At 70.7% G+C, this 453,876-nt stretch carries 433 protein-coding genes, 1 tRNA gene, 3 rRNA genes, 3 pseudogenes and 1 riboswitch (1 of these 441 only partly in view); of the genes and pseudogenes, 175 read left to right on the top strand and 265 right to left on the bottom strand.

Annotated elements, in window-relative coordinates; all coding sequences use genetic code 11:
• Nucleotides 1-38: 38 nt before the first annotated feature.
• Nucleotides 39-863 (bottom strand): alpha/beta fold hydrolase, encoded by an 825-nt coding sequence (locus tag JYK18_RS00005; RefSeq protein WP_206798879.1) that lies wholly within the window; start codon nt 861-863, stop codon nt 39-41.
• Nucleotides 864-973: 110 nt separating this feature from the next.
• Here JYK18_RS00005 and JYK18_RS00010 point away from each other — a divergent pair, with 110 nt between their 5' ends.
• From JYK18_RS00010 to JYK18_RS00025, 4 genes are all read left to right on the top strand, one after another.
• On the top strand, nt 974-1,591 hold the full coding sequence (locus JYK18_RS00010) for a TetR family transcriptional regulator (protein ID WP_206798880.1): 618 nt from the start codon (nt 974-976) through the stop codon (nt 1,589-1,591).
• Between the two features lie 83 nt (nt 1,592-1,674).
• Entirely contained in the window at nt 1,675-3,210 is a 1,536-nt protein-coding gene (locus JYK18_RS00015; RefSeq protein ID WP_206798881.1) for an MDR family MFS transporter, read from the top strand.
• 9 nt (nt 3,211-3,219) lie between these two features.
• On the top strand, nt 3,220-4,053 hold the full coding sequence (locus tag JYK18_RS00020) for an alpha/beta fold hydrolase (RefSeq protein ID WP_206798882.1): 834 nt from the start codon (nt 3,220-3,222) through the stop codon (nt 4,051-4,053).
• Between the two features lie 10 nt (nt 4,054-4,063).
• Nucleotides 4,064-4,546, top strand: a complete 483-nt coding sequence (locus JYK18_RS00025) for a histidine phosphatase family protein (protein WP_206798884.1) — start codon at nt 4,064-4,066, stop codon at nt 4,544-4,546.
• Here the strand turns inward: JYK18_RS00025 and JYK18_RS00030 are convergent.
• Together JYK18_RS00030 and JYK18_RS00035 are read right to left on the bottom strand one after the other, a co-directional pair.
• Complete coding sequence (locus tag JYK18_RS00030) at nt 4,533-5,357, bottom strand: EamA family transporter (protein ID WP_206798886.1); 825 nt, start codon at nt 5,355-5,357, stop codon at nt 4,533-4,535. The genes JYK18_RS00025 and JYK18_RS00030 overlap by 14 nt on opposite strands.
• A complete protein-coding gene (locus JYK18_RS00035) occupies nt 5,350-5,856 on the bottom strand; it encodes a MarR family transcriptional regulator (protein WP_206798888.1) in 507 nt (168 codons plus the stop codon). Before JYK18_RS00035 ends, JYK18_RS00030 begins: the two co-directional genes overlap by 8 nt.
• A 108-nt stretch (nt 5,857-5,964) precedes the next feature.
• On the opposite strand from JYK18_RS00035, the gene JYK18_RS00040 reads away from it, so the two are divergent.
• A complete protein-coding gene (locus JYK18_RS00040; protein ID WP_206798890.1) occupies nt 5,965-6,765 on the top strand; it encodes an NAD(P)H-binding protein in 801 nt (266 codons plus the stop codon).
• 40 nt (nt 6,766-6,805) lie between these two features.
• Here the strand turns inward: JYK18_RS00040 and JYK18_RS00045 are convergent.
• The 3 genes from JYK18_RS00045 to JYK18_RS00055 all read right to left on the bottom strand — a co-directional run bounded on the left by JYK18_RS00045 (nt 6,806) and on the right by JYK18_RS00055 (nt 7,898).
• A tRNA-Val gene (locus JYK18_RS00045) sits at nt 6,806-6,877 on the bottom strand.
• A 49-nt stretch (nt 6,878-6,926) separates the two neighbouring features.
• Entirely contained in the window at nt 6,927-7,388 is a 462-nt protein-coding gene (locus tag JYK18_RS00050; protein WP_206798892.1) for a peroxiredoxin, read from the bottom strand.
• A gap of 93 nt (nt 7,389-7,481) precedes the next feature.
• A complete protein-coding gene (locus tag JYK18_RS00055; protein ID WP_206798894.1) occupies nt 7,482-7,898 on the bottom strand; it encodes a DUF3052 domain-containing protein in 417 nt (138 codons plus the stop codon).
• Nucleotides 7,899-8,292: 394 nt separating this feature from the next.
• On the opposite strand from JYK18_RS00055, the gene aceE reads away from it, so the two are divergent.
• The 3 genes from aceE to JYK18_RS00070 all read left to right on the top strand — a co-directional run bounded on the left by aceE (nt 8,293) and on the right by JYK18_RS00070 (nt 14,239).
• The gene (gene aceE / locus JYK18_RS00060) at nt 8,293-11,103 is read left to right on the top strand and encodes a pyruvate dehydrogenase (acetyl-transferring), homodimeric type (protein ID WP_206798896.1); all 2,811 of its coding nucleotides are present in this window, start codon (nt 8,293-8,295) and stop codon (nt 11,101-11,103) included.
• Nucleotides 11,104-11,180: 77 nt separating this feature from the next.
• Nucleotides 11,181-12,392, top strand: a complete 1,212-nt coding sequence (locus tag JYK18_RS00065) for an alpha-hydroxy acid oxidase (RefSeq protein WP_307795724.1) — start codon at nt 11,181-11,183, stop codon at nt 12,390-12,392.
• 236 nt (nt 12,393-12,628) lie between these two features.
• The gene (locus JYK18_RS00070) at nt 12,629-14,239 is read left to right on the top strand and encodes an L-lactate permease (protein WP_206798900.1); all 1,611 of its coding nucleotides are present in this window, start codon (nt 12,629-12,631) and stop codon (nt 14,237-14,239) included.
• Here the strand turns inward: JYK18_RS00070 and JYK18_RS00075 are convergent.
• From JYK18_RS00075 to JYK18_RS00085, 3 genes are all read right to left on the bottom strand, one after another.
• The gene (locus JYK18_RS00075; protein WP_206798901.1) at nt 14,220-14,855 is read right to left on the bottom strand and encodes a nicotinamide mononucleotide transporter family protein; all 636 of its coding nucleotides are present in this window, start codon (nt 14,853-14,855) and stop codon (nt 14,220-14,222) included. The genes JYK18_RS00070 and JYK18_RS00075 overlap by 20 nt on opposite strands.
• 183 nt (nt 14,856-15,038) lie before the next feature.
• Entirely contained in the window at nt 15,039-15,836 is a 798-nt protein-coding gene (locus JYK18_RS00080; protein WP_206798903.1) for a hypothetical protein, read from the bottom strand.
• 263 nt (nt 15,837-16,099) lie between these two features.
• Nucleotides 16,100-16,258, bottom strand: coding sequence for a hypothetical protein (locus JYK18_RS00085; protein ID WP_206798906.1), 159 nt, complete (start codon nt 16,256-16,258; stop codon nt 16,100-16,102).
• A 93-nt stretch (nt 16,259-16,351) separates the two neighbouring features.
• On the opposite strand from JYK18_RS00085, the gene JYK18_RS00090 reads away from it, so the two are divergent.
• From JYK18_RS00090 to JYK18_RS00120, 7 genes are all read left to right on the top strand, one after another.
• A complete protein-coding gene (locus tag JYK18_RS00090) occupies nt 16,352-17,284 on the top strand; it encodes an SPFH domain-containing protein (protein ID WP_206798908.1) in 933 nt (310 codons plus the stop codon).
• A gap of 6 nt (nt 17,285-17,290) precedes the next feature.
• Nucleotides 17,291-17,509: a hypothetical protein gene (locus JYK18_RS00095; protein WP_206798911.1), complete on the top strand. Its 219-nt coding sequence runs from the start codon at nt 17,291-17,293 to the stop codon at nt 17,507-17,509.
• Between the two features lie 17 nt (nt 17,510-17,526).
• Nucleotides 17,527-18,750: a CdaR family transcriptional regulator gene (locus JYK18_RS00100; RefSeq protein ID WP_206798913.1), complete on the top strand. Its 1,224-nt coding sequence runs from the start codon at nt 17,527-17,529 to the stop codon at nt 18,748-18,750.
• 178 nt (nt 18,751-18,928) lie between these two features.
• Nucleotides 18,929-19,852, top strand: coding sequence for an ACP S-malonyltransferase (locus JYK18_RS00105; protein WP_206798915.1), 924 nt, complete (start codon nt 18,929-18,931; stop codon nt 19,850-19,852).
• Nucleotides 19,849-20,832, top strand: a complete 984-nt coding sequence (locus JYK18_RS00110; protein ID WP_206798917.1) for a beta-ketoacyl-ACP synthase III — start codon at nt 19,849-19,851, stop codon at nt 20,830-20,832. Before JYK18_RS00105 ends, JYK18_RS00110 begins: the two co-directional genes overlap by 4 nt.
• 65 nt (nt 20,833-20,897) lie before the next feature.
• On the top strand, nt 20,898-21,143 hold the full coding sequence (locus tag JYK18_RS00115) for an acyl carrier protein (protein WP_113693432.1): 246 nt from the start codon (nt 20,898-20,900) through the stop codon (nt 21,141-21,143).
• A gap of 32 nt (nt 21,144-21,175) precedes the next feature.
• Nucleotides 21,176-22,408 carry a beta-ketoacyl synthase gene (locus JYK18_RS00120; protein WP_206798918.1) on the top strand — a complete coding sequence of 411 codons (1,233 nt, stop codon included), beginning with the start codon at nt 21,176-21,178 and terminating at the stop codon, nt 22,406-22,408.
• A gap of 113 nt (nt 22,409-22,521) precedes the next feature.
• On the opposite strand, the gene JYK18_RS00125 is transcribed toward JYK18_RS00120, so the two are convergent.
• A complete protein-coding gene (locus JYK18_RS00125) occupies nt 22,522-23,124 on the bottom strand; it encodes a hypothetical protein (protein ID WP_307795725.1) in 603 nt (200 codons plus the stop codon).
• Nucleotides 23,125-23,146: 22 nt separating this feature from the next.
• Nucleotides 23,147-23,650: a DUF3145 domain-containing protein gene (locus tag JYK18_RS00130; protein WP_206798919.1), complete on the bottom strand. Its 504-nt coding sequence runs from the start codon at nt 23,648-23,650 to the stop codon at nt 23,147-23,149.
• Between the two features lie 226 nt (nt 23,651-23,876).
• On the opposite strand from JYK18_RS00130, the gene JYK18_RS00135 reads away from it, so the two are divergent.
• On the top strand, nt 23,877-25,664 hold the full coding sequence (locus JYK18_RS00135) for a hypothetical protein (RefSeq protein ID WP_206798920.1): 1,788 nt from the start codon (nt 23,877-23,879) through the stop codon (nt 25,662-25,664).
• A 6-nt stretch (nt 25,665-25,670) separates the two neighbouring features.
• Here JYK18_RS00135 and JYK18_RS00140 read toward each other — a convergent pair whose 3' ends face one another.
• Nucleotides 25,671-27,062: an NAD(P)/FAD-dependent oxidoreductase gene (locus JYK18_RS00140; protein WP_206798921.1), complete on the bottom strand. Its 1,392-nt coding sequence runs from the start codon at nt 27,060-27,062 to the stop codon at nt 25,671-25,673.
• 102 nt (nt 27,063-27,164) lie between these two features.
• Here JYK18_RS00140 and JYK18_RS00145 point away from each other — a divergent pair, with 102 nt between their 5' ends.
• Complete coding sequence (locus JYK18_RS00145) at nt 27,165-27,824, top strand: Lsr2 family protein (RefSeq protein WP_206798922.1); 660 nt, start codon at nt 27,165-27,167, stop codon at nt 27,822-27,824.
• 48 nt (nt 27,825-27,872) lie between these two features.
• On the opposite strand, the gene JYK18_RS00150 is transcribed toward JYK18_RS00145, so the two are convergent.
• The 4 genes from JYK18_RS00150 to JYK18_RS00165 form a co-directional block, all read right to left on the bottom strand.
• The gene (locus tag JYK18_RS00150; RefSeq protein WP_206798923.1) at nt 27,873-29,255 is read right to left on the bottom strand and encodes an NAD(P)(+) transhydrogenase (Re/Si-specific) subunit beta; all 1,383 of its coding nucleotides are present in this window, start codon (nt 29,253-29,255) and stop codon (nt 27,873-27,875) included.
• Nucleotides 29,252-29,557, bottom strand: coding sequence for an NAD(P) transhydrogenase subunit alpha (locus JYK18_RS00155; protein WP_242578888.1), 306 nt, complete (start codon nt 29,555-29,557; stop codon nt 29,252-29,254). The genes JYK18_RS00150 and JYK18_RS00155 overlap by 4 nt, the downstream gene beginning before the upstream one ends.
• Entirely contained in the window at nt 29,557-30,657 is a 1,101-nt protein-coding gene (locus JYK18_RS00160; RefSeq protein WP_206798926.1) for a Re/Si-specific NAD(P)(+) transhydrogenase subunit alpha, read from the bottom strand. The genes JYK18_RS00155 and JYK18_RS00160 overlap by 1 nt, the downstream gene beginning before the upstream one ends.
• Nucleotides 30,658-30,756: 99 nt before the next feature.
• Nucleotides 30,757-31,383, bottom strand: coding sequence for a TetR family transcriptional regulator (locus tag JYK18_RS00165; RefSeq protein ID WP_153030406.1), 627 nt, complete (start codon nt 31,381-31,383; stop codon nt 30,757-30,759).
• A 126-nt stretch (nt 31,384-31,509) separates the two neighbouring features.
• On the opposite strand from JYK18_RS00165, the gene JYK18_RS00170 reads away from it, so the two are divergent.
• Genes JYK18_RS00170 through JYK18_RS00195 form a run of 6 tightly spaced genes read left to right on the top strand, consistent with a single transcriptional unit; the run spans nt 31,510 to nt 36,362 of the window.
• Nucleotides 31,510-32,583 carry a ferredoxin reductase gene (locus JYK18_RS00170; RefSeq protein WP_206798927.1) on the top strand — a complete coding sequence of 358 codons (1,074 nt, stop codon included), beginning with the start codon at nt 31,510-31,512 and terminating at the stop codon, nt 32,581-32,583.
• 17 nt (nt 32,584-32,600) lie between these two features.
• Nucleotides 32,601-33,719 (top strand): acyl-CoA desaturase, encoded by a 1,119-nt coding sequence (locus tag JYK18_RS00175; RefSeq protein WP_206798929.1) that lies wholly within the window; start codon nt 32,601-32,603, stop codon nt 33,717-33,719.
• 14 nt (nt 33,720-33,733) lie between these two features.
• Nucleotides 33,734-33,985, top strand: a complete 252-nt coding sequence (locus JYK18_RS00180) for a hypothetical protein (RefSeq protein WP_206798930.1) — start codon at nt 33,734-33,736, stop codon at nt 33,983-33,985.
• Nucleotides 33,986-34,032: 47 nt separating this feature from the next.
• On the top strand, nt 34,033-35,280 hold the full coding sequence (locus tag JYK18_RS00185; protein ID WP_307795726.1) for a sensor domain-containing protein: 1,248 nt from the start codon (nt 34,033-34,035) through the stop codon (nt 35,278-35,280).
• Nucleotides 35,281-35,290: 10 nt separating this feature from the next.
• Entirely contained in the window at nt 35,291-35,935 is a 645-nt protein-coding gene (locus tag JYK18_RS00190; RefSeq protein WP_206798931.1) for a response regulator transcription factor, read from the top strand.
• A 16-nt stretch (nt 35,936-35,951) separates the two neighbouring features.
• A complete protein-coding gene (locus JYK18_RS00195) occupies nt 35,952-36,362 on the top strand; it encodes a secondary thiamine-phosphate synthase enzyme YjbQ (protein ID WP_206798932.1) in 411 nt (136 codons plus the stop codon).
• On the opposite strand, the gene JYK18_RS00200 is transcribed toward JYK18_RS00195, so the two are convergent.
• Nucleotides 36,300-37,289 carry an ABC transporter permease gene (locus JYK18_RS00200; RefSeq protein ID WP_242578889.1) on the bottom strand — a complete coding sequence of 330 codons (990 nt, stop codon included), beginning with the start codon at nt 37,287-37,289 and terminating at the stop codon, nt 36,300-36,302. The two genes, JYK18_RS00195 and JYK18_RS00200, sit on opposite strands and share 63 nt — an antisense overlap.
• Before the next feature lie 106 nt (nt 37,290-37,395).
• On the opposite strand from JYK18_RS00200, the gene JYK18_RS00205 reads away from it, so the two are divergent.
• The gene (locus JYK18_RS00205; protein ID WP_307795727.1) at nt 37,396-38,097 is read left to right on the top strand and encodes a haloacid dehalogenase-like hydrolase; all 702 of its coding nucleotides are present in this window, start codon (nt 37,396-37,398) and stop codon (nt 38,095-38,097) included.
• Between the two features lie 60 nt (nt 38,098-38,157).
• Here the strand turns inward: JYK18_RS00205 and JYK18_RS00210 are convergent, their stop codons facing one another.
• Nucleotides 38,158-38,916: a hypothetical protein gene (locus JYK18_RS00210; protein ID WP_206798936.1), complete on the bottom strand. Its 759-nt coding sequence runs from the start codon at nt 38,914-38,916 to the stop codon at nt 38,158-38,160.
• Nucleotides 38,913-40,661: a proline--tRNA ligase gene (locus tag JYK18_RS00215; protein ID WP_206798938.1), complete on the bottom strand. Its 1,749-nt coding sequence runs from the start codon at nt 40,659-40,661 to the stop codon at nt 38,913-38,915. Before JYK18_RS00215 ends, JYK18_RS00210 begins: the two co-directional genes overlap by 4 nt.
• A gap of 268 nt (nt 40,662-40,929) precedes the next feature.
• Here JYK18_RS00215 and JYK18_RS00220 point away from each other — a divergent pair, with 268 nt between their 5' ends.
• Together JYK18_RS00220 and JYK18_RS00225 are read left to right on the top strand one after the other, a co-directional pair.
• Nucleotides 40,930-41,286 (top strand): VOC family protein, encoded by a 357-nt coding sequence (locus tag JYK18_RS00220; RefSeq protein WP_206798940.1) that lies wholly within the window; start codon nt 40,930-40,932, stop codon nt 41,284-41,286.
• 15 nt (nt 41,287-41,301) lie between these two features.
• On the top strand, nt 41,302-42,198 hold the full coding sequence (locus tag JYK18_RS00225; RefSeq protein WP_206798942.1) for a 2-hydroxyacid dehydrogenase: 897 nt from the start codon (nt 41,302-41,304) through the stop codon (nt 42,196-42,198).
• 237 nt (nt 42,199-42,435) lie between these two features.
• On the opposite strand, the gene JYK18_RS00230 is transcribed toward JYK18_RS00225, so the two are convergent.
• Nucleotides 42,436-43,401 (bottom strand): GNAT family N-acetyltransferase, encoded by a 966-nt coding sequence (locus tag JYK18_RS00230; RefSeq protein ID WP_206798946.1) that lies wholly within the window; start codon nt 43,399-43,401, stop codon nt 42,436-42,438.
• Between the two features lie 67 nt (nt 43,402-43,468).
• Here JYK18_RS00230 and yaaA point away from each other — a divergent pair, with 67 nt between their 5' ends.
• Complete coding sequence (gene yaaA / locus JYK18_RS00235; protein ID WP_206798947.1) at nt 43,469-44,212, top strand: peroxide stress protein YaaA; 744 nt, start codon at nt 43,469-43,471, stop codon at nt 44,210-44,212.
• On the opposite strand, the gene JYK18_RS00240 is transcribed toward yaaA, so the two are convergent.
• Genes JYK18_RS00240 through JYK18_RS00250 form a run of 3 tightly spaced genes read right to left on the bottom strand, consistent with a single transcriptional unit; the run spans nt 44,199 to nt 47,273 of the window.
• Nucleotides 44,199-45,308 carry an FAD-binding oxidoreductase gene (locus JYK18_RS00240; protein ID WP_206798948.1) on the bottom strand — a complete coding sequence of 370 codons (1,110 nt, stop codon included), beginning with the start codon at nt 45,306-45,308 and terminating at the stop codon, nt 44,199-44,201. The genes yaaA and JYK18_RS00240 overlap by 14 nt on opposite strands.
• Nucleotides 45,309-45,348: 40 nt before the next feature.
• Complete coding sequence (locus JYK18_RS00245; protein ID WP_206798949.1) at nt 45,349-46,872, bottom strand: NAD(P)/FAD-dependent oxidoreductase; 1,524 nt, start codon at nt 46,870-46,872, stop codon at nt 45,349-45,351.
• On the bottom strand, nt 46,869-47,273 hold the full coding sequence (locus tag JYK18_RS00250) for a cupin domain-containing protein (protein WP_206798951.1): 405 nt from the start codon (nt 47,271-47,273) through the stop codon (nt 46,869-46,871). The genes JYK18_RS00245 and JYK18_RS00250 overlap by 4 nt, the downstream gene beginning before the upstream one ends.
• A 219-nt stretch (nt 47,274-47,492) precedes the next feature.
• On the opposite strand from JYK18_RS00250, the pseudogene JYK18_RS00255 reads away from it, so the two are divergent.
• Both JYK18_RS00255 and JYK18_RS00260 read left to right on the top strand, forming a co-directional pair.
• A pseudogene (locus tag JYK18_RS00255) lies at nt 47,493-48,445 on the top strand (serine protein kinase RIO).
• A gap of 328 nt (nt 48,446-48,773) precedes the next feature.
• A complete protein-coding gene (locus JYK18_RS00260) occupies nt 48,774-50,237 on the top strand; it encodes a DEAD/DEAH box helicase (RefSeq protein ID WP_206798953.1) in 1,464 nt (487 codons plus the stop codon).
• A gap of 60 nt (nt 50,238-50,297) precedes the next feature.
• Here JYK18_RS00260 and JYK18_RS00265 read toward each other — a convergent pair whose 3' ends face one another.
• Nucleotides 50,298-50,993: a PIG-L deacetylase family protein gene (locus JYK18_RS00265; RefSeq protein ID WP_242579359.1), complete on the bottom strand. Its 696-nt coding sequence runs from the start codon at nt 50,991-50,993 to the stop codon at nt 50,298-50,300.
• A 66-nt stretch (nt 50,994-51,059) separates the two neighbouring features.
• Between JYK18_RS00265 and JYK18_RS00270 the strand changes: the two genes are divergently transcribed.
• Entirely contained in the window at nt 51,060-52,226 is a 1,167-nt protein-coding gene (locus JYK18_RS00270; protein ID WP_206798958.1) for an 8-amino-7-oxononanoate synthase, read from the top strand.
• Here JYK18_RS00270 and JYK18_RS00275 read toward each other — a convergent pair.
• Both JYK18_RS00275 and JYK18_RS00280 read right to left on the bottom strand, forming a co-directional pair.
• Nucleotides 52,223-52,648 carry a GNAT family N-acetyltransferase gene (locus JYK18_RS00275; RefSeq protein WP_206798960.1) on the bottom strand — a complete coding sequence of 142 codons (426 nt, stop codon included), beginning with the start codon at nt 52,646-52,648 and terminating at the stop codon, nt 52,223-52,225. The two genes, JYK18_RS00270 and JYK18_RS00275, sit on opposite strands and share 4 nt — an antisense overlap.
• 59 nt (nt 52,649-52,707) lie before the next feature.
• Nucleotides 52,708-53,487 carry a serine protease gene (locus JYK18_RS00280; protein WP_206798962.1) on the bottom strand — a complete coding sequence of 260 codons (780 nt, stop codon included), beginning with the start codon at nt 53,485-53,487 and terminating at the stop codon, nt 52,708-52,710.
• Between the two features lie 298 nt (nt 53,488-53,785).
• Between JYK18_RS00280 and JYK18_RS00285 the strand changes: the two genes are divergently transcribed.
• Nucleotides 53,786-54,469 (top strand): M15 family metallopeptidase, encoded by a 684-nt coding sequence (locus JYK18_RS00285; protein WP_307795729.1) that lies wholly within the window; start codon nt 53,786-53,788, stop codon nt 54,467-54,469.
• Nucleotides 54,470-54,540: 71 nt separating this feature from the next.
• On the top strand, nt 54,541-55,935 hold the full coding sequence (locus JYK18_RS00290) for a mycothione reductase (RefSeq protein WP_206798965.1): 1,395 nt from the start codon (nt 54,541-54,543) through the stop codon (nt 55,933-55,935).
• Nucleotides 55,936-55,945: 10 nt separating this feature from the next.
• Here JYK18_RS00290 and JYK18_RS00295 read toward each other — a convergent pair whose 3' ends face one another.
• A complete protein-coding gene (locus JYK18_RS00295; protein WP_206798966.1) occupies nt 55,946-57,190 on the bottom strand; it encodes an MFS transporter in 1,245 nt (414 codons plus the stop codon).
• Between the two features lie 74 nt (nt 57,191-57,264).
• Between JYK18_RS00295 and JYK18_RS00300 the strand changes: the two genes are divergently transcribed.
• Nucleotides 57,265-57,921 (top strand): FadR/GntR family transcriptional regulator, encoded by a 657-nt coding sequence (locus tag JYK18_RS00300; RefSeq protein WP_206798967.1) that lies wholly within the window; start codon nt 57,265-57,267, stop codon nt 57,919-57,921.
• On the opposite strand, the gene JYK18_RS00305 is transcribed toward JYK18_RS00300, so the two are convergent.
• The 12 genes from JYK18_RS00305 to dxr all read right to left on the bottom strand — a co-directional run bounded on the left by JYK18_RS00305 (nt 57,905) and on the right by dxr (nt 71,125).
• Entirely contained in the window at nt 57,905-59,671 is a 1,767-nt protein-coding gene (locus tag JYK18_RS00305; RefSeq protein ID WP_206798968.1) for a GAF domain-containing protein, read from the bottom strand. The two genes, JYK18_RS00300 and JYK18_RS00305, sit on opposite strands and share 17 nt — an antisense overlap.
• A 4-nt stretch (nt 59,672-59,675) precedes the next feature.
• Nucleotides 59,676-61,016, bottom strand: a complete 1,341-nt coding sequence (locus tag JYK18_RS00310) for an MFS transporter (protein WP_206798969.1) — start codon at nt 61,014-61,016, stop codon at nt 59,676-59,678.
• Nucleotides 61,017-61,046: 30 nt separating this feature from the next.
• The gene (locus JYK18_RS00315) at nt 61,047-61,799 is read right to left on the bottom strand and encodes a 3-hydroxybutyrate dehydrogenase (RefSeq protein WP_206798970.1); all 753 of its coding nucleotides are present in this window, start codon (nt 61,797-61,799) and stop codon (nt 61,047-61,049) included.
• 85 nt (nt 61,800-61,884) lie between these two features.
• Nucleotides 61,885-62,742, bottom strand: coding sequence for a type I methionyl aminopeptidase (gene map, locus JYK18_RS00320; protein ID WP_206798978.1), 858 nt, complete (start codon nt 62,740-62,742; stop codon nt 61,885-61,887).
• A 17-nt stretch (nt 62,743-62,759) separates the two neighbouring features.
• Nucleotides 62,760-64,532, bottom strand: a complete 1,773-nt coding sequence (locus JYK18_RS00325; RefSeq protein WP_307795730.1) for a penicillin-binding transpeptidase domain-containing protein — start codon at nt 64,530-64,532, stop codon at nt 62,760-62,762.
• A gap of 29 nt (nt 64,533-64,561) precedes the next feature.
• Complete coding sequence (locus tag JYK18_RS00330; protein ID WP_206798980.1) at nt 64,562-65,026, bottom strand: hypothetical protein; 465 nt, start codon at nt 65,024-65,026, stop codon at nt 64,562-64,564.
• The gene (locus tag JYK18_RS00335) at nt 65,026-65,880 is read right to left on the bottom strand and encodes a GNAT family N-acetyltransferase (RefSeq protein WP_206798982.1); all 855 of its coding nucleotides are present in this window, start codon (nt 65,878-65,880) and stop codon (nt 65,026-65,028) included. Before JYK18_RS00335 ends, JYK18_RS00330 begins: the two co-directional genes overlap by 1 nt.
• A 248-nt stretch (nt 65,881-66,128) precedes the next feature.
• Complete coding sequence (locus JYK18_RS00340; RefSeq protein ID WP_206798984.1) at nt 66,129-66,527, bottom strand: VOC family protein; 399 nt, start codon at nt 66,525-66,527, stop codon at nt 66,129-66,131.
• A gap of 5 nt (nt 66,528-66,532) precedes the next feature.
• The gene (locus JYK18_RS00345) at nt 66,533-67,363 is read right to left on the bottom strand and encodes an AraC family transcriptional regulator (protein ID WP_206798986.1); all 831 of its coding nucleotides are present in this window, start codon (nt 67,361-67,363) and stop codon (nt 66,533-66,535) included.
• 54 nt (nt 67,364-67,417) lie between these two features.
• Nucleotides 67,418-68,569, bottom strand: a complete 1,152-nt coding sequence (gene ispG, locus JYK18_RS00350) for a flavodoxin-dependent (E)-4-hydroxy-3-methylbut-2-enyl-diphosphate synthase (protein WP_206798991.1) — start codon at nt 68,567-68,569, stop codon at nt 67,418-67,420.
• 120 nt (nt 68,570-68,689) lie between these two features.
• Nucleotides 68,690-69,913: an RIP metalloprotease gene (locus tag JYK18_RS00355; protein ID WP_206798992.1), complete on the bottom strand. Its 1,224-nt coding sequence runs from the start codon at nt 69,911-69,913 to the stop codon at nt 68,690-68,692.
• A 3-nt stretch (nt 69,914-69,916) separates the two neighbouring features.
• Nucleotides 69,917-71,125 carry a 1-deoxy-D-xylulose-5-phosphate reductoisomerase gene (dxr, locus tag JYK18_RS00360; RefSeq protein ID WP_206798995.1) on the bottom strand — a complete coding sequence of 403 codons (1,209 nt, stop codon included), beginning with the start codon at nt 71,123-71,125 and terminating at the stop codon, nt 69,917-69,919.
• 93 nt (nt 71,126-71,218) lie between these two features.
• Between dxr and JYK18_RS00365 the strand changes: the two genes are divergently transcribed.
• The gene (locus JYK18_RS00365) at nt 71,219-71,476 is read left to right on the top strand and encodes a DUF2631 domain-containing protein (RefSeq protein ID WP_153030371.1); all 258 of its coding nucleotides are present in this window, start codon (nt 71,219-71,221) and stop codon (nt 71,474-71,476) included.
• Here the strand turns inward: JYK18_RS00365 and JYK18_RS00370 are convergent.
• Nucleotides 71,473-72,021, bottom strand: coding sequence for an EF-hand domain-containing protein (locus JYK18_RS00370; protein WP_307795731.1), 549 nt, complete (start codon nt 72,019-72,021; stop codon nt 71,473-71,475). The genes JYK18_RS00365 and JYK18_RS00370 overlap by 4 nt on opposite strands.
• A 571-nt stretch (nt 72,022-72,592) precedes the next feature.
• On the opposite strand from JYK18_RS00370, the gene JYK18_RS00375 reads away from it, so the two are divergent.
• On the top strand, nt 72,593-72,862 hold the full coding sequence (locus tag JYK18_RS00375; RefSeq protein WP_206799002.1) for a hypothetical protein: 270 nt from the start codon (nt 72,593-72,595) through the stop codon (nt 72,860-72,862).
• A gap of 1 nt (nt 72,863) precedes the next feature.
• On the opposite strand, the gene JYK18_RS00380 is transcribed toward JYK18_RS00375, so the two are convergent.
• Genes JYK18_RS00380 through JYK18_RS00395 form a run of 4 tightly spaced genes read right to left on the bottom strand, consistent with a single transcriptional unit; the run spans nt 72,864 to nt 78,777 of the window.
• A complete protein-coding gene (locus tag JYK18_RS00380; protein WP_206799006.1) occupies nt 72,864-75,935 on the bottom strand; it encodes a helicase HerA domain-containing protein in 3,072 nt (1,023 codons plus the stop codon).
• Nucleotides 75,935-76,564, bottom strand: a complete 630-nt coding sequence (locus tag JYK18_RS00385) for a hypothetical protein (RefSeq protein ID WP_206799010.1) — start codon at nt 76,562-76,564, stop codon at nt 75,935-75,937. Before JYK18_RS00385 ends, JYK18_RS00380 begins: the two co-directional genes overlap by 1 nt.
• Nucleotides 76,565-76,597: 33 nt before the next feature.
• A complete protein-coding gene (locus JYK18_RS00390; RefSeq protein ID WP_206799011.1) occupies nt 76,598-78,205 on the bottom strand; it encodes a KGGVGR-motif variant AAA ATPase in 1,608 nt (535 codons plus the stop codon).
• A 2-nt stretch (nt 78,206-78,207) separates the two neighbouring features.
• Nucleotides 78,208-78,777, bottom strand: coding sequence for a toll/interleukin-1 receptor domain-containing protein (locus JYK18_RS00395; protein WP_206799012.1), 570 nt, complete (start codon nt 78,775-78,777; stop codon nt 78,208-78,210).
• 179 nt (nt 78,778-78,956) lie between these two features.
• Here JYK18_RS00395 and JYK18_RS00400 point away from each other — a divergent pair, with 179 nt between their 5' ends.
• Nucleotides 78,957-79,919 (top strand): SEFIR domain-containing protein, encoded by a 963-nt coding sequence (locus JYK18_RS00400; protein ID WP_206799014.1) that lies wholly within the window; start codon nt 78,957-78,959, stop codon nt 79,917-79,919.
• On the opposite strand, the gene JYK18_RS00405 is transcribed toward JYK18_RS00400, so the two are convergent.
• Together JYK18_RS00405 and JYK18_RS00410 are read right to left on the bottom strand one after the other, a co-directional pair.
• Entirely contained in the window at nt 79,916-80,899 is a 984-nt protein-coding gene (locus tag JYK18_RS00405) for a hypothetical protein (RefSeq protein ID WP_307795733.1), read from the bottom strand. The genes JYK18_RS00400 and JYK18_RS00405 overlap by 4 nt on opposite strands.
• A gap of 194 nt (nt 80,900-81,093) precedes the next feature.
• On the bottom strand, nt 81,094-81,969 hold the full coding sequence (locus tag JYK18_RS00410; RefSeq protein WP_206799015.1) for a LysR family transcriptional regulator: 876 nt from the start codon (nt 81,967-81,969) through the stop codon (nt 81,094-81,096).
• 82 nt (nt 81,970-82,051) lie between these two features.
• Between JYK18_RS00410 and JYK18_RS00415 the strand changes: the two genes are divergently transcribed.
• A complete protein-coding gene (locus JYK18_RS00415; protein ID WP_206799018.1) occupies nt 82,052-82,474 on the top strand; it encodes a cupin domain-containing protein in 423 nt (140 codons plus the stop codon).
• Here the strand turns inward: JYK18_RS00415 and JYK18_RS00420 are convergent.
• The 7 genes from JYK18_RS00420 to rlmN all read right to left on the bottom strand — a co-directional run bounded on the left by JYK18_RS00420 (nt 82,464) and on the right by rlmN (nt 95,520).
• Nucleotides 82,464-82,736, bottom strand: a complete 273-nt coding sequence (locus JYK18_RS00420; protein ID WP_206799020.1) for a hypothetical protein — start codon at nt 82,734-82,736, stop codon at nt 82,464-82,466. The genes JYK18_RS00415 and JYK18_RS00420 overlap by 11 nt on opposite strands.
• 155 nt (nt 82,737-82,891) lie before the next feature.
• Nucleotides 82,892-83,161 carry a hypothetical protein gene (locus tag JYK18_RS00425; RefSeq protein WP_206799021.1) on the bottom strand — a complete coding sequence of 90 codons (270 nt, stop codon included), beginning with the start codon at nt 83,159-83,161 and terminating at the stop codon, nt 82,892-82,894.
• 2 nt (nt 83,162-83,163) lie between these two features.
• The gene (locus tag JYK18_RS00430; RefSeq protein ID WP_307795734.1) at nt 83,164-89,922 is read right to left on the bottom strand and encodes an RHS repeat-associated core domain-containing protein; all 6,759 of its coding nucleotides are present in this window, start codon (nt 89,920-89,922) and stop codon (nt 83,164-83,166) included.
• Nucleotides 89,923-89,962: 40 nt separating this feature from the next.
• Nucleotides 89,963-93,241, bottom strand: a complete 3,279-nt coding sequence (locus JYK18_RS00435) for a LamG-like jellyroll fold domain-containing protein (RefSeq protein WP_307795735.1) — start codon at nt 93,239-93,241, stop codon at nt 89,963-89,965.
• Nucleotides 93,242-93,648: 407 nt separating this feature from the next.
• Entirely contained in the window at nt 93,649-93,891 is a 243-nt protein-coding gene (locus JYK18_RS00440) for a hypothetical protein (RefSeq protein ID WP_206799022.1), read from the bottom strand.
• A 210-nt stretch (nt 93,892-94,101) separates the two neighbouring features.
• The gene (locus JYK18_RS00445; RefSeq protein WP_206799023.1) at nt 94,102-94,371 is read right to left on the bottom strand and encodes a hypothetical protein; all 270 of its coding nucleotides are present in this window, start codon (nt 94,369-94,371) and stop codon (nt 94,102-94,104) included.
• A 42-nt stretch (nt 94,372-94,413) separates the two neighbouring features.
• Nucleotides 94,414-95,520 (bottom strand): 23S rRNA (adenine(2503)-C(2))-methyltransferase RlmN, encoded by a 1,107-nt coding sequence (gene rlmN, locus JYK18_RS00450; protein ID WP_206799026.1) that lies wholly within the window; start codon nt 95,518-95,520, stop codon nt 94,414-94,416.
• Nucleotides 95,521-95,639: 119 nt separating this feature from the next.
• On the opposite strand from rlmN, the gene JYK18_RS00455 reads away from it, so the two are divergent.
• On the top strand, nt 95,640-96,251 hold the full coding sequence (locus JYK18_RS00455; RefSeq protein WP_206799027.1) for a PadR family transcriptional regulator: 612 nt from the start codon (nt 95,640-95,642) through the stop codon (nt 96,249-96,251).
• Here the strand turns inward: JYK18_RS00455 and JYK18_RS00460 are convergent.
• Nucleotides 96,197-97,009: a class I SAM-dependent methyltransferase gene (locus JYK18_RS00460; RefSeq protein ID WP_307795736.1), complete on the bottom strand. Its 813-nt coding sequence runs from the start codon at nt 97,007-97,009 to the stop codon at nt 96,197-96,199. The two genes, JYK18_RS00455 and JYK18_RS00460, sit on opposite strands and share 55 nt — an antisense overlap.
• Before the next feature lie 151 nt (nt 97,010-97,160).
• On the opposite strand from JYK18_RS00460, the gene JYK18_RS00465 reads away from it, so the two are divergent.
• The gene (locus JYK18_RS00465) at nt 97,161-98,006 is read left to right on the top strand and encodes a VOC family protein (RefSeq protein ID WP_206799028.1); all 846 of its coding nucleotides are present in this window, start codon (nt 97,161-97,163) and stop codon (nt 98,004-98,006) included.
• Nucleotides 98,006-98,362, top strand: a complete 357-nt coding sequence (locus JYK18_RS00470) for a VOC family protein (RefSeq protein ID WP_206799030.1) — start codon at nt 98,006-98,008, stop codon at nt 98,360-98,362. The genes JYK18_RS00465 and JYK18_RS00470 overlap by 1 nt, the downstream gene beginning before the upstream one ends.
• On the opposite strand, the gene JYK18_RS00475 is transcribed toward JYK18_RS00470, so the two are convergent.
• From JYK18_RS00475 to rpsB, 5 genes are all read right to left on the bottom strand, one after another.
• Nucleotides 98,359-99,231, bottom strand: a complete 873-nt coding sequence (locus JYK18_RS00475) for a phosphatidate cytidylyltransferase (RefSeq protein WP_206799032.1) — start codon at nt 99,229-99,231, stop codon at nt 98,359-98,361. The genes JYK18_RS00470 and JYK18_RS00475 overlap by 4 nt on opposite strands.
• 19 nt (nt 99,232-99,250) lie before the next feature.
• The gene (gene frr, locus JYK18_RS00480; protein WP_206799035.1) at nt 99,251-99,808 is read right to left on the bottom strand and encodes a ribosome recycling factor; all 558 of its coding nucleotides are present in this window, start codon (nt 99,806-99,808) and stop codon (nt 99,251-99,253) included.
• A gap of 60 nt (nt 99,809-99,868) precedes the next feature.
• Nucleotides 99,869-100,615: a UMP kinase gene (gene pyrH, locus JYK18_RS00485; RefSeq protein ID WP_153030325.1), complete on the bottom strand. Its 747-nt coding sequence runs from the start codon at nt 100,613-100,615 to the stop codon at nt 99,869-99,871.
• Nucleotides 100,616-100,713: 98 nt separating this feature from the next.
• Complete coding sequence (tsf, locus tag JYK18_RS00490) at nt 100,714-101,529, bottom strand: translation elongation factor Ts (RefSeq protein ID WP_206799037.1); 816 nt, start codon at nt 101,527-101,529, stop codon at nt 100,714-100,716.
• Between the two features lie 92 nt (nt 101,530-101,621).
• Nucleotides 101,622-102,464 (bottom strand): 30S ribosomal protein S2, encoded by an 843-nt coding sequence (gene rpsB / locus JYK18_RS00495; RefSeq protein WP_153030323.1) that lies wholly within the window; start codon nt 102,462-102,464, stop codon nt 101,622-101,624.
• Between the two features lie 713 nt (nt 102,465-103,177).
• Between rpsB and JYK18_RS46390 the strand changes: the two genes are divergently transcribed.
• Nucleotides 103,178-103,657, top strand: a complete 480-nt coding sequence (locus tag JYK18_RS46390; protein WP_307795737.1) for a M23 family metallopeptidase — start codon at nt 103,178-103,180, stop codon at nt 103,655-103,657.
• Nucleotides 103,658-103,665: 8 nt separating this feature from the next.
• Here JYK18_RS46390 and JYK18_RS00505 read toward each other — a convergent pair whose 3' ends face one another.
• The 25 genes and pseudogenes from JYK18_RS00505 to JYK18_RS00615 all read right to left on the bottom strand — a co-directional run bounded on the left by JYK18_RS00505 (nt 103,666) and on the right by JYK18_RS00615 (nt 125,732).
• Complete coding sequence (locus JYK18_RS00505) at nt 103,666-104,670, bottom strand: FliA/WhiG family RNA polymerase sigma factor (RefSeq protein ID WP_242578891.1); 1,005 nt, start codon at nt 104,668-104,670, stop codon at nt 103,666-103,668.
• Entirely contained in the window at nt 104,642-105,520 is an 879-nt protein-coding gene (locus tag JYK18_RS00510; RefSeq protein ID WP_374195041.1) for a tyrosine recombinase XerC, read from the bottom strand. Before JYK18_RS00510 ends, JYK18_RS00505 begins: the two co-directional genes overlap by 29 nt.
• A gap of 258 nt (nt 105,521-105,778) precedes the next feature.
• Nucleotides 105,779-105,976: pseudogene (locus JYK18_RS48250) on the bottom strand (site-specific integrase); the annotation flags it as partial.
• 377 nt (nt 105,977-106,353) lie between these two features.
• Complete coding sequence (dprA, locus tag JYK18_RS00515; protein WP_206799047.1) at nt 106,354-107,529, bottom strand: DNA-processing protein DprA; 1,176 nt, start codon at nt 107,527-107,529, stop codon at nt 106,354-106,356.
• Nucleotides 107,526-109,046 (bottom strand): YifB family Mg chelatase-like AAA ATPase, encoded by a 1,521-nt coding sequence (locus tag JYK18_RS00520; protein ID WP_206799057.1) that lies wholly within the window; start codon nt 109,044-109,046, stop codon nt 107,526-107,528. Before JYK18_RS00520 ends, dprA begins: the two co-directional genes overlap by 4 nt.
• A gap of 1 nt (nt 109,047) precedes the next feature.
• Nucleotides 109,048-109,173, bottom strand: coding sequence for a hypothetical protein (locus JYK18_RS47410; protein WP_277992139.1), 126 nt, complete (start codon nt 109,171-109,173; stop codon nt 109,048-109,050).
• A gap of 430 nt (nt 109,174-109,603) precedes the next feature.
• The gene (locus JYK18_RS00525) at nt 109,604-109,984 is read right to left on the bottom strand and encodes a YraN family protein (protein ID WP_206803958.1); all 381 of its coding nucleotides are present in this window, start codon (nt 109,982-109,984) and stop codon (nt 109,604-109,606) included.
• Between the two features lie 117 nt (nt 109,985-110,101).
• On the bottom strand, nt 110,102-110,425 hold the full coding sequence (locus JYK18_RS00530; RefSeq protein ID WP_113693489.1) for a DUF2469 domain-containing protein: 324 nt from the start codon (nt 110,423-110,425) through the stop codon (nt 110,102-110,104).
• Complete coding sequence (locus tag JYK18_RS00535; protein WP_206799060.1) at nt 110,422-111,228, bottom strand: ribonuclease HII; 807 nt, start codon at nt 111,226-111,228, stop codon at nt 110,422-110,424. The genes JYK18_RS00530 and JYK18_RS00535 overlap by 4 nt, the downstream gene beginning before the upstream one ends.
• A 5-nt stretch (nt 111,229-111,233) precedes the next feature.
• Complete coding sequence (gene lepB, locus JYK18_RS00540; RefSeq protein ID WP_206799062.1) at nt 111,234-112,175, bottom strand: signal peptidase I; 942 nt, start codon at nt 112,173-112,175, stop codon at nt 111,234-111,236.
• A gap of 30 nt (nt 112,176-112,205) precedes the next feature.
• Entirely contained in the window at nt 112,206-112,559 is a 354-nt protein-coding gene (gene rplS, locus JYK18_RS00545) for a 50S ribosomal protein L19 (protein ID WP_206799064.1), read from the bottom strand.
• A 160-nt stretch (nt 112,560-112,719) separates the two neighbouring features.
• The gene (trmD, locus tag JYK18_RS00550) at nt 112,720-113,475 is read right to left on the bottom strand and encodes a tRNA (guanosine(37)-N1)-methyltransferase TrmD (protein ID WP_206799066.1); all 756 of its coding nucleotides are present in this window, start codon (nt 113,473-113,475) and stop codon (nt 112,720-112,722) included.
• Complete coding sequence (gene rimM / locus JYK18_RS00555; protein WP_206799075.1) at nt 113,475-113,990, bottom strand: ribosome maturation factor RimM; 516 nt, start codon at nt 113,988-113,990, stop codon at nt 113,475-113,477. The genes trmD and rimM overlap by 1 nt, the downstream gene beginning before the upstream one ends.
• A gap of 10 nt (nt 113,991-114,000) precedes the next feature.
• Nucleotides 114,001-114,240, bottom strand: coding sequence for an RNA-binding protein (locus JYK18_RS00560; protein WP_113693495.1), 240 nt, complete (start codon nt 114,238-114,240; stop codon nt 114,001-114,003).
• A complete protein-coding gene (gene rpsP, locus JYK18_RS00565; protein WP_153030312.1) occupies nt 114,237-114,680 on the bottom strand; it encodes a 30S ribosomal protein S16 in 444 nt (147 codons plus the stop codon). Before rpsP ends, JYK18_RS00560 begins: the two co-directional genes overlap by 4 nt.
• A gap of 167 nt (nt 114,681-114,847) precedes the next feature.
• Nucleotides 114,848-115,615 carry a CPBP family intramembrane glutamic endopeptidase gene (locus tag JYK18_RS00570; protein WP_206803959.1) on the bottom strand — a complete coding sequence of 256 codons (768 nt, stop codon included), beginning with the start codon at nt 115,613-115,615 and terminating at the stop codon, nt 114,848-114,850.
• A 71-nt stretch (nt 115,616-115,686) separates the two neighbouring features.
• Nucleotides 115,687-116,427, bottom strand: a complete 741-nt coding sequence (locus tag JYK18_RS00575; RefSeq protein ID WP_307795738.1) for a CPBP family intramembrane glutamic endopeptidase — start codon at nt 116,425-116,427, stop codon at nt 115,687-115,689.
• Between the two features lie 76 nt (nt 116,428-116,503).
• Nucleotides 116,504-117,568 (bottom strand): amidohydrolase family protein, encoded by a 1,065-nt coding sequence (locus JYK18_RS00580; RefSeq protein WP_206799085.1) that lies wholly within the window; start codon nt 117,566-117,568, stop codon nt 116,504-116,506.
• Nucleotides 117,569-119,128 (bottom strand): signal recognition particle protein, encoded by a 1,560-nt coding sequence (gene ffh, locus JYK18_RS00585; protein WP_206799087.1) that lies wholly within the window; start codon nt 119,126-119,128, stop codon nt 117,569-117,571.
• 268 nt (nt 119,129-119,396) lie between these two features.
• Nucleotides 119,397-120,266: a Ku protein gene (locus tag JYK18_RS00590; protein ID WP_206799096.1), complete on the bottom strand. Its 870-nt coding sequence runs from the start codon at nt 120,264-120,266 to the stop codon at nt 119,397-119,399.
• A 38-nt stretch (nt 120,267-120,304) separates the two neighbouring features.
• Nucleotides 120,305-120,628 carry a hypothetical protein gene (locus JYK18_RS00595; protein WP_206799098.1) on the bottom strand — a complete coding sequence of 108 codons (324 nt, stop codon included), beginning with the start codon at nt 120,626-120,628 and terminating at the stop codon, nt 120,305-120,307.
• 116 nt (nt 120,629-120,744) lie between these two features.
• Complete coding sequence (locus JYK18_RS00600; RefSeq protein ID WP_206799108.1) at nt 120,745-123,057, bottom strand: [protein-PII] uridylyltransferase; 2,313 nt, start codon at nt 123,055-123,057, stop codon at nt 120,745-120,747.
• 3 nt (nt 123,058-123,060) lie between these two features.
• The gene (locus JYK18_RS00605; protein ID WP_153030306.1) at nt 123,061-123,399 is read right to left on the bottom strand and encodes a P-II family nitrogen regulator; all 339 of its coding nucleotides are present in this window, start codon (nt 123,397-123,399) and stop codon (nt 123,061-123,063) included.
• A complete protein-coding gene (locus JYK18_RS00610) occupies nt 123,396-124,727 on the bottom strand; it encodes an ammonium transporter (protein ID WP_206799111.1) in 1,332 nt (443 codons plus the stop codon). Before JYK18_RS00610 ends, JYK18_RS00605 begins: the two co-directional genes overlap by 4 nt.
• 225 nt (nt 124,728-124,952) lie before the next feature.
• Nucleotides 124,953-125,732, bottom strand: coding sequence for an alpha/beta fold hydrolase (locus tag JYK18_RS00615; protein ID WP_206799113.1), 780 nt, complete (start codon nt 125,730-125,732; stop codon nt 124,953-124,955).
• A 64-nt stretch (nt 125,733-125,796) separates the two neighbouring features.
• Between JYK18_RS00615 and JYK18_RS00620 the strand changes: the two genes are divergently transcribed.
• Both JYK18_RS00620 and JYK18_RS00625 read left to right on the top strand, forming a co-directional pair.
• Nucleotides 125,797-126,612 carry a putative RNA methyltransferase gene (locus JYK18_RS00620; protein ID WP_206799115.1) on the top strand — a complete coding sequence of 272 codons (816 nt, stop codon included), beginning with the start codon at nt 125,797-125,799 and terminating at the stop codon, nt 126,610-126,612.
• Nucleotides 126,609-127,220, top strand: coding sequence for a (2Fe-2S)-binding protein (locus JYK18_RS00625; protein WP_206799118.1), 612 nt, complete (start codon nt 126,609-126,611; stop codon nt 127,218-127,220). The genes JYK18_RS00620 and JYK18_RS00625 overlap by 4 nt, the downstream gene beginning before the upstream one ends.
• A 2-nt stretch (nt 127,221-127,222) precedes the next feature.
• Here the strand turns inward: JYK18_RS00625 and JYK18_RS00630 are convergent, their stop codons facing one another.
• Nucleotides 127,223-128,092 (bottom strand): aldo/keto reductase, encoded by an 870-nt coding sequence (locus JYK18_RS00630; RefSeq protein WP_307795739.1) that lies wholly within the window; start codon nt 128,090-128,092, stop codon nt 127,223-127,225.
• A gap of 84 nt (nt 128,093-128,176) precedes the next feature.
• Between JYK18_RS00630 and JYK18_RS00635 the strand changes: the two genes are divergently transcribed.
• A complete protein-coding gene (locus JYK18_RS00635; protein ID WP_206799122.1) occupies nt 128,177-129,466 on the top strand; it encodes an O-acetylhomoserine aminocarboxypropyltransferase/cysteine synthase family protein in 1,290 nt (429 codons plus the stop codon).
• Nucleotides 129,463-129,939 carry a CoA-binding protein gene (locus JYK18_RS00640; RefSeq protein WP_206799124.1) on the top strand — a complete coding sequence of 159 codons (477 nt, stop codon included), beginning with the start codon at nt 129,463-129,465 and terminating at the stop codon, nt 129,937-129,939. The genes JYK18_RS00635 and JYK18_RS00640 overlap by 4 nt, the downstream gene beginning before the upstream one ends.
• Here JYK18_RS00640 and allB read toward each other — a convergent pair.
• Entirely contained in the window at nt 129,932-131,257 is a 1,326-nt protein-coding gene (gene allB / locus JYK18_RS00645) for an allantoinase AllB (protein WP_206799126.1), read from the bottom strand. The two genes, JYK18_RS00640 and allB, sit on opposite strands and share 8 nt — an antisense overlap.
• Nucleotides 131,258-131,371: 114 nt before the next feature.
• Between allB and JYK18_RS00650 the strand changes: the two genes are divergently transcribed.
• The 7 genes from JYK18_RS00650 (at nt 131,372) to JYK18_RS00680 (ending at nt 135,644) form a co-directional block, all read left to right on the top strand.
• The gene (locus JYK18_RS00650; protein WP_153030299.1) at nt 131,372-131,617 is read left to right on the top strand and encodes a hypothetical protein; all 246 of its coding nucleotides are present in this window, start codon (nt 131,372-131,374) and stop codon (nt 131,615-131,617) included.
• Nucleotides 131,618-132,013 carry a helix-turn-helix domain-containing protein gene (locus JYK18_RS00655; protein WP_206799128.1) on the top strand — a complete coding sequence of 132 codons (396 nt, stop codon included), beginning with the start codon at nt 131,618-131,620 and terminating at the stop codon, nt 132,011-132,013.
• 61 nt (nt 132,014-132,074) lie between these two features.
• Nucleotides 132,075-132,566 carry a 2-oxo-4-hydroxy-4-carboxy-5-ureidoimidazoline decarboxylase gene (gene uraD / locus JYK18_RS00660; RefSeq protein WP_206799139.1) on the top strand — a complete coding sequence of 164 codons (492 nt, stop codon included), beginning with the start codon at nt 132,075-132,077 and terminating at the stop codon, nt 132,564-132,566.
• On the top strand, nt 132,563-132,877 hold the full coding sequence (gene uraH / locus JYK18_RS00665) for a hydroxyisourate hydrolase (protein WP_206799149.1): 315 nt from the start codon (nt 132,563-132,565) through the stop codon (nt 132,875-132,877). Before uraD ends, uraH begins: the two co-directional genes overlap by 4 nt.
• 2 nt (nt 132,878-132,879) lie before the next feature.
• Nucleotides 132,880-133,752, top strand: a complete 873-nt coding sequence (gene pucL / locus JYK18_RS00670; RefSeq protein WP_206799151.1) for a factor-independent urate hydroxylase — start codon at nt 132,880-132,882, stop codon at nt 133,750-133,752.
• Entirely contained in the window at nt 133,749-135,059 is a 1,311-nt protein-coding gene (locus JYK18_RS00675) for a nucleobase:cation symporter-2 family protein (RefSeq protein ID WP_206799152.1), read from the top strand. Before pucL ends, JYK18_RS00675 begins: the two co-directional genes overlap by 4 nt.
• A 39-nt stretch (nt 135,060-135,098) precedes the next feature.
• The gene (locus JYK18_RS00680; protein ID WP_206803961.1) at nt 135,099-135,644 is read left to right on the top strand and encodes a TetR/AcrR family transcriptional regulator; all 546 of its coding nucleotides are present in this window, start codon (nt 135,099-135,101) and stop codon (nt 135,642-135,644) included.
• A gap of 39 nt (nt 135,645-135,683) precedes the next feature.
• Here the strand turns inward: JYK18_RS00680 and JYK18_RS00685 are convergent, their stop codons facing one another.
• From JYK18_RS00685 to JYK18_RS00700, 4 genes are read right to left on the bottom strand one after another with little or no spacing between them, the layout of a single operon-like run.
• Nucleotides 135,684-137,915, bottom strand: coding sequence for a molybdopterin cofactor-binding domain-containing protein (locus JYK18_RS00685; RefSeq protein ID WP_206799162.1), 2,232 nt, complete (start codon nt 137,913-137,915; stop codon nt 135,684-135,686).
• Entirely contained in the window at nt 137,912-139,267 is a 1,356-nt protein-coding gene (locus JYK18_RS00690; RefSeq protein ID WP_206799170.1) for an 8-oxoguanine deaminase, read from the bottom strand. The genes JYK18_RS00685 and JYK18_RS00690 overlap by 4 nt, the downstream gene beginning before the upstream one ends.
• Nucleotides 139,264-139,734, bottom strand: coding sequence for a (2Fe-2S)-binding protein (locus JYK18_RS00695; RefSeq protein ID WP_206799172.1), 471 nt, complete (start codon nt 139,732-139,734; stop codon nt 139,264-139,266). Before JYK18_RS00695 ends, JYK18_RS00690 begins: the two co-directional genes overlap by 4 nt.
• The gene (locus tag JYK18_RS00700) at nt 139,725-140,606 is read right to left on the bottom strand and encodes a xanthine dehydrogenase family protein subunit M (protein WP_206799174.1); all 882 of its coding nucleotides are present in this window, start codon (nt 140,604-140,606) and stop codon (nt 139,725-139,727) included. The genes JYK18_RS00695 and JYK18_RS00700 overlap by 10 nt, the downstream gene beginning before the upstream one ends.
• Before the next feature lie 125 nt (nt 140,607-140,731).
• Between JYK18_RS00700 and JYK18_RS00705 the strand changes: the two genes are divergently transcribed.
• Nucleotides 140,732-142,180, top strand: a complete 1,449-nt coding sequence (locus tag JYK18_RS00705; protein ID WP_206799185.1) for a PucR family transcriptional regulator ligand-binding domain-containing protein — start codon at nt 140,732-140,734, stop codon at nt 142,178-142,180.
• Here JYK18_RS00705 and dctA read toward each other — a convergent pair.
• The 3 genes from dctA to aceB are packed head-to-tail and all read right to left on the bottom strand — an operon-like array spanning nt 142,153 to nt 146,284.
• Nucleotides 142,153-143,448, bottom strand: a complete 1,296-nt coding sequence (dctA, locus tag JYK18_RS00710; RefSeq protein WP_206799196.1) for a C4-dicarboxylate transporter DctA — start codon at nt 143,446-143,448, stop codon at nt 142,153-142,155. The genes JYK18_RS00705 and dctA overlap by 28 nt on opposite strands.
• A 34-nt stretch (nt 143,449-143,482) precedes the next feature.
• The gene (locus tag JYK18_RS00715) at nt 143,483-144,703 is read right to left on the bottom strand and encodes an aldolase/citrate lyase family protein (protein WP_206799198.1); all 1,221 of its coding nucleotides are present in this window, start codon (nt 144,701-144,703) and stop codon (nt 143,483-143,485) included.
• A gap of 3 nt (nt 144,704-144,706) precedes the next feature.
• Nucleotides 144,707-146,284, bottom strand: coding sequence for a malate synthase A (gene aceB / locus JYK18_RS00720; RefSeq protein ID WP_206799207.1), 1,578 nt, complete (start codon nt 146,282-146,284; stop codon nt 144,707-144,709).
• A 54-nt stretch (nt 146,285-146,338) separates the two neighbouring features.
• Between aceB and JYK18_RS00725 the strand changes: the two genes are divergently transcribed.
• Complete coding sequence (locus JYK18_RS00725) at nt 146,339-147,100, top strand: IclR family transcriptional regulator (protein ID WP_206799209.1); 762 nt, start codon at nt 146,339-146,341, stop codon at nt 147,098-147,100.
• On the opposite strand, the gene JYK18_RS00730 is transcribed toward JYK18_RS00725, so the two are convergent.
• Both JYK18_RS00730 and ftsY read right to left on the bottom strand, forming a co-directional pair.
• Nucleotides 147,087-147,581, bottom strand: coding sequence for a GNAT family N-acetyltransferase (locus tag JYK18_RS00730; RefSeq protein ID WP_206799211.1), 495 nt, complete (start codon nt 147,579-147,581; stop codon nt 147,087-147,089). The genes JYK18_RS00725 and JYK18_RS00730 overlap by 14 nt on opposite strands.
• Before the next feature lie 124 nt (nt 147,582-147,705).
• Nucleotides 147,706-149,184, bottom strand: a complete 1,479-nt coding sequence (gene ftsY, locus JYK18_RS00735; RefSeq protein WP_307795740.1) for a signal recognition particle-docking protein FtsY — start codon at nt 149,182-149,184, stop codon at nt 147,706-147,708.
• A 142-nt stretch (nt 149,185-149,326) separates the two neighbouring features.
• Between ftsY and JYK18_RS00740 the strand changes: the two genes are divergently transcribed.
• Together JYK18_RS00740 and JYK18_RS00745 are read left to right on the top strand one after the other, a co-directional pair.
• Nucleotides 149,327-150,529 carry an anhydro-N-acetylmuramic acid kinase gene (locus tag JYK18_RS00740; RefSeq protein ID WP_206799213.1) on the top strand — a complete coding sequence of 401 codons (1,203 nt, stop codon included), beginning with the start codon at nt 149,327-149,329 and terminating at the stop codon, nt 150,527-150,529.
• Between the two features lie 9 nt (nt 150,530-150,538).
• Nucleotides 150,539-152,113, top strand: a complete 1,575-nt coding sequence (locus JYK18_RS00745) for a sodium:solute symporter (RefSeq protein ID WP_206799215.1) — start codon at nt 150,539-150,541, stop codon at nt 152,111-152,113.
• Nucleotides 152,114-152,175: 62 nt separating this feature from the next.
• Here JYK18_RS00745 and JYK18_RS00750 read toward each other — a convergent pair whose 3' ends face one another.
• The gene (locus JYK18_RS00750) at nt 152,176-152,967 is read right to left on the bottom strand and encodes a DUF3239 domain-containing protein (RefSeq protein ID WP_206799217.1); all 792 of its coding nucleotides are present in this window, start codon (nt 152,965-152,967) and stop codon (nt 152,176-152,178) included.
• 67 nt (nt 152,968-153,034) lie between these two features.
• Between JYK18_RS00750 and JYK18_RS00755 the strand changes: the two genes are divergently transcribed.
• Nucleotides 153,035-153,574 carry an LppA family lipoprotein gene (locus JYK18_RS00755; protein ID WP_206799219.1) on the top strand — a complete coding sequence of 180 codons (540 nt, stop codon included), beginning with the start codon at nt 153,035-153,037 and terminating at the stop codon, nt 153,572-153,574.
• Here JYK18_RS00755 and JYK18_RS00760 read toward each other — a convergent pair.
• From JYK18_RS00760 to JYK18_RS00770, 3 genes and pseudogenes are all read right to left on the bottom strand, one after another.
• On the bottom strand, nt 153,571-153,948 hold the full coding sequence (locus tag JYK18_RS00760) for a VOC family protein (protein ID WP_206799221.1): 378 nt from the start codon (nt 153,946-153,948) through the stop codon (nt 153,571-153,573). The genes JYK18_RS00755 and JYK18_RS00760 overlap by 4 nt on opposite strands.
• Before the next feature lie 474 nt (nt 153,949-154,422).
• Nucleotides 154,423-158,010: pseudogene (smc, locus tag JYK18_RS00765) on the bottom strand (chromosome segregation protein SMC); the annotation flags it as partial.
• Between the two features lie 97 nt (nt 158,011-158,107).
• Complete coding sequence (locus tag JYK18_RS00770) at nt 158,108-158,428, bottom strand: acylphosphatase (RefSeq protein ID WP_206799231.1); 321 nt, start codon at nt 158,426-158,428, stop codon at nt 158,108-158,110.
• A 131-nt stretch (nt 158,429-158,559) separates the two neighbouring features.
• On the opposite strand from JYK18_RS00770, the gene JYK18_RS00775 reads away from it, so the two are divergent.
• A complete protein-coding gene (locus JYK18_RS00775; RefSeq protein WP_206799233.1) occupies nt 158,560-159,123 on the top strand; it encodes a hypothetical protein in 564 nt (187 codons plus the stop codon).
• Between the two features lie 108 nt (nt 159,124-159,231).
• On the opposite strand, the gene JYK18_RS00780 is transcribed toward JYK18_RS00775, so the two are convergent.
• The 6 genes from JYK18_RS00780 to kdpF are packed head-to-tail and all read right to left on the bottom strand — an operon-like array spanning nt 159,232 to nt 166,807.
• Nucleotides 159,232-159,915 (bottom strand): response regulator, encoded by a 684-nt coding sequence (locus tag JYK18_RS00780; RefSeq protein WP_206799235.1) that lies wholly within the window; start codon nt 159,913-159,915, stop codon nt 159,232-159,234.
• Nucleotides 159,912-162,425, bottom strand: a complete 2,514-nt coding sequence (locus JYK18_RS00785; protein WP_206799237.1) for a DUF4118 domain-containing protein — start codon at nt 162,423-162,425, stop codon at nt 159,912-159,914. Before JYK18_RS00785 ends, JYK18_RS00780 begins: the two co-directional genes overlap by 4 nt.
• 26 nt (nt 162,426-162,451) lie before the next feature.
• A complete protein-coding gene (locus JYK18_RS00790) occupies nt 162,452-163,027 on the bottom strand; it encodes a potassium-transporting ATPase subunit C (RefSeq protein ID WP_206799238.1) in 576 nt (191 codons plus the stop codon).
• Nucleotides 163,028-163,032: 5 nt separating this feature from the next.
• The gene (gene kdpB / locus JYK18_RS00795) at nt 163,033-165,048 is read right to left on the bottom strand and encodes a potassium-transporting ATPase subunit KdpB (protein ID WP_206799240.1); all 2,016 of its coding nucleotides are present in this window, start codon (nt 165,046-165,048) and stop codon (nt 163,033-163,035) included.
• Nucleotides 165,045-166,706 carry a potassium-transporting ATPase subunit KdpA gene (gene kdpA, locus JYK18_RS00800; protein ID WP_206799242.1) on the bottom strand — a complete coding sequence of 554 codons (1,662 nt, stop codon included), beginning with the start codon at nt 166,704-166,706 and terminating at the stop codon, nt 165,045-165,047. The genes kdpB and kdpA overlap by 4 nt, the downstream gene beginning before the upstream one ends.
• Nucleotides 166,706-166,807 (bottom strand): K(+)-transporting ATPase subunit F, encoded by a 102-nt coding sequence (gene kdpF / locus JYK18_RS00805; protein WP_206799245.1) that lies wholly within the window; start codon nt 166,805-166,807, stop codon nt 166,706-166,708. The genes kdpA and kdpF overlap by 1 nt, the downstream gene beginning before the upstream one ends.
• 345 nt (nt 166,808-167,152) lie before the next feature.
• On the opposite strand from kdpF, the gene asnB reads away from it, so the two are divergent.
• The 3 genes from asnB to JYK18_RS00820 all read left to right on the top strand — a co-directional run bounded on the left by asnB (nt 167,153) and on the right by JYK18_RS00820 (nt 171,012).
• Nucleotides 167,153-168,991, top strand: a complete 1,839-nt coding sequence (gene asnB / locus JYK18_RS00810; protein WP_206799248.1) for an asparagine synthase (glutamine-hydrolyzing) — start codon at nt 167,153-167,155, stop codon at nt 168,989-168,991.
• A 96-nt stretch (nt 168,992-169,087) separates the two neighbouring features.
• Nucleotides 169,088-170,386, top strand: coding sequence for an ROK family protein (locus tag JYK18_RS00815; protein WP_206799250.1), 1,299 nt, complete (start codon nt 169,088-169,090; stop codon nt 170,384-170,386).
• A gap of 107 nt (nt 170,387-170,493) precedes the next feature.
• Entirely contained in the window at nt 170,494-171,012 is a 519-nt protein-coding gene (locus JYK18_RS00820) for a general stress protein (protein ID WP_206799252.1), read from the top strand.
• Between the two features lie 77 nt (nt 171,013-171,089).
• Here JYK18_RS00820 and JYK18_RS00825 read toward each other — a convergent pair whose 3' ends face one another.
• The 10 genes from JYK18_RS00825 to rsmD form a co-directional block, all read right to left on the bottom strand.
• Entirely contained in the window at nt 171,090-172,337 is a 1,248-nt protein-coding gene (locus JYK18_RS00825; protein WP_206799254.1) for a DUF1700 domain-containing protein, read from the bottom strand.
• The gene (locus tag JYK18_RS00830) at nt 172,334-172,657 is read right to left on the bottom strand and encodes a PadR family transcriptional regulator (RefSeq protein WP_153036910.1); all 324 of its coding nucleotides are present in this window, start codon (nt 172,655-172,657) and stop codon (nt 172,334-172,336) included. Before JYK18_RS00830 ends, JYK18_RS00825 begins: the two co-directional genes overlap by 4 nt.
• A gap of 88 nt (nt 172,658-172,745) precedes the next feature.
• Nucleotides 172,746-173,612, bottom strand: a complete 867-nt coding sequence (mutM, locus tag JYK18_RS00835) for a bifunctional DNA-formamidopyrimidine glycosylase/DNA-(apurinic or apyrimidinic site) lyase (protein WP_206799264.1) — start codon at nt 173,610-173,612, stop codon at nt 172,746-172,748.
• A complete protein-coding gene (gene rnc, locus JYK18_RS00840; RefSeq protein ID WP_206799267.1) occupies nt 173,596-174,342 on the bottom strand; it encodes a ribonuclease III in 747 nt (248 codons plus the stop codon). The genes mutM and rnc overlap by 17 nt, the downstream gene beginning before the upstream one ends.
• A 12-nt stretch (nt 174,343-174,354) precedes the next feature.
• A complete protein-coding gene (gene rpmF / locus JYK18_RS00845) occupies nt 174,355-174,537 on the bottom strand; it encodes a 50S ribosomal protein L32 (RefSeq protein ID WP_113693552.1) in 183 nt (60 codons plus the stop codon).
• A gap of 69 nt (nt 174,538-174,606) precedes the next feature.
• Nucleotides 174,607-175,200: a DUF177 domain-containing protein gene (locus tag JYK18_RS00850; protein ID WP_206799269.1), complete on the bottom strand. Its 594-nt coding sequence runs from the start codon at nt 175,198-175,200 to the stop codon at nt 174,607-174,609.
• Nucleotides 175,201-175,285: 85 nt separating this feature from the next.
• Nucleotides 175,286-176,002: a DivIVA domain-containing protein gene (locus JYK18_RS00855; RefSeq protein WP_206799277.1), complete on the bottom strand. Its 717-nt coding sequence runs from the start codon at nt 176,000-176,002 to the stop codon at nt 175,286-175,288.
• A 123-nt stretch (nt 176,003-176,125) separates the two neighbouring features.
• On the bottom strand, nt 176,126-176,536 hold the full coding sequence (locus JYK18_RS00860) for a ribonuclease domain-containing protein (protein WP_206799278.1): 411 nt from the start codon (nt 176,534-176,536) through the stop codon (nt 176,126-176,128).
• Between the two features lie 209 nt (nt 176,537-176,745).
• Complete coding sequence (gene coaD, locus JYK18_RS00865) at nt 176,746-177,228, bottom strand: pantetheine-phosphate adenylyltransferase (protein WP_206799282.1); 483 nt, start codon at nt 177,226-177,228, stop codon at nt 176,746-176,748.
• Between the two features lie 13 nt (nt 177,229-177,241).
• Nucleotides 177,242-177,799, bottom strand: coding sequence for a 16S rRNA (guanine(966)-N(2))-methyltransferase RsmD (gene rsmD / locus JYK18_RS00870; RefSeq protein WP_206799291.1), 558 nt, complete (start codon nt 177,797-177,799; stop codon nt 177,242-177,244).
• Between the two features lie 108 nt (nt 177,800-177,907).
• Between rsmD and JYK18_RS00875 the strand changes: the two genes are divergently transcribed.
• Nucleotides 177,908-180,037: an AAA family ATPase gene (locus JYK18_RS00875; RefSeq protein WP_206799293.1), complete on the top strand. Its 2,130-nt coding sequence runs from the start codon at nt 177,908-177,910 to the stop codon at nt 180,035-180,037.
• Between the two features lie 36 nt (nt 180,038-180,073).
• Nucleotides 180,074-181,069 carry an LLM class flavin-dependent oxidoreductase gene (locus JYK18_RS00880; protein ID WP_206799295.1) on the top strand — a complete coding sequence of 332 codons (996 nt, stop codon included), beginning with the start codon at nt 180,074-180,076 and terminating at the stop codon, nt 181,067-181,069.
• Here JYK18_RS00880 and JYK18_RS00885 read toward each other — a convergent pair.
• Nucleotides 181,050-182,033, bottom strand: a complete 984-nt coding sequence (locus tag JYK18_RS00885) for a hypothetical protein (protein WP_206799296.1) — start codon at nt 182,031-182,033, stop codon at nt 181,050-181,052. The genes JYK18_RS00880 and JYK18_RS00885 overlap by 20 nt on opposite strands.
• Nucleotides 182,034-182,445: 412 nt before the next feature.
• Here JYK18_RS00885 and JYK18_RS00890 point away from each other — a divergent pair, with 412 nt between their 5' ends.
• On the top strand, nt 182,446-183,078 hold the full coding sequence (locus JYK18_RS00890; RefSeq protein ID WP_206799305.1) for a DUF6801 domain-containing protein: 633 nt from the start codon (nt 182,446-182,448) through the stop codon (nt 183,076-183,078).
• Between the two features lie 90 nt (nt 183,079-183,168).
• The gene (locus tag JYK18_RS00895; RefSeq protein WP_206799308.1) at nt 183,169-184,515 is read left to right on the top strand and encodes a DUF6801 domain-containing protein; all 1,347 of its coding nucleotides are present in this window, start codon (nt 183,169-183,171) and stop codon (nt 184,513-184,515) included.
• Nucleotides 184,516-184,574: 59 nt separating this feature from the next.
• Here the strand turns inward: JYK18_RS00895 and JYK18_RS00900 are convergent, their stop codons facing one another.
• Nucleotides 184,575-185,207 carry a hypothetical protein gene (locus JYK18_RS00900; RefSeq protein ID WP_242578892.1) on the bottom strand — a complete coding sequence of 211 codons (633 nt, stop codon included), beginning with the start codon at nt 185,205-185,207 and terminating at the stop codon, nt 184,575-184,577.
• Nucleotides 185,208-185,450: 243 nt separating this feature from the next.
• Here JYK18_RS00900 and JYK18_RS00905 point away from each other — a divergent pair, with 243 nt between their 5' ends.
• Nucleotides 185,451-186,272: a helix-turn-helix domain-containing protein gene (locus JYK18_RS00905; RefSeq protein ID WP_206803964.1), complete on the top strand. Its 822-nt coding sequence runs from the start codon at nt 185,451-185,453 to the stop codon at nt 186,270-186,272.
• 67 nt (nt 186,273-186,339) lie between these two features.
• Entirely contained in the window at nt 186,340-186,921 is a 582-nt protein-coding gene (locus tag JYK18_RS00910; protein WP_206799310.1) for a dihydrofolate reductase family protein, read from the top strand.
• 70 nt (nt 186,922-186,991) lie between these two features.
• On the opposite strand, the gene rrf is transcribed toward JYK18_RS00910, so the two are convergent.
• The 3 genes from rrf to JYK18_RS00925 form a co-directional block, all read right to left on the bottom strand.
• Nucleotides 186,992-187,108, bottom strand: a 5S ribosomal RNA gene (gene rrf, locus JYK18_RS00915).
• Nucleotides 187,109-187,191: 83 nt separating this feature from the next.
• A 23S ribosomal RNA gene (locus JYK18_RS00920) occupies nt 187,192-190,312 on the bottom strand.
• A 282-nt stretch (nt 190,313-190,594) separates the two neighbouring features.
• Nucleotides 190,595-192,111, bottom strand: a 16S ribosomal RNA gene (locus tag JYK18_RS00925).
• The 16S, 23S and 5S rRNA genes sit together here, the layout of an rRNA operon.
• Nucleotides 192,112-192,674: 563 nt before the next feature.
• Here JYK18_RS00925 and JYK18_RS00930 point away from each other — a divergent pair.
• The 12 genes from JYK18_RS00930 to idi all read left to right on the top strand — a co-directional run bounded on the left by JYK18_RS00930 (nt 192,675) and on the right by idi (nt 203,548).
• Nucleotides 192,675-193,463, top strand: coding sequence for an ABC transporter permease (locus JYK18_RS00930; RefSeq protein ID WP_206799312.1), 789 nt, complete (start codon nt 192,675-192,677; stop codon nt 193,461-193,463).
• Nucleotides 193,464-193,467: 4 nt separating this feature from the next.
• Nucleotides 193,468-194,328: an ABC transporter permease gene (locus tag JYK18_RS00935; RefSeq protein ID WP_206799314.1), complete on the top strand. Its 861-nt coding sequence runs from the start codon at nt 193,468-193,470 to the stop codon at nt 194,326-194,328.
• Nucleotides 194,325-195,596 (top strand): MCE family protein, encoded by a 1,272-nt coding sequence (locus JYK18_RS00940; protein WP_206799316.1) that lies wholly within the window; start codon nt 194,325-194,327, stop codon nt 195,594-195,596. Before JYK18_RS00935 ends, JYK18_RS00940 begins: the two co-directional genes overlap by 4 nt.
• The gene (locus JYK18_RS00945) at nt 195,593-196,594 is read left to right on the top strand and encodes an MCE family protein (protein WP_206799319.1); all 1,002 of its coding nucleotides are present in this window, start codon (nt 195,593-195,595) and stop codon (nt 196,592-196,594) included. Before JYK18_RS00940 ends, JYK18_RS00945 begins: the two co-directional genes overlap by 4 nt.
• On the top strand, nt 196,594-197,589 hold the full coding sequence (locus JYK18_RS00950) for an MCE family protein (protein ID WP_206799321.1): 996 nt from the start codon (nt 196,594-196,596) through the stop codon (nt 197,587-197,589). The genes JYK18_RS00945 and JYK18_RS00950 overlap by 1 nt, the downstream gene beginning before the upstream one ends.
• Nucleotides 197,586-198,686: an MCE family protein gene (locus JYK18_RS00955; protein ID WP_206799323.1), complete on the top strand. Its 1,101-nt coding sequence runs from the start codon at nt 197,586-197,588 to the stop codon at nt 198,684-198,686. Before JYK18_RS00950 ends, JYK18_RS00955 begins: the two co-directional genes overlap by 4 nt.
• A complete protein-coding gene (locus JYK18_RS00960) occupies nt 198,683-199,729 on the top strand; it encodes an MCE family protein (protein WP_206799325.1) in 1,047 nt (348 codons plus the stop codon). The genes JYK18_RS00955 and JYK18_RS00960 overlap by 4 nt, the downstream gene beginning before the upstream one ends.
• On the top strand, nt 199,729-200,934 hold the full coding sequence (locus JYK18_RS00965) for an MCE family protein (RefSeq protein ID WP_206799327.1): 1,206 nt from the start codon (nt 199,729-199,731) through the stop codon (nt 200,932-200,934). Before JYK18_RS00960 ends, JYK18_RS00965 begins: the two co-directional genes overlap by 1 nt.
• Nucleotides 200,919-201,422 carry a hypothetical protein gene (locus tag JYK18_RS00970; RefSeq protein WP_206799329.1) on the top strand — a complete coding sequence of 168 codons (504 nt, stop codon included), beginning with the start codon at nt 200,919-200,921 and terminating at the stop codon, nt 201,420-201,422. The genes JYK18_RS00965 and JYK18_RS00970 overlap by 16 nt, the downstream gene beginning before the upstream one ends.
• Before the next feature lie 130 nt (nt 201,423-201,552).
• A complete protein-coding gene (locus JYK18_RS00975) occupies nt 201,553-202,050 on the top strand; it encodes a hypothetical protein (RefSeq protein WP_242578894.1) in 498 nt (165 codons plus the stop codon).
• A gap of 42 nt (nt 202,051-202,092) precedes the next feature.
• Nucleotides 202,093-202,845 carry an IclR family transcriptional regulator gene (locus JYK18_RS00980; RefSeq protein ID WP_206799334.1) on the top strand — a complete coding sequence of 251 codons (753 nt, stop codon included), beginning with the start codon at nt 202,093-202,095 and terminating at the stop codon, nt 202,843-202,845.
• 112 nt (nt 202,846-202,957) lie between these two features.
• Nucleotides 202,958-203,548 carry an isopentenyl-diphosphate Delta-isomerase gene (idi, locus tag JYK18_RS00985; protein ID WP_206799336.1) on the top strand — a complete coding sequence of 197 codons (591 nt, stop codon included), beginning with the start codon at nt 202,958-202,960 and terminating at the stop codon, nt 203,546-203,548.
• A gap of 35 nt (nt 203,549-203,583) precedes the next feature.
• Here idi and JYK18_RS00990 read toward each other — a convergent pair whose 3' ends face one another.
• The 6 genes from JYK18_RS00990 to JYK18_RS01015 all read right to left on the bottom strand — a co-directional run bounded on the left by JYK18_RS00990 (nt 203,584) and on the right by JYK18_RS01015 (nt 209,814).
• The gene (locus JYK18_RS00990) at nt 203,584-205,191 is read right to left on the bottom strand and encodes a cation acetate symporter (protein ID WP_206799346.1); all 1,608 of its coding nucleotides are present in this window, start codon (nt 205,189-205,191) and stop codon (nt 203,584-203,586) included.
• A complete protein-coding gene (locus JYK18_RS00995; protein ID WP_206799348.1) occupies nt 205,188-205,535 on the bottom strand; it encodes a DUF485 domain-containing protein in 348 nt (115 codons plus the stop codon). Before JYK18_RS00995 ends, JYK18_RS00990 begins: the two co-directional genes overlap by 4 nt.
• A gap of 70 nt (nt 205,536-205,605) precedes the next feature.
• A complete protein-coding gene (locus JYK18_RS01000) occupies nt 205,606-207,378 on the bottom strand; it encodes a cation acetate symporter (protein WP_206799351.1) in 1,773 nt (590 codons plus the stop codon).
• 265 nt (nt 207,379-207,643) lie between these two features.
• Nucleotides 207,644-207,991, bottom strand: coding sequence for a hypothetical protein (locus tag JYK18_RS01005; protein ID WP_206799353.1), 348 nt, complete (start codon nt 207,989-207,991; stop codon nt 207,644-207,646).
• A gap of 3 nt (nt 207,992-207,994) precedes the next feature.
• Nucleotides 207,995-208,777: a LytTR family DNA-binding domain-containing protein gene (locus tag JYK18_RS01010; RefSeq protein WP_206799355.1), complete on the bottom strand. Its 783-nt coding sequence runs from the start codon at nt 208,775-208,777 to the stop codon at nt 207,995-207,997.
• Entirely contained in the window at nt 208,774-209,814 is a 1,041-nt protein-coding gene (locus tag JYK18_RS01015; RefSeq protein ID WP_206799357.1) for a sensor histidine kinase, read from the bottom strand. The genes JYK18_RS01010 and JYK18_RS01015 overlap by 4 nt, the downstream gene beginning before the upstream one ends.
• Nucleotides 209,815-209,951: 137 nt before the next feature.
• Here JYK18_RS01015 and JYK18_RS01020 point away from each other — a divergent pair, with 137 nt between their 5' ends.
• Complete coding sequence (locus JYK18_RS01020) at nt 209,952-210,947, top strand: MarR family transcriptional regulator (RefSeq protein WP_206799359.1); 996 nt, start codon at nt 209,952-209,954, stop codon at nt 210,945-210,947.
• Here the strand turns inward: JYK18_RS01020 and JYK18_RS01025 are convergent.
• Both JYK18_RS01025 and JYK18_RS01030 read right to left on the bottom strand, forming a co-directional pair.
• Nucleotides 210,944-211,753, bottom strand: coding sequence for a nuclease (locus JYK18_RS01025; RefSeq protein ID WP_307795742.1), 810 nt, complete (start codon nt 211,751-211,753; stop codon nt 210,944-210,946). The two genes, JYK18_RS01020 and JYK18_RS01025, sit on opposite strands and share 4 nt — an antisense overlap.
• Before the next feature lie 133 nt (nt 211,754-211,886).
• Nucleotides 211,887-213,296: an amidohydrolase gene (locus JYK18_RS01030; protein ID WP_206799364.1), complete on the bottom strand. Its 1,410-nt coding sequence runs from the start codon at nt 213,294-213,296 to the stop codon at nt 211,887-211,889.
• 57 nt (nt 213,297-213,353) lie between these two features.
• Here JYK18_RS01030 and JYK18_RS01035 point away from each other — a divergent pair, with 57 nt between their 5' ends.
• Nucleotides 213,354-214,124: a GNAT family N-acetyltransferase gene (locus JYK18_RS01035; protein WP_307795743.1), complete on the top strand. Its 771-nt coding sequence runs from the start codon at nt 213,354-213,356 to the stop codon at nt 214,122-214,124.
• Here the strand turns inward: JYK18_RS01035 and menC are convergent.
• The 5 genes from menC to JYK18_RS01060 form a co-directional block, all read right to left on the bottom strand.
• A complete protein-coding gene (gene menC / locus JYK18_RS01040) occupies nt 214,111-215,208 on the bottom strand; it encodes an o-succinylbenzoate synthase (protein ID WP_206799375.1) in 1,098 nt (365 codons plus the stop codon). The two genes, JYK18_RS01035 and menC, sit on opposite strands and share 14 nt — an antisense overlap.
• Before the next feature lie 410 nt (nt 215,209-215,618).
• Nucleotides 215,619-217,016 (bottom strand): dihydrolipoyl dehydrogenase, encoded by a 1,398-nt coding sequence (gene lpdA, locus JYK18_RS01045; protein ID WP_206799378.1) that lies wholly within the window; start codon nt 217,014-217,016, stop codon nt 215,619-215,621.
• 178 nt (nt 217,017-217,194) lie between these two features.
• Nucleotides 217,195-217,971, bottom strand: a complete 777-nt coding sequence (locus JYK18_RS01050) for a lysophospholipid acyltransferase family protein (protein WP_307795744.1) — start codon at nt 217,969-217,971, stop codon at nt 217,195-217,197.
• Between the two features lie 7 nt (nt 217,972-217,978).
• A complete protein-coding gene (locus tag JYK18_RS01055) occupies nt 217,979-218,152 on the bottom strand; it encodes a hypothetical protein (RefSeq protein WP_206799380.1) in 174 nt (57 codons plus the stop codon).
• A 27-nt stretch (nt 218,153-218,179) separates the two neighbouring features.
• A complete protein-coding gene (locus JYK18_RS01060; protein WP_206799382.1) occupies nt 218,180-218,587 on the bottom strand; it encodes a nitroreductase family deazaflavin-dependent oxidoreductase in 408 nt (135 codons plus the stop codon).
• A 145-nt stretch (nt 218,588-218,732) separates the two neighbouring features.
• Here JYK18_RS01060 and JYK18_RS01065 point away from each other — a divergent pair, with 145 nt between their 5' ends.
• Nucleotides 218,733-219,974 (top strand): MFS transporter, encoded by a 1,242-nt coding sequence (locus JYK18_RS01065; protein ID WP_206799384.1) that lies wholly within the window; start codon nt 218,733-218,735, stop codon nt 219,972-219,974.
• Here JYK18_RS01065 and JYK18_RS01070 read toward each other — a convergent pair.
• The 7 genes from JYK18_RS01070 to JYK18_RS01100 all read right to left on the bottom strand — a co-directional run bounded on the left by JYK18_RS01070 (nt 219,930) and on the right by JYK18_RS01100 (nt 229,453).
• Nucleotides 219,930-220,769 carry a sugar phosphate isomerase/epimerase gene (locus tag JYK18_RS01070; RefSeq protein WP_307795745.1) on the bottom strand — a complete coding sequence of 280 codons (840 nt, stop codon included), beginning with the start codon at nt 220,767-220,769 and terminating at the stop codon, nt 219,930-219,932. The genes JYK18_RS01065 and JYK18_RS01070 overlap by 45 nt on opposite strands.
• A 26-nt stretch (nt 220,770-220,795) precedes the next feature.
• Nucleotides 220,796-224,251 carry a ThuA domain-containing protein gene (locus tag JYK18_RS01075; RefSeq protein WP_206799386.1) on the bottom strand — a complete coding sequence of 1,152 codons (3,456 nt, stop codon included), beginning with the start codon at nt 224,249-224,251 and terminating at the stop codon, nt 220,796-220,798.
• 116 nt (nt 224,252-224,367) lie between these two features.
• The gene (locus JYK18_RS01080; RefSeq protein ID WP_206799388.1) at nt 224,368-225,366 is read right to left on the bottom strand and encodes a hypothetical protein; all 999 of its coding nucleotides are present in this window, start codon (nt 225,364-225,366) and stop codon (nt 224,368-224,370) included.
• A 151-nt stretch (nt 225,367-225,517) separates the two neighbouring features.
• On the bottom strand, nt 225,518-226,678 hold the full coding sequence (locus JYK18_RS01085) for a Gfo/Idh/MocA family protein (RefSeq protein ID WP_242578898.1): 1,161 nt from the start codon (nt 226,676-226,678) through the stop codon (nt 225,518-225,520).
• A gap of 39 nt (nt 226,679-226,717) precedes the next feature.
• Nucleotides 226,718-227,530, bottom strand: a complete 813-nt coding sequence (locus JYK18_RS01090) for an ABC transporter ATP-binding protein (RefSeq protein ID WP_242578899.1) — start codon at nt 227,528-227,530, stop codon at nt 226,718-226,720.
• Between the two features lie 8 nt (nt 227,531-227,538).
• Nucleotides 227,539-228,558, bottom strand: a complete 1,020-nt coding sequence (locus JYK18_RS01095) for an ABC transporter substrate-binding protein (protein WP_206799399.1) — start codon at nt 228,556-228,558, stop codon at nt 227,539-227,541.
• Between the two features lie 16 nt (nt 228,559-228,574).
• Entirely contained in the window at nt 228,575-229,453 is an 879-nt protein-coding gene (locus JYK18_RS01100; RefSeq protein WP_206799408.1) for an ABC transporter permease, read from the bottom strand.
• 127 nt (nt 229,454-229,580) lie between these two features.
• On the opposite strand from JYK18_RS01100, the gene JYK18_RS01105 reads away from it, so the two are divergent.
• The 4 genes from JYK18_RS01105 (at nt 229,581) to JYK18_RS01120 (ending at nt 233,828) form a co-directional block, all read left to right on the top strand.
• Nucleotides 229,581-230,612 (top strand): LacI family DNA-binding transcriptional regulator, encoded by a 1,032-nt coding sequence (locus JYK18_RS01105; protein WP_206799410.1) that lies wholly within the window; start codon nt 229,581-229,583, stop codon nt 230,610-230,612.
• Nucleotides 230,609-231,760 carry a mandelate racemase/muconate lactonizing enzyme family protein gene (locus tag JYK18_RS01110; RefSeq protein WP_206799412.1) on the top strand — a complete coding sequence of 384 codons (1,152 nt, stop codon included), beginning with the start codon at nt 230,609-230,611 and terminating at the stop codon, nt 231,758-231,760. Before JYK18_RS01105 ends, JYK18_RS01110 begins: the two co-directional genes overlap by 4 nt.
• Nucleotides 231,761-231,861: 101 nt before the next feature.
• On the top strand, nt 231,862-233,019 hold the full coding sequence (locus tag JYK18_RS01115) for a dihydrodipicolinate synthase family protein (RefSeq protein WP_206799414.1): 1,158 nt from the start codon (nt 231,862-231,864) through the stop codon (nt 233,017-233,019).
• Complete coding sequence (locus JYK18_RS01120; protein ID WP_206799416.1) at nt 233,019-233,828, top strand: sugar phosphate isomerase/epimerase; 810 nt, start codon at nt 233,019-233,021, stop codon at nt 233,826-233,828. Before JYK18_RS01115 ends, JYK18_RS01120 begins: the two co-directional genes overlap by 1 nt.
• Here the strand turns inward: JYK18_RS01120 and JYK18_RS01125 are convergent.
• Nucleotides 233,825-234,655: a helix-turn-helix transcriptional regulator gene (locus JYK18_RS01125; protein WP_206799418.1), complete on the bottom strand. Its 831-nt coding sequence runs from the start codon at nt 234,653-234,655 to the stop codon at nt 233,825-233,827. The genes JYK18_RS01120 and JYK18_RS01125 overlap by 4 nt on opposite strands.
• Nucleotides 234,656-234,757: 102 nt before the next feature.
• On the opposite strand from JYK18_RS01125, the gene JYK18_RS01130 reads away from it, so the two are divergent.
• The gene (locus JYK18_RS01130) at nt 234,758-235,735 is read left to right on the top strand and encodes an NAD(P)-dependent oxidoreductase (RefSeq protein WP_206799420.1); all 978 of its coding nucleotides are present in this window, start codon (nt 234,758-234,760) and stop codon (nt 235,733-235,735) included.
• 7 nt (nt 235,736-235,742) lie between these two features.
• On the opposite strand, the gene JYK18_RS01135 is transcribed toward JYK18_RS01130, so the two are convergent.
• The 4 genes from JYK18_RS01135 to JYK18_RS01150 all read right to left on the bottom strand — a co-directional run bounded on the left by JYK18_RS01135 (nt 235,743) and on the right by JYK18_RS01150 (nt 239,369).
• Nucleotides 235,743-236,657: an SMP-30/gluconolactonase/LRE family protein gene (locus tag JYK18_RS01135; protein WP_206799430.1), complete on the bottom strand. Its 915-nt coding sequence runs from the start codon at nt 236,655-236,657 to the stop codon at nt 235,743-235,745.
• Between the two features lie 9 nt (nt 236,658-236,666).
• Nucleotides 236,667-237,329 carry a histidine phosphatase family protein gene (locus JYK18_RS01140; RefSeq protein WP_206799432.1) on the bottom strand — a complete coding sequence of 221 codons (663 nt, stop codon included), beginning with the start codon at nt 237,327-237,329 and terminating at the stop codon, nt 236,667-236,669.
• Nucleotides 237,329-238,081 carry an SDR family oxidoreductase gene (locus tag JYK18_RS01145; protein ID WP_206799435.1) on the bottom strand — a complete coding sequence of 251 codons (753 nt, stop codon included), beginning with the start codon at nt 238,079-238,081 and terminating at the stop codon, nt 237,329-237,331. The genes JYK18_RS01140 and JYK18_RS01145 overlap by 1 nt, the downstream gene beginning before the upstream one ends.
• A gap of 76 nt (nt 238,082-238,157) precedes the next feature.
• The gene (locus JYK18_RS01150; protein WP_206799437.1) at nt 238,158-239,369 is read right to left on the bottom strand and encodes a S8 family peptidase; all 1,212 of its coding nucleotides are present in this window, start codon (nt 239,367-239,369) and stop codon (nt 238,158-238,160) included.
• 230 nt (nt 239,370-239,599) lie between these two features.
• Between JYK18_RS01150 and JYK18_RS01155 the strand changes: the two genes are divergently transcribed.
• Nucleotides 239,600-240,490: a hypothetical protein gene (locus JYK18_RS01155; protein WP_206799438.1), complete on the top strand. Its 891-nt coding sequence runs from the start codon at nt 239,600-239,602 to the stop codon at nt 240,488-240,490.
• Nucleotides 240,491-240,515: 25 nt separating this feature from the next.
• On the opposite strand, the gene JYK18_RS01160 is transcribed toward JYK18_RS01155, so the two are convergent.
• On the bottom strand, nt 240,516-242,138 hold the full coding sequence (locus JYK18_RS01160) for an acyl-CoA synthetase (RefSeq protein WP_206799449.1): 1,623 nt from the start codon (nt 242,136-242,138) through the stop codon (nt 240,516-240,518).
• A gap of 131 nt (nt 242,139-242,269) precedes the next feature.
• Between JYK18_RS01160 and JYK18_RS01165 the strand changes: the two genes are divergently transcribed.
• Nucleotides 242,270-243,970 carry a bifunctional 3'-5' exonuclease/DNA polymerase gene (locus JYK18_RS01165; protein WP_374194977.1) on the top strand — a complete coding sequence of 567 codons (1,701 nt, stop codon included), beginning with the start codon at nt 242,270-242,272 and terminating at the stop codon, nt 243,968-243,970.
• Nucleotides 243,971-243,974: 4 nt separating this feature from the next.
• Here the strand turns inward: JYK18_RS01165 and JYK18_RS01170 are convergent, their stop codons facing one another.
• Genes JYK18_RS01170 through hrpA form a run of 4 tightly spaced genes read right to left on the bottom strand, consistent with a single transcriptional unit; the run spans nt 243,975 to nt 250,194 of the window.
• A complete protein-coding gene (locus tag JYK18_RS01170; protein ID WP_206799454.1) occupies nt 243,975-244,940 on the bottom strand; it encodes a helix-turn-helix transcriptional regulator in 966 nt (321 codons plus the stop codon).
• A gap of 12 nt (nt 244,941-244,952) precedes the next feature.
• Nucleotides 244,953-245,795: an alpha/beta fold hydrolase gene (locus JYK18_RS01175; RefSeq protein ID WP_206799456.1), complete on the bottom strand. Its 843-nt coding sequence runs from the start codon at nt 245,793-245,795 to the stop codon at nt 244,953-244,955.
• 57 nt (nt 245,796-245,852) lie between these two features.
• A complete protein-coding gene (locus JYK18_RS01180; protein WP_206799458.1) occupies nt 245,853-246,281 on the bottom strand; it encodes a DUF3574 domain-containing protein in 429 nt (142 codons plus the stop codon).
• Between the two features lie 13 nt (nt 246,282-246,294).
• A complete protein-coding gene (gene hrpA / locus JYK18_RS01185; RefSeq protein ID WP_206799459.1) occupies nt 246,295-250,194 on the bottom strand; it encodes an ATP-dependent RNA helicase HrpA in 3,900 nt (1,299 codons plus the stop codon).
• A 94-nt stretch (nt 250,195-250,288) separates the two neighbouring features.
• On the opposite strand from hrpA, the gene JYK18_RS01190 reads away from it, so the two are divergent.
• Nucleotides 250,289-250,948 (top strand): hypothetical protein, encoded by a 660-nt coding sequence (locus tag JYK18_RS01190; RefSeq protein WP_206799461.1) that lies wholly within the window; start codon nt 250,289-250,291, stop codon nt 250,946-250,948.
• Here JYK18_RS01190 and JYK18_RS01195 read toward each other — a convergent pair.
• The 3 genes from JYK18_RS01195 to JYK18_RS01205 all read right to left on the bottom strand — a co-directional run bounded on the left by JYK18_RS01195 (nt 250,895) and on the right by JYK18_RS01205 (nt 253,755).
• Nucleotides 250,895-252,055: a lactate 2-monooxygenase gene (locus JYK18_RS01195; protein ID WP_206799463.1), complete on the bottom strand. Its 1,161-nt coding sequence runs from the start codon at nt 252,053-252,055 to the stop codon at nt 250,895-250,897. The genes JYK18_RS01190 and JYK18_RS01195 overlap by 54 nt on opposite strands.
• Nucleotides 252,052-253,233 (bottom strand): cation:proton antiporter, encoded by a 1,182-nt coding sequence (locus tag JYK18_RS01200; protein ID WP_206799466.1) that lies wholly within the window; start codon nt 253,231-253,233, stop codon nt 252,052-252,054. The genes JYK18_RS01195 and JYK18_RS01200 overlap by 4 nt, the downstream gene beginning before the upstream one ends.
• A 189-nt stretch (nt 253,234-253,422) precedes the next feature.
• Nucleotides 253,423-253,755, bottom strand: a complete 333-nt coding sequence (locus tag JYK18_RS01205; RefSeq protein ID WP_206799468.1) for a hypothetical protein — start codon at nt 253,753-253,755, stop codon at nt 253,423-253,425.
• Between the two features lie 129 nt (nt 253,756-253,884).
• Here JYK18_RS01205 and JYK18_RS01210 point away from each other — a divergent pair, with 129 nt between their 5' ends.
• Nucleotides 253,885-255,108, top strand: coding sequence for a multidrug effflux MFS transporter (locus tag JYK18_RS01210; RefSeq protein ID WP_206799470.1), 1,224 nt, complete (start codon nt 253,885-253,887; stop codon nt 255,106-255,108).
• 136 nt (nt 255,109-255,244) lie between these two features.
• Here JYK18_RS01210 and JYK18_RS01215 read toward each other — a convergent pair whose 3' ends face one another.
• Nucleotides 255,245-256,468, bottom strand: coding sequence for an NAD(P)/FAD-dependent oxidoreductase (locus JYK18_RS01215; RefSeq protein ID WP_206799472.1), 1,224 nt, complete (start codon nt 256,466-256,468; stop codon nt 255,245-255,247).
• Between the two features lie 141 nt (nt 256,469-256,609).
• Here JYK18_RS01215 and JYK18_RS01220 point away from each other — a divergent pair, with 141 nt between their 5' ends.
• The 4 genes from JYK18_RS01220 to JYK18_RS01235 are packed head-to-tail and all read left to right on the top strand — an operon-like array spanning nt 256,610 to nt 260,352.
• Nucleotides 256,610-256,819: a hypothetical protein gene (locus JYK18_RS01220; RefSeq protein WP_206799474.1), complete on the top strand. Its 210-nt coding sequence runs from the start codon at nt 256,610-256,612 to the stop codon at nt 256,817-256,819.
• A gap of 49 nt (nt 256,820-256,868) precedes the next feature.
• Nucleotides 256,869-258,827: an SDR family oxidoreductase gene (locus JYK18_RS01225; protein WP_206799475.1), complete on the top strand. Its 1,959-nt coding sequence runs from the start codon at nt 256,869-256,871 to the stop codon at nt 258,825-258,827.
• Between the two features lie 45 nt (nt 258,828-258,872).
• Nucleotides 258,873-259,682 (top strand): ABC transporter ATP-binding protein, encoded by an 810-nt coding sequence (locus JYK18_RS01230; protein ID WP_206799478.1) that lies wholly within the window; start codon nt 258,873-258,875, stop codon nt 259,680-259,682.
• A 13-nt stretch (nt 259,683-259,695) separates the two neighbouring features.
• A complete protein-coding gene (locus tag JYK18_RS01235) occupies nt 259,696-260,352 on the top strand; it encodes an O-methyltransferase (protein ID WP_206799481.1) in 657 nt (218 codons plus the stop codon).
• Here the strand turns inward: JYK18_RS01235 and JYK18_RS01240 are convergent.
• The 12 genes from JYK18_RS01240 to JYK18_RS01295 all read right to left on the bottom strand — a co-directional run bounded on the left by JYK18_RS01240 (nt 260,342) and on the right by JYK18_RS01295 (nt 275,785).
• Nucleotides 260,342-262,144 (bottom strand): transglycosylase domain-containing protein, encoded by a 1,803-nt coding sequence (locus JYK18_RS01240; protein WP_206799483.1) that lies wholly within the window; start codon nt 262,142-262,144, stop codon nt 260,342-260,344. The genes JYK18_RS01235 and JYK18_RS01240 overlap by 11 nt on opposite strands.
• A 39-nt stretch (nt 262,145-262,183) precedes the next feature.
• On the bottom strand, nt 262,184-262,915 hold the full coding sequence (locus JYK18_RS01245) for a FadR/GntR family transcriptional regulator (RefSeq protein WP_374194978.1): 732 nt from the start codon (nt 262,913-262,915) through the stop codon (nt 262,184-262,186).
• 240 nt (nt 262,916-263,155) lie between these two features.
• Complete coding sequence (locus tag JYK18_RS01250) at nt 263,156-264,529, bottom strand: L-serine ammonia-lyase (RefSeq protein WP_206799494.1); 1,374 nt, start codon at nt 264,527-264,529, stop codon at nt 263,156-263,158.
• 12 nt (nt 264,530-264,541) lie between these two features.
• Nucleotides 264,542-265,543: a lipoyl synthase gene (gene lipA, locus JYK18_RS01255; RefSeq protein WP_206799505.1), complete on the bottom strand. Its 1,002-nt coding sequence runs from the start codon at nt 265,541-265,543 to the stop codon at nt 264,542-264,544.
• Nucleotides 265,540-266,811: a serine hydroxymethyltransferase gene (gene glyA / locus JYK18_RS01260; protein WP_206799507.1), complete on the bottom strand. Its 1,272-nt coding sequence runs from the start codon at nt 266,809-266,811 to the stop codon at nt 265,540-265,542. The genes lipA and glyA overlap by 4 nt, the downstream gene beginning before the upstream one ends.
• A 2-nt stretch (nt 266,812-266,813) precedes the next feature.
• Nucleotides 266,814-267,191 (bottom strand): glycine cleavage system protein GcvH, encoded by a 378-nt coding sequence (gene gcvH / locus JYK18_RS01265; protein ID WP_206799510.1) that lies wholly within the window; start codon nt 267,189-267,191, stop codon nt 266,814-266,816.
• Nucleotides 267,192-267,206: 15 nt separating this feature from the next.
• Nucleotides 267,207-268,295 (bottom strand): glycine cleavage system aminomethyltransferase GcvT, encoded by a 1,089-nt coding sequence (gcvT, locus tag JYK18_RS01270; RefSeq protein ID WP_206799512.1) that lies wholly within the window; start codon nt 268,293-268,295, stop codon nt 267,207-267,209.
• A gap of 4 nt (nt 268,296-268,299) precedes the next feature.
• Complete coding sequence (gene gcvP, locus JYK18_RS01275; RefSeq protein WP_242579485.1) at nt 268,300-271,077, bottom strand: aminomethyl-transferring glycine dehydrogenase; 2,778 nt, start codon at nt 271,075-271,077, stop codon at nt 268,300-268,302.
• Nucleotides 271,078-271,182: 105 nt separating this feature from the next.
• A riboswitch (glycine riboswitch) is annotated at nt 271,183-271,284 on the bottom strand.
• A 307-nt stretch (nt 271,285-271,591) separates the two neighbouring features.
• On the bottom strand, nt 271,592-272,359 hold the full coding sequence (locus JYK18_RS01280) for a 3-oxoacyl-ACP reductase (RefSeq protein ID WP_206799516.1): 768 nt from the start codon (nt 272,357-272,359) through the stop codon (nt 271,592-271,594).
• A complete protein-coding gene (locus tag JYK18_RS01285; RefSeq protein ID WP_206799518.1) occupies nt 272,360-273,730 on the bottom strand; it encodes an aldehyde dehydrogenase in 1,371 nt (456 codons plus the stop codon).
• A complete protein-coding gene (locus tag JYK18_RS01290) occupies nt 273,727-274,440 on the bottom strand; it encodes a gamma-glutamyl-gamma-aminobutyrate hydrolase family protein (RefSeq protein WP_206799520.1) in 714 nt (237 codons plus the stop codon). Before JYK18_RS01290 ends, JYK18_RS01285 begins: the two co-directional genes overlap by 4 nt.
• On the bottom strand, nt 274,421-275,785 hold the full coding sequence (locus JYK18_RS01295; RefSeq protein WP_206799522.1) for a glutamine synthetase family protein: 1,365 nt from the start codon (nt 275,783-275,785) through the stop codon (nt 274,421-274,423). The genes JYK18_RS01290 and JYK18_RS01295 overlap by 20 nt, the downstream gene beginning before the upstream one ends.
• Before the next feature lie 200 nt (nt 275,786-275,985).
• Between JYK18_RS01295 and eat the strand changes: the two genes are divergently transcribed.
• Nucleotides 275,986-277,431 carry an ethanolamine permease gene (eat, locus tag JYK18_RS01300; protein ID WP_206799524.1) on the top strand — a complete coding sequence of 482 codons (1,446 nt, stop codon included), beginning with the start codon at nt 275,986-275,988 and terminating at the stop codon, nt 277,429-277,431.
• A gap of 18 nt (nt 277,432-277,449) precedes the next feature.
• The gene (locus JYK18_RS01305) at nt 277,450-278,286 is read left to right on the top strand and encodes an amidohydrolase family protein (RefSeq protein WP_242578900.1); all 837 of its coding nucleotides are present in this window, start codon (nt 277,450-277,452) and stop codon (nt 278,284-278,286) included.
• On the opposite strand, the gene JYK18_RS01310 is transcribed toward JYK18_RS01305, so the two are convergent.
• From JYK18_RS01310 to JYK18_RS01320, 3 genes are all read right to left on the bottom strand, one after another.
• Entirely contained in the window at nt 278,270-278,632 is a 363-nt protein-coding gene (locus JYK18_RS01310; RefSeq protein WP_206799526.1) for a hypothetical protein, read from the bottom strand. The two genes, JYK18_RS01305 and JYK18_RS01310, sit on opposite strands and share 17 nt — an antisense overlap.
• Nucleotides 278,633-278,721: 89 nt before the next feature.
• The gene (locus JYK18_RS01315) at nt 278,722-279,714 is read right to left on the bottom strand and encodes a Gfo/Idh/MocA family oxidoreductase (RefSeq protein ID WP_206799528.1); all 993 of its coding nucleotides are present in this window, start codon (nt 279,712-279,714) and stop codon (nt 278,722-278,724) included.
• A 44-nt stretch (nt 279,715-279,758) separates the two neighbouring features.
• The gene (locus tag JYK18_RS01320; RefSeq protein ID WP_206799530.1) at nt 279,759-280,763 is read right to left on the bottom strand and encodes a LacI family DNA-binding transcriptional regulator; all 1,005 of its coding nucleotides are present in this window, start codon (nt 280,761-280,763) and stop codon (nt 279,759-279,761) included.
• Nucleotides 280,764-280,871: 108 nt separating this feature from the next.
• Here JYK18_RS01320 and JYK18_RS01325 point away from each other — a divergent pair, with 108 nt between their 5' ends.
• The 8 genes from JYK18_RS01325 to iolD are packed head-to-tail and all read left to right on the top strand — an operon-like array spanning nt 280,872 to nt 289,113.
• Nucleotides 280,872-281,765, top strand: a complete 894-nt coding sequence (locus JYK18_RS01325; protein WP_206799532.1) for a sugar phosphate isomerase/epimerase — start codon at nt 280,872-280,874, stop codon at nt 281,763-281,765.
• Between the two features lie 22 nt (nt 281,766-281,787).
• Nucleotides 281,788-282,774, top strand: coding sequence for a sugar ABC transporter substrate-binding protein (locus tag JYK18_RS01330; protein ID WP_206799534.1), 987 nt, complete (start codon nt 281,788-281,790; stop codon nt 282,772-282,774).
• Complete coding sequence (locus JYK18_RS01335) at nt 282,771-283,805, top strand: ABC transporter permease (protein ID WP_206799543.1); 1,035 nt, start codon at nt 282,771-282,773, stop codon at nt 283,803-283,805. Before JYK18_RS01330 ends, JYK18_RS01335 begins: the two co-directional genes overlap by 4 nt.
• The gene (locus JYK18_RS01340) at nt 283,802-284,587 is read left to right on the top strand and encodes an ATP-binding cassette domain-containing protein (protein ID WP_206799552.1); all 786 of its coding nucleotides are present in this window, start codon (nt 283,802-283,804) and stop codon (nt 284,585-284,587) included. The genes JYK18_RS01335 and JYK18_RS01340 overlap by 4 nt, the downstream gene beginning before the upstream one ends.
• A complete protein-coding gene (gene iolC, locus JYK18_RS01345) occupies nt 284,584-285,513 on the top strand; it encodes a 5-dehydro-2-deoxygluconokinase (RefSeq protein ID WP_206799554.1) in 930 nt (309 codons plus the stop codon). The genes JYK18_RS01340 and iolC overlap by 4 nt, the downstream gene beginning before the upstream one ends.
• Entirely contained in the window at nt 285,510-286,403 is an 894-nt protein-coding gene (locus tag JYK18_RS01350) for an aldolase (RefSeq protein ID WP_206799556.1), read from the top strand. The genes iolC and JYK18_RS01350 overlap by 4 nt, the downstream gene beginning before the upstream one ends.
• Nucleotides 286,400-287,278 (top strand): 5-deoxy-glucuronate isomerase, encoded by an 879-nt coding sequence (iolB, locus tag JYK18_RS01355; protein WP_206799566.1) that lies wholly within the window; start codon nt 286,400-286,402, stop codon nt 287,276-287,278. The genes JYK18_RS01350 and iolB overlap by 4 nt, the downstream gene beginning before the upstream one ends.
• Nucleotides 287,275-289,113, top strand: a complete 1,839-nt coding sequence (gene iolD / locus JYK18_RS01360; protein ID WP_206799575.1) for a 3D-(3,5/4)-trihydroxycyclohexane-1,2-dione acylhydrolase (decyclizing) — start codon at nt 287,275-287,277, stop codon at nt 289,111-289,113. Before iolB ends, iolD begins: the two co-directional genes overlap by 4 nt.
• Here the strand turns inward: iolD and JYK18_RS01365 are convergent.
• From JYK18_RS01365 to JYK18_RS01405, 9 genes are all read right to left on the bottom strand, one after another.
• Nucleotides 289,065-290,249 carry a glycosyltransferase 87 family protein gene (locus JYK18_RS01365; RefSeq protein ID WP_206799586.1) on the bottom strand — a complete coding sequence of 395 codons (1,185 nt, stop codon included), beginning with the start codon at nt 290,247-290,249 and terminating at the stop codon, nt 289,065-289,067. The two genes, iolD and JYK18_RS01365, sit on opposite strands and share 49 nt — an antisense overlap.
• Nucleotides 290,250-290,438: 189 nt before the next feature.
• Nucleotides 290,439-290,768: a YciI family protein gene (locus tag JYK18_RS01370; RefSeq protein ID WP_206799588.1), complete on the bottom strand. Its 330-nt coding sequence runs from the start codon at nt 290,766-290,768 to the stop codon at nt 290,439-290,441.
• A gap of 9 nt (nt 290,769-290,777) precedes the next feature.
• Nucleotides 290,778-291,839: an NAD(P)-binding domain-containing protein gene (locus tag JYK18_RS01375; RefSeq protein ID WP_206799590.1), complete on the bottom strand. Its 1,062-nt coding sequence runs from the start codon at nt 291,837-291,839 to the stop codon at nt 290,778-290,780.
• Between the two features lie 52 nt (nt 291,840-291,891).
• On the bottom strand, nt 291,892-292,728 hold the full coding sequence (locus JYK18_RS01380; RefSeq protein ID WP_206799599.1) for an SRPBCC family protein: 837 nt from the start codon (nt 292,726-292,728) through the stop codon (nt 291,892-291,894).
• A 34-nt stretch (nt 292,729-292,762) separates the two neighbouring features.
• Nucleotides 292,763-293,617: a xanthine dehydrogenase family protein subunit M gene (locus tag JYK18_RS01385; protein WP_206799600.1), complete on the bottom strand. Its 855-nt coding sequence runs from the start codon at nt 293,615-293,617 to the stop codon at nt 292,763-292,765.
• Entirely contained in the window at nt 293,614-296,091 is a 2,478-nt protein-coding gene (locus JYK18_RS01390; RefSeq protein ID WP_206799602.1) for a xanthine dehydrogenase family protein molybdopterin-binding subunit, read from the bottom strand. Before JYK18_RS01390 ends, JYK18_RS01385 begins: the two co-directional genes overlap by 4 nt.
• Nucleotides 296,091-296,630 (bottom strand): (2Fe-2S)-binding protein, encoded by a 540-nt coding sequence (locus JYK18_RS01395; protein ID WP_206799604.1) that lies wholly within the window; start codon nt 296,628-296,630, stop codon nt 296,091-296,093. Before JYK18_RS01395 ends, JYK18_RS01390 begins: the two co-directional genes overlap by 1 nt.
• A 236-nt stretch (nt 296,631-296,866) precedes the next feature.
• Entirely contained in the window at nt 296,867-297,979 is a 1,113-nt protein-coding gene (locus tag JYK18_RS01400; protein ID WP_206799606.1) for an XdhC/CoxI family protein, read from the bottom strand.
• Nucleotides 297,972-299,078, bottom strand: a complete 1,107-nt coding sequence (locus tag JYK18_RS01405) for a VWA domain-containing protein (protein WP_206799608.1) — start codon at nt 299,076-299,078, stop codon at nt 297,972-297,974. The genes JYK18_RS01400 and JYK18_RS01405 overlap by 8 nt, the downstream gene beginning before the upstream one ends.
• A gap of 212 nt (nt 299,079-299,290) precedes the next feature.
• Between JYK18_RS01405 and zwf the strand changes: the two genes are divergently transcribed.
• Nucleotides 299,291-300,751: a glucose-6-phosphate dehydrogenase gene (zwf, locus tag JYK18_RS01410; RefSeq protein ID WP_206799610.1), complete on the top strand. Its 1,461-nt coding sequence runs from the start codon at nt 299,291-299,293 to the stop codon at nt 300,749-300,751.
• 65 nt (nt 300,752-300,816) lie between these two features.
• Here zwf and JYK18_RS01415 read toward each other — a convergent pair whose 3' ends face one another.
• The 7 genes from JYK18_RS01415 to pfkB all read right to left on the bottom strand — a co-directional run bounded on the left by JYK18_RS01415 (nt 300,817) and on the right by pfkB (nt 307,438).
• Nucleotides 300,817-301,677 (bottom strand): MoxR family ATPase, encoded by an 861-nt coding sequence (locus JYK18_RS01415; protein WP_206799612.1) that lies wholly within the window; start codon nt 301,675-301,677, stop codon nt 300,817-300,819.
• Between the two features lie 186 nt (nt 301,678-301,863).
• Nucleotides 301,864-303,507 carry a phosphoenolpyruvate--protein phosphotransferase gene (gene ptsP, locus JYK18_RS01420; RefSeq protein WP_206799615.1) on the bottom strand — a complete coding sequence of 548 codons (1,644 nt, stop codon included), beginning with the start codon at nt 303,505-303,507 and terminating at the stop codon, nt 301,864-301,866.
• Nucleotides 303,508-303,529: 22 nt separating this feature from the next.
• Entirely contained in the window at nt 303,530-304,579 is a 1,050-nt protein-coding gene (locus JYK18_RS01425) for a zinc-dependent dehydrogenase (protein WP_206799616.1), read from the bottom strand.
• On the bottom strand, nt 304,576-305,022 hold the full coding sequence (locus tag JYK18_RS01430; protein WP_206799618.1) for a PTS sugar transporter subunit IIA: 447 nt from the start codon (nt 305,020-305,022) through the stop codon (nt 304,576-304,578). The genes JYK18_RS01425 and JYK18_RS01430 overlap by 4 nt, the downstream gene beginning before the upstream one ends.
• The gene (locus tag JYK18_RS01435; protein ID WP_153030157.1) at nt 305,015-305,320 is read right to left on the bottom strand and encodes a PTS lactose transporter subunit IIB; all 306 of its coding nucleotides are present in this window, start codon (nt 305,318-305,320) and stop codon (nt 305,015-305,017) included. The genes JYK18_RS01430 and JYK18_RS01435 overlap by 8 nt, the downstream gene beginning before the upstream one ends.
• Nucleotides 305,321-305,343: 23 nt before the next feature.
• A complete protein-coding gene (mtlA, locus tag JYK18_RS01440) occupies nt 305,344-306,438 on the bottom strand; it encodes a PTS mannitol transporter subunit IICB (protein ID WP_206799620.1) in 1,095 nt (364 codons plus the stop codon).
• Between the two features lie 61 nt (nt 306,439-306,499).
• Nucleotides 306,500-307,438, bottom strand: a complete 939-nt coding sequence (gene pfkB / locus JYK18_RS01445; RefSeq protein ID WP_206799622.1) for a 1-phosphofructokinase — start codon at nt 307,436-307,438, stop codon at nt 306,500-306,502.
• A 174-nt stretch (nt 307,439-307,612) separates the two neighbouring features.
• Between pfkB and JYK18_RS01450 the strand changes: the two genes are divergently transcribed.
• Entirely contained in the window at nt 307,613-308,374 is a 762-nt protein-coding gene (locus JYK18_RS01450; RefSeq protein ID WP_206799624.1) for a DeoR/GlpR family DNA-binding transcription regulator, read from the top strand.
• A 187-nt stretch (nt 308,375-308,561) separates the two neighbouring features.
• Here the strand turns inward: JYK18_RS01450 and JYK18_RS01455 are convergent, their stop codons facing one another.
• The 10 genes from JYK18_RS01455 to JYK18_RS01500 all read right to left on the bottom strand — a co-directional run bounded on the left by JYK18_RS01455 (nt 308,562) and on the right by JYK18_RS01500 (nt 315,701).
• Entirely contained in the window at nt 308,562-309,134 is a 573-nt protein-coding gene (locus tag JYK18_RS01455; RefSeq protein ID WP_206799625.1) for an NTP transferase domain-containing protein, read from the bottom strand.
• Nucleotides 309,127-309,921 (bottom strand): IclR family transcriptional regulator, encoded by a 795-nt coding sequence (locus tag JYK18_RS01460; RefSeq protein ID WP_206799627.1) that lies wholly within the window; start codon nt 309,919-309,921, stop codon nt 309,127-309,129. Before JYK18_RS01460 ends, JYK18_RS01455 begins: the two co-directional genes overlap by 8 nt.
• Nucleotides 309,922-309,985: 64 nt before the next feature.
• On the bottom strand, nt 309,986-310,381 hold the full coding sequence (gene pcaC, locus JYK18_RS01465) for a 4-carboxymuconolactone decarboxylase (protein WP_206799628.1): 396 nt from the start codon (nt 310,379-310,381) through the stop codon (nt 309,986-309,988).
• Nucleotides 310,378-311,133: a 3-oxoadipate enol-lactonase gene (gene pcaD / locus JYK18_RS01470; protein ID WP_206803971.1), complete on the bottom strand. Its 756-nt coding sequence runs from the start codon at nt 311,131-311,133 to the stop codon at nt 310,378-310,380. Before pcaD ends, pcaC begins: the two co-directional genes overlap by 4 nt.
• A 15-nt stretch (nt 311,134-311,148) precedes the next feature.
• A complete protein-coding gene (pcaG, locus tag JYK18_RS01475; RefSeq protein WP_206799631.1) occupies nt 311,149-311,694 on the bottom strand; it encodes a protocatechuate 3,4-dioxygenase subunit alpha in 546 nt (181 codons plus the stop codon).
• Entirely contained in the window at nt 311,691-312,407 is a 717-nt protein-coding gene (pcaH, locus tag JYK18_RS01480) for a protocatechuate 3,4-dioxygenase subunit beta (RefSeq protein ID WP_206799641.1), read from the bottom strand. The genes pcaG and pcaH overlap by 4 nt, the downstream gene beginning before the upstream one ends.
• Before the next feature lie 14 nt (nt 312,408-312,421).
• The gene (locus JYK18_RS01485) at nt 312,422-313,597 is read right to left on the bottom strand and encodes a thiolase family protein (protein ID WP_206799650.1); all 1,176 of its coding nucleotides are present in this window, start codon (nt 313,595-313,597) and stop codon (nt 312,422-312,424) included.
• Entirely contained in the window at nt 313,594-314,349 is a 756-nt protein-coding gene (locus tag JYK18_RS01490) for a CoA-transferase subunit beta (protein WP_206799652.1), read from the bottom strand. Before JYK18_RS01490 ends, JYK18_RS01485 begins: the two co-directional genes overlap by 4 nt.
• Nucleotides 314,346-315,146, bottom strand: coding sequence for a CoA transferase subunit A (locus tag JYK18_RS01495; protein ID WP_206799654.1), 801 nt, complete (start codon nt 315,144-315,146; stop codon nt 314,346-314,348). The genes JYK18_RS01490 and JYK18_RS01495 overlap by 4 nt, the downstream gene beginning before the upstream one ends.
• A gap of 81 nt (nt 315,147-315,227) precedes the next feature.
• Nucleotides 315,228-315,701, bottom strand: a complete 474-nt coding sequence (locus JYK18_RS01500) for a MarR family winged helix-turn-helix transcriptional regulator (RefSeq protein WP_206799656.1) — start codon at nt 315,699-315,701, stop codon at nt 315,228-315,230.
• 132 nt (nt 315,702-315,833) lie between these two features.
• On the opposite strand from JYK18_RS01500, the gene JYK18_RS01505 reads away from it, so the two are divergent.
• From JYK18_RS01505 to JYK18_RS01515, 3 genes are all read left to right on the top strand, one after another.
• Complete coding sequence (locus JYK18_RS01505) at nt 315,834-316,790, top strand: D-glycerate dehydrogenase (protein ID WP_206799658.1); 957 nt, start codon at nt 315,834-315,836, stop codon at nt 316,788-316,790.
• Nucleotides 316,787-317,893 (top strand): glycerate kinase, encoded by a 1,107-nt coding sequence (locus JYK18_RS01510; RefSeq protein ID WP_206799660.1) that lies wholly within the window; start codon nt 316,787-316,789, stop codon nt 317,891-317,893. Before JYK18_RS01505 ends, JYK18_RS01510 begins: the two co-directional genes overlap by 4 nt.
• Nucleotides 317,894-318,149: 256 nt before the next feature.
• Entirely contained in the window at nt 318,150-318,605 is a 456-nt protein-coding gene (locus JYK18_RS01515) for a hypothetical protein (protein ID WP_206799662.1), read from the top strand.
• Between the two features lie 145 nt (nt 318,606-318,750).
• Here JYK18_RS01515 and JYK18_RS01520 read toward each other — a convergent pair whose 3' ends face one another.
• Both JYK18_RS01520 and JYK18_RS01525 read right to left on the bottom strand, forming a co-directional pair.
• Entirely contained in the window at nt 318,751-319,059 is a 309-nt protein-coding gene (locus tag JYK18_RS01520; protein ID WP_153030140.1) for an iron-sulfur cluster assembly accessory protein, read from the bottom strand.
• Between the two features lie 84 nt (nt 319,060-319,143).
• Nucleotides 319,144-319,560: a hypothetical protein gene (locus JYK18_RS01525; protein ID WP_206799664.1), complete on the bottom strand. Its 417-nt coding sequence runs from the start codon at nt 319,558-319,560 to the stop codon at nt 319,144-319,146.
• An 86-nt stretch (nt 319,561-319,646) separates the two neighbouring features.
• Between JYK18_RS01525 and JYK18_RS01530 the strand changes: the two genes are divergently transcribed.
• The 4 genes from JYK18_RS01530 (at nt 319,647) to shbA (ending at nt 321,788) form a co-directional block, all read left to right on the top strand.
• Nucleotides 319,647-320,099, top strand: a complete 453-nt coding sequence (locus JYK18_RS01530; protein ID WP_206799674.1) for a GtrA family protein — start codon at nt 319,647-319,649, stop codon at nt 320,097-320,099.
• 23 nt (nt 320,100-320,122) lie between these two features.
• A complete protein-coding gene (locus JYK18_RS01535) occupies nt 320,123-320,476 on the top strand; it encodes a YidH family protein (protein WP_206799683.1) in 354 nt (117 codons plus the stop codon).
• The gene (locus tag JYK18_RS01540) at nt 320,473-320,781 is read left to right on the top strand and encodes a DUF202 domain-containing protein (RefSeq protein WP_206799685.1); all 309 of its coding nucleotides are present in this window, start codon (nt 320,473-320,475) and stop codon (nt 320,779-320,781) included. Before JYK18_RS01535 ends, JYK18_RS01540 begins: the two co-directional genes overlap by 4 nt.
• A 350-nt stretch (nt 320,782-321,131) precedes the next feature.
• Entirely contained in the window at nt 321,132-321,788 is a 657-nt protein-coding gene (gene shbA / locus JYK18_RS01545) for an RNA polymerase sigma factor ShbA (RefSeq protein ID WP_206799695.1), read from the top strand.
• Here the strand turns inward: shbA and JYK18_RS01550 are convergent.
• Genes JYK18_RS01550 through JYK18_RS01565 form a run of 4 tightly spaced genes read right to left on the bottom strand, consistent with a single transcriptional unit; the run spans nt 321,766 to nt 325,296 of the window.
• Nucleotides 321,766-322,635: a biotin-dependent carboxyltransferase family protein gene (locus JYK18_RS01550; RefSeq protein ID WP_206799696.1), complete on the bottom strand. Its 870-nt coding sequence runs from the start codon at nt 322,633-322,635 to the stop codon at nt 321,766-321,768. The genes shbA and JYK18_RS01550 overlap by 23 nt on opposite strands.
• Nucleotides 322,632-323,240 (bottom strand): allophanate hydrolase subunit 1, encoded by a 609-nt coding sequence (locus JYK18_RS01555; protein WP_206803972.1) that lies wholly within the window; start codon nt 323,238-323,240, stop codon nt 322,632-322,634. Before JYK18_RS01555 ends, JYK18_RS01550 begins: the two co-directional genes overlap by 4 nt.
• Complete coding sequence (locus JYK18_RS01560) at nt 323,240-324,052, bottom strand: putative hydro-lyase (RefSeq protein ID WP_374194979.1); 813 nt, start codon at nt 324,050-324,052, stop codon at nt 323,240-323,242. The genes JYK18_RS01555 and JYK18_RS01560 overlap by 1 nt, the downstream gene beginning before the upstream one ends.
• A complete protein-coding gene (locus tag JYK18_RS01565; RefSeq protein WP_206799698.1) occupies nt 324,049-325,296 on the bottom strand; it encodes an MFS transporter in 1,248 nt (415 codons plus the stop codon). The genes JYK18_RS01560 and JYK18_RS01565 overlap by 4 nt, the downstream gene beginning before the upstream one ends.
• A 151-nt stretch (nt 325,297-325,447) precedes the next feature.
• On the opposite strand from JYK18_RS01565, the gene JYK18_RS01570 reads away from it, so the two are divergent.
• Entirely contained in the window at nt 325,448-326,152 is a 705-nt protein-coding gene (locus tag JYK18_RS01570; RefSeq protein ID WP_307795746.1) for a GntR family transcriptional regulator, read from the top strand.
• On the opposite strand, the gene JYK18_RS01575 is transcribed toward JYK18_RS01570, so the two are convergent.
• The 4 genes from JYK18_RS01575 to JYK18_RS01590 form a co-directional block, all read right to left on the bottom strand.
• A complete protein-coding gene (locus JYK18_RS01575) occupies nt 326,149-326,361 on the bottom strand; it encodes a hypothetical protein (RefSeq protein WP_206799700.1) in 213 nt (70 codons plus the stop codon). The two genes, JYK18_RS01570 and JYK18_RS01575, sit on opposite strands and share 4 nt — an antisense overlap.
• A complete protein-coding gene (locus tag JYK18_RS01580; RefSeq protein ID WP_206799702.1) occupies nt 326,306-326,986 on the bottom strand; it encodes a response regulator transcription factor in 681 nt (226 codons plus the stop codon). The genes JYK18_RS01575 and JYK18_RS01580 overlap by 56 nt, the downstream gene beginning before the upstream one ends.
• Nucleotides 326,983-327,609: a sensor histidine kinase KdpD gene (locus JYK18_RS01585; RefSeq protein WP_206799704.1), complete on the bottom strand. Its 627-nt coding sequence runs from the start codon at nt 327,607-327,609 to the stop codon at nt 326,983-326,985. Before JYK18_RS01585 ends, JYK18_RS01580 begins: the two co-directional genes overlap by 4 nt.
• A 196-nt stretch (nt 327,610-327,805) precedes the next feature.
• Complete coding sequence (locus JYK18_RS01590; RefSeq protein ID WP_307795747.1) at nt 327,806-328,996, bottom strand: erythromycin esterase family protein; 1,191 nt, start codon at nt 328,994-328,996, stop codon at nt 327,806-327,808.
• Between the two features lie 31 nt (nt 328,997-329,027).
• On the opposite strand from JYK18_RS01590, the gene JYK18_RS01595 reads away from it, so the two are divergent.
• A complete protein-coding gene (locus tag JYK18_RS01595; RefSeq protein ID WP_206799706.1) occupies nt 329,028-329,630 on the top strand; it encodes a TetR/AcrR family transcriptional regulator in 603 nt (200 codons plus the stop codon).
• Here the strand turns inward: JYK18_RS01595 and recG are convergent.
• Together recG and JYK18_RS01605 are read right to left on the bottom strand one after the other, a co-directional pair.
• Nucleotides 329,627-331,786 (bottom strand): ATP-dependent DNA helicase RecG, encoded by a 2,160-nt coding sequence (gene recG / locus JYK18_RS01600; RefSeq protein ID WP_206799708.1) that lies wholly within the window; start codon nt 331,784-331,786, stop codon nt 329,627-329,629. The two genes, JYK18_RS01595 and recG, sit on opposite strands and share 4 nt — an antisense overlap.
• A gap of 5 nt (nt 331,787-331,791) precedes the next feature.
• Complete coding sequence (locus tag JYK18_RS01605) at nt 331,792-333,375, bottom strand: DAK2 domain-containing protein (protein WP_206799709.1); 1,584 nt, start codon at nt 333,373-333,375, stop codon at nt 331,792-331,794.
• Nucleotides 333,376-333,516: 141 nt separating this feature from the next.
• Here JYK18_RS01605 and rpmB point away from each other — a divergent pair, with 141 nt between their 5' ends.
• Entirely contained in the window at nt 333,517-333,708 is a 192-nt protein-coding gene (rpmB, locus tag JYK18_RS01610) for a 50S ribosomal protein L28 (protein WP_153030126.1), read from the top strand.
• A gap of 63 nt (nt 333,709-333,771) precedes the next feature.
• Here the strand turns inward: rpmB and JYK18_RS01615 are convergent, their stop codons facing one another.
• The 4 genes from JYK18_RS01615 to JYK18_RS01630 are packed head-to-tail and all read right to left on the bottom strand — an operon-like array spanning nt 333,772 to nt 336,489.
• A complete protein-coding gene (locus tag JYK18_RS01615) occupies nt 333,772-334,449 on the bottom strand; it encodes a uracil-DNA glycosylase (RefSeq protein ID WP_206799712.1) in 678 nt (225 codons plus the stop codon).
• A gap of 45 nt (nt 334,450-334,494) precedes the next feature.
• Nucleotides 334,495-335,016, bottom strand: a complete 522-nt coding sequence (locus tag JYK18_RS01620) for a gamma carbonic anhydrase family protein (protein WP_206799713.1) — start codon at nt 335,014-335,016, stop codon at nt 334,495-334,497.
• A gap of 11 nt (nt 335,017-335,027) precedes the next feature.
• Nucleotides 335,028-335,504: a GNAT family N-acetyltransferase gene (locus tag JYK18_RS01625; protein ID WP_206799715.1), complete on the bottom strand. Its 477-nt coding sequence runs from the start codon at nt 335,502-335,504 to the stop codon at nt 335,028-335,030.
• 10 nt (nt 335,505-335,514) lie between these two features.
• Nucleotides 335,515-336,489 carry a thiamine-phosphate kinase gene (locus JYK18_RS01630; protein ID WP_206799716.1) on the bottom strand — a complete coding sequence of 325 codons (975 nt, stop codon included), beginning with the start codon at nt 336,487-336,489 and terminating at the stop codon, nt 335,515-335,517.
• Nucleotides 336,490-336,599: 110 nt separating this feature from the next.
• On the opposite strand from JYK18_RS01630, the gene JYK18_RS01635 reads away from it, so the two are divergent.
• The 3 genes from JYK18_RS01635 (at nt 336,600) to JYK18_RS01645 (ending at nt 338,446) form a co-directional block, all read left to right on the top strand.
• The gene (locus JYK18_RS01635) at nt 336,600-336,833 is read left to right on the top strand and encodes an Lrp/AsnC family transcriptional regulator (protein WP_153036892.1); all 234 of its coding nucleotides are present in this window, start codon (nt 336,600-336,602) and stop codon (nt 336,831-336,833) included.
• Between the two features lie 19 nt (nt 336,834-336,852).
• The gene (locus tag JYK18_RS01640; RefSeq protein ID WP_307795748.1) at nt 336,853-337,413 is read left to right on the top strand and encodes a DUF3515 domain-containing protein; all 561 of its coding nucleotides are present in this window, start codon (nt 336,853-336,855) and stop codon (nt 337,411-337,413) included.
• A 64-nt stretch (nt 337,414-337,477) separates the two neighbouring features.
• On the top strand, nt 337,478-338,446 hold the full coding sequence (locus JYK18_RS01645; RefSeq protein ID WP_206799717.1) for a right-handed parallel beta-helix repeat-containing protein: 969 nt from the start codon (nt 337,478-337,480) through the stop codon (nt 338,444-338,446).
• 102 nt (nt 338,447-338,548) lie between these two features.
• Here the strand turns inward: JYK18_RS01645 and JYK18_RS01650 are convergent, their stop codons facing one another.
• Nucleotides 338,549-339,640, bottom strand: a complete 1,092-nt coding sequence (locus tag JYK18_RS01650; RefSeq protein WP_206799719.1) for a D-alanine--D-alanine ligase family protein — start codon at nt 339,638-339,640, stop codon at nt 338,549-338,551.
• Between the two features lie 6 nt (nt 339,641-339,646).
• Nucleotides 339,647-341,047, bottom strand: coding sequence for a PLP-dependent aminotransferase family protein (locus tag JYK18_RS01655; protein WP_206799721.1), 1,401 nt, complete (start codon nt 341,045-341,047; stop codon nt 339,647-339,649).
• 69 nt (nt 341,048-341,116) lie between these two features.
• On the opposite strand from JYK18_RS01655, the gene JYK18_RS01660 reads away from it, so the two are divergent.
• Complete coding sequence (locus JYK18_RS01660; RefSeq protein WP_206799723.1) at nt 341,117-341,782, top strand: pyridoxamine 5'-phosphate oxidase family protein; 666 nt, start codon at nt 341,117-341,119, stop codon at nt 341,780-341,782.
• Here the strand turns inward: JYK18_RS01660 and JYK18_RS01665 are convergent.
• The 3 genes from JYK18_RS01665 to JYK18_RS01675 all read right to left on the bottom strand — a co-directional run bounded on the left by JYK18_RS01665 (nt 341,737) and on the right by JYK18_RS01675 (nt 344,131).
• Entirely contained in the window at nt 341,737-342,225 is a 489-nt protein-coding gene (locus JYK18_RS01665) for a cysteine dioxygenase family protein (RefSeq protein ID WP_206799725.1), read from the bottom strand. The two genes, JYK18_RS01660 and JYK18_RS01665, sit on opposite strands and share 46 nt — an antisense overlap.
• Nucleotides 342,226-342,414: 189 nt before the next feature.
• The gene (locus tag JYK18_RS01670) at nt 342,415-343,425 is read right to left on the bottom strand and encodes an NAD(P)H-dependent glycerol-3-phosphate dehydrogenase (protein ID WP_206799726.1); all 1,011 of its coding nucleotides are present in this window, start codon (nt 343,423-343,425) and stop codon (nt 342,415-342,417) included.
• A gap of 7 nt (nt 343,426-343,432) precedes the next feature.
• The gene (locus JYK18_RS01675) at nt 343,433-344,131 is read right to left on the bottom strand and encodes a 1-acyl-sn-glycerol-3-phosphate acyltransferase (RefSeq protein ID WP_206799727.1); all 699 of its coding nucleotides are present in this window, start codon (nt 344,129-344,131) and stop codon (nt 343,433-343,435) included.
• 124 nt (nt 344,132-344,255) lie between these two features.
• Here JYK18_RS01675 and cofC point away from each other — a divergent pair, with 124 nt between their 5' ends.
• The 3 genes from cofC (at nt 344,256) to JYK18_RS01690 (ending at nt 348,159) form a co-directional block, all read left to right on the top strand.
• Nucleotides 344,256-344,873: a 2-phospho-L-lactate guanylyltransferase gene (gene cofC / locus JYK18_RS01680; RefSeq protein ID WP_206803977.1), complete on the top strand. Its 618-nt coding sequence runs from the start codon at nt 344,256-344,258 to the stop codon at nt 344,871-344,873.
• 71 nt (nt 344,874-344,944) lie between these two features.
• Nucleotides 344,945-347,152, top strand: a complete 2,208-nt coding sequence (locus JYK18_RS01685; protein WP_206799728.1) for an RNA degradosome polyphosphate kinase — start codon at nt 344,945-344,947, stop codon at nt 347,150-347,152.
• Nucleotides 347,149-348,159: an NUDIX hydrolase gene (locus tag JYK18_RS01690; RefSeq protein WP_242578903.1), complete on the top strand. Its 1,011-nt coding sequence runs from the start codon at nt 347,149-347,151 to the stop codon at nt 348,157-348,159. The genes JYK18_RS01685 and JYK18_RS01690 overlap by 4 nt, the downstream gene beginning before the upstream one ends.
• Before the next feature lie 112 nt (nt 348,160-348,271).
• Here the strand turns inward: JYK18_RS01690 and JYK18_RS01695 are convergent, their stop codons facing one another.
• The 4 genes from JYK18_RS01695 to leuC form a co-directional block, all read right to left on the bottom strand.
• Entirely contained in the window at nt 348,272-350,947 is a 2,676-nt protein-coding gene (locus JYK18_RS01695; protein WP_242578904.1) for a BTAD domain-containing putative transcriptional regulator, read from the bottom strand.
• 347 nt (nt 350,948-351,294) lie between these two features.
• Nucleotides 351,295-351,945 (bottom strand): HU family DNA-binding protein, encoded by a 651-nt coding sequence (locus JYK18_RS01700; RefSeq protein ID WP_206799730.1) that lies wholly within the window; start codon nt 351,943-351,945, stop codon nt 351,295-351,297.
• A 231-nt stretch (nt 351,946-352,176) separates the two neighbouring features.
• Nucleotides 352,177-352,776 (bottom strand): 3-isopropylmalate dehydratase small subunit, encoded by a 600-nt coding sequence (leuD, locus tag JYK18_RS01705; RefSeq protein ID WP_206799731.1) that lies wholly within the window; start codon nt 352,774-352,776, stop codon nt 352,177-352,179.
• A gap of 26 nt (nt 352,777-352,802) precedes the next feature.
• A complete protein-coding gene (gene leuC, locus JYK18_RS01710) occupies nt 352,803-354,242 on the bottom strand; it encodes a 3-isopropylmalate dehydratase large subunit (RefSeq protein WP_206799738.1) in 1,440 nt (479 codons plus the stop codon).
• 79 nt (nt 354,243-354,321) lie between these two features.
• On the opposite strand from leuC, the gene JYK18_RS01715 reads away from it, so the two are divergent.
• Nucleotides 354,322-355,023: an IclR family transcriptional regulator gene (locus JYK18_RS01715; protein ID WP_206799740.1), complete on the top strand. Its 702-nt coding sequence runs from the start codon at nt 354,322-354,324 to the stop codon at nt 355,021-355,023.
• Between the two features lie 237 nt (nt 355,024-355,260).
• Here the strand turns inward: JYK18_RS01715 and JYK18_RS01720 are convergent, their stop codons facing one another.
• From JYK18_RS01720 to JYK18_RS01740, 5 genes are all read right to left on the bottom strand, one after another.
• Nucleotides 355,261-356,145, bottom strand: coding sequence for an SDR family oxidoreductase (locus JYK18_RS01720; RefSeq protein ID WP_206799750.1), 885 nt, complete (start codon nt 356,143-356,145; stop codon nt 355,261-355,263).
• 14 nt (nt 356,146-356,159) lie between these two features.
• Nucleotides 356,160-357,008: a MaoC/PaaZ C-terminal domain-containing protein gene (locus JYK18_RS01725; protein WP_206799752.1), complete on the bottom strand. Its 849-nt coding sequence runs from the start codon at nt 357,006-357,008 to the stop codon at nt 356,160-356,162.
• Nucleotides 357,008-357,439 carry an SRPBCC family protein gene (locus JYK18_RS01730; RefSeq protein WP_206799754.1) on the bottom strand — a complete coding sequence of 144 codons (432 nt, stop codon included), beginning with the start codon at nt 357,437-357,439 and terminating at the stop codon, nt 357,008-357,010. The genes JYK18_RS01725 and JYK18_RS01730 overlap by 1 nt, the downstream gene beginning before the upstream one ends.
• A 17-nt stretch (nt 357,440-357,456) precedes the next feature.
• Complete coding sequence (locus JYK18_RS01735; protein ID WP_206799763.1) at nt 357,457-358,647, bottom strand: lipid-transfer protein; 1,191 nt, start codon at nt 358,645-358,647, stop codon at nt 357,457-357,459.
• A gap of 152 nt (nt 358,648-358,799) precedes the next feature.
• Nucleotides 358,800-359,852 (bottom strand): chitinase, encoded by a 1,053-nt coding sequence (locus tag JYK18_RS01740; protein WP_206799765.1) that lies wholly within the window; start codon nt 359,850-359,852, stop codon nt 358,800-358,802.
• 423 nt (nt 359,853-360,275) lie between these two features.
• Between JYK18_RS01740 and JYK18_RS01745 the strand changes: the two genes are divergently transcribed.
• Both JYK18_RS01745 and JYK18_RS01750 read left to right on the top strand, forming a co-directional pair.
• Complete coding sequence (locus JYK18_RS01745) at nt 360,276-363,182, top strand: MASE1 domain-containing protein (protein WP_206799776.1); 2,907 nt, start codon at nt 360,276-360,278, stop codon at nt 363,180-363,182.
• Between the two features lie 197 nt (nt 363,183-363,379).
• A complete protein-coding gene (locus JYK18_RS01750; RefSeq protein WP_206799778.1) occupies nt 363,380-363,820 on the top strand; it encodes an STAS domain-containing protein in 441 nt (146 codons plus the stop codon).
• 105 nt (nt 363,821-363,925) lie between these two features.
• On the opposite strand, the gene JYK18_RS01755 is transcribed toward JYK18_RS01750, so the two are convergent.
• Complete coding sequence (locus tag JYK18_RS01755; protein WP_206799780.1) at nt 363,926-364,798, bottom strand: alpha/beta fold hydrolase; 873 nt, start codon at nt 364,796-364,798, stop codon at nt 363,926-363,928.
• Nucleotides 364,799-364,953: 155 nt separating this feature from the next.
• On the opposite strand from JYK18_RS01755, the gene JYK18_RS01760 reads away from it, so the two are divergent.
• Nucleotides 364,954-365,604 carry a VCBS repeat-containing protein gene (locus tag JYK18_RS01760; RefSeq protein WP_206799782.1) on the top strand — a complete coding sequence of 217 codons (651 nt, stop codon included), beginning with the start codon at nt 364,954-364,956 and terminating at the stop codon, nt 365,602-365,604.
• Nucleotide 365,605: 1 nt separating this feature from the next.
• Here the strand turns inward: JYK18_RS01760 and JYK18_RS01765 are convergent, their stop codons facing one another.
• Both JYK18_RS01765 and JYK18_RS01770 read right to left on the bottom strand, forming a co-directional pair.
• The gene (locus JYK18_RS01765) at nt 365,606-367,225 is read right to left on the bottom strand and encodes a family 43 glycosylhydrolase (protein WP_206799791.1); all 1,620 of its coding nucleotides are present in this window, start codon (nt 367,223-367,225) and stop codon (nt 365,606-365,608) included.
• A gap of 49 nt (nt 367,226-367,274) precedes the next feature.
• A complete protein-coding gene (locus JYK18_RS01770; RefSeq protein WP_242578905.1) occupies nt 367,275-367,946 on the bottom strand; it encodes a YitT family protein in 672 nt (223 codons plus the stop codon).
• Between the two features lie 62 nt (nt 367,947-368,008).
• Between JYK18_RS01770 and JYK18_RS01775 the strand changes: the two genes are divergently transcribed.
• Both JYK18_RS01775 and JYK18_RS01780 read left to right on the top strand, forming a co-directional pair.
• Entirely contained in the window at nt 368,009-369,385 is a 1,377-nt protein-coding gene (locus JYK18_RS01775) for a PLP-dependent aminotransferase family protein (protein ID WP_307795750.1), read from the top strand.
• Between the two features lie 66 nt (nt 369,386-369,451).
• Nucleotides 369,452-370,480, top strand: a complete 1,029-nt coding sequence (locus JYK18_RS01780; protein WP_277992142.1) for an IS30 family transposase — start codon at nt 369,452-369,454, stop codon at nt 370,478-370,480.
• A gap of 58 nt (nt 370,481-370,538) precedes the next feature.
• Here JYK18_RS01780 and JYK18_RS01785 read toward each other — a convergent pair whose 3' ends face one another.
• Both JYK18_RS01785 and JYK18_RS01790 read right to left on the bottom strand, forming a co-directional pair.
• Nucleotides 370,539-372,695 (bottom strand): MMPL family transporter, encoded by a 2,157-nt coding sequence (locus tag JYK18_RS01785; RefSeq protein WP_206799801.1) that lies wholly within the window; start codon nt 372,693-372,695, stop codon nt 370,539-370,541.
• A 6-nt stretch (nt 372,696-372,701) separates the two neighbouring features.
• A complete protein-coding gene (locus JYK18_RS01790) occupies nt 372,702-373,307 on the bottom strand; it encodes a TetR/AcrR family transcriptional regulator (RefSeq protein WP_206799804.1) in 606 nt (201 codons plus the stop codon).
• Between the two features lie 117 nt (nt 373,308-373,424).
• On the opposite strand from JYK18_RS01790, the gene JYK18_RS01795 reads away from it, so the two are divergent.
• A complete protein-coding gene (locus JYK18_RS01795; protein WP_206799806.1) occupies nt 373,425-374,630 on the top strand; it encodes a cytochrome P450 in 1,206 nt (401 codons plus the stop codon).
• Here the strand turns inward: JYK18_RS01795 and JYK18_RS01800 are convergent.
• Nucleotides 374,587-375,036, bottom strand: a complete 450-nt coding sequence (locus tag JYK18_RS01800; protein ID WP_206799808.1) for a hypothetical protein — start codon at nt 375,034-375,036, stop codon at nt 374,587-374,589. The genes JYK18_RS01795 and JYK18_RS01800 overlap by 44 nt on opposite strands.
• 185 nt (nt 375,037-375,221) lie before the next feature.
• Between JYK18_RS01800 and JYK18_RS01805 the strand changes: the two genes are divergently transcribed.
• Nucleotides 375,222-375,641: a hypothetical protein gene (locus JYK18_RS01805; RefSeq protein ID WP_206799810.1), complete on the top strand. Its 420-nt coding sequence runs from the start codon at nt 375,222-375,224 to the stop codon at nt 375,639-375,641.
• A 64-nt stretch (nt 375,642-375,705) separates the two neighbouring features.
• Here JYK18_RS01805 and JYK18_RS01810 read toward each other — a convergent pair whose 3' ends face one another.
• Nucleotides 375,706-376,209 (bottom strand): TetR/AcrR family transcriptional regulator, encoded by a 504-nt coding sequence (locus JYK18_RS01810; protein ID WP_242578907.1) that lies wholly within the window; start codon nt 376,207-376,209, stop codon nt 375,706-375,708.
• Between the two features lie 142 nt (nt 376,210-376,351).
• Between JYK18_RS01810 and JYK18_RS01815 the strand changes: the two genes are divergently transcribed.
• Nucleotides 376,352-376,753, top strand: coding sequence for a hypothetical protein (locus JYK18_RS01815; protein ID WP_206799814.1), 402 nt, complete (start codon nt 376,352-376,354; stop codon nt 376,751-376,753).
• A gap of 127 nt (nt 376,754-376,880) precedes the next feature.
• On the opposite strand, the gene JYK18_RS01820 is transcribed toward JYK18_RS01815, so the two are convergent.
• From JYK18_RS01820 to JYK18_RS01865, 10 genes are all read right to left on the bottom strand, one after another.
• Nucleotides 376,881-377,702, bottom strand: coding sequence for a phosphotransferase family protein (locus JYK18_RS01820; RefSeq protein WP_206799816.1), 822 nt, complete (start codon nt 377,700-377,702; stop codon nt 376,881-376,883).
• Between the two features lie 27 nt (nt 377,703-377,729).
• Nucleotides 377,730-378,311, bottom strand: coding sequence for a TIGR03086 family metal-binding protein (locus JYK18_RS01825; RefSeq protein WP_206799817.1), 582 nt, complete (start codon nt 378,309-378,311; stop codon nt 377,730-377,732).
• A gap of 49 nt (nt 378,312-378,360) precedes the next feature.
• A complete protein-coding gene (locus JYK18_RS01830; RefSeq protein WP_206799819.1) occupies nt 378,361-379,191 on the bottom strand; it encodes an isopenicillin N synthase family oxygenase in 831 nt (276 codons plus the stop codon).
• Nucleotides 379,188-380,582, bottom strand: a complete 1,395-nt coding sequence (locus JYK18_RS01835; protein WP_206799822.1) for an MFS transporter — start codon at nt 380,580-380,582, stop codon at nt 379,188-379,190. The genes JYK18_RS01830 and JYK18_RS01835 overlap by 4 nt, the downstream gene beginning before the upstream one ends.
• 72 nt (nt 380,583-380,654) lie before the next feature.
• Complete coding sequence (locus JYK18_RS01840; protein WP_206799837.1) at nt 380,655-381,065, bottom strand: hypothetical protein; 411 nt, start codon at nt 381,063-381,065, stop codon at nt 380,655-380,657.
• Nucleotides 381,062-381,766 carry a WXG100 family type VII secretion target gene (locus JYK18_RS01845; protein ID WP_206799839.1) on the bottom strand — a complete coding sequence of 235 codons (705 nt, stop codon included), beginning with the start codon at nt 381,764-381,766 and terminating at the stop codon, nt 381,062-381,064. The genes JYK18_RS01840 and JYK18_RS01845 overlap by 4 nt, the downstream gene beginning before the upstream one ends.
• A complete protein-coding gene (locus JYK18_RS01850) occupies nt 381,763-382,110 on the bottom strand; it encodes a type VII secretion target (protein WP_206799841.1) in 348 nt (115 codons plus the stop codon). Before JYK18_RS01850 ends, JYK18_RS01845 begins: the two co-directional genes overlap by 4 nt.
• 111 nt (nt 382,111-382,221) lie before the next feature.
• The gene (gene katG / locus JYK18_RS01855; protein ID WP_307795751.1) at nt 382,222-384,447 is read right to left on the bottom strand and encodes a catalase/peroxidase HPI; all 2,226 of its coding nucleotides are present in this window, start codon (nt 384,445-384,447) and stop codon (nt 382,222-382,224) included.
• A gap of 29 nt (nt 384,448-384,476) precedes the next feature.
• Nucleotides 384,477-384,908, bottom strand: coding sequence for a Fur family transcriptional regulator (locus JYK18_RS01860; RefSeq protein WP_206799843.1), 432 nt, complete (start codon nt 384,906-384,908; stop codon nt 384,477-384,479).
• 31 nt (nt 384,909-384,939) lie between these two features.
• Complete coding sequence (locus JYK18_RS01865) at nt 384,940-385,416, bottom strand: DUF4231 domain-containing protein (RefSeq protein ID WP_206799845.1); 477 nt, start codon at nt 385,414-385,416, stop codon at nt 384,940-384,942.
• 32 nt (nt 385,417-385,448) lie between these two features.
• On the opposite strand from JYK18_RS01865, the gene JYK18_RS01870 reads away from it, so the two are divergent.
• Entirely contained in the window at nt 385,449-386,219 is a 771-nt protein-coding gene (locus tag JYK18_RS01870; RefSeq protein WP_307795752.1) for a class I SAM-dependent methyltransferase, read from the top strand.
• Here JYK18_RS01870 and JYK18_RS01875 read toward each other — a convergent pair.
• Genes JYK18_RS01875 through JYK18_RS01890 form a run of 4 tightly spaced genes read right to left on the bottom strand, consistent with a single transcriptional unit; the run spans nt 386,182 to nt 391,209 of the window.
• Nucleotides 386,182-387,366 (bottom strand): CHAT domain-containing protein, encoded by a 1,185-nt coding sequence (locus tag JYK18_RS01875; protein ID WP_206799856.1) that lies wholly within the window; start codon nt 387,364-387,366, stop codon nt 386,182-386,184. The genes JYK18_RS01870 and JYK18_RS01875 overlap by 38 nt on opposite strands.
• Entirely contained in the window at nt 387,363-388,982 is a 1,620-nt protein-coding gene (locus JYK18_RS01880; protein ID WP_206799858.1) for a hypothetical protein, read from the bottom strand. The genes JYK18_RS01875 and JYK18_RS01880 overlap by 4 nt, the downstream gene beginning before the upstream one ends.
• Nucleotides 388,979-389,968, bottom strand: coding sequence for a hypothetical protein (locus JYK18_RS01885; protein WP_206799860.1), 990 nt, complete (start codon nt 389,966-389,968; stop codon nt 388,979-388,981). Before JYK18_RS01885 ends, JYK18_RS01880 begins: the two co-directional genes overlap by 4 nt.
• Nucleotides 389,965-391,209 carry a hypothetical protein gene (locus JYK18_RS01890; protein ID WP_206799869.1) on the bottom strand — a complete coding sequence of 415 codons (1,245 nt, stop codon included), beginning with the start codon at nt 391,207-391,209 and terminating at the stop codon, nt 389,965-389,967. The genes JYK18_RS01885 and JYK18_RS01890 overlap by 4 nt, the downstream gene beginning before the upstream one ends.
• 88 nt (nt 391,210-391,297) lie before the next feature.
• On the opposite strand from JYK18_RS01890, the gene JYK18_RS01895 reads away from it, so the two are divergent.
• Nucleotides 391,298-392,386: a PA2928 family protein gene (locus JYK18_RS01895; protein ID WP_206799871.1), complete on the top strand. Its 1,089-nt coding sequence runs from the start codon at nt 391,298-391,300 to the stop codon at nt 392,384-392,386.
• A gap of 30 nt (nt 392,387-392,416) precedes the next feature.
• Nucleotides 392,417-393,178 (top strand): hypothetical protein, encoded by a 762-nt coding sequence (locus JYK18_RS01900; protein ID WP_206799874.1) that lies wholly within the window; start codon nt 392,417-392,419, stop codon nt 393,176-393,178.
• A 272-nt stretch (nt 393,179-393,450) separates the two neighbouring features.
• Here JYK18_RS01900 and JYK18_RS47920 read toward each other — a convergent pair whose 3' ends face one another.
• The 4 genes from JYK18_RS47920 to JYK18_RS01920 all read right to left on the bottom strand — a co-directional run bounded on the left by JYK18_RS47920 (nt 393,451) and on the right by JYK18_RS01920 (nt 396,373).
• Nucleotides 393,451-394,671, bottom strand: coding sequence for a sigma-70 family RNA polymerase sigma factor (locus JYK18_RS47920; RefSeq protein WP_206799876.1), 1,221 nt, complete (start codon nt 394,669-394,671; stop codon nt 393,451-393,453).
• Nucleotides 394,672-394,794: 123 nt separating this feature from the next.
• Nucleotides 394,795-395,160 carry a hypothetical protein gene (locus JYK18_RS01910; protein ID WP_206799891.1) on the bottom strand — a complete coding sequence of 122 codons (366 nt, stop codon included), beginning with the start codon at nt 395,158-395,160 and terminating at the stop codon, nt 394,795-394,797.
• A 59-nt stretch (nt 395,161-395,219) separates the two neighbouring features.
• Nucleotides 395,220-395,549, bottom strand: coding sequence for a hypothetical protein (locus tag JYK18_RS01915; protein WP_206799893.1), 330 nt, complete (start codon nt 395,547-395,549; stop codon nt 395,220-395,222).
• A gap of 59 nt (nt 395,550-395,608) precedes the next feature.
• A complete protein-coding gene (locus tag JYK18_RS01920; protein WP_206799895.1) occupies nt 395,609-396,373 on the bottom strand; it encodes an NAD(P)H-dependent oxidoreductase in 765 nt (254 codons plus the stop codon).
• Nucleotides 396,374-396,465: 92 nt separating this feature from the next.
• Between JYK18_RS01920 and JYK18_RS01925 the strand changes: the two genes are divergently transcribed.
• Entirely contained in the window at nt 396,466-396,792 is a 327-nt protein-coding gene (locus tag JYK18_RS01925) for a helix-turn-helix domain-containing protein (RefSeq protein WP_206799897.1), read from the top strand.
• Nucleotides 396,793-396,824: 32 nt separating this feature from the next.
• Here JYK18_RS01925 and JYK18_RS01930 read toward each other — a convergent pair whose 3' ends face one another.
• Nucleotides 396,825-398,381: a multicopper oxidase family protein gene (locus tag JYK18_RS01930; protein ID WP_206799899.1), complete on the bottom strand. Its 1,557-nt coding sequence runs from the start codon at nt 398,379-398,381 to the stop codon at nt 396,825-396,827.
• Nucleotides 398,378-398,743, bottom strand: coding sequence for a hypothetical protein (locus JYK18_RS01935; protein WP_206799901.1), 366 nt, complete (start codon nt 398,741-398,743; stop codon nt 398,378-398,380). The genes JYK18_RS01930 and JYK18_RS01935 overlap by 4 nt, the downstream gene beginning before the upstream one ends.
• A gap of 109 nt (nt 398,744-398,852) precedes the next feature.
• Between JYK18_RS01935 and JYK18_RS01940 the strand changes: the two genes are divergently transcribed.
• Nucleotides 398,853-399,740 carry a LysR family transcriptional regulator gene (locus tag JYK18_RS01940; RefSeq protein WP_206799903.1) on the top strand — a complete coding sequence of 296 codons (888 nt, stop codon included), beginning with the start codon at nt 398,853-398,855 and terminating at the stop codon, nt 399,738-399,740.
• On the opposite strand, the gene JYK18_RS01945 is transcribed toward JYK18_RS01940, so the two are convergent.
• Nucleotides 399,737-400,495, bottom strand: coding sequence for an SDR family oxidoreductase (locus JYK18_RS01945; RefSeq protein WP_206799905.1), 759 nt, complete (start codon nt 400,493-400,495; stop codon nt 399,737-399,739). The genes JYK18_RS01940 and JYK18_RS01945 overlap by 4 nt on opposite strands.
• Before the next feature lie 153 nt (nt 400,496-400,648).
• Here JYK18_RS01945 and JYK18_RS01950 point away from each other — a divergent pair, with 153 nt between their 5' ends.
• The 4 genes from JYK18_RS01950 (at nt 400,649) to JYK18_RS01965 (ending at nt 403,320) form a co-directional block, all read left to right on the top strand.
• Nucleotides 400,649-401,494, top strand: coding sequence for a helix-turn-helix transcriptional regulator (locus JYK18_RS01950; RefSeq protein WP_206799907.1), 846 nt, complete (start codon nt 400,649-400,651; stop codon nt 401,492-401,494).
• Nucleotides 401,495-401,547: 53 nt separating this feature from the next.
• Nucleotides 401,548-402,399, top strand: a complete 852-nt coding sequence (locus tag JYK18_RS01955) for a sigma-70 family RNA polymerase sigma factor (RefSeq protein WP_206799909.1) — start codon at nt 401,548-401,550, stop codon at nt 402,397-402,399.
• Nucleotides 402,400-402,465: 66 nt separating this feature from the next.
• The gene (locus JYK18_RS01960) at nt 402,466-402,936 is read left to right on the top strand and encodes a carboxymuconolactone decarboxylase family protein (RefSeq protein WP_206799911.1); all 471 of its coding nucleotides are present in this window, start codon (nt 402,466-402,468) and stop codon (nt 402,934-402,936) included.
• Between the two features lie 9 nt (nt 402,937-402,945).
• On the top strand, nt 402,946-403,320 hold the full coding sequence (locus JYK18_RS01965; RefSeq protein WP_206799912.1) for a DoxX family protein: 375 nt from the start codon (nt 402,946-402,948) through the stop codon (nt 403,318-403,320).
• Between the two features lie 3 nt (nt 403,321-403,323).
• On the opposite strand, the gene JYK18_RS01970 is transcribed toward JYK18_RS01965, so the two are convergent.
• Nucleotides 403,324-405,216, bottom strand: a complete 1,893-nt coding sequence (locus JYK18_RS01970) for a S9 family peptidase (RefSeq protein WP_206799914.1) — start codon at nt 405,214-405,216, stop codon at nt 403,324-403,326.
• Between the two features lie 167 nt (nt 405,217-405,383).
• On the opposite strand from JYK18_RS01970, the gene JYK18_RS01975 reads away from it, so the two are divergent.
• Together JYK18_RS01975 and JYK18_RS01980 are read left to right on the top strand one after the other, a co-directional pair.
• Nucleotides 405,384-406,010, top strand: coding sequence for a DUF3159 domain-containing protein (locus JYK18_RS01975; RefSeq protein WP_206799916.1), 627 nt, complete (start codon nt 405,384-405,386; stop codon nt 406,008-406,010).
• Between the two features lie 29 nt (nt 406,011-406,039).
• Nucleotides 406,040-406,756: a MerR family transcriptional regulator gene (locus JYK18_RS01980; RefSeq protein ID WP_206799918.1), complete on the top strand. Its 717-nt coding sequence runs from the start codon at nt 406,040-406,042 to the stop codon at nt 406,754-406,756.
• A 375-nt stretch (nt 406,757-407,131) separates the two neighbouring features.
• Here JYK18_RS01980 and JYK18_RS01985 read toward each other — a convergent pair whose 3' ends face one another.
• Both JYK18_RS01985 and JYK18_RS01990 read right to left on the bottom strand, forming a co-directional pair.
• Nucleotides 407,132-408,808, bottom strand: coding sequence for a CocE/NonD family hydrolase (locus tag JYK18_RS01985; protein ID WP_307795753.1), 1,677 nt, complete (start codon nt 408,806-408,808; stop codon nt 407,132-407,134).
• A gap of 96 nt (nt 408,809-408,904) precedes the next feature.
• Nucleotides 408,905-413,518 carry an RHS repeat-associated core domain-containing protein gene (locus JYK18_RS01990; protein WP_206799921.1) on the bottom strand — a complete coding sequence of 1,538 codons (4,614 nt, stop codon included), beginning with the start codon at nt 413,516-413,518 and terminating at the stop codon, nt 408,905-408,907.
• 223 nt (nt 413,519-413,741) lie between these two features.
• On the opposite strand from JYK18_RS01990, the gene JYK18_RS01995 reads away from it, so the two are divergent.
• Nucleotides 413,742-414,623, top strand: a complete 882-nt coding sequence (locus JYK18_RS01995; protein ID WP_206799923.1) for an ABC transporter ATP-binding protein — start codon at nt 413,742-413,744, stop codon at nt 414,621-414,623.
• Between the two features lie 28 nt (nt 414,624-414,651).
• The gene (locus JYK18_RS02000; protein WP_206799925.1) at nt 414,652-415,371 is read left to right on the top strand and encodes an ABC transporter permease; all 720 of its coding nucleotides are present in this window, start codon (nt 414,652-414,654) and stop codon (nt 415,369-415,371) included.
• Between the two features lie 22 nt (nt 415,372-415,393).
• Here the strand turns inward: JYK18_RS02000 and JYK18_RS02005 are convergent, their stop codons facing one another.
• Entirely contained in the window at nt 415,394-418,123 is a 2,730-nt protein-coding gene (locus JYK18_RS02005; protein ID WP_206799933.1) for a BTAD domain-containing putative transcriptional regulator, read from the bottom strand.
• Nucleotides 418,124-418,388: 265 nt separating this feature from the next.
• On the opposite strand from JYK18_RS02005, the gene JYK18_RS02010 reads away from it, so the two are divergent.
• From JYK18_RS02010 to JYK18_RS02085, 16 genes are all read left to right on the top strand, one after another.
• Nucleotides 418,389-418,607: a mersacidin/lichenicidin family type 2 lantibiotic gene (locus tag JYK18_RS02010; protein ID WP_206799944.1), complete on the top strand. Its 219-nt coding sequence runs from the start codon at nt 418,389-418,391 to the stop codon at nt 418,605-418,607.
• A 6-nt stretch (nt 418,608-418,613) separates the two neighbouring features.
• Nucleotides 418,614-418,832: a mersacidin/lichenicidin family type 2 lantibiotic gene (locus JYK18_RS02015; protein WP_206799946.1), complete on the top strand. Its 219-nt coding sequence runs from the start codon at nt 418,614-418,616 to the stop codon at nt 418,830-418,832.
• 19 nt (nt 418,833-418,851) lie between these two features.
• Nucleotides 418,852-419,076: a mersacidin/lichenicidin family type 2 lantibiotic gene (locus JYK18_RS02020; protein ID WP_206799957.1), complete on the top strand. Its 225-nt coding sequence runs from the start codon at nt 418,852-418,854 to the stop codon at nt 419,074-419,076.
• Nucleotides 419,077-419,119: 43 nt separating this feature from the next.
• Nucleotides 419,120-419,347: a mersacidin/lichenicidin family type 2 lantibiotic gene (locus JYK18_RS02025; protein ID WP_206799967.1), complete on the top strand. Its 228-nt coding sequence runs from the start codon at nt 419,120-419,122 to the stop codon at nt 419,345-419,347.
• An 81-nt stretch (nt 419,348-419,428) separates the two neighbouring features.
• Nucleotides 419,429-422,734: a type 2 lanthipeptide synthetase LanM family protein gene (locus JYK18_RS02030; protein ID WP_206799969.1), complete on the top strand. Its 3,306-nt coding sequence runs from the start codon at nt 419,429-419,431 to the stop codon at nt 422,732-422,734.
• Nucleotides 422,724-422,954, top strand: coding sequence for a hypothetical protein (locus tag JYK18_RS02035; protein ID WP_206799971.1), 231 nt, complete (start codon nt 422,724-422,726; stop codon nt 422,952-422,954). The genes JYK18_RS02030 and JYK18_RS02035 overlap by 11 nt, the downstream gene beginning before the upstream one ends.
• Nucleotides 422,951-425,134: a peptidase domain-containing ABC transporter gene (locus tag JYK18_RS02040; RefSeq protein WP_206799973.1), complete on the top strand. Its 2,184-nt coding sequence runs from the start codon at nt 422,951-422,953 to the stop codon at nt 425,132-425,134. Before JYK18_RS02035 ends, JYK18_RS02040 begins: the two co-directional genes overlap by 4 nt.
• A gap of 71 nt (nt 425,135-425,205) precedes the next feature.
• Nucleotides 425,206-426,600, top strand: coding sequence for a S9 family peptidase (locus tag JYK18_RS02045; RefSeq protein ID WP_206799974.1), 1,395 nt, complete (start codon nt 425,206-425,208; stop codon nt 426,598-426,600).
• The gene (locus tag JYK18_RS02050; RefSeq protein WP_307795754.1) at nt 426,597-427,241 is read left to right on the top strand and encodes a sensor domain-containing protein; all 645 of its coding nucleotides are present in this window, start codon (nt 426,597-426,599) and stop codon (nt 427,239-427,241) included. Before JYK18_RS02045 ends, JYK18_RS02050 begins: the two co-directional genes overlap by 4 nt.
• A 43-nt stretch (nt 427,242-427,284) precedes the next feature.
• The gene (locus JYK18_RS02055) at nt 427,285-428,259 is read left to right on the top strand and encodes an asparaginase domain-containing protein (RefSeq protein WP_206799977.1); all 975 of its coding nucleotides are present in this window, start codon (nt 427,285-427,287) and stop codon (nt 428,257-428,259) included.
• 93 nt (nt 428,260-428,352) lie between these two features.
• Nucleotides 428,353-429,465, top strand: a complete 1,113-nt coding sequence (locus tag JYK18_RS02060) for a serine hydrolase (RefSeq protein ID WP_206799979.1) — start codon at nt 428,353-428,355, stop codon at nt 429,463-429,465.
• A gap of 48 nt (nt 429,466-429,513) precedes the next feature.
• Nucleotides 429,514-430,275 carry a metalloregulator ArsR/SmtB family transcription factor gene (locus JYK18_RS47925; protein ID WP_206799989.1) on the top strand — a complete coding sequence of 254 codons (762 nt, stop codon included), beginning with the start codon at nt 429,514-429,516 and terminating at the stop codon, nt 430,273-430,275.
• Nucleotides 430,272-430,562 carry a DUF1905 domain-containing protein gene (locus JYK18_RS02070; RefSeq protein WP_206799990.1) on the top strand — a complete coding sequence of 97 codons (291 nt, stop codon included), beginning with the start codon at nt 430,272-430,274 and terminating at the stop codon, nt 430,560-430,562. The genes JYK18_RS47925 and JYK18_RS02070 overlap by 4 nt, the downstream gene beginning before the upstream one ends.
• A gap of 94 nt (nt 430,563-430,656) precedes the next feature.
• Complete coding sequence (locus JYK18_RS02075) at nt 430,657-431,016, top strand: PH domain-containing protein (RefSeq protein ID WP_206799992.1); 360 nt, start codon at nt 430,657-430,659, stop codon at nt 431,014-431,016.
• 97 nt (nt 431,017-431,113) lie between these two features.
• Nucleotides 431,114-433,210, top strand: a complete 2,097-nt coding sequence (locus JYK18_RS02080; protein ID WP_206799994.1) for a N,N-dimethylformamidase beta subunit family domain-containing protein — start codon at nt 431,114-431,116, stop codon at nt 433,208-433,210.
• Nucleotides 433,211-433,382: 172 nt separating this feature from the next.
• Nucleotides 433,383-433,703, top strand: coding sequence for an STAS domain-containing protein (locus JYK18_RS02085; RefSeq protein WP_206799996.1), 321 nt, complete (start codon nt 433,383-433,385; stop codon nt 433,701-433,703).
• A gap of 439 nt (nt 433,704-434,142) precedes the next feature.
• Here JYK18_RS02085 and JYK18_RS02090 read toward each other — a convergent pair whose 3' ends face one another.
• Complete coding sequence (locus tag JYK18_RS02090; protein WP_242578911.1) at nt 434,143-434,859, bottom strand: ANTAR domain-containing protein; 717 nt, start codon at nt 434,857-434,859, stop codon at nt 434,143-434,145.
• Between the two features lie 185 nt (nt 434,860-435,044).
• On the opposite strand from JYK18_RS02090, the gene JYK18_RS02095 reads away from it, so the two are divergent.
• Complete coding sequence (locus JYK18_RS02095; protein ID WP_206800004.1) at nt 435,045-436,004, top strand: glycoside hydrolase family 43 protein; 960 nt, start codon at nt 435,045-435,047, stop codon at nt 436,002-436,004.
• A 17-nt stretch (nt 436,005-436,021) separates the two neighbouring features.
• Here the strand turns inward: JYK18_RS02095 and JYK18_RS02100 are convergent, their stop codons facing one another.
• The 4 genes from JYK18_RS02100 to JYK18_RS02115 all read right to left on the bottom strand — a co-directional run bounded on the left by JYK18_RS02100 (nt 436,022) and on the right by JYK18_RS02115 (nt 441,268).
• The gene (locus JYK18_RS02100) at nt 436,022-436,798 is read right to left on the bottom strand and encodes a maleylpyruvate isomerase family mycothiol-dependent enzyme (RefSeq protein WP_206800005.1); all 777 of its coding nucleotides are present in this window, start codon (nt 436,796-436,798) and stop codon (nt 436,022-436,024) included.
• Nucleotides 436,799-436,836: 38 nt separating this feature from the next.
• Nucleotides 436,837-437,232 carry a peptidase inhibitor family I36 protein gene (locus tag JYK18_RS02105; RefSeq protein ID WP_206800006.1) on the bottom strand — a complete coding sequence of 132 codons (396 nt, stop codon included), beginning with the start codon at nt 437,230-437,232 and terminating at the stop codon, nt 436,837-436,839.
• A gap of 89 nt (nt 437,233-437,321) precedes the next feature.
• Nucleotides 437,322-440,057: a BTAD domain-containing putative transcriptional regulator gene (locus JYK18_RS02110; RefSeq protein WP_206800008.1), complete on the bottom strand. Its 2,736-nt coding sequence runs from the start codon at nt 440,055-440,057 to the stop codon at nt 437,322-437,324.
• 14 nt (nt 440,058-440,071) lie between these two features.
• Nucleotides 440,072-441,268 (bottom strand): PP2C family protein-serine/threonine phosphatase, encoded by a 1,197-nt coding sequence (locus tag JYK18_RS02115; RefSeq protein WP_206800011.1) that lies wholly within the window; start codon nt 441,266-441,268, stop codon nt 440,072-440,074.
• A gap of 110 nt (nt 441,269-441,378) precedes the next feature.
• Here JYK18_RS02115 and JYK18_RS02120 point away from each other — a divergent pair, with 110 nt between their 5' ends.
• The 7 genes from JYK18_RS02120 (at nt 441,379) to JYK18_RS02150 (ending at nt 446,850) form a co-directional block, all read left to right on the top strand.
• Nucleotides 441,379-441,849, top strand: a complete 471-nt coding sequence (locus JYK18_RS02120) for a MarR family transcriptional regulator (protein WP_307795755.1) — start codon at nt 441,379-441,381, stop codon at nt 441,847-441,849.
• 97 nt (nt 441,850-441,946) lie between these two features.
• Nucleotides 441,947-442,804: an STAS domain-containing protein gene (locus JYK18_RS02125; RefSeq protein ID WP_206800023.1), complete on the top strand. Its 858-nt coding sequence runs from the start codon at nt 441,947-441,949 to the stop codon at nt 442,802-442,804.
• Between the two features lie 2 nt (nt 442,805-442,806).
• Entirely contained in the window at nt 442,807-443,205 is a 399-nt protein-coding gene (locus JYK18_RS02130) for an STAS domain-containing protein (protein WP_206800025.1), read from the top strand.
• Nucleotides 443,195-443,611, top strand: a complete 417-nt coding sequence (locus JYK18_RS02135; RefSeq protein ID WP_206800027.1) for an anti-sigma regulatory factor — start codon at nt 443,195-443,197, stop codon at nt 443,609-443,611. Before JYK18_RS02130 ends, JYK18_RS02135 begins: the two co-directional genes overlap by 11 nt.
• Nucleotides 443,608-444,621, top strand: coding sequence for an ATP-binding protein (locus JYK18_RS02140; RefSeq protein WP_206800030.1), 1,014 nt, complete (start codon nt 443,608-443,610; stop codon nt 444,619-444,621). Before JYK18_RS02135 ends, JYK18_RS02140 begins: the two co-directional genes overlap by 4 nt.
• The gene (locus JYK18_RS02145) at nt 444,618-445,805 is read left to right on the top strand and encodes a PP2C family protein-serine/threonine phosphatase (RefSeq protein ID WP_206800032.1); all 1,188 of its coding nucleotides are present in this window, start codon (nt 444,618-444,620) and stop codon (nt 445,803-445,805) included. The genes JYK18_RS02140 and JYK18_RS02145 overlap by 4 nt, the downstream gene beginning before the upstream one ends.
• An 82-nt stretch (nt 445,806-445,887) precedes the next feature.
• Nucleotides 445,888-446,850 carry an RNA polymerase subunit sigma-70 gene (locus JYK18_RS02150; RefSeq protein ID WP_206800034.1) on the top strand — a complete coding sequence of 321 codons (963 nt, stop codon included), beginning with the start codon at nt 445,888-445,890 and terminating at the stop codon, nt 446,848-446,850.
• Between the two features lie 12 nt (nt 446,851-446,862).
• Here JYK18_RS02150 and JYK18_RS02155 read toward each other — a convergent pair whose 3' ends face one another.
• On the bottom strand, nt 446,863-447,450 hold the full coding sequence (locus tag JYK18_RS02155) for a dihydrofolate reductase family protein (RefSeq protein WP_206800037.1): 588 nt from the start codon (nt 447,448-447,450) through the stop codon (nt 446,863-446,865).
• A 139-nt stretch (nt 447,451-447,589) separates the two neighbouring features.
• Here JYK18_RS02155 and JYK18_RS02160 point away from each other — a divergent pair, with 139 nt between their 5' ends.
• Both JYK18_RS02160 and JYK18_RS02165 read left to right on the top strand, forming a co-directional pair.
• A complete protein-coding gene (locus tag JYK18_RS02160) occupies nt 447,590-448,240 on the top strand; it encodes an SRPBCC domain-containing protein (RefSeq protein ID WP_242578914.1) in 651 nt (216 codons plus the stop codon).
• An 88-nt stretch (nt 448,241-448,328) separates the two neighbouring features.
• Nucleotides 448,329-449,414, top strand: a complete 1,086-nt coding sequence (locus JYK18_RS02165; RefSeq protein ID WP_206800039.1) for a serine hydrolase — start codon at nt 448,329-448,331, stop codon at nt 449,412-449,414.
• On the opposite strand, the gene JYK18_RS02170 is transcribed toward JYK18_RS02165, so the two are convergent.
• A complete protein-coding gene (locus JYK18_RS02170; RefSeq protein ID WP_206800048.1) occupies nt 449,411-450,634 on the bottom strand; it encodes a PP2C family protein-serine/threonine phosphatase in 1,224 nt (407 codons plus the stop codon). The genes JYK18_RS02165 and JYK18_RS02170 overlap by 4 nt on opposite strands.
• Nucleotides 450,635-451,041: 407 nt before the next feature.
• Here JYK18_RS02170 and JYK18_RS02175 point away from each other — a divergent pair, with 407 nt between their 5' ends.
• The 3 genes from JYK18_RS02175 to JYK18_RS47420 all read left to right on the top strand — a co-directional run bounded on the left by JYK18_RS02175 (nt 451,042) and on the right by JYK18_RS47420 (nt 452,776).
• Entirely contained in the window at nt 451,042-452,247 is a 1,206-nt protein-coding gene (locus JYK18_RS02175) for an IS110 family transposase (protein ID WP_206800050.1), read from the top strand.
• 75 nt (nt 452,248-452,322) lie between these two features.
• The gene (locus JYK18_RS02180; RefSeq protein ID WP_277992199.1) at nt 452,323-452,571 is read left to right on the top strand and encodes a DUF6086 family protein; all 249 of its coding nucleotides are present in this window, start codon (nt 452,323-452,325) and stop codon (nt 452,569-452,571) included.
• 73 nt (nt 452,572-452,644) lie between these two features.
• Nucleotides 452,645-452,776, top strand: a complete 132-nt coding sequence (locus JYK18_RS47420) for a hypothetical protein (protein WP_277992143.1) — start codon at nt 452,645-452,647, stop codon at nt 452,774-452,776.
• Nucleotides 452,777-452,786: 10 nt separating this feature from the next.
• On the opposite strand, the gene JYK18_RS02185 is transcribed toward JYK18_RS47420, so the two are convergent.
• Nucleotides 452,787-453,876, bottom strand: the 3' portion of a protein-coding gene (locus JYK18_RS02185; protein ID WP_206800061.1) for an FtsX-like permease family protein. 689 nt of this gene lie beyond the right edge of the window; 1,090 of the gene's 1,779 nt are visible here — the last part of the coding sequence; its start codon lies off the right edge, out of view; it ends in the stop codon at nt 452,787-452,789.

A 453,876-nucleotide genomic window follows, 5' to 3' on the forward strand; every position in this document is an offset into this window, starting at 1 on the left:
GCCGAACAGGCCCTGAAAAGGGGGGTCCCTTAACTGGATCATGCCTGGTAGAAGGCGGTGAGCGCGCGGTTGAGGGGCTCGGCGGGCCAGAGCGGCAGCGAGTGGTGCGTCGCCTCGGGAAGGGTCAGCACCTCCAGCGAACCGACCGCGGCGCGCGCGTTCGCCTCCACCCGCCGCACGTCGTGCGCCCGGCTCTTCCCGGCGAGCACCAGCAACACCGGCATCGACAACGCGACCGACGACGGCCGCCTGCCCGCGACCACCTTCGTCGACGGGAACTCCGCGCCCAGCGACACCAGGTCGAGCCACTCCGGGTCGACCGGCGCCCCGCCCAGCTCCCACTCGAGGAAGGCGCGCTCGCGCTTGGCCGACGGCCGCAGCAGTGACGGCAGCGCGCGCAGCAGGTAGCCCGGCCGGAACCCGGCGAAGCACTGCGTCGGGTCGAGCAGCGCCAGCTTCCCCACGCGCGCGGGTGCCCGCAGCGCGTACGAGAGCGCGAGCCAGCCGCCGTAGGAGTGCCCGCACACCCCCGCGCCGGTGAGCCGGAAGTGGCGGAACAGCGAGTCCAGCCAGTCGAGCAGGTCACCGGGACGGCGGAACGGTCGTCCATTGTGGATGCTCCGACCAGGGCCGCCGAGCTGGTCGAACGCGTAGACCCGGTGCTCCCGGCTCAGCTCGGCGACGTTCCCCAGCCACGCCGCCGAGGTCGCACCCCCGCCGTGCAGCAACACCAGCGGGGCGCCGTCCGCCGGACCGCACACCTGCACGCGGGTGACCCCGAACTCCGACTCCACGTCCACCCGGCGGACCGCGACCGGCCAACGCCCCAGAACCGCGTCGTACGCGGCGAGGAATTCCTCCACCCGACCATCATGCCCGCGAACTCGAGCCCTGGTCAGGGCCCACTCGGCGGAGACCTGTTTCACATCCTGCAACTTTGCAGGCTCTGCAAAATTCTTGCTACCTTGGTCGCATGAACCAGCCCACCGGCCTGCGTGAGCGCAAGAAGCACGCCACGCACCGCACCCTGGCCGCCGCCGCGGTCCGGCTCGCCGCCGCGCACGGGCTCGACCACGTCACCGTCGAGGACATCGCGGGGGAAGCCGGGGTCTCGCCGCGGACCTTCTTCAACTACTTCGCGTCCAAGGAGGACGCGGTGCTGATGCCCTACCCGGACACCGAGGAGCGCACCCGCCGCTCGGTGGAGCGGTTCCTGGCCATGCCCGCCCACCTGTCCGCGCTGGCGGCGCTGGTCACGGCGATCCGCCCGGACATCGAGCTGGTCGAGGCCGACCGCGAGGAGTGGCTGGCGCGGATGTCGGTGATCGAGGCCAACCCGGCGCTGGTCTCGCGGGTGATGGCGTCGCAGGCCGACTCCAACCGGGCGCTGGTCGCCGCGATCGCCGAGCGCACCGGGCAGGACGCCGAGAAGGACCTGTTCCCCAGCCTGCTCTTCGGCGCGGTGGCCAACGCCATGCAGGTCTCGGTGCGCCGCTGGCACGCCGTCGGCGGCGAGGAGCCGCTCACCGAGTTCATCGACCAGGCCTGCGCGGTGCTCACCGCCGGGCTGCCGGATCCCGGCAAGCACTGATTTCCCGTCCGCGAGGACGGCCGTAAGCACCGAACCAAGGGGGTTTTGTGTCTGTAACCGCTGAGCCGGTGGAGTCGGACTCCATGGGCAGAAAGCAGGTCCTGGAGGCGTTCTCCGGGCTGCTGATGGGCATGTTCGTCGCCATCCTGGCGTCGACGGTGGTGGCCAACGCGCTGCCGAAGATCGTTTCCGAACTCGGCGGCTCCCAGTCGTCGTACACCTGGGTGGTCACCACCGAGCTGCTCGCGATGACCGCGACCGTTCCGCTGTGGGGCAAGCTCGCCGACCTGTACAACAAGAAGCTGCTCGTCCAGCTCTCCCTCGCGCTGTTCGTGCTGGGTTCGCTGGTCGCCGGGTTCTCGCAGAGCATCGAGGTGCTGATCGCGAGCCGGATCGCGCAGGGCATCGGGGCCGGTGGCCTGACCGCGCTGGCGCCGATCATCCTCGCGCTCATCGTCTCGCCGCGTGAGCTGGGCAAGTACTCGGGCATCTTCGGCGCGGTGTTCGCCGTGGGCACGGTGGCCGGGCCGCTGATCGGCGGCGTGCTGGTGGACACCTCGTGGCTGGGCTGGCGCTGGTGCTTCTTCCTCGGGGTGCCGCTGGCGATCGCGGCGATCCTGCTGCTGCAGCGCACGCTGAACCTGCCGACCGTGCGCAAGGAAGTCAAGATCGACTACCTGGGCGCGGCGCTGATCATGTCCGGGGTGTCCGTGCTGCTGGTGTGGACTTCGCTGGCGGGCAACCAGTTCGACTGGTGGTCGGGCTGGACGGTGGCGATGGTCGGCGGTGGCCTGGCGATCCTGGCGGCGGCGGTCTTCGTCGAGTCGAAGGTGCCCGAGCCGATCGTGCCGCTGAGCCTGTTCCGCAACCGGACGGTGGCGCTCACCACCACGGCCAGCTTCCTGGTCGGCATGGCGATGTTCGCCGGCACGGTGTTCCTGTCGCAGTACTTCCAGCTGTCGCTGGGCAAAACGCCGACCGAGGCCGGGCTGATGAGCCTGCCGCTGATCTTCGGCCTGCTCATCTCGTCGACCGTGTCCGGTCAGCTGATCAGCCGGACCGGGGTGTGGAAGCGGTACGTGCTCACCGGTGGTGTGCTGATGGTGGCCGGGCTGCTGCTGCTCGGCACGATCGGCGCGGGCACCTCGGTGCTCCTGCTCAGCGTGTACATGCTGGTGCTCGGCGCCGGGCTCGGCATGTTGATGCAGAACCTGGTGCTGGTGGCGCAGAACGACGTGCCCGCGCACGAACTCGGCACGGCCACCTCCACGCTGTCGTTCTTCCGCAGCCTTGGCGGCTCGATCGGGGTCAGCGCGCTGGGCGCGGTGCTGGCGAACCGGGTGACCACGCTCACCGCGGAGGGCCTCGGCCCGATGGCGGCGGGCGCGGGCTCCGGTGAGGGCGGCGGGCACGGTTCGGTGCCGGACCTGTCCACCCTGCCCGAGCCGATCGCCGCGGTGATCCGGGACGCGTACGGCGCGGCCACCAGCGAGATCTTCCTGATCGGCGCGCCGATCGCGGTGCTCGCGGTGCTGGTCACCGTGTTCATCAAGCAGATCCCGCTGAAGACCGAAAGCGGCGCGCAGCGCCTCGCGGCCGAGGACGCGGTCGCCCATTAAGGTGCGGCTGTGACCGAACAGTTCAGCATCGAGACCCCGGCCGGATCCTTCGACGCGATCGCGGCCGGGCCGCCCGATGGCCGTCCGGTCCTGCTGCTGCACGGGTTCCCCGAGGCGTCGCTCACCTGGGAGCACCAGGTGGGCGCGCTCGGGGCGGCCGGTTTCCGCGCGGTGGCGCCGGACCAGCGCGGCTACTCCCCCGGCGTCCGGCCGGAGCAGGCCAGCGAGTACTCGATCGACGACCTGGTCGGCGACGTGCTGGCGATGGCGGAAGCGCTGGGCTGGCGCCGGTTCGACCTGGTCGGGCACGACTGGGGTGCGGCCGTCGCGTGGTGGACCGCCGACGCCCATCCGGACCGCCTCCGCACGCTGAGCGCGGTCTCCACCCCGCATCCCGCCGCGCTGGCGGCCGCCATGAAGACCGATGAGGACCAGCACCTGCGCTCGGCGTACATGACCGAATGGCGGCAGACCCGCGTCACCGAGCGCCGGATGCTGGACAACAACGCCGAGGCGTTGCGCCGGATGTTCGAGTGGAAGGTGCCGCCGAGCCGGGTCGAGGAGTACGTCCAGCGGCTGTCCGAACCGGGCGCGCTGACCGCCGCGCTGAACTGGTACCGCGCCGGCCGTCCCGGCGGGAAGATCGGCAAGATCAGCGTTCCGACGCTCTACGTGTGGAGCACCGAGGACGTGGCGTTCGGCTCGACGGCCGCGCTGGACACGGAGAACTGGGTCAGCGCGGCCTACCGCTTCGAAATGTTCGAGGACGTTTCGCACTGGGTGCCCGAAGAGGCGCCGGAGGCGCTCGCCACCGTCCTGCTTGAACACCTTTCCGCGCATTAGGCTCGCGCCCATGCGACTCATCGTGATGCGGCACGCGAAATCCGCTTGGCCCGACGGGATCGCGGACTTCGACCGCCCGCTGGCCGAACGCGGGCTGCGCGACGCGCCCGCCGCCGGCCGCTGGATCCGGGAGAACGGCCCGGCGCCCGAGGTGGTGGTGTGCTCCCCGGCCGTCCGGGCCCGCACCACCGCGGACCTGGTCACCACCGAACTCGCCGCGCAGCCGGAGACGCGGCACGACGAACGCCTCTACGGCGAACCGGTCGAGACCGTGGTCGAGGTGATCCGCGACCTCCCCGCCGTCGAGACGGTGCTGCTCGTCGGCCACAACCCGATCCTCGAGGACCTGGTGGCGTTGCTCACCGGCGTCACCGTCGAGATGAAGACCTCGACCGTCGCGGTGCTGACCGGCGACCGCCCGTGGGCCGAGGCCGGTTCCGGCTGGGCGAAGCTGGACACGGTCACCACCCCGCGCGGGGTCAGCCCAGCGTGATCAGCGCGATCGCGGCGACGGCACCGAGCAGTCCCGCGGTCTGCGTCCGGTTGACGCGCTCGCCGAGGAAAACCATCGCCAGCACCACCGGAATGGCCGGGTAGAGCGCGGACAGCACGGTCGCCATCGCGACGAGTTGCTGTTGCGTGGCGTACCAGTAGAGCAGGAGTGCGACGCTGCCGAGCACGCCCGCGGCACCGGCGAGCAGCGCCGGCCGGGGCAGCATCCGCAGGGTGTGGCCCGTGCCGAGCAGCAGGACCGCGATCACCACGACCGAGCTGATCCGGCTGACCGCGATCGGCCACAGCCCGGCGTCCGCCGGTACCCGCGCCATCGCCAGGAACTGCACGGCGAAGCCGATTCCCGCGATGACCGCGTCGAGGAACCCCGGCGGAATCCCCCGTTCCGCCGGTCCGGTGCGGGAAACCAGCCACACCGCGACGAGCGCGCAGACGACGCCCGCCCCGGCCGTCAGCGAGAACCGTTCGCCGAGCAGGACCACGCCCGCGAGCACCGGGATGGCGACCGCGCCGAGGTCGCTGATCGGTACCACCACGCTCATCGCGCCGCGTCCGATCGCGCGGTACAGGAAAGCGACGCCGACGCCGGTACCGATCCCGGAGAGCGCGCCCCAGCCGAGCCCGTCGCCGCTCCCGCCCGCGAAGAAGGCGACCGGGACGGCCACCGCGGTGCCGCCGAGCTGGGCGTGGAGCGAGACGGTCATGCCCGGTTTCGTTCGCGAGAGCAGGCCGTTCGCGAAATGCGTGATGCCGAAGCAGAGCGCGGAGGTCAGCGCGAGCAGTTCACCCACGGCGGCGGCACTCCTCCCCCACCGGACACCGCGCGCACACCTGCCGATCGCACAGGCGGCACAGCACGTACTCGGAGCTGCGGTGTTCGACGAGCCCGGCGAGCAGTACCTCCAGCGCGGGCGCGAACGCTTGCACCTGCTCGTCGGTCAGCGGTTCGAGCAAGTCCAGCAGGACGCGGCTGCGGGCTTCGAGCAGTTCTTCCGCCCGGGCGCGGCCGGTCGCGGTCAGCGTCAGGCGGACGCCCCTGCCACCGGGGTGGTGCCGCTCGACCAGCCCGGCGGCGAGCAGCGTGTCGAGCATGCGGGCGGCGGCGGGCTGGCTGAGGCCGATGCGCGCGCCGAGTTCGGTGACGCCGATGCCGGGTTCGACCAGCAGCGTGGACAACGCGGCCGCGCCGCTCGCGCTCACCCCGGCCGCGCGGGCCGCTTCGCCGCTGACGCGTTCGGCCACGGCCAGTGCGCCGGCGCCGAGCAGATTGGCCACGCGGGATCTATTCATAACTCATGCATAGGTCATGGTGAGCCGGCTCGCAACCCGGCGGCGTTGACTTAAACCTTCGTTCAACTTTTAGCGTTGGCGGTAGTTGGCCCGACGAAAGGAAATCCCATGTCGAAGACCGTGCTGGTGACCGGTGCCACCGGAAACGTCGGCGGTGCACTGCTGCCGCTGCTGCTCGCCGAGGGCGTGCGTGTCCGTGCGCTGGTGCGCAAGCCCGCTTCGCTGCCGGACGGGGTCGAGCAGGTCATCGGCGACCTGACCGACCCGGCGAGCATCGACACGACCGGCGTCGACGCCGTGTTCCTGGTGTGGCCGAGTTTCGACACCACGCTCGCGCCGGACGTGGTGTCACGGCTGGCCAAGCGGGTGGTCTACCTGTCGGCGGACGGCGTGCCGTTCCACGCCGAGGTGGAGCGGGCGATCGAGGCGGCGGTGCCGGAGTGGACCTTCCTGCGGCCGTCGGGGTTCGCGGCGAACGCCCGGATCTGGACGGACCAGATCCTCGCCGGTGATGTGGTGCGCTGGCCGTTCGCCGAGGCCAGGCGGTCGCTGATCCACGAGCACGACATCGCCGCGGTGGCCGCCCGCGCCCTGCTCGACGACGGGCACGCGGGGCAGGTGTACTCCTTCACCGGGCCGGAATCGATCACGCAGGCGGAACAGGTCCGGTTGATCGGGGAGGCGCTGGGCCGCCCGTTGCGCTTCGAAGAACTGCCGGTCGATGCCGCGCGGGAGAAACTGCTGGCTTCCGGCTGGGACCCGGCCTTCGCCGACGGTGCTTTGGAGGCCTGGGCTGAGATGGTCACCAATCCGGAACCGGTGAACCAGGAAGTCGAACGGATCACCGGGAAGGCGCCCTTGTCATTCCGCCAATGGGCCATCGACCGCGCGGACGCCTTCCGCGGATAAACGAGGGCACCGGGAGCGTGCCGAAGGCAACCGAACAGAGTGGGCGCAGCAGGATTCGAACCTGCGACCGCTCGGGTGTAAACCGAGTGCTCTCCCGCTGAGCTATGCGCCCGGTCGGCGGCACCCCGCCGCGAAGCACGGGGTGCCGCCGGAAGCCTGTGTCAGGCCAGTTCCGCCACGGCCTTCTTCCACGCGCCCTGGTCGCGCGCCTCGCCGGGCTGGTTGATCTCGGCGAACCGCACCACGCCGGTGCTGTCGATCAGGAAGGTACCGCGGTTGGCCAGGCCGGCCGCCTCGTTGAACACGCCATAGGTCTTGGCGACCTCACCGTGCGGCCAGAAGTCCGACAGCAGCGGGAACTGGTAACCCTGCTGCTCGGCCCAGGCCTTGAGGGAGAACGGGGTGTCCACGGACACGCCGATCACCTGCACGCCCTTGCCGTCGTACTCGGCGAACTCGTCCCGGATCTGGCACAGCTCACCCTGGCAGATCCCGCTGAACGCGAACGGGTAGAAGACCAGCAGCACCGGCTTCTCCCCCTGGAACGACGACAGCGTGACCGCCTGCTTGTTGTAGTCGTTGAGCGTGAAGTCCGGGGCCTTCGAACCGACCTCGACCGCCATACCAGCTTCCTCTCCCACTGCTCGACAAATACCGGCACCTGCCGCCGCAACCCTATCGTGCGAACGGCCGGGCCGGCGGGGGCACCGGCGGGGCTACTTGGACCGCGGTACCAGGCGGGTACCCGACCAGCCGGGGCCGACGCTGATGTTGGAGGTCTGCGACAGCCCCACCGCGGGCACCACCTCGGCGACCTCGCTGGGTTCGACGTGGCCGGGCTGACCGGTCTTCGGCGTCAGCACCCAGATCACCCCGTCATCGCTCAGCGGCTGCCTGACCTCGATCAACGTGTCGCCGAGGTCACCGTCGTCCTCGCGCCACCACAGCAGCACCACATCGATGACCTCCTGGGCGTCCTCGTCGAGGATCTCCCCGCCGATCTGCTCCTCGATCGCCGCACGAAGGTCGTCGTCGACGTCCTCGTCCCAGCCGATCTCCTGGACCACCATGTCCGGCTTGACCCCAAGCCTCTCGGCGACGCTGTTCTGCCCAGCGTCTCCCGCGGCGACCACGACTCAACTCCTCCAGCTAGCTTCTCGTCCGGCCGGTTCCGGCCGCACGTCCGACATGAATGGGGTTAGCGAACACTGGCGAGGCTGTCCGCGCAACCGTCCACACCGGATCTTCGCTCAACTCGTGCCCCAGCGTACGGCCGTCAAGCCCCCGCGCGGGGCCACCGTAGGGCGCCGCGCCCGCACGCGCTCGACCGGGCTGCCCTAGGGTGGGTAACAGTCGCGCGCGCGATACACCCGCAGGCCGGAGGCGCCGGGAACGGGTCCGCGGACGTTACCGCTCAGTAGCAGTGACGCGAGCAGCGCGAGCGACGACGATGGCACCAGCGGCGGAACCAAGACGCGCCGGCCATGGACTAGGCAACAGCGGAAACAAGTACGGCGAGGAGAACCCTTGGCCCCCCCAAGCAACGAGGCCGGGCGCGGCAACGCTTCCGGTCAGGAGGCCCCGGCGCGGGTCCGCGTCATTCGTGACGGTCTGGCCGCGCACCTGCCCGACATCGACCCGGAGGAGACCGCCGAATGGCTGGACTCCTTCGACGCGGCACTGGCCAGGGGCGGCCAGCAGCGCGCCCGGTACCTGATGCTCCGGGTGCTGGAGCGCGCTCGTGAGCGCAACATCGGCGTACCCCCGCTGACGGCCACGGACTACGTCAACACCATCCCCACCGAGAACGAGCCGTGGTTCCCCGGCGACGAGGAGCTCGAGCGGCGCTACCGGGCCTACATCCGGTGGAACGCGGCGATCATGGTGCACCGCGCGCAGCGGCCGGGGGTGGGTGTCGGCGGGCACATCTCCACCTACGCCTCCTCCGCCGCGCTCTACGAGGTGGGCTTCAACCACTTCTTCCGCGGCAAGGACCACTCCGGTGGCGGCGACCAGATCTTCATCCAGGGCCACGCCTCCCCCGGCATCTACGCGCGCGCGTTCCTCGAGGGCAGGCTGACCGAGCAGCAGCTCGACGGCTTCCGCCAGGAGTTCTCGCACGCCGGCGAGGGCGGCGGCCTGCCGTCGTACCCGCACCCGCGGCTGATGCCGGACTTCTGGGAGAACCCGACGGTGTCCATGGGCCTCGGCCCGATGAACGCGATCTACCAGGCCCGGTTCAACCGGTACCTGCGCGACCGCGGTATCAAGGACACCAGCGACCAGCACGTCTGGGCCTTCCTCGGCGACGGCGAGATGGACGAGCCGGAGTCGCGCGGGCTGATCCACGTGGCCGCGGGCGAGGGCCTGGACAACCTGACCTTCGTGATCAACTGCAACCTGCAGCGCCTGGACGGGCCGGTGCGCGGGAACGGCAAGATCATCCAGGAGCTGGAGTCGTACTTCCGCGGTGCCGGCTGGAACGTGATCAAGGTCATCTGGGGCCGCGAGTGGGACGGCCTGCTGCACGGCGACCGCGACGGCGCGCTGATCAACCTGATGAACACCACGCCCGACGGTGACTTCCAGACCTACAAGGCCAACGACGGCGCGTTCGTCCGCGAGCACTTCTTCGGCCGCGACCCGCGGACGAAGGAGCTGGTCAAGGACCTCTCCGACGCCGACATCTGGAACCTCAAGCGCGGTGGGCACGACTACCGCAAGGTCTACGCGGCGTACAAGGCCTCGCTGGAGCACCACGGCCAGCCGACGGTGATCCTGGCGCACACCATCAAGGGCTACGGCCTCGGCCCGGCGTTCGAGGGCCGCAACGCCACGCACCAGATGAAGAAGCTCACCCTGGACGACCTCAAGCTCTTCCGCGACTCGCAGCGCATCCCGATCAGCGACGAGGAGCTCGAGCGCGACCCGAAGCTGCCGCCGTACTACCACCCCGGCGAGGACTCGCCGGAGATCGAGTACCTGCTCAGCAGGCGGCGCACGCTCGGCGGCTTCCTTCCGGAGCGCCGCGGCGCCAAGGCGAAGGCGCTGGTGCTGCCCGGCGACAAGGTCTACGAGGGCATCCGCAAGGGCTCGGGCAAGCAGGAGGTGGCCACCACGATGGCCATCGTCCGGCTGATCCGCGAGCTGGCCAAGGACGGCGAGATCGGCAAGCGGATCGTGCCGATCATCCCGGACGAGGCCCGCACCTTCGGCCTCGACTCGATGTTCCCGACGGCCAAGATCTACAACCCGCACGGGCAGACCTACACCTCGGTCGACGCCAAGCTGATGCTGGCGTACAAGGAGTCCGAGCAGGGCCAGCTGCTGCACGAGGGCATCAACGAGGCGGGCTCGACGGCCTCGTTCACCGCGGTGGGCACCTCGTACGCCACGCACGGCGAGCCGATGATCCCGATCTACATCTTCTACTCGATGTTCGGGTTCCAGCGGACCGGCGACGGGCTGTACGCGGCGGCCGACCAGATGACCCGCGGGTTCGTGCTCGGCGCCACCGCCGGTCGCACCACGCTGACCGGTGAGGGCCTGCAGCACGCCGACGGGCACTCGCTGCTGCTCGCCTCGACGAACCCCGCCGTGGTCGCCTACGACCCGGCTTACTCGTTCGAGATCGCCCACATCGTCAAGGACGGGCTCCGCCGGATGTACGGCGAGGCCGGTCCGGACGGCAACGGCGAGAACATCTTCTACTACATCACCATCTACAACGAGCCGTACCAGCAGCCCGCCGAGCCGGAGAACCTCGATGTGGACGGGCTGCTCAAGGGCCTGTACAAGTACGCCGACGCGCCGTCGGGCGACGGTCCGGAGGCGCAGATCCTGGTCTCCGGCGTGACCATGCCGGACGCGCTCAAGGCGCAGGCCATGCTCGCCGAGGAGTGGGGCGTGCGGGCCGCGGTGTGGTCGGCCACCTCGTGGACCGAGCTGCGCCGCGAGGCGGTGGAGGCCGACCGGGACAACCTGCTCCACCCGGCCGACTCGCCGCGCGTGCCGTACGTCACGCGGGCGCTGCAGGACGCGACGGGCCCGGTGGTCGCGGTGTCCGACTGGATGCGGTCGGTGCCGGACCTGATCCGCCCGTGGGTCCCCGGCGACATGCTGACCCTGGGCACCGACGGGTTCGGTTTCTCCGACACCCGGCCCGCCGCCCGGCGCCACTTCCTGGTGGACGCCGAGTCGATCGTGGTCGGTGTGCTGACCGCGCTGGCCAAGCAGGGCAAGGTGGACAAGGCCAAGGCTGGCGAGGCGGCGCGCAAGTACCGCATCGACGACGTCACCGCGGCCGGTCCGCAGACCTCGGACTCTGGGAACGCCTGAGCGAAGGTGCTACAAAGGGCCCCGGCAGACATCTGATGTCTGCCGGGGCCCGTTTGCTCGAAAAGGGAGATGATCGCGTGACCAAGCGCCGCCTGCCCCGGCCCGCGGAACTCGCCGAGATCCTGCGCCCCAAGCCGTTCGTGCTGAACCCGACCGAGCGCAGGCTGGCGAACGCGCACACCATCGCCGACCTGCGGACCATCGCGCGCCGGCGGAGCCCGCGGGCGGTGTTCGACTACACCGACGGCGCGGCCGAGCTGGAGGACAGCCTGCTCCGCGCACGGCAGGCGTTCCGGCGGGTGGAGTTCCAGCCGCACGTGCTGCGTGACGTGTCCGAAGTGGACACTTCGAAGGAGATCCTCGGCCGGCGGTCGGCGATGCCGTTCGCCTTCGCGCCCACCGGGTTCACGCGGATGATGAACCACGAGGGCGAGCCAGCGGTGGCGCGCGTCGCCGAGCGGGCGGGCATCCCGTACGCGCTCTCGACCATGGGCACCACGTCGATCGAGGCGGTCGCCGAAGCGGCGCCGGACGCTCGGAAGTGGTTCCAGCTCTACGTCTGGCGCGACCGCGAGGCGGGCAAGGACCTGGTGCAGCGCGCCGGGGAGTGCGGGTACGACACGCTGCTGCTGACCGTGGACGTGCCGGTCGGCGGGGCGCGCATGCGCGACGTGCGCAACGGGCTGACCATCCCGCCCGCGCTCACCCTGAAGACCTTCGCCGACGGCGCCATGCACCCGGCGTGGTGGTTCAACCTGCTCACCACCGAGCCGCTCACCTTCGCCTCGCTGACCTCGTGGAACGGCACCGTCGCGGAACTGCTGAACACGCTGTTCGACCCGGCGCTGAACTTCGACGACCTGAGCTGGCTGCGCGAGCTGTGGCCGGGGAAGCTGGTGATCAAGGGCATCCAGAACCCGGCGGACGCGCGCGAGGTGATCAAGCTGGGCGCGGACGCGGTGATCGTGTCGAACCACGGCGGCCGCCAGCTCGACCGCGCGCCGACGCCGCTCGAGCTGCTGCCGCAGGTGCTGCAGGCGGTCGAGGGCAACGGCGAGGTGTGGCTGGACGGCGGTATCCTCTCCGGCGCGGACATCATCGCCGCCATCGCGAACGGCGCCGACGCCTGCCTGGTCGGGCGCGCGTACCTGTACGGGCTGATGGCCGGCGGGGAACGCGGGGTGCAGCGGGCCTACGAGATCCTGCGGACGGAGATCGTGCGCACCATGCGCCTGCTCGGTGTGCGCTCCCTGGACGAGCTGACCAGCAGCCACGCCCGAATCCGCTGACGCGCACCCCGCCGCCGCGGCCCGAGTGCGGTGAATGTGGCTTTCACAGCCGATTCCGCTGTGAAAGCCACATTCACCGCATCCGTCGGCGTGCCCGGGGGGGCTGATCGCCGGTCCGTCCGGTGGAACGCGGGGCTTGACGCGGACGGGAAAAGGTGACCAGGATCTCGGCCAGTTGGCGAAAGTCTGCTTTCACGATGCGGAATCCGTGCTGAACTCGTGGAAAGAGGTCCGAGGTGTTCGTCCAGGAACTCGCCCCGCTCGGCTCACTCGGCCTGTCCGCCCTCGTCGCCGCGCTCCCGCTGGCGACCGTGCTGGTGCTGCTCGGCGCGGTCCGGCTGAAGGCGCACCTGGCCGGCCTGATCGGGCTCGCGGTCGCCGCGCTGGTCGCGATCATCGTCTTCGGCATGCCGGTCGGCCAGACCGTCTCCGGCGCCGTGCAGGGCGCCGCGTTCGGCCTCTTCCCGATCCTCTGGATCGTGGTCAACGCGCTGTGGATCTACCGGCTGACCGTGCGCACCGGCCACTTCGACGTGCTGCGCCGCTCGTTCGGCCGGATCTCCGACGACCCCCGCATCCAGGCGCTGATCATCGCCTTCTGCTTCGGCGGGCTGATGGAGGCGCTCGCCGGGTTCGGCGCGCCGGTGGCCATCTCCACGGTGATGCTGGTGGCGCTCGGCTTCGCGCCGGTGAAGGCGGCGATCGTGGCGCTGGTGGCCAACACCGCCCCGGTCGCGTTCGGCGCGATGGGCACCCCGGTGGTCACCCTCGCCCAGGTCACCGGCCTGCCGCTGGAAAGCGTCTCGTCCATCGTCGGGCGCCAGACCCCGCTGCTCGCCGTCGTGGTGCCGCTGCTGCTGGTGCTGATCGTGGACGGCAAGCGCGGCCTGCGTGAGACCTGGGCCCCGGCGCTGACCTGCGGGCTCGCCTTCGGGTTCGTGCAGTTCCTCGCCTCGAACTACGTCTCGGCGCAGCTGGCCGACATCGGCGCCGCGCTCGCCGGGGTGGCCGCGGTGATGCTGGTGCCGTCGGCGCGCAAGCCCGCGCGGGCCGAGGTGAAGGCGTCCGTGCTCACCGGTTCGGCCACGGAATCCTTCGACGGCCGCGACGAACGCGCCGACGTGGTCAAGGCCTACGCGCCCTACCTGCTGATCATCGCGATCTTCTCGATCGGCCAGCTGCCGCCGGTGAAGAAGCTGCTCGACTCGGCCACCTGGAAGTTCGACTGGCCCTTCCTGGACGTGGCCGCGGCGAACGGCAAACCGGTCTCCGGCAACACCTTCAGCCTGCCGCTGCTGAACACCGGCGGCACGCTGGTGCTGCTCGCCGGGCTGATCACCGCGGTGGTGCTCAAGGTGAAGTGGCGCGACACCGCCCGCGAATGGGGCGCGACCGTGCACGAACTGCGGTTCGCCATCCTGACCGTGACCAGCGTGCTCGCACTGGCCTACGTGATGAACCTGTCCGGGCAGACCACCACCATCGGCAACCTGATCGCCGGGGCGGGCGGCGCGCTGGCCTTCCTCTCCCCCATCCTCGGCTGGTTCGGCGTGGCCGTGTCCGGCTCGGACACCTCGGCGAACGCCCTGTTCGGCGCCCTGCAGGTGACCGCGGCGAACCAGGCGGGCTTCTCCCCCGACCTGCTGGCCTCGGCGAACAGCTCCGGCGGCGTGCTGGGCAAGATGATCTCGCCGCAGAACCTGACCATCGCCTGCGCCGCGGCCCAGCTCAACGGTCAGGAGGGCAACCTGCTGCGCAAGGTGCTGCCGTGGAGCATCGGGCTGCTGCTGGTGATGTGCCTGATCGTGGCCGGGCAGGCCAGCTTCCTCAGCTGGATGCTGCCGTGACCCGGTCCGCGAGCACCTGCTTGGCGGTCCGGTTCCAGCTCCACCAGCCGTGCACCACCAGCACCGCGAAGACCAGGTAGACCGCGGCGGAGAACCACAGCCCGGAGGCGATCTGCAGCGGCACGCCGATCGCGTCGACCAGCAGCCAGACCAGCCAGAACTCGACCAGGCCGAGGCCCTGCGCGGCGAAGGCGACCAGGGTGCCGATGAAGATGGCGGCGTCCGGCCACGGCGCCCACGAGGCGTCGAGCAGGTCGAGCGTCAGCGCCATCGCGGCGGTCCCGGCGGCGAACGCGCCGAGCAGCACCAGCCGTTCGACCGGGCTGCCCTTGCGCACCACCACGCCGTAGACCGGATCGCGGCGCCGGGTCCAGGCCCACCAGCCGTAGACGGAGATCGCCAGGATCGCCACCTGCCTGCTGGCCAGCCCGCCGAGGTGGGCGGACAGGTAGACGGTGAACAGCAGCACGGTGGCCCCGACCTGCACCGGCCAGGTCCAGAGCGTGCGGCGCTGGGCGAGGAACACCACCGCGAGCGCGCACAGCTGACCGACCAGTTCGGCGATGGAGACCCACTGGCCGAAAACGGTCAGCCCGTGGTTCAGCAAGAAGTCCACCCCGTGCTCCTTCCCGTCACCGCACCCAACATGCTCCCTCCGCCCGGCATTCCCCAGTGAACTGTGAGCGGACAGACACCTTCCCGCACGCTGGGAGAACCCCTGAACGCAGTGAATGTGGCTTTCACAGCGTCAGACGCTGTGAAAGCCACATTCACTGCAGCCGGGACGGAGCCGGGCGGGTCAGCGCTCCGGGCGGGCGATGCCGGCCGGCGGTGTCGGAGCGTCGGTCGCGGTGGTCCGCGAACCGACGCGGCCGGTCCGCGAGTGCAGGCCGTTGGTGCCTTCGGCGGTCGCGGTGCCGCCGCCACTCCCGCTGCCGAGCTGGCCCTGCAGGCTGGTCAGCCAGCCCTCCCAGCGCTGCTGCGACGGCTTGATCAGGCCGCCGCCGATGCCCACCACGATCACGCCGCCGATGGTGGCCAGCACGGTCACCAGCACCGGCGTGGTCACCGTGGTGGCGATGTTGATCTGGTTCAGCGCCGCGATCACGCCGAAGGCCAGGATCAGGTAGTAGGCGATGTTGCCGATCAGCCCGCCGGCCGGGCGGCCGGACAGCGCGCCGGTGATCAGGTCGCGCACCACCTTGCCGATCGCCGCGGCCACGATCAGCAGCACGATCGCCACCGCGATCCGCGGCAGGAACGCGATCACGTCGTTGAGCAGCTGGCTCACCGGGTTGGACTCACCGAATACGCCGAACGCCAGCTGCAGCGCGATGAGCAGAATGAAGTAGTACACCAGCTTCGCGATGATGCCGATGGCGTCGACATTGGATTGTTTGAGCATCCCGGAAAGTCCGGTTTTCTCGACGAGTTTGGCGAAACCGAGCTTGCTCAGCACCAGGCTGAGCCCTTTCGACACGGCTTTGGCGATCAGCCAGCCGATCAGCAGGATGATCAGGAAACCGACCAATTTCGGGACGAACGTGGCCACCAGGTTCCACGCCTGCCCCAGCCCGTCTTTGAGCTGATCGCCCATAGTGTCCTCCTCGCTCGTACGCGAAACTTCGCTTTCGGCAAGCCTTGAACACCGGCCAGGCCGCGGCAACTCGGCAGGCGCACGATCGGGTGAGACAGGTGGCGCGAGCAGAAATCTCAGGCCATAGTTGAACTACCGGTGGGGACCGGGGAGACGAGGCCGCTCGGCGCAGCGAAAAACGCAAGCGCCGGGCGGCCTCGAGTATTTTTCACCTTTTTCTTTCGCAGGTCGCCAACCGGCCACCCAGCGTCATTCGCCGTCGCTCAGCGCGGTGCCGCGGTCAGTGCCAGTTCGGTCACCACGCGCAACACCAGCCCCGGCCCACCCGGCTCGGCCAGCGCCAGTTTCACCACCGTCACCGCGCAGAGGGCCAGCACGACCAGCACCGCGTTGCCCACCACGGCCCACCGCGTCGTCGCCATGCCCTCACCCCTGCCGGTCAGCTATTAAAGTGATATCACTATGCTAGGCTACGGCCGAGGGCACAAGCCCCCGAGGGTGGTGGGAGGACGACGATGACCAGCGAAGTACTGGAGCAGGTGGAGATGCCGGTCCCGCAGACGCGGGAGCGCGTGGTGCGCGCGGTGAACGGTTACACGATGTTCGCGGTGTCCGCGGCGGGCGTGCTGGGCGGACTCGCGCTGATCAGCTTCGGCCTGCCGCAGGCGATCGAGGGCAGCACCGGCGCCGGGGTGGCCATGCTGGTGCTGGGCGGGGTGCTGGTGCTGACCTGCGGGGTGCTCGGCCTCGGCCTGACCCCGGTCGCGCCCGGTGAGGCGCGGGTGATCCAGTTCCTCGGCCGCTACACCGGCACCCTGCGCACCGACGGCCTGCAGTGGGTCAACCCGTTCACCGAACGGCACCGCGTGTCCACCCGGATCCGCAACCACGAGACCGCGGTGGCCAAGGTCAACGACGCCGACGGCAACCCGATCGAGATCGCCGCGGTGGTGGTGTGGCAGGTGGCCGACACCGCGCAGGCGATGTTCGAGGTGGACGACTTCGTCGAGTTCGTCGCGATCCAGACCGAGACCGCGATCCGGCACATCGCCAACAACTACCCGTACGACACGCACGGCGAGGACACCCTGTCGCTGCGGGACAACGCCGACGAGATCACCGAGAAGCTCTCGGCCGAGATCGGCGCCAGGGTGGCCTCGGCCGGGGTGACCGTGATCGAATCGCGGATCACGCACCTGGCCTACGCCCCGGAGATCGCGCAGGCCATGCTGCGGCGGCAGCAGGCGGGCGCGGTGGTGGCGGCCAGGCAGCGCATCGTGGAGGGCGCGGTCGGCATGGTCGAGATGGCGCTCGACCGGCTCGCCGCGCACGACGTGGTGGAACTGGACGAGGAGCGCAAGGCGGCGATGGTGAGCAATCTGCTGGTGGTGCTGGTCGGCGACCGCGACACCCAGCCGGTGGTCAACGCCGGGACCCTCTACCAGTAGGCCACCGTGACCGAGCGCAAGAAGGTCCTGCTCCGGCTCGACCCCGCCGTGCACGACGCCATCGCCCGCTGGGCGGGGGACGAGCTGCGCAGCACCAACGCGCAGATCGAGTTCCTGCTCCGGCAGGCCCTGGCCGACGCCGGTCGCCTGCCGGGCAACGCGGGCCGGATGCGCAAGCGGGGCCGTCCGCCGAAGTCCACTTCGGACGATGGAGACGACTCCTGAACTACGATCTGGGCACCATGACCGCGCCAAGTCCACCGCCGCCCCGCCGCCAGGTCGAGAAGCGGCACGGCCTGTCCGCCAAGACGCTGCGCCGGCTCGAGCGCGCGTCGGGCAGGCTGGCCGCGGCCAGCGTCGCCGCGATGGAGGAGCGCCTGCCGTGGTTCGGCCGGATGTCGGCCGACCAGCGGGCCAGTGTGCTGCTGATCACCCAGTCCGGGGTGGCCGGGTTCGTCGGCTGGCTGCGGGATTCGCAGGAGGCGCTGAAGTTCACCACCGACGCCTTCCGCGGTGCCCCGGCCGAGCTGTCGCGCTGGCTGAGCCTGCGGCAGGCGGTCGGGCTGGTGCGGCTGGCGATCGAGGTGTTCGAGGAGCAGCTGCCCGAGTTCGCCGCCGACGACCGCGAGCGCGCGGCGCTGACCGAGGCGATCCTCCGCTACGGCAGGGAGATCGCCTTCGCCGCGGCCAACTCCTACGCCGCCGCGGCCGAGGCTCGCGGCGCGTGGGACGCCCGGCTGGAAGCGCTGGTGGTCGACGGCATCGTCCGTGGGGACGCCGAGGAATCGGTGCTCTCGCGGGCCTCGGCGCTGGGCTGGGAGCAGACCGCCGAGGCGACCGTGCTGGTCGGCACCCCGGCCTCGGACGACCCGCCCGCGGTGGTGTTCGACGTGCGCAGCCGCGCCGCCCGGATCGGCCGCCCGGTGCTGCTGAGCGTGCAGGGGTCCCGGCTGGTCGTGGTGGTGGCCGGGGCGACCGAGGGCGGCACCAAGGAACGCGAGGTGCTGACCAAGCTGGCCACCGCCTTCGCCGAGGGCCCGGTGGTCGCCGGGCCGACCGTGCCGAGCCTGGCCGAGGCGCACACCAGCGCCGCCGAAGCGCTGTCCGGCCTGCGCGCGGTGGTCGGCTGGCCGGGCGCGCCACGTCCGGTCCGGGCCTGGGAGCTGCTGCCCGAACGCGCGCTGGCCGGGGATCCTGAGGCCGAGCGGCAGCTGATCGAGGAAATCGCGCGACCGCTGGAGGAAGCGGGCACCTCCCTGCTCCAGACGGTGGAGACCTACCTGGAAAGCGGCGGCGTGCTGGAGATCTGCGCGCGGACGCTGTTCGTGCACCCCAACACCGTCCGGTACCGCCTGCGCCGGGCCGCCGAGCTGACCGGCCGCCACGCCGCCGACCCGAGGGACGCGCTGGTGCTGCGGATCGCGCTGACCGTCGGCAGGCTGGCGAGGGCCCGCGGGCTGTGGTGAGAAAGCTCGTCCGCCCGTGACCCAGCTCACCAAAATTCTGCCCAAACCCGACAAGACATTTGGGTACGAAGGGTTCATGGCCCCGTCACATTTGTAGGGTCCCTACAAATCCGGCGAGACGACTTGGTGAGCGGCGGCATGATAGGGAACCGGGCCTAGCGTGTTCCCTAGAGAGGTGATGACCGCCCTCCTCGCCCCCGGACAGGGCTCCCAGGCCCCCGGCATGTTCACGCCATGGCTCGAGTTCGACGGTGCGCGCGAGCGCCTCGTGTCCTGGTCCGACCGCACCGGGCTGGACCTGGTCCGGCTCGGCACCGAGGCGGACGCGGACGAGATCCAGGACACCGCCATCGCGCAGCCGCTGATCGTCGCGCTGGCGCTGCTGGCGCACGAGCAGCTCGAAGCACGCGGCCTGGTACCCGCGGACGCGCCGGTCGCCGGGCACTCGGTCGGGGAACTGGCCGCCGCCGCCATCGCCGGGGTGTTCCCGGCCGAGGAAGCGGTCGCACTGGCCGCCGTGCGCGGCGCCGAGATGGCGAAGGCCTGCGAGGCCGAGCCCACCAGCATGGCCGCGGTCATGCTGGGCGAGCCCGAGGCCGTGGTGGCCTGGCTCACCGAGCACGGACTGACTCCAGCCAACCGGAACGGGGCCGGCCAGATCGTGGCCTCCGGCGCCGCGGACGCGATCCAGAAGATCGTCGCCGAACCACTGGCTGGCACGAAGGTGCGCGCGCTCAAGGTCGCGGGCGCCTTCCACACCAAGTACATGGCCACGGCCGAGGCCGCGGTGCGCGAGCACGCCGGCGAGATCACCACCGCCGACCCGGTCCGCCCGCTGCTGTCCAACGCGGACGGCACCGTGGTGACCAGCGGTGCGGAGTACCTGGAGCGGCTGGTCACCCAGGTCACCAGCCCGGTGCGCTGGGACCTGACCATGGACGGCCTGGTCGCCCTCGGGGTGACCCGCACCGTGGAGCTCCCGCCGGCCGGCACGCTGACCGGTCTGGTCAAGCGCCAGCTCAAGGGCATCGTGACCAGCCCCATCGCGCTCAAGACGCCTGCTGACGTGGCGAAGTTGAGCGAGCAGGAGGACACCGAATGAGCCAGCGCCCCGCGCTGCGTCAATCGCAAGGCCCCAGCGCCACCCGCATCCTCGGGGTGGGCAGCTTCCAGCCGGAGAAGATCGTCACCAACGACGACCTCTCCCAGCTGATGGACACCAGCGACCAGTGGATCCGCGACCGCGTCGGCATCATCGAGCGCCGGTTCGCCGAGAAGGACGAACTGCTGGTGGACATGGCGGTGACCGCGGGCTCCCGCGCCGTCGCCGACGCCGGCCTCGAACCGTCCCAAGTGGACACACTGATCCTGCCGAACTGCACCATGCCGACGCTGATCCCGAACGCGGCCGCCCAGGTGGCCGAGCGGATCGGCGCCTCGCAGGCCGGTGCCTTCGACCTGAACGCGGCCTGCGCCGGGTTCTGCTACGGCCTCGGCGTCGCCTCCGACCTGGTCCGCTCCGGCTCGTCGAAGTACGCGCTGGTGATCGGTGCGGAGAAGCTGACCGACTCGGTCGACCCGACCGACCGCGCCAACGCGATCATCTTCGCCGACGGGGCCGGTGCCGCCGTGGTCGGCGCGGCCGACGAGCCGGGCATCGGGCCGGTGGCCTGGGGCAGCGCCGGCGACCTGGTCGACACGATCTACATGCGCGAGGGCAAGTACATCTACCAGGAGGGCCAGTCGGTCTTCCGCTGGGCGACCACCCAGATCGCGCCGATCGCACTGCGCGCGCTGGAGCTGGCCGGGGTCGAACCGTCCGATGTGGACGTGCTCATCCCGCACCAGGCCAACCTGCGCATCGTCGAGGCGATCGCGAAGAAGCTCCGGGCCAAGGGCGCCCGCGAGGACATGGTGGTCGCCGACGACATCCGCTACAGCGGCAACACCTCGTCCGCCTCCATCCCGCTCGCGCTGGACCACATGCGCACCGCGGGCACGGTGAAGAGCGGTGACGTGGTACTCATGGTCGGGTTCGGGGCCGGGCTCTCGTACGCCGGCCAGGTTGTCATCTGCCCGTAACCCCCAGCATTCCGGTCGTCATCCGGCCGGAAAGAAACCTCAGGTAAACAGGAAAGGGACAAGCAGTGGCTGACAAAGAAGAGATCCTGTCCGGGCTCGCCGAGATCGTCGAAGAGGTGGCCGGTGTGGCCCAGGACGACGTGAGCGCCGAGAAGTCCTTTGTGGACGACCTGGACATCGACTCGCTGTCCATGGTGGAGATCGCCGTGCAGGCCGAGGACAAGTTCGGCGTCAAGATCCCGGACGACGAGCTGGCGAACCTCAAGACCGTCGGCGACGCCGTGAACTACGTCGCCTCGAACTCGAAGTAACACCTGCCGGTGCCGACCTCGGGGAGTAACCGATGAGCAACAACGACGTCGTGATCACCGGGCTGGGCGCGACCACGCCCCTCGGCGGGGACGTCGCGTCCACCTGGGACGGTCTGCTGACCGGCCGCAGTGGGGTGTCCACCCTGCACGCCGAATGGGTCGAGAAGTTCGGCCTGCCGGTGAAGATCGCCGCCCGGCTCGCGGTCGATCCCACCGAGGTGCTGCCCAGGGTGCAGGCCCGCCGGCTGGACCGCAGCGAGCAGGTCGCGGTGATCGCGGCCCGCCAGGCGTGGGCGGATGCCGGGCACAACGAGGACACCGTCGAACCCGAACGGCTCGCCGTCGTGGTCGGCACCGGTATCGGTGGCGCGAACACCCTGCTCGACCAGGACGACCTGCTGGAGACCACCGGTCTGCGCAAGGTGTCCCCGCTGACCGTGCCGATGCTGATGCCGAACGGGCCCGCCGCCCACGTCGGGCTCGAGCTGAAGGCGCGGGCCGGGGTGCACGCGCCGGTGTCGGCCTGCGCTTCCGGGGCCGAGGGGCTCGCCTGGGGCTGGCGCATGCTGAAGACCGGTGAGGCCGACGTGGTGGTGGCCGGTGGCGCCGAGGCGTGCATCGCGGCGATCACCATGGCCGGGTTCGCCCAGGCCCGCACGATGAGCACGCGGAACGACGACCCGGAACGCGCTTCGCGGCCGTGGGACGTCAACCGCGACGGGTTCGTGCTCGGCGAGGGCGCGGGCATCATGGTGCTGGAGCGCGAGGAGTTCGCGAAGGCGCGCGGGGCGAAGATCTACGGCAGGCTGTCGGGGATCGGCACCAGCGCCGACTCGTACCACATCACCGGGCCGGATCCGGAGGGCACGGGCCAGGCGCGGGCGATCACCGCCGCGCTGCGCTCGGCGGGGCTGGACCCGAAGGACGTCGACCACGTCAACGCGCACGCCACCTCCACCCCGGCGGGTGACGTCGGGGAGACCGTGGCGGTGCGCAAGGCGATCGGTGAGCACCCGGTGCTGACCGCGCCGAAGGGCGCGCTGGGGCACCTGCTGGGTGCGGCGGGCGCGGTCGAGGCGATCGCCACCGTGCTGTCCATCCGGGACGGTGTCATCCCGGCCACGCTGAACCTGGAGAACCAGGACCCGGGCGTGGTGCAGGAGATCGTCGCGGGTGAGCCGCGCAAGATGGACATCCGGGCCGCGATCAGCGACTCGTTCGGCTTCGGCGGGCACAACGTCGCGCTGGCCTTCACCCCGGCCTGACCAGCTTTTCCCGGAAACGGGGCCGCCACCGGACTGCTCCGGCGGCGGCCCGTTTTCGTCTCCAGGGGCCGGGTGCGGTGAATGTGGCTTTCACCGCATCGGGCCACGCCGGTTCAGTTGCAGCGCTCGTGCATGGGGGTGGTGCCGGTGGGCACGGTGTCCAGCTTCCACACGCCGCTCTCCAGCACCATGGGCAGGGCCAGGTGCCAGCGGATGCACCCCTCCTGCAGGTCCACCGGGCCGTCCTTGGGGTCCTGCGTGCTGGTGAAGCCGAGCAGCGACTGCAGCAGCCCGTCCCCGGTCGCCTCGATGCGGTAGACCAGGATGCTGCCGTCCCGGGTGGAGCTGTAGTCGGCCTCCCACTCCACCTTGGACTTCGACTGGGCGCGATCCTTGGTCACCGTGGTCTTCCACAGCTCGTAGTTGCGCGCGTTGATCGCGTCGAAGTAGTTCTGCAGCAGGGCGCGCACCCCTTCGGCGTGCGGGTGCGCCGCCGCGTCGGGGGTCATCTCGACGGCGGGTGAGCCCGGCTGCTGCTCGGGCGCCAGCGAGGTCGAGGTGGGCGTGGCGATCACGCCGGTGTCCCCCGCGGTGGCGTCCGGTTTGCGGTAGACCTCCCTGGCCAGCAGCCCGCCGCCGACGGTCAGCGACACGACCACGATCAGCGCGGGCAGCAGCCAGCGGCCGCGGGCGGGAGCGAAGGGCGAAGCTGGCACACCCGGAAGAGTAGTAAACCCGCTACCCCACCTGGTGCAGCCAGGTCACCGGAGCGCCGTCACCGGCGTGCCTGAAGGGTTCGAGCGCCTCGTCCCAGGCCGCGCCGAGCAGCTCGTCGAGCTTGTGCGCCAGCTGCTCACCGGCCCGGCTGCGGGCCACCAGCGAGCGCAGCTGGTCCTCGCCGACGACGATGTCGCCGTTGGCGCTGGTGCGGCCGTGCCACAGGCCGATCACCGGCGCGTAGCAGAACCGCTCGCCGTCGACGCCCGGGCTGGGCTCCTCGACGACCTCGAAGCGCAGCATCGGCCACGCCTTCAGCGCGGACGCCAGCCTCGCGGCCGTGCCCGCCGGTGCGCGCCAGGAGACCTCGGTGCGCAACTGTCCCGCGGCGGCCGGCTGGGCCGTCCACCGCAGGTCTGCTCGGCCACCCAGGGTGCCCGAAATGGCCCACTCGACGTGCGGGCACACCGCAGACGGCGACGAGTGGACGTACACCACGCCACGGGTGTTTCCACGGGTGCTCACTGGTGACCTCCGCTGCTCGACGAGATGCGTCTTCCCCTACGACCTCTCGAACCACGGCGGCCCACTCGTGACGCGCTGCGCACATTGTGCACCTCATCCATGCCTTTTGGCCACATGAACCACAGAAGTCGCAGCGAGATCACCGCACAGGGGTGCCCCGGCCGCCGCCGGAGACCCGCTACCGTGTGCGGCACAGCAGCACCGCGGACACTGGGGAGGGACCGGTATGCGGCTCGTCCGCCTGGCACAGCAGCCCTCCCGGGTGGCCGACGACATCCGGGCCGCGCTGGCCTCGCTCGGCCGCGGCAACACCGTGGTCGGCGGGGTGGCGCTGATCGGGGTGTCCCCGCCCGGGTTCACCCAGCCGGTGGACGCGGTCGTCGTGCTCCCGCGTGGTGTGCTCATCGTAGTGGGTGTCGACCTGCCCGACCCGGCGATACGGCTGGACGCGCCGCTCACCGGCCAGTGGAAGGCCGACGGCTGGCCGCTGGTGGGTACCGACGACGCGGTCAACCCGGCCACCGACGCGCTCGCCACGTCCGAGAAGATCGCGCGGCACCTGCGCGAGACCGAGCCGTCGACCACCGCGATCGGCACGATCGTGGCCGTCGGGCCGTACGTCGAGCAGGTGGACCAGCCGCCGGCGGACCTGGCCGGTTCGGTCCGGGTGCTGCACCCGACGCCGACCTCGATGCTGGCCGCGTCCGTCTCGCTGGCGTCGGCCTCGCAGCCGAGCACGGTGGTGCAGGCGCGGGCGATGCTGGCTGCCCTGGCCGAGAACGCGCCAACGCTGAGCGACGAGGTGCTGGCCGCCGAAGGCTTCGCGGCGGCGGTCCTGGCCGAGCCGGAGCGAACCGAGCCGGTGGAGAACCCGCTCGCCGCCATTCCGCCGACGGTGCCCGCCGACCACCCGCCGGCGAAGGCGAAGGTGGTGCGCTCGGCGCCGCGGACTCCGCCGGTGGTGGTGGCGAACGTGCGGCAGGCGCCGGCGCAGCAGCGGCCGCAGGCACCTTCCGCACAGCCGCCCGCCGGTCAGTCACCCGCTCAGCAGTCGCCCGCCGGGCAGTCACCCGCGCAATCGCCCGCTGGTCGGTCGCCCGCGCAGCAGCCACCCGCTGGGCAGTCACCGGCCGGGCAGTCACCTGCGCAACAGGCCGCCGCCCAGCGGGCTGGTGCGCAGCCACCCGCGCAGCAGGTTGGTACGCAGCAGAGGCCGCAGGCGGGCACCCCGCCGCGGCAGGCGCCACCGCAGCAGGCGGGCAGGCAGCAGGCAGGCCCACCACCCCAGCAACTCCCGCAGGCCGCGCCTCAGCAACTGCAGCCATCCCCACCGGCGGGCGGTCACCAGCGGGCGGGCGCCTCCCAGCAACCACCGAAAGCCCGCCCCCAGTTCAAGCTGCCGAAGCTGGTCAAGGACGGCAAACCCGTCCGCTGGCTGCCCTACGCCGCCGCGGGGTTGTTGCTGGTGTTGCTCGTCTCCGCCATCACGGTGGCGACCAGCCAGGACGGCGGCGAGGCCGCCGCGCCCGAGCAGGGGCCGACGCAGACCACCGCCGCCGCGCCGAGTGGGCAGAACGTCGACGGCATGGCCTTCAACGAACTGGCCGCCGAAGCGGGCACCCAGTGCACCCCGCACGCCTTCGGCGACACGAAGACCGTGCTGGAGACCACGCCGTGCTCGCGCCTGCGCCGCGCCAGTTTCGAGGTGGCGGTGGACGGGCGCCGCGCGGCGGTGACGCTGGCGGCGCTCGACTTCCCGAGCCAGCAACAGGCCGAAACCTTCAAGCAGTTCGTCGACTTCCCCGGCAACGGCGGCATCACCGACCTCGCCGTGGAAACCGCCAAGTGGACCGGGCCACCACCCACCTTCAGCGGCGCGGCCTACGCCAGCACCGGCGCGCAGACCTCGGTGCTCATCGCACAGGCCTGCTGGCTGGAGGGTACGTCCACTTCGGACGACCCCGGCCTCGGCCGGGCGGCCAAGGCCGGGCTCACCATGCCGCTCCCCGGCTGAGCCGCCCTACAGCCCGTACTCCTCCAGCAACCGCAGCCAGACCTCGCTGATCGTCGGATACGCCGGCACGGCGTGCCACAGCCGCCGCAACGGCACCTCCCCCACCACCGCCACGGTCCCCGCGTGCAGCAGTTCGGCGACGTCCGGCCCGGCGAAGGTCACCCCGACGATCACCTCGCGCTCGGTGTCGACGACCATCCGCACCTTGCCCTCGTACCCGTCCGCGTGCAGCGACGAACCGGCCACCGCGATGTCGATGTCGATCTCGCGGTGCGGCTTGCCGTCCTCGGCGGCGGTGAGGCCGACCGAGGCGACCTCGGGATCGGTGAAGACCACCTGCGGGACCGCGGTGTGGTCGGCGGTGCTGGCGTAGGCGCTCCACGGCCCGGGGTCGATCCGCTCCCCCTTCGCCCGCGCGGCGATCACGTCGCCGACCGCCCTGGCCTGGTACTTGCCCTGGTGGGTCAGCGGCGCGCGGCCGGTCACGTCGCCCGCGGCGTACAGCCAGCCACCGTCCACACCGGACACCAGCCCGGAGTCGTCCACGGCCAGCGTGTCCCCGTCGGTGAGCCCGGCCACGGCCAGGCCGAGCCCGTCGGTGGCCGGCCGCCTGCCGGTCGCGACCAGGAACTCGTCCGCGAGCACCTCCCCGCCGCCGGTCAGCTCGATCCGGATCACACCATCCTTTTCGGACACCTGCGTGGCGCCGGAGTTCGCGTGCACCCGGACGCCGTCCTCGCGCAGCCCGGCGGCCACCAGGTCACCGGCGAACTCCGGGTACCGCGGCAGCGGGCGCTCGCCGGTGATGATCAGGTCCACCTGCGAGCCGAGCTTCGCGAAGGCCTGGGCCATCTCCACCCCGACCACGCCCCCGCCGAGCACGGCCAGCCTGCCCGGCACCTCGCTCGCCGAGGTCGCCTCGCGCGAACCCCAGGTCCGGACGCCGTCCAGGCCGGGGATGCGCGGGGTGCGCGGCACGCTGCCGGTGCACACGACCACCGCGTGCCGCGCGCGCAGCACCTGGTCGCCGACGGTGACCTCGCGCTCGCCGGTGATCCGCCCGGCGCCGCGCACCGGCACGATGCCCGCGCCCTCGGCCCAGCTCACCTGGCCCGCATCGTCCCAATGGGACGTGAAGGAGTCGCGGCGGGCGAAGACGGCGGCCGGGTCGACCCGGTCGCCGACCGGCACGCCCGGCAGCCGCGCCGCCGCGGCGAGCGCGATTCCCGGCCGCAGCAACGCCTTGCTGGGCATGCAGGCCCAGTACGAGCACTCCCCGCCGTACCGCTCCGATTCCACCAGCGCGGCGGTCAGCCCGCCCCGGACCGCACGGGCCGCGACGTTCTCCCCGACCGGGCCGGCGCCGATCACCACGACGTCATAACCGTTGTCTGCCATGGTGTGCAGCGCACACCAGGCGGGGCCGTGGCGCAAGTAGGACACTCCATCGTTCCGGGTATCCTCGCTGGCGAGTTCGACAACGAGCACTGGGAGCACTTCGTGGCCAGGAACACCGCGGTCCAACTGCTGGACGACATCACGGGCGAGCCCGCCGAGGAAACGGTGCGGTTCGAGCTGGACGGGGTGACCTACGACATCGACCTGTCCGGGGAGAACGCCGACCGGCTCAGGGAAATCCTCGACCCGTTCGTGAGCAACGGGCGGCGCACCGGCGGCCGGAAGAAGGTCGTCCGGCGGCGGGCGGTCAAGAAGGCTCCTTCGAAGAAGACGGCGACGGCGAAGGCCGAGCCGAAGAAGGCGGCGGCAGCGAAGGCTGCCGCTCCGAAGGCGGCGGCCTCGAAGGCCACGGCTTCGAAAGCAACGGCTTCGAAAGCCAAGGCTCCCGCCGCAAAGGCCACCGCGGAAAAGGTCGCCGCCGACACGGCCGCTCCGGCGAAGAAGGCTCCTGCCAAGCGAGCTCCCGCCAAGAAGAAGACCACCCCCGCCGCGAAGACGGCCGCGGCCAAGGCCACCCCGGCGGCCAAGGCACCGGCCGCGAAGACAGCACGGGCCACCAAGGCCGCGTCGACCGCCAAGACCGCCGAGGCAAAGGCGCCAGCCACCAAGGCCGCCGAGGCGAAGGCGCCCGCCGCCAAGGCCGCGCCGGTGAAGAAGGTGGCTCGCAAGGCTCCGGCCGTCACCTTCTCCTCGGCCGAATAGCCGCCTGAAGGGTGGCTTTCCTCGCGCCCAGCACCAGGAAAGCCACCTTCACAGCGCCTTGAGCTCCTCCACGATCGAACCGACCGAACTCTTCGCGTCACCGAAGAGCATGCTCGTCCGGGTGTCGTAGAACAGGTCGTTGTCCACCCCGGCGAAGCCCGAGCTCATCGACCGCTTGAGCACGATCACCGACCGGCTGGTGTTCACCTTCAGGATCGGCATCCCGTAGATCGGCGACGCCGGATCGGTTTCCGCCGCCGGGTTGACCACGTCGTTCGCGCCGATCACCAGCGCCACGTCGGTCTGCGGGAAGTCCGAGTTGATCTCGTCCATCTCCTTGAGCCGCTCGTACGGCACGTCCGCCTCGGCGAGCAGCACGTTCATGTGCCCGGGCATCCGGCCGGCCACCGGGTGGATCGCGTAGGAGACCTCGATCCCCTTGCCCTCCAACAGGTCCGCCATCTCCCGCACGGCGTGCTGCGCCTGCGCCACGGCCATGCCGTACCCCGGCACGACCACCACCCGCCCGGCGTAGGCCATCTGGATCGCGGTGTCCGCCGCGCTGGTCGCGCGCACCGGCCGCTCCGGCCCCGACCGGCCCGCGGCCACCGGCGCCCCGCCGAACCCACCGGCCACGATCGCCGGGATGGACCGGTTCATCGCCTTGGCCATCAGGTTCGTCAGGATCGACCCCGACGCCCCGACGATCATGCCCGCCACGATCAGCGCGGTGTTGTCCAGCGCCAGCCCCATCGCCGCGGCCGACAACCCGGTGAGCGCGTTCAGCAGCGAGATCACCACCGGCATGTCCGCGCCACCGATCGGCAGCACCACCATCACCCCGAGCAGCGCGGACGCCACCAGCAGCCCGGCGATCAGCCAGCCCGACCCGGCCCCCGCCGCGATCGCCACCCCGCACCCCAGCGCGACCAGCAGCAGCGCCAGGTTCAGCGGCTGCTGCAGCTTGCCCACCGAGACCGGCCGCCCGGTGATCAGTTCCTGGAGCTTGCCGAAGGCGATGTTCGAGCCCCAGAACGAGATCGAGCCGACCAGCGCGGAGAAGAGCGAGGCGATCGCCACGTACGCGGGTTCGTGCGCGTAACCGTCGGTCGCGTTGAACTCGACCCACGCGATCAGCGCCACCGCCCCGCCGCCGACGCCGTTGAACAGCGCCACCATCTGCGGCATCGCGGTCATCTTCACCTTGCGCGCGGCGGGCACGCCGACCAGCACGCCCAGCACCACGCCGAGCACGATCAGGCCCCAGTTCCCCATGCCCGGGGTGAGCAGCGTGGCGACCACCGCGAGCACCATGCCCGCGGCGGCGATCCAGTTGCCGCGCACCGCCGTGCGCGGGCCGGTCAGCCCCATCAGGCCGTAGACAAAAAGGGCGAACGCGACGATGTAGAAAACCGCGATGAGCTCGGTCACGCGTCCTCCTTCTCGGTAGCACCGGGTTCCCGCTTGCCCTTGAACATCGAGAGCATGCGGTCGGTCACCAGGAAACCGCCGACCACGTTGATCGTGCCGAAGGCGATCGCGACCACCAGCAGGATCTTGTTCAGCACCCCGTCCACGCCGAGGCCGAGCACGATCAGCCCGCCCAGCAGCACGATGCCGTGGATGGCGTTCGTCCCCGACATCAGCGGTGTGTGCAGCGTGTTCGGCACCTTGGAGATCACCGCGAAGCCGAGGAAGCCCGCGAGCACCAGGATCGCCAGGTTCTGCAGCATCAGTCCCGTCCCTCCCCCGTGACGCACGCTCCGGCGACCACCTCGTCGGAGAAGTCCAGCGCCAGCGCGCCTTCGTCGTTCACCAGCAGGCCGAGCAGTTCGGTGAGGTTGCGCGAGTACAGCTCGCTCGCGTGCGCGGGCATGCCCGCCGGCAGGTTCAGCGGTGAGCTGATCGTCACGCCGTGGCGGACCACGTCCTGCCCGGCTTCGGTCAGCTCGCAGTTGCCGCCGGACTCACCGGCCAGGTCGACGACCACCCCGCCGGACGGCATGCCTTCGACGGCCTCCGCGGTGACCAGCACCGGCGCCCGCCGCCCCGGCACCAGCGCGGTGGTGATCACCACGTCGAACCGGGTGATCGCCTCGGTCAGCCTCCGTTGCTGCTCGGCGCGTTCCTCCGCGGTCAGCTCGCGGGCGTACCCGCCGTCGCCGACCGCCTCGATGCCGAGGTCGAGCCACTGCGCGCCGACCGAGCGCACCTGGTCGGCCACCTCGGGCCGCACGTCGTAGCCGGTGGTCTGCGCGCCGAGCCGCCGCGCGGTGGCCAGCGCCTGCAACCCGGCCACCCCGGCGCCGAGCACCAGCACCTTGGCCGGGGCCACGGTGCCGGCGGCGGTGGTGAGCATCGGGAAGAACCGCGTCAGCCGTTCGGCGGCGAGCAGCACCGCGCGGTACCCGGCCACGCTGCTCTGCGACGAGAGCGCGTCCATCGCCTGCGCGCGGGTGATCCGCGGGATGGACTCCACCGCGAAGGCGGTCACCCCGCCCTCGGCCAGCTCCTTGATTCTTTCCACATTGGACAGTGGGGCGAGGAAGCCGATCAGCACGGTGCCCGGCGCCAGCCGGGTGGCCTCCACCGCGGTCGGTGGCGCGACCTTGAGCACCACCCCGGCCGCCCACGCGTCGCCGATACCGGCGCCGTTCGCTTCGTAGTCACTGTCGGTGAACAGGGCCGCGTCGCCTGCCCCGCTCTCCACGACCACCTTCAGCCCGCGGGCGACCAGCCGCCCGACCGCCTTCGGCACCAGCGCGACCCGGCGTTCACCAGGTAGCGACTCCTTCACCACGCCGACCGTCACCGGCCCGGAATCGGTCACCACGCGACCTCCTCGACCTTGAGGACGAGCACACACGAACACGCACTGTGTTCTGGATCACCACAAGGTGTATCACGATCCGTGGCCTTCGCGCTCCCGCCGTCAGGAGGTCCTTTGCCAATTCGGTACCCCGAGCACGATCAGCCGGAGCCGCTTCTCCGCCGTTCGCACCACCCGGGCCCGCGCCTCGGGCCCGTTCGCCTCGATCAGCTCCAGCACGGTCGCCTGCATCGCGGTGACGATCAGCTCCGCCATCATGTGCAGGTCCTCGGTGTCCCATTCGCGCAGGTACTCGAAGCGCGCCAGGTCGACGGCCAGTTCGCTGGAGAACAACCGCAGCTCCAGGCCGATCGCCGCGGGCACCGCGCCGGTGCCGGCGTAGCGCTCGCGCAGCAGGAACCGGAAGTGGTCCGGCTGTTCGCGGACGTGCTCGTCGAGCAGCTGGACCGAGGCGCGGATGACGTCCTGGAAGGCCCGCTTGTCCCGGCGCGCCGAGCGCAGCATGCCGCGCAGCGTCTGCATCGATTCCTCGACCAGCACCACGCCGAGCTCCTCCATCGAGGCGAAGTGCCGGTAGAAGGCCGTCGGCACGATGCCCGCCGACTTCGTGACCTCGCGCAGGCTGAGCGTGGCGAACACGCGGTCCGCCAGCAGGGCCAGCGCGCCGTCGAGCAGCGCGCGGCGCGTGCGCTGCTTGCGCTCGGATCGGCTGACGGGTTCCGCGGTCACGAGCCTGAGCCTATCCGCCGGCTCCGGACTATCGCCCACGTCACATCGGGGCGCGCTCACGTTGACATCCCTGCTGACTGCTCCACACTGTTGAGTGTACAGATGTTCACTGAATGGGGAGGTCCCATGGGAAAGCTCGCTTCGGTCGCCGAGGCCCTGCTCACCCCCCACGGCGTGGACCGCTACCTCGAACTCATCGACCCGATGCTGGTGCGGCGGGAGATCCGGGGCCGGATCACCGCGGTGCGGCGGCAGACGCCGACGACGCTGACCATGACCATCCAGCCGAGCCGGGCCTGGCGCGGTTTCCGCGCCGGTCAGTACGTGCGCGTGACGGTCACCATCGACGGGGTCCGACGCACCCGCTGCTACTCCCCCGCGTGCTCCCAGTACCGCGCGGACGGGCAGCTCGAACTGACCGTCAAGGCCCTCGAAGACGGCCTGGTCTCGGGTTACCTGCACCGCACCGCCGAGCCGGGCATGGTGCTCGGACTGTCCGAGCCGGACGGCACCTTCGGCCTGCCGGACCCGCGCCCGGAGCACGTGCTGCTGATCAGCGGCGGCAGCGGGATCACCCCGGTGCTGGCCATGCTGCGCACGCTGGCCGACGAGAACCACCCCGGCGAGGTCGCGCTGCTGCACTACGAGAACGAGCCCGCGGACCTGCCCTACCGCGCCGAACTGGCCGAACTGGTGCGGGACAGGCCCAACTTCCGGGTCCGCTTCGCCTGCACCATGACCGAGCACGGCGGCGACCTCCACGGTTTCTTCTCGCGCTCGCACCTGGACCAGGTGGCGCCGTGGTTCGGCGCCGCGGAGACCTTTCTCTGCGGTCCGGTGCCGCTGATGGACTCCGTGCGCAAGGAGTACGCGAACGAAGGATTGGGTGAACGCCTGCACACCGAGGAGTTCACCCCGCCCGCGTTCGCCGCCGAGGCCGGTGAGGTGACCGGGCAGGTGCGGTTCACCCGCAGCGGCAAGGAGTTCGCCAACTCCGGCAAACCGCTGCTGGAGCAGGCCGAGGACGCCGGGCTGCGGCCGGAGCACGGCTGCCGGATGGGCATCTGCTTCTCCTGCACGCAGCTCAAGACCAGCGGCCCGGTGCGGAACCTGCGCACCGGCGAGGTCTCGGCCGAGGACAACGAGGAAATCCAGCTGTGCATCTCCGCCCCCTGCGGGGACGTCGAGATCAACGCCTGAACGAAGGGATCCCAACGATGACTGGGCTGCAGGACCGGCTCACCCCCGAACAGGTCGAGGAGTTCGGCCGCGAACTGGACGCGCTGCGCCAGCGGATCGTGGCCGACCTCGGCCAGGAGGACGTGGACTACATCCACAAGCTGATCAAGACCCAGCGCGGCCTGGAGGTGGCCGGGCGCGGACTGCTGTTCGCCGGCTTCTTCCCGCCCGCGTGGCTGGCCGGGGTCGGCGCGCTGTCGCTGGCGAAGATCCTGGACAACATGGAGATCGGGCACAACGTCATGCACGGCCAGTACGACTGGACCCGCGACCCGGCGCTGAGCTCGCAGAACTTCGAGTGGGACACGGTGGCGCCCTCGGACAACTGGCGCCACTCGCACAACTACATCCACCACACCTACACCAACATCCTGGACAAGGACCGCGACATCGGTTACGGGATCCTGCGGATGGACCCCGCGCAGAAGTGGCACCCGTACTACCTGGGCAACCCGGTCTACGCCACGCTGCTCGCGCTGCTGTTCCAGTGGGGCGTGATGCTGCACGACCTCGAGGTGGACCGGCAGCTCAAGGGCGAGACCAAGTGGTCGGACTACAAGGAGGTCCGGGCCAAGATCGCGCGCAAGGCGGCGCGGCAGTTCGGCAAGGACTACGTGCTCTTCCCGCTGCTGACCGGGCCGATGGCGCCGCTGACCCTGCTCGGCAACGCCAGCGCGAACCTGGTGCGCAACCTGTGGGCGTTCTCGATCATCTTCTGCGGGCACTTCCCGGCCGACGTGGAGAGCTTCACCGAGGCCGAGACCGAGGAGGAGAACCGCGGCCAGTGGTACCTGCGGCAGATCCTGGGTTCGGCGAACATCAGCGGCGGCAAGCTGTTCCACATCCTCTCGGGCAACCTGTCGCACCAGATCGAGCACCACCTGTTCCCGGACATCCCGGCCCGCCGCTACCCGCAGATCGCGCCGGAGGTCCGCGCCATCTGCGAGAAGTACGGCCTGCCGTACCACACCGGCCCGCTGCGCAAGCAGTTGTTCTCGGTGGCGCGCAAGATCGTCAAACTGGCACTGCCCGGCAAGGAGCAGCCGGGGCCCGCGCCCCGTACCGTGGTCGGTGACCGGCAACCGGCTGCGGCTTGAGGCAGGACGACAACATGGTGGGTCAGTTCGAAAGCGGCAAGGACACCGTGCAGGAGCTCACGGAGTCGGCCGCCACCCATATCGGCAACATCGCGACCATCATCACCGGCGCGGTACGAGACATCGCCAGGGAGACCGGCGACTGGCTCACGGACGTGATCGAGATGCGCGAGGCGTCGCTGCGCGCGCGCGAGGACGAAGAGCAGCAGCACGGCGTCGTCCCTCGCGTCAACAGCACCGACAGCACGGACGCCGCGGAGAAGTAGGGATAACCCGGTAGGCGGCCCGGCGCCGGAAGAGGCAGGCTGTTCCCGTGCAGAACGCGGGTGTGGCCCTCTTCCGGCGCTGGGCCGTCGAGCCGGTGCGGGGTCCGTTCTGGGCCGAGCTCGGCTGGATCCTGCTCGGCCTGCCGCTGGCCCTGCTCAGCCTCATCGGCATCGTGCTGGTGCTGGTGCCGGGCATCGCGCTGAGCCCGTTGCTGATCGGGCTGCCGATGGTGGCCGGGGCGCTGCTCGGCGCGCGGGCCGTGGGCTCGCTGCACCGGAAGCTGGCCGGTTCGCTGCTGGGCACCTCGGTACCGGGGCCGACCGGCAAGCCCGCCTCGTTCCGGGCCTACCTCACCGACGGACCCGGCTGGCGCGCGGTCGCCTACCTGGTGCTGCGGGTGCCGCTGGCCGCGGCCAACCTGCTGGTGGCCGCGTTCCTGCTGGTGTACGGGCTGGGCACGCTGACCTACCCGTTCTGGTGGCTGGTGCTCGACGGGCAGGTGCTGCCGGTGTTCGACATCGGCTCGTCGGGGCCGGTGGTGGCGATCCCGCTCGCGTTGATCGCGGCCGCGCTGCTGGTGGCCACCCCGGCGCTGGTCCACCTCCTGCTGGGGCTCGACCGGGTGCTGGTGCGCGCGTTGCTGGGGCCGACCACGCTCGCCGAACGCGTGCGGGACCTGGAGGAGAGCCGGGCCGTCGCGGTCGAAACGGCCGACGTGAAGCTGCGGCGCATCGAGCGGGACCTGCACGACGGCGCGCAGGCGCAGCTGGTCGCGCTGGCGATGAAGCTCGGCGTGGCCAAGGACGAGCTGGACGCCGCCGAGATCGACCTGGACCGGTTGCGCGCGTTGATCGCCGCCGCGCACACCGGCGCGAAGGACGCGCTCACCGAACTGCGTGACCTGGCCCGCGGCATCCACCCCGCCGCGCTGGACGCCGGCCTGGAGGTGGCACTGTCCACTTTGGCCGCCCGCAGCGAGGCCGAGGTGAAGGTGCTGGTGTCCCTGCCGGAACGCCCGCCCGCCGCGATCGAGACCATCCTGTACTTCAGCGCGGCGGAACTGCTGACCAACGCGATCAAGCACGGCGGGGTGAGCCGCGCCGAACTCCAGCTGTTCGAACTGGACTCGATGGTGCGGCTCTACGTCTCCGACCGGGGCCGCGGCGGGGCGCGGATGCACCCGGCGGGCGGGCTGGCCGGCCTGGCCGACCGGCTGCGCGCGGTGGACGGGTACCTGTCCATCGACAGCCCACCGGGCGGGCCTACCGTGGTCGCGGTGGAGATTCCGGTTTAGGGGGACGGCTGTGCGGGTGGTGATCGCGGAGGATTCGACCATTCTGCGCGCGGGGCTGGTCGAACTGCTCACCCTGCGCGGGCACGAGGTCGCCGCCGCGGTGAAGGACGGCGAGGCGTTGCGGGCGGCGGTGGCCGAGCACCGGCCGGACGTGTCCATTGTGGACATCAGGATGCCGCCCTCCTGCACCGACGAGGGCCTGCGCGCGGCGATCGCGTTGCGCGCGGCGAACCCCGGCGAGCCGGTCCTGCTGTTCTCCCAGTACATCGAGACCCGGTACGCGGCCGAGTTGCTGGCCGATCGCGCGGGCGGGGTCGGTTACCTGCTCAAGGACCGGGTCGCCGAGGTGTCCGACTTCCTGGCCGCGTTGAGCCGGGTGGCCGCCGGGGAGACCGTGCTCGATCCCGAGGTGGTCACCCAGTTGCTGGGCGCCACCAGGAAAACCGGCGCGCTGGCCGCACTGACCCCGCGGGAGCGCGAGGTGCTGGAGCTGATGGCGCAGGGCCGGTCGAACGCGGCCATCGCGAGCACGCTGTTCCTCTCCCCGGGTTCGGTGGAGAAGTACGTGACGAGCCTGTTCGGCAAGCTGGGGCTGGCGCCGTCGGACGGGGACAACCGCCGTGTGCTCGCCGTGCTGCGCTACCTGCAGGCGTGAGGTTACCGTGGAATCCATGCATTCCACCGAGATCGAGGTCCGCACCGGCAACACCGCGGTGGTGCACGACCTGACCAAGGAGGCCGAGTCGTTCCTCGGCGCGCACGGCGCGGAGGACGGCCTGCTGCACGTGTGGGTGCCGCACGCCACCTCCGGGCTGGCGATACTGGAGACCGGCGCCGGCAGCGACGACGACCTGCTCGCCGCACTCGACGACCTGCTCCCCCGCGACAACCGCTGGCGGCACCAGCACGGCACCCGTGGTCACGGCCGCGACCACGTGCTGCCCGCACTGCTGCCGCCCTACGCGACGGTGCCGGTGCTCGGCGGGGTGATGGCGCTGGGCACCTGGCAGTCGGTCTGCCTAGTGGACACCAACGTGGACAACCCGGTCCGGCGCGTCCGCTTCAGCTTCCTGGCCGGCTGACCGGCCCGGCCACAGCAGCACCACCAGCCCGGCCGCCAGCAGCCCGCCGAGCACCCACACCCCGGTCGCCACGTCCGGCGCGCCCGGGGTGCCCTGCAGCAGGCTGCGCAGGCCCTCGGTGGAGAACCGGAACGGCGTCCACGACCAGAGCAGCCAGCGGTAACCGTCGTGCAGCAGCTCCGGGACCTGCCCGGCGACCGCGGGCGCGAGCAGGTACAGCGGGCCGAGGATGGCCATCGCCCGCACGCCGAGCAGCCGCAGCAACCCCGTCTGCAGCGCGGCGAAGCCCGCCGTGGTGAGCAGCAGGAAACCGAGCACGTCCCAGCCCATCGGCAGCGACGAGTCCCAGAGCTTCGTGAACCCGGCCAGCACCGCGGTGACCAGCACGCTGGTGACCCCGACCTGCGCCAGCCGCGCGCCCGTGCCCGGCTGGTGGTTCCGCCGCGCCGAGGCCAGCACCAGCACCGCACCACCGGCGAGGCAGCCGATCCAGGCGAGCGCGCTGAGCGCCAGTGGCGCGGTCCGCCCGGCCACGCCTGCCGGGTGCACGGTCTGGACTTGGGCGGGCCCCATCGCTTGAGCGATCGTGGTGAGCACCTGCTGCACCACCTGCGTCCCGCTCGGGTTGACCGCGCCCGAGACCACCACGATCGGCGGCTGCCCCAGTTCGAGCACGCCGTAGACCGCCTTGTCGTCGAGCAGGCGCCGCGCCTCCTCCGGCGTGGTGACCCGCCAGTCCAGTTGCCCGCCGCCCTGCGCGGCGATCCGCTCGGCGGCCGCGCGCGGCGGCCCGTCCGGCGCGGCCACCGCCACCGGCAGCCGGTCCGGCGCGAGGCTCGCCTGCACGCCGAAGGTCAGGAACCCGAGCACCACGGCAACCACCGCGCCGGCCAGCGCCGCGGCCACCGGCCACATCCGGTTGGCCATCTCTCCTCCAGTTTTTCATCGCGTGTTGAATTCAACGAGCACGGTAGTACCGGGCGGTCGTGGAAGTCAACGCGCGTTGAAAAGTCACCCCGGTACCGTCGGCCGGGTGAACCCCACTCCTCCCCGGCTGGTGCTCTGGGACATCGATCTGACCCTGGTCGACCTGCGCGGGCTCGGCGGCCGCTGGTACACCGACGCGCTGCTCGCGGTGACCGGGACCCGGTTGCGCGAGCTGCCCTCGTTCCCCGGCCGCACCGAGCGTGCGATCACCGCGGACATCCTGACCAGGCACGACGTCGAACCGACCGACGAGCTGATCCAGCGCATGTGGCGGGAGCTGGTGCGGTTGTCCGAACGCGGCCGGGCCACGCTCACCGAGTTCGGCCACGCACTGCCGGGCGCCGCCCTCGCACTGTCCACTTTGGCCGGTCAGGGGGTGGTGCAGTCACTGGTCACCGGGAACCTGCCGGAGATCGCACTGCACAAGCTGGCCGCGTTCGACCTGCACGGGCACCTCGACCTGGAGATCGGTGGTTACGGCACGCTGTCCGCGCACCGGCCGGACCTGGTCGCGCACGCCATCGCCCAGGCGTCGGAGAAGCACGGGCTGGCGTTCGCGCCGGAGGCGGTGGCCGTCATCGGCGACACCCCGGACGACGTCACCGCGGCGCTGGAGCACGGCACGGTCGCGGTCGGTGTCGCCACCGGGAAGCACTCGGCCGACGAACTGGCGGAGGCGGGCGCGCACCACGTGCTCACGGACCTCTCCGACACCGACGCGGTGGTCCTCGCCCTCACCGGCCGCTAACGATTGCTATGAGTGGGGCATTACTTGCGTTGAATGCAAGTAATGCCCCACTCATAGCATTCAGGGGGTCGAGGGGATGGTGGTGCGCTGGGCTGCCGGGACGCCTCGGTAGCTGCGCAGGATCTTCTCGATCTCGTCTCTCGTGGTGAAGTCAGGGGCGGTCTGGTCGGCGTAGACGGCCAGCATCACGCTGCCCGGCTTCGCCTCGTCCAGCGACCGGGTGGCGATCACCCCGACCACCGCCTTCTTCGCCAGGCAGCCGTGCCCGCCGGTGGTGGTCACCTCGACCAGCCGCAGCGTGGCCGGGCGCGTTTCGCCGTCCCCGAAGGACATTTCCGCGTCCTGCGGCGCGCCGACGCTCAGCTGCGGCGGCGGGCCGTCCCAGGTGAACGCGCGGTTCGCCACCTGGGTCGCGAACTGCTCACCGGCCACCGCCGGATCGGCCTGCTGGTCCGATCGGACCCCGGCGCCGGCCAGCCGCGCGTTGTCGTCGGCCGGGCAGAAGCCGTCCCCGTAGAAGGCACTTGTCGACATGACGACCTTGGGCTGGCCTTCGCCCTCCCAGCCGTGCACCGTGCCCGGCTTCGGCGTCCAGCGCGCGGGCACGTCGTAGGCGTAGGTGCCCTCACCACCGGCGACCGACTGCCAGCCGTCGACCACCGCGGGCACGACCACCTTCGGCGGTGGCGGCGCGGGGGTCCAGGTGCTCGGCGGTGGCGTGTACTCCGCTTCCTCCGAGCCCTGGCTCAGGTACACCCCCGCGCCGACCAGGATCACCGCGAAGAAGCCGTACATCGCCCCGCGCGAGCCACCGCTCACTTGGTGACGAGCTGCTTCAGGTGCTCGACCACGGCGTCCACGGCCACCTCGGCGCGCTCGCCGGAGAGCCGGTCCTTCACCTCGACGACCCCGTTGGCCAGCCCGCGCCCGACCACCAGGATGGTCGGCACGCCGACCAGCTCGGCGTCGGCGAACTTCACGCCGGGCGTGGCCTTGCGGTCGTCGAGCAGCACCCGCAGCCCGGCCGCGTCCAGTTCGGCCGACAGCTTCTCGGCCCCGGCGGCGACCGCCTCGTCCTTGCCCGCGATGACCACGTGCACGTCCGCGGGCGCGACCGCGCGCGGCCACACCAGGCCCAGCTCGTCGTGGTGCTGCTCGGCGATCACCGCGACCAGCCGCGAGACACCGACGCCGTAGGAACCCATGGTGATCCGCACCGGCTTCGAGTCGGCGCCCAGCGCGTCCAGCTCGAAGGTGTCCGCGTACTTGCGGCCGAGCTGGAAGATGTGGCCGATCTCGATGCCGCGGGCGGCGACCAGCGTGCCGTGGCCGTCGGGCGACGCGTCGCCCTCGCGGACCTCGGCTGCCTCGATCGTGCCGTCGGGCGTGAAGTCGCGGCCGGCGACCAGGTCCACCACGTGGTGGTCGGCTTGGTCCGCGCCGGTCACCCAGGCGGTGCCGGTGACCACGCGGGGGTCGACCAGGTAGCGGACCCCGTTGTCCTGCAGCGCCTTCGGGCCGATGTAGCCCTTGACCAGGAAGGCGTTCTTGGCGAAGTCGGCCTCTTCGAGCAGGGCGACCTCGGCGGGTTCGACGGAGGCCTCCAGGCGCTTCATGTCGACCTCGCGGTCACCCGGGATGCCGACGCCCAGCAGCTGCCACTCCTTTGCGCCGGGCTCGCGGGTCTTGACCAGCACGTTCTTCAGCGTGTCGGCGGCGGTGAACTGCCTGCCGAGCTCCGCCTGGTTGAGGAAGTCGACCAGGGTCTCGATGGTCGGCGTGTTCGGCGTGTGGTGCACCTGCGCGGCGGGCTTGTCCTCGATCGGCTGCGCGGGGGGCGCGGGCGTGGTGACCGCCTCGACGTTGGCCGCGTAACCGGACTCGGTGCTGCGGACGTAGGTGTCCTCACCGGTCGACGCGACGGCGAGGAACTCCTCGGACGCCGAGCCGCCCATCGCCCCGGACGTGGCGGCGACGATGACGTACTCGAGGCCGAGCCGGTCGAAGATCTTCTGGTACGCCGCGCGGTGCGCCTGGTACGAGCGCTCCAGGCCCTCGTCGTCCAGGTCGAAGGAGTAGGAGTCCTTCATCACGAACTCGCGGCCGCGCAGGATGCCCGCACGGGGACGCGCTTCGTCGCGGTACTTGGTCTGGATCTGGTAGAGCGTGACCGGGTAGTCCTTGTACGAGCTGTACTCGCCCTTCACGGTGAGCGTGAACAGCTCCTCGTGGGTGGGGCCGAGCAGGTAGTCGGCACCGCGGCGGTCCTTGAGGCGGAAGAGGCTGTCGCCGTACTCGGTCCAGCGGTTGGTCGCCTCGTAGGGCTCCTTGGGCAGCAGCGCGGGGAACTGGATCTCCTGGCCGCCGATGGCGGCCATCTCCTCGCGGACGATGTCCTCGATGCGCCGCAGCACCTTGATGCCGAGCGGGAGCCAGGAGTAACCACCCGGGGCGACCCGGCGGACGTAGCCGGCGCGCAGCAGCAAGCGGTGGCTGGGCACTTCGGCGTCCGCCGGATCCTCGCGCAGGGTGCGGAGGAACAACGACGACATCCTGGTGATCACTTCGGCTCCTTGGAGGGCTCGGGCGTGTCAGCGAAGGATAGTCAACGGGCTCCGAACAGCTCCAACGGGTTAAGAGGGCGCCCAAGCGGGGGAGGTGGATGCCCGTCGTGATCGAGGTGGTTCCTGGCGGTGCCGCGCCGGCATCGCCGTACTGGACCGTACTTCGATGTCGGCGCGGTGCCGCCAGGGACCGCCTCGGCGCGGCGGGCGCCGCCATGCCCTGCTTGCGCGCCCTCAAATTGTCGGTGGTGCGGCCTAGCTTGGGGCCATGACAGTTCAGCTGGGCGCGGTGACCATCGACTGCGCGGATCCGCGGAAGCTCGCCGAGTTCTGGACCGAGGCGCTGGGCGTCGAGGTCGTGGTCGACCACGGCGGGGAGTTCCTGATGCTCGCCCCGGTTTCGCCGGACGGGGTGATGATCGGGTTGCAGCGCGCCGAGGAGCGCCAGCCCGGCAAGAACCGCCTGCACCTGGACCTGCGCACCGAACACCGTGCGGAGGAGGTGAAGCGGCTGGTCGGGTTGGGCGCGGAGGAGATCGAGGAGCACAAGGTGCCCGGCATCGCGTGGACGGTGCTCGCCGATCCGGAGGGGAACCGGTTCTGCGTGGGCACCGCGGAGCAGTAGGTCAGAATCGGGGGCATGACCTCACGTGTGCTGGTGCCCTGGGCTGATCTGGGCGAACTGCCCGCCGGACTGCGCGTGGAGGTCTACGACGGGGTGTCGGCGCCGCCCGCCGACCTGTCCGACGTGGACTTCTACGTGCTGCCGTACGACCAGGGCGTGGAGCCGGTCCGGTTGATGGCGCGCATGCCCGCACTGCGGGCGGTGCAGACGCTGTCGGCCGGGGTGGACACGATCCTGCCGTTCCTGCCGGAGGGGGTGCTGCTGGCCAACGGTGCCGGGCTGCACGACCTGAGCGTGGCCGAGCACGCGCTGGCACTGGTGCTCGCCGCGCAGCGGGACCTGCCGCGCTGGTTCCGCCAGCAGGGCGAGGGTTCCTGGGCGCGCGAGCACACGCGGTCGCTGGCGGACAGCCGGGTGCTGCTGCTGGGGTACGGCTCGATCGGCAAGGCGATCGAGCGGTTCCTGCACGCCGCGGAGGCGACCGTGGTGCCGGTGGCCAGCCGCGCGCGGGCGGGGGTGCACGGGGTGGACGAGCTGGCTTCGCTGTTGCCGGGTACGGACATCCTGATCTCCGTGCTGCCCGGTTCGCCCAGCACGCAGGGCCTGATCGGCGCGCGGGAACTGGCCCTGCTCCCGGACGACGCCCTGGTGGTCAACGTCGGCCGGGGCTCCACCATGGACACCGCGGCACTGACCACGGAAACCACCACGGGCCGCCTCCGGGCGGCGCTGGATGTGCTGGACCCGGAACCGCTGCCCAGTGACCATCCACTGTGGACCACTCCCGGCGTGATCATCACCCCGCACGTGGCGGGCGGCTCGGCTTCGTTCTACCCACGGGCGAAGGCCCTGATCTCCGCGCAACTGCACCGCTACGCCGCCGGGGAACCGCTGGCGCACCAAGTGACCTGAGCCCCGCCGCCTTCCCAACCCCTGCACAAGCCGAGCCCAGGACCGCCCCGGGGCCTGCCGAGCACAGGCAAAGCCGAACCCGGGAAACACACCGAACACCCCACCCACACTCCCCCTTCCCACCCCGTCCCCAGCCAAAAACACGGCGGGGATGTTGTTGTCAAGGCATCTTTCCCGCCTTGACAACAACATCCCCGCCGTCGTCACACTAAAAAACGGGGTGGGACCCCCCGAGAATCACGCCGCTAGCACATACCCGTACCAGCTTTCCGTAGTCCGGAACCCGCACCGCTCATAGATCCCCACCGCCGAGTTCACGTTCTCCACGTCGACCCCCAGCGCCGCCCGTTCGTACCCCGCCGCCCGGGCTTCCACCAGCGTGTGCCCCAGCAGAGCCGTGGCCACGCCCTTGCCCCGCACCTCCGGCAAAGTGGCGACGTGCGAAACGTACAGCTCCCGCACCCCCGTCGCCTTGGCGTCGCTTTCGAAGAAATCGCTGAGCACCATCGAGACCACGTCATCCCCGCGCAGCAACAGGAACGACAGCTCCGGCCGGAACGCCGCGCTCCCCGTGCACAGGTGCCGCCACGCTTCCGGGCTCTGCACCGAGCTGCCCCAGTGCTCGGCGAACGTGATGTTCCGCGTCTTCAGCACCGCGTCGAAGTACTCCTCCGCGTACGTGACCAGGCGGAACTCCGCAGGCAAAGCGAGCACCGGCGGCAGGGCGCCGAGATCCACCTTCATCTCGAGGAACGTGCGCGCGCGGTGGTAACCCGCCTTCTCCAGCTGGGCCGTGTACCAGAGCTGGTTCTGGTGCGCGTGCCCGTGGAACTCCAGCGGCGCCTCCGGGAACACCTTCAGGTGACGTTCCCGGCTCACCCGGTCGACCCACGCCAGGACGTACGACCCGATGGCATCCGTGCGGAACTCCGGGTGCACGGTCGCCTCGAAGCGCATCTGGTGCACCGGATCGGCCCCGTCACGCACCCGGACCACGGCGTAGGCGACCAGCCGCTCGCCCACCCAGCCCGCCAGCGAACCGTGCTCCAGATCGACGTTCGGGCTGGTCAGGCTCTCGGTCACGTCCTGGGTGCTCTCGAACTCGCCGGTCGGCTCGAGCTCGTTCGCCGCGCCGAGCAGGTCGGCGACCGCGGCCATGTCGGACAGGGTCAGCGGCCGCCAGGCCGGCTCGGTGCGCTCCATGTGACGCAGCCTAAGTCCGCCCAGGTCACCCGGCCCACCGATTTTCCGCGGCGGCTACCCTGCTGACGTGCTGGTACTGCTCCCTCCCTCCGAGACCAAGGCGACCGGCGGGGACGGACCGCCGCTGGACCTGGACTCGCTGTCCTCCCCCGAGCTGAACCCGGTGCGCGCCAAGATCGCCGACGCGCTGGCCGAACTCGCCAAGGACGTTCCCGCCAGCCTCGCCGCGCTCGGCATCTCCGAGCGCCAGGCCGAGGAGGTCGAGCGCAACGCGGAGCTGTGGACCTCCCCCACCCTGCCCGCGCTCCGGCGCTACACCGGCGTGCTCTACGACGCCCTCGACATCACCAGCTTCAAGAAGGCCGAGCTGGCCAGGGCGAACGAGCGGCTGGCGGTGGCGTCGGCGCTGTTCGGCATCGCCCGCGCCACCGACCGCATCCCCGCCTACCGCCTCTCCGCCGGGAGCACGCTGCCCGCGCTGGGCGGCCTCCGGCCGTTGTGGCGCCCGGCGCTGGAGCCGGTGTTCGCCGGGATCGACGGCCTGGTCGTCGACCTGCGTTCCGGCGGTTACGCCGCACTCGCGCGGATCCCCGGTTCGGTGACCGTGCGCGTGGTGACCGAGGACGCCCGAGGGCAGCGCAAGACGGTCAGCCACTTCAACAAGGCCTACAAGGGAAAGCTCGCCGCGGTACTGGCCGCCACCGGCCGCGCTCCCTCCACAGTGGACGGATTGGTCAAGGTGGCCGCCAAGGCCGGGCTCACCGTGGAACGCACCGGCGAGCACGAGCTGGAGATGCTCACCGGCGAATGAGCCGGTCCGGGTGGTAGGCCGCCAGGTCGTCGACCGGTGAACCGAGCAGCCGCGCGGCGATCACGTGCCCCGAGTACGGCGCCAGGGTCAGCCCCGCCGGACCGTAACCGGTGACGATCATCAGCTCGGGGTGGCCCTCCGGGCTGCCGAGCACGGGCAGGCCGTCCGGTGCCGCCGGGCGGAAGCCGATCCGGGTCTCCAGCAGCGTCGCGTCGGCGAGCCCCGGCGCGACGGCCAGCGCGTTGTCCAGCACCTCCCGCTGTCCCGCCGCGGTGACCCGGTAGTCGAACCCGGAACCGGTCTCCCTGGTCGCACCGACCACCACACGGGAACCGGGGAACGCCAGCAGGTAGTGGCTCGAGATCGGCAGCACCACCGGCCACGCGTCGGTCGGCGTGCCCGGCAGTTCGAGGTGGCTGATCTGGCCGCGCTGCGGTTCGATGCCGAGCCGGAGGTTCACCGGCGCCAGCAGTTCGTCGGTCCACGCGCCGGCGGCGACCACCACGGCGTCGGCGGAAACCACCTCGTCGCCGATGCGCGCGCCGGTCACCTTGCCCCCGTCGACGAGCAGCTCCGCGTTCCCGGAAATTGACCGCACGCCTCGCGTCCCCGCCGCGCCGAGCAGTGCCGCACGCAGGTGCCGTCCGTCGACGCGACCGCCGCCGGAGATGTGCACCGCGCCGAGTTCCGGTGCCAGCGCGGGGAAGTACGCCCTGGCGTCGACGGGATCGAGGCGCTGCACCTCACCGACACCCGGTGCCGTGGCCGCGCGCTCGGTGAGGCGCTTCTCCGCGGCGTCCAGCTCACCGGTGTCCTCGGAGACCACCATCGAACCGACGATCTCGAACGACGAATCCTCGCGGCCGTCCTCGGCGAGCTGCTCGACGAGGGTCGGGTAGAACGCCGCCGCCCGCGCGGCCAGGTGGTACTCCGCGTCGCTGCGGCGGGAAGTCCACGGCGAAACGATGCCCGCGCCCGCCGAGGTGGCGACCCCTTCGTGGTCGTGGCCCGCGAGCACCACTTCGGCACCGCGGCGGGCGAGCTGATAGGCCGTCGAAGCCCCGGCGATGCCGGAGCCGATCACGAGGACACGCATGATCCCCACCCTGGGGCACGGCCTCGGCGCGAAACAACCCTTACCGGCCGAGCACCGCCATAGCCGCGTTGTGGCCGGGAATTCCGCTCACCCCGCCACCGCGCACGGCACCGGCCCCGCACACCAGGATCCGCTCGTGGTGCGTCTCCACGCCCCAGCGCCCGGTGCCCTCGGTCGCGTACGGCCACGACAGGTCGCGGTGGAAGATGTGCCCGCCGGGCAGGCCCAGCTCGGCCTCCAGGTCGAGCGGCGTCTTCGCCTCGACGCACGGGTTGCCGTGCGAGTCCCGCCAGAGGCAGTCCTCGATCGGTTCGGCGAGCACGCTGTTCAGCGACGCGAGCGTCGCCGTCAACGCCGCTTCCCGCGCCTTGTCGTTGTCCTCGCGGAACAATCGCGCGGGCATGTGCAGGCCGAACAGCGTGAGCGTCTGCGCACCGGCCGCGCGTTCGGCCGGGCCGAGGATCGACGGATCGGTCAGCGAATGGCAGTAGATCTCGCACGGCGGCAGCGACGGGATGCGGCCCGCGTCGGCCTCGGCGTGCGCGGTCGCGAGCTGCCGGTAGTCCTCGTTGACGTGGAACGTGCCGCCGAACGCCTCGTGCGCGGCGACCCCGTCGTCCCGCAGGCGCGGCAGCCTGGTCAGCACCATGTTGACCTTGAGCTGCGCGCCTTCCGGTGCCTCGGGCGGCTCCTCGCCGAGCAGCCGTGCCAGCGTGGGCGCGGCGAGGTTCGCCAGCACGTGACCGCCGTGCACGACGTGCTCGGCATCGCCGTGGCAGTAGCGGACCTCCCCGTCGGGCTGGATGGCGAGCACCTCGGCGTCGGCCAGCAGCTCGGCCCCGGCCGCGCGGGCGGTGTCCGCGAGCGCGCCGGTCACCGCGCCCATGCCGCCGACCGGCACGTCCCAGTCGCCCGTGCCGTTGCCGATCACGTGGTAGAGCAGGCAGCGGTTCTGCCGCAGCAACGGGTCCTCGGCGGCGGCGAACGTGCCGATCAGCGCGTCGGTCAGCACCACCCCGCGCACGGTGTCGTCGGTGAACGCGGTTTCCAGCGTTTCCGCCAGCGGCCGCTCGAACAACGCGCGCCACGCCTCGTCGTCGGCCACCCGCGCGCGTAGTTCGTCCTTTGTGGGCAGTGGCTCGGTGAGCGTGTCGAAGGTGCGCTCGGCGACGCGCCCGGTCATCGCGTAGAACCGCTGCCACGCCTCGAAATCCGCCGAACCACCGGTGATCGCGGCGAAGGAGGCGGCGGTGCGCGCGGTGTCCCCGGTGTCCACCAGCAGGCCGCCGGAACCGGCCGGGGTGTAGGAGGACATCCGGCGGCGGCGCAGGTCCACCGGCAGTCCGAGATCGGCGATGACGCGCCGCGGCAACAGGCTGACCAGGTACGAATACCGCGACAACCGCACGTCCACCCCGTCGAACGCGCGGAACGAGACCGCCGCCCCGCCCAGTTCGGCCCGGCGCTCCAGCAGCAGCACCGACCGGCCCGCCCCGGCCAGGTAGGCGGCCGCGACCAGCCCGTTGTGCCCGCCGCCGGCGATCACCACGTCGTAGGTCGTCACGCGCGTTCCTCCACTTCCCACGGGCCTTCGGCGACCCGTGCCTCGTCCTCGCTCGCCAGCGGCCACGGCGGCGCGGTCACCGCCACCGCCCGCAACCCGGCCCCGGTGGCCCGGAACTGGAACACCGTGCCGAGCGGGATGCTCAGGCAGGTGCCCTCGCGCAGGTGCACGATCTCCTCGCGCTCGCCCTGCCGCCGCCACATCCGCCCCTCCCCCGCGACGACGTACCAGATCTCCTGCACCGTCGCGTGCGAGACGGCGTGCGAAACCTGGTTCGGCGCGAGTTCGAAGTGCGCGAAGCTGCCGACGCCGGGCAATCGGAGCAACGGGCGCACGGCGGAACCGTCCGGCGCGACGACTTCCTCCGCGTCGGCCAGGTCGAACGTGGCGAAATCGGCCATGCGACCACTCTGGCAGTTAATTCGGTTGCGCGGATCCGGCGAAAGCCGCGAAGATCGTGCCCGTCGACTGACGAGCCGGTTTCCGGCGGACCGCGAGGAGGTGCCCTGTGGCGAGGACTGTCCTGGGCTTGCCCTGCGCCCATTCCGCCGCCCTGACCGGCTGACGCACGCGCGTCCACCAGCGCCGGCGGGGCACCTTCCCTCTTCAGGAGCCCACGAGTGCGCGAGCACGACATCGATTTCGACCAGCTCGAGAACACCCCGGCACGCCGCAAGAGCCGCCGTGCCCGCTTCGACGACGAACCCGAACCGAGCCGCCGCGGGCGGCTCACCGAGGAAGAGCGCGTCCGGCTCGCCCACCAGCGTGCCGACGCGTACACCGAAACCGCGATCCCCGGCGGCGGCGACCGCTGGTCCACCTGGGGTGACGGTGAGCAGGGCCCGCACCCGCGGCCAGCTGGGTGATCACCCAGCTGGCCGCGGTGGACACCGAACTGGGCGTGCTCAAGACCGGCAAGGAGGCCGATGTCCACCTAGTACGGCGAGGCCTGCCCGACGGACCGCAGTCCCTGCTGGCCGCCAAGCGCTACCGCAGCAACGAACACCGGATGTTCCACCGCGACGCCGGGTACCTCGAAGGCCGCCGGATGCGGCGTTCGCGGGAGATGCGGGCGATCGAGACCCGCACCGCCTTCGGCCGCAACCTGATCGCCGAGCAGTGGGCGGTGGCCGAGTTCGCCGCGCTGTCCCGGCTCTGGGGCGCCGGCGTGCCGGTGCCGTACCCGGTTCAGCGCAGCGGGACCGAGTTGCTGCTGGAGTTCATCGGCGACGAGGACGGCACGGCCGCACCCCGGCTGGCGCAGGTGCGCACGGACGAGGACGGCCTGCGCGACCTCTGGTACCAGCTGGTGTCCGCACTGGAGACGATGGCGACGCACGGCCTCGCGCACGGCGACCTCTCCGCGTACAACCTGATGGTCGACGACGGCCGGCTGGTGCTGATCGACCTGCCGCAGGTGGTGGACATCGTGGCCAATCCGCGCGGCCTGGAGTTCCTGGCCAGGGACGTGCGCAACGTGGCGAACTGGTTCGCCGGGCAAGGCCTGCCGCCGGACGTGCTCGACCCGGAGTCGCTGGTGGACGAACTGCGCCAGGCGGCCGGGCTGCCCTGATCGGGGGGAGGCGGGAAGGTGAGTCCGCTCACCTTCCCGCGTTACCCCGATGGGGCGTTGCCCACAGTTCCCGCCTCGGCTTCGCAGGCGGAAAGGCTCTCCGGTATTCTGTAACGAGACCGCAACCGGCGGCGTGGATGAGTGGTGTCCGTCGCCTCCAAGGGCCAAAAACCGTACGGCCCCGCGGTATCCATCAAGCGGCGCGCGGTGTTGCAGAACACGGCGTGCCGGGTATGTCCCTGAGAAAGCCCACCGCAACACCACCTTGTCCTGCCTGCGTGCGGACAACCGGGCCTCCCTTGCGACGTGCCACGTCCGAGAGGCATTTGTGACAGTCACGCTCGATTCCGGCAACACCTCCGCGCGCCACGGCAACCGCAAGCCGCGGAATCGGAACCACGACGGTGCCCCCGCCGTCACCGCCACCCAGGCGCCCCTGAAGTCCTTCGCCGAGCTGAACCTGCCCGAGCCGCTGCAGCGCGCGCTCCGGGACGCCGGCATCAACTCCCCGTTCCCCATCCAGCAGGCCACCCTGCCCGACGCGCTCGCCGGGCGCGACGTGCTGGGCCGCGCGCAGACCGGTTCCGGCAAGACCCTGGCCTTCGGCCTGGCCCTGCTGACCCGGCTCGACGGCGGCAAGGCCCGCGCCAAGCGCCCCCGCGCGCTGGTACTGGTGCCGACCCGCGAGCTGGCCATGCAGGTGGCCGACTCGCTGACCCCGCTGGCCAAGGCGCTCGGCCTGTGGTGCCGCACCGCCGTCGGCGGCATGGCCTTCAACCGGCAGGCGGACGCGCTGCAGCGCGGCGTCGACCTGCTGATCGCCACCCCCGGCCGGCTGTCGGACCACGTCCGGCAGGGCACCTGCGTGCTCGGCGACGTGAACTTCGTCGCGCTGGACGAGGCCGACCAGATGGCCGACATGGGCTTCCTGCCGCAGGTGCGGGAGATCCTCGACCTCACCCCGGCCCGCGGGCAGCGGCTGCTGTTCTCGGCCACCCTCGACGGTGACGTCAAGAAGCTGGTCGACCGCTACCTGACCGACCCGGTCGAGCACTCGGTCGCGCCGGTCACCGCCAGCGTCACCACCATGGACCACCACGTGCTCCAGGTGTCCTACCCGGACAAGCAGGCCATCGTCACCGAGATCGGGGCGCGGGAGGGCCGCACGATCATGTTCGTGCGGACCAAGCACCACGTGGACCGGCTGGCCGAGCGCCTGCGCGCGTCCGGGGTGCACGCCGCGGCGCTGCACGGCGGCAAGACCCAGGGGCAGCGCAACCGCGTGCTGTCCGACTTCAAGGCCGGGCACACCCCGGTGCTGGTCGCCACCGACGTGGCCGCCCGCGGCATCCACGTCGACGGCATCAGCCTGGTGCTGCACGTGGACCCGCCCGCCGACCACAAGGACTACCTGCACCGCGCCGGGCGCACCGCGCGGGCCGGGGCGTCGGGCACCGTGGTCACGCTGATCACGCACGACCAGCGCCGCACCATGAAGCGGCTGACCGATCGCGCCGGGGTGCGCGCCGAGACCGCCAGCGTGCGGCCCGGCGACGCCGAACTGGCCCGGATCACCGGGGCGCGCCAGCCCAGCGGTGAGCCGGTGCCCGAGCGCGAGCACCGCCGGGACACCCCGCGCCGGGGTGGCCCGCGTGCCCACGGCGAAGGCCGTGAGGGCCGCGGTGGCCGTCCGGGCTTCGGTGGCCGTGGCCGCCAGCCGCGCGGCAACGGTTCGGGTCGTCCGCAGCGCTCGGGCCGTGGCCCGTCGCGTCGCGGCTGGTCCAACGACTGACGCGTTCCGGTAAAAGGGGCTCCATCACCGTCCGCGGTGGTGGAGCCCCTTTTTTTACGGCTACATCGGGAAGAGTTCGAAGTCGGTGGCCAGGCAGTCGCCGAAGCGTTTGCCGGTTTCCTCGGCGGCGGTCCGCAGGAAGGTGTCCGGTTCCCCCATCCCGCCGTCGAGCGCGGCCAGGTACGCCTTGTGCTCCTTCAGCGACGCGACCGCGCGGTCCATCGTCGCGGTGATGTCGACGGCGTGCGTCGAGCGCGGCGACGACGCGCCCGCCACCCAGCGCACGCCCTGCCACGGTTCCAGGCCGAGATCGCGGAAGACCCAGCGGTTCGCGGCGTCGCGCACGGCGTCCAGGGTGGCCTCGCCGACCACCCGGTGGTCGGCCATGTTCAGGTACCCGCCCGGCCAGGTCTCCCGGTGGTTGCTCATGATCACCAGCTCCGGCCGGTACCGCCGGATCGCCGCCGCGATGTCCCGCCGCAGCGGCAGGCCGTACTCGATCATCCCGTCGGCGTGGTCGAGGAACTCCACGTCGTGCACACCGACCACGGCCGCACTGGCGATCTGCTCGGCGGTCCGCAGCGGACCCGCCTCCTCCGGCGGCAGCGTGTCGATCCCCGCCTCCCCGCGGGTCACCAGCAGGTAGGCCACCGACTTCCCGGCGTCCGTCCACTTCGCCACCGCACCGCAGCCGCCGTACTCCAGGTCGTCCGGGTGCGCGACCACGGCGAGCGCGCGCTCCCAGTCCTCCGGCATCGGCTGCAACTGGTCCCCGGTCACCGTGCGTCCTCCTCGAATCGACCGCATGCGAGACTGCCAGGCGTGAACGCACCCGGTCCAGTCCCCGAGCCCGACCACGTTTTCGACTGGCTCGACGCCGAAGCGGACAAGCGCGCCGCCGCCGGGCTGGTCCGCCGGTTGCGGCCACGGCCGTCGAACTCCGGCGAGGTCGACCTGGCCGGCAACGACTACCTCGGCCTGGCCCGCGACAAGCGCGTCGCCGGGGCCACCGCCGCCGCCGCGCTGCGCTGGGGGGCGGGCTCGACCGGTTCGCGGCTGGTCACCGGGTCGACCGAACTGCACGCCGAACTGGAACACGAACTCGCCCGGTTCTGCGGCACGCAGGCGGCGCTGGTGTTCTCCTCCGGTTTCGCCGCGAACCTCGGCGCGGTCACCGCGTTGTCCGGCGCGGAATCCGCCATCGTCACCGACAAGTACATCCACGCCTCGCTGATCGAGGGCTGCCGCCTCTCGCGCGCGGACGTGGCCGCGATCGCGCACAGCGACGTCGCCGCGATCAAGCACGCGCTGTCCACCCGCCGCAAACCACGCGCGCTGGTGGTCACCGACTCGGTGTTCTCCGTCGACGGCGACCTGGCCAAGCTCGGTGAACTCACCGAAGCCTGCCGCGCGCACGGCGCGGCCCTGCTGGTCGACGACGCGCACGGCTTCGGTGTGCTCGGCGAAGGCGGACGCGGCGCGGTGCACCAGGCGGGCCTGGCCGGCGCGCCCGACGTGGTCACCACGATCACCCTGTCGAAGTCGCTCGGCGCCCAGGGCGGCGCGGTGCTCGGCCCGCGACGCGTGATCAAGCACCTGGTCGACACCGCGCGCAGCTTCATCTTCGACACCGCGCTCGCGCCGGGCAGCGCCGCCGCCGCGTTGGCCGCGCTGAACGTGCTGCGGTCCGAACCCGAGCTGCCCGGCAAGGTGCTCGCCGTGGCGAGCCGCCTGTCCGAGCAGCTCGCCGACGCCGGGTTCACCGTGAGCACCCCGGACGCGGCGGTGGTCTCGGTGCGGGCGCCGAGCCCGGAAAAGGCCGTCGCCTGGGCGGAAAGCTGCGCGGAACAGGGTGTTCGCGTCGGCTGCTTCCGCCCGCCGTCGGTCCCGGACGGCATCTCCCGGCTGCGGCTCACCGCCCGCGCCGACCTCACCGAGTCCGATGTGGACGCCGCGGTGAAGGTGATCGTGGACTGCGCGCCCCGTTAGTTCCGGCGCATGGTGACGTGCGGGATGCCGTCCTCGAGGAACTCGTCACCGGTGGGCTCGAAGCCGAACTTGGCGTAGAAGCCCTTGGCGTAGGTCTGCGCGTCCAGCACCGCCGGTTCGTCCGGAATGGACTCCAGTGCGGCGGTCATCAGCTGGGCCGCCAGGCCGCGCCCGCGTGCCGAACCCGCGGTGACCACGCGCCCGATGCGGTACCCGCCACCCGGCTCCTCCAGCACGCGCAGGTACGAGTCCACGCCGGACTCGCCGGTCAGCCAGAGGTGCCTGGTGCCCGGCAGCAGGTCTCTGCCATCCAGTTCGGGGTAGGGACATTCCTGCTCGACGACAAAAACATCCACGCGCAGTTTGAGAATCGAATAGAGATCGCCGGCGGACACCTGGTCCCCGGTCGCCGCCCGAACCATGCTTTCAACCACGGCGTATACCTAGCACACGCCGTGGTCGGGAAGCGGAGCAGAGTCGTTCAGGCCTGCGCGCGGACCTCCGTGGTAAACGCGGCCACGCGCGCGTACACCCCGGGCCGGTCCGGCCGGGCACAGCCCTCGCCCCAGGAGACGATGCCGATCACCGTGTCGCCGACCAGCAGCGGGCCGCCGGAGTCGCCCTGGCAGGCGTCCACCCCGCCGTCGGGATAACCGGCGCAGAGCATGGTCGTCTTGTCGTAGCTGCTGAAGCTGGTCTTGCAGCTCTCGTCGGAAACCACCGGCACGAGCGCGCCGCGCAGGTAGTCCGAGCGCGGTCCGCCATCGGCGGTGCGGCCCCAGCCGAGCACCCTGGCCTTGGTGCCCTCGCGGTAGAGGTCGGCGTCACCGGCGCCCGGCAGCTTCGCCGCGCGGTAGGGCATCTCCTCGTCGAGGGTGAGCACGGCGACGTCGTTGCCGGTGGTCGGGTCCTTGAACTGCGGGTTGATCCAGACCTTGTCCACCTCGGTCACCACGCCCGCGCTGGTGCGCTGGTCCTGCCGCCCGGCGACCACGCGCAACTCCGTGCGCTTCATCGCCTTCGCGCAGTGCGCCGCGGTCAGCACGCTCCGGCCCGAGATCAGCACCCCGCCGCAGAACTGGTTGCCGTCGCCGTCGGTCAGGTAGACCGCGTACGGGTGGTCCGCGATGGAGGCCTCGGTCCCGCCGACGATGTACGGCTGGGTGTTGGTTGCCTCCGCGGCGGGCACCAGGGCGATGGCCCCGGCCGCGACCGCGGTGGCCGCCGTCAGCACCCCGCGGCGGCGGGACTTGTTCGGCATGGGGACGTTCCTCTCGAAGGTCGGGGAGGCGGTCCGATTACCCTAAATGGCCCAGCCGCGCAGCGGTGTCCCTGAACCGGGTGGACTGCCGGTCACGCTGCGGCTCTGTCACAGTGGACTCGTGCGACCAACGGCCCCGGCAGCGGTTCTCCCCGTGCTGCTGCTCCTGCTCACCGCCTGCGGTGCGACGCCCCTACCTGCGCCTTCGCCCGCGACGACCGCGGCAACGGCACCCCAGGCACCGGTTACCCGATCGAGTGAGCCACCGGCGCCCCAGCCGGCAGCGCCAGTCTGGCAGGTGGGTGCCCGCCCGCTGCCCCTGCGCGCCGACGGCTTCGGCGAGGTCCTCCCGACCCCGCCCGAACTGGCCGACCGCCACCTCCCGACCGCGGACCTCCTGCCCCCGCCCGCCACCGGCGACTACGCCTCGACGATCGAGGCGGTCCCCGGCGAGGTGCTGGCGCGGAGCACCTGGCAGCCCGGCTGCCCGGTCGGCGCCGCGCAGCTGCGGTACCTGACCATGTCCTTCTGGGGCTTCGACGGCCGGGTGCACACCGGCGAGATGCTGGTGAACGCCTCCGCCGCGCAACCGGTCACCGAGGCGTTCGGCGCGTTGTTCACGGCGAAGTTCCCGATCGAGGAGATGCGGGTGACCAGGGCCGACGAACTGGACGCACCGCCGACCGGCGACGGCAACAACACCACCGCCTTCGTCTGCCGCCCGGTGCGGGGGCAGAGCAGCTGGTCCGCGCACGCGTCGGGGCTGGCGGTGGACGTGAACCCGTTCTGCAACCCCTACCTCAAGGGCGATCTGGTGCTGCCCGAACTGGCTTCGGCCTACACCGACCGCGGCCGCGAACGACCGGGCATGATCGTGCCCGGCGGGGTGGCCGAGCGTGCCTTCCGGGCCGTCGGCTGGACCTGGGGCGGCACCTGGACCTCGCCGAAGGACCTGATGCACTTCTCCGCCACCGGCGGCTGACGGGAACAAACCAGCCCCTCGCCGGGGTTTGACCGACCGGAAGACGACCCTTCGACCGACAGGATGGCAGCGTGCCCCACTACGACCTGGTGATCATCGGCACCGGTTCCGGCAACTCCGTGCTCGACCCGCGGTTCGCCGGCTGGAAGACCGCGATCGTGGAGAAGGGCACCTTCGGCGGCACCTGCCTGAACGTGGGTTGCATCCCGACCAAGATGTTCGTCTACCCGGCCGATCTGGCCGCGGCGGTGCCCGCCGGCGCGAAGCTGGGCGTGGACCTGGAGCTGGCCGGGGTGCGCTGGCGGGAGATCCGCGACCGGATCTTCGGCCGGATCGACCCGATCGCCGAGGGCGGCAAGCAGTACCGCGTGGAGCACGAGGACAACGCCAACGTCGACGTCTACCTCGGCGAGGGCCGGTTCACCGGGATGAAGCAGCTCCAGGTGAGCCTGCCCGACGGCGGCACGGAGACGCTGACCGCGGACCGGTTCGTGCTGGCCGCCGGTGGCCGCCCCGTCATCCCGGACATCCCCGGCCTGGCCGACAGCGGCTACTACACCTCCGACACGGTGATGCGGATCGACGAGCTACCCGAGCGGCTGGTCATCCTCGGCAGCGGGTTCATCGCCGCCGAGTTCGCGCACGTCTTCTCCTCCTTCGGCGTCGACGTGACGGTGATCGCCCGCTCCGGTGCGCTGCTGCGCGCGGAGGACGAGGCGGTCAGCGAGCGGTTCACCGAACTGGCGGCGGAGAAGTACGACGTCCGGCTGAACCGGCGGACCACCAAGGTGCGCCGCACCGACACCGGCGTTTCGCTGGACCTCGAAGGCCCCGACGGCACCGAGACGGTCGACGCCGGCCTGCTGCTGGTGGCCACCGGGCGCAGGCCGAACTCGGACCTGCTCGACGTGGCCGCCACCGGGGTGTCCACAATGGACAGCGGGCACGTGGTGGTGGACGAGTACCAGCGCACCGGGGTCGACGGCATCTACGCGCTCGGGGACATTTCGTCGCCCTACGAGCTGAAGCACGTGGCGAACCACGAACAGCGCGTGGTGCAGCACAACCTGCTCAACCCCGACTCCCCGGTCGCGGCGGACCACCGGTTCGTGCCGCACGCGGTGTTCAGTGCCCCGCAGATCGCCGGGGTCGGGCTGACCGAGGCGCAGGCCAAGGCGCGGGGCGTGAACTACGTGACCTACACCCAGGACTACGCCGGGATCGCCTACGGCTGGGCGATGGAGGACACCACCGGCTTCGCGAAGCTGCTCGCCGACCCGGCCACCGGGCAGTTGCTCGGCGCGCACATCATCGGCCCGCAGGCGGGCAGCCTGATCCAGCCGGTGATCCAGGCGATGAGCTTCGGGCTGGACGCGCGGCAGATGGCGCGCGGGCAGTACTGGATCCACCCGGCGATGCCGGAGCTGATCGAGAACGCGCTGCTGAACCTGCCGCTGGACGACTGAGGAAGGTGGCTCAGACGAGCTTGTCGCGGCCGGCCAGGCCGCCGAAGATCGTCTGGGCCACCACCACGCCGAACACCATGGCCAGCGGGACCGTCCAGCCCGCGGTGGCGTCGTGCAGGAAGCCGAAGAGGAACGGGCCGACCGCGGCGAGCAGGTAACCGAGGCCCTGCACCATGCCGGACAGCCGCGCGGTCTCGTCCCCGGCCCGCGCCCGCAGCGCGATCACCATCACCGCCATGGAGAACACGCTCATGCCGATGCCGGTGAGGATGGCCCACAGCAGCGGTGCCGCGGTGGGCGCGAGGATCAGCCCGCCGAGACCGGCCATGGAGAACACGCCGAGCCCGACGATCCACCAGGTCTGGTTGCGCTGCCGCGCGGCGAGCGCGGGCACGGTCAGGCTGATCGGCACCGCCAGCAGCGACATCAGCCCGACCACCAGTCCGGCGTCGCCGCGGGTCAGCCCGGCGTCCATCAGCACCTGCGGGAACCAGCCCATCACCACGTAGGCCAGGAACGACTGCAGGCCGAAGAACAGCGTCACGATCCAGGCGAGCGGGCTGCGCAGCAGCGACCGCCGCGGTTCACCGCAGGTTTCCGACTGCTCACCGGAGGCGCGGGCACCGCCGCGGATGGCGATCCGCCACACCACGAGCGCCAGGAAGGCCAGCAGCGCCCAGGCGGCCAGCGCCGGGCGCCAGCCGTTGAGCAACTCGTCGAGCTTCGGCGAAAGCGCGGATCCCGAGGCCCCGCCCAGGTTCAGCGCGGCGGTGTAGATCCCGGTCATCAGGCCGACCCTGGCCGGGAACGAATCCTTGACCACCACCGGCACGAGCACGTTGGCCAGCGCGATCCCGGCGCTGGAGACGAGCGTGCCGCCGAGCACCACCAGCGGGCCGTCGAGCACGCGCACGATCAGCCCGACGCCGAGAATGCCCAGTGCCAGTGCCACCGCGCTGCCCATGCCGACCTTGCGCGCCAGGCGCGGTGCGGCGAGTCCGGCGACAGCGAAGCACAAGCCTGGCAAAGTGGTGAGCAATCCGGCCCAGGTGCCGGAGGCGCCGAGGGAAGTCCTCGCCTCGTCGAGCAGGGGACCCACGCTGGTGATGGCGGGTCGCAGGTTCAGCGCGGCGAGCACCACGGCCAGTGCGATCAGCGTGCCACCGGCGACGGCGAGATTCCGTGACCGGCGGACGGGTTCGATCGCGCCGGCCAGGGCACGTTGCTTGATCGAGACCTCGGATTCGACGGACACGGGGCTAGTATGACAGACGTAGGATGATTGGTTGAACCCCGAAACTGGCCCGAACACGCGAAAGGAATGTCACAGTGCCGTTGGCCACCACCCGCCGGACCGGGCTAGTCGACCAGGTGATCGGGCAGTTGCGCGAGGCCGTGACCGCGGGCGAATGGCCGGTCGGCGAACGGATTCCGCCGGAGAGCGAACTGGTGACCGCACTGGGTGTCGGTCGGAACACGGTGCGTGAGGCCGTGCGGGCGTTGTCCCACAGCGGTTTGCTCGAAGTGCGCCAGGGTGACGGCACCTACGTCCGCGCCACCAGCGAGGTTTCCGGCGCGGTGCGCCGCCTGTGCGGTTCCGAACTCCGCGAAGTGCTGCAGGTGCGGCGAACGCTCGAAGTCGAGGGCGCGCGGATGGCCGCCACCGAACGCAGCGAGGCCGAACTGGCCAACCTCACCGAACTGCTCCGCATCCGCGACGCGGCACTGGCGGAGAAGCACTTCGACGAGTTCGTCCAGGCGGACGCCAGCTTCCACCTCGCCGTTGTCCAATGTGGACACAACAACCTGCTGACCGAGCTGTACCGGGGGCTGAGCGAGGTGGTCACCGCGTCGGTCGAGGCGACCAAGCACGCGGACAACGTCTCGCACACCGGGCTGCTCGAAGCGATCGCCGCCGGTGACCCGGACCGCGCGGTCGCCGAAGCGAGCGGGTTCCTCGACGAACTGCTCAAGGGGATCGAGTAAGCCGGTGCAGCCGTAGCGCCAGCTGGAGTTCCAGCGCGCCCGCCGGGGAGGACCAGTCCGGCCCGAGCAGCGCGGCGATCCGTTCCAGCCGCTGCGCCACCGTGTTCACGTGCACGTGCAGCGAATCCTTTGCCCGCGCGAGGTTTCCGCCCGCGGCGAAGTAGCAGTTGAGCGTTTTCACCAGTTCCGTGCCGCGGCGCTCGTCGTAGTCCAGCACCGGCCCGAGCACCGACCGCACGAATCCGGCGGTGTCCGCCCGATCGCCCAGCAGCACCCCGACGAACCCGAGTTCGGCGGCGGTGGCGCCGTCGCCCTCGCGGCCGAGCGCGAGCATCGCCCGCAGGCAGCGCGCGGCTTCGGCGTGCGCGTCGGCCAGTCCGGCGGGACCGGCCGCGGGTCCGGCGGCGGCGACCGTCACCGGGCCACCGGCGGGACCGGCCAGCATCGACGCCAGCTTGCCGGGGTCGGCCGCGGCTTCCCCCGGTGGCACCAGCGCGACCACCTGTTCGGCGTGCAGTCCGGCCAGCGCCGCGTGCCCGGCGACCGCGGCCGCGAGCCGACCGCGTGAGCACGCTTCGGAGTGCAGCACCAGCACCACGTGCCCGGCCCCGAGATCGACGCCGACGCGGCGCGCCCGGTCGATCAGCGCCTCCGGGTCGCGCTGCGGTGCGGTGAGCAGATCGGCGACCAGCTCACCCCGCACGCGGTCCTCGGCTTCGGCGGTGGATCGGCGCAGCAGCAGCAAAAGCGCGGTCACCACGCCGGCGCGCTCGAACAGCCGCCGGTCGGCGTCGAGGAGGTCCGCGCGGCCGGTGAGGGTGATGCTGCCGAGCAGTTCGGGTCCGGCGAGCACGGCGCAGGTCCAGTCACCGCCGTCGGCCACCGCGCGCCCGCTCGACTGCGACGCGGCCACGGTTTCCGGCGACGGCTGCGGTGCCGCGACGCCGGACCGGCCGAGTTCGGTGCCGGTCGCGTCGTGCACGGTGATCGCACCGCCGAGCACCCCGGCCACGGCCTCGGCGACCTCGCGCACCCCGCTGCCGCCGAGCACCAGCGCGGTCAGCCGGTCGTGTGCCTCCTGCGCCCGCGCGATCGTCGCGTGGTGCTCCTGGATGGTCTCGATCAGCCGCGCGTTGTCGATCGCGATGGCGGCGTGGTCGGCCAGCGAGGACAACAGCGCGACCTCGGCCGGGGAGAACCGCCGCGGACGGCGGTCGGAGGCGTAGAGCACCCCGATCACCTCGTCCCCGAGCGCCAGCGGGACGCCGATGATCGCGATGAGCCCCTCGTCGCGCACGGCCTCGTCGATCGGGCCGGTGTGCCGGAACCGCGGGTCGGTCGGGTAGTCGGCGGTGGCGTAGGGGCGGGCCGTCTGCGCGACCAGCCCGCCGAGGCCCTCCCCCATGCCCAGCCGCAGCGCCTTGAACAACGCCGAGGTGCAGCCGTCGGTGACCCGCATGTACGTGCCGTCGGTACCGGGGCGGTTCATGCTCAGGTACGACACGTCCACCCGCAGCAGCATCCGCGCCCGGTGCACGATCGACTGGAGCACCGCGTCGGTGTCGCGCAGGCGGGCGAGGTCGCTGGCGGTGTCGAACAACGCCGCCAGCTCGGCCTCGCGGCGGGTGTGCCCGGCGAGCGTGGCGTGGATCCGCAGGGCCGCCTCGGTGGCCCGCGGATCCGCGCCCGCCGCCGCCAGTTCCTGCGCGCTCGCCCCGGCGGCGATCAGGTCCAGCAGCTCCGCGCTCATCCGGTCATCGTGTCACCGGCGCGCGCTCTTCGCGCACTTCCGCCGGTTCGTCCTCCAGCGAGGTCCCCTTGGTCTCCTTGGCCAGGTAGACCGCGACGATGGTGAGCACGCAGGTGGCCGCGACGTAGATCGACACCGGCAGGCTGCTGCCGAAGTCGCGCAGCATCGCGGTGGCGATCAGCGGGGCCAGCCCGCCGGCCAGGATCGAGGCCAGCTGGTAACCGATCGACGCGCCCGAGTACCGCACCCTGGTGCCGAACAGCTCGGAGAAGAACGCCGCCTGCGGCCCGTACATCGCGCCGTGGAGGACCAGGCCGATCGTGGTGGCCAGCACCATCACGCCGAACGACTTGGTGTCCAGCATGGCGAAGAAGACGAACGACCAGATCAGCATGGCGCCGGCGCCGAACAGGTACACCGCGCGACGGCCGAAGCGGTCGGACAGCGCGCCCCACACCGGGATGGTGACGAAGTGCACGGCCGAGCCGATCAGCACCGCGTTCAGCCCGACGCCCTTCGGCATCTCCAGCCCGACGGTGATGTAGACCAGGATGAACGCGGTCAGGATGTAGTAGGACACGTTCTCCGCGAAGCGCGCGCCCATCGCGATCAGCACCTCGCGCCAGCTGTGCTTGAGCACGGTGACGATCGGCGCCTTCTCCACCTTGCCGCCCGCCTTCTTGGCGGCCTCGACGAACACCGGCGACTCCTCGACCGAGAGCCGGATCCACAGGCCGATCGCCACCAGCAGGCCGGAGAGCAGGAACGGGATGCGCCAGCCCCACGACTCGAACGCGGCGTCGGACTGCACGCCGGCGAGAATGGCCAGCACCGCGGTGGCGAGCAGGTTGCCGCCGGGTGCGCCGGCCTGCGGCCACGACGCCCAGAAGCCGCGTTTGGCCGGGTCACCGTGCTCGGAGACGATCAGCACCGCGCCACCCCATTCGCCGCCGAGGGCGAAGCCCTGCACCAGCCGCAGCACGGTGAGCAGGATCGGCGCGGCCACGCCGATCGCGGCGTAGGTGGGCAACAGGCCCATCGCGAAGGTCGCGCCACCCATCAGCAGCAGGCTCAGCACCAGCAGCTTCTTGCGGCCGATCTTGTCGCCGTAGTGGCCGAAGACCAGTCCGCCCAGCGGCCGCGCGACAAAACCGATGGCGTAGCTGCCCAGTGCCAGCAGGGTGCCGGTGAGCGCGTCGGTGCCGGGGAAGAACAGCTTGTTGAACACCAGGGTCGCGGCCGAGGCGAAGAGGAAGAAGTCGTACCACTCGATGGTCGTCCCGACCAGGCTGGCGCCGACGATCTTGACGATCTTCCGGCGCGGCGGGGACGCGGTTTCAGCCATGTACATCACCACTTCGTTGTGTGATTGGGGTTAGCCGGCGGTCCAGCCGCCGTCGAGCGGGACGGAGGCACCGGTGAGGTACCCGGCCGCGTCACCGCAGAGCCAGGTGACCACCGCGGCGACCTCCTCGGGTTCGATCAGCCGCTTGATCGCGGTCCGGCGGAGGAAGACCTCGTCGAGGACCTCGTCCTCCCCGATGCCGTGCCGCTCGGCCTGCGCGCGCACCTGGCCCTCGACCAGTGCGGTGCGCACATAACCCGGGTTGACGCAGTTGCTGGTCACGCCGTGTTCCGCGCCTTCGAGCGCGGCGGCCTTGCTGAGCCCTTCGAGCGCGTGCTTGGCCGCCACGTAGGCGGATTTGCCGGGACTCGCGCGGAGGCCGTGCACGCTGGACACGGCGACCAGGCGCCCCCAGCCGCGGCGGTACATCGCGGGCAGGGTGTGGCGCATCAGCCGGAAGGGCACCTGCACCATCAACTCGTGCATCGCGGCGAACCGCTCCGGCGGGAACTCGTGGATCGGCGCCACGTGCTGCACCCCGGCGTTGTTGACCAGGATGTCGACGTCGTCGGGCAGCGCCTCGACCGCCCCGGGGGCGGTGAGGTCACCGACGTGCGGGATGGCCCCGGTCTCGGCGGCCACCTCGGCGGCCTGACCGCGGTTCAGGTCGGCGAAGTGCACCTTGGCCCCGGCCGCGGTCAGCGCGGTCACGCAGGCTCTGCCGATCCCCGCCGCACCCCCGGTGACCAGCGCGGTGCGGCCGCGCAACGCAGGCTCGTTCATGGGCGTGAACGCTACGAGCCGGGCTCCCCGGTGACCATGTGCTCACCGGCCACAGCGGGCCGGGGTTTCATGTCGGCCGCCCACACTACGGCAGGGTGAGGATCTCCGAGCCGGTTTCGGTGACCACGATGGTGTGCTCGAACTGGGCGGTCCACTTCTTGTCCTTCGTGGTGACCGTCCAGTCGTCGGACCAGATGTCGTAGTCGATGGTGCCCAGCGTGATCATCGGCTCGATGGTGAAGGTCATGCCCTGCAGGATCTCGGTGGTGACCGAGGGCTCCTCGTAGTGCAGCACGGTCGGCGCGGTGTGGAAGGCCGGGCCGACGCCGTGGCCGGTGAAGTCCCGCACCACGCCGTAGCCGAACCGCTTCGCGTAGGCCTCGATCACCCGGCCGATCACGTTGAGCTGCCGCCCCGGCCGGACCGCCTTGATCGCCCGCATGGTCGCCTCGTGCGTGCGCTCGACCAGCAGCCGCGCCTCCTCCGAGACGTCACCGGCGAGGAAGGTCGCGTTGGTGTCGCCGTGCACGTCGCCGATGTAGGCGGTGACGTCGATGTTGCAGATGTCCCCGTCCTCGATCACCGTCGAGTCGGGGATGCCGTGGCAGATGACCTCATTCAGCGAGGTGCAGCACGACTTCGGGAAGTTCCGGTAGCCCAGCGTCGACGGGTAGGCGTGGTGGTCGAGCAGGAACTCGTGCACCACCTTGTCCACGTCGTCGGTGGTGGCGCCCGGCTTCACCGCCTTGCCGCCCTCCTGCAGGGCCTGCGCGGCGATCCGGCTGGCCACGCGCATGGCCTCGATCTGCTCGGGGGTGCGCACCCCGTTCCCGGTGTCGCGCTTCGGCGCCGGCCGGTCCACGTACTCGGGACGCTTGATGGACGCGGGAACGGCTCGGCGCGGCGACTGCACACCGGGCTTCAGAGGGGCACGCTGGGACATGCCCCCAGCCTACGACTTCAGCCGAGACCGGTGAGGAACCGGTGCGCCGCCTCGACCGCGAGCCCCGACGAACCGGCCCCGGTGAGCAGCACGGCGAAGGCGAGATCACCGGAATAGCCGACGAACCAGCCGTGCGCGGTGCTGCCGTCGCCGTACTGCGCGGTGCCGGTCTTGCCGCGGACCTCGGGAAGGTCGCGCAACGCGGTTCCGGTGACCACCTCGCGCATCATGCCGCGCAGCGCGTCGAGCACGTCGGGGCGCACCGGCGCGCCCAGGTTCTTCGCCTCGGTCGCCGCGCCCCGCAGCAGCGAGGGCACCGGGATCCGGCCACTCGCGACGGTCCCGGCCACCACCGCCATGCCGAACGGGCTGGCCAGCACGGTGCCCTGGCCGAAGCCGTTCTCGGCCTGCTGCACGATGCTGCCCGCCGGGGGCACCGACCCGGTGATCGTGGTCAGCCCCTGGATCACGAAGTCGGCGCCGAGGCCGAGGTCGCGGGCGGAGTCGGTGAGCGCCATCGCGGGCAGGTCGGTGGACAGCCTGGCGAAGGTGGTGTTGCAGGACTGCGCGAACGCCTGGCTCAGCGGCACCGTGCCGAGCGCGAAGCGGTCGTTGTTCGGGATGAGCCTGCCGTCGACCACGGTGGTGGCCGGGCAGTCGACCGGGGTGTCCGCCTTCACCTTGCCCGCGCCCAGCCCGGCGGCCGCGGTGACGATCTTGAACGTGGAGCCCGGCGGGTAGCGGCCGGTCAGCGCGATCGCGCCCTGCTGGTCGGCCGGTGCGTTCTGGGCCACCGCGAGCAGTTCACCGGTCGACGGCTGCAGCGCCACGATCATCGCCGCGCCCGGGACCGGTTCGAGCGCCTTCTCCCCCGCCGCCTGCACGCGGCGGCTGAGCGTGCTGGTGACCGCGTCGGCCGGTTTGGCCTCCTGCGCGTGCAGTTCGGCGACCTCACCGCCACCGGAGTCCGTGGTGACCACGCGCCAGCCCGCGTTCCCGGCCACCTGCTCCTCCACAGTGGACCGGATGGCCGGGAGAACCTGCTCGCCCAGCGAGGCGTCCACCGGCAGCAGGCGGCGCTGCTCGCTGAACCGCAGCCCGGGCAGTTCGTAGATGGCCGGTTTCACCTTCAGGTAGTCGGACTGGCGCAGGGTGACCACCGAATACGCCTTCGGCTGCACCGACTTCGCGCCCTCCACAATGGACTGCTCGGTGATGCTCGCGTCGATCGGGGTCAGCGCGGCGGCCAGCGGACCGGCCGTGGTGGCCGCCTGCGCCGGGTCGAGCAGGACCGCCACCACCGTCTCCGGTTCCAGCAGCGCCTTCCCGTCCCGGTCGAGCACCGGCGCCTGGCGCGGCGTCTCCACGCGCAGCGCGAGCTGCTGCCGCACGGCGAGTCCGGGGTGGACCACCGACGGCAGCCAGCGCACCTTCCACGCGTCGTCCACGGTGTACAGCTCGGCCTCGGCGGTGTAGGACCAGACGCGCCCGCGCGGCAGCCGCCAGTCGAGCCGGTAGCGCGCGGCGGCCGGACTCGCCTGGCCCACGTGCTCGACGGCTTGGTCGATCCGCTCCGGCTCCAGCGCCGCGCGGGCCTGGTCGAGAGTGGCTTTCGCGGACTCCGGGGCGTCGGTCAGCGCCGCCGCGGCCGCCGTGTCACCGGAGGCGAGGGCGGTGAGGAACTGCTCGGTGATCTCACGCGGGCCGTCCGCGAACAACGCGCACCCGGCCAGCCCGGACGCGGACAGCACGGCCACCACACCCACCACCAGCCCCCGCAGTACCCGCACGAGCAGCAGTATTACCGGTGGTCAGCCGCTCAGGCGGGCGCGACACCCGTGGTTTCGGTCGTGTCGGAGAACCGGACCCCTTCCGGCGCGTGCGCGGCGACCATCTCGGCGAGGCGGTCACCCCGGTAGCGCTGGGCGTCGACCAGCACCGAGAACTCGCCGACCACGGCCTCCACCGCACCGGGCGGCCCCGGCCGCACGGTCACCGCGTCCAGGCCCTCCCAGGCGGCGAAGTCCTTGCCCACCCGGATCCCGGCCGCGTTCACCAGCAGCGCGACCCGTGACCCGCGGTACCAGCCGACCACCACCGGCAGCACCAGCACCGGCGGCACGGTCGCCCAGAACCCCAGCGTCAGCGCGCACAGCACGGCGATCGCCGCGAACACCACCAGCAGGGTGGCGGCCAGCAGCCGGGCACGCGGCTCGGGTGGTTTGAGCGCGGAGTAGCGCTTGCGGTCGTCGGCCAGCATCCGGATGGTCGCCATCGTCGACATCAGAACAGCACCGTCGCATAGCACCCGACCTGCTGGAACCCGATCTTGCGATAGGCGGCCAGCGCCGGGTCGTTGTAGGCGTTGACGTACAGGCTGGCCGTGCGGCCCATGCCGCGCACCAGCCGGGAGACCACCGCCGCGGTGCCCTGCGTGCCCAGGCCGTGGCCGCGGCGGTCCGGGCGCACCCAGACGCCCTGGATCTGGCCGACGGTCGCGGACAGCGCGCCGACCTCGGCCTTGAACACCACCTCGCCGTTCTCGAACCGGGCGAAGGCGCGGCCGCCGGCGATCAGCTCGGCCACCCTGGCGCGGTAGCTGGCGCCGCCGTCGCCGGTGCGGGGGTCGATGCCGACCTCCTCGATGAACATCGCGATGGCGGCGGGCAGGTAGCGCTCCAGTTCGTCGGGGCGGACCGGGCGGACCAGGTGGTCCGGGGTGACCGAGGGCGCGGAGTCCAGCGCGAGCAGCGGCTGGTCGTGCCGCACCTCCCTGGCCGGCCCCCATTCGGTGGCCAGCTCGTCCCACAGGCCGAGCACCTGGTCGGCCGGGCCGACCAGGGAGGAGCAGGTGCGCTGGCGGCGCAGCGCGCGGTCGGCGAAGGAGCGCAGGGCCGAGGCGTTGCCGCGGAGCGGGATCAGGTTGGGGCCGGAGAAGCACAGCCCCTGGATGCGGCCGGAGCGCAGGGGTCGGGAGTCGGCGGCCCAGAGCTCGCCACCGAGGCGCCACGGGTCGAGACCTGCCACCTCGATCCGGGCGCTGACCATGCAGCTGCCCACGGGATCGGCGGCCAGCGCGGCGCGGACCGCCGGAAAGTCCCGATCATCGAGGAGCCGCGCACCTGCTAGCCGCAACACCCCCACAGCCTGCCAGAAAACAGCCGATGACGGAAAGTGAACCGGCCGCGCGCGGCGGCCGGTTTCACCCTCTCGGCCCTGGTCTGTGGTCGCCACCGGAAATCCTCCGTGGGTATCGGTGGATTCAGGTTTCCGCTGGGCGTGCCGCGCCGAGGCCCTCGTACCGAGGCGTACTCGGGCCTTGGCGCGGTGCGTCCAGCGGGAAGCTGGGCCGCCGAGAGCCGCGAAGGACTTCCGGTGGTGACCACTTAGGCTCCGGCGTAGGTGCCGAAGGTCCAGACGTTGCCCTCCGGATCGGCGATCGTCACGTTGCGCGAGCCGTAGTCGGTCTCGGTCGGCTCGGTCAGGACCTTGGCGCCCTGCTCGGCCGCGCGCCGGTGCACGGCGTCGGGGTCGGCGGTCACCACGTACAGCCACTGGCTCCCGGCCGACGGCCTGGGCAGGCCGGTCTCGTCGAGCATCGAGCCGTACATGACCCCGCCGCCCTCGGGCCACCTCAGCTCCCCGTGCGCGATCGACACCCCGTCCTCCCCGCGCACGGTCATCGTCTCGGTGAACCCGAACACCTCGGTCAGGAACACCCTGGCGGCTTCGGCGTCGTCGTACTTCAAACCGGGCCACACGCCCGGACCGTTCTGTTCGCTCATGGCACTCAGTCTGCGAACGAGCCCGCCCCGCCGTCTTGGAGAAACGGGAGCTCCTCGGCGATCCACGTGCTCGGCGGGCACCCGGCCATCGTGCGCCATTCGTTCGTCATGTGCGCCTGGTCGTAGTACCCCGCCAGGGCCGCGACGTCGGCGAGGCTGCGCCAACCGCCGCTCCGCAGCAGGTCACCGCTGCGTTCGAACCGCATCAGCCGCGCGGCCTGCTTCGGCGAGACGCCGACCTCGCGCGCGAACCGTTCGCTGAAGTGCCGCCGGCTCCAGCCGATCTCCCCGGCCAGCGCGGTCACGCCCACCCCGCCGTGCCCGGCGAGCATCGAGCGCCACGCCCACTGGATCTCCGAGACCAGCGTGACCGGGGCGAGCGCCGCGGCCAGCTCGCGGTCCATCAGCTCGAACCGCGCCTCCCAGTCCGGCAGTTCCCGCAGCCGCGCGGGCAGGTCGCGCGCCCACGGCACGGGCAGCTCACCGGCGTCGATCGTGGTCGAGGCCAGTTCGGTGGCCGAAACGCCGAGCAGGGCCCGCACGCCGAGCGGGTTCAGCTCGAGGTGCAGGCCCTGCTGGTACGAATCCTGTTCGATGAGCACCGGTCCCAGGTGCAGGCCGCCGACCACGCAGTGCCGGTGCAGCGGCCCGTGCTCGGTGCCCGGCCCGGCGACCAGCCGGATCGGCTCGGCCAGGCTGATGATCAGCGTGACCGACCGCGACGGCAGCCCGCGGTGCACGGACAGCGTGACACCGTCCTGGCGGTACCCGATGTACCGCCGCACCACCTGCCGCAAGGCGGGGTGCGGCGGCCGGGAGGCCCACTGGTCAGTCACCTGACCAGCGTAAACCCTGGGCGCCACCCGATGGGTCTTGCCGATGGGCGGTGCCTAGCCGACGGTGACGGTCGGCTCGCCCGCGCCCGCGGTCTCGCCCGATTCCTCGGCGATGCGCATGGCCTCTTCGATCAGCGTCTCCACGATCGCGTGCTCGGGCACGGTCTTGATGACCTCGCCCTTGACGAAGATCTGGCCCTTGCCGTTGCCGGACGCCACGCCGAGGTCGGCCTCGCGCGCCTCACCCGGCCCGTTGACCACGCAACCCATCACCGCGACCCGCAGCGGCACCTCCATGCCCTCGAGACCGGCGGTGACCTGCTCGGCGAGCGTGTAGACGTCCACCTGCGCCCGCCCGCAGGACGGGCAGGAGACGATCTCCAGCTTCCGCTCCTTGAGGTTCAGCGACTGCAGGATCTGGATACCGACCTTGACCTCTTCGACCGGCGGCGCGGACAGCGACACGCGGATGGTGTCGCCGATGCCCTGCCGCAGCAGCGCGCCGAAGGCCACCGCCGACTTGATCGTGCCCTGGAACGCCGGACCGGCCTCGGTCACGCCGAGGTGCAGCGGGTAGTCGCACTGCTCGGCCAGCAGCTCGTAGGCCCGCACCATGACCACCGGGTCGTTGTGCTTGACCGAGATCTTGATGTCGTGGAAGTCGTGCTCGGCGAACAGCGACGCCTCCCACAGCGCCGACTCGGCCAGTGCCTCGGGCGTGGCCTTGCCGTGCTTGTCCATGATCCGCTTGTCCAGCGAACCCGCGTTCACGCCGATCCGGATCGGCGTGTTGTGGTCCTTCGCCGCCTGCGCGATCTCCTTGACCTGGTCGTCGAACTTGCGGATGTTGCCCGGGTTGACCCGGACCGCGGCACACCCGGCCTCGATCGCGGCGAAGACGTACTTCGGCTGGAAGTGGATGTCGGCGATCACCGGGATCTGCGACTTCTTGGCGATCGCGGGCAGCGCCTCGGCGTCGTCGGCGCTCGGGCAGGCAACGCGGACGATGTCGCACCCGGCGGCGGTCAGCTCGGCGATCTGCTGCAGGGTCGCGTTCACGTCGGCGGTCAGCGTGGTGGTCATCGACTGCACCGAGATCGGGTGCGCGCTGCCGACGCCCACCGGACCCACCTGCAGTTGTCGGGTCCTGCGGCGCTCGGCGAGCACGGGCGGGGGCAGGGCGGGCATTCCAAGCGCGACTGTCATCGATTCCTCTGCGAATCCTCAGCGGCTATGACACCCCACACGATACCGGCGCGCCCGCACCCGGCAGCAGCCGAGTGCGGGCGTCGGATGGCGTATCGCAAGCCCCTGAACTGGGGTTTTCTAGTTGGACATGATGCGGATGGGGTTCACGATGTCGGCTGTCACGGTGAGCAGGACCACCGCGCCGCCGAGGAAAACCAACACCATCGTGACGGCGGACAACTTTGTGTAGTCCACCGGGCCGCCGGCGGCCTTGCCGCGCAGCTTGCGGAAGAAGTCCCGGACCCGCTCGTACCAGACGATGGCGATGTGCCCGCCGTCCATCGGCAGCAGCGGGAGCAGGTTGAACACGCCGACGAAGAAGTTCAGGCTGGCCAGCAGCAGCAGGAAGATCTCCCACAGCCCGTGCTCGACCGCCTCCCCGCCGATCCGGCTCGCGCCGACCACGCTCATCGGCGTCTCCGGATCGCGCTCGGCGCCGAAGATCGACTCGACCACCGCCGGGATGCGCTGCGGGAACTCGACGATCCGCTGCCAGGTCTGGACGAACATGTCCCCGGTGAAGGTGGCCGCGCCGCCGATCGCCGCGATCGGGCCGTAGTGCAGCACCGAGTCGTCCTGCTTCGCCGCGCCGATCGCCCCGCGCATCTCGGTGCCGGTGCCGTCGGCCTTGGGCCGGACCAGCTTCGGCACGTCGACGTTGAGCACCAGGGTCTGGTCGCCGCGCTTGACCTCGATCGGGGTCGGGCCGCCCGCCGCGCCGATCGCCTTGAGCATGTCGTCCCAGGTCGGGGTGGCGGTGCCGTTGATGGAGAGGATCTGGTCGCCGGCCAGCATGCCCGCTTCGAGCGCGGGCGCGCGGTCGCCGGGCTGGCAGACCGGGTTGTTGTTCTCCTGCAGGGTGGCCGCGTCGCGCACGCACTGCGAGACCGCGCCGACCACCGGCGCCGGGTTCCGCTCCAGGTTGGGCAGGCCCATGGTGATCGCCATCAGGTAGAGCACCACGAAGCCGAGGATGAAGTGCGTCACCGAGCCCGCGGCCATCACCACGGTGCGCTTCCAGGTCTTCTGCCGCCACATCGCGCGCGGCGCCTCGTCCGGGGTGACCTCGTCGAGCGCGGTCATGCCGGCGATGTCGCAGAAACCACCGAGCGGGATCGCCTTCAGGCCGTACTCGGTCTCCCCGCGGCGGAAGGAGAAGACCGTCGGCCCGAAGCCGACGAAGTACCGCCGCACCTTCATGCCGAAGGCCTTGGCGGTGAGCATGTGGCCCGCCTCGTGCAGGGCCACCGAAACGCAGATGCCCAGCGCGAACAGCGCCACTCCGAAAATGTAGGCGAGCACGCCCTACTTCCCTCCGGCCCGGTTGATCTCCGCGGCGCGGGCGCGGGCCCACTGTTCCGCGGCTAGCACGTCTTCGACGTCGCGGGGTTCGCGCCGCCAGTCGTCGGCGGCGTCCACCACCTGGGCAACAGTGTCCACGATGGAGGTGAAGCGGGCGTTCTGCGCGCGGAAAGCCGCCACCATCTCCTCGTTCGCCGCGTTGAAGACGGCCGGGACGCAGCCGCCGGCCAGCCCCGCGCTCCTGGCCAGTTCGACCGCCGGGAAGGCGGTGTTGTCCAGCGGTTCGAAGGTCCACGCGGCGGCCTGGGTGAAGTCGCAGGCCGAGGCCGCGCCGGGCACCCGGTCCGGCCAGTTCAGCGCCAGCGCGATCGGCAGCCGCATGTCCGGCGGGCTCGCCTGGGCCAGGGTGGAGCCGTCGGTGAAGGTGACCATCGAGTGCACGATGGACTGCGGGTGCACCACCACGTCGATGTCGGCGTAGGGCACGCCGAACAGCAGCTGCGCCTCGATCAGCTCCAGCCCCTTGTTCACCAGGGTCGCCGAGTTGATGGTGATCACCGGGCCCATCGCCCAGTTCGGGTGCGCCAGGGCCTGCTCCACGGTGACGTTCTCGAGCTCGTGGCGCGGACGGCCGCGGAACGGGCCGCCGGAGGCGGTCAGCACCAGCTTCGAGACCTCCTCGGCCCGGCCGCCGCGCAGGGCCTGCGCCAGTGCCGAGTGCTCGGAGTCGACCGGGACCAGCTGACCCGGCTTGGCCGCGGCGAGGACCAGCGGGCCGCCCGCGATCAGCGACTCCTTGTTGGCCAGCGCGAGCGTGGCGCCGGTCTCCAGCGCACGCAGCGTCGGGGCGAGGCCCTGGGAGCCGGGCATGCCGTTGAGCACCACGTCGACCGGGACGCTCGCGATGAGTTCGGTCACAGAATCGACGCCCGCGTAGATGCGCGGCAGGCGGTACTCACCGCGCGAGTAGCCCCGGCGCTGGGCCTCGGCGTACAGCGCGAGCTGCAGATCCTCCACCGCGGTCGGCTTGATCACCGCGATGGCCTCGACCTGGTGGGCGATCGCCTGCGCGGCGAGCAGCGCCGGGTCGGAGCCGCCCGCGGCGAGCCCGGCCACCCGGAACAGGCCGGGGTTGCGCTCGGCGACGTCGAGGGCCTGGGTGCCGATCGATCCGGTGGAACCGAGCACGAGGAGGCTGCGCGAAGTAGTCATCGCGGACGATTATCGCGGACTCCGGGCGCGGGGTGCCCGGCGCGGTGTGGGATCATCGCGGGTGCCGGAATCAGCGTGGGTGGAGGAGTGATCGTGGCGAGCAAGGCGGTCGAGAAGCGGGCGAACCAGGTCGACCCGCGCGACGAGCCGTCGGCCGAGTGGGGCTGGCACGGCACGTTCCCGAAGGCCACCCGGCTCGCCGGCTGGCTCAGCGCGGCCGCGCTGCTGGTGATGCTGATCGGCAACCACCGCAACGCGATGGAGGACATCTGGCTGGTCGCCATCGCGATCGGCATCGTCTTCGCGCTGCTGCTGGACCTGCGCAAGCGCCGTACCGCCTGGCGCCGCTAGTTCTGCCCGACCGGCAGGTCGAACCGGCCGAACACCCAGGTCCCGGGGGCCTCCGGGTCGTCACCGGCCCAGAACTCGGTCCACAGCTCGGCGAACTCCGCCTTGGAGATCCGCCCGTCGCCGTCGGCGTCGAGCAGGGGGAAGACCTCGTCGGTGTCGACTTGCTCGCCGCTCCAGGCTTCGATGAGCCTGCGGTACTCGTCGGCGGCGATTTCACCGTCGCCGTTCTCGTCGATGGCCTCGAACATGGCGCGCGCGGTGCCCGCCACCACGTCGGCCATCGAGCCGAGCCGGTCCACCACGAGCAGCACCTCGTCGAGGGTGACCTTGTTGTCGCGGTTGCGGTCCGAGGTGTTCAGCAGGGTGGACCACCAGCCCATCATGATGGTGCGGAGGAGCGCGTCGCGCTCGGGATCGCGGTCGCGCACGGCCAGCCAGCGCGCGGTGAGCGCCTCGAAGTCGGCCTCCTCGAGCAGGCCGTCGGAGTTGGCGTCCATCGCGTGGAACACCCCGGCGATCTTGCGTCTCTGGAACTCGGACGACACAGCAACGTTCCTCTCACACGGCGGCGGGACGCCTCAGGGTGACGAACGAGGACACCAGCGACAACGGGCACCCGGGTCAACCATTTTCCCGACCCGGTGAACCCACCCATCACCGAGCGCGACCACGATGGCGAGTTCGATCTTCGGGCCAGCGGTGGACTTCGATGCTCTGATCGCGTTGCACGCCAAACGCGGTGGAGCCCGCGCGGTCGAAGCCCTGCACCAGAGCGAGCAACTGCGCGGCGTCCAATCGCTAGTCCGATTCGACGGCACGGCGGGATCAACCGGCTCGGCCGGATTGTCATGATCGACGCGGCGGACGTGCCCGCCTCACCTTCCGGCCGCGGCCCGATCGGGACGCTGCACGCCCTGGCCGACCGGTTGTCCGATCCGGAGGACTTGCTCGACACGAACTACCCGGTGCGGTTCATCCCGGTGGCGCACGGCAACATGCCCGATGATCTACCTCGCGCGATCGGCCGCCTCGGTGACGAACTGACCGCGGGTGGCGCCCTGCGCGTCAAGTCGAGCCGCATCGATTGGGCACGGCTTTCGCAGCAAGCACGTCAACGTGAAGTACACCTGTCGCCGCCGGTGGTTGTACCTGCGCGAGCCCATCAGCGAGGACGAGCAGACCGAGTCCTCGGTAGCCCACGCGTTCCGGGAGGTGTGCCGCCACCTGGTCGACAGCGACAGCTACTCCGGTTCCGACTTCTCCTGGGGCGACCGAGAGTTCTCCGCCGCGGCGACGGGCCGGGACGGCAAATTCGGCGACAAGAGCAGGCACGTCGCGCTGAGCACCTCACACCACTTGGCGTACCTCGCCCAGCGCGCTGCCTGAGTCAGTCGTCGTCTTCTTCGGTTGGACGTGCTCGGCCGAGTACGTCTTCGATGCGCAGCGGGTTCGACGGGTGGTGGGTCAGACACAGCGGCGTAGCGACCTGACGAAACCCGAAGGCCTCCCCCGAAACGTAGAACTGGGCGCGTTCCAGGCGCGAGATGTCCGCCACCGGACTGCCCTTCGCGCGCGCGAGTTCGTTGGCCGCGGCGATCTGCGCCGGGCTGTTCAGCCTGCCGAAGAACTGGGTCATCGCGTTGCCCGTCACCTGGTTGTGCAGGCCCTTCGGCGCCTGCGTGGCGAACAACAACCCCAGCCCGTACTTCCTGGCCTGCGAAGCCAGCACGATCGTGCTCCGCGTGCTCGCGGTCAGGCTGCCGGACGCGGCGAGCGTCTGCGCCTCGTCCATCACGAACAGCGCACCGAGCGGCCGGTCCCCCGCCGGGTTCCGCTTGATCCACGCGAACAACTCCATCTGCAGCTGGTTCACGAAGTTCTGCCGCTGCTCTTCCGCCGGCAGGCCGATGAAGCTGATCACCGACACCCTGGCGCGCTTGCCCGCCGCCGGCGTGAGCAGGCTGCCCGGGTCGACCGCCGTGCCGGTGCCCGCCAGCAGCGGGTCGTTGACCATGGCCGCCTTGAGCACCTCGGCCAGGTCCGCGGCGATGCGCGGCGCGCCGTTGAGGTTGCTGACCCCCTCCGGCAGGTCGCCGAGCAACTCGATCAACGTGGGCAGGCTGCGCGAACCGGTGCGGGCGTGGTGCACCACCGCCTGCCGCAGCACCGCGAGGCCGATCTTCACCTTCGCCGTGTTTCCGGTGAGCCGCGCCTGGGGAGCCAGCGTCGCCACCGCCACCTCGACCGCCGCGTCGAATTCGTCCTGGTCGGTCAGCACGCCTTCGAAGTCCGGCAACGGCTGGAAGGCCAACGGCCTGCCGGTCGCCCGGCCGGGTGTCCACACCACCACGTCCGTGTCCGCCAGGTACCGCTCGGCCAGCGCGGCGTCGCCCGGCCCCCACCCCGCGGGTGGGCTCGGCCACGCGTCACCGAGGCGCGCGAGGTCGTTGTTCGGGTCCAGCACGATCGCGGACACCCCGCGCAACGCGCATTCCTCCACGATCCGCCGCAGCAGCACGGTTTTCCCCGACCCCGAACCGGCGAACACCGCGGCGTGCTTGCGCAGCGCGGCGAGGTCCAGCCGCACCGGCTCCCCGGTGCCGACCACCGTGCCCAGGGTGATCTCGTCCCCGGCGGGCGGCGGCTGCGCCCCGTTCCTCCGGTCCTCTGTGGACACGTCGGGCAACACCGCCGACAACAGCCCCGACTTCCCCGCCGGCCGCCGATCGACCAGCCACTCGTGCAGCTCCGCCCCGCTCTCGGCGAACATCTTGTCGAGCGCCCAGAACGTGCGCATGTCCTCGTCGGAGAGCTTGAGGGGCTTGCCACCCGCATCCTCGAACGCCTTCAGCTCCGCCTGCGTCTTCACGCCCTTCGACCACTTCGCGTTGCGGATCAGGATCAGGTGGCGATTTTCCGCCCCCTGGCGCAGTCCCACCGCCGAACGCGCTTTCCGCAACCGGTGCAGCACGGAGATGGGATGCGGCGCGGAGATCGACCGGAAAGCCCAGTGCTCCTCCAGATCCGATGCCTCGTCGAGCGTCCTGGTGAGCCACGCGTGCAGATGCCCCTCCCCATCCTGCGGCGGACGATTCCACTCCACGTCGTCGTTGCCGACCTCGGTGATCCACCCCCGCAACGCCGCCGAGAGCAGGACCGGCATGACTTCGTCCTCGGTGTGCTGGTTGAGCAACGTCGACGGATCGGCTTCCGCACGCAACTTCTCGAACTTCTTGTCCAGTTCGTCGAAGTGGTCCGGTACCGCCACGGGGCGCGGTGAAACCGGCGGCTGGCCGTCGAACGAGGCCAGCTCGGTGACCACCCCGGCACGCAGGCAGCCGTCGATGTGCGCGCCGATCCGTTTCAGCAGCTCGCGCGGCGTCCACTGCTCCCAGACCCCCTCGAACGCCGACGCCGCGATCGGCCACGTCGGGTGCGGTGGCGTGAACCCGACCGCCTGGAACGCCACGCCGAGCCGCTTCTCCACCAGCGCGCGGCCCAGTTCGGCGGTCGGCACCCGGCCGAGCGTCAACGATTCGCGGAACCGGTCCGGCACCGTGTCCGCCGCCTGGGCCTTGAGGTGCATCCAGGTGGTGGGCAGGCACATCAGCACCGTCATGGTCCGGTGGGTCACCTCGCGCAACCGCATCAGGCCGTCGGCGATCTGCGCCACCAGCACCTGCTCACCACCGGCGTCCTGCGCGCGCTGGGCGGAGTACGCGATCAGCGTGTCGAGCTGGTCGACGCCGATCACGATCGGGCCGGTCAGCGCCAGCAACCGGGTGATGTCCTGCACCTGGCCCATGGCCGGCTTGGGTGAGCGGCGGATACCCCATTTCCGCCGCTCACCCGCCTTGTACTCGTCGGAGCCGTCGAGGTAGTAGTCCGCGACGTCGCTGGTGGCCGTGTCGTCGCTCGCGTAGAGCACCAGCGCTCGCGCCACGTCAGCGCATTCGACGGCCACCGCCCGGTCGAGCCGGCGCAGCCCGACGAGGAACTCGTCGACGTCGTCCCTGGTGAGCCCGCGCCCGTTCACGATGCGCCCCATCACCTCACCGCTGACGCTCGCGCTCAGGCACACCCGCCGGAGGAAGCTCACCAGCTGCGAGACGCCCGAATCGTCCCGTTGCAGCAGACCGCGCCGCAGCGCCTGCGCGGTGTCGTCCCAGAAGGCGTCCCCGGTGGTGAGGTCGTTGAGGAAGAAGTAGCCGCGGACGCGGTGCGCGTGGCGGCGGACCAACCCCAGCAGGTGCGTCTTGCCGACCCCCTTCTGCCCCTGGAGCACGAGCCCGATCGGGCTGGGTCCGTCGCTGGCCAAGGCGCTGCGAATGCCCACGTCGACCGCCGCCAGCACGTCGGTGTGCAGGCCGTCGACGTGGTACGGCGAATCGCGCCACACGTGGTCGGGGGTGTCGGCCCAGTCGAGGTGCAGCGCCGACAGCACGGCCAGCTGGTCCATCACGGCACCTCGATCTTGAGCAGATGGTTGTCATCACCGCCGACGCGGATCGCCGCCTCGTGGTCGGCGGCGGTGAGGGCCTTGCGGTTGGACTCCGGCGCCAGGTGCAACCGGCCCCGGCCGCTCAGGTCCTTCAGCACCGCGTCGACCTTCTCCCGTGTTGCCCCACCGAGCTTCTTCCGCAGGTCGGCCAGCCCCACCCACTCCCGCGTGGAACCGGCCAGCTGCCGGTAGGCCTCCTGGATCCGGCGTTCGGTGTCGTCCTCGGCCGGCACCGCTTCGGGGGTGAACAAGTGGTTCAGCCGCAACCCCTGCCGCCGCAGGTACTCGTCGATACCGCCGAGCAGCACGTACAGGCCGTTGATCAGGTTGCTGCGCGAATTCGGCGGCGGCGTCTTCACCCCCATCTCCCGCTCGCACCAGTTCCACCCGCTGTCGGTCAGCTCGTGGCTGTAGGACCGTCCGGCCTTCCTGCTGGTGACGTAACCGAGATCGTTGAGCTGCCGTCGGACCTCGCCCGTGAGCGTGAAGCCCACGACGGTGTCCAACTCCGGGTTGGACACCTCGCGCGCGAGCACCATCAGCGTGAACATCGCCGCGGTTTGCTTGTGTCCCAATCGGTCGGCCATCCTGCTCCCTTTCACGGTGATTGGTGGAACTGACTAGTCACGCCGCCCCGCGCGGGCTTCGAGCACCCGCAGGGCGAAGGCGATTTCCCTGGTCGTGGCCGCGGACGCGGCGCGGTAGCCGCCGTCGCGAGTGAAAGCCCGTGGCCGGATGACCATGGTCAGGTCGGCGGCGAGTTCCTTCGCCCGCACCGCGTCGCCGTCTCCGATCGCGACCACCAGGTCCTGGACGACTTCGTCGACCAGTTCCCACAGCGCCGGGCGGAGTTGGGCCCGCGCGACCTCGCGGAGCACGCTCACGAGGTCGACCTCCCCCGTGTCGATGAGCGAGGTGTGGCCGTTGAGCTGACCGGCCAGGTCACGCGCCACTTCGACAGGGCCGCGGGAACGCCCGAGCCGCAGGTAACGCAGGTTCCCGAGGTAACCCGGGAGCGCGTTGGGGTCCGCGTCCTCGGTGAGCACGGGGATGAGCCGCCGGTTCTGCCCCAGCGTCCGGTGCAGGAACAGTTCGACCTCGGCCTCCTGCCACCGGCTCACCTTCCGGTCGACGATCAGGCAGAGGTGCCGGGCGTCGTCGTCCCGTTTGGTGAGCAGGGACCGGTCACCCGACATGGACTTCCCGACCGTCAGCCCCCGCAGTTCCAGTGCGCCGATCAGGTCGTTCACGAAGTCCAAAGTGGACCGCTGGGTGCTGATCCGCAGTTCGTAGCGGAAGTCGCGCGGCGCCGTGTGCGCCGAGGCGACGAAGGCATCGCGGTTCTCCGCCAGCAGGTCGGTGCGGTCGAGCTGGTGCGCGACGACCGCCGCCAGCGTTTCCAGCGCGAAGCCGATCTGGTCGGCGCCGGGGCTCGACTCGACCAGGACCGGCAGTTGCTCGCCGAAGGTCCAGTAGGAGACGTAGGGCAGGGTGAGGTGCCGGGCCATCACCTCGGGCGGAACGGCCCGGTTGAGCCAATCGTGGAACAGGCCCTCGGTCATCTTCACGCTCGTCTCGCGCCACTTCTCCGAGCGGTCGTATTCCTCGCGGGTGTCGAAGCGGGACAGCACGGGCAGCACCGGCAACCGCGGCCGGTCGAACGGCAGGCGGTCGCGCGCCGCGTTGGCCCGCTGCGCTATGTCGAGCGCACCGCGCAGGCTCTGCATGTTCGCGGTGAACAACACCACCAGCTGGTCCGGGAGGTGCGCGGTGCAGATGCCGCCGATGTCGGAGATCCCGGTGCGGCTGTCCAGCAGGATGTAGTCGTACTCGGCGGTCCACCGCTCCCGGCACTGCTCGAGGTAGTCGCCGAAGCCTTGGTCGTACAGGCTTTCCCAGTCGATGGCCTGGACCCGTGGCGCGTAGTCGGCGTCCGCGCGGCCGGCGGCGATGAAGTCCAGCGTGCCTTCCGTTTTCAGCGACGTGACGCGCCTTTCCGGGCGGAAGACGTCCGCGAGGAAGTCGTCGACCAGGTCGATCACCCCGCTGCCGGGTTCCTCCCGCAGCAGCGGCTGGAAGTAGTCCGGCAGGCCGGGCGCTTCGAGATCCCAGTCCACGCACAGCACCCGGTGGCCCCAGCGGGCGAGCAGGACCGCGATGTTGGCCAGCGTGAAACTGCGGCCGACACCGCCCTTGAACGAGTAGAAGGTGACCACCGCGCCCGGCATCGTCAGAACCTCGGCAGCCGGGACGCGGGCGGCGGGGCTGGTGTCGGGGTGAGGAGCGGCCAGTCGGGTTGCCATTCCGGCGCCAGTTCGATGAGTTCCTCCAGTTCTTCGGCGATGCGGGTGACTTCGTCGTGGAAGTCGAGATAGGCCGGGGCGAACTGGAAGTGCTCGTAGGACTTGGCCCACGGCCGGAAATCCTGCATCCGCCGCTCGTGTGCCCAGTCGGGGAAGTTCTTGGAGTCGCAGAAGATCACCGGGTAGATCAGGTTGCGCACCGTTCCGGCCAGTTCCTCGCGCTTCGCCATGGTGTACCACTCCGCCAGGCACCACTCGTCGTAGAAGTACTTGGGTGAGCACACCGGAACCAGGATCCTGGTGTGGGACAGGGCTTTTCGCACCTGGTCCGGCCACCGGGCGCCACCGCCGACGTGCTCGTCGCAGAACACCCGCACCTCGCGGCTGAGGTGCAGATCCAGCATCTCGGTCAAGCGCGGGTGGAAGTGCGTGTGCACCCACGCGGGCACGACGTGGTCCGCACGCCGATAGCTGATGAAAACGTCGTATTCGTACACCGGCGCGGCCACTCCTCGGGGTACCGATCATCGGATCGGCCGATCGTAAGTCGTCGTCGCCAGCGAGAAACAGACGAGAAACTTGACAGAATCTGGACAGATCACGCCACCGGTGGGCCGCCGCTTCCCCGGTGGCAAAGAATGTTCCCCACGCAGGCGCCGATCACCTGGGAGTTCCGATGCCCGGCCAGAAAGTACCGCGATTGTTCGTCACCTACGCGCACGATTCACCGGAACACAAGAAACGCGTGGAACTGTTCGCGCGGTTCCTGCGGAGGCAGGTCGGCCTGGACGTGCACCTGGACCAGTGGTACGACAACCTGCGCCGCGACTGGTCGGCCTGGGCCGTCGAGCAGCTGACCGAAGCGGACTTCGTGGTGGTGATCGCTTCCCCGGACTACAAGCGCCGGGCCGACGGCGCGGCGCCGCCGCACGAGGGCCGCGGTTCGCAGTTCGAAACGGCGATGATCCGCAACGAGCTGACCAAGGACCTGCGAGCCGCGACGGAGCGCATCCTGCCCGTGGTGCTGCGCGGCCAGACGGCCGACGACATCCCCACGTTCCTCAACGCCTACTCCACCACGAGGTTCCACGTCGAGAGCTTCACCGACGACGGAGTGGCCGAGTTGCTGGCGGCGATCACCGGGCAGGGCCCGCATCCGATGCCCGAACGCGGCGAGTGGCGGGGCGGTGCGCCGTCGCGGAAGATCGACCGGGTGTTGCTGGCGAACGGCGTGCCCTGGCTGGCGAGCAGTGCGCACGTTCGCTCGGCCACGGCGTACATCAACGGCGTGGCGTACGCGGACAGCGTCGTGCTGCGACCGTTTTCCGGTGAGGTGGAGTCGCTGGGCTTCGTCGAAATCGAACTGGGCGCCGAGTACCGGCGGCTGACCGCGGTCGCCGGCGTGCTCGACGACGCCGAGGAACCGTTCCAGGTCGGACACTTCCGCATCTATCTCGACGGCAGTCCGCGGCAGGAATACCGGGCCGCCCACGGCCAACCGGTGGCGGTCGACGTCGATGTCACCGGGGCGTTGAAGCTGCGCCTGGAAATGTCACGCCCCGGCGTTTCACCGGGTGGCTCGCTCCGACCGGGCAGGCCTCCGGAACTGGCGTGGGGGAATCCGAGCCTGTCGCCCTAGCCGGCGCGCGCGATCGTCCAGTCCGGCAGGGGTTCCTGCCAGCGCACACCGTAGGCGAATCCCGGTGCCAGGTCACGGAATTCGACGTGGACCTCGCCGGAACCGTCGGGCTCCAGCACCGCGCCGTGGACCCCGTGGTTCCTGGCGTCTTCCTGGAAGACCCGGTCCAGGCGCTGAATCTCCGCGGGCATCGGCCTGGCGAATCGCACGTGCAGTTCGAAGGCTTCGACCGGACGCCTCGGCACGCAGACGTAGTGCGGGTACCGCAGCGCGGCCCGGAACCGCAGGGAGATGTCGTGCCGTTCGCCGCGGCGCAGTGGTGCGGGCAACCGCAGCGCCAGCCCGGCCCGGTCGCTGGTTTCCTGGACCCGGCTCGCCATCACCCCGCCGTGGAACACGTCGATCTGCAGGTCCTCCTCCCGCGGTGAATGGCTGCGGTGGGCAGGCGGGGTCAGAGTCAGCGCGAGGTCCAGCTCGGTGATGTCGTCGGCGTCGGCGACGATGCGGCGGAACTCGAACGCTTCCGGCACCGGTTGGTCCAGGGACAGCGTCACCCGCAGGCTTTCGGTGTGCCAACTGCGACTCGGCTGCCCCGGGCGTGCGGTGGCGGTCGGCGCGAAGGCGAGTTCCGCGATCTGCTCGATGCCCTCGTCGATGCGGCGGCGGATCGTCCGGTCGTCGCGGTCCAGTTTGCGTGCGGCCCAGTGCACGCGCTCCTGGTAGAACGGGTTCCTCGCCTGCTCGTGGAGGCCCATCGCGGCCAGCACCACCGTGTTCAGGTCGGCGGGCAGCGGGGCGATCAGCGCGCGCAGCCGATCGGTGAGCTTGCGCCGCATCTCCGCGACGTCCTCGTGCTCGGAGATCTGGCAGACCTCCCGCAACGCCGGCCCCACGCGCTGCCCGAGCTGGGTGGCGGAAATCCCGCGCCCCTTCCGCAGCAGCTTCAGTTCCTGCACCAGCAGCGGCGCGCTCACGTTCACCCGAACCTCCCACCCGGCTCAACCGAAGCACTCATACTCGCCACCGCCACGCAGCGTGTCCAGGCGCGCGCTCAAGATTGTTATCCGGTGCTTTACTGCCCGGGAAAAGGCGCGGACAGGAAACAATTATCCTGCACTAATACGTTTGCCGGGCCCGGGTTTCGCGCAGCGGGCCTGAAAAGCGCTTCCCTGGTTTACCCCGCCACCGTCCCAGAAGTCTGGGCGAGGGCGGTCAGCAGGTGCCGGACCGCCGGGCCGGGTGGGCCCGGGCGGACGGCGAGCGAGGTGGTCAGCACCGGCCCCGACAATGGGCGTACGGCAACCCCCGGCACCGACGGCGGCGCGGCCACTTCGTAGAACACGGTCCACGACGGCGCCCCCACGGCGATCTCGGCCATGGTCTCCAGCAGGCCGGTGAACGGCGGCCCGTCCGGTGGCTCGATGCCCGCGGCCGCGCAGGCGTCGCGGATCAGGTCGTGGAACGGCGGGTTGTCCGCCCTCGGTGCCAGCCGGATCGGCAGGTCGGCGAGATCTTCCAGGCGCAGCAACGGTTTCCCGGCCAGCGGGTGGGCCTCGGGCAACGCGACGAGCAGCGGATCGTGCCACACCGGGAGGACTTCCAGGTGCCGTGCGGCGGGGAGCGCGCGGACCAACGCGGCGTCCAGTTCGCCCGATCGCACCGCGGCAAGCCGTTCGGCCGGGGCGAGCCGTTTGAGCCGGACCCGCAAGTCCGGGGCCACGGCGGCGAGCGCACCGAGCGTGCGCGAGATCCGGTCCCCCGGCCCGTGCACGGTGCCCAACCGCACCAAGCCGCCGTCGGCCACCTCGGCCGCCACCGAACGGACCCGGTCCGCCGCCGCCAGCGCGGCCCGCGCCTCGGGCAGCAGGCGTTCCCCGCCCTCGGCGAGGCGCCGCGTCGACCGGTCGAACAGCCGCACCCCCAGCTCGCGCTCCAGCCGCCCGATCTGCTGGCTCACCGCCGACTGGACGATGTGCAGCCGTTCAGCCGCCCGGCCGAACCCGCCCGCCTCCGCGACGGTCACGAAGTACCGCAGCTGCCGCAGCTCCATCGCGCGTCCCATCTCGATCGGTGATCCCCACGATCTCCAACCGCCGCTGGCCCGCGCTTTCTTCCCGGTGTCGACTGGGGCCATGACGAAGATCAGCCGCGCCGACGCCGCCGAAGTCCTCACCCTGCCCGGCGGCGGCGCGTTCCACCTGCTCGCCGACGCCAGCCACACCGACGGCGCGCTCGGCGCCAACCGCCTCGTGCTCGGCGTGGGCGCGGCCGGCGCGAAAACGCACTACCACGCGAAATCCACGGAGGTGTTCTACGTACTCGACGGCGTAGCGGAGTTCGTACTCGGCGATGAGCACACCCAGGTCTCACGCGGCGATCTGGTGGTCGTACCGCCCGGCCTGCCGCACGCGTTCGGCGCGGCGCCCGGCCATCCCACCGACTTGCTCGTGCTGCTCACGCCCGGCGTCGAACGGTTCGACTACTTCCGGCAACTGGCCCGGGGCGAAGCCGTACTAGACGCCGACGCCTACGACGTGCACTTCGTCAGTTCCTAGCGAGCCAGGGACGCAGCAACGTCTCCAGATCCGCGTCCGACAGCGAACGCGGCCCGTTGTCGAACTCGTGCCAGCGGGCCGCCTCGCACGCCGCGTGGAATTCGACGTCGAAAGCACGCATCAGCACATACGTGAAAGTGCACGAATCAAAACGCGAATCCAGCAACTCACGCGCCGTCCGCGCCACATCCGTCGCGCTGCGGTCACCCGAATAATTCAGCAGTTCCTGAGCCGCCGGTTCCAGCAACCTCGGGGCGAGCATCAAAACACCTTCTCCATCATCAAACTTCAGCCTTCAGCAGCCAGCCACATCGCGCTTGAAGACGCCTCGCCCATATCAAACCCGACGAACCGGCATCAACCCCACCATCAAAATAGAGCAGCAAACTCGCTGCGGCAGAACAGTTCATGCCCGCCTCAGAAGTAGGGAAGCTTGAGCCCATTGGACGACATCATATCTTCGTAATTTTTCATCATGCTTCCGATTTTTTCCATCAACTCGCGAGTCACGTAGGAAACATCCTCAAGGTTTCCCAACTGTGCAGCATCAACCGCCTCAGCGATCGTATCGGCCAGAATTTTCAGAGAGTCACCTTGCACTAACAGGCCTGGATACTGCCTATCAGAAAGCTTAACTAACGCCTCATTTCCCTGCCTGGAAATTAAATTTACATCAACCTTTGACATCGTCAGTTCACCCTTGGATGGAAAGTTATATAAGGCTCACTGGTAACCAGACTACCGGAAAATATATCGATCCGCTCCCTATTTCGACCAAGCCATTCATTTCCACGCGGAAGAGAGGTTTGCACCCTGCTCCTATTTCTACTATTGATACCAGGAATTACATAGTCCCAGTCGGACATTCCATGAGCCGTTCCTTTCGCTCGGCTTCCCACCAATGACACTGGCGTATTGAGGCGGTCCGCGACGTTCTGGATTCGACGTTGCTCACCTCCTGAGATGTTGTCAAGCGAGGCGCCGGGGCCGACCTCTGGGCCACCCGAGCAGTTGTGGTTGAGGATACCGATTGCCCCCGCGAGGGCATAGTAGGTGTGGTCTGCTTCAACCGTCAGGTTGTGCACACGACTGGAACCAGTCCAAGCCCGCACAGTCGCGACCTGAACATACGATCCATCACTCGACTTGAGCCACATCCCCGCACGGAGATACTTGGCGGGCACAAACTTACCCAGTTCCGGCACCCAGAACGGGTGACCTTCGGTAGCGGTCACCATGCCTAGAAGCTGGACATTCGAGTGGTCACCAGTCACGGTGATGTCGACCAGATTCTTCATACCACCGCCGCTCTCGATGGTGGCAACCACCTCACGGGGGCCGGATTCCCCGGTCGTCGGGTCGGTGGCGTACACGCGATCACCCAGGGTGACTTGATCGATCGACTTGTGAGTCCCGTCAGCCATCAGCACCAGGGTGCCGGGCACGAAGCTGTGAGATTTTGTGCAACTGCTCAGCAAACGTTCCTTGGCTTGCTCGACGCTGCGGAGACTTGCTTCTGCTTTCTCACGACCGCGGATCCAGTTGACCGTCTTCTCGAAGGCTTCGACGATCTTGCCGATGATCTTGCCGATTTTGATCAGCTTCGCCCATGGCAGGGCGGAGACGATTTCCAGGCCGCACTGCACCAGGTTGAAGTTGTCGAAGCAGTTGTCCACGACACCCTTGACACCGACGATCTCCTGGACGATCTCGCCACCGTGTTCGATGGCGACCTGGATCCAGGTGCGTTTGTCCGCGGCGGCTCGTTTGGCTTCTTCGTACTCGGCGAGGCTGAGGCCTGCTTCACGCGCGGCTTGTTCGTCGCTGACCTGCTGGGAGGCCTGGCCCTTCCAGGGCGGTTCGATCCACACGCGGTAGACGAAGACCTGGATCACCCAGTACGAGATGAGGACGAACTTGAAGAACGGCATCGCAGCCAGCCACCACATCGCCTTGAAGGCGAAGGTCTTCATGACCAGTTTGGTGGTCTTGACGGTCTTCCAGTACAGGCCGCTGGGGTCGGAGTTGGTGACCGGCGAGTTGTTGGCGTAGGCGTAGCCGTTCATCTGCTGCGGGTCGTCCTGGTCGAGGACGGGATCCGCGGAGGTGAACCGGCCGTTCTTCGGGTCGTATTCGCGGGCGCCGAGGTGGGTCAGGCCGCTTTCGTCCTTGGTGCCGCCGACGAAGCCCTTCTCGTCCGGCCAGGTCTGCGGCTGCTCACCACGCTCGTTGCCGAACGGGTCCTGGCGGCGGGTGGTGACGTCGAGGGTTTCGGCGTCCACGCTCATGCCCGCGGTGCCCTGGTGGTCACCGAGCAGGTAGGACAGTTTCCCTTGCGGGCCGGAAGTCCGAACAGCAACCGCGGAGCCGCCGTGGTTGTAGTAGCGGCTGCCCGAGACGGTCTTGGTGGTGTTGTCCAGGCGCAGCTCCATGCCACCGAGGTAGAGCGTGGTGGTCTGGGCGGTGCGCTTGATCAGCCGGTTGCCATCGGCGTCATAGAGGTAGTCGTAGGTACGGCCATCGTGCTCGGTCACCTTGGTATTGCGGCCGCTGGTGTCGAACTCCATCGTCTGCGGCGAGCCAGCGACGTTGCGCAGAGTCTGGTTCCCGGCGGCGTCGTAGCCGAACTCGTCCTTGGCGGTGCCATTGGGCCCGACCTGGGTGACCGAGCGCAGGGTGTGCGGCTGGCTGCCGTCCGCGGCGCCGTAGTCGTAGGTGCGGGTGACGTCACCGTCGGCACGGTGCTGGACGTCTTCGGTCCGGTTGCCGCTGGTGTCGTACTTGTATTCGTTCCAGTACGGTGCCGCTCCCCCAAGCCCCGCGACGGTGGGCTGCTGCTCACAGTTGCCGCTGGCCGGGGTGAACGCCTGGGTCATGCGCTGCAGGTAGTCGTAGGAGAAGCACTGCACATCACGCGCCGAACCGGGTGGGGCGTCGTCGATCTTGGTGATGTTCCCGGCGGGGTCGTAGGCGTAGGTGCGGTTGGCCAGGTAGGAGTTCGCGGTGTTGCGCTGCACCTCGACCCCTTGCAGGCGGCGGGTGCCTTCCTCGTAGAACATCGACGAGGTGACGGTCTTGGACCCGGACCCCATGGTCAGCCGCAGCGTTTCGCCGTGCTGGGTGTAGAGGTGGTCCGAGACGTAGGTGCCGGCCCCGAAGGTCATGGTGGGCAGGCCGACGCTGTTGTAGCGGTGCTGGATGGCCTCCCGGTCCAAGCCGCCCGCCGCGGGATGGATCTCGTTCAGCAGCGCACCGGTGTTGAGGTCGAACGCGGACGTGAACTTGTAGTCGCCCTTGAGCTCCTGCTCGGTGTCGGGAATGACGACGCTGGTCGAGGTGGGACGCAGCGCGTCGTCGTATGCGTTGACCTTCTTGGTGTAAGCCTGCCCGTTCACCCAGCGCGTGGACGAGTCGAGCAGTCCCTTCTTGAGATAGTCGTAGGCCCAGCTGGCGGACTTGACCTCCGGCTGGTCGGCACCGGGACGCTGGTACTCGGCGATCTTGCGGCCGAGGGCGTCGTACTCGGTGCGCTGGACGTGGCCACGGGCATCGGTGCTGGTCACCAGGCGGTCGAGGTTGTCGTAGGTGTAGGTGCTGGTGCCGCTGTCGGGATCGTGATCGGCCTTCTTGCGACCGAGTTCGTCGTAGTCGTAGCGCCAGACCGCCCCGTCCGGGCCGGTCATGGACTCCTGCTGACCGCGGCTGTTGAAGGTGTAGCGGGTGGTGTCGAACGGACTGGCCGGGTCTGCGGTGTGGTGCTGGCGACGTTCGACGATCCGGCCCTGGACGTCCTTGATCACCGTCGTCGTCGTACCGCCGCGCGGCGGGACCACGGTGGTGCGGTCACCGCCGTAGGACGAACTGGTGCGCCACTTCTCCTCGCCCTTGTGGCGGTAGATGACCGCGGTCTCGCGCTGCAGGGCGTCGAACTCGTTGATCGTCTGGTTGGGCACCGCGTTGTCGAGGACCTCGTGCAGGGTCTTGCCTGGCGCGAGGTCGTTGAAGTAGGCGCCGTTGACCTTGTGCTGCAGACCGCGGGAGTCGAAGAAGAAGTCGCTGATGATACGGCCGCTCTTCACCGCAGGCAGCTGCTGCTGACGTTCCCGCAGCAGCCCGTCGAACAGGGTGTAGCTGGTGTTGTAACTGCCGTTGTCGCGCAAGGCACGGGTGGTGACCGTGGTGGGCCCGTCGGTGCGGTACTCGTACTCGAACTCGCCGTTGGGGCTCTGCAGATCCTTCTTGCGGCCGGGTTTCCACATCTTGGTGACCCGGCCGAGCGGGTCGTAGGCCACGTCGGCGCGTTCACCGCTCATCCCGATCTCGCCGGTGGCCTGCCCCCACGCGGGCTCCAAGATGGTCACCGCAGTGTGCTTGAGCGGGTCGGTCTTGGTGACCGTGTCGACCAGGAACTCCGGCCCGGGTGCGTAGCTGGTGGTGACTTCGTGGTTCTCGGAGTTGACGACCTTGGTGGTACGGCCGAGGTCGTCGTAGCTGGTGCGCTGGTTGACCTGGTAGGAGTTGCCGGTCCAGCGTTCGGTCAGCGACACGTTGCCCTTGGTGGGCGGGGTGCCGTGCGGCAGATCGTCATACGAGGTGCGCACGTCGGAGATCAGGTGCTGGGCCTCACCCGGATAGGCCGAGCACGGCTGGCCAATGGTGCGCACCGCGGCCTGCCGGTTGATGATCCCAACGGTGGTGTTGTAGGCGTAGGTGGTCCTGGCGCAGGATTCGTCGCCGGTCTTGCCGGTGTCGCCGAGGTCCTCGACCTGGTCGATGTTGCCGTACTCGTCGAACCGGTTGTTGACCGTGGTGCGTCGCCAGGTCCCGTCACCGAGCAGGGTGCGGCCACGGACCGAGGCGGTGTTGGTCATGAACGCCTGGTTGTCGCCGTCGGTCGCGGTCGGGCCCTTCACCCACGGGTCCTTCACCGACGCCGAGACCAGCTTGGTGCCGTCGTACTGCAGGCTTTCCCAGGAGTACCCGGCCAACTGCTCGGAGTCGGTGACCTTGCCGCCTTCGGAATCGGTGACCTGCACCGAGCGCTTGCCGTTGTTGGGCAGACGATCGCCGTCCATGCCGCGCAGGAACCGTTCCTCGGTGATCGACCGGGTGGTGCCCGGCTCGCCGACGATGGTGCGGACCAGATCGTAGCCACGCCACTGCGACCACGTGCGGTACTTCATCTCGGTGAACTTGGCATCGTCGAAATGCCAAGCAGCCTTGTCCGAGTACTCGTAGTAGGTCTTCTGGATCGAGGGCCCGGTGGTCCGGGAATCCTGGGAGACCGCGTCGACACGGTATTTGTGGAACCACCCGAGTTCGCGCTCGTAACCGAACTCGGGCACCCACCAGGTCGGGAAACAGCGCATGGTGTTGTGCTCGGCGTTGGCGGGCATGTTCGTACCCGCGACGCACTGCGGGCCGGAGTAGGTGACCTCGACCACGCCACCGGCTTCGCCGACCACGCGCTGCACGCGGTGCCGGGTGATCGGCGGGCGATTGTCGGAGTTGGTGTCGACCCGGTTGGGCAACGCCTGGCCGTGGAACACCATCTCCGGCGTGCTGGCCGTACCGCCCACGTGCCCGATGTGCTGAACGCTGGTCAACCACAGCGCGGGTGAGAGGCCGTCCCCGGTAGCCGGGAACTGGTGCCGCAGCGCCCAGGAGTCGACATCACGCCACTGCGCCGCACCCTCCACCTTGGCCCGGATCTGAGTCAGCACCTTCACCAGCCGCTTGCGGGTGAAGAACGCCGGGGAGTTCTTGTTGTCGCACAGGTCCCCCGGCTTGCAGATCGCGTCGAAAGGCACGTCGGGCCACGACTTCGCGGTGTCCTTGTTCAGCTGATCCGGGTTGCAGGCGAAAGTCGCCGTCGGCAGGCAGCGCTCGACGGTGTCGAACCACACGCGTGCCGGCGCCGGGGCGAACAACGCGTTCGACCGCAGCCCGTACTCGATCCGGCGAACCTGCCCGCCCGCGATGTACGGGGTCTGCTTGTCCCCGGCTTCGTCGCGGCCGTAGTGGTTGGTTTCGACGTCGTAGTAGTAGGTGGTGGCGTTGCCGTTGGTATCGACGACGTAGTCGAGATTCCAGCGATAGCCCTGCTGGCACCACGAATCCCCGAACGCGGTCGCGTTGCAGGGCTCATCCTTGTTGTTGCCGAACACCGGCACCGTGTAGGCCGAGTTGGTGACCGGGTCGTTGTCCTTCCAGCCCGGTAGCCGGTTCAGGCCGAGGAAGTACTGGGTGCCGTCAGCGGCGGTGACCTTCCAGTGCTCCCCGTCCTTGTCACCGTTGACCGCGCCGGTGAGACGCTCGATGCGGGAGCCGTCGTCGTGCTTGGGCTTCCAGTAATTGCTGTTCGGGACCTTGACCAGTTCCGCGGACACGCCGTTGAGGCTGAGCACGGCGTTGTCGGTGGCCCAGCACAGGTCACCGGTCTTGCGCTGCTGGTTGTTGCCGCCCAGGTCTTCCGAACACGGCTTGTACTGGCGCTCGATGAACCCACCGGTGCTCAGTTCCCAGCCGTCACCCACGATCGAGGCCTGGTTGTTGGTAGCGCTCGTGCGCCCGTCGACCGCGCCCGACGAGTAGCCGAGGCCCAGTTTCGGTGCCACACCGGCCGAAGCCGGCGGAACGCGCAGCGGGACCGAGTATGTGAAGTCGCCGCTCGAACCGCCCGCGGACCAGCTGCCCGCCGGGCTGAGGTCGGATGCTCCGAACGAGCCACCAGCGCCACTGGGTGCCGCCTGCACCGCGAACACGACCGGTTCTGGCCCAGCCGGGATGGTGGCCTCACCGGTGACGTCCTGCTTCGAGGCGCGGTTGTCGGTCCGCACCAGTTCACCGTCGCGGCATTCCGGCTTCTCCGGCGTGGTCAGCACGCAGGAAGGCATGCGCAGCAGGCGAAGACGCGACCCGTAGTCGCCGCCGTAAGCGTGGGCGAACTTGCTGTAGTCCACCCGCACCGACAGCTCGGTACCCGCGGCTCCACCCTGGTCGGCGACGCTGACCAGGACTCCGTCCACGCCTGCCCGCGTGGCCGCGTCCTGGTCGAACGTGCGCACCTCGACCTGCCCGGGTTCCGCAGAGCGAGCAGCCATTCCCGCGCCCGTCGCTGCCACGGAAACCGGCAGATCGCCTGCCGGGCGGTAGTCCTCCACCGACTCAGCACTGCGCTGGGCTGCCGGTGCCGCCAGCGACACCTGTGCCGTCGCGGCAGCCGGCCACTGCGCCCCTGGTAGTTCGGTGACCGCGACCGAGTCGACCGGGTTCGCGGGCAACGGCGCCACCGGCACGTCGTGCCCGGGCACCGAAGCCTCCTGCTGCAACGCAGGCAGGTTGGCGTAGACGGGGTCAGCCGGCTGAGCGGTGGCAACCACGGTCGTGCTGCCCACGGCCAAGCCGACGAACAGCGCGAGCGTGCGCAGGACAGGTCTGGCGGTCACGGTAGTTCCTTCCGAACCCGGTGAAGAGAAGTGAGAAGCGTCAGAGGTCCGCGCCGGGCAACTGCCCGATCTGCTGGTCGGAGAGCGCACCGGAGTACAGCCGGACGCCGCGCACCGAGCCCTGCCAGGGATCGGCGTCCTTGCCGTTCCAGCGGCCGGCGCCGATGAGCAGGTCCCCGGTTCCGTTCCAGCCGGTGACCCCGGTGACCCGGCCTGAGTAAACGCCGTCGACGTACACCCGTGCCTCGGCAGCGGCGAGGTCGTAAACCCCGGTCAAGTGCACCCAGCGGCCCGTGGCGACCTCGCCGGCGGCGGGAATCCACCAACCGCCTTCCGCCGTCGGGCTCAGTGCCACCAGGAAGTTCCAGCGCTTCAGTTCCGGCCGGTACTGAAGCATGAACGGCGAATACTGCGCACCGCCGAAGGACACCGCGGTACGGGCACCCAAATTGGCCTCGTCCAGGTACACCCAGGCGGACACGGTGTACGAACGATCCGTGCGCACGGTCGGCCGCGGCGCGGTGACCACACCGAATCCCGCGCCGCCCTGGCCGGCGAACTTGGCGCCGGTGTACTCGCCCTGTGACCATGCGGCCGTACCGCCGAACTGCGCCTGCGCACCGGAAACCGAATCCGTGGCCGTCGACCCGCTGCCTTCGCCCAGCGGGTAGTGGGCCCGCAGTACCGCCTGATTGGCCAGCAACGCGGCCTCGGACGGCACGATCACCCGCTGATAGGCGCGGATTTCGTCCAGCGCGCCGGGGAAGAAGTCGACCCGGCCGCCGTTCCACTGCGAGGCACCCACCTGGAAGTCACCACCAGCCGACCAGGTGCTGGTGTGGGCGACTTCGGCGGCGAGCGCACCGTTGACGTAGAGGCGCAACCTGCCCGAACCGTGGTCATAGGCCGCGACCAGGTGCGTCCACACACCCACCTGCACCTGGGTGGTCGCGACCGCGCGGGCGTGCGTCCCGCCACCGTTGACGTCCTGGCTGAACATCGCCGCGCCCCAGCGCCCGTCGTGGGTGGCCTGGAGCTGGAACCCGCTGGTCGTCACGCCGTCCTGGGACAGCAGCGTCGGCCAGCCGCCGACCTTGTCCAGTTTCGCCCACGCCGCAACCGAAAAGCTCTTCGACGTGTCCACCACCGGACCAGGCCGGGACAGCCGCTGGGTCAGGCCGTCCAGTGTCGCCGCCTGCCCGTCGTAGCCCGCGGTGGTTCCGCTCGGTCCCGCCAGGTGCCGGTTGTTGCCGCTGCTGTCATCGGCATTGCCGTTGAGCTTCCAGTGCCCGGTCAGGTTCCCGAGCAGCGGATCACCGTAGCGCACGTTCAGCCGGTACTTCACGATCTCGGACAGGTTCCCGGCGCGGTCGACCGACCGCACGAACATCGTCTGCAGGCCCTCGCTGACCGGTGTCCACCGGACTACCGCCGGGCCGCCGAGTCCGTCGGCATCGGCCCGCGTCTTGGGATCGTCGTGCTCCTGCTCGCTGACCGACCACAGGTAGTGCCGCACGTCGGTGGTTCCGTTGGCGGTGAAGGCGAAGGTCCCCGTCTGCCCCAGGCCACCCGCCGGGCTTCCCCCAGCCGGATAGTCGGTGGAGCTGACCCCTGGTTGGCCGGGAACCGTTTTGTCGACCGCGAACTCGCAACTGCCCACCCACGACGACGGGCTGCCACCGTCGCTGGCCGACATCGACCAGTTGTAGATGCCCTCCTCGGTCACCAGGCCCGAGGGGACCGTGACCTCGGCGAAGGATCCCGAAGGAATGTTGCCGGTCGAGCCCGTCCAGATCTGGGTGCTCGCCCCGACCGCGCCCTTGTGCAGGCTGAAATGCGCCTGGAGCGTGCCGGCGTCGGGATCGGTCAGCTTGCCCCGCAGGCGAGGTGTCGGCGTGAACACGTACGGCCGGTTCTCCCCACTGGCACAAGGGATCTGACCGTTCTCCATGCCCAACTGGCCGGGCTTGTCCGGCACGCTGTTGTACACGACCTCCAGCACCGGGTTCAGATCGAACCGCCGCCAGTCCGACGTCGAGCCCTCGCTGCGCGCCTTGAGCCGGAAGACCATGTTCGTCCACTGTTCGTTCGCCGCGGCCTTCATCAGATCGGTGATGGGCGCGTCGGACCAACCGTCGCTCGGGCAGTACGCGGCGTGGTTGGACCGGCTGATGTCGCCGTAGTGACCTGCCACCCACGGTTGGTTGTTCCACGTCGTGTCCGGCCCGATCCCGCCGGCCAGGTTCAACTCCGTCGGCCCACCGTTGCACGACCAGGAGTGAATGACCCGCGTCCGCACCGCCGCGCGGTGGATCACCTTGCCACGCATGGCCGACACGTCGAAGTTGAAGTACGACCGCGACAGGTACCCGTTCTGGTAACCCGCCTTCAGGTCGGCGAGGTCGCCGTCGGTCCGGTTGAAGTTGCGCGCGTTGGCGAAGTCTCCGCTCTGCACCACGACGTGGTTCTGCTTGGCGCCCGCCCACCAGTACTCCGGGTCGATGAACACCGGATACACCCGCGCGGGATCCTTGAGGAACGCCTCGTCCGGGCGCACGACCACAGCCGAGTCGGTCACGTCGACGTCCATGGTCGCCGTCGCGGGGGTCTCCGCGGCCGCTGCGGCTCGCTGCTGGCCGGAGCCGCGCGAATCCCACATCTTCGAGGCATCACCGAGGAAGTGCGCCACACCCGCGTTGTCGACGGCCTCGATGCCACCGGCCGCGGTCAACCGCGGCGTCACCCCCACCGCGTGATTGGGAAAGGCGATCTCCTTCAACCGCGGATCCTGTGCGGCCTCGGCGTTCTTCACCACCAGCACCTGGCTGTACCCGGTCGCCTTGGCCGTCAGCACCAGATCGATGCCGGGCAACGTCTCCGGATACGTCGCCACCGCGCCATCGAGCACCGGCGCAGGCAACGCTCCGGGCCACCCGATCCCTACCTCACGACCATCGCGCACCACCGACGCCAGTGGCTGCTCGCTCGTGCCACCGCCGGAGAAACGCACATCCACGAACCCGGCCTTCGGCCCGATCGTGCCATCCGGTCGCGTCTCCAACGTCAGATCTACGGGCACCCACGCGTCACCTCGGCGCACCCGCTGTGGCTCCAGGCTCTGCCGCGACACCAGCGCCCCGTCCGGACCGGCGACCACCTCGGCATACTCCGTGGTCTCCGACGCGACCGGCACTTCCTGCCCGCTCGATTCCGCCTTGGCCAGCGCCGACGCAATTTCCGGTGACACCGCTCCAATTTCGTCAGCAATTGCTGTTCCGTTGGAAAATAACGAAGCGATCATCGATACGGTCAGCGCCACGGCCACACCGGCCCAGCGCAGCCTCGAGCGAGGCAACACCATGACATTCCCCTCTTGAGCGCACCACAAGGGCACGCCATCACCCAGACATGACGCTATATCAGCAGATCAAGCCACGTATGACCTAGCGCGAACACAACCAGCGGACGGCGAAATTACTCTGATCAGCCGATTTACCAGCAGTAGAAAGTGCCCGCGTCAACCCCCTCGTAAATTGCGTCGTGGCACTGGCGAACCCCGGTCAAAAATTACTGGTAAGTCCGTTTCGCCGGTAAGGCTCCATTAGAGTGAACGAGCGGTGGCGCAGGGTCAGGGGCGTGGGTAGTGCAGGAAGACCGGCCCGACGGTGTCGGCACGGAAGAACGTCTCCGACGCTGTGCGCTTCCTGCCGCCGATCGTCTCGGTGGTCACCTCAAGCTGATAGGACTCAACCAGACCGCCACCTCGATGCGCGGCATCCGCCACGCGCACTCGCAGAGCGGCTCCAAGTACCTGACGACGCCCTCGCCGGACTTGAGCTTGCCCGTCGCCATGATCGCGCCCGCGCCATCGCGGATGGTCCACTCGGCCTGCCGCCAGAGGCACTTCGCATCGTCGAAGTTGACGCCGAGCGAGATGTCGTGCGTCGACAACTCCACCACGATCACCACGGGCTCAGGTTCAGGCGGAGCAGAAGTCGTCGGTATGCCAAGGGCGGCCGTCGCCAACACGTTCTCCTGCGCGAGCGCGTTCCTCGTCCAGCACGTGGGCGCGGTGTCGTTGGGCTACAAGGACGCGTAGTTACCAGCAGGGCAATGCCGCATTGGTGCAGACCTCGCGTGTGACAGCGACCAGACGGCGTCGTTCTCGCTCCGCCCAGTTCAGGCGTTCGTCAACCAGGGGCTCAGCAAGGCTTCCAGTTCGTCGTTCGAGAGACTGCGCGGGCCGCTGTCGAACTCGTGCCAGCGAGCAGCCTCCGCGGCGGCGTAGAACTCGACGTCGAAGGCGCGCATCAGCACGTAGGTGAAGCTGCACGAACTGAACCGGTCACCGAGCAGCTCACGAGCCGTGCGCGCGATCTCCGTCGCGCTGCTCGCCTCGGAGCACATGAGTTTCTCGGCAGCCGGATCGAGCAGGCTGGGCGCAAGCATCAGAACAACTTCCTCATCCAATGAAACACGAACTACGAACTTTCAGCCTTCAGCAGCCAGCTGACCACAAGCCGCCGCGATTTCCTGGCCGCGCGTGTCCCGGACCGTGCACGCCACGCCACCCTCGTTCACCCGCCGCACGAACTCACGCTCCACCGGCTTCGGCGACGCATCCCACTTCGAACCCGGCGTCGGATTCAACGGAATCACGTTCACATGCACCAACTGACCGAGATGCTGCCTCAACCGCTTAGCCAGCAAATCCGCCCGCCACGGCTGATCATTGATATCCCGGATCAACGCATACTCGATCGACACCCGGCGCCCCGACGTATCCGCGTAATACCGCGCCGCCTCCAGCACCTCATCCACCGACCACCGGTTGTTCACCGGCACCAGCGTGTCCCGCAACTCATCGTCCGGCGTGTGCAGTGACACCGCCAGACGCACCTGCATCTTCTCGTCCGCCAACTTCCGGATCGCCGGCGCCAACCCCACCGTCGACACCGTCACCGAACGCTGACCGATCCCCAACCCGGCCGGCGACGGATCCGTGATCCGACGCACCGCCGCCACCACCCGCTTGTAGTTCGCCAGCGGCTCGCCCATGCCCATGAACACGATGTTCGACAGGCGCCCCGGCCCGCCGGCCATCTCGCCGTCGCGCATGACGGCGGCGGCCGAGCGCACCTGGTCCACGATCTCCGCGGTCGACAGGTTGCGGTCGAGCCCGCCCTGCCCGGTCGCGCAGAACGGGCACGCCATGCCGCAGCCGGCCTGGCTCGAGATGCACAGCGTCGCCCGATCGGGGTAGCGCATCAGCACGCTCTCCACCAGCGTGCCGTCGTGCGCGCGCCACAGCGTCTTGCGCGTGCTGCCGTCGTCGCAGGCCAGCGCCCGGATCTCGGTCAGCAGCGGCGGCATCAGGTCGTCGACCAGCCGCTGCCGCGACGCGGCCGGGATGTCGGTCATCTGCTCGGGGTCGACCGTGAGCCGCGAGAAGTAGTGGTTCGACAGCTGCTTCGCGCGGAAGGGCTTCTCGCCCAGCTCGGCGACGGCGGCAGCGCGCTCCTCGGCGGACAGGTCCGCGAGGTGCCGCGGCGGCAGCCCGCGCTTGGGCGCGTCGAAAACAAGGGGGAGGGCAGTCATAACGCACCCATTGTCCCACGTCCCCCCGATGTGACCGGGCTCGCGCCCAGCCAGTTGCCAAACGAACGGTTCCGATATATCGTGAGTGCATCGCAAGCTAACGAGAAAGGACCAAGCTCATGCGACCACCTTTTGCACACGAGTTCGGCAGGCGTGGCGGCTTCGGCCCGCGCGGACCCTTCGAGGACTTCGCCGGCGGCTGGGGCTTCGGCGGACCGCGAGGCCGCGGCCGGGGCCCCGGTGGCCCCCACCGGCACGGCGGGCGACGGGGACGGCGCGGTGACGTCCGCGCGGCCATCCTGTTGCTGCTGGCCGAGCAGCCGCGCCACGGCTACGAGATCATCACCGAGATCGGCGAGCGCAGCGACGGGCTATGGAAGCCGAGCCCCGGCTCCATCTACCCGACCCTGCAACTGCTCGCCGACGAGGGCCTGGTCTCGGCCAGCGAAGAGGGCGGCAAGCGCCTCTTCCAGCTGACCGACGAGGGCCGCGCCGCCGCCGAGCGGCTGGACACGCCGCCGTGGGAGACCATCGCCCGCGACGTCGACCCGAACGAGGCCAACCTCCGTTCGGCGAGCATGACCCTGATGGCCGCGGTGTTCCAGGTCGCCCAGGCGGGCACCGCCGAACAGCAGGCCAAGGCCGTCCAGGCGCTCAACGAGGCCCGGCGGACGATCTACGGGGTGCTCGGCGAGGTCGAATCCGACACCGCCGACGAAGAAACCGAATGACCGGGGACGACCAACCCGGTCGGCTTGCGGCGCCAGTGCACGCGATAGCCGACCGGGAAGGTCACCGCACCGCCCAAAGCGTTGCGGCGTAACACTTCTTCCGTCGCCTTCGCGGCGACCGCGGGGCTGAACTCGATCTTCAGCACCTTCTCGGCACCGGCCGCGTCGTCGAACGCCCAGCGCGTTTCGACCCGCCGGCAGTCGAACCCCTCCTTGACGAAGAACCGTTCCACGCCAGGCGGGTCGTAGTCGGGCAGGTCCGCCCGCATCCACCGGCCGTACGGCTCGTGCGTGACGTCCAGATCGACGATCACCAGCACGCCACCGGGTCTCAGCACCCGGTCCGCCTCCCGCAACCCGGGCTCACAACCGGGCCCGAAGAAGTAGGCGGTGCGCGCGTGCACCAGGTCCACACTCGCGTCCGCGAGCGGAATCCGTTGTGCCGCACCATGAAGCACCCGGACGCCGGACATCCCGGCGACCCGTTCGCGGGCGCGGTGGACCAGTGGCGGATGGGGTTCGACGCCGATCACCGACCGCGCGGTCTCGGCGAACCGCGGGAGGTGGAAGCCGTCGCCGCACCCGACGTCGAGCACGTCCTTCCCGGCCCAGCCGCATTCCTCGCCGAGCACGCGCCAGATCTCGCCGTCGGCGTCCTGCGCGGAGTTCTCCACTTCGTAGGCACCCGGGTAGTACCAGATGTTGGGGCTGGGCAGGATGTCCACCGCGGTCCGGTGGCGGAGGAATGGGCGCCGCACGGGTACAGCCTAGGCGCCACAAGCAAATTGTGTCCGTTTTAGCCGAAACATCCCAAGCTACCGGGGTTTGATTCCCGCTCGATGACTTTGGGTTAAGCACAACCCCCGGTCGAGTCGTAGGATCGGGTCACCGAAGCCGAGGAGATCACTCATGTCGCTCAGTTCGGCCGCCGCGCAACCCGTTCTCTCACCCGGCATCCCCTGCTGGGTGGAACTCGCGAGTCCGGACATAGCCGAAGCGGAGGCGTTCTACAACGGCCTCTTCGGCTGGAGCTTCGAGCTCAAGCGAGATCCGGCGACCTCCGACGGTCGCTATTCACTGGCCTCGCTCGGCGGTTTCAGCGTCGGCGGGCTCTACCGCGCCGCCGCCTCGCAGCCGCCGGGCTGGACGGTGCACCTCTCGGTGCACAACACCGCCGGTGCCGCGGAGTGGGTCGAGCACCTCGGCGGGGTGGTCACCCTCGGCCCGGTCGAAATCCCCAACCGCGGCACCATCGTGCACGCGCTCGACCCGACCGGCACGCCGATCGTCTTCTGGCAACCCCTGGCGAACTGGGAGTTCGCCGCCGGTGCGCCGAACACCTTCTCCGGTGCGGACCTCAACACCACCGACGGCGCGGTGGCCGACCAGTTCTACTCCCGGCTGTTCAACTACAACGTGCACCACATCGGCGGCGAGAACATCGACTACGCGGAATGGCGGCTGGACCACCAGCCGGTGCTCTACCGCTACGTGATGGGCCCGGAGTACCGGCCGGGTACGCCGGCGCACTGGATGGTCTACTTCGAGGTCGATCCGGCCCGTGGCGCGGATGCCGCCGCCGGCCACGCGCTGATGCTCGGCGGCAGTGTGATCGTCCAGCCGTACGACACGCCGTTCGGCCGGGTGGCCGTGCTCGCCGATCCGCACGGTTCGGTGTTCTCGGTGATCGACCACTCCCGCGTGATCGAGGCCCAGTACAGCGGCGCCGAAGTAGACGACCCCTACGACGACTGATGCCGGTACGAGTCGGCTCGGTGGTGCTGGGCGTTTCCGACGTCCGGCGCGCGGCGGAGTTCTGGGCCCGCGCGCTGGACTACCGGCCGCGCGACGAGGGCGACGAAGCCTGGCTGGTGCTCGTCCCGGTCGACGGCGGCGGGCCGAACATCTCGTTGGGGCTTTCGGAAACCCCGGTCCAGGAGAAACCACGGGTGCACCTCGACCTGTACACCTCGGACCAGGTCGCTGAGGTCGACCGCCTGCTCGCGCTCGGCGCGTCCCGCGTGGATTGGGCGGATTACCCGCCGGACGCCGACTTCGTCGTGCTGGCCGATCCCGACGGCAACCGCTTCTGCGTGATCGACAAGCCCTAGGCGGGCACGAAGGCGGACAGCAGCAGCCACGAGACCACGGCCGACGGCAGCAGCGAATCCAGCCGGTCCATGATGCCGCCGTGCCCGGGCAGCAGGTTGCCCATGTCCTTGATGCCGAGGTCGCGCTTGATCAGCGACTCCATCAGGTCGCCCAGCGTGGCCACGCAGACGATGGCGGCGCCGAACAGCACGCCCTGCCACGCCTGGCCGTCCAGCATCAGGCTCAGCGTCAGCGCCCCGGCGACCACCCCGGCCAGCATCGAACCAGCGAAGCCCTCCCAGGTCTTCTTGGGGCTGATCGTCGGTGCCATCGGGTGCTTGCCCTTGAGCACACCGGCGATGTACCCGCCGGTGTCGGAGGCGACCACGCCGATCATGAAGGCCAGTACGCGGCCCACGCCGTCCTCCGGCGGCACCAGCATCGCCGCGAAGGCACCGAACAGCGGCAGGTACGCCGCCGCGAACACGGAAGCGCCGACGTCGCGCAGGTAACCGTCGGCGCCCCCGGGCAACCGCCAGAGCAGGCAGAGGAGCACGGTCAGCACGAACGCGGTGAGCGCCCCTTCCCGGCCGAACGGCCAGGCCAGCCAGATCATCGCCTGCCCGCCGGCGAGCACCGGGACCAGCGCGATCCGGATGTTCGCCGCGCGCCGCAGCGCACCGGCCAGTTCGAAGGTGCCCACCGCGATCGCCGCCGCGATGACCCCGATGAAGAGGAAACGCACGGTGAACAGCGAAACCAGGATCACCGCGCCGAGGGCCACCCCGACCCCGATCGCGGCAGGCAGGTTCCGGCCGGCCCGCGAGGCCTTCGCGGGCTTTCCGGCGGTTTCCGCCGGATCGCCCGCCTCCTCGCGTTCCTCGCTCACGCTCGTCTCCCCCACCGGATCAGACCTCGAGCAGCTCTGCTTCTTTGTGCTTGACGAGCTCCTCGACCTGGCCGACGTAGTTGTCGGTCAGGTTCTGCAGCTCCTTCTCCGCACGGGTGACGTCGTCCTCGCCCGCTTCGCCGTCCTTCTGGATGCGGTCGAGCTCTTCCTTGGCCTTGCGGCGCACGCTGCGGATGGACACCTTGGCGTCCTCGCCCTTGCCCTTGGCCACCTTCACCATCTCCTTGCGCCGCTCCTCGGTGAGCTGCGGGATGACGATGCGGATGATCTGGCCGTCGTTGCTCGGGTTGACGCCGAGGTCGGACTCGCGGATCGCCTTCTCGATGGCGCCCAGCTGCGTCTGGTCGTACGGCTTCACGATGGCCATCCTGGCCTCGGGAATGTTGACGCTGGCCAGCTGGTTCAGCGGGGTCGGCGCGCCGTAGTACTCGACGACGATCCGGGAGAACATCGCGGGTGTGGCCCGGCCGGTGCGTACCGAGGTCAGGTCCTCCTTCGCGACGGAAACGGCTTTTTCCATCTTCTCCTCGGCGTCGAGGAGGGTCTCGTCGATCACGGCTACTCCTTGCTCGTATCGCGCCGCTGGTTGTGTTCTCCGGGGATGATCCCAGCAGGTCTAGGCGGGGACCCCGACGGCGGGGGTGCTGACCAGGGTGCCGATCCGCTCGCCGCCGACGGCACGGGCGATGTTCCCCTCGGTGAGCAGGTTGAACACGATGATCGGCATGTTGTTGTCCATGCACAGGCTGAACGCGGTCGCGTCGGCCACCTTCAGGCCCTGTTCGAGCACTTCGCGGTGGGTGATCTCGCGGAACATCCGCGCGGCCGGGTCGGTCTTGGGGTCGGCGGTGTAGACGCCGTCCACCGCCTTGGCCATCAGCACCACGTCGCAGGCGATCTCCAGCGCGCGCTGGGCGGCCGCGGTGTCGGTGGAGAAGTACGGCATGCCGACACCGGCGGCGAAGATGACCACGCGGCCCTTCTCCAGGTGCCGCTCGGCGCGGCGCGGGATGTAGGCCTCGGCGACCTGGCCCATGGTGATCGCGCTCTGCACGCGGGTGGGCACGCCTTCCTTCTCCAGGAAGTCCTGCAGGGCCAGGCAGTTCATCACGGTGCCGAGCATGGCCATGTAGTCGGCGCGGTCGCGGTCCATCCCGCGCTGCGACAGCTCGGCGCCGCGGAAGTAGTTGCCGCCGCCGATCACGATCGCCATCTGCACGCCGGTCCGGACGACCTCGGCGATCTGCACGGCCACCGAATGCACCACGTCGGGATCGACGCCGACGGCACCGCCGCCGAACATCTCGCCACCGAGCTTCAGCAGCACCCGCCGATAGGCACCGTCGGACCGCTCCGCTGTCATGTCGTCCTCCGCGTGTTCAGGTGTGTCTCGCGTGCCTCTTCGCAACCGTGCCCCGTCCCCGATGTGGCGGAGACGGGGCACGGTTGCCGGTACTCTGCTCAGGCCTGGCCGACCTCGAAGCGGGCGAACCGGGTGACGGTCACGCCGGCCTCGTCCAGCAGGGCCTTCACGGTCTTCTTGTTGTCGGTCACCGACGGCTGGTCCAGCAGCACGGTGTCCTTGTAGTACGCGTTGACCTTGCCTTCGATGATCTTCGGCAGGGCCTGCTCGGGCTTGCCCTCTTCGCGCGCGGTCTGCTCGGCGACGCGGCGCTCGGCCTCGACGGTCTCGGCGGGGACCTCGTCGCGGGTCAGGTACTTGGCCTTGAGCGCGGCGATCTGCAGCGCGGCGCCGCGGGCGGCCTCGGCGTTGTCACCGGTGTACTCGACCAGCACGCCGACGGCCGGCGGCAGGTCGGCGCCACGGCGGTGCAGGTAGGTGGCGACGGTGCCGTCGAAGGAGGCGACCCGGCGCAGCTCCAGCTTCTCGCCGATGCGGGCAGACAGCTCGTTGATCGCGTCGCCGACGGTCTTGCCGTCCAGCTCGGCGGAGCGCAGCTTCTCCACGTCGTCGGTGCGCACGGTCTTCGCGACCTCGACGATCTTGGCGGCGAGCTCCTGGAAGTCGGCGTTCTTCGCGACGAAGTCGGTCTCGGAGTTCAGCTCGACGAGGACGCCGCCCTCACCCGCGATCAGGCCTTCGGCGGTGGCGCGCTCGGCGCGCTTGCCCACGTCCTTGGCGCCCTTGATGCGCAGGAACTCGACGGCCTTGTCGAAGTCGCCGTCGTTCTCCTCCAGCGCCTTCTTGCAGTTCATCATGCCGGCGCCGGTCAGCTCGCGCAGGCGCTTCACATCTGCGGCGGTGTAGTTCGCCATCGTGCGTTTTCCGTCCTTCTTCGGTACGCGCAGGGATTCGAGTCATAGGCCCGCGTGGCCGGACGCATCCGGCCACGCGGGCAAAGGGTGGATCAGGCGGAGGTGGTCTGCTCCGCGGGCGCCTCCGTGGCGGCGGGCGCGTTCTCGGAGCCGGCCAGCAGCTCCTTCTCCCACTCGGCCAGCGGCTCGTCCGAGGCGACGCCCGGCTCCGGCTTGTCCTGGCCCTCCGCGGCCGAGCCGTTGCGGCCCGAGCGGGCCAGCAGGCCGGCGGCGGCGGCCTCGGCGACGACCTTGGTCAGCAGCGCGGCGGACCGGATCGCGTCGTCGTTGCCCGGGATCGGGTAGTCGACCTCGTCCGGGTCGCAGTTGGTGTCGAGGATCGCGACGACCGGGATGTTCAGCTTGCGCGCCTCGCCGACGGCGATGTGCTCCTTCTTGGTGTCCACGATCCACACGGCGCTGGGCACCTTGGCCATGTCGCGGATACCGCCGAGGGTCTTCTCCAGCTTGTCCTTCTCGCGGGTGAGCGTGAGGATCTCGCGCTTGGTCAGGCCCTGGAAGCCGCCGGTCTGCTCCTGCGACTCGAGCTCCTTGAGGCGCTGGAGCCGCTTGTGCACGGTCTGGAAGTTGGTGAGCATGCCACCGAGCCAGCGCTGGTTGACGAACGGCATGCCGACGCGCTGGGCCTCGTTGGCGATGGCCTCCTGCGCCTGCTTCTTGGTGCCGACGAACAGGATGCTGCCACCGTGCGCCACGGTCTCCTTGATGAACTCGAAGGCGCGGTCGATGTAGGTCAGCGTCTGCTGCAGGTCGATGATGTAGATGCCGTTGCGCTCGGTGAAGATGTAGCGCTTCATCTTCGGGTTCCAGCGCCGGGTCTGGTGCCCGAAGTGCACGCCGCTGTCGAGCAGCTGCTTCATGGTGACGACGGCCATGGCCGGATTCGCACCTCTTCTGTGTCGTGCGCCCCGGGACTCGCCCGGTGGCGCTTGCTCGGTTGCCGCGGTCGCCCGGGTGGACGGCCGCCCTGGTGCGGTGCCGATGCCCGAACCCGTTCGGCGCTCGGCGCCGGATGGGACCGCCGGGCATCGTTCGTTCCGAGGCGGAAACCGGTGAGGGCCCGCCCGGAGCATGCACACGCACGCGAAGTCGATCTGCACTCTCACAGACCGCGCGAACAGTCTACGCCTTCCCTGGAAAGGGCTGCTCACCGGCGGTGCTCAAACCGGCGACCTGTCCACAACGCCCCCGGTTGTCCACAGATTCCGGCTCCAGCCCCCGCGCCGCCGCCCAGCCCGTCAAAGTCGAAGTCATGGACCTCAGACCCATTCTCCCACGTCAGCGCATCCGCCAACTGGCAGTGGCGTTCCTGGCATTCGGCTGCACCGCCCTGCTCGCACCCACGATCTCCCGCGCCTTCGCGGCACCCCTCACGCCCGCGGCCGCCCCTGCCTTCGGAGCACCCCTTACGCCGGCCCTCACGGCACCCTTGACGCCCGCGGTCTCGCCAACCCTCGCGGCACCTCTCGCGTCCGCCTCCGCGTCGCCGTCCACCTCGCCCGTCGCGGCCCCCTCCGCGGCAGCCCCCGCGCCGCCCCTCGCGGCCACCTTTGCGACGCCCTCCACGTCAGCCTCCGCGTCGACCGTCGTGGCGCCCAACGCATCGACCCCAGCAGCGCCCCTCGCACCAACCGCCCCGGCGGACGACCCGCGGTTCACCTGGCCACTGCACCCGCGGCCACAGCTGATCCGCGGTTTCGACGCCCCCGAAACCGACTTCGGCCCCGGTCACCGCGGGGTCGACCTGGCTGCCGCGGCGGACCAGCAGGTGGTGTCGGCGGGCACGGGATACGTGGTGTTCGCCGGCACGATCGCCGGTCGCGGCGTGGTGTCCATCGACCACGACGGCGGCCTGCGCACCACGTACGAGCCGCTGGTCCCGCAGGTCGCCGCCGGCGATCAGGTGTACGCGGGCCAGGTGATCGGCACGGTCATCGCCGGGCACCCCGAGTGCACCGTGGCGGTCTGCCTGCACTGGGGCGTGCGCCGAGGGCTGGAGTACCTCGACCCGCTGCCCCTGGTGCAGGAGACCACCCGGCTGCGGTTGAAGCCGTGGAACTCAGGTTGACGTGTCAGTCAGACACCGGCCTGTTCGACCAGCTTGGCGCGCAGGCGGAGCACGGCCCGGGTGTGCAGCTGGCTCACCCGCGATTCGGTCACGCCGAGCACCTTGCCGATCTCGGCGAGGGTGAGGCTCTCGAAGTAGTAGAGGCTCACCACGATGCGGTCGCGCTCGGAGAGCTGGGCGATCGCATCGGCGAGCTGACGGCGGTTGTCCTGGTCGACGAGCACGGCGACCGGGTCGACGGCGTCGTCGTCGGGCAGCGTGTCGACCAGTGAGCCGCTGTCCTTGCCCACCGCGACCAGGTCCTCGAGCGCGACCACGCTGGTGAGCTGGAGCTGGCCATAGAGGTCGCGCAGCTCGTCGACGGTGATCTCCAACTCGGTGGCGAGCTCGGCGTCGGTCGGCGTGCGGTTGAGCCGGGCACCCAGTCGTTCCATCGCGCGCTCGGCCTCGCGGGCCCGGCTGCGCACCACCCGGGGCACCCAGTCCTGAGAACGGAGGTCGTCGAGGATCGCACCACGGATGCGCTGCATCGCGTAGGTCTCGAAGCGCAGGCCGCGCTCGGGCTCGAACTTCTCGATCGCGTCGACCAGGCCGAAGATGCCGGACTGGACGAGGTCGCCGACGTCGACGTGGGTGGGCAGGCCGGTGCCGACCCGGCCGGCGACGTACTTGACCAGCGGTGCGTAGTGCAGCACGAGGCGATCGCGGAGGCGCTGCTCGGGCGCTTCGGCGAACTGCCGCCACAGCGCCTTGATGCCCGCCTCCACGTCGCCGGTCTCGCTCAGGCCGGACGAGGTCTCGGTGGCGGTCACGGGACTGCCCTCCGCTGCGGGTGTCTCAGAGCTTCGCTGAGAACGCGCTGCGTCACCAGGCAAGTTGCCGTTTTCAACTGCACTCTCAGGTCTGTCTCCGGGCTCGTGCGTGGTGGTTCGGTCGGGCGGTTCGCCGGGTGGCGGGAAGGCTTGCCCTCCGCCGCCCCCGCGGTCAGCGGGCACGGGGGTGGGTCCGGTCATGGATCGCCTTCAGCCGCTCGACGGTGACGTGAGTGTAAAGCTGAGTGGTGGCAAGCGTAGCGTGACCGAGTAGTTCCTGAACGCTGCGAAGGTCAGCACCACCCTCAAGCAGGTGCGTGGCAGCCGAATGGCGGAGGCCGTGCGGGCCCATGTCCACCGCACCGTGTACCGAGCCGACCCCGTCGTGGACCACCCGCCGGACCGAACGAGGATCAAGCCGCCGGCCGCGAACGCCCAGGAAGAGCGCCTTCGCCGCGTCCGCCGCCGCCCGCTCCGCGAGCACCGGCCGCCCGTCCTCCAACCAGGACCGGAGCGCCTTCTCGGCGGGCACCCCGAACGGCACGGTCCGCTCCTTGGCGCCCTTGCCCAGCACCCGGATCACCCGGCGGTCGAACTCCACGTCGCCCAGGTCAAGACCGCACAGCTCAGCCACCCGAACGCCGGTCGCGTACAGCAGTTCGAGCACCGCATGATCACGGAGCGCAACCGGATCACGCTCCGCCGCCCCGGCCCCCGACGCGCTCATCACCTGCTCCGCCTGCTCCGGCCGCAACACCCCAGGCAACGTCCGATGCGGCCGCGGCGCCACCAGCCGACTCCCCGGATCGACCTCCAACTTGCCGACCCGGTGAGCCCACGCCGTGAACGTCCGCGCCCCAGCCGCCCTCCGCGCCAACGTCGTCCGGCTCACGCCCGCCTTGTGCTGCTCCGCCAGCCAGGCCCGCAGCTCCCCCACGTCCAACCCGGCCAACGCCACCACACCTTCACCCGCCACATCCGTACCCGCCACATCCGCGGCTGCCACGTCCTCACCGCTCCCGCCACCAGCACCCGCGTCGCCAGCGCCCATCTCGTCGGTGCGCACACCACCAACGCTCGCGTCGTCAGCGCCCACCTCACCGGCGCCCACGCCACCAACGCTCGCGTCACCGGCGCCCATCTCATCGGTGCGCACACCGCCAGCGTTCGCGCCACTAGCGCGCACGCCACCAGTCACGGCGCCATTAAGGCTCGCGCCGCCAGCAGCTTCGGTGCCTTCACCTGCGGCGGCAGTGGGGGTTGCGTCGTCACCCGCTGTGGTGTTGGGGGCTTCGACGCCGTGGAGGAAGCCGAGCAGCGAGACCACGTCGCCTACGTACGCGCGGACGGTGTGCGCCGAGAGTCCGCGCTCCAACTGCAGGTGGCGCTCGTATTCGGCCACTACCTCACGCACGTTTTCCGGCAGCGCCGCCCGCAGGCGAACCAGTGCACCGCGCCCGTTCACCTTCACCCCCCGCTCAACTTCGGGGACGCTTCGTGACGACATGCCCAAAACGCTGGGGGATCACCGGCGCATGGTCAAGCATCGCCACACCCTGCCGTGGGAACGACCCGATATCGCGACTCACCGCAACCGGCCCAACACGCCTCCCACCCCGCCCCGTGCCCCCGGTTCAGCCCCGACGACGCCACAGCTGCGCCCGTCCGTCTGCCTTTGAGTCCGCGCTGCTCGTTCGAGGTGCCTGGCTGTTCGGCATCGTGAGCACGCTCAGCCCACAACGCCAGCGCCAGCATCACGGCCAGCACCCAGGGCCGAGACCAACTGCAGGAACCGACCCGCGACTCGGGCTCGGGCTCGGGCTCGGGCTCGGGCTCGGGCTCGGGCTCGGGAGGCTGGCGTGGGTGGCGGATCGCCGGCAGGTGTCATGAGCCTCCTGCGGGGGTTACCGGGCGCGAGCGGGCTGTCAGGCGCCAGCCGTCGTCGGTGCGGGTGGCTAGGCCGTCCAGTTCCAGTTCCGGCAGGAGGGCGCGGACCCGGTTGAGCGGGACGCCGGATTCGGTGGCGATCTGTTCCGGGTGCCTGCCCTCCTTCAGCTCCAGCGCGCCGTGGACGCGCATAGCGTCCTCGCCCAGCCCGTCGGTGCTCCGGGGCGGGGACGGCGTTCGACTGGCCAGTGAAGTGTCGAGCTTGCCGACGGTGGCCAGCACGTCGCGTAGCGAGCCGACCAGCGTCGCGGCTGATTCGCGGATGAGTTCGTGGCAACCCGCCGACATCGCCGAACCGATCGGGCCGGGCATCGCCATGACTACCTTGCCGAGCGTGGCGGCGGTGGTCGCCGTGTTGCGGGCCCCGCTGCGAACGCCCGCTTCCACCACGACGGTGCCCTCGGTGAGTCCGGCAATCAGGCGGTTCCGCACGAGGAAACGGTGCCTCGCCGGGGGCGTGCCGAAGGGGTACTCGCTGATCACAAGCCCGCGCTCGGAGATCCTGCGCAGCAGGGCGACGTGTCCGGCGGGGTAACCGCCGTCCAGCCCGCAGCCGAGCACGGCCGCCGTCACGCCTTCGCCGGCGAGCGCGCCTCGGTGAGCTGCGCCGTCAATACCGTAGGCGGCGCCGGAGAACACCGGCATGCGCTTGCTTACCAGGCCGTACGCGAATTCGGTGGCGTGTTGCTCGCCGTATCCCGTAGCTGCTCGGGCGCCGACGATGGCCACCGCGGACGTGGCCACCTCGTCGAGCCTGCCTCCGCCCCGGACCCACAACGCGATGGGCGGCGCCAACCCCGGCTTGCCACGCGCCGTCGCCTGATCGAACGGGAGCAGCGGCCACGCCGGCCACTCGGCGTCCTCCGGCACGATCAGGCGGGCGCCCTGCCGCTCGGCCTCGGCGAGATCCGATTCGGCGCGAACCAGCGTTCGGCGGGCGGACGTCTCGGACAACACGGGCTCCGGGCAGGATCCCTCGCGCACCAACTTCGCCGCGTCGACCGGGCCGTGGTTGCGGATGAAGGCGACGAGGGCCGTGGCCGGTGGCTCTGCCACTCGCAACAGATACGCCCGGGCCAGGCGGGTCTCGGGATCTGCCTGTCGATCGCTCATGCGGCTGCCTGCCGGTCGCGAAATTCAAAGGCGGCGGCCACGTGATCGGAGTCGGGGCGATCGGCTTCGGTCAGGTCGCTCAACGTCCAGGCGACGCGCAGGCAGCGGTCGACACCACGAGCAGTGACCACGCCCTGGTCCAGTCCGCGGTCGAGCAGGGTGGTCGTTTCGCGGGGCAACGCGTACTCACGCCGGAGCATGGGGCCGGGTACTTCGGCGTTGGTGCGCCAGCCGTGCTCGGCCCAGCGTTTGGCCGCTCTTTCCCGTGCACGGAGAACCCTGGCCCGGACCTGCGCGGTCGGCTCCGGATCGTCGAATTCGTGCGCGTGGGTGTGCATGGCGGTGAGTGGGCGCATCCGGACTCGGAGATCGATGCGGTCGAGCAGCGGGCCGGAGAGTTTGCCGAAATAGCGTCGCCTGGCGAATGGTGAGCAAGTGCAATCCGCTTCCCGCGGCGGCGCGCAGGGGCATGGGTTCGTGGCGAGGACGAGTTGGAAGCGCGCGGGATAGCAGACGACGCCTTTTCGCCTGGCGATGCGGATTTCGCCGTCCTCCAGCACTGTGCGCAGTGATTCGAGGCATTCGCTGCGGAATTCGCACACCTCGTCCAGGAAGAGGACTCCTCGATGGGCTCGGCTGATCATGCCCGGTTTGGCGATGTCGGTGCCGCCGCCGACCAGTGCGGCGACCGAAATGGTGTGGTGCGGATCGGCGAACGGCGGAATCCGGATGAGCGGTGATGACGAGGACAGCTTGCCCTCGATGGAATGCACGGCGGTGACTTCGAGTGATTCCTCGCTGCACAACGCCGGGAGCAGGCCCGGCAGGCGGCGAGCCAGCATCGTCTTTCCGACGCCGGGTGGGCCGGTCAGCAGCAGGTGGTGGCCCCCCGCGGCGGCGACCTCCAGCGCCCAGCGTGCGTCCGGCTGTCCGATGACGTCCGCCAGATCGGCAACGGGCGGCGGCTTTTCTTCGATGGCGGGCTCGGGGGTGGCGAGGTTTTCGACGTCGTCCATCCAGGCGAGCAGGTCGCGCAGGCGGGCGGCGCCGAGCACCTCCATGTCGTGCACGAGGGCCGCCTCGAACAGCGAATCGACGGGGACGACCGCGCGCCGGACGCCGTCCTTGCGAGCGGCGAGCAGCGCGGGCAGCACGCCGGGCACCGGGCGGATCCGGCCGTCGAGGGCGAGTTCGCCGATCAAGACCGTGCCGAGCAGCTTGCTCCCGGAGACGGCTCCGCTGGCGGCGAGCACCGCGGCGGCGATGCTGAGGTCGTAGCCGGAGCCGAGCTTGGGGAGGTTGGCCGGGGACAGACCGAGGGTGACGTGCTGCTCGGGCCACTTCTGGCCGGAGTTGCGCACGGCGGCGCGGACCCGGTCCTTGGCTTCTTTCAGGCCGGGGTCGGGCAGGCCGACCAGTTTCATACCGGGCATTCCGGCGCCGATGTCGGCCTCGACCTCGACCACGCGGCCGTCGATGCCGAGCAGCGCGACCGACCAGCTTCGGGCGAGCACCATTTCAGCTCGCTCCTTCGGCGTGGGGGAAGCGCGGTTGCCAGCGCACGGTGATCACGTCGATGCGCCAGGCGCGGAGGCGGAGGCGCTTGAGCCAGGTAGTGACTTGTGGCGGGGTGCGGCGGCTCACGCGGACGACGATTGCTGTTGATCGAGGTAGGGGCTTCGCGGGAATGAAAATTTTGGTGAGGGCTGTGGTCGCGGTGGAGGCGTGGGCGACGGGGCCGGACGGTTCGTAGACGGCGGTGGTGGGACCGGAGAGGTACGTAGGTCCGGTGGCTGGACCGGCGAGATGGGTTGGCTTCGCAATGGGGCGGGCCGGGCCGGTGACGAGATCGGCAAGGTGGGCCGTGTCCGCGGCGGGATTGGCCAGGTGGGTGGGGCCGGTGGCGGGGTCCGCCGGGTGGGCGGGGCTGGTGACGGGGTCGGACGGATGGAGGAGGGCCGGGGTGGGCGGCTGGATGGGAGCGGCGGCAGGCGGCTGGATGCGGGCGGCGGCGAGGGTGGGTGGGTGGATGCGGGCGGGGTGGGCACGGTGGGTGCGGGGTGGGGCGGCCATGTCAGAAGGCCCCCGGGATGTGGGTCAACTGCGGGGCGCCTGTCGGGGGCCAGTGGATGGCTATGACATCGAAGCGCAGCGGGCACCACCGGACTCGGTAGTGCTCCAGCCATCGGCTGGTCAGGCGGCGGATGCGCGCCGACTTTTCGGCGTCGACGGAGTCGGCTGGGTGGCCGTAGGCGGCGCCTGAGCGGGTTTTCACTTCGCAGACGATGAGGGTTCGGCCGTCTGTGGCGACCAGGTCGAGTTCGCCCTCGCGGCAGCGCCAGTTCCTGGACAGCACCGTCATGCCCAGTTTGTCCAGGTGCGCTGCCGCGAGTTCCTCGCCTCTGCGGCCCAGTCGTTGTCGTTGCTCGTAGGACGGCCGAGCCTGGGTGCCCATCACGGCTGCTCCCCCTGGGGTCGATGATCGTTGTCGATCTCGACCGTGCCAGGGGGGATCAGCGCAGGCCAGGGCGTTCGGCTCGGCCTGTGGACAACCGGGGTGCTGTGGACAACCTCAGCCGGAGAACGGGCCGCCCTCGGGGAGGCGCAGGTCTGGTTTGTCCAGTTCCTCCACGTTCACGTCCTTGAAGGTGATCACCCGGACGTGCTTGACGAACCGAGCGGGCCGGTACATGTCCCACACCCAGGCGTCGGACATCCGCACCTCGAAGTAGACCTCGCCCCCACCGTCTCGGACCTGCACGTCCACCGCGTTGGCCAGGTAGAACCGCCGTTCGGTCTCCACCACATACGCGAACTGGCTGACGATGTCGCGGTACTCGCGGTACAGCGACAGCTCCATCTCGGTCTCGTATTTCTCGAGATCCTCGGCACTCATGAAATCCGGGCCCCTCCTTGCGAGTTCACGTGCCAGTCGGCGGCGAAGAGTCCATTCTGACCCAGACCGTCATCCAGAGCACGCACCGGCGCGGCCGTGGCGTGCAGCGCCGCCGCGGTGAGCAGCACCCGATGGGGTGGCTCGCGCCGGTGGGCGGCGGCCGCGACGGCCACGTTCGTGTAGGACCACCGGTGCGCCGCGCTGGGACCGTGCTCGGTCAGCGCCGCGCCGTGCTCGGTGGTGGTGTACCCCTTGTGCACGTCGAAGCCGTACACCGGGTACTCGTCGTGCAGATCCGCCATGATCCGGTCCCTGGTCACCTTGGCCAGCACCGACGCCGCCGCCACGCAGGCCACCACCCGGTCCCCCTTGATCACCGGCAGGCTGGGCGCCGGCATGCCCGGCACGCCGAACCCGTCGGTCAGCACGTACCCGGGCGCGGTCCGCAGGTGGGACACCGCGCGCCGCATGCCCTCGACGTTGGTCACGTGAATGCCGCGCGCGTCGACCTCCTCGGTGGGGATGACCACCACCGCGTAGTCGACCGCCCGGACCAGCACCCGCTCGTAGACGCGTTCACGGGCGGCCGCGGTGAGCAGCTTCGAATCGGTCAGCTCGGTCAGCCGGGCGCCGTCCCCCGGCTTGAGCACGCAGGCGGCCACCACCAGCGGTCCGGCACAGGCACCCCGCCCGGCCTCGTCCACCCCGGCCACCGGGCCGAGGCCACGCCGTTCCAGTGCGGCCTGCAGCCCCCACGAGCTCTCCCCGCGAATGACCGCGCGCGGCGGCTTCAGCGCTGACACCGCGGCTAGCGCTTCCGCTGCGCCGCCCCGCGCAAGCCCGCTCCGAGCTTGCGACCGGCCCAAACCGTCGGCCAGGCGGCCACCACGCCGATGCCCAGCGGGATGCCCTGCTGCCAGACGGGCGCGCTCATGCCGAGCGCGGCGGGCTGGGCGGCTTCCTGCGGGTTGTGGTCGGTCACCCCACCCCAGCGGTTCGGCGGGAGCACGATGATCCTGGCCTTGCCGATGATGTTCTCCAGCGGCACCGCACCGCGCTCGCCCCCGCCGCCCTGCATGCGGGAGTCCGAGGAGTTGTTGCGGTTGTCGCCCATCACCCAGACCGAGCCGAGCGGCACCTTCACCGGGTCGAACGGGGCCTGGACCCCGGTACCGTCCTCGAAGTGCAGGTACGGCTCGTCGAGCGCCTTGCCGTCGACCACCACGTGGTTCTGCGCGTCGCAGCACTCCACCGTCTGCCCCGGCATCGCGATGATGCGCTTGACGAAGTCGCGCTCGTCGGGCGGGGCGAGGCCGAACACCGAACCGATGCTCTGGAAGAACCGGCCGACCGGGTTCGAGGACTCCTGCGGGAGCGCCTCGTTCTCCACCCACGGCTCCGGACCCTTGAACACCACCACGTCACCGGGGGTGGGGTCGACGAAGTCGTAGGTGATCTTGTCGACCAGGATGCGGTCGCCGGTGCAGCCCTCGCACCCGTGCAGGGTGGTCTCCATCGACCCCGACGGGATCATGTAGACGCGGAAGAAGAACTGCTGGATCACGAACGTCAGCGCGAGCGCCACGACGATCAGGATCGGCAGCTCCACCCAGAACGGGCGCTTCTTCTTCGCTTTGCCCTTGCCACGCTTGCGGTGGGCACCGCCCTTGGTCTCCTCCGCGGCTCCGTCGTGGTGCTCGGAGCGTTCGGGATCGTCCTCGGCAGCGTTTGAAGACACAGGTTCGGCCACGACGCCAGGCTACGGGAATCCGCTACCGGATCAGGAAGCCGGCTCGCGGCGCTCCTTGATCTTCGCCGCCTTGCCGCGCAGCTCACGCAGGTAGTACAGCTTCGCGCGGCGCACGTCGCCGCGCTTGTGCACCTCGATCTGCGCGATGTTCGGGCTGTGCACCGGGAAGGTGCGCTCCACGCCGACACCGAAGGAGACCTTGCGGACGGTGAACGTCTCGCGGATGCCACCGTTCTGGCGGCGGATGACCACGCCCTGGAAGACCTGAAGGCGCTCGCGGTTGCCCTCGATCACTCGGACGTGCACCTTCAGCGTGTCGCCCGGTCGGAATTCCGGGATGTCGGAACGCAGCGACTGAGCGTCCAGGGCGTCCAGGGTGTTCATCGGTGGTCCGTCCTCGTCTGTGATGTAACGTCTTCGTCTTGCCATACGTCCGGGCGCACGCCTGTCACAGCGGCCGGCCCAGGGGGTTGGCGGGCGCGCGAACCCAATGGGGTCCTCTCGCGCCAACCGGTCAAGTATTACAGACCCGCCGGGCGCCGGATCACTCGCCCCGTTCGGACTCCTCGGCGAGGCTCGCGAGCAGGGCCCGGTCGTGCTTGTCGAGACTGCCTTCCGGCAACCGCGGGATCAGCTCGGGACGGCGCTCGGCCGTCCGTTCGAGCGCCCGGTCGCGGCGCCAGCGGTCGATCAGCGCGTGGTTGCCCGAGCGCAGCACCTCCGGCACGGCCAGCTCCCGCCAGACCTCGGGCCGGGTGTAGCTGGGTCCTTCGAGCAGGCCGTCGGAGAACGAATCCTCCTCGGCCGAGCGCGCGTTGCCCAGCACGCCGGGCAGCAGCCGGACCACCGCCTCGACCATGACCAGCACCGCGGCCTCGCCGCCGACCAGCACGTAGTCGCCGATGGAGACCTCGTCCACCGGCATCCGGCGGGCGGCGTCGTCGATCACGCGCTGGTCGATGCCCTCGTAGCGGCCGCAGGCGAACACCAGGTGCTTTTCGGCGGCGTACTCGTGGGCCAGTTCCTGGGTGAACGGGCGGCCGGCCGGGGTCGGCACCACCAGCCGCGTGTGCTCCCCGCAGACCTGGTCGAGCGCGTCGCCCCAGATCTGCGGCTTCATCACCATGCCGGGACCGCCGCCGTACGGCGCGTCGTCGACCGCGCGGTGCACGTCGTGGGTCCAGTCGCGCAGGTCGTGCACGCCGATCTCGATCAGCCCGCGGTCGATGGCGCGCCCGAGCAGCGCGGCCCGCAGCGGGTCGAGGTACTCGGGGAAGATGGTGACGACGTCGAGGCGCATCACTCGGCGTCCAGCAGGCCTTCCGGCGGATCGAGCACGACCCGCCCGCCCGCCACGTCGACCACCGGCACGATCGCCTTGACGAACGGCACCAGCACGGTCGCGCCACCGCGGTCGAGCGAAAGCAGCTCGCCGCCGGGCGAGTGCACCACCTCGAGCACGGTGCCGACCTCGGTGCCGTCGGTCAGCTCGGCCCGCAGGCCTTCGAGCTGGTGGTCGTAGAACTCGTCGGGATCGGCCGTCGGCGGCAGGTCCGCGGTGTCCCCGAGCAGCAGCGCACCCCGCAGTTCCTCGGCCGCGGTGCGGTCGGGGACCTGGTCGAAACGCACCAGCAGCCGCCCGCTGTGCGAGCGGGCGGCTGACACGGTGAGTTCGCGGGTGCGGCCGCCGCGCGGCCGGGCGAGCACCACGGCACCGACGGCGAACCGCTGCTCCGGGGAGTCGGTCCGCACGTCGACGGCGAGTTCGCCGGTGATGCCGTGTGCCTTGGCCACCCGGCCGACGACAACCTCCATCAGCGCGGCGTCAGTGGTCGGTGTCGACCACGTCGACCCGCACACCCCGGCCGCCGATTCCGCCCATCACGGTGCGGAGCGCGGTGGCGGTGCGCCCGCCCCGGCCGATCACCTTGCCCAGATCGTCGGGGTGGACGTGCACCTCGAGGGTGCGGCCGCGACGCGTGGTGATCAGTTCGACGCGGACCTCGTCCGGGTTGTCGACGATCCCGCGCACGAGGTGCTCAAGGGAGTCCGCGAGAAAGCTCACGCCTCGGTCTTCTCCTCGGCCTTGGCCTCGGCCTTCTCGGCGTCGGCCTTCTTGCCGCCCTTCTTCTTGGGCGTGGTGGCCTCGGCCGAGGGCTCCTCGCCCGCGGCCGCGAGCGCGGCGTTGAACAGGTCCTGCTTCGACGGCTTCGGCTCGGCCACCTTCAGGGTGCCCTCGGCGCCCGGCAGGCCCTTGAACTTCTGCCAGTCACCGGTGATCTCGAGCAGGCGCTGGACCGGCTCGGTCGGCTGGGCGCCGACGGCGAGCCAGTGCTGGGCGCGCTCGGAGTTCACCTCGATGAAGCTGGGCTCTTCCTTCGGGTGGTACTTGCCGATCGTCTCGATGGCCTTGCCGTCCCGGCGGGTGCGCGCGTCGGCGACGATGATGCGGTAGTACGGCGCACGGATCTTGCCGAGGCGCTGGAGCTTGATCTTGACGGCCACGGGTGTGGGTACTCCTCAGTTCTCTCTGGTAGCAAGGTCGGCCGCGCGATCCGAGTGGGGAACGAATGCGACGCCCGGAGGTCAGGTGTGTTCGACCCCGGCGCGGTGAGAGGGTCCGGCCGGGGCAAGCAATCGAACATTCTGCCAGACGGCCCGCGCGGACCCGCCTACAGGGTGGCGATGCCCAGCGTGGTGAGCAGGATGGCGACCGCGGGCAGGAAGTTGTTCATCTGGTGCGCCACGATGCTGCCGAGCAGCCTGCCGGTGTAGAGCCTGGCCAGCCCGATCGGCACCGAGATGACCAGCAGCAGCGTGGTCCGCAGCGGTTCGAGGTGGCTGACCGCGAACACCGCGGTGGACAGCAGGAAGGCGGCCACCCGGCCCCACTTCTCGTTGCCCCAGCTCAGCCGCTCCACCGCGCCCCAGAGCAGGCCGCGGTAGATGATCTCCTCGCAGATCGGCCCGAGCAGCCACAGGTAGAGGAACATGATCACGGCGGCGGTCACCGACATCGGCTGGTCCTCGATCAGCGCGCTGATCGCCGATGAGGCGTTCTGCTCGCCGACGATCTGCGTCCAGACGAACGCGCCGACGGTGGTGCACACCAGCCCGACCATGCCGAACTTCAGCCCGGTCTTGACGTCCGACCAGCGCCAGGACAGCCGCAGGTCGGCCAGCGGGCCGTTGCCGCGGATCCGGGTGATCAGCACGGCGGCGGTGGCGGCCACCACGGTCGGGGTGATGGTGCCGACCAGCACGTGCCCGACCGGCATCGGCTGCCCGGCGGGCACCGGGCCCAGCGCGGCGAGCACCAGCGCGGCCGAGGCCAGCAAGATCGCTTCGACCAGGAGGAAGGCGCCGAAACCCCAGCGGTGGTCCGGTGGCTTGGCCACCTCCGGTAGCGGCTCGGGGCCCTGGACCTGCTCCCCCTCCATCGCGCTCAAGCCGTCCTCCGGTCGGTTCTTCGCAATTCGGGCAGGGTCCAAGGTTACTGGGCGCCACCGGGTCATGACGCACCCAGGAGCAGGAGCGCGGGCGGCAGGTTGTTCGCGGCGTGCGCCACCACGCTCGAACCGGTCCGGCCGCTGAGCAACCGGGCCGCCCCGATCGCCAGCCCCTGCACGAACAACGCCAGGGTGCGGCTCGGTTCTCCGTGCAATTGGGCGAACACCGCGGCGGTCAGCGCGAGCACCGCCCACTGCGGGATGCGGTGGGCGGTCAACCCGGCCCACAGCGCGCCCCGGATCAGCACCTCTTCGGTCACCGGCGCGACGAGCACCACGATCAGCGCGGCGAGCGCGAGCCACAGCGGGTTGTCCCCGACGCCCTGGGCCAGCCCGGACAGCGGGTTGCCGGATTCGAGGTCGGTGCCGAAGACCGGCAGCAGCAGGAGGTTCGCCAGGTAACCGGCGAGCAGGGCGAACCCACCGCACGCCAGGCCGATCTTGATGTCCCGCAGCCGCGGCAGCACGCCCAGCTCGCGGAAGGACCCCCAGCGCTTCGCGGCCAGCACCGGCGCGAGGCCCAGCATCAGGTTCGGCACGAAGGCGAGCAGCAGCAGCGGACCGAGGTCCGGCATCTCCTCGGCGTCGTCGAACCCGGTGAACCGGCCGGTCAGCGCGGCGGTGAGGACCAGGTTCATCAGGTGGTACGCGCCGAACCCGGCGATGAACGCGAGCAGGCCCCAGTGGGCCCCGCGGACCAGGCCGTCACCGACCGCCGGAGGGTTTTCGTCCGCCTGAGCCACCGCACCTCCGCCGCCGGAATGACCTTCGCGCCCCCACGCTAAGGGGCGGATGGCTACCGGGTGAACCCGGCCCGTCTCAGGAAGTGACGGTACCGCGCAGGATGATGTGCGACGGGTGGCGCAGCGCGCCGAGGTCCTCGCGCGGATCGGCGGTCAGCACCAGCAGATCGGCCGGGGCGCCGTCGGCGATGGCCGGGTGGCCGAGCCAGTCGCGCGCTGCCCACGCCCCGGCGCCGAGCGCCTCGGTGCGCGACATGCCCGCCCGGTGCAGCAGCTCGATCTCGTCGACGATCCGGCCGTGGTCGATCATGCCGCCCGCGTCGGTGCCCGCGTAGACGGCCACCCCGGCGTCCAGCGCGGCCTGCACTAGCCCGTCGACGCGGCGGTGCAGCTCACGCATGTGCGCGGCGTAGACCGGGTACTTGCCCGCGGCGTCGGCGATGCCGGGGAAGTTCTCGGTGATGTTGGCCAGGGTCGGCACGAGCGCGATACCGCGGCGCGCCATGTCGGCGAGCTGCTCGCCGGACAGCTCCGTGCCGTGTTCGAGGCAGTCGACCCCGGCGGCCAGCAGGCCCGGCAGCGCGGCGGCGCCGAACACGTGCGCGGTGACCTTGGCGCCCGCGTCGTGCGCGACCTTGACCGCCTCCGCGAGCACGTCGTCCGGCCACAGCGGCGCGAGGTCGCCGGCGGACCGGTCGATCCAGTCGCCGACGAGCTTGACCCAGCCGTCGCCGTCGGCGGCCTGCTCGGCCACCGCCTCGGGCAGCTGGTCCGGGCTGTCCAGGTCGAGGCCCAGGCCCGGCACGTACCGCTTGGGCAGCGAGAGGTGGCGGCCGCAGCGGATGAGCCGCGGCAGGTCGTCGCGCTCCTGCAACGCCTTGGTGGGCAGCGGATCGCCGCAGTCGCGGATCAGCAGCGTGCCCGCCCGGCGGTCGGCCAGCGCGTGGGCGGCGGCCCCGTCGAGGTTCTCCGCACCGATGCCGGGGTGGCAGTGCGCGTCGACCAGGCCCGGCACGAGGAACACGTCCTCGGCCAGGGTCCGCGCGCCCTCGACCGGCTCGTAGCTGATCCGGTCGCCGTCGATCCACAGCTCGCGGTGCTCACCCGACGGCAGCACCACGCCGCTGAGGCGGTAGGCCATCTACTTGCCCTTGGGCAGCTTGAACTTCGACGGGTCGAAGCCGGGCGGCAGGTCGTTCAGGCTGCCACCGAGCTGCGAGAGGTCGGGCATGCCACCGGCGGGACCGGCACCCGGGAACCCACCCGGCGGCAGCGCGGGCATGCCACCGGGGAAACCGCCCTTGATCTTGGGCTGCGTGGGGCCGCGCCCCTTGCCCTTCTTCCCCTTCTTGCCCTTGCGGTTGTTCTTCCGGTTGTTCGCGCCACCGCCGCCGAAGCCGAACCGCCCGGCCATCTGCTGCATCATCTTCTTGGCGTCGTAGAACCGGTTGACCAGGTCGTTGACCTCGCGCACGGCCACGCCGGAGCCCTTGGCGATGCGCTGGCGCCGGGAGGCGTTGATGATCTTCGGATCGGCCCGCTCGGCCGGGGTCATGCCGCGGATGATCGCCTGCAGCCGGTCCAGCGACTTGTCGTCGACCTGGGCCAGCTGGTCCTTCATCTGCCCGGCGCCGGGCAGCATGCCCAGCAGGTTGCCGATCGGGCCCATCTTGCGCACCGCGAGCATCTGCTCGAGGAAGTCCTCCAGGGTCAGCTCGCCGCTGCCCAGCTTCTGCGCGGCCTGCTCCGCCTTCTCCTGGTCGAAGGCCTGCTCGGCCTGCTCGATCAGGGTGAGCATGTCGCCCATGCCGAGGATCCGGCTGGCCATCCGGTCCGGGTGGAAGAGGTCGAAGTCCTCGAGCTTCTCGCCGTTCGACGCGAACAGGATCGGCTGGCCGGTGACCTCGCGCACGCTCAGCGCGGCACCACCGCGCGCGTCGCCGTCGAGCTTGGTGAGCACCACGCCGGTGAAGCCGACGCCGTCGCGGAAGGCCTCGGCGGTGGTCACCGCGTCCTGACCGATCATCGCGTCGACCACGAACAGCGTCTCGTCCGGCTGGACCGCGTCGCGGATGTCGGCGGCCTGCCGCATCAGCTCCTCGTCCACACCGAGGCGGCCCGCGGTGTCGACGATCACGATGTCGTGCTGGTTGTGCCTGGCCTCGTCGATCCCGCGGCGGGCGACGTCGACCGGGTCGCCGACGCCGTTGCCCGGCTCCGGCGCGAAGGTCGGCACGCCGGCGCGCTCACCGACCACCTGCAGCTGGGTGACCGCGTTGGGGCGCTGGAGGTCGCAGGCGACCAGCATCGGCGCGTGGCCCTGCTTCTTCAGCCACAGCGCCAGCTTGCCCGCCAGCGTGGTCTTACCGGCACCCTGCAGACCGGCGAGCATCAGCACGGTCGGCGGGTTCTTCGCCAGGTTCAGCCGCCGGGTCTCGCCACCGAGGATGGCGACCAGTTCCTCGTTGACGATCTTGATGACCTGCTGGGCCGGGTTCAGCGCCTCGGACACCTCGGCGCCCTTGGCCCGTTCCTTGACCTTGGCGATGAACGCGCGCACCACCGGGAGCGCGACGTCGGCCTCCAGCAGCGCGATGCGGATCTCGCGCGCGGTGGCGTCGATGTCGGCGTCGGAGAGCTTCCCCTTGCCACGCAGGTTCTGCAGGACCGAAGTGAGGCGATCGGAGAGGGTGTCGAACACGGGTGTGCGCTCCAGCAGTCGTCGTCAGGGTGCAGGCCTGCGGGCGGACACCGCACCTGCATCCTCTTCAGGGTAGTCGACGATGACGCCCGGCCGGTCCGCTCCTCCTCCAGGCCGGCCGGGCCCCGTGCCGCGCGAGCGGGCGGCGGCCTTCGTCCGACCCCCAGTACCGGGCGATTTCCACCGTGCTCGCGCTGCGCAGAAGCCTGCCGGTCCGGCGCGGCACCCGGCAGCGGGAAGACCCCCATATCCGGGCGGGTAGTTCTACTCAGTCGACGGTTTCCGTCTTCCGCTGCGCGGCTCGCTTCGCCGAGGCCGCGGCTTCGGCGGCCTTCTCCGCGGCGCCGCGAGCCCGCTCGACCGGGCTCCCGCCCTCGTGGATCTCGGCGCCGGACTGCAGCGCCGCCAGCAGCGCGGTGACCCCGGCGTTCTGCACGGCCGCCGCCGGGCGCGCCAGCTCGCCGCCCTCGGCCTTCGCGGTGATCAGCTCGTTCAGGGCGGACTGGTAGTGGTCGACGTAGTTCTCCGGTTCGAAGTCACCGGCCAGCCGGTCGATCAGGCGCGCGGCCAGCCGGACCTCGCCCACGTGCACGTCCACGTCCTCGTGCTGGAACGGGAAGTCGGGGGCGCGCACCTCGTCCGGCCAGAGCATGGTCTCCAGCAGCAGGAGCTGGTCGCGCACGCGGATCACCGCGAGCGTCTCGCGCTGGCGCAGCGCCACCTTGACCACCATCACCCGGCCCGCCTGCTGCATCGCCTCGCTGAGCAGCACGTACGCCTTGGTCCCCGCCACCTCCGGCTCCAGGTAGTAGGTCCGGGCGAAGTAGACCGGGTCGACCTGCTCCATCGGCACGAACGACAGCACGTCGATGGAGTGCGCGGTGGCCAGCGGCAGCGAGGCGAGGTCGTCGTCGGTGAGCACCACCACGTCGCCGCCGGGCAGCGGGAACCCCTTCCCGACCTCACCCGGCGGGACCTCGGTGCCGTCGGCCTCGCAGTAGCGCCGGTGCTGGATGCGGCCGCCGTCGGTCAGGTGGACCTGGGTCAGGCCGGAGGCGCGGTCGGTGGTCGCGCTGTACGCCTTCACCGGAATGGCGTACGCGCCGAATCCGATCGTGCCTTTCCAGACAGCGCGCATGTGTTCGACTGTAAACCGGCGAAAGCGGCCCTCACCAGCTACAAACGGGTGTCCTCGTCGGCTGTTTGCAGCAGTGCGCCGAGCACCGGCTCACTCTCCGCGATGGCGTCGGCGGAGTACCCGGCCGCGGTGGCGGCGGCTTCGAGCACCTCGGTCAGCGCGCCGTCGACCTGGCTGCCGCGGACCACCCCGGCCAGCCTGGTCAGCGCGAGCGAGAGCTGACGCTGCCCGCAGGCGAGGTGTTCGAGCACGTCGGCGAGCTCACCGGCGGTGCCGACCTCGGCCGATCCGGCCAGTTCGGCGGCGCAGGCCTCCAGGTGCGCGGCCACGATCGAGCCGGGAAGAACCGGTTCGCCCACCATGCCACCCGCCTTCTCGCGTTCCGCCAGGCCACACCGACGGCGACATCCTGCCACCGCCGGTCCGGGCGGTTCGCACGACACCCCGAACGGGCAGGTCACGGTCCGGATGGCCGCCGTCAGCTCGCCGCGGCGAGCACCGCCTGCTCGATCCGGTCCCGCCACTCGCGGTCGAGCCTGCCGTGCCGCGGCGCGATGGCGAACGAGTCGACCACCGCCGCGCCCAGCGTGGCGACCTTGGCCCAGCGCACCTCCGCCTCGCACCGCCGCAACGCGCCCGCGACGTGGTAGAGCAGGCCGATCCGGTCGGTGGCGCGCAGTTCGAGCACCACCGTGGTGGACCCGCTGGTCTCGTCGTCGAACCAGAGCACCTTGGGGCCGCTGGCTTCCACCGGCGCCCCCGCGTAGTCCCGTTCCTTCGCGGCGAGCTTCTGCGTCAACGGCAACGCCCCGCCCAGCGCCCTGGCGAACTGCTCCCGCAACAACGTGACGTCGGGCAGCGAGCCGAACTTGGGCGACGCGGTGAACACGCCGACGCGGCCGCCGTTGTGCCCGTGCAGCATCGCCGTGTGCACCTCCAGCGAGTGCAGCGCGAGCACGCCCGCGGCCGGGGCGAGCAGTTCCGACTGGGTCGGCGCGGCGAGCACCACGGTGGCCACCTTGCCCTCGGACGAGATGTGCACCTGCGGCTGGCCGGTGACCGTCGCGGTCCGCACCAGTTCGCGCTGCGCGGCGTCCAGCGGCTCGGGGGAGCCGAGCACCTTGCCCTGCAAGGCTTCCCGGCACCGGCCGGCGAGCTGGGCGATCAGCGCCGCCTTCCACTCCGACCACACCCCGGGACCGGTGGCCAGCGAGTCGGCCTTCGCCAGCGCCTGCAGCAGGTCCACCAGCAGCGGGTCGCTGTCCAGGGTTTTCACCACGCGCTGCACGGTGGCCGGCTCGCTGATGTCGCGGCGGGTGGCGGTGTCCGGCAGCAGCAGGTGGTGGTGCACCATCGCCGCGACCACGCGCGCGTCCACTTCGGACAGTCCGATCCTGGCGGCCACCTGAGCGGCGATCTTGGCGCCCAGTTCGGAGTGGTCGGTCGCGCGCCCCTTGCCGATGTCGTGCAGCAAGGCGCCCAGCAGGAGCAGGTCCGGCCGGGACACCGTGGTGGTCAGCTTCGACGCCTCGATGCAGGCCTGCACCAGGTGCCGATCGACGGTCCACGAGTGCACGGGTTCGCGCGGCGGCAGGTCCCGCACCGCACCCCACTCCGGGAACAACCGCGCCCACAACCCCGTGCGGTCCAACGCTTCGACGGCGTCCAGCAGGCCTTCGCCCGCGCCGAGCAGTTCGGTGAGCGCGTCACGGGCACCGGCGGGCCACGGCGCGCGGAGTTCCGGCGCGGAGTCCGCGAGCGTGCGCAACGTGCCCTGCGCGATCGGCTGCCCGGTTCGCGCGGAAGCCGCCGCCACGCGCAGCAGCAGTGCCGGGTCGCGGGCCGGAACCGCGTCCCTGGCCAGGGAAACCTCGTTGCCGTGCAACACCACGCCGTCGTCCAGCGGGGTCCGCGACGGCCGTCGGCCGAACCGCGTGCGCGGGGTGACCTCGACCGCGCGCAACACCGTGTCCACCGCGTAGCTGACCGCCCGCCCGGCGCCGGAAAGCTTGCGCGCCAAGGTGAACCGGTCGCCGAAGCCGAGTTCCGCGGCCACCGCCTCGGCGTCCGGCGGGCTCAGCACGTCCCGATCGCGGCGGAGTTCGCGCCGCAACTCGGTGCGGACGTCGAGCAGGAGTTCCTTGGCCGCGACCAGTTCCTCACCGGGCCGGTCCGCCAACTGCGCGGCGGCGAAGGCGTCGAGCAGGCCGAGGTCCCGCAGCCCGCCGCGCCCGTGCTTGAGATCGGGTGCCGCAGACTGGGCGATCTCGCCGCTGCGCTTCCAGCGCTGCCGCGCCGAGGAAGCCAGCTCCGCCAAGCGCTTGCGCGCCGTCCGCCGCCAGTTCTCCCTGGCCGCCGACGCCAGTCGCGCGGCCAGTTCCTGATCACCGGCGAGGTGCCGGGCGTCGAGCAGGCCGACCGCGGTGCGCAGGTCCTCCGCGGCCACCTTCAACGCTTCACCGGGGGTGCGCACGGAGTGGTCGAGACCGACCCGCGCGTCCCACAGCGGGTACCAGAGCGCGTCGGCGATCTCGCCGACACCGGCGTTGCCGTTGTGCACCAGCACCAGGTCCAGATCCGAGAACGGCACCAGCTCCCGGCGGCCGAGCCCGCCGACGGCGACCAGCGCGACACCCGGAACCGCGGTGTCCACGCCGGCCGCCGTGGCGGCTTTGCTCAGCCAGAACTCGTAGAGATCCACCAACGCCGCTCGGAGGGCCGCCGCGCCCAACCGCCCGTGGCGGCCCTCCAGCAGCTTCGTCGCCGCTTCAACCAACTCCCCGGCTTCCACGGTCTATAGCGCGTCCGTCCCGCGTTCCCCGGTCCGTACCCGGATCACCGTGTCGACCGCGGTCACCCAGACCTTGCCGTCACCGATCTTGCCGGTGTGCGCGGCGCTGACGATCGCCTCGATCACCTTCTCCACGTTGGCGTCGTCGGTGACCACCTCGACCCGGATCTTCGCCACGAAGTCGACCGCGTACTCGGCGCCCCGGTAGACCTCGGTGTGGCCCTTCTGCCTGCCGTAGCCCTGCACCTCGCTCACCGTCATGCCGAGCACGCCGAGCTGTTCCAGTGCCGAGCGGATGTCGTCGAGCGTGAACGGCTTGACGATCGCGGTGATCAGCTTCATGACTTGCTCCCCTCGAGCTTCTTGGCCGTGCCTGCCACGCCGGAGCTGTTGCTCGCGGCGCGCCCGCCGCGGCTGCCGCCGAACTCGTACGCCGTCTCCGCGTGCTCCGCCTCGTCGATGCCGACGACCTCCTCGTCCTTCGGGAGCCGGAAGCCGAGCGTCACCTTGATGAGCAGCGCGATGATCGCGGTGACCACGAACGAGTAGCCGAGCACCGAGAACGCGCCGATCGCCTGCGTGCCGAGCAGTTCGAGCCCGCCGCCGTAGAACAGGCCGTCCTTGCTGCCCTCGTTCACCCCGACCGTGCCGAAGAAGCCGATCAGCAGGGTGCCGACGAGCCCGCCGACCAGGTGCACGCCGACCACGTCGAGCGAGTCGTCGAAGCCGAAGCGGTACTTGAGGCTGACCGCCAGCGCGCAGAGGATGCCGGCGATGGCGCCGATGGCGAGCGCGCCCCAGGTGTCGACGAAGGCACACGCCGGGGTGATCGCGACCAGCCCGGCCACCACACCGGAGGCGGCGCCGAGGCTGGTGGCGTGCCCGTCGCGGATGCGCTCGATGAGCAGCCAGCCGAGCAGCGCGGCCGAGGTGGCGGTGAGCGTGTTGATGAACGCGACGCCGGCGATGTTGTTGGCGGCCAACGCGGAACCGGCGTTGAAGCCGAACCAGCCGAACCACAGCAGGCCGGCGCCGAGCATGACGAACGGCAGGTTGTGCGGCTTCATCGGCTCCTTGGGCCAGCCGACCCGCTTGCCGATCACCAGCACCAGCGCGAGCGCCGCGGCACCGGCGTTGATGTGCACCGCGGTACCGCCGGCGAAGTCGAGCGCGCCGAGGTCGTTGGCGATCCAGCCGCCGGACTTGGTGACCTCGCCGGTCACGTCGTCCTTCGCGTCGAACGCGAACACCCAGTGCGCCACCGGGAAGTAGACGATGGTGGCCCACAGACCGGCGAACAGCAGCCAGGTGCCGAAGCGCACGCGGTCGGCCACCGCACCGGAGATCAGCGCCACGGTGAGAATGGCGAACATCGCCTGGAACGCGGCGAAACCGGTGTTGGACAAGGTTTCCGCGCCCATCAGGCCGGACAGGCCGAGCGCCTCGAACGGGTCACCGAGCAGCCCGGCCCCGACGTCGTTCCCGAAGGTGGTCGAGTAACCGAAGATCACCCACAGCACGCCGACCACGCCCAGTGAGCCGAAGCTCATCATGAGCATGTTCAGCACGCTCTTGGAACGGACCATCCCCCCGTAGAAGAACGCCAGCCCTGGGACCATGAGCAGCACCAGGGCGGCGCTGGTGAGCAGCCAGGCCGTATTCCCTTCCACGCTTCCTCCTCGAGAAGATTGCCGATTCGCAATTGCGGCAAATCATGGGAAAGCCGTGTTGCACGGGATGACCAGGGACGTTTCGGGTCTGTGAACCCGGGTGCGCCCTTTGTTACGGGTACGTTTCCCCCCACCCGGCGGATGATGTCCGTTTCCGAAACGGAACCGTTATGACCCGAGGTCAGCCAGGGCGGGGGCGCGGTACTCCGAAGGAAGTAACGCCATTCAACCGCGTTCGATGACCGCGTCGAGGATTTGGGGGGTGTGGGTCCACAGGATCGAGCCGCCGCCGTCCGGAACGAGGTGGCGGGTAGCGCCTGGGATTCGCCGGGCCAGGCTCTCCCCCAGATCAGGTGAGTGCACCGGGCTCGTGTCGTGCGCGCCGTAGAAGAGGGTGACCGGGACGCGGATGTCTTCCACGGCGAACGGCCACGGCCGAAGCGCCAGCACCAGGTCCCGCGCGTACCCGGCCCCGCCCCGCCGGAAGCCGTCCGCCAGGGCCGAGCGGTAGGCCCGCGCGAAAGCCGGTTCCGTGTAGACCGCCAGATCGACCGGCGAGCTCATGCCCGCGATCAGCTCCCACATCGTCGCCGCGTCGGCGGTGGCGGCGAAGGAGGCCTCGAACCCCGCCGGGTCCGCGTCCACGGCACGGATCAACCGAGCGACGTCCGGGTCCAGCGCGTCCCCGAACGACCTCAGCTCGTCCTGACCCGACACGACCACCAGCGACGTGCACAACCCCGCCGCCGCGCACGCGAGGCCGAAGGGCGCGCCCTGCGAGAACGCCACGATCGGACACGACGGCAACCCCAGCGCACGCACGTCCTCGACCCACGTGTCCAGCGTGCGGTCCGGCGCCCCCGGCCACGGCCGTTCGACCGAGATCAGCCGGATCCCCCGCGACGCCACCAGATCCGTGCCGAACCCGAAACCGCACCCCATCGCCGCGCCGGAGAAGAACAGCACGGGCCGCCCCTCCCCCCATTCCGCCGTGTCGAGTCCCATGCGGTGATCGTCGGGCCGGGGGTGGCGCGGGGCAACCGGATTACGCCCGTGGTCGAATGGGGCCATGCACCTGCCCGAACCGGTCGTCCGCGCCCTGCGCTGCTCGGTGTGCGGCGCGCCGCTCACCGGGCGGGACCGCGCGGTGCGCTGCCACCACGGGCATTCCTTCGACCTGGCCAAGCAGGGTTACGTGAACCTCCTGCACGCCAAGATCCCGGCGGGCACCGCCGACACCGCCGAGATGGTCGCCGCCCGCGTCGAGTTCCTCGGCAAGGGCCACTACCAGCCGCTCGCGGAGGCCGTCGCCAAGCAGGCCGCCCGCTTCGACCCCGAGCTGATCATCGACGCCGGCGCGGGCACGGGCTACTACCTCGCGAAGGCACTCCCGGAGAACGCGCACGGCCTCGCGCTGGACGTCTCGGCCGTCGCCCTGCGCCGTGCCGCCAAGGCGCATCCGGCGATCGGCGCCGCGGTGTGGAACCTGTGGGAGCCGTGGCCGGTCGCCGACCAGGCCGCCGACGTGGTGCTCAACGTCTTCGCCCCGCGCAACGCCGCCGAATTCCGCCGCGTGCTGCGGCCCGGCGGCGCGCTCGTGGTGGTATCACCGAATCCGGGGCACCTCGGGGAACTGGGATCGGCGGTGCTCGGCATCGGGGAGGACAAGGAGCAACGCTTGGACAGCTCGCTCGCGCGGTTCACCCTCGACCACCGCGAGGAGATCAGCTACCGCCTGCGCCTCGATCCGGACGAGGTGCGGCACGTGGTCGGCATGGGACCGGCGGCGCACCACCTCCACCGCGACGGCCGCGCCGAGCGGCTGGCCGGGTTCACCGAGCCGGTCGACGTCACCGCGTCCTTCACCCTGTCGGTGTTCACATGAGGGCCACCGTGCTCGCCGACCCCGACTGGCTGCGCGAGGACCTGAAGACCGCCGAGCGGATGTACGGGCGCACGGCCGGGCCGCGCGTGCTCGGCACGGTCCGCTGGTACTCGGCGTCCTCGGTGATCGTCGCGCCGTCGACCGAGTCCCTGTTCACCGGCAAGATCGCCGACCCCTCGCTCGACGCCATCACGCTGAACATGCAGCCCGACGGCCGGTACCTCGACGCCCGCTCCGACCGCGTGCTCGACGGCGGCATCCTCGAACTGGGCCGGGCGATGCGCACCATGCTGGCCACCGTCATCCCGCCGATGGCCGAGGTGTGCGGCGCCGCCGAGAACGCGCTGTGGGCCATCGCCACCGACTCGATCGCGAACCGGCTGCTCTGGTCGGGCGACGCTGCCAGAGCCGTCGACCTGGCCGGTCAGCTCGCCGAGGCGATCGGGACGAACCTGCCGCAACCGAGGTTCACCCAGGTCGGCCGGACCACCATCGTGAAGCGCGCGTCCTGCTGCCTGATCTACGAGATCCCGCGGGCCGACAAGTGCGCGAGCTGCCCGCGCCAGACCCCGGAGGAACGCGCGGAGCGCCTCCGGGGTTTCGGATGAACCTACGAAGCCAGCGCGGAGAACGCGTCGAACTCGGCGTCGGTCAGTGCGATGTCCGCCGCCGCGACGTTCTCCTCCAGGTGCGCCACCGAACGCGTGCCCGGGATCGGCAGCACCACCGGCGACCGCCGCAGCAGCCAGGCCAGCGCCAGCTGGGCCGGCGTCGAGCCGTGGTCCTTCGCGGCCTGCTCCAGCACGCTGCCCGGCTTGGCCAGCTCACCGGTGGCGATCGGGAACCACGGGATGAAGCCGATGCCGTGCTCGGTGGCGTAGTCGAGCACGTCCTCGTGGTGCCGGTCGGCCAGGTTGTACAGGTTCTGCACGCTGGCGATCTCGGCGATCTGCGAAGCCTCGGCCAGCTGGGCCACGCCGACCTCGGACAGCCCGATGTGCCGGATCTTGCCCTCCTGCTGGAGCTGCTTCAGCTCACCGACCTGGTCGGCCAGCGGCACCTCGGGATCGACCCGGTGCAGCTGGAACAGGTCGATCCGCTCCACGCCCAGCTTGCGCAGGCTCAGTTCGAGCTGCTGGCGCAGGTAGGCGGGCCGCCCGACCGGGATCCACTGGTTCGGCCCGGTCCGGGTGAGCCCGGCCTTCGTCGCGATGACCAGGTCCTCCGGGTACGGGTGCAGTGCCTCGCGGATCAGCTCCTCGCTGACGTTGGGCCCGTACGAGTCGGCCGTGTCGATGAAGTTCACGCCCAGCTCGACGGTGCGCCGCAGCACCGCCAGCGCGCCGTCGCGATCGGCGGGCTCGCCCCAGACGCCCGCACCGGTGATCTGCATCGCGCCGTAGCCCAGCCGGTGCACGGGCAGGTCGCCACCGAGCTGGAAGGTTCCCCCTGGCGCCGCGTTGACCTGGGTGTTCGTCACGTGTATCGCTCCCTGGATCGGCATGTGGGACACCTGGGGCAACCACTGGCCGCCCGCCGATGTTCCCGGGTAGCGTCGCGCGGGATGACTGAGCGCTCCTGGGGCTTCCGCACCCGCGCACTGCACGCCGGTGGCACGCCCGACCGGACCACCGGCGCCCGCGCGGTGCCGATCTACCAGACCACCAGCTTCGTCTTCGAGGACGCGGCGGACGCGGCCTCGCTGTTCGCGCTGCAGAAGTACGGCAACATCTACAGCCGGATCGGCAATCCGACGGTGGCCGCGTTCGAGGAGCGCCTGGCCAGCCTGGAGGGCGCGATCGGCGGGGTGGCCACCAGCAGCGGGCAGGCCGCCGAGTTCCTCACCTTCGCCGCGCTGGCCGAGTCCGGGGACCACATCGTCGCGTCGAGCGACCTCTACGGCGGTACGGTCACCCAGCTCGACGGCACCCTGCGCCGGTTCGGCGTGGACACCAGCTTCATCCGCGGGACCGCGCTGGACGACTACGCCGCCGCCATCACCGACCGGACCCGCCTGCTCTACGCCGAGGTGATCGGCAACCCGAGTGGCGCGATCGCCGATCTGGAGGGGCTCGCCGAACTGGCCCACGCGCACGACATCCCGCTGGTGGTGGACGCCACGCTGGCCACGCCGTACCTCTGCCGCCCGATGGAGCACGGCGCCGACATCGTGCTGCACTCGGCGACGAAGTTCCTCGGCGGCCACGGCACCACGCTCGGCGGTGTGGTGGTCGAATCGGGGAAGTTCAACTGGGGCAACGGCAAGTTCCCCCGGATGACCGAGGTGGTGGACAGCTACGGCGGCCTGAAGTACTGGGAGAACTTCGGCGAGTACGCCTTCTGCACCCGGCTGCGCGTCGAGCAGTTGCGCGACATCGGTGCCGTGCTCTCCCCGCATTCGGCGTTCCTCCTGCTCCAGGGCGTCGAGACGCTGCCGCAGCGGATGGGCGAACACGTGGCGAACGCGCGGAAGGTCGCCGAGTACCTCGAAGCCGACGACCGCGTCGCGTGGGTCAGCTACGCGGGCCTGCCCTCGCACCCGCACCACGAGCGCGCGCGGAAGTACCTGCCGGAGGGCCCGGGCGCGGTGTTCTCGTTCGGGGTGCGTGGTGGCCGTGCCGCCGGCGAGAAGTTCGTCGAGTCGGTGGAACTGCTCTCGCACCTGGCGAACGTCGGCGACGCTCGGACGCTGGTGATCCACCCCGCGTCGACCACGCACCAGCAGCTCTCGGACGACCAGCTGCGCGCGGGCGGCGTCGGCCCGGACCTGGTCCGGTTGTCGGTCGGCCTGGAGGACGTCGACGACATCCTGTACGACCTCGACCGCGCGCTGGACCAGGCGGTGCGCGCATGAGCTGGACCGAGCCGACCGCCCGCGACCGCCGTCGCCTGCTCACCCGCACCGAATCGGTGACGATCATCGGCGCCTCGGCGAACCCGTCGCGGCCGAGCTTCTTCGTGGCTTCCTACCTGCTCTCGTCCAGCCGCTACCGCGTGCATTTCGTGAACCCGCGCCTCGACTCGCTGCTCGGGCAACCGGTGTACGCGTCGCTGGCCGACGTGCCGGACGTCGACCTGGTGAGCGTGTTCCGGAAGCACGATGACCTCCCCGGCGTGGCCGAGGAGGTCATCGAGGCGGGTGCGCGCACGCTGTGGATGCAACTCGGCCTGTGGCACGAACCGGTCGCCGAGAAGGCCACCGAAGCGGGCCTGGACGTGGTGATGAACCGGTGCGTGAAGATCGAGCACGCCCGCTTCGCCGGTGGTCTGCACCTGGCCGGGTTCGACACCGGCGTGATCAGCTCGAAGCGCGCGGACTTCAGCTAGGCCGGGTGAGCAGCTCGCCGAACGGCTGCTCCCCGGTGATCTCGCGACCCCGGAGCCAGGTACCGCGCACCACGCCGGCCAGCGGCCGCCCGTGGTAGGCGCTCACCGGGTTGCGGTGCCGCAGCTTCGCCACGTCGACGACAAAGGCCTCGTCCGGGGCGAACACGCAGAAGTCGGCGTCCGCGCCGACCTCGATCCGGCCCTTCTGCCGCAGTCCGGTCAGCTCGGCGGGCCGCAGCGCCATCCAGCGGACGACGTCGGCCAGTGAGTGGCCGCGGGTCCGCGCCTGGGTCCACACCGCGGGCAGGCCGAGTTGCAGGCTGGAGATCCCGCCCCACGCCTCACCGAAGTCGCCGCTGTCGAACCGTTTCAGCTCCGCCGTGCACGGCGAGTGGTCGCTGACCACGCAGTCGATCACCCCGTCGGCCAGGCCCTTCCAGAGCAGTTCCCGGTTGGCCGCCTCGCGGATCGGCGGGCAGCACTTGAACTGCGTCGCCCCGTCCACGATCTCCTCGGCGATGAAGCTCAGGTAGTGCGGGCAGGTCTCCACGGTCACCCGGACGCCGTCGCGACGGGCTTCGGCGAGCATCGGCAGAGCGTCCGAAGAGGACAGATGGAGGATGTGCACCCGCGCGCCGGTGCGGCGTGCCTGGTCGAGCACGTGCGCGATGGCCAGGTCCTCCGCGCCACGCGGGCGGGACCGCAGGAAGTCCGCGTAGAGCCCGCCGGTCACCTCCGGCGCGCGGTCGATCTCGTCGGAGTCCTCGGCGTGCACGATCATCATCGCGTCGATCTCGTTCACCGTGCGCAGGCCTTCGGCCAGCCCTGCGGGATCCAGCGGCGGGAACTCGTCGACCCCGGAATGCAGCAGGAAGCACTTGAAGCCGAAGACCCCGGCCTCGTGCAACGCGGGCAGCTGGTCCAGTTTGCCGGGGATCGCACCGCCCCAGAACCCGACGTCCACGTGCACCCGGCCCTCGGCCGACTTCCGCTTGATCGCCAGCGCGTCCGGGTCGACCGTCGGCGGCAGGCTGTTCAGCGGCATGTCCACGATGGTGGTGACGCCACCGGCGGCCGCCGCGGCGGTGGCCGTCTCGAAGCCCTCCCACTCGCTGCGGCCGGGATCGTTGACGTGCACGTGGCTGTCCACCAACCCGGGCAGCAGCACCTCGTCCCCGGACAGTTCGACCACCCGATCGGCGGACAGTTCCGCGTCCAGCGGTTCGATCGCGGTGATGCGCCCGCCGGTCACGCCGACCGCCCGCGCGACCTCCCCGTCCGCCGTGATCACCCTCGGCGCTCGCAAGACCAGATCCACTGCTCGACTCCCTTCCGCCCCGGTACTTTCCGCACGAACCACGCGGCCGGTCAAGGTAGGAACCTACAAAATCCGAGGTTACGCCCGCGCGCCGAACGGGTTACCGTTCGCGACGTGGAACTGGAAGCCGAGTTCACCACCGAACCCTTCCTCGGCGAGGGTCCGGCACCGGAGCACGCCGAGCTGGCCCGGCAGGCGGCGCTGGCCGCGGGCCTGGACACCGACTTCGGCCCGCTCGGCACCTCGGTCCGCGGGGACGCCGAAGCGGTGCTGGCCGCGCTGCCCAAGATCGCCCGCGCGGCGCTGACCGGCGGCGCCACCAAACTCACCCTCCAACTGCGGAACACCAGGGACGGCTAGGTGCCGAAACGAGCCGAACACCCGCTGGTGACCGCGATCGCGCCGTTGCTGGACCGCATCGACGCCACCGTGGTGCCCCCGGCCGAGCGGCGGCCGGAGGACGTGCCGTTGCGCTGGGAGGGTGAACTCGTCGGCGCGGTCCGGCTGCCCGGCGCCGAGCTGACCGGTGCGCTGGAGCGGCTGGTGCACGAGGTGGAGACCGAACTCGGCGGCGAACTGCACCGGCTGGACCGCGCCGGGAAGCAGCGGGCCGTGCGGCTGCTGGAAGAACGCGGTGCTTTCACCATGCGGAAAGCGGTGGCCACCATCGCCGAATCGCTCGGCGTCACCCGGTTCACCGTGTACAACTACCTGAACCGAGATCAGCCGGACCGCGGGAATTCAACAAGTTGTTGACGGCCGAGTGAAGCTCGACGTACCGTCTCCCAACCACATCGCCCCGACCCGGGAGCCGCCCGTGACTGTCGATCTGGCCGGGTTCAACGAAGCCACCACCACCGAAGCACGCGCCGTGCTGCTGGCCTGCCTGGCGGTACCGCGCTGGGCCGACGCCGTACTGGCCGCGCGCCCGTTCGCCGACCGCGAGTCCCTGCTGGACACCGCGGCGAAGGCGGCCGACCCGCTCACCACCGAGGAGGTGCACCTCGCCATCGCGGACCACCCGAGAATCGGCGAAAAGCCTGCCGGACAGGGGAATTCGGCGGACTGGTCGAGATCGGAACAGTCCGGAGTGGACGATCAGGCGGCCGCCGAGTTCCGGGCCGCCAACGCCGCCTACGAGGACCGCTTCGGCTGGGTCTACCTGGTCTGCGCGAGCGGGCGAAGCGGGGTCGAGCTGCTCGCCGACCTGAAGTCCAGAATGGACAACGACCCGGCCGACGAGATCCGCGTCGCCGGGCGCGAACTGAGCAAGATCGCCGTACTGCGCTTGGGAAAGGCCGTCGCATGAGCCTGGTGACCACCCACGTACTCGACACCGCCACCGGCCGCCCGGCGCCCGGCATCGAGGTGGTGCTGGAGTCCGACGGCAAGATCGTCGCGAAAGGACGGACCGACGACGACGGCCGGATCCGCGACCTCGGCCCGGAAACCCTGCCCGCCGGGGTCTACCGGCTCACCTTCGACACCGGCGCCTACCTCGGGCCGGACGCGTTCTTCCCCGAGGTGTCGCTGACCTTCCGGATCACCGATCCCGGCGCGCACCACCACGTACCGCTGCTGCTGAGCCCGTTCGCCTACTCCACGTACCGAGGGAGCTGACCGTGGCCGTCCACCTGGGCCCCAACCAGTACGGGAAAGCCGAAGTCCGGATGGTCACCGTGCAGCGCTCGGGCCCGGTGCACGAACTCCGCGACCTCACCGTGTCCACCGCGTTGCGCGGACACCTCGAACGCACCCACCTCACCGGCGACAACGCCGACGTGGTGGCCACCGACACGCAGAAGAACACCGTCTACGCCTTCGCCAAGCAGGAACCGGTCGGCGAGATCGAGGATTTCGCGCTGCGCCTCGGCCGGCACTTCACCGGCGAATTCAGCCACATCACCGGTGCGCGCGTCCGGATCGAGGAACACGGCTGGCAGCGCATCACCGTCGGCGGTGAACCACACGACCACTCCTTCAACCGGTCCGGGGACGAGCGCCGGACCACCGAGGTCACCTTCAAGGACGGTGCCCCCACGGTGATTTCCGGGCTCACCGGGCTGACCGTGCTCAAGTCGACCGGCTCGGAGTTCCACGGTTTCCCCCGCGACCAGTACACGACGCTGGCCGAAACCGACGACCGCATCCTGGCCACCGCGCTCACCGCCCGCTGGCGCCATCGCGCCGCGTCCGGTGACTGGGCCACCTCCTTCGGCGAGATCCGCCGCATCCTGCTGGAAACCTTCGCCACCAAGCACAGCCTCTCCCTGCAGCAGACGCTCTACGCGATGGGCGAGGCGGTGTTGCTGGCCCGCGACGAGATCGCCGAGATCCGGCTCTCGCTGCCGAACAAGCACCACTTCCTGGTCGACCTGAGCCCGTTCGGGCTGACCAACGAGAACGAGGTCTTCTTCGCCGCGGACCGCCCGTACGGGCTGATCGAGGGCACGGTGCTGCGTGACGGAGAAGACGCCGAGGTGGACGTCCAGTGACCCATCCCGTAGACACCATCCCGTCCAAAGGACAACTGATCGCGGGCGGCATCCAGCACGTCGCCGCGATGTACGCCGGGGTCGTCGCGCCCCCGCTGATCATCGGCGCCGCCGTCGGGCTGAGCCCCGGTGAGCTGAGCCTGCTGATCAGCGCCAGCCTGTTCACCGCCGGGCTGGCGACCCTGTTGCAGACACTGGGTTTCTGGCGGTTCGGCGCGCGGCTGCCGCTGGTGAACGGCGTGACCTTCGCGACCGTCGCGCCGGTGCTGGCGATCGTGAAGCAGCACGGCGGCGAGAACGCGCTCGGCGTGGTCTACGGCGCCACGCTCATCGGCGGCGTGCTGATGGTGCTCGCGGCCCCGTTCTTCTCGCGGCTCACCCGGTTCTTCCCGCCGCTGGTCACCGGCACGGTGATCACCCTGATCGGCGTCTCGCTGCTGCCGGTCGCGGTGCGGTGGATCGCGAACCAGCAGGACTCGGCGTCGCCGTCGGGGCTGCTGCTGGCCGGGGTCACGCTGATCGCGGTGCTGGCGTTCACCCGGTTCCTCCCGGGTTTCTTCAGCCGGATCGCGTTGCTGCTCGGCCTGGTCGCCGGCACCCTGCTGGCCTGGCCGCTCGGCGAGGTGGACACCGCCACGCTGACCGAGGCGCCGGCGTTCGGCATCGCCAGCCCGTTCCACTTCGGCACGCCCGCCTTCGACATCGCCGCGGTGGTGTCCATGGCCATCGTGATGATCGTGATCATGGTGGAGAGCACGGCGGACATGCTGGCGCTCGGCGAGATCGTGGACCGGCCGTCCACCCCGCGCACCATCGCCGACGGCCTGCGCGCGGACGGCATCGCCACCGCGGCGAGCACCGTCTTCGGCGGGTTCGCCGCGACGGCCTTCGCGCAGAACGTCGGCCTGGTGGCGCTGACCAGGATGGTGAGCCGGTACGTGGTCGCGGCCGGCGGGGTGGTGCTGGTGCTGCTCGGGGTGTTCCCGATCGCCGGCGGGATCGTCGCGCTGGTGCCGCAGCCGGTGCTCGGCGGGGCCGGGCTGGTGTTGTTCGGCAGCGTCGCGGTCAGCGGCATCCGGACGCTGGCGAAGGCGTCGTTCGAGCGGCCGGTGAACATCGCGGTGGTGGCCGCGGCGCTGGGCATCGGGCTGATCCCGATCGCCGCGCCGGGGTTCTACGAGCACTTCCCCTCGGCGGTGCGGACCGTGCTGGACTCGGGCATCAGCGCCGGGTGCGTGGCCGCGGTGCTGCTGAACCTGGTGTTCGGCGACCGCGCGCGCAAGCCGGCTCTGGATAGAACGCTCTAGCGGTATCCTGGGCTGGTGGGAAACACCAAGGAACGGATCATGACCGCCGGCGCCGAGCTGTTCCGCCGCAACGGCTACACCGGCACCGGGCTGAAGCAGATCGTGGCCGAGGCGAACGCGCCGTTCGGCTCGCTCTACCACTTCTTCCCCGGTGGCAAGGAACAGCTCGGCGAGGAGGTCATCCGTACCTCGGGCATGGCCTACATCGCCCTGCTCGACGAACTGATCGCGCCGGCGCCCGACCTGGTCACCGGCCTGGAGACGTTCTTCTCGGCGGCGGCCGAGATGCTGGTGGAGACCGGGTACGCGGACGCGTGCCCGATCGCCACCGTCGCGCTGGAGGTGGCCAGCACGAACGAGCAACTGCGGATCGCCACCGCCGACGTGTTCACCGCGTGGATCGAAGCGGGGACGCGGGGCATCGCCGCTTTCGGCCTCACCGAGGCGGACGCCAGGAAGCTCACGTTCGCCGTGATCAACGCGCTGGAAGGCGCCTTCGTCCTGTGCCGCGCCATGCGGGCCACGGAACCGATGGACGCCGCCTCCGCCTCGTGCGTCGCCTACGCGAAGACGCTCATGCCGTGAATGTGGCTTTCACTGCCGATTCGGCAGTGAAAGCCACATTCACTGCACCTCGGCCGTAGCCACGGTCAGGTGTTCCGGGCGGACCGGGACCCGCTCAAGGGCCAGGCCGGTAGCCGCCCGGATGGCGGCCACGATGGCGGGCGTCGACGAGATGGTCGGCGGCTCCCCCACGCCGCGCAGCCCGTACGGCGCGTGCGGGTCGGCCCGTTCCAGCACGTCGATCGACATCGGCGGCATGTCCAGCACGGTCGGGATCAGGTAGTCGGTGAACGACGGGTTCCGGATCTTCCCGCCCTCGGTCTGGATCTCCTCCATCACCGCCAGCCCGAGCCCCTGCGCCGAACCGCCCTGGATCTGGCCCAGCACGGCCTGCGGGTTCAGCGCCCGCCCCACGTCCTGGGCGCAGTCCAGCGCCACCACCTTCACCAGCCCCAGCTCGACGTCCACGTCGACCACCGCCCGGTGCGCGGCGAACCCGTACTGCACGTGCGCGGTGCCCGCACCCGTCGACGGGTCCAGCGCGGTGGTCGGCCGGTGCCGCCATTCGACGGTCTCCTCCAGCACCGTGTCCCCGAGCGCCTGCGCCAGGCTGACGTCCGCGACCAGCGGCGTCGCCACCCGCTGCAGTGACGCCCGCACCGCCAGGCAGGCCGCCCGCACCGCGCCACCGGTCACGTAGGTCTGCCGCGAAGCCGAGGTCGACCCGGCGTTGCCGATGGTGGTGTCCATCGGCAGCACGGTCACCCGGTCCACGCCCAGCTCGGTCCGCACGATCTGCTGCAGCACGGTGACCAGGCCCTGCCCCACCTCACAGGCCGCGGTCTGCACGGTCGCCGCCGGTTCCCCGCCGACCACCTCCAGCCGCACCCGCGCGGTCGAGTAGTCGTCGAAGCCCTCGGAGAAGCAGATGTTCTTGATCCCGACGCCGTAGCCGACCCCGCGCACCACGCCCTCGCCGTGCGTCGTGTTCGACACCCCGCCCGGCATCCGCCGCAGGTCGAACTCGGCCGACGGCGGCAACGGCATGTCGCGCACCCGTTCCAGCAGTTCCGCCACCGGCGCCGCCGAGTCGACCACCTGCCCGGTCGGCATCACCGAGCCCTCGCTCATCGCGTTGCGCAGGCGCACCTCGACCGGGTCCAGCCCGCACGCCTCGGCCAGTTTGTCCATTTGGGACTCGTACGCGAAACCCGCCTGCACCGCCCCGAACCCGCGCATGGCCCCGCACGGCGGGTTGTTCGTGTACGCGCCCCAGCAGTCCACCGTCACGTTGGGCACGTCGTACGGCCCGACGCCGAGCGTGGCCGCGTTCGCCACCACCGCACCGGTCGATGAGGCGTACGCGCCACCGTCGAGGTACAGCTTCGCCCGGACGTAGACCAGCTTGCCGTCCGCATCGGCGCCGTGCTCGTAGTACATCCGCGCGGGATGCCGGTGCACGTGACCGTAGAAGGACTCTTCGCGGTTGTAGACCATCTTCACCGGCTTGCCGGTGTGCAGCGCGAGCAGGCACGCGTGCACCTGGATCGACAGGTCCTCCCGGCCGCCGAACGCCCCGCCGACCCCACCGAGGGTCAGCCGCACCTTCTCCGGCGGCAGCTCGAGCGCCGCGACGATCTGCTGCTGGTCCACGTGCAACCACTGCGTGGCCACGAAAAGATCGACACCGCCGTCCTCGGCGGGTACCGCGAGCCCACTTTCCGGCCCGAGGAAGGCCTGGTCCTGCATGCCGACCTCGTAGGTCCCGCGGACCACCACGGCGGCCTCGGCGGACTGGTCACCGCGGCGGATCGGCACGTGGCGCACCACGTTCCCGCCGGGGTGCAGCCGCGGGCCCACGCCCTCGACCGCGGTTTCCGCGTCGGTGACCGGCTCCAGCACCTCGTAGTCGACCTTGATCCGGTCCATCGCGCGCCGGGCCGTCTCGGGGTGGTCCGCGGCCACCACGGCCACCGGTTCCCCCTGGTACCGCACCACGTCCACGGCGAGCACCGGCTGGTCGGCGTGCTCCAGGCCGTAGGCGTTGCTGCCCGGCACGTCCTCGTGAGTGAGCACCGCGTACACCCCGGGCACGGCCAGCGCCTCGCCGATCTCGATGCCGAGGATGCGCGCGTAGGGGTGCGGGCTGCGCAGCGTGGCGCCCCACAGCATGTCCTCGTGCCACAGGTCCGAGGAGTAGGCGAACTCGCCGCGCACCTTGACCGTGCCGTCCGGGCGCTGCGCGTTGCTGCCGACCCCGCCCTCGACGACCACCTCGGTGGTGGTGCTCATCTCGCCTCCCGCAGCCGCGTGCTCACCTTGCGCAGGTCACCGGCGATCGCCGTGGTGTCGGCGGTTTCCAGCGCGCCCTCGGAAACCACGGTCCGGCCGCCGACGAACACGCGGTACGGCCGTGGCGCGCTGCCCAGCACCAGCGACGCCACCGGGTCGGTGATCCCGGCGTAGTCGAGCCCGCCGAGATCCCAGACCACCAGGTCGGCGAGCTTGCCCGGTTCGATCGAGCCGAGTTCGGACTCCCGGCCGAGGCAGCGCGCGCCGCCCATCGTGCCGAGCCACAGCGCCTCGCGCACGGTCAGCGCCTTGGGCCCACCGCGCTGGCGTGCCTGCAGCAACGCCGCGTGCAGCTCCACCCCGAGCCCACCGTCCTCATTGGACGCCGCACCGTCGACGCCGAGGCCGACCGGGGCACCCGCGTCGAGCAGGTCCCGCACCGGCGCGATGCCGGTGCCGAGGCGGCCGTTGGAGGTCGGGCAGTGCGCCGAGCCGGTCCGGGTCTTGCCCATTCGCGCGATGGCCTCCGGCGCCAGGTGCACGGTGTGCGCGAGCCAGACGTCGTCGCCGAGCCAGCCCATGTCGTCCGCGTACTCGGCCGGGGTGCAGCCCTCCTCGGCGAGGCACTGCTCCTCCTCGTCGAGCGTTTCGGCGAGGTGGGTGTGCAGCCGGACGCCCTTGCGGCGCGCCAGTTCGGCCGCACCGGTCATCAGCGCGCGGCTGACCGTGAACGGTGAGCACGGGCCGGCCGCGATCCGGACGTGCGCGTTCTTCGAAGTGTCGTGGTACCGGTCGATCGCCTCCTCGGTGCCGGTCAGCGCGGCGTCGGTGTCCTCGACCAGGTTGTCCGGCGGGAGGCCGCCGTCGGACTCCCCCCGGTCCATCGAGCCGCGCACGATGTGGCTGCGCACGCCGATCCGGCCGGTGGCCGCGACCAGCGCTTCGACCTGGTCACCGGCGTCGGACGGGAAGACGTAGTGGTGGTCGGCGACGGTGGTGCAGCCAGACAGCGCGAGCTTGGCCAGCCCGGCGGTGGCGGCGGCGTGCGTGACGTCGGCGTCGAGTCGGCCCCAGATCGGGTAGAGCTCGACCAGCCACTCGAACAGCGTCGAATCGGCGGCGAGCCCGCGCGTGGCCCACTGGTACAGGTGGTGGTGCGTGTTCACCAGGCCGGGTGTGACCAGGCCGAGGCCGCCGAAGTCGAGGCGCTCGTCGTAGTCGCCGCCCGGTGCCGGACCCGGCCCCACCTCGGTGATCAGCTCGTTCTCCACCACCACGTGGCCGTCGGCGTGCTCGGTGCCGTCGGCATCCACAGTGGACACCGTGACACCCTGGATGGCGATCCGGCTCATGCGCTCGCCCCCCGCGTCGCGGCCAGCTTCACCGCGTCGAGGATCTTCTCGTACCCGGTGCAGCGGCAGAGGTTCCCGGCCAGCGCCTCGCGGATCTCCTCATCGGCCGGCTCCGGCACCCTGGCCAGCAGGTCGTGCGCGGCCACCACCAGCCCCGGCGTGCAGAACCCGCACTGCACCGCGCCCGCGTCCACAAAGGACTGCTGGACCGGGTCGAGGCGGTCCCCGTCGGCCAGCCCCTCCACCGTGCGGACCTCGCGGCCCTCGGCCTGTCCGGCGGCGACCAGGCAGGCGCACACCGGAACGGCGTCCAGGTACACCGTGCACGACCCGCATTCGCCCTGCTCGCAAGCGTTCTTGGAGCCGGGGAGGCCGAGGCGCTCGCGCAGCACGTACAGCAGGCTCTCCCCTTCCCAGACGTCGTCGGCCTGGCGCTGCTCGCCGTTGACGGTCATGTTCACGCGCATGAACGCTCCCCTGTCCGGTACTCCTGCCACGCCCAGGTCAGCGTGCGCCGCGCGAGCACGGACAACGCGTGCCTGCGGTACGCGGCGCTGCCGCGGACGTCGTCGATCGGTTCGGTGCCCTCGGCCACCAGCTCACCGAAGCGGCGGCACACCGAATCCCGCAGCGGTGCGGGAGATTCCCACAGTCCGGCGTCGGTCAGCTCACCGGAGAGGAAGTCCTCGGCGGCCCGGCTGCGGCGCGGGGTGGGTGCGGCCGACCCGATCGCCGCGCCGACGCGCCCCTGCTCCGGGTGCAACGCGAGGCCGAACGAGCACACCGCGATCACCATCGCGTTGCGCGTGCCGATCTTCGAGAACTGCTGCGGTGCCTTGGCGTCGGGCAGGTTCACCGCGGTGATCAGTTCGTCGTCGGCCAGCGCGTTGCGCTTCACCCCGAGGTAGAAGTCGTCGGCGGCGATCAGCCGGATCCCGCGCACCGAGGCCACCTCGACGGTGCCGCCGGTGGCCAGCAGCACCGGGTGCGTGTCCCCGGCGGGCGAGGCCGCGCCGAGGTTGCCGCCGACCGTGCCGCGGTTGCGGATCTGCGGGGAGCCGACCGTGCGGGCGGCCATCGCCAGCCCCGGCAACCGCGCGCCCAGCTGCTCGATCAGCCGGGTGTAGGGCACCCCGGCACCCAACCGGACATTCCCGTCGGCGGTGCTCCACTCACCCAGTTCGGCGATCCCGGTCAGGTCCAGCAGCGCCTCGGGCCTGCGGTGGTCGAAGTTCAGCTCGACCATCACGTCGGTGCCCCCGGCGATCGGCACCGCACCGGGCCGCTCGGCCTTCACCGCGAGCGCCTCCGCCAGCGTGGCCGGACGCAGGAATTCCACTGGTCACCCCGTCCCCTTCTTGGTGGATACACCAGTAGACAGCGGCCGAATCGCCGCGGCAACGGTGGCCGGACACGAATCTCCGTGAGCGAAACACCGGCATGTTGTGGTTTTCTACAAAGCCTATGACCGTGGTGAAAACTCTGCTGGAGCTGCCGGAGCTGCGCCTGCGCCTGCGTGGCGGCGGCGACCTGCTCGACCGGCGGGTCACCCGGGTCTACGGCACCGAACTGCCGGACCCCAGCCGTTACCTCTCGGCGGGTGAACTGGTGCTCACCGGGCTGCTGTGGTGGCGGGCGCCCGGCGACGCCGATCCGTTCGTGGCGGCGCTCGCGCGGGCGGGCACGGCGGCGCTGGCCGCCTCGGGCGCGGACTCCGGCGGTATCCCCGACGACCTGGTCCAGGCCTGCGAACGCCACCACATCCCGCTGCTCGAAGTGCCGCCCGACCTGTCGTTCGCGGTGATCGTCGAGCGGGTGGTGCTGGCGCTGGCCGCCGAGCGCGAAGCCCCACCGGGCAGGCTGCCCGCCCACGCCGCCGAACTCCCGCTGCCGGACCTGCTGCGGCTGGGTTCGGCCGAACTCGGTGTGCCGTGCTGGGTGCTGGCGGGGACCGGCCGGGTGGTCGCGGGCACCGGCCTGCTGCTGCCCGAGGCCGAACCGCTGGCCGCCGCGTTCAGCATGGGCGCGGAGGTGGACAGCAGGCACACCGTGCTGCCCGCCGGTGCGGGGTTCACCGTGCCGTGGGCGCTGGTCACCGGCGGTGCCGCGGACTGGGCCACCGAGCAGCACGAGATCGCCGCGGAGGTGGCCGCGCTGGTCGGCCGGTCACGCGTCCAGGCCCGGCAGACGGAGGTCGAAAGATCACTCTTCCGTGGGCTGAACGGGGGCGGTGATCTCGGCGACGCCTTCGCCGCGGCGGGCTGGGCGCCGGACACCGCGGTCCGCGTGGTGCTTACCCGGACCGTGGGCGAGGCGGTGGCCGGGGACCTGCTCGACGAGCTGCTCGCCGGGTACCCGCTGCGCGTGCTGCGCGGCCGGTTCGGCGAGGACTCCTGCGCACTGGTCGCCGCCGACGGCTGGCCCGCCGACTGGGCCCCGGCCGCCACCCGCGCACTGTCCACAGTGGAGCCCGCACTGGCGGCGGACCGGGTGCTGGTCGGCGTCGGCGGGCCGGCCGCGCTGACCGGGGTGCGCGGCGCGGTGGAGGAAGCCGTGCACGCACTGGAGGTCGGCGCGAACCGCGAGGACCGCGTGGCCGTGGTCCCCGGCGAGGAGATCGGTGTGCACCGGCTGGTACTGGCCGGCGTCTCGGACGAACTGCGCACCGCCCTCCGGCGCCGGGTGCTCGGCCCGCTGCTGGACTACGACGCCGCGCAGCACAGCGACCTGGTGCACACGGTCCGCGTGTTCCTGGAGTCGTCGGGTTCCCCGGCGGTGGCCGCGAAAGCCCTGCACATCCACGTGAACACCCTGCGGTACCGGATCGGGCGCGCCAGTGAACTGCTGGGCCTCGACCTGACCGACTTCACCAACCAGGTCGACGTCTACTTGGCACTGCGCATCAGCAGTTGAGACATCTGTTCGCGGTCCAGCTGCTTCTCCGACTTCGCCACCACAAAGGTCGCGACGCAGTTGCCGAGCAGGTTCACGAACACCCGCATCGAATCCATCAGGCGGTCCGCGCCCAGCAGCAGTGCGACCCCGGCAACCGGGAACGCGCCGATGGCGGCGGCCGTGGCCGAGAGGGCCAGGAACGACGAGCCCGGCACACCGGCCATGCCCTTCGACGTCAGCATCAGGATGCCCACGGCCACCAGCTGCTGCCCGAGCGACATGTCGACATCGAACGCCTGCGCCAGGAACACCGTGCAGATGGACAGGTAGATCGTCGCCCCGTCCAGGTTGAACGAGTACCCCGTCGGCACCACCAGCCCGGTCGCCGCCCGCGAGCAGCCCGCGTCGGTCAGCTTGGTCATGATGCGCGGCATCACCGCTTCGGTCGACGCGGTGCCCAGCGCCAGCAGGAACTCCTCACGGGCGTAACGCACGAACCGCCAGATCGGCACGCCCGCGTAGAACCGCGCGATCGCCGCGAGGATCAGCGCGAACAGCACCGCGGCCGCGTAGCAGGCCAGGATCAGCTTCGCGTAGGTGCCGAGCGTGCCGATGCCGTACTGGCCGATGATGAACGCCATCGCGCCGAACGCGCCCAGCGGCGCGGCCCGCATCACCCAGCCCATCACCTTGAAGATGACCAGCTGCACCTGCTCGACGAACCCCAGCACCAGCGGCGCCTTCTCCCGTCCGAGCACGGCCAGCGCCAGCCCGAAGAACACGGCGAAGAACAGCACCTGCAGCAGGGTGTTCTCGGCGAACGCACCGACCACGCTCTCCGGAATGGTCTCCAGCAGGAACTCCGAAGTGGACGGCAGGTGCCCGCCCTGGGTCTTCGCGTCCAGCGCCGAAGCATCCAAAGTGGATGGATCGATGTGCAGTCCGGCACCCGGTTGCCCGAGATTGGCCACCAGCAGGCCGAACAGCAGCGCGAAGGTGGTGACGATCTCGAAGTACAGGATCGCCTTGAAGCCGAGCCGTCCCACCGCCTTGACGTCGCCGACCGCGGCGATGCCGGTGACCACCACGCAGAAGATCAGCGGCGCGATGATCATCTTGATCAGCCGGATGAAGCCGTCGCCGACCGGTTTCAGCTCCGCGCCGATGGACGGCCAGAAGTGCCCGAGCAGCACCCCGGCCACCACCGCCACGATGATCTGGAAGAACAGCGAGGTGTACCAGCGCTTCTTCTTCGCCGCCGGTTCCACCTTCTCGACGTCGGTCATGCGCGCAACCTAAGGTTCGGGAGTTCCGGGCGTGTTACGCGCGGCGGACGTACCGATCAAGCGTCGCTCTGTCCAAATCGGTCAGTTCCGGCTCGCCGAGCGCCCCGCAGTCCAGGCCTCGGCACAGGTACGCGGCCAGCGCCTGCGCGGTCGCCGGTTCGTCGAGGAAACCGCCTTCCGCGGCCGAGGCGTAGGCCCTCAGGCGCGCGGCCGCCGCCGAGAAGCCCGAGCGGAAGAACGCGTACGTGGCCGCGTACCGGCTCGGCAGCTGGTGCGGGTGCAGGTCCCAGCCCTGGTAGAAACCGCGTTCCAGCGAACGCCGGATCAACCGCATCTGCTCGCGCCACGCCGACCGCACGGCCTCCCGGTCGCCCACCGGCAGCTTGTTCGCCGAACCGTCGGACAACCGCACGCCCGTCCCGGCCGCGGCCACCTGCATGAACCCCTTGGCGAAGTCGGCCGCCGGGTGCTCCATGCTCTGGTACTCCGCGCTGATGCCGAGCCCGGCGCTGTAGTCGTACGTCCCGTAGTGCAGCCCGGTGATCCGGCCGCCGCCCGCCTGGATGATCCGGGCCACGGCGACCGTGCCGTCCTCGGCCAGGATCGACTGCGCCGTCTCCACCTGCACCTCGAACCGCAGCGCGCCGGCCGCCAGGCCGTACGCGGGTTCGAGCCGCTCCAGCACCGCGGCGCAGGCCTCCACCTGCTCGACCGCGGTGACCTTAGGCAGCGTCACCACGAACCCGGCCGGTAGGTCGCCACCTTCGAGCAACCCGCCGAGGAACAGGTCCAGCGTGCGGATCCCGCGCCGCCGGGTCGGTTGCTCGAAGCTCTTGAACCGGATCCCGGTGAACGGCGGCGCCTGGCCGTTCTTCACCGACGCCGCCAGTTCGGCACCCGCCGCCCGCGCGTCGGCGTCCTCGGTCTCGTCGCCGTGGCGGCCGTAGCCGTCCTCGAAGTCGAGCCGCAGGTCCTCGATCGGCTCGGCGGCGAGTTTGGCGCGAACCCGCTCGACCACGGTGCCATCGACGTCGTCCGTCTCAAGTGGACCGTGCTCGGCCAGCGCGGCCAGCGCCTGCTCGCCCCACCGCGCGGCCAGGTCGGCGGTGAACCGCCCGGCGGGCACGTACACCGTGTGCACCGGCTGGCGGTCGGGCGGCTCACCGGGGTACAACCCGGCGACCCGGGCGTCCACCTCGGCGAGGCGGGCGTCGATGTTCGCGTAGACGTCCTCGGAGAGCCGCCCCTCTGCCATCGCTTACTTGATCCGCTCGTAGGCGGGCAGGGTCAGGAAGTCGACGAACTCCTCGGCGAGCGCGACCTCCTCGAACAGCTCGACCGCTTCCTTGAGCAGGTCGGCGTCGATCGCCCCGGTCAGTTCCTGCCGCACGTCGGCGAGCGACTCGCGCACCAGCTCACGGGTCACCGTCTGGCCGTTGTCCAGCTTGGTGCCGTTGCGCACCCACTGCCACAGCTGCGACCGCGAGATCTCCGCGGTGGCCGCGTCCTCCATCAGGTTGTGGATCGCGGCGGCGCCGTTCCCGCCCAGCCAGGACGCGATGTACCGGACACCGACGTCGACCGCGCCACGCAGGCCTGCCGCGGTCGCGCCGCCCTCGGTGGAGGCCACGTCGAGCAGCTGCTCCGCGGTCACGCTCACCTCGTCACGGGTGCGCTCGAGCTGGTTCGGCCGGTCGCCGAGGACCTTGTCGAACTCCTCCTTGCACAGCCCGACCATGCCCGGGTGCGCCACCCACGAACCGTCGAACCCGTCGCCGGCCTCGCGCGCCTTGTCGGCGTGGACCTTCTTCGACGCGTTCTCGGCGACCTCGGGGTCCTTGCTCGGGATGAACGCGGCCATGCCGCCGATCGCGAACGCGCCGCGCTTGTGGCAGGTGCGCACCAGCAGCTCGGTGTAGGCCCGCATGAACGGCGCGGTCATGGTGACGCTGTTGCGGTCCGGCAGGACGAACTTCTCGCCGGCGTCGCGGAAGTACTTGATCACGCTGAACAGGTAGTCCCAGCGGCCCGCGTTCAGCCCGGAGGCGTGCTCGCGCAGTTCGTAGAGGATCTCCTCCATCTCGAACGCGGCCGGGATGGTCTCGATCAGCACGGTGGCGCGGACGGTGCCGTGCGGGATGCCCAGCTCCTTCTGCGCGTGCGTGAACACGTCGTTCCACAGCCGCGCTTCGAGGTGGCTCTCCATCTTCGGCAGGTAGTAGTACGGGCCCTTGTCGTTGGCCAGCAGGGCACGCACGTTGTGGAAGAAGTGCAGGCCGAAGTCGACCAGCGCGCCGACCCCGGCGCGGCCGTCGAACTCCAGGTTGCGCTCGTCGAGGTGCCAGCCGCGCGGGCGGACCACGATGGTGGCGTGCTCGACGTCGTCGCGCAGCTGGTAGTTCTTGCCCTCCGGCGTGCTCAGCGAGATGTCGCCGCGGATGGCGTCGCGCAGGTTGACCTGCCCGCCGACGACGTTGCGCCAGTGCGGGGTGTTGGCGTCCTCCAGGTCGGCCAGCCAGACCTTGGCCCCGGAGTTGAGCGCGTTGATGGTCATCTTGCGGTCGGTCGGCCCGGTGATCTCCACCCGGCGGTCGCGCAGCGCCGGCGGCGCGTCGGAGACCTTCCAGTCGGACTCGCGCACGTGCGCGGTCTCCGGCAGGAAGTCGAGCTTGCCGGTGCGCGCGGCCTCCTCGCGGCGGACGCGGCGGGCCTGGAGCAGCTCGTCCCGGCGAGCGGCGAAGGCATCGTGCAGACCGGCGAGGAATTCCAGCGCTTCGGGCGTCAGGATCTCCTCGCCGCCTTCGACGGAATCTCCGAGGACACGAACTTCAGACATGTGTGAACACCCCAACTTGGAGACGTTTTCTATTTTGCGGACTATAGTTTCTGCATGGCGGAAACTCAACGCAGGCCCGGCAGTGTGCAGTCGCTGCAGCGGGCCTTTGAGCTGCTGGAACGCCTGGCCGACGCCGGGGGTGAGGCAAGTCTCTCCGAACTGGCCACCTCATCCGGCCTCCCGATGCCCACGATCCACCGGCTCATCCGGACCCTGCTCGACCTCGGGTACGTCCGACAGCACACCAATCGCCGGTACGCCTTGGGAGCCCGGCTCATCCGGTTGGGTGAACACGCGGGGGTGCAGTTCGGCACCGCGACCCGGCCGCTGCTCGCCGAGCTGGTCGAGGAGACCGGCGAGACGGCGAACCTGGCGATCCTGGAGCGCGACGAGGTGGTCTACGTCGCGCAGGTCCCGTCGAAGCACTCGATGCGCATGTTCACCGAGGTGGGCAGGCGGCTGCTGCCGCACGGGACCGGGGTCGGCAAGGCCATGCTCGCGCGACTGCCCGCCGACGACGTGCGCGCGCTGCTGGCGCGCACCGGTACGCCCGCGTACACCACGCACACCCTGACCGACCCGGCCACGCTGCTCGACCACCTGCGTGAGGTGGCCGAGCAGGGGTACGCGCTGGACGAGAGCGAGCAGGAGATCGGCGTGCGCTGCGTGGCGGTCGCACTGACCGGCACGCCGACCCCGGCCGCGGTGTCGGTGTCCGGCCCGGAGGGACGGCTCACCAAGGAGGCGGTCTCGCGCATCGCGCCCGCGGTTCAGCGGGTGGCGAAGGAGCTGTCGGCGCGGATCACGGCTTCGTGAGTTCGGGCGCGAGCAGGTCCATCAGGAGGCCGTCGCGCCAGGTGCCGTCGCGGCGCTGCTCGTACTGGCGCAGCACACCGACCGGCCGGAAGCCGAGCCTGCGGTAGACCGCGATCGCCCGCTCGTTCTCGGCGGCCGGGTCGATGGTCAGCCGGTGGTGGCCGCGTTCCTCGATGAAGTACGTGGCCAGCCGGTGGATCGCGGCCGTGCCGATGCCGCGGCCGTGCCAGTCCGGGTGCACCGCGAGATCGATGCCCGCGTGCCGGTACTGCGGGGTGGTTTCCTCCGAACCCTGGATCACGCCGACCACGGTGCCCTCGAACTCGATGGCGTACGAGGTGGTGTCCGGGTCCTCGGGCGCGACCAGTTCGGGGGTCTCCACGTCCGGATCGCCCCACCAGGCCGCGACCTCGGGCGTGGCGAGGATCTCGTGCACGCGCGGGGCGTCGTCGCCGGTGAGACGGCGTAGTTCGATGGTCATTCAGGTCCTCCTCGAAGCGGTTGCGGATGACGGCGAACCGTCGAGGAGGTGGGGCGCGGGAAGGGCGTCAACCGGGCATGGCCGACATTCTGCCCCGGCCGCACCGGCCGGGGCATCGGGTTTTTCAGCCGAGCAGGGCGTCCACGAAGGCACCGGCCTCGAACGGCGCCAGGTCGTCCGCGCCTTCGCCGAGGCCGACCAGCTTGACCGGCACGCCCAGCTCGCGCTGCACCTGGAAGACGATGCCGCCCTTGGCGGTGCCGTCCAGCTTGGTCAGCACGATGCCGGTCACGTCCACCACCTCGGCGAACACGCGGGCCTGCATCAGCCCGTTCTGGCCGGTGGTGGCGTCGAGCACGAGCAGCACCTCGTCCACCTTGGCCTGCTTCTCCACCACCCGCTTGACCTTGCCCAGCTCGTCCATCAGGCCGGTTTTGGTGTGCAGGCGGCCGGCGGTGTCGACCAGCACGGTGTCCACGCGGGCCTCGGTGCCGCGCTTGACCGCGTCGAAGGCGACGGCGGCCGGGTCGGCGCCCTCCTTGCCGCGGACCACCTCGGCGCCGACGCGGTCGGCCCAGGTCTGGAGCTGGTCGGCGGCGGCGGCGCGGAAGGTGTCGGCCGCGCCGAGCAGGACGTCGCGGCCCTGTGCCACCAGCACCCGGGCGAGCTTGCCGGTGGTGGTGGTCTTCCCGGTGCCGTTCACCCCGGCGACCAGCACGACCGCGGGCTTCTTGTCGTCGCCGGTGCCGTGCGGGAGCGCGCGCACCGCGCGGTCGCCGTCGGTGGCCAGCGCCTCGATCAGGACCTCGCGGAGCACGGCCCTGGCGTCCTCGGAGGTGCGGACCGCGCGCACGGACAGTTCGGAACGCAGCTTCTCGACGATCTCGGTGGTGGTCGCCGCACCGAGGTCGGCGACCAGGAGGGTGTCCTCGACGTCCTGCCAGGAGTCCTCGTCCAGGTCACCGGCGCCGAGCAGCCCGAGCAACCCCTGCCCGAACGCCGACCGCGACTTGGACAGGCGCCCGCGCAACCGCTCGATCCGCCCAGCCGCCGGCGCGATCTCCTCCACCGGCTCCGGCGCTGCCTCGGGCTTGGTCTCGGGCTTCGCCCCGGTCGTGGGCTTGGCTTCAGCCTCGGGCTTGGCCCCGGCTTCGGGCTTGACCCCGGCCGCAGGCTTGGCTCCTGCCTCGGGCTTCGCCCCGGCTTCGGGCTTGGCTCCGGTCTTCGGCTTGGTGTCGGTGTCGGGCTCCGCCTCGGGCTCGGCCGCGGCTTCCGTGTCCTCCGGCAGGCCGACGTCGACGATCCCCCGGCGAGGCGCGTCCCGCGGCACCGAAGCGTCGTCACCGACGCCCGGCTGCCCGTCGACCTCGGTGCGCTCACCGGCCGGGTGCGCCTCGGCCTTCTCCCCGCCGGGCGCCAGCGCGATGCCACCACCCGCCTGATAACCACCGCCCTTGGGCTTGACCTCCTTGGCCTGCTCGGCCTTGTCGGTCTCGGTCAGGCTGATCTTGCGCTTGCGCGCCACGATCAGCCCGGTGACCAGCGCGACCGCCAGCACCACGACGACTACGACGATGATCCAGAACCAGAGGTTGCTCGACACGCGGCCATCCTCGCATCCGAGCCCCCCGGCCCCCATCCGCCCCCGCGCCCAGGCCAAGCATCCACCGAGGTGAACTCGGTTTGGACAAGAAGTAACGATTCCGCTTGCGCCCCGCCCGCGCCAAGGACTAGACCACTCCTCCGTGACTGCTCGTTCTGGCGAGCCCCTCACCGTCGTGGGGCTCATCTCGGGCACGTCGATCGATGGCATCGACGTGGCCGCCGCCCGGTTGTGCGCCGAGGACGGCGAACTGGCGCTGACCCCGATCGCCGAGACGGAGATCCCCTACCCCGACGAGCTCCGCGAGCGGTTGCTCGGCGCACTGCCGCCGAACCCGTGCACCGCGGAGGAGCTCACCCGGCTGGACACGCTGGTCGGCCAGTCCTTCGCCGAGGCGGCCGCCACCGGCGTCGAGCTCGCGGGCGGCGCGGACCTGATCGCGTCGCTCGGGCAGACGGTGTTCCACTGGGTCGAGCACGGACGGGCCCGCGGCACGCTGCAACTCGGCCAGCCCGCGTGGATCGCCGAACGCACCGGCCTGCCCGTGGTGGCCGACCTGCGCACCCGCGACGTCGCGGCGGGCGGGCACGGCGCGCCGCTGGCCAGCACGCTCGACCAGCTCTGGCTGCGCGGGCTCGCCGAAGACAGCGGGAAGACAGCGGTCGGGCTCAACATCGGCGGCATCGCCAACATCACCGTGGTGCGCGCGGACACCGGCGCGCTGGCCTACGACACCGGACCGGGCAACGCGCTGCTCGACCTCGCCGCCGCCGAGGTCAGCGGGCAGCGCAGCGACTTCGGCGGCCGGCTCGCCGCCGCCGGTCGTGTCCACTCCGGACTGCTGGACCGGTTGCTCGCCGATCCCTACTACGCCGCTCCCCCGCCGAAAAGCACCGGCAAGGAACATTTCCACACCGATTACCTGCACACCCACATCGGCGATCTTTCGCTTTCCGGAGAAGATCTTCTCGCCACCCTCACGGAACTGACCGCGACCACCATCGCCGCCGAATGCGCCCGCCACGAAGCGGGCACCGTGGTGGCTTCCGGCGGCGGCGTGGAGAACCCGGCGCTGATGCGCGCACTCGCCGCGCGGCTCACCGCCGAACTGCGCACGAGCGACGAACTCGGCCTGCCCCGCGCGGCCAAAGAGGCTTACCTGACCGCGTTGCTGGGCTGGCTGACCTGGCACGGACAGCCGGCGAACCTGCCGAGCGCCACCGGCGCCGCGGGCCCGCGACTGCTCGGCAGCATCACGCCCGGTGCGCACCCGGCGGCGCTCCCGCCCCCTTTGCCCGCGGTCATTACCCGTTTGCGTATAGCGCCGCGGGGTAAAACACGGTAGGAGATGTCAATGCGCGCAGTCGACCTCGCGATAATCGCGATCTTTCTGGTGGGGATGCCGGTACTCGGCATCGTGATCGGCGGCCGGCAGAAGTCCGGTAACGACTATTTCGTCGGCGAGGGCAAGATCTCGTGGTGGGTGGCCTGCCTCTCGGTGGTGTCGGCGGAAACGTCGACGCTGACCGTGTTGTCGGTGCCCACGGTCGCCTACATAGCCACGCCCGGTGCGGGCGGGATGACCTATTTGTCGCTGGCGATCGGGTACATCCTCGGTCGCATCGTGGTTTCTTTCGTGCTGCTGCCCCGGTACGTGGCGGGCAACCTGGTGACCGCGTACGCCTTCCTCGGCAAGCGGTTCGGCAGCGGGCTGCAGGGCACCGCCTCGGTGACCTTCCTGCTCACCCGCACCGCGGCCGACGGGATCCGGCTGTTCGCCACCGCGATCCCGGTGAAGGTGGTGCTCGGCGCGTACGGCCTGAACGTGTCGTACTGGGCGATCGTGATCGCGCTCGGCATCGCGATGGTGATCTACAGCTTCTTCGGCGGGGTGCGCGCCGTGGTGTGGGTCGACGCCATCCAGATGCTCTGGTACGTGCTCGGCGGCATCGTGGTGATCTGGGTGCTGGCGGCCAACCTGCCCGACGGCTGGTTCTCGCGAGCCGTCGACGCGAACAAGTTCCAGTTGCTCGACTTCTCGTCGAACCCGCTGACCGGGCAGTACGCGATCATCACCGCGGTGATCGGTGGCGCGGTGCTGTCGATGGCCTCGCACGGGTCCGACCAGCTGATCGTGCAGCGCCTCCAGGCCACGAACGACCTGCGCGCGGCGCAGAAGGCGCTGATCGCCTCGGGCGTGGTGGTGTTCCTGCAGTTCGCGCTGTTCCTGTTCATCGGCGTGATGCTGTGGGCGTTCTACAACGGACTGGACCCGGTCAAGCAACTGGGGCTGAACACGAACGACGAACTGTTCGCGAACTACATCGTGACCGAGCTGCCCAGCGGGTTGTCGGGCTTCGTGATCGCCGGGATCCTCGCCGCCGCACTGAGTTCCTCGCTCGGCGCGCTGGCGTCCTCGACGGTCACCGATGTGTACGAACGGGTCATCGGCAGGCAACTGTCCGATGAGGAGCGACTGAAGCAGGGTCGCATCTGGACGATCATCTGGGCCGGGATCCTGATCGTGTTCGCCGGTTTCTTCGCCTCGTTCACCTCGACCAGCGACCCGATCGTGGTGCAGGCGCTGGGCATCACCGGGTACACCTACGGCGCGCTGCTCGGCGCGTTCCTGCTCGGGCTGCTGATCAAGAAGGCGCGGCAGCCGGACGCGATCGCCGCCTTCGTGGTCACCGTGCTGGTGATGGCGTTCGTGATCCTCGGGGTGAAGTTCGACAAGGCGAGCGGTGCGCTGCTCGGCGTGGACTTCTCGAAGGCGGGCGGGAACAACGTGGCGCTGGCGTTCCCGTGGTACACGCTGGCCGGGGTGATCATCACCCTGATCGTGGGCGGCCTGCTCTCGCTGCGGCACTCGACGCCGGACCCGAAGTCGGCCGAAGCCACCGCCGCCCCGGTCGACAAGGCGGCTTAGGTCCCGTGCAGTGAATGTGGCTTTCACAGCGTCTGGCGCAGTGAAAGCCACATTCACCGCGTTCAGGGGATGGCGGGGTGGACGCGGTCCGAGAGCGAGCCGACGAAGCGGGCGCGGCCGGTTTCCTGCCATTCCACCGGTACTCCGATCCGGCTGACCGGGCGGCGCAGGCCGTCGGGCAGTTCGGTGTCCGGGATGACCAGCAGCCTGCTCATCCGGCGGCGCAGTTCGGTGAGCTGTTCGGCGCCGGTGAGGAGTTGGGTCCACTCGGCCTCGGGGATCATCCGGTCCGCGTTCTGCAGCACGGTCGCGTCGGCGGTGGCCCAGGAGACGGGGGACGCCTCGAAGTTCCACCAGGTGTCCCGGCGGCCGGGACCGACGAACCCGTGCATGACGCACGGGACCCACTGGCCGGGCACGAACTGCGTGCCCTCGCGGGCGCGGAACGAAATCAGCCGGTAGGCGAAGCGCGGTGGTGAGACCGGGTCGCGCGAGATGTCGCCGAGGACCAGGATTTCGACCTTGCCGTCGGCCTGCTGGACCACCACGCCCGGGACGAGCTGCCCACCACGGAAGGGCTTGACCGCGTGCTCGGCGCGGAAGCCGCGCACCACCGCGTACAGCCCGGCGAGGACCACGAGCACGCCCAGCACCACCGACCACCACCGCCCGTCGGCGATGGCCCACCAGCCCAGCGCGACCAGCACCACCCCGGCCACCAGGCCGACGGCCACCGCGATGGCCCTGGCGTGGATGTTGGGGCTGCTCGCGCGCAGCTGGTCGGCATCGATCGGAGCGTCGAAGAATCGCCGCGGGTCACCCGCCGGCCACGCTGACTCACTCACCCGGGGCATCCTGCCAGAACAATCACCGACAGCGGGTCACGATTTTCGAACCACTCCACTAAAGTCATGACGGACGGTGACTCTGGCAGGGGACGCGACGGTCATGGCGGGATCCGGCACGGTGTTCCTGACGGCAGTGGCCTGCGCCTTCGCCCTCGGCGCCTGCGGGAGCCCCGGCAGCCGGTGGAGCGAACTCACCCGGCGGCCGGACATCGACGAGGCCGTGGCGCGGTACGGAGAACTGACGAACGAGATCGCCGGTGCACTCAGCGCCAAATTCGGCCTGCCCCCGTGGGAAACCGCGGACGATCGCGATCCGGGCTGCGCCGACTTCCCCGAGGCGGCTCCCGGGGACGCCCTGACCTCGACCCGGACGAGCAGCACCCCGGCGAGGATCCCGCCGGACCAGTGGCCGCGGGCCGCGATCACCGTCGAGCGAACGGCTTCAGCCCACGGGTTCACCATCGACGACCTCGGCTCACGCAGCGTCAGCTTCCACGACGCCTACGCCGCGAAGCTCACGGTCGACGCCACTTCGGAGAGCACCACCATCCGCGTGCGGACCGGCTGTCACCTGCTTCCCGAGGCGAAGCAGCGCGCATCCCGCGCTCCTTAGCCGGCTCGTTCGGCGGCGCTGCGGAGTACGCAGAACTCGTTGCCCTCGGGGTCGGCGAGCACGACCCAGCCCGAGCCGTCCGGTTCGCGGCGGTCCGCGACCAGGGTGGCGCCGAGGGCCAGGAGGCGCTCGGTTTCCTCTTCGCGCGTGGTTTCGGGGCGGAGGCAGAGGTGGAGCCGGTTCTTCTGCGCGGTTTTCGCCTCGGGGACCTGGTTGAAGTGCAGGATGGGGCCGTCGGGGAGCATCACCTCCGTCTCCTCGTCACCCGGATTGTCCTCCGGGTGGAGCGGGAAGCCGGTCACCTCGCTCCAGAAGCGAGCCAGTTCGTAGGCGTTGACCGCGTCGATCGCGACGTTCTGCAGCTGGGAAACCATGCGGAGACGGTGCCGCAAGCCGGGGCGTGGCGCCACCGGTTTTCAGGCGGGGGACTCCTCGGTGGCCACCTCGGGCTCAGGTTCGGAGGCAGCCTCGGCCACCGCTTCAGGCGCGGCTTCCGGTGCTACCTCGGCCCCCGGCGCAGCTTCCGGCTCGACCTCCGGCTCAGGCTCGGCCTCAGCCAGCGCCGCAGCTTCCCGCTCGGAGGCGGCTTCGGCCACCGCCTCAGGCGCGGCTTCGGCTACCGGCGCGGCTTCCGGCTCGGAAGCGGCTTCGGCCACCGGCTCAGCCTCCGGCTCCGGCGCGGTTTCCGGCGCAGGCTCGGCCACCGGCGCGGCTTCCGTGGCTTCGGCCATCGGCGCGGGCTCCGGCGTGGCGGCGGCTGAAGGCGCCTCGGGCTCGGGCGGGGGCGAGGCGGGCGCCTCGGCTTCCGGCGCCGCAACCGCGGCCGCGGGCGCCGCCGCTCGTGCGGGCGGCGGCTTCGGGTCGTTCCGGAGGCGTTGCGAGATCACCTTCGTGATGCCGTCGCCCTGCATGCTCACGCCGTACAGCGCGTCGGCGATCTCCATCGTCGGCTTCTGGTGGGTGATGATGATCAGCTGCGAACTCTCCCGCAGCTGCTCCAGCAGCCCGATCAGCCGGCGCATGTTCGTGTCGTCCAGCGCCGCCTCGACCTCGTCCATCACGTAGAACGGCGACGGCCTCGCGCGGAAGATGGCCACCAGCATCGCCACCGCGACCAGCGACTTCTCCCCACCCGACAACAACGACAGCCGCTTGACCTTCTTGCCGGGGGGCCGCGCCTCCACGTCGACGCCGGTGGCGAGCAGGTCGTCCGGCTCGGTGAGCACCATCCGCCCGTCCCCGCCGGGGAACAGCACCGAGAACACGATCTCGAACTCGCGCGCCACGTCCTCGTAGGCGGTGCTGAACACCTCGAGGATCTTGTCGTCGACCTCCTTGATCACCGTCAGCAGGTCCTTGCGCGTCGCCTTCAGGTCCTCCAGCTGGGTGGACAGGAACTTGTAGCGCTCCTCCAGCGCGGCGAACTCCTCCAGCGCCAGCGGGTTGACCTTGCCGAGCAGCGTCAGGTCGCGTTCGGCGCGCTTGGCCCGCCGCTGCTGCGTCGGCCGGTCGAACGGGATCGGCTGCGGCGCGCTGACCTGCTCGCCGCGCTCCTTCGCCGCCTCGTACTCGGCGATCTCGCCGGCGCTCGGCGGCACCGGCACCTCCGGGCCGTACTCCGCGACCAGGTCCTCGAGCCCGATGCCGAAGTCCTCGGCGATCTTGCCTTCCAGCGTTTCCAGCCGCAGCCGCTGCTCGGCCCGCAGCACCTCGTCGCGGTGCACCGCGTCGGTCAGCTTCTCCAGTTCACCGGCGAACTCCCGGACCTTGCCGCGCACCTGCGCGAGCATGGTCTCCCGGCGCTGCCGCTCCCCCTGGATCTCGTCGCGCTCGGCGGCGGCCCGCTGCACGGACACCTCGATCCGGTCCAGCGCGTACTCACCGGCCTCGACCACGGCCGCGGCGATCTCCGCGCCACGCTCCCGCGCCTCGCGCGCCTTCGCCGCGCGCTCCCGCGCCTGCCGCTCGTTGAACGCCGCGCGCCGCAGAGACTCGGCCTTGCCCGCCAGCCCGCGCGACCGCTCCTCGGCGGTCCGCAACGCGAGCCGTGCCTCGACCTCCTCCTGCCGCAACGCCGCCAGGTCGTCCTTCGCCTGGTCGCGCTCGGAAGTGTCGGGATCCTCGTCGACCGGCTGCTCGGCCACGGCGTCCAGCCGTTCCTCCAGCTCAGCCAGCTGCGCAAGCGCTTGCTCCCGGGTGCGCTCCACCTTCGCGCGCTGCTCGCGCAGGCGGGTCACCTCGGCCTCGGCGGACCGCGCCGCCTGCTGCACCCGGTTGAGCCGCTCCGACGACCGCGCGCGGCGGACCTTCGCCTCGCCCAGCGCTTCCTTCGCCTGCCCGACCTCTTCGCGCCGCGCCTGCTGCTCGGCCCGCGCGCCTTCGAGTTCGGCGGTGGTGCGCTCCAGGCTGCGTTCCGCGGCGGCCAGGCGGTTCTGCGCCTCGTCGACGGCCGCCTGCACCTCGATCACGCTCTCCTGGCGCGCGGAGCCGCCCATCGCCCAGTGCGCGCCGAACACGTCACCGTCGGCGGTGACCGTGCTGACCGACGGATCCACCGCGACCAGCCGCCGCGCCGTCTCCAGATCGTCCACAATGGCCACTCGGGCCAGCGCCCGCTCGACCGCGGGCCGCAGCGCGACCGGCGCGGTGACCACCTCGCGCGCCCAGCGCGCCCCCGGCGGCAGGCTCGGCCAGCTCGCGGTGTCCACTGTGTACTCGTCGCTGCCGAGCAGGATGCCGGCGCGGCCGGATTCGTTGCTCTTCAACAGCTTCAGCGCGGCCAGCGCGTCCTCGCCACCGGTCACCGCGATCGCGTCGGCGACCGGGCCGAGCGCGGCGGCCAGCGCCACCTCGTGCCCCGGCTCGACGGTGAGCAGCGCGGCCACCGAACCGAGCAGGCCGGGCAGCTGGTCGGCGGCACCGAGCAGCACGCCGGCGCCGTCCTTGCGGCGCAAGCCCATCGACAGCGCGTCGACGCGGGCCTTCTCCGAAGCGATCTCGCGCTCGGCCGAACGCTCGGCCTTGACCAGTTCCTCGACCCGGGCCTTCGCCGCGTTGTTCGCCTCGACGGCACGGTCGTGGCGGCCCTGCAGATCGGCGTCGTCGGACTCCTCGACCCCGCCCTCGGTCTGGGCCAGCTCCAGTTCCTCGGCGGCGATCTCGGCACGCTCACCGGCTTCGTCGATCGACACGGTGAGCCGGTCGATCTCGTCGGAGGTGGCGCCGTTCTTGCTGCGCAGCGCCTCCACCTGACCGGTCAGCTTGGCCAGGCCCTCGCGGCGGTCGGCGATCGCGCGGACCGCGGCCATGTGCGCGCGTTCGGCCGCCTGCACCTGGTGTTCGAGCTGCTCACGCCGCTGGATGGTCTCCGAGAGCAGCATCCTGGCTTCTTCGACGGCCTCGGCCAGCTCCTGCTCGCGTTCGGCGACCTGCTCCGCCTCGGCGAGCAGTTCCTCGGGGTCGCGGCCGCCGGAATGCGCGTCGGGTGCGGCGGAGAGGTGGCGCTGCCGTTCGACCGCCAGCCGGACCGTGCCGCGCAACCGCTCGGCCAGCGCGGACAGCTTGTACCAGGTCTCCTGGGCCGCGGTCAGCCGCGGCGCGTCCTCGGCGAGCGAGCCCTCCAGCTCGTTCTCCTGCGCGGTGACGATCTCCAGCGCCTGCTCGACCTCGTGGCGGCGGGCGCGGGCGGCGTGCTCGTCGGCCTCCTCCTTGGCCAGCGTGGCGCGCTGGGTGACCAGGTCGTCGGCGAACAGGCGCAGCCGCGAATCCCGCAGTTCGGACTGCACGGCCTGGGCCTTGCGCGCGATCTCGGCCTGCTTGCCCAGCGGCTTGAGCTGGCGGCGCAGCTCGGTGGTGAGGTCGCCGAGCCGGTCGAGGTTGGTCTGCATCGCGTTCAGCTTCCGCAGCGCCTTTTCCTTGCGCTTGCGGTGCTTGAGCACGCCGGCCGCCTCTTCGATGAAGGCGCGGCGCTCCTCCGGCTTGGCCTCCAGGATCTGGGCGAGCTGGCCCTGCCCGACGATGACGTGCATCTCGCGGCCGATACCGGAGTCCGACAGCAGTTCCTGCACGTCCATCAGGCGGCACGTGCTGCCGTTGATCTCGTACTCGCTGGCGCCGTCGCGGAACATGCGGCGGGTGATCGAGACCTCGGTGTAGTCGATCGGGAGCGCGCCGTCGGAGTTGTCGATGGTGAGGCTGACCTCGGCGCGCCCGAGCGGGGCGCGGCCGGAGGTGCCGGCGAAGATGACGTCCTCCATCTTGCCGCCGCGCAGGTCCTTGGCGCCCTGCGTGCCCATCACCCAGCGCAGCGCGTCGAGCACGTTGGACTTGCCGGAGCCGTTGGGGCCGACCACGCAGGTGATCCCGGGCTCGAACCGCAGCGTGGTCGCCGAGGCGAAGGACTTGAAGCCCTTGAGCGTCAGGCTCTTGAGGTGCACGCGGCCAATCCCTCTCGGTCCGGGCGCGACGGCCGGGGACTCGGTTCAATCGCCCGATGCTACCTGGGTGGCCTCCCGCCGCCGGGGAGGCGGGCCGTCAGCGCTCGACGAAGGTGGTCAGGCCACCACGCGGAGTGCTCCAGCGCTCCACCACCGTGTCCACTCGACCGGGTGACCCACCGGACCGAAGGGCGGCCAGGAGCCGCTCACAGTGGTCCCGCCTACCCTCCGCTACCACCTCGACACGACCGTCGACCAGGTTGCCCGCGCTGCCGACCAAGCCGAGCTCCAGCGCCCGGCTGCGCGTCCACCAGCGGAAACCGACGCCCTGGACCTGTCCGTGCACCCACGCGGTGAGGCGCACGGCCTCCTGTTCCTCGCTCACGAACCCATCGTGCCCTACGTCGGCAAATACCATGCGGCTACCCTGCGTCAACATCTGGGGACGGTTCGCTCGCACAGGGTCATCCGACGGTGATACGGTCCCCTGCGGATCCGGCGCCTGGAGTGCGCGTCCGGGTTCCACCACCCGCATCGCAAGGAGAACCAATGCCCCAGTCGCCGGGGTCTCCCCCGAGCCAGCCGGCCGTGGTCGCCCCGCCCCGTGAGCCGGGCGGACGGCTGCACCGGACCGGGTACGTCATTCTCGCCGCCAGCGGCCTCGCGCTCGCCACCGCGTTCGGCGCGGTCGCGCAGTTCTCCAGCCCCAGCTCCGCCGACGACGCGCCGCCCGCGCTGCAGGCGAACCCCGGCGGCGGCCCCGGCGCGCTGGTGCCCGGCCAGCCGCAGCCCGGCCCGGTGATGGTCAGCGGTGTGCCGGTTCCGGGAACCTCGCCGAGCGCGGCGCCGACCACCATCGTGACCACCGGTCCCGACGGCGTGCCGACCACCACGGTGGTCACCCCGCCGCCCGCGCCCCCGGCGCCCGGCAACCCGCCCGGACCCGGTGACCCGCCGCAGCCGCCGAGCACGCCCACCGGCAAGCCGACGACCATTCCGCCGACCACGTCGAAGCCGACCGATCCGCCGACGTCCGATCCGTCGCCGACGGACCCGCCGAGCAGCAGCCCCCAGCCGCCGGACTCGGGCGACCCGGGCAGCACCACGCCGTAGCTCTCGTGCAGTGAATGTGGGGCGGTTTCAACTGGCTTTCACTGCGCCAGACGCTGTGAAAGCCACATTCACTGCACTCGGGGTCGCGGCCGGTGTCCCGAAGGGGGCTCAGGCTTCGAAGCGGTAGCCCATGCCCGGTTCGGTCAGCAGGTGCCGCGGCCGCGAAGGCTCCGGCTCCAGCTTCCGCCGCAGCTGCGCCAGGTACACCCGCAGGTAGTGCGACTCCGTGTCGTACGACGGGCCCCAGACCTCGTGCAGCAGCTGCTTCTGCGCCACCAGGCGCCCCCGGTTGCGCACCAGCAGCTCCAGCACCCCCCATTCCGTCTTCGTCAGGTGCACCTCGGCACCGTCCCGCAGGACCTTCTTCGCGGCCAGGTCGATGGTGAACGCGTCCGTCTCCACCACCGCGCTGCCGTCCTCGGCGCCGGTCACCGCGGACCGGCGCACCGCCGCGCGCAACCGCGCCAGCAGCTCGTCCATGCCGAACGGCTTGGTCACGTAGTCGTCCGCGCCCGCGTCCAGCGCCGCCACCTTGTCCGCCGAATCGCCCCGCGCGGACAGCACGATGATCGGCACCGTGGTCCACCCGCGCAGCCCGGCGATCACCTCGTTGCCGTCCATGTCCGGCAATCCGAGGTCGAGCACCACCACGTCCGGCTTGGTCTCGGCGACCGCGCGCAGCGCGGCGGAACCGTCGTGCGCGGTGATCACCTTGTACCCCCGCGCGGACAGGTTGATCCGCAGCGCCCGCACGATCTGCGGCTCGTCGTCCACCACCAGCACCGTGCTCATGCTTCTCCATTCCACTTCGGCAGCGAGACGACCACGGTCAGCCCGCCGCCGGGGGTGTCCTCCGCCCTGATCGTGCCGCCCATCGCCTCGGTGAAGCCCTTCGCCACGGACAGGCCGAGCCCGACCCCCGGCGCGGCGTTGCGGTCACCGAGCCGCTGGAACGGCGCGAACGCCGACTCCGCGGCCCCCTTCTTCAACCCCCGCCCGTGATCCACGATGCGGAGCTCCACATAGGACGCGTGCGCGCTGGCCCGTACCGACACCGGCGCCGAACCGTGCCGCAGCGCGTTGTCCACCACGTTCGCCACCACCCGCTCCAGCAGGCCGGGATCGGCCGTCACCCACGGCACGTCGTCGGCCACCTCGGCGCGCACCGCCGCCGAGCCATCCACATTGGACAAAGCGAGCGCGACCACCTCGTCGTAGCCGACCGCGCGCAGGTGCGGGCGCACCGCGCCGGTGGCCAGCCGCGAGGAGTCGAGCAGGTTGTCCACCAGCCCGGCCAGCCGGTCGGCGGACAGCTCGATCGCCTCCAGCAGTTCCCCGGTGTCCTCTTCGGACAGCTGGATGTCGTCGGCGCGCAGGCTGCCCACCGCGGCCTTGATCGAGGTCAGCGGGGTGCGCAGGTCGTGCCCGACGGCGGACAGCAGCGCGGTCCGCAGTTCGGTGGCCTCGGCCTTGCGCTGCGCCTCGTCCGCGGTGGCCGCCATGCGCTGCTGGCGCAGGGCGAGCAGCGCCTGCCCGGCCGCCGCCTCCAGCACGCCGCGATCGGCCGCGGGCAGCGCCCGCCCGCGCAGCACCAGGTGCACGTCGCCGGTCACCGGGATGTCCACGTCCGCGTCGTCCGGTTTGGTGCACGGGTCGAGCCCGGTCTGCGCCACCCGTCGCCAGGACCCGGACTTCTTCTCCACCAGCGCCACCGAGGTGAGCCCGAAGTTCTCCCGCACCTTCTCCAGCAGCCGGTCGACCGGCTGGGCGTGCGTGAGCACCGTGCGCGCGTAGGACGCCAGCAGCGCGGCCTCGGTGCGCGCCCGCGCGGCCTGCGCGGCCCGTCTGGCCGCCGCGTCCACCACCGCGGCCACCAGTATCGCCACCACGATCATCGCCACCAGCGTGATCACGTTCCGCGGTTCCTGCACGGTCAGCTGGTACCGCGGTTCGGTGAAGAAGAAGTTCAGCAGCCCACCGGAGAACGCCGCCGCCACCAGTGCCGGCCCGAGCCCGCCGACGAGCGCGACCACCACGGTGGCCAGCACGTACCCGACCACGTCGGTGGAGAAGTCGACCTGCTCGCGCAGCAGCAACCCGAGCGCGGTGGCCACCCCCGGCGCGACCACCGACAGCACCCAGCCCCACAGCCGCCGAGACGGCGTCAGCGGGCTGCGGCTCAGCGTCGCCCGCAGCCGCCCGCCCGCCTCGTCGTGGGTGACCATGTGCACGTCGATCGGCCCGGAGCGCTGCACCACGGTGGCGCCGATGCCCTCGTCGAACAGCCGCGCCACCCGCGACCGCCGCGAGGTGCCGATCACCAGCTGCGTCGCGTTCACCCCGCGCGCGAAGTCGAGCAGCGCGCTGGGCACGTCGTCGCCGACGACGGTGTGGAAGGTGGCGCCGAGTTCGTCGGCGAGCTTGCGGTACCGCCCGACGGCGGTCGGCCCGAGCCCGGTGAGCCCGTCACCGCGCAGGATGTGCAGCACCAGCAACTCGGCACCGGCGCGGTTGGCGATCCGGCTGCCCCGCCGGATCAGCGTCTCGCTCTCCGGCCCGCCGGTGATCGAGACGACCACGCGTTCCCTGGTCTCCCAGGTGTCGGTGATCTTCTGCTCGGCGCGGTACCGCTGCAGCGCGACGTCGACCTGGTCGGCCACCCACAGCAGGGCCAGCTCCCGCAACGCGGTGAGGTTGCCCGGCCGGAAGTAGTTGCCCAGCGCGGCGTCGATGCGGTCGGCCGGGTAGACGTTGCCGTGCGCCAGGCGCCGCCGCAGCGCCTCCGGCGTGATGTCCACCAGCTCCAGCTGCTCGGCGCGGCGCACCACCTCGTCCGGCACGGTCTCGTACTGGGTGGCACCGGTGATGCGCTGCACCACGTCGTTGAGGCTCTGCAGGTGCTGGACGTTGACCGTGGACAGCACGTCGATCCCGGCGTCGAGCAGCTCGTCGACGTCCTGCCACCGCTTCTCGTTGCGCGAACCGGGCACGTTGGTGTGCGCCAGCTCGTCGACCACGGCGACCTCGGGCTTGCGGGCCAGCAGGCCGTCGACGTCCATCTCGGTGAACTCGCGCCCGCGGTGCTCGCTGGCCCGCCGCGGGACCACCTCCAGGCCGTCGAGCAGTTCCGCGGTCTTCCTGCGGCCGTGCGTCTCGACCAGCCCGATCACCACGTCCGTGCCCCGCTCCAGCCGCCGCCGCGCCTCCCCGAGCATGGCGAAGGTCTTGCCGACGCCCGGGGCCGCGCCGAGGTAGATGCGCAGCTCACCTCGGCGCGGCGGGGTTTCGGTTTCCGGCTCCACGCGACCAGTCTGCGCCCGCGTCCACCTCACCGGCCCGTGACTTGCTGCACGGCGAGGTTGAGTTGCAGCACATTCACCCCCGGGATCACCCCGCTGGTGTGCTCGCGGACCAGTTCGGCCACCCGATCGGGGGCCACCCCGGTGTGGCGGGCCACGCGCGGGACCTGCAGCTCGGCGTAGGCCACGCTGATCGACGGGTCCAGGCCGGACGCCGAGGCGGTGACCGCGTCGGGCGGCACCCGCGACGGATCCACGCCCTCCCGGGCGGCGATCGCCGACCGGCGCTCGGCGACCTCGGTGACCAGGTCCTCGTTGAACCCGGACTTGTTGGACCCGCCCGAGGTCGACGCGTCGGCGGCGGCCGAGGGCCGGGTGTGGAACCACGGGTCGGCCGCCGGATCGGCGGCCACCGGGTCCACCCCGATCAGCGCCGAGCCGACCGCCTGGCCGTCCTTCGTGACCACCGAGCCCTCGGCGTTGGCCTGCAGCCCGGGGATGCGGGAGACCGCCCACACCCCGAGCGGGTAGGCCACGCCGAGCAGCACGGTCATCACCAGCAGCACGCGCAGTCCCGCGGCCGCCTGGTTGAACAGGTTCTTCACGTTCCTCACCCGATCCCGGGAATCAGTCGGACAAGCTGGTCGATCAGCCAGATCCCGGCGAACGGGGTGAGCACCCCGCCGACGCCGTAGACCAGCAGGTTGCGCCGCAGCAGCGCGGCCGCGCTGGACGGCCGGTACCGCACCCCGCGCAGGGCCAGCGGGATCAGCGCCACGATCACCAGCGCGTTGAAGATCACCGCGGACAGGATCGCCGAGGCCGGGGTGGCCAGCCCCATCACGTTCAGCCCGCCGAGCTGCGGGTAGATCGCCAGGAACATGGCGGGCAGGATGGCGAAGTACTTCGCCAGGTCGTTCGCCACGCTGAAGGTGGTCAGCGCGCCCCTGGTGATCAGCAGCTGCTTGCCGATGCCGACGATCTCGATCAGCTTGGTCGGGTCGGAGTCGAGGTCGACCATGTTGCCGGCCTCCTTGGCGGCCGACGTGCCGGTGTTCATCGCCACCCCGACGTCCGAGGCGGCCAGCGCGGGCGCGTCGTTGGTGCCGTCACCGGTCATCGCGACCAGCCGCCCGCCCTCCTGCTCGCGGTGGATCAGCGCCATCTTGTCCTCGGGCTTGGCCTCGGCGAGGTAGTCGTCGACCCCGGCGTCCTCGGCGATGGCCTTGGCGGTGAGCGGGTTGTCCCCGGTGATCATCACCGTCCGGATGCCCATCGAGCGCAGTTCGGCGAACCGCTCCCGCATCCCCGGCTTGACCACGTCGGACAGCCGGATCACGCCACGCACCACGGCCTTCTCGCCGGCGACGCGTTCGGCGACGACCAGCGGCGTGCCGCCCTGCTGGCTGACCTCGTCGACGATCCGCTCGGTCTTGTCCGGCATCTCGCCACCGCGTTCGCGCACCCACGCCCGCACCGCGCCCGCCGCGCCCTTGCGGATCTCGCGGTCACCGAGGTTCAGCCCGCTCATCCGCGTCTGCGCGGTGAACGGCACGAACTCGGCGAGCCGTTCTTCCTCGGTGGGTTCGGTGTCCCCGGTCAGCTCCACGATGCTGCGGCCTTCCGGGGTGCCGTCGGCGAGGCTGGACAGCCTGGCCACCGCGGCCAGCTCGTCCACTGTGGACTCACCGACCGGGATCAGCTCGGTGGCCTTGCGGTTGCCGAAGGTGATCGTGCCGGTCTTGTCCAGCAGCAGGGTGGACACGTCCCCGGCCGCCTCGACCGCGCGCCCGGAGGTGGCCAGCACGTTGCGCTGCACCAGGCGGTCCATCCCGGCGATGCCGATGGCGGACAGCAGCGCGCCGATGGTGGTCGGGATCAGGCAGACCAGCAGCGCGGTCAGCACCACCACCGACTGCTCGCTGCCCGAGTACGCCGCCATCGGCTGCAGCGCGACCACCGCGAGCAGGAAGATGATGGTCAGCGTGGACAGCAGGATGGTCAGCGCGATCTCGTTCGGCGTCTTCTGCCGCGAAGCGCCCTCCACCAAGGCGATCATGCGGTCCACAAAGGACTCGCCGGGTTTGGTGGTGATCTTCACGACGATCCGGTCCGAGAGCACGGTGGTGCCACCGGTGACCGCCGAGCGGTCGCCGCCCGACTCCCGGATCACCGGGGCCGACTCCCCGGTGATGGCGGATTCGTCGACCGTGGCGATGCCCTCGACCACGTCGCCGTCGCCCGGGATCGTCTCCCCGGCCTCGACCACCACCAGGTGGCCGATCCGCAGTTCGGCGCCAGGGCACTCCTCCTCGGAACCGTCCGCGGTCAGCCGCCGCGCCACGGTCTCCTTCTTGGTGCGCCGCAGCGATTCCGCCTGCGCCTTGCCGCGGCCCTCGGCCACCGCTTCGGCCAGGTTCGCGAACAACACGGTGAACCACAACCACACCGCGATCAGCACGGTGAACACGCTCGGCTCGGCCACGGCGAACACGGTGACCAGCACCGAACCCGCCCAGACCACGAACATCACCGGGTTCCGCAGCTGGTGGCGCGGGTGCAGCTTGCGCAGCGCGTCGGGCAGCGAAGCCAGCAGTTGCCGCGGGGCGAACACGTTCTTGCTCATGCGAGTGCCTCCGCGATGGGGCCGAGTGCCAGTGCCGGGACGAAGGTCAGCGCCGCGACCAGCACCACCGTGCCGGTGAGCAGCGAACCGAACAGCGGACCGGTGGTGGGCAGCGTGCCCGCGGTCACCGGGACCTTCTGCTGCGCGGCGAGCGAACCCGCCAGGCACAGCACCGCGATGATCGGGAGGAACCGGCCGAGCAGCATCGCCACGCCGAGCGAGGACTGGAACCAGTCGCTGGTCACGGTCAGCCCGCCGAACGCGCTGCCGTTGTTGTTGCCGGTGGAGGCGTAGGCGTAGAGGACCTCCGACAGCCCGTGCGGGCCGCTGTTGGTCATCGCGCTCGTGGTGTCCGGCAGCATCAGCGCCGCGCCGGTGCCGAGCAGCACCACGGCGGGCATGGCCAGCATCGCCACCGCCGCGCAGGTGACCTCGCGCCGGCCGAGCTTCTTGCCGAGGAACTCCGGCGTGCGCCCGACCATCAGCCCGGCCAGGAACATGGCGATGATCGCCAGCACCAGGATGCCGTAGAGCCCGGTGCCCACCCCACCCGGCGAAACCTCGCCGAAGAGCATGTGCAGCAACGGGACCCCGCCGCCGAGGCCGGTGAAGCTGTCGTGCAGCGAGTTGACCGCGCCGGTGGAGGTGCCGGTGGTGCTGGTGGCGAACAACGCGGACAGGCTGAGCCCGAACCGCTGTTCCTTGCCCTCCATCGCGGCCCCGGCCAGCAGCGCGGCCGGGCCGTTCGGGTGGTTCTCGCCGAGCCACGACACGGTCAGCATCGCGGCCCACAGCGCGCCCATCACCGACAGCAGCACGTACCCCTGCTTGTGGCTGCCGACCAGCTTGCCGAACGCGCGCGGCATGGCCACCGGGATGACCAGCAGCAGGAACACCTCGACCAGGTTGGACCAGGAGTTCGGGTTCTCGAACGGGTGCGCCGAGTTGGCGTTGAAGATGCCCCCGCCGTTGGTGCCCAGTTCCTTGATCGCCTCCTGGCTGGCGGCCGGCGCCAGCGAGAGCGTGGACGAGGTGCCGTCGGGCCCGGTCACCGCGACCCCCGCGGACAGGCTCTGCACCACCCCGAGCGCGACCAGCACGATGGCGAAGACGAAGGCCATCGGCAGCAGGATCCGCACGGTGCCGCGGGTCAGGTCCACCCAGAAGTTGCCGAGCCGGTCGGTCTTCGCCCGCACGAACCCGCGGGTCAGCGCGACCGCGACGGCCATGCCGACCGCACCGGACAGGAAGTTCTGCACGGTGAGCCCGAACATCTGGACCCCGTGCCCCAGCACCGTCTCCGGCACGTAGGACTGCCAGTTGGTGTTGGTGACGAAGCTGACCGCGGTGTTGAACGCGGTGCCCGGGTCGACCGAGCCGCGCCCGAGGTCCCACGGCAGCAGCGGCTGCAACCGCTGGAGCAGGTACAGGAACAGCACCGACACCAGCGAGAACGCCAGCACGCCGAGTGCGTAGGTGCCCCACCGCTGCGAGGAACCGGGGTTCACCCGGAACAGCCGGTAGAGCAGGAGTTCGCCCTTGAGGTGCTTCTCGGTGGAATACACCTTGGCGATGTAGTCGCCCAGCGGCTTGTAGGCCACCGCCAGCGCGACCAGGAGCAGGCCGGTCTGCAGCAGACCGGCCGTGGTGTCGGACATCAGAATTTCTCCGGCCTGAGCAACGCGACGAACAGGTAGACGAGCAGCCCCAGCGCCAGCACCCCGCCGACGGCGTTGGCCACGACCCCCGCGCCGCTCACAGCTTTTCCAGCCCGCGCAGGGTGAGCGCGAGCGCCACGAAAACGCCGATCAGCAGCACGGCGTAGAGCAAGTCGGCCAATTCGCACCTCTCCATCTCGAGATCACCCGTTTCGGTGATCGATGCGACGATGCGCCGATCACCGACCGCGACCGAGTCCGCCTAACGGGTCCTTGACGCCGTTTTCCTGGCCATTTACGGCTTTTTGACGCGCGGTGAGACCGGCCACAACCGCGGTGACGCTTCGGGCGGAGCAGGCATACCGGGCAGACATTTCCGCGAACCCGCGTTACAACGGTGTTACGAATATTTCGCATAGCTAAGTAATCCTGCGGAGGTGGCTCTCATGTGCGGTATCACCGGGTGGATCGCCTACGAATCGGATCTGCGCACCAGAAGCGAAGTGGTGGACGCGATGACCGCCACCATGTCCTGCCGGGGCCCGGACGACTCCGGCACCTGGCTCAGCGAGCACGCGGCGCTCGGGCACCGCAGGCTCGCCATCATCGACCTGCCCGGCGGCCGCCAGCCGATGACCGAGCGCACCCCGTCCGGCGACGTGGTGCTGGTCTACAGCGGTGAGGCGTACAACTTCGCCGAGCTGCGCGAAGAACTGTCGGCCAAGGGCCACCGGTTCACCACCAGCAGCGACACCGAGGTGGTGCTGCACGCCTACCTCGAATGGGGTGAGGGCGTGCCCGAGCACCTGAACGGGATGTACGCCTTCGCCGTCTGGGACGAGCGCACGCGGAAACTGCTGCTGGTGCGCGACCGCATGGGCATCAAGCCGCTGTACTACTACCCCACGCGCGACGGCGTGCTGTTCGGCTCGGAGCCGAAGGCGATCCTGGCCAATCCGGCCGCCAAGCGCGAAGTCGACTACGACGGCCTGCGCGGGCTGCTGGCGTTCACCAAAACGCCCGGCTGGTCGCTGTGGAAGAACATGTACGAGGTCGAACCGGGCAGCACGGTCACCGTCGACGACTCGGGCATCCGCGGCCGCACCTACTGGAAGCTGACCGCCACCGAGCACACGGATTCCCAGGAAGCCACCGTGGCGAAGGTCCGCGAGCTGATGACCGACATCGTGCACCGGCAACTGGTGGCCGACGTGCCGCGCTGCGTGCTGCTCTCCGGCGGGCTCGACTCCAGCGCGGTCACCGGGCTCGCGGCGCCGTACGTGGCGAACGAGGGCGAGCAGCTGCGCACCTTCTCGGTCGATTTCACCGGGCAGGAGGAGAACTTCCAGCCCGACCGGATCCGCGCGACGCCCGATTCCCCGTACATCCGCGACGTCGCGAACCTGGTCGGCTCGGCGCACCAGAACGTGGTGCTCGATTCGGCCGCGCTGAGCGACCCCGAAGTGCGGCGGGCGGTGGTCCGTGCCCGCGACATGCCCGGCGGCATGGGCGACATGGACACCTCGCTGTACCTGTTGTTCAAAGCGATCCGCGAGCAGTCGACGGTGGCGTTGTCCGGCGAATCGGCGGACGAGGTCTTCGGCGGTTACCTGTGGTTCCACGACCAGGCCGCCCGCGACGCCGACACGTTCCCCTGGCTGGCCTTCAACGAGCTGACCGGCAGCCGGACCGCGATGCTGCGCCAGGACGTCACCGACGGCCTGCACCTGGACGGCTACATCGACGACCAGTACCGCACCGCCGTCGCGCAGGTGGACCACCTCGACGGCGAAAGCGACCTGGAACGCCGGATGCGCACGATCTGCCACCTGCACCTGACCCGGTTCGTGCGCATGCTGCTCGACCGGAAGGACCGCGCCTCGATGGCGGTCGGACTGGAGGTGCGCGTACCGTTCTGCGATCACCGGCTGGTCGAATACGTCTACAACACGCCGTGGTCGCTGAAGACCTTCGACGGCCGGGAGAAGAGCCTGCTGCGGCACGCGACCAAGCACGTGCTGCCGGAGTCGGTGGCTTCGCGGGTGAAGAGCCCGTACCCGTCGACGCAGGATCCGCACTACGCGGAGGCGCTGCAGAAGCAGGCGCGGGAACTGGTGGCCGACCGCGACGCCGCGGTGTTCCAGCTGGCGGACCGGGAATGGGTGACCAAGGCGGCGGAGTTGGACTCGGCGGAGGTGACCGGCGAGGTGCGCCAAGGCCTGGACAAGGTGCTCGAACTGCAGACCTGGTTCGAGGAATACGGCCCAACCCTTACGCTCGGCTAACCTTTCGCCGGTAAACCTCGTGTCAAATGTCTTTCCCATGCAGAAGTGTGACGGTCATGCGTATATGATGAAAGGAGTCACGCAGAAGGGGATCCCATGGGAGAGCCGCCCGGAGGCGAACCGCCGAACTCCGAGCTGGTCGCGAGTTACGGCAAGCTGCTGCGGCTGGTCCGCAGCGGGCAGGCGCAGACCAGGCCGGCCCTGTCCGAGTGGACCGGGCTGGGCCGGACCGCGGTCACCCAGCGGATCACCACGCTGCTGAACGCCGGGCTGCTGGAGGAGGGGGAGCTCAACCCCTCCACCGGCGGCCGCCAGGCGCGGACGCTGCGGTTCCGCAAGGACGCCGGGCGCATCCTGACCGCGGAGCTGGGCGCCACCAGTTTCATCGCGGGCATCACCGACCTGGCCGGGACCGTGCTCGCCGTCGCGCACTGCGACTGCGACATCGCGGCCGGGCCGGAGATCGTGCTCGACGAGGTGGAGGCCACGCTCGACAAGCTGTGGTCCGAACACGGCGAGGAGGAGATCGGCATCTGGGGCGTCGGCCTCGGCCTGCCGGGGCCGGTCGAGTTCGCCACCGGGCGCCCGTCCGAACCGCCGATCATGCCCGGCTGGAACAACTACCCGGTGCGCGACCGCCTCGGCGCGAAGTACCGCGCGCCGGTGTGGGTGGACAACGAGGTGAACCTGCTCTGCCTCGGCGAGCTGCGGGACCCGGCCGCGCGCGGGCACGAGCACGGCGGTGACCTGCTCTACGTCAAGATCGGCACCGGGATCGGCGCGGGCATCAGCAACGGCGGGTCACTGCACCGCGGCGCGCAGGGCTGTGCCGGCGACATCGGCCACGCCGCGGTCGCGGACGAGGGCCCGGCGGGCGAGGTCGTCTGCCGCTGCGGGAAAACCGGGTGCCTGGAAGCGCTCGCGGGCGGTTCGGCACTGGCCCGCGACGGCGAGGAGCTGGCGCGGACCGGGCAGAGCGAAGCACTGGCGCGGGTGCTGGCCGAAACGGGCCGCATCACCGCCGCCGACGTCACCGCGGCCGCGCGCTCGGGTGACCACCAGGCGGTGCGCCTGCTCGTCGCGGCGGGCAAGCGGATCGGCTCGATGCTCGCCACCATGGTCAACTTCTACAACCCGTCCACCATCCTGCTGGGCGGGAAGATCGCCGGTGCCGGTGACCTCTTCCTCGCCACCATCCGGGAAACCATCTACCGGCGCTCGCTCCCACTGTCCACAAGGGAGCTTCGCATCGACAAGGCCCGGCTCGGCGAGGAGGGCGGCCTGATCGGCGCCGCGCACATGGTGCTCGACGAACTGTTCGACCCGGAGTTCTTCGCCCGCTGGCTCCCCGACGGCTCCCCGGCCGGTCGCCCGGAACTGCTCGCCGCGGTCTGAGCCCGTCGGGGCGACGCGGGTCACAGTCTGAGAAGTGGCTGTGAACTGGCGTTTTCGGGCATGCGCGGCCGGGTAAGCGCGTTGTGAGGAGCAGAGAGGTGAGAACAATGACCACAGCTTTCTCGCAGACCACGTTCACCAGGAACCCGGGCACCCCGCAGCTGCCGACCATGCCCAGCGGCTGGCCGATCGGGTCCTACGACTCCTACGAGGGCGCGCAGCGCGCCGTCGACCACCTCGCCGACAGCAAGTTCCCGGTGGAGGACGTGACCATCGTCGGCGTGGAGCCGATGCTGGTCGAGCGCGTCGCCGGGCGGCTGAGCTGGGGGAAGGTGCTGACCAGCGGGGCGCTGTCCGGCGCCTGGTTCGGTCTGTTCGTCGGGCTGCTGCTGAGCATGTTCACCGCGGGCGCCGGGTTCGCGCCGATCCTGATCGGCCTGGTCTCCGGTGTCGGCTTCGGCATGGTGTTCTCGGCGATCAGCTACGGCGCCACGCGCGGCAGGCGCGACTTCGTCTCCAGCAGCCAGCTGGTGGCCCGCCGCTACGACGTGCTTTCCCAGCCGCGCAACGCCGAGAAGGGCCGCGAGCTGCTCTCCCAGCTGGAGCTGAACCGCCCCGCATTCTGAATAGGACAGTCCTGATAGGACAGAGATGAAGCGAGGAGCGGGCCCCGACGCCCGCTCCTCGCTTCGCGCGCGCACCCTCAGCCGGTCGGCGTCGGTGCGGTGGCCGGTGCCGACGGGGTCGGCGGCGCGGTCGGCGGCTGGGTCGGTGCGTCCGGCGTGGGCACGCCGGGAGTGGGCACGCCGGGCGCCGCCGGCGGGGCGGGCACCTTCGGGATCGCCGCGGTGAACGGCACTCCCGGCACCACCCGGCAACCCGGCTGGTAGGCGTTGTACCCGTTGTAGTGCCCCTGGTCGTCGTACCCGTACTGGTCGACCTCCGGCCGCGGGAACTGGTTGTCCGCCCCCTCGCGCTGACGCGATCCGGTCCCCGGCTCGCAGCCGTACCGCGGCAGCGTCAGCGGCTTGCCGTCCTGGTCGAACAGGTAGACCTCGGACAGCGGCTTGCCCTCGGCGTCGAACGCGTAGATGTTCTCCACCTGCGTGTTGCCGTAGCTCAGCACCGGCTGCCCGCCGACGGTGTTGTAGGTCTGGCCGTACCCGCCGTAGCCGTTGTACCGGCTGTTCGCCACCCGGAACACGCCCTCGGTCACCAGCCCGAGCACCACGCCCACCACCAGCGCCGACACCGGCAAGCTGAGCCACAGCCACTTGCGGTCGGCCACCGACTTCGGCCCGAACCACACGATCACCACGGCGACCGCGGCCAGCGCCACGAGCGCCAGCATGCCTTCGCGGCCCTCGTCCAGGAACAGCAGCAGGCCGAACACCACCAGCACGGCCGCGCACAGCAGCCACCACGCCGGGCGCAGCGACTTCAGGTACGCCAGCGCCTTCGACTCGCGCCCCACCGCCGTGCGCAACGGCTTCAGCTCCGGCAGCCTGCCGAGCGCGGCGTCCCCGTGCCGCGCCAGGTACCAGCCGCCCGCGGCGAGCACCGCGGCCGCCGGGATCAGCAGCAGCAGCGCGTCGGCGGACAGGCTCCCGGCCGCCATCACCCCGAACGGCAGCAGGATCACCACCATCGCGGCGAGGCTCCACAACGCCAGCCGCGAGCCCAGGTCGGAGTTGAGCTTGCGGCCGCCCGCCTGCTCCGGCGACGGGTAGTCGCCCGCCGCCCGCAGTTCCGCCGCGTAGCTCTCCGGCGAGCCGAGGCGCTCGGTCATCGCCGCGAGCGTGCCCTCCTCCCCCAGCTCGGTGCCGATCTCGAGCAGGTGCGGGCGGACGTCCTCGAGTATTTCGTCCACTTCGGCCGGCGGCAGGTCGGCCAGCGCGGTCCGGACCCTCGCCAGGTAGTCCCGCACGACGGCGGGAGTCTGGGTGCTCATGCTGCCTCTCCCAACAGGCTGTCCATCGTCTTGGCGAAGGTGGTCCAGGTCTTCCCCGACTCCGCCAGGCGCTGGCGCCCCGACTCGTTCAAGCTGTAGTACTTGCGATGCGGTCCTTCTTCGCTGGGCACGACGTACGACGTCAGCAACCCCGCCTTGTACAGCCGCCGCAGCGTGCCGTACACCGACGCGTCGCCGACCTCCTCCAGCCCCGCCTGTCTCAAGCGGCGGAGGACGTCGTAGCCGTAACCGTCGTGCCCGCGGAGCACCGCGAGCACCGCGAGATCGAGCACGCCTTTGAGTAACTGACTGATCTCCACCGGTTCCCTCCAGTCCTGCGCCGCGAACACTAGCACGCATTGCGCAGTAGCGTGCACAAGAGACCGCCAATCGGCGGTAAGGAATTGCTCAGGCCCTGGTCAGCCGGGGTTTCGGCTGGCAACGCGGGCAGGAGAACGACGACCGGTTCATGAACGGGTCGCGCCGGATCGGCGTACCGCAGCGGCGGCAGGCCCGGCCCTCCCGGCCGTAGGCGTCCAGCGAGCGCTCGAAGTAGCCGGACTGGCCGTTGATGTTGACGTACAACGCGTCGAACGAGGTGCCACCGGCGAGCAGCGCCTCGCTCATCACGTCGGTGGCCGCCTGGAGCAGGGCCGCGCCCTGCTTGGCGGTGAGCTTCTCGGCGGGCCGCGCCCAGTGCAGCCGCGCGCGCCACAGCGCCTCGTCGGCGTAGATGTTGCCGACCCCGGAGACCAGGGTCTGGTCCAGCAGCGCGCGCTTGATCTCGGTGCGACGGGACCGCAGCGCCTTGACCGCGAGCACCGGGTCGAACGCCGGGTCCATCGGGTCGCGCGCGATGTGCGCGATCGTGCTCGGCAGCAGCGTGCCGTCGACGTCGACCAGGTCGGACAACGCCAGGCCGCCGAAGGTGCGCTGGTCGACGAACCGCAGTTCGGGGCCGTCGTCGTCGAAGCGGACGCGGATCCGCAGGTGCTTCTCGTCCGGCGCGTCGGCGGCCTGCACCAGCATCTGCCCGCTCATCCCGAGGTGCGCGAGCACGGCGTCCTGGCCGGACATCTCCAGCCACAGGTACTTGCCGCGGCGGCGGGCGGCGAGCACCCGCTCCCCGGCGAGCCTGCCGGAGAAGTCCGCCGCGCCTTCGACGTGCCGCCGGATCGCGCGCGGGTGCAGCACGGTGACCTCGGCGATGGTCCGCCCGGACACGTGCTTCTCCAGGCCGGCGCGAACGACCTCGACCTCAGGGAGTTCCGGCATCGCCCTGCTGGTTGAGCTCCTCGTTGAGGGTGCGCCAAGCGGCCTCGGCGGCCTTCTGCTCGGCTTCCTTCTTCGTCGTGCCGACGCCGTTGCCCAGGGTGCGCCCGGCGATGATCACCTTGGCGCTGAACTCCTTGCGGTGGTCCGGCCCGGTGTCCTCGACCTGGTACTCGGGCACGCCAAGCCCGGCCGACGCGGTCTGCTCCTGGAGGCTGGTCTTCCAGTCCAGGCCGGCCCCGCGCAGCGGGACCTCGGCCAGCAGGCTGTCGAAGAGGTGGTGCACCAGCTTGCGCGCGGTCTCGATGCCGTGCGCGAGGTAGGTGGCGCCGATGACGGCTTCGAGGCCGTCGGCGAGGATGCTCGCCTTGTCCCGGCCGCCGGTCAGCTCCTCGCCCTTGCCGAGCAGCAGGTGCGCGCCGAGGCCGCCGTCACCGAGGTTCCTGGCCACCCCGGCCAGCGCGTGCATGTTCACCACGCTGGCCCGCAGCTTCGCCAGCTGGCCCTCCGGCAGGTCGGGGTGCTCGTTGTACAGGTGGTCGGTGACCACCAGGCCGAGCACCGCGTCGCCGAGGAACTCGAGCCGCTCGTTCGGCAGCAACCCGCCGTTCTCGTAGGCGTACGACCGGTGGGTCAGGGAAAGCCGAAGGAGCTCGGCGTCCAAGGTGACGCCGAGCGCCTCGAGTAAGGGCGTCGGATCGCTTGCCGGACCGGTGGGCGATTTTCCCCCCATGTCTCAGCTACCTCAGGCGGGCTCGACGACCTGACGACCGTCGTACTGGCCGCAGGTCGGGCAGGCGATGTGCTGCGGCTTGGGCGCCTTGCAGGCACGGTTCGAGCAGGGCACCAGCTGCACCGGGGCGGCCTTCCACTGGGCGCGGCGCGAGCGGGTGTTGGAACGCGACATCTTCCGCTTGGGGACGGCCACGACTGGTTCTCCTCAATCACGATCTGCCCGCGTGCGCGGGCATGCTTGCGGTCTACGAGCTGGCGCTCGTCAGGCTTGCTTGTCCGGGCCGGACGCCGGATTCTCGTCGAAACGCTCGACCAGCGCGGCCCACCGAGGGTCTATGGTCTCATGCCCGTGTCCGGGCTCGAGATCGGCCCACTTCACCCCGCACTCGCTGCACAGACCGGCGCAGTCGTCGGTGCACAGCGGGGCGAGCGGCAGCGCGAGGACCACCGCGTCCCGCACCGCCGGTTCGAGATCGATCCGGTCGTCGACCAGGCGCATGATCTCGTCCTCGTCGGTGGTCTCCTCGGTGGTGGAGTCCGGGTAGGCGTACAGCTCGGTCAGATCGACCTCGACCTCGTCGGAGATCGGGTCCAGGCAGCGCGAGCAGTGCCCGGTCACCGGGGCCGCCGCGGTGCCGGTGACCAGCACGCCCTCGACCACGGACTCGAGCAGCAGGTCCAGCTCCACCTTCGCGCCCTCGGGCACCACGATCACGTCGGGCACGCCGAGGGGCTTGGTGACCTCGACGTCGCGCTGCACGGCACGGCTGAGCCCGGCCCGGCGGCCGAGTTCGCGGGTGTCGAGCACCCAGGGACTGCGCGCGTCGAGGTGCGACGCGCTCTTGTCTTCAGACATGACTCTCTCTGCTACGAGGTTCTCGGGCAGCACTCGGAACCGGAGTGCGCAACCTCACCACTGTACGCGACCTCGGGGGCCGGCATCACGCCTGGTAGTCGTACACGGTGTTGCGCCCGAGGCTGGACGGGGCGCGCAGGTGGTTGCGGCCGGAGTCGACCGTGCGCAGCGTGGTCGAGAGCAGCTCGGAGAACTCGGCGAGCTTGCCGTCGACGTAGGCGTCGCAGTCGGCGCGCTGGCGGTCGGCCTCGCCGTGGGCCTCGTCGACGATCCGGGCGGCCTCGGCGTGCGCGGCCTGGACCACCTCGGTCTGCGCGACCAGGCGCGCCTGCTCGGCCCGGCCCTCGTCGATCGCGCGGTCGTAGGCGTCGCGACCGGCCTGGATCATCCGCTCGGACTCGGCGCGGGAGCGCTCGGTGAGGTTCTGGTACTCGGCCTGGCCGGCGGCCACCGTGCGGTCGGCGTCGGCGTGCGCGTCGGCGACCATCTGCTCGGCGCGGGCGCGGGCGTCGGCGAGCAGCCGGTCGGCCTCGGCGGTGGCCTCGGCGATGGTGCGCTCGGCGTCGGCGTTCGCCCCGGAGACCGTGGTCTCCGCCTCGTGCCGGGCCTTGTTGATCAGCTCGTCGCGCTTGTCCAGCACGTCCTGCGCGTCGTCGACCTCGCTCGGCAGCGCGTCGCGGACGTCGTCGAGCAGTTCGAGGACGTCACCGCGCGGGACCACGCAACTGGCCGTCATCGGCACGCCGCGTGCCTCTTCCACGATGGTGACCAGTTCGTCTAGGGCCTCGAACACCCGGTACACGGCAACTCCCTCACGGCAGAACTTCCCACTTCGCCGGGTCCCAGTCTGCCCGTCCGGCCGGTGGAACGCCGTGAAGGAGGGTCACCCGGCGTGTCCGCCACGACCGGGTGACCCCGCGTTCGTTCAGACCGTGACCAGCACGAAGCTCTCGTAGTGGTCCGCGGTGTAGAAGTACTCGTCGCCCTCGCCCTTGACGATCCGGCGCGCGCCGCGGTCGTCGCTGCCCGGGGTTTCCACGGTGTACTCGCGGTAGTAGCCGGAGTCGCACAGCGGCAGGAGCCGCTCGCGGTTCTGGAAGACGGTGTCGTCCTGCGGGTACGGGTACGGGCCGTTCTGCTGGATGAGGTCGTAGGTCTCGCTCGCCTCGGCGGGCAGCGAGTCCAGCGGGGACTGCTCGAAGCCGGAGGTGTCCCCGCACTCGGCCTGCACCGGCACGGGAGCGGCGGGCGCCGCCGCGACGGTGGTGGCCCCACCGAAGAAGGCGACCAGGATTGCCAGCAGAACGCCTGCTAAGCGCGACTTTTGGTTAATCATTTTCGAACCGTAGCCCGATCACGTGATCATCGGGAGACACCGGCGTGAACTCGGTCCGAGCGAACGGAACCATTCGGGGGTCCCGCTGGGCCGAACGGCCTAGCGCCCGCCGGATCGAATGCTATGAGTGGGGCATTACTTGCATTGAACGCTAGTAATGCCCCACTCATAGCATTCGGAGGGCCTCGGCCCGGGCCCCGTCGCCGCGGCTAGCGCTGTTCGGCGAGCCGTTCCAGCAGCTTGGCGTGGACCACCTCGGGCAGCAGGTGCGAGACGTCGCCGCCGTAGGTGGCCACCTCCTTGACCAGCGAGCTGGACAGGAAGCTGTACTCCGGGTTCGTCGGCATGAACAGCGTCTCCACCCCGGTCAGGCGGTGGTTCATCTGCGCCATCTGCAGCTCGTAGTCGAAGTCGCTGACCGCGCGCAGGCCCTTGGTGATGGCCACGATGTCGTGGTCGCGGCAGTAGTCGACCAGCAGGCCCTGCCACGAGTCCACCCGCACGTTGGGCATGGCGGTGACCGCGGCGGAGATCAGGTCCATCCGCTCCTCGATGGAGAACAGGCCGTGCTTCTTCGGGTTCACCATGACGGTGATCACGACCTCGTCGAACAGCTTGGCCGCCCGCTCGAAGACGTCGATGTGCCCAAGGGTGACCGGATCGTAGGAGCCGGGACAGACCGCGCGCCGCATGACGCGGACGTTATCAACTTCCGGTGGACTCGGCCCAGTGCAGTGCCGTGTCGCCGTACCGCTTGGTGCGCAACGGCTCCAGACCGTCCGGCCAGGACGGTTCGCCGTCGCGCAGCGCCCGCTCGACGACGACCAGCCCGCCGGGCACCAGCCAGCCACCGGTGACCAGCGCGGCGAGCACCGCCGCCAGCCGCACCGCGCCGAGGTCGTACGGCGGATCCGCGAGCACCAGGTCGAAGGGCGCGTCGGCGCCGGCCGTGAGCACCGTCTCAGCCTTGCCGTGGCGCACCACGCCGCCGAGTGCGAGTGCGGTCACATTCCCGCGCAGCACGTCGGCCGCGCGCTTGTCCGCCTCGACGAAGACCGCCTCGCGCGCGCCGCGGGAAAGGGCCTCCAGCCCGAGCGCGCCGGTGCCGGCGTAGAGGTCGAGCACGCGGGCCCCGTCCAGCTCACCAGCCACTTCCAGGGCGTTGAACAAGGCTTCGCGGACGCGTTCGGAGGTCGGCCGGGTGCCCTTCGGCGGCACCTTGAGCTTCCGGCCACCGGCGCTGCCCGCCACGATCCTGGTCACGGTGGCATGGTCGCACCTGTGTTTTTGGGCAGGACCGGCTGTACCCCGGCACGGGGACGCGTATTGTCGTTCTTCCCCTTCCCGGCGAGTGAGCTGTAGGAGCGCTGCGTGTCGGAACCTCGGGTCAGACGGGCCGAGATCGCCATCGAACAGACCCATGTCGATCGGGTCTACACCCGTCTCGCGGAACTGCGGACCCAAGCCGAGGCGATGCGCGCCAAGGGCTACGAACTGGGCCACGGCGCCCAGACCGAAGCGGTGTTCGAGCAGGCGTCGATGCTGTTCGAGCGGGACATGATGGTCTACCACGCCAACCAGACCCTGCAGACGCTCGACGCCGAGTACGAGGGCCTGGTCTTCGGCAGGCTCGACCACGCCTCCGACAACGAGCCGATCTACGTCGGCCGCCTCGGCATCCGCGACGCCGAGTTCGACAACCTGGTCACCGACTGGCGCGCCCCGGCCGCGGCCGCGTTCTACCAGGCCACCGCCGAGGAACCGATGGACGTGGTGCGCCGCCGGGTGATCCGCTGCTCCGGGCAGACCGTGCTCGACGTGGACGACGACGTGCTGATGGCCGACGCCGTGCCCGAGTCCATGCAGATCGTCGGCGAGGGCGCGCTGATGGCCGCGCTCGGCCGGTCCCGCGGCGAGAAGATGCGCGACATCGTCGCCACCATCCAGCGCGAGCAGGACGAGGTGATCCGCGCGCCGTGGCGCGGGGTCACCGAGATCACCGGCGGGCCCGGCACCGGCAAGACCGCGGTCGCCCTGCACCGCGCCGCCTACCTGCTCTACCGCCACCGCCGCCAGCTCGGCGGCGCCGGCGTGCTGGTGGTCGGCCCGTCCGGGGTGTTCACCAACTACATCTCGCGCGTGCTCCCCGCGATGGGTGAGACGAACGTGGAGCTGCGCGCGCTCGGCGAGCTGCTCGACGGCGCCACCGGCACGCACCAGGACCCGGCCCGCCTCGCCGCGATCAAGGGCTCCTCGCGGATGCGCAAACTGCTCGCGCGCGCCATGCGGGACACCCCGCCGGACGCGCCGACCGAGATGCGCATCGTCTACAAGGGCGAGGTGCTCAAGCTCGACGCGAAGGAGCTGGAGAAGGTCCGCCGCAAGGTGCACACCCAGGGCGGGCCGCCGAACCGGTCCCGGGTGCGCGCCGCGGAGACCCTGCTCGAAGCGCTGGCCGACAAGGCCGACGCGCACGCGAAGGCCGACGGCCGCTCCTCCGACCGGGCCGAGCTGATCACCGATCTGGGTGAGCGCATCGACTTCCACCGGTTCCTGGTGGTGTGGTGGCCGGTGCTGCACCCGGCCGAGGTGCTGCGCTGGCTCGGTGACGAGCGGCGGCTGGCCCGGTCCGGCAAGCAGTTGCTCAACCGCGAGGAGATCACCCTGCTCGCGGCTTCGCTGGCGGACGAGAGCACCGGCTGGTCGGTGGCCGACATCGCGCTGCTCGACGAGCTGCGCGTGCTGATCGGCCCGCCGCCGAAGCGCCGCCGCCGGGCCCAGTCGATCGAACTGGACGCCGCCCCGGTCGCCCGCGGTTCCAGCGGCACCGGTCCGCAGCGGCCGGAGCACTACGACGAGTACTCGCACATCGTGGTCGACGAGTCGCAGGACCTCTCGCCGATGCAGTGGCGGATGGTCGGGCGGCGCGGGAAGTACGCCAGCTGGACCGTGGTCGGCGACCCGGTGCAGAGTTCGTGGCCGGACCCGCCGGAGGCCGCGCAGGCCAGGGAACAGGCGTTCGGCCGCGGCACCGCGCACCGGCGCTACACCCTGCGCACCAACTACCGGAACTCGGCGGAGATCTTCGACCTGGCGGCCAAGGTGGTGGCGAACCAGGCCGAGGCCGACGAGCTGCCGAAGGCGGTGCGCACCACCGGACTGGAGCCCGAGGTCCGGCCGGTCGACCCGGCCGCGTGGGAGAGCTCGGTGCAGGCGGCGGCCAAGGAGCTGATGGGCGCGGTCGAGGGCACGGTCGGCGTGATCTGCGCCATGGACCGGGTGCCCGAGGTGGAGCGCTGGCTCGCCGATCAGGCCGACGAACGGCTCAAGGTGGTCGGCAGCCTCGACTCGAAGGGCCTGGAGTACGACGCGGTGGTGCTGGTGGAACCGGCCGAACTGGTAACCGAGTCGTCGACCGGGCGGCGTGTGCTCTACGTCGCGCTGACCCGCGCGACGCAGCAGCTGACCGTGCTGGCGTCCGACCCGAGCTGGTTGCCGTAGGGAAGCTTTCGCGGCTCCCGCGCGTTCACTCCAGGCGTGAGTTCACTGTCTGAAGTGCCCCTGTCCGTGCTCGACCTGGCGCCGATCGTCAGCGGGTCGGACGCGCGGGCCGCGCTGGAGAGCAGCGTCGAGCTGGCCAAGTACACCGAGCGCCTCGGTTACCACCGCTACTGGGTGGCCGAGCACCACAACATGCCGGGCATCGCCAGCTCCGCCACCTCGGTGCTGATGAGCCACATCGCCACCGCCACCGAGCGCATCCGCGTCGGTTCCGGCGGCATCATGCTGCCCAACCACGCGCCGCTGGTGATCGCCGAGCAGTTCGGCATGCTGGAGGCCTTCCACCCGGGCCGCATCGACCTCGGCATCGGCCGCGCGCCGGGCACCGACCAGCGCACCGCGCTCGCCCTGCGCGGCGCCGCCGGGCTGTCCGCCGACGACTTCCCGCAGAAGCTCCAGGAACTGCGCACCTACTTCGAACCGGGTGAGGGGCGGGCGGTGCGCGCGTTCCCCGCCGAGGGGTTCAAGGTGCCGGTGTGGCTGCTCGGGTCGAGCGGGTTCAGCGCCCAGCTCGCCGGCGCGCTCGGCCTGCCGTTCAGCTTCGCGCACCACTTCAGCGCGCAGAACACGATCCCGGCCGTCCGGCTGTACCGCGAGGCGTTCCAGCCGTCCGAGGTGCTCGACGAGCCGTACGTGATGCTCGGGGTTTCCGTGCTGGCCGCGGACACCGACGAGCACGCGCGCTACCTGGCCGGGCCGAGCGCGCTGACCTTCCTCAGCCTCCGCCGCGGCAGGCCGATCCCGTTGCCCACGCCGGAGGAAGCGGCCGCCTACCCGTACACCGACGTGGACACCATGTTCGTCGAGGAACGGCTCGGCACCACCGTGCTCGGCTCGCCGGAGACCGTGCGCAAGGGCTTGGAGCAGCTGCTCGAGGACACCGACGCGGACGAGCTGATGATCACCACCATGGTCCACGGCGAGGAGGACCGGAAGCGCTCCTACGAGCTGGTCACTTCAGTGCGAGGCTGAACCGGTCGGCGGCGGCGATCGAGAACACGCCCGACGCCGCCGTCGCGGGGACCGCGATCGCGCTGCTGTTGCTCCAGCCCCAGGCGATCACCTTGCCGGTGGACAGCAGCGCGACGCTGTGCGTCCAGCCCGCCGCGATCGCCTTCACCCCGACCGCGGTGGCCGGCACGTCGGTCTGCTTGTACTCGTTGTTGCCCCAGGCGACGATCGTGCCATCGGCCTTGAGCGCCAGGCTGTGCTCCCAGCCCGCGGAGATCGCGGTGACCCCGGACTTCGCCGCGGCGGGCACGTCGATCTGGCCCCATTCGTTGCCGCCCCAGGCGATCACGCCGCCGTTCTTCAGCGCGAGGTTGTGGTCGCCGCCCACGGAAATCGCGCTCACCCCGGACTTCGCCTCGGCAGGCACGTCGTCGCGCAGGCCCCAGCTGACCACCTGCCCGCCCTGCTTCAACGCGAGGCTGTGGAAACCGTAGGCGGAGATGGCGGTGACCCCGGACTTGGCGGCGTCGGGCACTTTCAGCTGCCCGAACCAGTCGTTGCCCCAGGCGACGACACCGCCGTTCTTGAGCGCGAGGCTGTGGCCCCACCCGGCGGCGAGCGCGGTGGCGCCCTGCGCCTCGGCGGGGACGACCGTCTGCCCGTAGGTGTTGTTGCCCCAGGCGACCACGGTGCCGTCGCCCTTGAGCGCGAGCGCGTGCACGCCGCCGACGCGCACTTCGGCCACGCCGGCGGTCAACCCGGCGGGCACCGGCCGCTGCTGCCAGATCCCGTTGCCCCAGGCGATCACCCCGCCGGTGCCGTCCGCGGCCGCGGCTGCCTCCACCGGCGCTGCTTCGGCGGACGGGGTGGCCGTGGCCGGCGGCGGCGCGGTGGGCCCCGGCTCCACCGACACCGCGGTCAGCGCACCGGCCAGCAGCAGCCCCGCTCCCAGCGCGCCCACCACGAGCGAAGCCGATTTCCGCATTGTTCCTCCGGAGCATCACCTACGGCCGTTCGGCCGAACGCGGCATGGGTAGAAGACACCTGGACTTTACGGCAGGACCACGCCGAACACGGACCGTCGCGGTCGCGGAGGCCGTTTTTCATACGCTGGTGACAAAGCCGGGATTGGCGATCCGGCTGGGGTGACAAATTCACCGATACAGGAGCCGAGTTTGCCCTGGATTCCTTGCCGCCTCTTGATTCGCCAGGACACGCGCTCGTAATCTACTAGCGGGTAACCCGAGAACGGACGGTGTAAAAAGGGGGACTCTGCCGTCCGGTATCAGCTCTACCCCGGGATCGATCTCCACTTTACTCGGCCGCCGGAGAATCGGCGAGCAGCCGCCGTGCCCGTTTTATGCGGACCAGCAGAACGATTGAGGAGATTATCGCTAATGTCACGACGATTCGGCAGACTCTTCGCCGGTATGGCGACCACCAGCATGGTTCTCGGCCTCACCATGGCCGGAGCCGGTACCGCGCTGGCCGCGGACCAGGCGTACACCACCACCAGCACGCTGTCCTACACCTGCAACTACCCGCTGATCGGTGAAGCACCGCTCACCGTCACGGCCACCTTCCAGGGTCCGGACTCGATCACCGGTGGCGGTACCTTCCAGGCCCACACCGTGACCGCGGTGGCCACCGTGCCCGCCGACGTGGTGGGCGCCCTGTACTTCCTCGGCGGCATCGACGGTGTCCGCGGCACCGCCGACGCCAGCGTCGCCGTTTCGGGCGGGACCCCGTCCACGGTCAACGTGAGCGACCTCGGGGTGGCGGAGCAGTTCGTCGCCGACCCGAACGCGGACTTCCCGGTCAACGCGGCCCAGACCTCGAGCACGGTGGTGCCCGCCATCACCGCGGCGTCCTCGGGGACCCTGACCGCGTCGCTCGGCGCGACCTTCTCCGCGTCGCTGGACTTCCACTACCTCAACGCCACCCCCGAGTGGCAGGGCCCGGAAGCCTTCGACTGCACGCTCGACGGCGGCCAGACCCCGGCCTTCTCGCCGTCCCTGCCGATCACCTGATTCGAGTAGTAGATTCCCCCGGTGCTCCGGCCACGTCCCCGACACGTGGCCGGAGTTTCCGGCATTTCTGGCTCTGGCGAAGGAACGCGGATGGCACAGAAAAAACTCCGGGACAAGCTCGGCACCACGGCGGCCGTCGCGCTGCTCGCCGCCGGACTGACCAGCGGGCTGACCGGAGCGGGGTCCGCCGCGCCCGAGGCACCCGAAGCGCCGGCGGAGAGCGTTCCGGTCTCGCTGGCGCTGACCTACGACTGCACCTTCGGCGAGAGCGAGCCGCAGGCGGTCGGCCTCACCCTCAACACCACCCTGCCCAGCTCGGTGCTGGTCGGGGAACCGGTGGCCGCGGGACCGCTCGACGCGGAACTGGTCCTGCCCGACACGCTGTGGCCCGCGCTCGGCGCGCCCGCGTCGATCCAGGGCACGGTCACCACGAACCTGCTCGGCGTGCAGGACGCGAAACCGGAGGCGGTGTCCGCGGAGCTGCCGGTGCCGTCCACCCCGGTGCCGCCGGAGGCCGCGCTGATCGTGAAGACCGCGGGCACCGTCCCGGCGTGGCAGACCAGCGCGGCGGGTTCGCTGACCGTTTCCGTCGGGCCGCCGTCGATCGTGCTGACCACCCAGCCTGCCGAAGGCGCGATGGGCACCGAGGTGGTCGTCGAATCGGTCTGTGAACCGGCGCCCGAGCAGGATCCGCTGCTGGGCTCGGTGGCGGTCCTGCTGCCCGGTGAGCCGGTGCCGCCGCCGGGCACCACTCCCCTGCCGGGGCTGCCCGGACCGGACGGTGTGGTGCCGGGCCTGCCGTCCGCGCCCGGTGCGCAGGCCGCGGAGGCCGGTCCCGGCGCACTCGCCGCCGCGCCACCGGTTTTCCCGCTCACCGCGCAGTACATCAACGGCGAGTCCACGGTGAAGAAGACCGGGGCGAAGGTCGTGCTCGGCCCGGGGTTGATGGTCAACGGCGGTTCGTACCTCAACCCGGCGGGCATTCGCGGGGACGTGGCGCTGCCGAAGGCGAAGACCCCGTTCTACGCGTTCGGCTTCCTGCCGGTGACCGGGCTGGCGGAGTTCCTGCCCGCCAACGACCCCAACGGCAAGCTGACCTTCACCGAGGGCACTTACCCGAAGCCGGACAGCATGCTGTTCGCGCACACCGAGGTGTTCCTGCGGATCAGCGACGTGGAGATCAACGGGCTGTCGTACGACGTGGGCCCGGACTGCCGCAGCGACAAGATCTCGCTGGACCTGTGGGGGCAGTACCTGGTGACCAGCGGTGGCACCATCGGCACCCACCCGGACGCGCCGCTGGAGTCGCAGCGGTCGTTCACCATCCCGCCGTTCAGCGGGTGCGGGGTGTTCGAGGACATCTCCCCGATCGTCACCGGCCTGGTGTCGGGTCCGGGCAACCAGGTCACCCTGGTGCTCAAGACGGTCGGCAAGTAGGAAAAAGGCCCGCCACCCCGGTTTCCCGGGTGGCGGGCCTTTTTGTGCGCGAGGTTTCTTTACGGCAGCGAGGAGGCCTTGCCGAGCACCAGCTTGATCGTGTTGTCCGGCCCGGAGACGAGCGAGCTGAGCAACGGGGCGAAAATGGTGCAGTTCTTGAATTCCGGAATGGTGTAGGTGCCGGAGACGGTGCCGCCGTTGAAAATGGTGAAGTCACCCTCGGACTTGAGGTCCATGCCGACCGGGGTCTGCGTCTTGCACTCGTTCCCGACCGGGGTGTAGAAGATGCCGCCGACCCAGATGTCGCTGAGCTGGATGTAGGCGTCGGCGTGGGTGGTGATCACGCCCTGCTTGATCTCGCCGGAGACCGGGCCGGTCGGGATGACGGTGACCGTGGCCTTGACCGGGATGAAACCGAAGACCTGGAAGGAGGCCTTGGCCGGCGGGATGCTGAGCACACCGGAGACGTCGCCGCCGCCGGGCTTGGTGGTGACGGTGGTGTCCAGGGTGCCGGGGCCGAGCGGGAGCGGGCTGCCGGTCTTCTTCACCACCGACTCGCCGGAGACCGGGTACCGGACCTTGAGCGTGGCCGCGGACGCGGGCCCGGCGGCCAGCACCCCGGCGCTGAAAACAGCCGCCGCCATCGCCATCACCGCGGCCGGTCTGCGGAACCTGGACAACATTCTGGACATCGCAATTCCTCTGTTCGGGGGTCGGCGGAAGTGCAACTTACTGACGAGTATGCTAGTTCTGGGACGGTCCGCCGGACAACCCACCAAAATTGCAACAACTATTCTTTGCTCACTTCCACACAAACACGCGGGCCGAAATTGTCACGGCGGTTCAACGCGGGGAAAACCGGTCGTCCGCCCAGCCCGGCGCGCGCCACCGGCGGGGCGTCGGCGATGCTGTGGGGTGTGGAGTACGTGTCCAGAGTGCCGCGACCGCCGCTGGACGGGCTGATCGACGACCTCTACTACCTGGCGGGCGCACCGCCGTACGCCCGGTTGACGCTGCCGCCGGCGCCGTCGGCGTTGCTCATCGTCAACCTCGGGGCGCCGTTCCGCATCCGCGCCGGGACGGAGATCGAGGCGGCCGAGTACGCCGACGGTTGTGTGATCACCATGGCCACCCGCGCGTCGGAGTTCGGCTACCCGCCCCGGACCCGGTCCGTCGGCGTGCACTTCAAACCGTGGGGACTGGCGCCGTTCGTGCCGATGCCCGCGGCCGAGTTGTGCAACCGGCCGGTGACGGTGGAGCAGGTTTGGGGCAGGGCCGCGGTGGCCGAACTGCGAGATCGGCTGTCAGAGGCGGACGGACCGCACGAGATGATGACGCTGCTCGAGGAGGAGCTCCTGCGGCGGCTGCGTGAGACCGCCGGACTGGGCCTGGTCCGCCATACGAGCGGCGTCATCGCGGCGACCAGCGGGGCGGTGTCGATCGGCGAGTTGGGCACGGCAGCCGGTGTCAGCAGTACCCATCTGGCACAGCGGTTCAAGGAGCTCGTCGGGATCACGCCGAAGCGGCTGGCCCGCACCTACCGCTTCACCACCACCGTGTTCGCGATGGATCCCAGCGGGCCGATCGACTGGGGCCATCTCGCCAGTGTCGCGGGTTACTTCGACCAGGCCCACTTCGGCCACGAGCTCCGGGCGTTCACCGGGCTCACGCCGACGCGGTACCTCGAAGTCCGGCGGCAGTTCCTGCGCGAGCACCCCGGCCACACACTGGACGGCTGGCCGCTGCCGGCCGATTGATTTCTTACAAGAGCGGCGGCGCACGACCCGCTAGTTTCGGGGCCATCCCGGAACAGAGGAGAACGCCGTGGGCAAGGTGGTCATGTACGGCTCGGTGTCGGTGGACGGCTTCGTCGCGGACGAGAAGGACCAGCCCGGCCCGCTGTTCGACTGGTTGACCAGCGGTGACGTCCCGTTGGATGAAGGCGGCGAGCTGAAGGTGTCGCAGGCCTCCCACGCCTACACCCGGGCGTACTGGGACCAGATCGGGGTGACGATCGCGGGTCGCCACGTCTTCGACCTGACGGACGGGTGGGACGGGAAGCCGCCGAGCGGGGTCGATCACGTGGTCGTCGTGACGCACCGGCCGGCCCCCGAGGGCTGGGACGCGGAGGCACCGTTCCACTTCGTCGATGGCATCGAGGCTGCTGTGGTCAAGGCGCAGGAACTCGCGGGGGACCGCCTGGTCGAGGTGGCCGCCGGGGACGTCGGTGGCCAAGCGCTCGCCGCGGGCCTGGTCGACGAGGTGCGCATGGACGTCGTGCCCGTGGTGTTCGGCTCGGGCAAACGCTACTTCGGCTCGGTCGACGCGCAGCACCTGCTGGAAGACCCCGACGTGGTACTCCAGGGCAACCGAGTACTGCACCTGCGCTATCCGGTGCGCCGATGACCCCGGACATACAAAAAGAGCGGGGCTCGAGCCATGTCCTGGCTCGAGCCCCGCTCCCTTGTTAAGTTAAGTTCGGCGGCGTCCTACTCTCCCACACCCCTTCGAGTGCAGTACCATCGGCGCTGGCAGGCTTAGCTTCCGGGTTCGGAATGGGACCGGGCGTTTCCCCGCCGCTATAACCACCGAAACACTACGAAACAAACACACTAGTGTCGTAACACGTGCTCTGGTGTGGTGTTTCAGAGCCGTAGAGTGGATGCGAAGCACCTTTGTAGCAAGTCCTCGGCCTATTAGTACCAGTCAACTCCACACATTACTGCGCTTCCATTTCTGGCCTATCAACCCAATCGTCTCTTGGGGGCCTTAACCCACAAAGGGGTGGGATACCTCATCTAGGAACAGGCTTCCCGCTTAGATGCCTTCAGCGGTTATCCCTTCCGAACGTAGCTAACCAGCCATGCCACTGGCGTGACAACTGGCATACCAGAGGTTCGTCCGTCCCGGTCCTCTCGTACTAGGGACAGCCTTCCGCAAGTATCCTACGCGCGCGGCGGATAGGGACCGAACTGTCTCACGACGTTCTAAACCCAGCTCGCGTGCCGCTTTAATGGGCGAACAGCCCAACCCTTGGGACCTACTCCGGCCCCAGGATGCGACGAGCCGACATCGAGGTGCCAAACCATGCCGTCGATATGGACTCTTGGGCAAGATCAGCCTGTTATCCCCGGGGTACCTTTTATCCGTTGAGCGACACCCCTTCCACCAGGTGGTGCCGGATCACTAGTCCCGACTTTCGTCCCTGCTCGACCTGTCAGTCTCACAGTCAAGCTCCCTTGTGCACTTACACTCAACACCTGATTGCCAACCAGGCTGAGGGAACCTTTGGGCGCCTCCGTTACTCTTTGGGAGGCAACCGCCCCAGTTAAACTACCCATCAGGCACTGTCCCTCACCCAGATCATGGGCGTAGGTTCAGATTCCCAATCCGGCCAGAGTGGTATTTCAACAACGACTCCACACCCACTAGCGTGAGCGCTTCACAGTCTCCCACCTATCCTACACAAACCGAACCGAAAACCAATACCAAACTATAGTAAAGGTCCCGGGGTCTTTCCGTCCTGCCGCGCGTAACGAGCATCTTTACTCGTAATGCAATTTCGCCGGGCCTGTGGTTGAGACAGCCGGAAAGTCGTTACGCCATTCGTGCAGGTCGGAACTTACCCGACAAGGAATTTCGCTACCTTAGGATGGTTATAGTTACCACCGCCGTTTACTGGCGCTTAAATTCTCAGCTTCACCCCCCAAAAGGGAGTTAACCGGTCCTCTTAACGTTCCAGCACCGGGCAGGCGTCAGTCCGTATACATCGAATTACTTCTTCGCACGGACCTGTGTTTTTAGTAAACAGTCGCTTTCCGCTGGTCTCTGCGGCCACCCACCCCTAGCCTGTAAAAAGCTTCAGGATGTTTGGCCCCCCTTCTCCCGAAGTTACGGGGGCATTTTGCCGAGTTCCTTAACCACAGTTCACCCGATCGCCTTAGTATTCTCTACCTGACCACCTGTGTTGGTTTGGGGTACGGGCCGTGCACGCACTCGCTAGAGGCTTTTCTCGGCAGCATAGGATCACTCTACTTCACCTCAATCGGCTACGCATCACGTCTCAGCCTCATGAGCGGCGGATTTACCTACCACTCGGCCTACACGCTTACACCAGTACTACCATTCACTGGCGGAGCTACCTTCCTGCGTCACCCCATCACTTGACTACTACAGAATCAGGCCCCACGCTCCACAATGACGCTCCATCCGAAGACTTCACATCACGCTTTGGGTGGTTAGTATCAACTGCCTCATCAGGGACGCACGTGCTCGGGTACGGGAATATCAACCCGTTGTCCATCGACTACGCCTGTCGGCCTCGCCTTAGGTCCCGACTTACCCTGGGCGGATTAGCCTGGCCCAGGAACCCTTGGTCATCCGGCGGCAGAGTTTCTCACTCTGCATTCGCTACTCATGCCTGCATTCTCACTCCCACACCCTCCACCGCTGGTTTACACCGCGGCTTCCCTGGATGCAGGACGCTCCCCTACCCATCAACACGACTACACAACGCTCCGAAGAGCGAAGCGGATCAAATGTGTCAATGACACAGCTTCGGCGGTGTGCTTAAGCCCCGCTACATTGTCGGCGCAGGACCACTTGACCAGTGAGCTATTACGCACTCTTTCAAGGGTGGCTGCTTCTAAGCCAACCTCCTGGTTGTCTGGGCAATCCCACATCCTTTCCCACTGAGCACACACTTAGGGGCCTTAGCTGGTGTTCTGGGCTGTTTCCCTCTCGACGACGAAGCTTATCCCCCGCCGTCTCACTGCCGCACTCTCACTTCTCGGTATTCGGAGTTTGGTTGACTTCGGTAACCCGGTAAGGCCCCTAGGCCATCCAGTAGCTCTACCCCCAAGAAGAAACATGCGACGCTGCACCTAAATGCATTTCGGGGAGAACCAGCTATCACGGAGTTTGATTGGCCTTTCACCCCTACCCACAGCTCATCCCCTCAGTTTTCAACCTAAGTGGGTTCGGGCCTCCACACCGTCTTACCGGCGCTTCACCCTGGCCATGGGTAGATCACTCCGCTTCGGGTCTAGACCACGCGACTCAAAACGCCCTATTCAGACTCGCTTTCGCTACGGCTACCCCACACGGGTTAACCTCGCCACGCAGCACTAACTCGCAGGCTCATTCTTCAAAAGGCACGCCATCACCCTTCACAAGGCTCTGACGGCTTGTAAGCACACGGTTTCAGGTACTCTTTCACTCCCCTCCCGGGGTACTTTTCATCTTTCCCTCACGGTACTAGTCCGCTATCGGTCACCAGGAAGTATTTAGGCTTACCGGGTGGTCCCGGCAGATTCACAGCAAATTCCACGAGCTCGCTGCTACTCGGGAACACCATCACACAACACCCACACAGTTTTCGCGTACGGGACTCTCACCCACTCCGGTCCACCATCCCAGGTGATTCCACTAACCATGCAGCATCGCGCCAGAAATGTCAGTTTCTGGAAGACAGGTCCCACAACACCGCACACACAACGCCTGACAGCTTGACATGCGCACGGTTTAGCCTCATCCGCTTTCGCTCGCCACTACTCACGGAATCACGGTTGTTTTCTCTTCCTACGGGTACTGAGATGTTTCACTTCCCCGCGTTCCCTCCACACACCCTATATATTCAGGTGCGGGTAACACCACATCACTGGTGCTGGGTTTCCCCATTCGGACACCCTCGGATCTCAGCTCGGTTGACAGCTCCCCGAGGCTTATCGCAGCCTCCCACGTCCTTCATCGGCTCCTGATGCCTAGACATCCACCATGTGCTCTTAACAACTTGACCACAAAGATGCTCGCATCCACTCTACAGTTCTCAAACACCACACCAGAAACAACACCAGCGTGCTGCCTCAGGACCCAACAGCGTGCCAATGAACATCAGAACCACCCTCTCTGCACCACACTTTCCACGCCGCAAGCAGCAGTACTCATGCAGCCAGCAGAAGCCGGCACCAACATCAACCAGTAGTTCCACAATTCCTTGAGCAACCACAGCAGACACACATTCGGCATCTAGACCATGGCCACTCCACCAGACGTTGCTGGTGGATGTGTTGCTCCTTAGAAAGGAGGTGATCCAGCCGCACCTTCCGGTACGGCTACCTTGTTACGACTTCGTCCCAATCGCCAGTCCCACCTTCGACCACTCCCTCCCCGAAGGGTTGGGCCATGGGCTTCGGGTGTTACCGACTTTCATGACGTGACGGGCGGTGTGTACAAGGCCCGGGAACGTATTCACCGCAGCGTTGCTGATCTGCGATTACTAGCGACTCCGACTTCACGCAGTCGAGTTGCAGACTGCGATCCGAACTGAGACCGGCTTTAAGGGATTCGCTCCACCTCACGGTATCGCAGCCCTCTGTACCAGCCATTGTAGCATGTGTGAAGCCCTGGACATAAGGGGCATGATGACTTGACGTCATCCCCACCTTCCTCCGAGTTGACCCCGGCAGTCTCCCACGAGTCCCCGGCCGAACCGCTGGCAACATAGGATAAGGGTTGCGCTCGTTGCGGGACTTAACCCAACATCTCACGACACGAGCTGACGACAGCCATGCACCACCTGTACACCAACCACAAGGGAAGCCCTATCTCTAGGGATGTCTGGCGCATGTCAAGCCCAGGTAAGGTTCTTCGCGTTGCATCGAATTAATCCACATGCTCCGCCGCTTGTGCGGGCCCCCGTCAATTCCTTTGAGTTTTAGCCTTGCGGCCGTACTCCCCAGGCGGGGCGCTTAATGCGTTAGCTACGGCACGGACAACGTGGAATGTCGCCCACACCTAGCGCCCAACGTTTACAGCGTGGACTACCAGGGTATCTAATCCTGTTCGCTCCCCACGCTTTCGCTCCTCAGCGTCAGTATCGGCCCAGAGACCCGCCTTCGCCACCGGTGTTCCTCCTGATATCTGCGCATTTCACCGCTACACCAGGAATTCCAGTCTCCCCTACCGAACTCAAGTCTGCCCGTATCGACCGCAAGCTGAAGGTTAAGCCTCCAGTTTTCACGGCCGACGCGACAAACCGCCTACGAGCTCTTTACGCCCAATAATTCCGGACAACGCTCGCACCCTACGTATTACCGCGGCTGCTGGCACGTAGTTAGCCGGTGCTTCTTCTACAGGTACCGTCAGTCACCCTTCGTCCCTGTCGAAAGAGGTTTACAACCCGAAGGCCGTCATCCCTCACGCGGCGTCGCTGCATCAGGCTTGCGCCCATTGTGCAATATTCCCCACTGCTGCCTCCCGTAGGAGTCTGGGCCGTGTCTCAGTCCCAGTGTGGCCGGTCGCCCTCTCAGGCCGGCTACCCGTCGTCGCCTTGGTGGGCCATTACCCCACCAACAAGCTGATAGGCCGCGGGTTCATCCCATACCGCCGGAGCTTTCCACCACACACCATGCGATGCGCAGTCATATCCGGTATTAGACCCCGTTTCCAGGGCTTATCCCAAAGTACAGGGCAGATTACCCACGTGTTACTCACCCGTTCGCCACTAATCCACCCCGAAGGGCTTCATCGTTCGACTTGCATGTGTTAAGCACGCCGCCAGCGTTCGTCCTGAGCCAGGATCAAACTCTCCAACAATGAATTTGATCTAGACTATTCTAGTTTCTCAAAGGAACCTCATACGAGGTTCAATATAAGCTCTACTGGCTTAGTTCACTAGCACACTGTTGAGTTCTCAAGCAACACACGAAGTTTTGTTTCTCGCTGTCCGCCCGGTCTCCCTGGCGACGAAGAGAACATTACATGCCGCCGAACACCCCCCGAAAAGGGGGGTCCCTTAACTCGATCTTGCCTGGTCGGCGGCGGTGCGGGCAGGCCGCACCAGTCGCCGAGAGCCCCGGACGGCACCCGGAGGCCCGGCCGAGAGCACCCCGGAACCGCCGGGGAACACCCGAGCGCGCCCGGGGGCGACGCCTCCAGGATGCCCCCGCACTGCTCCGTTTGCCACCCCGAGCCGGGACTTGCTCACTTTCGGACAACTCGACGGAGGCGGATTTATCACTGGGGCACAAGGAAAAACGCCTTGTCAGGACCGTAATCAGCCGATCTTGCGGATCGCTTGTCGACCGCAGGGCCCGTAGTTAGCGTACTGGTCAGTAACCCTGGTCACAGCAGCCGAACAGCAGCCGAAAGGTGCCGGAATGAGCACGAAGACCCGCTCGTTTCCCGGCTCGGGCGCGGTCCGCGAGACCGGCAGGCTGTACGCGCTCGGCCTGGACGTGGCCCGCAGCATCTTCAGGCGGCCCTTCCAGTTCCGCGAGCTGGTGCAGCAGTTCTGGTTCATCGCCAGCGTCTCGATCCTGCCCACCGCGCTGGTCTCCATCCCGTTCGGCGCGGTCATCGCCCTGCACCTCGGCTCTCTGACCACGCAGATCGGTGCGCAGTCGTTCACCGGCGCGGCCAGCGTGCTGGCGATCATCCAGCAGGCCAGCCCGGTGGTCACCGCGCTGCTGATCGCCGGCGCCGGCGGCTCGGCCATGTGCGCCGACCTGGGCTCGCGCACCATCCGCGAGGAGATCGACGCCATGGAGGTGCTCGGCGTCTCCCCGGTGCAGCGGCTGATCGTGCCCCGCGTGCTCGCCGCGATGGCGGTGGCGGTGTTCCTCAACGGCCTGGTCAGCGTGGTCGGCGTGCTCGGCGGTTACGTGTTCAACGTGCTCATGCAGGACGGCACGCCCGGCGCCTACCTGGCCAGCTTCTCCGCCCTCGCCCAGCTCCCCGACCTGTGGATCAGCGAGATCAAGGCGCTGCTGTTCGGGTTCGTGGCCGGCATCGTGGCCGCCTACCGCGGGCTCAACCCCAAGGCCGGCCCGAAGGGCGTCGGCGACGCGGTGAACCAGTCCGTGGTCATCACCTTCCTGCTGCTGTTCCTGATGAACCTGGTGCTCAGCTCGCTGTACCTGCAGCTCGTGCCGCCGAAGGGGATGTGACCTGGTGACCGAGACGACCTTCCCGCCGGACAACCGGGTCCGGCGCGCCGGGCGGGCGATCGACCGCCGGTTCGGCTTCCTGGACACCCTGGGCGACCAGGTGCTGTTCTACCTCAAGGCGCTGGCCTGGACACCGCGGGCGATCTTCCGCTACAGCAAGGAGATCGTCCGCCTGCTGGCCGAGGTCAGCTTCGGCAGCGGGGCGCTGGCGGTGATCGGCGGCACCATCGGCGTGATGATCGGGATGACCGTGTTCACCGGCGCGGTGGTCGGCATCCAGGGCTACTCCGCGCTGAACCAGGTGGGCACCTCGGCCTTCGCCGGGTTCATCTCCGCCTACTTCAACACCCGCGAGATCGCCCCGCTGGTGGCGGGCATCGCGCTCTCCGCGACGGTCGGCTGCGGGTTCACCGCGCAGCTCGGCGCGATGCGGATCTCCGAGGAGATCGACGCGCTCGAGGTGATGGGCGTGCCGAGCATCCCGTACCTGGTGGCCACCCGGATCGTGGCCGGGTTCCTGGCGATCATCCCGCTCTACGCGATCGGCCTGCTCACCTCGTACGTGGCCTCGCGGCAGGTGACCATCTGGTTCTTCGGCCAGTCGGCGGGCACCTACGACCACTACTTCCAGCTGTTCCTCCCGCCGATCGACGTGCTCTGGTCGTTCCTCAAGGTGCTGGTGTTCAGCATCATCGTGGTGCTCTCGCACTGCTACTACGGCTACCGCGCGACCGGCGGCCCGGCCGGGGTGGGCGTGGCCGTCGGCCGCGCGGTGCGGACCGCGATCGTCGCGGTGAGCCTGCTCGACTTCTTCCTCAGCCTCGCCATCTGGGGCGCCACCACGACGGTGAAGGTGGCCGGATGAGGAAGGAACGCAGGCAGAAGTACGTCCGGCGCACGGCCGGGGTGTTCTTCCTGGCCGCCATGCTCGCGTTCGTCTCGCTGTCGGTCGCCATCTACCGCAAGGAGTTCGTCTCCTCGGTGTCGGTCACCCTGAAGACCGACCGGGTGGGGAACCAGCTCCACGTCGCCTCGGAGGTCAAGGCACGCGGGGTGGTCGTCGGTGAGGTGCGTGAGATCCGGTCCAGTGCGAGCGGAGCGGAGATCACGCTCGCACTGGACCCGGACAAGTCGGCGAAGCTGCCGAAGAACGTCTCCGCGCTGCTCATCCCGAAGACGCTGTTCGGCGAGCGGTACGTGCAGCTGTCCATCCCCGAACCCCGAGGACCGCAGCTCACCGAGGGCGACGTGATCAGTCAGGACCGCTCGGCCAACGCGATCGAACTGGAGAAGGTCTACGACGACCTCCTGCCGGTGCTCAAGGCGGTGCAGCCGCAGAAGCTGTCCACCACGCTGACCGCGGTGTCCACCGCCCTGCGCGACCGCGGTGAGCAGCTCGGCAACACGCTGGTGACCGCGGCCGACTACCTGGACCGGTTCAACCCGAGCCTGCCGGAGCTGAACGAGAACATCCGCGACCTGGCCGGGGTCAGCCAGCTCTACGGCGACATCGCGCCCGACCTGCTCGACTCGCTCACCGACAGCGCGGTGACCCTGCAGACGGTCGCGGAGAAGAAGCAGGACCTCGGCTCGCTCTACGCCCAGGTCACCGACTCCTCGCAGGACGTGACCACGTTCCTGCGGAACAACAAGGAAAACATCATCCGGCTCGCCGTCGACAGCCGCGAGTCGCTCGAACTCGCCGCGGCGTACTCCCCCAGCTTCCCCTGCACGCTCAAGGCGATGACCGACCTCAAGCCGGCCATGGACAAGGCGCTCGGGGCCGGGACCGACCAGCCCGGGCTGCACCTGGACGCCTCGGTGACCCACTCCCGCGGGGCCTACCTGCCGGGCGTGGACGATCCGGTTTTCAGCGCCGGCGGCGGCCCGAAGTGCTATCCGAGCGGGGTGGCGCCGACGACCGGGACCACCGCGGCGCCGACCGGCAGCCAGGCGCACCCGCTGCTGCCCGGCGGCACCGGCGAGCTGGGCCTGCCGAACTCCCCGCAGGAACGGGAACTGATCTCGACGCTGGTAGCGCCGGAGATCGGCGTCGCACCCGGTGAGGTGGCGCCGTGGAGCAGCGTGCTGGTCGGCCCGCTCTACCGGGGCACGGAGGTGAGCATCCGATGAGGAACTTCGGCGCGCCGCTGGTCAAGGGCCTGCTGTTCATCCTGGTGACCACGCTGGCCACCACCCTGCTCGCGCTGTCCATCGCCAACACCGGCGTCGGCGAGGGCGACCACTACAGCGCGCGGTTCACCGACGTGACCGCGCTCAACGCCGGTGACGACATCCGGATCTCCGGGGTGCGGGTCGGCCAGGTCGAGGAACTGAAGGTGGTCGACCAGCACATCGCGCAGGTGAAGTTCTCCGTGGACCGCGGCCGCAAGCTGCCCTCGGACCTGCGGGCCACCATCAAGTACCGCAACATGGTCGGCCAGCGGTACATCGCACTCGAACGCGGGAAGCTGCCCGGGGCCGAGCCGATGGTGCCCGGCGACGAGATCCCGCTGGAGCGCACCACGCCGGCCCTGGACCTGACCGACCTGTTCAACGGGTTCAAACCGCTGTTCCAGGCGCTGTCGCCGACCGACGTGAACCAGCTCTCCGGCGAGATCGTGCAGGTGCTGCAGGGCGAGGGCAGCACGGTGGAGAGCCTGCTCATGCACACCGGCGCGCTGACCACCACGCTGGCCGGCCGCGACCAGGTGATCGGGCAGGTGATCACGAACCTGAACTCGGTGCTCAAGACGATCAACAGCAAGGGCGACCGGCTCTCCGAGGTGGTCGGCACGCTGCAGCAGCTGGTCTCCGGGCTGGCCGAGGACCGGACCGCGATCGGGGAGGCGGTGCAGGGCGTGGCGGACCTGTCCGACGCCACCGCCGGGCTGTTCGAGCTGGCCAGGCCGCCGCTGAAGGAGACCATCGCCGAACTCGGCAGCGTCTCCGGCAACCTCGCCGCGCAGGAGGACGACCTGGACCAGTTCTTCGAGCTGCTGCCGAAGAAGCTGGACGCGGTCGGCCGCCTCGGCACCTACGGCTCGTGGCTCAACTTCTACCTGTGCGAGGCGACGCTGACCGCGCCCGAGCCGATCGGCTACCAGTCCGGCGAAGCGAGGTGCCAGTGATGACCTCCTTCCGCGAGCGCAACCCGTTCACCCTCGGCATCGCCGGTTCGCTGGCGATCGCCGCGATCACCGCGGCCACCTTCTACTACGAGGAGCTGCCGATCGTCGGCGGCGGCACCACCTACCAGGCCGAGTTCGGCGAGGCCGCCGGGCTGCAGGAGAACGACGAGGTGCGGGTGGCGGGCATCAAGGTCGGCGAGGTCACCGAGGTGGGCCTGGCCGAGGACCACGTGGTGGTCAGCTTCCGGGTGGAGGACACCTGGATCGGCAACCAGACCTCGGCCGGGATCAGGATCAAGACCCTGCTCGGCCGGAAGTTCCTCTCGCTCTACCCGATCGGCGACGGCGAGCAGGACCCGGAGACGCCGATCGGCCGCGACCGCACGGTCACGCCGTACGACGTGACCGACGCGTTCAACGGGCTGGCGAACACCGTCGACGCGATCGACACGAACCAGCTGGCGACCAGCTTCCGGACCCTGTCGGAGACCTTCAAGGACTCCCCCAGCCACGTCCGGACCGCGCTCGACGGGCTCACCTCGCTGTCGAAGACGGTGTCGTCGCGGGACGAGGAGCTGGCCGAACTGCTGCGCAACGCGCGGTCGGTGGCGAACTCGCTGGCCGAGTCCGGTGAGGAGTTCCAGACGCTGATCGACGACGGCAACCTGCTGCTCGCCGAGCTGGACAACCGCCGCGAGTCGATCCACCAGCTGCTGGTCGGCGCGCAGGAACTCGGGAAGCAGCTCTCGGGGCTGGTCAAGGACAACCAGCAGCAGCTGTCGGGCGTGCTGGAGAAGCTGGACCAGGTGACCGGGGTGCTGCAGCGGCACACCGAGAACATCGACGCCAGCCTGGAGATCGCCGGTCCCTACTTCCGGATGGTGAACAACACCATGGGCAACGGCCGCTGGGTGGACAACTACGTCTGCGAGCTGGTCCCGGAGAACCGCGAGCCGTGCATCCCGCCGCTCCCGGTGGACGGGGGCGGGAAATGACCAGCACGAGAGCGGGCCTGCGGGCCACCCGGATCGCCACCGTGCTGATCGTGGCCGCACTGGTGGTGGCGGGCGGGATCTGGTGGATCTTCTCCGGTGACGGCAGCAAGCGGATCACCGCGCTCTTCCCGCGCGCGGTCGGCGTGTACACCGGCTCCGACGTGCGCCTGCTCGGCGTGCGGATCGGCCAGGTGGAAACGGTGACCCCGGTCGGTGAGCACGTCGAGGTCACGCTCAGCGTGGACGGGCAGGCCCCCGTCGCGGCGGCGACCAAGGCGCTGGTGGTGGCACCGAGCGTGGTCTCGGACAGGTACGTGCAGTTCTCCACGGTGGCCCGCAGGGGCGAGGCCAGGCTGACCGACGGCACGGTGATCGGGGTCGAGCGGACCGGCACCCCGGTGGAGCTGGACGAGCTGTACGCCAGCCTGAACGACCTGGCCACCTCGCTCGGGCCGAAGGGCGCGAACTCCGACGGCGCGCTGTCGCAGCTGCTCGAGACGGGCGCGGCGAACCTGGACGGCAACGGCAAGGCGATCAACGAGAACATCCGCAACTTCGCCGACCTGGCGCGCACGCTGTCCGATTCGAAGGACGACCTGTTCGGCACGCTGGACGAGCTGGGCAAGTTCACCGACATGCTGGCGGCCAACGACAACGACGTGGAGACGGTGAACTCGCAGCTGGCGAAGGTGTGGCAGACGCTGTCGGCCGATCGCGAGGAGCTGTCCGGCGCGCTCACCTCGCTGGGCTCGGCGCTCGGTGAGGTGCAGGCGTTCATCCGCGACAACCGCGCCGCCATCAAGTCCAATGTGGACAAGCTGAGCCAGACCACGCAGGTGCTGGTGGACCAGCGGGCGTCGCTGGCCGAGACGCTGGACACGCTGCCGCTGGCGGCGAGCAACCTGCTCGGTGCCTTCGACCCCGAGTCGGGCACCCTGCAGGGCCGGGCGAACCTGCTCGAGTTCCTGCCCGCGTTCCAGGTGCCGGTGCCGCCGGGCATGGAGGCGCTGCCCGACGGGGCGTCGATGCCGGCCTCCGCGCCGAGCCTGCCACTGCCCGCGTCCGGTCCGGTCTATGTGCCAGGAGGTGCCGGATGAGGCGACCACTGCTGGGCGCCGCGCTGGCGGGCTGCCTGCTGCTCACGGCGTGCTCGGGGGACGGGTTCAAGGGGGTCTACGACCTGCCGCTGCCCGGTGGCGCCGATCTCGGCGACCACCCGTACCGGATCACCGTGCAGTTCGCCGACGTGCTGGACCTGGTGCCGCAGGCCGCGGTGAAGGTGAACGACGTGCCGGTCGGCCGGGTGGAGACGATCCGGCTCGGCGAGGACGGCTGGACCGCCGAGGCGGTGGTCGCGGTGAACGGCGACGTGGCCCTGCCCGGCAACAGCCTGGCCCGGCTGCGCCAGTCGAGCCTGCTCGGCGAGAAGTTCGTCGAGCTGGCGGTGCCGGAACGGGCCGAGGGCGCGCTGGCCGACGGCGCGGTGATCGGGGTGGACCGGACCAACCGGAACCCCGAGTTCGAGGAGGTCTTCGGTGCGCTGTCGCTGCTGCTCAACGGCGGCGGGATCAGCCAGCTGCAGACCATCAACCAGGAACTGACCAAGGTGCTCGACGGCAACGAGCCGGAGATCAGGAACTTCCTGTCCACAGTGGACGAACTGGTGACGAACCTGGACGCGCACTCCGGGGACATCACCGCCGCGCTGGACGGGCTGAACCAGCTCTCGGCCACGCTGGCCGACCGCGACGAGCAGATCGACGGCGCGCTGTCGAACCTGACCCCGGGCCTGGCCACCCTGGCCGAGCAGCGGAAGTCGCTGGTCACCATGCTGCGCTCGCTCGACGAGCTGTCCACCGTGGCGATCGACACGATCAACCGCAGCAAGGACGACATGGTCGCCGACCTCAAGGCGCTGGCGCCGATCCTGGCGCAGCTCGCCGACGCCGGCCAGGACCTGCCGAACTCGCTGGAGATCCTGCCCACCTTCCCGTTCACCGATCCGGTGCTGGACGCGGTGAAGGGCGACTACATGAACGTGTTCGTGGAGATCGCGCCCGGGGAGGGCGTGGAACTGCCGGACCGCCCGGTGCTGCCGCTGCCCCCGAGCGGGGACGTGAAATCGCTCGGAGGCAACTGATGCTGACCACCAGGGTCCGGGTGCAGGTGCTGGCGTTCGTGGTGGTGGCGCTGTCCGCGGTCGCCTTCATCGGCGGCAAGTACGCCGGGCTGGGCCAGCTCTTCGGCGGCAGCGGGTACGTGGTGTCGCTGCGGCTCGCCGACGGCGGCGGGGTGTTCACCAACGGCGAGGTGACCTACCGCGGGGTGGCCGTCGGCCGGGTCGGTGAACTGCGGCTGACCGACGAGGGCATGGAGGTGGACCTGCGCATCGACGGGTCGGCGCCGCCGATCCCGGTGAACTCGGCGGCGGTGGTGAGCAACCGGTCGGCGGTCGGTGAGCAGTACGTCGACCTGCAGCCGCGCACCGGGGACGGGCCGTACCTCGAGGAGGGCTCGTCGATCCCGATGGAGTCGACGAAGGTGCCGCTGCCGGTGCAGGACCTGCTGGGCAACCTCAGTTCGCTCAACGCCTCGGTGCCGACGGACGCGCTGCGCACGGTGGTCGACGAGTTCTACGACGCCTTCCACGGCGCCGGGCCGGACCTGCAGGTGCTGCTGGACTCGTCGGCGGCGTTCACCACCACCGCCGCGGAGCACCTGCCGCAGACGCGGGAGCTGATCACCGACGGCACCACCGTGCTGCAGACGCAGCTCGACTCGACGGACGCGTGGAAGTCGTTCTCCGGCAACGCCAAGCTCTTCGCCGCCGAACTGGCCAGCGCCGACGGTGACCTGCGCGGGCTGATCAGCACCGCGCCGCAGGCGGCCACACAGATCAGCGCGCTGCTGGAGGACACCAACCCGTCACTGTCCATCCTGCTGGCGAACCTGCTGACCACCACGGACCTGTTCGCCACCAGGACCGCGGGCATGGAGCACCTGTTCGCCTCCATCCCGCAGGCGGTGGCGGCGACCTCGACCTCGATCGACCTGGACGGGGCCCGGCTGTCGATCCTCGGGGACCAGTTCGTCGAACCGCCGCCGTGCACGCAGGGTTACGACGACACCACCCGGCGGCCGCCGACGGACCTGTCGCCGTCGCCGATGAACACCGAGGCCGCGTGCACGCTGCCGAAGGGGTCGGAGAGTTCGGTGCGGGGTTCGCAGCACGCGCCGAAGGGCGGGGTGCCGCCGATCGCGATCCCGGGTTCGGGTGTGCTGGGTGTGCCGTCGCTGCCGCAGGTTTCCACCGACATGAAGGGCTTGCTGTGGCTGCCGAACTGAGGCTCGCGATCGGCGGGGTGGTGGCCGCGGTGGTGTTCGCCGGGGCGTCCGGCTACCTGTGGGTGAGCGCCGCGGTGGACGACGACCTGTCCTACGCCCAGTCCCGCGACGACGCGCTCGCCGCGGGACGGACGCAGATCGCCGAGTTGAACAGCCTGGACCACCACCGCGTGGACGAGGGCATCTCGCGCTGGCTGGAGGTGTCCACCGGGAAGCTGCACGAGGAACTGGCGCGCACCGACGACGCGACGAAGAAGTCGCTGCGCGAGGGCGGGACGGTGGCCACCGGCAAGGTGCTGGACGCGGCGGTCAACTCGCTCGACGACCACGCGGGCACGGCGCGGCTGCTGGCGTCGGTGGAGATCACCGTGGCGAAGGAGGGCGCGGCGACCTCGACCAAGCGGAACCGGTTCTCGGCGCAGCTGACCAGGACCGAGGGCGGCTGGAAGGTCAGCGCCATGGACCAGGTGCCCATCGGTGCCGGCTGAGGAGGAACGCGAAGTGACCACCACCGAAGCCGAGCCGGACGCCGACGTCGAGGAGCCAGACGAGCCCGACGCTGCTGAAACCTCGGTTGAAGAAGCTGAAACAGCGGTTGAGGAAGCAAAGCCATCCCGGTTGCCCACCTACCTGATCGTGGTGGCGGTCGTGCTGGCTCTGCTGGGCGGCTGGTTCACCTGGCAGGCGGTCTCGTTGCGCACGGCCGAGTCCGCATCCAACGCCGCGCTGGTCGACACCGGGGCCACCGCCGAGGTCACCTCGGCCATCACCACCTCGCTCAACCGGATCTTCTCCTACTCCTACGACAAGACCGACGTGACCGAGAAGGCCGCCGCCGGCGCGTTGCGCGGCAAGGCGCTGGAGAGCTACAACCAGCTCTTCGCCCAGGTGCGCACCCTCGCCCCGCAGCAGAAGCTGGTGCTCACCACGCGGGTGGTCACCTCCGCGGTCGAGTCGATCTCCGCGGAGGGCGACCGCGCGCGGCTGCTGGTGTTCCTCGACCAGTCCGCCACCAGGGCCGACAACAACTCCACCAGCGCCGCCGCCTCGCAGCTGTCGATCACCGCGGAGAAGCAGGACGGCACGTGGGTGATTGTCGAACTGGAGCCGAGGTAGCCCATGAGGTGGTACCGTCGCGCCGCGCGAGGGGGAGGCGGCGTGGACGGTGACGAAGGCGGTGTGCGCAGCGTGCTGCGCGCGATCGATCTGCTCGGCCTGTTCACCGAGCACCGCCGGATGTGGAGCATTCGCGAACTGACCGAGGCGAGCGGCCTGGCCAAGACCACGGTCATCCGCCTGGTCACCACCTGTGAACAACGCGGCCTGCTGTGGACGCGCGAGGACGGCCAGGTCACCATCGGCCCCGGCCTGCTGCGGTGGGCCAAGCTCGGGCACTCCGCCTGGCAGCTGTCCGAACCGGTCCGCCAGGTGATGCGCGAGCTGGCCACGCAGTGCGGTGAGACGGTCAACATCTACGTCCGCAGCAGCACCGCCCGAGTCTGCGTGGCGCAGCACGAAGGACCGCAGCACATCCGGCACGTGGTCCGCGTCGGCGACGAGCTGCCGTTGTGGGCGGGTGCGGCGAGCAAGGTGCTGCTGATCGGCGTCGAGTCCACTGTGGTCGATCGGGTAGCCGCGCTTTCCCCGCACGGCAAGGAGTTCGCCGACGAACTGCGCAAGCAGGCCGGGCTGGCGGCGGTGGACGGGCACGCGATCAGCCACGGCGAGCGCGAACTGGGTGCCTCCGGCATCGCCGCGCCGGTGGTCGACCGCGAAGGCCGCATCATCGCCGCGCTGGCGCTCGGCGGGCCGACCACCCGGTTCTCCGACGAGCGGGTCGCCGACCTCGTCGCCGCGGTGGTCACCTCGGCGCAGTGGATCTCGCGGCTCGGCCTCGACCCGGCCCGGTGACCACCCCAGCGTGACCGGCGTTGGGACTAGTAGGTGACCCCCGTCGCGACCCCGGGTGATTCGGCTTTTCGGGTTTGGTGCCCGCCGCCGTTCGCCGATTAGGGTCTAACGCATGACTGAGCAGGTGGTTCTCCTCGACGAGCAGGGACACGCGATCGGCGTGGCCGACAAGGCCGGCGTGCACCACGCCGAAACCCCGTTGCACCTGGCGTTCTCCGCCTACGCCTTCAACGAGCGCGGCCAGTTCCTGCTGACCAGGCGGGCGCTGGGCAAGCGCACCTTCCCCGGGGTGTGGACGAACAGCTGCTGCGGCCACCCCGCGCCGGGCGAGGACATGAGCGACGGCATCGTGCGGCGGCTGGCCCAGGAACTCGGCCTGACCAGCACCGGCATCGACCTGGTGCTGCCGGAGTTCCAGTACCGCGCGGAGATGGACGGCGTGGTGGAGAACGAGAAGTGCCCGGTCTGGCGGGTCGAGGTGACCGGCGAGCCCGAGCCGGACCCGGCCGAGGTCGACGCCTACCGGTGGGTCGAGTGGGACCAGGTGGTCGGTGAGATCGAGGACGGCAGCCAGCCGATCTCGCCCTGGTGCCGCAAGCAGTTGTCCGAGCTGCGTGCGCTGGGCCCGGACCCGCGCGACTGGCCGTCCGCCGAGCACAACCGCCTGCCGCCCGCCGCTCTCGTGAGTGCGCAGGGCCGTTAGACGACCCTGCGCACTCACAACCCCGGGGGTGGGGGTCAGTGGGAGACGGCCTTCTCCGCTCCCGCTCCAGTGAGGGAACGGACCTCCATCTCCGCGTACTTGTCCTCGTTGTGTTCCTTGGACAGGACCGTGCCCAGCCAGCCGAGGAAGAACGAGACCGGGATCGACACCAGGCCCGGGTTCTGCAGTGGGAACCAGTGGAAGTCCACGCCCTTGATCATCGAGTTCGGCAGACCCGACACCGCGGGCGAGAAGATGATCAGCACCACGGTGACGGTGAGCCCGCCGTAGATCGACCACAGCGCGCCGGAGGTGTTGAACCGCTTCCAGAACAGCGAGTACAGGATCGTCGGCAGGTTCGCCGAGGCCGCGACCGCGAAGGCCAGCGCCACCAGGAACGCGACGTTCTGATCCTTGGCCAGGATGCCGCCGACGATGGCGACCGCGCCGATCACCACCGCGGTGATCCGGGCGACGCGGACTTCGGCGTTGCTGTCGGAGACCTTGCCCTTCTTGATCACGTTGGCGTACACGTCGTGCGCGAACGACGCCGACGCGGTGATCGTGAGACCGGCGACCACGGCGAGGATCGTCGCGAACGCGACCGCCGCGATGAAGCCCAGCAGGATCGGCCCACCGAGAGCCTGCGCGAGCAGTGGTGCGGCCGAGTTCTCCTTGCCGGGTGCCTTGTTGATCGCGTCCTTGCCGACGATCGCACCGGCGCCGTAGCCGAGCACCAGGGTGAACAGGTAGAACAGGCCGATCAGCGCGATCGCCCAGACCACGGACTTCCGCGCGTCCTTCGCCGTCGGCACGGTGTAGAACCGCATCAGCACGTGCGGCAACCCGGCGGTACCGAGCACCAGCGCGATGCCCAGCGACAGGAAGTCGATCTTCGAAGTCTCGGAGACGCCGTACTTGGCGCCCGGGTTCAGCACGGCCTCCCCGGCCGAACCGACGCGCTCGACCGCGCTGCCCAGCAGTTCGGACAGGTTGAAGCCGTAGCGGGCGAGCACCCAGACCGTCATCGCGAAGGCACCGGTGATCAGCAGCGCGGCCTTGATGATCTGTACCCAGGTGGTGCCCTTCATCCCGCCGACCAGCACGTAGATGATCATCACGACACCGACCACGGAGATCACCACGGCCTGGCCGACGCCGGACGAGATGCCCAGCAGCAGCGAGACCAGGATGCCCGCGCCCGCCATCTGGGCGAGCAGGTAGAAGAAGCTCACCGCCATCGTGGAAGTCGCGGCGGCGGCGCGGACCGGGCGTTGCTTCATCCGGAACGCCAGCACGTCGCCCATGGTGAACTTGCCGGTGTTGCGCAGCAGTTCGGCGACCAGCAGCAGGGCCACCAGCCAGGCGACAAGGAAGCCGATCGAGTAGAGGAAGCCGTCGTAGCCGTAGACCGCGATGGCGCCCGCGATCCCGAGGAACGAGGCCGCCGAGAGGTAGTCACCGGCGATCGCGACGCCGTTCTGCGGACCGGAGAAAGCGCGACCCGCGGCGTAGTAGTCCGACGCGGTCTTCGTGTTGCGCGAGGCGCGGAACACGATCACCAGCGTGACCACGACGAAGGCGCCGAAGATGCTGATGTTCAGGATCGGGTTCGACCCCTGGACACCCTGTGCGAGGTTCACTTGCCGTCCCCCTCGATGTCTTCGCGGATCTTGTCGGCAACGGGGTCGAGATGACGATTCGCGTGGCGCACATAGAGCCCCGTGATCACGAAGGTCGAGACGAACTGGAGCAGGCCGAGCACCAGGCCGACGTTGATGTTGCCGACCAGCTTGGTGGACATGAACCCGTGCGCGTAGTCCGCCAGCACCACGTAGAGCAGGTACCAGCCGAGGAACAGGGCCGTCATCGGGAACACGAAGGTCCGCAGCCGCCGTCGCAGTTGCTGGAACTCCGGACCGGACTGGATCGTTTTCCAGTCCACGTCCTCACCTGGTGGCCCTACGGCGGGTTCAGAGATGCTCACGTCGACCTCCACGTCGAGGGGGGGTGTGTGCGGCGACACACTAGGGAGGCGGGCGCGCGGCGCGTAAGGATCAGCGGACGAATCGACGGGCCATGCGACGAACGGTTGACGAACGACCGTTGGTCCGCGATGAGTGGCCTGGATCACGGCCCTGCAACAGCCGCTGGTTGAGGTACGGGCTGCGTCCTTCACCGAGGTGCAGGCGCAGCATCGCGTCGCGGGACCAAGCGGGTGGGCGGCCGCGCAACGACACCAGCACCATGGTGGCGAACGCGAGCGGCACCGACCACGGTGCGGGCTGCGCCACCAGAATAGCTTGCCAGCCGGGCAAAGCTGGGCCGAACAGCGTAGTGGCGATGGCGCCCGCGGAGGCGGTCAGGCCGACCACCACCCCGCTGATCGCCCCGGTGGTGGTCAGCCGCGGCCACCAGATCCCCAGTACCAGCAAGGGGCAGAAGGTGGACGCGGCCACGGTGAAGCCCCAGGTGACCAGGACGCCCGCGTCCAGCCGGACCGCGGGCAGCGCCAGCAGCACCACCGCGGCGGCCGCGGCGAGCACGGTGAACCGCATCTGCCGCAACCCGCCTTCGAGCAGGTCGTGGGAGATCGCGCCGGCCACCGCGAGCAGCAAACCCAGTGACGTGGCAAGGAAAGCGGCGAAGGCACCGGCGGTGAGCAGCACGGTGAACACCGCCCCAGCCGGGCCGGGGTCGACCACCGACGGCAGCGCCACCACCGCGGTGTCGGTGGCGTCGGACAGGTAGAGGTGCGGCACCAGCACCGTGCCCAGCACGCCGTAGATGCCGGGGAAGAGGTAGAAGGCGCTGAGCAGCAACACCGTCAGCGCGGCGGTTTTCCTGGCCGCGCGGCCGTCGATGCTGGTGTGGAAGCGCATCAGCACGTGGGGCAGGCCCATCGTGCCGAGCATGGTGGCGATCAGCACCGCCCAGGTGCTCAGCACCGGGTAACCCGCGTTCTGGAGGTCCAATGTGGGCAATTCCCAGCCCGGGCCGCCGGGCGCGTGATTGTCCACCGAGGGCGCCGGGGCGCCGGCCGGGAACACGATCGTCCGGCCAGCCTCGATTTCCTGCCGTCCGGCCGGGATCAGCTCGGGGGTGCCGTCGGCCGCGCGGACCGCGGTGGGTTCCCGGAAGTCCAAAGTGGCCCCGACGCGGAACTCGATGGTGGTGTCGTGGCTGAAGTGGGTGAACTCCGCCGGGTCCACCGCCTGCGCGCGAACGTCCGGGCCCACCTGGAAGACCAGCCAGGCGGCGGGGACCAGGAACAGCGCGAGCTTCAGGAAGAACTGGAAGGCCTGCACGTAGGTGGCGGCGCGCATCCCGCCCAGTGACAGCGTGGTCGCCGCGGCGACGCCGGCGATCACCACGCCCACCCAGTAGGGCGTGCCGCCGACCGCGCCGAGCACCAGGCCGGCGGTGCGGAACTGCGGGACGAGGTAGAGGCCGCCGATCACCAGCACCACCACGGCGGCGATCCGGCGCAGCACCGGGGAGGCCAGGCGTGCCTCGGCGAAGTCGGGGACGGTGAGGGCGCCGGAGCGGCGCATCGGGGCGGCGACGAGGACCAGCATGGCCACGTAGCCGGCGGTGAAGCCGACCGGGTACCAGAGCGAGCCGATGCCGTCCTTGACCACCAACCCGGCGACGCCGAGGAACGAGGCGGCGGAGAGGTACTCCCCGGAGACGGCCGCGGAGTTGAGCAACGGCGAGACCCGGCGGGAGGCGACGAGGAAGTCCGATGTGGTCCGCATCGCGGCGACGGCCCGCAACCCGACGAGAATGGTGATCAACACCACCGGCGCCACAGCCAACGCGGCGATCATCGAGGCTCCTCCGCGCCCCGCCAACACACCAGCACGGTGATCATCGAGCGTCCTCCGCAACCAGCCAGTACCTCAGCGCGGCGATCATCGCAGGCCCCCGCGTGCCTCGCCCGCCAGCACCAGCACGGCGATCCTCGAAGGTCCCCTCGCCCGGCCGCCAACGCGGCGATCACCGAGAGCTCCCCGGGAGCCCAGCCCGCCAGCACACCAACGCGGCGATCATCGAAGGCCTCGCGTGTCCGAGCCGCCCGCACCGGGGCGGTGGTCATTCGCGGTCCTCGGCGTGTTCCGCCCGTCGCAGTTGCCAGCGCGCCAGGACCACCAGCACCGGGTACGGCAGCACCGCCACCGCCAGCCACGGCAGCGGAATGGTGAACAACCGCACCTCCCCCAACTGCGGCAGCAAAGACAGCCCCAGCGGCAACCCGAGCAGGAAGGTGAACAGCAACACCAGCGCGGTCACCGCCATCCGCCGCTGGGCGCGGTAGATCCGCATCGCGCGCCCCGCGTCGGCGGCCTCCAGTTTCGCCACCGGCGACCGCGTGCGCGCGCGACGCCGCGAGTGCGCCAGCCGCGTCTGCGGGCTGGTGACCGCGACCCGCTTGGTGCGCACCCCCTAAGCTCCCCGCTCCGGCCGGTCCAACTCCCCGCGGTGAGCCGCGCTGAGCAGTTGTTCGCGCAGTTCGCGCGCGTGCCGCCGGCTCACCGGCACGTCGCCGAGATCGGTGTGCGCGAGCAGCCCGCCCGCCGAATCGCTGCGCAGCTCCCGGACCGCCGACAGCGCCACCAGGAAGCTCCGGTGCGCCCGCACGAAACCCGCGCCGCCCCAGTACTCCTCCATGCGCGAGATCGGGATGCGCACCAGGTGCACCCCGGACGGCGTGTGCAGCCGGACGTAGTCGCCGTGCGCCTCGACGAACTGCACCTCGCTGCGGCGCACGTACCGCGTGCGCCCGCCGACCTCGACCGGCAGCGCGGCCATCGCGTCGGTCTGGCGCGCGGCCGGTTCGGCTCCGCCACCACCGCCGGCCATCTTCACCACACGCGCCAGCGTCGCCGAAAGCCGTTCCGCGCGAACGGGTTTGAGCAGGTAGTCGATCGCGCCGATGCCGTACGCGGCGACCGCGTGGCCCTCGTGCGCGGTGACGAACACGATCACCGGCGGCTCGCTCAGCTTGGCCAGCAGCCCCGCCATCTCCAGCCCGTCCAGCCCCGGCATGGAGATGTCCAGGAACACCGCGTCGAACGGCTCGCTCTGGATCATCCGCAGCGCGGTCACCGCGTCCGGCGCCCCGCTGACCGCGGCCACCTCCGGCGCCTCCTCCAACAGGCGGCACAGCTCGGCCAGCGCCGGCGGCACGTCGTCGACGGCGAGCACGCGCAACCCCTCGGACTTCACGGCATCACCCCCGGCTGGAACCGCGGCACCCGCAGCACCACGCGGGTCCCGGCGCCCTTCGCGGTCTCCACCACCAGTCCGTACCAGGGGCCGTAGACGCTGCGCAGGCGTTTGTCCACATTGGCGAGTCCGAGGCTGTCCGGCTCGCCCTGCCCGGCGAGGATGGCCTCGGCCTTCTCCGGGTCCATGCCGACCCCGTCGTCCTCCACGCTGATCACACAGTCCGTCCCCTCGGCCACGCCGGAAACGTGCACCACTCCCTTGCCCGGCGACGGCTCGATCCCGTGCCGGACGGCGTTCTCCACCACCGGCTGCAGCACCAGGTACGGCACCGCCACCGCGAGCACCTCCGGCGACACCCGCACCTGCACGGTCAGCCGCTCCCCCAGCACCGCGCGCTGCAGCGCCAGGTAGGTCTCGATGGCGTGGAACTCGTCGGCGAGCGTGGTGTACTCGCCGTGCCGGGCCAGGCTGTACCGGATGTAGTCGGCGAAGTCGAGCATCAGCTCACGGGAGCGGTCCGGTTCCGACCGGACGAGTGACGCGATCACGGTGAGTGCGTTGTAGACGAAGTGCGGGGAGATCTCGGCCCGCAGCGCGCGCAACTCGGCGCGGGCGGCGTTCTCGGCGGAGGCCTCCAGCCTGCCGCGCTCCAGCGCGTCCGCCACCCAGCCGGTCACCTCGCGCACCGCGGCGCGGTCCGGCCTGCCGCAGACGACCAGCACCCCGGCCAGGTCGTCGCGGGCGTAGAGCGGCTGGGCCTGCGCGGGCGGGCGGCCGCTGGCGGTCTCGGTGTGCAGCACGTTGTGCACCAGCGCGCCGGCGTCCACCCCGGCCGGCGGGTGCCCGGCCCAGACCACGGTGCCGGACAGGTCGGCCAGTCCGATGGCGTCGGCGTCGAGCAGCCTGCGGATGCCGCGCGCGGCGTTCCGCACCCCGCGGCCGCCGAGCCCGCCCTTGAGCTCCGCGGCGATCTGCCGGGCGGCGTGCAGCACCTCCGCCGGCTCCGCCCTGGGCAGCGCGCGCAAGCCAGGCATCGCGGCTCCCCTCGTCGTCGAAGTGGGTAGATGGTAGCCGCTGCCACGCAGTGAGCGCGTGACAGCGCGCTGCCAGAGCGGGCCCGTAGAACTCCGCTGGAACGTTCGAAAATCACGCACAGGGGTGGGGGCACCCGATGTTGAAGATCCATTTCAGTCCGGACGACCTGACCAGGGTCAAGCTGCTCGACCGTCCGGATCCGCTGTGGGAGACGGTGCTCAGCCTGCACCAGCTCCAGGACCGCAATCCGGATCTGCTGTTCTCCGGCTGGCGCCGGCGCACGCGCGAGCGGATCGGCCGCTCGCACCGGTACCTGGCCACGCTCGCTCCCCCGGTCGGGTACACCGCGGACTTCCTCACCCCCGGTGCCGGTTTCGGCGAGCTGGAGGCCGGGATCGAGGAGTTGGAGCGGACCCCGAAGTCACTGCTCGCCGAGGACACCGGGCTGCTCGCCGCCTCCCGGCCGATGCCGTCGTGGAGCGCCGACCTGGCCGCGGGCCGGTCCGCCGCGCGCCGGCAGCTCGGGGACGCCGTGCGCGAGTACTTCGCCGAGACGCTGTCACCGCACTGGTCGGCGATCACCGCCAGCGTGCGCGGTGACGCCGCCGAGCGCGGCCGGACCTTGCTGCGGGGCGGGGTGGAGCGGCTGCTGGCCACGTTGCACCCGGCCACCCGGTGGCGGGCGCCGGTGCTGGAGGTCGACTACCCGGTCGACCAGGAGTTGCACCTGGACGGGCGTGGCCTGGTGCTGGCGCCGTCCTTCTTCTGCTGGCGGGTGCCGGTCACCCTGCGCAACCCCGCCCTGCCGCCGACGCTGGTGTACCCGGTGGCGCGGCAGCTGGGCTGGGACTCGCCGCCGAGCAGCCGCTCGCTGGACAACCTGCTCGGGCGGACGCGGGCCACCGTGCTCGCGGCGATCTGCACCACGCCCGGGGTGAGCACCACGGAACTGGCGAAGAAGCTGGCCATCTCGGCGGCGGGCGCCAGCCAGCACGCCACCGTCCTGCGGCAGGCTTCGCTGGTCGAAACGCACCGGGAGGGCGGCACCGCCCGGCACTCGGTGACCGCACTGGGCAGCGCCCTGCTGGAGTCCTCGCTCGCGGTCTCCGATCTGGCCCCCTGCCGGGTTTAGGCCTCCAGGAACACAATGCGCTCGGGGTCGACGGTGAGGCGGAGTTGCTGCCGCTTCACCTCGACCAGGGTGGCGAGTTCGGTCGCCTGGCCCTCCGGCGTGGTGAACAGGCGGTCGTTCCGGGTGTCCAGGTAGCGCCCGAAGTTCGCCAGCGAGACCCCGCCGGTTTCATCCAGGGCCAGGTAGTCGACCAGCCGCCGGAACAGTTTGGGCAGCAGGACCACCTCCTCCTGCAACTGCTTCCGCGAGGTCAGCTTGAACCCGCCGGTGGAAACGTCGTGCTCCCAGATCCCCGCCTTCTCCGCGCGCGCGGTGGTGGCCGCGTCGGCGAGTGCCTGCCGCAGGTCGAGGTAGAGCAGTGAGTAGAACGTCGGGAACGCGTGCCCGGCCGCGAGCAGTTCGAAATTCGCCGAATTCACCACTCCCTTCGCGTCGAGGTGCACCTGGCTGCCGTCCTTCGTGCGGCCGCGGGCACCGCGGAATGCGAATGAGACCGGCCGCCCGTACTTGTCGGCGAACCGGGTCAGGATGTGTCCCGGCACGCTTTCCGGACTCGCCGAGGTGACCGTTCCGTCCTCCTCCCTTTCCACCGATCTGAAACCCAATTGGCGCAACAGCGCATCGGCCGCCTCTCTGGCCAGTCCGGGATGCTGGTGCCACATCCCCCCTCCCGGCGCCTGGCTCTGGTAATGCGTTTCCAGCGCGTCGATGCCTTCGAGCCGCAACTGCGCCCCACCGCGCGAGTTCAACCGCACCCGCAGTCCCGCCTTGACGAACGCGTCCACGTCGGTTGGGTAAAACCGCACCGAATCACCGTCGGGCGATGCTCCGACGATCTGAAAGGTTCCCTTGATCAAAGTCAGCGTCATGTGGCCATGCTAAGTAGCCAAGGTCGCAATTACGCCGTCATCAGCCGAACGGCCCAATGAATGGAAGGTTTCAGAAAGTGCGGCGCCCGTCGAGCACGGTCGCGGTCACCGGAACCGAACGGAGGTCCGCGGTCCGCAAATCCGCCGCGACCACCACCAGATCGGCCACATCACCCACCTCGACCGTTCCCCTTCCACCGGAAGCGGCACGCAACGCGTCCGCCAAGGACAATGCCTGTTCCGGGTGCCAGGCGGGCCGTTCGTCATCGGTGCGCGAGACCGCCGAAGCGATCGCGTCCCACGGATCCAGCGGCGCGACCGGTGCGTCCGACCCGAATTCCAGCGTGGCCCCGGCGGAAAGCAGTGCGCCATAGGGAAAAGCGTCGCCCGTGCGCGAAGCCCAGTGCCGGTCGGCCACGTCGCGGTCGTCCGGCTGGTGCGCGGGCTGCACGCTCGCCACCACCCCGAGCTCCGCGAACCGCGGCAGGTCCTCGGCGCGCACCAGCTGGGCGTGCTCGATCCGGCCGCCGACCCCGACCGCCTCGAAGGCGTCCAGCGCGACGGTGTTCGCGTGGTCGCCGATCGCGTGCACGGCGGAGGAGATGCCGTGCTCGGCGGCCCGGCGCATCAGCACCACGAGTTCGTCGTACGGCAGTTCCAGCAGACCGTGATCACCACCCTCGTAAGCGTGATGGCAGTAGGCCGTCCGGGTGTTGAGCGAACCGTCCACAAAAACCTTGAGCGGGCCGACGCTGAGCAGCCCGTCGGTGTCCCCGGTGCGCCTGCCCAGCGCGATCGTGGTGTCCAGCAGATGGCGCGCGATCACGCAGGACACCCGCGTCGGCAGCGGCCCGAGTTCCCGCCGCCGCTGCCACGCCGCCACCGTGTCGGTGTACTCGTAGTCGGCTATCCGGGTGACCCCGAGCGCCGCCGCGGCTTCGGCCGCCTCCAGCACCCAGCGGTCGACCACCTCCGGGGCCGCCGAGGGCAGTTCGGCGGTCGCGCTCATGCAGTCGTTCTCCAGCAGCACACCGGTCGGGTGCTCGCGGCCGATCAGCGCCAGCGCCGCCGGGCTCAGCCACAACGTGTGCAGGTCGGCGCTGAACAACGCGATCGCCTGCCCCGGCAGCGCGCGTTCGAGCAGGTCCTTGTGCGGGACGTCGGGCCACAGTCCGTCGCGGAAACCGTGGCCGAGCACCAGTTCGCCGGGCCGGTGCCCGTGCCGGACCAGCAGGTCCACCACCCCGGCCGCCGAGGTCGCCGACTCCAGCGGGATGCGACGGCGTGAGCTGGCCCACTGTTCGCAGTGGACGTGCGAATCGACCAGCCCGGGCAGCAGCGTGCCGCCGTCCCCCTCGACGACTTCGGCGCCACCCGGCCCGCCGTCGCCGATCGCGGTCACGCGCCCGTTCTCGATCCGCACGTTGACCAGCGGTCCGTCCAGCCCCAGCCGCACCTCGCGCAGGAACAGCTCACTCACCCGATCACGCTCCAGCTCCTCGACGACCTCGGTTCGATCATGCCGCACCATGGACGGGTGAAGGTGACCTGTCTGACCGAACTCACCGAGTTCGAAGGTGTCTGCTCGCTGTTCGACCAGGTGTGGCAGCCGGGGCCCGGCCAGATCCCGGTCAACCCGGAACTGCTGCGCGCGATGAGCTTCGCCGGCAACTACGTCGGCGGCGCGTACGAGGACGAAGAGCTGATCGGCGCGTCCGTCGGCTTCTTCCACCCGCCCGCCGAAGCCGCGCTGCACAGCCACTTCACCGGCGTCACGCGGCCCGGCCGCCAGGTGGGCCTGGCGCTGAAGCTGCACCAGCGGGCGTGGGCGCTCGACCGCGGTGCCGACCGGATCACCTGGACCTTCGACCCGCTCGTGCGCCGCAACGCCCATTTCAACGTGAACCGCCTCGGCGCCGGGGTCAGCGGGTACCTGCGTGACTTCTACGGCGCCATCGAAGACGCGGTGAACCGGGGCGAGGAGTCCGACCGGCTGCACGTCGTCTGGGACCTGCACGCGGAACCGGGTACCCCGGCGGACGCCACCGCCGAACGCGCGGCCGGTGCCGTCGTCGCGTTGTCGGAGGTCGACGGCATGCCGCTCGAAGGCAGCACCGACGGCGAACGACTGCTCGTCGGCGTGCCCGAGTCCATCGAGGAGCTCCGGCGCGCCGATCCCGTGGCGGGCCGAGCCTGGCGGCAGGCCCTGCGAACCGTGCTCGGCGGCCTGCTGGACGAAGGCGCGCGGGTCACCGGCTTCGACCGCGGCGGGTGGTACGTGGTGGACCGCTCCCCTACAGCCGGATGACGCTGGTGGTCACCTCGGCGAGGACGTCCGGATCGGGAAGGACGCCGATGCCGGGCCCGTCCGGCACCCGGACCTGCCCGTTCTCCAGCACGAACGGTTCGGTGACATCCCTTGCGTAGTAACGGTCCGAGGCGGAGGTGTCGCCGGGCAGGGTGAAGTTCGGCAGGGCCGCGAGCGCCACGTTGGCCGCCCGTCCGATCCCGCTTTCGAGCATGCCGCCGCACCACACCGGCACACCGTGCGCCGCGCAGACGTCGTGCACCCGCCGCGCTTCGAGGTAACCCCCGACGCGGCCGGGCTTGATGTTGACCACCGACGTCGCCCCCATCGCGATCGCGTCGGCGGCCGACTTCGCGGAGGTGATGGACTCGTCGAGGCAGATCGGCGTGCGCACGCGACGGGCCAGCTCGGCGTGGCCGCGAAGGTCGTCCTCGGGCAGGGGTTGTTCGAGGAGCAGCAGATCGAACGGGTCGAGCCGCGCGAGGTGCCGCGCGTCGGCCAGCGTGTACGCCGTGTTGGCGTCGACCTGGAGGAGGATGTCGCCGAACCGCTCGCGCACCGCCCGCACCGGCTCGACGTCCCAGCCGGGCTCGATCTTGAGCTTGATGCGCTGGTACCCCTGCTCGACGAAGCCGTCGACGGCGTCGAGCAGCTCACCGATCGAATCCATGATCCCGACCGACACCCCGGCGGGCACCGCCTCCCGAACCCCGCCGAGGTACCCGGCGAACGAGGTACCCGCCGCCCGCAGTTCGGCGTCGAGAAGGGCGGTTTGCAGCGCCGCCTTGGCCATCGGATGCCCCTTGACCTTGGCGAAGACCGGCTCCACCGCATGCGCCCGGTGCTGCGGCAGGCTCCGCACCGCAGGGAGGAGGAACCGCCGGATCACCTCGACGGCCCCGTCGAGGTACTCACTGGAGTACACCGGCCGAGGCAGCGCCACGCACTCACCCCAGCCCTCGACGCCCCCGGCCTCCACCCGCACCAGCAAGATGTCGCGATCCCGCTCCACCCCGAACGAGGTGCGGAACACCCCCACCAACGGCAACCCAATCCGACGCAGTTCTACCCGCTCGACCTTCATACCCCCGACGCTAACCCACCCACCACGAACACACGCGACCAGAAAGCCCACAGTCGCACCGCTAAACCTCCACACCCACCACGTCAACCCACCCAACCACAAACAACCACGACCAAAAAGCCCCAACCACACCGCTAAACCTCCACACCCACGACACCAACCCACCCAACCACAAACAAAACGCAACCAGAAAGCCCCCAACCACACCACTAAACCCTCACACCCCCGACGTTAAGCCAACCAAAAAACAAAACGGGAGCAGAGAGCCCTCAACCTGGCCGCCCACTCCTCCCCCGCCCCCGATCCCCAGCCAAAAACACAGAAAAGGCCCTGATGTCAAGGCATCTTTCCCGCCTTGACATCAGGGCCTTTTCTGTAGTCACACTAAAAAATCGGGGCGACAACCCCACCTACATATTGATCATGTGCCCAGCCAACCCATGCACAGCTTCCTTCACCGCTTCCGAAAGCGTCGGATGCGCATGCACATTCCGCGCCACCTCGTGCACCGTCAAATCCCACTGCTGCGCCAAAGTCAACTCGGGCAGCAACTCCGTCACATCGGGCCCGATCATGTGCGCCCCCAGCAACTCCCCATGGGTGCCGTCACTGAGGATCTTCACGAACCCGACCGGATCCGCCAGCCCGTGCGCCTTCCCGTTCGCCGTGAACGGGAACTTCGCCACCTGCACGTCGAAGCCCTTTTCCCGCGCCTGCTCCTCGGTCCACCCGAACGAAGCGATCTGCGGCTGGCAGAACGTGGCCCGCGGAATCATCGTGTAGTCGAGTTCCATGGTTTCCGCACCACCGATGGTTTCCGCGGCGATGATGCCCATGGACTCCGCCGCGTGCGCCAGCATCAGCTTCGCGGTCACGTCCCCGATGGCGAAAATGTTCGGCACGTTCGTCCGGCAGAAGCCGTCGATCGCGATGGCGCCGCGCTCGGTCAGCTCCACGCCGGTGTTCTCCAGGCCGTAGCCCTCGACCCGCGGCTGGAACCCGATCGCCTGCAGCACCTTGTCGGCTTCGAGCGTCTGCTCCTTGCCGTCCTTGGACACCGTCACGCGCACCTTCGCCCCCGACTCGTCGATCGACTCGACGCGGGTGGAGGTGAGCACCTCGATCCCCAGCTTCCGGTACCGGCGCGCCAGCTCCTTGGACACCTCGGCGTCCTCCAGCGGCACCATCCGGTCCAGGAACTCCACGATGGTGACCTGCACCCCGTAGTTGTGCAGCACGTACGCGAACTCGACGCCGATCGCGCCGGCCCCGGCGATGATGATGCTCTCCGGCAGCTCACGCGTGAGGATCTGCTCCTCGTAGGTGACCACCCGATCGCTGACCGCGGTCCCCGGCAGCAGCCGCGTGGTCGCGCCCGCGGCGATGATCGCGTTGCCGAAGGTGATCGTCTCGGTACCGCCGTCGGTGAGCGCCACCTCGAGGGTGTTCGCGTCGGTGAAGCTGCCGCGGCCGGAGAACTCGGTGATCTTGTTCTTCTTCATCAGGAAGTGCACGCCCTTGACGCGCCCCTCCGCGACCTGGCGGCTGCGGTCGTGCGCCACCCCGAAGTCGAAGCTCACCGACCCCTCGACCTGGATGCCGAAGGTCTTGGCCTCGTTGTGGAACAGGTGCGCCAGCTCGGCGTTGCGCAACAGCGCCTTGGACGGGATGCAGCCCACGTTCAGGCAGACCCCACCCCAGTACTTCTCCTCGACGATCGCCGTCTTCAGTCCGAGCTGAGCAGCGCGCACGGCCGCGACGTATCCGCCGGGCCCCGCCCCCAGCACCACCACATCGAAATGACTCATACTCGCAGCCTAGTGGTCACCGCCGGGTGTCCTCCGAGGTCTCGACGGCCCAGCTTCCCGCTGGACGCACCGCGTAAAGGCCCGAGTACGACCAGTACGAGGACCTTCACCCGGCACGCCCAGCGGAAAGCTGGATCCGCCGATACCCCGAAGGACTCCCGGCGGTAACCACTAGCCCCTATCGGGTGACGGGTGGGGTCTGGCCGCGGACTTCACCGAGGAGGGTGGTGACCGCCACCATGATCCGGTCGGTGGCCTCCCGCAGCACCGCCGCCGTCGGGTCCGCGCCGACCAGGTCGGACAGCTCGACCGGCGGCCCGGCCACCAGCTGCACCCGGGGCCGGCGGAAGAACCGCGGCACCGCGCTGCCCTGCGGCAGCAGTTCGTGGGTCCCCCAGTTGGCCACCGGCACCACCGGCACCCCGGTCTCCAGCGCGATCCTGGCGATCCCGGTCTTGCCGCGGACCGGCCAGTGCTCCGGGTCCTTCGAGAACCCGCCCTCGGGGAAGATCGCCACGCACTCGCCGCGCCGGACCGCGCCCACCGCGTCGCGGTAGGCACCCGACGCGGTCGGCTTGCCGCGGTGGACCGGGATGTGCCCGCCGCCGGACATGATCGACCCGACCAGCGGCAACCGCCACAGGTCGGCCTTCGCCAGGTACCGGGGCACCCGGCCGGCCGACAGGCAGAACGCGGTCAGCGTGGTCGGGTCGGCGTAGGACAGGTGGTTCGAGGCCACCAGTACCCCGCCGGACGCGGGCAGGTGCTCGGTCCCGCGAAAGCTCTGCCGGGTGCCGAACACCAGCATCGGCCAGATGACGTCGATCGCCAGCCCGTAGAAGAAACCGCGCCGGCGGCGGGGGAACCGCCTGGTCAGCGCGACGGCCTGGCGAAGCGTGAAGGGACCCCGCCCGGAATCGAGCGGGGTCCACCGAAGGTTCTTCCTGCGCAGCACGCCGGGCCTAGCGGTCCGAGTCGGCTTCCACCGGCCAGTCCGCGAGCTCGCGCACGATGCGCTGAGCCCTGACCAGCCCCGGGATCTCGGCCGGGTTCAGCTCACCCCGCTCCGCCTGCCGTTCGGCTTCGGCGAGCTTGGCCAGCAATCCGGCGACCTCGACGGTCGAGTCCTGAGACATGGGTCCTGCGCTCCCTGCACGATGAAGTCAGCTCTGGCGTTCCAGCACGACCACGGGGATCGGCCGGTCGGTCTTCTTCTGGTAGTCATCGTAGTCGGGCCACACCGCCGCCATCTTCGGCCACAGCACCGCCTTCTCCTGCTCGTCGGCGGTCCGCGCCCGCGCGGTGAACCTGTCCGCCTTGACCTGCACCTTGACCTCGGGGTTGTCCTGCAGGTTCAGGTACCAGCCGGGGTGCGCGTCGGCGCCGCCCTTGGACGCGACCACCACGTAGTCGCCCTCGTGCTCCTGGTAGATCAGCGCGAACTTGCGGTCCTGCCCGGTCTTGCGGCCCTTCGTGGTGAGGATGAGCACGGGCGCGCCCTTCTGCCAGTCGTGCCCTTCTTCCCCGTCGGTCTCCTCGTACCGGCGGACGTGCTCGTCACCGAACAGCATGGAAAAGCTCCTCTCCGTACAGGTTCTCTGGTCAGCACAGACGCCTCGGCGCGCCCGGCTATTCCGGACGCGGCAAATCGGCCCAGTCGATCCCGGTCATTATTGGACCTTCTGCCTGGCCAATGCGGCTCCTACCGTTGCTGCCATGAGCGTTCTCCCCCAGCCTGGACCACCTCGCGTGCTCGCGCTCGCCCAGCTGATCAACTCCTTCGGTGACGGCGCCTTCTACGTCACCTCGGCGCTGTACTTCACCCGGGTGGTGGGCCTGTCGGCGACCGAGGTCGGCTTCGGGCTGACCGCGGGCTGGGCGGCGGGGTTCCTGGCGAGCGTGCCGCTGGGCGCGCTCGCCGACCGGCGCGGTCCGAAAGCGACGGCCGTGGTGCTCGCGCTGGCCACCGCCGCCGCGGTCGGCGCGTTCGTCTTCATCGGCTCGTTCGTCGCCTTCGTGCTCGCAGCCTGCGTCTACGCCTCGATGCAATGTGGACTGTCGGCGGCGCGGCAGGCGCTGCTCGCCGCGCTGGTCGACCAGGCCGACCGCACGGCCACGCGGGCCTACCTGCAGTCGAGCACCAACGCCGGGCTCGCGGTCGGCGCCGCGCTCGGCGGGCTGGCGCTCTACGCCGACACGCGCGGCGCGTACCTCGCGGTGTTCGCCATGGACGTCGCCGGGTTCCTCGCCGCCGCGCTGCTGCTCCTCCGGCTGCCCCCGACCCCGCCGGGCCCGGCCAGGAGCAAGGGCGAGCCGCGGCTGGCCGTGCTGCGGGACAAGCCGTACGCCCTGGTGTCGCTGTTGAACCTGGTCATGCAGTTGCACATCCCGATGATCGGGCTGGCGATTCCACTGTGGATAGTCGAGCGCACGCAGGCGCCCAGCTGGACGGTCTCCGGGCTGCTCGTGCTCAACACGGTGAGCGTGGTGCTGCTCCAGGTCCGCGTCGCTCGTCGCGTGACGAGCCTGACCTCGGCGAGCCGCACGGTCCGGTACGCGGGCGTGCTGCTGCTCGCCTCGTGCGGGGTGTTCGCCTTCTCGGCCGCCGGGACCGGCCCGTGGACGGCGGCGCTCATCCTGCTCGGTGCCGCCGCGCTCCAGGTGCTCGGCGAGATGATGCAGGCCTCGGGTGCCTGGGAGATCAGCTTCGCGCTGGCCCCGGACGGCAAGCACGGCCAGTACCAGGGCTTCTTCGGCTCGGGTTTCGCCGTGGCCAGGATGATCGGGCCGCTGGTGCTGACCACGCTCGTGCTCTCCGGCGGCACGCTCGGCTGGCTGGTGCTCGGTGGTGCCTTCCTCACCGCCGGGCTCGCGATGGGCCCGGCGGTGAGGTGGGCTGCCGCCGACCGGCCGCTAGAAGCGGACGGTCCGCAGGTACTCGTGACTGCGCGCCGCTGACTCCAGCGGCACCTTCGGCTGGTCGTGCTCGACCACGTACTCCCGGATCCCGGACTGCTCGTACTGGCGGAAGATCTTCGGCCAGTCGAGCGTGCCGTACCCGACGTCCTCGAACGAGCCGTTGGGCGCCATGTCCTTCACGTGGTAGACCGGGAACCGGCCCGGGTACCGCGCGAAGTACGCCAGCGGGTCCTGCCCGCCGTGGTAGATCCAGTAGATGTCGAGCTCGAAGTTCACGAACCGCGGATCGGTTTCCTCGACCAGGATGTCGTAGAGCACCCGGCCGTCGACCACCTTGAAGTCGACGCCGTGGTTGTGGAACAGGAACTTCAGCCCGGCACTCCGGGCGAGCACGCCCCACTTGCCGAACTCCGACGCCGCCAGGCTGTACCCGGCGACCGTCTGCAGCGAACCCGGCAACGAGGGCACGACGAGGTACCGCACCCCGAGCACCCGCGCGGTCTCGATCTCCTTGACCGCGTTGGCGCGCATGGCGTCCCAGCTGGTGTGCGTGAGCACCGCCCGCAACCCGGCCTTGTCCAGCATCGCGCGGAACGCCTGCGGGGTGTGCCCGTAGGTCCCGCTGACCCCGACCGTGGCGTACCCGATCGCGCTGAGCGCGTCGAGCGTGCCCTGCGCGTCGGTGGTCATCAGCGAACGCACGGTGTACAGCTGGATGCCGATGTGGTCCAGCGGCACCGCGTGCAACGGCTCGGCCGCGGCGATCCCGCTGGTCAGCCCCATGGCCACGGTCGTGCCGGCGGCCAGCTTCAGAAAGGTACGACGTGATTCCACAGCTGCTCCCTTCAGTTGACCGTGACTCAGTTGACGGTGACGACGACGTGGCCGTTGCTGGTGACCCCGGTGTCGTCCACCACGGTCAGCCGGGCGGTGTAGCTGCCCTTGCGCGGGTACGCGTGGCTCGCGGTCTGGCCGTCCGCCTTGGTGTTGTCGCCGAAGTCCCAGTGGTACTCGGCGATCGTGCGACCGGCGGGCGGGGCGACCTTCGCGCTCAGCGCCACGGTCAGCGGCGCCGCACCCGACGCCGGGGTCGCGCTCACCGCCACTTCGGCGTTGATGCCCGGCAGGGTCGTGCCCTGTCCGTTGAACTGCACCCAGTCCAGCGAGAGCAGGTCCGCCTTGTCCGGTGCCCAGTCCGGGTTCACGAAGACCGCGTGCAGCTTCACCGGACGACCCGGATCGGTCAGCGGCACGGTCGGTGAGACGAGGTTGCCCCAGCCACCGGTGTTCGGGATGGACACCGAGCCGAGCAGCTGCCCGGTCGGCGAGTCCGCGCGGAACTCGATGGTGCCGCCGAGCCCACCGGAACCGGCGCCGACGGTGACCGAGCCGATGCCCTTGAGGTTGATCGGGTCGTAGGCGACCCAGTCACCGTGCTCGATCTCGCCCAGCCGCTTGCCCGCGGACGCGCCGCTGTTGCTGATCGTCTGCGCCCCGCCGTTGGCCCCGCCGGTGCCCTCGTGGTGCTCGGCCTCCTTGCGCTTCGGCTCGAGCGTCAGGTGCGCCGACCCGACCAGGCTCGGCGCGCCGCGGCCACCGGCGTCGGTGTAGGTGGCGCTGAGCGCGGCGTACAGGTTCTGCCCCGGTCCGTGGCTGCCGCCCGCGTCCGTCTGGACGGTGCCGGTGCAGCCGGTCACGTTGTCCATCGGGTGCAGGTGCGTGTCGTGCCCGAGCTGGGACTGGACCACCACCTTCGAGCAGTCGATCCGGCCGTCCTCGCGGTCGGTGACCTCGACGGTGAACGGGATCCTGTCCCCGAAGTCGAACATGCCGCCGTGCACCGGCGTGCTCACCTTGACCTCGGGCCGGGTGTTGCCGGGCGTGATCTCGGCAACCGCGACCCCGGTGAGGTCGTTCGTCGTGCTGGTCACCGTGAGCCGGGCGTCGAAGCGGCCGGGTTCGGTGTAGACGTGCGTCGGGTTCGGCTCGGTCGAGTCGACCGTGCCGTCGCCGTCGAAGTCCCAGGCGTAGGTGATCGGCTCGCCGTCCCCACCGCCGGTGCCCTCGCTGGAGAAGTTCACCGTCAGCGGCACGCGGCCGTTGTCCACCGAAGGCGTCACCTTGGCCGACGGCGCGCGGCCGTTCGCCACGTAGTCGATCCGGTAGATGCCGGCGCCCTCGTTGCTGCCACCGCGACCGGTACCGCTGCCCTCGCCGAAGTCGATCACGTACAGCGAGCCGTCCTGGCCGAACTCCGCCTCGAAGGGCTGGATCCAGCTCATCCCGCCGAGCATGCCGTTGATCGAGTTCAGGTCACCGGCCTTGACCGGGGGGAACTTCGGGTCGGTGAAGGTCTGATCGGCCTGCTGCACCGACATCGCCTTGAACCACTTGCGGGTCAGCTCGTAGTTGAGCCACTTGCCGTCGAAGTACTCGGGGAACTTGGTGACCAGCGGGTTGTCCGGGTTGTAGTCGTAGACCGGGCCACCCATCGGGCCGCCACCGCCGGTGCCCAGCTCGGGGAACTCCGCCGAAGCCGAGTAGGCGTACCACATCCACGCGGGCGTGGCCGGGGGCAATTCGGTCAGGCCGGTGTTGTTCGGCGAGTCGTTGACCAGCTTGCCGCAGTCGAACTTGCCCTTGTTCGTGTTGGTGGCGAAGTCCCAGTCGTTGAACGGGGTGTTGTTGCCGACGCAGAACGGCCAGCCCTGGTTGCCCGCCTTCGTGATCCGGTCGAACTCGACCGTGCCCTCCGGTCCGCGGTTCGGGTTCGCGCTGCGCGAGTCCGGGCCGTAGTCACCGACCAGCAGCGCGTTCGTCTGCGGGTCGACGGTGATCCGGAACGGGTTGCGCATCCCCATCACGTAGATCTCGGGCCGCGTCTTCTCGGTACCCGGCGGGAACAGGTTGCCCTCGGGCACGGTGTAGGTGCCGTCCGGCTGCGGGGTGATCCGCAGGACCTTGCCGCGCAGGTCGTTGGTGTTGCCCGCGGTGCCCTGGGCGTCCCAGGCCCGGCGGCCCTCGCGCTCGTCGATCGGCGAGAAGCCGTCGGAGGCGAACGGGTCGGTGTTGTCGCCGGTGGCGATGTAGAGGTTGCCGTCCTTGCCCATCGCCAGCGAACCGGCCATGTGCGAGTTGGCCCGGCCCTCACCGCGGAAGGTCGGCACCTCCAGCAGCCGCTTCTCGCTGGCCAGGTCGACGGTGTTGCCGGTGACGGTGAAGCGGGAGACGTTGAGCCGCTTCTCCACCTTGTCCGAATAGAGCAGGTACAGGTGGTTGTTCTCGGCGAAGTCCGGGTCCAGCGTGAGCCCGAGCAGCCCGTCCGACTGGCTGGTCATGTCCGAGCTGTACTGGAAGTCCAGCGCGGTGCTGACCTTCAGCGTCTGCTGGTCGATGATCTTCAGCGCGCCGGTGCGCTGGATGTAGAACACCCGGCGGTCCGGGGCGACGGCCAGCTCGAACGGGTCGGCCAGGCCCTGGGTCTGCAGCGGCACCCGCTGGAAGTTCTTGTTCTGGGTGGCCCCGCACTCACCGGGTTTGGCGCCCGAGGCCCACTCGATGCCGCCGAGCAGGTGCTTGAGGAACAGCGGATCGCTGAACTTCTCCTTGGCGTGCCCGCCGGCGGTGAACCAGGAGCGGCCGCCGTCGTAGTTCTGGCACCACGACCACGGGTGCTCCAGGCCCTGGTCCAGACCAGGGAGGCCGTCGCCCATCTTGATCTGGGCCAGCGTGTGCACCTTGCCGGTCGGGTTGACCTTCCAGTTGTACCACTCCTCGGTCTGCTCCCAGACCTCCGGAAGGTCCTTTGTGGAGGGGTGCACCCGGTCCAGCACCTTGACCCGGCCGACCTGCGGGGCCGGGTGGTGGCTGAAGATCGCGCCGACCAGGCCCTCGTACCAGGCCCAGTCGCGCTCGCTGGCCGAAGCCGCGTGGATGCCGGTGTAACCGCCACCGGCCTGGATGAACCGCTGGAAGGCGGCGCGCTGCTCGGCGTTGAGCAGATCGCCCTTCTCCGGCGTGGAGTTGGTGTTGTTGAAGATGATCGCGTCGAACCGGGCGAGGTTCGCGTCGGTGAACGCGGCGGCGTCGTCGGTGGCTTCGACGTCGAAGTCCTGTTCGGCCCCGAGCTTCTCGATCGCCGCGATCCCGGCCGGGATCGAGTCGTGGTAGAAGTTCGTGACCTTGGAGAACACCAGTACCGCGAATCTGGCCTGTGCCGCGGCCGGGGCCGCGGTCAGCGCCGCCGCCATGGCCGTGGCCAGCAGCAGCCCGGCCAGTGCCGACCACCTTTTTTTCGCACGGGACTTCAACCGCATCACGGGGTCCAACCTCTCTGTTGGCGTTCGCTGCGAAGCCGCGGTACGGCACCTGGCGGGTGCCGTACCGCGGTTTGGAGCTACTTCCCCAGCCCGTTCAGCGCGGTGTGTCTAGTTCAGAGCTGCGCGGGCCCAGCGACGGCGGCCGCGTTCTCGGCGGCGGAACGGCGCTGGTCGACCTTGGCCTGGGCCTCGGCCTCGGGGCTGACCGCGGCCGACCGGGCGGCGAACCCGGAAGCGGACGCGGACAGGTTCTCGAACTGCCCGGAGACGGTGCCGCGCACGCGGTTGTCCGCTCCGGTCGGAGCCGGGGAGTTGCCCGTGCCGGCGAGGTTGCCCCGGATGATGTTGTTGCTCACGCGCACGTCGGCGGTGTTGTCGGAGATCGTGACGTTCCCGCCCCAGTAGCTGGCCTGCGTGCAGCCGATGACCGGGCCGTCGGCGCCGATCTGCAGGGTGTGCGAGTTGCCGGTGTAGGTGGCGTTGCCGTAGACCTCACCACCGCAGAACACCGAGCCCAGCGTGGCGCCGGAGACGCTCAGGTTGGCGCCCACCACCACGTTGGTCAGGTCCAGGTAGGACACCCCGGTGCCGGTGACCGACTTGGCGAACTCCGAGTTCTCCGCGTACACCTCGCCGACGGTGGAGGTGACGTCACCGGCCACCTCGGCACCGCTGAGGAAGGCGTAGGTGGAGCGCTCGGGGTGGGCCGCGGCGGCGACCTTGACGTTGCCGCCGACCGGGCCACCGGAGAGGAAGGTGCCGTAGGCGTCGGTGAGCACCACGTCACCGGCGATCTTGGTGCCCTGCGCGTCGAAGAAGGCGTCGTCGGAGACCGCGACACCACCGTCGAAGGTGCCCCCGGTGACGACCAGGTTCGCTCCCGGCTCCACGGTCACCGAGCCGGTGACTCTGGTGCCGTCCAGCACGCACGACTTGCCCGTTGCCACGCGCAGCTCGCCGGGCACGGTCACCGCACCGCCGCTGCCCTCGCAGAAGGTGACAAAACCGGCACTCGCCGGGGTGGCCAGCGCGACCAGGCCCAGGCTGGAGCTGGCCGCGGCCAGCGTCAGCGCGGCCAGGGACCTGCTGCGGGCACGACTGAGACCGAACATGAGGACCTCTTCCGTTTCAGCGTCGTTTTAGTTCCGGTTGAGCTTTATTCAAGAATCTGAAAGAAAGCGCTATCAGTTACCCCTGTAAGACATTAGATTCGGATGCCTTGAAGTCAATCGAGCATTCGGGGCAACAGACTTCACGCAATACCTACAGCTTCAAATCCGGAACGTCAAGACGCCTGCCCTCGCGCCAGGCCTGTAATCCCAGTTCAGCGAGCTGGACCCCGCGCGCGCCGGCGAGGAAATCCCACGGGAATTCCTCACCCGAAACCACGTGCTTCAGGAAAAGCTCCCACTGAACCTTGAATCCGTTGTCGAACTGTTCGTTGTCCGGGACCTCCTGCCACTGGGCGCGAAAGTCCTGGCCGGCCGGGAGATCCGGGTTCCACACCGGCTTCGGCGTCATCGAGCGGTGCTGCACGCGGCAGCGCCGGAGCCCGGCCACCGCGCTGCCCTCGGTACCGTCCACCTGGAACTCGACCAGCTCGTCGCGGAACACCCGGGTCGCCCAGGACGAGTTGACCTGGGCGATGATGCCGCCCTCGAGCTCGAAGATGCCGTAGGCCGCGTCGTCCGCGGTGGCGGCATAAGCCTGCCCGGCCTCGTCGACCCGCTGCGGGATGTGGGTGGCACCCTGGCACTGGACGGTCCGCACGCCGGCGAAGATCTCCTCCAGCACGTACCGCCAATGACAAAACATGTCCACTATGATTCCGCCGCCGTCTTCGGCGCGGTAGTTCCACGAAGGCCGCTGCGCCTCCTGCCAGTCCCCTTCGAACACCCAGTAGCCGAACTCACCGCGCACCGAGAGGATCTGCCCGAAGAAACCGCCGTCGACGAGCCGCTTCAGTTTGCGCAAACCGGGCAGGAACAGCTTGTCCTGGACCACCCCGGCCTTGACCCCGGCGTCGCGGGCCAGCCTGGCCAGCTCCAGCGCGCCCTCGGTGTGCTCGGCGGTCGGCTTCTCGGTGTAGATGTGCTTGCCCGCCGCGATCGCCTTCTTGATCGCGTCCGCCCGCGCGCTGGTCACCTGGGCGTCGAAGTAGATCTCGGTGTCCGGCAGGGCCAGCGCCTCGTCCAGGTCGGTGGTCCACCGGTCGACGCCGTGGTCCTTGGCGATCGAGGCGAGCTTCGCCTCGCTGCGCCCGACCAGGATCGGCTCGGGCAGCAGCACGGCGCCGTCGGCGAGCCGGAGCCCGCCCTGCTCGCGAATGGCCAGGATGGACCGCAGCAGGTGCTGCCGGTACCCCATCCGGCCGGTCACGCCGTTCATCACGATCCCGATCGACCGCTGTTCAATCCCGGCCATCAGCCAGCCCTTTCCGGTGCGGTGAGAAGAAGTGGTGGATCAGTCGGCCGCGGCGGCGGAGCCGAGGTGGTCGCGGATCACCCTGGTCGCCCTGGCGAACTCCGGGTCGGCCATGGTCGGCGCGTAGTCGCGCTCGACCGGGAGGTCCACGTCGACCACGCCGGCGATGGTGCCCGGCCGCGCGGTCATCATCACCACGCGGTCGGCCAGGTAGACCGCCTCCGCGATGGAGTGCGTGACCAGCAGGATGGTGGTGCCGGTCTCCTGCCAGATGCGCCGCAGCTCGACGTTCATCTGCTCCCTGGTCAGCGCGTCCAGCGCGCCGAAGGGCTCGTCCATCAGCAGCACCGGCGGCCGGTGCAGCAGCGCCCGGCACAGGGCCACGCGCTGCTGCATACCCCCGGACAGCTCGTGCGGGTAAGCGTCCTCGAAGCCGGCCAGGCCGGTCATCTCGATCAGCTCGTCCGCCCGGCGCCGCGCCGCCCCCGGCTCCATCTTGCGCATCTCCGCCTGCAGCAGGATGTTCTTGCGGGCCGAGCGCCACTCCAGCAGTGCCGCCCGCTGGAACACGTAACCGATGTCGCGGCGCGGCCCGGTCACCTCGGCGCCGAGCACGCGCACCCCGCCGGTCGACGGCTTGAGCAGGCCCGAGGCCAGCTTCAGCAGGGTCGACTTGCCGCAGCCGGACGGGCCGACGATGGCGACGAACTCGCCCGGCTCGACCTTCAGCGTCACCTCGTGCAGCGCGGTGACGTCCCGCTTCTTGGTCCGGAAGCGGACCGCGACGTCGGTCAGTTCGACCGCGTGCCCGGTGCCGGTGGGCGTGATCGGCATGGCTTCAGCCGTGCTCATGTCGTCGGTCATCCCTTCGGGGCGAGCGCGCCGTCCCAGTAGGCGCTGGGCTCTTCGGCCTTCTGGATCACGCCGGCGCCGGCGAAGATCTCGATCGTCTTGCGCCAGTCGGTCTCGTCGTTGACCCCCGGCGCCTTGCCCTGCGTGGCCTGGGTGTTGAGCAGTTCCAGGGTCTTGGCGAACTGCTCGGTCAGCACGGTCTTCGACGGCAGCTGCTCCGAGGAGCCCTGCATCGCGTCCACCGCGGCGGCCTGGTCGCCCTTGGCCGCGGTCCACGCCTCACTGGACGCGGTGACCATGCGCTGCACCAGGTCCTTGCGCTCGGTGAGGGTTTTCTGCGAGGTGAGCAGGCCGTTGGAGAAGAAGCTCAGCCCGTGCTCGGCGAAGCGGAGGTAGGAGACCTGCTTGCCCGCCTTCTCCTGCATGGTCGGGCCCTGGTCGGTGGCGTAGCCGAGCAGCGCGTCGGTCTGCCCCGACATGACCGCGGCCATCTTGCCCGCCGCGTCGGTGTTCTGCAGGGTCACGTCGCCCTCGGCGAGTCCGTTCGCCTTGAGGAAGGCGGGAAAGGTCTTGCTCAGCGCGTCACCGGCGGTGCTGGCGATCTTCTTCCCCTTGAGATCGGCGGGTGTGGCTATTCCCTTGTCCGAGAAGAACTGCACCGAAGAGGGCGTCGTCTGCAGGAAAACGCCGACGCTCTTGACCTTCATTCCCTGCCCGACGCCGGCCAGCAACGCGGGCGTGTCGGCCCAGCCGAAATCGGTTTGGTCGGCCGAAGTGGCCTGCACCGTTTTCTGCGAACCCTGACCGGCTCGGATTTCCAGGTCGATCCCGTGCTTTTCGAAGATCTTCTTGTTCTTGCCGTAGTAGAACGGGGCGTGTTCGCCGTACGGGTACCAGTTCAGCGTGAGCGTGACCTTGTCCAGGGTCTTGCCGTCGGCACTGGTCGACTGCGGCGTTTCCGAGCCACCGCAACCGGTGGCCAGCAGCAGCACCGCGGCGGCTCCTGCGGCGAGTGCGCGGAGTTTCATTCTGAACGCCTCTTCTCTACAGCGTTGTAGTGACGTTGTCGGACCGGCGGCTGGCGTGCCACGGCAGCACGAGCGCCTCCAGCCATTCCACGATCAGGAAGAGCAGCACACCCATCAGCGAAATGATCACCAGTCCGGCGAACAGCGTCGGGGTGTCGAAGTTCCCGTTGGCCTGCTGGATGATGAAGCCGAGTCCCTCCTCGGAACCGACGAACTCACCCACCACGGCCCCGGTCACCGCCATCGTGGCGGCCACCTTCAGCCCGGAGAACAGGTGCGGCAGCGAAGCCGGGAAGCGGATCTTCCAGAAGGTCTGCCACGGCTTGGCACCCATGGTGGCGGACAGTTCCAGCATTTCCGGGTCGATCGACTTCAGGCCGGTGACCATCGAGATGACCACCGGGAAGAAGGCCATCAGCACCGCCACGATCACCTTCGGGCCGAGCCCGAAACCCAGCCACACCACAAAAAGCGGCGCGACGGCGATCTTCGGGATCACCTGGGCGAACAGCAGCAGCGGGTAGAGGCTCTTCTCGATCGTGGTGGAGTACACCATGATCACCGCGGCGAACACGCCGATCACCGTGGCGATCACGAAGCCCAGCAGGGTTTCGTAGGTGGTGGTCCAGGCGTGGTCGAGGAAGTAGTCGGGTTTGGCGAGGATCGTTTCGAGCGTGACGCCCGGTGAGGCGACTTCGTACGGCTCCACCAGTTCCGCCGCGGTGATCGCCCACCAGCCGGCGAACAGCAACGCCAGCAGGACGAACGGCCGCCAAGACCGTTCCAGGAAGCGGAGCAGCCGATCGCCCGCACCGGGCCGCGCCCGTTCGGCGACGCCGTCCGGTGAATCTCCCACCGACTGCCCGAGTCCCTCGGTCGGGGTTCGCGTGACCATGACCCTCCGTCCTGCGACCACACCCGAAGGTGCGCTTCCCGGCCTGAATGCGCTTTCTGAATGCGCTTTCAGGTAGAGTATGCACACCAGACAGACCGGTCAAGGAGTTCGCCAGAGGGGAGCCGTGATGAACGGTCGTCCGCACGTCACGCTCGAGGACGTGGCCCGCGCCGCCGAGGTTTCCCTGGCGACGGCGTCGAGAGCGCTCAACGGCACCACCAAGGTGCGCGCCGACCTGCGGGACCGCGTGGTCGCGGCGGCCGAGGAACTGGCCTACACGCCCAACGCGCACGCGCAGGCGCTCGCCGGGGCCTCGCACCGCACGGTCGGCGTCATCTGCCACGACGTGAGCGACCCGTACTTCGCCGCCATCGCGCGCGGGGTGATGCGGGTGGCCGGGGACAACGGCCTGCTGGTGATGCTGGCCAGCACCTTCCGCGACCCGCAGAAGGAGATCGCCTACGTGTCCATGCTGCGCGCGCAGCGGGCTTCGGCGATCCTGCTGATCGGTTCCGGGTTCGAGGACAAGACCTGGGAGAAGGCGCTGGCCGCGGAGATCGACCCGTACCGCCGCGGTGGCGGCCAGGTGGCGGTGGTCAGCAGGCACCGCACGCTCCGGGTGGACACCGTGCAACCGGAGAACCGCGAGGGCGCCACCGCGCTGGCGAAAGCCCTGCTGGCGCAGGGACATCGCCGGTTCGCCGTGCTGTCCGGACCGCGGGCACTGACCACAGTGGTCGATCGGCTCGGCGGTTTCCGCGAGGGCCTTGCCGAAGCCGGGATCGAACTGGACGACGCCGACATCGTCGAAGCGCCGTTCACCCGCGACGGCGGCTACGACGCGATGAACGAGCTGATCTCGCGCGGCCTGGACAGCGGCTGCGTGTTCGCGGTGACCGACGTGATGGCCATCGGCGCGCTCACCGCGTTGCGCGAGGCGGGGATCTCGGTGCCCGGCCAGGTCTCGCTCGCCGGGTTCGACGACATCCCGGTGGTCCGCGACCTCGATCCCCCGCTGACCACGGTGGCGCTGCCGCTGGAGGAACTCGGCGAGAAGGCGATGGAATTGGCGATCAAGGGCAACAAGGGCAGCCGCAGCCGGATCCTGCGCCTGGCCGGCGAGGTGGTGCTGCGCTCGAGCACGGCGGCGCGGCGATGAAGGACCTGGTGGTCGACCGGGTCGAGACCTTCGCCGTGGCGCTGCCGACGCTGCGTTCGTTCGGCGTGGCGGGCGGGGCGGTCGCGGTGGCCGGGCGGCCCAGCGTGCGCGTGCTGGTGAAGGTCAGCGCGAACGGGGTCAGCGGCTGGGGCGAGGCCACGCCCATTCCGGCGTGGACCTACGAAACCGCCGAGTCCATCGTCTCCACCATCGACCGCTACCTGGCGCCGGCGATCCTGGGCCGGCCGTGCTGGGACCTCGACGGGGTGACCGCGGTGTTCGACCGGGCGATCAACCGGGGCTTCTCGATCGGTGCGCCACTCGCGAAATCGGCCGTCGACCTGGCCTTGCACGATCTGCTGGGGCGGGCGCTCGGGGTGCCGGTCGGGGTGTTGTGGGGGCAGCGCCGGACCGAGGAGATCGAGCTGGGCTGGATGGTCTCCGGGCAGACGCCCGGCGAGGTGGCCGAGCGCGTGGCCGAGGGCCGGGAGGCCGGTTATCGCGCGTTCAAGGTGAAGATCGGGCTGCACAACGAAGATCTGGACGTCGTTCGGGCCGTGCGGGAGGCAGCCGGGCCGGACGCGCCGCTGTGGGTGGACGCGAACCAGGCGTACGCGGTGGACGAGGCCGTGCGGATCTCGCGGGTGCTGTCCGAATTGGACGTTCACGCCTTCGAACAGCCGTTGCCCGCCAACGACGTGGTCGGGCTGGGCCGGTTGCGCGCGGAGTCGGCGGTGCCGGTGGCGCTGGACGAGAGCCTGCGGCACCCCAGCGACCTGGCCACTTTCGTGAAACTGGGCGCGGTCGACGTGGCGATCGCGAAGGTGCAGCGCAGTGGCGGCTTGACGTTGTCGCGGCGGTTGTGCGCGCTGGCGGAGGACAGCGGCGTGCGGTTGATGGGCTCCGGCCTGACCGACTCGGATCTGGGGCTGGCGGCTTCGCTGCACCTGTTCGCCGCGTTCGGCATCAGCACACCGGTGGACCTGAACGGCAGGCAGTTCGTCGATTCCGCTTATGCCACCGGGGAAACCGTGCGCCTGGACGGCGGTACCGCGCACGTGCCGACCGGCCCGGGCCTCGGCGTGGAGGTCGATGAAGCAGTGGTGCGGGAACTTTCCTTGGATGTCCTGACCGCGGGAGTGCCTTGATGAGCGGTCCAGCCGCAGAACTGCACTGACGGCCTCTTGTCGTTCCGCGGAGTTTTGCCTACCTTGTTGAGAAAGCGCTTTCAATCCACGGGAGTCCGCCGATGAGCCCTTTGCTGTTGCCCACGCGCGAGCGGACGCTCGAGCCCTTCTCCCCCACCGGCCGGACCGCGCCGCTCCCCGCACCGGCTCCGGTCACCTCCCGGGTGGCCTACGCGGCCGTGCACGTGGTCGCCGATCCGCTGGCCGCCGGGGATCCGGCGCACGAGGTGCGCGTCGACTGGGACACCACGCTGCGCTTCCGCCACCACCTGTGGAACACCGGGCTGGGCGTGGCCGAGGCGATGGACACCGCGCAGCGCGGCATGGGCCTGGACTGGGCGACCACGCGGGAGCTGATCCGGCGCACCGGCGCCGAGGCGCGTGCTTCCGGCGGGCGCTGGTGCGCCGGGGTCGGCACCGACCAGCTGCCGCCGGGACCCGCGTCGATGGACGCCATCGTCGAGGCGTGGCGGGAACAGCTCGCGCTGGTCAGCGCGGCGGGCGCGGTGCCGGTGGTGATGGCGAGCCGCGCGCTGGCCGCGGTCGCGAACGGGCCGGAGGACTACCACGCGGCCTACGGCAGGCTGCTGGCCGACGCCGACGGGCCGGTGCTGCTGCACTGGCTCGGCGAGCAGTTCGACCCGGCGCTGGCCGGGTACTGGGGGCACGCGGACGTCCGCGACGCCGCCGCGGAACTGGCGAAGTTGTGCACCGAGCACGCCGCCACCATCGCCGGGGTGAAGGTTTCCGTGCTGGACGCGGAGATCGAGGTCGGCTTCCGCCGGGCGCTGCCCGCCGGGGTGTCCTGCTACACCGGGGACGACTTCAACTACCCGGAACTGATCGCGGGCGACGAGCAGGGGCACAGCGAGGCGCTGCTCGGCATCTTCGACCCGATCGCGCGGGTCGCGGGCGCGGCGTTGAACCGGCTCGATTCCGGTGACGTGCAAGGCTTCCGGGAGTTGCTGGACCCGACCGTGGCCCTGTCGCGGGAGATCTTCCGCGCGCCGACCCCGCACTACAAGGTGGGTGTGGTGTTCCTGGCCCACCTGATGGGGCACCAGGACCACTTCCGGATGATCGGCGGGCTGGAGTCGGCGCGGTCGATCGTGCACCTGTCCGACGTGCTGCGCCTGGCCGACGCGGCGGGCGTGCTGGAGGACCCGGATCTCGCGGTGGCGCGGATGCGCTCGCTGCTGAGCGTGGCGGGGGTGGCGTGATGGACAAGCTGAGCCTGAACCAGATCACCACGAACTCGTGGTCGCTGCCGGAAGCCGTGCGCGGCTGCGCGGAATCCGGGGTGGGGTGGATCGCCTTCTGGCGGAACAAGGTGGACGAGGTCGGCGTCGACGAAGCCGCGCGGCTCGTGAAGGAACACGGACTTCGGGTTTCTTCGTTGTGCCGTGGGGGTTTCTTCACCGGCGTGCAGCCGGACGGGTCCCCTGTGGACGGTGTGGCGGACACGCGCGTGGCCATCGATGAGGCCGCCCGGCTGGGTGCCGAGGTGCTGGTGCTGGTGGTCGGCGGGATCGCCGGTGGAGACCTGGTGCGCTCGCGGCAGCTGGTGGCGGACGCGGTGGAGGAACTGGTACCGCTCGCGCTGGACCGCGGGGTCCGGCTGGGCCTGGAGCCGCTGCACCCGATGCAGTGCGCCGAGCGGTCGGTGTTGTCCACTTTGGACCAAGCGCTGGCGATCGCCGAACCGTACCCGGCGGAGGCGGTGGGCGTGGTGGTGGACGAGTTCCACGTGTGGTGGGACCCGCGGATCGAGGACCTGATCGCGAAGGCGGCCGGGCGGATCGCCGGGTTCCACGTGTGCGACCAGCTGGTCCCGCTGACCGACACGCTGATGGGCCGCGCCCTGCCCGGCAACGGCCCGATCGACCACCGGCGGCTGCGTGCCTGCGTCGAAGCCGCGGGCTACGACGGCCCGATCGAGGTGGAGGTCTTCAACAAGGAACTCTGGGCGCGACCGGGACAAGAGGTGCTCGCGGAGACCATCGAGGCCTACCGGAACCACGTGGCCTAGCTCTTCGAGGTCATCTCCTGCAGGCCGATGGTCGCCAGCAGGTCGAACTTGCTCCTGGCCTCCGCGTTGCGCGGGGTGTCCACCACCAGGCGGAGGTTCGTGTTCTGCGTGGTGAGCACGTTGGAGTCGACCGCGATGTCCCCCACCTCCGGGTGGGCGACGATCTTGTGCGCGCCCTGGTGGTCGCCCACCGACCGGAGCGCCCACAGTTCGCGGAACCGGGGAGCGCGGTCGAGCCGGGCGACCAGCGCACCGACGACCGGGTCCGCCGGGTACCGGCTGGTCGTCGCGCGCAGGTCGGCGACCAGCGACTCCTCGAAGGCGACCCGCTCCGCCGGGGTCTGCCGGATCCGGGTCGCGTGGTGCTCGAACTGGGCGATCAGCGCGTTGCGCTCGTCGTCGCCCACGCTGGTCGGATCGCCGAAGACCGCCGCGAACAACGGGTTCCAGTGCAGCAGCTGCCAGGCGGCGTCGAACACCCCGACCGGGCTGGCGGCGAGCTGCTCCACGATCCGGTGCACGCTGGCCGGGACCAGGCGCGGAATGCGGGCCGGGTCGGCGGCGTGGCCGGCCAGCCGCAGGAGGTGGGCCTGCTCGTCGTCGGACAGCCGCAGTGCGCGGGCGAGTGCCGAGCAGACCTGCGCCGACGGGGTCGACGCCCGGCCCTGTTCGAGCCGGACCACGTATTCGGCGGAGATGCCGGCCAGCTGCGCCAGTTCGCCCCGCCGCAGGCCGGCCACCCGGCGGGGTGACTGGTGCGGGAGCCCGACGGCGCCGGGGTCGAGCCGGTCCCGCCACGCCCGCAGTGCGACACCGAGTTCGGTCATGGACGTCATCTTCCCGCAGGTTCGCGCTCGTGACGTGGTACCAGCTGTACCAGGAAGAACGGTGGCTTCCACCGGACCGGCGCGCGGCCCAGCATCGGTCCCATGGACATCTTCCTCACCGGCGGCAGTGGGTTCGCCGGAAAGCACCTCATCAGCAGGCTGATCGCGGACGGCCACACCGTGTGGGCGCTGGCCCGCGGTCCCGAAGCCGCGCGGCGGGTGGAGCGGGCCGGGGCGACGCCGGTCCTCGGCGATCTCGCCGACTTCCACTCCGGCGAAGCGCCTGCCTGGACGGCCGCCCTCGACCGGTGCGCGGCGGTGATCCACGCGGCCGCGCGCATGGAATTCTGGGGACCGGACGCCGGCTTCGAGCGGGACAACCACCTGCCGACCGTGGCCCTGTTCCGCGCCTCGGCCGCCGCGGGCGTCCAGCGGTTCGTGCTGATCAGCGCCGCCGCCGTGTCGACGGACCGGCGCGGCAAGCCCGCGGTGGTCGACGAGGCGACGCCGACCGGACGGCCGATCATCGCCTACGGCCGGGTCAAGCTCGCGACCGAACGCGCGCTGGCGCGGACCACCACGCCCGGGATGACGCTGGTCACGCTGCGGCCGCCGTTCATCTGGGGCCGGGGCATGACCACGATGCGCGAGGCGGCGGCCGGGCAGTTCGCCTGGATCGACCACGGACGGCACGTCATGGACTTCGTCCACGTCGGCAACCTCGCCAGCGCGACGGCCGCGGCGCTGACCCGCGGCAAGGACCGCGGCGTCTACTACGTCACCGACGGCACCCCGATGCCGATCCGGGACTTCTTCACCGCGCTGCTGAAGACCATGGGTGCCGACGTCAGCCGCGCGCGGAGTTTTCCGCTCGCCGTCGCCTCACCGGTCGCCGGGGTGCTCGACCGGGTGTGGCGGCTGGCGCGCCGCCCCACGCCGCCGCCGCTGACCAACTGGCTGGTCGCGATCATGGGCCGCGACCGCAGCTACGACATCACCCGCGCCCGCGCGGAGCTGGGGTACCGGCCGGAGGTGACCGTCGACGCCGGAATGGCCGAGCTGCACGAGACAGCCGTGTAGGGCCGGGCTAGCGGGCGGTGACCGCGATCGCTCGTTCCTCCAGGCTGCCGAGGTACAGCAGCCCGTCCCGCTCCCGCACCCCGGTGGCCATGTGGAAGCCGGGGATCTCACCGCGGAGGTCGTGCACCACGGTCCCGTCCGTGGAGATCCCGAGCACGCCCGTGGTCCTGGCCGGGTTCGGTTGCAGACCGGCGGGCAGCCGCCGGACGCCGAGGCGCAGCGGGGCGGGCAGGCGCCGGACGAGGTCGAGCGCCGGCACGCGCGGGCTCGCCTGCGTCACCCAGATCAACCCGTCACCACCGGTCGAGATGTTGTCCGGGTACCCCGCCAGGTCCGAGGCCAGCAGATCGCTGCGCCCCGAGCCGTCCAGCCAGTACCGCCGGACGGCGAACGCGCCCGTCTCCGCGACCGCCACGAACGACTCGTCCGGCGCCAGCGCCACCCCGTTCGCGAACTGCAGTCCGGCGCCCACCAGGGAAATCTCCCCGTCCGGCGCCCGCCGCAGCAACCGCCCGCCGGCGTGCTGCTCGATCAGGTCCTCCCGCCAGGCCGACAGCGGGAAGCGGTCCGACGAATCCGAGAAGTAGATGGTGCCGTCCGCGGCGACCGCGGCGTTGTTGCACACCAGGATCGGCTTGCCCAGCGCCGAAGTGGCCAGCGCCTTCACCGCGCCCGACGTCGGCGACACCACCAGCAACCCGCGCGAGGCGTCGCAGACCAGCAGGTCCTCGCCGTAGAGCTCCAGGCCGAGCGGGCGCCCGCCGGTGTCGGCGACCAGGTCGATCCGGCGCCCGTCGTCGGTGAGCCGGATGATCCGGCCGTCATCGAGTCCGGTGTAGACGGCACCGTCGGCGGCCACCACCACGTCTTCCGGCCCGTGCCCGTTCACCGGGAACAAGCGGACCTGGCCGAACGGCTTCATGGGAACTCCTCAACGGTAGGTGAGCAGAGCTTCGGCTTCCCCCGAGAAGTGCGCGTGTTCGTTGAACGACAGCAGGCTCACCCCACCACGTCCGGAGACGAGCTTGGTGATCCCGCCGTTGACCGTCACCCGGTTGAACTTCACCAGTCCGGCTTCCGGGGTCCCGGTCAGCGCCCCGCAGATCACCGCGATCACCCCGCCCGAGGTGAACACCGCCGCGTCCTGCCCCTTGCCCAGCGCGCCGGCCAGATCCGCCAGCGCGCCGGAAACCCGGTGCAGGAACGCGGGCCAGCTCTCCGCGCACGGGCTCTCGTCACCGGCCAGCACCCAGTCGACCAGCGCCTGGTCCAGCGCGGCCTGGAAGGCACGCGGATCGGCGCTGTCCTGCGAGATGCCGCCGCCGTGGTGCTGGGCGATGTCGATGTGGTCGTACTCGTTCCACCGGGCGTCCTCACCGACCTCGGCCGGACCGCCCAGCACCTTCAGCGCGCCCGCCGCGGTCGCCCGCTGCCGCGACAGCGAACCGCAGCGCGCCTGCGCGAACTCCACCCCGCGCCGCGCGAGTTCGGCACCGACCACTTCGGACTGCCGAATACCGCGGTCGGAGAGCCGGTCGTAGTCCTCGGCGCCGAAGGACGCCTGCCCGTGCCGGATCAGGTAGATCGCGCCCATCAGGCGAACTTCCGCAGCAGCGAGGTCGGCGCCAGCCGGACCACCAGGCTCAGCGGCAGCCACGGGAAGGTCGGCACGAACGCCTTGCCCGGTTCGCGTTCGATGGCCTTGACCATCGCCACCGCCCCGGCCTCGGCGCCGACCTGCAGCGGGTTGCGGCGGGACGCGCGTGCGGTCATCTCGGAGTCGATGTACCCGGGGAGCAGCGTGGTCACCTTGATCGGGGTGCCGGTCATCTCGGCCCGGATGCCCTCGGCCAGCGCGGCCAGCCCCGACTTGGACGAGGCGTAGGCGGTCATGTTCTTCGGCAGCCCGCGCAGGGCGGTGAACGAGGAGACAAAAACGAGGTGCCCGGCGCCCTGGTCGCGGAAGATCTCCATCCCGGCTTCGGCCTGCGCGAGCGCGGCGACGAAGTTCGTTTCCAGCGTCTGCTTGTTGGCGTCGAACCGGCCGGTGCCCACCGGCTGCCCCTTGCCGAGACCGGCGTTGACGATCACCCGGTCCACCGTGCCGAACTCCTCGCGGAACTCCTTGAACACGGCGAACACGCGGTCGTGGTCGGTCACGTCGAGCGCCTGGGTCAGCACGGTCACCCCGTGCGCCTCCCGCAGTTCGGCGGCCAGCGCGTCCAGGCGGTCGGTCCGGCGCGCGCACAACGCCAGATCCCGGCCGCGAGCGGCGAACTGGCGGGCCATGCCCTCCCCGAGACCGGAGCTGGCGCCGGTGATCACGATCCTCTTCCGCACGGTCATGCCCCACACCGTACTAGCAAGTAACAAGCGGGGCCCGGCGTTCGCGCCGGGCCCCGCTCGATTGCTCAGCTCAAGCTCACTTACCGGTGTAGAGCAGCTTGTTCGGGGTGCCCGAACCCGGGTTGGTGATCTTGTCCGGGGTGGCCGCGCCGGTCAGGGCCTCGGCCACGTCGGCCGGGGTGGCCGACTCGTTGGCCGCCAGGTACAGCGCCGCGGCGCCGACCACGTGCGGGGTGGCCATCGAGGTGCCGCTGATGGTCTTCTCGGCCCCGTCGTTCCAGGCGGAGGTGATGTCCGTGCCCGGGGCGTAGATGTCGACGATCTCACCGAAGTTGGAGAAGGTCGACTGGGCGTCCTGGTCGTCGCTGGAGGCCACGGTGATGGCTTCCTTGACGCGGGCGGGCGAGTAGTCGTTGGCGTCGGCCGAGTCGTTGCCCGCCGCCACCGCGAAGGTCACGCCCTTGCCGATGGCGCCCTGGACCGCGGCGTCGAGCGCCTCGTCCGCGCCGCCACCGAGGCTCATGTTCGCCACGGACGGGCCGCTGGCGTTCTCGGCGACCCAGTCGATCCCGCCGACGACCTGCTCGGTGGTGCCGCTGCCGTTGTCGTCCAGCACCCGGACCGGGACGATCTTGACGCCCTTGGCCAGGCCGTACTCCTTGCCGCCGATGGTGCCGGCCACGTGCGTGCCGTGCCCGTTGCCGTCGGAGGGGTCGTCGTCGTTGTCGATCAGGTCCTTGCCACCGGACACCCGGCCTTCGAAGGTCGGGTGGTCGGCCAGCACACCGGTGTCGACCACGTACGCGGTGACGTTCTCCGCGGTGGTGTCGTAGTTGTAGGCCTTGTCCAGCGGGAGGTCCTTCTGGTCCACCCGGTCCAGCCCCCACGACGGCGGGTTCTGCTGGGTCTCGGTGGCGTGCACCGTCTTGTTCTGCGAGACGAAGGCGACCTTGGAGTCGGCCGCGAGCTTCTTGGCCTCGGCCGCGGTGGCCTTGATCGAGAAGCCTTCCAGCGCGGAGCTGTAGGTCCGGCTGACCTCGGCGCCGTACTGCGAGGCCAGGGTCTGCGCCTGCGTGCTCACCGCCGCCTTGACGTCACCCTGCGCGGCGGCACCACCCTTGAGCACCACGATGTAGCTGTCCGCGACGGCATTGGCGTCGTTGGCGCCGAGGATCTGGCCTTCCGCCGCTTGCACGGGGCCCGCGGTGAAGGCGGCCACCGCTGCCGTGATGCCCGCGGCGGCGACACCTGCCGTGGTACCGCGCCGAAGCTTCCGAGAGTTCGCCATGAGCTGCCTTTCTCGTTCCCGACCTGGGTTGCGTGGCAGCCATGCAATCCCGGCGGCGGACACCCCGGCAATGATTCACAGTTACCAGTACTGGGCCGTTCACCCGTACGTGATTACTCCGTTCGGAGTACAAGTTAGCACCGAGCTACCAACCGAAGTCGTTACAGATCACTGCTAATGTTCTCCCTATCGTTACCGACGAGTAGCCGGTCCCGGGGGTGGGAAATCGCATGGCCGAGGAGCCGACCGCGTTCGCCGCCGCGCTGCGCGGCGCCATTTCCGGCAGCGGCCTGAGCCTGGACCGGATTCAGGCCCGATTGCAGTCCCGCGGGGTTTCGGTCAGCGTGACCGCGCTCAGTTACTGGCAGTCCGGAAAACGGCAGCCGGAACGGGCCAGCTCCATTTCCGCGGTGCGGGTGCTGGAGGAGGTGCTGGAGCTGACCAGCGGGGCGCTGCTGGGGCTCCTCCCGCCGCCCCGGCCGAGGGGCGCTTCGTCCCGTCGCGGGCGCTCCGTGCCCACCCCGGCACAGACCGTGCTGAAGCCGATGCTGGACCGCATCGGCGCACCCCACGCGCTCGACCAGCAGCAGTCGCTGAAGCTCGTCGGACTGCACGATCACTGCGCGGTGGGCGGGAACGACGCGCCGCGGGTGGTCACCGCGCGGGCCGTGTTCCAGGCCACCGCGGACGCGCAGGACCGGTGGCTGCTGGTGTACGACCAGGGCCAGCCGGAGGCCCCCGAACTGACCGCGTTGCGCAACTGCCACCTCGGCCAGGTGGAGGTGGACAGCGAGCACGGGCTGACCGTGGCGGAGCTGCTGTTCGACCGGCCCATCGACCGGGGTGAGACGCAGCTGATCGAGTACTCGCTGACCAATGAGGGACCACCCAACCCGGAATGGCGGCGGGCGCAGTTCCGCGAATTCCACCGGCCGGTGCGGGAATACCTCTTGGAAGTAAGTTTCCACCAGCAAAAGATTCCGGAGAAATGTTGGCAGTACACCCGGCGGAACACCCGGGAACCGGAAGCCCGCCGGGAGCTGAAAATCGACGACGCGAACGCGGTCCACGCGGTCGCGCTCGACTTCGGCCCCGGCGTGTTCGGGATCGAGTGGAGCTGACCTACTTTCGTAGGTGATCTTGCGGCTACTTCAGCTGTGAACGAAGGACTTTGCCGGTCGCGTTGCGGGGTAGCTCGCCGAGGAACTCGACGTCCCGCGGCACCTTGTAGCGCGCCAGGTTCGCCTTCACGTACGACCGGATCTCCTCTTCGCCCAGGTCAGCGCCCTCAGCCGGGACCACGAACGCCTTCAGGCGCTGGCCGAACTCGTCATCGGCTACCCCGATCACCGCAGCCTCAATCACGTCCTCGCGTTCGACGAGCAGGTTCTCCACTTCGATCGGGAAGACGTTCTCACCACCTGAGACGATCATCTCGTCGTCCCGGCCGTCGATGAACAGCAGGCCGTTCTCGTCGAAGTGGCCGACGTCCCCGCTGGACAGCAGGCCGTCGATGATCTCCTTGTGCCTGCCGTCGGTGTAGCCGGTGAAGCTGAGCCCGCTGCCGACGAACACCCGCCCGGTCACGCCCGGCTCGGTGATCCGCACGCCCTGGTCGTCGTAGAGCACCACCTTGCAGCCGACCGGCGCGCGCCCGACCGTGCCCGGCGCCTTCCGCCAGTCCTCCGGCGTGGCCACCGTGGCCACCGCGACCTCGGTCGAGCCGTAGAGGTTGTGCACCACGTCGCCGAACAGCTTGGTCGCCCGGTTGCCGAGGTCCGGCGAGAGCGCCGAGCCGGCCACGAAGATGATCCGCAGCGACGAGGTGTCGTACTTCGCGATCACCTCGGGAGCGAGGTCGACGATCCGCTGCAGCATGGTCGGCACCACCACCAGCGCGGTGCAGCGGTGCTCGGCGATCCCGCGCAGCGTGGCCTCCGGGTCGAACTTGCGCCGCAGCACCACCTTCGACCCGAGCGCGAAGGACAGGATGGACTGCGACAGGCCGGTGGCGTGGAACATCGGCGCGGCGAGGAAGGTGCTCTCCCCCACCCGCAGCGGGACGCGGTCGAGCAGCTGCGCCGAGTCCAGCGCGGAGACGCTCGGCCGCGGCGCTCCCTTCGGCGTGCCGGTGGTACCGCTGGTCAGCAGCACGAAACCGCCGGGCTTCGGCGGGTTCGGCAGCGGGCGGTCGTCGGCGCTGGCGATCAGCTCGTCGAGCACCGGCACGTCGTGCTCGCCACTGCCGGGCTCGGTCCAGGCGAGGTAGCGGTCGCCGTCCACACCGGACAGGAGTTCGGTGAACTCCTCGTCGTAGACCAGCGCCTTGACCTTCTCGCGCTGGGCCACGTCGGTCAGCTGGGGTTTCGCGAAGCCGGTGTTCATCAGCAGCAGGCGGGCGCCGAGCTTGCCGGTGGCGAGCGTGGCGATCACCAGCCCGCGGTGGTCGCGGCAGAGCGCGGCGACCACGGTGTCCACCCCGATGCCGCGCTCGGACCAGGCCCTGGCCAGCGCGTTCGAGCGGTCGTCGAGCTGCTTGAAGGTCAGCGGGCCGAGTTCGTCGACCAGGCCGACGGCCTGGGCGTTGCGGCGGGCCGAGATGTGGTTGGCCCCGGCGAACGGGCCGAACCGGCGCACCGCGACCAGCGAGCGCAGCCCTTCGTCGAGTCTCGGGAAGGGGACCAGCCCGGCCTGCCACAGCACCCCGACGCTCCGCGCGGTGTCCGTCACCTTGGTGACCAGCTCGGAAACAGTGGTCGGGTACTTCATCCGGGCACCTCCGTTGCTGCGGCGGACGGGTTTGCCATACCGACGGTATGCGCAGTTCGACAGTATTCGGACCGCGCCGCCCTTGTCGAGGGTGCCGGTTTCTGTCGGTGGCGAGGCGCACAATCTCCGGTGTGCACTTGTTCGTGGTGGATGAAGGAGAGGAGCGGTACTCGCTGCGTGCACGCGGTTCGGCCCAGGTGGCCGGGTCGGACATGGTGAGCGCGGCCGAGCTGGCCAAGCGCGTGGCCGAGCTGGAGCGGGAGCACCGGCCGCGCTGGGTCTTCCCGGCGGCGCACCAGGTGTACCCGGTGCTGCTGCGGGCCGGGGTGCGGGTCGATCGCGGGCACGACCTGTCCCTGGTCGAGGGCCTGCTGCTGGCGGCGGAGGGCAAGTCCGGCGAGCCGAAGGGGCTGGCCGGGGCGTGGGCGCGGCTGAAGGGGCTGGAGCCGCCACCCGATCCCCCGCCACCGCACGAGACGGCGCAGCCGGCGCTGTTCGACGCCCGCGGTTCCGGGCTGCCGCCGGGCACGCGGGCGACCGACGCGGCGGAGGCGGTGCTGGACGCGCAGGAGCGGCGGATCGCGGCGACCCCGCACCCGGAGCGGTTCCGGCTGCTCACCGCGGCCGAGTCGGCGAGCGGGCTGGCCGCCGCCGAGATGGCCTTCGACGGGCTGCCCTGGCGCGCGGACGTACACGACCAGCTGCTCACCGAGTTGCTCGGCCCGCGGGTCCCGGCCGGGCAGCGGCCGCGGCGGCTGGCGGAACTGGCTGAGGAGATCAGCGCGGCTTTCGGCGGGCGGCCGGTGAACCCGGACCACCCGCCCGGTGTGGTGAAGGCGTTTGCCCACGCGGGTATCGACGTGCCGTCGGCGCGGGCGCACGTGCTGCGGGGTGTCGAGCACCCGGCGGTGGCGCCGCTGCTGGAGTACAAGGAGCTGTCGCGGCTGCATTCGGCGACCGGCTGGGCGTGGCTGGACACGTGGGTGCGGGGTGACCGGTTCCGGCCGATCTGGGTGGTCGGCGGGGTGGTGTCCGGGCGGTGGGCCAGTGGCGGCGGGGCGGCGCTGCAGATCCCGCGCACGCTGCGGGTGTGCGTCCGGGCCGATCCGGGGTGGAAGCTGGTGGTCGCGGACGCCGCGCAGCTGGAGCCGCGGGTGCTGACCGCGTTGTCCGGGGACCGGCGGCTCGCTGAGGTCTCGGGCGCGACGGACCTGTACACCAGCCTGGCCGAGGCGATGTTCGCCGGCGGACGGACGGTGCCCGGGCCGCGGAGCAGCGAACTGGACGACCGGGGCCGGGCGAAGATCGCCATGCTCTCGGCGATGTACGGCGGCACTTCGGGGGAGGCGGGTCCGCTGCTGGCGTTGCTGCGCCAGCGGTTCCCGGCCGCGGTGTCCTATGTGGAGCACGCGGCCCTGGCCGGGGAACGCGGTGAGCGCGTGGTGTCGCGCCTCGGCCGGACCTCGCCGTCGCCGTCGGCCGCGTGGCGCGCCCTGACCGGCGACGCCTCCGGCTCGTCCGACGCCCGCGCCCTGCGCGCGGCGCGCGACTGGGGCCGGTTCACCCGGAACTTCGTGGTGCAGGCCAGTGCCGCGGACTGGACCGCGGTGCTGATCGCCACCCTGCGGCTACGCCTGCCGCCGCCGGCGCACCTGGTCTTCTTCCAGCACGACGAGGTGATCGTGCACGCGCCGGAGGAGCTGGCGGCCGCGGTGCAGACGTGCATCACGGACGCGGTGGAGGAGACGTCGGCACTGGTGTTCGGCGCCTCCTGCCCGGTCCGCTTCCCCCTGCACATCTCCACCGTCGACACCTACGCGGATGCGAAGTAGCCGGTCAGCTGGTCAGCAGGGTGTGGAACTCGTCCCTGGAGCTGACGTGGGTTTTGCGGAACAACGACTTCAGGTGGTCGTGAACGGTGTGGGCCGACAGGTCCAGCCGTCGCGCGATCTGCTTCGGGGCGGCGCCGTCCAGTACCTCGGCGGCCACCTGCTGTTCCCGCGCCGTGATGCCGTACCACCCGCAGAACCACGGGAGCAGCCGCGCGCCGGTGATCGTTTCGATGACGATGGCGACGTCGCCGTCGGTCAGCGGTGCGGCGTGGCAGGCAACCCACCGCCCGTAGCTCGCGGCGGGCCCGACGACCATGGCCGGCGCACCCGGTCGGCGCGCCAGCACCGACAGGCCAAGGCAGTACGCCGCACTGGTGAAGTCCGGTGCGTGCTGCCGTGTCTGGAGCAGATCGCGCCACCGCAGGGCTTCCGGGGTCAGCGCCTTCACCGCGTGATCCCGGCCGACGACCAGCACCCCGGCCGGAAGCGCCGGAACAACGGGCGCCCCGGCCGCGGTGACGTGGCCCCGCAGCACGGCGATCAGCGCGGGACCGAGCTGCGTCACCCGAGCCACGTCGTGGGCGTCGAACGGCCGCCCGCCCTCCGCCCGGAGCAGTTCCAGCGAGCCCCAGGTCCCGCGGCCGTCCCGCAGCAGCAGCCGAAGCTCGCTGCCCACGCCCAACGTCCCGACCTGCCGTACCCCGGCGAGTGACGGCTGCCGCGCGAGGTCCGGCATGAGCAGCCGATCTTGCCCCGCGAAGGCGTTCCGCAGCACAGCGAGACCATAGGCGGGGTGGTACCGGTGCCAGAAGCTGAAGGCCCCCGGCCCGAACCCCGTCGCCGGGCCGGTGCCCACCAGCCGCACCCCGTCGTGCGGCACCACGGCGGCGACGGCACGCGAAATCGCCGCGCTCAGTTCGTGGTATCCCCCGCCGACCGCCGCTTCCAGCTCCCGCTGCCACCGCGTCACCCGGCCAGCGTGCTACCCCGCCTCCGCCCTGTCCAGGATGGCCGCGAACGCCGAAACGTGTGGGTGAAAGCCGAATCCGGCGTGACCGCACGGCAGCGTGTGCACGTCGAACGGGTTGTCCGGGGTGCGCGCGTCGGCCTGCGCGATCATCAGGTCCTGCATGGCGGGCGGCATCGCGCGGTCGAGGGCCAGCCGGACGTAGGTGTGCGGGATCCGCCCCCACGTCCGCGGGTCCACCACCGTCGTGCCGAAGTCGAGGATCTCGTCCGGCTCGAAGCAGTCGAGCACAGCTAACATCCGCTGCTCGCTCACGTCCGCGAACAACGCGGCCTTCACCGCGGCGAGCAGCCCGGGATCGGCGGTCCGCCAGTTCCACCGCGTGGCCCCGAGCGCCACCGGATCCCCGACCATCAACGGCATCAGCGACCCCAGCTCGCTGTCCGCGAACTCGGGCGCCCGCAGGTACTCCGGCACCGTCCGGTCCACGCAGCACCAAGCCGACACGTACACCACCCGGTCGAGCAGGTCCGGCACGGTGTTCGCCACGTCGGTCAGCACCAGCCCGCCACGGCTCGCGCCGACCAGCACCACCGGACCGTGCGCGCGAACCCGGCGGACCACGTCGAGCACGTGCGCCACCCCGTCGGCGTGGCTCACCCCGGCCATCGCCGACGGCGCACGGGCGAACGCGTCGAGGTCCTGCGGTGCCTGGTAGGCGCGCGTGTACCCCGACCCCTCACCGTGACCGGGCAGGTTGACCGCGAGCGAGCGGTGCCCGAGCAGGGCCAGCTCGCGCTGGACGCTCGACCACGAGCGGGCGTTGCCGTTGGATCCGTGCACCAGGACGAAGGTCATGCCCCCGATCCTCGGCGGCCACGCCCGCCCGCGCGCTCCCCAATGCTGGGGATGGCGTCAGAAGGAAACCTTCTCCGTGCTGTCCGCGCGCAGCACGGATTCCTGCTCGTAGAGCCGTTTGTAGTCCTCGCGGATCTCCTGGATCTCGCCGTTGGCGGCCCGGTCGCCGATCGGGTAGAGCAGGATCAGCACGTACGAGCGTTCCTTGATGATCTCGCCGGTGGAGTTGCGCCACTGGCCGTTGCCCTCGAGGCGGGTGAGGCCGTCCGGGAACGACGGCGTCACCTCCTTGTCCACGAAGATCTCGAACTCCTCGGGCGTGACCTCCGAGCCGTCCGGCTTGACCGAGCCGAAGTACAGCTCGGTGCGCTTGAACGCGTCACCGGAAAAGCCCTCCGCCGACGTGGCACCGGGCCCCGCTGCGGCCACTCCCCCGCCGACCCCGACCGCCAGCGCGACCGCCGCCACCCCGACCAGCTTCTTCATCCCGTTCCCCTGTCTAACCGGCGGGGACCACCGCGTCGTCCATCGCGCGCAGCACCCGCTTCACCGATACCGGATAAGCGGTGCGCAGCGTCTGGGCGAAGAAACTGACCCGCAGTTCCTCGATCATCCAGCGCACGTCCCGCAGTGCGCCTGAGGATGTACCGCGCGGTTGCGCGTCCACAAGGGATTTGTACTCGTCTCTCAACCAGTGGACCTCGCGCAGGCGTTCCACGTCGCGGGCCGGGTCGCTCGGCAGCTTGTCCAGCCGCCGCTCGATCGCGCGCAGGTACCGCACCAGGTCCGGCAGCCGCGCCGACCCGGTGGCCGTGACAAAACCCGGGAAGACCAGTTCGCCGAGCTGCTGGCGGATGTCGGCGAGCGACTCCGCCAGCGCGGGCCCGCGCACCTCGGTCAGCCGCGTCTCCACGTCGATCGACGCCCGCAGCACCTGCTCCACGTCGGCGAGCACGCGCACCACAGTGGCGTTCAGCCCGGCCCGCACGCGTTGCAGCAGCACGGCGAACCCGGCCTCGTCCCAGGTCGGCCCGCCGCCGGCGGCCATCAGCTCGTCGATCGCGCAGTTGACGCAGTCCTCCAGCAGGGCCGCGACGCTGCCGTGCGGATTGCGGTTGAGCACCAGCTTCGCCTGGTTGCCCAGGTTGCGGTTGATGAACTTCATCGGCGAGGGCACGTTGAGCCGCAACAGCTTCCGCGTGCCCAGCCACATCGAGTGCTCCTGCTCGGCGGGCGTCTCGAGCATCCGGACGGCGACCGTCTCGCCCTCGTCCACCAGCGCCGGGTACGCCTTGACCTCGAGCCCGCGCTGCTTCCGCTCGAACACCTTCGGCACCTCGCCGAACGCGGGTGAGCTGAGCCCGGCCCGTTCGACGTTGTCCGCCGCCTTCGAGATCGACGCCCGCAGCTCACCGGTGAGCCGCTGCCGCAGTGCTTCGAGGTCCTTGCCCTCGGCGAGCTTCTTCTTGCCGTCGACCACCCGGAAGGTGACCTTCAGGTGCTCCGGCACCGCGCCCGGCTGCCACGACTCCGGCGGCACCGGCACCCCGCGCAACGCCTCCAGCTCGTCGCCCAGCACGTCCAGCAGCGGGCCGTCGGCCGGGGACACCCGCGAGAGCACCAGCTTCGCGTGGTCCGGCGCGGGCACGAAGTTCCGGCGGATCGGCTTCGGCAGGGACTTGATCAACGCGGTGACCAGTTCCTCGCGCAGCCCCGGCACCTGCCAGTCGAACCCGTCCGCGGTGACCTGGTTCAGCACCGGCAGCGGCACGTGCGCGGTCACGCCGTCCGCGTCGGCCCCCGGCTCGAACTGGTAGGTCAGTTTGACCGGGATGCCCTCGGGCGTGGTCCAGGTGTCCGGGTAGTCGGCCGCGCTGACGTCCCCGGCGGTGGCGTTGATCAGCATCGACTTCTCGAAGCTGAGCAGGTCCGGCTGTTCGCGCCGGGTCTTCTTCCACCAGGTGTCGAAGTGCCTGGCGGAGACCACCTCGGCGCCGAGGCGCTGGTCGTAGAACTCGAACAGGGTCTGGTCGTCGACCAGGATGTCGCGGCGGCGGGCTCGGTGCTCCAGGTCCTCGACCTCGGCGAGCAGCGCGCGGTTCTCGTGGAAGAACTTGTGGCTGGTCTGCCAGTCGCCCTCGACGAGCGCGTTGCGGATGAACAGGTCGCGGGAGAGCTCGGGATCGATGCGCCCGTAGTTCACCCGGCGGTCGGCCACCAGCGGCACGCCGTAGAGGGTGACCTTCTCCAGCGCCATCACCGCGCCCTGCTTGCGCTCCCAGTGCGGCTCGGAGTAACTGCGCTTGACCACGTGCGCGGCCAGCGGCTCCACCCACTCCGGCTCGATGCGCGCGTTGACCCGGCCCCACAGGCGCGAGGTCTCCACCAGCTCGGCCGACATCACCAGGCGCGGCTGCTTCTTGAACAACGCCGAACCGGGGAACACCGAGAACCGCGCACCCCGCGCGCCGAGGTAGTCGCCCTTGGCCGGGTCCTTGAGCCCGATGTGCGAGAGCAGGCCGGCGATCAGCGCGGTGTGCACCTGCTGCGGGTCGGCGTCGGTGGTGTTCGGGGTGACGCCCAGCTGCTTGGTCAGCCGCCGCAGCTGGCTGTGCACGTCCTGCCACTCCCGCACCCGCAGGTAGTTCAGGAACTCCGCCTTGCACAGCCTGCGGAACTGGTTGCCGGACAGCTCGCGCTGCTGCTCGTGCAGGTACTGCCACAGGTTCAGGTAGGCGAGGAAGTCCGAGGTCTTGTCGGCGAAGCGCGCGTGCTTCTCGCCCGCCGCCTGCTGCTTGTCCGCCGGGCGCTCGCGCGGGTCCTGAATGGACAGAGCAGAGGCGATCACCAGCACCTCGCGCACGCAGCCCGCCTTCGCCGCCTCCAGCACCATCCGCCCCAGGCGCGGGTCCACCGGCAGCTGGGCCAGCTTGCGGCCGACGTCGGTGAGCCGGTCCTTGACCTCCGTGGCCGAGGCGTCGAAGGCACCCAGTTCCTGGAGCAGGTTCACCCCGTCGGTGATCTGGCGGCGGTCCGGCGGCTCGACGAACGGGAAGGCGGCGATGTCGCCCAGGCCGAGCGAGGTCATCTGCAGGATGACCGAGGCGAGGTTGGTGCGCAGGATCTCCGGATCGGTGAACTCCGGGCGCGCCAGGAAGTCGTCCTCGGAGTACAGCCGGATGCAGATGCCGTCCGAGGTGCGGCCGCAGCGGCCCTTGCGCTGGTTCGCCGACGCCTGCGAGACCGCCTCGATCGGCAGCCGCTGCACCTTCGTGCGGTGGCTGTAGCGGGAGATGCGCGCGGTGCCCGGGTCCACCACGTACTTGATGCCGGGCACGGTCAGCGAGGTCTCGGCGACGTTCGTGGCCAGCACCACCCGGCGCCCGGTGTGCCGCTGGAACACCCGGTGCTGCTCGGCCGAGGACAACCGCGCGTACAGCGGCAGGATCTCGGTGTTGCGCAGGTCCTGTTTGGACAGCGCGTCGGCGGTGTCGCGGATCTCGCGCTCCCCGGACAGGAACACCAGCACGTCGCCGGGCCCCTCGGCGGCCAGCTCGGCCACCGCGTCGGAGATCGCCGAGATCTGGTCGCGGTCGGGATCGGCGTCGGGGTCCTCCGGGTCGATGATCGGCCGGTACCGCACCTCGACCGGGTAGGTGCGGCCGGAGACCTCGACGATCGGCGCGTCGTCGAAGTGCCGGGAGAACCGCTCGGGATCGATGGTGGCCGAGGTGATGATCACCTTGAGGTCGGGGCGGCGCGGCAGCAGCTGCTTGAGGTAGCCCAGGATGAAGTCGATGTTGAGGCTGCGCTCGTGCGCCTCGTCGATGATCAGCGTGTCGTACTGCCGGAGCATCCGGTCGCCCTGGATCTCGGCCAGCAGGATGCCGTCGGTCATCAGCTTCACCAGGGTGTTCTCGTCACCCTGGTCGGTGAACCGCACCTTGTAGCCGACGGTTTCGCCGACCTGCGTGGACAGCTCGTCAGCGATGCGCTCGGCCACCGTGCGCGCGGCGAGGCGCCGCGGCTGGGTGTGGCCGATCTGGCCGAGCACGCCGCGCCCGAGTTCGAGGCAGATCTTCGGCAGCTGCGTGGTCTTGCCCGAGCCGGTCTCCCCCGCCACGATCACCACCTGGTGGTCGCGGATGGCCGCGGCGATGTCGTCCTTGCGCTGGCTGACCGGCAGTTCCGCCGGGTAGCTGAGCTTCGGCACGGCGGCCCGCCGGTTCGCCACGCGCTGCTCGGCGGCGGCGATGTCGGCCTCGATCCGCGCGGCGACCGCCTCGACGTCACGCGCCTTGCGGGCACCTTCCAGCCGCCGTCGCAGCCGGGACCGGTCGCGCGGCATCAATTCCGGCAGGCGGGACCGGAGGCCATCGAGGGGGGATTTCGCAGACATACGGCGTCGAGAATACCGCCGGTCGATCGCCCGGTCCGCTGAATTACCGCGTCGCGTGACGGAGCGCACCCGCCAGGCAATACTCTTGTACGCCGTGACGGGTGAAACGTTTCCTCGGTGGCTTCCTGGCCTGATCGCCGTGGTGGCCGGACTGGTGCTGGCCGCGACCGTCTCGGCGGGTCCGTGGGTGACCGCGGAACTGACCAGGCAGAACGCGCCGGGGATCACCTCGAAGATCGAGGGCACGATCGAACTCAGCTGGGGGCTGTCCGGCCTGCCCGAAGTGATCGAGGTGGCCGGGCCCAGCGCGGCGAACGCCGACGCGGCCTCGCTGGCCTCGGTCTACCAGAGCGCGATCGAGCGCCAGCCCGCGCCCGAACTGGACTCGGGCCCCGGCTTCATCCTCGACTCGCTGCTCACCATGCTCGGCTTCGCCGCGGCCGGGATCGGGGCCTTCCGGATGTTCGGCGCGGGCAGCCGCACGCTCTACCGCGGCGTGGCGCTGGCCGGTGCGGCGGGCGTGGTGACCAGCGTGGTGCTCGGCGACATGGCCGTCTCCTCGCTCTACTGGTACCTGGTCGCCCTGCCGACCGGCGTGTGGCCCGCCACCACGTACCACACCGACATCGCCTGCGCGGTGGCGATCACCGCGGGCGTGGTGCTGTTCGCGGTGGGCTGGTTCGCCGGCCGTCCGCCGCGGCTACGCCCTGGCCAGGACGTCCGCGTTCAGCCCGGCGACGTCGGCGTTGCCTGACAGGCCCATCGTCATGTCGAAGTCGGCGAGCAGGCCGCGCAGCACGTGCCGGACGCCGTCCTCGCCGGCGTGCGCGAGGCCGTAGATGTACGGACGGCCGAGCAGCACCGCCTTCGCGCCCAGTGCCAGCGCCTTGACCACGTCGGCGCCGGTGCGCACGCCCGAGTCGAACAGCACCTCGATCCGGTCGCCGACCGCGGCGGCGATGCCCGGCAGCGCGTCCAGCGAGGCGATCGCGCCGTCGACCTGGCGGCCGCCGTGGTTGGACACCACGATGCCGTCCATGCCCGCGTCCACCGCCTTGCGCGCGTCGTCGGGGTGCTGGATGCCCTTGAGCACGATCGGGCCGTCCCAGTGCTCGCGCAGGAAGGTCAGCTGGTCCCAGGTGCGGTCGGACCCGGTGACCAGCGAGATCCAGCGCAGGATCGCCGAGGGCGGGTCCTCCTCCGGCGTCTTCTCCAGCAGCGCGCGGAAGGCCGGGTCGGTGAACGGCACCGCCATGCCCTCGCCGTTGAGGAAGGGCAGGTACGCCTGGTCGAGGTCGGCCGGGCGCCAGGCCAGCGTCCAGGTGTCCAGGGTGACCACCAGCACCGAGTAACCCGCCTTCTTCGCCCGCGCCAGGATGCTCGCGCAGACGTCGGGATCACCGGGCCAGTAGAGCTGGAACCAGCGCGGGCCGGCCCCGTTCGCCGCGGCCACCTCCTCGATGGAGGTGGACGAGGCGGTGGACAGGATCATCGGCAGGCCCAGCGAGGCGGCGGCCCGCGCGGTGGCCGACTCGGCGTCGGGGTGCACGATCGACTGCACGCCGACCGGCGCGAGCACCACCGGCGCCGGCAGTTCGGTGCCGAGCACCGAGACCGACAGCTTCCGGTCGGTGGCCCCGGTCAGCATGCGCGGCACGATGCGCCAGCGGTCGAAGGCCTCGCGGTTGGCGCGCACGGTGGCCGCCGAACCCGCGCCGCCGGCGACGTAGGCGAAGGGCGCCGGGTCGAGCAGGTTCGACGCCGAGTCCTCCAGCTTGGTCGGGTCGGTCGAGAACAGCGGCTTCGCGCCGCCGAGTCCCTGCAGGTAGATCTCGTTCTGGTAGCCGCCGAACCGGGTCACCGCTGCCTCCTCACGTTCACTGGCAGCAGCCTACGGGTGAGCCACTCGGAACGGATCACCGCGAGCGGGCCGATGATCGCCAGCAGCAGCACGTAGCCCGCGACGAACGGCGCCACCCTGGCGTCCAGCCCGGCCGCGGTGGCCATGGTGGCCAGCACCAGCGAGAACTCGCCGCGGGTGAGCACGGTCAGGCCGATGTTGACGCCCTGCTGCCGGTCGTAGGCGTGCAGTTTCGCGGCGAAGGCGCCGGCCGCCAGGTTCAGCACCAGGGTGAGCGCGACGGCGACCAGCACCGGCACCACCACCGTGCCGACCGCACGCGGGTCGATGCTCAGGCCGAAGATGAAGAAGAACAGGGCGCCGAAGGCGTCGCGCAGCGGCAGGACCAGCTTGTGGATGCGCGGGGCGACCTTGGACCCGCCGAGCATCATGCCGACCATGAACGCGCCGATGGCGTCGGACACGCCGACCTCCTCGGCCAGCGCGGCGCCCAGCACGGCGACCCCGACGAAGCAGACGGTGAGCAGTTCGTCGTCGGCCGAGCCGAACAGCTTCGAGACCAGCCTGCCGCCCCAGCGCGCGAGCGCGGCGAGCACCAGCAGGAAGGCGAAGGCCTTGCCGAAGTCGGCGAGCGCGGCGGTGAAGTCGTCGGCGCCGCTGAGCACCGGCTGCAGCAGGGCGAGGTAGAGCGCGAGGAAGATGTCCTCGATCACGATGATGCCCATGATCAGGCGTGATTCGGGGTTGTTCATCCGCCGGGTTTCCAGCAGGAGCTTGGTCACGATCGCGGAGGACGAGATGCCGATGGCCCCGGCGATCACCAGCGCCTCCCTGGTGCCCCACCCGAGCGCGAAGCCGAAGGCGAGCCCGCCGCCGATGTTGAGCACCAGGTAGCCGATCCCGGCGCCGACCAGCTTCTTGCCGCCCGCCACCAGGTCGTCGAGGGAGAATTCGAGGCCGAGGTAGAACAGCAGGAAGACCAGGCCGAGGCCGGCCAGCACGCTCATCTCGCCCGGGTCGTCCACAAGGGACAGCCCGGGGGTGTTGGGGCCGAACAGGAAGCCGGCCAGCATGAACAGGGGGATGGTGGGCAGCCCGATCCGGGCGCCGAGGCGGGCAAGCACCCCGGCGGCGAGAAAGGCACCGCCGACGGCGAGCAGGGCATGACCGGTGGCCATGGGGAACTCCTAGAAGCGCAGCAGGGAACACCACGCCGCCGATGTCTTCCGGCGGCGGGTGCGGGGAAACGGCTCTGCTGGCCCGAGCTGCCCGGGGCGCGCCTGACTGTCACGAATGTGGCTTTAGAGACGCCTCGCGTCTCGAAAGCCACATTCGTGACACTTGTGCCCAGCGCGGGGCGGCTCGGGTCAAGGAGTGGGTGGGGCGCGCGCCTCGGCCGGATCGCCGGGGTGCCCGGGATCCGCGTGCGGGGGTGCGACGTGCGCGGTGCGGTGTTCGACCGGGTGCGGCGGCTCGGCGGAGTCCGGCGGCAGCACGGCTATCTGGGTGATTCCCGGCGCGGGCGCGTGCCGCGTGGTGAGCGGTTCCGGCTGCGGTTCGGCGGCCAGCGAGCCGACGTGGTGCGGCTCGTGCACCACCGGCGTGCCGGTCGGCGCGGCGGCGATCCACAGCTGCAGTACCAGCAGCAACGGGATGAGGATGGACCGGTGGCGCGTCAGGAACGCGTCGCTTCGGCCCATGCTTCCCTTCGGTCGGAGTCACTACAAGTGTACCGGTCTCCCAGCTCAGTGCGGTGCCTCACAGCCGGGAATATTTAGTGGCGCTATGCAAGTTAGCGAGGGAAGGTGTGTCCGACGGGCGGGAGCGTGATGAGTACTACCGAACAGGTTTCAGCGATCGAGGGCGTACGCCCGAGCAAGCAGCGGAACCTCGCGCGGTACGTCCTCATCCTCGGCGGCCTGTCCGCGTTCGGACCGCTGTCGATCGACATGTACCTGCCCGCGCTGCCGGTGATGACCAGCGAACTGGGCACCTCGGACGCCACCCTCCAGCTGACGCTCAGCGCGTTCATCGTCGGGCTGGCGATCGGGCAGATCGTGATCGGCCCGCTCTCGGACGCGATCGGCCGCCGCAAGCCGCTGGTCGCCGGGCTGGCGATCTACGTGGTGGCCTCGGTGCTCTGCGCGCTCAGCCCGACCGCGGAACTGCTGATCGCCTCACGCGCGCTGCAGGCGGTCGGCGCGGCGGCGGGCATCGTGATCGCCAGGGCCACCGTGCGCGACCTGTTCTCCGGGATCGCGATGACGCGGTTCTTCTCGATGCTGATGCTGGTCAACGGGCTGGCTCCGATCCTGGCGCCGATCGTCGGCGGCCAGGTGCTCAACTTCACCTCGTGGCGCGGCGTTTTCGTGGTGCTGACCGTGTTCGGCGCGCTGCTGCTGATCATCTCCGCGTTGTTCCTGCCCGAACCGCTGGCGGTGGAGAACCGGCGCCCGGCGAAGTTCAAGCCGATCATGCGGACCTACGGCGGCCTGCTGCGCGACCGGAACTTCGTCGGGTACGCCCTCGCCTCCGGGCTGCTGTTCGGCGCGGTGTTCGCCTACATCGCCGGTTCGTCGTTCGCACTGCAGGACGTCTACGAGCTGAGCCCGCAGCAGTACAGCCTGGTGTTCGGCCTGAACGGGATCGGCATCGTGGCGATGGGACAGGTCAACGGCCGGATCGTCGGCCGGTTCAGCGAGCGCGCGCTGCTGCGCTTCGGGCTCGGCCTGGCCAGCGTCGGCGCGGTCGGCATCCTGCTGGCGACCGCGCTGCACCTTTCGCTGGCCTTCGTGCTGCCGCCGCTGTTCCTGCTGATCTCCAGCATCGGGCTGATCATGCCGAACGCGACCTCGCTGGCGATGGCCGAGCACCCGCGCACCGCCGGTTCGGCTTCGGCGCTGCTCGGCGTGCTGCAGTTCGTGGTCGGCGGGCTGGCCACGCCGCTGGTCGGGCTGGGCGGTCAGGGGTCAGCGGTGCCGATGGCGGTGGTGATGACCGGGTTCACGGTCGCCGCGCTGGCCGCCTTCCTCACGCTGCCGAAGCGACGGTGAACCGCCGCTGGAGGTGGCGGTAGCGCCCCGTTCACGTACTCGGCCGGCACGCCGAGCAGTTCGGGCGGGCGCTCGGTGAAGCCTTCGGAGTCGACCAGGTGCAAGCCGGGCTGACCTCCAGGTTGCCCGCGTCGGGTCAGGCGATGGCGGAGAGATCACCCTGGAGGAGTTGGTCGTCGGTGACGGGGGTGCCGGTGTCCACCAGGTGTTTCAGCGCGTCGCCGCTGTCCCAGATGTTGACGTTCATGGCGGCGGTTACGCGGTTTTCGTTCAGCCAGAAGGCCAGGAACTCACGGCCGGCCAGGTCGCCGCGGACCACCAGGCGGTCGGTGTCCAGGTTGGCCAGGCCGCGGTATTCGCAGCCCAGGTCGTATTGGTCGCTGAAGAAGTACGGCGCGCGCTGGTACGGCTCGTGGTCGCCCAGCATGTTCGCAGCGGCGTGTTCGCCTTGGTTCTTGGCGTTGGCCCAGTGTTCGACCCGGATGCGCCGGTCGTACTTCGGGTGGAACTGGGAAGCCACGTCCCCGGCGGCGTAGATGTCCGGCGCGGCCGTGCGCAGGAAGGCATCCACGCAGACACCGCCGTCCTCCGACAGGTCCAGGCCCGCCGCGTGGGCCAGGCCGGTTTCCGGGGCGGCACCGACCGCCACCAGCACCACGTCCGCCTCCAGCACCGAACCGTCGGTCAGCCGCACGCCGGTGACCGCGCCCTCGTCCCCGACGAAGTCCGCGACCGACGTGCCCAGCCGCCACCGCACGCCCTGCTCGGTGTGCAGATCGCGGAACACCCCGCCGACCTCGGGGCCGAGCACGCTCTCCAACGGCGTCGTCTCCATCCCGACCACGGTCACCTCGGCCCCGTGCTTGCGCGCCGCCGCGGCGGCCTCCGAACCGATCCAGCCCGAACCGACGATCACCACCCGGTCCGCCTTGGCGAACGCGGCCCGCAGCGCGAGCGCGTCGTCGAGGGTGCGCAGCGTGTGGATCCCGGTCAGGTCCGCGCCGCGCACCGGCAGCGAGCGCGGCTTCGAACCGGTGGCCAGCAGCAGCCGGTCGTACCGGTGCTCCCCACCGGCGGCGTCGAGCACCAGCCGCGCGCCCAGCTCGATCCGGGTCACCCTGGTCCCGAGGTGCAGCGCCACGTCGTGCTCGGTGTAGAAGTTCTGGTCGCGGACCCAGTCGGGCTCCTCGGCGTCCCCGATCAACAGCCCCTTCGACAACGCGGGCAGTTCGTACGGCCGGTGCGCGTCCGCGCCGAACAGCAGCACCTCCCCCGGATAACCGCGTTCACGCAGGGCAGCGGCGGCGCCGGCACCGGCCAGGCCGCCGCCGATGATCACGATTCGCTGGGGTTCGGACATCGTCCGCTCCTTTGCTCCGCACCGGGTGCTCGTTACCTGACGGTAGTTCTTTCGGGTAACCCGCGTCACGGCCCCGATCGGCTCCAGTCCCAGCACCAGGAGGCGAGTGCGATGCGTTATCGGGGAAAGGGAGTGCCGGCCGTGGCCGTACGGGACGAGTGGTCGGTGAGCTGCCGCGATCTGGCCGGTCGCAAACGGGATCTGACCGTGTTCGTGAGCAGCGACAAGGTGGTGCTGGTGGCGCCACCCGGCGAGGCGGCGGTGCTCGCGCCGCTGGACGTCGGGCGGTTGCGGGCGGCGCTGCGCGACGCCGTGGTGACGGTGGCCCAGACCGGCGAGACCGAGGACTGAAGCACAGCGGGCTGGCCTTACCTACTGGCTAGTAGGTAGCATCCGGGGCATGACCAGCTACTTCGTCACCGGTGCCACCGGCTTCCTGGGTAAGCGCCTGGTCGGGCGCCTGCTGGCCCGGCGCGGCACGGAAACCGTGTACGCGCTGGTCCGCGAGACCTCGCGGGGCAGGCTGACCGCGCTGGCCCAGCGGTGGCCCAACGCCGACCGGCTGGTGCCGGTCACCGGCGACCTGACCGAACCAGGCCTCGGCGTGGATCCCGCCGCGCTGGGCCGCGTCGACCACCTGGTGCACCTCGGCGCGGTCTACGACTTCACCGCCACCGAGCAGGCGAACCGCGACGCCAACGTCGACGGCACGCGGCACGCGCTGGAACTGGCCGCCGCGACCGGCGCCCGGGTGCACCACGTGTCCTCGATCGCCGTCGCGGGCAACCACGCCGGCCGGTTCACCGAGGCCGACTTCGACCTGGGTCAGGGGTTCGAATCCCCGTACCACGCGACCAAGTTCGAAGCGGAGAAGCTGGTCCGCGAGAGCGGGCTCTCGCACACCGTCTACCGGCCGTCCGCGGTGGTCGGCGACTCGCGCACCGGCGAGATGGACAAGATCGACGGGCCGTACTACTTCCTCCCGGCGATCTCGCGGCTGGCCGCGCTCCCCCGACGGCTGCCGCTGGCCGGTCCCGATCTCGGCGCCACCAACCTGGTGCCGGTCGACTACGTGGTCGCCGCGATGGACCACCTGATGCACACCGAACTCCCCTCCGGCAGCACCTTCCACCTGGCTTCGCCGCGACCGCAGTCGCTGACCGAGGTGTACAACGCGTTCGCGCGGGCGGCGGGCGGGCCCCGCATCGCCGCGCACGTGCCGGGCGCGGACCTGCTGCGATCCGCCGGGCACCTCGCCGCGAGCGGGGTCGACCGGCTGCCGGGCGGCCGGTCCGCCCGCCGCGCGGTGCTCGAAGAACTCGGCATCCCGATGCAGGTCCTGCCGCACCTGAGCATGGCGGTCCGGTTCGACACCGAGGCGACCACCGCCGCGCTGGCGGGCAGCGGCCTCGAACTGCCCGCGCTGCGCGACTACGCCAAACCGCTCTACGACTACTGGCTGGCGAACCTGGACCCGGACCGCGCCCGCCGCGGCGAGCGCCTGCGCGGGCGGACCGTGCTGGTCACCGGCGCGTCCTCGGGCATCGGGAAGGCGTCCGCGCTGGCCATCGCCGAACGCGGCGCCAAGGTGCTGCTGGTCGCCCGTCGCGCCGACGAACTGGGCCGCGTGCGCGACGAGATCCGTGCCGCGGGCGGCGAGGCCCACTGCCACCCCTGCGACCTGACCGACGGCGACGCGGTGGACGCGCTGGTCAAGGACGTGCTCGCCGACCACGGCGCGGTGGACATGCTGGTGAACAACGCCGGCCGGTCGATCCGCCGCTCGGTGCTGCTGTCCACCGAGCGCTTCCACGACTTCGAGCGCACCATGGCGATCAACTACTTCGGCCCGGTGCGGTTGATCCTCGGCCTGCTGCCGTCGATGGCGGACCGCGGGTTCGGCCACGTGGTGAACGTGACCACCCAGGGCCTGCAGACCGACACCCCGCGCTTCGCCGCGTACCTGGCGTCCAAGGCGGCGCTGGAGGAGTTCGGCCTGGCGGCGGGCCGCGAGACGCTGTCCGACGGCATCACCTTCAGTTCGGTGCGCATGCCGCTGGTCCGCACCGACATGATCGCGCCGACCGGGCTGTACCGGACGCTGCCCGCGGCCAGTCCCGAAACCGCGGCGAAACTGGTGGTCAAGGCCTTGGAACGGCGACCGGAGATCCTGAACCGGGTGGAGGGCACGGCGGCGGAGCTGGCCACGCGCACCGCACCCCGGCTGGCCCGGCTCGCCGCGCACCTGGTCTACCGCGTGGTGCCGGAGTCCGCCCCGGAAGCCAGGACCAAGCCGCGGCCGCCGCTGGCCTCGGTGGCGGGCGCGGTCACACGCCTGGTGTGGCGCCGCCGTGCGTGACGGAGGCTTGACCAAAAGCGTGAATCGATAGGCTAGCCTAACCTTGTGACCTCGACGATCGCTGATTCGAACCGGCTGCGCTCCGACGCGCTCACCCTGGCCTACGACGGCCGGACCGTCGCCGAGGACCTCGCGGTGGAGATCCCGGACAACTCGTTCACCGTGATCGTCGGGCCGAACGCCTGCGGCAAGACCACCCTGCTGCGCGCGCTGTCCCGGATGATGAAGCCGCGCAAGGGTTCGGTCTACCTGGACGGGCAGGCGATCACCTCGCTGCCTGCCAAGGCGGTCGCGCGCACGCTGGGCCTGCTGCCGCAGAGTTCGATCGCGCCGGACGGCATCACGGTGGCCGACCTGGTCGCCCGCGGCCGGTACCCGCACCAGCGGCTGCTGCGGCAGTGGTCGGCCGAGGACGCCGCGGTGGTCGCCGAGTCGATGGCCGCCACCGGCGTGGACGGGCTGGCCGAGCGCCTGGTGGACGAGCTGTCCGGCGGACAGCGGCAGCGCGTGTGGCTGGCCATGGCGCTGGCCCAGCAGACCGACCTGCTGCTGCTCGACGAGCCGACCACCTTCCTGGACATCGCGCACCAGATGGACATCCTCGACCTGTGCGCCGACCTGCACGCCAAGCAGGGCCGCACGCTGGTCGCCGTGCTGCACGACCTGAACCACGCCGCGCGCTACGCCACGCACATGATCGCCATGCGCGACGGCCGCGTGCTGGCCTCCGGCCCGCCGGACGAGGTGGTCACCGCGGCGAACGTGGAGGAGATCTTCGCGCTGCCGTGCTCGGTGATGCCGTGCCCGGAGACCGGCACGCCGCTCGTCATCCCGAAGGCGACCCGCAAGGGCTGAGTAGGTTGGCGGTATGGACCAGCAGACGTGGACCGCCGTCGACCAGTACTTCACCAGCAAGCTGCTCCCGCCGGACCCGGCGCTGACCGCGACGCTGGAGAGCAGCCGCCGCGCCGGGCTGCCGTCGATCGCGGTGTCGCCGTCGCAGGGCAAACTGCTGCACCTGCTGGCGAAGCTGACCGGCGCGAAGTCGATCCTGGAAATCGGCACGCTCGGCGGGTACAGCACGATCTGGCTGGCCAGGGCGCTGCCGGCGGACGGCAGGCTGGTCACCCTGGAGTACGAGCCCAAGCACGCCGAACTGGCGACGGCGAACATCGAGGCCGCCGGGCTCGCCGACCGCGTCGAGGTCAAGGTGGGGGCCGCGCTCGACACCCTGCCCGGGCTCGACGGGCCGTTCGACCTGTCGTTCATCGACGCGGACAAGGTGAACAACCCGACCTACTTCAAGTGGGCGCTCGAATACTCGCGGCCGGGCAGCGTGATCGTGGTGGACAACGTGGTGCGCGGCGGTGCGGTGGTGCGGGCGGACAGCGCCGACCCGTCGATCCGGGGCGTGCGGGAACTGCACGACCTGATCGCCGCCGAGCCGCGGGTGGACGCCACCGCGCTGCAGACCGTCGGGGACAAGGGCTACGACGGCCTGACCATCGCGCTGGTCACCGCCTGAACGCGCGCCAGATGTTCGCGGGCAGGGTGTCGCCGGTGACGCGGTTGTTGGCGGAATCCCGCAGCCTGCGTTCCTCGTCGGCCCCCACCCAGACCACAGTGGACAGCCGGTCGGTGTACTCGGCCAGCCAGGCACCCGCGTTGTCGCCGGTGTCGCCGAACCGGTGCGAGCCCGCCTTCAGCACCGTGCCGTCCTCGCGGCGGAGCGCCTCGGTGATCCCGGCGGTGACCTGCGGTTCGACGGCCAGCGTCGGCGCGGCCGTGTGTTCCCAGAGCACCGTGCCCTCGGCGTCCAGCACGCGCTGCACGAAGTACGGCTCGGTGCGCATGCCGCCCGCGGCGAAGGTTCCGTACGCCGACGCGAGGTCGACCGCGCGCACCGGGTAGGCGCCGACCGCGATGCCCGGTCCGATGGTCACGCCGTCCGGTTCGCGCAGGGTCGGCGTGCCGTCGACCTCGGCGGGAATGCCCGCGTCCCGGGCGGCCTGGCTGACCGCGACGGCCCCGAAGCGCTTGGTCATCTCGACGAACGGCGTGTCCACGGAACGCCGGACCGCGTCCCGCACCGAGCATTCCGGCGCGTCGCAGCTCGCCTCGTTCTTCACCGTGCGGCCGCCGTAGTCGAGCTTGTCCGGCGCGGGGTACTTCCGGTCCAGGTTCTCACCCTGGCGCAACCCGGCCGCGACGACGAACGGGTGGAACGCCGAGCCCGGCGACTGCGGCGTCCCGGCGTAGTCGCGCACACCCCACTTCCCGCCCTGGTAGGCGCGGATCGCGCCGCTGCCCGGCTCGACCGCGACCAGCGCGGCACGCAGGTAGTCGGGCTGCCCGGTCAGCTGGTCGGCGACGGCCTTCTCGCTGTCGGCCTGGGCCTGGCGGTCCAGGGTGGTCTCGATCTTCAGGCCGCCCTGGCGCAGGCGGTCGAGGCCGAAGCCGTGGCCTTCCAGCTCGGCCAGCACGCGGCGCTTCACGTGGTACTCGGAGTAGGTCAGGCGGCCGGCGCGGGTCTCGGCGGGCGGGACCACGGCGTCGCCGGGATAGCGCATTTCCGCGCGCTGGGCCTCGGTCACGTAACCCCGCGTGACCAGCTTCTCGGCGACGTAGTTCCAGCGCTTCTCGGCGTGCGTGTGGCTGGAGGCCGCCGGATCGTGCACGGACGGTGACTGGATCATGCCGGCGAGGAAGGCGGCTTCGCTCCGGGTGAGGTCGGCCAGCGGCTTGCCGAAGTAGGCGTTCGCCGCGGACGCCGGGCCGAAGGTGCCGCGCCCGAACGAGATGATGTTGACGTAGCTCTCGAAGATCTCCTCCTTGCTGCGCTGTTGGGTGATCTTCGTGGACAGCACCAGCTCGGAGAACTTGCGGAAGTAGGTGGCCTGGTCGTTGCCGGTGGCGTTCTTGATGTACTGCTGGGTGATGCCGGAGCCGCCGCCGACGCCGGTGACCGCGGCGCGCAGGATGCCGAGCGGGTCGAAGCCCTCGTTCTGCCAGAAGGTCGGGTCCTCCACGGCGATGATCGCGTCGCGCAGCTCGGGCGGTACGTCGTCGTAGCGGACGTAGATCCGGTCGCCCTGCTCGGGCACCACCTTCATCATCTCCGAGCCGTCGGCGTAGGAGATGCCGGCGGTCTTGTCGAGTTCGGCGAGCACCTCCTGCGGGCTGCGCACGTCCAGCACCAGGTAGGCGACCACGAAGGCGGTCAGCGGCAGCAGGATCACCAGCGACAGCACCACGTAGCCGATCCGGCGGACGCGGCGCCAGGTGGACGGCTTCTCCTCGGGTTCGTCGTCTTCCACGAAGGTAGGACGCCCGAACGGACTACGGAGTTGCGATCTTCAGTTCAGGAATCCGCGCAGGAGCGAAGCGGTGCCCTCGATGTGCTCGGCCATCACCCGGCGCGCCATCGCCGGGTCACCGGCGAGAATGGCCTCGACCACGGCTTCGTGCTGGGCGTTGGAGTGCTCCAGGTTGGGTTCGAGCAGCGGGATCTCGTCGAGCAGCTGGTTCACCCGCATCCGCACGTCGGCCACCGCGGTGGTCAGCGACTTCGACGCGGTGACCTCGGCGATCGCCAGGTGCAACCGCGAGTCCCGGCGGCGGTAGTCGTCGAGGTCGCTGGCGGAGGTCTCGGCGAGCGTGCTGGTCAGGTGCTGGCGTTCGCCAGGCGTGAGTGAGCGGGCGGCGGCCATCTCGGCGGCGCCGGTTTCGAGCACGTGGCGCAGGCAGAGGGTGTCGTCGAGGCGTTCGGGGTCGATCTTGCGGCCCTTGCCGCGCGGGATGGGAAGGCTGGCGTTGACGAAGGTGCCGCCGTACCGCCCTCGGCGCGACTCCACGTAACCGGCATCGGCCAGCGCCCGGATCGCCTCCCGCAGGGTCACCCGGCTGACGCCGAGGCGCTCGGCCAGCTCGCGCTCGGCGGGCAGGCGCTCCCCGGCCCCGACCACGCCGAGGCGGACGGCCTGGAGCAGCCGCTCCACGGTCTCCTCGAACGCGTTACCCGCGCGCACCGGCCGGAACAGCGCGTCACCGGCGCTCACCACCACCGGGCGATCGGGCTGCGCACTCACGGAACCTCCTTCGGCGGGGGCGTCACCGCGAGTGTAAGCGGAGTCCGTGCCGGGAATGTGCCTTTCTCACCGTCGAACGCGCGGAAGCCCGCCGTGAATGTGGCTTTGACAGCCGTTTGCGCCGTGAAAGCCACATTCACGGCACGGCGGCGGCGAGGCGGTGCCTGTCACGAATGTGGTTTTCGAGGCGTCTGGCGTCTCGGAAGCCACATTCGCGACATCAGCACGAGGGCGTCGCGGTCAGCATTCGATGACGTTGACGGCCAGCCCGCCTCGGGCGGTTTCCTTGTACTTGATCTTCATGTCGGCGCCGGTCTCGCGCATGGTTTTGATGGCTTTGTCCAGGGTGACCACGTGGCTGCCGTCACCGCGCATGGCCATTCGGGCGGCGTGGATGGCCTTGGAAGCGCCGACCGCGTTCCGCTCGATGCACGGGATCTGGACCAGACCACCCACCGGGTCGCAGGTCAGGCCCAGGTGGTGTTCCACGCCGATTTCCGCGGCGTTTTCCACCTGGGCGGGCGTGCCACCGAGGACTTCGGTGAGCCCCGCGGCGGCCATCGCGCAGGCCGAGCCGACCTCGCCCTGGCAGCCGACTTCCGCACCCGAGATGGAACCCGTCTGCTTCAGGATCGAGCCCAGCGCACCCGCGGTCAGCAGGAACGTCACGATCCCGTCGTCGTCGGCGTCGCGGATGAAGCGCTGGTAGTAGTGCAGCACCGCCGGGATGATCCCGGCCGCCCCGTTCGTCGGCGCGGTCACCACCCGGCCGCCCGAGGCGTTCTCCTCGTTGACCGCCAGCGCGTACAGGCTCACCCAGTCCATCGCGTACAGCGCGTCCCCGACGCCGTCCTCCGCACTTAGCTTCTGGTGCAGCGAACGCGCCCGCCGCGGCACCCGCAGCCCACCGGGCAGCACCCCGTCGTGCGCGCAACCCGCCCGCACGCACTCGGCCATCACCTGCCAGATCTCCAGCAGCCCGGCCCTGACCTCCTCGCGAGTCCGCCACACCAGTTCGTTGCGCAGCATGATCTCGCTGATCGGCAACCCGGTCGCCGCGCAGTGCGCGAGCAGGTCCGCCCCGGTGCGGAACGGGTACGGCAGTTCGGTGCTGTCCTCGACGACCACGTGGTCGCTTTCGTACGACTCGTCGCGCACGAAACCGCCGCCTACCGAGTAGAACGTCCGCGAACGCAACACCGCGCCATCGCTCCCGAACGCCTGGAAGGTCATGCCGTTCGGGTGCGCGGGCAGTGACCTGCGCCGGTGCAGGGTGAGGTCGGTGTCCGGGTCGAAACCGATCTCGTGCACCCCGCGCAGGGCGATCCGCCCGCGCTCGCGCATGCCCGCGATCAGCTCCGGCACCCGGTCGGTGTCCACCGATTCCGGGCGCTCGCCGGTCAGCCCGAGCAGCACCGCCTTGTCGCTGCCGTGCCCGTGCCCGGTGGCCCCGAGCGAGCCGAACAGTTCGGCCTTGATGCGCGTGGTGGCTTCGAGTTCACCGTCCGCCGCCAGACCGTCCACAAAGGTCAGTGCGGCCCGCATCGGCCCGACCGTGTGTGAACTGGACGGGCCGATGCCGATGGAAAAAAGGTCGAAAACACTGATCGCCATTGATCGCTCTCTTTACCGGCTCAGGAGGCTGGTGGCCTCCTGAGCGGCGGGACCCTGCGCGGCCAGGTGGGCCAGGTTCTCCGGCAACTCCTCACCGCGGTGGGCCTTGGTCTGCGCGTACAACCGCCCGGCCCGGTACGACGACCGCACCAGCGGCCCGGCCATGACCCCGGCGAAGCCCATCGCCTCGGCGGCCTGCGAGTGCTCGACGAACTCCTCCGGCTTGACCCAGCGATCCACCGGGTGGTGCCGGGGCGAGGGCCGTAGGTACTGGGTGATCGTCAGGATCTCGCACCCGGCCTCGACCAGATCCCGCATCGCCGGGGCGACCTCGTCCGGGGTTTCGCCCATGCCCAGGATCAGGTTCGACTTGGTCACCAACCCCGCCTCGCGGGCGGCGGTGATGACCTCCAGCGAACGCGCGTAGCGGAAACCGGGACGGATGCGCTTGAAGATCCGCGGCACGGTTTCCACGTTGTGGGCGAGGACTTCGGGACGGGATCCGAACACCTCGGCCAGCTGGTCGGGGTCGGCGTTGAAGTCCGGGATCAACAGCTCGACCCCGGTACCCGGGTTCAGCGCGTGAATCTGGCGAACGGTCTCGGCGTACAGCCAGGCGCCACCGTCGGGCAGGTCGTCGCGGGCGACACCGGTGACCGTGGAGTAGCGCAGGCCCATCGCCTGCACGGACTCGGCGACCTTGCGCGGCTCGCTCCGGTCCAACTCCGCCGGGCGGCCGGTGTCGATCTGGCAGAAATCACAGCGACGCGTGCACTGGTCCCCGCCGATCAGGAACGTGGCCTCGCGGTCTTCCCAGCATTCGTAGATGTTGGGACACCCGGCCTCTTCACAGACCGTGTGCAGACCCTCCCGGCGCACCAAGCCCTTCAACTCGGTGAACTCCGGACCCATCCGCGCCCGCGTCTTGATCCACGACGGCTTCTTCTCGATCGGCGTCTGACTGTTGCGAACCTCAAGCCGCAACAGCTTCCGACCCTCCGGCGCCGCGGTCATCCCAGGTCCGCGTACAACGGGTGCTTCTTGGCCAGCAGCTCGACCCTGGTGCGCAGCGACTGCTCCGCCGCCGAGTCGAAGTCCGGCCGCAGCGCGATCGCGATCACGTCGGCGACCTCGGCGAAGTCGTCGGCGGTGAAGCCGCGGGTGGCCAGCGCCGGGGTGCCGATGCGCAGCCCCGAGGTGACCATCGGCGGGCGGGGGTCGAACGGCACCGCGTTGCGGTTGACCGTGATGCCGACCGAGTGCAGCCGGTCTTCGGCCTCCTGACCGTTCAAAGTGGACTGGACCAGGTCGACCAGCACCAGGTGCACCTCGGTGCCGCCGGTGAGCACGCGCACCCCGGCCTCGGCGCAGTCCGCCTGGGACAGTCGTTCCGCCAGGATCTTCGCACCCTCGAGCACCCGGCGCTGCCGCTCGGCGAACTCCTCGCTCGCGGCGATCTTCAGCGCCACGGCCTTGGCGGCGATCACGTGCTCCAGCGGCCCGCCCTGCTGACCGGGGAACACCGAAGAGTTCAGCTTCTTCGCCAGCTCCTGCTTGGCGAAGATCAGCCCGCCACGCGGCCCGCCGAGGGTCTTGTGCGTGGTGGTGGTGACGATGTCGGCGTGCGGCACCGGGTTCGGGTGCAGCCCGGCCGCGACCAGCCCGGCGAAGTGCGCCATGTCCACCATCAGCTTGGCGCCGACCTTGTCCGCGATGCGGCGGAACTCGGCGAAGTCCAGCTGACGCGGGTACGCCGACCAGCCGGCGATGATCAGCTTCGGCTGGCTCTCCGTGGCGAGGCGCTCGACCTCGGCCATGTCCACGATGCCGGTCTCCTGGTCGACGTGGTAGGCGACCACGTTGTACAGCTTGCCGGAGAAGTTCAGCTTCATGCCGTGCGTCAGGTGCCCGCCGTGCGCCAGGTCCAGCCCGAGAATGGTGTCCTCGGGGCTGAGCACGGCGGCCATCGCGGCGGCGTTGGCCTGCGCGCCCGAATGCGGCTGCACGTTCGCGAACTCGGCGCCGAACAGCGCCTTCGCCCGGTCGATCGCCAGCTGCTCGATCACGTCGACGTGCTCGCAGCCACCGTAGTAGCGGCGGCCGGGGTAGCCCTCGGCGTACTTGTTGGTCAGCACCGAGCCCTGCGCCTCGAGCACGCCCTGCGGCGCGAAGTTCTCGGAGGCGATCATCTCCAGGGTGGACTGCTGGCGGTGCAGCTCGGCGGCCACCGCGGCGGCCACCTCCGGGTCCACAGTGGACAGGTTCGCGTCGAAGGAGTTCATGCTCACGCCTCCTCGTTGGTCAGTTCGCGGTAGCGGTCGGCGTCGAGCAGCTCGGGCAGCTCGGCGACGCGCACGCGGAAGAGCCAGCCCTTGCCGTACGGGTCGGAGTTGATCAGCTCGGGCTCGTCGGCCACCGCGTCGTTGATCTCCACGACCTCGCCGTTGGCCGGCGCGAACAGCTCGCTGACCGACTTGGTGGACTCGATCTCACCGCACGGCTCACCGGCGGTCAGCGCCGACCCGACCTCGGGCAGCTGCACGTAGACGACGTCACCGAGGGATTCGGCGGCGAAGGCGGTGATGCCCACAGTGGACACCCCGTCCTCCTCGCGCAGCCACTCGTGCTCGGCGGTGTAACGCAGTTCCTGGGGGATGCTCATTTTCGCGGGAGTCCTTCAGCGCTTGTAGAACGGCAGGGCGACGACCTCGACGGGTTCGACGCGGCCTCGGATGTCGACGGAGAGTTTGGCACCCGGGTCCGACAGTCCCGGTGGCACGTACGCCATCGCGATGGGATACCCCAGAGTGGGTGACAGCGCGCCGCTGGTGATCTCGCCGACCACCTTTTCGCCGTCCAGCACGGGATAACCGTGCCGGGGCGCGCGACGGCCGCTGCCGGTCAGCCCGACCAGCACGCGCTCGGCCCCGGCGTCCCGGCGCTGCTCCAGCGCCTTCTTGCCGACGAAGTCCGCTTCCTTGTCGAACTTGACCACGCGGCCGAGCCCGGCCTCGAACGGTGACAGCTCGGTGCTGAGTTCGTTGCCGTACAACGGCATTCCGGCTTCGAGGCGGAGGGTGTCGCGGCAGGCGAGCCCGGCGGGGACCAGCCCGTGCGGCTGTCCGGCCTCGGTGAGCACGCGCCAGATCTCCGGCGCGACCGCGGCGTCGACGTACAGCTCGAAGCCGTCCTCACCGGTGTAGCCGGTGCGCGCGAGCAGCACGTCGTGGCCGCCGACCGTGGTCGGCACCGAGGCGTAGTACTTCAGCGCGCCCAGGTCGGCGTCGCACACCGCGCCGATGATGGCGGGCGAGGTCGGGCCCTGGACGGCGATCAGCGCGACCTCGGCCGAGCGGTCGGTCACCTCGGTGTCGAAGCCGGAAGCGCGCTCCCGCAGGGCTTCGGCGACCACCGCGGCGTTGCCCGCGTTGGCCACCACCAGGTACTTCTCCTCGGCCAAGCGGTAGACGACCAGATCGTCCAGCACCCCACCGGATTCCGCGCACAGCATGGAGTACCGGGCCCGGCCGACGGACACCGCGGACAGCTTGCCGACCAGCGCGTGGTCGAGCGCGCGGGCCGCCTCCGGCCCGGTCAGCTCGATCTCCGCCATGTGCGAGAGGTCGAACAGGCCCGCCGCCTCGCGCACGGCCTTGTGCTCGGCCAGCTCACTGGCGTACCGCACCGGCATGGACCAGCCGGCGAAGTCGGTGAACAGCGCGCCGAGTCCGGAGTGGACTTCGTGCAGGGGGGATTTCGTGGTCACGGGTTCAGCCTTCGTAGGACGAGATGGGCGGGCAGGAGCAGACGAGGTTGCGGTCACCGCGGGCGCCGTCGATGCGCCGGACCGGTGGCCAGTACTTGCCCTTCGCCTTCACCCCGGCCGGGTACACCGCGAGCTTGCGGTCGTACGGCAGGTCCCAGTCACCGGTCAGCACCTCGGCGGTGTGCGGGGCGTTGCGCAGCGGGCTCTGCTCCACCGCCCAGCGGCCGTCGGCGACCGCGGTGATCTCCGCGCGGATGGCGATCATCGCGTCGCAGAAGCGGTCCAGCTCGGCCAGGTCCTCGCTCTCGGTCGGCTCGACCATCAGCGTGCCCGCCACCGGGAAGGACATCGTCGGCGCGTGGAAGCCGTAGTCGACCAGGCGCTTGGCCACGTCGTCCACGGTCACGCCGGTCTCCTTGGTGATACCGCGGAGGTCCAGGATGCACTCGTGCGCGACCAGGCCGGACTGACCGGCGTAGAGCACCGGGTAGTGCGCGCGCAGGCGGGCGGCGACGTAGTTGGCGGCCAGCACGGCCACCTTGGTCGCCTTGGTCAGGCCCTCGGCGCCCATCATCCGCACGTAGGCCCAGGAGATCGGCAGGATCGAGGCCGAGCCGTAGGGCGCCTCGGAGATCGGGCCGACCCCGGTCTCCGGTCCGGCACCCGCGTCGAGCGGGTGGTTCGGCAGGTACGGGGCCAGGTGCGCGCGCACCGCCACCGGGCCGACGCCCGGCCCGCCGCCACCGTGCGGGATGCAGAAGGTCTTGTGCAGGTTCAGGTGCGAGACGTCGCCGCCGAACTTGCCCGGCTTCGCCAGCCCGAGCAGCGCGTTGAGGTTCGCGCCGTCCACGTAGACCTGGCCGCCGTGGTCGTGCACGATCGCGGCCAGTTCCTCGATGCCGTGCTCGTACACCCCGTGCGTGGACGGGTAGGTGATCATGATCGCGGCGAGCGTGTCCTTGTGCTGCTCGGCCTTGGCGCGCAGGTCGTCGAGGTCGACGTCCCCCTCGCTGGTGCAGGCGACCACGACCACGCGCATCCCGGCCATCACCGCTGAGGCCGCGTTCGTGCCGTGCGCGGAGGACGGGATCAGGCAGACCGTCCGCTCCGGCTGGCCGTTCGCGCGGTGGTAGGCGCTGATCGCCAGCAGCCCGGCGAACTCGCCCTGGCTGCCCGCGTTCGGCTGCAGCGACACCGAGTCGTAGCCGGTGACCTCGGCCAGCCAGCCGGACAGCTGCTCGACCAGCGCCCGGTAGCCCGCGCTGTCCTCGACCGGGGCGAACGGGTGCAGGCCGGCGAACTCCGGCCAGCTGATCGGCTCCATCTCGGTGGTGGCGTTCAGCTTCATCGTGCACGAGCCGAGCGGGATCATCCCGCGGTCGAGCGCGTAGTCCTGATCGGACAGGTGCCGCAGGTACCGCAGCATGGCGGTCTCGGAGCGGTGCGTGTGGAACACGTCGTGGGTGAGGAAGTCGGTCGTGCGGACCACGTCACCGGGCAGCGCGCTCTCCTCGCCGGGTGCCGCGTCGGCCTCCAGTTCGAAGGCGAGCAGCACGCGGTGCAGCGTGTCGGTGGTGGTGGTCTCGTCGCAGGCGATGCGGACGTGGTCGGCGTCGACGCGGCCCAGGTTCACCCCGAACCGGCGGGCGTCGGCGAGCACCTGCTCGGCCTTGCCCGGCACGCGGACCAGCAGCGTGTCGAAGTAGTGCTCGTGCACGATCTCGGCGCCGCCCGCGCGCAGTGTCGCGGCCAGGCCGGTGGTCAGCGCGTGGACGCGCTCGGCGATCCGCGTCAACCCGTCCGGACCGTGGTAGACCGCGTACATCGCGGCCAGCACGGCGGGCAGCACCTGCGCGGTGCAGATGTTCGAGGTGGCCTTCTCGCGGCGGATGTGCTGCTCGCGGGTCTGCAGCGCGAGGCGGTAGGCGGGCGCGCCGTCGGCGTCCACCGAAACCCCGACCAGGCGGCCCGGCAGCGAGCGCTCCAGCCCGGCGCGCACGGCCAGGTACCCGGCGTGCGGTCCGCCACCGCCGAGCGGTACGCCGAAGCGCTGCGTGGTGCCCGCGGCGATGTCGGCGCCGAACTCGCCCGGCGCCTCGACCACGGTCAGCGCCAGCAGGTCCGCGGCGACCGTGTACAGCGCGCCCACGGCCTTGGCGGCCTCGGAAACGCGCTGGTAGAAGCCCTTGTCCCGGAGCACGCCCGAAGCGCCCGGGTACTGCACGACGACACCGAAGAACTCGTCCGGCAGGCCCTCCGACAGGTCCCGCACGTCGACCTCGACGCCGACCGCTTCGGCGCGCGTCCGCACCACCGCAATCGTTTGCGGCAGGGTCTCCGCGTCGAGCACCACCACCGGCGACTTGGCCTTCGACTGGCGGCGCATCAGCATGACCGCCTCGGCCACCGCGGTCGACTCGTCCAGCATCGAGGCGTTCGCGGTGGTCAGGCCGGTCAGGTCGGCGACCATGGTCTGGAAGTTGAGCAGGGCTTCGAGCCGTCCCTGCGAGATCTCCGGCTGGTACGGGGTGTAGGCGGTGTACCACGCCGGGTTCTCCAGCACGTTGCGCCGGATCACCGCCGGGGTGATGGTGTCGTGGAAGCCGAGGCCGATCAGCTGCGTCATCGGCCGGTTGCGGGCGGCGAGGCGGCGCAGCTCGGCGGTGGCCTCGGTCTCCGAGGCGGGCTCCGGCAGGTTCAGCGCGCTGGTCAGCCGGATGGCCCCCGGCACCGCCGCCTCGACCAGCGCCTCCAGGCTGCCGTAACCGCATTCGGCCAGCATCTTGGCCTGTTCGGGATCACCTGGACCGATGTGTCGCGCGGCGAACGGGCTGCTGCTCACTGGAGCTCCTCGCGTCGGGCATGGGCACGGGGACCCACTGCTGGGAACTCCCCCTCTGTCATGGCACCTGAGAGTTTCACCGCGCGCTCGAGCGCGGCTTTCACCTTGGGTGAGGCGCGGGTGCGCCTGCTTTCCAGAGTGGCCTGGCCTGAAGCGGTGTGCTACCTGAGAGATTGGTGGGGAGTTTGCTCCTTCGGTGCCTCGTTCCACGCGTGAACGCGCGGCGAGAACTCTCCCGCTCCGGCTCGTGTCAGCCCGATGTGAAGTTGTGTGCTCAGAGGGCGCGCAAGCAGGGCAGGTGGATGCCCGTCGTGATCGAGGTGGTTCCTGGCGGTGCCGCGCCGGCATCGTCGTACTGGACCGTACTTCGATGTCGGCGCGGTGCCGCCAGGGACCGCCTCGGCGCGGCGGGCGCCGCCATGCCCTGTTTGCGTGTCCTCTTGGCGATCGTAACTCACAACGGGGTCACGTAGGCGCCCGAGATGCCGCCGTCGACCAGGAACTGCGAAGCTGTGATGAACGACGCATCGTCGCTGGCCAGGAACGCGACCGCGGCGGCGAGCTCCTCCGGCTCGGCGAACCGGCCCAGCGGCACGTGCACCAGACGGCGGGCAGCGCGCTCCGGGTCCTTGGCGAAGAGCTCCTTGAGCAGCGGGGTGTTCACCGGTCCCGGGCACAGCGCGTTGATCCGGATGCCCTCGCGGGCGAACTGCACGCCCAGCTCGCGGGTCATCGACAGCACCCCGCCCTTGGACGCGCTGTAGGAGATCTGCGAGGTCGCCGCGCCCATCACCGCCACGAAGGACGCGGTGTTCACGATCGACCCCTTGCCCTGCGCCCGCATGTGCGGGATCGCGTACTTGCAGCACAGGTACACCGAGGTGAGATTGACCCGCTGGACCTTCTCCCAGGCGTCGAGGCCGGTGGTCAGGATCGAGTCGTCCTCCGGCGGGGAGATGCCGGCGTTGTTGAACGCGACGTCCAGCGAGCCGTACTCGTCGACCGCGGTCTGGAACAGGGCCTTGACCTGCTCCTCGTCGGTCACGTCGGTCCGCACGAACAGGCCGCCGACCTCGTCCGCGGCGGCCTTGCCGGACTCCTCGGCGACATCGGCGATGACCACCTTGGCGCCCTCTTCGGCGAGCCGCCGGGCGGTGGCCAGGCCGATCCCGCTGCCGCCACCGGTGATGGTCACCACACGGCCGTCGAAACGCTGCACCATCTAGTTCTCCTCGGTCGAAATGAACACGTTCTTGGTCTCGGTGAAGGCGGTCACCGCGTCGGGGCCCAGCTCCCGGCCGAGGCCGGACTGCTTGAAGCCGCCGAACGGCGTCCAGTACCGCACCGAGGAATGGGAGTTGACGGAGAGGTTCCCGGCCTCGACCCCGCGCGACACCCGCAGCGCGCGGCCCACGTCCCGGGTCCAGATCGAGCCGGACAGCCCGTACTCGGTGTGGTTGGCCATGCGCACCGCGTCCGCTTCGTCGGTGAACGGCACCACGGCCACCACCGGCCCGAAGATCTCCTCGCTGGCCAGCGGGTGCGCCAGGTCCGGCGGGGTGACCACGGTCGGCGGGAACCAGAACCCGGCGCCCTCCGGCGCGCTGCCGCGGAACGCCACCGGCGCTTGTTCGTCCACATAGGACGAGACCTTGGCCAGGTGGGCGGCCGAGATCAGCGGGCCCATCTCGGTGGTCTCGGCACCGGGATCACCGACCACCACCCCGCGCACCGCCGGTTCGAGCAGTTCCATGAACCGGTCGTACGCGCTCGCCTGCACCAGGATCAGCGAGCGGGCGCAGCAGTCCTGCCCGGCGTTGTCGAACACGCCGTAGGGCGCGGTCGCCGCGGCCTTCTCCAGATCGGCGTCGTCGAAGACCACGTTCGCGTTCTTGCCGCCGAGCTCCAGCGTCACCCGCTTCACCTGGGCCGCGCAGCCGGCCATGATCTGCTTGCCGACCTCGGTGGAGCCGGTGAAGACCACCTTGCGCACCAGCGGGTGCTCGACGAACCGCTGCCCCACCACCGAACCCTTGCCCGGCAGCACCTGGAACACGTCCTCGGGAAGGCCCGCCTCCCGCGCGAGCTCGGCGAGCCGCAGCGCGGTCAGCGGGGTGAGCTCGGCGGGTTTGAGCACCACGGTGTTGCCCGCCGCCAGCGCCGGGGCGAACCCCCAGCCGGCGATCGGCATCGGGAAGTTCCACGGCACGATCACGCCAACCACGCCGAGCGGCTCGTGGAAGGTCACGTTCAGCCCGCCCGGCACCGGGATCTGCTGGCCGATCAGGCGTTCCGGGGCGGCCGCGTAGTAGTGTAGCACGTCGCGGACGTTGCCTGCCTCCCAGCGCGCGTTGCCGATGGTGTGGCCGGAGTTGACCACCTCCAGCTGCGCCAGGTACTCGATGTCGGCGTCCACCGCGTCGGCGAACCGGCGCAGCAGCCGGGCCCGGTCGCCCGGCGCCACCGCCCGCCACGACGGCAGCGCGGCGTGCGCCCGCCGGATCGCCGCGTCGGTGTCCTCGGCCGACGTCAGCTCGACCGAGCGCACGACCTGCTCGGTCGCCGGGTTGATGACCTCGAATGTGGTGCTCATGCCTTGCCTTTCCCCGCTTCCGCCACCAGCGCGGCGAACAGCCGGAAGTCGTCCAGGTCCTGTTCGGGGTGCCACTGCACGCCCAGTACGAACCGTCCCGGGGTTTCGACCGCCTCGACGGTCCCGTCGGCCGCCCAGCCGACCGCCTGGAGCCCGCCGCCGAGCCGGTCCACCGCCTGGTGGTGGTAGCAGCGGCACTTCGTGTGGTCGCCGAGGATCGCCGCGGCGCGGCTGCCCTCGGCGAGGCGCACGTCGGTCAGGCCGAAGGTGGCCACCGCGGGCTGGTGGTCGCTGGTGCCGAGCCGGTCGGGCAGGTGCTGGGTGAGCGTGCCGCCGAAGGCCACGTTGAGCACCTCCATGCCGCGGCACACGCCCAGCACCGGCAGGCCGTTGGCGAGCGCGCGGTCCAGCAGCTCGAACTCGAACGCGTCGCGGGCGGGCCGGGTCACCGTGGCCGGATGCGCCTCCTGCCCGTACCGCGACGGCTCGATGTCGGCGCCGCCGACCAGGACCAGCCCGTCCAGCGCTTCCGCCAGTTCGGCGTGCCCGAAGCCGACGGGCGGCAGCAGCACCGGTACGCCACCGGCCCGCGTCACCGCCTCGACGTACCCGCCGTGCAGGACGGCGGCCTCGGTCTCCCACACCCCGAACGAGGTCCGTTCGAGGTAGGTGGTGAGGCCGATGAGTGGCCTAGAGACGTTCGAAACCACGTACTCGCTCCCAGTCGGTGACCGCGGCGTCGAAGGCGGTCAGCTCGACCTTCGCCGCGTTCAGGTAGTGCTCCACCACGTCCGCGCCGAATGCCTCCTGCGCGACCTTGCTGTCCTTGAGCAGTTCGGCCGCTTCGCGCAGGGTGGTCGGCACGGTCGGCTTTCCCGAGGTGTAGGCGTTCCCCTGGAGTTCCGGCTCCAGCGGCAGCTCGTTCTCGATGCCGTGCAGCCCGGCCGCGATGAGCGCGGCGGTGGCCAGGTACGGGTTCACGTCCCCGCCCGGCACGCGGTTCTCCACCCGCAGGGACTGCCCGTGGCCGACCACCCGCAGCGCGCAGGTGCGGTTGTCGGTGCCCCAGGCGACCGCGGTCGGCGCGAAGCTGCCGGGCACAAAACGCTTGTAGGAGTTGATGTTCGGCGCGAAGAAGTAGGTCAGCTCCCGGAGGCAGGCGAGCTGACCGGCGAGGAAGTGCTCCATCAGCTTCGAGAACCCGCCGGGACCGTCACCGGCCAGCACCGGCTCGCCTTCCAATGAGCGCAGGCTGATGTGGATGTGGCAGGAGTTGCCCTCGCGCTCGTTGTACTTCGCCATGAAGGTCAGGCTCTTGCCCTCCTGCGCGGCGATCTCCTTGGCGCCGTTCTTGTAGATGCCGTGGTTGTCGCAAGTGGACAGTGCGTCGGTGTAGCGGAAGGCGATCTCCTGCTGCCCCGGGTTGCACTCGCCCTTGGCCGACTCCACGTACAGGCCGGCGCCGGTCATCGCGTTGCGGATCCGCCGCAGCAGCGGTTCCAGCCGCGCGGTGCCGAGCATGGAGTAGTCCACGTTGTACTGGTTCGACGGGGTCAGCTCGCGGTAGCCGGTTTTCCACGCCTGCTCGTAGCTGTCCTCGAAGACGATGAACTCCAGTTCGGTGCCGACGAAGGCGCCGAGGCCGCGCTCGGCCAGCCTGGCCAGCTGCTTCTTGAGCACCTGGCGCGGGGAGACGGTGACGTCCCCGCCCTGCACCCACTCCACGTCGGCGAGCACCATCGCGGTGCCCTCCTGCCACGGCACCAGCCGCAGCGTGTCGAAGTCGGGGCGCAGCACGCAGTCGCCGTAGCCGCGCTCCCAGGACGAGATGGCGTAACCGTCCACCGTGTTCATGTCCACGTCGACCGCGAGCAGGTAGTTGCAGGCCTCGGTGGCGTGCGGCACGACCTCGCTGAGGAAGTACTCCGCCGCGCACCGCTTGCCCTGCAACCGGCCCTGCATGTCGGTCATCGCCACCAGGACGGTGTCCACGGTCCCGTCCTCGACGAGCCCTCGCAGCTCGTCGAGCGTCAGCATGCCCTTGCGTTTGCCCATCGACGACACCTCTCCGTCCCGCACAGCTAATGGAACTGTACAGACCCATTGAATGACCTTGGTACCGGTGCTGCGGGGCGAAGTCAACCGGCTCGCGGGCGCCTTGACAAACCCGAGGGGATGGCCGAACCTCGGACAACTTCAAAGGACTGTCCTGGCATCCATTGGGTAGGCCAGGACGTGACCCGCAGGGAGTCCAGATGGCCGAGCAGCGGCACCACGGCAAGGTCGAGTACAACCAGGTCGGCGCCGACTACCTCAAGCAGAGACAGCTCAAACGCGGGGCGGCCGGCTGGCTGCTGCTGGCCGGGCTGGGGGTTTCCTACGTCATCTCCGGCGACTTCGCCGGCTGGAACTTCGGGCTGGAGAAGGGCGGCTGGGGCGGCCTGCTGATCGCCACCGTGCTGATGGCGGTGATGTACGGCTGCATGGTCTTCGGGCTGGCCGAGATGTCCTCGGCGCTGCCGGTGGCCGGGGCGGGCTACGGGTTCGCGCGGCGCGCGCTCGGCCCGCTCGGCGGGTTCGCCACCGGGGTGGCCATCCTGATCGAGTACTCCATCGCGCCCGCCGCGATCTCCATCTTCATCGGCGGGTACGTGGAAACGCTCGGCCTGTTCGGGCTGACCAACAGCTGGCCGGTCTACCTGGTCTGCTACCTGATCTTCATCGGCATCCACCTGCGCGGGGTCGGCGAGGCGCTGCGCGTGATGTTCGTGATCACCGCGGTCGCCGTGGTCGCGCTGGTGCTGTTCGTGGCCGGCATGGTGCCGAAGTTCGACGGCGGCAAGCTGTTCGACATCCCGGCGTCCGACGCCTTCGGGGCCAACTCGTTCCTGCCGTTCGGCGTCACCGGTGTGCTGGCGGCGCTGGTCTACGGCATCTGGTTCTTCCTGGCGGTCGAAGGCGTGCCGCTGGCCGCCGAGGAGGCGCGCGACCCGAAGCGCGACATGCCGCGCGGCATCATCGCCGCGATGGGCGCGCTGGTGGTGTTCGCCGCGTTGATCCTGGTGCTGGCGCCGGGCGGCTCCGGTTCGGCCGCGTTGTCCACCTCGAACAACCCGCTGGTGGACGCGGCGAAACTGGCTTACGGCGGCGACAACTGGCTCAGCCAGGTGGTCAACTACGTCGGGCTGGCCGGGTTGATCGCGAGCTTCTTCTCCATCATCTACGCCTACTCGCGGCAGCTCTTCGCGCTTTCGCGGGCCGGCTACCTGCCGCGGTGGATGTCCAAGACCGGCAAGCGGAAGACGCCGTACCTGGCGCTGATCGTGCCGGGCACGATCGGGTTCATCCTGGCCACGGCCACCGGCGACGGCGCGCTGCTGATCAACATCGCGGTCTTCGGCGCGACGGTTTCCTACGTGCTGCTGAACCTTTCGCACATCGTGCTGCGCAAGCGCGAGCCGGACCTGGAGCGCCCGTACCGCACGCCGGGCGGCGCGGTCACCACCTCCGTCGCACTGGTGCTGGCCGCGGCGGCCGTGGTGGCCACCTTCCTGGTCGACGTGCTGGCGGCCGCGATCACCGGCGGCATCCTCCTGCTGGCGCTGGCGTACTTCTGGTTCTACAGCAGGCACCACCTGGTCGCCTCCGCGCCGGAAGAGGAGTTCGCCGCCATCTCCGAGGCGGAGTCGGACCTGGCCTGACCCGCCTACCATGGGGTGATGGAGCTGGGCACGATCGGCCTGCCGGAGATCATCGACGCCTGGATGCAGCAGCCGGGGGCCCGGTTCATGGCGGAGCCCTGGCTGGATTCGGTGCTCCGCTGGACCGGGACCGCCCGCATGGCTCCGCCGTTGCAGGCGACGCTGTCCGAGATGGACACCGCGGGCGTGCGGGCCGGGCTGCTGTCGGCCTGGTACTCGCCGCGCGGGCCGCTGATCACCAACGACGAGGTCGCCGAGGTGGTCGAGCGGTACCCGGCCCGGTTCGCGGGCATCGCGTCGGTGGACCTCGCCGATCCGATGGGCGCGGTCCGCGAGATCCGCCGCTGCGTGCGCGACCTCGGTTTTGTCGGGGTGCGGGTGGTGCCGTGGTTGTGGAACCTGCCGCCCAACGACCGCCGCTACTACCCCGTCTACGTCGCGTGCGTGGAGCTCGGGGTGCCGTTCTGCACGCAGCTCGGGCACACCGGGCCGCTGTGCCCGTCCGAACCCGGTCGCCCGATCCCCTATCTGGACGAGGTGCTGCTGGACTTCCCGGAGCTGGTGGTGGTCGGCGGGCACGTCGGCTTCCCCTGGTTGAACGAGGTGCTGTCGCTGGCGATGAAGTACCCGAACTTCCACATCGACACCTCCGCGTACGCGCTGCACCGCCTGCCCGGCGAACTCGCCGAGTACGCCAGGGGGCGCGGGCGGACCCGCGTGCTGTTCGGCTCCAACTACCCGATGATCACGCCGGGCGACTGCCTCAAGCAGCTCGACAAACTCGAGCTGGGTGCCGAAGCGAAAGAACTGTTCCTCGGCGGCAACGCCCGGCGGATCTTCAATCTGCAGCTTTGAGGGCCACCAGCCCGAAAACCACGGCGGTGATCACCCCGAGCAACCTCAGCCAGCTGCCCGCGGAGATCCCGAACTCCGCCACGTCGACCAGCCGCACGTACGAACCACTGGCGAAGAACCCGACGCCCTCCGCGAGCGCGGCCAGCACCCCGACGATCGGGGTCCACCGCCAGCGCACCAGCACGAACAACGCGGCCACCAGCATGATCACCAGCGCGGGCGGGACCGCGGGCATGACCACCCCGCCGAGCTTCGCCACCACCAGCCCCGCCGACGCCATCAGCAGGCCGGCGATCGTCGCCCGTCTTGCCGCGAGCGCTCCCCGCTTCTCAGTACCAGTGCTCATTTCCGCATCCCGTCGTCGATTCGGTGTGACTCGACGAGGGTCGCGGAAGCGGGCTGGTCGCGGCGTCCGTCGGGGGACGGCTTCGCGGGCTACGGCGTGAGACGTACCGGGCGGTTCTCCCGGCGCGACAGGTCGCACGCCTCGGCGATGTGGAAGGCGGCCAGCGCGTCCCCGACCGTGCAGGGGCTGGGGATCCGGCCCGCCACCACCTCGGTGAACGCCTCCAGCTCGCGGACGTAGGACGCCCGGAAGCGCTCCATGAAACCGGGGTACGCCGGACCGGACGGCCAGGCAACGCCCTCTTCGGCCGAGGTCAGCGGCAGCCGCTCGTCCATGCCGACCGCGATGCTGCCCGCCGAACCGAGCACCTCCAGCCGCACGTCGTACCCGGCGGCGTTGTACCTGGTCAGCGACACCGTGGCGAGGGTGCCGTCGTCCATGGTGAGCACCACGGCCGCGGTGTCCACGTCACCGGCGGCGGCGAAGAACTCGGCCCCGCGGTTGCCGCCGAACGCGAAGACCTCGGTCACCTCGTGCCCGGTCACCCAGCGGATGATGTCGAAGTCGTGCACCCCGCAGTCGCGGAAGAGGCCGCCCGAGCCCGGCACGTACTCGGCGGGCGGCGGCGCCGGGTCCAGTGTGGTCGCGCGCAGGGTGTGCAGCCAGCCCAGTTCGCCGGCGGTGACCGCCCGGCGGGCGGCCGCGTACCCCGGGTCGAACCGCCGCTGGAAGCCGATCTGCACCGGCACCTCGGTTTCGGCCACCCGGTCCACCACGGCCCGCGTACCGGCCACGTCCCCGGCGACCGGCTTCTCGCAGAACACCGGCAGGCCCGCGCTCACCCCGCGGATGATCAGTTCGGGGTGCGCGTCGGTGGCGGCGGCGATGACCACGCCGTCCAGCCCGGCGGTGAACAGCTCGTCGATGCTGCCCGCCGCCTCGACCTCCAGCTTGGCGGCGGTCGCCCGCGCGCGCTCGGTGTCCGCGTCGGCCACCACCACCGAGGTGACGGCGGGCAGCTGCCTGAGGATGTCGGCGTGCGCCGAACCGATCCGGCCGGTGCCGGCGAGTCCAAGCCTCATCTTAGGAAGATCCCTTACTTCAACGGCGGGAAAGTACTAGTCCACTAGGAACGGGGTGCGGCCGTGGTGCCGCGCACCACCAGCGAAGGGTGGAGCAGGTGCCGCATCGGCTCGTCGCGTTCGCCGCGGACCCGTTCGAGCAGCGACTCGACCGCGAGCCTGCCCAGTTCCAGGCGTGGCTGGTCCACCGTGGTCAGCCAGACGTGGCGCAGCGCGGCCAGCGAGGTGTTGTCGTAGCCGACCACGGAAACGTCCTCCGGCACCCGGAATCCGGCTTCCTCGAAGGCCGAGATGACGCCGACGGCGTTGAAGTCGTTGCCCGCGACCACCGCGGTGGGCAGTTCGCGGGAGTCCACCGAGCTGAGCAGCTCCCGCACCGCCTTCTCGCCCGCGGTGTCGGTGTGCTCGCTGCGCACGATCCGGGGTTCGAGGCCGTGGCGCGCCATCGCGGCGCGATAACCCCGGCGCCGGGCGGCGGCGCTGGCCGCGGACCCGCCGTCGAAGTGCACGATCCGCCGGTGCCCGCGATCGACCAGGTGGTCCACCGCCAGCGCCACCCCCGCCGTGCCGTCGTCGTTCACCGTATCCACAGTGGACAGGCGCGAAGTGCGCGAGACCAGCACCAGCGGGCACTGTTCGGCGGCCTTTTCCACGGCGGCGGCGGAAAGCACCGGCGAAAGCAGGATGACTCCCGCTGGGCGGAAGGACAGCAAACTGCGCAGGGCGGCTTGTTCGCGCGCCGGACTGCGCGATCCGGTGTTCAGGATGAGGTTGAAACCGGCGGCCTGCGCGGCCGAATCCAGGCCTTCCACCACATCGGCGAAAAAGGCGTTCCGCAGGTCGGAAACCATCACGCCGAGCACCGTGGAGGTGCGGCTGGCCAGCGATCTCGCCATCACGTGCGGCTGGTAGCCCAGCTCGTCGGCCGCTTTCAGCACCGCCGTGCGGCGTTGTTCGCTGACCTTCGGCGAATTGCGCATGACCAGCGAAACCAGTGCTCGCGAAACACCGGCCCGCGCGGCCACGTCCTCCATCGTTGGTCGGACCACCGCAGCCTCCCGCCCCCCTTGACACCAATGACAGCGAGGCTACACGATTAGAGCGCTCTAACCAATAGCACGATGTGACAATCCGCCCCCGCCAGATTGGTGTCACCGATGACAATCGATCCGGATTTCAAGATCGCCGCGGCGCCGATCTCCTGGGGGGTGTGCGAAGTCCCCGGCTGGGGCCGGGTGCTCGACGCCCCGTTGGTGCTCGGGCAGATGGCCGAACTCGGCGTGAAGGCCACCGAACTCGGCCCACCCGGTTACCTGCCAAGGGATCCGGCGGAGTTGCGCACCCTGCTCGGGGCGCACGATCTTCGCCTGATCGGCGGTTTCCTCGCGGTGGCTCTGCACTCCGACGCGGACGGCGCGGTGGCCGCGGCGGAGGAGTCCGCGGCCCTGTTCGCCGCCTGCGGGGCCGAGGTGCTCGTGCTCGCCGCGGCCACCGGGCTGGACGGGTACGACGACCGTCCCGAGTTGACCGCCGCCGAATGGCGCACGCTCATCGACACGGCGGCCAGGATCCGGGACACTGCCGCAGCGCACGGTTTGCGCACCGTTCTGCACCCGCACGTGGGGACGCATGTGGAGACCGAGGCCGAGGTGGAGAGGTTCATCGCCGACTCCGACCTGCCGTTGTGCCTGGACACCGGGCACCTGCTCATCGGCGGCACCGATCCGGTCGCGCTGGCCAAGCGCTTCCCGGACCGGATCGGCCACCTGCACCTCAAGGACGTCCGCGCGGATCTCGCCGAACGCGTGCGCACCGGCGAACTGGCCTACACCGAGGCCGTCGGCCAGGGGATCTACGTCCCGCTCGGCGAAGGGGACGTGGACATCGAGGCCATGGTGCGGTTCGTCCACGAGGCGGGCTACACCGGCTGGTACGTCCTCGAACAGGACACCGCACTCGGCCCGGACAGCGCGGACGGCGTCCCGAAGCGGGACACCGCGCGCAGCCTGGCCCAGCTCGACAAGATCGTCAGCCGGTTGGCGGCTGCGTAGGGCGAACAGCGAGGATTCGACAATGACGTCCAATCGCGCAAGCAGGGTGGGCCTCGTGCTCGCGGGGGCAGCGCTGCTGCTCGCCGCGTGCACCGGGCCGGCCGCGGAGGATCCGGCCGCGGGCAGCGGCCAGGAGGTGCCCGCCGAGACCGGCCCGTTCCGGATCGCGGTCATCTCGCACGGCACCGCGGGCGACGCCTTCTGGAACGTGGTCAAGAACGGCGCCGAGGACGCGGGCCGCGAGCTCGACGTGCCGGTCGAGTACAACTCCGACGGGGACCCCGGCAACCAGGCCAAGCTGATCGACAACGCGGTCGCGCAGCGCGTCGGCGGTCTGGTGGTCTCCATGCAGAATCCCGAGGCGGTGCGGCCGTCGATCGAGAACGCGGTCCGGGCGGGCATCCCGGTGGTCACCATCAACTCCGGCGAGGAGCAGAGCGCGGCCTACGGTGCGCTGACCCACATCGGGCAGAGCGAGGGCGTCGCCGGTGAGCAGGCCGGCCGGAAGTTCAAGGAGGCGGGCAAGACCAAGCTGCTCTGCGTGATCCACGAAGCCGGCAACATCGGGCAGAACCAGCGCTGCGACGGCGCCGCCCGCGGGTTCGGTTCGGCCGAACGGTTGCAGGTGGACATCAGCAACCCGACCGACGCGCAGGCCCGCATCCGCGGCGCGGTGCAGACCGACCCGTCGATCGACGCGGTGCTCACGCTGAACTCCCAGGTGGCCGCGAACGCGGTGAACGCGGTGGAGCAGGTGCAGTCGAAGGCCCAGGTGGCCACCTTCGACCTGAACGCCGACGTGGTCTCCGCGATCAAGACCGGCGACGTGCTCTTCGCGGTGGACCAGCAGCAGTACGAGCAGGGCTACCTGCCGATCGTCTTCCTCAAGCTGTACCGGGACAACCGGAACGTGGTCGGCGGCGGCCGGCCGGTGCTGACCGGACCCGACCTCGTCGACAAGTCCACTGTGGACCAGATCGGCGCCTACGTGGAACGGGGTACCCGATGACCACGACCACCCTCGACGAACGCGTGGGCCGCACCCGGCTGGCGGACCGGCTGGTGGTGCGCCCCGAACTCGGCGCGCTGCTCGGTGCCGTGGTGGTTTTCGCCTTCTTCAGCATCACCGCGGACCAGTTCCTCACCGGCGACGGCGTGGCCACCTGGCTGGACGACGCCTCCACGCTCGGCATCATGGCGGTGGCCGTCTCGCTGCTGATGATCGGCGGCGAGTTCGACCTCTCGGCGGGCGTGATGACCGCGTCCACCGCGCTGGTCACCGCGATACTGGCCACCCAGGCCGGCTGGAACGTCTGGCTGGCGCTGCTGGCCTCGCTGGTGTTCGCGCTCGGGGTCGGTGCCTTCAACGGCTGGCTGGTGATGCGCACCGGGCTGCCCAGCTTCATCGTCACCCTGGGCACCTTCCTCGCCCTGCAGGGGCTGAATCTCGGCGTGACACGGCTGGTCACCGGGACCGTGCAGGTCTCCGGCATGCGTGCCGCCGACGGCTACGCCTCCTCGGGCTTCGTGTTCGCCTCCACCGTGGAGATCGGCGGCACCAAGTTCCAGATCTCCATCCTGTGGTGGATCGGGTTCGCCGCGGTGGCGGCCTGGCTGCTGCTGCGCACCCGGTTCGGCAACTGGATCTTCGCCGTCGGCGGGTCCGCGGTCAGCTCGCGCGCGGTCGGCGTGCCGGTCAAGCGGACGAAGATCCTGCTGTTCATGGGCACCGCGCTGGCGGGCTGGCTGGTCGGCTCGATCAACATCCTGCGCTTCGCCAGCGTGCAGGCCAACCAGGGGATCGGGCTGGAACTGCAGTTCATCATCGCCGCGGTGGTCGGCGGCTGCCTGCTCACCGGCGGCTTCGGCTCGGCGATCGGGGCCGCGATCGGCGCGCTGATCTTCGGCATGGCCCGCCAGGGCATCGTGTTCGCGCGGTGGGACAGCGACTGGTTCATGTTGTTCCTCGGCGTGATGCTGCTGGCGGCGGTACTGGTGAACAACACCTTCCGGCGGCGAGCGGAAAGGGTCCGGCGATGAGCACTCCCTTGATCGAAGTCGAGCAGATCGGCAAGACCTACGGCAGCGTGATCGCGCTGCGCGAGGTGTCCACGGTGGTCAACGCCGGTGAAGTGACCTGCGTGCTCGGCGACAACGGCGCCGGGAAGTCCACCCTGATCAAGATCCTGGCCGGGGCGCACCAGCACGACACCGGCGAGTTCAGGGTGGACGGTGAGCCGGTGCGGTTCACCTCCCCGCGCGAGGCGCTCGACCGCGGTATCGCCACGGTGTACCAGGACCTGGCCGTGGTGCCGCTGATGAGCGTGTGGCGGAACTTCTTCCTCGGCTCCGAGCCGACCAGGGGCTTCGGTCCGATCCGCTGGCTGGACCGCAAGAAGTGCGGCGAGATCACCCGGTCCGCGCTCGGCGAGATGGGCATCGACCTGCGGGACGTGGAGCAGCCGGTGGGCACGCTCTCCGGTGGTGAACGGCAGTGCGTGGCGATCGCGCGCGCGATCCACTTCGGTGCGAAGGTGCTCATCCTGGACGAGCCGACCGCCGCGCTCGGCGTGAAGCAGGCCGGGGTGGTGCTCAAGTACGTGGCGCAGGCCCGCGACCGCGGGCTCGGCGTCGTGCTGATCACGCACAACCCGCACCACGCCTACCCGGTGGCGGACCGGTTCCTCCTGCTCAAACGCGGTGCCCCGCTCGGTGCGTACGAGAAGTCGGAGATCGACATCGCCGAGCTGACCCGCCAGATGGCCGGTGGCGCGGAACTCGAGGCCCTGGAGCACGAACTGCGGTCGGTGGAGGCACCTTGAGCCTGGACGCGTTAACCGTCGGCCGGGTCGGGGTCGACCTGTACCCCGAGCAGAGCGGGGTGCCGCTGGCCGGGGTGCGCAGTTTCGCCAAGTCGCTCGGCGGCACCGCGACCAACGTCGCGGTCGCCGCCGCGCGGCTCGGCCGGCGGACCGCGGTGCTGACCAAGGTCGGGCCGGACGGTTTCGGCGACTACGTGCGCGAGGCGCTGACCGGGTTCGGGGTGTCGCCGGAGCACGTCGGCACGGCCGAGGACCTGCAGACGCCGGTGGTGTTCTGCGCGCTGGACCCGCCGGAGGACCCGCCGCTGCTGTTCTACCGCTCCCCCATCGCGCCCGACCTGACCCTCGGCGAAGCGGACGTGCCGTGGGACGTGGTCGACGAGGTGCCGCTGCTGTGGGTCACCGGGACGGGCGTGTGCACCGAACCGGCGCGCGGGACCCAGCGCGAGCTCCTGCGGCGGCGGGCGCGGCGCGGGCACACCGTGCTGGACCTGGACTACCGGCCGATGTTCTGGCCGGACGTGGCGACCGCGCGGGCGGAGATCGGCTGGATGCTCGACCACGTGACGGTCGCGGTCGGCAACCGGGCCGAGGCGGAGGTCGCCGTCGGCACCGCCGATCCGGACGAGGCCGCGCGGCGCATGCTCGACCGCGGCGTGCGGCTGGCGGTGATCAAGAAGGGCGCCGACGGCGTGCTGGTGGCCACGCCGGACGGGTCGTGGACGGTGTCCCCGCAGCGGGTCGAGGTGGTCTGCGGGCTCGGCGCCGGGGACGGGTTCGGCGGCGCGCTGATCCACGGCCTGCTGTCCGGCTGGGAGCCGGTGCGCATCGCCACCTACGCCAACGCGGCGGGCGCGCTGGTCGCCTCCCGGCTGGCCTGCGCCGACGCCATGCCCACGGCGGCGGAGATCGAGGAGGTCCTGTGACGCTGTCCGACGAACGCTGGCACGAGCTGCTGCGCCTGCGGGCCACCGATCCCGGTGCGGTCAACCGCGCCTACGCCGCACGACGGCGCCGGGAACAGCTGCTCGGTCCGAACGGGACGCTGTTCCTGGTCGCCGCCGACCACCCGGCGCGCGGGGCGCTCGGCGTCGGCGGGGACGAGACCGCGATGGCCGACCGGCGCACGCTGCTCGACCGGCTGCTGGTCGCGCTGGAGAACCCGGCGGTCGACGGCATTCTCGGCACGCCGGACGTGGTCGAGGAACTGCTCCTGCTGGACGCGCTGCACGACAAGGTGGTGATCGGCTCGATGAACCGCGGCGGGCTGGCCGGCGCGGACTGGGAGATCGACGACCGGTTCACCGCCTACACCGCCCGCTCGATCGCGGACTTCCGGCTGGACGGCGGCAAGATGCTGCTGCGGCTGGTCGATTCCGATCCGGGCACCGTGCCGACCCTCCAGTCCAGCGCGGACGCGGTGACCGAGCTGGCGAGCTACGGCCTGATGGCCATGGTCGAACCGCTCCCCTACCACCGGGACGGCGCCGGAAAGCTGGTGCTGCGGCGGGATTCGGCTTCGCTGGCCCGGGCGGTGACCGTGGCTTCCGGGCTCGGCGTCACCTCGGCGCACACCTGGCTGAAGCTCCCCGCGCCGGAGGACTCCCTGGTGCTGGACGCGACCACGCTGCCGGTGGTCGTGCTCGGCGGGGTGCCCTCCGGTGATCCGGCCGCCGACCTGGCTTCGTGGGGTGCGGCCCTGCGCCACGACGTGGTGCGCGGCCTGGTGGTGGGCCGGTCCCTGCTCTACCCGCCGGACGGTGACGTGGGTGCCGCCGTGGCCGCGGCGGCCGAGATCCTGGAGAAGACCCAGTGAAGGCACAGAGCGAACTGCACCGCCCCGACGGCACGCTGGCCGACGGCGACGACCCGATCCGCCTCACCCCGGAGGACGCGGGCTGGACCTACACCGGGCTGCGCGTGCTGCGGCTCGCCGCGGGTGCCACACGGGTGGTCGAGACCGGCGAGTTCGAGGCCTTCGTGCTGCCGTTGTCGGGTGGCTGTTCGCTCGAAGTGGACGGTGAACGGTTCACCTTGGACGGCCGCGACTCGGTGTTCACCAGGGTTACGGACTTCGCTTACGTGCCAAGGGACGCCTCAGTGAATTTGTCCACTGTGGACGGCTGCGAACTGGCGCTGCCGATGGCGAAGTGCACCCGGCGGCTCACGCCGAAGTACGGCCCGGCCCCGGAGGTGCCGGTCGAGGTCCGCGGGGCCGGTCAGGCCACCCGGCAGGTGACCAACTTCGGGGTGCCGGGCGTCTGGGACCACGCCGACAAGCTGAACGCCTGCGAGCTGATCACGCCCGACGGCAACTGGTCCTCCTACCCACCGCACAAGCACGACGAGGCCACCGACTGCGAGGTGGTCAACGAGGAGATCTACTACTTCCGGATCAGCGGGGACGGCGGTTTCGGCCTGCACCGGACCTACACCGCGGACGGCTCGCTCGACGAGGACGTGGCGGTGCGCGACGGCGACGTCTTCCTGATCCCGCGTGGTTACCACGGTCCGTGCGTGGCGGCGCCGGGTTACCCGATGTACTACCTCAACGTGCTGGCCGGGCCCGCCGACGAACGCTCGATGGCCTTCTGCGACGACCCGGCGCACACCTGGATCCGGGACACCTGGGCCGGGCAGGCGCTCGACCCGCGCTGCCCGGTCACCTCGGCGGAAGGACCGGTGCGATGAAGCTGACCACGTCCGAGGCGCTCGTCCGCTGGCTGCTCGCGCAGCGGTCGGAAACCCTCGCCGGTGCCGAAGTCCCGTTGTTCCCCGGGGTTTTCGCCATCTTCGGGCACGGCAACGTGCTCGGACTCGGGACCGCGCTGAGCCGGTTCCGCGACGAGCTGCCGGTCTGGCGCGGGCACACCGAGCAGGGCATGGCGCTGGCCGCCACCGGGTTCGCCAAGGCCACCGACCGCCGCCAGGTCGGCGTGGTGACCTCGTCGATCGGGCCGGGCGCGCTGAACATGGTGACCGCGGCCGGGGTGGCGCACGCGAACCGGCTGCCGCTGCTCCTGCTGCCCGGTGACACCTTCGTCAGCCGGGCGCCGGATCCGGTGCTCCAGCAGATCGAGCCCTTCGGCGACGCGACGGCCACGGTGAACGACGCCTTCCGCGCGGTCAGCCGGTACTTCGACCGGATCACCCGGCCCGAGCAGCTGGTTTCCACGCTGCCGCAGGTCGCGCGGGTGCTGACCGATCCGGCCGACGCCGGGCCGGTGACCCTGGCGCTGCCGCAGGACGTGCAGGCCGAGGTGTTCGACTTCCCGGATTCGCTGTTCGAGACCGTGGTGCACCGGGTTCCGCGACCGCGGCCCGACACGCGGGAACTGGCCGCCGCGGTGGCGGCCCTGCGTGCTTCCGAGCGTCCGCTGCTGGTGCTCGGCGGTGGGGTCCGGTACTCGGGTGCCGCGTCGCGGGCGCTGCATTTCGCTTCACGGCACGGCATTCCGGTGGTCGAGACCACCGCCGGCCGGACGCTGGTGCCGCACGACCACCCGCTGCACGGCGGTCCGCTCGGGGTCACGGGCTCGTCCTCGGCGAACGCGCTGGCCGCCGAAGCCGACCTCGTTCTTGCCGTCGGCACGCGCTTGCAGGACTTCACCACGGCGTCGTGGACGGTCTTCGGTCCCGACGTGAAGCTGGTGACCTTGAACGCCGCGCGGTTCGACGCGGTGAAGCACGGTGCGCTGGCCGTGGTCGGGGACGCCGACGTCGCGCTGGCGGAACTGGACCTCGGGGAGTGGCAGGCCGATCCATCGTGGACCGGACGGGCGGCTTCGGAACGCGCCCGCTGGGACTCGCACGTCTCCTCGCTGCGCTCGGCTTCCGGTGATCCGACGTACGCGCAGGTCGTCGGCGTGGTGAACGACCTTTCCGCGCCGGACGACTACGTGATGACCGCTTCCGGTGGCATGCCGGGGGAACTCATCGGCGGCTGGCGCGGCGGCGGCTCCGGTTCGGCGAGCATGGACGTGGAGTACGGCTTCTCGTGCATGGGCTACGAACTGGCCGGGGCGTGGGGTGCCGCGATGGCGTTGCCGGACCGGGTGGTGACCACCCTGCTCGGCGACGGCTCGTACCTGATGCTGAACTCGGAGCTGTACTCGGCGGCGTTCGCCGGCCACCCGTTCGTGGCGGTCGTCTGCGACAACGACGGTTACGCGGTGATCGCGCGCCTGCAGGAGGGCCAGGGCGGGGAGCCGTTCAACAACCAGTACGCGAACTGCCGGACCGTGCACGCGGAGCCGCCGCGGGTCGACTTCGCGGCACACGCGGAGTCGCTGGGGTGCGTGGTCTTCCCGGCTTCTTCGGTGGCGGAACTGCGCACGGCCTACGCACAGGCGCGGGAGGCGGCCGTGAGTTCGCGGCGCCCGGCGGTCGTGGTGATCCGGACGCGGCCGGACGCGTGGACCGAGTCGGGTGCCTGGTGGGAGGTCGGTGTGCCGGAGTCGCTGTCCGGACGGCCTGACTACGAATCGGGCAAATCGCGCCAACTGCGCCACACCGCACGCCCCTGAACCGCGGCGGCGGCGAGCACGGTCAGCAGGCCGACGGCGACATAACCGTTCCCCAGCCACTGCTGGGCAGCGGTCCATTCCAGCCCCGGCCGGTCGAAGGCCGGGTAGTACCGGAAGGGCGCGAAGACGAACAGCGCGCCCAGCGCACCGGCCAAGCCGAACCAGGCGAGCCCCGGCCACGGCCAGGAACGCAGGCCGTACGCGAGCACCAGCACCAGGCCCGGCGCGATCCACACCCAGTGGTGCGACCAGGAAGTCGGCGAGATGAGCAGCGCGAAGGCCGCGTTCAGCAACAACGCCGGTGCCGCCTCCACCCGGTGCATCGCCAGCACGACCAGCGCCAGCAGCACCGCGGCGACCACGACCCACAGCGCGGTCGAGTCCACCCCGAACCGGGTCAGCACCGCCTGCACGGTCTGGTTCGTGTGGAAGGAGGTCCCGCCCATGCCGGACGCGCCGCCGAGGCCGTGGAACCAGTAGTGCGCCGACGCTTCCGGCGCCAGCAGGAAGCCCAGCCCGCTGGCCACCCCGAACGTGCCGAAGGCGGTCAGCGTGGCCCGGAAATCACGGCGCACCAGGAAGAACAGCACGAAGGCCATCGGCGTCAGCTTCACCGCCGCCGCGAGGCCGATGCCGAGGCCGCGGTACCGGCCGCGGAACAGCAGGCAGTCGGCCGCGACCAGGCCCATCAGCAGGAGGTTGACCTGGCCGTAGCCGAAGGTCGAGCGCACCGGCTCCAGCAGCAGTGCCGCGGGCGTGGCCAGCCCGGCCACCACGAGCGCGCCCCGCCACGACGGCCACAGCGACCGCACCACGGCGAACAACGTCACCCCGAGGCAGAGCAGGTTCACCGCGAACAGCAGCACCACCGCCCAGCCCAGCGGCACCGCGGCGAGCGGGGTGAGCACGATCGCGGCGAAGGGCGGGTAGATGAACGGCAGCGGGACGTTCGCGTCGGCGAGCGGGAGCGCGCCGTAGAGGTCGCGGCCGCTCCAGAGCGCGTCCACGCCGAAGCGGTAGACCTCCAGGTCGCTGTGCGAGTCGCCGATGATCAGCCGGATCAGCAGGATCGCCGCGACCGCGCCGCCGAGCAGGACGGCCCACCAGTACCGGAGCAGACCGGACTTCGCGAGCATCGTGCGGCTGGTCCCCCGGCGTACTGGTCCCCGGGGCCCGGCCCGGCTGCGCCAGACAGTACCGGCGAGTGCCGGTAACTCCCCACCCGGGAATGCTATGAGTGGGGCATTACTAGCGTTGAATGCAAGTAATGCCCCACTCATAGCAATCGCTGGGCCGTCGAGACCCCGGCAGACTCCGAGGGTGGGTCAGTCCGACGACTCGACGATCGGCCTGATCTCGATCAGCCCCAGCTTGGCCACCGGGTGGTCGGCGGCGATCTCCACCGCCTCGTCCAGGTCGGCGCATTCGATCACGCTGAACCCGCCGATCTGCTCCTTGGTCTCGGCGAACGGGCCGTCCGAGCGCAGCACCTCGTCCCCGCGCACGCGCACGGTGACGGCCTCCTCCTTCGGCCGGAGGCCGACCCCGCCGCGGAGCACGCCCCGGCGTTCCATCCGCTCGGACCAGCCACCGCAGTCCTTGAGCTGCTCCGCCCCGGCACTGTCCTCGCCGCCGATCATCAGCAGGTACCGCATGCGCCCTCCTCAGCCCAGGAGCCGCCGCACCTCGGTGACGGCGCTGCGGCCCGCCCGGTTCGCCCCGACAGTACTGGCCGACGGGCCGTAACCGACGAGGTGCAGCCTCGGCTCGGCGACCACGCGCGTGCCGTCCATCCGGATGCCGCCGCCGGGGCCGCGCAGGTGCAGCGGGGCGAGGTGGTCCAGCGAAGCGCGGAACCCGGTGCCCCAGAGGATCACGTCGGCGGCGCGCTCGGTGCCGTCGGCCCAGGCGACCCCGTGCGGGGTGATCCGGTCGAACATCGGCTGGCGGTCGAGGATCCCGGCGTCGCGGGCGGCGCGGATCTCCGGGGTCAGTGCCAGGCCGGTCACGCTGACCACGCTCTCCGGCGGCAGCCCCTGGCGCACGCGGCGGTCCACCCGCGCGACGGCCTCGCGGCCCCAGTTCTCGCTGAACGGGCCTTCGCGGAACACCGGCTCGCGACGGGTCACCCAGATGGTCTCCTTCGCGAACGGCGCGATCTCCAGGAGTTGCTGGATCGCCGAGGTGCCGCCGCCGACCACCACCACGCGCTGCCCGCGGAAGGCGTCGGCGCCGGTGTAGTCGGCGGTGTGCAGCTGGCGTCCGGTGAAGGTCTCCTGGCCGGGGTAGTGCGGCCAGAACGGCTTGTCCCAGGTGCCGGTCGCGTTGATCACCGCGCGGGCGGCCCAGGTCTCGGCGGCGCTGACCACCAGGAGGCGGTTGTCCTCCCCCTCGCGGACCTCGAGCACGTCGACCGGGCGGTGCACCGGCAGGTCGAAGGTCCGCTCGAACCGCTCGAAGTACTCCGGCACCACCTCGCTGGCCGGGCGGCTGCCGTCGGGGGTGCCGAAGCGCATGCCCGGCAGGTCGTAGAGGCCGTGGACCTTGTTCAGCACCAGCGAGGGCCAGCGGTACTGCCATGCGCCGCCGGCGCGTTTGGCGTGGTCGAGGACCACGAAGCCGGAGTTGTTCGCGAAGCCGGTCCGGCGCAGGTGGTAGGCCGCGGACAGCCCCGCCTGCCCCGCGCCGATGACCACCACGTCGGTGGTGTGATCCGCCTCGTTCATGCCAGGTACAACCCGGGTGGGCGCGGGGTATTTCCCCGCATGGGAAAGCCCACTAACGCTTGAGCGCCCGGATGATGACCACCACCCCGGCGATCACGGCGGCGCCGATGGCCACCGGGATGAGCCGCTTCGCCACGGAGGCACCGGCGTAGTCGACCAGGTCGATGGGTTCAGCTTCCGGCACCGGATCGACGGCCCGCAGCTTGGGGCGCTCGGTGCCAGCCGCCTTCGCGGAGGCTGCCGGTTCCTCGGCTTTTTCACTGGTAGGGGCGGTTTTTTCACTGACCGGGGCCGGGGCGGCTTCCGGTTCCGGCACCGCTTTGGGCGCGGCAGGCGCGGCCTTGCTAGCGGCAGCGGGCTTCCCGGTTCCTGCGGCCTCGCCAGCAGTGCCGGGCTCAGCGGCGGGCGCGGCCTTGCCAGCCTCCGCGGGCTCGGCAGGCGTGTCCGAACCACCCAGTTTTGTCGCCAGGCAGCTGGCGAACGAGTCCAGGATCTTGCCCCCGACCTCCCCGATCATGCCCCGCCCGAACTGCGCCGGGCGGCCGGTCACCTTCAGGTCGGTGGCCACCTCACCCACCGTGGCGCCGTCCTCCTCGTGCAGGGTGACGGTCACCGTGGCCGCCGCCGTGCCCGCGCCGCGGGCGTCCTTCCCGGCGGCCTTGATCACCACCCGGCGCGCACCCGCGTCCTTCTCCAGGAACTCGCCCTTGCCCTTGTAGGTCAGGGAGATCGGCCCCAGCTTGACCTTGACCGTGCCGCTGAACGCGTCCCCGTCGACCTCGGTCAGCGTGGCGCCGGGCATGCACGGCGCCACCCGTTCGGGATCGAGCACCGCCTGCCACACCTCGTCGACCGGAGCAGGAACGGTGAACCGGTGGTCTAGTCGCACAGGAACCGATCTCCCTTCACGAACTTCAGGGACTTCAGGAACTCAGCGCCGCGGTCAGCGCGCGCCCGGTCAGCACCTTCGCCAGGTGCCGACGGTATTCCACATCGGCGTTGCCGTCCGCCGCCGGATCGGTGCCGTCCGCGGCGTGTTCGGCGGCCGCGCGCACCGACTCGGCCGTGGCCGGCTGCCCGACCAGCGCCGACTCGACCGCCCGCGCCCGTACCGGCACCGAGGCCATGTTCGTCAGCCCGACCCTGGCCTCGGCGATGGTGCCGCCGTCGGTGCGGACCGCGGCGGCCACCGCCACCATCGACCACGCCTGCGCCACCCGGTTGAACTTCTCGTAGTGCGCCTGCCAGCCGGTGTGCTTGGGCACCCGCACCTCGACCAGGATCTCGCCGGGCCGCAGCGCGGTGGTGAACAGGTCGACGAAGAACTCCGCCGCGCTGATCGTCCGCCGTCCGTCCATTCCGGACACCACCAGCTCGGCGTCCATGGCCAGCACCGGGGCCAGCAGGTCCCCGGCCGGATCGGCGTGCGCCAGCGAACCGCCGAAGGTACCGCGGTGGCGCACCTGCGGATCGGCCACCGTGGCGGTCGCCCGGCCCAGCAGGGCCGCGTGCGCGTCGATCAGCGGATCGCGCTGGAGGTCGTAGTGCGTGGTCATGGACCCGATCACCAGGACGTCGCCGTCCTCGCGGATGCCCCGCAGCTCGGGGATCCGGCCGAGGTCGATCAGCTTGGTCGGCGTGGCCAGCCGCATCCGGAGCACCGGCAGCAGGCTCTGCCCGCCACCGAGCACCTTCGCGTCCTCACCGGCGTCCGCCAGCGCGCGCACCGCGTCGTCCACTGTGGTCGGTGCGACGTAGTCGAATGCCGCCGGGATCACTGGGCACCTCCTCGGTAGTTCGGGGGTCCGGGGGTCGTCCCCCGAGCAGACGGCGCAGCGTCGATCGAGCCGAGTCCGCCACCGGACTCCGCGCCGACACCACCGGCGTCGGTCTGCCCCGTGCGGATCGCCTGCCAGACCCGCATCGGGGTCATCGGCATCTCCACGTCGCGCACGCCGTACTGCCGCAGCGCGTCGACCACCGCGTTGACCACCGCCGGGGTGGAGGCGATCGTGCCCGCCTCCCCGACGCCCTTGACCCCCAGCGGGTTGGAGGTCGACGGCGTTTCGGTGCGGTCGGTGGTGAACGAGGGCAGGTCCGCCGCCGAGGGCAGCAGGTAGTCGGCGAAGGTGCCGGTGGTCAGCGTGCCACCTTCGTCGTGCACCGCCTCCTCGAACAACGCCTGCGCGATGCCCTGCGCGAGCCCGCCGTGCACCTGGCCCTCGACGATCATCGGGTTGATCACCTTGCCGATGTCGTCCACGCAGACGTAGGACCGCAGCGTGACGCGCCCGGTCTCGGTGTCCACTTCGGTCGCGCACAGGTGCGTGCCGTGCGGGAAGGAGAAGTTCTCCGGATCGAAGGTGGCCTCCGAGTCCAGCGACGGCTCCACCCCGTCGGGCAGGTCGTGCGCGGCGAACACGGCCAGCGCCACGTCCTGGATGGTGGTCGAGGACTCGGTCCCGCGCACGGTGAACTTGCCCTGCGCGAACTCCAGGTCGTCCTCCGCGCATTCGAGCATGTGCGCGGCGATCGGCCGGGCCTTGGCCACCACCTTCTCCGCCGCCTTCACCGCGGCGATCGCGCCGACGGTCAGCGAGCGCGAGCCGTAGGTGTCCATGCCCTTGTGCGAGGACTGCGTGTCGCCGTGCAGCACTTCGATGTCCTCGAACGGCACGCCGAGCTGGTCGGCGATGATCTGGCTCCACGCCGTCTCGTGGCCCTGCCCGTGCGGTGAGGACCCGGTGACCACCTCGACCTTGCCGGTCGGCAGCATGCGCACCGCGGCGTGCTCCCAGCCACCCGCGCCGTAGGACAGCGAGCCGAGCACACGCGACGGCGCCAGCCCGCACATCTCGGTGAAGGTCGAGATGCCGATGCCCAGTTGCACCGGGTCCTGGCGTTCCCGGCGTTCGGCCTGTTCGCGGCGGAGGCCGTCGTAGTCGAAGAGCTCCTTCGCCTTCGCCGTCGCGGCCTCGTAGTCACCGGAGTCGTAAGTGAGCCCGGCGACCGTGGTGTACGGGAACTCCTCGTGCTTGATCCAGTTCTTCTCCCGCAGTTCCAACGGGTCCACGCCCAGCTCGGCGGCGAGTTCGTCCATCATCCGCTCGATCGCGAAGGTCGCCTCGGGACGGCCGGCACCGCGGTAGGCGTCGGTCGGCACCTTGTTGGTGAACACGTTCGTGCAGACGAACCGGTAGGCCGGGATCTTGTAGATGGAGTTGAACATGAACGCGCCGAGGATCGGCACGCCCGGGCTGACCAGCCGCAGGTAGGCGCCCATGTCGGCGAGCAACTCCACCTTGAGCCCGGTGATCGTGCCGTCGCGCTTGGCCGACAGCGTCAGGTGCTGGATCTGGTCGCGCCCGTGGTGCGCGCTGAGCAGCGACTCCGACCGCGACTCGGTGAACTTCACCGGCCGCCCGAGCCGCCGCGCGGCCAGGAAGGTGATCACCTCTTCCGGGGTGACCTGCAGCTTCCCGCCGAACCCACCGCCGACGTCCGGCGCGATCACCCGCACCTTGTGCTCCGGCACGCCGAGCGTCATGGCCAGCATCAACCGGAGGATGTGCGGGATCTGGGTGGCCGACCACATGGTGAACTGCCCGGAGGTCGGGTCCACCACCACCGACCGCGGTTCCATGAACGCCGGGATCAGCCGCTGCTGGCGGAACTTGCGGGTGATCACCACCTCGCTGCCGGAGATGGCCTGCTCGACCTCCCCGCCGGTGCCCGCCTCGGCGGAGTCGAAGATCCAGGTGGCACTGGTGTTCGTGGACAGTGCGGAGTGGACGAGGTCGGCGCCGTCGCGGACGGCCTCCTCCATGTCCAGCACCACCGGCAGGTCCTCGTAGTCGACCTCGATGGCCTCCAGCGCGTCGTGCGCCTCGTAGTCGCTGCGGGCGATCACCACCGCGACCGCCTCACCGGCGAAGTTGACCGTGTCCACGGCCAGCGCGGGGGCGTCGGGGGCCTTCTGGTCCTCGGTGACCGGCCAGGCGCACGGCAGGCTGCCCTGCTCCTCGGCGAAGTCGGCGCCGGTGAACACGTCGACCACGCCTGGTTTGCCCTTGGCCTCGGTGACGTCGATCGAGGTGATCCTGGCGTGCGCGAACGGGCTGCGCAGCACGGCGGCGTGCAGCATGCCGGGCAGGGTCAGGTTGTCCGTCCAGCGGGTGCGCCCGGTGATCAGGCGCTCGTCCTCCTTGCGGAGCCTGGACTTCCCCACCTCCGGTTCCAGGGTGGAGGTCATCACTCACCCCCGCCGATGCTGCTCGGCGCCCGGAGCTGGCTGCCGTCCTCGACGCGTTCGGCGTCCGGCCCGGCACCCGGTCGCATGTGGTGGGCCGCGTCGCGCACGGCCCGCACGATGTTCTGGTAACCCGTGCAGCGGCACAGGTTTCCCTCGATGCCCTCGCGCACGGCCTGCTCGTCGGGGTCGGGGTTGTCGGCCAGCAGGTCGATCGACTGCATGATCATGCCCGGGGTGCAGAAGCCGCACTGGAGCGCGTGGTTGTCGTGGAAGGCCTGCTGCACCGGGTGCAGCTTGCCGTCGCGGGCGATGCCCTCGATCGTGGTGACCTCGCAGCCGTCCGCCTGCACGGCCAGCACGGAGCAGGACTTGACGCTGTGGCCGTCGAGGTGGACGGTGCACGCCCCGCAGTTGCTGGTGTCGCAACCGACGACGGTGCCGACCTTGCCCAGCCGTTCCCGGAGGTAGTGGACGAGCAACTGCCGCGGCTCGACCTCGTCGGTGTAGCTGGTTCCGTCGACGTTGACGGTGATTCGCATCGGGCCTCCAGTGGTGGGTCTGGAAGTGATCGGGCTCACTCGCGAGCGTGCTACTCCGATCTCGATCGGACAACCCCAGGCCGGGTGACCTTGAAAGTCCGATCCGCAGATGCGTGCTCTAGCATTGCCTGAAGCCGAAAACGCGGGGTTCGACGAGGATTTTCCACCTAGCGGCGAAGATCGCGGCGGCACACCGGCGGCACGCCGCCGCGGTTCGCCGCCGCGGTCCGCGCGGGTCAGCCGTGGATGCGGCCGTCCAGGTCGGCCAGGCGCTGCCCCTTGCCGCCCCACCGGAGCGCGATGATCTCGGCGGCGATCGACACCGAGGTCTCCTCCGGCGTCCGGGCACCCAGGTCGAGGCCGATCGGCGAGGACAGCCGCGCGATCTCCTCATCGGTGATCCCCGCTTCCTTCAGCCGCGCGATCCGGTCGTCGTGCGTGCGCCGCGAGCCCATCGCGCCGACGTACCCGACGTCCAGCCGCAGCGCGACCTCCAGCAACGGCACATCGAACTTCGGGTCGTGCGTCAGCACGGTGACCACGGTGCGCCGGTCGACCCGGCCCGCGTCGGCCTCAGCCCGCAGGTAGCGGTGCGGCCAGTCGACCACCACCTCGTGCGCGTCCGGGAAGCGGCTGGCGGTGGCGAACACCGGCCGCGCGTCGCACACCGTGACCTGGTAACCCAGGTAGGCGCCGAGGCGCGCCATCGCGGCGGCGAAGTCGATCGCGCCGAACACCAGCAGTCGCGGCGGCGGCTCGAAGGAGTTCACGAACACCGAGGCGCCCTCACCGCGCCGCTGCCCGTCCGGCCCGTAGTGCAGCATCCCGGTGCGGCCGGTGGCCAGCATGCCGCGCGCGTCGTCGGCCACCGCGTCGTCCATCCTGGACGAACCGAGCGTGCCCGCGCTGCGGTGCGGCCACACCACCACGCGCTTGCCGAGCCGCTCCGGATCCGGGTGCTCGACGATCGTGGCCACCGCCACCGGCTGTCCCTTGTGGACGGACTCGGCCAGCTCGGCCAGCTCCGGCATGGCCTCGCGGTCCACCGGCTCGACGTAGATGTCGATGATGCCGCCGCAGGTCAGGCCGACGGAGAAGGCGTCGTCGTCGCTGACGCCGTACCGCTGCAGCACCGGCGTGCGCTCCGCGACCACCTGCTGCGCCAGGTCGTAGACCGCGCCCTCGACGCAGCCACCGGACACGCTGCCGGTCACCGTGCCGTCCTCGGCCACCAGCATCGCCGCGCCCGGCGCCCTCGGCGCCGAGGAGAAGGTGGCCACCACGGTGCCCAGTCCCACCGTCTCCCCCGCCGACCAGCGTCGGTGGAGTTCCTCCAGCACATCACGCATAGCGTTCTTCTCGCATTTCCCTGAGGAGTCGGTCCAAGGTGTCCAGGCTGTGCCCGGCGAGCAGTCCGTCGAGGTGCGGCAGCGCGGCGACGATCCCGGCCTGCACCGGAGCGTAACCCGCGCGACCGGCGTGGGGATTCGTCCAAAGCACCAAATGCGCGAGCCTGCGCAGGGCAGCCAGTTGTGCGCTCAGCAAGGTGGTGTCGCCGCGTTCCCAGCCGTCGGAGAAGACGACAACCACCGCGCGGCGAGCCATGCCGCGGCGGCCCCACCTGGTCAGGAACACGCGCAGCGCCTCACCGAGCCGGGTGCCGCCGGCGAAGTCCGGCACCGCGTGCCCGGCGGCGAGCATCGCGCGCTCGGGGTCGCGCTGGCGCAGCTGCCGGGACACCCTGGTCAGCCGGGTACCCATGGTGAACACCTCGACCGAGCGCGGCGCGCGGCGGACGAGCACGTGGGCGAACCGCAGCAGCGCGTCCGCGTACGGGCTCATCGAGCCGGACACGTCGATCAGCAGCACCACCCGGCGCGGCTGCTCGGCGCGGCGGCGACGGGCGAGGTGGATGGGCTCGCCGCCGGCCATCATCGCGCGCAGGGTCCGGCCCGGGTCCAGCTCACCGCGCCTCGCCGGGCGCCGCCGGGCCGAGGTGCGCGTCGGGAACACCGGGCTCAGCGTCGCGAACAGCTCGCGCAGGTGCTCCCGCTCGGCGGCGCTCAGTTCACTGAAGTCCCGATGGCGGAGCACTTCCTCGGCACTGGCCGACACGCGCAGCGGGTCGTTCTCGCTCTCGGAGTGGCCATCGGGCGGCGACTCGGCGACCAGCGCGAGCTTGCTCCGGCGCGGCACCGGCGTGCCCTTCCGCGGGCTCGGCGGCGGCTCCTCGCCGAACCACGACGCGAACGCGCGGTCGTAGCGCGGCAGGTCGTCGGGGTCGGCGCAGAGGGTCAGCCGACCCGCCCAGTACAGTTGCTCACGCTCGGCCAGGTCGACCTGCGCCACGGCGTCGAGGAAGGCACGCAGGCGCTGCGGGGCGGCGGGCAGGCCGGCCGCGCGCAACGCGGCGGCGAACCCGGCGAATCCGGGGAGCGGGGTGTCCATCAGAACGTCCAGGATACGCTCGCTCGAGCGGTTCGCGCCGTCCACTGAATGACGCGGAATGACGCTACTTGCCGGTAGTATGACCGCTGGTTACCTCGTGTTCGGGAAATATCCCGGTTCGCTGGTGCGTTCACCAATCGCGTGACGTGCACTTGCCACATTTTCGCGCAAAGACTGGGCGAAACCGCTCCCGCCGGTGAAGATGGACAGCGATGACTGAGTCAGCCGAGCCCCAGGCACTGTTCGCCCCGAGCGAAAAGACGGTGCCCCATGTCTTCGTGATCTTCGGCGCCACCGGGGATCTCGCCCGCCGGAAACTCTTCCCCGGCCTGTTCCGGTTGATGCGTTCCGGGCTGCTGCCCGAGCAGTTCCGCATCATCGGCTCCGGGCGCAACTCGCCCGGCACCGACGAGGAGTTCCGCTACAAACTCGCCAAGGCCGTCTTCAAATTCTCCGGTTCCGCCCGCTTCGACGACAGCGTGTGGGAGGAGTTCGCCCAGCGGATCACCTTCCAGACCTCGTCCAAGGACGACGGCGAGGAGCTGGCCGCCGCGGTCGACGCGGCGATGGCCGAACTCGGCCCGGACACCCGCAAGCTGCTCTACCTGTCGGTGCCACCGGACTCGATGGAGCCGATGGTCAAGATGCTCGGCGCCACCGGTCTCGCCGAGGACGCGCGCGTGGTGCTGGAGAAGCCGTTCGGCCGTGACCTGGAGTCCTCGCGCAGCCTGAACACCGCGCTGCACCAGGTCTTCGCCGAGGACCAGCTCTTCCGGATCGACCACTTCCTCGGCAAGGAGGCGGTGCAGAACATCCTGGCGCTGCGGTTCGCGAACGGCTTCTTCGAGCCCGTGTGGAACCGGCACCACATCAGCTACGTGCAGATCGACGTACCCGAGTCGATCGGCATCGAGGGCCGCGCCGGCTTCATGGAGTCGACCGGCACCTTCCGCGACATGATCTCCACGCACCTGTTCCAGCTGCTCGGCTTCCTGGCGCTGGAGCCGCCGGTGCACGTGGACGCCGAGTCGCTGCGCGTGGAGAAGCGCAAGCTGTTCCAGGCGGTCCGCGCGCTCGACCCCGATCGGGTGGTCTTCGGGCAGTACGAGGGCTACCGCGACGAGCCGGGGGTCGCCGACGAGTCCGAAGTGGAGACCTTCGTCGCGGCCGAGGTGTGGGTGGACAACTGGCGCTGGAAGGGCGTGCCGTTCCTGCTGCGCACCGGCAAGGCGATGGAGCAGAGCAGGCGCACCATCACGCTCGGCTTCGTCGAGCCGCCGCTGAAGATGTTCGACTCGGCCAACGGGTTCGACAGCCAGCCCAACGAGCTGGTCTTCGAGCTGACCGAGGATTCGACGGTGACGCTGGAGCTGCGCGCGAAGCGGCCGGGTCCGGCGTTGAAGCTGGACCACGCGAAGCTGCACATGCGCTTCTCCGAGGCCTTCGCCGACGCCGAGCCGCTGGAGGCGTACGAGCGCCTGCTGCTCGACGTGCTGCGTGACGACCAAACGCTGTTCACCAGTGCCGAAGAGGTGGAGCGGCTCTGGGAGCTGTGCGACCCGGTGCTGAAGCAGCCGCCGAAGGTGCACTCGTACGAACAGGGTTCGTGGGGCCCGGCGCAGGCGACCGAACTGGCCGGCGAGCGCGGCTGGCGGGTGCCGGAGCAGTCGTAGTGTCACGAATGTGGCTTTCGAGAAGGTGGGTGTCTCGAAAGCCACATTCGTGACGTTCGGCGTGGCTAGGAGAGCAAAGAGTCCAGTTTGGCGCGGACGCGGTCGATGTCCTCGCTGTACTTGAGCACGGCGCCGAGGGTGAGTGCGGCGGCTTCGGCGTCGAGCACGTCACGGTCGAGGGCGGTCAGGGCGCGCGCCCAGTCCAGCGCCTCCGCGACGCCCGGCGGCTTGAGCAGCTCCAGCTGCCGGATGCGGTGCACGGCGCTCGCGACCTGGGTGGCCAGCCGCTCGTCGAGGCCGGGCAGGCGGTGCCGGAGGATGTCGATCTCCCTGGCCAGGCCGGGGTGTTCGAGCCAGTGGTAGAGGCACCGGCGCTTGAGCGCGTCGTGCACCTCGCGGGTGCGGTTCGAGGTGAGCACCACCAGCGGCGGTTTCTCGGCGCGGACCTCGCCGAACTCGGGGATGCTGACCGCGTTGTCGTCGAGGAGTTCGAGCAGGAAGGCCTCGAACTCGTCGTCGGCGCGGTCGATCTCGTCGACGAGCAGCACGCAGGGTGCTTCCTGGAGGGCCTGGAGCAGGGGCCGGGCGAGCAGGAAGCGCTCGGTGTAGAGCGAGGCCTCGTCCACGGTCCGGTGCGCGGCTTCGAGCGCGCGCAGGTGCAGGAGCTGGCGCGGGAAGTCCCATTCGTACAGCGCCTGGGCGGCGTCGATGCCCTCGTGGCACTGCAGGCGGATGAGCTTGAGGTCCAACGCCCTGCTCAACGCGACGGCGAGGGAGGTCTTGCCGGTGCCGGGTTCGCCCTCGCAGAAGAGCGGGCGGCCCATGCGGAGGGCGAGGAAGGCAGCGGTCGCGATGCCGGTGTCGGCGAGGTAGCCGGTCCGCTGCAGCGCGGTGGCCAGGTCGCCGGGGTCGGTCGGTACCGTCACCGGCCCAGGATACGTGGGGGCGGGTGGTTTTTCCGGGTGGCGGGTGGGACGGGTGGGTCCACGCCTCCGGTGGGTGGTGGGGTGCAGTGAATGTGGCTTTCACGGCGGTTTTGGCAGTGAAAGCCACATTCACTGCATGGCTGGGCGGGGGCGGTCGGCTCGCGGGGGGTCGGCTCGCGGCGGGGGTCAGGTCACGGCGGAGCGGGCGGACGAGGCGTCCGGGGCCGCCAGGGCCGAGGCGGCTAGGGCGGCGCAGTCGTCGAAGGTGTGGCGTCGGAGGGAAGCGCGGACCGCCGGGACGCCGGGGGCCGACATCGAAAGGCTCGTCACGCCCAAGCCCGCGAAAACGGGGGCCAGCAAGGGATCCCCGGCCGCCTCGCCGCAGATTCCTACCGGTTTGGCGGTTTTCCGCCCGGCTTCGGCGACCATGGAGACCAGGTCCAGCAGGGCCGGCTGCCACGGGTCGAGCAGATCGTTCAGCTCGCCCAGCAACCGGTCCGCGGCGAACGTGTACTGCGCCAGGTCGTTCGTGCCGATGCTGACGAAGTCCACTTCGGCCAGCAGCGCCTCCGCGCGCAGCGCCGCCGCCGGGATTTCGATCATGACGCCGGCTTGTGCGATGCCGAAGTGCCGCACCCGCGCGGCAAACTCCCGTGCCTCGGCGGCGGTGGCGATCATCGGCGCCATCACGCGCACGTCCGTGTCGTGCTCCCGCGCGGCCTGGCTGATCGCCTCCAGCTGGAGGTCCAGCAGGCCCGCGTTCCGGCGGCCCACGCGATACCCGCGCACGCCCAGCGCCGGGTTCGGTTCCACGTCGTCGTTGGCGAACGGCACCGGCTTGTCCGCGCCCGCGTCCAGCGTCCGGATCACCACCGGCCGGCCGGAGAACGCCGCGAACACCTTGCCGTACGCCGCGCGCTGCTCGTCCAGTGAGGGCGCTTCGGCCCGGTCCAGGAACAGGAACTCCGTGCGGAACAGGCCGATCCCCTCGGCGTCCGCCGCGGCGGCCTCCTCCAGGCCACCCGCGCCGCCGATGTTCAGCAGCAGCTTGACCGGATGACCGTCCTTAGTGGACCCGGGACCGCGGTGCCGCGCGAGTTCCTGCCGCTGCGCCTCCGCCTCCCGCTCGATCGAGTCCAGCAGGCGCGTCTCCGGATCGACGACCACCTTGCCCGCACCACCGTCGACCACCACCAGCTGACCGTCCGAAAGCGACTCCGCCGCCGCGCAGCCGACCACCGCCGGGATGCCCAGCGACCGCGCCAGGATCGCCGTGTGGCTGGTGGCACCACCCTTCTCGGTGATGATGGCGAGCACATCGGACGGATCGAGGGTGACCGTGTCTGCCGGGGCGAGGTCCACCGCGACCAGCACGAACGGCTGCTCCGAAGCCGGGATGCCCGGCGGTTGCTCACCGAGCGCGACCGCGATCGCGCGGTCGCGGAGGTCGGCCAGGTCGGTGACCCGCTCGGCGAGGTACCCGCCGAGACCGCGCAGCACCTCGATGTGCGCGGCGAAGGCCTCCTGGATCGCCCACGCGGCGGGCGAACCCGCGTCGGTGGCCTTCGCGATCCCCTGCTCCAGGCTGGGATCGCGGACCATCATCACCTGGGTGTCCAGGATTTCCGCGGCCTCACCGGACAGCGCCTTGCCGCGCCGCTCCAGTTCGTCCGCGACCCCGGCGAGCGCGGCCTTCGCCGCGGCGAACTCCTGTTCCGCACCCGCCGATTCCGGCTGCCGCGCCGGCAGTTCCGGCACCGGGCGCATGCGGGCGACCGTGCCGGAAGCGGTGCCCGGACTGGCCGGATTCCCGTGCAGTTCGGTGGTCACCCGTGCACACCCTCTCTCTCGATCAGACCGCGGCCGGCTCGATGGTCACCTTGATCGCCTCACCGGAGGCCACCGTGTCGATCGCGTCGAGCACGCCGTCCAGCTTCAGCCGGTGCGTGATCAGGTCGTCGACCGGTACCGCGCCGGTGGCGATCAGCTCCAGCGCCCGCTTGTTGTGCTCCGGGCTGGACCCGTTGGCGCCGTAGATGGTCAGCTCGCGGTAGTGCACCAGGTTGGAGTCGCAGGCGATGATCGGGTTGTCCTTCGGCAGCCCGCCGAAGAAGCTGATCCGGCCCCGCCGCGCGGCCATCTTCAGCCCGTCCTCCTGCGCCTTGCCCGCCGCCGCGGCGGTGATGATCACGTCGGCACCGCGGCCGTCGGTCAGGTCGAGCACGGCCTGCACCGGGTCGGTCTCGGAACCGCAGATCGCCGCGTCCGGCTTGACGATGTCCGCCGCCATGTCGAGGCGGCCCCGGTTCAGCTCCACCAGGTACACCGCCGCCGCGCCACGGGCCCTGGCCAGCCGCACGTGCAGGCAGCCGATCGGCCCGGCACCGGTGACCACCACGGTGTCCCCTTCGCCGACCTGCGCGAACTCCTGTCCGTTGAGGACACACGCGAGCGGCTCGGCGACCGAGGCCTCGGCGTAGGACAGGCCGTCCGGGATGCGGTTGAGCCCGTCCACCCGCAGCACCCGCTGCGGCACGATCATGTACTCGGCGAACCCGCCGTCGAAGTGGTACCCCATCGACAGCTGGTTCGGGCAGATGGTGCGCCAGCCACGACGGCAGTCGGCGCACTCACCACACGGGATGGCCGCGATCACCTGCACGCGGTCACCCGGCGCCCAGCCGGAGATCTCCGCCCCGGTCTCCACGACCTCACCGGCGATCTCGTGCCCGATCACCCGCGGCGGATCGATGTGGTGGTGGCCGTGCCGGAAGATCTTCAGGTCGGTGCCGCAGGTCGAGCACGCGTGCACCCGGATCTTCAGCTCGTCCGGGCCGGGCACCGGCTCCGGTGCCTCCTCGATCCGGATGTCGCCCGGCGCGTAGAAACGGGCCACCTTCACTGCACTGCCTCCTCTTCGGTCGCGGTCAGAATGCGCAGGATCGTGTCCGGATCGGACGCTTCCCGCAGCTCGGCCGCCTTCTCGGCGTCGAGCAGGGTGTGGGCCAGCGAGGACAGGATCTGCACCTGCTCGCTGCCCTGGGCCGCGATGCCGACGCACAGCTGGACCCGCTGCCCGTCCCAGTCCACGCCGCCGGGGAACTGGACCACGGCCAGCGCGGTCCGCTTGACGTGCTCGCGGGCGGCGTTGGTGCCGTGCGGGATGGCCACGGCCTCACCGACGAAGGTGGAGACCGACTCCTCCCGCTCCAGCATGCCGTCGACGTACTCCGGTGCCACCGCACCGATTTCCACCAGCAGCGCGCCGACCTGGCGGATGGCGTCGTCGCGGTTCTCCGCGCTCGCGCCCAGCCGGATCCCGGACTTCTCCAGCAGCTCAGCCATCCAGCGTGCCCCCGTCCCGGATCGCCTGCTCGACGCGGTCGAACACCGGGTCGCCGAGGAAGTTCTGGAAGCCGATGATCACCGCGTCCGAGTTCTTCTTCGCCCGCGCCACCAGGGTTTCCTGGCACAGCACCAGCTGCGCGTCGCCGGGGATCTCGTTCACCGGGATGTGCTCGACCTTGACCTTGTACGGCTTGAGCCGCTTGCCCAGTTGCGCCGCCACCATCACGCTGCTGCCCATCCCGGCGTCGCAGGCGATGATCACCTTGGTGATTTCCTTGCCCTCGATGCTGCTCACCCGAGTTCCCCTTTCCTTCCGGCTCAGACCTGGCCGCCGTTGGCGAGCTGCTGCTCGCGTTCCTCACGCCGGGCGTCCCGGCCGAACTTCAGCAGTACCGCCGCGACCAGGAAGCTCACCGCGGCGGCGATCACCACCCCGGCGATCACCCCCAGGTAACCACCCTTCGGCGTCACCGCGAGCACGGCGATGATGCTGCCCGGCGCCGGCGTGGCGGTCAGCCCGGCGTCGAAGATGCTGAAGACGAAGATGCCCGCCGCACCACCGGCGATAGCGGCCAGGATCAGGCGCGGGGCGGCCAGGATGTACGGGAAGTAGATCTCGTGGATGCCGCCGAGGAACTGGATCACGATGGCGCCGGGCGCGGTGGCCCGCGCGCTCTTCGCGCCGAAGAAGGTCAGCGCCAGCAGGATGCCGAGGCCGGGGCCGGGGTTCGGCTCGATCAGGAACTCGATCGCCTTCCCGGTCTGCGCCGCGTCCGCGATGCCCAGTGGGGACAGCACCCCGTGGTTGATCGCGTTGTTCAGGAACAGCACCTTGGCCGGTTCCACGATGAGCGAGACCAGTGGCAGCAGCCCGGTGTCGAACAGGGCCTGCACGCCGTTGCCGAGCGCCTTGGTCGCGCCCTGCACCACCGGGCCGATGGCGAGCATGCCGAGCACCGCCATCAGGCCGCCGATGATGCCGGCGCTGAAGTTGTCCACCAGCATCTTGAAGCCCGGCGCGGTCTTGCTGCCGATGTGCTCGTCGAACAGCTTCATCAGGAGGCCGGCCAGCGGGCCGATCGCCATCGCGCCGAGGAACATCGGGATCTCGGCGCCGACCGCGAGACCGACTGTGGCCACCGCGCCGACCACCGCACCGCGCTGGCCGTGCACCAGGCGGCCGCCGGTGTACCCGATCAGCACCGGCAGCAGGAAGTTGATCATCGGGTCGACCAGCGTCTCGATCTTCGCGTTCGGCGTCCAGCCGGACGGGATGAACAACGCGGTGATCAGACCCCAGGCGATGAAGGCGCCGATGTTGGGCATGACCATGCCCGCCATGTGGCCGCCGAACCGCTGCACCGAGACCCGGACCCGGTGTCCCCGGGAGGGCGCTTCTTCCGTCTTCGTCATCGTTGACTCTTCCTGCTGCTCGGAGTGGTTTTCCTTGACAGCCCCCCGGATGTGCCCAACCTCAAGCCCCCGCGCCGACCCCGCGCTCCAACTCCAGTTCGGCGTGCAACCGCACCTCGGCCGCGCCCACCTCGACCGGGCCCGGCATCGTGCTGCCCGGCAGCGAGACCGCCGCCGCGCCCCAAGCCACCCCGCTCGCCAGCGCCCGCGGCCCGTGGCCGCCACCGGCCAGGAACCCGGCCAGCAGCGAGTCGCCAGCGCCGACGGAACTGCGGGCCACGGCGTCGGCTTCGGCGTGCCAGGCACCGTCGGCGTCGACCAGCACCGCACCCTCGCTGCCCAGGCTCGCCAGCACCGCACCGGCGCCGAGACCGCGCAGCTCGCGCGCGGCCTCGACGACTTCGCGGATCGTCGAAAGTGGACGGCCGACCGCCTCTTCCAGCTCTTCGAGGTTCGGCTTGACCAGCGACGGCCCCGCCTTGACCGCGGCGAGCAGCGCGGGTCCGCTGGTGTCCACCGCGACCTCGGCGCGGCCGTCGAGCGAGCGGATCAGTTCGGCGTAGAACCCCGGGTCGACCCCGGGTGGCAGGCTTCCCGCCAGTACCACCCAGGAGACGTCGGAGACGTGGCCGAGCACCGCGGCGGACAGCGCCGCGATCTCGCTCGCGGACAGGCGCGCGCCCGCTTCGTTGAGCTTGGTGACCGTGGCGTCCGGTTCGATCACGCTGATGTTGGTGCGCACCGGACCGGAGGCGGGCACGCGGACGACGTCGATCTCGTACCGGTTCAGCAGGGAGATGAGGTGGTCGCCCTCCGGGCCGCCGGCCGGCAGCACCGCGCGGGCGTCGAGTCCGTTGCGGACCAGCGCGCGGGCCACGTTGATGCCCTTGCCGCCCGGGTGGACGTGCACCGCGGAGGCGCGGTGCAGTTCACCGCACACCAGGCGCGGCACCTCGACGGTGCGGTCCACGCTGGGGTTCGCCGTCACGGTGAGGAACACCCGCACACCACCTCGGTCTGGGATCCGGACTTGGTTTTGAGTGATTTTGCATGGGTTCGCTTGGGTTTGCAACCCCCTTGTCGGTTTGACACCAAACAAGGACGCAAGTCCCCACACGAACTCACATCGTGTGGTTACCTGGACCCGGAAATCACTACTACTGGACGGTGGGGGATGTACGCGGAGGAGCGGCAGCAGATCATCCTCGAGCGGGCGCGCGGCCTCGGCCGCGTCGACGTGGCGACGCTCGCCGAGGAATTCACCGTCACCACGGAGACGGTCCGCCGCGATCTCACCGTGCTGGAGCGGCACGGGGTGTTGCGGCGGGTGCACGGCGGCGCGATCCCCGTGGAGCGGCTGGGTTTCGAGCCCGCCGTGGCCACGCGGGAGAGCGTGATGACCACGGAGAAGGAACGCATCGCCAAGGCGGCGCTGGCCGAGTTGCCGGAGGAAGGCACCATCCTGCTCGACGCGGGCACCACCACCGCGCGGGTGGCCGAGCAGTTGCCGCTGGATCGCGAGCTGACCGTGGTGACGCACTCGGTGAACATCGCGCTCGCGCTGACCACCCGGCCGAACCTGACCGTGATGCTGGTCGGCGGGCGGTTGCGCAGCCGGACGCTGGCCTCGGTCGACGCGTGGGCGCTGCGCGCACTGGACGAGACCTTCGTCGAGGTGGCTTTCATGGCCACGAACGGGATCTCGGTGGAACGCGGACTGACCACACCGGACCCGGCGGAGTCGATGGTGAAGCGCGCCGCGGTCAACTGCGCTCGCCGCACGGTGCTGCTGGCGGACCACACCAAGGTCGGAAGCGACCACTTCTCGCGATTCGCCGAACTGAGCGACATCGACACCTTCATCACCGACGACGGCATCGACTCGTCGGTAGCCGACGAAATCGCCGCCACCGGCCCCCGAGTCCTCCGAGTCTGACCCAGGCACACGTCACGAATGTGGCTTTCGAGACACCCCCGGTGCAGTGAAAGCCACATTCACTGCCGATTACGCAGTGAAAGCCACTTTCACAGCACTCACCGAGAGCCGGGAACCCCACAGCAGCACCGCCCACACTCCCCCACCCCGGTCCCCAGCCAAAACAGGGCGAAGGCCCTAGTCACCATCAAAGACCGGGGCGGGGCAAGTCCTCCGGCCGATCAACATCCCGACCATTGGCGAGATCGCCACATTCCACCAACCGCAAGTCTTCCCGAGCTGCCAACCAGTGGCGAGCTCCGGCATCCCCCGAAACAGCCGCGGCAACCGCCGCCCAGTGATTCCGCCCCAACAGAACCGGATGCCCCGGCACTCCCCCATAAGCAGCCCTGGCCACCACATCCGGCGAAGCCAACGCAGCCAACCGAGCCACCACCTCGCCGCCCACCCCAGGCAAATCCACCAAATGCACCACCACCGCCGCCACATCCACAGTGGACAACGAAGCAAGACCCGCCCGCAAAGACGCCCCCATCCCCGAAGCCCACTCCGGCGCATACACCGCAGCAACCGACGAAGGCAACAACCCACTCACCGCAGCCGAAGCCGCCCCCGTCACCACATGCACCGGCGAACACCCAGCCAAAGCCCGCAAGGACCGGAGCACCAACGGCTCCCCGTCCACCTCGACCAACGCCTTCGGCCCCCCGAACCGCCGCCCGGCCCCCGCCGCCAGCAACAGCCCCGCGCACTCAGCCACGGGTAGCCCGCGAAGGCGGCGCCACCGCCAGATCCGCTTCGATCCGCTCGGCCGCGTCCAGCAACCGCGGCACCATCTCGTCGCGCACGGCGTCCAGTGTGGTCCGCGAGGCGTGCGTCGACACGTTCACCGCGGCGACCACCTTCCCCTCCCGCGACCGGATCGGCGCGGCCACCGAGCGCAGCCCCTCCTCCAGCTCCTGGTCGACCAGCGCCCAGCCGCGCCCGCGCACCTCGAGCAGTTCGGCGCGCAACGCGGCTTCCGAGGTCAGCGTGTGCGAGGTCAACCGGTCCAGCCGGGCCTTCGCCAGGTACTCGTCCAGCTTCTCCGCGGGCAACCCGGCGAGCAGCACGTGCCCCATCGACGTCGCGTACGCCGGGAACCGCGTGCCCACGTTGATCGACACCGTCATGATCCGCGAGACCGCCACCCGCGCCACGTAGACGATGTCGCCGCCCTCCAGCACCGACACCGAACTCGACTCGTGCACCTCGGCGGAAAGCCGTTCCAGGTGCGGGGTGGCCACCTCGGGCAGCGACATGCTGGACAGGAACGCGTACCCCAGCTCCAGCACGCGCGCGGTCAGCGAGAAGTACTTGCCGTCGGTACGCACATACCCCAGATCGGCCAGCGTGAGCAGGAAACGCCGGGCCGCCGCCCTGGTCAGCCCGGTGATCCTGGCGACGTCGCTCAGGGTCAGCTCGGGGTTGTCCGCGCCGAACGCCCGGATCACCGCCAGCCCGCGGTCCAGCGACTGCACGTGGTGCGCGCCCCGACTCTCGTCCATGCGGACAGCCTAGGGCGTGTCTGACGGATCTGTTCGATGAGCTTCGGGATCCGTCAGACACGCCCTACCCCTCGGCGGAGGCCTCACCCAGCTCGGCGAGCACCCGCTGCGCCACGGCGAAGGCCGCGTTCCCGGCCGGCGCCCCCGAGTACACCGCCGTGTGCAGCAGCACCTCGGAGATCTCGGCCGGAGTCAGTCCATTGTGGATGGCCACCCGGACGTGCATGGCGAGTTCCTCGTGGCAGTGCAGCGCGGTCAGCGCGGCGAGGGTGATGCAGCTGCGGGTGCGCCGGTCCAGTCCCGGCCGGGTCCACACCGAGCCCCACGCCGAGCGCGTGATCCAGTCCTGGAACGGCTGCGAGAACTCGGTCGTGTTGGCCACCGCGCGGTCCACGTGCGCGTCCCCGAGCACCTCGCGGCGCACACGAATGCCGTCCTGGTACAGCTCGTCGTCGTTCATCGGGCCGCCAGCCTCGCCAGGATCAGGTCGCTGAACTCGTCCGGGCGTTCCACGTTGCCCAGGTGCGCCGCGCCACCCACCTCGGCGAACCGCGCGCCCGGGATGGCCTCGGCGATCGCCTTGCCGTGCGGTGGCGGGGTGGCCGCGTCCTCCGAGGTGCTGATCACCAGCGTGGGCACCGGGATCTGGGCCAGCTCGCCGGTCAGGTTCATCACCTCGATCGCCGCGCAGCAGCCCGCATAGCCTTCGTCCGAAGTGGACGCCACCATCTCCTCCAGCTCCGCCCGCCGCCCGGCGTCGAACGCCGGGGTGACCCAGCGGCCGACCACGGCCGAAGCCAGCGAGCCGGTGCCGCCCTCGCGGACCGCGCGGATCCGGTCCGCCCACATCTCCGGCGGCCCCAGCTTCGCCGACGTGCAGCACAGCACCAGCGACAACAGCCGCTCCGGCGCGTGCGCACCCAGCCACATCCCGGTCATCCCGCCCAGCGACAGCCCGGCGAAGTGCGCCTTCCCGACGCCCAGCCGGTCCAGCAGCGCCAGCACGTCCCCGCCGAGGTCGGCGAGGTCGTACGGGCCGTCGGGCACCGGTGAACCACCGTGCCCCCGGTGGTCGTACCGGATCACCCGGTAGCCCGCCTCGGTCAGCGGCCGCACCTGCGGTTCCCACATCGCCAGCGCGCTGCCGAGCGATCCGCTGAGCACCACCGGCACGCCGTCCTCGGGCCCGTCGACCACGTAGTGGACCGGGATAACCACAGCGACCTCCTAAACCTCGAAGAACACCGTCTCGCCGTCGCCCTGCAACCGCACGTCGAACCGGTACCCGTCACCCTCGCGCACCGCGATCAGCGTGCCACGGCGCTCCTCGGGGACCGCGTTGAGCACTTCGTCGGCCGCGTGGGCCTCGGTGTGCTCGGGGAAGTAGATCCGGGTGACCACCCGGTGCAGCAGGCCCCGGCCCAGCACGGACACGTCGATGTGCGGGGCCTGCGGCGTACCACCCGAACCGGGCACCGGGCCGGGCACCACCGTCCGGATGGACCAGCGGCCCTGCTCGTCGGTCGGGCAGCGGCCGAAGCCGCGGAACCCGGCCACCCGCCCGCGCGGGTCGTCGGGGTGGTCGAAGCGGCCGTCCGCGTCGGCCTGCCAGGTCTCGATCATCGCGTCCGGCACCGGATCGCCGTTGCCGTCGCGGACCACGCCGCGCAGCACCACCGCGCCCGGCGTGCCCTCGGGCACCACCTCGGGCCCGTCGTCCCAGGGCAGCCCGATCGACAGGTACGGGCCCACGGTCTGCGAAGGAGTGCTCATTCGTCGTCCTCCTCGTCCTCGAACACCGAGGCGTCGCGGCCGCGCAGCACGATGTCGAACTCGTAGGCCAGCGCCCATTCCGGCCGGGTCCGCGCCAGGTCGAAGCGGGAGACCATGCGCATCCGCGCCTTCTCGTCCGGGATGGAGTTGAAGATCGGGTCCTGGGCGAAGAGCGGGTCCTCCGGGAAGTACATCTGGGTGACCAGGCGCTGGGTGAACGAGGTGCCGAACACCGAGAAGTGGATGTGCGCCGGCCGCCAGGCGTTGTCGTGGTTCTTCCACGGGTAGGCACCGGGCTTGATGGTGGTGAACTCGTAGTGCCCGTCGTCGTCGGTGAGCGTGCGCCCGACGCCGTCGAAGTTCGGGTCCACCGGCGACGGCCAGCGGTCGCCGGTGTGCCGGTACCGGCCGCCCGCGTTGGCCTGCCAGATCTCGACCAGCGAGTTGCGCACCGGACGGCCGTCGCCGTCGAGCAGGCGGCCGTGCACGACGATGCGCTGGCCCTGCGGCTCACCGGCGTGCTGGCGGGTCAGGTCGTTGTCGTGCTCGCCGAGCCTGCCCGGTCCGAGCAGCGGGCCGGTCACCTCGGTGAGCATCTGCGGCAGCAGCACCAGCGGCTGCTTCGGGTGCCGCAACGCGGTCGAGCGGTACCCGGGGAAGCCGAGCGGCGGGTGCGTGCCGTCGGGATCCGGTCGGTAGGTGGGCAACGTCATCGTCGACTGCCTCCTCAGGCTTCCAGCACCACGGCCAGGCCCTGGCCGACGCCGATGCAGATGGCGGCGAGGCCCCAGCCACCACCGCGGCGGCGGAGGTCGTGCGCGAGCGTGCCGAGGATGCGGCCGCCCGACGCGCCCAGCGGGTGCCCGATGGCGATCGCGCCGCCGTGCGTGTTCACCTTCGCCGGGTCCAGCTTCGGCCAGTCGCGCAGGCAGGCCAGCGACTGCGCGGCGAACGCCTCGTTCAGCTCCACCGCGGCGAGGTCGTCCCAGCCGATGCCCGCGCGCTCCAGCGCGATCTCCGCGGCCCGCACCGGGCCGATGCCGAACACGTCGGGGTCCACCCCGGCCGCGCCGCGCCCGGCGATGCGCGCCAGCGGCGTGGCACCGACCCGGTCGGCGGCGGCCCGGTCGCCCAGCAGCACCGCGGAGGCACCGTCGTTGAGCGGCGATGCGTTGCCCGCGGTCACCGTGCCCTGCTTGCGGAACACCGTCTTCAGCTTGGCCAGCTTCTCCGGCGAGGAGTCCGGCCGGATGCCCTCGTCCCTGGTCAGGTCGACGCCGGGGACCGGGACCACCTGGTCGTCGTAGAAGCCCTCGTCCCACGCCTTCGCGGCGTTGACGTGGCTGCGCGCGGCGAACTCGTCCTGCTCGTCCCGCCCGATGCCGTACCGCTCGGCGAGCAGTTCGGTGGACTCCCCCAGCGAGACCGTCCACCGCTCCGGCATCGCCGGGTTCACCATGCGCCAGCCGAGCGCGGTGGAGTACATGGTCTGGTTGCCGTTGGGGAAGGCCTTCTCCGGCTTCTGCACCACCCACGGCGACCGGCTCATCGACTCCACACCACCGGCCACCACCAGCGACGCGTCCCCGGTGGCGATCAGCCTGCTGGCCTGGGAAACCGCGTCCAGCCCGGACCCGCACAGCCGGTTGACCGTGCCGCCGGGGATCGAGGTCGGCCAGCCGGCCAGCAGGGTGGCCATCCTGGCCACGTTCCGGTTGTCCTCACCGGCGCCGTTGGCGTTGCCGAGCACCACCTCGTCCACAGTGGACGGATCGAGCCCGGTCCGCTCGCCCAGCGCGCGCAGCACGTGCGCGGCGAGGTCGTCGGGCCGGGTGCCCGCCAGCGCGCCGCCGTACCTGCCGAACGGGGTGCGCACCGCGTCCAGTACGTATACCTCGGTCATTCGCCCGCCTTCTTCAGCTCTCGCAGTCCGGCCAGTTCCGCCTCGGTCGGCTCCGGGGTCCGCCGCAGGTCGTCCGCCACCTTCAGCGCCCAGCCGGTGGCCTCGAGCACCTGCGCCACCTCGACACCGGGGTGCAGGTCGGTCAGGGTCAGCTCGGCCGTCCCCGGATCCGGCCGCATCAGGCCGAGATCGGTGACCACCAGGGTAGGCCCGGCACCGGGCAGGCCCAGCCGCTCGCGATCGCCGCGGCCCGATCCGTGCCCGAACGAGGTGACGAAGTCGACCTTGTCCACGAAGGCGCGCTTGCTCTGGCGCAGCACCACGAAGACCTCGCGGCAGGACGCGGCGATCTCCGGCGCGCCACCGGCTCCCGGCAGGCGCACCTTCGGGTCGGCGTAGTCGTCGCCGATCACCGTGGTGTTGATGTTGCCGAACTTGTCCAGCTGGGCCGCGCCGAGGAAACCGACGTCGATCCGGCCGGGCTGGAGCCAGTAGTTGAACACCTCGGGCACGCTGACCACCGCGTCCGCGGTCTCGGCCAGCTCACCGTCGCCGATGGACAGCGGCAGCCTGCTCGGCTTCGCGCCGAGGCAGCCCGATTCGTAGATCAGCTTGAGGTTCGGCGCGTGCGAGCGGCGCGCGAGGTTGGCCGCGGTGCTCGGCAGGCCGATGCCCACGAAGCAGGACATGCCGTCCTTCAACGCGCGGGCCGCGGCGATGCTCATCATCTCGTCGGTGGTGTAGTCGCTCACGCCGCCACCTCCGCCAGCCACTTGCCGAACTCGTCCCGGTCGCGGCTCACCGCGTCCCAGGCCTGGTAGCCCTCGTTGTCCCGGTCGTAGTACCCGGCGGCGTAGGAGGGCTTGGCCCCACCGGGGGCCTCGGCGACCGCGGTCACCGCCCACGACGGCAGCACCAGCGCGCCCGGCCGCGGCTCCAGCTCGTCGACGATCTCCTCGACGGTGACCAGCGAGCGCTTGGCCGCGAGCACCGCCTCCTTCTGCACGCCGGCGATGCCCCACAGCTGCACGTTGCCGTCCCGGTCGGCGCGCTGGGCGTGCACGATGGTCACGTCCGGGTTGAGCGCGGGCACCGCGGCCAGCTGCTCGCCGGTGAACGGGCAGGTGATCGGCTTGATGGTGGCCGTGTGCTTCGCCAGATCGGTGCCGGAGTAACCCCGCAGCACGGCGAACGGCAGGCCGGAGGCGCCCGCCACGTAGCGGTTGGCCATGCCGGCGTGGCTGTGCTCCTCGATCTCCAGCGGCACCGGCCAGCCGTGCTGGACCGCGTCGCGGAAGCGGTGCAGCGAGCCGACCCCGGGGTTGCCGCCCCAGGAGAAGATCAGCTTGCTCGCGCAGCCGGCGCCGATCAGCTGGTCGTAGACGATGTCCGGGGTCATCCGGACCAGGGTCAGCCCGCGGCGGCCCTGCCGGATGATCTCGTGCCCGGCGGCCACCGGGATCAGGTGGGTGAACCCCTCCAGGGCCACCGTGTCCCCGTCGCGGACGAGGTCGGCCACGCCGTCCGCGAGCGAGACGAGTTCCGCCATCGCCGGCTCCCTTGCATGTTCGCATTCCGCACACTAGTTCTATATATGAACATAGCACGGAAGCGACGTGCACGGAACGCGCTAACGGGTGTGTTCGGCGCGCTCCCGCTTCGCCTCACCGGCGTCGACCACCCGGCCGAGGATGCGCACCAGCTCCTCGCGGTCCTCCGGTGGCAGGCAGCCGATCATGCCCTCGGTCATCCTGGCCGCGCGCACCGAGAGCTCGCCGAACAGCGCGTGCCCGGCGTCGGTCAGGCTGAGCAGGTTCCGCCGCCGGTCCCCCGGATCGCGGTCGCGCCGCAGGTGCCCGCGGTCGATCAGCCGGTTGACCACCGCGCCCACCGTCGAGGTGTCCAGCGAGACCTCGCGCGAGAGCGCGTTCTGGTCGGTCTCCGGGTTGAGCGCCACCGCGCTCAGCACCGCGAACTGGGTCGAGGTGACCTCTTTGGACACCTCGGCGGACCACAGGTACGTGTGGATCTGCTGGGCCCGCCGGATCAGGTGCCCGGTGTGCCGGTGTGCGTCCACGCCAACTCCCGGTGTCGAGATCGTCATCAGCAACCCCTCCCGTCGCGAAAACCGTGTGCCGTCACCAACAGACACGTGCGGTGGCCGCAGCCGGTTCACGACGGGGTCCCGCCCGGCTATGTTTGGGCTCCACGCCGAGTTCAGGGAGGTAGGCCGAACGTGCCGAAGATCGTGGTCACGGGACAGCTGGCGGAACCGGCGCTGAAGGTGCTCGGCGAGGCGGGCGAGGTGTGGGTGGCGGAGGAGCCGCTGGGCCCCGCCGAGCTGGCGGACCGGGCCGCCGGGGCGAACGCGCTGGTGACCATGGTCGGCGACCGGGTGGACGGTGCGGTGGCCGACGCCGCCGGGCCCGGGCTCGCGGTGGTCGCCAACGTCGCCGTCGGTTACGACAACCTCGACGTGAAAGCGCTGTCCGAACGCGGGGTGACGGTGACGAACACGCCCGGCGTGCTCACCGAGGCCACCGCGGACCTCGCCTTCGGCCTGCTTCTGATGAGCACGCGGCGGCTCGGCGAAGGCGAACGGCTGCTGCGCGCGGGCACGCCGTGGAAGTTCAGCCTCGGCTTCATGCTCGGTGCCGGACTCCAGGGCCGCACGCTCGGCATCGTCGGGCTGGGCCAGATCGGCCAGGCGGTGGCCCGCCGGGCCAGGGCGTTCGGCCTCTCCATTGTCTACAGTGGACGCAACCGGGCGCCGGCCGAGGTCGAGGCCGAACTGGACGCGCGGCGGCTGCCGCTGGACGAACTGCTGCGGTCGGCCGACTTCGTCTCGCTGCACTGCCCGCTCACGCCGGAGACCCGGCACCTGATCAACGCCTCCTCGCTGCGCACCATGAAGCCCGGTGCGTACCTGGTGAACACCACGCGCGGGCCGGTGGTCGACGAGGCTGCGCTGGCCGACGCGCTGGCCGAGGGCGTGCTCGCCGGCGCGGCGCTGGACGTGTTCGAGAAGGAACCCGAGGTGGAACCGCGCCTGCTCGACCTGGAGAACGTGGTGATCACCCCGCACCTCGGTTCGGCGACCGTGGAGACGCGCACCGAGATGGCCCTGCTCGCGGCGCGCAATGTGGCCGCGGTGCTCGCCGGTGAGCCGCCGCTTACGGCGGTGAAGGCATGAAGGTGCTGATCGCGCCGGACAAGTTCAAGGGCAGCCTGACCGCGATGGAGGCCGCCGAGGCGATCCGGGACGGTGTGCACGAGGTCTTCGGCGACGCGGTGACCATGCTGTGCCCGGTGGCCGACGGCGGCGAGGGCACGCTGGACGTGCTGTACGCGGCGGGCGCGGAGCGGGTGGAGTTGTCGGTGCGCGGGCCGTTGGACACGCCGGTCGAGGCGCGGTACGCGGTGCTGGGCTCGGCTGCGTACATCGAGTCGGCGCGGGCGTGCGGCATCGAGTTCGTCGAGCCGTCCCCGGAAACGGCGCTGGCGGCGCACACCTGGGGCGTCGGGGAGCTGATCGCGCACGCGCTGGAGGGCGGCGCGCGGCAGGTGGTGCTGACCGTCGGCGGCACGGCGAGCACGGACGGCGGCTCGGGCATGCTGCGGGCCTTGGGTGCTTCGGTGACGCCTGCTCTTGGCTTGGGCGGCGGTCCACTAAGGACGGTCGAATCGGTGGATTTGACCGCGGTGCGGTCGAAGTTCGACGGCGTCGACGTGCGCGTGGCCACCGACGTGAGCAACCCGCTGCTCGGCGAGAAGGGCGCGGCGGCGATCTTCGGACCGCAGAAGGGCGCGCGTGCGGCCGAAGTGGCTCTGCTCGGCGACGCGCTCGGGCGATGGGCGCGGGCCCTGCACGCGGCGGGCGGCCGTGACGTCTCGGACGCGCCGGGTGCCGGTGCGGGCGGCGGGGTGGCCGGTGGCGCTATGGCCGCGCTGGGCGCCGTTTTCGAATCGGGCTTCGACCTGGTCTGCGAACTCACCGGGGTGCCTGCCGCGCTGGCGGAGGCCGACCTGGTCATCACCGGCGAGGGCTCACTGGACCCGCAAAGCCTCGACGGCAAGGCACCCGCGGGCATCGCCGCGCGCGCTCGCGCGCGGAACCTGCCGGTGCTGGCCGTCGCCGGGCGCGTGACGCTCGATGAGGCGCAATTGGCCCAGTTGGGCGTGGCCGGGTACCGCGCTTTGATCGACCACGCGCCCTCGCTGGCTTACGCGCGGGAACACGCCTACGAACTCCTACGTGCGCAAACGGCTGACTTGGTGCGGGCCTGGGGTTCCTAGCGGTCATCCAGAAGCGGCGGAGCCGCTTGCTGTGGGCCGTCAGCCCGCACCGCCGCGGGTTCTCAGGCGTCTTCTCGCGAGGACAGCTTCACCGTGGTGAATCGGTATTCATGAGGTGGAGCTCCCGGAGCGAGAAGACGCCTGAGGTTCCGCCACCCGCACCGCCACGCAAACCACTGCAACACTCTCAAGCGGTTTGTCGGGCATGGGCCCGGGTAACCCTCCGGTGGAGCCGTGTCACCGAGAGGAGCCACCTGTGGAAACCAATGCCTACATAACCTTCCTCGTACTGGCGACGCTGCTTGTCGTGGTCGACGGACAGATCATCTACCGCAGCGGGCGTCGTTACCTGGAGCACTCGTACGGCGATCCGGCCGCGGGTGCTTCGATGACGCGCCTGATCACCGTGTTGTTCCACTTGGCGGTGCTGGGTGTGCTGGCGCTGCTGTCGACCATCGACTCCGGCGGGGACAACGCCACCGAGGCGGTGGTCTGGAAGCTCGGGATCACCTTGATCGTGCTGGCCATCGCGCACGGCGTGACGCTGACCGTGCTGTCGAGGATCCGGGACAACCAGGTCGCCGAGCGGGCGCTGAAGCAGCCCGCGCCGCCCACCGCCGCGGAGACCACCGTGGCGCCGGTGCCGGGGCAGCAGGGCGTGAACCCGCGGGTCAGCCCGGCGCTGGACCAGCGAGACCCCTACACCACCTGACCCAGGAGCCAGGGCAGGTGCAGTGAATGTGGCTTTCACAGCGAAATCCGCAGTGAAAGCCACATTCACTGCATGAACCGGGGCCCCGCGACCGCATGAACCGGGGCCCCGCGCACGATCGCGCGGGGCCCCGGTTCCGGAAAAGTCAGGCGCTGGGTTGCTCGTCCGGCTGCTGCAGCACGGCGAAGCTCATCTGCCCCTCGTCGTCCTGCTGGATGTCGAGCACCTTGTCGTCGAGGAACTCGGCGGCCTTCGGTTCCAGGAAGACCTTGGCCCCGCCCTCGGTGGCGAGTACCTGATCACCGTCCTCGGGTGACGGCGCCACCGACAACCCGAGCTGGGCGCCGGTCTCCTCCACCTCCTGGACCGCGAACCGCAGCCCGGCCTCGGCCTGGCCGTCCTGTCCGGTCAAAGCGGTGATGGCCTCGGCCGCGGCGTCTGTCATGGCGAGCATCGACAGGCTCCCTTTCGTCGATTACATGGCTCTGGCCCCTCCCACCGTAGGGGTGGGGCACTGGTGGCGCTGGGTGCGGCCCGATCACTCCGGGGTGCGGATGGCCTCCGCCACCGAACCCCCGGCCTGGTCAGCGGCCTGCGGCAGCTCGTCACTGGCGGTGTGACGACCGACACCCCCCTCTTCGGGCGCCACCGCCTCGACGTCCGCCGGCTGGTCGTCGATCGACTCGTCCAGCTCGTCGGCGGGGGTCGCCGCGATCGGCTTCTCGGGCACCTCCTCGGCGGTCACGTCCGGCTGTTCCTCGTCCAGCCGCGCGGCCATGCTCTCGCCTTCGCGCTGCTCAGCCGGGGTGGTCCCGAAGCGGTCGGCCCCGCTCCAGTGCTCCGGCGGCTCGATGCCCGCCTCGAGCGGGTCCACCCGGAGGCGGTCCTCGTCGAGGTCCTCGGCGCTGCTCAGCGCGGCCGGATCGGATTCCACCGGCTCCTGCGGTGCGGACATCGGTACTCCTCCTCTGCCTTCCTGCGTGTCCGCTTCGCCTACCCGCGCGGGCCACCGCCGAAACCGGTTTGGGTAGCGTCGCGGTCATGGCCATCCCGGCGCCGGCGACCGCCGCCCCACCCACCCGACCGGACGGGCTCGCCGTGCACGCGGGCTGGTACCTGGCGGCGGGCGTGGTCACCACCGCCGTCCAGTTCGCCCTCTACTTCCTGCTGCGCGGCGCGGTGGGCGCGCACGTGGCGAACCTGCTGGCGATCATCGTCACCACGATCGGGAACACCGAGTTCCACCGCCGGGTGACCTTCGCCGGCCGCAACGACGCGCCGCGGCGGCGCCACCTCCAGGTCGCGGGCACCATCGCCTTCTACGCCGGGTACGGCTCGGTGGTGCTGCTCGTGCTGCACGCCGTGGTCCCGGCGCCCGCCCCGCTCACCGAAACCCTGGTGCTCGCCACCGCCAGCCTGCTCGGCGGCGTCTGCCGGTTCGCGCTGCTCCGCTGGTGGGTGTTCGCGCACCGCCACCCGGACTCGCGCGGCTGAACCAGCCGGGACAGGCTGTCCGCATGACCGAGTCCCCGACTGAGCCGGCCGAGCAGGAACCCGACTACCGCTTCAGCCTGGCCAACGAACGCACCTTCCTGGCCTGGCTGCGCACCGCGCTCGGATTGCTGGCCGGGGCGGTCGCGGTGCGGCAGCTGGTGCCGGAGTTCGGCGTGCCGGGGGCCAGGACCGTGCTCGCCCTGCTGTGCGCCGTGCTCGCCCTGCTGCTGACCGCGGCGAGCTACCCGCGCTGGAGGCGGGTCCAGCGCGCGATGCGCCGCGGTGAACCGCTGCCGCCCAACCGCCTGCTGCTGGTGCTGACCGTCGGCATCCTGGTGATCACCGGCTTCGCGGTGGTCCTCGCGGTGACCGGGTGAACCGCGATCCGGGCCTCCAGCCGGAGCGCACCTGGCTCGCCTGGCGCCGCACCACCGCCTCCGCGGCGGCGGTGACCCTCCTCCTGCTGCACTCGGCGGCCCATTCGAGCGGTGACCTGACCGTTATCCCGGCCGGCGCCGGGATCCTGGTCACGATTTCGCTCGCGCTGCTCACCCGGCAGCGCGAACGACACCTCCTTCGAGCCCAGCGGACTCCGCCGGATGCCGCACATCCCCAGGTCATCGGCCTGGCGGCGGCCCTGCTGACGATCATGGCGGTGGCCACGATCGTGTTTCTCGCTTAACTGGCAAACGCGATTTTCAGGGACCTAAGACCCTACCGCCGTACGGAGCAATCGGGGCGTCCAGCACTTTTGCGCGGGACGACCGAAAGATGATTGAGACCTAGATTCGTGCTAATGGGGCATCTCTGCGAGATCCCTGGAGCCAACGCCTTCTGCGGTCTAGCATTACGCACAGTCGTCAGATTGCTGAACGAGCGAGCGCCATTCGGGTAACTCCGCTACGGACAGTCGCCTTATTAGCGAACTGACAATGACTCTCAGCAGGGGCGGTTGATTCGACGATTAATCGAGTTTGTCGGACAGCCGAAGGAGCAGGACAACAGCAGATCGTTCGAAGAATGGGCGGGCGAATGACCACGAGCTTGGACTCGACGACGCGGGACATCGAGGGACCCGCGACGCCGAAGACGGTCCAGCGGAGCACCAGCCACTATCCGCGGCTGACCAAGGAGGACCTCGATCCACTGGTCCGCCGCGCCGCGAAGGGCGACCACGACGCCATGTCGGGCCTGCTCGCCGCGCTGAAACCGGTGGTCACGCGGTACTGCCGCGCCCGGCTCGGCGGCCGGGACCTGTCGTACTTCTCCGCCGACGACATCTCCCAGGAGGTGTGCGTCGCGGTGCTCAAGGCGCTGCCGCAGTACCAGGACCGGGGCGGCTCGTTCCTCTACCTGGTGCACGCGATCGCGGCGAACAAGGTCGCCGACGCCTTCCGCGCGGTCTCCCGTGACCGCTGCGAGCCGGTCTCCGACCTGCCGGAACGCTCCGGCGCGGACAACGAACCGGAGAAGTACGCGCTCGACGTCGACCTCGGCGAACGGCTGAACCGCCTGATCCGGACCCTGCCCCGAGTGCAGCAGGAGATCGTGATCCTGCGCGTGGCCGTCGGGCTGTCCGCCGCCGAGACCGCGGAGGCGGTCGGCCTCAAGGCGGGCAACGTGCGCACCACCCAGCACCGCGCGCTGCAGAAGCTGCGCGAGCTGATCACGCTCGAAGGCGACTTCTGACGAACCTGAGCCGGGTGCCCGGCCGCGCCTGCGCGGCCCCGCCCAGGTCCTCCTCGGCCACCACCGCCACCACCGGGTAGCCGCCGGTCACCGGGTGATCGGCGAGGAAGAGGATCGGCTGCCCCGACGGCGGCACCTGCACCGCACCGGGCGCCGCCGGTTCCGGCGGCAGCTCCCCGGTCCTGGCGCGGGACAGCGCCGGACCGTCGAGCCGCAGCCCCACCCGGTTGCTCTCGGCCGAGACCACGTACCGCCCCGACAGCAACGCGCCGAACGCGTCCGCGGTGAAGAAATCCAGTCGTGGCCCCGGAATCAGGCGCAGCACCGGTTCGTCCTGGAGCGCCGCGCACGGCGCCTGGTCCACCGTCGGCCAGGCCAGCACCCGGTGCCCGACCGGGAGCGTGGTGCCCGTCGTGAGCGGTTCCGGGCCCAGTCCGGAAAGCGTGTCCGTGCCGCGGCCGCCGAGCACCGGCGGCACGTCGATCCCGCCGCGCACGGCCAAGTACGTGCGCAGGCCGTGCTCCGGCACGCCGAGCCGCAACTCGTCACCGGCGGCCACGAGGACCGGGGCGTTCGGGCCGATGGCCCGGCCGCCGAGCCGGGCCGGGCACGGGGCGCCGGTCAGCGCGACCAACGCCGGGCCGTCGAAGCGCACGGCCAGCCCGCCGAACGTCGCCTCGATCGCCGCGTTCGACTCGGGATTGCCGACCAGCCGGTTCGCCAGCCGCAGCGCGGCGCGGTCGGCGGCGCCGGAGCGGCCGACGCCGAGCGCGGTGTACCCCGGCCTGCCGAGGTCCTGCACGGTGGCGAACAGGCCGGGGGCGAGCACCTCCAGCTTCGGGGTCATGTCGCGCGGAACCGCACGGTGGTGCCCGGCGCGAGCAGGTTCGGCGGCTCGCGCTCGACGTCCCAGACGGCCAGTTCGGTGTGGCCGAGCAGATGCCAGCCGCCGGGTGACGGATGCGGGTAGACCGCGGTGTACTCCCCGGCCACCGCGACCGCGCCGGACGGCACGCGCACCCGCGGGCTGCTCCGCCTCGGCAACCGGAGTTCCGGCGGAAGGCCGGTGAGGTAACCGAACCCGGGGGCGAACCCGCAGAACGCGACCCGGAATTCGGCGCCGGTGTGCCGCCGGACGACCTCGGCTTCGCTCAACCCGGTCCGCGACGCGACCTCCGCGAGGTCCTCGCCGTCGTAGCGGACCGGCACCACCAGTTCCGTGCCGTGGCGGCTCGCCGGTGGTTCCAGCGAGCGCCCGCGGAGTTCGTCGACCAGCCGCTCGAAACTGGTGCGGCCGGGATCGAAGCGCACCAGCACGGTCCGCGCGGCGGGCACCACCTCCTCCACCCCGCCGGGCGGATCGGCGGCCAGCGCGGCGTCGAGCCCGAGCACCTCGTCGGCACCCGCGAGATCGACCAGCGCCGCCCGGCTGCCGTACCGGTGCACCCGGATCACCGGCCCACCCGGTACTCGTCGTCGCGCCGGTCGGTGATCAGCATGTGGCCGGGCGCGTGCGTGATGGCGAACGGCGGTTTGGACGCCATCAGCGCCGCCTGCGGGGTGACGCCGCAGGCCCAGAACACCGGCACGTCACCGGGTTCCGCGCGGACCGGGTCGCCGAAGTCGGGCTTGCCGAGGTCGGCGATGCCGAGCGCGCCGGGGTCGCCGACGTGCACCGGCGCGCCGTGCACCGCGGGCATCGCCGAGGTGATCCGGATGGCGTCGTCGACGCGTTCCTCCGGGATCTGGCGCATGGACACCACCATCGGGCCGTGCAGGCGCCCCGCCGGGCGGCACTTCCGGTTGGTCACGTACATCGCCACGTTGCGGCCCTGCTCGACGTGGCGCAGCGGAATGCCCTCCGCGACGAGCGCGGTCTCGAAGGTGAAGCTGCAGCCGATCGAGAAGGCGACCAGATCGCTGCGCCAGTACCGGGTGGCGTCGGTGACCTCGGCGCGCAGCCTGCCGTTCTCCCAGATGCGATAGCGCGGCAGGTCTCGGCGGAGGTCGGCGCCGGGCGCCAGCACGGTCGACGGGTCGCCGGGATCGCTGACGTCGAGCACCGGGCAGGGCTGTTCGTTGCGCTGGCAGAAGAGCAGGACGTCGTAGGCCCAGTTCTTGCGGACCGCGATCAGGTTCGTCTGGGTGTACCCGGCCGACCAGCCACTGGTCGGCGCCGAGGTCCCGGCGCGGAACCGCGCGCGGGCCTGTGCCGGTGGCAGCAGTTCGGGCTGGGCCGTGCCTGGTTCGTCCACAATGGTCATACCAGTTCCCTCCCTCGGGTTTCCGGCAGGCCCAGCAGGGCCAGTACCGCGATTCCGTAGCCCGCCGCGCCGAACACCATCGCCCCGCCGGCGCCCAGAAGTCCCACCACACCGGGGAAAACGGCGCCGACCGCGCGGCCGAAGTTGTAGGTGAAGCCCTGCCCGGTGCCGCGCTGCGCGGTCGGGTACAGCTCGGCGAGGAAGGCGCCGAACCCGCTGAAGATGGCCGACATCGAGAAGCCGAGCGGGAAGCCCAGCACCATCACCAGCGCGTTGGCCCCGTGCGGGATCTGCGTGTACGCCACGATCAGCACCGCCGACAGCGCGGCGAACAGCACGAAGGTCCGCTTGCGCCCCAGCAGGTCGGTCAGGTAACCGCCGCAGACGTACCCGATGAACGCGCCGGAGATCAGGAAGATGTAGTAACCGCCGGTGTTGATCACGGTCAGCTCGCGGGTGGTGCGCAGGTACGAGGGCAGCCAGGTGGCCAGCGTGTAGTAACCGCCCTGGACACCGGTGGCGAACAGCGAGGCGATCAGCGTGGTGCGCAGGAGGTCGCCGCGGAAGATCTGGCCGAAGGAACCGCGTTTCGCCGAGTTCTCGCGCCGCTGGGTGGCTTCGTCGGCGTCGGTGACGTTCTTGCGGACCCACATGATCAGCAGGGCCGGGATCACCCCGGTCCAGAACATGATGCGCCAGGCCAGGTCGTCGCCGGAGACGCTGAACACCACGGTGTAGACGACCACCGCGAGGCCCCAGCCCGCCGCCCAGGCGCTCTGTACGAAGGCGACCGTGCGACCGCGGTAGCGGGAGCGGGCGTACTCGGCGACCAGGATCGCGCCCGCGGCCCATTCACCGCCGAAGCCGAGGCCCTGCAGCGCGCGGAACACCAGCAGCGTCTCGAAGTTCGGCGCGAACCCGCAGAGCACGGTGAACACGGTGTAGGTGGCCACGGTCAGCTGGAGCGTGCGGACGCGGCCGATGCGGTCGGCCAGGATGCCGGCACCGGCGCCGCCGATCGCGGAGACGACCAGCGTGGTGGTGCTGAGCAGGCCCGCCGTGCCGGGGGTGAGCTGGAAGTAGGCGATGATCGCGCTGAGGCTGAGCGGCAGGACCCAGTAGTCGTAGGAGTCGAGGCCGTAGCCGCCGAACGCGCCGACGAAGGCGCGCCGCCCGCGGGGGCCGAGCGTTCGGTACCAGGCGAAGGGTCGGGTGTCCTCGGCGGTTGCTGCGGTCGTGTCCATCACGCACCTCTTCTGGGGGTCGGTCCAGGGAAACACAGGTGAGCTGCGACACAAGGTAGGCTATTGTTGAACAATCCCACAAGAGGTCGAGAGGATAATCCTCAAGGAGTTTTCGCCGATCGTTCACCGGTCCTGCGGTAGGCTGAGCCCCGTGGTCATCGCGGACAACAGCGGCTCCCCGGCAGGCCTGGCCGCTGATCGGGGCCTGCTCGGCCGGACCAGCACGGCCGAACGCGTGGCCGGTGTGCTGCGCACCCGGATCTCGGAGGGGTTCTTCCTGCCCGGCGCCCGGCTCTCCGAACACGACATCGGTGCGGCGCTGGGCGTCTCGCGGAACACGCTGCGGGAGGCTTTTCGGCTGCTCACGCACGAGCGGTTGTTGTCGCACGAGCTGAACCGCGGGGTTTTCGTGCGGATGCTGAGCGTGGACGACGTGGTCGACCTGTACCGGGTGCGGAAGCTGATCGAATGCGCGGCGGTGCGGAACGCGGTGGAGCCCGACCTGTCCGGCCTGGAGCGCGCGGTCGCCGACGGCCGGCTCGCCGAGCGGCACGAGGGGTGGCGTGATCTCGGGACCGCGAACATCCACTTCCACCAGGCGCTCGCCGCGCTGACCGCGAGCCCGCGCATCGACGAGCTGATGCAGGGCATCTTCGCCGAGTTGCGGCTGGTGTTCCACGTGATGACCGACCCGCGGGAGTTCCACCAGCCGTACCTGCTGCGGAACGAGGAGATCCTCGACCACCTGCGCAAGGGGGACAACGAGGGTGCCGAAGCCGCCCTGGCCAGCTACCTCGACGACGCGGAACGGCAACTGGTCAGCGCCTACGACACGACGCCGGAGCCGCCCGGCTAAGTGCAGTGAATGTGGCTTTCACAGCACTCGCCGCCGACCGATGCCGCGAAAGCCACATTCACGCCATCGGTGAGGCGGCCGGGCGCAGTGAAAGCCACCTTCACCGCATCGGCGAGGTGCGGCGAGGTGCGGCGCGGCGCGGCGCGGCGCGGACTAGCCTGCTTCGGCGTCCAGTTGGCGCCGGCGACGTCGGCGCGGGTGTTGCTCATCGAGCAGCGAGTACCGCACGGCCAGCGAGGCCGCTTCGAGCCGCGAGTGCACGCCCAGTTTGCTCAGCAGTGCCTGGATGTGGGTCCGCACCGTCGTGGTGGCGACGCCCAGCCGCGCCACCATCTCGCTCGTGCTCAGCCCCTCGACCAGCATCGCCAGGCACTCGCGTTCGCGCGCGGTCAGGTGCGCGGCCAACCGCACGGCCTCCGCCGAACCGCGTGAGCGCAGGGCCGAGCGCTCCGACGCCACGTGCACCACCACCTCACCGGCCACCACGCTGCGCAGCGCCGCGGTCAGCGTCGCCACGCCGCAGGTCTTCTGCACGTAACCCGCCGCCCCACCGGCCAGGGCCCGGTGCAGACCGTCGTCGTCCTGGTCGGCGGTGAGCACCACCACCTTCGTGGCCGGCCGCGCCGCCCGGATCTCGGTGAGCCGGTCGAGCGCGTCGCCGTCGACGAACCGCCGGTCCAGCAGGCACACGTCCGGGCGGTGCTGCCGGATCGCGGCCGGGATGTCCGCCATCTTGTCGATCACGCCGAGCACGTGGAACTCCGTGCCGAGCACGCTCGCCAGCGCGTCGGAGAAGAGCACGTGGTCGTCGCAGAGCAGGAGGCTGATGTTCATTCCGATCCGCCTTTCGCGTGAACGCCGAACGCCAGCCGCACCCGGGTACCCCCGGAACCGGCGGTTATCACCTGGAACCCGCACCGGCACGCCTCGGCGAGCCGCTCGACGATGCCCAGCCCGAGCGAGGCCCAGCCGGCCGGTCCCACCCCGAAACCGGGACCGTCGTCGGCGACCTCGACGGTGATCACCTCCGGCTCCTCGACGGCGGACACCTCCACCCGCCCGCCGGGCCCGGCCGCGCGCACCGCGTTGTCGACCAGGTTCGTGACCATGCGCCACAGCAGCGACTCGTCCACCACCAGCGAAACCGGCGGCCCCGGCAGCACCACCACGGTGGTCTCACCGGCCAGCGAAACCAGCGAGACGATCTGCTCGAGCACTTCCCGTACGTCGACCACCGCGGTCCGCGGCCGGTCGCCGGGGATCATCGAGTGGCGGACCACGCCGAGCAGCCGGTGGGTCTCCTGCTCGATCGCGTCCACCCGGCGCCGGGTGTCCTCGCGCAGGGAACCATCCGCGCGGACCGCCTCCACCAGGTACGACAGCGTGGCCAGGCGGTGCCCCAGGTCGTGCAGGACCTCCTGGGCCACCGTGGCGGCCTCCCCCGCCGAGCGCTCCATGCTTCGCCCTCCACCAGTCCCGTTTTTCGTACCCTCCGATCACTCAGTCGGGTTACTCCGATTGAACGTTGCACAACCCAGGCCGAACACCGGACAGTGGCCGAATGTTTATCTACCCAACGTTATAGCGTGCCGTCGCGGACGGTAACCGCCCGGTGGCAGCAATTTTGGGCCCACTGCGGTGATCAGGGGTTTTTCAGAACTCACAGACCGTCTGACGCGGGAAATAGACGAGCGCGTCGAACGCGGAGGCGACATCGGCCTGCACGGTCAGGTGCGCGTGCCGAATACCGTGCGGGCGATCCGGGTCGTTCCGGAGCGGTGCGAGGTCGTACAGTCCCGGCTCGCGGCCGGCGAGCATTTCCTCGATACTGCCCGGCTCCGGCTCGCCGAGCTTTTGCTCGTACAGCTCGAAACCCAGCCGCGCGCTCGATTCGGGGCGCAGTCCGGTGGTGTACCCGGTGCCGCCGGTCAGCGCGAGCGCGAAGTAGTCGTCGCCGAACTCGGCAGCCAGGTGCGCCCCGGCCGGCGCGTTGGTCACGCCGGGGATGAGACTGCTCGGCGTGCGCTGCAGGTGTCCGTTGTGCAGCATCAGCACGATTTTGCGGTCAGGCCACACTTCGCGCGCCAGGCGCACGGACTGTGCCATGTAGGCGTCCCGCGAAGCGCCCTGCACGGGCGTCGCCGCACCGTTCATCGCGTCGAGGACCTCGCGCAGGTAGGTGTCCAGGCGCAGCGCGCCGCGGGCGTGGTGCAGCGCCACCGCGTGCGCCCGGCTGTCCCCGCCCCGGCGCACCACCGGACCGGTGGATTCCAGGTGCGCGACCAGCACGGCCAGCGCGGCGGTCGCCCGGTCGCGCCCGTCGTACTGCTGGTAGAGCGCCGGCGCGAGCGCGCTGCTGACCGCCGAGTACGGCTCGGTCGCGGTGCTCGCGGTGTCCACAAGGGACAGTGCACCGGGGTCGGCGTCGAGCAGGTACGCGCGCACCGCGCGCAGGGCGGGCAACGGGGAACCGGCACTGCTCGGCACGTCGAGCCCGGCGTAGCGCAGGTCTCCCCCGGCGGCGTTGTGCGCGCGCATCCAGGTGAGCATCGCGTGCATTTCTGCCGAATCCCCGAGCGAGAAGGTGAATCCGTCACGTGCGATTTCGGCGACTTCACCCGGCGCGCCGTGAATCCACGCGTCGACCAGTCTGCCCTCGGCGAAACCCGATTCGAACGCCACGGCGCGGAAGCCGAGTTCGGTGACGAGCAGGCGCAGCACCTCGTCGCGATAAGCGCTGAACTCGCGGATGTGGTGGTTGTTCTCGCCGATCGCGACGATGTTCGCGTCGCCGATCAGTTCGGCGAGGCCGGAATGGCGGTCAAGGGGGCTCAGTCGTGGCACACTGGGCACACTAACGCAACTGGAGTGGCACTTGTCGACCGAATTGCCCGGCACCCGGCCCGGTGGGCGCACCGAGCGCAACCGTGTCGCGGTGCTGACCGCGACCCTGGACGAACTCGCCGAGACGGGGTACCCCGGGCTGACCGTGGACGCCGTGGCCGAGCGGTCCGGCGTGCACAAGACCACGCTGTACCGGCGCTGGGGCTCGGCCGAGGGGCTGGTCGCCGCGGCACTGCTGTTCGGCATCGAGCACGCGTGGGAGGTGCCGGACACCGGCTCGCTGGAGGCCGACCTCAGCGCGATGAACCGCGAGCTGACCAGCTACTTCACCGATCCGGCGAAGTCGGCGCTGCCGATGGCCTCGGTGGCCGCCGCCTTCCAGTCCGCCAAGGCCGCCGACGCCCTGCGCGAGTACTACGCCGACCGCCACCGCAACGGCGCCGCGATGGCCGAACGGGCCATCGCCCGCGGCGAGATCCCGGCGGACACCGACCCGGTCGAGGTCATGCGGCAGGCCGCCGCGCCGGTGTTCTACCGGCTGTTCGTCAGCCGGGAACCGGTCGACTTCGCCGACGCCGACCGGGCCGCCCGCGCCGCCGTGCTGGCCGCGCGGGCGGGCGCGTTCCGGCGCTAGGACTTCTCCAGGTACTCGGCGCGGTCGGCGGCGACCACCGACGCGACCATCCCGGCCAGCCCGCTGTGCCGTTCCAGCGCCGGGTCCGCGGTGACGATCTCCTGCGCGCGCACCCGCGCCTCCGCGATGATCTCCTCGTCGCGCAGCAACGACAGCAGCTTCAGCCCGGACCGCTTGCCGGACTGCGCCGCGCCGAGGATGTCGCCCTCGCGCCGGATTTCCAGGTCCAGCTGGGAAAGTTCGAAACCGTCCGTTGTGGACTCGACGGCATCCAGCCGCTCGCGCGTGGTGGTGCCCTCGATCGCTTCGGTGACCAGCAGGCACAGCCCCGGCTTCGAGCCTCGGCCGACACGACCGCGTAGCTGGTGCAGCTGGCTCACGCCGAACCGGTCCGCGTCCATGATCACCATCACGGTGGAGTTCGGCACGTTCACCCCGACCTCGATCACCGTGGTGGCCACCAGCACGTCCACCTTCGCCGCGGCGAAGGCCCGCATCACCGCGTCCTTCTCGTCCGGCGGCATCCGGCCGTGCAGCACGCCGATCTTCAAGCCCCGCAACGGTCCCGCGGCCAGCTCCTCGGCCACGTCGAGCACCGCGAGCGGCGGCCGCTTGTCGCTCTTGTCCGACGCGGGTTCGTCCCCGATGCGCGGGCAGACCACGTAGGCCTGGTTGCCCTTGCGGACGTCCTCGGCGATCCGGCTCCACACCCGGTCGAGCCACTGCGGCTTCTCCGCGACCGGCACCACGGTGGTCGAGATCGGCGAGCGCCCGGCGGGCATGTCCCGCAGCGAAGCCACTTCCAGATCGCCGTAGACGGTCATCGCCACCGTGCGCGGGATCGGCGTCGCGGTCATCACCAGCACGTGCGGACTGGTCCCGCCGGACCCGCGCGAGCGCAATGCGTCCCGCTGCTCCACGCCGAACCGGTGCTGCTCGTCGACCACCACGAAGCCCAGGTCGGCGAAGGACACCGTGTCCTGGATCAGCGCGTGCGTGCCGACCACGATCCCGGCCGCGCCGCTCGCCGCGTCCAGCAGCGCCTGCTTGCGCTCCTTGGCCGGCAGCGAACCGGTGAGCAGGGTGATCTTCGTGGCGTTCTCCGCCGCCCCCAGTTCCCCGGCCTGCCCGAGGTCGCCGAGCATCTCGCGCAGCGACCGCGCGTGCTGCGCGGCCAGCACCTCGGTGGGCGCGAGCATCGCGGCCTGCCGCCCGGCGTCGACCGCCTGCAGCATCGCCCGCAGCGCCACGATCGTCTTCCCGCTGCCGACCTCGCCCTGCAGCAGCAGGTTCATCGGGTGCTCGACCGAGAGCGCCTCGGCGATCTTCGCGCCGACCTCGTGCTGCCCCGGCGTCAGCTCGAACGGCAGCCGCTGGTCGAAGGCTTCGAGCAGGCCGCCCGCCTTCGCCGCGCAGACCGGCGCGGGCCGCGAAACCGTGGAATACCGCCGCTGCGCGAAGATCAGCTGGACGGACATCGCCTCGTCCCACTTGAGCCGCCGCTTCGCCGACTCCAGCCTCGGCCAGCTCTCCGGGCGGTGGATCTGGCGCAGCGCGTCGTGCAGTGAGTCCAGCTTCTTCTCGGCGAGCAGTTCGCGCGGCATCGGGTCCGCCTCGTCGCCGACCTCCAGGGTGTCCAGCACCTGGCGCACCGCCCGCGCGATGGCCCACGACTGGATGCCCTGCGCCGCCGGGTAGACCGGCAGGATGCCGAGGAACTCGTCCATCACGGACTCGCTCAGGTCGTCGCCTTCGAGCAGTTCGTACTCGGGGTTGGCCAGCTGCAGGTTGTTGCGGAAGGCGGTCACCTTGCCGGCGAACAGCCCGGTCTTGTTGAGCTTCAGCTCGCGCTCGCGGAAGGCCTGGTTGAAGAAGGCCAGCTGCAGCTTCCGGCGGCCGTCGGTGATGGTGACCTCGAGAATGGTGCCGGAGCGCGACTTCATCGTGCGCCGCTGCACCTTCTCGATCCTGGCCATCACGGTGACGTGCTCACCGATCTCCAGTCCGCCGATGTCGGTCAGCGAGCCGCGCTCGTCGTACCGGCGCGGATAGTGCCGCAGCAGGTCGGCGACGGTCTCGATGCCCAGCGATCCGGCCAGCGCCTTGGCCGTCTTCGCGCCGAGCAGCGGCGTCAGCTTGTCGTCCAGCACGGTCATCTTCCCTACTCCACCCCGATCAGCAGCACGGCGTCGGTCTGCCGTCCGGAATAGCACACCAGTTCGACCTCCGGGTGTTCGCCACGCAGCCAGTCGGTGAGGACCTCCTCGATCCCGGCCGGCGCGCCCACCCCGGTGAGCACGGTGACCAGCTCGCCGCCCGGTCCGAGCAGCCTGGCCAGCACGGTGATCGCCGCCTCCAGCAGGTTCGCCTCCGCCGCCGGTGCCGGTTCGATCCGCACCACCTCGCCGTCGACCAGGCCCAGCACGTCACCCGCCTGCGCGCGGCCGACCACCGACAGCGCCTCACCCCCGGCGACCAGCACCTCCCCGCGGCGGGTCGCGGCGGCGGCCTCCGCCATCGCCACCACGTCGTCGTTGGTGCGCCGGGCCGGGTCGTGCACGGCCAGCGCGGCCAGCACCTGCACCGGCGAGGCGCAGGGGATCACCACCACGTCGCGGTCACCGGCCATGGCGTGCCCGGCCGCGGTGTCCGCCGCCGTGGTCAGCTCCGGACCGCCGGGCAGCACGGTGACGTGGTTGCCGGTGGTCTCGGTGATCAGCCCGAGCATCTCCTCCACGCTCGGGGTCGCCCCGGCCGGCACCGACAGGACCTCGATGTTCTCCGCGCGGATGACCTCGGCCAGCCCTTCGCCGTGCACCACCGCGACCACCGTGCGGTCGAGCCCGCCGCCCGGTTCCAGCGGCGCGGGCGTGACCAGCGGCTCGACCCGGATCCGGCGCGGGCGGCCCGCGTCCAGCGCGGCTTCGATGGCCGCCCCGATGTCGGCGCAGTGCACGTGGACCGCGTGCGCCCCGGCGCCGTCGGCGGCCACCGTGACGCTGTCGCCGAGCCCGCTGAGCGCCTTGCGCAGCACCGGCAGCGCGGTCTCGTCGGCGCCTTCGAGCAGGAACATCACCTCCCACGCGTAGAGCGCGGGCTCCCCGTGGGAGTGCGCGACGAGCGGGTGGTGGTGGGCGTGCTCGTCCCCGGTGATCACGTCGAGCAGGGCGTCCAGCACGGCGACCACGCCGCGCCCACCCGCGTCGACCACCCCCGCGCGCGCGAGAACGGGCAGTTGCTGCGGGGTCTGCTCCAACGCCGCGGCGGCGGCCTCGGCGGCGACGCGCGCGACCTCCGCCAGTTCGTCGGCCGAGCCCGCGACCGCGCCGGCCACCGCGTGCAGCACGCTCAGCATGGTGCCCGCGACCGGGCGGGCGACCGCGCCGGTAGCCACCTCGTCGGCGTGCTGGAGCGCCTCGGCCAGCGCCGGGCCGTCGACCGGGCGGTCGGCCAGCGCCTCGGCGAGCCCGCGCAGCACCTGCGACAGGATGACCCCGGAGTTGCCCTTCGCGGCCGCGACCGCGCCCCTGGCCAGCGCCGCCAGCGCCGCGCCCGCGGTCGCCGGGGCGGCCTCGCCGTGCAGGGTGTGCCAGGCGCCGGAGATGGTGTGGTGCATGTTCGACCCGGTGTCGGAGTCCGCCACCGGGTACACGTTGATGCCGTTGATCTCCGGTCGCAGCGCGTCCAGGCTGTGCGCGCAGGCCGAGGCCCAGCGCCCGACCGCGGCGGCGTCCAACTCGCGCACCCGCTCCTCCTCCTGACCTGGTCCGGGCGAGGGTAGCGACCCCGTCCGGGGCCCCTCGGAACATACTGGTTACTATGGTCGAGTTGCCCGGCCGCCGTGCCGGGCGTGATTTCGTCTTCGAATGATCCAAAGGAGTTCGACGTGGCTGCCGTGTGCGACGTCTGTGGCAAGGGACCCGGCTTCGGTAAGTCGGTCTCACACTCCCACCGGCGGACCAGTCGCCGGTGGAACCCGAACATCCAGACCGTGCACGCCAAGATCGGTCTGTCCCAGCGCAAGCGCCTCAACGTGTGCACCTCGTGCATCAAGGCGGGCAAGGTCGTCCGAGGCTGAGCTGAGACTCAAAACGGCGAGTGACCCTTTCGGGACACTCGCCGTTTTTGCGTACCCGGAGTACTACGGGAGCTTCCAGTCCACGGGCTGTGCGCCCTGCTGGACCAGGAGGTCGTTCACCCGGCTGAACGGGCGTGAGCCGAAGAAGCCGTTGTGCGCGGACAGCGGGCTCGGGTGCACCGACTCCACGCACGGCACGCCACCCAGCAGCGGCTTGAGCTTGCGGGCGTTGCTGCCCCACAGGATCGCCACCAGCGGGCCACCGCGTTCGGCCAGTGCCTTGATCGCCTGCTCGGTGACCTCCTCCCAGCCCTTGCCCTGATGGGAGTTCGGCTTGCCGGGGCGCACGGTGAGGGCGCGGTTGAGCAGCAGCACCCCCTGCTCGGCCCACGGCGTCAGGTCGCCGTTGGTCGGCAGCGGGTGGCCGAGGTCCTCGGCGTACTCCTTGTAGATGTTCACCAGGCTCTTCGGCAGCGGCCGGACCTCCGGCGCGACGGCGAAGGACAGCCCGATGGCGTGCCCCGGCGTCGGGTACGGGTCCTGGCCGACGACGAGCACTCGCACCTCGTCGAACGGTTGCTTGAACGCCCGCAGGACGTTCTCCCCGGCCGGGAGGTAGGTGCGGTCGGCGGCGATCTCCGCCCGGAGGAACTCGCCCATCCTGGCGATGTTCCCCTCCACCGGAGCGAGGGCCTTCGCCCAGCCTGCTTCGACGATCTCGTGCAGCGGTCGTGCGGTCACGGCGGGCGACTCTATCGCCCGCGTCACACCTTCGAGTCAGCGACCTCAGCTAAGCAAACGGAGTTCCGCGCGGAAGCGCGCCGCCCGGCCGACGTAGCTGGCGACCACGGCTTCGATCATCTCCGGGCCGAACGACTTGTTCTCCCGCGTCTTCGCCGGCACGCCGAGCGCGATCTCGCCGGCGGCCACCTTCGACCCGTACGACAGCACGGCACCCGCGCCGACCATGCCGCCGTCCTCGATCTCGCTGCCGTTCAGCACCACCGAACCGGAGGCGACCAGGCAGCCGGTGCCGATCACCGCGCCCTCGACGTGCACCGAATGCCCCATCGCGGACGACGGGCCGAGCACCGTCGGGTGCTGCTCGGTGCAGTGGATCACGCACCCGTCCTGCACGTTGGACCGCTCGCCGATCTCGATGTACCCGTTGTCCCCGCGCAGCACGGCCTGCGGCCACACCGAGGCGAACGCGCGGATCCGGACGTCGCCGATCAGGGTCGCGTCGGGGTGCACGTAGGCGTCGGGGTGGATGTCGGGCACCAGGTCACCGAGTGCGTAGATCGCCACGCCGTCCTCCTTCAGCCCGTCAGGGCCTTGCGGTAGTACCGGCTTTCCGCCGTCCCGGCGTAGTAACCGAAGCCGTCCATCTCCAGGTAGCCGCTCGACCGGTACAGCTCGATCGCCTCGGGCTGCTCGGTACCGGTCTCCAGCACCACCCGCCGCCGCCCGGCGGCCAGCGCGGTGCGCTCCAGCTCGGCGAGCATGGCCCGCGCGAGCCCGCGGCCGCGCGCGGCACCGGTGACGTACATGCGCTTGATCTCCGCGTCGCCGTCGCACAACGGGGCCTCCGCGCCGTCGCGGACGCGCCAGGCACCGGTCGCCACCGGGACGCCGTCGAGGTAACCGACCAGGAAGAGCCCGTGCGGCGGGGCGAACTCCTCCGGGCGCACCGGGCTCTCGTCCGGCGACCCGTACCGCACCACGTACTCCTGCTGCACCTCCGCGATCAGCTTCTGCGCGTCGGGATGGTCGTAGGCGGTCACCCGGATCTCCACGAGTGGCACCCTAACTGGTTTTCCAGTGCTCCCAGCCGGTTTCCTCGGTCACATGCGGCTTGCCGTCGACGGTCACGCCGGACTCGGGCATGGTCACCGCACCGATCCGGCGCCAGCCGGCGGGCAGATCGGCGTGCGGTGGGAAGGTGCCCGCGAGCGCGTGGTCCTCGCCGCCGGTGAGCACCCACTGCTGCGCGTCGGCCCCGAGCGCGGCAGCCACCTCCTGCAGGCGCTGGTCCGGCTGGAGCGCCTCGGTGCGCACGTCGATGCCGACCCCGGACGCCTTCGCGATGTGCCCGAGGTCGGACAGCAGGCCGTCGGAGACGTCGATCATCGAGGTGGCCCCGGCCGACGCCGCGGCGGGCCCGGCCGCGTACGGCGGCTCGGGGTAGCGGTGGGCGTTGACCACCCCGACCGGCGACCGGAAACCGCGGCCGAGCACCATCAGCCCGGACGCCGCCCAGCCCAGCCGCCCGCACACCGCGACCACGTCGCCGGGGCGGGCCCCCGACCTGGTCACCGGCGGCAGCCCGTTGAGATCACCCAGTGCCGTGATGCTCACCACAAGCGTGTCCGACCGGACCACGTCCCCGCCGACCACGCCGATCCCGGCCCGTTCGGCCTCGGCCCACATGCCCTCGGTGATCCCGGTCAGCACCGACGCCGGGGTGTCCCCCGGGCAGGCGAACCCGACCAGCACGGCACTGGGCAGCGCGCCCATCGCGGCGATGTCGGCCAGGTTCACCGCCACCGCCTTGCGGCCCACCTGCTCCGGCGTCGACCAGTCCAGCCGGAAGTGCACCCCCTGCACCAGCACGTCGGTGCTGGCCACCACCCGGCCGTCGGGCGCGGCCACCAAAGCGGCGTCGTCCCCCGGCCCGAGCAGCGTGAACGGCGGCTGCTCCCGGCTCTCGGTGAGCGCGCGGATCAGGCCGAACTCACCCGTCTGCGCCACGGTCTGCTCTTCGGGTGTGTCCCGCGGCACGCCGTTACCTCCTGACCTCAAATAGTCGGATCCCCTATCGTTCCCTTACTGGGGTACGTTCCTCAGACGTTCCTACCTTGCGCAGCCAGATCCAGACGAAGGGGCACGCCGTGGTCCACGCATACATCCTCATCCAGACCGAGGTCGGCAAGGCCGCGTCCGTCGCGGCGGAGATCTCGGGCATTCCCGGGGTCACCACCTCCGAGGACGTGACCGGCCCCTACGACGTGATCGTCCGGGCCGCCGCGGACAACGTCGACCAGCTCGGCCAGCTGGTGGTGGCGAAGGTGCAGAACGTGGAGGGGATCACCCGCACGCTGACCTGCCCCGTGGTGCACCTCTGACCCGTGCTGTAGTAGGTCCGTGCCCCAGTTCGACACCGAGACCGGTGCCCCGCCCCGGCTGCTGATCGTGATCGCCGCGACCCTGGCGGTCGCGCTCGCCGCCGGGGTGGCGGTGTTCGGCCTGCTCACCGGCTCGGCCGACGAGCCTGCCCAGGCCGGCGGGACCGGCCCGCTGCCGCTGGTGCCGGTCCCGGCCCCGCAGTCGGGCGCGCCCGAGTGCGCCACCCTGCTGGCCGCGCTGCCCGGTGAACTGACCTCCAACGGCGAGAAGCTGGCCAAGCGCGAGCTGGCCCAGCCCGCTCCCCCGTCGACCACCGCCTGGGGCGCCGACCCGATCGTGTTGCGTTGTGGTCTGGACCAGCCGGCCGAGCTGACCAGGACGGCGCAGCTGCGGGTGATCAACTCCGTGCAGTGGCTGCCGGTGGCGGTGGAGGGCACCACCACCTGGTTCCTCGCCGACCGGGCCGTGTACGTCGCGCTGACCGTGCCCGACAGCGCCGGAACCGGTCCGCTGCAGGAGATCTCCGACGCGGTCGCCGGCGCGCTGCCGCCGGTCCCGCTGCGCTTCTCCGACGGTTGACCGGAATAGGAACGCTCATTAGCGTGAGTGTTTCCGCCGCCACGCAGGAGACTCGGAGGACTCGATGCGTGCAGGCGTCACCGCAGTTGTTGTTTCCGCCGCGCTCGCGGCGCTCACCCTTCCCGGCACCGCCTCGGCGGCGGTCGTCACCGTGCAGACCGGCGCGGAGCTGAGCAGCGCACTGTCCACAGTGAAGCCGGGCGACACCATCCAGCTGGCCGCGGGCAAGACGTTCACCGGCAACTTCAAGGCACCGGTCAGCGGTACCGCGAGCGCCAGGATCACCCTGAAGGGCCCGCGCGACGCGGTGCTCAAGGCGTCCGGCGGCCGTGGTCTCGAACTGACCGGCAGCTACTGGAACATAGAGGGCTTCACCATCACCGGCGGGCAGAAGGGCCTGATGGCGCTGGGCGTGCGCCACACCGTCGTGTCCGGCCTGCGGGTGCACCACATCGGCCACGAGGCCATCCACTTCCAGCACGGCAGCACCGACAACGTGGTGCGCGACTCGGAGATCAGCGACACCGGCACGCAGACGCCGGACTACGGCGAGGGCATCTACATCGGCTCGGCGAAGAGCAACTGGCCGGGCGGTACGCCGGATCGCAGCGACCGCAACAAGGCGCTGGACAACCGGATCGGGCCGAACGTGGCCGCCGAGGCGATCGACGTCAAGGAGGGCACCAGCGACGGCGAACTGTCCGGCAACACCTTCGACGGCACCGGGCAGCAGGGCGCGAACTCCGGTGACAGCTGGGTGGACGTGAAGGGCAACGGCTACCGCGTGACGAACAACAAGGGCAGCAAGGTCTTCGTCACCACCAAGAGCTACGGCGGGTTCGAGGTGCACACGCAGCTGGCCGGCTGGGGCGAGAACAACACCTTCGCCGGGAACACCGCCGATGTGCAGTCAGCCGGGGCGTACGGCTTCTACATCCACAAGAAGGACCTGGGGAACAAGGTCTGCGCCAGCAACACGGTCACCAACGCGGGCAAGGGCTTCAGCAACATCCCCGCCACCGACGGCTGCTGAGACACACGAGCCGGGTCGGCGGGCTTCGGCGAGGTGCAGTGAATGTGGCTTTCACTGCGGATTCCGCAGTGAAAGCCACATTCACAGCATGGGCCGGAAGGGTCAGCGGAGGCCGGTGCCGCGGGCCAGGGCGGTGTCGACCAAAGTGGACAGCAGGGTCGGGTAGTCCACCCCGGTCACCGCCCACATCTTCGGGTAGGCCGAGGTGGTGGTGAAGCCGGGCATGGTGTTCACCTCGTTGATGGTGAGCGTGCCGTCGGCGCCGACGAAGAAGTCCACCCTGGCCAGGCCCTGGCAGTCCAGCGCGTGGAAGGCGGCCACCGCCATCTCCCGCAGGCGTTCGGTCACCTGGTCGTCCAGCTTCGCCGGGATGTCCAGCTCCGCGGCCTCGCCGAGGTACTTGGTTTCGAAGTCGTACCAGGCGCTTTCGTCCGTGGCCAGCACGCGGATCTCGGCGGGCAGCGAGGCTTCGACCCGCCCGTCGGGGAACTCCAGCACCCCGCACTCGACCTCGCGGCCGACCACCGCGGCCTCCACCAGCACCTTCGGGTCGGTCTCGCGGGCCAGCGCGATCGCGGCGTCCAGCTGGGACCAGTCGGTCACCTTGCTGATCCCGATCGAGGACCCGGCCCTGGCCGGCTTCACGAACACCGGCAGGCCGAGGCGTTCGCGCTCGGCTTCGGGCAAAGTGGACTGTCCACGCCGGAGCACCGCGTAGTCGCCGCCGGGCAGGCCCTCGGCGGCGAGCAGCTTCTTGGCGAACTCCTTGTCCATCGCGGTGGCGCTGGCGAGCACGCCCGCCCCCACGTACGGCACGTCGGCCAGTTCCAGCAGGCCCTGGATGGTGCCGTCCTCACCGAAGGCGCCGTGCAGCACCGGGAAGATCACGTCCACCGCGCCGATCGCGTCCACCCCGGCGTCCAGCGACACCAGTTCGCGGCTGGTCCGGTCGCCGGTGAGCACCAGGCTCCGCCCCTCGGACACCACGGGCAGCCGGTCGCCGTCGATCCGCAGGCGCTCCGGGTCGCTCGTGCCGAGCACCCAGCCGCCCTCGCGGGTGATGCCGATGGGCACGATCTCGAACCGCTCGGGGTCCAGGTTCGCCAGCACACTGCCCGCCGAAACGCAGGAGATGGTGTGCTCGGTGCTGCGGCCGCCGAACACCACGGCGACCCGCGTCTTGGCTGGGCTCATGGGGCGTCACCCTACCGGGCGCTTGTGGATCACCCCGGGCCGCAGTAGGCCGACCAGCGCATCCAGCGCGTCGGCCAGTGCTTCGCGGGAACAACCCGAGTAGGCCAGCGGGATCCCGTACGCGGTCGGCGTCCCGGCGAAGTGCCGCCCGAGGCGGTCGAGCCGGATGCCCGCGGCCTCGGCGGCCTCCACCTTGTCGCGTTCCTCGGCGGCCGAGTCCAGCGGGACCACCAGGTGCGCGCCCGCGTCGTCGCCGAGCACCGGGATGCCACCGGCGTACAGCGCACTGGTCAGCATGGACCGCCGCTCGGACAGCTCGCGCCGGAGTTTCCGCAGGTGACGGCCCAGATCACCGTGGCGGGCCAGTTCGATCAGCACCCGTTGCCCGGCTGGTGACGGCCGCGTGCCGACGCGGTCGCGGTACTCCAGCACCGCCGCGGCCACCTCGGGCGGCGCGACCATCCACCCGGCACCGAGCGTGGGCGTGAGGATCTTGCTGGTGGTGCCCAGGTGCACCACCACGTCCGGGGCGAGCGCGGCGAGCAGCGGCAACGGCGCCACGTCGAACCGCAGTTCCCCGTCGTAGTCGTCCTCGATCAGCAGGAAGTCCTCCGCGCGCGCCCGTTCGACCAGTTGCACTCGCCGGGCCGCGCTCATCCGGCTGCCCATCGGGTACTGGTGCGCCGGTGAGCAGTAGACCGCCCGCAGCCCGCGCGGCACGGCGTCCGGGCGCAGGCCCTCCCCGTCCACCGGCAACGGCACCGTCTTCAGCCCGGTGCTGGTCAGCGCCTGCACGGCCCGCTGGTAACCGGGTTCTTCCACACCGACCACGTCACCGGGCCGGAAGAGCGCGCCGGCGATCTCGATCACCGCGGCCGTGGTGCCCGAGGTGGCCAGCACGGAATCAGTGCCCGCCGAGAGCCCGCGGTGGCGGAGCAGGTGCTCGACGATCACCGCGCGGTAGTCGAACAGCCCGGCCCGGTGCGCCCTGGACAACGGCGGCGCGTCGGCGGCGGCCCGCCAGGCCCGGCGCCAGGCGGCGCGGTCGAGGCCGTCGGCCCACGGCACGCCGGGACTGAGGTCGAGCAGGTCGGGGCGGCCCGGCGCCTCGCCGATGACCAGCCCGCGGGCGGGCCGGTCGCGCGGTGGCGAGGTGGTCACGTAGGTGCCGGAGCCGTGGCGGCCGGCGATCCAGCCTTCGGCGTGCAGTTGCTCGTACGCCGCCGAGGTCACCGTCCGGCTGACGCCGAGGCGGTTGGCCAGCGCGCGGGTGGACGGGAGCCGGTCGCCGCCGCGCAGGTGCCCGGTGGCGGCCGACTCGCGCAGGGCGTCGGCGAGCTGGACGGCGAGCGGGGTGCCGCTCCGGCGGTCGAGGCGCACCGGGAGCGCGGTGTCGGAGTACGGCAAAGTGGCCTCTTCGAACTGGCTGGCAATTGGCCATTCAATGATGCCACTTGCCTGGGACAGGCTGGCGGTATGACCCCATTGTCACCCACCCCGCGCAGCACCATCACCCGCAAGAAGGATCGCGGCCGCAGTGACCGCGCCGACCTGTACGCGGTGCTCGACGAGGGCCTGGTCTGCCACCTCGGGCTGGTGCTGAACGGCTCGCCGCTGGTGCTGCCGACCGGCTACGGCCGCGACGGGGACACGCTCTACCTGCACGGATCCACCGGTTCACCGAGCATGCGGGCGGCCGCGCCCGAGGTCGACGTCTGCGTGACGGTGACGCTGGTCGACGCCGTCGTGTACGCGCGTTCGATCAACGACCACTCGATGAACTACCGCAGCGCCGTGGTGCACGGGCGGGCGCGCCAGCTCTCCGGCGACGAGAAGTGGCACGGCCTGCACGTGCTCACCGACCACCTCGCGCCCGGTTCGTGGGAGCACGCACGGGACGTCAACGCCAAGGAGTTCGCCGCGGTTTCGGTGCTCGCGCTCGACCTGGCGGAGGCGTCGGTGAAGGTGCGCGACGTCGGCGTGGTCGACGAACCGTCCGATGTGGAGGCCGACGCCGCCTGGGCGGGCGTGCTGCCGGTCCGGACCTCGTTCGGCCCGCCCGAGACCGACCCGGAGTGCTCGGTCCCGGTGCCCGCTCACGTGTCGGCGCGGGTGGGCCCGTCGACGAAGCTGCCGCGGTAGCTGCGCATCGCCCGGCCGCCGGAGCGGTAGACGTGCACGCTGATCGCGGGATCGGCGCCGGGGTTGCGCACGTGGTGGACGTAACCGGGGGCGAACACCCGCGACTGGCCCGCGACCAGCGGGTGCACCTCGGTGACCACCCGGCCGTCGGCGGCGGTCCGGCTGACCGTCTCGGTCAGCGCGCCGGTGACCACGGTGAACGCCCCGGTGGACTCGACGTGGTCGTGCAGGTCGGTCTGCTGGCCGGGCAGCCAGCTCATCAGCCAGATCTCCTGCTCCTCGTCACGGGCGATGAGCGCGGAGAACCGCTGGTCGGGGTCGTAGCGCAGCAGGTGGCGCCAGCGGTCGCGGTCGTGGGCGTACTCGAGCGCGACGCGCACGGGGTGGCGCTGCTGAACGGTGTTCTCGGCCAGGGCGACGGTGTTGTCCGGAACGGCGAACATGGCTGTTTTGTCCTTTGTGGGTGTCGTGGCGGCTGGAAGCGACGTCAGCGGCAACAACACGAACACAGCGCGAAGACACGGGGCTGGCCGGAACGGCTCGCTCGCACGGTGGTCTCACGCATCAGCACACCACGCAGCGAAGCAGGCCGTCCCGCCCCGGTCAACCGCGTCCCACCCAGTGGGCGCCGGTCAGGACCACTCGTGCTTGCGGGTCCGGCCCAGCAGCTCGGCGCCCAGCCGGCGGGGGTCCTCACCGCCGTGGCACACCCGGTGCATGGCGTCGGTGATCGGCATGTCGACCCCGAGGCTCGACGCGAGCTCCCGGATCGACGTGCACGACTTCACCCCCTCGGCCACCTGACCGCCGACGGCTTCCTGCGCCTGCGCGACCGACTCGCCCCGGCCCAGCCGTTCCCCGAAGGTCCGGTTCCGGGACAGCGGCGAGGAGCAGGTGGCGACCAGGTCCCCCACCCCGGCCAGGCCGGCGAAGGTCAGCGGGTCGGCGCCCATCTTCGTGCCGAGCCGCGCCATTTCGGCCAGTCCCCGGGTGATCAACGTCGCCGAGGTGTTGGCGCCGAGGCCGAGCCCGGAGGCCATGCCGCAGCTCAGTGCGATCACGTTCTTGCACGCGCCGCCCAGCTCGCAGCCCACCACGTCGGTGTTCGTGTACGGCCGGAAGTACCCGGTCGAGCAGGCCCGCTGCACGGCGATCGCGCGCTCGTGGTCGGCGCACGCGACCACCGCGCCGGCCGGCTGCTCCTGCGCGATCTCCTTGGCCAGGTTCGGCCCGGAGACCACCACCACCTGACCGTCCGGCACGCCGGCGATCTCGGTGATCACCTCGCTCATCCGCTTCAGCGTGCCCAGCTCGACGCCCTTGGCCAGGCTGACCAGCACCGCGTCGGCGGGCAGCAGGCCGCGCCACGCGGTCAGGTTCGCCCGCAGGCTCTGGCTCGGCACGGCCAGCACCACCGCGTGGGCCCCGTCGAGGGCGGCGGCCGGGTCGGCGGTGGCGGTGACCCGCGCGGGCAGCGCGACCCCCGGCAGGTAGCCGTCGTTGGTGCCCGCCTCGGTGATCTCGGCCGCGACCTCGGGGCGGCGCGCCCACATCGTCACGTCGCGCCCGGCGTCACCGAGCACCTTGGCGAAGGTGGTGCCCCACGAACCGGCACCGAGCACGGTGACCCGCTGGATGTCCATACCGGCCTCAGTCCTCGTCGGGGCGGGTGGCGGGCGGCTGCTCCCCGCGCACCTCGGCCAGCAGTCCGGTCACCGCGTCCATCATCACGTCGGTGACCTCGCGCAGCACCTTCGCGCCGAGCGGGCGGCCGCGGTAGGCGGACAGGTCGAGCGGCTCCCCCACCGAGTGGATCACCCGCTTGCGCGGGAACGGCCGGAACTTCTTGGTGTAGCCGTTGAGGATCTCGTGCGTGCCCCAGCGCGCGATCGGGATCACCGGCACGTCGTTCTCCATCGCCAGCCGCGCCGCCCCGGTGTAGGACCGCTTCGGCCAGACCGCCGGGTCCTTGGTGATCGTGCCCTCGGGGTAGATCACCACCACCTTGCCGTCGCGCAGCGCCTGGTGCGCCGCGCGCAGGCTGTCACCGGCGCTGGAGGAACCGCGGTAGACCGGGATGCCGCCCGAGCCGACCAGGATCTTGCCGAGCACCGGCGTGCGGGTCAGGCTCTCCTTCGCCATGAACCGCGGCACGCGCCGGTTGCGGTGCACCAGCACGGCGTCGACCACCGGGTCGAAGTGGGAGATGTGGTTGAGCACCAGCAGGGCGCCCCCGGTGCGGGGGATGCGCTCGGTGTGCCGGTAGTCCCGCCTGCCGAGCAGGGTCAGCGGGTAGAACAGCGCCGCGGCGGTCCCCACCCAGAAACCGCCCTTTTCCCGATCGGCCAAAACTCCTCCTCGTTCCGGTATCCCCGCTGATCCTGCCTCCCACCGCGTCACAGAGGTAGGGCGGGTCGGGGCAGTCAGGGGTAGAAAGGAGGGCGTGGCTCGCGAGGTGGACCTGATCGTCCCGATGAAACCGCCCAGCCTGGGCAAGTCCCGGCTGCGGGGCGCGCTGGACGACATCCACGACCAGGAGACGCACACCGAGCTGGTGCTCTCCCTCGCCGCCGACACGCTGGCCGCGGCGACCGCGGCGAACGGCGTCCGCCGGGTGCTGGTGGTCGCCGCCGAACCGGCCGCGCTGACCGGGCTGCACCGCCTCGGCGTGGAGATCGTCGGCGACGCGGGCGCGCGCGGGCTCAACGAGGCGCTGCGCCGGGGTGAGGCGATCCTGCGCCGGGCCGATCCCGGCGGGGTGGTCGCCGCGCTGCAGGCCGACCTCCCCGCGCTCCGGCCGGACGAGCTGGCGATGGCACTGGGTGCCGCGGCCGACCGGCGCGCCTTCGTCGCCGATCGCCAGGGCACCGGCACGACGCTGCTGGTCGCGGCGCCGGGCGAACCGCTGGACCCGCACTTCGGCACCGGCTCCGCGCTGGCGCACACCGCCTCGGGCGCGGTGCCGCTGGACGTGGCCACCCCCTCGCTGCGCAGCGACGTGGACACCGCCGCCGACCTCGCCCACACCAGGAGACTCGGGCTCGGCGAGCGCACCTCGACCCTGCTCGGCGAGGCGTGCTGCCTGAGCTAAGTGGCTGCCACCGGCGGAATTCACCGTGTCGTAGATCGCGGTATGCGCAGCAAGCCGCCGAGTACGGAAGAATGCAGGTTGTGAGCGAGCCGCTGAACCCCCCGCCTGCCCCACCGGACCTCCGCCGGGCCCGTCCCGGCGCCGACCCGGCACCCGCGGCACAGGAAAAACACGGGGTGCCCTCGGCGCCACCGGCGGTGACCGCGGTGGCCCCGCTGACCGACGCGCTCCCGGACGACCGCTACTTCAACCGCGAGCTGTCGTGGCAGGACTTCAACGCGCGCGTGCTCGCGCTGGCCGAGGACGACTCCCAGCCGCTGCTCGAGCGGACCAAGTTCCTCGCCATCTTCGCGTCCAATTTGGACGAGTTCTACATGGTGCGGGTGGCCGGGCTGAAGCGCCGCGACGAGACCGGCCTGTCGGTGCGCAGCGCGGACGGGCTCACCCCGCGCGAGCAGCTGGCCTACATCGCCAAGCGCAACCAGGACCTGGTCGAGCGGCACACCGGCGCGTTCGAGGAGGAACTGCGCCCCGAACTGGCCGCCGAGGGCATCCGGATCGTCAGCTGGTCCGATTTGGACGGACCGGACCAGCTGCGGCTGTCGAACTACTTCACCGACCAGATCTTCCCGGTGCTCACCCCGCTCGCGGTGGACCCGGCCCACCCGTTCCCGTACATTTCGGGCCTTTCGCTCAACCTCGCGGTGACCGTGCGCGATCCGGAGGGCGGCACCGAGCGCTTCGCCAGGGTCAAGGTGCCGAGCAACGTGCCCCGGCTGATCCGGGTGGAGGCCCAGCGCGAGCAGCGCGAGGCCACCTTCCTGCCGCTGGAGGAACTGATCTCGGCGCACCTCGGTGAGCTGTTCACCGGGATGGAGGTGACCGAGCACCACGTTTTCCGGATCACCCGCAACGCCGACTTCGAGGTCGAGGAGGACCGCGACGAGGACCTGTTGCAGGCGCTCGAACGCGAACTGGCGCAGCGCCGGTTCGGCCCGCCGGTCCGGCTCGAGGTGGCGCAGGACATGAGCGAGCACATGCTCGAACTGCTGCTGCGCGAGCTGGAGGTGGATCCGCGCGACGTGGTCGAGGTGCCCGGCCTGCTCGACCTGACCTGCCTGCACCAGCTGTCCGGGGTGGACCGCAAGGAGCTCAAGTACCCGACCTTCGTGCCCGCCACGCACCCGGCCTTCGGCGAGCGCGAGACGCCGAAGAGCGTGTTCGCCACCCTGCGCGAGGGCGACGTGCTGGTGCACCACCCGTACGACTCGTTCTCCACCAGCGTGCAGCGCTTCGTCGAGCAGGCCGCCGCCGATCCCAAGGTGCTGGCGATCAAGCAGACGCTGTACCGCACCTCCGGTGACTCGCCGATCGTGGACGCGCTCGTGGACGCGGCCGAGGCGGGCAAGCAGGTGGTGGCATTGGTGGAGATCAAGGCGCGCTTCGACGAGCAGGCCAACATCACCTGGGCCCGCACGCTGGAGCGGGCCGGCGTGCACGTGGTCTACGGGCTGATGGGGCTCAAGACGCACTGCAAGACCGCGCTGGTGGTGCGGCAGGAGGGCTCGACCATCCGCCGCTACTGCCACATCGGCACCGGCAACTACAACCCGAAGACCGCGCGGCTGTACGAGGACCTCGGCCTGCTCACCGCCGACCCGAGCATCGGCGCGGACCTGACCGACCTGTTCAACGTGCTCACCGGCTACTCGCGCCAGGACACCTTCCGCAACATCCTCACCGCGCCCAACGGCATCCGGCGCGGCATCCTGCGCGACATCGCCGAGGAGATCGAGCACGCGCGCGCCGGACGGCCGGCCGGGGTGCGGATCAAGTGCAACTCGCTGGTCGACGAGCAGGTGATCGACGCGCTGTACCAGGCGTCGCAGGCCGGCGTCGAGGTCGACGTGGTGGTGCGCGGGATCTGCTCGCTGAAGCCGGGGGTGGAGGGGCTGAGCGAGAACATCCGGGTCCGCTCGATCCTCGGCCGGTTCCTGGAGCACTCGCGGATCCTGCACTTCCGCGGCGGGGACAGCTACTGGATCGGCAGCGCGGACATGATGCACCGCAACCTCGACCGCCGGATCGAGGCGCTGGTGCGGGTCAAGGAACCCAAGCTGACCCGGCAGCTGGACGAGATCTTCGAGTCCGCGCTCGACCCGGCCACGCGCTGCTGGGTGCTCACCGCCACCGGCGAATGGGCCCCGTCCCCGGCGGACAACACCGAGGTGCGGGACCATCAGGTGGAGCTGATCTCGAAGCACAGGGCGAACGGTTGAACGACGAAGAGACGAAGGTCCGCGCCGCCGGCGCGGTGTTGTGGCGGCACGGCGCGGACGGGCCGGAGGTCGCGGTCGTGCACCGGCCGCGCTACGACGACTGGTCGCTGCCCAAGGGCAAGCTCGACCCCGGCGAGACCACGGTCGCCGCGGCGGTGCGCGAACTGCACGAGGAGACCGGGTTCCACGTGGTGCTCGGCCGCTTCCTCAAGCAGGTCGCCTACCGCGTGCCCGCGCCAGGCGGGCGCGGCGGCACGGTCGGCAAGACGGTCGACTACTTCAGCGCGCGGGTCGCGGGCGGTGCCTTCGAGCCGAACGAGGAAGTCGACGAGCTGCGCTGGCTGCGCCCGGCCGAGGCCGAGCCGATCCTGAGCCGTCACGGCGATGTGGAGACGCTGCGCGAGTTCTGCGCGCTGCCCGCGGAGCTGAGCACGGTGCTGTTGGTGCGCCACGCCAAGGCGGGCAAGCGGGACGAGTGGACCGGGGACGACGATCTCCGCCCGCTGTCCAACGCCGGGCTGCGGCAGGCCGAAGGCGTGCGCGCGGTGTCGACGGTGTTCGGCCCGGACCGCGTGCTCTCCGCGCCGCGCCTGCGGTGCGTGCAGACGGTGGCGAAGGTGGCCGAGGACCTCGGTGCCGAGGTGCGGCAGGAGCACCTGCTCTCCGAGGAGGGCTACTGGGCGGATCCGGTGCTCGGCCTGGCGCGGTTCCTGGCCATCGCCGGTGACGGCGGCACCCCGTTGATCTGCAGCCAGGGCGGGGTGATCCCGGATCTGGTGACCCAGCTGGCCGAGCGCGACGGGGTACAGCTGGAACTGCGCAGCCACGTCACCGAGGCCGAGCAGCAGCGGCGACCGGCCCCGGCGAAGAAGGGTTCGTTGTGGTTGCTCAGCTTCCGCCCGGCCGCCGGGAACGACGGGAACGACGGCCCGCGGCTGGCCGCGGCCACCTACTTCGCCAGCCAGCTGCCCTCGCCGTCGCCGTTGAACAGCGCGAAAGGCGAGTGACAGCGACCTGACAGCCCGCCCTGGTGTACTGCGTTCGCGCCCGTTGCCGGGCGGGATGCGACGGTCTAGGGGTGCGGCGCATCCCGCTCCGGTGTACCGGTCTGCGCCCACATCACGAGTGCGGCACGTCTCGTTCCGCCGCGGTGTCCAGACCCGCCAGCAGCGTCCGCACTTCGGCGACGCGCGGATCGTTGAGCCGCAGGCAGGTGCCGAGCGCTTCCTGCCAGTACCCGTCGGCCCCTTCGGCTTCGCCCATCGCGTGCTGGATCCGGCCGAGCGTGATCAGCACGTCGATGCTGCCGTAGTCGGCACCCATCTCCCGTAGCGAGCCCAGTGCGCGCAACGCGTTCTCCATCGCGTCCTCGTACCGCCCGGCACACCCCAGCGCTTCGGCGAAGTTCCCCTTCGCCAGCGCCGAGTGGTACTGGTCGCCGACCGCGTGGAAGGCGTCCTCCGCGTTCTTGGCGTGTTCGGCGGCGTCGTCGAACTTGCCCAGCCCGATGCAGCTGGCGCTCAGGTTCAGTTCCGCGTGCGCGACGTAGGTCTGGTCCCCGGACCGGCGCGCGGCCTCGACCCCGGCGGAGCTGTAGCGGTAGGACTCCTCGTACTCCTCGCGGAGGTAGTAGGCGCCGGCGAGGTTGCTCAGGATCGCCACGCTCAGCGCGTTGCCGCCCTCCGGCGCGGCGGCCAGTCCTTGCTCCAGCGCGGCGAGCGCCTCGTCGGTGCGGGAAGCCCGCAGCAGCGCCGTGCCCAGGTTGTTCGCCGCGTACTGCAGGCCGAGCCGGTCCGCCTTGGCTTCGGCCACCTCCACCGCGTGGCGCGCCATCTCGATCCACTCGTCGATGTCGTGGCGTTCGGCGTTGAACCCGCGCAGCAGCCAGCTGAGCTGCCAGGCGCGGGTCGGCCAGCCGCGCCGGGCCGCGGCGGCCACCAGTGCGACCAAGGTGGACCGTTCGCCGAGGTACCAGGCGGTCGCGGCGGCGCGGTCGGTGAAGCTCACCGCCGGCCCGTCGACCTCCGGCAGCACCACGTCCTCGGTGAGCAGGTCCGGCCGCACCTGGCTGTTGGCCTCGGCCGCGGTGCACAGGTACCAGTCGAGCAGCCGCCGGAAACAGTGTTCCTGTTCCGCCGCGCTTTCCGCCTCCTCCAGTCGTTCGGTGGCGTAGACGCGGAGCAGGTCGTGGAACTGGTAGCGGTCCGCGCGCGGCTGGTTGAGCAGGTGCGCGGCGGCGAGCTGGTCGAGCAGGTCCCGGGTTTCGCGGACCGGCCTGCCGCACAACACCGCGGCGGCGGACAGGCTGATGTCCACGCCGGGGTGCAGCCCGAGCAACCGGAACAGCTTCGCCGCGTCCGGGCGCAGCGCCTTGTAGGACCACGAGAACGCGGCACGCAGATCGGTGCCGGCGTCGTGCGGGTCCCGCAGGGTGTCCAGGCGTGAGCGCTGGTCGCGGAGTTCCTCGACGATGCCGGCGATGGACATGCCGCCGAAGCGCGAAGCCCGTTCGCCCGCCAGCGCCAGCGCGAGCGGGAGGCGACCGCACAGATCGGCCAGTTCGGCCACCGCGTCGGGTTCGGCGGCCAGCCGGGAATGGCCCACACTGCCCGCCAGGAGCGCCGTGGCGCCCCGGTGGTCCAAGGACCCCAGCGCGAGCCGGTGCGCGCCCTCACGGGCTACCAGGCCGCGCAACTGGCTGCGGCTGGTGACCACCACGAGGTTCCCGGAACCGGGCAGCAGCGGCCGGACCTGGTCCGCGTCGTGCGCGTTGTCCAGCAGCAACAGCATCCGCGCCCCGGCCAGCCTGCTGCGCAGCATCGCCGAGCGTTCCTCCACTGTGGAAGGAACGGCCTCGGCCGCCACACCGACCGCGCGCAGGAACCGGCCGAGCGCCGCGTCCGGGGTGACCGGGGTGTCCGCCGAATGCCCGCGCAGATCGAGGAACAGCTGCCCGTCGGGGAAGCGGTCGCGGACGCGGTGGGCCCAGTGCACCGCGAGCGAGGTCTTGCCCACCCCGGCGGCGCCTTCGATCACCGCGATCGCGGTGGAGCGTTCGTGCTGCCCGGCCAGGAACTCCCCGAGCTCGGCCAGTTCGCTGTCGCGGCCGGTGAACCGGGTCACGTCGAACGGCAGCTGCCGCGGCACCACTTCGCGGGTGTCCGGCGCGGGCGGGGCTTCGGCGGAGAGCAGTTCGAGGTGCAGGCGGCGCAGGCTCGCGCCCGGTTCCACGCCGAGCTCCTCGGCCAGCAGCTCCCGGAGTTTCGCGTACCTGGCCAGCGCTTCGGCGCGGCGGCCGGTGCGCGCCAGTTCGGCCACCAGCCGTTCCCACAACGACTCCCGCAGCGGGTAACGCGCGATCAGCTCGGTGAGTTCCGCGGCGAGATCGGTGCCCGCACCGGAAGCGGCGTCGAGATCGATGCGCCGCTCCACCGCGAGCAGGTACCGCTCGGTCAGCAGCGGCGCCCAATCCTCGGCCAGCGCCGGGGATCCGACGCCCTCCAGCGGGGTGCCGCGCCACAACGCCAGCGCGGCGGTGAGCGATTGCCGTTCGGCAACCGGATCCGGTTGCTCCATCGCCTCGTCGAGCAGCCGGAGGAAGCGCAGCGCGTCCACCCGATCGGGCGCGACGACGAGCCGGTAGCCGTCCGGTGCGGTGGCCACGGTTTCCTCGCCGATCAGGCGGCGCAGGCGCATGACGTAGGTGTGCAGGCTGCCGCGCACCCGGGCGGGCAGGCTTTCGCCCCAGACGAACCGGGCCAGCGAGTCGATCGAAACCGGGCGCCCCGCGGCCAACGCGAGCCCGGCGAGCAGCGCGCGCTGGCGCGCACTGGTCAGCGTTACCGGCGCACCCCCGATCGCGGCTTCGAACGAGCCCAGCAGCCGGATGTCGATGACCGCTACCTCCTCAGTCCGCGGTCGCGCGCCGCGGGTTACGACTCTAGCGAGGGGGAGGGAGCGGGCGCACTCTCATCAGCGCGCGGAGCGGGGCCGCCGGGGACCGCGGCCGGTGTCACGGAGGTGGCTTCCGGGGACGTCAGCCACCTTCGTGACCCTGCCCGGGGGGGGTGCGGACGCGGCAGGGCCCCGTGCCGGAAACTCCAGCACGGGGCCCTGCCGAGGTACCGCAGGCGAACCGCGAACTACTTCTTCTTCGCGGCGGTGGTGCGCTTGGCCGCGGTGGTCTTCTTCGCGGCGGTCGCCTTGGGCGCGGCCTTGGTGGTGGCCTTGGCGGCGGTGGTCTTCGCCGCTGCCTTCGGGGCCGCCTTGGCGGTGGTCTTCTTCGCCGTGGTCGCCTTGGCCGTGGTGGCCTTGGCGGCGGTCTTCGGCGCCGCCTTGGCAGCGGTACGGCTCGCGGCGGTGCTGCGCGTCGTGGTGGCGCGCGTGCGAGTCGTGGTGCTGCGGGTGGTGCTCGGACGGCTGGCCGTCGCCCGGGTGGTGGTGGCGCGAGTGGTGGTGCTCGCGGCACGGGTACCCGCGGTGGCGCGCTTGGCGGCGGTGACCTTCGGCAGCTTCTTCGCGCCGCTCACCACGTCCTTGAAGGTCGTGCCGGCGCGGAAGGCGGGCACGTTGGTCTTCTTGACGCGGACCGTCTCACCGGTACGCGGGTTCCGGGCGGTCCGGGCGGCGCGGGCGCGCTTCTCGAACACCCCGAAGCCGGTGATGTTCACCTTCTCGCCCTTGTTGACCGTCCGGATGATGATGTCGACGAGACCGTCGACCGCTTCCGATGCAACCTTTTTGTCGCCCAGGCGCTCCGACAGCGCCTCGATCAGCTGGGCCTTGTTGGCCATTCCGGTCCTCCAAGAAGAACTATCCGTACACGGCCTCCTTCGGCCGACTTGCGCACACGGTATTACCAATGCAGCACAAATTCCAAACGGCACGCGGAATTTTTCCCTTGTATCGGCGGTGGTTCCGCCTCTAGAGGGACCCTCAGCGGGGCTCCAGCGGGCCGTCTGGCACGGGTGTACCGCCCTCCGGCGGGGCCTGGATTCCCTTGTTGAGCAGGGAATCCCTGCAGCTCAGCCGCCCAGTGGGGTGGTCACCGGCTTCCAGGAGGGCCGGCCGGATTCGAACGAATCGATCTCATCGGCGTGTCGCAGGGTGAGAGCGATGTCATCCAGCCCCTCGAGCAGCCGCCAGCGGGTGTAGTCGTCGATCGCGAAGGGCGCGGTGAAGTCCTTGGCCCGTACGGTCTTCGCCTGGAGGTCCACCGAGACCTCCGTGCCGGGGTCGTTCTCGAGCAGCTTCCAGAGCAGCTCGACGTCCGACTGCTCGCACTGGGCGGCCAGCAGGCCCTGCTTGCCGGAGTTCCCCCGGAAGATGTCGGCGAACCGGGACGAGATGACCACGCGGAAGCCGTAGTTCATCAGCGCCCAGACCGCGTGCTCCCGGGAGGAGCCGGTGCCGAAGTCCGGCCCGGCGACCAGCACGCTGCCCGCCCGGAAGGGCTCCTGGTTCAGCACGAACTCGCTGTCCGAGCGCCAGGCGGCGAACAGCCCGTCCTCGAACCCGGTGCGGGTCACGCGCTTGAGGTAGACGGCCGGGATGATCTGGTCAGTGTCCACGTTGGACCGGCGCAGCGGCACGCCGACGCCGGTGTGGGTGGTGAAGGGGTCCATGGGTGCTCCTGGGGGGCGAGAGAAGGCTACTGGGCGGTACCGGCCGTTGCGGGGGCCAGGTCTTCCGGCGAGGAGAGCGTGCCGCGGACCGCGGTCGCGGCGGCCACCAGCGGCGAGACCAGGTGCGTCCGGCCCCCCTTGCCCTGCCTGCCCTCGAAGTTCCGGTTGGAGGTCGACGCGCTGCGCTCCCCCGGCTTGAGCTGGTCCGGGTTCATCCCCAGGCACATCGAACAGCCCGCCTGCCGCCATTCGGCCCCGGCGTCGGTGAAGATCTTGTTCAGCCCCTCGGCTTCGGCGGCCTGGCGCACCCGCATCGAGCCCGGCACCACCAGCATCCGCACGTTCTCGGCCACCTTGTGCCCGGCCAGCACCGCCGCGGCGGCCCGCAGGTCCTCGATCCGGCCGTTCGTGCACGAGCCGAGGAAGACGGTGTCCACCTGGATCTCACGCAGCGGGGTGCCCGGCTTGAGGTCCATATAGGACAGGGCCTTCTCGGCGGCGAACCGCTCGTTCTCGTCGGCGATCCGCTCGGGGTCGGGCACCGACTCGCCCAGCGGCAGGCCCTGGCCGGGGTTGGTGCCCCAGGTCACGAACGGGGTGAGCGAGTCGGCGTCGAGGTGCACCTCGGCGTCGAACTCCGCGTCGTCGTCGGTCCGCAGCTCGCGCCAGTTGGCCACCGCGGCGTCCCAGTCCGCGCCGGTCGGTGCGTGCGGACGGCCTTCGAGGTAGTCGAAGGTGACCTGGTCCGGTGCGATCATCCCGGCGCGGGCGCCCGCCTCGATCGACATGTTGCAGACGGTCATGCGGGCTTCCATGGACAGCGCCTCGATCGCGCTGCCGCGGTACTCGAGCACGTAGCCCTGCCCGCCGCCGGTGCCGATCTTGGCGATCACCGCGAGGATGATGTCCTTGGCGGTCACGCCGGGGCGGAGCTGGCCATCGACGTTGATCGCCATCGTCTTGAATGGACGCAGCGGCAGCGTCTGGGTGGCCAGCACGTGCTCCACCTCGGAGGTGCCGATGCCGAAGGCCATCGCGCCGAACGCGCCGTGGGTGGAGGTGTGGCTGTCGCCGCAGACCACCGTGGTGCCCGGCTGGGTCAGCCCGAGCTGCGGGCCGATCACGTGCACGATGCCCTGCTCGGCGTCGCCCATCGGGTGCAGCCGGACGCCGAACTCCTTGCAGTTCCGGCGAAGCGTGTCGACCTGGGTCCGCGACACGGGGTCGGCGATCGGCAGTTCGATGTCGACCGTCGGCACGTTGTGGTCCTCGGTGGCGATGGTCAGGTCCGGCCTGCGCACCGGGCGACCGGCCAGCCGGAGGCCGTCGAAGGCCTGCGGGCTGGTGACTTCGTGCACCAGGTGCAGGTCGATGTAGAGCAGGTCGGGCTCGGCTCCCTCGCCCCGGCGCACCACATGTGCGTCCCACACCTTTTCCGCCAGCGTGCGGCCCCGCGTTTTGGACATCAGGGCTCCTCCCATAAGACGTTACCGGGATTTTCCCAGGATCTGGACTTCCCAAACTTCGGGAAGATAGTATCGCGCTGTGGGACAGCATAGCGGTATCGGAGTCCTGGACAAGGCGGTGGCCGTGCTGCAGGCGGTCGCCGAAGATCCCTGTGGACTCGCCGAACTCTGCAGCCGGACCGGCCTTCCGCGCGCCACCGCGCACCGGCTGGCGGTCGGGCTGGAGGTGCACAGACTGCTCCGGCGCGGGCCGGACGGGCGCTGGCGGCCGGGCACGGCTCTGGCCGAACTCGCCGGTGGCACAACGGATCCGCTGCTCGACGCGGCGGGCTCGGTGCTGCCGAAGCTGCGGGACATCACCGGCGAGAGCGTGCAGCTCTACCGCCGGGACGGGGTGCAGCGGGTCTGCGTGTCGACCGCGGAGCCGCCGAGTGGCCTGCGCGACACCGTGCCGATCGGGTCACGGTTGCCGATGACCGCCGGTTCCGGCGCGAAGGTGCTCGCCGCGTGGTCGGATCCGCACACGCAGCGCGCGATCCTGACCGACGCGGTCTACGGCGAGCGCACGCTGCTGGAGGTGCGGCGGCGCGGCTGGGCGCAAAGCGTGGCCGAACGGGAGCCGGGTGTGGCGAGCGTCTCGGCGCCGGTGCGGGATTCCGCCGGCACCGTGGTCGCCGCGGTCTCGGTGTCCGGGCCGATCGAGCGCATCGGGCGCAAGCCGGGCGCGCGCTGGGCGGCGGACCTGCTGGCCGCCGCGGAAGCCCTGCAGGAACGCCTCTGAGCGAACGCTATGAGTGGGGCATTACTTGCGTTGAATGCTAGTAATGCCCCACTCATAGCGTTGACCGGCCGGTCAACTGCAGCTTCCGCAGCAGCCGCAGCCGGGGCCGGTGCACGAGCTGCAGCAGTTGCATCCACCCATAGCGGAACCCACCTTCCTCGTCGCCGAACGAGCCGTTCCAGCGTACGAACCCGGCGAGGGGTGGCACACCGCTCACTGAGTGGTATGCGGTTTCCGCTATGTGAGCGACCACCCGGCGAGCCGCGAGGCGATGTCGTCGATCGTCCACGGGTCCTCGGTTTCCGTGGTCTCGGCGACCGACCAGCCGCGCAGCAACTGGATGGATCCGCCCTGCACGGCGAAGACCTGGCCGGTGTGCGGGCACCGGTCGCTCGCCAGGTAGGCCACCAGTGGCGCGATGTTGGCCGGGGCGAAGGCGTCGAACTCGCCCGCTTCGACCTCCTGCGCGAAAATCGCGCCCATGCCCGGAGTAGCCAGGGTGAGCCGCGTACGCGCGATCGGGGCGATCGCGTTCACCCGCACGCCGTAGCGTTCCAACTCCGCCGCGGCCACGAGCGTGAGCGCGGCGATCCCCGCCTTGGCCGCGCCGTAGTTCGCCTGACCCGCGTTCGGCAGCGTGGTTCCCGAGGCCGAGGCCGTGTTGATCACCGCGGCCGCAACGGGTTCCCCGGCCTTCGACCGCGCCTTCCAGTACGCCGCCGCGTGGTGCAGCACCGCCGCGTGCCCCTTGAGGTGCACCGCGATCACCGCGTCCCACTGCGCTTCGCCCAGCCCGGCCAGGAAGGCGTCGCGCAGGATGCCCGCGTTGTTGACCACGACGTCGAGCTTCCCGAACTCGGCGACCGCCTGGTCCACCAGCGCCGCGGCACCGTCCCAGGTGGCCACATCGGCCGTGCTGGCGACCGCTTTCCCGCCCGCGGCGGTGATCTCCGCCACCACCTCCTGCGCCGGTCCGGCGTCCGAGCCGCTGCCGTCGTTGGCCCCGCCCAGATCGTTGACCACCACCGCGCCGCCCTCGGCGGCGAACAGCAGCGCGTGCTCGCGCCCGATGCCGCGCCCGGCGCCGGTGATCACCGCGACCCGTCCGTCCAGTGCTCCCATGCCGCTGTTCTCCTTCAGTCGGTGATCTCGGCGAGGCCGTCGGTGAGCACCACCTGCGCCCCCGCGGTCGTTTCGTAGGCGTAGCCGCCGGATCCCGTGCGCCAGAACCGCGTGTGCAGGTCCTGGCCGGGAAAAACCGGCTTGGCGAAGCGAACCGCCAGCCGCCGCAACCTCGTCACGTCGCCGCCGGCCAGTTCGGTCAGCGCCCCCCACGAGGTGAAGGCCATGCTGCACAGGCCGTGCGCGATGATGCCGGGCAGCCCGGCCTCCTTCGCGATTTCCTCGTCGAGGTGGATCGGCATCGGGTCGCCCGCGGCCGGGCCGTACCGGAACGTCTGGTCCTCGTCGAGGTGCTGGGTGATCTCGGCCACCGGCGGCTGCTCCCGCAGCGCTTCGTCGAACCGGTGCCCCGGCGCCAGTTCACCCACTTGCGCACCAGCGTCGAACCCGCGCACCACGAAGGTCACGTACTGGTCGTTGACCGGATCGCCGTCCGCGGTGCGGGTTTCCAGGTGGACGTTCGCCGCTGTGCCCTTCGGCCTGCCGCGGTAGCCGAGCATCCTGGCCCTGGCCACCAGCCGGTCGCCGGGCCGGATCGGCCGGTGGAAGCGGAAATCCTGCTCGCCGTGCAGCACCCGGCCGATCAGCGGCAGCGGTACCACTTCGAGCGCCGGTTCCAGCAGCGACTGGAACACCGGCACGATCGCGAACACCGGGCTGGCGAGTTCGCCGTTCCGGTGCGCCGGGATCGGGTCGTTGGTGGCGGCCGCGTACTCCGCGATCCGTTCGGCGGTCACGTCGAAGCGGATCTCGTCCGTCCACTCGCCCAGCCGGCCCGGGTCGAACTTCAGCTCGTCGTCCATCAGGCGACCAGCGCGGCGAAGTTCTCCAGCGACTTCTCCAGGTTCTTCCTGGCGTCCTTCTCCACCGCCTTGCCCAGCGCGCCGACGATCATCTGCCCGCTGAACTCGGCGTCGATGGTGGCGGTGGACCGCTCCCCGGCCGGCTCCACCCGGAGTTCGAAGGTGACCTTCACCCCGGCCATCCCGGTGCCGGAGATGACCAGCCGGTTCGGCGCGTCGAACTCGCCGACGGTCCAGGCGATCGCGTTCGCCATGCCGAGCATGGTGACCACCTCGGTGGCCTGCGCGCCGGCGCTGAACTCGGCGGGCACCTCGCCCTTCCACTTGGTGTGGATGGTCAGCCACTTCTCGAAGTTGTTCGGGTTGGAGAACTCGGCCCACACCTTCTCCTGCGGTGCGGGCAGTTCCACCGACGCGTTGACCTTGCCCATGTGCATCCTCCGTTGTCTCAGCGCTCGGCGCGCTGGTAGGCGGTGACCACGGCGGCACCGCCGAGGCCGATGTTGTGCTGCAGCGCGGCGGTGACCCCGTCGACCTGCCGCTTCTCCGCGGTGCCGCGCAGTTGCCAGGTCAGTTCGGCGCACTGCGCCAGCCCGGTGGCGCCGAGCGGGTGTCCTTTCGAGATCAACCCGCCGGACGGGTTCACCACCCACTTGCCGCCGTAGGTGGTCGCGCCGTCGTCGACGAGCTGCCCGGCTTCCCCGTCGGCGCAGAGGCCGAGGGCTTCGTAGAGCAGCAGCTCGTTGGCGGAGAAGCAGTCGTGCAGCTCGATCACCTGGAAGTCGGCCGGGCCGAGGCCGGACTGCTCGTAGACCTTCCGCGCGGCCCGCACGTTCATGTCGTGACCGACGATGTTCTTCGCGCTGCCGTCGAAAGTGGACGCGAAGTCGGTGGTCATCGCCTGTCCGACGATCTCCACCGCCTGCCCGGCCAGGCCCCGTTCTTCCACAAAGGATTCGCTGACCAGCACCGCGGCGCCGGAACCGTCCGAAGTGGGCGAGCACTGCAGCTTGGTCAGCGGGTCGTAGATCATCCGCGAGCCGAGGATGTCGTCCAGTGTGTACTCGTCCTGGAACTGCGAGTACGGGTTGTGCACCGAGTGCTTGTGGTTCTTGTGCCCGATCTTCGCGAAGTGCTCGGCGGTGGTGCCGTACTGCTTCATGTGCTCGCGCCCGGCGGCGCCGAACATCCACGGCGCGGGCGGGAAGAGCACCTCGGAGATCTCGGCCAGCGCCTGGAGGTGGTTGCCCAGCGGCTGCTCGCGATCGTCGAAAGTGGACCCGAGCGAACCGGGCTGCATCTTTTCGAAGCCCAGCGCCAGCACGCAGTCGGCCTGCCCGCTCTTGACCGCCTGCGCGGCCAGGTACAGCGCGGTCGAGCCGGTGGAGCAGTTGTTGTTGACGTTGACGATCGGGATGCCGGTCAGGCCCAGTTCGTAGACCGCGCGCTGCCCGGAGGTCGACTCGCCGTAGACGTAGCCGACGTAGGCCTGCTCGACCTGCTGGTATTCGATCCCGGCGTCCGCCAGCGCCCTGGTCCCGGACTCCTTCGCCATTCGCGGGTAGTCCCAGTCCGGCCGACGGCCCGGCTTCTCGAACTTGGTCATGCCCACACCGGCGACGTACACCCTGTTCGCCACGGCGGCCTCCTTCCGTTGCCGCCGCAATTACATACCAACAGGAATGTATCTTTCAAGCCCCTGGGTGACCGAGGCCACCCCCGAACGCAGTGAATGTGGCTTTCACAGCGCCTGGCGCTGTGAAAGCCACATTCACTGCACGGGGACGGGCGTCAGCGGCCCTGGAGGGACTTGACGTTGTTGCCGAAGGTCCAGTTGCGCGAGCCGTCCCAGTTGATCGACCAGGTCATCAGGCCCTTGAGGCCGCCGGAGTAGGCGTTCCACGCCTGCGCCACCAGCCCGGTCGACATGTACCCGCCGCCGGCGCCCGGTTGCGCGGGCAGGCCGGGCACCTGCTTGTCGAACGGCACCCGGATCGTGGTGCCCTGGATCACCAGGCCCTGGTTGAGGCAGTTGGTCTGCGCGGTGAAGCCCTGCACGGTGCCGGCCTGGTACGAGTCACCGGCGCAGCCGTACATGCTGCCGTTGTAGTACTGCATGTTCAGCCACCACAGCCTGCCGTTGTCCGCATACTTCTTGATGATCGGCAGGTAGGCACCCCAGATCGAGCCGTAGACCACGCTGCCGCCGGTGACGTAGGCGGTCTCCGGTGCCATGGTCAGCCCGAAGTTCGACGGCATCTGCGCGAGCACGCCGTCGATGATCCGGATCAGGTTCGCCTGCGACGCCGACGGCGTGCCGATGTTGCCGCTGCCGACCAGACCGGTCTCGATGTCGATGTCGATGCCGTCGAAGTTGTACTTCTTCAGGATCGGCACGATGGTGGCGACGAACCGGTCGGCCACCGCGCTCGAGTTCAGGTCGATGCCCGCGGTCGCGCCGCCGATGGACATCAGGATGGTGGCGCCGGCCGCCTTCGCCGCGCACATCTCGGCCGGGGTGGCCACCTTCACCGTGGAGTCCATGCCGTCCTGCCACAGCACGGTGCCGTCGGAGAGGATGACCGGGAAGGCGGCGTTGATGACGTTGTACCCGTGCGCCGCGATGCGGGAGTCGGTGATCGGGATCCAGCCGAGCGGCGGGTGGACGCCGTTCGAGGCGCCGTCCCAGTTCTCCCAGTAACCCTGGAGCACCTTGCCCGCCGGTTTGGACTTCACCGCACAGGTCTCGGCGGCTTGGGTGCTTTCCGCGGCCGCCGCCGGGGTCAGCAGCGTCAGCAGGGCCGCCGAAGCGACCAAGAGCGCGCGGGATCTACGACCGAACATACCCAGCTCCCTATCTCGAAGCGTCGTTGCCACAGCAGAGAACACGGCCGTCACCCGACGATAACCGCAGCTCGGGCGCCCACAGTACCTACTTTCGGGTGGTCTAGACCATATTGTTGGTGACGCCTCCGGCGTCGCGGCGAGGTCGCTTGGGATCCGGTCGACGGGCGAGGCACGCCGTGCCGCTGGACGGCCCGTCGCACGTCCCCCGTTGACCGGCGCGACCTCGCGCGGCCGCATGCGGGGGTCGGTGGGTGATCGGGTGTTGTGAATGTGGCTTTCACTGCGGAATCGGCAGTGAAAGCCACATTCACAGCATCGGGGCGGAGGGGGGCCGCAGAGCGGCGGGCGGCGCGGGCACCGGATCGGGGTGGGTCTTTGGACTCTAGTCCCGGGGGAACGGGGGGCTTAGCGTCGAGGGTGATGGGTTCCCGATCAGCGCGATGGGCCGCCGCCGTGCTCGCGCTCGCTGTTTGCTACTACCTCGGCGCGCGGCTCGGCCTGGAGTTCGCGCTGGTGCGCGGCCAGGTCGCCCCGCTGTGGCCGTCGACCGGGCTGGCGGTGGCGGCCATGCTCCGCTTCGGCGTCCGCCTGTGGCCTGGGGCGCTGCTCGGGTCGCTGGCCGCCAACGCCCCGCTCGGCCCCTCCCCGCTCGCCGTGCTCGGCATCGCCGCGGGCGCGGCCGCCGCCCCTTCGGTGGCCGTGCTGTTGTTGCGCCACGCGGGGTTCCGGACGGAACTGACCCGGCTGCGCGACGTGATGTCGCTCGTCCTGTTCGGCGCGGTGGCCGGGATGGCGATCAGCGCCACCGTCGGCGTCGGCACGCTGACCGCCGCCGGGGCGATCCCGCGCGAGGAGGCCCTCACCGCCTGGTCGGTGTGGTGGGCGGGCGACGCCACCGGCCTGCTGGTCTTCGCCCCCGCCGCACTCGTGCTCTTCACCGCGCCCCGCGTGCGCTGGCCGGAGATCACCACCGCGCACTGGGTCCAGGCCGCCGCGCTGACCACCGGCACGCTCGCGCTCGCGGCCGCGGTGGCCGCCGGTCAGGTGCCCTGGCTGTTCATCATCTTCCCGGTGGTGATCTGGTGCGCCTGGCGCCTCGGCCTCGCCGTGGTCGCCCCCTGCCTGGTCATCGCCACCACCGGCACCACCATCGCCGCCGCACTCGGGGCCGGGCCGTTCGCCGGGCAGGCCCTGGTGAACCGGATGGTGCTGCTCCAGTCGTTCAACGGCGCGCTGGTGCTGACCGGGCTGCTGCTCGCCGCCGCGGCCGCCGAGCAGCGGGTGGCCACCGCGATCAGCGAACAGGCCGGTGCCGAACTGGAGGCCAGGGTCACCGAGCGGACGGCGATGTTCACCGAGGCCGAGCGCGTGGGCCGGGTGGGCAGCTGGGAACGCGACGTGGCCACCGACGCGGTGACCTGGAGCGACCAGATGTTCCGCCTCTACGGCCTGGTCCCCCGCTCGCGCGAGCTGACCTACCAGACCTTTCTCGCCTACGTGCACCCCGACGACCGCGAACTCGTCACCACCACCAACGAACAGGCGTTGCGCGACCACCTCGACACCGAGATCGCGCACCGGGTGGTGTGGCCGGACGGCACCATCCGCTGGCTCAACCGCCGCGCCAGCCTGGTGGTGGACAAGTCCGGCGTGGTGCGGAAGATGGTCGGCACCGCGCAGGACATCACCGCCGCCAGGACCGCCGCCGCGGAAACCCGGCTCCTGCTCGAATCCGGCACCGACGCCATCCTCGGCTTCGACGCAGCCGGGCTCGTCACGCTGGCCAACGACCGCGCCGCTGACCTGTTCGGCGAACTCACCGGCGAGCACATCAAGCGGGCCCTGCCGGAACTGGACACCGACCGGGCGGTCCAGGGCGCCGAGGTGGTCGGCAGGCGCCAGAACGGTGCCGAGTTCCCGGCCGAGGTCACGCTGCGGCCGTTGTCCGAGGCCGAAGCCGCGTTCGGCGGCACGGTCGCGGTGGCGGTGGTCCGCGATCTGACCCGCCGCAAGGAAGCCGAACGGGCCCGGCGGCAACTGCAGGACGAGCACCGCCGCCGCCAGCAGGCGCTGGAGATCAACGACAACGTCATCCAGGGCCTGTCGGCGGCGCTCTACGCACTGGACTCCGGTGAATCCGAGCGGGCGGTGCGCACGCTGCGGCGCACCCTCGACACCGCGCGGGAAACCATGCGGAACCTGTTGCACGACAGCACCGGCATCGCGCCCGGCGACCTCGTGCGGCGTCAACCGGCCGCGCTCGCGCCACCCGCCAAACCCGCCGCGGACCCGCGTCCCGCCGCCTCCGCCCCGGTCACCGCGGTGATCGCCGACGACAGCCGCGAGGTGCGGTTCGCCCTGCGCGCGCTGCTGGAATCGTTGCCGGGCATCACGGTCGTCGGCGAAGTGGCCGACGGCATCGAGGCAGTGCGCATCGCCACGGAACGGCAGCCCGACGCGATGCTGCTGGACCTGGCCATGCCCGCGATGGACGGGCTCGAAGCGCTGCCGCTGATCCTCGCCGCCTCACCGGGCACCAAGGTCATCGTGGTCTCCGGGTACGGCCGCGACCAGGTGGCCGAGCAGGCGCTGCGCCTCGGTGCCACCGCGTACGTGGAGAAGGGCGGTTCGACCCGGTTGCTGGCGAACCTGCTCGCCGACCTGTTCTCCGAGATCGGCCGCGAGCGCCGGGAACCGCCGCCCAGCCAGGACACCGACGACCACTCCGGCCTGGACCCGCAGACCGAGCTGGCGGTGACCTGCGCGCACGAACTGCGCAACCCGATCACCGCGCTCACCAGCATCACCCAGTTGCTGCGGGAGCAGAGCGACCGGATGCCGTCCGCGACCGTCCACAAGCTACTCGGCGCGATGGCGCGCAGCCTGCGGCAGATCGACCGGCTGGTGCAGGACCTCGCCGACGCCGGGCGGATGCTCTCGGGCAACCTGGAACTGCTGCTGGAGCCCACCGACCTCGGTGACCTGGCCAGGACGGTGCTCGGTGAACTGGCCGACCTGACCGACGACCACCCGGTGGAACTGCGGGCCGAGGCCGGCGTGGTGGCCGGGGTGGACCCGTTCCGCATCCGGCAGGTGCTGGCGAACCTGCTGGGCAACGCGGCGAAGTTCAGCCCGCCGGGGAGCCCGATCCGGCTCACCCTCGCGGTCGAGGGCGAGCGCGTGGAGATCGCGGTCACCGACCGCGGCCCCGGGGTGCCCGCCGAGCACCGCGACCGGCTGTTCGGCAAGTTCGAACGGCTCGGCAGCACGCAGAAGGGCACCGGGCTGGGGTTGTACATCTCGCAGGAGATCGCCCGGGCGCACTAGGGGGAGCTGGTGCTGGCGGAGAGCGGTCCCGGCGGCAGCACGTTCGTGCTCTCCCTGCCGATCGTGCTCAGCGGGCAGTGGCCGGAGCATGCACTAGAAAGCTAAGCCCCCGTCATCCTGCCGCCCCTGCGCGCCAGGCGCATAATGGGGCGACTGGGAGCAGTTTTCCCCGTCGGGCAGAAGCGAGGGAGCACACCTTGCCAACGGCCGGAGACGTCTGCGTCGAACTCCGCGTCCACCGCAGCGGAGTGGTCATCGGCTGCGTGACCGGTGATGCCGACTGGCTCGGCGCCCCGGCGCTCGGCCGGTTCCTGGCCAAGCGCGTCGCGGCCCGCGAGGATTTTGTGCTCGACCTGCGGGGCCTGGGCTTTCTCGGTGCCGCGGGGCTGGCCACGCTGCTGGAGACGGCCTCGTCGGCGGCCGAGGAGAACGTGTCCTGGGCGATGGTGACCTGGGGTCCGGTGGTGAACCGGGTGATCGAGGCGATCGGCGTGAGCACGGTGCTGCCGACCCACCCGACCCTGTTCGAGGCACTCGCCGACGTCAAGGCCGGCAGGCAGCGGCTCGACCGCGCCCCGTTCCGGTCGGCGCGACGCCCGGTCACGGTGGGCTCGGGCTTCCGGCCGCCACCCGCCTGAGGCCGACGGCGGGCTTGCGGCCAGCGGCGGGCTTCCACCCGCCTGAGGCAGCGGCGGGCTTGCGGCCAGCGGCGGGCTTCCGCCCGCCTGAGGCCACCGGCGGTTTCAGGCGCCGTCGAACCAGCGCAGGACCCGTTCGGCCACTTCGTCCGGTTGCTCCAAGTGCAGGAAGTGCCCGGCGTCGCGGAGCACCGCCACGTCGGAGCCCGGAGCCAGCCCGCGGTTCGCGTGCTCGAAGTGCTCGACGGCGATGCAGCCGTCGTCCGCGCCCGCCATCACCAGCAGCGGCTTGCCCGCGGTGGCCTCGCTGCGCGCCCCGAAGTCCACCAGCGCCGGATCGTGCCTGCTGGGGTCGAAGTTCGCCCGGTAGATCTTCAGCGAGTTCGCGATGTACCGCTCGTCGCCGTACATGCGGTGGATGCGCTCCCGGTGCTCCGGCGACGGGGTCAGCCCCGGCGACCAGGTGGCCCACAGGTGGTCGATCAGCCGCCGGTCCAGCTGGAGCACCGTTTCGGCGACGCCCTCGACGGTGAACATCCACAGGTAGAACAACCGCTGCTGCTGCGCGGGATCGCGCAGCGCGGCGACCAGCGTCGCGGGCGGTGGCACCGCCATCGTCACGCCCCGGCGCAGGGTTTCCGGCCAGGCCGCGGCCACCCGCCCCACCATGCCCGCGCCGATGTCGTGCCCGATCATGTCCACGCCGTCCGGGTCGAGCGCCCTGGCGACGGCCGCCGCGTCGGCGGCGAGGGTGAGGCTGTCGCCGTAGCGCAGTTCGTCCGCGGTGTCCGGGTGGAACCCCCGCAGGTACGGCGCGACCACCCGCCTGCCCGCGGCGACCAGCCGTTCGGCCAGCGGACCCCAGGTCTCGGGGTGGTCGGGAAACCCGTGCCAGCACACCACCACCGGCCCGTCCCCGGCGGCCAGCGCGGGGAAGTCGAGCCGGTCGGTCCGGACCAGGATCTCCTCGAAGTCCATGCGGTCAGCCTAGTGTGATCCGACTGTGACCTGGGTCACAAATGGCCAACTGGTGGCTTTCCCACGCATCTACCAAGTGTCAGGGGAAACAATCACCGCAACAGTCTTCAGTGGACAGTCCACAGGAGACTTACCAGGTATAGGGGGGAAATCTCATGCACCGGCACCTCAAGATCCGCAGCACCGCCGCCGCACTGCTGGCGCTGGCCGCGGTACCCGCGTTGGCCGGAACGGCTTCGGCCGCCGACTCCGGGGTCACCGCGGACTTCACCGGGGACGGCAAGGCGGACACCGCCGCGCTGGCCGGCACCGGCGATCCCGCCAGGCAGCAGCTGGTGTTCAACGTCGTCGACGGCGGCACCAGCTCGATCGTGCTGCCCGCGGACCCGGTGGCCGGTCCGCAGGACCTGCGGGTCACCGACATCAACGGCGACGGCCGCGCCGAAGTGCTGGTCACCTTCTCGCGCGGGGCGAACACCGACTTCAGCACCTTCGTCGAGCTGGGCCCGGACGGCCCGCGCACGCTCACCGGTCCCGACGGCACGCGGTTCGACGTCACCGAAGGCGGCGGGATCGCCGCTCGCCTCGGCTACGAATGCGCGTCGAACGCCGAGGGCGGCCGCGACCTGATCACCCTGGGCGCCACCAGGATCGACACCGGCAACGGCGGCGAACTGGTCTACGAGGGCCAGCGCACCCGCTACGCCGTCGAAAACGGCGCCCTCACCGAGGTCGACACCTACAACTTCGCCGGTGCGGGCCAGGACGACCCGGTGCTGAAGACGGACCCGGCCAGCTGCGCCTGAGCTATCGGCTGAGCACCGGCACGGTGGTGCACGCGTGGGGTACGTCGGCGTAGGAGTTGTCGGCGCGCAGGCGCTGGTAGCCGATCTCCAGCAGTGCGGCGCCGGGCCGGTGCAGGGTCACTTCGACCCGGCCGCCGTGCACCGCCACCGTGCCCGCGGTCGCCGGGATGAGCTTGGCGCGCAAGCGGTTCAGCGGGTTGGCCAGGTCGAAGGCGGCACCCGGCGCGCTCCGCACGGTCACGCCGGTACCGCCCGCGACCCCGGGCCGCACCCGCAGCAGGCGCTCGTCGGCGCGGAGGCCGAGCGGGCCCACCCCGGCGGGCAGCGGCTGGTCGGCGGTGGTCAGGTCGATGGCGAGCGGCCCCGCCACCCGCATCCGCGAGCTGTACAGGCGCCGGTTGTCCGTTGTGGACGGACGGCCGTGGTGCACGTAGAACTGCTCGGTACCGTCCGGGGACGCGGTGATGCTGCCGTGCCCGGTGGAGTACACGGCCTGCGCCGGGTCCTGCGACAGCACCGGGTTCGCCGGGCTCTTGCGCCACGGCCCGAGCGGGCTGTCCGCCGTCGCGTAGCCGACGCCGTAGTGCTCGTTCTCGTAGTTGTTCGCCGAGTAGGTCAGGCGGTAGACCGGTTTGCCGTGCTCGTCGGTGGTCCGCACGGTGGTCGAACCTTCAGCCCAGCGCCGGTCCTTCTTCGCCCCGCCGGTTTTCGCGTAGTCGTCGACGTGCGCGTTCTCCCACGACTGCTTGTCCGAGCCGTAGTTCAGGATCGGCGTGAAGCCGTCCTTGCGGGTGCCCGGCGGGTCGGCCGGATCGAGGTTGGCGTCGCGGTAGGACGGTGCGATCGACGGCTTGGTCCGGCCCGCCGGGTCGTGCCACCAGTCGGCGGTCAGCTCGACGGCGTAGATGTTGGACTCCTCGACGTACTTGCCGAGATCGGTGTCCCACACCCAGTTCCGGTAGGCGTTGCGGGAGAAGTAGAGGTAGATCCGGCCGTCCGCGTCGAAGAACACGTTCGGGTCGATGAACGGGATGTACGTGCCCAGCGGCGCGCTCTGGCCCTCTTCCCGCGTGGCGGGCGGTTTCTTCTGCGCGGCGTCCATGATCAGGTTGACGTCGTGGTAGTCCGGGTCGAACGGGTGGTAGTCCAGCGGTCCCGGCGCGACGTCGCGGAACGGACCGGCCGGTGAGTTCGCCACCGCGACGCCCACCTTCGACGGCTCCTCGAAGTCCGCGTACTTGAAGTGCTCCGCCACGTTCCGGTTCATCCGGCCCGAGTAGAAGAAGTAGTACAGCCCGGTTTTCTCGTTGTGGTACAGCTCCGGCGCCCAGAACCAGTCGTGCGCCCAGGTGCCCGCCTTGCCCGCTTCGAGCGCGCCACCGGGCAGGTGCTCCCAGGTGGCCAGGTCCGGCGAGCGGTAGATGCCGAAGTGGTAACCGGGATCGGCGCCCTCGGTCGAATAGGCGTAGTAGTACCCGCTCGCGCGGTCGAAGTGCACGAACGGATCGGCGCCGGGCGTGGCCGCGTTGTTGAAGTACGTGGGTGGCTTCGAAACCGCCGCCGCGGGCGAGACCCCGGCCAGGAGCAGCAGGCCGACCACCAGGAGAACGCACTTCCGCACGGCCTACCCCTGTTTCCTGTTGTTGGTTCTTGTCGATTGTCGGGTATTTTCAGCCGCCTTTCCCGGCCTTGTCAAGGTGGTCGCCGGGCAGCCGGACCGTGGTGAACCGCAGGAACTGCTGCACGAACGGCCCCATCGCCAGCGCGACCACCAGCGTGCCGAAGCCCGCGGTCCCGCCGAGCGCCCAGCCGACGGCCAGCACCACCACCTCGATCGCGGTGCGCACCAGCCAGATCGGCTTGCCGCTGACCCGCACGGCCCCGGTCATCAGCCCGTCGCGCGGGCCGGAGCCGAAGCGCGCGCCGAGGTAGACCGCGTCGAAGAAGGTGAGCAGGACCAGGCCGAGCAGGAAGAAGCCGAAGCGCGGCCCGAGCCCGTCCGGCGCGGGCAGGAGCCAGACCGCGAGGTCCGCCGACAGGCCGACCAGCAGCACGTTCAGCAGGGTGCCGAGGCCGGGCAGTTCCCGGAGCGGGATCCAGAAGAGCAACACGGCCACCGCGATCAGGTTGGTGGCCCAGCCGAAGCTCAGCCCGGTGCGCTCGGAGACCCCTTCCGCGAGCACGCTCCAGCTGGACGCGCCGAGGCCGGACTCGACCAGGAGGGTGACGGAGAAGCCGTACCCGACCAGGCCGGCGACCAGTTGCGGGAGGCGGCGGAGCTTCTTCCCGGCGCGGAGCTGCTCCCCCGCGGTCATCCGCCGGGCCACGGACTGCGTGCTCATACCGGTGATCTTGCTCGGCAACTGGCCTTGTCAGAAAGGGCCAGATCGGCAACGCTGGCCCGGTGCACACCAGCAGCCACGCGCTGGCCGGCCTGCTCGGCGACTTCGCGGCCGGCCCGGGCCCGGCGCACCGGCGGCTCAGCGACCTGGTCCGCCTGCTCATCCTGGACGGCCGCCTGCCGCTGGACACCGCCCTGCCCGGCGAGCGGGACCTGGCCGCCGTGCTCGGGATCAGCCGCACCACGGTTTCCACCGCCTACGCCACCCTGCGCGAACAGGGTTATCTGTCCACTCGCGACCGAGCGCGCGGCCGGACGCGCGTGCCACCGGGCAAGCACGCCGAACCGGGCGCGGCCGGGCCGGACCTGATCGACTTCTCGCACGCGGCGTCACCCGCGCCGGGTGAGGCGTTGCACCGCGCGTACACGCGGGCGCTGGACCGGCTCCCCCGCTACTTGCCGCGCCACGGCTACAACCCGGCGGGCCTGCCCGAACTGCGCGAAGCCGTCGCCCGGCGGTACACCGATCGCGGGCGGCCCACCGATCCGGCGCAGATCCTGGTCACCAACGGCGCCCAGCACGCGTTCAGCCTGCTCGTCCGTACCACGCTGCGCCCGCGCGACCGGGTGGTGACCGACCACCCGAGCTATCCGCACGCGTTGCGGGTGCTGCGGACGGCGGGGTGCCGGATCACGCCGGTCGCGCTCACCGAAGACGGCTGGGACGTCGACGCGCTGACCGAGGCGGCCCGTGGCGCGGCGATGACCTTCCTGATCCCGGACTTCCACAACCCGACCGGGCTGGTGATGTCCGAAGTGGACCGGGCGCGGCTGCGGCTGGACGGCAGGCTGGTGGTCGACGAGACGATGGGTGAGCTGGCGCTGGACACCGCGCCGCCGACGCCGATCCCCGGCGCGGTCTCGATCGGCTCGGCGGCGAAGACCTTCTGGGGCGGGCTGCGGATCGGCTGGCTGCGCGGCGACCGGGAATTGGTGCAGCGGCTGGCGCAGGCACGCGCGGGCACCGATCTCGGGACGCCGGTGGTGGAGCAGCTGGCCTGCGCGGAGTTGCTCGGGGAGATCGAGCGGGTGCTGCCGGGCAGGCTGGCCTCGTTGCGGGAACGCCGGGCGCTGCTGCTGGAACTGGTCGCCGAGCACCTGCCGGACTGGACGGTGGGGCGATCCGATGGCGGGCTGTCGGTGTGGGCGCGCCTGCCGGACCCGGTCAGCTCGGCGCTGGCGGCGGTGGCCCCGCAGTTCGGCGTGCACCTGGCGGCGGGGCCGCGGTTCGGCGTCGGGGGTGCCTTCGAACGCTTCGTCCGGCTGCCGTACGCACTGGACGCGGCGCCGATGACCGCCGGGATCAAGGGCATCGCGGCGGCACTGGCCGCCGTCCGCTCTGGCCGCCGGGCGAACTCGGCTCCGGCTCCCCTGGCCTGAACGCAGTGAATGTGGGGTTGTCTCAATCGGTTGTTGCAAGTGGCGGCAGCTGATAGGAGATCTCTCATGCCAGGACCCCGGTTGACGTGCGAGGAACGAGTGATGATCCAGAACGGTCTGGATCAAGGACTTACCCAGGACGCGATCGCGAAAGTCCTGGGTAAGTCACCCTCGACGATTTCCCGTGAGGTACGCCGCGGCGGTGGACCGCGGTGTTCCAGGCCCGGCACCACGATCACTGGCCGGCCTCGCCGCTACCGGGCCGACCGAGCCCAGCGTCTGGCCATCGAACGCGGCCGGCGCCCGAAACCCCACCTGCTGGCAGGTGAGCTGGCGGCGGTGGTGACCGGTCTGCTGGAAGCGGACTGGTCACCCCAGCAGATCTCGCAGATGCTGCCGACGTTGTTCCCCGATGATGAGGCTATGCGGGTGAGTCACGAGACGATCTATCAGTCGTTGTTCGTCCAAGGCCGTGGTGAGCTGCGGCGGGAACTGGCCGCTCACCTGCGCAGCGGCCGCACCGGCCGCCGGTCCCGCGCGGCCACCGGGGCGCGCCGCGCGGGCCGTATCGCCGGCATGGTCCCGATCAGCCAGCGTCCCGCCACCGCCGCCGACCGGGCCGTTCCCGGGCACTGGGAAGGCGACCTGCTCCTGGGCGGTACCGGCAAGGGCGCGGTGATCACCCTGGTCGAGCGGACCTCGAGGTTCGTGCTGCTGGCACCACTACCGGACAGTCACAAGGCCCTCGACGTCCGCACATTGCTCACCGGCATGATCACCGCCCTGCCCGACACGCTCACCCAGTCGCTGACCTGGGACCAGGGCAACGAGATGGCCCAGCACGCCCAGTTCACCCTCGACACCGGCCTGCAGGTCTACTTCTGCGACCCACACAGCCCCTGGCAACGCGGCAGCAACGAAAACACCAACGGCCTGCTCCGCCAGTACTGGCCCAAAGGCTCAGACCTACGCCACCTCACCCAAACCCACTGCGACACCATCGCCCAGCGCCTGAACACCCGCCCACGCAAAACCCTCAACTGGCACACTCCAGCACAAACACTCGACAAAGCCCTACTTGCAACAACCAGTTGAGACCGCCTGGCTTTCACAGCGGAATCCGCAGTGAAAGCCACATTCACTGCACTGGGAGCTACGCGTCGACCGTTTCGCGTTCCCTCGGCTTCGGGTGGTCTTCGGTGAGGGCGGCGCCTTCGACGTCGAGCACCGGCAGCCACCGCAGCCACGAAGGCAGCCACCACGCGCGTTCCCCGAGCAGCGCCAGCGCGGCGGGCACCAGGATCATCCGCACCACGAAGGCGTCCGCGAGGATGCCGATCGCCAGCGCGAACGCGATCGACTTGATCGCCGGCTCCCCGGCGGGCACGAAGCCCGCGAACACGAAGAACATGATCAGTGCCGCGGCCACCACCACCGGCGCCGCCTGCTTGAAGCCGGTGACGATGGCGTCCTTCGGCGAAGCTCCGCGGTGGTGCGCCTCGTGCATCCGCGACACCAGGAAGATCTGGTAGTCCATGGCCAGGCCGAACAGGATGCCGATGACCAGGATCGGCGTCAGGCTGATCAGCGGCCCCGGCGCGTCCAGGTTCACCGCGTCACCGAGCCAGCCCCACTGGAACACCGCGACCGTCGCACCCAGCGACGCACCCACGGTGAGCAGGAAGCCCAGCACGCCGACCAGCGGCACCAGCAGCGAACGGAACACCAGGATCAGCAGCAGCAGGGCCAGGCCGACCACGATCACCAGGTAGATCGGCAGCGCCTCGTCGAGCGAGACCGCCACGTCCACGCTGACCGCGGTGGCGCCGGTGACCGAGGCCTCGACCCCGTCCAGACCGGCGAGGTAGTCGCGCAGATCGGAAACCAGGTGCTCGGTGTCCTCGCTGGTGGGCCCGGATTCCGGGATCACCGTGAGCATCGCGGGCATACCGGGCGGACCCGGCTTCGGCGGCACGACCATCGCGGTGTCACCGATCGCGTCGATCGGGCCGACCGCCTGCATCGCCTGCTGGCTCGCCTGCGGGCCTTCGAAGAGCACGATCAGCGGCCCGTTGACCCCGGCGCCGAACGCGTCGGTGAGCAGGGCCTCGGCCCGCTCCTGCGTGCTCTCCGCCGGCGGGATCTGGACCAGCGTGGTGCGCATCTGGGTGACCGGCAGCGCGATCGCGCCCAGGCCGATGATCGCCAGCAGCAGCACCGAAACCCGGCGCTTGGTGACCGTGCCGATCCAGCCGCCGTAGACCTTGCTCTCGGTTTCCGCCTCGGCGGGGGCCTCGCGCTGCTTGCGCGGCAGCGCGCGCTTGCCGAGGAAACCGAGCACGGCGGGCACCAGGGTCAGCGCGACCAGCACCGCGACCACGATGGTGGCGGCCGCGGCCACGCCCATCTGGGTCAGGAACGGAATGCCGACCACGATCAGCCCGAGCAGCGCGATGATCACCGTGATGCCCGCGGTGAGCACCGCCGACCCGGCCGTGCCGACCGCGGTGCCGATCGCGGTGGGCACGTCCTTGCCCTCGCGCAGCTCATGTCGGTAGCGGTTGATGATGAACAACGCGTAGTCGATGCCGACGGCCAGGCCGAGCATGCCGGCCAGCGCCGAGGTGGTCGACTGCAGATCCATGAACCCGGTGGCGATGGTGATGCCCAGCACGCCGATGCCCACGCCGACCGCCGCGGTCAGCAGGTTCATCCCGGCCGCCACCAGCGAGCCGTAGGTCAGCGCGAGGATCACCAGCGCCAGCACCACACCGACGGCCTCGGTGGCGCCGCCGATGTGCGGCGCGGCCATGGTGGCCTCACCCTTCACCTCGGCGGTGAAACCACCGGCGCGCGCCTGGTCGACCGCAGCGAACAAGGCGTCCTGGTCGGCGGTGCTGACCCCGCCCGGCGGGGCGGAGTAGCTCACCGTGCTGTAGGCGGTGTCCTGGCCGGGATTGACCGCGGGAGCGGCCGGGTCCAGCGGGTTGCTCGCGCCGACCGCGCCCGGCAGCTCGTTCAGCTTCGCCACCAGGCCACCGATCACCTGCGCGTTCTCCGGTGAGGTCAGCTTCTGCCCCTCGGGGGCCTTGATCACCACCTGGGCGGTGGCGCCGCCACCGCCGGCGCTCTTGATCTTCTCCAGCGCCGTGGTGGATTCCTGGCCGGGGATGGAGAAGTTGTTCGCGGTGGTGCCGGACAGGGTCAAGGCGCCGATACCGGCGCCGACCAGTACGACGAGCCACACCAGAACCACGGCCAACCGGCGCCGCTGGGCGGCCAAACCGAGCCGGTACAACAGACGTGCCATCGGGAATCAGGCCTCCACCTGGTCGTGACGGGAAGTGGCGGGCGACGGGCTTCGGTGGCCGAGCGCGTCCGCGCAGGTCGCGATGATCAGCGGCCGCCAGGCGGTTTTCTCGCCGTGCTCGTTGGCGGCCAGGGTGAGCACAGCCAGCGCGCTGAGCGCGCCGATGACCCGCACGACCCGCTCCGGCGGATCGGCGGCCACCGCGTCGACGGCGGTGTCGACGGCGAAGATCTTCGAAACGAACATGTCCTCCGCGTCGAGCGCGGGTTCCGCGTCCGGCGTGGTCACCGTGCGGAAGGCCAGGGCCACCAGCCCCGGCCGGTCCAGCGCGATGTCGGTCAGCAGTTCGAGCGCGCGCAGGTCGCGCTCGCGCCCCGGCGGCAGCGCCGCCAGCCGGTCGAGCACGCGCCTGCCCTGCTCGCGGGCGACCTCGAGCGCGGCGGTGTAGAGCGCTTCCTTGGTCGGGAAGTGGTGCAGCAGTCCGGCTTTGGACAGGCCGACCGCGTCCGCCACGGCCTTCAGCGAGGTCTGGGCGAACCCGTGCTGGGCGAACAGGGTGGAGGCGTGATCGAGGATCTCCGCGTCCGCCTGCTGCCGGAATGGTCGGGCCATGGTGATCACCGTACCGAGTTACCGACCGAACTGGTCGGTAAACCGACCGACGTCACATCTCAAGCAAGCGACTGACTTAATGGTTAGAGTGTGACCGGTACGGAGAGGAGCCGGGTGATGACCACCAGAGAAGTTTCCGAAGCACGGTCCTACCCCTTCAGCGAGCCGGAGCGGCTCGAAACCGAACCACTGTTCCGCACCCTGCGGCAGGAAGAACCGCTGAGCCGGGTCCGGCTCCCCTACGGCGAACCGGCGTGGCTGGCGACGCGGTACGAAGACGTCAAGGTGGTGCTCGGTGATCCGCGGTTCAGCCGCGCGGCCAGCGTCGGCCGCGACGAACCGCGCATGCGCGCCCACCTGCCGCCGCCGGGCAACATCCTGAGCATGGACCCGCCGGACCACAGCAGGCTGCGGCGGCTGGTCACCAAGGCGTTCACCGTGCGCAGCGTGGAACGCCTGCGCTCGCGGGCGCAGGAGATCGCCGACGGGCTCGTCGACGACATGCTGGCCAAGGGCCCGCCCGCCGATCTGGTCGCCGACTTCGCGCTGCCGCTGCCGATCACCGTCATCTGCGAACTGCTCGGCGTGCCGTACGAGGACCGGTCCGACTTCCGCCTGTGGTCCGACGCCTTCCTCTCCACCACGAAGTTCCCGCCGGAGCAGGTGGCCGAATACGTGGAGCGGATGCGGGAGTACATGGCCGGGCTGATCGCGCAGCGGCGGGAGCAGCCGACCGACGACCTGCTCGGTGCGATGACCCTGGCGCGGGACAACGAAGATCGACTGTCCGAAGAGGAACTGCTGTCGCTGGCGCAGGCCCTGCTGGTGGCCGGGCACGAGACCACGGCGTCGCAGATCCCCAACTTCGTCTACGTGCTGCTGACCCACCCCGGGGAACTGGCGCGGCTGCGGGCCGATCTCGGGCAGGTGCCGCGGGCGGTCGAGGAGCTGATGCGGTACGTGCCGCTCGGCATCGGCGCGGGCATCGCGCGGTACGCGCTGGAGGACATCGAACTCGGCGGGGTGCTGGTGCGTGCCGGGGAGCCGGTGCTGCCCGCGCTGGCGTCGGCCAACCGCGACGAGGCGAAGTTCACCGAACCGGACCGGCTCGACCTGACCCGCGACGAGACCTCGCACGTCGGCTTCGGGCACGGTGCCCACCACTGCCTCGGCGCACCGCTGGCGCGGATGGAGCTCCAGGTGGCGCTGGAAACCCTGCTGCGGCGGCTGCCGGGACTGCGGTTCGCCGACTCCGATGTGGAGTGGAAGGACGGGCTGGCTACCCGCGGTCCGATCGTGCTGCCGGTCGACTGGGATCGCTGACCGGCCAGCGGCGGGCCGCGAGGCGCCAGAGGAAGTAGGCACCGGCGAGCAGCCAGAGCAAGCCGGCGGTGCCGTCCTCCAGGTTGCCGCGCGGTCCGCCGCGGTCGGCGGTGAGCGACACCACGTACGAGATCAGCAGGGTGGCGAAGAAGGCGGCGAACATCAGGCCGATGGCGGCGCTGACGCGGATGGCGGGCGGCGCGTCGAGTGCGCCGGCCGTGTAGACCGCGAGCGCGAGCGGGCCGGCGATGATGGCCCAGCCACCGAACTCGGTCAGCTCGGGCCGGTACTCGCTCGCCCCGAAGAGTCCGAAGTAGACGATCACCATCACGACCAGCGCCCCGCCGCCGAGCACCGCGATCGCCGACAGCACACCGAGCACGACGCGGCCCAGTTTGGTCACCATGCCCCGGAGCGTAGGAACGGTGCCGGTGGTGGGTGCGGGATTGACCGCAAGCTGCCGTTCGGGCCGGTGTGGGCGCCGGATTCCCTAGGCTCGGTCACATGCGAAGGTTCTGGCCGCTGGGCCTGTTGCTCCTTGCCGGATGCGCTGCGGACCCGGCGCCCATTCCCGAGTCTGTTGTGCCAGTTGTGCCTGCTGTGCCCGTGGCCGCCGACGGCAGCGACTACGCGGCGTGCGCGGACGGCACGTGCGAGGTGCTGGTCTCCGGGCCCGCCGAGATCGCGTTGAGCGGCACGGCCGGGATCAGCAAGCTCGTGGTGCGGGCGGTGGAGGGCAACGGCATCCGGTTCGAAGCCGGTGGGAGTTCCGGGAGCCTGTCGGCGAACTGCATCTCGACCTTCTACGAAAACGGCGGCGGCTCGTCGTGCAGCACGGCCCCGCGCGAGGCCCCGGCACCGGTGGACGGGATCGTCGCCATGCAAATCGCTTCGGTGCAGGACGGTACGGCTGTGCTGCGCGTGGTCTCGGGCAAGCCGGGCCCGCCGCCCGCTTCGCTCGTCCCGAACATCCCCACCTTCGAAATCCCGAAGCCGCCCTTCGGTTACTGAGCCCCCAGAACCGATCACGATTCAGGCGCGGAGTAGGCGGTGAAGGTGGCTTTTCCGGCCTCGGTCAGCGGTTCAGGAGGAGGTCGGCGGCTCGCGCGAGGACTTCGGCTCGGGTGCGGCCCTGGTGGTCGGCGACCAGGAAGTGTTCGCCGATCGCCACGCAGAAGGCCAGCGTGCTCCGCGCCTCCACCTCGTCCGGGTCGTCGCAGAAGGTGCCGATCATTTCCCGCAGCAGGTCCATGCGGCGGTTGTCCACGCGCCGCAGGCGCTCGGCGACCGCCGGGGCCCGGCGCGCCCAGGCTCGGACGGCGAGATCGATGGGCAGCAACCGATCGCTGGAGAAGGTGAGTACCCCGGCCAGGTGGATCTTCTCCTTCGGATCCCCGCCCTCGCGCTCGATCCGGTCGAGCACCTCGTCCGTGCTCTCGCGTTCCCAGGTGTCCAGCATCGCTTCGAGCAGGGCGTCGCGGTCGGCGAAGTAGCCGTAGAAACCGCCCTTGGTGACGCCGAGCCGTTTGGCCAGCGCCTCGACACGGACGGCGTCCACGCCGTCGGCCGCCAGGACCATCAAGCCCTCTTCGATCCACCGGTCCCGCGGTGTGCGCGCAGCGCCCACGACGTGTGCCACCTCACTTCTCATTGGATATACGCACCCGTATAAACCGGGCTAACCTGCGTCTTGTACGCCATCGTATAGAACGGAGCAGCCCATGGAGACCGTGCTACCCGGCGCCCACTACACCGACGTGTTCAGCCGCCCCATCACCGAGACCGCCACCCCGGAGCAGTGGGCCAGAGCCCTGTTCGGCGACGTCCCCAGTCCCGGCGCGCGGTTGATCTGGCGGGGGTTCCTCGGCCTCCGGCTCAGCCGGGGCCCGTCGGCGGGCACCGTGGCGGGCTGGCGGATCGCCGACCGCGGTGCCGACTGGATCCGGCTGGAGACCACGTCGTGGTTCCTCACGGCGAACCTGCTGGTCACCGCGGCCGACGGGCAGCTCACCCTGACCACCTCCCTGCGGTACGACCGCCGGATGGGGTACCTCGTCTGGCCGCCGCTTTCGGCCGTGCACCGCCGGCTGGCGCCCGGGCTCCTCCGCGGCGCGAAGCCCTAGTCGCTGTCCTCCAAGTCTGCTCGATGGGCTTCGTGATCCGCGCGGCCTCGTACTGGCCCTCGGTCGAGCCACCGTGCCAGGGGTTGCCTGGGCGCGAAGACCGCGAGCGTGACTTGCCGGACAGCACCTAGGCGAGCGCTTCCTCGATCATGCGGTGGCCTTGGCGTTCGAAGTCCGACAGGCCCATTTGGTAGGCCCATACCGCGGTGGCGATCGCCTCGCGGAAGCGTTCGCGACGCCAGGCCCCTGGTTCACGGGGATCGTGGCCGTAACCGTCGAGGAAGGCGGCTTCCAGTTCCGGGGCGCCCCGGAACTGTTGTGCGGCAAGGCGGGTGAAGTCGGTGAAGGCCGGGCGCAGGTCCGCGCGGCCGAAGTCGATCACCCGGAGCACGCCCTCGTGCACCAGCCAGTTGCGTGGTTGCCAGTCGCCGTGGGTCGGGACCAGGGCGGCGGGCGGGGTCGGCCAGGACCCCACTTCGGCACGCAGCCGGTCGACGATCTCCGGCGCGATGCGGTGCTCACCGTCCAATCGCGACAGTGTCTTCCTCTTCAGCTGAGCCTCGAAATCGGCGTCCTCGACGGTGAGCTGTCCGTGCAGCGAGGCCAGCAACCGCCCGGCTTGGCGGTAGGTGTCCGGGCGGCGCTCGGCGTCGTGGCCCTGCACCAGCTCTCCCGGCAGGAAGCGCGTCACGAGCAGCCGCGCGTCGGCGTCGGCGTGCACGAGCTCCGGGCCACGCGCGCCCAGCGGCCCCAGCCAGTTCTGGTGCGCCCGCAACTCGCGCAGCAGGTGGTGGTCGCCTTCCGCGGCTGCCTTGGCGATGTACCGGTCGTCGCCGAGGCGCAGTTCGAGCACGGTCGTGCCGTCCGGGCCCCAGCTGTGGTCGCGCACCACTTCGGCGCCCGGCAGCCACCGGCGCAGGAGCTCCCGCTGACGTCGCCCGAGCCGCATGCCCGGATCCTAGGCGTACCAGTCTGTTCAGCCAGTGGACCTCCCCAAGAAAGCGGCCAGCCGGGTGTAGGCGCCGGCGTCTTCGGGCGCCTCCACGATCGGCCCGAACGGACCCCGCTCGCTGCGTTCCTCCGGCGGCGCGAACTCCGTGAACGCGGCGAGCGCCCGGACGGCGAGGTCCTCGTCGAGATCGGCGGTCCGGCCGGTGGCGTGCGCGAGATCCCAGGAATGCGCGGTGAGCTCGTGGGTGTAGGCGTCCAACGCCACTCGGCCGGGCATGGTCGCCCACGGCAGGGTGACCGTGCGGTCGAGCATCGCGTCGTCGGCCCACGCGCGTTCCACTTCGCCACGCGCCTGGGCGAACGCGCTGGCCCAGCCGTCATCGGCGATGCCGTCGATCACGTCGGGGACCTCGCGCGCGTCCTCGCCAACACTGACGCGGACCAGCTTGCGCAGCACCGAAAGCACGTGCCCGAGCAACGCGCGGACGTCGTAGTCGGCGCAGGGTGTGCGGTGGTCCAGCTCGCCGGGACGCACCGCCGCGATCTGGCGGGCGGTCTGGTCCAGCGCCTTGCCGAAGAGCGGACGCGGGTCGGGAGAAGTGGTCATGGCGGCGAGCCTAGGAAGGACCACCGACATTTTCGGTCCGCGGAGTGCCTCACCGCGCGAACAACTTCCGCATCTTCGCGGCGATCCACTCCCCCGCCACCACCGAATCGACCACCGCGTCGGGGTTGGGCTGGTAGAAGAACGGCACGGACAGCCGTGACGAGGTGTCCCCCGGCGCCGGGTTGACCACCCGGTGCAGGGTCGACACCCACCGCCCGCCGGTCCACCGCGCCAGCAGATCGCCGATGTTCACCACAAAACTGCCCGGAATGGCGCGGACCTCCCGCCATTCGCCCTGCCACACCTGAAGGCCGCTCAGATCGTCCTCCTGGTACAGCACGGTCAACCCGCCGAAGTCGGTGTGCGCACCACGGCGCAGCTGACCCGGCAGCGGCGCATCGTGTTGCGGGTAGTAGAAGTTCGCCACCAACGAGGACGTGTGGCGGTCGAACTTGTCATCGTAGAAGTCCTCCGCCGAACCGAGCGCCCGCGCGGACAACCGCAACAGGTCGTGGGCGAGCGATTCGACCGCGGCCAGATATTCGAGCCAGGTTTCCCGGAACGCGGCGGGTGCGTCCGGCCAGCCGTCGGCCAATGCGGTGACGTGGGCCCCGAAGGACTCGCACAGGTCCGGTGGGGACTGCTGGTCCAGGCTCCGCGCGGTGGTCCCGCCGGACCGCCGGAACCCGCCCGCCCGGTCCTTCTCGCCGACCGGCCGGGTGAAGAACTCCATGGTCACCGCGTACATCCGCGCGACCAGCTCGCGCGGCACACCGTGCCCGACGACGACGTAGAAGCCCGAGGTGGTGCAAGCGTGGCCGATCGCGGCGGCCAGTTCCTCGCGGGTGCCCGACGACAGGTCGATGATCGGGATGCTCATGCCGTTCCTTCCGTGGACCGGGACCGTCGCGTGTGGACGGTGATCAGCGGGCTGGCGACGCACGCGGCCACCAGCAGGATGCCCAGCGCCACGGTCAGCGCGGTGGTGTAGCCGTGCACCAGCGCTTCCGGGGACCGCGACGTGGTGGCGCTGCTGGCGATGGTGTTGAGCAGCGCCACGCCGAGGGCCGCGCCGAGTTGCTGCGCGGCGTTGTAGGCGGCCGACGCCGCACCGATGTCGTGCCCGCGCATCCCCGCGGTGGCCAGGCTCGCCGTCGGTGGCAGCACGCAGCCGAGACCGAGTCCGGTGAGCAGCAACGCGGGCACCAGGCCGGTGCTGGGATCCCAGACCAGCAAGAACATCCCGGCGGCTGCTGCGAGCAACCCCGGCACGACGAGCGCCGCGGGCCCGACCCGGCCGTGCAGCCGTCCGGCGATCAGGGTCGATCCGGCCAGCGCCGCGACCGCGTTGATGATCAGCGCGAGCCCGGCCCGCACCGGCGAATACCCGAGCACCAGCTGCGTGTAGTAGCTCATGAACAGGTAGAAGCCGAACATCGCGACGAACATCAGGGTGATCGCGAGGAAGGCGCCCGCACGGGCGTGGTGCGCCAGCACGCGCAACGGCAGAAGTGGTTGCGGCGACCGGTGTTCGACCACCGCGAACGCGGCGAGCAGCAGCACTCCGACGGCCAGCAGCGCCACCACCACCGGTGAGCCCCAGCCCCGCGGTTCGGCCTCGGTGAACGCGTACACCAGCGCGGCGAAACCGGCGACGCTGAGCACCGCACCCGGCACGTCCAGCCGTCCCCGTGCGGGCGCGTCCCGCGGCACGAATCGCACGGCGAGCGCGGCGGCGAGCGCCACCGGCACGTTGATGTAGAGGCACCACCGCCAGCTCGTGTACTCCGTCAGCACCCCACCGGCGATCAAGCCGATCGCCGAGCCGGCGGCCCCCACCGCGGCGAACACCCCGAACGCGCGGCCCCGTTCCCGCGTTTCGGTGAACGTGGTGGTGAGCAGGGACAATCCGGCAGGTGCGAGCAACGCGGCGAACGCGCCCTGCAAGGCCCGCGCGCCGAACAACATCAGCGGGTCCCTCGCCGCCCCGCCCAGCGCGGAGGCGGCGGCGAAGCCGAGCAGTCCGATCATGAACGCGCGCCGGTGGCCGAGCGCGCCGCTGATCCGGCCGCCGATCAGCAGCAACCCGCCGAATGCCAGCGCGTAGGCGGTGATCGCCCACTGCCGGTTGGCGTCGGTCAGGCCCAGCGCTTCCTGGGCCGAGGGCAACGCGATGTTCACGATGGTGCCGTCGAGCACGACCAGCAGCTGCGCCGCGCTGACCACCAGCAGCGTCCACCACCGGCCCGGTGATCCGTTTCCGTTTTCCATGGTTCAAGTGTTTCGGTGAACCAGCCCCGGAAACTTTTCCTCGGTGGTGCTGGGGTTTACCGCGGTGAACCCTCAACCCGCGCTGGAACCCCCGAGCGGGTCGTCGAAGTACTCGTCGTCGTCGGCGCGGGTCGCCCGGGCCTCGCCCTCGTCCAGGCCGCCGCGGTCGATCGCGCTCTTGAGCGGGCCCAGCATCCGCCGGACCGCGTTGGTCATCCACTCCTCGCCGCGGCCGAGCAGGACGTCGTCCCAGCCGAGCCGGCCGCGGTCCACCAGTTCCTGGATGCGCTGCAGGTCGCGGCCGCCCTGACCGGACCGCGCCCGTTCGGCGAACCGGTCGTCCGCCTTGCCTTCCGCCTTCTCGCGGTCGAGCTCGGCCTTCGCCCGTTCGAGGTCCCGCTTGGTTTCCGCCAGCGTGGTGGCGAGCCGCGCATTCGCTTCGCGGACGCGCGCCGCCGCGAGTTCCAGCTTTTCCCTGTTCATTTCCCGGCTCCGAACCCGTCGCCTGGCGCGGCCGGGGTCGCCACGTGCCCGCTCGGCGCGGACTGGTTGTCGTTGGCCTCGTCGATGCCGTTGGCGATCGCCTCGATGTAGGCGATCACCGTCTCGATCATCGATTCGAGTTCCTTGAGCACCTTCATCGCGTGCTTGGCCTTCAGCAGCGCCTCGCCCGCCTTCTTCAGCGCCTTGAGCAGGTTCGCGATCTTCAGCGCCATCAGGAGGATGTCGATGCACAGGTTGATCGTGGACAGGATGATGTCGAACACGGCTTCCGCGTTGTCCGCGAGATCACCGATGTAGGAGGACATGTTGCCGCACATGTCCTTCTCGCTCGCCAGCGAGTTGTGCCACTGTCCCATGTAGTCGGTGAAGACGTCGGCGGCCTCGCCCTGCCAACTCTCGCGGAGTTCGGTGGTGATCCCGCTGAGGTTCGTCGAGACGCCCTCCGCCGCGTCCCCGAGGGCCGCCCAGCCCTCGGAGTACGACCGGAGCTGGCCCCAGTTCCCGCTCAACGGCACGAAGAGCGATTCGAGCAGGCTCCAGCCGAAGAACCACTGCCACACGTCGTCGATCGGGCCGAGCAGGCCGCCGATCTGGTCGACCTTCGCGGTCATCTCCTCGCCGTGGTCCTGCGGCTCCACCAGCAGCGCCGGCACGTCCACGGTGTCCTGGAAGCCGGTCATCGCACGACCTCGTCGCCGACCGGGCTGTCGAGTTCCCCGAGGAAGTCACCGATGCCGGTGCCGAAGGTGCGGTCGGTGGTCTCGTACGCCGCCTTGGTGGTTTCGAGCGCGTCCCTGGTCAGGCCGAGCTTGGCCTGCATGTCCTTGAGCACGGTGACCTGGGTTTCGGCGGCGGCGTCGTACCCACCGCGGAACTTCGCCAGTATCTCCCCGAACTCGGCCCCGTCCGCCGACGAACTCAGCGAGGCGCAGTACTCGGCCATCGCGCCGAGGTGCCCCGAACCGCGCCCGATCGCGTCGGCCGCCCCCTGCATCTTCTCCGGATCTACCTGGTACCCGTTCATCCGGCGATGGTGCCGACGCGGACTTGCACCGCACTTTCATCCGGCCTTCGAGCCCGGAAAACGGACCAGGCCGGGCGCCCGAGCGCCCGGCCTGGTCCGTTCAGCCGTGGATCAGACCAGGTCGTACCGGTCCGCGTCCATCACCTTGGCCCACGCGGCGGCGAAGTCGCGGGCGAACTTCTCCTTCGCGTCGTCGCTGGCGTAGACCTCGGCGAGCGCCCGCAGCTCGGAGTTCGAGCCGAAGAGCAGGTCGACGCGGCTCCCGGTCCACTTGACCTCACCGGTGGCGCGGTCGCGGCCCTCGAAGGACTCGCCGTCCTCCGAAGTGGACTTCCACTCCGTGCCCAGGTCGAGCAGGTTGACGAAGAAGTCGTTGGTCAGCGTGCCCGGGGCCGAGGTGAACACGCCCTGCTCGGACTGCTGGTGGTTGGCGCCCAGCACCCGCAGGCCACCGACCAGCACGGTCATCTCCGGCGCGCTCAGGTTCAGCAGGTTCGCCCGGTCGACCAGCAGGTACTCCGAGGGCAGGCGGTTGCCCTTGCCCCGGTAGTTGCGGAACCCGTCGGCCGTCGGCTCCATCGCGGCGAACGATTCGGCGTCGGTCTGCTCCGCCGAAGCGTCGGTGCGGCCCGGGGTGAACGGCACCTTCAGCTCGATGCCCGCGTCCTTGGCGGCCTTCTCGACGGCGGCGACCCCGCCCAGCACGATCAGGTCGGCCAGGGAGACCTTCTTGGTGTCGGTGTTGAAGGACGCCTGGACGGCCTCCAGCCCCTTGAGCACCTGCGCCAGGTTGTCCGGCTCGTTGACCTCCCAGCCGCGCTGCGGCTCGAGGCGGATGCGCGCACCGTTCGCGCCACCGCGCTTGTCACTGCCGCGGAACGTCGAAGCCGACGCCCACGCGGTGGTGACCAGCTGGGCGACCGAAAGGCCCGAGTCGAGGATCTTCGCCTTGAGGTCCGCGATGTCGGCGTCGCCGACCAGCTCGTGGTCCACCGCGGGCACGCGGTCCTGCCAGATCAGCTCCTCCTGCGGCACCAGCGGGCCGAGGTAGCGCTGGATCGGGCCCATGTCGCGGTGGGTGAGCTTGAACCAGGCGCGGGCGAAGGCGTCCGCGAACTCCTCCGGGTTCTCGTAGAACCGCCGCGAGATCGGCTCGTAGACCGGGTCGAACCGCAGCGCCAGGTCGGTGGTGAGCATGCTCGGCGCGCGGTCGAGCGCACCGGACTCCGGGTCCGGCACGGTGCCCTTGGCCGCGTTGTTCTTCGGCTTCCACTGGTTCGCGCCGGCGGGGCTCTTGGTCAGCTCCCACTCGTAGGTGAACAGGTTGTGGAAGAACCAGTTGCTCCACTGGGTCGGCGTCGGGCTCCAGGTGACCTCCAGGCCACTGGTGATCGTGTCCCGGCCCTTGCCGCTGCCGAAGGTGTTCTTCCAGCCGAGGCCCTGCTCCTCCAGCGGGGCGCCCTCGGGCTCCGGGCCGACGTACTGGTCGGGGTCGGCCGCGCCGTGGGTCTTGCCGAAGGTGTGGCCACCGGCGATCAGCGCGACGGTCTCCTCGTCGTTCATCGCCATCCGGCCGAAGGTCTCGCGGATGTCGCGGGCCGCGGCCAGCGGGTCCGGGTTGCCGTTGGGGCCCTCGGGGTTGACGTAGATCAGGCCCATCTGGACCGCGGCGAGCGGGTTCTCCAGCTGACGGTCGCCGCTGTAGCGCTCGTCACCGAGCCAGGTGCGCTCCGGGCCCCAGTACACGTCCTCGTCCGGCTCCCACACGTCGGCGCGGCCGCCGGCGAAGCCGAAGGTCTTGAAGCCCATGGTCTCCAGCGCGCGGTTGCCGGTGAAGATCATCAGGTCGGCCCACGAGATGGCCTTGCCGTACTTCTTCTTGACCGGCCACAGCAGCCGGCGCGCCTTGTCCAGGTTGCCGTTGTCCGGCCAGCTGTTCAGCGGCGCGAAGCGCTGCATGCCCGCACCCGCGCCACCGCGGCCGTCGCTGACGCGGTAGGTGCCCGCGCTGTGCCACGCCATGCGGATCATCAGCGGGCCGTAGTGGCCGAAGTCGGCGGGCCACCACTCCTGCGAGGTGGTCAGCACCTCGTCCACGTCCTTGGCCAGCGCGTCGAGGTCGACCGTGGCGAACGCCTTCGCGTAGTCGAAGCCGTCGTCCATCGGGTTGGCCACGGCCGAGTGCTTGCGCAGGATCTTCAGGTTGAGCTGGTTCGGCCACCATTCCTGGTTGGTCCCACCCTCGGTGGGGTGCTTGAAGCGCCCGGCCGAGACCGGGCAGCCGCCCGCGCTCTCCACGTTCATCTCGCCAACTACGGCGTCGGGGGTGTCAGACACAAAAGTCCTTTCGGGATCGGAGGGCGCGCTCAGTCCTTGAGCGAGGTGGAGCAGGCGGGACAGGTGCCCCAGTAGATGACCTCGGCCTCGTCGATGGTGAAGCCGTGGTCGTCGGACGCCGTCAGGCACGGTGCGGGGCCGACCGCGCAGTCGACGTCCGCGATGGCTCCGCACGACCGGCAGACGGCGTGGTGGTGGTTGTCCCCGACCCTGGCTTCGTAGCGCGCCACCGAGCCCGGTGGCTCGATGCGCCGGAGCAGGCGGGCCGCGGTGAGCGCGCGCAACACGTCGTAGACGGCCTGGTGGGAGACCCCGCCCAGGTCCGCGCGCACGGCACCGATGATGGTGTCGGTGTCGGCGTGCGGGTGTCCGTGCACGGCGGCGAGCACCGCCAGCCGCGGACGCGTCACCCGGAGCTCGACCTCGCGCAGCAGGCGCTCGAAGTCGGTGGTCGTGGGCACGGGCGCAGTCTTGCGCATTTTCTGGAATGAATCAAGATGAGCTGACGGCGGGTCGCTCGATCGTGAGCACGTCGGTGGCCGCGTCCGAGACGTGCCCGGCCCACGAACTGTGCCCGGCGGCCCCGATTTCCACGATGCGCACGGAGAACAGCCGGGTCCGCTCGACTTCGGACAGTTCCTCGTAGACCCCGGCGCCCTGCTCGTAGAGGAAGCGCTCACCGAGGAGCCGGGTCTGGATCTCGCGGGCGAGCGGCCACTGCGCGTAGGAGCGCGTGGCCGCCATCAGCCCGGCGGCCAGCGCCGCCCCCGCGCTCGCCACCACGATCCACCAGCGCGGCACCTCGGGCACCCCGGCCAGCGCGGTGGTGCCGATGGGCAGGATCACACAGCTGTACATCAGCGACTTCGACATGCGGCGGTTGCGCTTGGCGCGCCGGTGCCAGTTCGTCATCAGGCTCTGCCAGTGGGTGAAGGCGCGGGCCCGCGCCTCGTCCTGCTCACCGTCCATCGGCCCATGATGTCAAGCCTTAAGCTGGTCCGGTGGCGGATTCGGGCGCACGCCGGTTCTACGACCAGCTCGCCGAGGACTACGACCTGATCTTCCCGGACTGGGACGGCAGCATGGCCCGCCAGGCGGCCGCCCTGGACGGGCTGATCACCGCGGCCGGTGGCGGGCGGGCGGTGCTGGACTGCGCCTGCGGCATCGGCACCCAGGCGATCGGCTTGGCGGGGCTCGGCTACCGCGTGGTGGGCAGCGACCTCAGCCCGGTCGCCGCCGCGCGGGCGGTGCGCGAGGCCACCGCGCGGGGGCGGCGGCTTCCCGCGCTGGCGGCGGACATGGCCCGGCTGCCGTTCCGCGACGAGGCCTTCGATGTCGTGGTGTGCGCGGACAACTCCATCGCGCACCTGCTCACCGAACCGGCGCTGGCGACCGCGCTGGCCTCGATGCGGCGGGTGCTGCGCCCGGGCGGGACGCTGGTGCTGACCGTCCGCGCCGAGCGTCGGGACCGGCCGAGGGTGAGTCCGGTGCAACTCCACGAGACCGCGGCCGGGCCGGTGGTCACCTTCCAGCTCTGGGACTGGCACGACGACGAGCACTACGACCTGCGGCACATCCAGCTGCACCCCCGCGGTGACACCTACGAACCGCGGGTTCGCCGGGTGACCTCGTGGGCGATCGGGCACCAGCACCTCGCCGAGCTCGTGGTGGCCGCGGGCTTCACCGAGGCCGCCTGGCATTCGCCGGAGCGAAGCGGGTTCTTCCAGCCCGTGCTCACCGGTCGCCGGCCGGCGGCGCCCACGTGGTGCTGAAGGCCGCCCACACCACGGGCGAGTAAGCCGCCTCGCCCGTTGCCTCCCACTGGTTCGCGGCTTCGCGTTGCCAGGTGTTCAGTGCGCGGACCGGATCTTCCGCGCGGTGGGCGGCGTCGACGGCCAGCACCGCCGGGTTGAGCACGGGTGTCCCGGAGAAGTCCGGCACCAGCCGTCGCAGGCCTTCGTCGGTGGGGAGGACCCAGCGCGTGGCGGTCACGTGCTCGGCGCCACCGTGGACCATGGCCGTGACCAGACCGGACGGCTCGGCGAACCGGACTTCCCCACCGCTTTCGCAGGCCACCAGCGCCACCCGCGCGGGGATCCGCCACGGCCGCGCGGGCCCCGGCCGGTGTCCCAGCACGATGTCCGCGGCGGTCAGCGGACGGTGCGCGCCGATCGGCTCCGCGCGCCCGGCCGCCGCCGCGGTGCACGACAGGTGCAGCCGCGCGTCCAGGCCGTGTTCCCCGGTGGTCACGTGGCCGACGTACAGGAACCGCGCCGCGCCGGCCAGCGCTTCCTCCAGGTACTCCCGATCCACGTCGTCCCGGCGCAGCCCGCCGGTGGCCAGCGCCGCCAGTTCCTGGCTCACCTCGCCGAGCACCGAGCCCAGTGCCGAACCGTCCGCGAACCCCGGCACGCGCGGATCCAGCACACCGACGACCGTCCCTTGTGGATCGAAGGCGGGGACCCGGCGCGCCGTGCCGTTGGCCACGGTCGCGGGCGCCAGCACGGAGACGTCGGAGCAGTGCACCGTCCGCTCCCCCTCGTCGACGCGCAGCGCCTCCCACGGCACCAGCGCCGTCGACGGCGACGGCTGGATGCGCAGGTGCGACCGGATCCCCTGCTCCAGCAACGCGTTCAGCTCGGCGGCCAGCCGATGTGGGAACAACGCCGCGGACAGCCGGGTGGCCAGCGCGACCTCACGATCGCGGTCGACCAGCGGGCCGTCGCGCAACGCTCGCCGCAGCGCCTGCCCCGCGTTCTCCCCCGGCAGCGGCGACGGCACGGCCGCCGCCCATTCGTCCAGCACGCCCTGCACGAGTTCGCGCGGCACGACGATCACGCGTGGTTCATCCGGCTGGTGCTCCCACCGCCACGAGTAGTACAGGTCGCCGGCGTCGACCAGTTTCAGCTGCACCCTCACCAGGACCGCACCACCGAAGCCGACCGCACGCCGAAGCCGTACCGCTGCTCGGCCACGTCGATCCAGCCGTCCAGTGTGGACGGTATGGCCGGATCGGCGCGCACCCGCGGCGGCAGGTCGAAACCCCCGTCCGGCGGCAACGGCAACGACATCAGCTCCTCCCGGGACACCGCGGCGGTGGTGTGCAGGGAAACCGCGCCCGCCAGGTGGTCGATGTACTCCGCCGCCAGCGCCGGGTCCTCGACCGCGCGAATGGCCAGGAAGGCCGAGCGCGTCGCGGGCGCGGAAGCCAGCGCCACCCACCGCTCCCGCAGCGGCCCGTGCGGAAAACGCTGCCGCACGGCCTCCGCCGCCAGTGCGGCGGGCAGGCCAAGGTCCAGTGCACGCAGGCTGATCGCGCGCCGCTCGTCCCCGGTCACCGCGGCGGCCCGGCGCACGAGCGCGTCCGTGCGCCACCACGCCATGCCCAGCGACGCGTGCCACAACCCCGCCACCTCACAACCCGCGGCTGCCTCGGCGTAACAGGCTTCGGCGGCGGCGAACTCACCCAGCGCCTCGTATGCCGATCCGCGGACCTGGTGCACCGCAACGAGTTCCAGCGGGGTCGCGGTACCGAGCAAGGCAAGCGCCCGGTCCGCCAGTCCCAGCGCCTCGGGCGCCCGGCCGGTGAGCACACACAGCGCCGCCCGGCCGTGCAGGCACACCGCGAGCCGGCGCGGATCATCGGCGACCAGTGCCTCGGCTTCGTCGTACAACGCCGTCGCGCGCTCGACGTCCGAGGCCAGGTAGGCCAGCCGCGCCGAGCTGAGCAGCGCGACCGCCTCGCTTCCGGTATCGCCGACGGCGGCGGACAGTTCCCGGGCCAGCGCCAGGTGGTCGTCGGCACCCGCCAGATCGCCGGTACCACTGGTGACCTCCGCCAGCGTCGCGTGCACCGAGGCGAGCATGGGCGGTTCCAACTCGTGTGCCAACGCCGCCTGCGCGACTTCGGCTGCTTCCGCGTACTGCCCGCCGGTCGCCAGCACCCGGGCACGCACGGCGGCGATGGCGCCGGTCAGCGGCTCCACGCCGAGCTCGGCCGCCTGGTCGAGATCCGCCAGCGCTTCGGGCAACCGCGTCTCCGCGTGGTGGACCCACGCCCGTCCCAGCAACGCCTGCGCCAGACCGGTGTGCAGGCTTTCGAGGTACTCCGGGGTGTCCCGCTCGGCCAGGTCGATCGCCACCGCGGCCTCGTCGATCGCCTCGTCGAGCCGTCCGGCCATCATCAGCAGTCCGAGCCTGCTGTGGTGCAACGCCACGTTGTCCGGTGCTTCGGTCAGCGCCGCCTCGACGTCCTGCCAGGCCTCGTCCCACCGGTCCAGCCACGGCAGCAGATCCGCCCTGGCGGCGACGACCAGCGGCCGCAGCGCTTCGTCCGCCAGCGGCAACGCCTCGGACATCAGGGCGACCGCGCGTTCCCGGTCGCCGGTCAGGTCGACCACGTGCGCGAGGTTCAGCAGCACCTGCGCCCGTTCGGTCCCCGACGCGACCGCGAGCACCTCTTCCAGCACCGAGCGCGCCCCGGCGAAGTCGCCATCGGCGGCCAGGCGCACGCCTTCGTCGTGCCGGTCCCTCACCCGGCCGTCCGCTCGGTGAGCGTCGCGGCGGCGGAACCCACGCGGGACAGCGCGTACGCGATGATCTCCGCCTGCCGCACCGCGGTCCCGGGGTCGAGCACGGCGGGTGCGGCGAACCCCGGCGCGTGCACGGACACCACCCGCCGGTCCGGCGGCAGCAGGAGCACGGTGGCGGGCACCGGCGCCGAACCGGTCAGCCTGCCCAGGTCGTCGACCTCGTCCAGGACCACCTCGATGTCGCCGAACCGGGCGATCAGCCGGGCCACCGGCCGCGGCCCCGCCGGGACCGCCACCTCCAGCGCGGTCACCCCCTGCCGCCGCACCACCGCCCACTCGGCGGGCGCGCCCGCGTCCACCGCACCCGGCGGCACCAGTGTCCAGTCCACAATGGAGGTTCCGGTGTACACGGTGGTGCCACCGGCGGCCGCGGGCCCGCCCGCGGCCAGCGCGTAGTCCGCCCGGCCCGGCGCCACCCCGGCCGGGAGCACCACGCCGTAGTTCTCGGCGAGCACGGTGAGCCGCTCGACCAGGTCCGGGTGCACTCCCGGCGGCAGCACCGCCAGCGCCCCGGTCACCGCGTCCAGGTCGTCCAGCAGGTGCTCCACAATGGACAGATTGATCACCCGCTCGGCCCGCAGCGTGCCGAGGTCCAGCGCGGGCACCCCGGCCACCACCGACGCGGGCCACCACGCCTCCGCCCAGTTCAGCTGCGCGACCACCCGGCAGGCCACCCGCACCCGCCAGTCGCCGTCGGCGGGCACGGTCACCTCGTCGGCGCCGGAGAGAATGCCGTCGGTGGCCCGGCCGTAGATCTCCCACAGCCACTCCGACGCCAGGTCGGGGTCGTGCACCCGCGCCGCGGGCAGGTCCCCGTCGGCCAGCACGTTCCACGCCAGCATCGCGCCCGAAGCCTCCAGCAGCGCCACCGCCTCCACCCGCTCCGGCCACTCACCGACAACGAGGTCGCCCGCACGCGACACCCTCATGCCCCGGCCTCCCGCTCCAACACCGCCCGCAACCGATCGCGCTGGTCAAGGATGACCGATCGCAGCACGCCGTCAAGCAGATCCCAGACCTGCTCCGCGCCCACCCCGTCTTCCCGCAGCTCACGGCCGTGCACCCGAACCCAAAGCCGCCGAAGGTAGGCAGCACGGACGCCGCGCACGTCGGCGTGGAGCTCCGGCGGCGCGGCCGAGGGCAGGCGCAGCACCCGGTGCACGTAGGCCTCGCGCTCCCACCGCGACCGCAGCCGGGCGGCCGCGCTGCCCGCCACCACGGCCGATCCGTCGGCGAGCGGCGCCGACGCCTCCCGGCCGAGCACCAGCACCACCCGGCTGACCTCGTCCGCCAGCTGCCACGGCCCGGCCGAGCGCGCGATCTCCTGGCGCACCAGTGCCGGGACGTCGGCGAGCCCCGCCCGCAGGAAGGTGTTGGTCAGCGGCGCGAACAGCCGTTCCAGGATCGACCGGTCGAACGGCTTGGGCAGGTTCGCCTTCGACGCGCTCACCCCGAGCACCGGCCGCGCCGGCCGGTCGCGGTCGGTCAGCCCGTGTGCCTGCGCGACACCCGGCTGGTCGAGTTCGGCCGCCAGCGCGCTGCCCGCGGCACCCGCGACCAGCGCCCGGAACAACGCGTCGTCGGGCGCGGTGGCGCAGGTGGCCAGGAACTCCGCGGCGGTGACCGGCACCTGCCCCGGCGGTGGCGCGGACATCGCGGCCCAGGTGACCTCGATCAGCCGGGTCAGCTCACCCGCGTTGGCCGCGTCGGTCAGGAAGCCCCGCAGCGCGCCGACGGTCGGGCCGCCCTGAGCGTGCACGTCCGCGAGCACGGACGCCGCCACCCGCTCGGCATCCGCGCCCGGTTCCCCGTGCTCGGTCGCCAGCTCGAAGCAGCGCTGGAAGTAGAGGTCCTGCGGATTGCCGTCGGTGATCCGCAGGCGGCGGCGTTCCTTCTTCAGCACCACGAACCAGCTCGCTGTCGCGGCCAGCACCGGGCCGGCGCCGGTGATCCGGGCGCGCAGGGCGTCGACGTGCGCGATGGCGATCGGGCCCGCGGCGAACTCGGGGTGCTGGACCGGGCGCAGCACCAGCGGTTCGAGGATCAGCTTCACCGTGCGGGTCAGCGGGCGGCCCGCCCCGTTGCCCAGCGGCGCGACGGCCTCCCCCAGTTCCGCCCACGCCTGCGCGACCACCAGGCCGCGGGGAAGCGTCGCCGTAGCGGTGGTCACCCGGCGAGCCTACGCGGCGCGTTCCTGGGACCGGTAGGCGCGATCGGGCGCCGAAGCTCTCCCCATCACGACCGAACAGGGGAAGCCGATGTACCTCGACCCACCGCAGTACGCACCGGCGCCGTCGCTCCACGACACACCGCGCCGCCGCCTGACGTTCCGGATCCCGTTCCTGTTCTTCACCGGCCTGTTCGCGCTGCTGTTCTTCGGCGGTTCCTACCTCGTCTCCCCCGAACCGGACATCGAGGTGCAGCCGGGCTTCGCCTTCGCCGAGGTGAACGGGCGGGACGTGGTCCTCGTGCCGTACGAGCGGCACGGCAGCCAGGGCATGTTCCAGCTGATGACGCAGGACATGTTCCAGGTGCGGCTGGCCGCCGCCGATCCGGCGAGCGGTGAGGTGCTGTGGGACACGCAGCTGTCCGACGAACTGGTCTGGGAGGCCTCGGTGCTCACCGCCGGGCAGCGCTACGCCTACCTGGCCACCGATTCCGGGCTGTTCATCCTCGACGTGGCGGACGGATCGATTGCCGCACAAGGCGAGGAGGTGCCCGGCCTGGGCACCGCGTTCGTCGCCGCCCGGGCCGCGTACGCCTACGACCCGGACAACCAGCGGGTCCTCGCGCTGACCACGGCGGGCACGGTGAAGGCGATCGAGGTCGACCAGACCTCGGCCACCGCGGTCGACGCGGAGACCGCTTCGGCGTGGGGTGAACGCCTTTCCGCGAAGTCGACGCCCGACCGCCCGTCCGGCGCGACCGCCACCGAGGCCGAACTGAACGGCGAGCAGGTCGTGCTCGAGGACATCGGCATCGGCAGCCTGGGCAGCGTCCTGTTCCGCGGTCCCGAAAACGGCCGCAAGCTCCAGGTCAGCCAGACCGCTTTCCCCGGGGCGCGGCTGGTCGTCACGGACGGGACGCCCGCCGGTGCCGACACCGGGCACGTGCTGGTGCAGCACCAGCGCTCGGTGAACGACCCCGAGTACACGCTCAGCCAGGTCTCGCTCGACACCGGCGAGGTGACCGGTTCGCTGCCGGTGGAATCGGCGGTCGAACGCGCGGTGGCCGGTCCGGACGGGACCACCGCCCTCGCCGCCCGCGACGAGCTCGTGCTGGCCCGCGGCGACGGCTCGCTGCTCCCCCTCGACATCGGCGAAACCGACTTCTTCGGCTCCGCCTGAACCACTCCTCTTGTACGGAAAGGGAAAACCATGAGAATCCTGCTGCTGCTCCCGCTCTTCATCGGCCTGGTCTGCACCGCCTTCTGGGTCGCCGGCGGGCTCTCCGGCGACGACGAGTTCGCCTGGCTCAACGGCTGGCTGGCCGGCCCGATCCTGGTGCTGGCGTCGCTGCCGTTCGCCTTCCTGCGTGGCCTTTCCGGGGCGTTCGGCGGGGTGCCGCGCGAGTTCCGGGACGCGCCGATCGGCATCGGCACGGTCACCGGGGTGGCGCGGACCGGGCTGAGCGTGAACGACCACCCGGAGCTGGAGATCCAGCTCCGGGTGGACACGCCGGACGGCCGGTCGTTCCCCGCTTCCGCGCGGCAGATCGTCGACCTGACCGACCTCGCCGCGGTGCAGCCGAACGCCACGCTGCCGGTGCGCTACCTGCCCGACGGGCGGGTGGCGCTGGCCACCGACGCCGCCCTGCCCGAACTCCAGGCGGCGCTCAACCGGGTCCAGGTGGCGAAGGGGTGGATGACGCCGAACCAGTTGCGCATCGCCGAGCAGGGGGTGGACGCGCGGGCGGTGGTGCTGGCCATGACGCCGACCGGGCACACCGCGGACGGGCGCTCGGAGGTGACCCTGGGCCTGCGGATCACGCGCGGGGACGGCACCACCTTCGACCTGACGCAGGAGAAGAAGCTGCCGCCGAGCGCGGTCGGGCAGGTGCAGCCGGGCATGGTGGTGCGCGTCAAGTACCTCCCGCACGACGAATCCGAGGTCGCCCTGGTCACCAGCCTGGCCGGGTGACCCGCAGTGAATGTGGCTTTCACTGCGCATTCGGCAGTGAAAGCCACATTCACTGCATCGGGCCGGTGGCCTCGGGCGGGCTGGTCTCGGTGGATTCCTCGTCGGCGAGCCATTCGAGGCCGGCTTCGGCCAGGAGGTGGTCGAGGATCGGGGTGGCCGTCACCGGACCGCCACCCCGATGATGTTGTCCGCCCGGACCCAGTGCGGTTCCCGGTCCGCGGCCTGTTCCCTGGCCCGCACCGGGATCCAGGTGGTCTCGGTGTAGCTGTCCACTACGGCTTTCCCCGCGATTTGCCCTTGCCGCCGCGGTTGCTCGGGTGATCCGCCTGCGAGGTAGGTGATTTCGTCCCCGACTTCGAATGAGCCTTCTTCTGCTTCGCTCCCCACGCGTTCCCTCCTCCGCTCTGCGCCGCCGAACTCTCCTTTGCATTACCGCACTTCTCCGCGGCGCACGCCGCCGAGCCCCGCGCAGACCCCTCGGCAGGGTGAAGATCAACCACCGGTCGGACCGCCTCGCCGTCCACCGGTACCCGCGGACCGGCGATCACGCGCGTCGTCCCGGTGACCGGGAGTTCCGCCGAAGCGGACGGCGGCAGCGCCACGACCTCCGGCCGCGGCCCGGGCAGCACCGGGCCCACCTGCTGCGGCACCGGCGCACCGGTGACGGCCACCACCGCGGCGGCCACCACGGCGGCGACCTTGCCACCGCCGGTCATCCCGGCGGAGATCGGCATCACCAGCGCGCTCGCGTTCCTCCTGGCCAGCGAGGGCCGCAGTTCGAGGTTGGCTTCGAACAACCCGGCCGCGACGGCCCGGCACGCGCGGCAGCGCTCGACGTGCGCAGCAACCTTGGCCGCCCGGCGCACGGACAGCCCGTCCCGCACCCACGCCGCCATTTCCGGGCGGATCGTGCCGCAGTCGGGCTTGCTGCTGTCGGGCACCTGCACCTGGAGGTAGGCGCGGCGCAGTCCTTCCCGCGCACGCATCGCCAGCCCGGCCACCCCGTTCGCGGACACCCCGAGCATCGGCGCCAGTTCCGCGGCGGAGGCGCCTTCGACCTCGGTGTGCCACAGCACCGTCCGCCACCGGCCGGGCAGCGTGCAGAACGCGGCCCAGGCGATCCCCGCCTGCCACCGGCGCACGGTCAGCTCGTCCACCGCGGCGTCCATCGCGGCGCGCTCCGGGACCTCGCCGGGCAGGTCGACGCGGGCCTGCCGCCGTTGCCAGCTCACCGCCAGGTTCCGCATGGTGACCAGCAGGTACGGCCACATGTCCTGCTTCGGCCCCGAACCCGAGCGGACCGCGATCAGCACCCGCACGAACGACTCGGCCACCAGGTCGTCGCGTTCGGCGGGATCGCTCGACCAGCGCACGGCGGCCCGGTGCGCGGCGGCGGCGTGCCGCCGGAACAGCACGTCGCACGCCCCGAAGTCGCCGTCGCGGACAGCGGCGAGCAGCACCTCGTCGCGTGTGCCGTGCTCACGCTCCCACATCGGCTCACTCCCGGGTAGGCGGTCCCTTCACAGGTGCCGACTCCCCACCCCGGACCCCATGACGCGATATCGCGACGGAGATCCAAGTCACACTCGGCTCGCTGTCCGCGACAGCCTATTTCCTCAGCAGATCTTCTTGAGGTCCGCGGTGACACCGGTTGCCGAGTAGTAACCGAAGGCGAAGCTGCTGGAGGTCCCGGTGTCCTTGGACTTGACCAGGTCGTCGCCGCTCCGCGCGAAGGTGAACTTGGCCCGGACCAGGCAGCCGTCGGTCTTCAGGTCGGTGACCGTGCCGGTGACCTTCCGCTGGTTGCCGTCGTAGCAGATCGAGTAGGTCACCTTGCCCCAGCCGGCCGGCGGCTGGATCCGGTAGCCGCCGACGCAGGACGCGGCGGTGGTCACCTCGCCGGCCGCGGCGGGCACCGCGGCCAGCCCCAGCGCCATCGCGACCCCACCCGTGACCGCGGCGATACGACGCGTGAACTTCATGTGCACTCCCCTTTTCCTGGTTGTGGTACCAGGATCGGGAGCGCGCTTTCGCCGCCCTTTCAGTCGGGGGAAACCGGACGGCGACCCCAGAAGACGCCGCTGAGCAGCACGAGGACGCCGACGCCGGTGACCGGCCAGCCCACCCACCGGCGGTCCTCGACGGCCAGTGCGCACACGGGGGCCGCCCGCAGCCGCGGGGTGTCGCCCCCGACGGCGTCGTTGAATTCGTCGGCGCCGACGAAGGTGTCCAGTTCCTCGCTGCCGGGCGCGAAGGTGCTGCCGCAGTCGACATCGACGCGGCCGAGCTGGGCGCTGACCGGCAGGGCCAGCGAGACCAGCCCGCCGAGCACCAGCAGCCCGCCGGCGACGAGCAGAGCGATTCTCACCACGGGTGCCATCCGACCACATCCCGCCGGGACCCGTCCCGGCGCTGGTACACAGTGGACGGCTACCCGAGGTGAATTCCCAACCCCGTTCGCCCGGGCGCCAGTTCGCCGCGGAGGTGGCGGTCGGCGTCGTACTCGCCGTCGGCCAGTGCCCGGTACGGGATCGGGCGTTCGGCTTCGAGGCCGTGGAGGCGGGTGCGCAGGCGGTCGGTTTCGTGGTCGAGCCGGTCCCAGCCGGGGCGGTCGGTGCCCGCGACGAGGTGCGGGCGCAGCGGTCGCATGCCGGTGTACCAGAAGATGCCGTGCAGGAAGGGGAAGAACAGTTCGCCCGCCTCGCCGTTGAGGCCACGCGGGTCGAAGGCCGTCTCACGATCTCCGGCGGTGATCACCGTGAGGGCGCGTTTCCCGGCCAGGCCGCCGTCGCCGTACTTGCGCGTCCGCCCGGCGTCGTCCTTGAGCCCGAAGGCGAAGCCCTTCACGAAGACCCGGTCGAACCAGCCCTTGAGGATGGCGGGCATGCCGTACCACCACAACGGGAAGTGGAACACCACGAGCGACGCGCGGCTGAGCTTCTCCTGCTCGGCCACGATGTCCCCGGACAGCGAGCCGCGGGTGTACGCCTCGGCGGACTGGTCACCGACCGGCAGGTCCGGGCGGGCGGGCGCGCCGAAGTCGTGCGCGGTCACCGCCGGGTTCCAGTTCATCGCGTAGAGGTCCGAGGTCAGCACCGCGTATCCGGCGTCGGTCAGGGTTTTGGTGGTGACCTCGGCCAGGCGGGCGTTGAGCGAGCGGGCGCTGGGATGTGCGAGGACCAGCAGGGCTTCCATGGGAGGAACGCTAGGAACGAACTACGCTGGGGACAAGTACGCACATCGGCGGCACATACTGACGATCTGGATAGCTTTGGACGGGAGCAGGGATGCGTGAGCAGGTGCGGGCCGCGCTGGCCGTGTGCCCGGTGGAGGTGTCGATCGCCGTGCTCGGCGGGGCGTGGAAGCTGAGCGCCGTGCGGTACCTGCTGACGCGCACGCACCGCTTCGGCGAACTCCAGCGCGCCGTCGGCGATGTCACCCCGCGGACGCTCACGCGCGTCCTGCGCGAACTCGAAGCCGATGGCATCGTCAGGCGGACCGTCTACGCCGAGGTCCCGCCCCGGGTCGAGTACTCCCTCACCGACCTGGGCGAGTCCCTGCGCCCCATCGTCACCTGGCTCGAATCCTGGGGCGAGGCCTACGCGCGGGCTTAGCTGATCGCGCTGCGCACGGCCACGACCCGCCCCTAGACCACCTCGAAGTTCGCCATCATGCCCATGTCCTCGTGTTCGGCGTTGTGGCAGTGGAACATGTACCGCCCGCGGTAGCCGTCGAACTTCGCGATGACTTCGACCGCTTCGCCGGGGCGCAGGTCGACGGTGTCCTTCCGGCCCGCGTCGTACGGGCCCGGTTCGCGACCACCGCGGGAAAGCACGCGGAAGTCCACCAGGTGCAGGTGGATCGGGTGGTGCAGATCGGCCACGAACCGCCAGATCTCCACGTCACCCAGCCTCGGGCGGGCGTCGATGCGGGACGGCGAGTACGGCTCACCGCCGATCGTCCAGCCGTGCCTGCCGCCGACCGTGCCGCCGCGGAAGGAGAAGTCGCGCGTCACGGTGACCCGCGCACGGTCGAGCGGCTCGATTTCCACCAGCCGCTCGGGGATGTGGCTGTCCTCGGTGGCACGCCTCACCACCCGGAACCGCATCACGTGCGCGGTCGTGCCGGTGCCCAGCCGGTTCACCAGCGTGACCTCCGTGCCCACCGGGTACGCGCCGAAGTCGACCACCAGGTCGTACCGCTCGGCCGGCGCGATCGGCACGTGCTCGTGCACCAGCGGCGCTTCGAGCAGCCCTTGGTCCGCGCCGATCTGCGTGAACGGCTGCGGCGGGTCCAGCGCGAGGTCGTAGCGCCGGGCGTTGGAGCCGTTGAGCACGCGCAGCCGGTGCTTGGTCGCGGACACCTCGGCCACCGGCCACGGCACGCCGTTCACCAGCAGCACGTCACCGAACACGCCTTCCACGAACGCCTCTTCCACCCCCGGCACCGAGGTCAGCGACGGGTCGATGGACGGGTACCGCAGGGAACCGTCGGCGGCGAACGCGCGATCGGTGAGCACCAGCGGCAGCTCCCGTTCCCCGCGCGGCAACGGCAGCGCGTCCTCCTCGTCGTCGCGCACCAGGTGCAGTCCGGCCAGGCCGCGGTAGACGGCCGGACCGGTGAAGTCCATCCGGTGGTCGTGGTACCAGAGCATCGCCGCCCGCTGCCGCATCGGGTACACGTAGTCGCGCGTACCGTGCGAGATGAGCGCCGCGGGGTCGTGCATCAGCGCATGCCCGCCGTGCGCGTGCGGAGCGGCGCCGGCGGGCAGCACCAGATCGGTGGCGTACCCGTCGGACTCCGGTGGGGTGTGCCCGCCGTGCAGGTGGACCACGGTCGGCACCGGGAGTTCGTTGCGGTGCCGGACGATCGTCGTGCGATCACGGCGCGATTCGATGGTCGGCCCGGGGAAAGTCCCTTCGTAGCCCCAGATCGGCGTCCGCACCCCGGGCAGGATTTCGGCGACCGCCTGCCGCTGCACGATTTCGTACCGGTCGGCGTCCGCGTCCCGCGACACCGGCGACAGCACGGCCGGGATCGGCAGCGGGACCTGAAACGGCGCGGGCAGCGGCAGCTCGCTGGTGAGCAGTTCACCGGTGGCCGCCGCGGTCCGGAACACCCGCGGCCCCAGCAGCCCGGCCGCGACCAGCACCCCGGCACCCCCGGTCAGGCCGAGGAACCGGCGGCGCGACAACCCGCTCATCGCCGCGCCCCCGTCCGCCAGATCGCGAACACCATGATCGACGCCAGGGTGACCAGCGCGACCCCCAGCGGGACGTGCAGGTCCAGCGCCCCGGCCACGCCCGCGAAGTACTGCCCGCTCTCACCGACGGCCAGCAGCAGGCTCGCCCAGAACGGCCACCGCACGCCGTCGCGCCGCCAGAGCACCGCGGTCGGCACCAGCTGCGCCACCCCGAGGTAGAAGACGACGTCGGCACCGAGCGCGTGCAGCGCCAGCATGTCGTAGTCGCCGATCAGGTAGCTGCCCGCGAACACCGGCTGCGCGAAGATCGCCACGGCGTGCCCGGTGACGAACCACCGCACCACCCCCAGCACCCTGCTCATCGCCCGCCCTTCCCCCGTTCCCCAGTACTTCCGAGGACGACGCTAGGCGTGGCCTCCTATGCTGTCCAAGACCAGAATCACCATGAACTCATGACGCCGAGGCTATGAAATGGATCTGCTGCAGCTCCGCTACTTCCAGGCGGTCGCCCGGCGTGAGCACCTCAGCCAGGCCGCCGCCGAACTGCACGTGGCCCAGCCTTCGCTGAGCCGCGCGATCGCCAGGCTGGAGGCCGATCTCGGGGTGCCGCTGTTCGACCGGGCCGGGCGCGGGCTGCGGCTCAACCGGTTCGGCGCCGGGTTCCTCCGCCGGGTCGACCGCGTCCTGCGTGAACTGGACGACGCCCGCCAGGAACTCGCGGACGCGGCCGGGCTCGACCACGGCAGCGTCGCCGTCGCCGCGGAAACGCTGCTCACCCTCACCGGGATGCTCACCGAGTTCCGCGCCGAGCACCCCGGTGTGGCGATCCGGCTCTACCAGTCCTCCGCCGAGGCCATGGCGGAACAACTGCGCACCGGCGAGATCGACCTCTGCTTCGCCTCCCAGCCGCTGGCCGGATCCGAGCTGCACACGCGCGAAGTGCTGCGCGAGGAGGTGCTGCTCGGGGTGCCGCCGGGCCACCGGCTCGACGGGCGCGACCGGGCGGGGATGGCCGAACTGGCGGGCGAACCCTTCGTCACCACCCGCCCCGGGTACTGGCCGCGCGCGCTGGCCGACCGCCTGTTCGCCGAGGCCGGGGTGGATCCGTTGTACACCTGCGAAAGCGACGAACCGGGTGCCACCGGCGAACTGATCAGCTCGGGCTTGGGGATCGGCCTGGTGCCCGGCATGTCACGCCGGGTCGCCACCCACATGCCCGGTTCGTTCCTGCGCCTGGACGTTCCGGACTGCCACCGCGTACTGACCGTCGCCTGGCGCGGTGACACCTACTCCTCCGCCGCGGCCCAGCGGCTGACCGAGTTCGCCGTCGGCTACTTCCACCGCGTCTTTACCGCCTAGCTCGCCTGCGCCGTGGGCATGATGGTCACCTGCTGCAGGTTGGCCCGCGCCGGCAGGCTCGCGAGGAACCCGACGGTCTCGGCCACGTCCTGCGGGGTGAGCCAGTCGATCGACTCCTTCGAGCCCGCCAGCCAGTCGATCGCGCCCTGGTCGGTCACGTGGTCCTGCAACTCCGTGCCGACGATGCCCGGTTCGATCGCCGCCACGCGCACGTTCTTCGGGCCCAGCTCGACCCGCAGGTGCCGCGACAGGTGCGTGACGTAGGCCTTCGTGCCCGAGTACACGGCGAAGTTCGGGAAGATGTTCCGCGCCGCGATCGACGAGGTGTTGATCAGGTCGGCCACCCCGCGCGCCCCGGCCGAGGCGACCAGCTGCGGGGTGAACGCGGCGATGACGTTCATCAGGCCGGTGATGTTGAGGTCGATCTGCCGCTGCCACTGCTCGGTGCGCTGCTCCTCGACCGGCGCGGGCAGCATCACCCCGGCGTTGTTGAACAGCAGGTCGGCCTCGCCCAGCTCGGCGGCCACCTGCTCCGCCGCCGCCCGCACCGCGTCGGCGTCGGTCACGTCGACGGCGATCGCCAGCGCCCGGCCGCCGTTCTTCTCGATGCGGGCGACCAGCTCGGCCAGCCGCTCCGCGCGCCGGGCCAGGACGGCCACCTTCGCGCCCTGCCCGGCCAGCTGCTCGGCGGTGGCTTCGCCGATCCCGCTCGACGCACCGGTGATGACCGCGACGCGTCCTTCGAGGGTCCGCATGTTCTTGCCTCCCAAGTAGAAGTTCTTTCCGCCACCTCAGAACACCAGCTCGGCGGGCGGTCCGGGGCGCTCGAACAGGCCCTGCCCAGGCAGGTACTGGCAGGGCCACCCAGCGCGGCGCGGCCGACCGCCGCGTCGGTCACACTGGAACGCATGGAAGACCGTGGCCGCGAACTCGCCGGTTTCCTGCGCTCACGCCGGGCCAGGATCACGCCGGACCAGGCCGGGCTGCCGCCGGACGGGCGCGTGCGCCGCGTTCCCGGCCTGCGCCGCGACGAGGCCGCGCGCCTCGCCGGGGTCAGCACCGAGTACTACACGCGGCTCGAACAGGGCCGCGCCGGGAACCCGTCCCCCGAGGTGCTCGAAGCGCTGGCCACCGCGCTGCGGCTGGACCCGTCCGAACGCGAGCACCTGACGGATCTGCTGGGGCGCCCCAAAACCAGCCGGCGCGCGGCGGGCAGCGTGCAGCGGGTGCGACCGGGGCTGCGCCTGATGCTGCACACCCTCGACCACGTGCCCGCGTTCGTCATCGGGCGCCGCACCGACGTGCTGGCCAGCAACCGCCTCGCCCGCGAGGTGCTCACCGACTTCGAGGCGCTGCCGGGACCGCAGCGCAACCTCGCCCGCTACTACCTGCTGAACCCCGAAGCCCGCGAACGCGTCATCGGCTGGGAGACCATCGCCGCCGAGACCGTCGCCATGCTCCGGCTCGAAGCCGGGCGCTTCCCGAACGACCGCAGGCTCGCCGACCTCATCGGCGAGCTCACCGTGCGGTCGCCGGAGTTCTCCACCTGGTGGAACGACCACCGCGTGCTGCGCCGGACCCACGGCAGCAAGAGCTACCACCACCCGATCGCCGGCGAACTCCACTTCTCCTACGAGTCCTTCGCCGCCCCCGGCGACGCCGACCAGACCCTGTGCGTCTACAACGTCGAACCGGGCTCCCCCACCGCCGAAGCACTGCGGTTGCTCACCAGCTGGACGGCGGGTGTTACCTGACCGGCGCCTGGCCCGTCACCACCGTGACGGAACGGGTGGAGGAAGGTGACGGCATGAGCGAACCGCTGGCGGAGGCCTTCGAGGAGCAGCGCGGGCGCCTGGTGGCGATGGCCCACCGGATGCTCGGTTCTCGGGCGGACGCCGAGGACGCGGTGCAGGAGGCGTGGTTGCGGCTCGCCCGCCAGGACGGCGGCGCGATCGACAACCTCGGCGGCTGGCTGACCACCGTGGTCGGCCGGGTCTGCATCGACGTGCTGCGCTCGCGCAAGGTCCACCCCGAGGCGGCCTACGACGAGCTGGTGGTGCTCGAAGACGACGACCCGGCGCCGGAGGACGACGTGGTGCTGGCCGAGTCGGTCGGGCTGGCGCTGCTGGTGGTGCTCGACGCGCTGCGCCCGGCCGAGCGGCTGGCGTTCGTGCTGCACGACATGTTCGCGGTGTCCTTCGCGGAGATCGGCGAGATCCTCGGCAAGTCCGCCGACGCCGCCAAGATGCTCGCCAGCCGCGCCCGCCGGAAGGTGCGGGACCGCCGCCGCCCGGCCGCCGAACCGGGCGGGCGCGCGGTGGTCGACGCCTTCCTCGCGGCGGCGCGGCGGGGCGATTTCGAGGAGCTGCTGCGGTTGCTCGACCCGGAGGTCACCTGGCGCTCCGGCACCACGCGGGGCATGGTCGTCAAGCAGGGCGCCGCCGAAGTGGCCGCGCGTGCCCAGCGCGGCGCCCGCGCCGCGGCGATCACCGTGGCGGCGCTGATCAACGGCGAACCCGGGGTGGTCGCGTGGGGCCCGACCGGCAGGCTGCTGGGCGTCGTCTCGTACACCCTGGTCGACGGCCGGATCGTGGAAATCCACTCGGTGAGCGACCCGGACCGCCTCGCCGCCATGGGTTTGCCGACGCGCCTCGGCTAGTTGTTACTTTTCGCGGCGCCTCCTCGTCGACCCGGTGAACAGACCGGACGACACAGGGAGATCACCGTGGAACCGAGGATCGACTACCTCAGCACCCAGCTCGGCCCCAAGTTCGCCAAGCACCTCGTCTCGGCGGGCAAGGTGGTGTCGGATTCGGCCCTGCCCGCCACCACGCGGGAGCTGGTGAAGATCCGCGCCAGCCAGATCAACGGCTGCGGCGGCTGTCTGGACATGCACACCAAGGAAGCCGCGCGGGCCGGGGAGTCGCAGGTCCGGCTGAACCTGGTCGCGGCGTGGCGCGAGACCACGGTGTTCACCGAGGCGGAACGGGCCGCGCTGGAGCTCACCGAACTGGGCTGCCGCCTCGCCGACTCGAGCGGGGTCGGCGACGAGGCGTGGGCCAACGCGGCCAAGCACTTCGACGACGAGCAACTGCTCGCGCTGGTGGCCCAGATCGCCCTGATCAACGCCTTCAACCGGCTGAACGTGCTGATCCGCCAGCCCGGCGGCGGTTACCAGCCCGGCCAGTTCGCCTAGGAGGACGAAGTGGAACTCGCTCTCTGGCTGGTCACCGGCCTGCTCGCGGTGGTGTACCTGGGCTCCGGGACCGGCAAGCTGCTCGTCTCACGGGAACGGATGGCCGGGCTGACCCCGGCCGCGGGCTGGGTGCTCGACTTCAGCCCCGGTGCGTTCCGGGCCATCGGCGCGGTCGAGGTGCTGGGCGCGGCCGGGCTCGTCCTGCCCGCGGTCACCGGGGTGGCGCCGGTGCTGGTGCCGCTGGCCGCGCTCGGCCTGGCACTGGTGATGGCCGGTGCCACCGTCGTCCGCCTCCGCCGCGGCGAACCGAAGTACGCCGTGCTGGACGTGGCGTACCTCCTGCTGGCCCTGTTCGTCGCCGTCGGCCGCTTCGCCGTGGCCTGAGGTTCAGTCCTCGTGCACCAGGCCGCCCAGGTGCGCCCCCAGGAACCGTTCCGCGGCGCGGAACATCGTGATCAGGTTCTCCGGGTTGACGAAGAAGTGGCCCTCGTCCTCGAAGACCAGGTAGTCGACGTCCACGCCGCGAGCGCGCAGGGCGTCGACGATCTGGTCCGACTCGGCCCGGACCACCCGGGTGTCGTTGGCGCCCTGCACGACCATCAACGGGGTGCGGATGTCGTCGACGCGGCTGATCGGCGAGCGGGCCAGCAGGTCCTCCTTCTGCGCCGGGTCGTTCGGGTCGCCGGCGTACCGGAACCAGTTCATCCCCAGCGACGGCTTGGTGAACTCGGGCACGGTGTCCAGGAAGGTGACCAGGTTCGAGATGCCGACGTACTCGACCGCGGCGGCGAAGCGGTCCGGGGTGAAGCTGACGCCGACGAGGGCCGCGTAACCGCCGTAGGAACCGCCGAAGATGCCGACCCGGTCCGGATCGGCGTACCCCTCGGCGATCGCCCAGTCCACCGCGTCGATCAGGTCGTCGTGCATCTTCCCGGCCAGTTCCCCGATCGCGGCCCGCATGTGCGCCTTGCCGAACCCGATCGAACCGCGGAAGTTCACCTGCAGCACGGCGTATCCCCGGTTGGCGAGGAACTGCGCGGTCCGGTCGCCACCCCAGGTGTCGCGGGCCCACGGTCCACCGTGGACCAGCAGCACCATCGGCAGCCCGGCCGGTTCCACCCCGACCGGCAGGGTCAGGTACGACGGCAGGGCGAGCCCGTCGCGGGCGGTGATGGTGACCGGGGTGGTCGGCGCCAGCAGGTCCGGGTCGAGGTGCGGGTGCGGCCGGAACAACCGCCGCCGCTCGCCGGTCTGGTGGTCGTAGTACCAGGTCACGCCCGGATCGCGGTCGTGGGTGAAGGACACCACCCAGCGGCGGCCGTCCCGGTCGCTGGAGATCGCCGCCAGGTCGCCGTCGGAGAGCGCCGCCAGGTTCGGCAGCACCTCGGCGAAGTGCGGGTCGAGCGCGTGGACCACCTGCCGTTCGCCGAGGTAGCGGGCGCCGAGCAGTTCGCCGGTGCGGCGGTCGCGGATCAGCGGTGGCGGCAGCTTGGTGAACACCAGCGCGCGGGTGTCCAGGTCGAAGCTCGGGTGGCTGTCCACTTCGGACTCTTCGCCGGTGGCGAGGTCGAGGTGGGCCAGCCGGGTCCGGTCGGTGCCGCGGTTGGAGCCGAACCACACCCCGGTGCCGTCCGGGGTGACCACGAACGGGAACACCGCCAGCGGGTAGTCCTCCCCGGAGAAGGTGGTGACGTGGCGCAGTTCGCCGGTTCCCGGGACGGTCTGCCGGAGTTCGATGTCGCCGTTGCCGGTCAGGCGCTCGGCGAGCAGTGAACCGTCGCCCACGTAACGCCAGCCGGTGACCGCGTCCGTCCCGCCGGCGATCAGCGTCAGCTCACCGGTGGCGACGTCGAGCTCGTGCAGTTCGAACGCGTTGCCCTCCCGGCCGATGAGCTGCACGATCGCCGTACCCGGCCGCTGCGGCGGCTGGTCGAGGTTGAGCACGCGCGCGCCGGGGAACGGGGTCAGGTCGACCGCGTCCGCGTCCGGGTCGTCGAGGTCCACCCGGAACACGTGCCAGTTCTCGTCCCCGCCGTCGTCCTGGAGGTAGAGCATCCAGCGCGGGTCCTCGGTCCAGCGGTAGTCCTGCACGGTTCGGGTCTCGTCGGCGGTCACGCACCGCGCGTCCGCGCCGGGGGTCAGGTCCTGCACCCAGACGTTGAGCCGGTTCTTCCACGGCGCGAGGAACGCGATGCGGGTGCCGTCCGGTGAGATCGAGGCGCCGGCGCGCTCCGGCGGGGCGAGGAAGTCCTCGACGGGGATGGTCGCGGGCAGTGGCATGGGTCTTCTCCTTCCGGTGTCCGTTGTGCCGCCAGCTCACGGTGTGCCGTCACGGCACACGCAAGCCGAGGAGCGCGTTCGGTGACCCAGCTCACACCGGCCTTGAGTGTGCCGTTGCGGCACGCCTTTTGCTGGTTCCCGAACCGGACACCACCAGGGAGGACCAGATGACCATGACGGAACAGCAGCGTGAGAAGCCCCGCACCCCGGCGAACCCGCTGGAGCAGCTGGGCGGGCCGATGGGGTTCGTCTACTCGACGGTGCCGGTGGTGGTTTTTGTCGCCGCCAACGCGTTCCTGCCGTTGCCGGTGACGATCGGCGTGTCCATCGCGGTCGGCCTGGCGCTGACCGTGTTCCGGATGGTGCGCGGTGAACGCTTCAGCACCGCGGCGGGCGGTCTGCTCGGGCTCGGGGTCGCGGTGGCCATCGTCGCCTGGACCGGGTCGGCCAAGGACTTCTTCGTGGTCGGGATCTGGGCCGCGCTGGCCGGGTTCGTGGTCGCGTTCGGCTCGGTGCTGCTGCGCCGCCCGATCACCGGTGTGGTGTGGAACCTGACGCACGGCGGCAAGCACGACTGGCGCGGCAACCGCGTCGTCCGGCGCGCGCACTACGTCGCGACCCTGTTCGCCGCGGCCGTCTTCGGCGCCCGCTTCGCCGTGACGCAGTGGCTGTACCTGGAGGACTCGACCAACTGGCTGGCGGTGGCGAAGGTCGCCACGGGCACGCCGCTGACCGTGCTCGCCGCGCTGGTCGTGGTGTGGGCCTTCCGCCGGAGCACCAAGCAGCTCGGCTGACCGTCGAAGCACTGGAGGGAGGGCGAACGGTGGCGTGGAGCACGAGCCAGTTGGCGGAACTCGCTGGTACGACGCTGAAGGCGGTCCGGCACTACCACAAGGTCGGGCTGCTGGAGGAACCCGAGCGCGCGGTGAACGGTTACAAGCGCTACCGGGTCAGCCACCTGGTCCAGTTGCTGCGGATCCGCAGGCTGGTCGACCTCGGTGTGCCGCTGGCCGACATCGCCGCGATGCGCGACTCGGCCGAGACCACGGAACAGACCCTCCGGGCGCTGGACGCCGAACTCGCCGCGAGCATCGAGCGCCAGCAGCAGATGCGCGAGGAACTCGCCACCATCATGGAAAACCGCGCGCTGGCCGAGCTGCCGCCCGGTTTCGACCACGTCGCCGAGGACCTGCCGGACGCCGACCGGGCCATTCTGCTGGCCTATTCGAGCTTCCTCACCCCGTCGGCCATGGCCACGCTGCGGGAGTTGCACGCCGTGCCCCGCAGCACGCCCACGACCGAGTTCGACTCGCTGCCCGAGGACGCCTCGGACGAGACGCGGCAGCGGCTGGCCGAGCGCTTCGCGCCGGAGATCCGCAGGCAACAGGAGGAATACCCGGCGATGACCGATCTGGAGACCGCGTCACGCCGGGGCAAGGGGGTCGCCCAGTCGGTGGTGCTCCAGATCCTGGTGGAGTACTACAACCGAGCCCAACTGGACGTCCTGCGCCGCATCGACGCGATCCTCAACGGGGGCTAGAGATCCTGATGCCACAACGGCCCGCTGACCTCGTCGGTCACCGGGCCGTTTCGTTGTGTCAGATGCAGAGGAGGTCGCACCGGCGGCCCGGTCGACCAGAACACACACGGGCGGATGCTGGCCCCCGGCTCCGGTCTCCGGATCCGGCGAGCAGCGGGTAGCACTCCCGGTCCACGGCAGTGTCAACCACGTAGGTACCGACCGACCGCAGCCGAGGCATCAGGCTCGGTCAGCCCATCGGGCTCGGTCAGCACCGGGGGCGCGAGTGCCACCGCGACCGGGGGCGCCACTACTACCGCGACCGCGGCGAAGCCAGGACAAGAAAAACCGGGTGGAGCGGCGTGTGCCGCTCCACCCGGTCGGGGGAAAGAGAGATCAGGGCAGCGTGAACTCCGGCTTCCCCACCGGCAGCTTCGAGGTGTAGACGCTCAGGTACGTGTCCAGGTACGGCGCACGAGCGCCTTCGGTGGCCACGTCGTCGGCCGGGTCGTCGGTGGCCAGGGACAGCCGCGCGCCGGTTACCTCGATCTTCTTGCGCGACGGCGTGTCGATCCAGTCGTTGAGCGGACCGGCCTGGATCGTGCCGATCTCCACCGCCAGCGAGTGGCCGGCGGGCAGCGTCCAGTCGGTCGACTTCAGGTCGAACGCCAGCTCGCCACCATCCACAGTGGAAACCTGCTCGTCGAACATGACCGCGGTGCCGTCCGCCGCGACGTCGTACAGCTTGACCATCACGTTGCCGTGGCCCGCGGCGTTCAGCGACAACCGCGGCGTGCCGGTCAACCGAAGATCCTTCGACAGCGGCTCGGACCACTTGAAGAAGCTGTTCTCCGGCGCGGGCCCCGGCTCGCCACCATTGTCCACATAGGTACCGTCACCCAGCTCCACCGTGGTGGTGCCGTCCGAAACCGGCCAGCTGTCCTGCGCCCGCCACTTCCCGGCACTGTCCTGAACGGCGTAGTCCGGGTACTGAACCGACGGCTGCACACCCTTGAGGTACTGGTCGTAGAAGGACATCGTCTCGGCGAACCAGCCCTCACGCCCCATCTCCAGGCGCCCGTCCGGCGTGCGGTCGTTGCCACGCTTGTGGTCCCACGGCCCCATCCAGCCGCGCTGCGGACCCTGGTGGTTCTCCAGGTACTCCTGGATCGCCTCCGGCTCGGTGTTCCACTCCAGGAAACCCTGCGTCACGAACAACGGCGTGTCACTGCCCTTCGCCCCCGCGGCCAGGTCGCGGGTCTTCCAGTACTCCGACTCCGGATCGGCGGTCTGGTACCCGGCCGAGTTGGCCAGCAGGCACTCCGGGTGCGCCTCCTCGTACTTGGCGTTGGCCAGGTACCGGGGGTCGTCGTCCGGCAGCTGCGGCAGCGTGGCGATCTTGTTGTAGGTGTTGGCGATGTTGACGATGGTCGAGCGCGGCACCCCGTTCGACCGGAAATTGCGGTACGGGTCCCAGATCGGCTCCTGCGCGACAACCGCCTTCAGCGCGTCCTGGTTCAGGTTGTTGCCCACCAGCCCGGTGATCGCGTCGTAGGACTTGCCGTACATGCCCACCGCACCGGTCGACCACGGCTGGCTCGCCGCCCAGTCGATCGCCGCCTTCACGTCGGCCTGCTCACCCGCCCCGACGAAGTCCAGGCACCCGGTCGAACCGCCGAAGCCGCGCACGTCGACCATCACGAAGGCGTAGCCCCGGTCGAACAGGTCGGTGCCCTCGATGAAGTCGTTGAACCGCGGCGACGGACCGGCCTGCTCGAAACCCTCCACATCGAGCTGCCCCGAGTGCCCGAAGTACGAGCCCGCGGACAGGATCACCGGCACCTTCTCCCCCTCGGGCAGGTCCTCCGGCAGCAGCACGTCGGCGTGCAACTCCACATCGGACCCGTCCGAGGACGGGAAGAAGTGCTGTGACCACGCGGCACCCTCCGGCACCCGGTCGTTCTCCTCGTGCGTGACCGGCCCAGCGGCCGCGCTCGCCGGGGTGGCGAGCACCCCGGTCAAGGCCACTACCAGTGCTGAGGCGGCGCACACCGCCGCACGTGAGTGCTTCACGTTGTTCCTCCGGCTTCCGGTGATCTCCCGATCGATCACTTCGGAACCCAGGGAACACCGTGCCGCAGGGGCACACTCAAGCCCGGATGCGGTGGATCACGGTTTCCGATAGGGACGCGTGCCACCGGTTTCCGCGTTGTGCTCGGTGACCTTGATGCCCTGCTCCTCCAGCTTCGGGTACTCGATCTTGTCGAAGATGTTGTCCGGCCTGCGGTACGGGTAGATGTCCCCGTTCGGGTTCGGGATGCCGGTGCTGGTCTTGTCGCCCGGCTTGTCCGGGAACACCACGTGGGTGTCCTCTTTGGAGTTCTTCGCGAAGGTCTCCGACGCGTAGTCCCACTTCTCGCTGACCAGCTTCTTCTGGTCGAGGTTGGAACTGCCGTGGTCACCGTGCGACCAGAACCCCTGGTTCGGGTCGTTCATCTTCGACGGCGGCACCCAGTCGGGCATCTTCAGCTTGTTGTCCGCGATGAGCCCTTCCAGGGTGTTGCCGCCGTGTTCCTTGGCGATCTGGTTCGCCTTGAACTCGATCGAGCCGAGATACGGGTCGTCGCCGTTCGGGTTGTGCTGCTTGTACCCACCGGACCAGAAGAAGTGCTTGTCGGCGTTCATCATCTTGTCCAGCTCCGGCTTGAACTTCTGGAACTCCTCCGGCGTCATGCGCAGCACGTCGACCCCGAGGTCGGTCCGCTTCGGCGGTGGCGGTTTGAGGTCGGGGTGCTGGTCGAAGTCGTCCGGCCGGGGGCGCTTCGGCGTCTCCGGTCCGCCGGTCTTGCCGCAGGAAGGCACCAGCCCGAGCGGGTCGCCGACGAGCAGCGGCTCGGCGACGTACTGCACCGGGTTGGGCGCGGCGGCCAGGCCGAGCGGGTCCTGGCTGAGGTACCGCGCGGTTTCCGGGTCGTAGTAGCGGAAGACGTTGTAGCTCAGCCCGGTTTCCTCGTCGCGGTACTGGCCGGGGAAGGCCAGCGGCATCGCTTCGGACCGCGTGCCGGCGGCACCCCAGAAGCTGCCGCGGTCCTGCCACACCACCGCGCCCCGCTCGTCGAGCAGTTCGGTCGGCGCACCGGCAGGCGAGGTGATCACGCTGCGGAAGCTGCCCGGATCGTCGGAGCCGCTGCGCTCGACCTGCACGAGCGGGCGGCTGTCCCCGGGGTGGCGCTCCCAGGTCAGGATCCTGGTCGCGCCGTCGGCGTCCGTCCGCACCCGTTCCACCAGGTCGAAACCGCTCCACAGGAACCGCACGTCCTCGGCGAGTTCGGGCTGGCCGTCCTCGCCGGTGATCCAGCGCCGCTTGGCGAACCGCCTGCCGAGCGGGTCGTAGTGGTAGGTCCAGCGCGTGCCGTCGGGCGTGGTCGCGCCGCGCAGCCGGTCGAGCTGGTCCCAGGTGTAGGTCCAGGAGCGTTCGCCGTCCGGGCCGGTGCGGTGGCGCCCGGTGACCCGGCCCTGCCCGTCGCCGGTGTAGCGGGTGGAGCCCGCCGAGAGCAGCGCGTTGCCGCGGTGGGTGCGTTGTCCCGGCAGGACCGGCGAGGCGGCCGAGGTGATGCGCCCGGCGGAGTCGTGGGTGAACCGCTCCACCCCGGCCGGGCCGTGTGCCTCGCTGATGCGGCCCGCCTGGTCGAACGAGAGCCGCCACGGCCGCGCGGCGTCGTCGACCGCGGCGAGCCTGCCGTCGGGGCGGTAGCCGTAGGTGCGCTGCCCGACCCCGGAGATCTCTTCCGCGGCGAGCCGGTCCTCGGCGTCGAACCGCCGCGTGAGCACCACTTCGCCGTCTACGCTGCGGACGACCTCGCGAGCGGCGTGGTCGTAGGCGAACCCGACCTCGTGGCCGCCGATCCGCAGCGAGCGCGGCAGGCCGTGCTCGTCGAAGCTCCACTCACTGTCCACACCGGACGAAGTCAGGCGGCGGATCCCGGTGTCGTCGTAGTCCCAGCACACGCCCAGCCCGTTGATCGTCTCGGTGACGACCCGGCCGCGACCGTCCCGGATGATCTCCAGGCGCGACTCGGGGTTCTCGGCGACGACCAGGTGGCCCTGCTCGTCGTAGGAGTAGCGGGTGACCTCCTCGGTGGTGCGCCGGGCCACGACGTTGCCGAGCGGGTCGTAGTCGAACTCGGTGGGCTGGCCGAGCCCGTTGGTCATGCGCCGCATCTGCCCGGCCGCATCGTAGGCGTAGGTGAGGCGGCGGCCGTCGAAGTCGGTCTCCTCGACCAGCCTGCCCGCGGCGTCGTAGGTGTAGCGCCAGGTCAGGCCCTGCGGATTGGTCACCGAGGTCGGCCGCAGCTCACCGTCGTAGGTGTAGGTCGTGCGCGCGCCCGCGGTGTCGATGTCCTCCAGCACCAGGCCGAACGGCCCGTACACGCGGCGGCGGACCCCGCCCGCCGCGTCGCGGTACTCGACCACCTGGCCTTCCGCGTCGTGCACCCACGCCTGCCGGTCGCCGTGCGGGCCGACCCGCCAGGCACGCCGTCCCTGCGCCGTCCAGCCCAGCCGGGTCTCGCCGCCGGAGGCGGTGTACACCAGCTGGGGCCTGCCGAACAGGTCCCGGCGGCCGGGGCGCGCCGCCGCGTCCGTCACCTGCTCGTCGGCCATCGGGTCGGGCGCGGCGGTGGGGCCGGTAGAGGTCGACGGCGTTCCTGGCCGGGGAAGGGCGACCGCGGCACCGGAGGCGAGCACCGAGCCGTCCGCCCGGACGACCGCGACCAGTTCCCCGTGCTCGTACTCGTACCGGGTCTCGCGCCCGATCTCGTCCACTTCGGACAGGAGCAGGTCGTACCGGCTCCAGCTGTACCGGCGGGTGCCGCCCAGCGGGTCGATCCGCTCGACCAGCTGGCCCGCCTCGTTCATCCGGTAGGTCCAGGTGTGGCCGAGCGCGTCGGTGTGCCGGGTGACGCCGGGCTCGTAGGCGAAGGTCGAGTTGTAGTACCCGTTCGCGCCCGCGGTCCGGACGCACCGGCCGGACTGGTCGTAGACGTAGCGGTACCAGGTGCCGTTGCGGTCCTGCCAGCCGACGAGCCGGTGCTCGAAGTCGTAGTCCAGCGTCATCGGGCGGCCTTCGTAGTCGGCCACCGCGCTGAGCTGCCTCAGCCGGTTGTAGCCGAACCGCACCAGTGGTGCCGCGCCGGGCGCGCCGAGCGCCACCACCCGGCCGTCGGCGGCGCTGAACTGGATCTCGGTGCCGTCGTCGCGGCGGAGCCCGGCGGGCGCGCCGTCCGGCCCGTACCGGAATTCGGTGCGGCTGCCGTACTGCTCGATCGCGGTGAGCGGCACGACGTGACCGGTTCCGGCGAAGTGCAGTTCGCGCTCGCCCGTCGACAGCCGGTACCCCTCGGGCGTGACGTGCAGCGGGTAGCGGGGGCCTTCCAGCGGCAGCACGGAGGCACCGGCCGGGACCGGGTACACCAGCACCATGCCGTCCTCGGCGTAGAACCGGACCGCCTCGCGGCCGACCTCCAGCCGCTGGTCCACTGTGGACGCCCAGGACGGGCCGAACCACCGGCCGAAGCGGTAACCCGACAGGTGCGTGCGCGACAGCACCAGTTCCCCGGCGTCCCCCGGCAGGACCAGGTCGACCTGCGTCATCAGCACCTCACCGCGTGCCACGTCCACCGGGTCGGTCACGCAGGTCTTGTTCTGGTCCGGGATCGACCGGTCACGCGCGCCGGGCCCGGTGTCGTTCGGGCGGGGCGGGGTGTTGTTGCCGCCACCCCTCGGCGTCGGTGTCGGGGTCGGCGTGGGGCTGGGTGTCGGGGTCGGGTTGGGTGTGGGGTCGGGCTTGGGTGCCGGTGGTGGCGGGGTGCCCGAGGAGCCGTCCGGTTTGGCGCTGCTGCTGGTGGTGTCGCCACCCCCACCGCCGCCGTTGTTGCTTTGCCCGGGTGGCGGGTTGGGGGTGGGCCCGGAGCTGCTGGGGCTGGTGTCACCACCGCCACCGCGGGTGGTTTCCGGCTTGGGCTGGTTACCGCTCTTGATGTTCTTGAGCGCCTTGGCCGCGTCCCCGAAGGAGTCGCCGAGCTTCTTGAGCAGCGGGGAGAGCTTGCTCAGCGCCTGGACCAGCTTCTTGGTGATGTCGGCGATCTTCATCGCCGTCTTGGCCACCGCGCTGACGACCTGCGGCACCACCCACGCCAGCCCGATGCCCAGGGTGAACAGCACCTGCAACGCCCAGCTGATCATGTGCCCGACCAGCTCGGCGATGATGTCGCGCACCAGCGACCGCACCGCCCCGACCACCTCACCCGCGGTACCGATACCGCTGGAGGCCCCCTCGGCCGCGGACTGCGCCCCGGTGATCAACGTGGCGATATCCGCCCCCCGCGTCCGATACGCATCCCCCGCGGGACCGGTCCAGGACGCGGTGTCCTCCTCGATCATCTTGGCCAGGTCCGCGCTGATCGAGGACAACTCGGTACCGACGTTCTTCCACGTCTCCGAGTGCGCCTTGATCTCATCCGGGTTCCCGGTCAGCGCGTCGAGGGCGTCCGAGAGCGGTCCACAGTGCTCGATCAGCCACCCCACCCCGGCGGCGAGGATCGACCCGAAGGGATCCATCGCCATGCCCAGGGCGTCGAGCGCGGTCCCGGCCGCGCCCATCACGCCGGCGGCCCAGTCACCACTCTCGATCGCCTTGCTGGTCTCGTTGATCGACTCCAGGATCGGGACACCGGAAATCGCCGTGGTCGAGTCCTCGACCTCCGCGACCAAGGGATTAGCCATGGTGGTCAGTCAAGGCAAAGCGGACAACCAGAACAACGGTTCCGCCGGAGAGCGTGCCCGTCCGGCCGCCCGAAGCTGCCCGATCATCCAAGGGTGCCGCCGCGGCACCCCCGGCCGTTATCCGATCAGTGACGTGGCGTCATATTTCACCCTGAAGGATGTCATGTGGACTGATGACAGCGGTGCACTGGCCGCGCCCGGCCGCTGGGGCTGGAATGGTGGCATGACTTCCACAGCGGTGATCGACGTCGAACGGCTGAACCTGAAGTACGGGGACTTCCACGCGGTGAAGGACCTGACCTTCCAGGTCCACCGGGGTGAGTTCTACGCCCTGCTGGGCACCAACGGGGCGGGCAAGACCTCGACGCTGGAGGTCATCGAAGGCCACCGGACCCCGACCTCGGGCACCGTGCGGGTGCTGGGGCAGAGCCCGCGGAACCGCGCGGCGGTGCGGCCGAAGATGGGCATCATGCTGCAGGAGAGCGGGTTCACCCCGGACCTGACGGTGCGGGAATCGGTCCGGCTGATCGGTTCGCTGACCCAGCGGGAGGACAGCGTGGACCGCGTTCTGGCCATTGTGGACCTGACGCGGAAGGCGGGCACCAAGGTGTCGCAGCTCTCCGGCGGCGAGAAGCGGCGGCTGGACTTCGCCACCGCGATCTGGGGCACGCCGGAGCTGGTCTTCCTGGACGAGCCGACCACCGGGCTGGACATCCAGTCCAGGGACGCGTTGTGGGACGCGGTGGACCGGCTCCGCGAGGACGGCTCCACCATCGTGCTGACCACGCACTACCTGGAGGAGGCCCAGCAGCGCGCGGACCGGATCGGCCTGATGCACCAGGGCACCTTCCACCAGGAGGGCACGGTCGCGGAGCTGACCAGGACGCTGCCCGCGGTGATCCAGTTCGCGCTGCCGCCCTCGGCACCCGCGCTGCCGCTGGCCGGCCGCCGCGAGCACGGCGGGAAGTTCCTGATCGAGACCCACCAGTTGCAGAAGGACCTGCTGGTGCTGTTGCGCTGGGCCCAGGACAACGCGGTGGAGCTGCGCGAACTGGAGGCGGGCCCGACCCGGCTCGACGACGTCTTCCGCGCCATCAACCGCTGACTCCCCCACGAGAAGAGGAATCGTCACCATGTTGTCCATCGCCCGCGGCGAGCTGATCCAGATCTTCCGCAACCGGTCGGTGCTGATCACCAGTTTCGTGATCCCGATCGCGGTCTGCGCCTTCTTCATCAACCAGCACGAGACCTTCGCCCAGCTCGCCTCGCTCGGGTACATCGCGGGGATCGTGATGTTCACCGTGTGCGCGTTCGGCCTGTACACGAGCGTCGTGACCACGCTGGCTTCGCGACGGCAGAACCTGTTCCTCAAGCGGTTGCGCTCCACGGCCGCCGCCGACCGCTCGATCCTGGTCGGCCTGGTGCTGCCCGCCACGGTGATCGCGGTGGTCCAGATCGTCGCGATCCTGACCGTGTTCGGCGTGGTCGCCGGGACGCCGGACAACGTCGGCCTGCTGGCGCTGGCGGTGGTGACCACCATCGCGATGATGATCGGCCTCGGCCTGGCCACCGCCGGGCTGACCAACTCGCCCGAGCACGCCCAGATCACCACGCTCCCGGTCACGCTCGGCGTGATCGCGGTGGCCAGTTGGGTGGGCATCTCCGGGACCGGGGAACTGACGTTGCTCAAGCGCCTGCTCCCCGGCGGCTCGGCCACCGAACTGGTGATGAACGCGTGGAACGGCGGTGTCCCGCTCGGTGACTCGCTCCTCCTGCTCGCCCCGACCCTGGCCTGGGTGGTCGTCGCGGTGTCGCTGGCCTCGCGGCTCTTCCGCTGGGAACCGCGCCGCTGACCGCGAGCCCGCCGGACGGCCGTCACCGCGCGATGCGGAGGCCGTCCGGTCGCGGCACGCGCAGCAGTTCCTCGATCTCGGCCGCCGCCGGGTCCTGCCGTTGGAGCGCGAGTTCGTGTGCCCGCCGCCAGGCCTCCACCGCCGAATCGGGTTCCCCGGCGGCGACCAGCTGGTGCCCGAGCGCCACCCGCAGCACCACCGCCCGGGCAGTGGCCTGCGTGGCTTCGGTGGCCTCCACCGCGTCCCGGTAGGCCGCGACCGCCGAAGCGTGGTCCCCGCTGGCGACGTGCACCAGCGCGATCGTCTCCAACCCGGCGACCAGCCGGGAAAGTTCGCCGAGGGCGCGGAACTCGTCGGCCGCGCGCTCCGCGGCGACGAGTGCCTCGGCGTAGCGGCCGAGGCCGGTGAGGGCGTCGGCGTGGTTGTTCAGCGCCATCGCCGCGGTGATCAGGTCCTGCTGAGCGAAGCTGAGCTGCCTGGACCGGTCCGCGGTCTCGGCCGCCTCGCCGTAGCGTCCGGCGTGGTTGTAGGTCGAGCTGAGGTTGAGCAGGGAAGTCGCCTGCTGGCGCGTGTCACCCAGCTTCTCGAAGATGCGCAGGGCGCGAAGGCCCAGCGCGAGATCGTCGTCGGCGCCGCGGAAAACGCTGTACGCGATCTGCAATCCGTTGCAACACCTGGCTTCCAGGTACTCGTCGCCCAGTTCGACCGCGTAGGCGAGCGCGGCTTCGTAGGCGTCCATCAGGTGCTGGTAGCTGCCGCGCAGGTGGAAGTACTGCCAGCACAACTGCGCCAGCACGATCGCCGGCCGCCGGCCGCCGTGGCCCCCGAGCACCAGCGCCAGCAGGGTGTCGCGTTCGGTGTCGCACCACTCCACCGCCGCCCGGCGATCGGCGAACTCCAGCGGGGTGACCCCCTCGACCGGCGGGCCCATCGGCAGGCGGTGCGGGACACCGGTGAGGTGGGCATGCGCCTGCTCCGCGGTCCGCACGTACCAGTCGACGAGCCGGGTCTCCGCCGCCTGCTCCTCAGCCGGTTCGCGGTCGAGTTCGCGGGCGAACTCCCGGAGGAGGTCGTGCAGTTCGTACCGGTCGCCGCCGCGTTGTTCGAGCATGCTGGCGGAAACCAGCTGCCGCAGCACCGAAGGCGCCGAGGCCGGCGGGACCCCGGCGAGCGCGGCGACGGCTTCGGCGGCGATGTCGGTGCCGGGGAACACCCCGAGCAGCCGGAACACCCGCGCGGCTTCCGGGGAGAGCGCCCGGTAGGACCAGTCGAACACCGCCCGCAGATCGGTGGACACGTCGTCGTCGAGCGACAGCGCCGCCAACCGGCTCGGGCGCGCACGCAGTTCCCCGACCAGCCGGCGCAGCGACCACTCCGGCCGCAGCACGGCCTGTTCCGCGGCGAGGCGGACGGCCAGCGGCAGCCGGGCGCACAGCTCGACCAGTTCCAGCGCCGCTTCCCGTTCCCGGCCGACGCGGCCCGCCCCGAGCACGCTGCCCAGCAGGATCAGCGCTTCCGGCGGGGAAAGCAGGTCCAGCGCCAGTAGTGCGGCGCCTTCGCGGACGGACAGGCTGCGCAACTGGCCGCGGCTGGTGATCAGCACGAGCGAGTCGCTGCCGGGCAGCAGCGGGCGGACCTGCTCGGCGTCCTTGGCGTTGTCCAGCAGCACCAGCACCCGCTGGCCGTCGAGCTGGCTCCGCAGCAGCGCCGCGCGCTCCGCGAGGTCGTGCGGGATCCGGTCGGTGGCCACGCCCAGCGCGCGGAGCAGCGATTCGAGTGCGTCGTGCGGGCTCAGCGGTGAACCGGGGCCGTACCCGCGCAGGTTCAGGTACAGCTGGCCGTCCGGGAACAGGTGCTTGACCCGGTGCGCCCAGTGCACGGCCAGCGTGGTCTTGCCGATCCCGCCCGCGCCGTCGATCGCGGAGATCACGATGGGCCCGGCGCCGGTGACGTCGAGGTCGCCGAGCAGGGCGCTCAACGACGCCAGTGCCGCTTCACGGCCGACGAAGCCGCGGATGTCCGGTGGCAGTTGCCGCGGGGTGGTCTGCCTCGGCGCCCCGGTGACCGCGCCCGCGAGGATGTCCTGGTGGAGGCCGCGCAGCTCCGGTCCGGGGTCGGCGCCCAGCGCGTCGGCGAGCCGTCGCCGGACGGTTTCGTAGTGGTCGAGCGCCTCGGCCTGGCGGCCACCACGCGCCAGCGCGAGCAGGTACTGGCCGTGCAGCCGTTCGTTGAAGGGGTGGTCCTGGCTCAGCTCGGCGATCCCGGGCAGGACGGCGGTGTGCCCGCCGAGGTCCAGCTGGTGGTCGTGGTGGTCGAGCCGGGCCGCGAAGTGCTCGTCCACCAGCGCGCGGCGGGCGTCGTCGAGCCAGGCCGTGTGCAGCCCGGCGAACGGCTCCCCCCGCCACAGCGCGAACGCCTTCTCGTGCTGCCCGGCCGCGACCGCGGTCCGGTACCGGTGCAGGTCGACCTGCTCCGGCGCGACGACCAGCCGGTAGCCGAGCGCGCCGCGCTCGATGACGTCGGCGCCGAGCACCTGGCGCAACCTGGACAGGTAGCTCCGGAGCGTGCCCGCCGCCCCGAACGGCGGTTCGCCGCCCCAGACGCGTTCGACCAGCTGGTCCAGCGTCACCGAGCGGTTCGCGTCGACCAGCAGCGCGGCGAGCACGCACTGGCGCCGCGCCGGGCCCAGCGCCACCACCTGGCCGTCCACCCTGGCGACGAGATCCCCGAGCACCTCGAATTCGACCGTCATCCGTCTCCCCGCACTCGCTGCCCTGTATAGCCGCTCGTCGCTCACTCGCTCAAGCTCGCCCGCGCCACCACGCCCTGATCAGGCGAAACAACGAAGACGCAAGGTTCGGACATGCTCGCCCGAGCATGCTCGGCCCGTGCTGGTCCGGCACGGTACCGACCAGGGAGCCGATGATCCTGCGCTCTCGCGCTGACTCCCGAGCATTTCCCGCACCGCCCGGACCAGGCGACCCATCACACCCGGGACGAAAAGAAAGGAGGAAAGCATGCACGACCTCGTTCGCACCTGGAAGGACCCCGAGTACCGGAATTCGCTCACCGCGATTCCGGCACATCCGGCAGGCCAGGCAGAACTGACCAAAATGGAATTGGCCGACGCCACCGCCGCGGTCGGCGGCACCAGCACCGTCGGCCTGTTGTGCGCGACGCTCATCACCATGCGGCCGTGGCCATGCAGTTTCGCGGTTCCCCATCAAGAAAGGTAGGCGAAAATGTCGAATACGTTGGTTCGCGCGTGGAAGGACCCCGAATACCGCGAGGGTCTGCCCACCGCCCCGGCACATCCGGCCGGTGTCGCGGATCCGCAACGCCTCGAGTTGCACGACCTCGGGTTCGCCGGCGGTGCGGCGTTGAGTGGCGTCACGTGCGTCACCAAGACCTCCACCTTCACGATCCCCGCGTGGTGCGTGTTCTCACTGGCCATCTGCTGACCACAGTAAAGGAAACACCGTGAACCAAATCAGAGCCTGGAAGGACCCGGAGTACCGGGATTCCCTGTCCACCACCGAGCGGGCGGCGCTGGCCGCGAACCCCGCTGGGCCGATCCGGCTGGAGTTCTCCGATCTGGAGGCCGTCCAGGCGGGCACGCCCACCACGGTGCCGTGCTTCACCATCACCCTCAGCGTCGCCGCCTGCGGTGGCACCAAAGCGGTCGCCAGCATCGGCTGCTGCTGAATCAGCGGAAATCCCCGAGTCAACTCTGTTCTGAGGAGGAACAATGAACATCGTCCGCGCTTGGAAGGACCCGGAATACCGGGCTCAGCTGGCCGAAGTCCCGACGCATCCGGCGGGGCTCCCGGAAATGGTCCGGGTCGAGCTGACCGAACTGGACGGAATCGCGGGCGCCGGTACCGAGACGGGTCTTTCGCTCGGGTGCTGCAACTCGTTCAAGACGTTCACCACCACCCTGCCGATCATCTGCACCTTCACGCTGTCGGTCTGTTGATGCTCGGTTGACGGACGGGCCTTCGGTGCGCAGCCGACGCGCGCCGAGGGCCCGTCCCCCGACGATTCTAGGAGAAACACCATGTTGCTCAGCCCCGAGACGCCGTCGACCGGCGCCGATGACCTGCTCGCGTCCTGGCGGGCCGCACTGGACCCCGGTGAGCGCGCGACCGCCGGAGCCGACCACGACCCGGCCGGGCTTCGCCGGCAGACCCGCTGGGCGGAATTGCTCGGCCCGGACGCCGGTGCGGTCGAAGCGGCGCTGGGCGCTTTGGGCCTGTCCCCGGCCGGACTGGCCGCTCTGCTCGGCACCGTTCCCCAGCCGGTCGAGGCCGGACTGCCCGATTGGGCGGTGACCACCGACACGGCGCTGTCGCGGTCGCGGACGAGCGAGGGTCCCCACCTCGCCGATCCCGCCAAGCTCGGCCTGCTCCGTCCCGTGGCGGAGGTGATCCGAGGGTTCCAGGCCGAACTGCACACGCGGCTCGGCGCACTGGTCGCCGACGGACCGGGCGCGCTGGCGAGCCTGCCGGAGTTGCTGGTCCGCGACTGGCCGCGTGAGGAACTGACGACTCTCGTGGTCCGCACCATGGTGCTGGAACTGAACGTCGCGCGGGTGGAGGAGCGGCTGCGCGGGGAAACCGCCGAGGACCGCTTCGCGCATTTCATCGGGATGATGGGCAGACCGGAGACACAAGCCGCGCTGTGGCAGGAGTACCCGGTGCTGCTGCGCATGGTGCACGACGAACTGACGGCGTGGTCGACCTCCCGGCACGAGTTCGTCCAGCGGCTGGTGGCCGATTTCGAGGAGCTCCCGGCACTGCTCCCCGGCCACCCCGAGCCCGGTGCCGTCCTGGAAGTGGGGTTCGGCGCCGGTGACCGGCACCGTGGGGGCCGCACGGTGGCCATCGTGCGCTTCGACCACGGCCGGGTGGTTTACAAACCGCGTTCGCTGGCGGTGGACCGCGAGTGGGCGAGCGTGCTGACCTGGTTCGCCGGGCAACGCCCACCGCACGACCTGCGCACCCCCGCCGTGCTGCTCGGCGACGGCTACGGGTGGTCCGAGTTCGTCGAGCACGACGGCTGTGCCACCCCGGCCGAGGCGAGCGCGTTCTACTGGCGCACCGGGGCACTGCTCGCCCTGCTCCACGCCTTCTGCGCGAATGACGTGCACCTGGAGAACTTGATCGCGAACGGCGCGTACCCGGTGCTGATCGACCTGGAGTCCCTCTTCCACGGCGCCTTGCCGGCGCACGAAGAGCAGGTGTGGGCCGATCCCGCGGCCGATCTGCTCACCAACGGCGTGCTGAGCATCGGCCTGCTGCCGAACAAGCTGATGGTCCGCGGCATGGACGGCCCCCGCGTGCTCGAAACCAGCGCGGTGGCCGCCGACGGCGACGAGCAACCCTCGCTGCTGCCGGTCCCGGTGCCCGAGGCGGTCGGCACCGACGAGATGCACTTCGTCGAGCGACACGTCTCCAGCGCGATGACCGCGGGCAACCGGCCCCACCTCGACGGGCGGCAACTCGATCCCTGCGACTACCGCGACGAGGTCGTCGCCGGGTTTTCCTGGGCGTACCGGGCCATCGTCGCCGACCGGGACAGCTGGTCCGCGGCGGACGGCCTCATCCGCCGGTTCCGGTCCGTCCCGCTCCGGCACATCGCCCGCGCCACCATGATCTACGTCCGGACGCTGCAAACCGCGCAGCACCCCGACTTCCTGCGCGACGCCATGGACCGCGAACTCGTCTACGCGAGGCTGGCCGTCGGTGCCGACGGGACCGGCCCGTGGGAACGACTCGTGCCCAGCGAGCTGGCCGACCTGCGGCGCGGTGACGTCCCGTTCTTCGAGGTCCGCTCCGGCACCCGGCACCTGTGGGACAGCACCGGGACGCTGATCGAGGACTACCTGCCGCAGGCGCCGGAAGAGCACGTGCTGCACCGCATCGCGGGCCTGGACGAGGACGACCTGGAGCGGCAGCTCAAGCTGATCCACCGCTCGTTCGATTCCCTGCAGGTCCAGCCCGTGCTCGGTGCGCTGAGCGGGATCCTGCCGCTGGACCGGGAACCGGTGACCGCGGAACAGGCCACCGACGAGGCGGTTCGCCTCGCCGAGGAGCTGTGCGCCGAAGCGATCGGGGCTCCCGGTGAAGCGGGCTGGGTCGTGCTGAACTTCATCGACGAGCGGGTCTGGCAGGTCGGCAGCGCGCCGATGGACCTGTACTCCGGTGTGCCCGGCATCGGCCTGTTCCTCTCCGCGGCCGCCGCCGTGACCGGCGCGGGCCACCTCGTCGACTACGCCGAGCGGACCGCCGACCGCGTGGCCGACTACACCCGGCGCACCACCGACCACATCCTGCGCGAGGTCGCCAAGAACTCGGCCCTCCGCGACGGGCTGACCCGGCATGCCGACCCCGGCGTGTTCGGCCCGGCCGGCTCGTTGATCTACTACCTCAGCCACGCCGGGGCCTGGCTGGAACGGGCGGATCTGCTCGACGCCGCCGAGCACGGGCTCGACCTGCTTCACCGGCACCTGGCCCACGACCAGAAGCTCGACGTGATCGGTGGTGGCGCCGGGGCGATACTGGCCGCGCTGGCTCTGCACCGGGTGCGCCCGGCCGGCGGTGCGCTGGCGGTGGCCGAAGCGGCCGCCGAAAGCCTGCTCGCCCGGCAGACCACCGACGGCGGCTGGCCGTCCCCGCTGGGCCCGCGACCGCTGCTGGGGATGTCCCACGGCGCGAGCGGCATCCTGAGCGCGCTGACCGCACTACACGCGGCCGCTCCTCGCCCGGAGTACGCCACCGCCATCGCGAATGCCCTGCGCTACGAGCACGGCCTGTTCGACGCGTCCGCGAGCAACTGGCCTGATCTGCGACCGCTGGACATGGGCGGCAGTGGTGGGTGCATGGTCGCGTGGTGCCACGGTGCACCGGGGGTCGGGTTCAGCAGGCTGGCGCTGCTCCGTCAGCGTGCCTCCTTCGCCGGGACCGCCGTGGCTCCGCTGCTGGACCAGGCGGCCGCCGATCTCGAGGCCGCCGTCGTGTCCACCGAGGCCGCGCACTACCTGCCGGGCGGCGGATTCGGCAGTTCGGGCAACAACTGCCTGTGCCACGGCGATCTCGGGAATCTCGAGTTCCTGTTGGCGGCCGCCCGGCACGTCGGTGACGTGGACGCCGAGCAGCGGCACCTCCGTGCGGTCCGTGCCCTGTGCGAACGCGCGACCCACTCCGGCTGGGCCACCGGCCAGCTGCCGGCCGAGGCACTGCCCGGGTTGATGTACGGCCGGGCGGGGATCGGCTACGCCCTGCTTCGCGTCGCCGCACCCGGCCGGGTCCCCTCGCTGCTCGAACTCGAAGCGCCCCGGTCGGAGCACGTCGATGAACGCTGACGAAGGCGCGGCGGCGCTGTTCCGGGCGGAGGCGCTCGAGGCCATGAACCCCCCGCACGAACCGGATCGCGTGGAGGACCGGCTGCGGCTGCCCCGGTGGCCGGTCCTCGTTTCGCTGCTCTCGCTGGGGTTGCTGATCACCGGCAGCCTGCTGACGCGCGTTCCCGTGTCCGGTGTGGACGAACCGCTGCTGTTCGCGATGCTCGGGTGGGGGTCATGAGCAGAGCTCCGAAGGTGCCGGTCCTGTTGCAGGACAGCATTGCCGAATGCGGACTCGCCTGCCTGGCCATGGTGCTGACCCACCACGGGCAGGCGGTCACCGTGCAGGAACTGCGCGCCGAGGTCGAAGTCGGTCGCGACGGGTTGTCCGCGGCCACCCTCGGTTCCGCCGCGCAGCACCGCGGCCTGCTGGTCGAGGCCTACCGCGCCGAACCGGACGCGCTCGCCGGACTCGCCGCACCGCTGATCCTGCACTGGAAGTTCAGCCACTTCGTGGTGCTCGAACACCTCGACCGCGAGACCGCCGTCATCGTCGACCCCGCCGACGGGCGCCGCAAGCTCGACCGCGCCGAGTTCGACCGCGCCTTCACCGGCGTCGCACTCGAACTTCGGCCGGGGCCGGACTTCCGGAAGCAGCGGCGGCCACGCCGCGAATCCCTCCGGTTCCTGCTCGGCTTCCTGCCGAAGACGCCGTCGGTGATCGGTGTGGTCCTGGTCGCCTCGGTGCTGATCAGTCTGCTGGGCCTGGCCCCGGCGCTGGTCACGCGCTACCTGATCGACGAGGTGGCGGGCAGCGGCTCCGGCAACGCCATGGTGGTCGTCGGCAGCGCGGTATTGGCACTCGTGGCGAGTACCGCGCTGCTCGGTTATCTGCGCCGGGAGGCACTGCTGCGCCTGCGCAGCCGCATCGACCTTCGCCTGATGACGCGCTTCCTGGACCATCTGTTCCGGTTGCCCTACCCCTACTTCCAACTCCGGACCAGCGGCGACATCCTGACCAGGGTGTCCAGCAGCATGATGCTGCGCGAGGCGCTCACCTCCCACACCCTCAGCCTGCTGCTCGACAGCTGCACGGGACTGCTCTACGTGGCGCTGCTCTGGACGGTGTCCCCGCTCATCGCCGGGATCGTGGCCGGCGCCGGTTTCCTGCACATCCTCGTCGCCGTCGGGTACGCCCGGCGTGCCCGCGAGGCGAGCAGGCAGGAGATCGCGGCGATGACCATCGCGCAAAGCCAGCTGGTCGAGTCGCTGACCGGGATCGAGTCGCTCAAGGCCACCGGGAGCGAGCGAACGGCGCTCGACCGCTGGGAAGGGTCCTACCGCACCCACCTCCTGGCCACCCTGCGGCAGGGTTCGCTGACCAACGCGATGGAGGGCTGCTACGAGGTCATCCGCATCGGCACACCACTGGTCCTGCTCTGGGCCGGGACCTGGCAGGTGCTCGACGGCGACCTCAGCCTCGGCACCCTGATCGCGGCGAACTCGCTCGCCGGGATGGCCCTGCTGCCGCTGGGCTCGCTCTCCCAGGTCTACCAGGCGCTGCAGACCCTCGGCGTGCACATCGGCCGGCTTCGTGACGTGCTCGCCGAGGAACCGGAGCCCAACACCGGTGTCGAACTGACCTCGTTCAGCGGACGCGTCCAGCTCCGGGACGTGTCCTTCCGGCACGCGAGGGACGCACCGCCGATCCTCACCGGGATCGACCTGGACATCGAACCAGGGTCCACGGTGGCGATCGTGGGTGCGACCGGCTCCGGCAAGAGCACCCTGGCCCGGCTGATCCTCGGCCTCTACCAGCCGACCACCGGCCAGATCCGTGCGGACGGCGTGCCGTTGCCCGAGCTCAACCCGCGATCCCTGCGTTCGCGGTGCGGTGTCGTGGTGCAGGATCCGGCCTGCTTCAGCGGTGACCTGCTCGACAACATCCGCATCCACCAGCCCGAGGCCGCACTGCCCGACGTCGTGCGGGCGGCGCAGACCGCTTGCCTGCACGAGGAAATCCAGCACATGCCACTGGGCTACCGGACGACACTGGGCGAACGCGGGCACGGGCTGTCCGGTGGTCAGCGCCAGCGGCTGGCGATCGCCCGTGCTCTGCTGCCTCGGCCCGCCCTGCTCGTGCTCGACGAAGCCACCAGCCACCTCGACGTGCGCACCGAGGCCAAGCTCCACGAGAACCTGCGCGAGCTGCGCTGCACCAGTGTCATCGTCGCGCACCGGCTCAGCACCGTTCGCGACGCCGACGTCATCCTGGTGCTGGACAACGGCCGGATCGCCGAGCGCGGCCGTCACGACGAGTTGCTCGCACTCGGCGGCACCTACACCGACCTGGTCAGGAGGCAACTGCGCGAACCGACCGCATTCGACGAAAACCACTCCGCAGAACAGGGAATTCCTTGATGAACCGCCATTCCGCGCGGTCACCGCACCAATAATCGGCGCGACGGTGGGATCGGTGGAAAGGGAAGACGATGCGCCAGGTACGACGGGCAACAGCCTTGATCGCCGCGGTCGCGGCGCTGTCCGCGTCGTGCCTCGTGCCCGCGGCCCAGGCGGGCCAGCCGGTCAGATTCGGCAGTGCCGAGGTCTCGTTCACCAGCGCGAGCAAGACCATGCACGGCTCGGTGGTCGCGCCGGCGCCCGAAGGCGGGCGGCGGCCGGGCATGGTGCTCGTGCACGGGTCCGGTGAGGGTAACCGCGAGGAGCTGCGCAAGCAGGCGGAGGCCTTCGCCGCTCAGGGGGTCGTGTCGCTGATCTACGACAAGGACACCACGAACTATTCACTGCTGGAGCGCGATTTCTCCGGTCTGGCCGACGATGCCGTCGCCGCGCTCGACTACCTGCGCACCCGGCCCGAAGTGGACCCCGAGCGCGTCGGGTTGTGGGGGTTCAGCGAGGGCGGCTGGGTCAGCCCGCTCGCCGCGACCCGGACCGAGCACGCCGCCTTCCTGGTGGTGGTCGGCGCGAACGGGGTCAGCCCGGCGGAAGCGCAGGCGTGGAGCTACCGGCAGTGGATGCGCAAGCAGGGCGTGACCGCCGAGTCGGTGCTCGACCTCGCTTCGAGCACCGCCACCCGGGTCGCCGCGGAGGCCGGTCTGTTCCCGGAGGCGACCTTCGATCCCGCGCCGGCGCTGGAAAAGCTCCGCGTACCGGTGCTCGCGATCTGGGGCGCGCAGGACCGGCAGAGCCCACCGCGGGACGCCGCCACCCTGTTCGCGGACACCCAGGCGGACAACCCCGCGTTCACCATGCGCACGTTCCCCGCCGCGCACCACGGCCTCGGGCACACGACCGACGGCTTCGACCGCCTCGAAGGCTTTGTCCCCGGTTACCCCGAACTCGTCGGTTCCTGGGTGAACGGCATCACCGGCGGGGCCGCCGCCTCCGCCTCGGATCCCCTGCCCGCGCAGGACGAAACGGCAGCCGAACTCACCCCGCTCGCCTGGTACGAATCGCTTTGGGTGCAGGGATTCGCCCTGCTGGCGTTGCTGGTGGCCTTCGCCGCCTACCCGATCGCCGCCCTCGTCGGCTCGCTCCGCCGTCGCCGGGAGGACCCGGTGGCCGCGGCACCGGCGCACGGGGCCGCGATCACCGGCCTGCTGGCCGTCATCGGCGCGCTGACGTTCGTGATGCTGATCCTGACCGGTGGGGGTGAGGCGGTCGGGCCGGTGCTCTGGGGCCGGCCGGTGATCTGGCTGGCGGCCCAGCTGCTGGCGGTCGGCACCCTCGTCCTCGCGGGCATCGCGGCCGTGCGGTGGCGGCGGGCGGGCCCCGGGCGGGACGGCCGGAGATCGCTCGGCCTGCTGCTCGGCGGCGCGGTCCTGCTGGTCCCGTGGGGGTTGTACTGGGGGTTGTTCCTGCCGTGAACGTGAACGAGCGGACGAAGGAACGCGCGACGGCCGCGACCGAACCGGGCGCCCGCCGCCCGCGGCTGGTCCCGGCGCTGGTCTTCCTGCTGATGAACCTGCCCATCGGGATCATGGCGATGACCGTCCTGATCGCCATGGCCTCACTGGGTTTTTCGATGATTGTCCTTTTTGTCGGGATACCCCTGCTGGCCGGGACCGTGCTCGCGGCCAGGGCGGCGGCGCGACTGGAGCGCGCCCGGATCCACGCGATGCTCGGCACCCCCATCCCGGAGCCCTACACCGTCCCGGTCGGCGGCAGCGGGCTCCAGCGGTGGATCGCCCCGTTCAAGGACCGCGCGACCTGGCGCGACCTGCTCTACTTCGTGGTGCTGTGCCCGGTCGGCATCATCCAGTTCTCGCTGGTGATCGCGTTCTGGTCGCTCAGCCTGGCGATGCTCAGCCTGCCGATCACCTACCGCTGGTTCGACGACGGGGTGTACCACTTCCCCACCACCGACCTGCGCTGGATCACCGTGGATTCCACTGTGGACGCGCTGCCGTGGTCGGCGGCCGGGCTGGTGTTCGTCCTGCTTTCGGTGCTGCTGACCCGCGTTCTGGCCGCCGCGCACGCCCGGTTCGCCAAAGCCCTGCTGGGATAGGGGTTATAGGCGCGCTATAGGCGGCTGCTGATCAATGGAAACCATGATCAGGTCTGCGGTCGCGGTTGTCGGTACGGGTGGAACCATCGCCGGGCTCGCCGGCGATCGGGTCTCATTCCACCGATATCGGGGCGGAGCGCTCAAAGTGGACGAACTGGTCGCCGAACTGCGACCGGAACTGGCCGCACTGGCCGAGGTGACCACCGAGGAGTTCCACGGCGCCAGCCCGCCCGGCCTGGTGCCCACCGACTACCCCGGGCTGACCGCCCGGGTGGAGGAGCTGCTGGCCGAGGTCGACGCGGTGGTGGTGTGCTCGGGTTCGCAGCTGCTCGAAGAACTGGCGTACTGGCTGGACCTGACCGTCCACAGCGGAAAACCGGTGGTGGTCACCGGCTCCATCCGGCCGTGGAACGTGCTCGGCAGCGACGGGCCGGCCAACCTGTACAACGCGGTGGCGCTCGCGGCGTCGGGCCGCACCACCGGGTTCGGCACGGTGGTGCTGTTCAACGACGAGGTATTCGCCGCCCGCGACGTCACCAAGACCAGTTCGTTCCGGGTGCACGCGTTCGAGTCCCGTCCGGTCGGGGTGCTCGGCGCGGTCGACGGCGAGCACATCCGCCTGCCGAGGACGCCGGCCCCCACCGCCGCCTTCGACCTGGCCGCGGTCACCGCCCGCGGCCTGCCGGAGGTGGAGATCGCCGCCACCTACGCCGGCGCGGGGCGGTCGACCATCGACGGACCGGTCGCCGGTGGTGCGGCCGGGGTGGTGGTGGCCGGGGACCCGTCGGCCGACCAGCTCAAGGCCGTGCGCGACGCGCTCGACCGCGGTGTCGTGTTCGTCGCGGCCGGCCGCCCCGGCATCAGCGCCGCCTACGACACCAGGATGCCGGGCGTGCCGTCGGCCGAGGGCCTGCTGCCGCACAAGGCGAGGCTGCTGCTGATGTTGTCGCTGGCCGCCGCCGGGGACCGGGAAGAGGCCTGTGCGCTGTTCAGCGCGCGCGTGACCCCGCAGTTCTGACCGGCACCCGGTTTCCGCTGGCCACCGCGACCGGCCAGCAATGGCCGCCCCGCGCCCTTCCCCGTGCACGCCGGCCCCAGCACGGTGACCGGCATGACTACGACAACCCACCGCCGCCGCCTGACCGGACTCGCGGGCGGCGCCGCACTGGCCGTCACGGCCACGATCGTGCCGTCGGCGGCGGCACAGGAGGACGACCACGCGGCCACCCAGGCGGCGCTGAACCAGTTCCAGTCGATCGCCGGACCGGGCGCGGCGGTGTACGCCGGTGACGCCGACGAGGTGTGGACGCTCTCCGCGGGCACCGCGAAGTTCGGCGAGAACCGGCCGATCACCGAGGCGGACCACTTCCGGATCGGCAGCCAGACGAAGACGTTCACCGCGGCCGTGGTGCTCCAGCTCGTCGAGGAGGGCAGCGTCGAGCTGGACGCGCCGATCGAAACGTACCTGCCCCGCGTGGTGACCGGCAACTACGACGGCAACGCCATCACCGTGCGGCAGCTGCTGCAGCACACCAGCGGGCTGGCCCGCACCGGCAACGGCGCGAAGGCCGGGCCGGACGGCACCTACGCGCTGGCCGAGCTGGTCCGCGCGGTGATGGACGAGCCGCCCGTGGGCGCGCCCGGGGAGAAGAGCGTCTACTCCAACGCGGGTTACCTGGTGCTCGGCATGCTCATCGAGCAGATCACCGGCCAGTACGCCGGCGACGCGATCACCCAGCGGATCATCCAGCCGCTCGGCCTGCCGGGCACCTCGTTCCCGCGGCCCGGTGAGCGGGCGCTCGCGCAGCCCTTCGTGCACGGCTACACCGGGGGCCGGATCCCGCCGTTCTACCTCTGGATCGACCGGACCACCGCGGTGGAGCTGTCGATGTACTCCACCACCGGGGCCATGGCATCGACCCTGGCGGACTCGGCGGCCTTCTTCCGCGCGCTCGCCGACGGCGAGGTCGTGTCGGAGGCTTCACTGGCGGAGATGCGGAAGACCGTGCCCGGCGGCATCGGCGGGGTGGGGCTCGGGATCAACGAGATCCCGTTGTCCTGCGGTGGCACGTTTCTGGCCAAGAACGGCGCTGTCGAAACGGGGCACGTCTCGACGACCGGCGTCACCGACGACGGGCGCTTCGCCTCGGTCGTCACGAACACCTTCAGCACGGTCGCGGCCGAGCAGTCGTTCGAGGTCCTCGACGCGGCCCTCTGCGAGTGACCTGGCCAGTGCTTGACATGAAACCAAAAGGTTTCCTATCCTGGTGACGTGGAACAGGTGTTCAAGGCGCTGGCGGACCCGACCCGCCGGGAGCTGCTCGACGAGCTGTTCCAGCGGGACGGGCAGTCGCTGAACGCGCTGGCCGGCCGGTTCACCATGACCAGGGTGGCGGTGGCCAAGCACCTCCGGCTGCTCGAAGAGGCGGGCCTGGTGCTGTCGGACCGGCGGGGGCGGGAGAAGCTGCACTTCCTGAACCCGGTGCCGATCCGGCTGGTCCACGACCGCTGGGTCAGCAAGTACACCGAGACGTGGGCTGCCGGCCTCGTCGACCTGAAACGGGAACTGGAGGCACGCGTGGAGAAGGTGTTCGAGATCTTCATCCGCACCACGCCGGAACGGCTGTGGGCGGCGATCACCGATCCGGAGACGCGGGCGCGGTTCCAGTTCGGCGCGCGGGTGGAGTCGGCCTGGACGGCGGGCTCCGCCTACCGCGTCAGCCACGGCGGGGCGGGCGGCCTGATCGAGGGCGAGAACCTCGAGGTCGATCCGCCCCGGAAGCTCGTGCAGAGCTACCACGCGATCTGGGACGACGAGATCGCCGCCCAGGGCACCAGCCGGGTGACCTGGCAGATCGAACCGGTCGGCGACAGCTGCCGGCTCGTCGTCCGGCACGACGAACTCGCCCCCGACGCCGACGACCACCTCTACGGCGGCTGGCCGATGATCCTGTCCGGGCTCAAGACCTGGCTGGAGACCGGCACGGAACTCACCACACCAGGCTCACTCATGTATCGAGGGGAATCATCATGACCGCGCAGAGCACCAGACTCGACAAGACCTTCACCACGACGCTGCTCAAGAGCCCGAACAAGGGCGGCTGGACCTACGTGGTGATGCCCGGCTCGGCCGAGTTCTTCGGCACGCGGGGCCTGGTGAAGGTCCGCGGCCACGTCGACGGGGAACCGTTCCAGGGCTCGTTCATGGCCCTCGGCGACGGCACGCACAAACTCGCCTTCAACGCCGAAACCCGGGCGCGCATCGGGAAACAAGCCGGTGACACGGTCACCGTGACCCTCGACGAACGCCTCCCCCGGTAGCGAGAATGGAGCGGTGACTGGCTGGCGGCGCGTACATCCCCCGACGCGGGGGCGGGTGATCGGCTGGCTCCTTTTCGGCGCTGCCATCGGTGCGTTGGCCTTCGCCGGAGGCGGATTCCTGCCGGAGCAACTCGGCTTCTGGGCCGCCGCGGTGGTCCTGGTGGCCGCCGCGGCCTGGTTCCAGCGCCCCGGCCTGTTCATCGGACCGCGGGGCGTGCGCCTGCGCAGCCTGAGCGACACCCGCGTCTTCGCGTGGGCGGACATCGCCCGGTTCGACCTCCGGCCGGTGGCCGAGGTGTCGCGCTGGACCGCCGCGAAGGCCATCCACCTGGTGCTCACCACCGGACAGGCGATCCAGACCGACGTCTACTACCTCGACATCCAGCCCAACCGCAACGAGCGGAAGGTGCGCCGCCTCCTGGCGGAACTGCGGGCAGCCCAGCCGGGCGCCTGACTGGGCTCTTCGGGTGGCAGGCCACCGACAGCGGCAACTCCCATTGGGCCCGGCGCGTTCCACGGAGAGCGGAGCACGCACGGAAACCAGGGGCGCTATGGGACTTCTCAGTGGCCGCGAACCACTTCCGATCGTGGAAGCCGAGCCGTCGGCGGGGTGGGTGCCGACCGCCGCGGCCGGCACCTTCGACCCGCACCAGCGCTGGACCCGGCTGGTCGGCGGCGGCGACGGGATCATCTACGCCGTGCAGGCCGACGGGTCGCTGTTCTGGTTCCGGCACCGCGGCTGGGCCACCGCGACCGCCGACTGGGCCAACCAGGGCGCCGGTGTGCCGATCGGTGCCGGGTGGGAGGACTTCGTCACCGTGCTCGGCGACGTCGACGGTGTCCTCTACGGCATCCGCGGCGACGGCACCGTGCTCACCTACCAGCGCGTCGTCACCGACCTCGAGACCGGCGCCGGCTACTGGACCGACAACGGCGTCGTCGTCGGGAGCGGGTTCGACGCCTTCCCGCGGATCTTCGGCGGGCCCGGCGGCGTCATCTGGTGCGTGGACGCGGACGGCGTTCTCCACCGCTCGCGGCGGCCGAGCGGCAGGAACTTCGAACCGCCGGTACCGCTCGCGGAGGGGTTCAACGTGCCCCGCTACCTGTTCTCGGACAACGGGAACGTCATCTACTCGGTCAGCGGCACCGGCGGGCTCACCTGGTTCCGCTACCGCGACGGCGTCGGCTGGTCGAACGGCGGCCAGCCGGTCCAGATCGGCGACAACGACTGGTTCGAGCTGTTCCGCCGGGACCTGTTCGCCGGCTGCGGGAACGGCGGCATCTACTTCGTCCGGATCGACCTCGCGACGGTGCCCGGCTACGACGAGACGCTCGTCGAACTGCGGCTCACCAACCACCAGACCGTCGACACCGACGGCGGCCCGCACTGGATCAACAACGCGACCGGGCACGTCGTCGGGCACGGGTTCACCGTCGAGCGCAGCGCCGGGTTGCAGGGATACCCGCACCGGCAGAGCGTCGCGGCCGGGAAGCGGGTCTCCATCGCGCTGTCCACCGCGTTCGGTTCCGTCGACGCGCAGCTCGTGCGCGTGGTGCCCGGCGGCGGCACCCCCGAACCGGTCACCGCGACGACCAGCGTGACCGGCGGGCTCCAGCTGCTCCCCGAGGACTACCGGTCGGCCGGGTGCGGCTGGGACGAGCGCTACGGCGTGAAGATCCCGGCGGACTGGCCGTCCGGCCTCTACGCCGCGCGCTTCACCGGGAACTTCGGCCGCGTGCAGCACGTGCCGTTCGTGGTCCGCCCGGCCGTGCCCGCGCAGCGGATCGCCGTGGTGCTGCCGTCCAACACCTACCACGCCTACAACGGCTGGGGCGGGCACGACCAGTACTCCATCGGCCAGCACGGCGTGCGGCGCGTGCTCACCTTCCTCCGGCCCACCTACAACTGGATGCTCGCGTCGAAGGGGCAGTACGACGTCGACCTGTTCAGCGATCTGGAGCTGTTGCGGTGGCTCAGCGGCGAGCGAATCGGGTTCGACTGCTACACCGACCACGACCTGCACACCGGCGGGTGGCTCACCGCGTACCACGCGGTCGTGCTGGGCGGGCACCCGGAATACTGGTCGATGGCCATGCGCGCCAACCTCGCCGGCTACCTCGAAGCCGGCGGCAGTGTGATCGCCACCGGCGGGAACCAGATCTACGAACGCGCGGAGTTCAACGCCGACGGCACGACGCTGACCTTCCGCGCCGCGGACGGAAGCCGCGACCTGTTCCTCGACCACTACGACCTGCCTGCGTCGCAACTGCTCGGCGTGAACTACGAGCACCAGGGCTGGATGACGTTCGCGCCGTACCGCGTGCTGCGCGACCACCCCTTCCTCGCCGGGACGGGCCTCGCCGTCGGGGACACGTTCGGCGCGACCGGCCGCAACGGCGCGGCGAGCGCCTGGGAGTTCGACACGTTGCAGGGCTTCGAAGGCGAGGCGTCACCGGAGGAGGTCTTCGCGCAGGGCACGAACCCCACCGACAGCAAGGGCGCGGCGATGGTGTGCAAGGAGCAGCCGGGCGGTGGGTTCGTGTTCAGCGCTTCGTCACTGACCTTCAACGCCGCCATCCGGGTGGACCCGGTGATCCAGCGCTTGCTCCGCAACGTCTTCGACCGGGTACTGGCCGCCGAGGTTTGAAAAATCGCGGCATGGGGTTCCCCCTGGTGGGACCGGTTCAGCCAGCAGCCGAGCACCCGGCAACGTACTGCCGAGCTGCGAGGCCCCAGGACCTGACGTAGTCGCCTCGCAGCAGTTCGAGGAGGCTACTGTGACCAGTGAAGTACCCGCTGGAACGCGAGTAACTCTCCTGGTGACCACCACCGCGCAGGCGACCGAGATCGTCGTGGCCGGAGAGGTGGACCACAGCACGGTCGCGCGCCTGCGGGCGTGCCTGAACGGCGAACTGCGACTCGCCCCCCGAGCGATCCTGCTCGACCTGGCGGCAGTCACCTTCTGCTCGGTCGACGGCGTCCGCGCCCTGATCGACACGGCGCTCTCCGCACGTCAGGCCGGCATCCGGCTGGCGATCACGAACCGCTCGCACCCCGTCGACCGGGTGATCTCCCTGCTCGACTTGGAGCAGATGCTGCCGGTGCAGCGCACCCCGGAACGGCTCACCGTGCCCGAATGACAGCCGGCAGGGACGAAGCGGCCCGCATCTCCGCCCAGATCCAGCATCAAGCCAGGCTCGGCACGGCCCCCGAACTGCCGTAACGCACCCGTTGTTGCGGAGCGCCTCAACGCCGCCCGATCGTTCAACGCCCCCAGGGTGCGTTCGACGAGGCGGTCCGCACCAACCGAGTTCGAGCGCGGCAGGCACGAACTCCGCCCAGCGCCGCTCCTCGGCCGCGAGATCGGCGACGAGCACGGGTTCGCCGGTGGTCACGCACTCCACGCACGGCCCTTCGTCGAGCATCTGCCGGGTTTCCACCAGCCGGGCCTGCTGGTCCGAGGCCGCCATCGTGCCGGTGTCGGGGCTGTCCACCAGGCTGGCGGTGATCGCCGCCAGCGTCACCAGCGCCGAGTCGTCCGCGCGGATCCGAGTTGAGTTCAGGCATGCTTCGCCCGTCTCACTCGGCCAAATCGTCGAGCGCGATGCGGTGTTCTATGACGTCACGGGCGACCGCCAGCACGGACCGCTGTCGGCCGAACGCGTGCCCGCGGAGTCGGGCCAGTGCCTCGTCGAGACCGATCCGCAGCCGCGCGGCCAGCATCCCGGTGGCGATGTTGACGTCGTCGAACGAAGTCAACAGGCGCGGTTCGAAGTCCTCCCCGGCGCGTTCCGCCCGGTCGGCCTGCCGCAGCAGCACCGCCGCGATCAGGTCGGCCGCCAGCACCGCGTCGGTCAGCTCCTCGTGCGCGAGCGCCCCCGCCCGGCGGCGCAGCAACTCGAAGGTCCCCATCTTGATCGCGCCGATCTGCAGCGGGAAGGCGAACATCGCCCGCACCCCCGCGCTGAGCGCCTCCTCCGCGAAACCCGGCCACCGCACCTGCTCCACCCGCAGGTCCGGGACCAGGACCGGATCACCCCCGCGCAGGGACTCCACCCCGGGCCCCTCCCCCACGGTGTACTGCGTCTCCACCACGCCCGCCGCCCAGTCGTCGCTGGCGCCCAGGATCTCCTGCGCCCGTTCCCCACGGGCCCACAGCGTCACCATCGCCGCGTCGACGCCGGCGAACTCCGCCACCACGCTCAAGCACAGCTCCTGCGCGCGGCCCCGGTCCTCGGCCGACGGTGCGGCCCACGCGGCGATGGTGCGCCAGAGCCTCTCGCGCCTGCCCTCCACCCGCGTGATCCCTTCGCCGGCTGAGTGCGTCCCAGCTGGAACCTTCCGAGACGTCTGTCCCCACAAGGTCATACCCACACCGGCCGATCGGAACCACGGACGAGTGGTCGGCTGGCGAACGGGTTTCCCGGCCTGGGCGGCGGTTACCCCTCGATCGTCGCGACGGCCGATTTCCGGGGGAGTCGATGAGAACTGCTCAGCGCACCCGCGCCGCGGTGGTGGCGGTGGTGCTGGCGCTGGTGTGCGGCCATCCGCAGGCGGTCGCGGCGGGAACGACCCCGCAACGCCTGATCGACGCCGATTTCGCCGATCCCGACCTGCTGCGGACCGAGGAGGGCTACTTCGCCTTCTCCACCAGCAGCACCACCGGAAAGGTCCCCTGGGCGAGCGCGCCCGCACCGGGCGGACCGTGGCAGGTGCGGGGTGACGCGCTCGCCCATCCGCCGGCCTGGGGCGCGGAAGGCAGCGGGTTCTGGGCACCGGACGTGACGCGCCGCGACGACGGCCGGTTCCTGCTGTACTTCTCCACCTCGACGAAGAACGGCGGTCCGATGTGCATCGGCGTCGCGCTCGGGCCCGCGCCGAGCGGCCCGTTCACCCCGGTGGGCGAGCAACCGTTGATCTGCGTGGCCGAGGACAGCGGGGACATCGATCCGCAGACCTTTGTGGACAACGGCAAGCGGTACCTGCTGTACAAGAGCAACGGCGCGCCGGTGGGCGATCCCGCCGCGATCTGGGTGCAGGAGCTGACCCCGGACGGCCTCGCACCGACCGGGCCCCGCCGCGAGCTGCTGCGCGCGGATCTCCACCAGGAGAAGGGTGTGGTCGAAGCCCCGGTGGTGGTGCGGCGGCCGTCGAAGTACCTGCTCTTCTACGCCGCCGACACCTTCCAGAGCTCGGGCTACCACACGGCGCACGCCGCCGCCCCCGCACTGGCCGGCCCCTTCGTCAAGGCACCGACGCGGTTGCTGTCCACCGACGGACTCGGCGGGCAGGTGGACGGACCCGGCGGCGCGGACGTGCTGGAGGACCGGATCTACTTCCACGGCTGGCTCACCCCCGAGCACCGGACGCGCGGCCTGTTCTCCCTACCGCTGCGCTACCGGGACGACCTACCGGAACTCGGCACGGGAAGGGCGGAATGAGCCTCGCGGGCCGTGGATCAGTCGGTGGTCCAGTCCATGTTTTCGATCCAGTGGTCGAGCAGGGCTTGGTCGCCGAGGACTTCCAGGGTGGTGGCTTCGGCTAGTGGCCGTCGCCTGCTCAGCACGAGCAGTAGTTCCTCGGCCGTGCCGCGCAGGGCGACGTCGGCCTTGGTGTGGGTGCGTTCGAGGACGATGGTGTCGGGTTCGCGGCGGGCTACCCATTCCCCGGGGGTGTCGGTGGTGTGGAAGTGCAGGGTCTGCCCGGTGCCCCGCATCGCGGCGGCGTAGTCCGGCTTGTTCTCCCAGTAGCCGTGTGAGGTCATCGTGTCCAGCCAGTCTTCGACGGCCGCGGCGGCGGGTTCGGGTGCCAGTTCGTACGGTCTGCCCAGTGCGGAGGCCGCGTCGGCGCGGTGCACGCAGATTTCGCCGAGCAGCCGCCGTGACCAGAACGGCACACCGGCTTCGGCGCCGGAGGGGTCCCAGACCGGGGTGTCGTCGTTGGCCGACTCGAACGCTTGTGCTGCTTCGGCGGCGCAGGCGTTGAGCCAGGCGCCCCATTGGGCGGGGTCTTCGGGGGCGGGGACGTAGCCGGCGAAGGCCTGGCTCGGTTCGGTCATCCGCCCGCCGACGAGCATGGCCACCATGCGCTGGGTCGAGCCCACGTGGTCGACCAGGTCGGCCAGTGTCCACTTCGGACACGTCGGCACCGGGGCCGCCGGGTCCTGGCCGTCCACCCACCCGGCGAGCGTCCTGGTCTGGTCGGCGACGGTGGTCAGGAACGCTGAGGTGCTCATCTTTCCCTGCTCCTTGCTCACGAATGTCCGTCGTCGTCTCAGCCGCCGATCGACCAGTAGGTCACACCGAGATTGGGGATGGCGCTGCCGACATTGACGGTCCGGGAGTCTCCGCCGCAGCCGAAGGCGGTGTAGACCTTCTGGACCTTTCCCGTGCGGTTGTAGACGGACAGCGCGCCTCGTACTCCAGCCAGCGTCGGGATCGGGGCGTCGGTGCAGGAGCCGGGCGGCGTCGAGGGGAAGTGCCGCCAGCCGGGGACGGTGCCGCCGTTCGTGGCCGCGAACACGCAGATGCGGTTGGCCGGGCAGTCGGCGAAGCTGGCCGGTTCGACGGAAGCTGCCGCCGGTGCGGCGAACCCCAGTGCCAGCGCGACGCTCGCCGCACCGGCCGCTGCTGAGAACGTTCTCTTCTTCGCTGCTTTCGACACGCGCATTTCGAACTCCCTCGGTGGTTGGACTCGGTGTGCGCAGAGGGTGCTCCACCGGTCCTGCACCGAGCTTGCACCAGGCTGGAATCCGCAGGTCAGCGACGGCCAGGAGCATCGTCGAGCCGGGTCAGCAGCGCTTCGGCTTCCCGGACCCGTTGCTGTGCCTGGTAAAGCGCGGCGGCGAGCCGCCAGTGGTGGCGGGCCGAGTCGTGGTCGCCGAGACCGTGGTGGAGGTGGCCCACGTGTTCGTGTGTGTTGGCTTCCCGGACCGCGTCGCCCGCTTCCCGGTGCAGTGCGAGGGCTTCGCGGTAGTGCTCGAGCGCCAGTCGCGGGTGGCCGGCTTCGGTTTCGATGAAGGCCAGGCTGTCGTGCGTGGTGGCCGCGCCCTCGATCTCATCGGTGCCCTGGTACCGCGCGAGGGCGGCCAGGCAGTGTTCGCGGGCCCGGTCGTGGTCGCCGATCTTGGCGTAGTACCAGCCCACGGTGTTCCCGGCGTCGGCGATCCAGACGGGGTTGCCCAGCAGTTCCTCCAGCCGCAGCGCGCTGCGGGCGTGGTCGAGCGCTTCGGTCAGCAAGCCGCGGGTGCTGCAGGCCCAGGCGAGCGCCGAGTGGGCGCGGGACTGGCCGGTCCGGTCTTCGCTCGCCTGCGCGATCGCCAGTGACAGCCGCAGGTGGTGCGCGGCCTCGTCGTGCAGGCCGAGATCGGCGTAGGCGGTCCCGGTGAGCCGGTGCACGGTGGCACGGAGGTCCGGCTCGGGAAGTTGTTCGGCACTGGCCACAGCGGTGCGCCAGGTCCGGAGGTCCTCGTGGCGGTGCGCCCGCCGGGCGTGGAAGGTCTCCAGTGACCAGGCCAGCTCCCACACCGGCCGGTGCCAGTGGCGGGCCGCGGCGATCTGCTGCGCGGCCAGCAGGCAGCCGTGCTCATCGTCGAACCAGCTCATCGCCGCCGCGGGGCTGGGGAACTCGGGGAGCCCGTTCGCGGTCGTGCGCTCCGCGTTCACCTCCGGTCGGTGTGGGTTGAGCACGCGGTCGGCGGCGTAGGCCGAAGCGGTGTAGAAGTCGATCACCCGGCGCAGGGCCGCTTCGACCTCCGGCGGTGCGAGCTCGTCCGCGGTGCTGATCGCGTACTGCCGGAGCAGGTCGTGCATGGTGAAACGCCCGGAGGCGTCCTGGGTGAGCAGGGAGGCGTGTTCGAGCACGTCGAGTTCCCGGCGTGCTTCCGCGACGGGCGTACCGGCCAGCGCGGCCGCGGCGGGCACGCTGATGTCCGGTCCCGGAGCCAAGCCCAGCAAGGCGAACAACGTCGTCTGCCGCACCGTGAGCCGCTTGCGCGACCAGGACAGCGCGGCAGGCAGGCTCGCTGTCGGATCGGGGGAATCCAACGCGCCGAGACCGGCTTCGCGCAGTTCCGCCGCCGACGCGGCCACGTCCGCGTCCGGCCGGGTGCGGAGCTGACCGGCCACGATGCCCAGCGCCAGCGGGAAACCACCGCACAGGCGGGCGATCTCGCGCACGGCCTCGGGAGCACCGGTGACCAGGGCCGCGCCGAGTCGCGTGCGCAGCACCGTGCCCGCGTCGTCATCGGAAAGGACACCGAGCCGCACGTGGTCCGCCTCGTGCTCGACCACGAGGCCCTGGAGCCGGTCCCGGCTGGTGATCAGGGTCGTACCGCCGTGCTCGCCGGGGAGCAGGTGGGTGAGCTGGGCGCTGTCGGCCGCGTTGTCCAGCAGCACCAGCAACTGCTTGTCGCGCACCAGACTGCGGAACAAGGCGGCCTGCGCGTGTTCGTCCGGTGGCACCGCGTCGGTCGAAACCCCCAGTGCGCCGAGGAAACCGCGCAACGCGGCCCCGGGCGCCATCGGTGCTTCGTCCGGGCTGAACCCCCGCAGGTCCACGTACAACTGGCCGTCGGGGAACCGGTCGAGGTGGCGGTGCGCCCAGTGCAGCGCCAGCCAGGTCTTGCCGATGCCGCCCGGACCGGCGATGACCACGGCGGGGGCGCCGGACGCGGCGTCCAGCCGGTCCAGCTCCGGCCCGCGACCCGCGAAGTGACGCGGTGGTGCGGGAAGTTGCCGCGGCACCGGGACCCGCTGACGCGTCGGTGGCGTCTCCGGTGTTCCGTGCAGCAGTGCCCGGTGTGCTTGCCGCACCGCGGCGCCCGGCTCGATGCCCAGTTCCTCGACCAGCCGGCGCCGGAAGTCCTGGTAGTGCGCCAGCGCCTCGGCCACCTGACCGCTCTGGTGCAGCGCACGCAGGTACTGGCCGTTGGTGCGCTCGTCCAGCGGGGCCGCCGCGACGCGTTCGGCCAGGGAGAGCACGAGTTCGTGACCACGGCCCACGGCCAGCAGCGCGTCGGCCAGTTCCTGCTCGGCGAGCGCGTGTTCCCGGTGCAGGCGGTCGCGTTCCTCTTCGGCCCAGCCACCGGCCAATCCGCCCAGCGCGTCACCACGCCACAGCGCGAGGGCTTCCCGGAGCACCGGCACCGCCGCGTCCGGCGCGACCCCACCGGCGCGAGCGACGAGAGCGCGGAACCGGTGCAGGTCGATCGCGTCGGCGGGCAGTTCGAGCACATAACCGCCGGATCGGTGCGCGATGTCGGAACCACCGTGCCGCAACACCCGGCGCAACCGCGACACGTAGCTCTGCAGGTTTCCCCTGGCTCGCAGCGGCGGCTCGTCACCCCACACGCGGCCGAGGAGCCGCTCGATCGGCACCACCCGTCCGGCGTCCAGCGCCAGCGCGGCGAGCACGCACCGCTGACGCGCCGAACCCGTGTCGATCGGGACCCCGCCGGACAGCAGCGCCACGGTCCCCAGCAGGCTCAGCTCCACGACACCCCCTGTGGCTAGGGAACGGCCGGTCCAGCGAGCCCGGTGCCGGGTTGTGCGGTGGGGCCGAACCAGTCCAGGCACACCACCATGGCGTCGTCTTCGGCGTGGGCGCCGTGGCGCCGGGTGGACAGTTCCTTGAGCACGGCGCCCGGCACGTGCGCGGCGGGCAGCTCGGCGGTGGCCAGCACCGCGTCGGTCAGTTCGGCGTCGCCGTAGAGCTGGCCCTGCGGGCCCATGGCGTTGTAGACCCCGTCGCTGACGAACACGAACCGATCCCCCGCCAAGGCGTGGAACCGTTCGACCTCGTAGACGGTGTCCTCGAACGCTCCCAGCGGGAGCTGCTCGTCGAAGTGGATGCGCTCGACCTTGCCGTCACGCAACCGCCACAGCCGGGGTGAGCCCGCGTCGAGCGCGTCGACGGCGCCGGTGGCGAGGTCGAATTCCAGCAACAGCGCGGCCACATGCTCGCGGCCGCGGTAGTGCGCGTAGATGGCCTGGTCGGCGAGTTCGGCCTGGGCGTCCAGGCCCACACCGGCGCGCCGGGCGTTGCGCAGCGCGTTGACCGCCAGGTTGGTCAGCAGCGCGGCTTCGCTGCCCTCGCCCATGCCGTTGATCAGCGTCACGGCGAGTTTGTGCGCTGAGGCCGACCAGTCGAAGCAGTCGCCGTAGATGGCGTACGCGGGTTCGAGCTGACCGCCGAGGGCGAACTCCGCGCGGGAACAGGCCCGGCCTGGCAGGAGCTGCCACTGCATTTCCGCGGCCAGGGTGAGCCGGGAGGACCGGCGGGCCTGGATGTAGAGGTCGGTGTCGCGGTCGGCGACAAAGAGTTCGTGCGCCAGCGTTTCGGCGAACCGGCCGAGTTCGGCCCACACCGGCGGTTCGGGTTCGGCGGGCAGCGTGACGGCCAGCACGCCGAGCCGGTCCCCGCGAACGGTGACCGGCAGGTACCCGGTGACCGCGGAACCGTCGGGCTCGAAGGTGGCGGTCTGGGCGACGAACGCCGCGCCGGGCACGCTGCCCTCCACCGGCATCGGCTCGGTCGTGTACGGCAGGGTGCTCACCTGGCACAGCTCGGTCAGCGAGTAGTCGGCCATCAGCAGTTCGACCGCCTGGGCGCCGAAGTGCTCGCGCAAGGCCGCCCGCAGTGCCGACGGCAGTTCGTGCGGCGGTACATCGCGCAGCCTGCGCTCGACCGCCAAGGATCTGTCCACTGCGTCCTCCTGCTCGACCTGTGCCGCACCGGTGCCGACCGCGTTACCGCATCAGTCCAGGCCCCGGTGTACCACCAGCCGAGCTGACAGCTCAGCATATGAATGCGACAGTGGACACCGTGAACCGGTCTCGCGAGCAGCTCAGCACTGATGCGGCCGCCGCGGTGACCGACCTGGCCGAACTGCTGGAAATCATGTTCGAGCAGGCGGCGGAAGCCTCCGCCAGGCCGTTGTCGACCTCCCAGCTGCGCGCCGTGGTCGCGCTGGACCGGCACGACGGGCTCAACCTGCGGGCGCTGGCCGAACTGCTCGGCTCGACCCCGCCGCTGGTGAGCAGGCTGTGCGACCGGTTGCAGGCGGTCGGTTTCCTCGAACGCCTGCCCAGTTCCCGCAGCCGCCGCGAGCTGACCCTGCGGCTCAGCGAACGGGGTCGCGCCTACCTGCGGGACCTGCGGGCCCGTCGCCGCGAGAGCGTGCAGTCGGTGCTGGCGAAGATGAGCCCGGACGCCCGCGCCGCGCTCGACACCGGCCTGCGTGGTTTTCACGCCGCCGCGGCCGAATCGGCTGGTCCGCGCACCTGACCCCACCCCCGGCATTGCCCGGCCGAGTTCACTGTTGTTATATGACAACAGTGGGCCTCGGTTCGGCAAGGCCCCCGACTTCACCTGGAGGGACCCGGTGCCGGGGACGGACGAGACCGCTGTGCGGGAACTGGTGGTCCGGGCGCTGGACACCGACCAGGCGGCGGTGACCAGCGAGTGGATCGAGCGGCAGCGCGAGCGGTCGCCACTGCCACCGGCCGAGCTCCACCGGGAGGCCGCCGACCTGCTCGGGGCCCTGTGCGCGGCGCTGACCTCGCCGATGCCCGCGGCCCGGATCGCCGAGCACGACGACGCCGTGCGCGAAGCGCTGACCGCGTTGTCCGAGCGGCGGGCCCGTGCCGGCGCGGATCCGTCGGCCACGGCCATGGCGGTACTCGGGCTCAAGCACGCGGTGCTGGCGGCGGTCGAACGCCACACCGACGACCCGGCGCGGTGCTACCGGGCCGCCCTGCTGGTCAACGAACTGCTCGACGGCGCCGGGGTCCGCACGTTCTCCGTCTACGCCGACGGGCGTGAGGAGATCATCCGCCAGCAGCACAGCCAGATGCTCGAACTGTCCACCCCGGTCGTCCGGTTGTGGCGCCACGTGCTGGCCGTGCCGCTGATCGGCACGCTCGACAGCGCCCGCACGCAGATCGTGATGACCGGCCTGCTCGAAGCGATCCAGGCGCACGAGGCCCGGATCGCCATCATCGACATCACCGGCGTGCCCACTGTGGACACCGCGGTGGCCCAGCACCTGCTGCAGACCGCGGGCGCGGTCCGGCTGATGGGCGCCGAATGCGTGATCAGCGGGATCCGGCCGTCCATCGCGCAGACGATCACCCAGCTGGGCATCGACCTGTCCCACATCCTGACCCGGTCCTCGCTGGCCGACGCGCTCGCCGCGGCACTGCGCCTGCTCGGCGCCGAACCCGGCAGGGCCGCCGGGTGAGCGTGACCGGCTCGACCGGGCTGCCGCTGCTGCGCCTCGGTGACATCCTGCTCGGCGGGCTGCTCAGCGACCTCGACGACGCGACCGCGCTGCGGTTCACCGACGAACTGACCACCCGCATCAGCGAGGAACGCATCCGCGGGGTGATCATCGACATCTCCCGGCTGGAGATCATCGACTCCTTCGTGGCCAGGGTGCTGATGCAGCTGGCCCACACCGGGCGGCTGCTCGGCGCCCGGATGATCGTGGCGGGCATGCGGCCCGCGGTGGCGATCACCCTGTCCGAACTCGGGCTCCAGCTCACCGGGGTGCAGACCGCGCTCAACCCGGAACAGGCCATGGAACAGCTGGGATGGCGCCGTCCCACCGAGGCCGCCGAAGAGGCGCCTCATGCTTCCTGACCAGCTCGCCGCCGGCGAGGAACACCAGATCCGCGTCGAGGAGGACCTGCTCACCGCCCGGCACGCCGTGCGCGCCAGCGCGGTGAGCGCCGGGTTCTCCATCGTCGACCAGACCAAGATCGTGACCGCCGCCAGCGAACTGGTCCGCAACGCCTACATCCACGGCGGTGGTGGCACGCTGACCATCACCGTCCTGCGCGACCGGGCCCGGGTGGGGCTGCGACTGCGCGTCCGCGACCGGGGTCCCGGCATCCCCGACGTCGACCAGGCGATGACCGACGGGTTCAGCACCGGGGCCGGCCTCGGGCACGGGCTCGGTGGCACGCGCCGCCTGGTCGACGACTTCGGCATCGACACCGGACCCGGCGGGACCACCGTCACCGCCGTGCGCTGGAAGCCGCGATGACCGTCTCGGTCTCGGCGACCACCCCGACCCGGCGGGTGCGCATCGACCACCCCAGCGCCGTCTACGCCGCCACCAGGGCCGCCCGCGCCGCGGCCAGGGACGCGGCGCTGCCGGACGTGCTGGCCGAACGGGCCGCCGTGGTGACCTCCGAGCTGGCGAGCAACCTGGACAAGCACGCCACCGGCGGCTCGGTGTTCATCCAGCGGGCGCTGACCGGCCGGGGCGTCGACGTGCTCACCGCCGACGACGGGCCGGGCATGGCCGACCTCGCCCACTGGCTCGTCGACGGCAACACCACCACCTCCACCCTGGGCAGCGGGCTCGGCGCCATCGGCCGCATGTCCACCACGTTCCAGATCCGCTCCACCCCGGGCACCGGCACCACCACCGCCGCCCGCGTCCTGGCGCCCGGCACCCCGGCCGGACCCGCCGACGCGGTCGGGCACTTCTGCCTGCCACGCGAGGGCGAACAGCACTGCGGGGACGCCATCGCGCTCGCCGAGGACACCGGCAGCCGGACCGTCGTCGTCGCCGACGGTCTCGGCCACGGCCCCGACGCCGCCGAAGCGGCCGACCTCGCGATCGGCGTGTTCGGGAACAACCCGGACCGCGCCCTGTCCGCGCAACTGGCCGCCATGCACCGCGCGCTGCGCGGCACCCGCGGCGCGGCGGTCGCGCTGGCCCGCGTCTCCGGCCGCGGCGTCGAGTTCTGCGGCGTCGGCAACGTCAGCGCCACCATCCTCACCCCGGGACGGTCCTCGCAGCTCCTGCTCAGCGTGCCCGGCGTGGTCGGGTTCATCCTGCCCGCCGTCCTGCCCCGGCACGCACCCCTGACCGGCGGCGCCGTCGTCGTGCTCCACACCGACGGCATCGACCACAGCTGGCGCGCGCCGCTCCCGCCCGCCCAGCCCGCCGGCGCGCTGCTGCTCGCGGCCGAACTCGCCCACCGGCACCGCAATCCCCGTGACGACGCGGCCGCGATCGCCCTGCACGCCGACCAGCTCCCGTGAACCACACCGACCTCGACAGCTTCCGGCGGCAGCTGCGCGAGGCGTGCGGCCAGGCCGGGGTGCTGACCGAGGAACGCGCCCGCGCGGTGCTTTCCGCCACCCTGCTCGCCGAACCCGCCATCACCGCCGGCACGGCGGTCGACCTGCGCACCGAAACCCGGGACGCCCTGCTCGCGATCACCCTGCGGTTGCCCCAGCCGGTTCCCCAGCACGAGCGCAACCTCCTGCCGCTGCTGCCCGACCCCGGCGACGGCGACACCCTCACCTGGCACCTGGCCACCGGCGCGATCCCGGCGGCCGTCCCCGGCCCCGACGAGCAGGCCACCCGAGAGGAAATGCTCGCGCTCGTCGCCCACACCGACGCGCTCGCCCAGCAACAACGCCGGCTCAAACACGAACTCGCCGAAACCAACAGCGGCGTGCTCGCCATGTTCACCGAACTCGAGCGGCGCGACGAAGAACTCCGCCGCGCCCACGGTGTCATCTTCCGCGAACTCGAAGACGCCCTCCGCCCACCACCGCCCGCGGTGCCCGGTCTGGAGCTGGGCGTGCACTACTCGCCCGCCGACCCGGACTCCCCCACCGGCGGCGACCTCTACGACTGGTTCACCCTGCCCAGCGGCGAGGTCCACATCACCCTCGTCGACGCCGTCGGCCACGGCGTCACCTCCACCCGCCAGGCCATCACCGTCACCCACGCGATCCGCACCCTCGCGCTCGAAGGCCACCCGTTCGCCGATCTCGTCGCCAGGACGTCGAACGCCCTGACCCCCATCGACCCCACCCTGATGGCCACCGTGCTCCTGGTCAGGATCACCCCGGCGACCGGACGGGTGCGCCTGGCCAACGGCAGCCACCCGCCGCCGGTGCTGATCACCACCACCGGCCACACCCGGCTGCTCGCGACCCGCAGCCCCGGCCGCGGCGTCGGCTTCCCCCGGCCGGGCACGCCCGACCTCGTCCACCACACCCTCGACGCCGGCGACACCCTCCTGCTCTACACCGACGGCCTCGTCGAGAGCCGCAAGAACTACGACGAAGGCGAATCCCGGCTGCTGACGCTGGCCCGTACGCACGCCCACCGCCCCACCATCGGAATCCCGCGCGAACTCACCGGCCAGATGCACGACGTCGTCCTGCACATCGACGACACCGTGGTCATGGCCATCCGCCGGACACCGTGAGCGCGGCTGCACCGATCAGAATTCCGCCGCCACGTCGTCAGTTCTGGTAGCCCCCTCACCACCGGTGGAAGGATCGACGACCATGACCGACGCCAGCTCGCTGAACGCCGACGAGGCGCGGTTCGCGCTCCTCACCGAGCGCCACCGGCGTGAGCTGCAGGTGCACTGCTACCGGATGCTCGCGAACTACGAGGACGCCAGGGACCTGACGCAGGAGACGTTCCTGCGCGCGTGGCACAAGCGGGAGTCGTTCAAGGGCAACGCCACGCTGCGGACCTGGCTGTACCGGATCGCCACGAACGCCTGCCTCGACTTCCTGGAGAAGCGCGAGGACCGCACGCCCGTACCGGCCGGGCTGCCCGGCGCCGGGTCCGAGGTGCTGTACCTGCAGCCGTACCCCGACCGGATGCTCCCCGAGGACCCGCAGGAATCGGTGGTGGCGCGGGAAACGATCGAGCTGGCGTTCATCGTCGCCGTGCAGCACCTGCCACCGCGGCAGCGGGCGGTGTTCATCCTGCGCGACGTCCTCGGCTGGCCGGCGTCGAAGGCGGCCGACGCCCTCGAGTTGACCGTCGCCTCGGTGACCAGCGCGCTGCAGCGGTCGCGCGTGACGATGCGCGAGCAGCTGGCCGGCCACCGCCTCGACTGGCGGAGCCCCGAGCTGTCGAGTGACGAGCGCGACGTGGTGAAGTCGTACATCGACGCCCACGAGCGCAACGACCTCGAGGGGCTGACCTCCCTGCTGCGCGACGACCTGCGCTTCGCGATGCTGCCGGATGCGGGCACCTCGACCACGACGGCCAAGGACGCGGTGGACGGCTGGGTCTCCGGTGGGCTCTTCCAGCGCGGCCACGACGACTGGCGCGGGACCACCACGACGGTCAACCGCATGCCCGCCGCCGCGCTGTACCTCCGCGCCCCCGGCGACGCGGAGCACCGGCTGTTCGCCATCGCGGTCCTGCACGTCGCCGAGGGGAAGATCGCCGAGCTCACCGGGTTCGACGCCAGCGGCAAACCCTGGCTGGGCCTGCCCCCGACGCGGTGACCACGCCCGCGCTCACCGCCGCGTCTCGTACCGGGTCAGCAGCACGCCGCCGGGGAACGTCCGGGTTTCGGTCAGGGTCAGGTTCACCCAGCTGTCCAGCGCGGTGAAGAACGGCGTGCCGCCGCCCACCAGCACCGGCACGGTGACCAGCAGGTACTCGTCGATCAACCCGGCCCGCATGGCGGCCCCGGCGAGCGTCGGGCCGCCGATGTCCATCGGGCCGGCGTCCTCGGCCTTGAGCCGGGTGATCTCGGTGACCGCGTCGCCGGTGACCAGGCGGGCGTTCCCGTCGACCGCGCCGGCCGTCGTCGTCGAGAACACCACCTTCGGCATGGCCTGCCAGCGGTGGGCGTACTCGATCACCGCCGGGGTGGCGCCGGGCTGCTGGTCCGCAGTCAGCCAGTCGGGGCTCATCGTTTCCCACAGCTTGCGCCCGTACAGCGCCAGGTCCGTCGCCGCGACCCGGTCGGACCACCACTGGAACAACTCGTCGCCCGGCGAGGAGTCCGGTCCGTCACCGCCGCTCCAGCCGAGGTCGCCGCCGGGCGCGGCGGTGTAGCCGTCCAGGGTCACGTTCATCGCGAAGGTCAGTTTCCGCATGGCCGTCATGCCTCCCGTGAGTCGGTTTCCCAGGTACGGACGGCCGGGGCGCGGAAACCTGATCGGTCCCGCAAAGGACAGTCGTGGCTTATATAAGTTCATGCTGATACGATCTCGGCGTGATCGGAAGGGACAGGACATGAAAGACGTGTTGGACGAACTGGCCGCCGCGCGCCGGACGATGGGCAAGGGCAACTTGCCCGCCGGCGACGCCTACACCATCGAGCTGCGGCGTCGATACGACGCGCAGGTCGAGGACGTGTGGGACGCCCTCACCAACCCCGAGCGACTGCGACGCTGGCTGAAGCCGGTCACCGGGGACCTTCGGCCGGGCGGGCAGTTCGCATTGGACGGTGGGGAACACGGCGAGATCCTGCGGTGCGAGCCGCCGCGCCTGCTGAAGGTTTCCTGGCTCTTCGGCCCGGAAGCCGACGACTGGCCCGGTACCAGCGAGGTGGAAGTGCGCCTGGCCGCGGCCCCGGCGGGCGACACCGAATTCGAACTCATCCACGCGGCGGTCGTCGGTGAGCCCCTCTTCCCGACCTACGGCCCCGGCGCCGGCGGCGTCGGCTGGGACCTGCACCTCCTGGCCCTGGCCCAACTGCTGGCCGGCGAGGAGCCCGCCGACCACGGGACGAGGGAAAAGTCGCCGGAAATCCGCGAGTTCATCCGGCGCAGCGCCGCCGCCTGGGGCACCGCCCACCACTCCGCCGGCGGCGACCCCGGCCACGTCGCCGCCGCCGTCCAAGCCACCACGAACTTCTACGCCCCCGACCACAAGCCGTTGTAGCTGAACCATCACACGATGCGCACGATTCGAAGGCATCGCCACCAGATGATGTTCCTGGTCGGTGACGATCCAGTCGAAGGAGTCGTTCGTGAAGTTCGGATTTGCTGCCGTGGCGGCGTTCATGGCGGCGACCGCCTCGCCCGCGGTGGCCAGTGGCGGGCAGGCGGTCGGCGAAGTGCAGCGCGCCATGGAACAAATAGCCGAGGTGCCCGGCGTCGTGGGAGCGCTCGCGGGCTCCTACCAGGACGGCGTTGCCGTCGGCCACGGCACCGCCGGGTCGCGGCTGCTCGACGGGCACGGCGGCCCGATCCCGGTGGACTCCCGGTTCCGCATCGCCTCGCAGACCAAGACCATGACAGCCGTCATAGTGCTGCAGTTGGTCGACGAGAAGCGGGTGGGACTGGAGGACCGGCTCGCGACGGTGCTGCCCGAGGTCACCGATCTGGTGGACCGCGCCGACGAGATCACGGTGCGCCAGCTCATCCAGCACACCTCCGGCGTTCCCGACTACTTCTCCCCGCCCGGCTCGGTCGAGCCGGCGTTCGACGTCTTTGACTTCACCACCTACTACCCGCCCATCGACGTCGTGGCGTCGTCGCGGGGGTGGCCACGCACCGGCGCGCCGGGCGAGAAGTTCAACTATTCCAACACCAACTACACCCTGCTCGGCATGATCGCCGAGAAGCTGACGGGCCAGCCGCTCGCCGACGAGTTCGACCGGCGGCTGTTCGGCCCGCTGCAGATGACCAAGAGCTACTACACCACCAAACCGCCGGAGGGCATCGTGGGCCCGCACGGCCACGGCTACTACCCCGACGCCACCGGCCGGCTGCGCGACGTGCACCGGTTCAACACGAGCTGGGCCAACGGGGCGGGCGCGGTCGTGTCGACCACGCGGGACGTCAGCCGGTTCCAGCGGGCGTTCTACCAGGGCACGCTCCTGCCCGCGGAACTGCGTGACGTCCTCACCAGCGGCCCCGCCACCGCGACGCGGTCCAGCGAGTGCGGTGACCTGCGGCTCTACGGCGGTTCGGCGCCCGGGTTCACCGTGCTGACCTTCGCCTCCACCGACGCCCGACGGCAGATCGTCGTCTCGGTCACCCGGACCACGGTCGACGACATGCCCATCATCGACGCCACCTTCCGCGCGGTCGAGGACGTGATCTGTGCCTAGGTTCCGCCGAGCGAGGCCCGTCTCCGCACGATGAGCATGGCGATGTCGTCGGGGACGGGTTCCCGGCCGATCAGCTCGGTCATGATCGCCGCGCACACCTGTTCCGGCGGACCGGCGGTGATGGCGGCGGTGAGCTTGCGCACGCCGTCGTCGAGGGAGGCGCCACGGCGTTCGACCAGCCCGTCCGTGTACCAGCAGAGCAGTCCGCCGGGTGGCAGGTCGATGGTGGTGCTGTGGCGTTCGACCACGGGCATGGCCAGGCCGATCGGCGGGTCGGGGGCGACGGGCACGCTGGTGGCGTCGCCGGTCGGCCGCGCGAGCACCGGTGGGAGGTGCCCGGCCAGTGAGATGCTGACACGTTCGTGTGCGGGATCGAGCACGCCGTAACCGACCGTGCTCATGATGCCGGCCTCGAAGTGGCGGGCTTTGCGGTCGAGCTTGCCGATGACGTCAGCGGGGTCGTCGTAGTCCAGGGCGTACGCACGCAGGGCGCTGCGCAGGCGGCCCATCACCACGGCGGCCCCGAGCCCGTGCCCGGCGACGTCGCCGATGACGATGCCGAGGCGGCCGCCGGGCAGCTCGAACTGGTCGTACCAGTCGCCGCCGACGCCGGTGTTGGCGCCGGGCACGTAGCGGGCGGCGAAGTCGAGGTCGCCGATGGCGGGCAGGTGCGCTGGGAGCAGGCCGCGTTGCAGTGCGGTGGCCGCGGCCCGGTCGGCGGCGGCGTCCTCGAGCTGGACGGCCAGCGCGAGCCGGGTCGCGATCAGTTGCAGCAGTTCGGTGTCGGTGTCGGTGAAGTCCCGCCGGTCCACCGAGCCGACGTGGAGCACCCCGACGAGGTCGTCCCCGGCGAGCAGGGGAACGCCCAGCAAGGCGGCCAGGCCGCGTTCCCAGAGCAGGGGGTTCACCACGGTGCCGGGACCGACGTCGTCGAGCACGAGCGGGCTGCGGGTGGCGGCGATGCGCCCGGCGAACCCGGCTCCGACCGGGACGCGCACGCCCTGGAAGACCTCTTCTTCGATGCCGGAGGAGGCGATCGCGGTGAGCAACCCGGCGTCCGAGTCGTGCCGCAGCACGGTGGCGGTGTCGACGCCGAGCACCGAGCGGACGCGTTCGAGCAGGGTCACGAGCAGCTTGTCGAACTCGAGATGGCTCAGCGCCGAGTCGGTGATCGCCTCCAACACGCGCAGCCGACCGTCCAAGCCGGGGATCTGCGACATCGATCCAGCCTAACAGTCACCAGTGCTTTTCATCCGGCGTCAGACGGGCCGGCCGATCGGCCGGATCGTCACCGTGTTGAGGTCGACGCCCACCGCCCGGTCCAGCGCGAAGCCGACGCCGTCCGTCCGGAACTCGGGTGCTCCCGGGCCGGGCGACGGGCGTGCACCGCCCTGCCCCCCGTTACCTTTTTCGTAGTTCCTGATCAAGGAGCTGTGGTCGCCAGGTTCGGCATGACTGATGCCCCCAGTCGAGTCCATGATCCGGGGGGTGGTGTCACCGGGCCTGGCGGCATCGAGGGACCGCTGAATAGGGACACGGCCGCCCGCAGGGCAGGTCTCGTCGTAACGTGGGTGCCGGCCATCGATGCCTGACCGGCGACCACCCGCGACGGACGAAAGAACCGTGCATGACCAGCAGTTTCGGCGTGTTCCTCGGCCTTGACGTCGGCAAGGGCAGCCACCACGCGGTGGGCCTGGATCCGGCTGGCAAGCGGCTGCATGACGGGCCCTTGCCCAACAGCGAACCCAAACTTCGCGCGTTGTTCGACAAGCTCGCCCAGCTCGGTCCGCTGCTGGTCGTGGTTGATCAGCCAGCCACGATCGGCGCGCTGCCGGTCGCCGTCGCCCGCGCAGCCGGTCACCAAGTCGCCTATCTGCCCGGGCTGGCGATGCGCCGCATCGCCGATCTCTACCCGGGCAAGGCCAAAACCGATGCTCGCGACGCGTTCATCATCGCCGACGCGGCCCGCTCGCTGCCGCACACGCTGCGCCCGGTCGACGTCGGGGACGACACCCTGGCCGAGCTGGAAGTGCTGGTCGGCTTCGACGACGACCTGGCCGGCGAAGCCACCCGGATCGCCAACCGCATCCGCGGGCTGCTCACCGGCGTCCACCCCGCCCTCGAACGCGCGATCGGCCCGAAGATCAGTCATCCGGCGGTCCTGGAAATCCTGTCCCGTTGCGGTGGCCCCACCGGAATCCGCAAGGCCGGGCGCCGCAAACTCACTGCCATCGCGAAGGTTCACGCCCCGCGCATGGGCGACACACTCGTCACCGCGATCCTCGACGCACTGGACGAGCAAACCGTCACCGTCCCCGGAACCACCGCCGCGGACACCGTGCTGCCCAGACTCGCCGACAGCCTCAAAACCGTGCTCCAGCAACGCACACAACTCGCCACCGAGGTCGAGGAGATTCTCGATGCGCACCCTCTTGCCGGGGTCCTGACCTCGATGCCCGGCATCGGGATCAGGACCGCCGCCCGCATCCTGCTCGAAATCGGCGACGCCTCCAACTTCGCCAGCTCCGCCCACCTGGCCGCCTACGCCGGCATCGCCCCGGTCACCCGCACCTCGGGCACCAGCATCAAAGGCGAACACCCCGCCCGCACCGGCAACCGCAAACTCAAACGCGCGTTCTTCCTCGCCGCCTTCGCCGCACTGCACGACCCGACCAGCCGCGCCTACTACGACCGCAAGAGAGCCGAGGGCAAGAAACACAACGCCGCCCTCATCTGCCTCGCCCGACGACGCTGCGACGTCCTCTACGCCATGCTCCGAAACGGAGCCCGCTACCGACACCCCGAACCAACCCACGCCGCAGCAGCCGCTTGACAAACTCATAGGGACACCCCCCCATGGCCACCGACGAAATCGAAACACTCGCCGTCGTGCAGGTGGGCGCTGCAACTGCCGACCGGGGTGAGGGCGAACGGCTCCGACATGTACGACATCGATATCGCGCCCTACGAACTCCTCATTCACCGGATCCTCGACCTCAACTCCGCCAGCAAACACACCGTGATGCGCGGGCTGCTCGAGGCTGTCCTAGCACCATCGGTGGTGGTCTTGGAGCGCAGTGGACGGCCGATCAAGCCCCGGTCGGAACAGGAGACCGAACTCCTCGACCGCGCGAAAGAACTTTCGATGGCCAAGTGATGCAGCGGGGCGACCGGTGTGTGAGTTGATCGGCTCAAGCCCGGCAGGGCAGGCGCCCTCATCGCCCCCGGCCGTGGCGAGCACAACCGGGCTCCGCACGGACAGCCGCCGGGCCTCCGGCCGTGGTCGCGTCGAGATCCAGGACAAGCTCGCCCGCCACCTGGCCGAGCACGACGGCCTGCGCAAAGCGGAACGCCCGAGCTGAGACGACGTGACTACGCGGTCCCGAGCACCGGCGTGACCGGGCGGCGCGCGTCGAGCACCGCGGGCACGGTGGCGCTGGCGGCGACCAGGAGCACCAGTCCGGCGCCCGCGGTCAGCAGCCACCAGGCCGGTGGCGGCGTGGTCATCGGGGCGGCGGAGAGCACCTGGACCAGGCCGAGGCCGAGCGGCAGTCCGACGGCGGCGCCGCCCGCCGCGGCCGGGAGCTGCGCCACCGCGAGCGCGGCGGTGACCTGGCCCGGAGTCGCGCCGAAGGCCCGCGCCACGGCCAGCGAACGCCGCGCGTCCAGTGCCGTGGACCAGGTGAGGATGAGTGTGTTGACCGCGGCCAGCACGAGCAGCGCCGCGGTGACGGCCAGCACCGTGCGGTCGGTCTGGTCACCGCGCAGGTTGGTCAGCGTGGTGCCGCCGAGGTCGTAGCCCTTCGACGGCTGCGCCCGCAACGCCAGCGCGGCGCTGATCGCCACCCCGGCCGTGGCGACGCTCGCGGCGCTGAGCAGAGCACGGCGCGGCCTGCGCGCGACCAGGCGCAACCCCAGCAACAACGGCACGGGCAACCGGCCAGCCAGCGCGGTGAGCCCGGCGGCGTGGTCCACCGACCGCACCACCGCGACCAGCGCGGGCACTGTGGCGGAGCGCGCCGCGCGCACCGACGGCCCGGCCGTGCTCGCCAACGCGACCAGCACGGCCAGCACCAGCACCGGCAGCGCGGTGCCGAACGTGACCGGGAGATCCGCGTCCAGCAGGCTGGCGCTCGCACCGGCCAGCAGGGGCGTGGCGAACTGCCCGGCGACCAGCCCCAGCCCCGCCGCGACGAGCCCGAGGACCAGGTACTCGGCGAGCAGGACCGCGGTGACCACGGCGGGCGTGGCGCCGACGGCCTTGAGCAGACCGGCCCGGCGGGTCTGCCCGTCCGCCCGCGCGGCGGCCAGGACGGCTGCCCCGGTGACCGCGGAGATCGCGAGCAGCCAGCCACCGACGATCAGCGCCGGCGTGGTGTCGCGGAAGACCTTCGCGTCCTGGCTGGAGATGTCCTGCCACGCGCGGAGGTGCAGCCGCACCTCGCCGTGGCCGAGCGAGCGC

This window comes from Amycolatopsis sp. 195334CR, from assembly GCF_017309385.1.
Classification (GTDB): Bacteria; Actinomycetota; Actinomycetes; order Mycobacteriales; family Pseudonocardiaceae; genus Amycolatopsis.

Excerpts from the sequence above, each read along its gene's own strand:
- JYK18_RS00010 (WP_206798880.1), top strand. The coding sequence starts at position 974 with ATGAACCAGCCCACCGGCCTGCGTGAGCGCAAGAAGCACGCCACGCAC.
- JYK18_RS00015 (WP_206798881.1), top strand. The coding sequence starts at position 1,675 with ATGGGCAGAAAGCAGGTCCTGGAGGCGTTCTCCGGGCTGCTGATGGGC.
- JYK18_RS00025 (WP_206798884.1), top strand. The coding sequence starts at position 4,064 with ATGCGACTCATCGTGATGCGGCACGCGAAATCCGCTTGGCCCGACGGG.
- JYK18_RS00035 (WP_206798888.1), bottom strand. The coding sequence starts at position 5,856 with ATGAATAGATCCCGCGTGGCCAATCTGCTCGGCGCCGGCGCACTGGCC.
- JYK18_RS00040 (WP_206798890.1), top strand. The coding sequence starts at position 5,965 with ATGTCGAAGACCGTGCTGGTGACCGGTGCCACCGGAAACGTCGGCGGT.
- JYK18_RS00050 (WP_206798892.1), bottom strand. The coding sequence starts at position 7,388 with ATGGCGGTCGAGGTCGGTTCGAAGGCCCCGGACTTCACGCTCAACGAC.
- JYK18_RS00080 (WP_206798903.1), bottom strand. The coding sequence starts at position 15,836 with ATGGGCGATCAGCTCAAAGACGGGCTGGGGCAGGCGTGGAACCTGGTG.
- JYK18_RS00085 (WP_206798906.1), bottom strand. The coding sequence starts at position 16,258 with ATGGCGACGACGCGGTGGGCCGTGGTGGGCAACGCGGTGCTGGTCGTG.
- JYK18_RS00090 (WP_206798908.1), top strand. The coding sequence starts at position 16,352 with ATGACCAGCGAAGTACTGGAGCAGGTGGAGATGCCGGTCCCGCAGACG.
- JYK18_RS00100 (WP_206798913.1), top strand. The coding sequence starts at position 17,527 with ATGACCGCGCCAAGTCCACCGCCGCCCCGCCGCCAGGTCGAGAAGCGG.
- JYK18_RS00105 (WP_206798915.1), top strand. The coding sequence starts at position 18,929 with ATGACCGCCCTCCTCGCCCCCGGACAGGGCTCCCAGGCCCCCGGCATG.
- JYK18_RS00110 (WP_206798917.1), top strand. The coding sequence starts at position 19,849 with ATGAGCCAGCGCCCCGCGCTGCGTCAATCGCAAGGCCCCAGCGCCACC.
- JYK18_RS00120 (WP_206798918.1), top strand. The coding sequence starts at position 21,176 with ATGAGCAACAACGACGTCGTGATCACCGGGCTGGGCGCGACCACGCCC.
- JYK18_RS00135 (WP_206798920.1), top strand. The coding sequence starts at position 23,877 with ATGCGGCTCGTCCGCCTGGCACAGCAGCCCTCCCGGGTGGCCGACGAC.
- JYK18_RS00140 (WP_206798921.1), bottom strand. The coding sequence starts at position 27,062 with ATGGCAGACAACGGTTATGACGTCGTGGTGATCGGCGCCGGCCCGGTC.
- JYK18_RS00155 (WP_242578888.1), bottom strand. The coding sequence starts at position 29,557 with ATGCTGCAGAACCTGGCGATCCTGGTGCTCGCGGGCTTCCTCGGCTTC.
- JYK18_RS00170 (WP_206798927.1), top strand. The coding sequence starts at position 31,510 with ATGGGAAAGCTCGCTTCGGTCGCCGAGGCCCTGCTCACCCCCCACGGC.
- JYK18_RS00175 (WP_206798929.1), top strand. The coding sequence starts at position 32,601 with ATGACTGGGCTGCAGGACCGGCTCACCCCCGAACAGGTCGAGGAGTTC.
- JYK18_RS00180 (WP_206798930.1), top strand. The coding sequence starts at position 33,734 with ATGGTGGGTCAGTTCGAAAGCGGCAAGGACACCGTGCAGGAGCTCACG.
- JYK18_RS00195 (WP_206798932.1), top strand. The coding sequence starts at position 35,952 with ATGCATTCCACCGAGATCGAGGTCCGCACCGGCAACACCGCGGTGGTG.
- JYK18_RS00200 (WP_242578889.1), bottom strand. The coding sequence starts at position 37,289 with ATGGCCAACCGGATGTGGCCGGTGGCCGCGGCGCTGGCCGGCGCGGTG.
- JYK18_RS00220 (WP_206798940.1), top strand. The coding sequence starts at position 40,930 with ATGACAGTTCAGCTGGGCGCGGTGACCATCGACTGCGCGGATCCGCGG.
- JYK18_RS00225 (WP_206798942.1), top strand. The coding sequence starts at position 41,302 with ATGACCTCACGTGTGCTGGTGCCCTGGGCTGATCTGGGCGAACTGCCC.
- JYK18_RS00230 (WP_206798946.1), bottom strand. The coding sequence starts at position 43,401 with ATGGAGCGCACCGAGCCGGCCTGGCGGCCGCTGACCCTGTCCGACATG.
- JYK18_RS00240 (WP_206798948.1), bottom strand. The coding sequence starts at position 45,308 with ATGCGTGTCCTCGTGATCGGCTCCGGCATCGCCGGGGCTTCGACGGCC.
- JYK18_RS00250 (WP_206798951.1), bottom strand. The coding sequence starts at position 47,273 with ATGGCCGATTTCGCCACGTTCGACCTGGCCGACGCGGAGGAAGTCGTC.
- JYK18_RS00265 (WP_242579359.1), bottom strand. The coding sequence starts at position 50,993 with ATGCCGGAGGACTGGGAGCGCGCGCTCGCCGTGGTCGCGCACCCGGAC.
- JYK18_RS00275 (WP_206798960.1), bottom strand. The coding sequence starts at position 52,648 with ATGGTTCGGGCGGCGACCGGGGACCAGGTGTCCGCCGGCGATCTCTAT.
- JYK18_RS00280 (WP_206798962.1), bottom strand. The coding sequence starts at position 53,487 with ATGCCGAACAAGTCCCGCCGCCGCGGGGTGCTGACGGCGGCCACCGCG.
- JYK18_RS00305 (WP_206798968.1), bottom strand. The coding sequence starts at position 59,671 with ATGAGCGCGGAGCTGCTGGACCTGATCGCCGCCGGGGCGAGCGCGCAG.
- JYK18_RS00310 (WP_206798969.1), bottom strand. The coding sequence starts at position 61,016 with ATGGCTGAAACCGCGTCCCCGCCGCGCCGGAAGATCGTCAAGATCGTC.
- JYK18_RS00315 (WP_206798970.1), bottom strand. The coding sequence starts at position 61,799 with ATGAACGAGCCTGCGTTGCGCGGCCGCACCGCGCTGGTCACCGGGGGT.
- map (WP_206798978.1), bottom strand. The coding sequence starts at position 62,742 with ATGTCCCAGCGTGCCCCTCTGAAGCCCGGTGTGCAGTCGCCGCGCCGA.
- JYK18_RS00330 (WP_206798980.1), bottom strand. The coding sequence starts at position 65,026 with ATGTCGACGATGGCGACCATCCGGATGCTGGCCGACGACCGCAAGCGC.
- JYK18_RS00340 (WP_206798984.1), bottom strand. The coding sequence starts at position 66,527 with ATGAGCGAACAGAACGGTCCGGGCGTGTGGCCCGGTTTGAAGTACGAC.
- ispG (WP_206798991.1), bottom strand. The coding sequence starts at position 68,569 with ATGACAGTCGCGCTTGGAATGCCCGCCCTGCCCCCGCCCGTGCTCGCC.
- dxr (WP_206798995.1), bottom strand. The coding sequence starts at position 71,125 with ATGACTACTTCGCGCAGCCTCCTCGTGCTCGGTTCCACCGGATCGATC.
- JYK18_RS00380 (WP_206799006.1), bottom strand. The coding sequence starts at position 75,935 with ATGGACCAGCTGGCCGTGCTGTCGGCGCTGCACCTCGACTGGGCCGAC.
- JYK18_RS00385 (WP_206799010.1), bottom strand. The coding sequence starts at position 76,564 with ATGGCCGACCGATTGGGACACAAGCAAACCGCGGCGATGTTCACGCTG.
- JYK18_RS00390 (WP_206799011.1), bottom strand. The coding sequence starts at position 78,205 with ATGCCGGGCGCGGTGGTCACCTTCTACTCGTTCAAGGGCGGTGTCGGC.
- JYK18_RS00400 (WP_206799014.1), top strand. The coding sequence starts at position 78,957 with ATGCCCGGCCAGAAAGTACCGCGATTGTTCGTCACCTACGCGCACGAT.
- JYK18_RS00410 (WP_206799015.1), bottom strand. The coding sequence starts at position 81,969 with ATGGAGCTGCGGCAGCTGCGGTACTTCGTGACCGTCGCGGAGGCGGGC.
- JYK18_RS00415 (WP_206799018.1), top strand. The coding sequence starts at position 82,052 with ATGACGAAGATCAGCCGCGCCGACGCCGCCGAAGTCCTCACCCTGCCC.
- JYK18_RS00420 (WP_206799020.1), bottom strand. The coding sequence starts at position 82,736 with ATGCTCGCCCCGAGGTTGCTGGAACCGGCGGCTCAGGAACTGCTGAAT.
- JYK18_RS00425 (WP_206799021.1), bottom strand. The coding sequence starts at position 83,161 with ATGTCAAAGGTTGATGTAAATTTAATTTCCAGGCAGGGAAATGAGGCG.
- JYK18_RS00445 (WP_206799023.1), bottom strand. The coding sequence starts at position 94,371 with ATGCTTGCGCCCAGCCTGCTCGATCCGGCTGCCGAGAAACTCATGTGC.
- rlmN (WP_206799026.1), bottom strand. The coding sequence starts at position 95,520 with ATGACTGCCCTCCCCCTTGTTTTCGACGCGCCCAAGCGCGGGCTGCCG.
- JYK18_RS00455 (WP_206799027.1), top strand. The coding sequence starts at position 95,640 with ATGCGACCACCTTTTGCACACGAGTTCGGCAGGCGTGGCGGCTTCGGC.
- JYK18_RS00465 (WP_206799028.1), top strand. The coding sequence starts at position 97,161 with ATGTCGCTCAGTTCGGCCGCCGCGCAACCCGTTCTCTCACCCGGCATC.
- JYK18_RS00470 (WP_206799030.1), top strand. The coding sequence starts at position 98,006 with ATGCCGGTACGAGTCGGCTCGGTGGTGCTGGGCGTTTCCGACGTCCGG.
- pyrH (WP_153030325.1), bottom strand. The coding sequence starts at position 100,615 with ATGACAGCGGAGCGGTCCGACGGTGCCTATCGGCGGGTGCTGCTGAAG.
- tsf (WP_206799037.1), bottom strand. The coding sequence starts at position 101,529 with ATGGCGAACTACACCGCCGCAGATGTGAAGCGCCTGCGCGAGCTGACC.
- rpsB (WP_153030323.1), bottom strand. The coding sequence starts at position 102,464 with ATGGCCGTCGTCACCATGAAGCAGCTGCTCGACAGCGGCGTGCACTTC.
- JYK18_RS00505 (WP_242578891.1), bottom strand. The coding sequence starts at position 104,670 with ATGACCGGACCCACCCCCGTGCCCGCTGACCGCGGGGGCGGCGGAGGG.
- JYK18_RS00510 (WP_374195041.1), bottom strand. The coding sequence starts at position 105,520 with ATGGGCGCTGGCGACGCGGGTGCTGGTGGCGGGAGCGGTGAGGACGTG.
- dprA (WP_206799047.1), bottom strand. The coding sequence starts at position 107,529 with ATGAGCGATCGACAGGCAGATCCCGAGACCCGCCTGGCCCGGGCGTAT.
- JYK18_RS00520 (WP_206799057.1), bottom strand. The coding sequence starts at position 109,046 with ATGGTGCTCGCCCGAAGCTGGTCGGTCGCGCTGCTCGGCATCGACGGC.
- JYK18_RS00525 (WP_206803958.1), bottom strand. The coding sequence starts at position 109,984 with ATGGGCACCCAGGCTCGGCCGTCCTACGAGCAACGACAACGACTGGGC.
- JYK18_RS00530 (WP_113693489.1), bottom strand. The coding sequence starts at position 110,425 with ATGAGTGCCGAGGATCTCGAGAAATACGAGACCGAGATGGAGCTGTCG.
- rplS (WP_206799064.1), bottom strand. The coding sequence starts at position 112,559 with ATGAACACCCTGGACGCCCTGGACGCTCAGTCGCTGCGTTCCGACATC.
- trmD (WP_206799066.1), bottom strand. The coding sequence starts at position 113,475 with ATGCGCCTCGACGTCGTCACCATCTTCCCCGAGTACCTCGACCCGCTG.
- rimM (WP_206799075.1), bottom strand. The coding sequence starts at position 113,990 with ATGGAGGTTGTCGTCGGCCGGGTGGCCAAGGCACACGGCATCACCGGC.
- JYK18_RS00570 (WP_206803959.1), bottom strand. The coding sequence starts at position 115,615 with ATGGAGGGGGAGCAGGTCCAGGGCCCCGAGCCGCTACCGGAGGTGGCC.
- JYK18_RS00580 (WP_206799085.1), bottom strand. The coding sequence starts at position 117,568 with ATGGCCTACCGCCTCAGCGGCGTGGTGCTGCCGTCGGGTGAGCACCGC.
- JYK18_RS00590 (WP_206799096.1), bottom strand. The coding sequence starts at position 120,266 with ATGCGCGCTGTCTGGAAAGGCACGATCGGATTCGGCGCGTACGCCATT.
- JYK18_RS00595 (WP_206799098.1), bottom strand. The coding sequence starts at position 120,628 with ATGGTGGGCGAACCGGTTCTTCCCGGCTCGATCGTGGCCGCGCACCTG.
- JYK18_RS00605 (WP_153030306.1), bottom strand. The coding sequence starts at position 123,399 with ATGAAGCTGATCACCGCGATCGTCAAGCCGTTCACGCTCGACGACATC.
- JYK18_RS00615 (WP_206799113.1), bottom strand. The coding sequence starts at position 125,732 with ATGGGACTCGACACGGCGGAATGGGGGGAGGGGCGGCCCGTGCTGTTC.
- JYK18_RS00620 (WP_206799115.1), top strand. The coding sequence starts at position 125,797 with ATGCACCTGCCCGAACCGGTCGTCCGCGCCCTGCGCTGCTCGGTGTGC.
- JYK18_RS00625 (WP_206799118.1), top strand. The coding sequence starts at position 126,609 with ATGAGGGCCACCGTGCTCGCCGACCCCGACTGGCTGCGCGAGGACCTG.
- JYK18_RS00635 (WP_206799122.1), top strand. The coding sequence starts at position 128,177 with ATGACTGAGCGCTCCTGGGGCTTCCGCACCCGCGCACTGCACGCCGGT.
- JYK18_RS00640 (WP_206799124.1), top strand. The coding sequence starts at position 129,463 with ATGAGCTGGACCGAGCCGACCGCCCGCGACCGCCGTCGCCTGCTCACC.
- uraH (WP_206799149.1), top strand. The coding sequence starts at position 132,563 with ATGAGCCTGGTGACCACCCACGTACTCGACACCGCCACCGGCCGCCCG.
- JYK18_RS00680 (WP_206803961.1), top strand. The coding sequence starts at position 135,099 with ATGACCGCCGGCGCCGAGCTGTTCCGCCGCAACGGCTACACCGGCACC.
- JYK18_RS00685 (WP_206799162.1), bottom strand. The coding sequence starts at position 137,915 with ATGAGCACCACCACCGAGGTGGTCGTCGAGGGCGGGGTCGGCAGCAAC.
- JYK18_RS00690 (WP_206799170.1), bottom strand. The coding sequence starts at position 139,267 with ATGAGCCGGATCGCCATCCAGGGTGTCACGGTGTCCACTGTGGATGCC.
- JYK18_RS00695 (WP_206799172.1), bottom strand. The coding sequence starts at position 139,734 with ATGCGCGTGAACATGACCGTCAACGGCGAGCAGCGCCAGGCCGACGAC.
- JYK18_RS00705 (WP_206799185.1), top strand. The coding sequence starts at position 140,732 with ATGACCGTGGTGAAAACTCTGCTGGAGCTGCCGGAGCTGCGCCTGCGC.
- dctA (WP_206799196.1), bottom strand. The coding sequence starts at position 143,448 with ATGACCGACGTCGAGAAGGTGGAACCGGCGGCGAAGAAGAAGCGCTGG.
- JYK18_RS00715 (WP_206799198.1), bottom strand. The coding sequence starts at position 144,703 with ATGGCAGAGGGGCGGCTCTCCGAGGACGTCTACGCGAACATCGACGCC.
- aceB (WP_206799207.1), bottom strand. The coding sequence starts at position 146,284 with ATGTCTGAAGTTCGTGTCCTCGGAGATTCCGTCGAAGGCGGCGAGGAG.
- JYK18_RS00725 (WP_206799209.1), top strand. The coding sequence starts at position 146,339 with ATGGCGGAAACTCAACGCAGGCCCGGCAGTGTGCAGTCGCTGCAGCGG.
- JYK18_RS00730 (WP_206799211.1), bottom strand. The coding sequence starts at position 147,581 with ATGACCATCGAACTACGCCGTCTCACCGGCGACGACGCCCCGCGCGTG.
- JYK18_RS00745 (WP_206799215.1), top strand. The coding sequence starts at position 150,539 with ATGCGCGCAGTCGACCTCGCGATAATCGCGATCTTTCTGGTGGGGATG.
- JYK18_RS00750 (WP_206799217.1), bottom strand. The coding sequence starts at position 152,967 with ATGCCCCGGGTGAGTGAGTCAGCGTGGCCGGCGGGTGACCCGCGGCGA.
- JYK18_RS00760 (WP_206799221.1), bottom strand. The coding sequence starts at position 153,948 with ATGGTTTCCCAGCTGCAGAACGTCGCGATCGACGCGGTCAACGCCTAC.
- JYK18_RS00770 (WP_206799231.1), bottom strand. The coding sequence starts at position 158,428 with ATGGTATTTGCCGACGTAGGGCACGATGGGTTCGTGAGCGAGGAACAG.
- JYK18_RS00775 (WP_206799233.1), top strand. The coding sequence starts at position 158,560 with ATGCCCCAGTCGCCGGGGTCTCCCCCGAGCCAGCCGGCCGTGGTCGCC.
- JYK18_RS00780 (WP_206799235.1), bottom strand. The coding sequence starts at position 159,915 with ATGAGCACGGTGCTGGTGGTGGACGACGAGCCGCAGATCGTGCGGGCG.
- kdpB (WP_206799240.1), bottom strand. The coding sequence starts at position 165,048 with ATGAGCAAGAACGTGTTCGCCCCGCGGCAACTGCTGGCTTCGCTGCCC.
- kdpA (WP_206799242.1), bottom strand. The coding sequence starts at position 166,706 with ATGTCCGACACCACGGCCGGTCTGCTGCAGACCGGCCTGCTCCTGGTC.
- asnB (WP_206799248.1), top strand. The coding sequence starts at position 167,153 with ATGTGCGGTATCACCGGGTGGATCGCCTACGAATCGGATCTGCGCACC.
- JYK18_RS00815 (WP_206799250.1), top strand. The coding sequence starts at position 169,088 with ATGGGAGAGCCGCCCGGAGGCGAACCGCCGAACTCCGAGCTGGTCGCG.
- JYK18_RS00820 (WP_206799252.1), top strand. The coding sequence starts at position 170,494 with ATGACCACAGCTTTCTCGCAGACCACGTTCACCAGGAACCCGGGCACC.
- JYK18_RS00825 (WP_206799254.1), bottom strand. The coding sequence starts at position 172,337 with ATGAGCACCCAGACTCCCGCCGTCGTGCGGGACTACCTGGCGAGGGTC.
- mutM (WP_206799264.1), bottom strand. The coding sequence starts at position 173,612 with ATGCCGGAACTCCCTGAGGTCGAGGTCGTTCGCGCCGGCCTGGAGAAG.
- rnc (WP_206799267.1), bottom strand. The coding sequence starts at position 174,342 with ATGGGGGGAAAATCGCCCACCGGTCCGGCAAGCGATCCGACGCCCTTA.
- JYK18_RS00850 (WP_206799269.1), bottom strand. The coding sequence starts at position 175,200 with ATGTCTGAAGACAAGAGCGCGTCGCACCTCGACGCGCGCAGTCCCTGG.
- JYK18_RS00860 (WP_206799278.1), bottom strand. The coding sequence starts at position 176,536 with ATGATTAACCAAAAGTCGCGCTTAGCAGGCGTTCTGCTGGCAATCCTG.
- coaD (WP_206799282.1), bottom strand. The coding sequence starts at position 177,228 with ATGCGGCGCGCGGTCTGTCCCGGCTCCTACGATCCGGTCACCCTTGGG.
- JYK18_RS00885 (WP_206799296.1), bottom strand. The coding sequence starts at position 182,033 with ATGCGGAAATCGGCTTCGCTCGTGGTGGGCGCGCTGGGAGCGGGGCTG.
- JYK18_RS00890 (WP_206799305.1), top strand. The coding sequence starts at position 182,446 with ATGTCACGACGATTCGGCAGACTCTTCGCCGGTATGGCGACCACCAGC.
- JYK18_RS00895 (WP_206799308.1), top strand. The coding sequence starts at position 183,169 with ATGGCACAGAAAAAACTCCGGGACAAGCTCGGCACCACGGCGGCCGTC.
- JYK18_RS00900 (WP_242578892.1), bottom strand. The coding sequence starts at position 185,207 with ATGTCCAGAATGTTGTCCAGGTTCCGCAGACCGGCCGCGGTGATGGCG.
- JYK18_RS00930 (WP_206799312.1), top strand. The coding sequence starts at position 192,675 with ATGAGCACGAAGACCCGCTCGTTTCCCGGCTCGGGCGCGGTCCGCGAG.
- JYK18_RS00940 (WP_206799316.1), top strand. The coding sequence starts at position 194,325 with ATGAGGAAGGAACGCAGGCAGAAGTACGTCCGGCGCACGGCCGGGGTG.
- JYK18_RS00945 (WP_206799319.1), top strand. The coding sequence starts at position 195,593 with ATGAGGAACTTCGGCGCGCCGCTGGTCAAGGGCCTGCTGTTCATCCTG.
- JYK18_RS00950 (WP_206799321.1), top strand. The coding sequence starts at position 196,594 with ATGACCTCCTTCCGCGAGCGCAACCCGTTCACCCTCGGCATCGCCGGT.
- JYK18_RS00955 (WP_206799323.1), top strand. The coding sequence starts at position 197,586 with ATGACCAGCACGAGAGCGGGCCTGCGGGCCACCCGGATCGCCACCGTG.
- JYK18_RS00960 (WP_206799325.1), top strand. The coding sequence starts at position 198,683 with ATGAGGCGACCACTGCTGGGCGCCGCGCTGGCGGGCTGCCTGCTGCTC.
- JYK18_RS00965 (WP_206799327.1), top strand. The coding sequence starts at position 199,729 with ATGCTGACCACCAGGGTCCGGGTGCAGGTGCTGGCGTTCGTGGTGGTG.
- idi (WP_206799336.1), top strand. The coding sequence starts at position 202,958 with ATGACTGAGCAGGTGGTTCTCCTCGACGAGCAGGGACACGCGATCGGC.
- JYK18_RS01000 (WP_206799351.1), bottom strand. The coding sequence starts at position 207,378 with ATGATCGCCGCGTTGGCTGTGGCGCCGGTGGTGTTGATCACCATTCTC.
- JYK18_RS01015 (WP_206799357.1), bottom strand. The coding sequence starts at position 209,814 with ATGCCTGGCTTGCGCGCGCTGCCCAGGGCGGAGCCGGCGGAGGTGCTG.
- JYK18_RS01020 (WP_206799359.1), top strand. The coding sequence starts at position 209,952 with ATGTTGAAGATCCATTTCAGTCCGGACGACCTGACCAGGGTCAAGCTG.
- menC (WP_206799375.1), bottom strand. The coding sequence starts at position 215,208 with ATGAAGGTCGAGCGGGTAGAACTGCGTCGGATTGGGTTGCCGTTGGTG.
- lpdA (WP_206799378.1), bottom strand. The coding sequence starts at position 217,016 with ATGAGTCATTTCGATGTGGTGGTGCTGGGGGCGGGGCCCGGCGGATAC.
- JYK18_RS01055 (WP_206799380.1), bottom strand. The coding sequence starts at position 218,152 with ATGTCTCAGGACTCGACCGTCGAGGTCGCCGGATTGCTGGCCAAGCTC.
- JYK18_RS01060 (WP_206799382.1), bottom strand. The coding sequence starts at position 218,587 with ATGCTGTTCGGTGACGAGCACGTCCGCCGGTACGAGGAGACCGACGGG.
- JYK18_RS01065 (WP_206799384.1), top strand. The coding sequence starts at position 218,733 with ATGAGCGTTCTCCCCCAGCCTGGACCACCTCGCGTGCTCGCGCTCGCC.
- JYK18_RS01075 (WP_206799386.1), bottom strand. The coding sequence starts at position 224,251 with ATGCGGTTGAAGTCCCGTGCGAAAAAAAGGTGGTCGGCACTGGCCGGG.
- JYK18_RS01080 (WP_206799388.1), bottom strand. The coding sequence starts at position 225,366 with ATGTTCGGTCTCAGTCGTGCCCGCAGCAGGTCCCTGGCCGCGCTGACG.
- JYK18_RS01085 (WP_242578898.1), bottom strand. The coding sequence starts at position 226,678 with ATGGCCGGGATTGAACAGCGGTCGATCGGGATCGTGATGAACGGCGTG.
- JYK18_RS01090 (WP_242578899.1), bottom strand. The coding sequence starts at position 227,530 with ATGAGCACGGCTGAAGCCATGCCGATCACGCCCACCGGCACCGGGCAC.
- JYK18_RS01095 (WP_206799399.1), bottom strand. The coding sequence starts at position 228,558 with ATGAAACTCCGCGCACTCGCCGCAGGAGCCGCCGCGGTGCTGCTGCTG.
- JYK18_RS01100 (WP_206799408.1), bottom strand. The coding sequence starts at position 229,453 with ATGGTCACGCGAACCCCGACCGAGGGACTCGGGCAGTCGGTGGGAGAT.
- JYK18_RS01105 (WP_206799410.1), top strand. The coding sequence starts at position 229,581 with ATGAACGGTCGTCCGCACGTCACGCTCGAGGACGTGGCCCGCGCCGCC.
- JYK18_RS01110 (WP_206799412.1), top strand. The coding sequence starts at position 230,609 with ATGAAGGACCTGGTGGTCGACCGGGTCGAGACCTTCGCCGTGGCGCTG.
- JYK18_RS01115 (WP_206799414.1), top strand. The coding sequence starts at position 231,862 with ATGAGCCCTTTGCTGTTGCCCACGCGCGAGCGGACGCTCGAGCCCTTC.
- JYK18_RS01120 (WP_206799416.1), top strand. The coding sequence starts at position 233,019 with ATGGACAAGCTGAGCCTGAACCAGATCACCACGAACTCGTGGTCGCTG.
- JYK18_RS01125 (WP_206799418.1), bottom strand. The coding sequence starts at position 234,655 with ATGACCGAACTCGGTGTCGCACTGCGGGCGTGGCGGGACCGGCTCGAC.
- JYK18_RS01130 (WP_206799420.1), top strand. The coding sequence starts at position 234,758 with ATGGACATCTTCCTCACCGGCGGCAGTGGGTTCGCCGGAAAGCACCTC.
- JYK18_RS01135 (WP_206799430.1), bottom strand. The coding sequence starts at position 236,657 with ATGAAGCCGTTCGGCCAGGTCCGCTTGTTCCCGGTGAACGGGCACGGG.
- JYK18_RS01140 (WP_206799432.1), bottom strand. The coding sequence starts at position 237,329 with ATGGGCGCGATCTACCTGATCCGGCACGGGCAGGCGTCCTTCGGCGCC.
- JYK18_RS01145 (WP_206799435.1), bottom strand. The coding sequence starts at position 238,081 with ATGACCGTGCGGAAGAGGATCGTGATCACCGGCGCCAGCTCCGGTCTC.
- JYK18_RS01150 (WP_206799437.1), bottom strand. The coding sequence starts at position 239,369 with ATGGCGAACTCTCGGAAGCTTCGGCGCGGTACCACGGCAGGTGTCGCC.
- JYK18_RS01155 (WP_206799438.1), top strand. The coding sequence starts at position 239,600 with ATGGCCGAGGAGCCGACCGCGTTCGCCGCCGCGCTGCGCGGCGCCATT.
- JYK18_RS01160 (WP_206799449.1), bottom strand. The coding sequence starts at position 242,138 with ATGAAGTACCCGACCACTGTTTCCGAGCTGGTCACCAAGGTGACGGAC.
- JYK18_RS01175 (WP_206799456.1), bottom strand. The coding sequence starts at position 245,795 with ATGACCTTCGTCCTGGTGCACGGATCCAACGGCAACGCCCGCTCGTGG.
- JYK18_RS01180 (WP_206799458.1), bottom strand. The coding sequence starts at position 246,281 with ATGAAGAAGCTGGTCGGGGTGGCGGCGGTCGCGCTGGCGGTCGGGGTC.
- hrpA (WP_206799459.1), bottom strand. The coding sequence starts at position 250,194 with ATGTCTGCGAAATCCCCCCTCGATGGCCTCCGGTCCCGCCTGCCGGAA.
- JYK18_RS01200 (WP_206799466.1), bottom strand. The coding sequence starts at position 253,233 with ATGGCCACCGGTCATGCCCTGCTCGCCGTCGGCGGTGCCTTTCTCGCC.
- JYK18_RS01205 (WP_206799468.1), bottom strand. The coding sequence starts at position 253,755 with ATGGGCCGAAGCGACGCGTTCCTGACGCGCCACCGGTCCATCCTCATC.
- JYK18_RS01210 (WP_206799470.1), top strand. The coding sequence starts at position 253,885 with ATGAGTACTACCGAACAGGTTTCAGCGATCGAGGGCGTACGCCCGAGC.
- JYK18_RS01215 (WP_206799472.1), bottom strand. The coding sequence starts at position 256,468 with ATGTCCGAACCCCAGCGAATCGTGATCATCGGCGGCGGCCTGGCCGGT.
- JYK18_RS01225 (WP_206799475.1), top strand. The coding sequence starts at position 256,869 with ATGACCAGCTACTTCGTCACCGGTGCCACCGGCTTCCTGGGTAAGCGC.
- JYK18_RS01235 (WP_206799481.1), top strand. The coding sequence starts at position 259,696 with ATGGACCAGCAGACGTGGACCGCCGTCGACCAGTACTTCACCAGCAAG.
- JYK18_RS01250 (WP_206799494.1), bottom strand. The coding sequence starts at position 264,529 with ATGGCGATCAGTGTTTTCGACCTTTTTTCCATCGGCATCGGCCCGTCC.
- lipA (WP_206799505.1), bottom strand. The coding sequence starts at position 265,543 with ATGACCGCGGCGCCGGAGGGTCGGAAGCTGTTGCGGCTTGAGGTTCGC.
- glyA (WP_206799507.1), bottom strand. The coding sequence starts at position 266,811 with ATGAACTCCTTCGACGCGAACCTGTCCACTGTGGACCCGGAGGTGGCC.
- gcvH (WP_206799510.1), bottom strand. The coding sequence starts at position 267,191 with ATGAGCATCCCCCAGGAACTGCGTTACACCGCCGAGCACGAGTGGCTG.
- gcvP (WP_242579485.1), bottom strand. The coding sequence starts at position 271,077 with ATGCTGGCCGAATGCGGTTACGGCAGCCTGGAGGCGCTGGTCGAGGCG.
- JYK18_RS01280 (WP_206799516.1), bottom strand. The coding sequence starts at position 272,359 with ATGGTGCAGCGTTTCGACGGCCGTGTGGTGACCATCACCGGTGGCGGC.
- JYK18_RS01285 (WP_206799518.1), bottom strand. The coding sequence starts at position 273,730 with ATGAGCACCACATTCGAGGTCATCAACCCGGCGACCGAGCAGGTCGTG.
- JYK18_RS01295 (WP_206799522.1), bottom strand. The coding sequence starts at position 275,785 with ATGGGCAAACGCAAGGGCATGCTGACGCTCGACGAGCTGCGAGGGCTC.
- eat (WP_206799524.1), top strand. The coding sequence starts at position 275,986 with ATGGCCGAGCAGCGGCACCACGGCAAGGTCGAGTACAACCAGGTCGGC.
- JYK18_RS01305 (WP_242578900.1), top strand. The coding sequence starts at position 277,450 with ATGGAGCTGGGCACGATCGGCCTGCCGGAGATCATCGACGCCTGGATG.
- JYK18_RS01310 (WP_206799526.1), bottom strand. The coding sequence starts at position 278,632 with ATGAGCACTGGTACTGAGAAGCGGGGAGCGCTCGCGGCAAGACGGGCG.
- JYK18_RS01315 (WP_206799528.1), bottom strand. The coding sequence starts at position 279,714 with ATGAGGCTTGGACTCGCCGGCACCGGCCGGATCGGTTCGGCGCACGCC.
- JYK18_RS01325 (WP_206799532.1), top strand. The coding sequence starts at position 280,872 with ATGACAATCGATCCGGATTTCAAGATCGCCGCGGCGCCGATCTCCTGG.
- JYK18_RS01330 (WP_206799534.1), top strand. The coding sequence starts at position 281,788 with ATGACGTCCAATCGCGCAAGCAGGGTGGGCCTCGTGCTCGCGGGGGCA.
- JYK18_RS01335 (WP_206799543.1), top strand. The coding sequence starts at position 282,771 with ATGACCACGACCACCCTCGACGAACGCGTGGGCCGCACCCGGCTGGCG.
- JYK18_RS01340 (WP_206799552.1), top strand. The coding sequence starts at position 283,802 with ATGAGCACTCCCTTGATCGAAGTCGAGCAGATCGGCAAGACCTACGGC.
- iolD (WP_206799575.1), top strand. The coding sequence starts at position 287,275 with ATGAAGCTGACCACGTCCGAGGCGCTCGTCCGCTGGCTGCTCGCGCAG.
- JYK18_RS01365 (WP_206799586.1), bottom strand. The coding sequence starts at position 290,249 with ATGCTCGCGAAGTCCGGTCTGCTCCGGTACTGGTGGGCCGTCCTGCTC.
- JYK18_RS01370 (WP_206799588.1), bottom strand. The coding sequence starts at position 290,768 with ATGCGGTACCTGCTGATGATCGGCGGCGAGGACAGTGCCGGGGCGGAG.
- JYK18_RS01375 (WP_206799590.1), bottom strand. The coding sequence starts at position 291,839 with ATGAACGAGGCGGATCACACCACCGACGTGGTGGTCATCGGCGCGGGG.
- JYK18_RS01390 (WP_206799602.1), bottom strand. The coding sequence starts at position 296,091 with ATGACCTCCACCCTGGAACCGGAGGTGGGGAAGTCCAGGCTCCGCAAG.
- JYK18_RS01395 (WP_206799604.1), bottom strand. The coding sequence starts at position 296,630 with ATGCGAATCACCGTCAACGTCGACGGAACCAGCTACACCGACGAGGTC.
- JYK18_RS01400 (WP_206799606.1), bottom strand. The coding sequence starts at position 297,979 with ATGCGTGATGTGCTGGAGGAACTCCACCGACGCTGGTCGGCGGGGGAG.
- JYK18_RS01405 (WP_206799608.1), bottom strand. The coding sequence starts at position 299,078 with ATGGACACCCCGCTCCCCGGATTCGCCGGGTTCGCCGCCGCGTTGCGC.
- zwf (WP_206799610.1), top strand. The coding sequence starts at position 299,291 with ATGACTGAGTCAGCCGAGCCCCAGGCACTGTTCGCCCCGAGCGAAAAG.
- JYK18_RS01430 (WP_206799618.1), bottom strand. The coding sequence starts at position 305,022 with ATGGCTGAGCTGCTGGAGAAGTCCGGGATCCGGCTGGGCGCGAGCGCG.
- mtlA (WP_206799620.1), bottom strand. The coding sequence starts at position 306,438 with ATGACGAAGACGGAAGAAGCGCCCTCCCGGGGACACCGGGTCCGGGTC.
- JYK18_RS01450 (WP_206799624.1), top strand. The coding sequence starts at position 307,613 with ATGTACGCGGAGGAGCGGCAGCAGATCATCCTCGAGCGGGCGCGCGGC.
- JYK18_RS01460 (WP_206799627.1), bottom strand. The coding sequence starts at position 309,921 with ATGGACGAGAGTCGGGGCGCGCACCACGTGCAGTCGCTGGACCGCGGG.
- pcaC (WP_206799628.1), bottom strand. The coding sequence starts at position 310,381 with ATGAACGACGACGAGCTGTACCAGGACGGCATTCGTGTGCGCCGCGAG.
- pcaG (WP_206799631.1), bottom strand. The coding sequence starts at position 311,694 with ATGAGCACTCCTTCGCAGACCGTGGGCCCGTACCTGTCGATCGGGCTG.
- pcaH (WP_206799641.1), bottom strand. The coding sequence starts at position 312,407 with ATGACGTTGCCCACCTACCGACCGGATCCCGACGGCACGCACCCGCCG.
- JYK18_RS01485 (WP_206799650.1), bottom strand. The coding sequence starts at position 313,597 with ATGACCGAGGTATACGTACTGGACGCGGTGCGCACCCCGTTCGGCAGG.
- JYK18_RS01495 (WP_206799654.1), bottom strand. The coding sequence starts at position 315,146 with ATGGCGGAACTCGTCTCGCTCGCGGACGGCGTGGCCGACCTCGTCCGC.
- JYK18_RS01500 (WP_206799656.1), bottom strand. The coding sequence starts at position 315,701 with ATGACGATCTCGACACCGGGAGTTGGCGTGGACGCACACCGGCACACC.
- JYK18_RS01510 (WP_206799660.1), top strand. The coding sequence starts at position 316,787 with ATGAAGGTGCTGATCGCGCCGGACAAGTTCAAGGGCAGCCTGACCGCG.
- JYK18_RS01520 (WP_153030140.1), bottom strand. The coding sequence starts at position 319,059 with ATGCTCGCCATGACAGACGCCGCGGCCGAGGCCATCACCGCTTTGACC.
- JYK18_RS01525 (WP_206799664.1), bottom strand. The coding sequence starts at position 319,560 with ATGTCCGCACCGCAGGAGCCGGTGGAATCCGATCCGGCCGCGCTGAGC.
- JYK18_RS01530 (WP_206799674.1), top strand. The coding sequence starts at position 319,647 with ATGGCCATCCCGGCGCCGGCGACCGCCGCCCCACCCACCCGACCGGAC.
- JYK18_RS01535 (WP_206799683.1), top strand. The coding sequence starts at position 320,123 with ATGACCGAGTCCCCGACTGAGCCGGCCGAGCAGGAACCCGACTACCGC.
- shbA (WP_206799695.1), top strand. The coding sequence starts at position 321,132 with ATGACCACGAGCTTGGACTCGACGACGCGGGACATCGAGGGACCCGCG.
- JYK18_RS01550 (WP_206799696.1), bottom strand. The coding sequence starts at position 322,635 with ATGACCCCGAAGCTGGAGGTGCTCGCCCCCGGCCTGTTCGCCACCGTG.
- JYK18_RS01560 (WP_374194979.1), bottom strand. The coding sequence starts at position 324,052 with ATGACCATTGTGGACGAACCAGGCACGGCCCAGCCCGAACTGCTGCCA.
- JYK18_RS01565 (WP_206799698.1), bottom strand. The coding sequence starts at position 325,296 with ATGGACACGACCGCAGCAACCGCCGAGGACACCCGACCCTTCGCCTGG.
- JYK18_RS01575 (WP_206799700.1), bottom strand. The coding sequence starts at position 326,361 with ATGAGCAACACCCGCGCCGACGTCGCCGGCGCCAACTGGACGCCGAAG.
- JYK18_RS01580 (WP_206799702.1), bottom strand. The coding sequence starts at position 326,986 with ATGAACATCAGCCTCCTGCTCTGCGACGACCACGTGCTCTTCTCCGAC.
- JYK18_RS01585 (WP_206799704.1), bottom strand. The coding sequence starts at position 327,609 with ATGGAGCGCTCGGCGGGGGAGGCCGCCACGGTGGCCCAGGAGGTCCTG.
- recG (WP_206799708.1), bottom strand. The coding sequence starts at position 331,786 with ATGACCGTGCTGGACGACAAGCTGACGCCGCTGCTCGGCGCGAAGACG.
- JYK18_RS01645 (WP_206799717.1), top strand. The coding sequence starts at position 337,478 with ATGCGTGCAGGCGTCACCGCAGTTGTTGTTTCCGCCGCGCTCGCGGCG.
- JYK18_RS01650 (WP_206799719.1), bottom strand. The coding sequence starts at position 339,640 with ATGAGCCCAGCCAAGACGCGGGTCGCCGTGGTGTTCGGCGGCCGCAGC.
- JYK18_RS01660 (WP_206799723.1), top strand. The coding sequence starts at position 341,117 with ATGACCCCATTGTCACCCACCCCGCGCAGCACCATCACCCGCAAGAAG.
- JYK18_RS01665 (WP_206799725.1), bottom strand. The coding sequence starts at position 342,225 with ATGTTCGCCGTTCCGGACAACACCGTCGCCCTGGCCGAGAACACCGTT.
- JYK18_RS01670 (WP_206799726.1), bottom strand. The coding sequence starts at position 343,425 with ATGGACATCCAGCGGGTCACCGTGCTCGGTGCCGGTTCGTGGGGCACC.
- cofC (WP_206803977.1), top strand. The coding sequence starts at position 344,256 with ATGAAACCGCCCAGCCTGGGCAAGTCCCGGCTGCGGGGCGCGCTGGAC.
- JYK18_RS01685 (WP_206799728.1), top strand. The coding sequence starts at position 344,945 with ATGCAGGTTGTGAGCGAGCCGCTGAACCCCCCGCCTGCCCCACCGGAC.
- JYK18_RS01700 (WP_206799730.1), bottom strand. The coding sequence starts at position 351,945 with ATGGCCAACAAGGCCCAGCTGATCGAGGCGCTGTCGGAGCGCCTGGGC.
- leuD (WP_206799731.1), bottom strand. The coding sequence starts at position 352,776 with ATGGACCCCTTCACCACCCACACCGGCGTCGGCGTGCCGCTGCGCCGG.
- leuC (WP_206799738.1), bottom strand. The coding sequence starts at position 354,242 with ATGTCCAAAACGCGGGGCCGCACGCTGGCGGAAAAGGTGTGGGACGCA.
- JYK18_RS01720 (WP_206799750.1), bottom strand. The coding sequence starts at position 356,145 with ATGGGAGCACTGGACGGACGGGTCGCGGTGATCACCGGCGCCGGGCGC.
- JYK18_RS01725 (WP_206799752.1), bottom strand. The coding sequence starts at position 357,008 with ATGGACGACGAGCTGAAGTTCGACCCGGGCCGGCTGGGCGAGTGGACG.
- JYK18_RS01730 (WP_206799754.1), bottom strand. The coding sequence starts at position 357,439 with ATGGGCAAGGTCAACGCGTCGGTGGAACTGCCCGCACCGCAGGAGAAG.
- JYK18_RS01740 (WP_206799765.1), bottom strand. The coding sequence starts at position 359,852 with ATGTTCGGTCGTAGATCCCGCGCGCTCTTGGTCGCTTCGGCGGCCCTG.
- JYK18_RS01745 (WP_206799776.1), top strand. The coding sequence starts at position 360,276 with ATGGGTTCCCGATCAGCGCGATGGGCCGCCGCCGTGCTCGCGCTCGCT.
- JYK18_RS01755 (WP_206799780.1), bottom strand. The coding sequence starts at position 364,798 with ATGGACTTCGAGGAGATCCTGGTCCGGACCGACCGGCTCGACTTCCCC.
- JYK18_RS01760 (WP_206799782.1), top strand. The coding sequence starts at position 364,954 with ATGCACCGGCACCTCAAGATCCGCAGCACCGCCGCCGCACTGCTGGCG.
- JYK18_RS01770 (WP_242578905.1), bottom strand. The coding sequence starts at position 367,946 with ATGAGCACGCAGTCCGTGGCCCGGCGGATGACCGCGGGGGAGCAGCTC.
- JYK18_RS01780 (WP_277992142.1), top strand. The coding sequence starts at position 369,452 with ATGCCAGGACCCCGGTTGACGTGCGAGGAACGAGTGATGATCCAGAAC.
- JYK18_RS01785 (WP_206799801.1), bottom strand. The coding sequence starts at position 372,695 with ATGGCACGTCTGTTGTACCGGCTCGGTTTGGCCGCCCAGCGGCGCCGG.
- JYK18_RS01790 (WP_206799804.1), bottom strand. The coding sequence starts at position 373,307 with ATGGCCCGACCATTCCGGCAGCAGGCGGACGCGGAGATCCTCGATCAC.
- JYK18_RS01795 (WP_206799806.1), top strand. The coding sequence starts at position 373,425 with ATGACCACCAGAGAAGTTTCCGAAGCACGGTCCTACCCCTTCAGCGAG.
- JYK18_RS01800 (WP_206799808.1), bottom strand. The coding sequence starts at position 375,036 with ATGGTGACCAAACTGGGCCGCGTCGTGCTCGGTGTGCTGTCGGCGATC.
- JYK18_RS01810 (WP_242578907.1), bottom strand. The coding sequence starts at position 376,209 with ATGGTCCTGGCGGCCGACGGCGTGGACGCCGTCCGTGTCGAGGCGCTG.
- JYK18_RS01815 (WP_206799814.1), top strand. The coding sequence starts at position 376,352 with ATGGAGACCGTGCTACCCGGCGCCCACTACACCGACGTGTTCAGCCGC.
- JYK18_RS01820 (WP_206799816.1), bottom strand. The coding sequence starts at position 377,702 with ATGCGGCTCGGGCGACGTCAGCGGGAGCTCCTGCGCCGGTGGCTGCCG.
- JYK18_RS01825 (WP_206799817.1), bottom strand. The coding sequence starts at position 378,311 with ATGACCACTTCTCCCGACCCGCGTCCGCTCTTCGGCAAGGCGCTGGAC.
- JYK18_RS01830 (WP_206799819.1), bottom strand. The coding sequence starts at position 379,191 with ATGAGCATCCCGATCATCGACCTGTCGTCGGGCACCCGCGAGGAACTG.
- JYK18_RS01835 (WP_206799822.1), bottom strand. The coding sequence starts at position 380,582 with ATGGAAAACGGAAACGGATCACCGGGCCGGTGGTGGACGCTGCTGGTG.
- JYK18_RS01840 (WP_206799837.1), bottom strand. The coding sequence starts at position 381,065 with ATGAACAGGGAAAAGCTGGAACTCGCGGCGGCGCGCGTCCGCGAAGCG.
- JYK18_RS01845 (WP_206799839.1), bottom strand. The coding sequence starts at position 381,766 with ATGACCGGCTTCCAGGACACCGTGGACGTGCCGGCGCTGCTGGTGGAG.
- JYK18_RS01850 (WP_206799841.1), bottom strand. The coding sequence starts at position 382,110 with ATGAACGGGTACCAGGTAGATCCGGAGAAGATGCAGGGGGCGGCCGAC.
- JYK18_RS01865 (WP_206799845.1), bottom strand. The coding sequence starts at position 385,416 with ATGGACGGTGAGCAGGACGAGGCGCGGGCCCGCGCCTTCACCCACTGG.
- JYK18_RS01885 (WP_206799860.1), bottom strand. The coding sequence starts at position 389,968 with ATGAGGGTGTCGCGTGCGGGCGACCTCGTTGTCGGTGAGTGGCCGGAG.
- JYK18_RS01895 (WP_206799871.1), top strand. The coding sequence starts at position 391,298 with ATGTACCTCGACCCACCGCAGTACGCACCGGCGCCGTCGCTCCACGAC.
- JYK18_RS01900 (WP_206799874.1), top strand. The coding sequence starts at position 392,417 with ATGAGAATCCTGCTGCTGCTCCCGCTCTTCATCGGCCTGGTCTGCACC.
- JYK18_RS47920 (WP_206799876.1), bottom strand. The coding sequence starts at position 394,671 with ATGTGGGAGCGTGAGCACGGCACACGCGACGAGGTGCTGCTCGCCGCT.
- JYK18_RS01910 (WP_206799891.1), bottom strand. The coding sequence starts at position 395,160 with ATGAAGTTCACGCGTCGTATCGCCGCGGTCACGGGTGGGGTCGCGATG.
- JYK18_RS01920 (WP_206799895.1), bottom strand. The coding sequence starts at position 396,373 with ATGGAAGCCCTGCTGGTCCTCGCACATCCCAGCGCCCGCTCGCTCAAC.
- JYK18_RS01925 (WP_206799897.1), top strand. The coding sequence starts at position 396,466 with ATGCGTGAGCAGGTGCGGGCCGCGCTGGCCGTGTGCCCGGTGGAGGTG.
- JYK18_RS01930 (WP_206799899.1), bottom strand. The coding sequence starts at position 398,381 with ATGAGCGGGTTGTCGCGCCGCCGGTTCCTCGGCCTGACCGGGGGTGCC.
- JYK18_RS01935 (WP_206799901.1), bottom strand. The coding sequence starts at position 398,743 with ATGAGCAGGGTGCTGGGGGTGGTGCGGTGGTTCGTCACCGGGCACGCC.
- JYK18_RS01940 (WP_206799903.1), top strand. The coding sequence starts at position 398,853 with ATGGATCTGCTGCAGCTCCGCTACTTCCAGGCGGTCGCCCGGCGTGAG.
- JYK18_RS01945 (WP_206799905.1), bottom strand. The coding sequence starts at position 400,495 with ATGCGGACCCTCGAAGGACGCGTCGCGGTCATCACCGGTGCGTCGAGC.
- JYK18_RS01950 (WP_206799907.1), top strand. The coding sequence starts at position 400,649 with ATGGAAGACCGTGGCCGCGAACTCGCCGGTTTCCTGCGCTCACGCCGG.
- JYK18_RS01955 (WP_206799909.1), top strand. The coding sequence starts at position 401,548 with ATGAGCGAACCGCTGGCGGAGGCCTTCGAGGAGCAGCGCGGGCGCCTG.
- JYK18_RS01970 (WP_206799914.1), bottom strand. The coding sequence starts at position 405,216 with ATGCCACTGCCCGCGACCATCCCCGTCGAGGACTTCCTCGCCCCGCCG.
- JYK18_RS01975 (WP_206799916.1), top strand. The coding sequence starts at position 405,384 with ATGACCATGACGGAACAGCAGCGTGAGAAGCCCCGCACCCCGGCGAAC.
- JYK18_RS01990 (WP_206799921.1), bottom strand. The coding sequence starts at position 413,518 with ATGGCTAATCCCTTGGTCGCGGAGGTCGAGGACTCGACCACGGCGATT.
- JYK18_RS01995 (WP_206799923.1), top strand. The coding sequence starts at position 413,742 with ATGACTTCCACAGCGGTGATCGACGTCGAACGGCTGAACCTGAAGTAC.
- JYK18_RS02000 (WP_206799925.1), top strand. The coding sequence starts at position 414,652 with ATGTTGTCCATCGCCCGCGGCGAGCTGATCCAGATCTTCCGCAACCGG.
- JYK18_RS02005 (WP_206799933.1), bottom strand. The coding sequence starts at position 418,123 with ATGACGGTCGAATTCGAGGTGCTCGGGGATCTCGTCGCCAGGGTGGAC.
- JYK18_RS02010 (WP_206799944.1), top strand. The coding sequence starts at position 418,389 with ATGCACGACCTCGTTCGCACCTGGAAGGACCCCGAGTACCGGAATTCG.
- JYK18_RS02015 (WP_206799946.1), top strand. The coding sequence starts at position 418,614 with ATGTCGAATACGTTGGTTCGCGCGTGGAAGGACCCCGAATACCGCGAG.
- JYK18_RS02025 (WP_206799967.1), top strand. The coding sequence starts at position 419,120 with ATGAACATCGTCCGCGCTTGGAAGGACCCGGAATACCGGGCTCAGCTG.
- JYK18_RS02030 (WP_206799969.1), top strand. The coding sequence starts at position 419,429 with ATGTTGCTCAGCCCCGAGACGCCGTCGACCGGCGCCGATGACCTGCTC.
- JYK18_RS02035 (WP_206799971.1), top strand. The coding sequence starts at position 422,724 with ATGAACGCTGACGAAGGCGCGGCGGCGCTGTTCCGGGCGGAGGCGCTC.
- JYK18_RS02040 (WP_206799973.1), top strand. The coding sequence starts at position 422,951 with ATGAGCAGAGCTCCGAAGGTGCCGGTCCTGTTGCAGGACAGCATTGCC.
- JYK18_RS02045 (WP_206799974.1), top strand. The coding sequence starts at position 425,206 with ATGCGCCAGGTACGACGGGCAACAGCCTTGATCGCCGCGGTCGCGGCG.
- JYK18_RS02055 (WP_206799977.1), top strand. The coding sequence starts at position 427,285 with ATGATCAGGTCTGCGGTCGCGGTTGTCGGTACGGGTGGAACCATCGCC.
- JYK18_RS02060 (WP_206799979.1), top strand. The coding sequence starts at position 428,353 with ATGACTACGACAACCCACCGCCGCCGCCTGACCGGACTCGCGGGCGGC.
- JYK18_RS02070 (WP_206799990.1), top strand. The coding sequence starts at position 430,272 with ATGACCGCGCAGAGCACCAGACTCGACAAGACCTTCACCACGACGCTG.
- JYK18_RS02080 (WP_206799994.1), top strand. The coding sequence starts at position 431,114 with ATGGGACTTCTCAGTGGCCGCGAACCACTTCCGATCGTGGAAGCCGAG.
- JYK18_RS02095 (WP_206800004.1), top strand. The coding sequence starts at position 435,045 with ATGAGAACTGCTCAGCGCACCCGCGCCGCGGTGGTGGCGGTGGTGCTG.
- JYK18_RS02100 (WP_206800005.1), bottom strand. The coding sequence starts at position 436,798 with ATGAGCACCTCAGCGTTCCTGACCACCGTCGCCGACCAGACCAGGACG.
- JYK18_RS02105 (WP_206800006.1), bottom strand. The coding sequence starts at position 437,232 with ATGCGCGTGTCGAAAGCAGCGAAGAAGAGAACGTTCTCAGCAGCGGCC.
- JYK18_RS02135 (WP_206800027.1), top strand. The coding sequence starts at position 443,195 with ATGCTTCCTGACCAGCTCGCCGCCGGCGAGGAACACCAGATCCGCGTC.
- JYK18_RS02140 (WP_206800030.1), top strand. The coding sequence starts at position 443,608 with ATGACCGTCTCGGTCTCGGCGACCACCCCGACCCGGCGGGTGCGCATC.
- JYK18_RS02150 (WP_206800034.1), top strand. The coding sequence starts at position 445,888 with ATGACCGACGCCAGCTCGCTGAACGCCGACGAGGCGCGGTTCGCGCTC.
- JYK18_RS02155 (WP_206800037.1), bottom strand. The coding sequence starts at position 447,450 with ATGCGGAAACTGACCTTCGCGATGAACGTGACCCTGGACGGCTACACC.
- JYK18_RS02160 (WP_242578914.1), top strand. The coding sequence starts at position 447,590 with ATGAAAGACGTGTTGGACGAACTGGCCGCCGCGCGCCGGACGATGGGC.
- JYK18_RS02170 (WP_206800048.1), bottom strand. The coding sequence starts at position 450,634 with ATGTCGCAGATCCCCGGCTTGGACGGTCGGCTGCGCGTGTTGGAGGCG.
- JYK18_RS02175 (WP_206800050.1), top strand. The coding sequence starts at position 451,042 with ATGACCAGCAGTTTCGGCGTGTTCCTCGGCCTTGACGTCGGCAAGGGC.